Annotated in this window: 369 protein-coding genes, 4 tRNA genes, 1 other RNA gene and 1 pseudogene (2 of these 375 running past the window's edge); 200 read left to right on the top strand and 175 right to left on the bottom strand. The window is 44.8% G+C overall.

What is annotated here, in order from left to right; translation table 11 throughout:
* Positions 1-1283 carry the 3' portion of an L-glutamate gamma-semialdehyde dehydrogenase gene (gene pruA / locus G3570_RS02085; protein ID WP_165138683.1) on the top strand. Its footprint begins 349 nt before the window's first position, so the window shows 1283 of its 1632 coding nt (coding positions 350-1632); the start codon falls outside the window, past its left edge; the stop codon is at positions 1281-1283.
* Between the two features lie 91 nt (positions 1284-1374).
* Here pruA and G3570_RS02080 read toward each other — a convergent pair whose 3' ends face one another.
* On the bottom strand, positions 1375-1803 hold the full coding sequence (locus tag G3570_RS02080) for a coiled-coil domain-containing protein 22 (protein WP_165138681.1): 429 nt from the start codon (positions 1801-1803) through the stop codon (positions 1375-1377).
* A 152-nt stretch (positions 1804-1955) separates the two neighbouring features.
* Here G3570_RS02080 and G3570_RS02075 point away from each other — a divergent pair, with 152 nt between their 5' ends.
* Positions 1956-2777, top strand: a complete 822-nt coding sequence (locus G3570_RS02075; protein WP_165138679.1) for an NAD(P)H-binding protein — start codon at positions 1956-1958, stop codon at positions 2775-2777.
* A gap of 699 nt (positions 2778-3476) precedes the next feature.
* The gene (locus tag G3570_RS02070; protein WP_165138677.1) at positions 3477-4523 is read left to right on the top strand and encodes a DUF3592 domain-containing protein; all 1047 of its coding nucleotides are present in this window, start codon (positions 3477-3479) and stop codon (positions 4521-4523) included.
* 1 nt (position 4524) lies between these two features.
* Here the strand turns inward: G3570_RS02070 and G3570_RS02065 are convergent, their stop codons facing one another.
* The gene (locus G3570_RS02065) at positions 4525-5985 is read right to left on the bottom strand and encodes an SDR family oxidoreductase (RefSeq protein WP_165138675.1); all 1461 of its coding nucleotides are present in this window, start codon (positions 5983-5985) and stop codon (positions 4525-4527) included.
* Between the two features lie 196 nt (positions 5986-6181).
* Here G3570_RS02065 and G3570_RS02060 point away from each other — a divergent pair, with 196 nt between their 5' ends.
* The 6 genes from G3570_RS02060 (at position 6182) to G3570_RS02035 (ending at position 10416) form a co-directional block, all read left to right on the top strand.
* The gene (locus G3570_RS02060; RefSeq protein ID WP_165138673.1) at positions 6182-7438 is read left to right on the top strand and encodes a BON domain-containing protein; all 1257 of its coding nucleotides are present in this window, start codon (positions 6182-6184) and stop codon (positions 7436-7438) included.
* A 112-nt stretch (positions 7439-7550) separates the two neighbouring features.
* On the top strand, positions 7551-8207 hold the full coding sequence (locus G3570_RS02055; RefSeq protein WP_165138671.1) for a CDGSH iron-sulfur domain-containing protein: 657 nt from the start codon (positions 7551-7553) through the stop codon (positions 8205-8207).
* A 154-nt stretch (positions 8208-8361) separates the two neighbouring features.
* Positions 8362-8742 carry a DUF3052 domain-containing protein gene (locus tag G3570_RS02050; RefSeq protein ID WP_165138669.1) on the top strand — a complete coding sequence of 127 codons (381 nt, stop codon included), beginning with the start codon at positions 8362-8364 and terminating at the stop codon, positions 8740-8742.
* A gap of 1 nt (position 8743) precedes the next feature.
* On the top strand, positions 8744-9112 hold the full coding sequence (locus G3570_RS02045) for a DUF423 domain-containing protein (RefSeq protein ID WP_165138667.1): 369 nt from the start codon (positions 8744-8746) through the stop codon (positions 9110-9112).
* A gap of 128 nt (positions 9113-9240) precedes the next feature.
* On the top strand, positions 9241-9756 hold the full coding sequence (locus G3570_RS02040) for a hypothetical protein (RefSeq protein WP_165138665.1): 516 nt from the start codon (positions 9241-9243) through the stop codon (positions 9754-9756).
* A 243-nt stretch (positions 9757-9999) separates the two neighbouring features.
* Positions 10000-10416: an MmcQ/YjbR family DNA-binding protein gene (locus tag G3570_RS02035; RefSeq protein ID WP_165138663.1), complete on the top strand. Its 417-nt coding sequence runs from the start codon at positions 10000-10002 to the stop codon at positions 10414-10416.
* A 17-nt stretch (positions 10417-10433) separates the two neighbouring features.
* Here the strand turns inward: G3570_RS02035 and G3570_RS02030 are convergent, their stop codons facing one another.
* From G3570_RS02030 to G3570_RS01975, 12 genes are all read right to left on the bottom strand, one after another.
* Complete coding sequence (locus tag G3570_RS02030; protein WP_165138661.1) at positions 10434-10748, bottom strand: DUF6787 family protein; 315 nt, start codon at positions 10746-10748, stop codon at positions 10434-10436.
* The gene (gene hemL / locus G3570_RS02025) at positions 10745-12058 is read right to left on the bottom strand and encodes a glutamate-1-semialdehyde 2,1-aminomutase (RefSeq protein WP_165139487.1); all 1314 of its coding nucleotides are present in this window, start codon (positions 12056-12058) and stop codon (positions 10745-10747) included. Before hemL ends, G3570_RS02030 begins: the two co-directional genes overlap by 4 nt.
* A 74-nt stretch (positions 12059-12132) precedes the next feature.
* Positions 12133-13125, bottom strand: a complete 993-nt coding sequence (gene hemB / locus G3570_RS02020; protein ID WP_165138659.1) for a porphobilinogen synthase — start codon at positions 13123-13125, stop codon at positions 12133-12135.
* A gap of 76 nt (positions 13126-13201) precedes the next feature.
* Complete coding sequence (gene hemF / locus G3570_RS02015) at positions 13202-14137, bottom strand: oxygen-dependent coproporphyrinogen oxidase (RefSeq protein ID WP_165139485.1); 936 nt, start codon at positions 14135-14137, stop codon at positions 13202-13204.
* A 54-nt stretch (positions 14138-14191) separates the two neighbouring features.
* Positions 14192-14626 carry an endonuclease domain-containing protein gene (locus tag G3570_RS02010; protein WP_165138657.1) on the bottom strand — a complete coding sequence of 145 codons (435 nt, stop codon included), beginning with the start codon at positions 14624-14626 and terminating at the stop codon, positions 14192-14194.
* Between the two features lie 145 nt (positions 14627-14771).
* Complete coding sequence (gene hemE, locus G3570_RS02005) at positions 14772-15821, bottom strand: uroporphyrinogen decarboxylase (protein WP_165138655.1); 1050 nt, start codon at positions 15819-15821, stop codon at positions 14772-14774.
* A 54-nt stretch (positions 15822-15875) separates the two neighbouring features.
* Positions 15876-16607 (bottom strand): uroporphyrinogen-III synthase, encoded by a 732-nt coding sequence (locus G3570_RS02000; RefSeq protein WP_165138653.1) that lies wholly within the window; start codon positions 16605-16607, stop codon positions 15876-15878.
* 96 nt (positions 16608-16703) lie between these two features.
* The gene (gene hemC / locus G3570_RS01995; protein ID WP_165138651.1) at positions 16704-17627 is read right to left on the bottom strand and encodes a hydroxymethylbilane synthase; all 924 of its coding nucleotides are present in this window, start codon (positions 17625-17627) and stop codon (positions 16704-16706) included.
* Positions 17620-18885 (bottom strand): glutamyl-tRNA reductase, encoded by a 1266-nt coding sequence (hemA, locus tag G3570_RS01990; RefSeq protein WP_165138649.1) that lies wholly within the window; start codon positions 18883-18885, stop codon positions 17620-17622. The genes hemC and hemA overlap by 8 nt, the downstream gene beginning before the upstream one ends.
* A 3-nt stretch (positions 18886-18888) precedes the next feature.
* A complete protein-coding gene (gene hemH / locus G3570_RS01985; protein WP_165138647.1) occupies positions 18889-20007 on the bottom strand; it encodes a ferrochelatase in 1119 nt (372 codons plus the stop codon).
* Positions 20008-20282: 275 nt separating this feature from the next.
* Positions 20283-21674, bottom strand: coding sequence for a sensor histidine kinase (locus G3570_RS01980; protein ID WP_165138645.1), 1392 nt, complete (start codon positions 21672-21674; stop codon positions 20283-20285).
* Positions 21675-21826: 152 nt separating this feature from the next.
* Positions 21827-22528, bottom strand: a complete 702-nt coding sequence (locus G3570_RS01975) for a response regulator transcription factor (RefSeq protein WP_165138643.1) — start codon at positions 22526-22528, stop codon at positions 21827-21829.
* 136 nt (positions 22529-22664) lie between these two features.
* On the opposite strand from G3570_RS01975, the gene G3570_RS01970 reads away from it, so the two are divergent.
* Entirely contained in the window at positions 22665-23459 is a 795-nt protein-coding gene (locus G3570_RS01970; RefSeq protein ID WP_165138641.1) for an SDR family oxidoreductase, read from the top strand.
* A gap of 399 nt (positions 23460-23858) precedes the next feature.
* Here the strand turns inward: G3570_RS01970 and G3570_RS01965 are convergent, their stop codons facing one another.
* Positions 23859-24779, bottom strand: a complete 921-nt coding sequence (locus G3570_RS01965) for a DUF58 domain-containing protein (RefSeq protein ID WP_165138639.1) — start codon at positions 24777-24779, stop codon at positions 23859-23861.
* A 241-nt stretch (positions 24780-25020) separates the two neighbouring features.
* On the opposite strand from G3570_RS01965, the gene G3570_RS01960 reads away from it, so the two are divergent.
* The 12 genes from G3570_RS01960 (at position 25021) to mdh (ending at position 41651) form a co-directional block, all read left to right on the top strand.
* Positions 25021-25917, top strand: a complete 897-nt coding sequence (locus G3570_RS01960; protein WP_165138637.1) for a dimethylarginine dimethylaminohydrolase family protein — start codon at positions 25021-25023, stop codon at positions 25915-25917.
* A gap of 166 nt (positions 25918-26083) precedes the next feature.
* Positions 26084-28513: a penicillin acylase family protein gene (locus G3570_RS01955; RefSeq protein ID WP_165138635.1), complete on the top strand. Its 2430-nt coding sequence runs from the start codon at positions 26084-26086 to the stop codon at positions 28511-28513.
* Between the two features lie 6 nt (positions 28514-28519).
* Positions 28520-28873, top strand: a complete 354-nt coding sequence (locus tag G3570_RS01950) for a hypothetical protein (protein ID WP_165138633.1) — start codon at positions 28520-28522, stop codon at positions 28871-28873.
* Positions 28874-29155: 282 nt separating this feature from the next.
* Positions 29156-29617: a hypothetical protein gene (locus G3570_RS01945; protein ID WP_165138631.1), complete on the top strand. Its 462-nt coding sequence runs from the start codon at positions 29156-29158 to the stop codon at positions 29615-29617.
* Positions 29618-29676: 59 nt separating this feature from the next.
* Positions 29677-29874: a zinc ribbon domain-containing protein gene (locus G3570_RS16520; protein WP_165138629.1), complete on the top strand. Its 198-nt coding sequence runs from the start codon at positions 29677-29679 to the stop codon at positions 29872-29874.
* Between the two features lie 483 nt (positions 29875-30357).
* The gene (gene carA / locus G3570_RS01935) at positions 30358-31479 is read left to right on the top strand and encodes a glutamine-hydrolyzing carbamoyl-phosphate synthase small subunit (protein WP_165138627.1); all 1122 of its coding nucleotides are present in this window, start codon (positions 30358-30360) and stop codon (positions 31477-31479) included.
* Positions 31480-31596: 117 nt separating this feature from the next.
* Entirely contained in the window at positions 31597-34434 is a 2838-nt protein-coding gene (carB, locus tag G3570_RS01930; RefSeq protein ID WP_165138625.1) for a carbamoyl-phosphate synthase large subunit, read from the top strand.
* A gap of 150 nt (positions 34435-34584) precedes the next feature.
* Positions 34585-36762, top strand: coding sequence for a DNA helicase RecQ (gene recQ / locus G3570_RS01925; RefSeq protein ID WP_165138623.1), 2178 nt, complete (start codon positions 34585-34587; stop codon positions 36760-36762).
* Between the two features lie 126 nt (positions 36763-36888).
* Positions 36889-38082, top strand: coding sequence for a D-alanine--D-alanine ligase (locus G3570_RS01920; protein WP_165138621.1), 1194 nt, complete (start codon positions 36889-36891; stop codon positions 38080-38082).
* A gap of 57 nt (positions 38083-38139) precedes the next feature.
* A complete protein-coding gene (locus tag G3570_RS01915; RefSeq protein WP_165138619.1) occupies positions 38140-39648 on the top strand; it encodes an ABC transporter substrate-binding protein in 1509 nt (502 codons plus the stop codon).
* A gap of 11 nt (positions 39649-39659) precedes the next feature.
* Positions 39660-40538: an NAD(+)/NADH kinase gene (locus G3570_RS01910; RefSeq protein ID WP_165138617.1), complete on the top strand. Its 879-nt coding sequence runs from the start codon at positions 39660-39662 to the stop codon at positions 40536-40538.
* A 156-nt stretch (positions 40539-40694) separates the two neighbouring features.
* Complete coding sequence (mdh, locus tag G3570_RS01905; RefSeq protein WP_165138615.1) at positions 40695-41651, top strand: malate dehydrogenase; 957 nt, start codon at positions 40695-40697, stop codon at positions 41649-41651.
* 124 nt (positions 41652-41775) lie between these two features.
* On the opposite strand, the gene G3570_RS01900 is transcribed toward mdh, so the two are convergent.
* The 6 genes from G3570_RS01900 to G3570_RS01875 form a co-directional block, all read right to left on the bottom strand.
* Entirely contained in the window at positions 41776-42471 is a 696-nt protein-coding gene (locus G3570_RS01900) for a DUF2270 domain-containing protein (RefSeq protein WP_165138613.1), read from the bottom strand.
* A gap of 135 nt (positions 42472-42606) precedes the next feature.
* A complete protein-coding gene (locus tag G3570_RS01895; RefSeq protein ID WP_165138611.1) occupies positions 42607-43428 on the bottom strand; it encodes a LabA-like NYN domain-containing protein in 822 nt (273 codons plus the stop codon).
* A 94-nt stretch (positions 43429-43522) separates the two neighbouring features.
* Positions 43523-44989, bottom strand: coding sequence for a lipopolysaccharide biosynthesis protein (locus G3570_RS01890; protein WP_165138609.1), 1467 nt, complete (start codon positions 44987-44989; stop codon positions 43523-43525).
* 56 nt (positions 44990-45045) lie between these two features.
* Complete coding sequence (aroQ, locus tag G3570_RS01885) at positions 45046-45495, bottom strand: type II 3-dehydroquinate dehydratase (RefSeq protein WP_165138607.1); 450 nt, start codon at positions 45493-45495, stop codon at positions 45046-45048.
* On the bottom strand, positions 45492-45890 hold the full coding sequence (locus G3570_RS01880) for an HIT family protein (RefSeq protein ID WP_165138605.1): 399 nt from the start codon (positions 45888-45890) through the stop codon (positions 45492-45494). The genes aroQ and G3570_RS01880 overlap by 4 nt, the downstream gene beginning before the upstream one ends.
* A 276-nt stretch (positions 45891-46166) precedes the next feature.
* Positions 46167-47117 carry an MBL fold metallo-hydrolase gene (locus G3570_RS01875; RefSeq protein ID WP_165138603.1) on the bottom strand — a complete coding sequence of 317 codons (951 nt, stop codon included), beginning with the start codon at positions 47115-47117 and terminating at the stop codon, positions 46167-46169.
* A gap of 177 nt (positions 47118-47294) precedes the next feature.
* Between G3570_RS01875 and G3570_RS01870 the strand changes: the two genes are divergently transcribed.
* The 5 genes from G3570_RS01870 (at position 47295) to G3570_RS01850 (ending at position 50679) form a co-directional block, all read left to right on the top strand.
* Positions 47295-47367 (top strand) — tRNA-Lys (locus G3570_RS01870).
* 169 nt (positions 47368-47536) lie between these two features.
* On the top strand, positions 47537-49552 hold the full coding sequence (gene ftsH / locus G3570_RS01865; protein WP_165138601.1) for an ATP-dependent zinc metalloprotease FtsH: 2016 nt from the start codon (positions 47537-47539) through the stop codon (positions 49550-49552).
* A 33-nt stretch (positions 49553-49585) separates the two neighbouring features.
* Complete coding sequence (locus tag G3570_RS01860; protein ID WP_165138599.1) at positions 49586-49759, top strand: hypothetical protein; 174 nt, start codon at positions 49586-49588, stop codon at positions 49757-49759.
* Between the two features lie 131 nt (positions 49760-49890).
* Positions 49891-50343, top strand: a complete 453-nt coding sequence (gene mscL / locus G3570_RS01855) for a large-conductance mechanosensitive channel protein MscL (RefSeq protein WP_165138597.1) — start codon at positions 49891-49893, stop codon at positions 50341-50343.
* Between the two features lie 78 nt (positions 50344-50421).
* A complete protein-coding gene (locus G3570_RS01850; protein ID WP_165138595.1) occupies positions 50422-50679 on the top strand; it encodes a SemiSWEET transporter in 258 nt (85 codons plus the stop codon).
* Between the two features lie 128 nt (positions 50680-50807).
* Here the strand turns inward: G3570_RS01850 and G3570_RS01845 are convergent, their stop codons facing one another.
* Positions 50808-52358: a Na+/H+ antiporter NhaC family protein gene (locus tag G3570_RS01845; protein ID WP_165138593.1), complete on the bottom strand. Its 1551-nt coding sequence runs from the start codon at positions 52356-52358 to the stop codon at positions 50808-50810.
* Between the two features lie 149 nt (positions 52359-52507).
* Here G3570_RS01845 and G3570_RS01840 point away from each other — a divergent pair, with 149 nt between their 5' ends.
* From G3570_RS01840 to G3570_RS01820, 5 genes are all read left to right on the top strand, one after another.
* Entirely contained in the window at positions 52508-53278 is a 771-nt protein-coding gene (locus G3570_RS01840) for a lysophospholipid acyltransferase family protein (RefSeq protein WP_165138591.1), read from the top strand.
* A 340-nt stretch (positions 53279-53618) separates the two neighbouring features.
* Positions 53619-54428 carry an MIP/aquaporin family protein gene (locus tag G3570_RS01835; RefSeq protein WP_165138589.1) on the top strand — a complete coding sequence of 270 codons (810 nt, stop codon included), beginning with the start codon at positions 53619-53621 and terminating at the stop codon, positions 54426-54428.
* Between the two features lie 68 nt (positions 54429-54496).
* Positions 54497-55996: a glycerol kinase GlpK gene (glpK, locus tag G3570_RS01830; protein WP_165138587.1), complete on the top strand. Its 1500-nt coding sequence runs from the start codon at positions 54497-54499 to the stop codon at positions 55994-55996.
* A 167-nt stretch (positions 55997-56163) separates the two neighbouring features.
* Positions 56164-57723, top strand: coding sequence for a glycerol-3-phosphate dehydrogenase/oxidase (locus G3570_RS01825; protein WP_165138585.1), 1560 nt, complete (start codon positions 56164-56166; stop codon positions 57721-57723).
* Positions 57724-57985: 262 nt separating this feature from the next.
* A complete protein-coding gene (locus tag G3570_RS01820; RefSeq protein ID WP_165138583.1) occupies positions 57986-60490 on the top strand; it encodes a glycoside hydrolase family 31 protein in 2505 nt (834 codons plus the stop codon).
* 275 nt (positions 60491-60765) lie between these two features.
* Here the strand turns inward: G3570_RS01820 and G3570_RS01815 are convergent, their stop codons facing one another.
* The 5 genes from G3570_RS01815 to G3570_RS01795 all read right to left on the bottom strand — a co-directional run bounded on the left by G3570_RS01815 (position 60766) and on the right by G3570_RS01795 (position 69951).
* Positions 60766-64119 (bottom strand): PAS domain-containing sensor histidine kinase, encoded by a 3354-nt coding sequence (locus G3570_RS01815; protein ID WP_165138581.1) that lies wholly within the window; start codon positions 64117-64119, stop codon positions 60766-60768.
* A 23-nt stretch (positions 64120-64142) separates the two neighbouring features.
* Positions 64143-65579 (bottom strand): ATPase domain-containing protein, encoded by a 1437-nt coding sequence (locus G3570_RS01810; protein ID WP_165138579.1) that lies wholly within the window; start codon positions 65577-65579, stop codon positions 64143-64145.
* A gap of 368 nt (positions 65580-65947) precedes the next feature.
* Positions 65948-66592 (bottom strand): response regulator, encoded by a 645-nt coding sequence (locus tag G3570_RS01805; protein WP_165138577.1) that lies wholly within the window; start codon positions 66590-66592, stop codon positions 65948-65950.
* 258 nt (positions 66593-66850) lie between these two features.
* Positions 66851-67501 carry a response regulator gene (locus G3570_RS01800; RefSeq protein WP_165138575.1) on the bottom strand — a complete coding sequence of 217 codons (651 nt, stop codon included), beginning with the start codon at positions 67499-67501 and terminating at the stop codon, positions 66851-66853.
* A 14-nt stretch (positions 67502-67515) separates the two neighbouring features.
* On the bottom strand, positions 67516-69951 hold the full coding sequence (locus tag G3570_RS01795) for a PAS domain-containing sensor histidine kinase (protein WP_165138573.1): 2436 nt from the start codon (positions 69949-69951) through the stop codon (positions 67516-67518).
* A 174-nt stretch (positions 69952-70125) separates the two neighbouring features.
* On the opposite strand from G3570_RS01795, the gene G3570_RS01790 reads away from it, so the two are divergent.
* The 7 genes from G3570_RS01790 to treF all read left to right on the top strand — a co-directional run bounded on the left by G3570_RS01790 (position 70126) and on the right by treF (position 81811).
* Entirely contained in the window at positions 70126-71646 is a 1521-nt protein-coding gene (locus G3570_RS01790; protein WP_165138571.1) for a sensor histidine kinase, read from the top strand.
* A gap of 229 nt (positions 71647-71875) precedes the next feature.
* Positions 71876-73468 carry a sodium:solute symporter gene (locus G3570_RS01785; RefSeq protein WP_165138569.1) on the top strand — a complete coding sequence of 531 codons (1593 nt, stop codon included), beginning with the start codon at positions 71876-71878 and terminating at the stop codon, positions 73466-73468.
* Positions 73459-74646 (top strand): glucosidase family protein, encoded by a 1188-nt coding sequence (locus G3570_RS01780; protein ID WP_165138567.1) that lies wholly within the window; start codon positions 73459-73461, stop codon positions 74644-74646. Before G3570_RS01785 ends, G3570_RS01780 begins: the two co-directional genes overlap by 10 nt.
* Positions 74647-74671: 25 nt before the next feature.
* Positions 74672-75355 (top strand): hypothetical protein, encoded by a 684-nt coding sequence (locus G3570_RS01775; RefSeq protein WP_165138565.1) that lies wholly within the window; start codon positions 74672-74674, stop codon positions 75353-75355.
* Positions 75356-75558: 203 nt separating this feature from the next.
* Entirely contained in the window at positions 75559-78684 is a 3126-nt protein-coding gene (locus G3570_RS01770; RefSeq protein WP_249066576.1) for a WD40/YVTN/BNR-like repeat-containing protein, read from the top strand.
* A gap of 202 nt (positions 78685-78886) precedes the next feature.
* Positions 78887-80134, top strand: a complete 1248-nt coding sequence (locus G3570_RS01765; RefSeq protein ID WP_165138563.1) for an MFS transporter — start codon at positions 78887-78889, stop codon at positions 80132-80134.
* Positions 80135-80311: 177 nt separating this feature from the next.
* The gene (treF, locus tag G3570_RS01760) at positions 80312-81811 is read left to right on the top strand and encodes an alpha,alpha-trehalase TreF (RefSeq protein WP_165138561.1); all 1500 of its coding nucleotides are present in this window, start codon (positions 80312-80314) and stop codon (positions 81809-81811) included.
* Positions 81812-81859: 48 nt separating this feature from the next.
* Here the strand turns inward: treF and G3570_RS01755 are convergent, their stop codons facing one another.
* The 3 genes from G3570_RS01755 to G3570_RS01745 form a co-directional block, all read right to left on the bottom strand.
* Positions 81860-83644 (bottom strand): SLC13 family permease, encoded by a 1785-nt coding sequence (locus tag G3570_RS01755; RefSeq protein ID WP_165138559.1) that lies wholly within the window; start codon positions 83642-83644, stop codon positions 81860-81862.
* A gap of 263 nt (positions 83645-83907) precedes the next feature.
* Positions 83908-85296 carry a GntP family permease gene (locus G3570_RS01750; RefSeq protein ID WP_165138557.1) on the bottom strand — a complete coding sequence of 463 codons (1389 nt, stop codon included), beginning with the start codon at positions 85294-85296 and terminating at the stop codon, positions 83908-83910.
* 184 nt (positions 85297-85480) lie between these two features.
* Entirely contained in the window at positions 85481-85687 is a 207-nt protein-coding gene (locus tag G3570_RS01745) for a DUF3185 family protein (protein WP_249066574.1), read from the bottom strand.
* Between the two features lie 378 nt (positions 85688-86065).
* Here G3570_RS01745 and ettA point away from each other — a divergent pair, with 378 nt between their 5' ends.
* Complete coding sequence (gene ettA, locus G3570_RS01740; RefSeq protein WP_165138555.1) at positions 86066-87736, top strand: energy-dependent translational throttle protein EttA; 1671 nt, start codon at positions 86066-86068, stop codon at positions 87734-87736.
* 40 nt (positions 87737-87776) lie between these two features.
* Here the strand turns inward: ettA and G3570_RS01735 are convergent, their stop codons facing one another.
* Positions 87777-89996: an amino acid permease gene (locus G3570_RS01735; RefSeq protein WP_165138553.1), complete on the bottom strand. Its 2220-nt coding sequence runs from the start codon at positions 89994-89996 to the stop codon at positions 87777-87779.
* A gap of 194 nt (positions 89997-90190) precedes the next feature.
* On the opposite strand from G3570_RS01735, the gene G3570_RS01730 reads away from it, so the two are divergent.
* On the top strand, positions 90191-91216 hold the full coding sequence (locus G3570_RS01730; RefSeq protein WP_165138551.1) for a zinc-binding dehydrogenase: 1026 nt from the start codon (positions 90191-90193) through the stop codon (positions 91214-91216).
* A 46-nt stretch (positions 91217-91262) separates the two neighbouring features.
* Here the strand turns inward: G3570_RS01730 and egtD are convergent, their stop codons facing one another.
* The 5 genes from egtD to G3570_RS01705 all read right to left on the bottom strand — a co-directional run bounded on the left by egtD (position 91263) and on the right by G3570_RS01705 (position 94941).
* Positions 91263-92213: an L-histidine N(alpha)-methyltransferase gene (gene egtD, locus G3570_RS01725; RefSeq protein ID WP_249066573.1), complete on the bottom strand. Its 951-nt coding sequence runs from the start codon at positions 92211-92213 to the stop codon at positions 91263-91265.
* Between the two features lie 13 nt (positions 92214-92226).
* Positions 92227-93528, bottom strand: a complete 1302-nt coding sequence (gene egtB / locus G3570_RS01720) for an ergothioneine biosynthesis protein EgtB (RefSeq protein WP_165138549.1) — start codon at positions 93526-93528, stop codon at positions 92227-92229.
* 144 nt (positions 93529-93672) lie between these two features.
* Entirely contained in the window at positions 93673-93924 is a 252-nt protein-coding gene (locus G3570_RS01715) for a hypothetical protein (protein WP_165138547.1), read from the bottom strand.
* Between the two features lie 216 nt (positions 93925-94140).
* Positions 94141-94344: a hypothetical protein gene (locus tag G3570_RS01710; RefSeq protein WP_165138545.1), complete on the bottom strand. Its 204-nt coding sequence runs from the start codon at positions 94342-94344 to the stop codon at positions 94141-94143.
* 252 nt (positions 94345-94596) lie between these two features.
* Entirely contained in the window at positions 94597-94941 is a 345-nt protein-coding gene (locus G3570_RS01705; protein WP_165138543.1) for an STAS domain-containing protein, read from the bottom strand.
* A gap of 440 nt (positions 94942-95381) precedes the next feature.
* Between G3570_RS01705 and G3570_RS01700 the strand changes: the two genes are divergently transcribed.
* Entirely contained in the window at positions 95382-96671 is a 1290-nt protein-coding gene (locus G3570_RS01700; protein ID WP_165138541.1) for an SdrD B-like domain-containing protein, read from the top strand.
* Positions 96672-96696: 25 nt separating this feature from the next.
* Positions 96697-100146 (top strand): sensor histidine kinase, encoded by a 3450-nt coding sequence (locus G3570_RS01695; protein ID WP_165138539.1) that lies wholly within the window; start codon positions 96697-96699, stop codon positions 100144-100146.
* Between the two features lie 54 nt (positions 100147-100200).
* On the opposite strand, the gene G3570_RS01690 is transcribed toward G3570_RS01695, so the two are convergent.
* Positions 100201-100395 (bottom strand): hypothetical protein, encoded by a 195-nt coding sequence (locus G3570_RS01690; RefSeq protein WP_165138537.1) that lies wholly within the window; start codon positions 100393-100395, stop codon positions 100201-100203.
* 293 nt (positions 100396-100688) lie between these two features.
* Here G3570_RS01690 and G3570_RS01685 point away from each other — a divergent pair, with 293 nt between their 5' ends.
* The 7 genes from G3570_RS01685 (at position 100689) to G3570_RS01655 (ending at position 111431) form a co-directional block, all read left to right on the top strand.
* Entirely contained in the window at positions 100689-101774 is a 1086-nt protein-coding gene (locus tag G3570_RS01685; RefSeq protein WP_165138535.1) for a hypothetical protein, read from the top strand.
* Between the two features lie 382 nt (positions 101775-102156).
* A complete protein-coding gene (locus G3570_RS01680) occupies positions 102157-102729 on the top strand; it encodes an RNA polymerase sigma factor (RefSeq protein WP_165138533.1) in 573 nt (190 codons plus the stop codon).
* Positions 102730-102890: 161 nt separating this feature from the next.
* Positions 102891-103967 (top strand): FecR family protein, encoded by a 1077-nt coding sequence (locus G3570_RS01675; RefSeq protein ID WP_165138532.1) that lies wholly within the window; start codon positions 102891-102893, stop codon positions 103965-103967.
* Between the two features lie 39 nt (positions 103968-104006).
* Positions 104007-107390: a SusC/RagA family TonB-linked outer membrane protein gene (locus G3570_RS01670; protein WP_165138530.1), complete on the top strand. Its 3384-nt coding sequence runs from the start codon at positions 104007-104009 to the stop codon at positions 107388-107390.
* 33 nt (positions 107391-107423) lie between these two features.
* Entirely contained in the window at positions 107424-108998 is a 1575-nt protein-coding gene (locus G3570_RS01665; RefSeq protein WP_165138528.1) for a RagB/SusD family nutrient uptake outer membrane protein, read from the top strand.
* Positions 108999-109045: 47 nt separating this feature from the next.
* A complete protein-coding gene (locus G3570_RS01660; protein ID WP_165138526.1) occupies positions 109046-110485 on the top strand; it encodes a PKD domain-containing protein in 1440 nt (479 codons plus the stop codon).
* Between the two features lie 97 nt (positions 110486-110582).
* On the top strand, positions 110583-111431 hold the full coding sequence (locus G3570_RS01655) for a glycoside hydrolase family 16 protein (RefSeq protein WP_165138524.1): 849 nt from the start codon (positions 110583-110585) through the stop codon (positions 111429-111431).
* Positions 111432-111530: 99 nt separating this feature from the next.
* Here the strand turns inward: G3570_RS01655 and G3570_RS01650 are convergent.
* Positions 111531-111604, bottom strand: a tRNA-Val gene (locus G3570_RS01650).
* 185 nt (positions 111605-111789) lie between these two features.
* On the opposite strand from G3570_RS01650, the gene G3570_RS01645 reads away from it, so the two are divergent.
* From G3570_RS01645 to G3570_RS01630, 4 genes are all read left to right on the top strand, one after another.
* On the top strand, positions 111790-113091 hold the full coding sequence (locus tag G3570_RS01645) for an acetyl-CoA C-acyltransferase (protein WP_165138522.1): 1302 nt from the start codon (positions 111790-111792) through the stop codon (positions 113089-113091).
* Positions 113092-113193: 102 nt separating this feature from the next.
* Positions 113194-115320 carry a fatty acid oxidation complex subunit alpha FadJ gene (fadJ, locus tag G3570_RS01640; protein WP_165138520.1) on the top strand — a complete coding sequence of 709 codons (2127 nt, stop codon included), beginning with the start codon at positions 113194-113196 and terminating at the stop codon, positions 115318-115320.
* A 198-nt stretch (positions 115321-115518) separates the two neighbouring features.
* Positions 115519-115830 (top strand): preprotein translocase subunit YajC, encoded by a 312-nt coding sequence (gene yajC, locus G3570_RS01635; protein WP_165138518.1) that lies wholly within the window; start codon positions 115519-115521, stop codon positions 115828-115830.
* Positions 115831-115844: 14 nt separating this feature from the next.
* Positions 115845-117113 (top strand): bifunctional 3,4-dihydroxy-2-butanone-4-phosphate synthase/GTP cyclohydrolase II, encoded by a 1269-nt coding sequence (locus G3570_RS01630; protein WP_165138516.1) that lies wholly within the window; start codon positions 115845-115847, stop codon positions 117111-117113.
* 106 nt (positions 117114-117219) lie between these two features.
* Here G3570_RS01630 and G3570_RS01625 read toward each other — a convergent pair whose 3' ends face one another.
* Genes G3570_RS01625 through ileS form a run of 3 tightly spaced genes read right to left on the bottom strand, consistent with a single transcriptional unit; the run spans position 117220 to position 121470 of the window.
* A complete protein-coding gene (locus G3570_RS01625) occupies positions 117220-117831 on the bottom strand; it encodes a signal peptidase II (RefSeq protein ID WP_165138514.1) in 612 nt (203 codons plus the stop codon).
* Between the two features lie 36 nt (positions 117832-117867).
* Positions 117868-118281, bottom strand: coding sequence for a TraR/DksA family transcriptional regulator (locus G3570_RS01620; RefSeq protein WP_165138512.1), 414 nt, complete (start codon positions 118279-118281; stop codon positions 117868-117870).
* 18 nt (positions 118282-118299) lie between these two features.
* On the bottom strand, positions 118300-121470 hold the full coding sequence (gene ileS, locus G3570_RS01615) for an isoleucine--tRNA ligase (protein WP_165138510.1): 3171 nt from the start codon (positions 121468-121470) through the stop codon (positions 118300-118302).
* A gap of 1176 nt (positions 121471-122646) precedes the next feature.
* On the opposite strand from ileS, the gene G3570_RS01610 reads away from it, so the two are divergent.
* From G3570_RS01610 to G3570_RS01570, 9 genes are all read left to right on the top strand, one after another.
* A complete protein-coding gene (locus G3570_RS01610; protein ID WP_165138508.1) occupies positions 122647-123159 on the top strand; it encodes a low molecular weight protein-tyrosine-phosphatase in 513 nt (170 codons plus the stop codon).
* Positions 123159-124028, top strand: coding sequence for a fructosamine kinase family protein (locus G3570_RS01605; protein WP_165138506.1), 870 nt, complete (start codon positions 123159-123161; stop codon positions 124026-124028). Before G3570_RS01610 ends, G3570_RS01605 begins: the two co-directional genes overlap by 1 nt.
* A 19-nt stretch (positions 124029-124047) precedes the next feature.
* Entirely contained in the window at positions 124048-124788 is a 741-nt protein-coding gene (locus tag G3570_RS01600) for a helical backbone metal receptor (protein WP_165138504.1), read from the top strand.
* Positions 124789-124933: 145 nt separating this feature from the next.
* On the top strand, positions 124934-126649 hold the full coding sequence (locus G3570_RS01595) for a tetratricopeptide repeat protein (protein ID WP_165138502.1): 1716 nt from the start codon (positions 124934-124936) through the stop codon (positions 126647-126649).
* A 3-nt stretch (positions 126650-126652) separates the two neighbouring features.
* The gene (locus G3570_RS01590) at positions 126653-127420 is read left to right on the top strand and encodes a DUF4292 domain-containing protein (protein ID WP_165138500.1); all 768 of its coding nucleotides are present in this window, start codon (positions 126653-126655) and stop codon (positions 127418-127420) included.
* Positions 127417-128760: a murein hydrolase activator EnvC family protein gene (locus G3570_RS01585; protein WP_165138498.1), complete on the top strand. Its 1344-nt coding sequence runs from the start codon at positions 127417-127419 to the stop codon at positions 128758-128760. The genes G3570_RS01590 and G3570_RS01585 overlap by 4 nt, the downstream gene beginning before the upstream one ends.
* A 158-nt stretch (positions 128761-128918) precedes the next feature.
* Positions 128919-129380: a hypothetical protein gene (locus G3570_RS01580; protein WP_165138496.1), complete on the top strand. Its 462-nt coding sequence runs from the start codon at positions 128919-128921 to the stop codon at positions 129378-129380.
* Positions 129381-129632: 252 nt separating this feature from the next.
* On the top strand, positions 129633-131354 hold the full coding sequence (gene ggt / locus G3570_RS01575; protein WP_165138494.1) for a gamma-glutamyltransferase: 1722 nt from the start codon (positions 129633-129635) through the stop codon (positions 131352-131354).
* A gap of 175 nt (positions 131355-131529) precedes the next feature.
* Positions 131530-132699, top strand: a complete 1170-nt coding sequence (locus G3570_RS01570; RefSeq protein ID WP_165138492.1) for a PQQ-dependent sugar dehydrogenase — start codon at positions 131530-131532, stop codon at positions 132697-132699.
* Positions 132700-132803: 104 nt separating this feature from the next.
* Here the strand turns inward: G3570_RS01570 and G3570_RS01565 are convergent, their stop codons facing one another.
* From G3570_RS01565 to G3570_RS01555, 3 genes are all read right to left on the bottom strand, one after another.
* Positions 132804-133469, bottom strand: a complete 666-nt coding sequence (locus tag G3570_RS01565) for a hypothetical protein (protein ID WP_165138490.1) — start codon at positions 133467-133469, stop codon at positions 132804-132806.
* Positions 133470-133574: 105 nt separating this feature from the next.
* Positions 133575-135200 carry a Ppx/GppA phosphatase family protein gene (locus tag G3570_RS01560; protein ID WP_165138488.1) on the bottom strand — a complete coding sequence of 542 codons (1626 nt, stop codon included), beginning with the start codon at positions 135198-135200 and terminating at the stop codon, positions 133575-133577.
* 58 nt (positions 135201-135258) lie between these two features.
* Positions 135259-135801, bottom strand: coding sequence for an acyl-CoA thioesterase (locus tag G3570_RS01555; protein WP_165138486.1), 543 nt, complete (start codon positions 135799-135801; stop codon positions 135259-135261).
* 181 nt (positions 135802-135982) lie between these two features.
* Here G3570_RS01555 and G3570_RS01550 point away from each other — a divergent pair, with 181 nt between their 5' ends.
* The 3 genes from G3570_RS01550 (at position 135983) to G3570_RS01540 (ending at position 139991) form a co-directional block, all read left to right on the top strand.
* Positions 135983-136939: a YheT family hydrolase gene (locus tag G3570_RS01550; protein ID WP_165138484.1), complete on the top strand. Its 957-nt coding sequence runs from the start codon at positions 135983-135985 to the stop codon at positions 136937-136939.
* 88 nt (positions 136940-137027) lie between these two features.
* Positions 137028-138893, top strand: coding sequence for a GWxTD domain-containing protein (locus G3570_RS01545; RefSeq protein ID WP_165138482.1), 1866 nt, complete (start codon positions 137028-137030; stop codon positions 138891-138893).
* A 147-nt stretch (positions 138894-139040) separates the two neighbouring features.
* Positions 139041-139991, top strand: coding sequence for a YpdA family putative bacillithiol disulfide reductase (locus G3570_RS01540; RefSeq protein WP_165138480.1), 951 nt, complete (start codon positions 139041-139043; stop codon positions 139989-139991).
* A gap of 190 nt (positions 139992-140181) precedes the next feature.
* Here the strand turns inward: G3570_RS01540 and ffs are convergent.
* Positions 140182-140281: signal recognition particle sRNA small type (gene ffs / locus G3570_RS01535), an RNA gene on the bottom strand.
* Between the two features lie 219 nt (positions 140282-140500).
* Positions 140501-140574, bottom strand: a tRNA-Ala gene (locus G3570_RS01530).
* A gap of 179 nt (positions 140575-140753) precedes the next feature.
* On the opposite strand from G3570_RS01530, the gene G3570_RS01525 reads away from it, so the two are divergent.
* From G3570_RS01525 to G3570_RS01515, 3 genes are all read left to right on the top strand, one after another.
* Positions 140754-141635, top strand: coding sequence for an OmpA family protein (locus tag G3570_RS01525; RefSeq protein WP_165138478.1), 882 nt, complete (start codon positions 140754-140756; stop codon positions 141633-141635).
* Between the two features lie 208 nt (positions 141636-141843).
* Positions 141844-144765 (top strand): PEP/pyruvate-binding domain-containing protein, encoded by a 2922-nt coding sequence (locus G3570_RS01520; protein ID WP_165138476.1) that lies wholly within the window; start codon positions 141844-141846, stop codon positions 144763-144765.
* Positions 144762-146027, top strand: coding sequence for a serine hydrolase (locus G3570_RS01515; protein ID WP_165138474.1), 1266 nt, complete (start codon positions 144762-144764; stop codon positions 146025-146027). Before G3570_RS01520 ends, G3570_RS01515 begins: the two co-directional genes overlap by 4 nt.
* 64 nt (positions 146028-146091) lie before the next feature.
* Here the strand turns inward: G3570_RS01515 and G3570_RS01510 are convergent, their stop codons facing one another.
* The 3 genes from G3570_RS01510 to G3570_RS01500 all read right to left on the bottom strand — a co-directional run bounded on the left by G3570_RS01510 (position 146092) and on the right by G3570_RS01500 (position 152494).
* A complete protein-coding gene (locus G3570_RS01510; protein ID WP_165138472.1) occupies positions 146092-148932 on the bottom strand; it encodes an Npt1/Npt2 family nucleotide transporter in 2841 nt (946 codons plus the stop codon).
* A 37-nt stretch (positions 148933-148969) separates the two neighbouring features.
* A complete protein-coding gene (locus G3570_RS01505; RefSeq protein WP_249066570.1) occupies positions 148970-149932 on the bottom strand; it encodes a serine hydrolase in 963 nt (320 codons plus the stop codon).
* Positions 149933-150097: 165 nt separating this feature from the next.
* Positions 150098-152494 carry a DUF5686 and carboxypeptidase-like regulatory domain-containing protein gene (locus tag G3570_RS01500; protein WP_165138470.1) on the bottom strand — a complete coding sequence of 799 codons (2397 nt, stop codon included), beginning with the start codon at positions 152492-152494 and terminating at the stop codon, positions 150098-150100.
* 93 nt (positions 152495-152587) lie between these two features.
* Between G3570_RS01500 and G3570_RS01495 the strand changes: the two genes are divergently transcribed.
* From G3570_RS01495 to G3570_RS01470, 6 genes are all read left to right on the top strand, one after another.
* Positions 152588-152728: a hypothetical protein gene (locus G3570_RS01495; protein ID WP_165138468.1), complete on the top strand. Its 141-nt coding sequence runs from the start codon at positions 152588-152590 to the stop codon at positions 152726-152728.
* Positions 152729-152896: 168 nt separating this feature from the next.
* Positions 152897-152969, top strand: a tRNA-Arg gene (locus tag G3570_RS01490).
* Between the two features lie 318 nt (positions 152970-153287).
* Entirely contained in the window at positions 153288-153734 is a 447-nt protein-coding gene (locus G3570_RS01485; RefSeq protein WP_165138466.1) for a hypothetical protein, read from the top strand.
* 139 nt (positions 153735-153873) lie between these two features.
* On the top strand, positions 153874-156765 hold the full coding sequence (locus tag G3570_RS01480; protein WP_165138464.1) for a BTAD domain-containing putative transcriptional regulator: 2892 nt from the start codon (positions 153874-153876) through the stop codon (positions 156763-156765).
* A gap of 147 nt (positions 156766-156912) precedes the next feature.
* Positions 156913-157518, top strand: coding sequence for a hypothetical protein (locus G3570_RS01475; RefSeq protein ID WP_249066568.1), 606 nt, complete (start codon positions 156913-156915; stop codon positions 157516-157518).
* A gap of 729 nt (positions 157519-158247) precedes the next feature.
* Positions 158248-158451, top strand: coding sequence for a hypothetical protein (locus G3570_RS01470; protein WP_165138460.1), 204 nt, complete (start codon positions 158248-158250; stop codon positions 158449-158451).
* 170 nt (positions 158452-158621) lie between these two features.
* Here the strand turns inward: G3570_RS01470 and G3570_RS01465 are convergent, their stop codons facing one another.
* The 3 genes from G3570_RS01465 to G3570_RS01455 all read right to left on the bottom strand — a co-directional run bounded on the left by G3570_RS01465 (position 158622) and on the right by G3570_RS01455 (position 162120).
* On the bottom strand, positions 158622-160181 hold the full coding sequence (locus G3570_RS01465; protein WP_165138458.1) for a hypothetical protein: 1560 nt from the start codon (positions 160179-160181) through the stop codon (positions 158622-158624).
* A 37-nt stretch (positions 160182-160218) separates the two neighbouring features.
* On the bottom strand, positions 160219-160926 hold the full coding sequence (locus G3570_RS01460; protein WP_165138456.1) for a hypothetical protein: 708 nt from the start codon (positions 160924-160926) through the stop codon (positions 160219-160221).
* 243 nt (positions 160927-161169) lie between these two features.
* Positions 161170-162120 (bottom strand): NADP-dependent oxidoreductase, encoded by a 951-nt coding sequence (locus G3570_RS01455; RefSeq protein ID WP_165138454.1) that lies wholly within the window; start codon positions 162118-162120, stop codon positions 161170-161172.
* A gap of 212 nt (positions 162121-162332) precedes the next feature.
* Here G3570_RS01455 and G3570_RS01450 point away from each other — a divergent pair, with 212 nt between their 5' ends.
* Positions 162333-162872, top strand: coding sequence for a YceI family protein (locus G3570_RS01450; protein ID WP_165138452.1), 540 nt, complete (start codon positions 162333-162335; stop codon positions 162870-162872).
* Between the two features lie 238 nt (positions 162873-163110).
* Here the strand turns inward: G3570_RS01450 and G3570_RS01445 are convergent, their stop codons facing one another.
* The gene (locus G3570_RS01445) at positions 163111-164220 is read right to left on the bottom strand and encodes a carboxypeptidase-like regulatory domain-containing protein (RefSeq protein WP_249066566.1); all 1110 of its coding nucleotides are present in this window, start codon (positions 164218-164220) and stop codon (positions 163111-163113) included.
* A gap of 247 nt (positions 164221-164467) precedes the next feature.
* Here G3570_RS01445 and G3570_RS01440 point away from each other — a divergent pair, with 247 nt between their 5' ends.
* From G3570_RS01440 to G3570_RS01425, 4 genes are all read left to right on the top strand, one after another.
* Positions 164468-165199: a hypothetical protein gene (locus tag G3570_RS01440; RefSeq protein WP_165138448.1), complete on the top strand. Its 732-nt coding sequence runs from the start codon at positions 164468-164470 to the stop codon at positions 165197-165199.
* Between the two features lie 219 nt (positions 165200-165418).
* A complete protein-coding gene (locus tag G3570_RS01435; RefSeq protein WP_165138446.1) occupies positions 165419-166222 on the top strand; it encodes a LytTR family DNA-binding domain-containing protein in 804 nt (267 codons plus the stop codon).
* A gap of 107 nt (positions 166223-166329) precedes the next feature.
* Entirely contained in the window at positions 166330-167472 is a 1143-nt protein-coding gene (locus tag G3570_RS01430; RefSeq protein WP_165138444.1) for a serine hydrolase domain-containing protein, read from the top strand.
* A complete protein-coding gene (locus G3570_RS01425; RefSeq protein ID WP_165138442.1) occupies positions 167465-168181 on the top strand; it encodes a hypothetical protein in 717 nt (238 codons plus the stop codon). Before G3570_RS01430 ends, G3570_RS01425 begins: the two co-directional genes overlap by 8 nt.
* Before the next feature lie 88 nt (positions 168182-168269).
* Here the strand turns inward: G3570_RS01425 and G3570_RS01420 are convergent, their stop codons facing one another.
* The 7 genes from G3570_RS01420 to G3570_RS01390 form a co-directional block, all read right to left on the bottom strand.
* Positions 168270-170546 carry an InlB B-repeat-containing protein gene (locus tag G3570_RS01420; protein ID WP_165138440.1) on the bottom strand — a complete coding sequence of 759 codons (2277 nt, stop codon included), beginning with the start codon at positions 170544-170546 and terminating at the stop codon, positions 168270-168272.
* A 73-nt stretch (positions 170547-170619) separates the two neighbouring features.
* On the bottom strand, positions 170620-171762 hold the full coding sequence (locus tag G3570_RS01415; RefSeq protein ID WP_165138438.1) for a BamA/TamA family outer membrane protein: 1143 nt from the start codon (positions 171760-171762) through the stop codon (positions 170620-170622).
* A gap of 63 nt (positions 171763-171825) precedes the next feature.
* Positions 171826-173223: a PP2C family protein-serine/threonine phosphatase gene (locus G3570_RS01410; protein WP_165138436.1), complete on the bottom strand. Its 1398-nt coding sequence runs from the start codon at positions 173221-173223 to the stop codon at positions 171826-171828.
* A 55-nt stretch (positions 173224-173278) separates the two neighbouring features.
* Positions 173279-174160 (bottom strand): hypothetical protein, encoded by an 882-nt coding sequence (locus G3570_RS01405; RefSeq protein WP_165138434.1) that lies wholly within the window; start codon positions 174158-174160, stop codon positions 173279-173281.
* A gap of 29 nt (positions 174161-174189) precedes the next feature.
* Positions 174190-175398 (bottom strand): PD40 domain-containing protein, encoded by a 1209-nt coding sequence (locus G3570_RS01400; protein ID WP_165138432.1) that lies wholly within the window; start codon positions 175396-175398, stop codon positions 174190-174192.
* 203 nt (positions 175399-175601) lie between these two features.
* Complete coding sequence (locus G3570_RS01395) at positions 175602-177668, bottom strand: LVIVD repeat-containing protein (RefSeq protein ID WP_249066564.1); 2067 nt, start codon at positions 177666-177668, stop codon at positions 175602-175604.
* A 59-nt stretch (positions 177669-177727) separates the two neighbouring features.
* Positions 177728-178378, bottom strand: a complete 651-nt coding sequence (locus tag G3570_RS01390; RefSeq protein ID WP_165138430.1) for a DUF305 domain-containing protein — start codon at positions 178376-178378, stop codon at positions 177728-177730.
* Between the two features lie 561 nt (positions 178379-178939).
* Between G3570_RS01390 and G3570_RS01385 the strand changes: the two genes are divergently transcribed.
* Positions 178940-180292: a M28 family metallopeptidase gene (locus tag G3570_RS01385; protein WP_165138428.1), complete on the top strand. Its 1353-nt coding sequence runs from the start codon at positions 178940-178942 to the stop codon at positions 180290-180292.
* Here the strand turns inward: G3570_RS01385 and G3570_RS01380 are convergent.
* Positions 180289-180912, bottom strand: coding sequence for a CPBP family intramembrane glutamic endopeptidase (locus tag G3570_RS01380; protein ID WP_165138426.1), 624 nt, complete (start codon positions 180910-180912; stop codon positions 180289-180291). The genes G3570_RS01385 and G3570_RS01380 overlap by 4 nt on opposite strands.
* Before the next feature lie 153 nt (positions 180913-181065).
* Here G3570_RS01380 and G3570_RS01375 point away from each other — a divergent pair, with 153 nt between their 5' ends.
* From G3570_RS01375 to G3570_RS01365, 3 genes are all read left to right on the top strand, one after another.
* Positions 181066-181935 carry a M28 family peptidase gene (locus G3570_RS01375; RefSeq protein ID WP_165138424.1) on the top strand — a complete coding sequence of 290 codons (870 nt, stop codon included), beginning with the start codon at positions 181066-181068 and terminating at the stop codon, positions 181933-181935.
* A gap of 200 nt (positions 181936-182135) precedes the next feature.
* A complete protein-coding gene (locus G3570_RS01370; RefSeq protein WP_165138422.1) occupies positions 182136-182321 on the top strand; it encodes a hypothetical protein in 186 nt (61 codons plus the stop codon).
* 124 nt (positions 182322-182445) lie between these two features.
* On the top strand, positions 182446-182757 hold the full coding sequence (locus tag G3570_RS01365) for a hypothetical protein (protein ID WP_165138420.1): 312 nt from the start codon (positions 182446-182448) through the stop codon (positions 182755-182757).
* A gap of 46 nt (positions 182758-182803) precedes the next feature.
* Here the strand turns inward: G3570_RS01365 and G3570_RS01360 are convergent, their stop codons facing one another.
* Entirely contained in the window at positions 182804-184003 is a 1200-nt protein-coding gene (locus tag G3570_RS01360; protein WP_165138418.1) for a threonine synthase, read from the bottom strand.
* Between the two features lie 234 nt (positions 184004-184237).
* On the opposite strand from G3570_RS01360, the gene G3570_RS01355 reads away from it, so the two are divergent.
* Positions 184238-184747: a hypothetical protein gene (locus tag G3570_RS01355; protein ID WP_165138416.1), complete on the top strand. Its 510-nt coding sequence runs from the start codon at positions 184238-184240 to the stop codon at positions 184745-184747.
* A 6-nt stretch (positions 184748-184753) separates the two neighbouring features.
* On the opposite strand, the gene G3570_RS01350 is transcribed toward G3570_RS01355, so the two are convergent.
* The 3 genes from G3570_RS01350 to G3570_RS01340 are packed head-to-tail and all read right to left on the bottom strand — an operon-like array spanning position 184754 to position 187586.
* Positions 184754-185035, bottom strand: coding sequence for a GlsB/YeaQ/YmgE family stress response membrane protein (locus tag G3570_RS01350; protein WP_165138414.1), 282 nt, complete (start codon positions 185033-185035; stop codon positions 184754-184756).
* An 8-nt stretch (positions 185036-185043) separates the two neighbouring features.
* A complete protein-coding gene (locus G3570_RS01345) occupies positions 185044-186090 on the bottom strand; it encodes an ABC transporter ATP-binding protein (protein ID WP_165138412.1) in 1047 nt (348 codons plus the stop codon).
* Positions 186087-187586, bottom strand: a complete 1500-nt coding sequence (locus G3570_RS01340; protein ID WP_346267196.1) for an ABC transporter permease — start codon at positions 187584-187586, stop codon at positions 186087-186089. Before G3570_RS01340 ends, G3570_RS01345 begins: the two co-directional genes overlap by 4 nt.
* A 302-nt stretch (positions 187587-187888) precedes the next feature.
* Between G3570_RS01340 and G3570_RS01335 the strand changes: the two genes are divergently transcribed.
* The 5 genes from G3570_RS01335 (at position 187889) to G3570_RS01315 (ending at position 192775) form a co-directional block, all read left to right on the top strand.
* Positions 187889-188380 (top strand): SPOR domain-containing protein, encoded by a 492-nt coding sequence (locus G3570_RS01335; RefSeq protein ID WP_165138410.1) that lies wholly within the window; start codon positions 187889-187891, stop codon positions 188378-188380.
* 104 nt (positions 188381-188484) lie between these two features.
* A complete protein-coding gene (locus G3570_RS01330; RefSeq protein ID WP_165138408.1) occupies positions 188485-189408 on the top strand; it encodes an alpha/beta hydrolase in 924 nt (307 codons plus the stop codon).
* Between the two features lie 838 nt (positions 189409-190246).
* Positions 190247-190603, top strand: coding sequence for an STAS domain-containing protein (locus tag G3570_RS01325; protein WP_165138406.1), 357 nt, complete (start codon positions 190247-190249; stop codon positions 190601-190603).
* Between the two features lie 10 nt (positions 190604-190613).
* The gene (locus tag G3570_RS01320; RefSeq protein WP_249066562.1) at positions 190614-191036 is read left to right on the top strand and encodes an ATP-binding protein; all 423 of its coding nucleotides are present in this window, start codon (positions 190614-190616) and stop codon (positions 191034-191036) included.
* 5 nt (positions 191037-191041) lie between these two features.
* Positions 191042-192775 carry a GAF domain-containing SpoIIE family protein phosphatase gene (locus tag G3570_RS01315; protein WP_346267195.1) on the top strand — a complete coding sequence of 578 codons (1734 nt, stop codon included), beginning with the start codon at positions 191042-191044 and terminating at the stop codon, positions 192773-192775.
* Here the strand turns inward: G3570_RS01315 and G3570_RS01310 are convergent.
* From G3570_RS01310 to G3570_RS01275, 8 genes are all read right to left on the bottom strand, one after another.
* Complete coding sequence (locus tag G3570_RS01310; RefSeq protein ID WP_165138402.1) at positions 192768-194291, bottom strand: MltF family protein; 1524 nt, start codon at positions 194289-194291, stop codon at positions 192768-192770. The two genes, G3570_RS01315 and G3570_RS01310, sit on opposite strands and share 8 nt — an antisense overlap.
* Positions 194292-194610: 319 nt before the next feature.
* A complete protein-coding gene (locus G3570_RS01305; RefSeq protein WP_165138400.1) occupies positions 194611-197037 on the bottom strand; it encodes a TonB-dependent receptor plug domain-containing protein in 2427 nt (808 codons plus the stop codon).
* A gap of 88 nt (positions 197038-197125) precedes the next feature.
* Positions 197126-198034, bottom strand: a complete 909-nt coding sequence (locus G3570_RS01300) for a DMT family transporter (RefSeq protein ID WP_165138398.1) — start codon at positions 198032-198034, stop codon at positions 197126-197128.
* Positions 198035-198059: 25 nt separating this feature from the next.
* A complete protein-coding gene (locus G3570_RS01295; RefSeq protein ID WP_165138396.1) occupies positions 198060-198467 on the bottom strand; it encodes a DUF4293 family protein in 408 nt (135 codons plus the stop codon).
* A gap of 191 nt (positions 198468-198658) precedes the next feature.
* Complete coding sequence (locus G3570_RS01290) at positions 198659-202159, bottom strand: efflux RND transporter permease subunit (protein ID WP_165138394.1); 3501 nt, start codon at positions 202157-202159, stop codon at positions 198659-198661.
* A 14-nt stretch (positions 202160-202173) separates the two neighbouring features.
* Positions 202174-203253: an efflux RND transporter periplasmic adaptor subunit gene (locus G3570_RS01285; protein ID WP_165138392.1), complete on the bottom strand. Its 1080-nt coding sequence runs from the start codon at positions 203251-203253 to the stop codon at positions 202174-202176.
* A gap of 20 nt (positions 203254-203273) precedes the next feature.
* Positions 203274-204803, bottom strand: a complete 1530-nt coding sequence (locus G3570_RS01280; protein WP_165138390.1) for a TolC family protein — start codon at positions 204801-204803, stop codon at positions 203274-203276.
* 84 nt (positions 204804-204887) lie between these two features.
* Positions 204888-205595 carry a TetR/AcrR family transcriptional regulator gene (locus G3570_RS01275; RefSeq protein ID WP_165138388.1) on the bottom strand — a complete coding sequence of 236 codons (708 nt, stop codon included), beginning with the start codon at positions 205593-205595 and terminating at the stop codon, positions 204888-204890.
* Positions 205596-205793: 198 nt separating this feature from the next.
* Here G3570_RS01275 and G3570_RS01270 point away from each other — a divergent pair, with 198 nt between their 5' ends.
* The gene (locus G3570_RS01270; protein ID WP_346267194.1) at positions 205794-206702 is read left to right on the top strand and encodes a DMT family transporter; all 909 of its coding nucleotides are present in this window, start codon (positions 205794-205796) and stop codon (positions 206700-206702) included.
* 101 nt (positions 206703-206803) lie between these two features.
* On the opposite strand, the gene G3570_RS01265 is transcribed toward G3570_RS01270, so the two are convergent.
* Together G3570_RS01265 and pyrR are read right to left on the bottom strand one after the other, a co-directional pair.
* The gene (locus tag G3570_RS01265) at positions 206804-207760 is read right to left on the bottom strand and encodes an aspartate carbamoyltransferase catalytic subunit (RefSeq protein WP_165138384.1); all 957 of its coding nucleotides are present in this window, start codon (positions 207758-207760) and stop codon (positions 206804-206806) included.
* Positions 207760-208311 (bottom strand): bifunctional pyr operon transcriptional regulator/uracil phosphoribosyltransferase PyrR, encoded by a 552-nt coding sequence (gene pyrR / locus G3570_RS01260; protein ID WP_282958212.1) that lies wholly within the window; start codon positions 208309-208311, stop codon positions 207760-207762. The genes G3570_RS01265 and pyrR overlap by 1 nt, the downstream gene beginning before the upstream one ends.
* 156 nt (positions 208312-208467) lie before the next feature.
* On the opposite strand from pyrR, the gene G3570_RS01255 reads away from it, so the two are divergent.
* Both G3570_RS01255 and G3570_RS01250 read left to right on the top strand, forming a co-directional pair.
* On the top strand, positions 208468-209022 hold the full coding sequence (locus G3570_RS01255) for a D-glycero-alpha-D-manno-heptose-1,7-bisphosphate 7-phosphatase (protein ID WP_165138380.1): 555 nt from the start codon (positions 208468-208470) through the stop codon (positions 209020-209022).
* Positions 209019-209786 carry an HAD family hydrolase gene (locus G3570_RS01250; RefSeq protein ID WP_165138378.1) on the top strand — a complete coding sequence of 256 codons (768 nt, stop codon included), beginning with the start codon at positions 209019-209021 and terminating at the stop codon, positions 209784-209786. The genes G3570_RS01255 and G3570_RS01250 overlap by 4 nt, the downstream gene beginning before the upstream one ends.
* 136 nt (positions 209787-209922) lie before the next feature.
* On the opposite strand, the gene G3570_RS01245 is transcribed toward G3570_RS01250, so the two are convergent.
* Positions 209923-210444 (bottom strand): REP-associated tyrosine transposase, encoded by a 522-nt coding sequence (locus G3570_RS01245; protein WP_165138376.1) that lies wholly within the window; start codon positions 210442-210444, stop codon positions 209923-209925.
* A 388-nt stretch (positions 210445-210832) separates the two neighbouring features.
* Between G3570_RS01245 and sucC the strand changes: the two genes are divergently transcribed.
* Both sucC and G3570_RS01235 read left to right on the top strand, forming a co-directional pair.
* Entirely contained in the window at positions 210833-212041 is a 1209-nt protein-coding gene (gene sucC, locus G3570_RS01240) for an ADP-forming succinate--CoA ligase subunit beta (RefSeq protein ID WP_165138374.1), read from the top strand.
* A gap of 138 nt (positions 212042-212179) precedes the next feature.
* Entirely contained in the window at positions 212180-213397 is a 1218-nt protein-coding gene (locus tag G3570_RS01235; RefSeq protein WP_165138372.1) for a DUF3095 domain-containing protein, read from the top strand.
* Here G3570_RS01235 and bshA read toward each other — a convergent pair.
* On the bottom strand, positions 213394-214542 hold the full coding sequence (gene bshA, locus G3570_RS01230) for an N-acetyl-alpha-D-glucosaminyl L-malate synthase BshA (protein ID WP_165138370.1): 1149 nt from the start codon (positions 214540-214542) through the stop codon (positions 213394-213396). The genes G3570_RS01235 and bshA overlap by 4 nt on opposite strands.
* A gap of 215 nt (positions 214543-214757) precedes the next feature.
* Here bshA and G3570_RS01225 point away from each other — a divergent pair, with 215 nt between their 5' ends.
* The 7 genes from G3570_RS01225 to G3570_RS01195 all read left to right on the top strand — a co-directional run bounded on the left by G3570_RS01225 (position 214758) and on the right by G3570_RS01195 (position 222015).
* Positions 214758-215519 (top strand): YebC/PmpR family DNA-binding transcriptional regulator, encoded by a 762-nt coding sequence (locus tag G3570_RS01225; RefSeq protein ID WP_165138368.1) that lies wholly within the window; start codon positions 214758-214760, stop codon positions 215517-215519.
* 104 nt (positions 215520-215623) lie between these two features.
* Positions 215624-216352 (top strand): tetratricopeptide repeat protein, encoded by a 729-nt coding sequence (locus G3570_RS01220; protein ID WP_165138366.1) that lies wholly within the window; start codon positions 215624-215626, stop codon positions 216350-216352.
* Positions 216336-218120 (top strand): BatD family protein, encoded by a 1785-nt coding sequence (locus G3570_RS01215; protein WP_165138364.1) that lies wholly within the window; start codon positions 216336-216338, stop codon positions 218118-218120. The genes G3570_RS01220 and G3570_RS01215 overlap by 17 nt, the downstream gene beginning before the upstream one ends.
* A 25-nt stretch (positions 218121-218145) precedes the next feature.
* Positions 218146-218919, top strand: coding sequence for an SH3 domain-containing protein (locus tag G3570_RS01210; RefSeq protein WP_165138362.1), 774 nt, complete (start codon positions 218146-218148; stop codon positions 218917-218919).
* A gap of 67 nt (positions 218920-218986) precedes the next feature.
* The gene (locus tag G3570_RS01205) at positions 218987-220372 is read left to right on the top strand and encodes a dipeptidase (RefSeq protein ID WP_165138360.1); all 1386 of its coding nucleotides are present in this window, start codon (positions 218987-218989) and stop codon (positions 220370-220372) included.
* Positions 220373-220411: 39 nt separating this feature from the next.
* Positions 220412-220699 carry a hypothetical protein gene (locus tag G3570_RS01200; RefSeq protein ID WP_165138358.1) on the top strand — a complete coding sequence of 96 codons (288 nt, stop codon included), beginning with the start codon at positions 220412-220414 and terminating at the stop codon, positions 220697-220699.
* Positions 220700-221157: 458 nt separating this feature from the next.
* Entirely contained in the window at positions 221158-222015 is an 858-nt protein-coding gene (locus G3570_RS01195; RefSeq protein WP_249066560.1) for a carbohydrate deacetylase, read from the top strand.
* A 196-nt stretch (positions 222016-222211) separates the two neighbouring features.
* On the opposite strand, the gene G3570_RS01190 is transcribed toward G3570_RS01195, so the two are convergent.
* From G3570_RS01190 to G3570_RS01140, 11 genes are all read right to left on the bottom strand, one after another.
* Positions 222212-223606, bottom strand: coding sequence for a Gfo/Idh/MocA family protein (locus tag G3570_RS01190; RefSeq protein WP_165138354.1), 1395 nt, complete (start codon positions 223604-223606; stop codon positions 222212-222214).
* 144 nt (positions 223607-223750) lie between these two features.
* Positions 223751-225988, bottom strand: coding sequence for an APC family permease (locus G3570_RS01185; RefSeq protein ID WP_165138352.1), 2238 nt, complete (start codon positions 225986-225988; stop codon positions 223751-223753).
* Between the two features lie 171 nt (positions 225989-226159).
* On the bottom strand, positions 226160-227638 hold the full coding sequence (locus G3570_RS01180) for a TolC family protein (protein ID WP_165138350.1): 1479 nt from the start codon (positions 227636-227638) through the stop codon (positions 226160-226162).
* Positions 227631-228980, bottom strand: coding sequence for an ABC transporter permease (locus G3570_RS01175; protein WP_165138348.1), 1350 nt, complete (start codon positions 228978-228980; stop codon positions 227631-227633). Before G3570_RS01175 ends, G3570_RS01180 begins: the two co-directional genes overlap by 8 nt.
* A gap of 28 nt (positions 228981-229008) precedes the next feature.
* Entirely contained in the window at positions 229009-230385 is a 1377-nt protein-coding gene (locus G3570_RS01170) for an efflux RND transporter periplasmic adaptor subunit (protein ID WP_165138346.1), read from the bottom strand.
* Between the two features lie 354 nt (positions 230386-230739).
* A complete protein-coding gene (gene panD / locus G3570_RS01165) occupies positions 230740-231165 on the bottom strand; it encodes an aspartate 1-decarboxylase (RefSeq protein ID WP_165138345.1) in 426 nt (141 codons plus the stop codon).
* An 11-nt stretch (positions 231166-231176) separates the two neighbouring features.
* A complete protein-coding gene (gene panC / locus G3570_RS01160; RefSeq protein ID WP_165138343.1) occupies positions 231177-232025 on the bottom strand; it encodes a pantoate--beta-alanine ligase in 849 nt (282 codons plus the stop codon).
* Positions 232026-232164: 139 nt separating this feature from the next.
* Entirely contained in the window at positions 232165-233988 is a 1824-nt protein-coding gene (gene sucB, locus G3570_RS01155) for a 2-oxoglutarate dehydrogenase, E2 component, dihydrolipoamide succinyltransferase (protein WP_165138341.1), read from the bottom strand.
* A 223-nt stretch (positions 233989-234211) separates the two neighbouring features.
* The gene (locus G3570_RS01150) at positions 234212-234544 is read right to left on the bottom strand and encodes a hypothetical protein (protein ID WP_165138340.1); all 333 of its coding nucleotides are present in this window, start codon (positions 234542-234544) and stop codon (positions 234212-234214) included.
* Positions 234537-235661 (bottom strand): trans-sulfuration enzyme family protein, encoded by a 1125-nt coding sequence (locus tag G3570_RS01145; protein WP_165138338.1) that lies wholly within the window; start codon positions 235659-235661, stop codon positions 234537-234539. Before G3570_RS01145 ends, G3570_RS01150 begins: the two co-directional genes overlap by 8 nt.
* A gap of 199 nt (positions 235662-235860) precedes the next feature.
* Positions 235861-237093 (bottom strand): M48 family metallopeptidase, encoded by a 1233-nt coding sequence (locus G3570_RS01140; protein WP_165138336.1) that lies wholly within the window; start codon positions 237091-237093, stop codon positions 235861-235863.
* Positions 237094-237459: 366 nt separating this feature from the next.
* Here G3570_RS01140 and G3570_RS01135 point away from each other — a divergent pair, with 366 nt between their 5' ends.
* Positions 237460-239814, top strand: coding sequence for an amino acid permease (locus G3570_RS01135; protein ID WP_165138334.1), 2355 nt, complete (start codon positions 237460-237462; stop codon positions 239812-239814).
* A 65-nt stretch (positions 239815-239879) separates the two neighbouring features.
* Positions 239880-240593, top strand: a complete 714-nt coding sequence (locus G3570_RS01130) for an SDR family NAD(P)-dependent oxidoreductase (RefSeq protein WP_165138332.1) — start codon at positions 239880-239882, stop codon at positions 240591-240593.
* Between the two features lie 17 nt (positions 240594-240610).
* Here G3570_RS01130 and G3570_RS01125 read toward each other — a convergent pair whose 3' ends face one another.
* Positions 240611-241375 carry a patatin-like phospholipase family protein gene (locus tag G3570_RS01125; RefSeq protein ID WP_249066558.1) on the bottom strand — a complete coding sequence of 255 codons (765 nt, stop codon included), beginning with the start codon at positions 241373-241375 and terminating at the stop codon, positions 240611-240613.
* A 222-nt stretch (positions 241376-241597) separates the two neighbouring features.
* On the opposite strand from G3570_RS01125, the gene G3570_RS01120 reads away from it, so the two are divergent.
* From G3570_RS01120 to G3570_RS01100, 5 genes are all read left to right on the top strand, one after another.
* Entirely contained in the window at positions 241598-242716 is a 1119-nt protein-coding gene (locus tag G3570_RS01120) for an alkene reductase (protein WP_165138328.1), read from the top strand.
* 168 nt (positions 242717-242884) lie between these two features.
* A complete protein-coding gene (locus G3570_RS01115) occupies positions 242885-243823 on the top strand; it encodes a ring-cleaving dioxygenase (protein ID WP_165138326.1) in 939 nt (312 codons plus the stop codon).
* 83 nt (positions 243824-243906) lie between these two features.
* Positions 243907-244845: a VOC family protein gene (locus tag G3570_RS01110; RefSeq protein ID WP_165138324.1), complete on the top strand. Its 939-nt coding sequence runs from the start codon at positions 243907-243909 to the stop codon at positions 244843-244845.
* 117 nt (positions 244846-244962) lie between these two features.
* A complete protein-coding gene (locus G3570_RS01105) occupies positions 244963-245649 on the top strand; it encodes an alpha/beta hydrolase (protein ID WP_165138322.1) in 687 nt (228 codons plus the stop codon).
* A gap of 143 nt (positions 245650-245792) precedes the next feature.
* The gene (locus G3570_RS01100; RefSeq protein ID WP_165138320.1) at positions 245793-247364 is read left to right on the top strand and encodes a cation:proton antiporter family protein; all 1572 of its coding nucleotides are present in this window, start codon (positions 245793-245795) and stop codon (positions 247362-247364) included.
* Between the two features lie 40 nt (positions 247365-247404).
* On the opposite strand, the gene G3570_RS01095 is transcribed toward G3570_RS01100, so the two are convergent.
* Positions 247405-247830: a MarR family winged helix-turn-helix transcriptional regulator gene (locus G3570_RS01095; RefSeq protein ID WP_165138318.1), complete on the bottom strand. Its 426-nt coding sequence runs from the start codon at positions 247828-247830 to the stop codon at positions 247405-247407.
* A 294-nt stretch (positions 247831-248124) separates the two neighbouring features.
* On the opposite strand from G3570_RS01095, the gene G3570_RS01090 reads away from it, so the two are divergent.
* Positions 248125-249744 carry a DEAD/DEAH box helicase gene (locus G3570_RS01090; RefSeq protein WP_165138316.1) on the top strand — a complete coding sequence of 540 codons (1620 nt, stop codon included), beginning with the start codon at positions 248125-248127 and terminating at the stop codon, positions 249742-249744.
* Positions 249745-249842: 98 nt separating this feature from the next.
* Here G3570_RS01090 and G3570_RS01085 read toward each other — a convergent pair whose 3' ends face one another.
* The 3 genes from G3570_RS01085 to G3570_RS01075 all read right to left on the bottom strand — a co-directional run bounded on the left by G3570_RS01085 (position 249843) and on the right by G3570_RS01075 (position 254911).
* Positions 249843-252305, bottom strand: a complete 2463-nt coding sequence (locus G3570_RS01085; RefSeq protein WP_165138314.1) for a glycogen/starch/alpha-glucan phosphorylase — start codon at positions 252303-252305, stop codon at positions 249843-249845.
* 116 nt (positions 252306-252421) lie between these two features.
* Positions 252422-253288: a 4-(cytidine 5'-diphospho)-2-C-methyl-D-erythritol kinase gene (gene ispE / locus G3570_RS01080; protein ID WP_165138312.1), complete on the bottom strand. Its 867-nt coding sequence runs from the start codon at positions 253286-253288 to the stop codon at positions 252422-252424.
* Positions 253289-253498: 210 nt separating this feature from the next.
* Complete coding sequence (locus G3570_RS01075) at positions 253499-254911, bottom strand: CCA tRNA nucleotidyltransferase (protein ID WP_346267193.1); 1413 nt, start codon at positions 254909-254911, stop codon at positions 253499-253501.
* Between the two features lie 183 nt (positions 254912-255094).
* Between G3570_RS01075 and G3570_RS01070 the strand changes: the two genes are divergently transcribed.
* Positions 255095-256027 (top strand): cation diffusion facilitator family transporter, encoded by a 933-nt coding sequence (locus tag G3570_RS01070; protein WP_165138308.1) that lies wholly within the window; start codon positions 255095-255097, stop codon positions 256025-256027.
* A gap of 126 nt (positions 256028-256153) precedes the next feature.
* Here G3570_RS01070 and G3570_RS01065 read toward each other — a convergent pair whose 3' ends face one another.
* Complete coding sequence (locus G3570_RS01065) at positions 256154-257161, bottom strand: sugar phosphate nucleotidyltransferase (protein ID WP_165138306.1); 1008 nt, start codon at positions 257159-257161, stop codon at positions 256154-256156.
* 123 nt (positions 257162-257284) lie between these two features.
* Here G3570_RS01065 and G3570_RS01060 point away from each other — a divergent pair, with 123 nt between their 5' ends.
* On the top strand, positions 257285-258958 hold the full coding sequence (locus G3570_RS01060; protein ID WP_165138304.1) for a UDP-N-acetylmuramoyl-tripeptide--D-alanyl-D-alanine ligase: 1674 nt from the start codon (positions 257285-257287) through the stop codon (positions 258956-258958).
* Between the two features lie 618 nt (positions 258959-259576).
* Here the strand turns inward: G3570_RS01060 and ppgK are convergent.
* Both ppgK and secA read right to left on the bottom strand, forming a co-directional pair.
* Positions 259577-260335: a polyphosphate--glucose phosphotransferase gene (gene ppgK, locus G3570_RS01055; RefSeq protein ID WP_165138302.1), complete on the bottom strand. Its 759-nt coding sequence runs from the start codon at positions 260333-260335 to the stop codon at positions 259577-259579.
* Between the two features lie 91 nt (positions 260336-260426).
* Complete coding sequence (gene secA, locus G3570_RS01050; RefSeq protein WP_346267211.1) at positions 260427-263810, bottom strand: preprotein translocase subunit SecA; 3384 nt, start codon at positions 263808-263810, stop codon at positions 260427-260429.
* Between the two features lie 230 nt (positions 263811-264040).
* Here secA and rpmH point away from each other — a divergent pair, with 230 nt between their 5' ends.
* From rpmH to G3570_RS00975, 15 genes are all read left to right on the top strand, one after another.
* Positions 264041-264196: a 50S ribosomal protein L34 gene (gene rpmH, locus G3570_RS01045; RefSeq protein ID WP_165138298.1), complete on the top strand. Its 156-nt coding sequence runs from the start codon at positions 264041-264043 to the stop codon at positions 264194-264196.
* Positions 264177-264605 carry a ribonuclease P protein component gene (gene rnpA, locus G3570_RS01040; RefSeq protein ID WP_165138296.1) on the top strand — a complete coding sequence of 143 codons (429 nt, stop codon included), beginning with the start codon at positions 264177-264179 and terminating at the stop codon, positions 264603-264605. The genes rpmH and rnpA overlap by 20 nt, the downstream gene beginning before the upstream one ends.
* A 3-nt stretch (positions 264606-264608) precedes the next feature.
* Positions 264609-264836, top strand: coding sequence for a membrane protein insertion efficiency factor YidD (yidD, locus tag G3570_RS01035; protein WP_165138294.1), 228 nt, complete (start codon positions 264609-264611; stop codon positions 264834-264836).
* A gap of 19 nt (positions 264837-264855) precedes the next feature.
* Positions 264856-266685, top strand: a complete 1830-nt coding sequence (gene yidC / locus G3570_RS01030; protein ID WP_165138292.1) for a membrane protein insertase YidC — start codon at positions 264856-264858, stop codon at positions 266683-266685.
* 112 nt (positions 266686-266797) lie between these two features.
* Positions 266798-267730 carry a type I restriction enzyme HsdR N-terminal domain-containing protein gene (locus G3570_RS01025; RefSeq protein WP_165138290.1) on the top strand — a complete coding sequence of 311 codons (933 nt, stop codon included), beginning with the start codon at positions 266798-266800 and terminating at the stop codon, positions 267728-267730.
* Positions 267731-267915: 185 nt separating this feature from the next.
* Positions 267916-269250: an aminopeptidase P family protein gene (locus G3570_RS01020; RefSeq protein ID WP_165138288.1), complete on the top strand. Its 1335-nt coding sequence runs from the start codon at positions 267916-267918 to the stop codon at positions 269248-269250.
* A gap of 103 nt (positions 269251-269353) precedes the next feature.
* Positions 269354-271435 (top strand): S9 family peptidase, encoded by a 2082-nt coding sequence (locus tag G3570_RS01015; protein WP_249066555.1) that lies wholly within the window; start codon positions 269354-269356, stop codon positions 271433-271435.
* Between the two features lie 224 nt (positions 271436-271659).
* On the top strand, positions 271660-272745 hold the full coding sequence (locus G3570_RS01010; protein WP_165138286.1) for an MBL fold metallo-hydrolase: 1086 nt from the start codon (positions 271660-271662) through the stop codon (positions 272743-272745).
* 183 nt (positions 272746-272928) lie between these two features.
* Complete coding sequence (dnaX, locus tag G3570_RS01005) at positions 272929-274884, top strand: DNA polymerase III subunit gamma/tau (RefSeq protein ID WP_165138284.1); 1956 nt, start codon at positions 272929-272931, stop codon at positions 274882-274884.
* Positions 274885-274975: 91 nt separating this feature from the next.
* Positions 274976-275317 (top strand): YbaB/EbfC family nucleoid-associated protein, encoded by a 342-nt coding sequence (locus G3570_RS01000; protein ID WP_165138282.1) that lies wholly within the window; start codon positions 274976-274978, stop codon positions 275315-275317.
* 80 nt (positions 275318-275397) lie between these two features.
* Positions 275398-276006 carry a recombination mediator RecR gene (recR, locus tag G3570_RS00995; protein ID WP_165138280.1) on the top strand — a complete coding sequence of 203 codons (609 nt, stop codon included), beginning with the start codon at positions 275398-275400 and terminating at the stop codon, positions 276004-276006.
* A 105-nt stretch (positions 276007-276111) separates the two neighbouring features.
* Positions 276112-278022: a M1 family metallopeptidase gene (locus tag G3570_RS00990; protein WP_165138278.1), complete on the top strand. Its 1911-nt coding sequence runs from the start codon at positions 276112-276114 to the stop codon at positions 278020-278022.
* Positions 278023-278272: 250 nt separating this feature from the next.
* On the top strand, positions 278273-279454 hold the full coding sequence (locus G3570_RS00985) for an NAD(P)-dependent malic enzyme (protein ID WP_165138276.1): 1182 nt from the start codon (positions 278273-278275) through the stop codon (positions 279452-279454).
* Positions 279455-279690: 236 nt separating this feature from the next.
* Positions 279691-280923: a hypothetical protein gene (locus G3570_RS00980; RefSeq protein ID WP_165138274.1), complete on the top strand. Its 1233-nt coding sequence runs from the start codon at positions 279691-279693 to the stop codon at positions 280921-280923.
* A gap of 9 nt (positions 280924-280932) precedes the next feature.
* Positions 280933-281700, top strand: a complete 768-nt coding sequence (locus G3570_RS00975; protein WP_165138272.1) for a hypothetical protein — start codon at positions 280933-280935, stop codon at positions 281698-281700.
* A gap of 60 nt (positions 281701-281760) precedes the next feature.
* Here G3570_RS00975 and G3570_RS00970 read toward each other — a convergent pair whose 3' ends face one another.
* The 4 genes from G3570_RS00970 to G3570_RS00955 form a co-directional block, all read right to left on the bottom strand.
* A complete protein-coding gene (locus tag G3570_RS00970) occupies positions 281761-282330 on the bottom strand; it encodes a hypothetical protein (protein ID WP_165138270.1) in 570 nt (189 codons plus the stop codon).
* A gap of 169 nt (positions 282331-282499) precedes the next feature.
* The gene (gene topA, locus G3570_RS00965) at positions 282500-285049 is read right to left on the bottom strand and encodes a type I DNA topoisomerase (protein ID WP_165138268.1); all 2550 of its coding nucleotides are present in this window, start codon (positions 285047-285049) and stop codon (positions 282500-282502) included.
* A gap of 9 nt (positions 285050-285058) precedes the next feature.
* The gene (locus G3570_RS00960) at positions 285059-285562 is read right to left on the bottom strand and encodes a peroxiredoxin (RefSeq protein ID WP_249066552.1); all 504 of its coding nucleotides are present in this window, start codon (positions 285560-285562) and stop codon (positions 285059-285061) included.
* Between the two features lie 191 nt (positions 285563-285753).
* On the bottom strand, positions 285754-286326 hold the full coding sequence (locus G3570_RS00955) for an NUDIX hydrolase (protein WP_165138266.1): 573 nt from the start codon (positions 286324-286326) through the stop codon (positions 285754-285756).
* A 14-nt stretch (positions 286327-286340) separates the two neighbouring features.
* Here G3570_RS00955 and G3570_RS00950 point away from each other — a divergent pair, with 14 nt between their 5' ends.
* The 3 genes from G3570_RS00950 to G3570_RS00940 all read left to right on the top strand — a co-directional run bounded on the left by G3570_RS00950 (position 286341) and on the right by G3570_RS00940 (position 288607).
* Positions 286341-287528 (top strand): phosphorylase family protein, encoded by a 1188-nt coding sequence (locus G3570_RS00950; RefSeq protein WP_165138264.1) that lies wholly within the window; start codon positions 286341-286343, stop codon positions 287526-287528.
* Between the two features lie 228 nt (positions 287529-287756).
* Complete coding sequence (locus tag G3570_RS00945) at positions 287757-288398, top strand: DUF2975 domain-containing protein (protein ID WP_165138262.1); 642 nt, start codon at positions 287757-287759, stop codon at positions 288396-288398.
* A gap of 2 nt (positions 288399-288400) precedes the next feature.
* The gene (locus G3570_RS00940) at positions 288401-288607 is read left to right on the top strand and encodes a helix-turn-helix domain-containing protein (RefSeq protein ID WP_165138260.1); all 207 of its coding nucleotides are present in this window, start codon (positions 288401-288403) and stop codon (positions 288605-288607) included.
* Positions 288608-288704: 97 nt separating this feature from the next.
* On the opposite strand, the gene G3570_RS00935 is transcribed toward G3570_RS00940, so the two are convergent.
* Positions 288705-290975, bottom strand: a complete 2271-nt coding sequence (locus tag G3570_RS00935; RefSeq protein WP_165138258.1) for a carbohydrate binding family 9 domain-containing protein — start codon at positions 290973-290975, stop codon at positions 288705-288707.
* Positions 290976-291293: 318 nt separating this feature from the next.
* On the opposite strand from G3570_RS00935, the gene radC reads away from it, so the two are divergent.
* The 4 genes from radC (at position 291294) to argS (ending at position 294595) form a co-directional block, all read left to right on the top strand.
* Positions 291294-292016 (top strand): RadC family protein, encoded by a 723-nt coding sequence (gene radC, locus G3570_RS00930; RefSeq protein WP_165138256.1) that lies wholly within the window; start codon positions 291294-291296, stop codon positions 292014-292016.
* 75 nt (positions 292017-292091) lie between these two features.
* Entirely contained in the window at positions 292092-292493 is a 402-nt protein-coding gene (locus G3570_RS00925) for a GxxExxY protein (RefSeq protein WP_165138254.1), read from the top strand.
* A gap of 37 nt (positions 292494-292530) precedes the next feature.
* A complete protein-coding gene (locus tag G3570_RS00920) occupies positions 292531-292890 on the top strand; it encodes a four helix bundle protein (protein ID WP_165138252.1) in 360 nt (119 codons plus the stop codon).
* Positions 292891-292960: 70 nt separating this feature from the next.
* On the top strand, positions 292961-294595 hold the full coding sequence (gene argS, locus G3570_RS00915; RefSeq protein WP_165138250.1) for an arginine--tRNA ligase: 1635 nt from the start codon (positions 292961-292963) through the stop codon (positions 294593-294595).
* Positions 294596-294727: 132 nt separating this feature from the next.
* Here argS and G3570_RS00910 read toward each other — a convergent pair whose 3' ends face one another.
* The 3 genes from G3570_RS00910 to dnaN form a co-directional block, all read right to left on the bottom strand.
* The gene (locus G3570_RS00910) at positions 294728-295534 is read right to left on the bottom strand and encodes a class I SAM-dependent methyltransferase (protein WP_165138248.1); all 807 of its coding nucleotides are present in this window, start codon (positions 295532-295534) and stop codon (positions 294728-294730) included.
* A gap of 134 nt (positions 295535-295668) precedes the next feature.
* Entirely contained in the window at positions 295669-296457 is a 789-nt protein-coding gene (locus G3570_RS00905; protein WP_165138246.1) for an SAM hydrolase/SAM-dependent halogenase family protein, read from the bottom strand.
* The gene (gene dnaN / locus G3570_RS00900; protein WP_165138244.1) at positions 296450-297565 is read right to left on the bottom strand and encodes a DNA polymerase III subunit beta; all 1116 of its coding nucleotides are present in this window, start codon (positions 297563-297565) and stop codon (positions 296450-296452) included. Before dnaN ends, G3570_RS00905 begins: the two co-directional genes overlap by 8 nt.
* Positions 297566-297902: 337 nt before the next feature.
* On the opposite strand from dnaN, the gene miaA reads away from it, so the two are divergent.
* From miaA to G3570_RS00870, 6 genes are all read left to right on the top strand, one after another.
* Complete coding sequence (gene miaA / locus G3570_RS00895) at positions 297903-298832, top strand: tRNA (adenosine(37)-N6)-dimethylallyltransferase MiaA (RefSeq protein ID WP_165139465.1); 930 nt, start codon at positions 297903-297905, stop codon at positions 298830-298832.
* Positions 298833-298961: 129 nt separating this feature from the next.
* The gene (gene purS, locus G3570_RS00890) at positions 298962-299216 is read left to right on the top strand and encodes a phosphoribosylformylglycinamidine synthase subunit PurS (protein ID WP_165138242.1); all 255 of its coding nucleotides are present in this window, start codon (positions 298962-298964) and stop codon (positions 299214-299216) included.
* Positions 299217-299221: 5 nt separating this feature from the next.
* Positions 299222-299560 carry an ATP-dependent Clp protease adaptor ClpS gene (locus tag G3570_RS00885; protein WP_249066547.1) on the top strand — a complete coding sequence of 113 codons (339 nt, stop codon included), beginning with the start codon at positions 299222-299224 and terminating at the stop codon, positions 299558-299560.
* Positions 299561-299563: 3 nt separating this feature from the next.
* Complete coding sequence (gene purQ, locus G3570_RS00880; RefSeq protein ID WP_165138240.1) at positions 299564-300265, top strand: phosphoribosylformylglycinamidine synthase subunit PurQ; 702 nt, start codon at positions 299564-299566, stop codon at positions 300263-300265.
* Between the two features lie 15 nt (positions 300266-300280).
* Positions 300281-301039, top strand: a complete 759-nt coding sequence (lptB, locus tag G3570_RS00875) for an LPS export ABC transporter ATP-binding protein (RefSeq protein WP_165138238.1) — start codon at positions 300281-300283, stop codon at positions 301037-301039.
* 63 nt (positions 301040-301102) lie between these two features.
* Positions 301103-301432 carry a rhodanese-like domain-containing protein gene (locus G3570_RS00870; protein ID WP_165138236.1) on the top strand — a complete coding sequence of 110 codons (330 nt, stop codon included), beginning with the start codon at positions 301103-301105 and terminating at the stop codon, positions 301430-301432.
* Positions 301433-301576: 144 nt separating this feature from the next.
* Here G3570_RS00870 and rho read toward each other — a convergent pair whose 3' ends face one another.
* From rho to G3570_RS00810, 12 genes are all read right to left on the bottom strand, one after another.
* Positions 301577-302779: a transcription termination factor Rho gene (rho, locus tag G3570_RS00865; RefSeq protein WP_165138234.1), complete on the bottom strand. Its 1203-nt coding sequence runs from the start codon at positions 302777-302779 to the stop codon at positions 301577-301579.
* Between the two features lie 183 nt (positions 302780-302962).
* Positions 302963-304285 carry a tetratricopeptide repeat protein gene (locus G3570_RS00860; protein ID WP_165138232.1) on the bottom strand — a complete coding sequence of 441 codons (1323 nt, stop codon included), beginning with the start codon at positions 304283-304285 and terminating at the stop codon, positions 302963-302965.
* Positions 304286-304340: 55 nt separating this feature from the next.
* Positions 304341-305663, bottom strand: coding sequence for a type IX secretion system membrane protein PorP/SprF (locus G3570_RS00855; RefSeq protein ID WP_165138230.1), 1323 nt, complete (start codon positions 305661-305663; stop codon positions 304341-304343).
* 2 nt (positions 305664-305665) lie between these two features.
* Positions 305666-306880, bottom strand: coding sequence for a hypothetical protein (locus G3570_RS00850; protein ID WP_165138228.1), 1215 nt, complete (start codon positions 306878-306880; stop codon positions 305666-305668).
* 40 nt (positions 306881-306920) lie between these two features.
* Positions 306921-307736 (bottom strand): glycogen/starch synthase, encoded by an 816-nt coding sequence (locus G3570_RS00845; protein ID WP_165138226.1) that lies wholly within the window; start codon positions 307734-307736, stop codon positions 306921-306923.
* A gap of 34 nt (positions 307737-307770) precedes the next feature.
* Complete coding sequence (locus tag G3570_RS00840) at positions 307771-308589, bottom strand: phosphosulfolactate synthase (RefSeq protein WP_165138224.1); 819 nt, start codon at positions 308587-308589, stop codon at positions 307771-307773.
* 105 nt (positions 308590-308694) lie between these two features.
* Positions 308695-310557: a 1,4-alpha-glucan branching protein GlgB gene (gene glgB, locus G3570_RS00835; RefSeq protein ID WP_165138222.1), complete on the bottom strand. Its 1863-nt coding sequence runs from the start codon at positions 310555-310557 to the stop codon at positions 308695-308697.
* A 157-nt stretch (positions 310558-310714) separates the two neighbouring features.
* A complete protein-coding gene (locus G3570_RS00830; protein WP_165138220.1) occupies positions 310715-312205 on the bottom strand; it encodes a sodium:solute symporter family transporter in 1491 nt (496 codons plus the stop codon).
* A gap of 240 nt (positions 312206-312445) precedes the next feature.
* Positions 312446-313849: a Glu/Leu/Phe/Val family dehydrogenase gene (locus G3570_RS00825; RefSeq protein WP_165138218.1), complete on the bottom strand. Its 1404-nt coding sequence runs from the start codon at positions 313847-313849 to the stop codon at positions 312446-312448.
* Positions 313850-313967: 118 nt separating this feature from the next.
* Positions 313968-314486, bottom strand: a complete 519-nt coding sequence (locus G3570_RS00820; protein ID WP_165138216.1) for a 2'-5' RNA ligase family protein — start codon at positions 314484-314486, stop codon at positions 313968-313970.
* 114 nt (positions 314487-314600) lie between these two features.
* Positions 314601-315368, bottom strand: a complete 768-nt coding sequence (locus tag G3570_RS00815) for a hypothetical protein (RefSeq protein ID WP_165138214.1) — start codon at positions 315366-315368, stop codon at positions 314601-314603.
* 271 nt (positions 315369-315639) lie between these two features.
* Positions 315640-315909, bottom strand: coding sequence for a hypothetical protein (locus G3570_RS00810; protein WP_165138212.1), 270 nt, complete (start codon positions 315907-315909; stop codon positions 315640-315642).
* A gap of 210 nt (positions 315910-316119) precedes the next feature.
* Here G3570_RS00810 and dinB point away from each other — a divergent pair, with 210 nt between their 5' ends.
* Both dinB and queA read left to right on the top strand, forming a co-directional pair.
* Positions 316120-317202, top strand: coding sequence for a DNA polymerase IV (gene dinB / locus G3570_RS00805; protein ID WP_165138210.1), 1083 nt, complete (start codon positions 316120-316122; stop codon positions 317200-317202).
* Positions 317203-317644: 442 nt separating this feature from the next.
* Positions 317645-318646 (top strand): tRNA preQ1(34) S-adenosylmethionine ribosyltransferase-isomerase QueA, encoded by a 1002-nt coding sequence (gene queA, locus G3570_RS00800; protein ID WP_165138202.1) that lies wholly within the window; start codon positions 317645-317647, stop codon positions 318644-318646.
* Positions 318647-318744: 98 nt separating this feature from the next.
* Here the strand turns inward: queA and G3570_RS00795 are convergent, their stop codons facing one another.
* The 4 genes from G3570_RS00795 to G3570_RS00780 all read right to left on the bottom strand — a co-directional run bounded on the left by G3570_RS00795 (position 318745) and on the right by G3570_RS00780 (position 322164).
* Positions 318745-319134 (bottom strand): hypothetical protein, encoded by a 390-nt coding sequence (locus G3570_RS00795; RefSeq protein ID WP_165138200.1) that lies wholly within the window; start codon positions 319132-319134, stop codon positions 318745-318747.
* A 104-nt stretch (positions 319135-319238) separates the two neighbouring features.
* Entirely contained in the window at positions 319239-319907 is a 669-nt protein-coding gene (locus tag G3570_RS00790; RefSeq protein ID WP_165138198.1) for an FAD-binding oxidoreductase, read from the bottom strand.
* Positions 319908-320027: 120 nt separating this feature from the next.
* A complete protein-coding gene (locus tag G3570_RS00785; protein ID WP_165138196.1) occupies positions 320028-320876 on the bottom strand; it encodes a dienelactone hydrolase family protein in 849 nt (282 codons plus the stop codon).
* A 157-nt stretch (positions 320877-321033) separates the two neighbouring features.
* Positions 321034-322164, bottom strand: coding sequence for a PQQ-dependent sugar dehydrogenase (locus tag G3570_RS00780; protein ID WP_165138194.1), 1131 nt, complete (start codon positions 322162-322164; stop codon positions 321034-321036).
* Positions 322165-323246: 1082 nt separating this feature from the next.
* Between G3570_RS00780 and G3570_RS00775 the strand changes: the two genes are divergently transcribed.
* Entirely contained in the window at positions 323247-324935 is a 1689-nt protein-coding gene (locus G3570_RS00775; protein WP_165138192.1) for a competence protein CoiA family protein, read from the top strand.
* A gap of 33 nt (positions 324936-324968) precedes the next feature.
* Here the strand turns inward: G3570_RS00775 and G3570_RS00770 are convergent, their stop codons facing one another.
* The 5 genes from G3570_RS00770 to G3570_RS00750 all read right to left on the bottom strand — a co-directional run bounded on the left by G3570_RS00770 (position 324969) and on the right by G3570_RS00750 (position 338577).
* On the bottom strand, positions 324969-325991 hold the full coding sequence (locus G3570_RS00770) for an ArdC family protein (RefSeq protein WP_165138190.1): 1023 nt from the start codon (positions 325989-325991) through the stop codon (positions 324969-324971).
* Between the two features lie 67 nt (positions 325992-326058).
* Positions 326059-329739 carry an AAA family ATPase gene (locus tag G3570_RS00765; RefSeq protein ID WP_165138188.1) on the bottom strand — a complete coding sequence of 1227 codons (3681 nt, stop codon included), beginning with the start codon at positions 329737-329739 and terminating at the stop codon, positions 326059-326061.
* Between the two features lie 50 nt (positions 329740-329789).
* A complete protein-coding gene (locus G3570_RS00760; RefSeq protein WP_165138186.1) occupies positions 329790-331715 on the bottom strand; it encodes an AAA family ATPase in 1926 nt (641 codons plus the stop codon).
* Positions 331712-335302, bottom strand: a complete 3591-nt coding sequence (locus G3570_RS00755) for an Eco57I restriction-modification methylase domain-containing protein (protein WP_165138184.1) — start codon at positions 335300-335302, stop codon at positions 331712-331714. The genes G3570_RS00760 and G3570_RS00755 overlap by 4 nt, the downstream gene beginning before the upstream one ends.
* Positions 335302-338577: a helicase-related protein gene (locus tag G3570_RS00750; RefSeq protein WP_165138182.1), complete on the bottom strand. Its 3276-nt coding sequence runs from the start codon at positions 338575-338577 to the stop codon at positions 335302-335304. Before G3570_RS00750 ends, G3570_RS00755 begins: the two co-directional genes overlap by 1 nt.
* 302 nt (positions 338578-338879) lie before the next feature.
* On the opposite strand from G3570_RS00750, the gene G3570_RS00745 reads away from it, so the two are divergent.
* Positions 338880-339578: a hypothetical protein gene (locus G3570_RS00745; protein WP_165138180.1), complete on the top strand. Its 699-nt coding sequence runs from the start codon at positions 338880-338882 to the stop codon at positions 339576-339578.
* Between the two features lie 463 nt (positions 339579-340041).
* Here the strand turns inward: G3570_RS00745 and G3570_RS00740 are convergent, their stop codons facing one another.
* From G3570_RS00740 to G3570_RS00720, 5 genes are all read right to left on the bottom strand, one after another.
* Positions 340042-340287 carry a hypothetical protein gene (locus G3570_RS00740; RefSeq protein WP_165138178.1) on the bottom strand — a complete coding sequence of 82 codons (246 nt, stop codon included), beginning with the start codon at positions 340285-340287 and terminating at the stop codon, positions 340042-340044.
* Between the two features lie 189 nt (positions 340288-340476).
* Positions 340477-340764, bottom strand: coding sequence for a helix-turn-helix domain-containing protein (locus tag G3570_RS00735; RefSeq protein WP_165138176.1), 288 nt, complete (start codon positions 340762-340764; stop codon positions 340477-340479).
* Positions 340765-340866: 102 nt separating this feature from the next.
* Positions 340867-341694: a hypothetical protein gene (locus G3570_RS00730; protein WP_165138174.1), complete on the bottom strand. Its 828-nt coding sequence runs from the start codon at positions 341692-341694 to the stop codon at positions 340867-340869.
* Between the two features lie 33 nt (positions 341695-341727).
* Positions 341728-342945: a site-specific integrase gene (locus G3570_RS00725; RefSeq protein WP_165138172.1), complete on the bottom strand. Its 1218-nt coding sequence runs from the start codon at positions 342943-342945 to the stop codon at positions 341728-341730.
* Between the two features lie 162 nt (positions 342946-343107).
* Positions 343108-343353 carry a hypothetical protein gene (locus G3570_RS00720; protein ID WP_165138170.1) on the bottom strand — a complete coding sequence of 82 codons (246 nt, stop codon included), beginning with the start codon at positions 343351-343353 and terminating at the stop codon, positions 343108-343110.
* Positions 343354-343551: 198 nt separating this feature from the next.
* On the opposite strand from G3570_RS00720, the gene G3570_RS16455 reads away from it, so the two are divergent.
* On the top strand, positions 343552-343683 hold the full coding sequence (locus G3570_RS16455; RefSeq protein WP_282958211.1) for a hypothetical protein: 132 nt from the start codon (positions 343552-343554) through the stop codon (positions 343681-343683).
* Between the two features lie 47 nt (positions 343684-343730).
* On the opposite strand, the gene G3570_RS00715 is transcribed toward G3570_RS16455, so the two are convergent.
* Positions 343731-345473 (bottom strand): Na/Pi cotransporter family protein, encoded by a 1743-nt coding sequence (locus G3570_RS00715; RefSeq protein ID WP_165138168.1) that lies wholly within the window; start codon positions 345471-345473, stop codon positions 343731-343733.
* Positions 345474-346186: 713 nt separating this feature from the next.
* The gene (locus G3570_RS00710; protein ID WP_165138166.1) at positions 346187-346759 is read right to left on the bottom strand and encodes a hypothetical protein; all 573 of its coding nucleotides are present in this window, start codon (positions 346757-346759) and stop codon (positions 346187-346189) included.
* 698 nt (positions 346760-347457) lie between these two features.
* Here G3570_RS00710 and G3570_RS00705 point away from each other — a divergent pair.
* The 14 genes from G3570_RS00705 to G3570_RS00640 all read left to right on the top strand — a co-directional run bounded on the left by G3570_RS00705 (position 347458) and on the right by G3570_RS00640 (position 361549).
* Positions 347458-348651, top strand: a complete 1194-nt coding sequence (locus tag G3570_RS00705) for a M24 family metallopeptidase (protein ID WP_165138164.1) — start codon at positions 347458-347460, stop codon at positions 348649-348651.
* A 649-nt stretch (positions 348652-349300) separates the two neighbouring features.
* Positions 349301-349876: an RNA polymerase sigma factor gene (locus tag G3570_RS00700; protein WP_165138162.1), complete on the top strand. Its 576-nt coding sequence runs from the start codon at positions 349301-349303 to the stop codon at positions 349874-349876.
* 24 nt (positions 349877-349900) lie between these two features.
* Entirely contained in the window at positions 349901-350371 is a 471-nt protein-coding gene (locus tag G3570_RS00695) for an anti-sigma factor (protein ID WP_165138160.1), read from the top strand.
* Between the two features lie 2 nt (positions 350372-350373).
* A complete protein-coding gene (locus tag G3570_RS00690) occupies positions 350374-350901 on the top strand; it encodes a periplasmic heavy metal sensor (protein ID WP_165138158.1) in 528 nt (175 codons plus the stop codon).
* Between the two features lie 371 nt (positions 350902-351272).
* Entirely contained in the window at positions 351273-352157 is an 885-nt protein-coding gene (locus G3570_RS00685) for an efflux RND transporter permease subunit (RefSeq protein WP_165138156.1), read from the top strand.
* 177 nt (positions 352158-352334) lie between these two features.
* Positions 352335-354764, top strand: coding sequence for a TonB-dependent receptor (locus G3570_RS00680; protein WP_165138154.1), 2430 nt, complete (start codon positions 352335-352337; stop codon positions 354762-354764).
* Between the two features lie 9 nt (positions 354765-354773).
* The gene (locus G3570_RS00675; RefSeq protein WP_165138152.1) at positions 354774-355610 is read left to right on the top strand and encodes a DUF4249 domain-containing protein; all 837 of its coding nucleotides are present in this window, start codon (positions 354774-354776) and stop codon (positions 355608-355610) included.
* 387 nt (positions 355611-355997) lie between these two features.
* Positions 355998-356471, top strand: a complete 474-nt coding sequence (locus tag G3570_RS00670) for a cupin domain-containing protein (protein ID WP_165138150.1) — start codon at positions 355998-356000, stop codon at positions 356469-356471.
* A 336-nt stretch (positions 356472-356807) separates the two neighbouring features.
* Positions 356808-357707: an alpha/beta fold hydrolase gene (locus G3570_RS00665; protein ID WP_165138148.1), complete on the top strand. Its 900-nt coding sequence runs from the start codon at positions 356808-356810 to the stop codon at positions 357705-357707.
* 266 nt (positions 357708-357973) lie between these two features.
* Positions 357974-358573 carry a hypothetical protein gene (locus G3570_RS00660; RefSeq protein ID WP_165138146.1) on the top strand — a complete coding sequence of 200 codons (600 nt, stop codon included), beginning with the start codon at positions 357974-357976 and terminating at the stop codon, positions 358571-358573.
* A gap of 243 nt (positions 358574-358816) precedes the next feature.
* Complete coding sequence (locus tag G3570_RS00655; RefSeq protein ID WP_165138144.1) at positions 358817-359284, top strand: nuclear transport factor 2 family protein; 468 nt, start codon at positions 358817-358819, stop codon at positions 359282-359284.
* 19 nt (positions 359285-359303) lie between these two features.
* Positions 359304-359768 carry a hypothetical protein gene (locus tag G3570_RS00650; protein ID WP_165138142.1) on the top strand — a complete coding sequence of 155 codons (465 nt, stop codon included), beginning with the start codon at positions 359304-359306 and terminating at the stop codon, positions 359766-359768.
* Between the two features lie 117 nt (positions 359769-359885).
* Positions 359886-360722, top strand: coding sequence for an alpha/beta hydrolase (locus tag G3570_RS00645; protein ID WP_165138140.1), 837 nt, complete (start codon positions 359886-359888; stop codon positions 360720-360722).
* Positions 360723-361078: 356 nt separating this feature from the next.
* Positions 361079-361549 (top strand): hypothetical protein, encoded by a 471-nt coding sequence (locus G3570_RS00640; protein WP_165138138.1) that lies wholly within the window; start codon positions 361079-361081, stop codon positions 361547-361549.
* Between the two features lie 750 nt (positions 361550-362299).
* On the opposite strand, the gene G3570_RS00635 is transcribed toward G3570_RS00640, so the two are convergent.
* From G3570_RS00635 to G3570_RS00595, 9 genes and pseudogenes are all read right to left on the bottom strand, one after another.
* Positions 362300-364264, bottom strand: coding sequence for a heavy metal translocating P-type ATPase (locus tag G3570_RS00635; RefSeq protein ID WP_165138136.1), 1965 nt, complete (start codon positions 364262-364264; stop codon positions 362300-362302).
* A gap of 12 nt (positions 364265-364276) precedes the next feature.
* Positions 364277-364492, bottom strand: coding sequence for a heavy-metal-associated domain-containing protein (locus G3570_RS00630; protein WP_165138134.1), 216 nt, complete (start codon positions 364490-364492; stop codon positions 364277-364279).
* Between the two features lie 42 nt (positions 364493-364534).
* A complete protein-coding gene (locus G3570_RS00625) occupies positions 364535-365140 on the bottom strand; it encodes a DUF6448 family protein (RefSeq protein WP_165138132.1) in 606 nt (201 codons plus the stop codon).
* Positions 365141-365293: 153 nt separating this feature from the next.
* Positions 365294-366043 (bottom strand): Crp/Fnr family transcriptional regulator, encoded by a 750-nt coding sequence (locus G3570_RS00620; protein ID WP_165138130.1) that lies wholly within the window; start codon positions 366041-366043, stop codon positions 365294-365296.
* 56 nt (positions 366044-366099) lie between these two features.
* On the bottom strand, positions 366100-366288 hold the full coding sequence (locus G3570_RS00615) for an acetyltransferase (protein ID WP_249066545.1): 189 nt from the start codon (positions 366286-366288) through the stop codon (positions 366100-366102).
* A gap of 233 nt (positions 366289-366521) precedes the next feature.
* Positions 366522-366863: pseudogene (locus tag G3570_RS00610) on the bottom strand (OsmC family peroxiredoxin); the annotation flags it as partial.
* 129 nt (positions 366864-366992) lie between these two features.
* Complete coding sequence (locus G3570_RS00605; RefSeq protein ID WP_165138128.1) at positions 366993-368108, bottom strand: hypothetical protein; 1116 nt, start codon at positions 368106-368108, stop codon at positions 366993-366995.
* Between the two features lie 19 nt (positions 368109-368127).
* On the bottom strand, positions 368128-368448 hold the full coding sequence (locus G3570_RS00600) for a metal-sulfur cluster assembly factor (RefSeq protein WP_165138126.1): 321 nt from the start codon (positions 368446-368448) through the stop codon (positions 368128-368130).
* A gap of 166 nt (positions 368449-368614) precedes the next feature.
* Entirely contained in the window at positions 368615-368974 is a 360-nt protein-coding gene (locus G3570_RS00595) for a DUF3470 domain-containing protein (protein WP_165139459.1), read from the bottom strand.
* A 163-nt stretch (positions 368975-369137) separates the two neighbouring features.
* On the opposite strand from G3570_RS00595, the gene G3570_RS00590 reads away from it, so the two are divergent.
* The 8 genes from G3570_RS00590 (at position 369138) to G3570_RS00555 (ending at position 375121) form a co-directional block, all read left to right on the top strand.
* Positions 369138-369902: a hypothetical protein gene (locus G3570_RS00590; protein ID WP_165138124.1), complete on the top strand. Its 765-nt coding sequence runs from the start codon at positions 369138-369140 to the stop codon at positions 369900-369902.
* Positions 369903-369908: 6 nt separating this feature from the next.
* Complete coding sequence (locus tag G3570_RS00585) at positions 369909-370538, top strand: helix-turn-helix transcriptional regulator (protein WP_165138122.1); 630 nt, start codon at positions 369909-369911, stop codon at positions 370536-370538.
* Positions 370539-370848: 310 nt separating this feature from the next.
* On the top strand, positions 370849-371055 hold the full coding sequence (locus G3570_RS00580; RefSeq protein WP_165138120.1) for a hypothetical protein: 207 nt from the start codon (positions 370849-370851) through the stop codon (positions 371053-371055).
* A gap of 78 nt (positions 371056-371133) precedes the next feature.
* Positions 371134-371886, top strand: coding sequence for a DUF2249 domain-containing protein (locus G3570_RS00575; RefSeq protein ID WP_165138118.1), 753 nt, complete (start codon positions 371134-371136; stop codon positions 371884-371886).
* Between the two features lie 105 nt (positions 371887-371991).
* A complete protein-coding gene (nirK, locus tag G3570_RS00570; protein WP_249066542.1) occupies positions 371992-373083 on the top strand; it encodes a copper-containing nitrite reductase in 1092 nt (363 codons plus the stop codon).
* A gap of 54 nt (positions 373084-373137) precedes the next feature.
* Positions 373138-373611, top strand: coding sequence for a plastocyanin/azurin family copper-binding protein (locus G3570_RS00565; protein ID WP_165138116.1), 474 nt, complete (start codon positions 373138-373140; stop codon positions 373609-373611).
* 224 nt (positions 373612-373835) lie between these two features.
* Positions 373836-374330 (top strand): DUF4149 domain-containing protein, encoded by a 495-nt coding sequence (locus G3570_RS00560; RefSeq protein ID WP_165138115.1) that lies wholly within the window; start codon positions 373836-373838, stop codon positions 374328-374330.
* Between the two features lie 182 nt (positions 374331-374512).
* On the top strand, positions 374513-375121 hold the full coding sequence (locus G3570_RS00555) for a vWA domain-containing protein (protein WP_165138114.1): 609 nt from the start codon (positions 374513-374515) through the stop codon (positions 375119-375121).
* 258 nt (positions 375122-375379) lie between these two features.
* On the opposite strand, the gene G3570_RS00550 is transcribed toward G3570_RS00555, so the two are convergent.
* A complete protein-coding gene (locus tag G3570_RS00550) occupies positions 375380-375787 on the bottom strand; it encodes a nuclear transport factor 2 family protein (protein WP_165138113.1) in 408 nt (135 codons plus the stop codon).
* 339 nt (positions 375788-376126) lie between these two features.
* Here G3570_RS00550 and G3570_RS00545 point away from each other — a divergent pair, with 339 nt between their 5' ends.
* The 5 genes from G3570_RS00545 (at position 376127) to G3570_RS00525 (ending at position 385303) form a co-directional block, all read left to right on the top strand.
* Complete coding sequence (locus tag G3570_RS00545; protein ID WP_165138112.1) at positions 376127-376801, top strand: DUF6090 family protein; 675 nt, start codon at positions 376127-376129, stop codon at positions 376799-376801.
* 26 nt (positions 376802-376827) lie between these two features.
* Positions 376828-377574 (top strand): DUF6090 family protein, encoded by a 747-nt coding sequence (locus tag G3570_RS00540; protein ID WP_165138111.1) that lies wholly within the window; start codon positions 376828-376830, stop codon positions 377572-377574.
* Between the two features lie 175 nt (positions 377575-377749).
* The gene (locus tag G3570_RS00535; protein ID WP_165138110.1) at positions 377750-379783 is read left to right on the top strand and encodes an amino acid permease; all 2034 of its coding nucleotides are present in this window, start codon (positions 377750-377752) and stop codon (positions 379781-379783) included.
* Positions 379784-379978: 195 nt separating this feature from the next.
* Entirely contained in the window at positions 379979-382117 is a 2139-nt protein-coding gene (locus G3570_RS00530) for a PAS domain S-box protein (protein ID WP_165138109.1), read from the top strand.
* Positions 382118-382381: 264 nt separating this feature from the next.
* Entirely contained in the window at positions 382382-385303 is a 2922-nt protein-coding gene (locus tag G3570_RS00525) for a bifunctional serine/threonine-protein kinase/formylglycine-generating enzyme family protein (RefSeq protein WP_165138108.1), read from the top strand.
* A gap of 155 nt (positions 385304-385458) precedes the next feature.
* On the opposite strand, the gene G3570_RS00520 is transcribed toward G3570_RS00525, so the two are convergent.
* Both G3570_RS00520 and G3570_RS00515 read right to left on the bottom strand, forming a co-directional pair.
* Positions 385459-388089 carry a serine/threonine-protein kinase gene (locus tag G3570_RS00520; protein WP_165138106.1) on the bottom strand — a complete coding sequence of 877 codons (2631 nt, stop codon included), beginning with the start codon at positions 388087-388089 and terminating at the stop codon, positions 385459-385461.
* 359 nt (positions 388090-388448) lie between these two features.
* Entirely contained in the window at positions 388449-390776 is a 2328-nt protein-coding gene (locus G3570_RS00515) for a protein kinase domain-containing protein (protein ID WP_165138104.1), read from the bottom strand.
* Positions 390777-391141: 365 nt separating this feature from the next.
* Here G3570_RS00515 and G3570_RS00510 point away from each other — a divergent pair, with 365 nt between their 5' ends.
* From G3570_RS00510 to G3570_RS00500, 3 genes are all read left to right on the top strand, one after another.
* The gene (locus tag G3570_RS00510; protein ID WP_165138102.1) at positions 391142-391675 is read left to right on the top strand and encodes a GNAT family N-acetyltransferase; all 534 of its coding nucleotides are present in this window, start codon (positions 391142-391144) and stop codon (positions 391673-391675) included.
* 33 nt (positions 391676-391708) lie between these two features.
* Positions 391709-392338, top strand: coding sequence for a DUF4386 domain-containing protein (locus G3570_RS00505; protein WP_165138100.1), 630 nt, complete (start codon positions 391709-391711; stop codon positions 392336-392338).
* 372 nt (positions 392339-392710) lie between these two features.
* Entirely contained in the window at positions 392711-395005 is a 2295-nt protein-coding gene (locus tag G3570_RS00500) for a protein kinase domain-containing protein (RefSeq protein ID WP_282958210.1), read from the top strand.
* A gap of 250 nt (positions 395006-395255) precedes the next feature.
* Here the strand turns inward: G3570_RS00500 and G3570_RS00495 are convergent, their stop codons facing one another.
* From G3570_RS00495 to G3570_RS00475, 5 genes are read right to left on the bottom strand one after another with little or no spacing between them, the layout of a single operon-like run.
* Positions 395256-398354 (bottom strand): efflux RND transporter permease subunit, encoded by a 3099-nt coding sequence (locus G3570_RS00495; RefSeq protein ID WP_165138096.1) that lies wholly within the window; start codon positions 398352-398354, stop codon positions 395256-395258.
* A 21-nt stretch (positions 398355-398375) separates the two neighbouring features.
* Positions 398376-400028, bottom strand: coding sequence for an efflux RND transporter periplasmic adaptor subunit (locus G3570_RS00490; RefSeq protein WP_165138094.1), 1653 nt, complete (start codon positions 400026-400028; stop codon positions 398376-398378).
* A 44-nt stretch (positions 400029-400072) separates the two neighbouring features.
* The gene (locus G3570_RS00485) at positions 400073-400369 is read right to left on the bottom strand and encodes a hypothetical protein (RefSeq protein ID WP_165138092.1); all 297 of its coding nucleotides are present in this window, start codon (positions 400367-400369) and stop codon (positions 400073-400075) included.
* A 4-nt stretch (positions 400370-400373) separates the two neighbouring features.
* The gene (locus tag G3570_RS00480; RefSeq protein ID WP_165138090.1) at positions 400374-401612 is read right to left on the bottom strand and encodes a TolC family protein; all 1239 of its coding nucleotides are present in this window, start codon (positions 401610-401612) and stop codon (positions 400374-400376) included.
* Between the two features lie 58 nt (positions 401613-401670).
* The gene (locus G3570_RS00475) at positions 401671-402111 is read right to left on the bottom strand and encodes a hypothetical protein (protein WP_165138088.1); all 441 of its coding nucleotides are present in this window, start codon (positions 402109-402111) and stop codon (positions 401671-401673) included.
* 305 nt (positions 402112-402416) lie between these two features.
* On the opposite strand from G3570_RS00475, the gene G3570_RS00470 reads away from it, so the two are divergent.
* Entirely contained in the window at positions 402417-403547 is a 1131-nt protein-coding gene (locus G3570_RS00470) for a Gfo/Idh/MocA family protein (protein WP_165138086.1), read from the top strand.
* Positions 403548-403643: 96 nt separating this feature from the next.
* Here G3570_RS00470 and G3570_RS00465 read toward each other — a convergent pair whose 3' ends face one another.
* The gene (locus G3570_RS00465) at positions 403644-406220 is read right to left on the bottom strand and encodes a PAS domain-containing protein (RefSeq protein ID WP_165138084.1); all 2577 of its coding nucleotides are present in this window, start codon (positions 406218-406220) and stop codon (positions 403644-403646) included.
* Between the two features lie 614 nt (positions 406221-406834).
* Here G3570_RS00465 and G3570_RS00460 point away from each other — a divergent pair.
* From G3570_RS00460 to G3570_RS00395, 14 genes are all read left to right on the top strand, one after another.
* Complete coding sequence (locus G3570_RS00460; RefSeq protein WP_165138082.1) at positions 406835-408634, top strand: tetratricopeptide repeat protein; 1800 nt, start codon at positions 406835-406837, stop codon at positions 408632-408634.
* 51 nt (positions 408635-408685) lie between these two features.
* Entirely contained in the window at positions 408686-409138 is a 453-nt protein-coding gene (locus tag G3570_RS00455) for a cupin domain-containing protein (protein ID WP_165138080.1), read from the top strand.
* 81 nt (positions 409139-409219) lie between these two features.
* Positions 409220-409531 carry a VOC family protein gene (locus tag G3570_RS00450; protein ID WP_165138078.1) on the top strand — a complete coding sequence of 104 codons (312 nt, stop codon included), beginning with the start codon at positions 409220-409222 and terminating at the stop codon, positions 409529-409531.
* 330 nt (positions 409532-409861) lie between these two features.
* Entirely contained in the window at positions 409862-416284 is a 6423-nt protein-coding gene (locus G3570_RS00445) for an ATP-binding protein (RefSeq protein ID WP_165138076.1), read from the top strand.
* Entirely contained in the window at positions 416281-417456 is a 1176-nt protein-coding gene (locus G3570_RS00440) for an FIST signal transduction protein (RefSeq protein WP_165138074.1), read from the top strand. The genes G3570_RS00445 and G3570_RS00440 overlap by 4 nt, the downstream gene beginning before the upstream one ends.
* Positions 417457-417486: 30 nt before the next feature.
* The gene (locus tag G3570_RS00435; RefSeq protein WP_165138073.1) at positions 417487-417822 is read left to right on the top strand and encodes a DUF6616 family protein; all 336 of its coding nucleotides are present in this window, start codon (positions 417487-417489) and stop codon (positions 417820-417822) included.
* A 14-nt stretch (positions 417823-417836) separates the two neighbouring features.
* Positions 417837-418997, top strand: coding sequence for an FIST signal transduction protein (locus tag G3570_RS00430; protein ID WP_165138071.1), 1161 nt, complete (start codon positions 417837-417839; stop codon positions 418995-418997).
* A 7-nt stretch (positions 418998-419004) separates the two neighbouring features.
* A complete protein-coding gene (locus G3570_RS00425) occupies positions 419005-419328 on the top strand; it encodes an EthD family reductase (RefSeq protein ID WP_249066541.1) in 324 nt (107 codons plus the stop codon).
* A 57-nt stretch (positions 419329-419385) separates the two neighbouring features.
* Positions 419386-420525, top strand: a complete 1140-nt coding sequence (locus G3570_RS00420; RefSeq protein ID WP_165138069.1) for an FIST signal transduction protein — start codon at positions 419386-419388, stop codon at positions 420523-420525.
* A 1-nt stretch (position 420526) separates the two neighbouring features.
* Positions 420527-421669 carry an FIST N-terminal domain-containing protein gene (locus G3570_RS00415; protein WP_165138067.1) on the top strand — a complete coding sequence of 381 codons (1143 nt, stop codon included), beginning with the start codon at positions 420527-420529 and terminating at the stop codon, positions 421667-421669.
* Between the two features lies 1 nt (position 421670).
* A complete protein-coding gene (locus G3570_RS00410) occupies positions 421671-422834 on the top strand; it encodes an FIST signal transduction protein (RefSeq protein WP_165138065.1) in 1164 nt (387 codons plus the stop codon).
* A gap of 2 nt (positions 422835-422836) precedes the next feature.
* On the top strand, positions 422837-423925 hold the full coding sequence (locus G3570_RS00405; RefSeq protein WP_165138063.1) for a sensor histidine kinase: 1089 nt from the start codon (positions 422837-422839) through the stop codon (positions 423923-423925).
* Positions 423926-424289: 364 nt separating this feature from the next.
* A complete protein-coding gene (locus tag G3570_RS00400) occupies positions 424290-424754 on the top strand; it encodes a hypothetical protein (RefSeq protein ID WP_165138062.1) in 465 nt (154 codons plus the stop codon).
* Between the two features lie 214 nt (positions 424755-424968).
* Positions 424969-425913, top strand: coding sequence for a hypothetical protein (locus G3570_RS00395; RefSeq protein ID WP_165138061.1), 945 nt, complete (start codon positions 424969-424971; stop codon positions 425911-425913).
* 119 nt (positions 425914-426032) lie between these two features.
* On the opposite strand, the gene G3570_RS00390 is transcribed toward G3570_RS00395, so the two are convergent.
* From G3570_RS00390 to G3570_RS00380, 3 genes are read right to left on the bottom strand one after another with little or no spacing between them, the layout of a single operon-like run.
* Entirely contained in the window at positions 426033-428417 is a 2385-nt protein-coding gene (locus G3570_RS00390; protein WP_165138060.1) for a DUF2309 domain-containing protein, read from the bottom strand.
* Positions 428418-429860 carry a proton-conducting transporter transmembrane domain-containing protein gene (locus G3570_RS00385; RefSeq protein ID WP_165138059.1) on the bottom strand — a complete coding sequence of 481 codons (1443 nt, stop codon included), beginning with the start codon at positions 429858-429860 and terminating at the stop codon, positions 428418-428420.
* A gap of 6 nt (positions 429861-429866) precedes the next feature.
* Positions 429867-430238: a hypothetical protein gene (locus G3570_RS00380; protein WP_165138058.1), complete on the bottom strand. Its 372-nt coding sequence runs from the start codon at positions 430236-430238 to the stop codon at positions 429867-429869.
* A 157-nt stretch (positions 430239-430395) separates the two neighbouring features.
* Between G3570_RS00380 and G3570_RS00375 the strand changes: the two genes are divergently transcribed.
* On the top strand, positions 430396-431298 hold the full coding sequence (locus tag G3570_RS00375) for a LysR family transcriptional regulator (RefSeq protein WP_165138057.1): 903 nt from the start codon (positions 430396-430398) through the stop codon (positions 431296-431298).
* Between the two features lie 159 nt (positions 431299-431457).
* Here the strand turns inward: G3570_RS00375 and G3570_RS00370 are convergent, their stop codons facing one another.
* The 5 genes from G3570_RS00370 to G3570_RS00350 all read right to left on the bottom strand — a co-directional run bounded on the left by G3570_RS00370 (position 431458) and on the right by G3570_RS00350 (position 436292).
* Positions 431458-432894 carry a serine hydrolase domain-containing protein gene (locus tag G3570_RS00370; RefSeq protein WP_165138056.1) on the bottom strand — a complete coding sequence of 479 codons (1437 nt, stop codon included), beginning with the start codon at positions 432892-432894 and terminating at the stop codon, positions 431458-431460.
* Between the two features lie 64 nt (positions 432895-432958).
* Complete coding sequence (locus G3570_RS00365; RefSeq protein ID WP_165138055.1) at positions 432959-434080, bottom strand: DUF6544 family protein; 1122 nt, start codon at positions 434078-434080, stop codon at positions 432959-432961.
* 78 nt (positions 434081-434158) lie between these two features.
* A complete protein-coding gene (locus G3570_RS00360; RefSeq protein WP_165138054.1) occupies positions 434159-435154 on the bottom strand; it encodes an Acg family FMN-binding oxidoreductase in 996 nt (331 codons plus the stop codon).
* A gap of 13 nt (positions 435155-435167) precedes the next feature.
* Positions 435168-435590: a hypothetical protein gene (locus tag G3570_RS00355; protein ID WP_165138053.1), complete on the bottom strand. Its 423-nt coding sequence runs from the start codon at positions 435588-435590 to the stop codon at positions 435168-435170.
* A gap of 33 nt (positions 435591-435623) precedes the next feature.
* A complete protein-coding gene (locus G3570_RS00350; RefSeq protein ID WP_165138052.1) occupies positions 435624-436292 on the bottom strand; it encodes a DUF6064 family protein in 669 nt (222 codons plus the stop codon).
* Between the two features lie 257 nt (positions 436293-436549).
* On the opposite strand from G3570_RS00350, the gene G3570_RS00345 reads away from it, so the two are divergent.
* Entirely contained in the window at positions 436550-437707 is a 1158-nt protein-coding gene (locus G3570_RS00345; protein ID WP_165138051.1) for a serine hydrolase domain-containing protein, read from the top strand.
* Between the two features lie 260 nt (positions 437708-437967).
* Positions 437968-438852, top strand: coding sequence for an alpha/beta fold hydrolase (locus G3570_RS00340; protein WP_165138050.1), 885 nt, complete (start codon positions 437968-437970; stop codon positions 438850-438852).
* A 31-nt stretch (positions 438853-438883) separates the two neighbouring features.
* Here G3570_RS00340 and G3570_RS00335 read toward each other — a convergent pair whose 3' ends face one another.
* Together G3570_RS00335 and G3570_RS00330 are read right to left on the bottom strand one after the other, a co-directional pair.
* Positions 438884-439432 (bottom strand): hypothetical protein, encoded by a 549-nt coding sequence (locus G3570_RS00335; protein ID WP_165138049.1) that lies wholly within the window; start codon positions 439430-439432, stop codon positions 438884-438886.
* A 420-nt stretch (positions 439433-439852) separates the two neighbouring features.
* Positions 439853-440344 (bottom strand): VOC family protein, encoded by a 492-nt coding sequence (locus G3570_RS00330; protein WP_165138048.1) that lies wholly within the window; start codon positions 440342-440344, stop codon positions 439853-439855.
* A 236-nt stretch (positions 440345-440580) separates the two neighbouring features.
* On the opposite strand from G3570_RS00330, the gene G3570_RS00325 reads away from it, so the two are divergent.
* Together G3570_RS00325 and G3570_RS00320 are read left to right on the top strand one after the other, a co-directional pair.
* A complete protein-coding gene (locus tag G3570_RS00325; RefSeq protein ID WP_165138047.1) occupies positions 440581-440862 on the top strand; it encodes a GNAT family N-acetyltransferase in 282 nt (93 codons plus the stop codon).
* Between the two features lie 45 nt (positions 440863-440907).
* Positions 440908-441846, top strand: coding sequence for a DUF5996 family protein (locus G3570_RS00320; RefSeq protein ID WP_165138046.1), 939 nt, complete (start codon positions 440908-440910; stop codon positions 441844-441846).
* Here the strand turns inward: G3570_RS00320 and G3570_RS00315 are convergent.
* The gene (locus G3570_RS00315) at positions 441843-442418 is read right to left on the bottom strand and encodes a cyclic nucleotide-binding domain-containing protein (RefSeq protein ID WP_165138045.1); all 576 of its coding nucleotides are present in this window, start codon (positions 442416-442418) and stop codon (positions 441843-441845) included. The two genes, G3570_RS00320 and G3570_RS00315, sit on opposite strands and share 4 nt — an antisense overlap.
* Before the next feature lie 130 nt (positions 442419-442548).
* On the bottom strand, positions 442549-443088 hold the full coding sequence (locus tag G3570_RS00310; RefSeq protein ID WP_165138044.1) for a YceI family protein: 540 nt from the start codon (positions 443086-443088) through the stop codon (positions 442549-442551).
* Positions 443089-443547: 459 nt separating this feature from the next.
* Between G3570_RS00310 and G3570_RS00305 the strand changes: the two genes are divergently transcribed.
* Positions 443548-444543: a hypothetical protein gene (locus G3570_RS00305; protein ID WP_165138043.1), complete on the top strand. Its 996-nt coding sequence runs from the start codon at positions 443548-443550 to the stop codon at positions 444541-444543.
* Positions 444544-444791: 248 nt separating this feature from the next.
* On the opposite strand, the gene G3570_RS00300 is transcribed toward G3570_RS00305, so the two are convergent.
* Genes G3570_RS00300 through G3570_RS00290 form a run of 3 tightly spaced genes read right to left on the bottom strand, consistent with a single transcriptional unit; the run spans position 444792 to position 447798 of the window.
* A complete protein-coding gene (locus tag G3570_RS00300) occupies positions 444792-445976 on the bottom strand; it encodes a hypothetical protein (RefSeq protein WP_165138042.1) in 1185 nt (394 codons plus the stop codon).
* A gap of 41 nt (positions 445977-446017) precedes the next feature.
* Positions 446018-446725, bottom strand: coding sequence for a LytR/AlgR family response regulator transcription factor (locus G3570_RS00295; protein ID WP_165138041.1), 708 nt, complete (start codon positions 446723-446725; stop codon positions 446018-446020).
* Positions 446722-447798: a sensor histidine kinase gene (locus tag G3570_RS00290; RefSeq protein WP_165138040.1), complete on the bottom strand. Its 1077-nt coding sequence runs from the start codon at positions 447796-447798 to the stop codon at positions 446722-446724. The genes G3570_RS00295 and G3570_RS00290 overlap by 4 nt, the downstream gene beginning before the upstream one ends.
* A gap of 146 nt (positions 447799-447944) precedes the next feature.
* Between G3570_RS00290 and G3570_RS00285 the strand changes: the two genes are divergently transcribed.
* Positions 447945-448982, top strand: a complete 1038-nt coding sequence (locus tag G3570_RS00285; RefSeq protein WP_165138039.1) for a TlpA family protein disulfide reductase — start codon at positions 447945-447947, stop codon at positions 448980-448982.
* Between the two features lie 7 nt (positions 448983-448989).
* The gene (locus G3570_RS00280) at positions 448990-449796 is read left to right on the top strand and encodes a hypothetical protein (RefSeq protein WP_165138038.1); all 807 of its coding nucleotides are present in this window, start codon (positions 448990-448992) and stop codon (positions 449794-449796) included.
* Positions 449797-449881: 85 nt separating this feature from the next.
* Here the strand turns inward: G3570_RS00280 and G3570_RS00275 are convergent, their stop codons facing one another.
* From G3570_RS00275 to G3570_RS00240, 8 genes are all read right to left on the bottom strand, one after another.
* Positions 449882-450097, bottom strand: a complete 216-nt coding sequence (locus G3570_RS00275) for a Rossmann-fold NAD(P)-binding domain-containing protein (protein ID WP_165138037.1) — start codon at positions 450095-450097, stop codon at positions 449882-449884.
* 88 nt (positions 450098-450185) lie between these two features.
* The gene (locus G3570_RS00270; RefSeq protein WP_165138036.1) at positions 450186-451529 is read right to left on the bottom strand and encodes a diaminopimelate decarboxylase family protein; all 1344 of its coding nucleotides are present in this window, start codon (positions 451527-451529) and stop codon (positions 450186-450188) included.
* Positions 451493-452305, bottom strand: coding sequence for a hypothetical protein (locus G3570_RS00265; RefSeq protein WP_165138035.1), 813 nt, complete (start codon positions 452303-452305; stop codon positions 451493-451495). Before G3570_RS00265 ends, G3570_RS00270 begins: the two co-directional genes overlap by 37 nt.
* Complete coding sequence (locus G3570_RS00260; protein ID WP_165138034.1) at positions 452295-452912, bottom strand: ABC transporter ATP-binding protein; 618 nt, start codon at positions 452910-452912, stop codon at positions 452295-452297. Before G3570_RS00260 ends, G3570_RS00265 begins: the two co-directional genes overlap by 11 nt.
* Positions 452913-452914: 2 nt before the next feature.
* Positions 452915-454420 (bottom strand): prolipoprotein diacylglyceryl transferase family protein, encoded by a 1506-nt coding sequence (locus tag G3570_RS00255; protein ID WP_165138033.1) that lies wholly within the window; start codon positions 454418-454420, stop codon positions 452915-452917.
* Complete coding sequence (locus tag G3570_RS00250; protein ID WP_165138032.1) at positions 454417-455745, bottom strand: cytochrome P450; 1329 nt, start codon at positions 455743-455745, stop codon at positions 454417-454419. The genes G3570_RS00255 and G3570_RS00250 overlap by 4 nt, the downstream gene beginning before the upstream one ends.
* The gene (locus tag G3570_RS00245; protein ID WP_165138031.1) at positions 455742-456629 is read right to left on the bottom strand and encodes a hypothetical protein; all 888 of its coding nucleotides are present in this window, start codon (positions 456627-456629) and stop codon (positions 455742-455744) included. The genes G3570_RS00250 and G3570_RS00245 overlap by 4 nt, the downstream gene beginning before the upstream one ends.
* A 478-nt stretch (positions 456630-457107) precedes the next feature.
* Entirely contained in the window at positions 457108-458706 is a 1599-nt protein-coding gene (locus G3570_RS00240; protein ID WP_165138030.1) for a serine hydrolase, read from the bottom strand.
* Positions 458707-459006: 300 nt separating this feature from the next.
* Here G3570_RS00240 and G3570_RS00235 point away from each other — a divergent pair, with 300 nt between their 5' ends.
* Both G3570_RS00235 and G3570_RS00230 read left to right on the top strand, forming a co-directional pair.
* Complete coding sequence (locus tag G3570_RS00235) at positions 459007-459669, top strand: hypothetical protein (protein ID WP_165138029.1); 663 nt, start codon at positions 459007-459009, stop codon at positions 459667-459669.
* A gap of 272 nt (positions 459670-459941) precedes the next feature.
* On the top strand, positions 459942-460478 hold the full coding sequence (locus G3570_RS00230; protein ID WP_165138028.1) for a hypothetical protein: 537 nt from the start codon (positions 459942-459944) through the stop codon (positions 460476-460478).
* 109 nt (positions 460479-460587) lie between these two features.
* Here G3570_RS00230 and G3570_RS00225 read toward each other — a convergent pair whose 3' ends face one another.
* Complete coding sequence (locus G3570_RS00225) at positions 460588-461343, bottom strand: sulfite exporter TauE/SafE family protein (RefSeq protein ID WP_165138027.1); 756 nt, start codon at positions 461341-461343, stop codon at positions 460588-460590.
* A 16-nt stretch (positions 461344-461359) separates the two neighbouring features.
* Positions 461360-461373: the end of a molybdopterin molybdotransferase MoeA gene (locus tag G3570_RS00220; protein WP_165138026.1), read on the bottom strand. The gene runs 1150 nt beyond the window's last position; the window shows 14 of its 1164 coding nt (coding positions 1151-1164); the start codon falls outside the window, past its right edge; its stop codon occupies positions 461360-461362.

Raw genomic sequence — 461373 nt, 5'->3', positions numbered from 1 at the left:
CCTGGCGCTACAAGATGAACGCAGCCACGATGCTGGGTCAATCAAAGACTGCTTACCAATCGGAAATTGATGCCATTGCAGAACTGGCAGATTTCTTCCGGTTCAACGCTTACTATCTGACCGAAATTTACAAAGATCAGCCCTACTCACCGGATGGCATGTGGAACCGTTCCGAATACCGGCCGCTTGAAGGCTTTGTCTTCGCCGTAACGCCCTTTAACTTCAGCTCCATTGCAGTCAACCTGCCCACTGCTCCGGCCCTCTGTGGAAATGTATCACTATGGAAACCAGCTACCACTTCAGTTTACTCCAGCTATTTTGCCATGCAGATGCTGAAAGAAGCCGGTCTGCCCGATGGCGTAATTAATTTCCTGCCCGGCCACGGCGCCGATGTGGGTAACCCGGCTATAAATAGCGAGCACCTATCCGGACTTCACTTTACCGGCTCCACGGGTACTTTCCAGCACCTTTGGAAAAGCATAGCCGACAACATCAAAAAATATAGAACCTACCCGCGTATCGTCGGAGAGACGGGCGGTAAAGACTTTATTTTTGCCCATAAGTCTGCCGATGTGGATGCCGTCGTTATTGCGGCCTTGAGAGCTGCTTATGAATACCAGGGGCAAAAATGCTCTGCGGCATCCCGCATGTACCTTCCGGAATCTATTTGGCCCGAGTTCAAGAAGAAGTTCACAGAGGAAGTAGGAAAAATTAAAATGGGCGAAGCGGAGGACTTTAGAAATTTCATGACCGCTGTTATTGACCAGAAGGCCTTCGACAGCATTACCGAGTATATCGACTATGCAAAGGAGTCAGACGATGCCGAAATACTTATCGGCGGTGGCTATGATGACTCTGAAGGATATTTCATCGAACCGACCCTTGTACAGGCACATGATCCCAAGTTCAAGACCATGGAAGAGGAGATCTTCGGACCGGTTCTTACCGTATATGTTTATGAAGATGACAAGTTTGATGAGACACTCGAACTTTGTGATACCACATCACCCTATGCCTTGACCGGAGCCATCTTTTCGCAAGATCGCTATGCTCTCAATAAGATGGCAGAATACCTAAACCAGGCTGCAGGTAACTTCTACATCAATGATAAACCGACTGCGGCGGTTGTCAATCAGCAGCCTTTTGGTGGTGCACGCAAGTCGGGTACTAACGATAAAGCCGGCAGTGCAGCCAATCTTATGAGATGGATTTCTGTGCGGTCCATTAAAGAATCTCAGAATCCACCCAAAGATTGGACCTATCCGTTCATGGGAGAAAAGTAGTCATTGAGAAAACATTCTCACATAAAAAAGGCTGCCTCAAAATAGGCAGCCTTTTTATTTTTATAGATTTATAAAGGGAAACCTGAAGTGCTCAAGACTCAAGCTCTTTTTCCATTTCAGCAAGCTGTGATTCCAGGTAATCAATCTGTTCGGCAGCTGTGGTCTTCAGCTTGTCCCAGCTTTCACGGGAAGCATTTTCGAGCTTCTCAACATTAGAGCGTATGGTTGCAGTCTGTTGTTTGAGATTTGACCAGGTTGCTTCCATCTTACGTTGGGCTTCATCCGATTCTCCCTGGATTTCCTTTCCGACTTCCGTCAGTTTATTTTCCAGTGAATCAAGACGTGCCTGGCTTTCAGAAATAAACTGCTCTCGATTTTCCTGAAATTCAGCTTCCATTTTCTTGGCAGCCTCTTCCGTCATCTCCTCAGCGGATCCCGATTCATTTTCCGATTTCTGGCTGCATCCCGTAATTATTGCAAATGACAATACTATGATGCCAAATGTTTTAATAATTTTCATAAATGCTTGTTTTACTGCGATTTATTGAGATAGTATAAACATCGATGAAGGCGGTCTTGTTCCGAATGGAAACCTCGAAGAGAAGATGAATTTGAAAGATATTTTTGTGATATTTGGATGCTTTAAAAGATTTCAATTCTATCCCCTTATCTATGAAGATCAGTGTTTTGGGTTGCGGCTGGCTGGGAGAGCCCCTTGCAGAAAGCCTGTCAAAAAAAGATCACACCGTTAAAGGCTCGACCACAACCGAATCGAAAATTCCCAAACTTGAAAAGAAAGGTATTGAAGCCTATTTAATGACACTTGAACCCGATTTGAATTGTGAGAATTGTGAATCGTTCTGGAATGCAGATGTTTTGGTATTGAACATACCTCCGGGAAGGGGAAGGGACAATATCATTGAATATCACGGTGCCCAAATACAATCGGTCATAGAACACCTGAAGTCTTCTGATATCAATCGGGTGGTTTTTGTAAGCTCCACATCGGTTTATCCTAAACTCCCCGGTGTTGTTGAAGAGTCGGACGCAATCGCGGGAGAGGCCGGTAGAGAATCGGGTAATGCCCTGCTTCGTGCCGAATCCTTATTGATGGATGCAGACGAGTTCAATACTACCGTTCTTCGCTTCGGCGGACTTTACGGCTACGATCGGCACCCTGCCAAATACATGGCCGGCAAGACCAACCTGAATCGCGGAAAAGCTCCTGTAAATCTTATTCACCGCGATGACTGCATCCGTATCATTGAGCAGATTATTGAGGAGGAAATTACAGGAGAGATTTTTAATGCCGTGTCTGACGGGCACCCGCCACGTAAAATGTATTATTCTTCAGCAGCGGAAGCCCTTGACCTGGTCCCCCCAACTTTCAGCGAGGATACCGACAAAGAGTACAAGGTTGTTTCCAATCGCAAGTTAAAAGATAAACTGAACTACCGCTTCAAATATCCGAACCCCATGCTTTTGGAACAGTAAGAGAGAGTAAACCAAAATCTTTCAATCCGCAGCAGAGCGGCGAAATGACCCCTCTTCTTCAATCCTGATTTCATTCTTCCTAAGCCGTTCCGGGTGTTCTGCTTCCAAAAAGTATAATGTAGTGAAGATGGATAGCACCTGAAGCAATTAAGTAAAGTTTAACCCATAACCGGCTTTGGAGTTGTGAGGCAGGAGGTTGCGACGGGGACGCGTAGGCGGATGGGCGTAAAAACACACCGATGAGATCCTGTAAACAAGTTTTTGAGAGTTACGGATCATTGTTTTTACACCGTCAAGCGACACCGGTGCCCTGCCGAACAAATCCCTGTCCGGCGTTTTTTGTGGTACTTTTGGACGCCCAAAAGTACCAATTAATACTTTAGCAAAATGAAAGTAGAATCAGTGAAATGCAGTATATTATGTGCTTTGAGAGACACGATTCATTCCGCAGCAGAGCGGCGAAAAGAGAATTGTTGCGGAATCAATCCTCTCTGCTTCCGGTGCTCTGCTCCGGAAGCAAGCACTGCTGATTATTTCCTCTGCTTACGACGCCCCGCTCCGTAAGCAAATACTGCTAATTATTTAACTATGACATTCTTCCTCCCCCTTATTCGCCTACCAAACCGGTTGAATAAATCAGCCAATTAGATTAGTATGCCTTACTAATATTACACTAAATGTCAGTTAAATCAGGGGGTTATGGATATCATTCTATTACTGGTAGGTGCAATTTTCGCATTTGCCGGTTTCGCCATTCTATGGAACCAGCTGTATGCCTTATTATATTTTGACAGGGCTGTTGGAAAGGTAATTGCTCTTGAGAGACGAACCACGCCTGAAAGCAATTCCAGAAAAAAGGGGGGACCTATGTACTACCCGGTAGTGGAATATATAGGTAAGGGTAATATGCTGACTTTTACCGGCAACACAGGATCAAACTGGCCCGCTTATGAGATCGGTGAAGAAGTTAACGTTTTATACTCTTACGATACCAAAGATGCCCAGCTTAAATCAGCAGTACCCTTATTTATTGGATTGATATTCGGCCTAATCGGATTGGGATTGTGCTACTATTTTTTCATCACCTTTACCTTCTCGCTCTTTTCAATGGCAATTTATGCCTTTGGCGGGATACTGATTGTAAGACAGGTTAAAAAGGGGTTGAAAAAAAGGGATATCAACTCTTTGGATGAGTTGAAAGAATCCTTCCGAAATACAGAAATGAAGACTAAGAAAGGTACCGCACCGGAACAAAGCGTCAGGATAAACAACACAGAGGAGCTTAACCGGGAGGTATTCAAGAAGTCGAAGGGATTAAAATATGTCGGACCTGTTTTTACGCTGGTTGGGCTGGCTTTAGTAGGGCTCTCTATTTACCTGGGTATGAAAAGAGCTGAATTCCTGGAAACTGCTCTTACAGCATCTGGCGAGGTGACAAGGCTTATTGAGTCGAGATCGGACGACAGCTATGTTTACTATCCCATGGTAGAATTCACGGTTCCGGGCAGTGAACAGGCAATTACCTTTCGTCACGATTCCGGCAGCAACCCTCCCTCCTACAGCGTTGGAGAGGTTGTCTCAGTATTGTATGATCCGCAAAATCCCCATAATGCCATAATCGATGGCGGCCTTTTGAACTGGTTTGCAACAGCTTTGACTTCCCTGCTTGGTTTGATATTCGCCGGGGTGGGCATTTCATCTGTAATAAGTTGGCAAAAATACAAACGTATTACAGACCGATATTGACCTACTCGTGACCGGAATTATTCACAACTTCCCGGGCGATATGATCAATCATACTGGAAAAAATTAGCGAATGAATAGGATATAGACCGTACCAGTAGATCAGTCCGAACAAACCTTTAGGTTCAAAATAGGCCGTTTGAATCAGCTGAGTCTCTTTATCATTAACCGGAACGGCTTGAAATTCCAGCCATGCTTTCCCGGGCACTTTCATCTCCGCTCTCAGGCGTAAAAGCTTACTTTCTTTAATTGCTTCAACCCGCCAAAAATCCAAGGCATCCCCAACACGCAAATCTTCGGGACTTCTTCTTCCCCGCCTGAAGCCAACACCACCTACCATTCGATCGAGGATGCCGCGAAGTTTCCAGGCCCATTCAAAGGCCAGCCATCCTTTTTCCCCGCCAAGGCTGGTAAATACTTTAAATACCTTTTCAGGATCCGCCTCGACGGTACGCATTCTCCGTTCGATATTCAGACCCTGTTTCGACTCCAGAACTACCGGACGCTCATCGCCTTTGCTGCTGAGCAGGGCATCATTCCATGTGGTTTCCACATCCTGCGTATCAATCCTTCTGATGGCTAGGCGAACCGCTTTTTCATAGCCGAAGGGTTCTATTTCTGGGAACAGCTTCTTGGCTTTATCATTTTGTACAATGACATCGTTCTTCAGCCCCTCGATCAATGGTTTCGCAAGAGATGCCGGGATGGGTGTCATCCAGTGAACCCAATACGAAGATAACTGCGGGGTCAGCACCGGTACCGGCATCAATATTCTTTTGAGTCCGTTGACCCGGGCATAGGTTTTCATCATCTCGGCATAGGTCATGACATCTTTACCGCCGATCTCAATAATCTCATTTTCGGTTTCAGGTTTTTCAATGGCTGTAACCAGATATTGCAGTACATTACGTATGGCTATGGGCTGCACCTTACTATACACCCAACGAGGACAAATCATAATAGGTACCCGGTCTGTTAGATAGCGTATCATCTCGAACGACTTGCTTCCGGAACCTACCACGATGGCCGCCCTGAACTCTGTCACGGGTACTCCTGACTCCCGCAGCGTCTGACCGGTCTGCTGTCTGGATTTCAGATGCTTTGAAAGATGATCTTCGTCACTGCCAAGGCCTCCCAAGTAAATGATTCTCTTTACATGTTGCTTTTTTGCCTCTTCCCCAAAATTTTGCGCCGCCTTCATGTCTCGTTCATGGAAGTCCGCATTCTCGTTGCCGCTCATACTGTGGATCAAATAGTAGGCAACGTCGATGTCCTGCATAATGCCATCGAGGGTTTCGGGCTTCAATACATCAGCCTCGCAAACTTCTACTTCCTCAATCCACCTTCTCCCCTGCAGTCGTTCTGCATCACGGCATAGTACTTTCACGGAATGTCCCCGATCAAGCAGATAGGGAACCAATCGGCCCCCGATATAACCCGTTACTCCTGTAACCAAACATTTCATTGTACTTCCAGTTTCTTCCTGTTTTTCCAAGAATCCAATATTGAATTATTTGTGTCTATAAAGGAGGAAAACAAAGGACGACTTACAAGGGTTCATGCAAAGAATTTGCTATCGCCGGCCGGCCTACTAGATAAACTTCAACACCGTGTAAATTGTTAAAAAGTGTAATGTAATAGAAAGAAAACAAAAGAATATTATGAAGACGAAAAAGAATTATTCGAATTCACTTTTATTCAAATCATTATTGATCCTAGTCATTGCAATTTTCACCATTACAGGCTGTCAGGAGAGCACTAATGATACCGTAGAGGTGACCTCCGATGCCGATATTACTGAAGCAGTAAACGCTCAATTTGCTACCAGTGAAGCTGTTCCCGCAGAAAATATTGAAGTGAATACGAGCGAAGGTGTGGTAACCCTTACCGGATCAACCACCAACCTACTGGCTAAAAGAAAAGCAACTACATTAGCTCAAAATGTTCATGGAGTTCTCTCCGTGGTAAACAATGTAAAGGTATCGGGAGTGAGGCCGGATGGTGCTATTGAAACAGATGTAACCCAAGCCTTGTCAACCGATCCGGCAACCGAGGCGCTCGAAATTTCTGTTGATGTTCAGAATGGACTCGTCAGGCTGACCGGTGCCGTCGACTCCTGGCAGGAAAAACAGCTTGCAGCAGCAATCACCGCAGGTGTTAAAGGAGTGAAGGAAATCAATAATACCATTCTCGTCCAACCGGATTCCAACCGTTCGGATGAAGATATCAAACAGGAAGTCGAGGAGACTTTGATGATGAACTCCGAAGTACGCGGTAATCAAATATCGGTTGCTGTAGACAGTAATCGCGTCACCCTAAGTGGGTCAATCGGAAGTGCCTACGAAAAGCAACTGGCGATGGACTTTTCACATGTCGTAGGTGTTGACTCGGTAGTAGCCGACGAGCTGGAGGTGCAACCTGAAATTCAATCCGACATGCTTGAGAGTGATCAGCTGGATGTACTCACGGACGAGCAGATTGTAAATGCCATCAAAAGGGCCTTTACCTATGATCCCCGAGTGCCTGAAGATATGGTTGATGTAACCATCGAGGATGATATCGCTATACTCACCGGAACTGTTAACAATCTAAATTCAAAACTTGCTGCCGATTCGGATGCACGTCATACTGCCGGTGTCCGTGATGTTGAAAACAACATTGAGGTTCAAAAGAAAGTAGTGGTTACTCCTGAAGTCGCCGTAAGTGATGATGCCATTCAAAATCGCGTTAACTTGGCTGTACAGCGAGACCCCTACCTGGAAAGCACCAACCTTACTATTGCCGTTGTTGACGGTATTGTTGTGCTGGAAGGAACCGTAAACTCCGTATTTAAGAAAAATCAAGCTGAAGAAGTGGCCCGGGATGTTAAAGGAGTCCTTGCAATCAACAATAATATTGAAGTAACGCAAGGCAGCTAGTTTAAATAAGTACCGGTTCCTAACAAGCTCCCGGGAATGTTCCCGGGAGTTTTTTTATTTGCCTGAGCATATGTATTCTTGTTGAAAAGATAACATGCGGAGGAAATGCACAATGGAACAAAAAAATTATACCTACGAGAACGATGACATCAAGGTCACATATGATGTCAAAAGATGTATTCATGCTAAAGAGTGCGTAAAAGGTTTGTCAAGTGTATTTAATCCAAAGAAGCGACCGTGGATTCAGCCTGAAGAAGCCTCTGCAAATAAAATTAGAAATACTGTAGAACGATGTCCCACAGGAGCACTGCACTATGAGATGAAAGATCACTCCGCGGAAGAGCAGAAACCTCCATTTAATTCCATAACTATTTCTCCTGACGGTCCGGTCTATTTTCGAGGGGATCTTGAGGTTCGTGATGAAAATGAAAATGTACTCCTGAACGACACCCGTTGGGCACTCTGCCGATGCGGGCAATCGGGCAATAAACCGGCCTGTGATAACTCCCATACCAAAGCTAATTTTGAGGCTCCTGCGGCATTTGACAAATCTTCCCTTTCGGACGACAACCCTGATACTACAGATTCAAAACTGGTACTGAAGGCCCTTAAAAACGGGCCGCTCCTTGTACAGGGTCACTTCCAAATGTATTCCGAGAGCACACAACCCGTCAGTTGCTCCAAGAACATTGCTTTATGCCGCTGCGGGGCTTCAGAAAATAAACCCTTTTGCGACGGTACGCACAAAGAAATCGGTTTTAGGTCCTAGGCTTTAATGAAGTAATCAATTATATCAATTAAAAGAATTCTTAAATCAGTTTTGTAAAACATGATGCCATTAGATTAGAACCCACTGACGTGCTGACCATCAAAATACGGCGAGGGTAGTCAAATAATGTATCATATTAAACTTTGGCAGTGCTATGTCTACAAAAACAGTTGCAGAAAAAATCTTTCTTAGACAAGGCAAGCGTGTATTCTTTTTTAATGCGCCAGACAACCTTGGGAAGTTGCTCGGTGGCATTCCGGAAGGAGTTATTGCAACAGAAGATGACACAGTTGATATAGTGCTGGCTTTCATAGAGAACTATAAACAGCTTGAGAAGCATTTAATTGGTCTCAAAGACCGCCTTAAACCAAAAGGAGCACTCTGGATTGCCTATCACAAAGGTACTTCTTCAATAGACACTGACATCAACCGAGATTCTATCATTGAATTTGCGATGAAGCATCAATTAAAAGGGGTTGCTATGGTATCGATTAATGATAACTGGTCAGCTTTAAGACTTAAAATAATCCACTGATATGTTTAAAATATTTACCGCGCTTGGCAGTATAAATGCACTCATTGCCGTCATGCTGGGAGCTTTCGGGGCACACGCATTAAAAAACAGGTTGAGCACCGACATGCTTGAGATCTTTCAGACAGGAGTACAGTACCATTTTTATCATGCCCTGGGTTTGCTGGCCGTAGGAATTATCGCTTATCACCTCCCGGACTCTGGCCTATTGAGATGGTCGGGATGGCTGATGCTGGCCGGGATCATCATTTTTTCGGGGAGTTTGTACCTTCTCTCAACAACCGGAATTACCTGGCTGGGTGCCATAACCCCCATCGGCGGAACTGCATTTATAGCTGCATGGATTGTTTTAACTATAGCGGTACTCAAATAGAGACTAGAGTAGGTGCATGTATGACACAAAGGTTCCGATTCTGTTTTATTATGAAAACGGAACTAATATATACGTCGCAACAAACTGTTACGTTGGAATAAATCAGGTTTAACCTAACACAAATTAAGATGATGAAAACACGACGAATTCTAGGCTCCCTAATTTTATTGATTATAGCCTTGCCGGTTTTATCGTTTGCTCAGAATGAAATTGAACGTGAGATAAGTTCCCTGAGGGGTATCAACGAGCTGGGATTTACTGTAAATCTGGAAACCAATGTTACATTGAATGAAAAAGGGGAAATTGAGGTGACGTCGATCAAGGATGCAGCGCGACAGCGATTGGCAGAAGCGGGAATCCCGCTGGTCAGTGATCGTGAAATTGAATCCTCTGCTGATATCCCATTCCTATACATGCACATCAATACCATGGATGCCGGCAGGGGTCTTGTTCCCTTTTCGGTTTCCATTAGATTCTACCAGCCGGTAAAACTTCAGTTAAATCGCGATCGTCAAACATCAGCCAGTACCTGGGAGACCGGGATGGTTGGCATTGTCTCTTACGACAGGATGAATATTATACAGGAGTCAGCTGTTAATTTGTTGGGTGACTTTATTAATGATTTTAATAGTGTAAATAACTGAGAATCTCGAAGCCGGATTTAAGATTTGCCTTCTTGCTCTCGAATACTATCTTTACCGAGAGTAAGAAAACCAAAAACAGGCACTTATAGCGAATAAGACAAATATTCCGATGGTTTTGATGCACAATGTTTGACAAATTCAGAATAACTCGCCTGCCTGTTTAATTAAATTCTGTAATAATGAGACAACTAACGGGTAATTGTGCCCTTGCCATTATAACAGTGAAATTGTAGAAACACATTTATGGATATTGAAGAATTCAAAGAATTTTGCAGTTCTTTTGAAGGAGTAACTGAAGAGTTCCCTAACGATGACAATACCATTGTCTATAAAGTTATGGGTGAGGTATTTGCATTGACGGATGTTGATAAATTTGAAACCATCAACTTGAAGTGTGACCCCGTTAAAGCTGCCACCCTTAGAGACCTTTACCCCGAAGTTAAACCTGGGAATTACAAAGACAAGCGCCACTGGAATAATGTTGATCCTCACGGATATCTCTCCGATGTATTGATCAAGGAATGGATTAAAGATTCTTACGACCTGGTTGTGGAAAGCCTGCCCAGAAAAGACCAGAGAAAGGTTGAGAAGATGATTGAGAAGCGTAAGAAGAAAGAGAAGAAGGAAAAAGAAAAGCAGAAGAATTCAGAAGAAGAGTAATCGTATATCGGTTTCTGCTATTCCGATCTTACAAATAGGTTTTTAATGCGATTCAGGCTTTTCTTTTCAAATCGCCAAACGAAATCGAATTGCCCGAGCAAGAAACCGTAGATTAAAAAAAGTGCCTGGTATGAGGGAAAAACAACCAAGAGCCAGGCTATTATTTTGATAGAAAGGGCAGTATCTGAGGTAATACCAAAGAGGTCAAAGAAGAATTGACGAATGTAAAGTGCTGTCATCCCCGTGATGGAAAATATGAAGAGGATGAGCACCACATGCCAGAAGCTATCCAAGCCCCAGTGCTCTTTTAGTTTTTCAAATAGCTTTGTCATTTACTGTCTACTTTGCTGCTTTCCAGTGCGGCTTCTATAGATTTGTCTGCAGCAGCTACGGTTTTGTCGATCATATCCTGTGTCAATGAATTTGCCAGAAACCATGATTCAAAGGGTGATGGCGGCAGATAGATGCCTCGCTGTAGCATTTCATGAAAGAAATCCCTGAACAACTCTTTGTCGGTAGTATTAGCTGTTTGATAATTCACAACCTCCTCATCTGTAAAGAAAACACTGATCATGGAACCGACCCTGTTTATGTGTACAGGAACATCCCACTTATCAAATACTTTCTTAAGGCCATTGAACAGGTAGGTGGTTTTCTCTTCAAGCTGATCGTAATGCACAGGCTTGTCCTGCAACTCACTCAATAAGGCAAAGCCGGCTGCCATCGCAAGCGGGTTCCCTGACAGGGTGCCGGCCTGATAAACAGGTCCGACGGGGGAAACTACATCCATTACTGCCTTTTTACCACCAAACGCACCGACCGGCAGTCCAGCACCTATGATCTTACCATAGGTTACGAGGTCCGTGGTAACACCATAGCGTTCCTGTGCACCGCCCTTTGCCACCCGAAAGCCGGTCATGACTTCATCAAATATCAGTACTGTATCATGAGCATCACAAAGGTCCCGTAGTCCGTTTAAAAATCCGGGTGCTGGCGGAATACACCCCATATTTCCGGCGACCGGTTCTACAATGATTGCAGCTACTTCGTCTTTATGGGTATTCAGCAACTCTTTAACGCTGTGCAGGTCGTTATAGTCGGCCACAAGCGTATCTTTGGCGGTTCCCTTGGTAACCCCCGGACTGCTGGGTGAACCCAGTGTGAGAGCCCCGCTGCCGGCTTTGATCAGAAACGAATCTCCATGACCATGGTAGTTCCCTTCAAACTTGATAATCTTATCTCTGCCCGTATAGCCCCTCGCAACCCTGATGGCACTCATGCAGGCCTCCGTACCGGAGTTGACCATTCTTATTTTATCAACCCCGGGTACCATGCGTTTTACCAGCTCGGCCATCTCAACTTCAATCTCAGTTGGTGCCCCAAAGGAGGTCGAATGAGCAGCGGTTTCCTGTACGGCTTTTATCACCGGTTCATAGGCATGTCCCAATATCATGGGTCCCCAGGATCCTACGTAATCTATATAGTCTTTGCCATCCACATCGGTGAGTATAGAACCCTTGGCTTTATCAAAAAATACGGGTGTACCGCCTACAGACTTAAAAGCCCTCGCCGGTGAATTTACCCCACCGGGAATAAATTTTTGAGCACGGTCAAATAGGTATTTACTGTTTTCTAGCATAATCTTTCTCGCCACTGATTTTCACAGATTAAACAATTAAATTTCTGTCTTGATCAAAGTATAATTCAAGATCTGTTCTAACCTTTATTAATTAGTTTTGATGCTGCTTTTGCAAAATAGGTTGCAATTAAATCTGCTCCGGCTCTTTTAAAACCGATCAAAGCTTCCATCATCGCTTCTTCTTCATTCAGCCAACCCTTTTCAGCAGCAGCTTTCAACATAGCGTATTCACCGGAGACATTATACACTGAAACCGGTACACTTACATGCTCCCTGACTGCCCTAACCACATCGAGATAGGGCAATCCCGGTTTAACCATTACAATATCGGCGCCTTCCTGTTCGTCCAGTTTTGCCTCTTTAATGGCCTCCCTTACATTCGAAGGATCCATCTGGTAGGTTTTCTTGTCACCGAAACCCGGTGCCGAGTCCAGGGCATCCCGGAAGGGTCCATAGTAGCTGGAGGCATATTTGGCACTGTAGGCCATGATGCCGGTGTTCTTAAAATTCTGTTCATCAAGGGCATAGCGCATTGCGGCAATTCTGCCGTCCATCATATCTGAAGGTGCCACCATATCGGCTCCGGCCTGGGCATGACTAACCGCCATTTCGGCCAACAGTTCCACCGATTCGTCGTTAACGATTTCGCTATCTTTGACAATACCATCGTGGCCGTAGCTTGAATAAGGGTCAAGTGCCACATCAGTCATCACCAGCATATCCGGGAACTGCTCTTTAATTGCCCGTACCGACTGCTGCATCAGCCCGTTTTCATTCAGTGCTTCAGTACCTTTATTATCCTTTTTGTCTTCAGGAACTTTCACAAAAAGCAATAGCGATCGAATACCTGCTTCCTGCAGCTCTTCAATTTCTTTCATTACGCGGTCGAGCGTATACCGGTAATAGTCGGGCATGGAGGGTATCTCAACCTTATGGTCTTTTCCTTCCATGATAAATATAGGAGCAATAAAATCGGCCGGTTTCAACTCATGTTCCGCTACCATGGCACGTAAAGCCGAACTGCTCCTTAGCCTTCTACCTCGTATGTAGGGAAATTGTCCGTGTGGCATAATTTGCAAGGTTAATTAAAATATCTATTTGGCCGCGGATTGGCACTAAGGTATGGAATAAAATTTCCTATCTGTGTCAATCTATGACCTGCTTTTCTGCATATTCAATCCAGTCAATCGGATTCTTCAGCCGGTCGATCAAATATGCTTCGCGGCTGCCTTCCTTTACCTGAAAATCATAATCCCAGCGTACCTGGGGTGGTAAACTCATCAGTATGGATTCCGTTCGTCCGTCGGTCTTCAGACCGAATAAAGTGCCGCGATCGTGTATCAAATTAAATTCCACGTAACGACCGCGCCGGATCTCCTGAAAGTACCTTTGTTCTTCATCGTACTCTTCGTCCTTCCTTCGCCTGACAATAGGCAGGTACGATTTCAGGAATGCATTACCGGTTCCGGTTGTGAAATTATACCAGTCTTCCATGCTGCGCTGACCCGTTTCGCGAAGGTAATCAAAGAACAAGCCTCCAACTCCCCGTGCTTCATTTCGGTGATCGTTGTAAAAGTACTCATCACACTGCTTCTTGAAACGGGGATACAAATCGCTTCCGTGAATGTCGCAGGCTTCTTTGAAGACTTGATGAAAATGGATGGCATCCCCATCCCACAGGTAATAAGGGGTTAAATCAGCTCCGCCACCAAACCAGGAATCCCTGATTTCGTCCATCTGCTCATTTTCATAGAGTTCAAAATAGCGGAAGTTGGCATGAACAGTGGGAACCATGGGGCTCCATGGATGTATGACCAGTGAGATTCCCCCGGCCCAGAACCATCCCTCTTCCACTTCAAATCGTTTTCTGATCAGATCGGGAAGTTCACCGTGAACGGTAGAAACATTTACCCCGCCCTTTTCGAAGACATTACCGCCTTTAATGACGCGGGTGTGTCCGCCTCCACCCCCTTTACGCTCCCAGTCGTCGTGGCGGAACTTTGCTTTTCCATCTACCTCTTCCAATCCCTGGCAGATTTGATTTTGCAGGTCAAATATATAATCTGAAAAACGTTCTTTAATCATTCTGGTTAATTTTGGGCCACTGATTTTTGCTGTTTTTCATGGCTTAAAAGATTAATTTTCTGGGTTAATCTGTGGTGATTGGTAGTCCCCCTTAGAAGGGGGTGCAGGGGGATGGCTTTCTATCCAACGCTCCAAATCTTTGTAAACACCTTGCAGATTCTTCTGGATATCATCATCGCTAAACCTTAAAACTGTAAACCCATGTTCTTCTAATTCTTTTTGCCGCTGCTTATCTTTATACCATTGTTTTTCGTAATTATGAGTAACCCCGTCCACTTCGATTATAAGTTTTAGCTCCTTACACATAAAATCCGAAATATAGTTTAAGACAGGGCGCTGGCGTAAGAAAGTATAGCCTTTCATCTTTCTGGCCCTTAATACTTCGGACCAAAGTCTGATTTCAGCTTTGGTCGAGTTATTACGCAGATTGCGTGCTAATGCTTTTAGCTTTTTATTATATCCAAAGTGATTAAACTGCTTCTTCATAAGCATTGCTCGTTCAGGGCATCCCCCTGAATTCGACTGAAGCCGAATTCGTCCCCTTTCAAAGGGGGACATGTTCTCAATTAATTAATTGGGCCGCAGATTTGCACTGATTCGTATTAGGTTTCTAACATTTTAGACATCTGTGCTAATCTGTAGCTTGATACTCTTTTACCGTGTCAACGAAGGCGCGGGCATGATCTACGGGAATATTAGGCAATATGCCATGACCCAGGTTCGCGATATACTTTTGGGTCCCGAAACGATCGATCATCCTGCTAACCTGTCGCTTGAGTTCATCAATCGGCAGGAAGAGTTTCGTCGGATCAAAATTTCCCTGCAGGGTGATGTTGTTGCCGGTCGCCTCTCTAGCATACTCGGGCGTAATCGTCCAGTCGAGGCCCAGTGCAGATGCACTACTCTTGTAACCCAGTCTCTCCAAAGCATACCAGCTGCCTTTGGCAAAGAGGATTACAGGGACCTCTTCAATAGCATCACAGATCTCCATCAGGTAAGGCATCGCCCAAACATTAAAATCTTCCGGACTCAGCAATCCCGCCCATGAGTCAAACACTTGTACGACCTGGGCACCGGCGTCAATTTGAGCCTGAAGGTAATCTATAGTAGCCTTGGTCAGCTCATTCATCACGTGCCGTGTGGCATCCGGATGTTCAAACAGGAATCTTTTCGCTTTTGCAAAATTTTTGGATCCTTCACCTTCCACCATATAACAGAATAGCGTCCATGGGGCACCGGCAAAGCCGATAAGCGGAACTCTTCCATTGAGCTCTTTGCGTGTCAATGTAATAGCTTCCATCACGTGGTTCAGCTTGCCGGGAATATCTTCGGCAAAGATGGAAAAGGCATCATCCACCGTTCTAATTGGGTTACCCATCACCGGACCTTTGCCTTTCACCAAATCCACGTCAATACCAAATGCCTGCGGTACAGTCAGGATATCCGAAAAAATGATAGCCGCGTCCGGTCCAATTTCATCTATAGGCTGCAAGGTGATTTCACAGGCCAGTTCCGGCGTCTCAACCCGCTCAAAAAAGGTATACTTCTTACGAAGCTCCATATACTGCGGGAGATACCTGCCGGCCTGACGCATCATCCAAACAGGCGGACGCTCAACCTCTTCCCCTTTCAGGGCGCGAAGTAGTAAATCATTTTTAAGTTCAGGAAATTGGTGTTTCATAAGTGTTTATGACAGGTATGGAGCGAATGTTACGGATTAAATAATCCCGAAAATTCAGTTTTTGATATTCTCTTTGTTAAAAAGGTGATCGGCCACAGTTTTTAGCAATTCCTTGGTGTCAGGAGAATCGGGAATCTCAACACCTTGATCGGTTTCTTTCTGAAGTGCTTCCGCTGTGGTCGGTCCGATCGCAAACAGAGCCGGCAAGTCGCCATCAAAACCCTGACCCTTACCGAATCCTTCAACGGCACTCGGGCTGTAAAAGAGGACCGCCTCCACCGGATTCTCCGGCAGACTAACCGGTTTTATCTTGGTTTGATACACTTCTACCTCAATAACCTCAATATTCTGATTTTGAAGTTTTTCAGTAACCTCACCCCTGCTCAAATTCCCGTGAAAATAGATAATGGAATTGATTTTACCCTCCTCAATAATCAAATCTGCCAGGTGTGAACCGTCCTGCGTTCCAGGAATCTTGGCTTCAAGGCCAAGCGCTTCCAATGCTTCTTTAGTTTTGGAACCCACAGCAAAAATCTGCACCTCCGGACGCACTTGAAGACCGTTCTTTATCAATTCCTTGAGAGCTTTAACACCATTGGCACTGGTAAATATCCAGTCCGATTTGGGGTGTTCATTAATCACTTTAAGTACTTCATCCCAATAGTCAGGAAATTCAAAATCCAGAGCGGAATCAATGATCGGTTCGAGTCCCAAAATACGTGCATATTCCAGCTGCCGGCCAGAAAGGGGTCGTGTTACTAAAATATTACGTTTATCCTGTCTCATCTAATGGATAACTGATCTTGCAACTTTTGAAAATTAGTTCAAATAAAATTACACAGCCTCAATTACTTACTACTCGGCTTACAGAAGGGTTTACTCTTACTGCAGTCGGATCTCTTCAATCACTTTGATAGCACCTTTCTCCAGAAGCTCCTGTGCAGCCTCAAGACCCAGATCGCCGGCTTTGCCAACACTCACCCGGTGCTCGTAATCAAAACGCTCTTCTCCGTCAAGGGTTAGGGCCACCGCTTTGAAATGTACTTCACCATCCTCAATATTGGCATAGGCTCCGACAGGGGCACTGCATCCGGCTTCCATCTCATGAAGGAAATCGCGTTCTATTGTGGTACAAAGAGCGGTTTCATCGTGATTAAGTTGCCTTATCACTTCTTCCATCTCCCCGTCATCCTCCCTAATCATCACAGCCATCGCGCCCTGTGCTGCAGCAGGAACCATCCAGTCAAGATAAGCATCAATATGATGATCCAGATCTATGCGCGTGAGTCCTGCCGCGGCAAAAATAGCGCCATCCCATTGATTTGAAGCTACTTTCTCAAGTCGGGTATTTACATTTCCCCGGATATTTGTAATCTCGTGATTCGGGTAGCGATTCAACCATTGGGCTTTGCGCCGGTTGCTGCCGGTGGCAATAACGGCCCGGTAATCGGGATCATCCAGGAAATCGGTACCTTTGGAGGTTACCAGCGTATCACGCGGATCGGCCCTCTCCAGGATTGCAGCAACTTTAAGAGGTAATGGATTTTCGGTAGGAAGATCTTTAAACGAATGAACCGCTATGTCGATCTCGTCTTTTAGCATGGCATTATCCAGGGCCTTGGTAAAGACGCCTTTACCACCCATTTCGGTCAGTGGCGTGGTTAGATCCAGATCCCCCTCTGATTTGACAAAAATAAGCTCGGTGTTATGGCCGAGCTTATTCAATTGCTGTGCTACCTGCTTTGCCTGCCAGGTTGCCAACTCGCTGTCGCGGGTTCCAATTCTGATATTTTTAGAGCTACTCATCTAATGCATCGGTTTCCAGCTTATACATATCATTTACAACCTTGGTCACCTGATCCGATTCGTGGTGATCCCGCAGGTGTTCGATTGAGTAGGCAGCAATTTTATTGACGATTCTACGAGTCAGGTTTTCAACTTTATCGCGGTCGGTATCTGAAATCTTGTTTTTGAAAAACTCAAACTCATCATCACGGATGGCATCAAACTTACTGGTCAACGCTTTAATAGTCGGAACCACACGCTGTTTACTCAGCCAGTTCTGGTAGTCAGTCAGTTCATCATCTACAATCTTCTTAACCATCGGGATGTTTTCCTCCCTTTTGCGGTAGGCTTCATCAGTCACATCACTCAGAAAATCCATGTTGGCCAGATCCACGAAATCCAGACTGCTTATTTCAGGCTCAATATTCCTTGGAACCGAAAGATCGAGGAGTACCTTAAACGATGACTTTTTAATGGATGGTTTCATATGCTCCATGGTGATGACAGGCTCATTAGCCCCTGTGGCCACAATCACCAGGTCTGCCTCGGCAATCTGATTGGGAAGTGCTTCCATGTCTGCAACATCAAGGTCAAAGCGATCAGCTACAAATTCGGCCCGGTCGCGTGTTCGATTGACCAGAGTAACTTTGCGAGCACCCAAACTGACCAGATTTTTGCAGGTCACCTTTCCGATTTTACCGGTTCCGACCAGCAGGATATTTTTGTCCTGCAAGGTATCGAAGGTTTTCTTGGCAAATTGCACAGCAGCATATGCAGTAGTTGCGGCACCTTCTCCAAGAGAGGTCTCATTTCGGGAACGTTTGTGAGACCGGAAGACATGCTGCATTAGCCGATGAAGTTCACCGGAGACGGCATCTTTTTCCGATGCCAGTTCGTAGCCTTCTTTAACCTGTTTTACCACCTGCAGGTCACCCAAAATCTGTGAATCGAGTCCGACAGTAACATTAAAAAGATGTTCAACGGCTTTTTTCCCCTTCTGTTCAAATCCATAGGTATGAAATTCATCCAGGGAGGCATCGGAATAGGTAACCAGTAAGCGAATCAGCTCTTGCGGGGTGGCATGTTGAGCAAAAATTTCCGTGCGGTTGCAGGTCGAAATTACGAAAAGACTGTTGATCCCTTCCCGATTGGCACCTGCGATAAGCTCATTCTTCTGTTTGTCGCTCAAACTAAAACGTTCTCTAACCTCTATAGTAGCTTCCCAGTGGTTGACTCCGACCACGCAAAAATCACTCAATGTAGGAGTATCCAAGGACATAGATTAAGCGCTTACCTTTTTTGGTTCCTGTTCCGAAGTGAGCTCAGGCAATTCATGTTCCAGTTTCCTCAATACCTCATCAGCCAGGGCCTGTATATAAAGCGGATGATCATTCAGACCTTTCATTACGGAGATATTTTCAAATTCGTATCCTTCTTCTTCCAGATCTTCCACCAGTTCAACCCCCAGTTCATACAGGGTTTCGATGTGATCGGTGACGAAGGCAATGGGTATCATCAAAAAGTTCTTGATACCGTATTCAAGATGACGCTCAACGAGATCAACCGTATTAGGCTGGGTCCATTTCTGCGGACCTACCTTTGACTGGTATCCAAGCCAGTAAGGCTCCTCATAATTTCGCATCTCCATGATGGCTTCCATTGTTTCCTTGATTTCCACGGTATAAGGATCGCCGCTGCGGACTTCCAGTAACGGCGTGCCGTGCGCACTGAAAATGAGATGCGTTTTCTTTCTGGTTTCTTCATCCATCTCAGCCAAAGCCTCATCAATTCGATGATTCATGGCCTGCAAATAATTCGGGTTTCGATGATAGTTCTTCACATGAAATTCCTTCCAGGGTGTCTCGTCGCCGAATCGTTTTTCCCGCTTGGTTTCCCAGTCACGGTAACTGCTGCCGGTAGTGGTCCATGAAAACTGTGGATAGAGCGGCATCATAACCGCATGAGTAATTCCGTCCTCCACCATATCTTCCATGGTTGTTTCCGCAAAAGGCAGCCAGTAACGCATGCATGTGTAAACCTTCACTGTCACATCCGGCATGGATTTCTTAAAATGCTTCTCAAGCCCGCGCCGCTGCGATTCCGTAAGACCGTTTATGGGGGAGCAGCAATTAGAGACTCTTTGATTTTGACGGTTCAGGCAGTGCTTGTTTCCGGTACATCCTTTGGGGCAACCGTTAATCTCTTTATAATCTTCGGCAACATCCGGCGCCCTGAATTTTGAGATAACGTTGGCAAAGAGATCCTGAATCTTCCCCCCTCCCAACTTGATAATGTCCTCATCCTGAAACAAATGGTACAAAAAAGGTCGAACCGCATCTTCGCTCGTAGGTCCTCCCAGGTTCATAAGTACTACGCCAATACGTATATTTTCTGCAGACATTTAGATCTTTTGATTGGTATTTTCAGTTTTAAAAGAAAGGCTTTTATTATGAAGGAAATTTGAAGAGAAGCCTTCATCTTTTATTTAGAATCAATCTACAGGGCCTTGAGAGGGTTTCCTGGAAAAAGTGATCCTGGAGATTGTTCCTGAAACAAGTCAAATCTCAAAAGACCGATGGCTGAAGGCTGATAGCCTTCCTGATAACTATGCCACTTTGTTACTTTGTCACTTCACTAGCTTAGGCTTTAGTCCAAAAAATAATTATAGCCTTAAAACTAACCTGCCGGAAGCTTAAACCAGAACCTGCTGCCTTTACCTACTTCACTTTCCACACGGATATCGGTTCCATGAGCATTTAGAATACTTTTTACTACAGCGAGTCCCAATCCCGTACCACCCTTGTCCCTGGACCGGGCTTTATCGGTTCTATAAAAGCGATCGAAGAGTCGTCCGAGGTGTTCTTCGGAGATGCCGATGCCGGTGTCTTCCACGCTTACCGTCACCTCATCCTCATCGCTATTCCGATAGCTAACCTTAATGTGCCCCTGATTGGTATATTTTATGGCATTGGATACCAGGTTATCGACGACCTGCTCGATTTTTCCCGGATCGCCCACTGCTTTGCAGGAGTGGGTCCCCGCCTCCAAAGTGATGCCTTTCTCCTGAGCCTTCTCTTCGTGCCACTCCAGCATATGTTTCCCGACTTCTGATAGATCAAAGACTTTCTTCTCGATGAAATACTCGTCAGAATCATAGCGCTGAAGGGTAAGCAAGTCTTTAAATAACCGGCTGATTCGATCAACCTGTTTCTTGGCATTGGCATGATACTTTTTACGCTTCTCTTCGGAAAGATTATCCATTTCAAGCATCTCCAGTGAGGCTGAGATCGTGTGTAGCGGATTACGGATCTCATGGGTGATATCGGTAAAAAATTGCCTCTGTCGCTCGGCATACTGCTTAATTTGTTCCGTATCTTCGCGTAGTTTTGATGCCATCTGGTTCAGGGAAGTCGCCAGTGTCCCGAATTCGTCATTTCGTTTCAGGTTAATCTGCCTGTCAACATCACCTTCAGCGATCTCGCTGGCCGCATTTTTGATCTGTGTGATTGGCTTGGTCAGATAGCGTGCTATCCAGATGCTCACGATAATAACCAGACCGACTGAAATGAACATACCGTAATAGATAATCCAGCGGATGGTTTTAATCGGTTCGTAAACCCGGTCTTTATACTGGCTGACTCGTATATAGGATACCGGGTTCATGGTATTAGAGACATGGATGTAACTGACCAGCTTTTCTGACTCTTCATCCTGCGGCAGCCAGGGCAAGCTATCACGAGCCTGCAGGGTAATCTGAATGTCATCCGACAAAAATGGTGAAACACTGATCGTATCGGGATAGGTGGAGATCAGCTTTCCTTCGCTGTCATATAAAGCGATCTGGTACCCGGAAATTTCTCCGGCCTCGTTAAAACGATGGCTGAATTTTTCATCCTCAGGCAAGCTCTCAATGGATGTAGCAAGCCAGCGAGTATCTTTTTTAATCTCAATCTGGCCCTGCTCCAGTAAGTAATCTCGAATAAATACGATGGAATAACTGCTGATGGCGGTAATGCCAAAAATGAGCAGTAATATGAAGGTCCATGCAAGTTTTGAACGAATGGTCATAAGCAATCATCAAAATACAAGCTCCAAATAACAAACAATTTTTAATATCCAATAACTATAAATTTCAAAATAAGACTAAGCTTAAGTTATTAAGAATTGGAAAATTGAAACTAGTTTGCCATTTGATATTTGAACTTTGTCATTTGGAGTTATTATACCTTCACCAGGTCTCTGTTAAGCCCATACCCTATACCGCGATAGGTTTTAATGATTTCACCGGCATCACCCATTTTCAGGCGCAGGTTTTTTACATGAACGTCTACTGTTCTGTCAAACACAAAACGGTCTTCTTCGGTAATGTGCTCCAGAATCTGCTGCCGGCTGAATACCTGTTTCGGACTTTTGAAGAAGAGTTCGATTAGCGTGTATTCGGTGGATGTGAGCTCAATTTTTTCATCTTCCACATACAGCTCTTTGGCATCGGTATCGAGATAGACTTCACCATACTGCAACCAGTTTGCCTTTTGAGGATTTTGTCGCCGGAGCAGGGTTTCTATGTGAGCTTTAACAAGGTTCAGACTGGCAGGCTTGGGGATATAATCGTCGGCACCAAGCTCAAGACCTTCGATCTCGTCTTGTTCCTCATCTTTTGCAGTAAGAAAAATTACCGGTATATCATTTAGCACCGGGTGGTTTCGTATGCGCCGGCATATTTCCTTTCCGTCCACATTGGGGACCATAATATCGAGCACAGCAAGGTGAATTTCACCGGCATATTCATCAATAAGGTCCAGCGCCCTATTTCCTTCGTGAGCCACCAGTACCTCATAATCGTTCATTTCAAGAAAGTTGGCCAACATTTCTGCCGGTTCTTCTTCATCTTCAACCAGTAATATGGTATGTTTGGGTTTCAAAACGAATTCCGTTAATTAAACATAATTCCAATACAAGCGTCTCAACAGCAATATGCTGTATTTCGTTGACGTGAAAAGATAGAAAAAATAGACTGGAAAGTGACAATTTTCAGTAATCCGCAAGCAATTGGGAATAATGGGCTTTAATAATAATGTAATCTGGATCACGGGGGCTTCATCAGGTATCGGCGAAGCCCTGACCTATTCACTTAGCCGGCAAGGAGCCAAACTCATCATTTCATCCCGCCGCGAAGAAGCCCTTCAGGATGTAAAATCACGTTGCGAAGGTGAGGCAGATGATATTTTTATTTTGCCACTTGATCTCAGCGAACCCGACACCATCCCCGATAAAGCCCGACAGGCTATGGAAAGGTACGGACCTATCGATTACCTTTTTAATAACGGCGGCATCAGCCAGCGCTCGGAAGCCGTTAATACCCGGATGGAGGTGGTCAGAAAGGTGATGGAAGTTAACTTTTTCGGCACCGTTGCCATCACTAATGAAGTATTGCCTTCCATGATTGAAAGAGGTACGGGAAATGTTATTGTCACCAGCAGTGTGATGGGTAAATTCGGGACGCGTCTAAGGTCCAGCTACGCCGCCTCCAAACATGCCCTTCATGGCTATTTCGACTCGCTCCGGCAGGAAGTGTTCGAGCACAATGTAAAAGTGACGCTGGTTTGTCCAGGATTTATCAAAACCAACGTGACCAAAAATGCTCTGCAGGGCGACGGCTCTATCCATGGTAAGATGGGAAGGGGTCAGGAACAGGGAATGGAAGCCGATGAATTTGTTAAACGGCTGCTCCCGCGAATAGAAAAAGGGCAGGAAGAGATCTATATCGGCGGCAAGGAGATCTGGGGAGTCTATTTCAAACGACTTGCCCCGAGGCTGTTCTATAAGATACTACGCAAAGCGGATGTAACCTAGTTTTCAATGAACAGTTAACAGTGACCAGTGCCTCAGTTTATTATGCCTATTCGCGTACGATACTTTTGCCACGGATTTGCACGGAGTTTTTAGATACTCTGAATGTAACCTCTTGAATTATCATCCCGACCGTAAGTAGAGGGATCTCATCCGCGATTACGGAGCAATAGCCTGATTGAATGGATGAGATTCCTCGACAAGGCTCGGAATGACACATACAGGGAGTGTACTTATGAAGTTATTTTTTCATTCAACACTCCTTCTGTTGCTCTGCTGCGGAAAGTAAGTGCCTTCTAAATAATGTTATAGAAAAAGAGCTCCGGAAAGAGTTAGAAGGGGCTCTTTCTCACCTCCTATCTTCTGAATCCTGTATTCTGAATTCTGACCACTGCTTTTCCCTTATCCCAAATTCTTTCTCTTATTTAGATAAGCCAATAAAGCAAGATCGAAAGCTTCCTGCGTATCGAGTTCTTCAAAATCAATCTGGAATTCACTGCAGGCCATTTTAAAGCGGTGAGTATATTCAGCGACTTTTTTCTTGTAATCTTCCCGTACCTGGGCAGGCAGAATCTCCATCTGTGAACCCGTCTCCATGTCTTCCATCACAAACCGGCGATCGGGAAAATCGAGTTCTCTTTCACTTTTTCGCTCCATAATGTTGAACAGTATCACCTCGTGGTTACGGTGCCGTAGGTGTTTCAGCGAGGAAATTAAATTATCATGCTCATTGGCGTGTTCAAACAGATCGGTGATGATCACGACTAGGCTGCGGTGATTCAGGCGCTCGGCAACTTCGTGAATCACCTCTGCTGTTGCAGTACCTTTTTTTTCTTTCGCTTGCTCTTTTTCTTCGTCAAGTCTCTTCTCCAACTCACCAAATAGTAGTCTCAAATGCGTGTAGGAGGATTTTGCCGGAATAAATGCCTCAATCTTATCACTAAAAGGTATAATTCCGCAGGCATCCCGCTGGCGATGCATCAGGTAGATTAGTGCCGCCCCGAAATTGATGCCATACCGAAGCTTGGTCCATTCAGCAAAATATTTGTAGTACATACTGCTGCTGGTATCAAGCAGCAGATAACAGCGCAGATTGGTCTCCTCTTCGTACTGTTTTACGTAGAAACGCTCGGTTTTGGCATATACCTTCCAGTCAACATGCTTGAGATCGTCACCCGGATTGTAGGGACGGTGTTCGGCAAACTCAACACTGAAACCGTAATATGGACTTTTATGTAGACCGGAAATAAACCCCTCAACAATTTTACGAGCCCGCAATTCGAGCGGAGCCAACTGGGATAGTAAATCGGGTTTGAGCAGCATTGTTACCTTCGGGGAAAGTTAAGGTGTGATTCTTTACTTCTTCTTTAAATAACACAATTGAAGAACACCAAACAACAAACAATCATTAGTTCAGAAGATGGTATGGTACCATATAAACTACATGAAAAACAAAGAGAAGTCCCGGCGCAAAGCGTACCCGAAAACTTTTTTCTTTCGTTCAAATATGTATCTTTACAGCCCGATTTGTGTATGCAAAGCTATCTAATTTAATACTATATCTATGCCAAAAGTGATTACTTCCAGCGAGCAATTGGAACTGAAGCTATCTGAAGTCCCAGAAATGCCGATTCCTAAGGATGCACTGATGGTCACGCCGAAGCATTTTTCGGTTGAGTATGTTATCAATCCGCATATGGCACAGAATGTAGGTACCGTAAATAAATTGGAAGCTCGTAATGAGTGGGATGTACTCAAAAGCACCTTTGAACAAATCGGGATAAACGTACATGTTATCGAGGGGGAAGAAGATTTACCCGATATGGTATTTTGCGCCAACCAGAGTCTGCCTTACATAAATGAGACGGGTGACAAACATGTCTTTATGAGTATCATGCATGCTGATGAACGAAAGGAGGAGGTCCCGTTTATTGAGCAGTGGTACCGGCAGAGCGGCTATGAAATTCATTACCTGGATGATAACGAGATTGACGACTTTGAGGGGTGCGGAGATGCCATCTGGCATAACGGTCGAAGGCTGCTTTGGGGCGGATATGGATATCGATCATCCCTGCAGGCCTATGAGACCATTTCAGAGACTTTCGACATACCGGTGATTGCGCTGGAACTGGTTGACGAAGATTTCTACCACCTTGATACCTGTTTCTGTGTTTTGGATGAAAATACCGTACTGATCTACCCTGATGCCTTTACCAAAGAAGGACTCGAGTTAATAAACAGTGTTTTTAATAAGGTTATTAAAGCTTCTAAATACGAAGCTACCAAGCTTTTTGCCTGTAATGCCACCTGTCCGGATGGAAAGAATGTTATCATTCAACAGGGATGCACCGACGCTAATAAGAATCTGCGGGATGCCGGATTTTCTGTGCATGAAGTAAGTACCTATGAGTTCCTGAAAAGCGGCGGAAGTGTGTTCTGTATGAAGATGATGGTTTGGTGAGGGCAATAGTTTTGAGGGATTGATTTACTGAGTGACTGATTTTTTAGGGGATTGGGGATTGACGTGCTTATTGTGTTTAAATTTCTCAAATTATTGTGGATTAACAGGTAAATCGCAGCGTTACAACTCTGTTTAGCCGTATACCATTGCTACCTAATTAGAAACCATGCTTTCAAATGTTATAAAATTCGCGGCCTCTTTGGTCGCTACAATTGCACTCTTCACAGTATTATCCGTTTCCATAGGGCCGGCCCCGCCCCTTGGTCCATTTCTTAATCCAAATACCGGTTTTTGGGCGAATGCCGTAACCGGTGAGGCTCAGAGTCAGACCTTTACCTTGGAATCCGAAGTGCTACAAGATTCCGTGAAGGTGTATTACGACGAGCATCAGATTCCGCACATCTTTGCTCAAAACGACCATGACCTCTACTTCGCACAAGGATTTATTACCGCGCGGGACCGGCTCTGGCAGATGGAGCTTCAAACCTATGCCGCTGCGGGCAGGTTGTCAGAATTTCTGGGTCCGCGAACGGTATCTTACGATCGGTATCAGCGCCGTATCGGGATGGGCTATGCTGCTGAACAGGCACTGAAAGGAATCAGTAAAAACGAAAAAACCAGGAAAGCTGTCGAAGCATATTCCGCAGGGGTAAACGCCTGGATAGGGCAATTGAGTCCCAAAGATTATCCTCTGGAATACAAGATAATGAATTTTGAACCCGGTGAATGGACACCGCTGCGATGCGCGCTTCTTTTTAAGAACATGACCTATACCCTGGCAGGCCGTAACAGTGACATGCGCATGAGCAATACGCGGGCCTACCTCGGTGATTCCTTTATAAGTGAGGTAATGGATCTGGATCCATCATGGAATGATCCCACTATTCCGGCCGACACTCCATGGGACTTTAAACCTCTCGAAGTCCAAAAACCTCAGAGCAATTTTCAACCTTCCATAGCAGAAGATCTTCCACCGTTTCAGCCTGACCCTATGAACGGGAGCAATAACTGGGCGGTGAGCGGCGAAAAGACCGAGAGCGGGTACCCAATCCTGGCCAACGACCCGCACCTTAATATGACCCTTCCCTCTATATGGTATGCGCTTCAGCTTCACAGTCCGAACATCAACGCAATGGGAGTTACCCTGCCGGGAGCCCCTTCCGTAATCATCGGTTTCAATGAAGATATTGCCTGGGGCACCACGAATGTGGGAGCAGATGTATGGGACTGGTATGAAATTGAATTTCGCGATTCCACTCTCGCGGAATACCGTTATGACGGTGAATGGAGAGAGACTACTCAGCGTGTTGAAGAAATTAAGGTCAAAGGTGCAGAAACAAACATAGATACGGTATTCTATACTCATCATGGGCCTGTTGTTCAGGATTTTTCAGGAGAAGCCTTGCGGTCTGACGTCCCAAAATATCATGCAATGCGCTGGATCGCTTACGAGGAGTCGAATGAGGTGAACTACTTCTTAAAAATCAACAGTGCAAAAAACTATGAGGACTATCGCAATGCTTTGCGCGATTTCAAGAGTCCGGCCCAAAACTGGGTCTTTGCCGATCGAAAAGATATTGCATTGACGGTTACCGGACAGTATCCGCTCAAATGGGAGAACCAAGGTAGGTTTATCAGTGACGGTTCCGATCCGCTTTATGATTGGCAGGGTTGGGTTCCGTTTGAACAAATACCATCCATCAAGAATCCGGAGCGCGGCTTTGTAAGCTCAGCCAATCAGGACCCCACCGGTTCCGAGTACCCCTATTATCTGGATGATGATTTTGCCCCATTTGAACGAGGGAAACGAATCAACGACAGGCTGACCGCTATGGATGGAATCACGAAAGAAGATATGCAGGGTCTGCAGCTGGATAATTACAGCTATCATGCTGCTAAGGTACTGCCCGTAATGCTCGAAAACCTGAATATTGACACGCTATCCGGGACTCGTGAAGAAACGCTAAGCTTGCTTGAAGAGTGGGATTATTACAATAATGCCGCTGAAGTAGCTCCGTCCATTTTTAAATACTGGTGGGATGCACTTTTCAGTGAAATATGGAGTGATGAATATAATTCCGTGGAAGCAGGAATGTCCTGGCCGGATCGGGACCAGGTGGCGTACCTCGTACTGAACCGACCTGACCTGCCATGGTATGACAATATCCAAACCGATGAGAAAGAAACCCTCAAGGATCTCATCAATAGTTCATTCTTAAAAGCATTAAACAGCTTGGAAGAGGAGTTCGGCAGTTATGGAAACAGCTGGCAGTGGGGTTACGTGAGTGAAACGGACATCAATCACCTGGCTAATTTGCCCGGCTTCGGAAAAACGAACCTATTTACGGGAGGTGGAACCGAGTCGGTGAATGCCACACGTTCAAGCCACGGACCTTCATGGCGCATGATTGTGGAGCTGGGACCGGAGATTAAAGGCTATGGCATATATCCCGGTGGACAGTCCGGAAATCCCGGATCTCCATTCTATGAAAATATGATTGATGACTGGAATGCAGGAGAGCTCTACCCTCTTTGGTTCATGAAAGAAGAACCCGCTTCATCAGATAGCCTAACCTACTCCTTAACTATTGACTAAACTATTATGATGCTGATTATACTTGTAGCACTGTTGTCGTGGGTATTGGGATTATTTCTACCCTGGTGGTCACTTGCAATCCCCTGCGTATTGCTGGGTGCCTGGCTTGGCAAAAGTGGCGGGAGGTCCTTTATCTATGGTTTTCTGGGCATTGCCCTGCTCTGGTTAATTCAAAGCCTGTTTATACATATCGGAAATGCCGGTGTTCTAACGAGCCGTATCGGTGAGCTGCTAAGCCTGCCTGATCCAATTCTTGTGATTGTGATTTCGATAATCATAGGTGGTCTTGCCGGGGGCATGAGTACCATGACGGGTTATTTCTTTAAAAAGATTTTTATAAAGGAGGAAGCTGCGGTGTAAGTTTGTGATTTAGTTTGTACATGTTGCCTCAATATCTACCCCTGCCGCCGGACGCCCCTCCGTAGAGTAGACTTTGAAGTGCCTTTTCTTGAAAGTAATCCCTCCTCTCATCCCAATGTTGAAATCTACAGAACGCCTTTGCATTAAAAATATATTTCTCCAACCTATTGACTCGAATCTTTCAGGAAGCGTATTATTAATGATTGCCTAATGAGGGCATATACCCGCCTCAAACCGCATCCAAACAATTAAATCCAATCTAATTTACTTGTAGAGGAAGCTATGCGTTTTTCTATACCCAAACTCTTTACCATTGCTTTGATCAGCCTGTTATTTCTTCCGGGTTGCAAAGACAGCAACAATAACGACGAAAACACTTCAGTGCTGGGACTTTGGCAGCTGAATTCAAACGAGGGTGACATCAGTTATGTAAACATCACAACCACTACCGTCACCTCCTATGATTATATGGGTGACGAGTATGATGAGGGACCAGATTGTTATGAAATCGACTCCCAGGAGATCCTTGATGTCAATGGCAGCAAGTATACTTTTTCAGACCCCTTGAATCCCAACTCCACAATAGAAGTGGATGTTACCGCGAATGGCAATCAGCTTACTGTTGTTCAGCCATTTGGCAGTGTTAGCGTTACCCTGAAATTTAGTAAGTCTAACGCTTCTATAAATTCATTCACGCCGGAATGTGAAGAAAACCAGGCAAAAGGAAACACCGTTATATTCTAACAGAAATACAGGCAGGGATATGGGCTTTTTACTCTGTCTGTATTTCAACCTACTTGCTTATGATTGGCGAGACAAAACCAGCTACCTATATATGTTCTTATTGCGGTGAGACCAACCATACCTTTGTGGACCCATCTCAGGGGAATAATCAGAATTACATTGAGGACTGTCAGGTTTGCTGTCGCCCTAACGAGTTGAGTGTATCTTACGATGAATGGAATAAAGAATATCATGTGAGGGCCAAACAGTCTCAATAACGCATCGTTCAGCTAATATAAAACCAACAGAATTGCTGTAAATTAATTCCTTAAGCAGTGCATTCCTTCCTATAAAATCAAACGAATTCATCTGATTACCGTCCCGGGTAATCAAATACTTTGCAAAATATATTAGTTACAAGAGCCAGCTTAGACCAGCAGTGTTCAGGTTACTAATTATGCAAATTTTCCGTTGAACTTAGAATGGCTGATTTGTATCTTAACAGAGTTTTGCGCTAGAATTAATGTATTGCGCACACAATGATATACCTGAAAGTTTAACACATTTGATTTCAACAGGAAGCTTCCCACATTCTGATCTTTTAAAAAGCTGCCAACCGAGGCGGCTCTCGGCTTCCATTTTCCAATTTTTGATGGATCGGCCATCCACCATCACTTTTCAATCCGACGCGGTTTCCGTTGTCGGATTTTTTTTAGGTATTAACTTCCAATCCTCATCCTCAACTGTAAATCTCGACCAATATGTCACTATATCCCAGAGATAAGGCCATCATAGCTTTGTCAGACGGCACCGTGGAACACGGCTACGCCATAGGCAAGAAAGGTACCACCGGCGGTGAATTATGTTTTAATACCAGCATGACCGGATACCAGGAAATCTTCACCGACCCCAGCTACTACGGACAGCTCATGATGATGACCTATCCCCACATCGGAAATTATGGAACCATGAGCCGCGATGACGAAGCACGTCGCGTAATGATTGCCGGTCTTATCACCCGATCCTTTTCATGGGAACATAGCAACCCGCAGGCTGACGGAAATCTTCAGAAATACCTTCAAAGAAATGAAGTGGTTGGCATCAGCGGGGTGGATACACGCAAACTGGTTCGCCATATCCGCTCAAAAGGTGTGATGAATGCTGTAATCTCTTCCGAAATACTTGATGAAGATAAGCTGGTACAGAAGGCCAAAGACTGGGATGATATGGAAGGCCTTGAACTGGCTACCAAGGTCACCCGATCTGAAGCTCAGACTGCCCATAGCGACGGATCTTTCAAAGTTGCGGCCTTCGATTATGGAATTAAACAGAGCATTATTGACAACCTGGTCAAGCGGGGATGCACCTTGCGCATCTTCCCAGCCAAGGGGGAGTTTAAAGAAGAACTGACAAGCTGGAAGCCTGACGGTTTCTTTTTCAGTAATGGTCCCGGTGATCCTGAGGCCACGGCTAAATATGCCCTGGAGGCGGTTGAATTTGCCAAGGAAACCGGAAAGCCAATTTTCGGCATCTGTCTGGGGCACCAGCTGATGGCCCTTTCTGAAGGGATTTCTACCCGTAAAATGTTTGTAGGCCACCGTGGGGCAAACCACCCGGTGAAAAACCTTGAAGCAGGAAGCGTTGAAATCACGACCCAGAATCACGGCTTTGCAGTTGATGAAGACCAACTGGATGAATCTCTGGTAGAAGTCACCCATGTGAATCTGAATGACAATACCATTGAAGGGCTGCGCTTCAAAAACTTCCCGGGCATGTCGGTACAGTATCATCCCGAAGCCTCCCCCGGTCCCCATGACTCTTCATATCTGTTCGACCGTTTCCTGGATATGATTAAGGAAGAAAAAGGAGAACCGGTCAAGTAGAATACGGAGAAAACAGGTTATGTGGACCAACACAGAAAATATTTTGAAAATCAGCATAAATCTGCTTTTTCCGTTTTATCAGTGTTCAATTCATAATTTTAAAATCAAATAAAGGAAATGCCACGACGCGACGACATCCACAAAATCCTGATCATTGGCTCCGGACCCATTGTTATCGGCCAGGCTGCCGAGTTTGATTACTCCGGTTCCCAGGCCTGCCGCTCCCTGAAAGAAGACGGATATGAAGTTGTTCTCATAAATTCCAATCCGGCCACAATCATGACCGATCCGTTGATGGCCGACTCCATTTACCTGAAACCCTTGACGACGGATTCTATCAAGGAGATTGTGGAAAAGGAGAAGCCGGATGCTGTGTTACCAACGATGGGCGGTCAAACGGGACTCAACCTGACCCGGGACCTCCAACAGGAGAATTTCTGGACTGAAAAGGGGATCGATGTGATCGGCGTAAATATTGACGCGGTAGAAATTACAGAAGATCGCCAAAAGTTCAGGGATCTGATGGATGACATTGACATCCCGCAGTGCCGTAGCCGTATTGCCGATTCACTGCTTGAAGCAAAGGAAATTACTGAAGAACTCGGCGGACTTCCGATAGTCATTCGTCCCTCCTTTACAATGGGCGGAGCCGGAGGCGGTATAGTATGGAATGAGGATGAATTTGAACGTAAGGTTCTGCGCGGACTGGAACTGAGTCCGGTACACCAGGTACTGATTGAAGAGTCCATATTCGGCTGGAAAGAATATGAACTGGAGCTGCTACGCGATCCCAATGATACGGTAGTCATTATCTGTACCGTTGAAAATATCGATCCCATGGGTGTACATACCGGGGATTCCGTTACAGTAGCACCCTCCCAGACCCTCACCGACAAGCAGTTTCAAATGCTTCGGGATGCTGCCATCAAGATGATGAACTCCATTGGAGATTTTGCCGGGGGTTGTAACGTTCAGTTTGCAGTGGAACCGGGCACTGATCGGTTTGTGGCTATTGAAATTAACCCACGCGTGAGCCGCTCTTCTGCCCTTGCATCGAAAGCAACGGGTTATCCCATCGCCAAGATCGCCACCAAGCTGGCCATAGGCTATAATCTGGATGAACTCCCTAACCCGATTACCGGAGTCTCCTCTGCCTGTTTTGAACCTTCAATCGACTATGTAGTTGTTAAGTCACCGCGTTTCAACTTTGAGAAATTCCCGGGTGTGGATGAAGAGCTTACCACCCAGATGAAAGCGGTAGGAGAGGTAATGTCTATCGGACGAAATTTCCCGGAGGCCTTGAACAAGGCCTGGCAGTCACTTGAAATAGGACGTGCCGGTCTGGGAGCTGACGGTTACGAAGAGCTGGATCGCAAGTATATACGAAAACGGCTACTGAAACCCTATTGGGACCGGTTGCTCAACATCCGGAATGCATTTAAGATGGGCGCATCCGTAGAAGAAATTGCCGACATCACCAAAGTCGACCCCTGGTTTCTGCAGCAGATCCGATACATGGTATCTCTTGAAAACCGGACAGAGGGACAATCGCTGGATACCATCTCCAAAGAGGATCTCTATGAACTCAAACAGGCCGGTTTTAGCGATACGCAGATCGCCTGGATGCTCAGTCAGAGTAATGGAGAAGTTACCGAGGAAGAAGTGCGCGATCATCGCAAAGAAATGGGGTTAACCCCTGCCTTCAAGCTGGTTGATACCTGTGCCGCCGAATTCCCTGCTGAAACACCCTATTACTATTCTGCCTATGAAGGTGAAAACGAAAGCGATGTAACCGATAAAAAGAAAGTACTGATACTGGGTAGCGGTCCGAACCGTATCGGACAAGGTATCGAATTCGATTACTCCTGCGTACACTCGGTTATTGCCGCCCAGGAGATGGGCTACGAAGCCATAATGGTCAACTGCAATCCGGAGACTGTTTCCACTGACTTCGATATCGCAGACAAACTCTATTTTGAACCCGTCTACTGGGAGCGTGTGCTCGACATTATTGAGTATGAGAAACCGGAAGGCGTCATCCTGCAGGTGGGCGGCCAAACGGCCCTCAAATTGGGCAAGCGTTTTGTTAAGGAAGGAATCAAAATCTTCGGTACACCTTTTGAAAAAATCGACTTTGCCGAAGACCGTGGTGAGTTCTCTAAGTTTCTAACAAGACTTGACATCCCCTTCCCAAACTACGGTACCGCTCGTACCGTCGAGGAATCACTCAGAATTGCCGATAAGATTGGTTACCCGGTGCTGATCCGTCCGAGTTACGTATTAGGCGGACAGGGAATGCGTATCGCTATAAAGGAAGAGGAACTTGAGGGATATACCGAATCAATTTTGAAAACCCATCCCGAAAACGATTTCCTTATCGACAAATACCTCGAACATGCCGTTGAAGTGGACGTTGACTCGGTTTACGACGGCGACCAGCTCCATATAGCGGGTATCATGCAGCACATAGAACCTGCCGGGGTACATTCCGGAGACTCCACCGCTGTGATCCCCACCTATTCGCTCAGTGATAAGGCCCTGGAAAAAATCCGTGAATACCAGGAGCGAATCGCTGATGAAATGGGCATTATCGGATTCCTGAATGTGCAGTATGCCGTCAGGGGTGATAAAGTCTACGTGCTGGAGGCCAATCCGCGCTCAACACGAACCATACCTTTCCTGGCCAAAGCCACGGGGCGGGCAGAAGCACAAATTGCCGTCAAGGTAATGCTCGGTGCCAAGCTCAAGGACTTCACAGAAGAGGAGTTAACCTCTACCCTGGAAGGCTGGGCTATCAAAGAGCCGGTCTTCCCATTCGATAAGTTCCCTGAAGTGAAAAAGGAACTGGGTCCGGAAATGAAATCAACCGGGGAAACCATTTACTTTATGGAGAACTTCAACGACGATCATTTCAAAAAACCCTTTGAATTTAAGAATCTCTATCTCAGTAAATAATTCCTTCCATGTATTGTAAGGAATGATATACGAGCAGGTCTTACTTAATAAATAATTTCAAATAGAACGCGGATAACGCAGATTTTAGTAGTTACAAATTCAGTGTTGATCTGTGTGATCCGTGTTCCGTTATAAACTGATTTAATTCTAATGATTAAAGAAGCAAAAAAGAAGCTTAATGATGTATTTGGCTATGAAACCTTCCGTCCTTTGCAGGAAGAGGTCATAGAACAGGTACTTAACAAGAAAGATGCCCTGGTGATTATGCCTACCGGTGGCGGAAAATCTCTCTGCTACCAGATACCCGCTATCATTTTTGATGGCTTGACCATAGTAGTCTCACCGCTTATCTCCCTGATGAAAGACCAGGTTGAGCAGCTTCACCAGTTTGATATTCCTGCGGTCTACCTCAACAGTTCGCTCACCCCGGAAGAGTACCAGGCCAATATTGAAAAGCTAAAAAAGGGCAGCGTTGACATGCTCTACCTAGCCCCGGAAACCCTGCTGATGCCCAAGACCAGGGAACTGCTCTCCGGACTCGATATTGATTGCTTCACCATTGACGAAGCGCACTGTATTTCGGAATGGGGCCACGACTTCCGTCCTGAATACCGGCAGCTGGTAGAAGTTCGAAAGGATTTTCCCGATGCCGCCTGTCTGGCACTCACCGCTACCGCAACCCCACGGGTGAGAGAAGACATCAAACAAACGCTCGGGATGAAGGACTCCGAGACCTATCTGGCCAGTTTTGATCGTAAAAATCTTTTTCTAAAAGTCGCCGATAAGGACGGACCCACTGATCAGGTACTCGATTTCCTCTACACCCGTAAAAAGCAATCAGGCATTATCTACTGTTTCTCCCGGCGGCAGGTGGATGAGCTCTACGTGGATCTCAAGAAAGAGGGACACTCGGTGAAGCCCTATCACGCCGGACTTTCCGAGACAGTTCGAAACAGAAACCAGGAAGCGTTTATCCGGGATGATGTCAACATCATCGTGGCTACTATTGCCTTTGGTATGGGTATCAACAAGCCTGACGTTCGCTTTGTGGTTCACTATGATATGCCCAAGAATATTGAATCGTACTACCAGCAGATTGGACGTGCCGGCAGAGACGGGTTGCGCGCCGACTGTCTGTTGCTGTTCAGTTATTCCGACACCCAGAAGATCAGGTACTTCATCAACCAGAAAGAAGATGAAGAGAAGAAAATTGCCGAGCAGCATCTCAAATCGTTGCTAAAGTTTCTGGAAGCCACCGAATGCCGAAGAAAACCCCTGCTCAATTACTTTGGTGAGGAGTATGAAAAGGATGAGTGCGGTATGTGCGACAATTGCCTTTCCCTGGACGCCGAAGTGGAAGATCTAACCGTACAGGCTCAGAAATATCTGTCCTGCATTGTAAGAACGGATGAGACCTACGGCGCCAACTATATTGCAGATGTGTTGCGAGGTTCCAAATCCAAGAAAGTACTTGAAAATGACCATAACGAACTTTCTACTTATGGAATCGGTATGGAGTGGTCAAAAGACCAGTGGGTGCAGCTCTCCCGCCTGCTGCTGCGTCAGGATTACCTGGAAAAAGATCAAAAATACGGTAGTCTGAAATTGAAAGAGCAGGCTCGAAATGTGCTGAATGGACATGAAAATGTATTCGGAACGCTTGACCGCACAGCGGCAACCGTAAACGGAAAAGCTGTGGATAGAACCAGTTCGGATGTTGAAAATAAATACGACGAAAAACTGTTTGAGCAGCTACGAGAAAAACGAAAAGAACTGGCCGATCAGAAAGGTATTCCACCCTACACCATATTCCCCGATACCACGCTAATGGAGATGTCGTATTATTTTCCTCAGAATGAAGAGCACATGATGCAGATCTACGGAGTGGGTTCAGCAAAACTGAAACGGTATGGCGATATCTTCGGTAAGATCATCAAAGAATATACTGATGAGAATGAGATCGAAGAACGTGTAAAGACGCTGAAGAAGAAAGCGAAGAAATCATCCTCTAAAAAGAAACACGTGCAGATTGCCGAGGCCTTTAACGAGGGTCAATCCATCGAACACCTGGCCGAGCAGTACGGGGTCAAGGATGTTACTATCATCAAACATTTGAAAACTTACCTGGAAGAGGGCAACTCTCTTCGTACCGAAGGAATTGCGGAAGCTTCCGAACTGTCGGTTAGAAAACGTGATGAGGTTATGGAATCGATGGATCGCAGGGGTCCCGAGCTGCTGCGGGTAATCTATAATGATATGGACAAAGAGGTAGGCTACAGTGAGCTCCGCATTCTACAACTCTACTACATGGCCGCCAATCAGGAGTAGTCTTATATATCTTTGTGACTTTGTGGTATAACCATAGGAACTCCTTCACGGGCTTATAGCTATAACATATCAAATGATCTTTTCTTATCATTGAACTGAAAATTCAATACGTCATTAAGTAATTCTATGAGCCAGCGAACCATTGTTGTTGCCTTCGGAGGGATGTCACCGGAGCATGAAGTATCGGTTTTAACTGCCATGCAGGCAATTTCTTCATTGAAAGATACCGACTACAGGCTTCAGCCTCTCTACATCACAAAATCAGGTCGCTGGTTAACCGGTGATCCTCTTCGGGAGCTGGAGAATTATAAAGATCTCAAGAAACTCGAGGAAGAAGCAATCGAATGTACTTTCTCGCATGACGATTTGGGTAAACCCATCCTCCTGGAAACGGAAAGCAAAGGCTTTCTTTCGAAGCCAAAAAAACATTCAATATACGCTATTATTCCTGCATTCCATGGATCAGAAGGGGAAAACGGGGCTTTTCAGGGAGCCTGTGATCTGTATAACATCCCCTTTGGAGGTAGCGGTGTTTTTGCATCCAGCCTTGGTATGGACAAAGTAAAGGCCAAAGAGTTGTGCATGGCCCATGATATCCCAGTTACGTCCGGAGTTTCCTTTAATGAGAATGAGTGGGAGGAGAGGCAAGATGAAATTCTGGAAAGTATCACAAAGATGGGATTCTCAGTAATCACCAAACCGGTTAGTCTTGGCAGCAGCATCGGGGTATCCAAGGCTGACGACCGGAAGTCGCTCATCGACAGTATCGAAACTGCTTTTCGATATGACCAGGAGCTGGTGGTTGAAGAAGCAATTACACCGCTGATGGAAATCAACTGTTCCGTACTGGGTCATGGTGACGAACTGCAGACAAGCGTCTGTGAGCGTCCCTTGGGTCAGGAAGAGACACTCTCTTTTGAAGACAAGTATCAAAGCGACGGACAAGGAAGCAAGGGAATGGCATCTGCCGACAGGATCATTCCGGCCGATATTTCCGACGAGCTGACTGCGAAAATACAGAACCTTTCGCTCAAGATATTCAAGACTTTTCGTGCAAGCGGCGTTGCACGACTAGACTTTCTGGTCAATGCCGATACGCACGAAGTTTATTTCAACGAAATTAACACCATTCCCGGCTCCTTCTCTTTTTACTTGTGGGAGGAAAGTGGAATGAATATGACTGATTTAATGCTTGAACTCGTTGAGATTGCTATTAAAAAACATCGTTTAAAAATCGGAAGGATCCGAAGCTATGAGACCAACTTGCTGAGTGAAAAAGCCGTGAAAGGTATTAAAGGTCTGAAAGGCAGCAATGATTAAACAGGTCCGATTTGGATCCTGTTTTGGTCCCATTTAAACTCATTAATTACTATTGATATGATGAAACAGAAATCTCTTGCACGCCTCTCTTTATTGTTTCTATTTGCTATTGTACTGGTAACAGGTTGCAAAGGCCCGGAGACCACAGTGGTTCGCCAAAATCCGATTGCTGCAGCTCCTGATACCTCGGAAACTACAGATACCACTGCCAGTGAACCTTCCGCAGCCTTCCGTCAGATAAATATAGGTGAAATCAATCCCATTCCTACAATGGATCCCCTGTTTGCTGAGAATGCCGGCACCATGCGCGCCTTACAGCTTGTTTATGAGGGTCTCGTGAGGTTTGACCGTCAGGGAGATGTGGTTCCCGGTATTGCTACAAACTGGACGGTAACTGATGATTCGTTGCAATACACTTTTACTCTTCGCAACAATGTGTATTATCACGACAATAATGCATTCAATAACGGCATAGGAAGAAAATTTAAGGCCTCTGATGTAAAATTTGCTTTTAATCGAATGGCCATGAACTCAGTGCCGGATCACGCAGCACAGCTCTTTATGTCTGTGGAAGGCTTTGAACCATTTTACCGGGAGCAGCACAATATATTTAATCCGGGCAAAAGGGTCTTGAACGGCGTGACCGGTGTAAGGACTCCCAACGATACTACTGTAGTCTTTAGGCTGGAAGAGAAGGATTCACATTTACTCCAGAAGCTGGCCTCACCTTATGCATTGATTTACCCAAGGGAAGCCATCACCAATAACAATCCGGATCAATTCAAGGCTGTCGGTACCGGACCGTTTACACTCTCGCAAAACCGCGGTGATTCCCTCTACACCTTTGCCAGATTTAACGACTATTATAACCCGGAACAACCGCGCGTAAATCGTGTGGATGTTATTGTTAAAAAACGGGAGGCTAATTTGTTCAAGTCATTCACTACCCGAAATATCCATATAATCCCGGAGCTTGGCCTCCAGATGCTGCAGGGAGTGCTCGACGAGAATGGCGCACTCAAAGCAAGCTATGCCGATAGTTACCGGTTAAGCAATCCCAACGGATACACTTTTTACTCACTGAACAGAAACTCTAATGCCGGTCTGTCTAGAGAAAAGTCCGCTGGCGTTACCGCACTGTTCGATTCTACGGAAACTTTTGAAAATATTCCTTCAGGTTTCGTTCGATTTATGAAGCCAATGAATAGAGAGAATAATCAGAATAACGTGCAGGCAAGGGTCAGTGAGGGTGACACCCTGAACATTACGAACACTGATGACTCCTACTCCCTACAGTTTTTAGTCAAATTACGAAACAAACTGAATGAAGCAGGTGCTACGCTTCGGGTCTACAATATATTCACACCAACCCGAAATATCGGACTATATACCACCCATAACCTGCCATTTTATAGCGGGTATATTCCGGAATACTCTGAAGATAGGCTACTTAGTTTCCGGGTACATCAAAAAGCACTCAGTCAAAACGAAATAGAAAATCTGTACTTTAATTCGTTTCCCTGGTGGCTGGATATGCGAACTGTAACCACCTCCCTCGTCCCATAAACGTTTTAAATATGAAACTAGCTGTCATAGCCAATCCAAAAAAGTATTCGGTTAAGGAGCCTTTCACCCGGGCGCTTAACTGGGCGGATGAGAATGACGTGCAGATCATATTCAACTCGGATCTCAAAGATTTGTATGACGGTCAGGATCATCCCTCCGCAAGAATAGTCGGCTCCGAAGCAGAGGCAATAGATGAAGCCGATATCATTGTTGCCATGGGCGGGGACGGTACCATGCTCTATACTGCCAGGCTGATGAAGAATATTTCGAAGCCCATTTTGGGAGTCAACAGCGGAAGGCTCGGCTTTATGGCCTATACCCAGATGGAAAACCTGATCAAAGCCCTCGAGTATCTCAAAGAGGAGAATTACCGGCTGGACAAACGTTTTATGCTGGAGGCCGAAGATGAAAACGGCAACATCTATCATGCCCTGAACGAGTTCCTGTTTTCCAAAAAGGACTCCACCTCCATGGTCACCGTGGAAGCAGAATACGACAACATGTTCATCAATAAGTACTGGGCGGACGGCTTAATTGTGGCCTCTCCGACGGGTTCTACCGCGTATAATCTATCTTCCAACGGACCCATTGTAATGCCCAATACCGATGTGATGGTGCTCAACCCCATCAACCCGCATACCCTTACTACCAGGCCACTGGTACTGCCATCCGATAAGTCCCTGAAGATCACCGTTCACAAGCAGCAGCATGAAGTTCTGTTTTCTTATGACGGTGAAATTTATGAAATTCAGGGCTACCCCTTCGTGGTAGAAATTCGACGTTCTAACTTTACCATTGACCTTATTGAACTGCCCGATCAAAGCTACTTCGAAACACTGCGAAACAAACTGATGTGGGGTATGGATTTTAGGAAGGGAAGTGAAAAGTAAGAAGTAAGAAGTAAGAAGTGAGAAGCTAGAAGTTGGATGTTGAAGATTAGAAGTTAGAATAATTCTGAATTCTGACTCCTGAATTCTGAATTCAATACTGAAAAGATTTTACGAGATAACTGACACTAATAGTAACAAAAACACAATCCAAGTATTATGAAAGTAACAGTAGTCGGTGCCGGCGGGAATGTCGGATCCACGGTTTCTATGGCAGTAGCACAGCGAGATTTTGCAAAGGAAGTAGTTATGGTTGATATCGTCCAGGAGCGTAATGGAGAGAAGATATACCCTTCCAAGGGTCGCGCCCTTGACCAGTGGGAATCCTCGCCCATCCACCAATTCGATACCAAGCTGACCGGTACGGTGGATTATGAAGATACGGCAAACTCCGATGTATGCGTAATAACGGCCGGTGTTCCCCGTCGACCCGGAATGAGTCGCGATGATCTGCTTGAGACCAATGCCAATATCGTTCAGGGCGTGGTTGAAAAGCTGGTGGAGAAATCACCGAATACCATTCTGATCATCGTCTCCAATCCTCTGGATGTGATGGCCCAGGTGGCTCTTGAAACCAGCGGATTTGATTCCAAGCGCGTAATGGGTATGGCCGGTATTCTGGATACGGCTCGTTACCGCTCCTTCCTGGCAGAAGAGCTGAACGTCTCCCCTAAAGATATTCAGGCTCTGCTACTCGGCGGACACGGAGACACCATGGTTCCGCTGCCACGCTTTACAACCATTGCAGGAATGCCGGTAACCCAGTTCATTGATGAGGACAAACTGGAATCTATTGTAGAACGCACCAAGAAAGGAGGCGGTGAACTGGTAAACCTGATGGGAACCTCTGCCTGGTACGCACCGGGCGCTGCAGCCGCACAGATGGTGGAAGCCATTATGCTCGACCAGAACCGCACCTTCCCATGCGCTGCCCACCTAAACGGCGAATACGGACAAAAAGACCTGTTTTTGGGCGTACCGGTCAAACTGGGACACGGCGGCATCAAAGAAATAATTGAGGTTGACTTAAACGATGAAGAACAGCAACTTTTAGATACATCAGCTGAACACGTACATTCCGTACTTAAAGAATTCCGCAAGCTGATGAACAAATAAATCGCAATAAATAGAAGAACCCAATAGGCTTCTTCACTACTTGCACTTATATTTAGCGAAAAGGCTCTGCAGACCACAGCAGAGCCTTTTTGTTTTGATAGGCCCTTCTAAGCTGATTAATAGACTACAAATTAGACAATTTAACTTTGCTGCGTTTAGAAGGGTAAATTTTCACCTCCTCATTACGATCCCGTAGAGTAAGCAGTGCAAATACTATAAGCCCCAGGTTAAAAAGAACTCCTATCAAAATTACAACCCAGCCGGAAACCAGGTCATAAATAGCAGCACGAGCTACGATGTCATAAACAGACACGATTGGTTCCGGGTGAATAGAAATTTTGGTGATCCAGCAACCCCCCAAAATTAAAAAGATCCAGCTGTAATTGCGACGAAGCCTGCGACCGAACGCCTCGCCGAAGGTAATTTTAAATCGCGAATGTTGAAGATCACTCCCCAGCTGATCCCGCCAATCACTCATAACAGGTTTATAACCGGATAGCAAAGGACCAAAATAATTCTCATTCACAAGGGCTACCCTCCAGCGCCATAAGTCATAGTACTTATATCTTCGAGCTTCGATAAAGAGAAAGATGAACACAAATATTGTAGCCAGTATGAATACGAAATGCGATATCTGCGGACTCCCGAAACCAAAAGAGATGAAGGCAGCCGTTGTAATGATGGCCCAGTTTGTGGTCACATCGAGTCGCTTGCGCCAGGTATTCATGCGATCCATCTCACCCCGATAGAAATGAACCAAGGCAGTTTGAGCCTCACCGGTGAACCCGGCTTTTGATTGGGCTAACTTTTTTTCTTCCATAATGCTCTAACCAGTAAACCGTAGTTATAAACAAGATAATAAGCTTTATGACTAGAGCAATCTTTTCAGGATAATTTAACTCCGAATCCTTTCGCTCAAACTGATTGAATCTTAGCTCCCTAGTTTGAAATTTGATTATGGAGCACTGACCAAAACGATATTTTCTGCCACCAATCCTTTTTCACTTTCTATCAGGTCAAACTCAAAAATCAATTCACGACTGGGCAGGTAACTGGTATCAAAATTCTCCTCGAATTTAGAAATATGGGCAAATACCGTTTCATAAGGTGAATCTTCAAAACGTGAATCGGTAATCCAGAGGTTTTTATCGATAGTATTCAAGTAACGAAGGAACCCGTACCCGTCATTATGAGAGAAATCATAACATACACCTCGAACCCTTGAACCTACTTTCCCCCATTTGTAGGGTGACTCGATCGGTAGCATGCCCGGAATAAGATATCCTGAAATAGACAGGTCGACCGCTTTCTTCAATTCCTGAGATACGTCCTCAAACCCGATGAGTTCCACACGGCTGCCTTTCTCCTGTAAGGCATCTACCACACTGACGTAACTGCCGTTGTTGGTTAGCATCACCACCTTGTCCAGACCATCAGCTTGCGTGATCATATCTACCGCCATATCCATATCCACAGTAGATTTCGTAATTACTTCCCCGGTTTCCTGATCATTGTAATACTGGACGGGCTTTTTGATTACTTTATACTCAAAATCACGCAATACCTCACTGAAACGGGAAGTCTTCTCCCGGTAAGAGGAGTCCTCTTTGGCACGCCGTTCGTCATAAGCCAGGTATACATTTAGCCTGGATGGATAGGACCCGTCGCGGCAAGCAAATTTTCTGAGAATATCATACCTGAGTCCAAAACCACCGTGCATGGTTACATTTACTGCGTCAACAAATACTCCGACATTATTATTACTTCCGTTGGTCATAATAATTTCCGATGCTTGAATCCAAATGTGCTTTGGGGCGGGAAATAATTATCAACTGCCCCGGAGTGATTGGAAGCAGTATTGCAACTAATGATTAAGAATTGCTTCGTTTTAAAAGTCCTAAGGGGGCTATGCTCCCAACTCCAATAAATAACAGTATAAAGCCGCTGATCCATTCCGAACCGATCCAGGTGGTAAGGGAAGGCTGCAATAGAACCAATGCACCTGCGATAAGTATCATGAGGAAGGCACGTCCCATTTGATAGGGTACGGGATATACCGCACGGCTTCTCCTGAATAGCAGAAAAGCCATACAAGCATAGCTAGTGAGGGTTGCCAAAGCAGATCCCATCATCCCGAGAAAGGGTATCATAATAAGGTTGGCGACTACGGTGACTGTTGCACCAATGAGAGTAATTTTTGGCAAAACCGAGGTCTCCTCTTCGATAAATATACCGGCAGAAAAATTCATGTACCATCCCTGGAACCAGTATGCTCCCAGTAAAGCCGGAACAATATTCAAACCCATCCAGTAATCCTGACCAATTAGATAAGCATCCAGCAACGGTACCCTGATCTGTACGATCTGTTCAACGAATAGGGCAATGACCAGAAAGACTATGCCTGCAGCAACATTAAAATAGCGGAAGACATCGCTGAACAAGCTCTTGGCTTCCGGATCTTTGGCGTGGCGCAGGAAGAATGGCTGCCATGCCATGCGAAACATCTGTACCAGCAACAGCATAAACACGCCGAGCTTGTAGCAGGCATTGTAGATACCGACAATTGACTCGGTATCGAATTCAGCCCCGTACAATTGGGTGATGGTATCCTGTGAGAGGTAATTATTTAAAAGAAAGCGATCCAACGATTCGTTAATGGCATAACCGAGCCCGGCCGGAACAAACGGGAGTCCAAATAAAAGCGCTTTCCGGAGTATTGGTTGATCCCAGCTACCATCCCACATCCTTGCAGTTATTATCCAAAGAATCAGGGTAGTAATACCGGAGGCAATGAGATTGGCAAAAAAGACTGCTTCAATTCCCCAATCCAGCGATAGAATAAGATAAAAATTTAGCGCGATATTGATCAGCACATTGCCCGTTTTTATAATGGCAAACAGTACGGATTTACGAACCAGACGCAGCTCGGCAAAAGGTATAATAGAGAGCGTGTCAAACCACAATATGCCAATCATGAAGAGGTAGAAATCCTTGGTCTCCGGTTCCAGACTCATCAACGGCATGATGGCAGGGGCAAACAGCCAAAGTAAAAAAGCCAGAATCGATGCCGAAGCGAGCAGACCCAGCTGCAAGGTTTTAAATACATCTTTTGCTTTTTCCCGCTCCTCGGCATAGCGCAGGTAAGCCGATTCCATGCCAAAGGTAAAGATCACATTCAGAAAGGTAATACCGGCGTATACGAGTCCGACAATACCATACTGACCGGGTTTGAACACATCCGTATAGAAGGGAACCAACAGATAGTTGATGAATCGCGCCAGCACGGTGCTGATGCCATACACCAGGGTGTCTGAAAGTAATTCTTTAAGTTTTTTCAATGGACGCTTGGTTGCTTTTACTCATATCCCATTTAGCAGAGACCGTGGAAATTGAATCAGGCATCAGTATTCTCATTCAGGAGTCTCTCCATAGCATAAACTCCGAGTACGTAGCTGTGTTTCCCAAAACCTGTGATGATGCCTTCTGCCATAGCTCCCGTAAGTGAATTCTCTCTGAACTCCTCTCTTGCGTGAATATTGGAAAGATGCACCTCAACAATCGGTATATCCAGGATTTCCAAGGCGTCGCGGATAGCAACAGAGGTGTGTGTATAACCTCCGAAATTGGCAATGATGCCTTCAAAGCTGCTGTCCTCATCCACCAGCGACTGGATAGCGTTAACCAGCTCACCCTCTACATTGCTTTGGAAGAAGGTCATCTCATGCTGGGGAAATTTCTCGATAAGCATGTGCTCGATATCCTCTAGGGTGTAGCTCCCGTATTGCTCCGCATCCCGTTTCCCGAGCATATTGAGATTGGGTCCGTTTAAAATAAATACCTTCATCGGTTCACCTTATCGCTGATCTTCGTAGCAATCTCTTCCATCCTATCTTCCGATACCTTCACATTGTGTCCCAGTGCCATCGGCTGGGTTTTGGTATATAGGGGAACCAGGTGTATGTGGGCATGGGGCACTTCCAGACCTTGAACAATAATTCCGGTGCGTAGCGGACTCAGAGCCTCATCTATACCTTTGGCTATCTTCTTGGCAAATTTCATGGCATCCCGGATCTGCTCATCTTTCAGATCAAAGAAATAGTCGGTCTCCTGCTTGGTTACCACGAGGGTATGCCCTTCAGCGATCGGATTGATATCCAGAAATGCAAAATGGTTTTCATCCTCCGCGATCTGGTAGCTGGGGATATCCCCGTTTATGATCTTGGTGAAGATTGTAGCCATAGTTTGGAGCTTAAATTATAATTTTTTCAATGATAGGAGTTTCAAGGTAGAAAAGATAGTGCGTCCGGTGCTGCATTGGCCATAACGATTAAAGAGATTCCGCTTCTTTGTTTGCTGAACCTGGCTATACCACAGAGGAACACTGAGAAGCACACCTGTGTGCAGAAGCACTTCGGTGCGCAGGCACAGAGGTACACAGAGTTCCTCTGGCTCAAGAATTAAATAGACACTTATGAACGCGGAGCATCCCAACTCCCAATTCCTAATTCCTAATTCCTAATTCTTAATTGAATCCTGCTCACTGAAAAACATCTCCCCTTCCTGTCTAATCACACCCTCTTCCACTCCCCAGTCCAGGTAGCCTATCACTTCAGAAAGCACCAAAAAGATGCCTCCCTTTTTTACCGCATCCGGAAACAGCCGTAAAGAAAGCTCATAGAGTGAATAAGGTTGCTCTTTAAGAATACTCTGAATTTTTTGATATCGCTTTCGATGCTCACTGAGATGATGGTCCGCCACTTTTGAGATGTTTCTGATAAACTTGCCGTGGCCCGGATGCACTACCCCCTCCAGCGTTCTGATCCACTGCAAGGTTTCACGATACTGCAGCAGGCTGCTGTTTCTTTCTCCGGTATCGGGATCAAAATTGATAAGCGCATTGGTACTGATATGTTCGAGCAGGTTATCCCCTCCGAATATGATCCCTTCTTTCGAAAAGAAAGTCAGGTGTCCGGGAGCATGTCCCGGTGAATGTTTCACGCTAAAGGTTAATTCTCCGGATGTCAGCTCTTCCCCATCTTCAATCCATGACGGTGTAATCGCCTGCTGGTATTGTTGCAGCCAGTCAAGCTGCTCAATCATGAACGACCTATGATCTTTAGGAACCATGTGCTTGCTGAAAAATTCATCAAAGAGTTCCCTGTTTTCGTAATTGGCAAAGTTGGAGCGTTCTTTGACATGGCCATATACATCCGCCCCCGATTCGTCAGCCAGCCGTGCGGCCTGACCGAAGTGATCGGGATGACCATGTGAGAGCCATATTTCATCCAAGTCAGCAATAACCAAACCCTGTGACTTCAACTGTTTCTTGACCAGTTCATAGGAATTTTCCGCTTTCTGGCCGCAATCTACCAGCACTTTTTTCTCTTCATTTATCAGGTAACAATACACTTCACCCACGGCAAAAGGTGTTGCTATTTTTATCGGATGAATATTTTCAATAGGCAAAGCAAAGAGGTTTACATCACAAATGATTTCGGCTCACAAAGGTATTAAAAGTTACCTCCAATTTTTACACTGAGTCAAAACATTCGTTTCAAAGCAGGGTCGGCCAATTTTTTATTGAATTACGTTTGAAATTAAATTAGAGAAAGCCTTATATTTGGGATCTCTTTTAGAACCGAAGAGTCGGTAGCTCAGATGGTAGAGCAACGCCCTTTTAAGGCGTGGGTCGTGGGTTCGACCCCCACCCGACTCACTTTTGTTACTAGAAGGTTTAAAGCTCCTGCCGGCACACGCCCAGGAGCTTTTTTGTTTTATAGATACGATATCCGCGAGAAAAATGGAATTACACCCTTACATTATTTCGTTTAACTTTCTATACATCTCATAAAAAATATTTTAGCGATCACTACTTGAACAATTTTATGGCAGACAAGCATAAGAAAGATTCCAACATTGACGGCCCGCCAAAGCCCCCACAAAAGAAGGGCCAACCCGGCAATAATAACCAGCGCTACTTCTTTTGGATACTGATTGCGGGACTCTTCATTTTCTGGCTGGTCAGCTCTCAGGGTGGAGGGCTGTTTGGCGGACCTCCAAACGTAGACTACAGTGCTTTTCGTGACCAGCTCAGAGAAGGCAATGTTGAAAAGGTTGTCATCAAAGGCGAGCAGGTTCGGGGTACCCTGAAACAGAAGACGGTATTGGATACCGCCGCTGATGATACCGCGCAGACTTCCGAATTTGTTACCTACATCCCCTCTTTTGGCGATGAAAAGCTAATGGATCTTCTGGAACAGCAGGATGTGCAGGTACAAACCATCCCTCAGAGCAATTTTGACTGGTGGACGATTCTCATATGGGGCTTACCTCTGATATTCCTCATTTTCATCGGAATGCAGTTTTTCCGTCAAATGCAGATGCAGGGAAAGAATATGTTCAATATCGGCAAGAGCAAAGCCAAGCTGCAGGATGCCGAAAAAGTTGATACCACATTTGATGATGTAGCAGGTTTGGAAGGTGCTAAAACTGAGCTTAAAGAAATCACCAGTTTTCTGAAGAATCCGGAAGATTTCGATGCACTCGGCGGTGAAATTCCCAAAGGCGTCTTGCTGGTCGGACCTCCGGGAACCGGTAAAACATTGCTTGCCCGTGCCGTGGCAGGTGAGGCAGGAGTGCCTTTCTTCACCATCACCGGTTCTGACTTTATGGAAATGTTTGTAGGTGTGGGTGCCAAACGTGTTCGGGATATGTTCAGCAAAGCAAAAGAAAAATCTCCCAGCATCATCTTTATCGATGAATTGGACTCCATTGGACGCAAGCGTGGTGCCGGTCTAGGCGGCGGCCATGATGAACGGGAGCAGACACTGAACCAAATGCTCTCCGAGCTCGACGGTTTTGAACCTAATGAAGGTGTTGTGGTGATGGCAGCAACCAACCGCCCCGACATTCTCGATAAAGCCTTATTGCGTCCCGGCCGATTCGACCGGCAGATTACCGTCAACTTGCCGACGCAGAAACACCGGGAGGAAATTCTGGAAATTCATGCCAAGAATAAGAAGATGTCAGACGATGTCGATCTGGAAGAGATTGCACGATCCACGCCCGGTTTCAGCGGAGCCGACCTTCGCAACCTGTTGAATGAGGCAGCCCTGTTGGCAGCACGCCACAAACGAAAAGCCATCGAGCAGCAAGACATCGATACTGCAAGAGATAAGGTCATGATGGGACTTAAACGAGAAGGTATACGACTTTCTGAGGACGAAAAGAAACTACTGGCTTACCACGAAGCCGGACATGCCGTCGTTGCGGCAGTATTGCCCAATGCCGACCCGGTACATAAAGTTACTATCATACCGCGAGGAAAAGCGATGGGTGTCACCCAGCAGCTTCCCGAGAAAGAAAAGTTGCTCTACAAGAAAAGCTATATGCTCGATCGCATGGCCGTTATGATGGGAGGACGTGCCGCAGAGACGCTGATTTTCGATACGGCCACGAGTGGAGCTGAAAATGATCTGAAACAGCTTACCAAACTGGCACGCAAGATGGTTCTCGATTGGGGCATGAGCGATAAATTCGGCAATATGGCATTCGGCGGACAACAGGAACAGGTATTCCTTGGCGAGCAGATGGGAAGCCAGCGTGAATACAGCGACAGCACCGCCCGGGAGATCGATGAGGAAGTAAAACGTATCCTACAAGAAGCCTATCAAAAAGCCGTCGATACCATCACGGAACATAGGAATGTGTTGGACCGGCTCGCCGAAGAACTGTTGGATAAAGAAGAAGTCCCGGGCTCTAAAGTTGTTGATTGGCTGAAAAATGGCACGGATGACAAGAAAGCTTCTAAAGAAAAGAATGGACAGGAAGATTCAGCCAAAAAGACCAAAGACCGGGAGAAAGAGAAATCCAGTCAAAAAGAAACCGATCAGGAAGAGTAAGTCTAATCAGCTCTTGAATAAAATTTCATAGACATGAAGAATTTCAAGGTAGTATTTGAAAGCGGAGTCACGGAAACCATAAAAGCGGGAAAAATTGAACTCAACGATGTGCTGGATAAGGTCGTGGTGGAAGACGACCAGGGCAATGAGATGAAAGAATTTTACCTGAACTTTGAACACATATCAGCGGTCATCCCGCAAGATTGAGCGCTTCTTGCTACCTGTTTTAGGGGTACTAAAAACTGCTCTGCGCCGTCCATAATTCTACGTAGAGATTATTTTAAATCAATTCGTTAGTATTTGCGCATATTCATTATTTAAAATAAAGGGATAAATCTATGTTAAAAGAATTCAAAGAGTTTGCCATGAAGGGTAATGTGGTGGATATGGCCGTCGGTATTATTATCGGTGCTGCTTTCACTACTATCGTTCAGTCTTTAGTACGAGACGTTCTTATGCCACCATTGGGATTGCTTCTGGGAGGCGTTGATTTTGCAGATTTCTTCATCGTGCTAAAAGAAGGTGCTGTTGCCGCTCCATATGCCACCTTGGCGGCAGCAACCGAAGCAGGAGCTGTTACATTAAACTACGGCACTTTTATCAACACAGTGATCAGCTTTCTAATCGTCGCTTTTGCGGTATTCATTCTTATCAAGAATATTAACAAGATGAAGCGGCCGGAAGAAAAACCGGAACCTTCGGTACCCACTGTAAAGAAATGTACCTACTGCTTCAGTGATATTCCAATCGAAGCCACGCGCTGCCCGAATTGTACCTCCGAACTGAGTTAGGAATTCAATTCGTATTAGTAATCGATAGCAGTCATACGTAGATTCAAAGCAATAATATTTTAGACAATACAATCTATTATGACTGCTATTATGATTCTAGGGCTGGTTGCCGCAGGCTTAACCACAGTCGCTTTTATACCTCAGGTTCACAAGACCTGGAAAACCAAATCAGCCAAGGATCTTTCACTGGGCATGTACCTGATATTTACCAGCGGAGTGGTTCTCTGGCTTATCTATGGTATTTTGAGAAAAGATATTCCCATCATTGCAGCCAATGCCGTAACCCTTTCCCTTACCTTAGTGTTGCTGTATTTCAAGATCTTCTATAAAGAATGAAGCTCACCGAATAGAACACGGATGACACTGATCTTGCTGATTTGCACGGACTAGATTATTGTCTTTACCTTTCAACTATTCTCAACTATTCCAACCCTTGGAGGGTTACCATTGCTGCCCAAAGTTCCCTACACAAAAAATATGACCAGCAGGGTATACAAGGTAGCCCCCAAACCAGCTGCCGTCAGGGCGAGTGGTGCCTGGGTATAGACATGATCCATAAGGTCACAACCTGTAGCCAAAGACGAAAGAATGGTAGTGTCCGATATAGGTGAACACTGGTCCCCAAAGACACTTCCTCCCAATACAGCGCCGAAGCAAAGCACCATGAAGAATTCATCCGGCATAACAGCCCAAGCCAGCGGCATGGCGACAGGAAAGACAACTGCATATGTTCCCCATGAGGTACCGGCGGAAAAGGCAATAATCATACAGAGTATCATCAAAATGGCCGGCAGAAAAACCGGATCAATAGCATTACCGGTCAACTGAACAATGTATTCCGCTGTTCCTACCGCCTCAGCTACACTCTTCAGGGATACCGCCAAGGCCAAAATAATAGCTCCAATCGTTACACCTTTACAACCATCCACAAAACCCTCGATGGCCGTCTGCAAATCCATGCCCTTAACCAGGGCAATGAAGATCCCGGCAAGTACCGCCAGCACAAAAGCCTCGGCAATCAGCAATGTCGGATCGTCGGTATTCCCCATTACATGGTAGCTAATTATAAAAGGAATAATGGCAACTCCCAGCAGCGTACCAATAGGTCCGAAGAAATCTATCAATCCCGGATTGTAATCCTCCGGAATTTGCATATCGGTCAGCTCTTTTGACGCCATCGGTTCGGCCCCGTCACGATCAAGTTTCCCAGTCTCCTTTACCCGCTTGATAGCGGCACGCATTTTCTTTCCCGGTACCCAGGGTAAATACTCCCAGGCGAAGAGCAAGGTAATAATCAGGGCAAATATTCCGTAAAAGTTAAAGGGAATGGCATCAATAAAGAATAAAACCACATCTTGTTCAGTCTGAAACAAGGGTATGGTACCGACTAGCAATCCCCCGATATAGAATGGCCAGACGTTGAAAGGGATGATCGTTGCAGCCGGAGAGGCAGTGGAATCGACCATATAGGCCAGTTCTTCATGCGAAACCTTATGTTTGTCGGCAATAGGACGCACCGTTGCCCCTGTTAGAACAGTACTAATGGTGCCGCCCTGGTGAAAAACCAATCCCATCATCCAGGTAAAAAATTTCGCGCTTTTCGGTCCTCTTACAATAAGGTTTCCAGCCCAGATGGCAAACTTTTCGGCACCTCCCGTGCGCGTCCAGATGCCAATCAAACCGCCCAGTGACCACAGGTAAACCAGTAATATCATGGCAAAACTTTCGGTACCGATAGAGGGCAGCAGAAAATGTTCTACCAGGTTGACCTGTCCAGATATCACACCCCCAAGAGCTATTCCAACAAAGAGAGAACTGATCACTTCTTTGGTCCAGAATGCCAGCACGATAGCTACCAGGGGAGGTAACACCGACCAAAATCCGAAGTGTCCTTCGTATTCAGGGAAGCGTCCCTGAAATATTATCCCCAGGATAATCAGTATAAATACAATGGCGAGATTAATTCTATTACCTTTCGTCAAGCGGGAAACAAGTGTATCCGGGGTTTCTGACATCGACTGCACATGTTTTTTTATAATTGAGGCCTTAATCTGTTGAATTCGGCTTATCAAATCAACTGCGAATACAAGGCCGGGTTTGCAGTTCACCTATTCCTATCTATATTCTGTAAACGATCCAAGCATACTAGATTTGAATAAATGCCATGGTTGATAATGAGCTCACTTTAGGGGAATATCTGAGAAGCATACTGGGCATCATCACTTTTTTTATCCTGTTGGTTCTTGCAACACCTGTCATCCTGGTGCTGCTTATCCTATCTTTCGGAGAGCTCAGCAATCTGGTGGTTGAACGTATAGCTCCCCTCATAGCTAAACCTGCCTTGTATGTAATCGGAATCGATTTCTCAGTAAAGGTCCATCACTCCGAAATCACAAACCCGGCCGTGTTCATCATCAATCACAGCTCTACATTGGATCTGTTGACCATATTGGCTATGGGGCTGCCACGCGTTCGATTTGTTGCCAAGTGGGAGTTACAATACAATCCCTTATTCTTTTTACTGGGGCGTCTCACCGGACAGGTATTTATTAAACGGCAAAAATCAGATAAAGCTGTTGCCACCCTGCAGAAAGCTTATGATCGTATCAAGCGTAAGAAACTTTCTGTGCTGTTGGCACCCGAGGGTTCGCGTAAGCATCCCGGGGTAATCGGACCTTTTAAAAAAGGCCCATTCCGAATGGCAATGGATTTAAGCTATCCCATCGTGCCTGTCTATTTTGAAGGTAATAGGGGTTTGAGTAAGGGTGGGTCACTCTTTGCCCGATCGGGCAAGGCGATAGCCCATGTTCATCCTCCTATCGATACCTACGGCTGGACGCTGGAGAATCTGGAGGATCATATTGAGGATGTAAGAAAGAAGTACCAGAAGTGGGCCGGAGTGACAAGCAATTCTTCCGAAACCGTCAGGCAATAGTTTGCCGCGGATTTTCACGGTTTTTTCCAACCACAGATCTGAGCTGTTTAATGTCTTCACTCTATATGGCTGTGATAAGCGTCCACGCTTACCACAATATGTTAAAAGCGTGGACGCTTGAAACAGCCTATAAAAATTCAATAAAACCGTGTAAATCCGTGGCAAAAACATAACAGGCTAAGAATATTTTTAAAATACGCCTTATTTAATTAACCTAAGTCAAGTTTTTTATGTAGTTAGGCAGTGTCAGCAAATCCGGATTCCGATATCCTCACATACTTTGCTCCTGTCATCATTCAGTTAGCGGTAATCTTTTAACTGTATTTCCGGAGGATCAACTATGCTAGATTTCTCGCCATTGAGCAAATACCTGGCTGAAGTACTTGGTACATTTCTACTTTGTTTGCTGGGTAATGGTGTGGTAGCCAACGTCGTATTAGCCAAAACCAAAGGACAAGGCGGTGGTGGGGGCGGCGCTTGGCTGCTTATCAATACCGCCTGGGGTTTCGGTGTCGCCATTGCCGTATACGCTGTCGGGTGGATATCCGGAGCTCATATCAATCCCGCTGTTACTGTCGGTTTGGCTTTCATAGGTGAATTTTCCTGGGCTTTGGTTCCCGGATATATTATCGCACAGGTACTTGGCGCTTTTCTATCTGGAGTCATTGTTTACATGACCTATAAAACCCATTTTGACGTCACCAAAGAACCCGCTGATAAACTCGCTGTATTTTCGACCATCCCGGCAATTCGATCCCTGGGCTGGAATACCGTTACTGAAATTGTAGGCACGGCTGTTTTAATGATTGGCATCCTGGGAATCACTAGCGGTGCAACCGGAAATCCCGGTGAAATAGAAGGTGAGTTTATCACCGGTGGCGTGGCCGGCGGCATGCAGCCCTTCATCGTCGGGGTACTGGTATGGGCTATTGGTATGTCACTTGGCGGTCCAACGGGCTACGCCATTAATCCGGCCCGTGACCTGGGGCCGAGACTGGCCCATGCCCTGCTGCCAATCAAAGGGAAAGGCAGCAATGACTGGGAGTACGGCTTGATTGTACCGATCATAGGTCCCATCATAGGCGGAATTTTAGGATGCTATATATGGGTTCTATTTACATCTTATTTAACCACAATAGCCATAAACTGACAACTTGCACATATACGGAAACACATAGAGTAATTACCTGACCATTAGTCATAGATTTCACACCCGTTATGAATAAGAAACAATATATTCTTGCCTTAGACCAAGGCACCACCAGTTCAAGAGCCATTTTGTTTGACCATCACGGCTCTATCCTCTCAAAAGCACAAAAGGAATTTGAGCAGATCTTTCCTAAACCTGGATGGGTGGAACATGATCCTAACGAAATCTGGTCATCACAAACCGGGGTGGCAGCAGAGTCTGTGACAAAGGCCGGGATAAAACCTAGACAGGTTGCTGCAATCGGAATAACCAATCAGCGGGAAACGACCGTAGTCTGGGACAAAAATACAGGAAAACCGATTTATAATGCCATTGTATGGCAGGACCGAAGAACGGCATCCATTACGGACCAGCTGAAAAAAGAAGGGCTGGAAGAGACCTTTCGTAAAAAAACCGGACTGGTACTCGACCCCTATTTTTCCGGAACCAAGATTAAATGGATACTGGATAATGTGAATGGGGCGCGCCGGAAGGCCGATCACGGTGATCTGCTGTTCGGAACCATTGACTCTTGGTTGATATGGAATATGACTAATGGTAAAGTGCATGTTACCGATGTCACCAATGCCAGCCGCACCCTGCTGTATAATATTCATGAGCATCAATGGGATAAGGACCTGCTGGAAATTCTGGATGTACCGGCTTCCATGTTGCCCGAAGTCAAATCCTGCAGTGAAGTTTACGGTGAGACTGCCGGAGATGTACTGGCCTCGCAAATCCCCATCGCCGGTATTGCAGGGGATCAGCAAGCAGCACTATTTGGTCAGGTTTGCACCCAAAAAGGAATGGCTAAAAATACCTATGGCACCGGCTGTTTTATGTTGATGAATACGGGAGAGAAGCCAATCCATTCAGAGAATAAGTTACTGACCACCATCGCCTGGCAGCGGGACGGGAAAACTGAGTATGCCCTGGAAGGAAGTGTTTTTATCGGAGGTGCGGTTGTGCAATGGTTACGCGACGGATTGGGAGTTATTCAAAAGTCAGAAGATGTCGAGGCCCTCGCAAATAAAGTAGAAAGTACCGACGGTATCTACCTGGTACCGGCATTCTCCGGTTTGGGAGCGCCCCATTGGGATCCCCACGCTCGCGGAACCATAACAGGTATCACCCGTGGAACCAATACCTCTCATATAGCCCGTGCAGCGCTGGAAGCTATTGCCTTTCAGTCGGCCGACCTTCTCAAAGCCATGGTTTCAGATTCCGGTATTGAACTCAAGGAATTGCGGGTCGATGGTGGAGCTTCTGTCAACTCCCTTTTGATGCAGTTTCAAGCGAATATCTTGAGGGTTCCCGTAGTTCGACCTAAAATAACCGAAACTACGGCACTGGGTGCTGCTTACCTGGCCGGCCTTGCGGTAGGTTATTGGGACGGTGTGAATAAAATTGCCGAACAGTGGTCTATTGATGAACGATATGAACCGGATATGCCTGAAGAAAAAATCAATAATTTGTATGCAGGCTGGCATAAAGCGGTAGAACGAGCACAAGGCTGGAACAAGGAATAATTTGCCGCAGATTTGCGGGGTTTTTGAGAAGTGAAAAGTGAAAAGGCAGAAGGAATCTTGAATTCAATGTGTAGATAGAGTTCTTGTTCTTCAAATCAGGCTTTGGCAAGCTTCCACGCTTGTCGGCTTTTAAATCTATGTAAATCAGTGGCCAAAAAATTTTTGTTATGAACAGAGACGAACTTATTCAAAACCTAAAGGACGATCCGGAAATTTGGGACTTTATCATTATCGGTGGTGGCGCTACCGGCCTGGGAACAGCCGTAGAAGCCGCCTCACGCGGATATAAAACACTTCTCCTGGAGCAGCATGATTTTTCAAAAGGCACTTCCAGCCGTAGTACCAAGCTGGTACACGGGGGTGTTCGCTATCTCAGGCAGGGGAATGTGGCCCTGGTGCTCGAGGCACTGCGGGAACGAGGTCTATTGCGACATAATGCGCCTCACCTGGTAAAAAACCAGTCATTTATTGTGCCCAACTATGACTGGTGGGAAGGTCCGTTTTATGGTATCGGTCTGAAAATCTATGACAAACTTGCCGGAGATCTCGGGTTGGGACCTTCCAAAAGGCTCTCAAAAGAAAAAGTACTTGAATATATACCTACTCTTGAATCGCAGGGACTCGACGGCGGGGTGATCTACCATGATGCGCAATTTGATGACTCAAGACTGGCCATCAACCTGTTGCAGACCCTTTTCGATGAAGGAGGAATAGGCTTGAACTATCTCAAAGTAACGGGGCTGAAAAAAGCTAATAAACTGGTCTCCGGCGTTAAGGCCAAATGCCAAGAAACCGGCGAGAAATTTGATATCCAGGGACGGGTCGTGGTTAATGCCACCGGCGTATTCACAGACAGCATACGTAAGATGGACGACAAGGATGTCGACTCCATCATCCAGCCCAGTCAGGGCGTACATATTGTATTGGATAAATCTTTCCAGCCCGGGGAAAGTGCCATCATGGTACCAAAAACCGATGACGGCCGGGTTCTCTTTGCCGTACCCTGGCACGACAAGATCATCGTCGGCACTACCGATACCCCGGTAGAATCACCCTCACTCGAACCCCGGGCCATGGATGAGGAGGTGGACTTCCTGCTCACTCATGCAGCACGTTACCTGACCAAAGATCCCGAGCCCGAGGATGTACTGAGTGTCTTTGCAGGCCTTCGCCCACTTGTATCTAAAGGCGGGAGCAGTGATACCTCCTCCATCTCACGGGATCACACGCTGCTAATCGATCCCTCCGGACTTGTGACCATCACAGGTGGCAAATGGACTACCTATAGAAAGATGGCCGAAGACACGGTGGATGAAGCGGCTGTTGTAGCCGGTCTTGATGAGAGGGAATCCGTAACAGAGAACCTTCGTCTCCATGGCTGGCTTAAAAATTCCGAGGCTGCCGAACCTTATGAGATGTACGGATCCGATGCCCTCGCATTGAAAAAAATCGCCGAGGAAAACGAGGGATGGGGAGAACCTCTTCATCCAAATCTGCGCTGCAAGCCTTCAGAAGTCATATGGGGAATACGAAGTGAAATGGCCCGTACCGTGGAAGATATTCTGGCCCGTCGTACCCGCTCCCTCCTGCTGGATGCTCGTGCCAGCATTGAGATAGCCGAAGATGTAGCCAGACTGATGGCCGATGAAATGGGAAAGGATGATTCCTGGATTCAGCAGCAGGTAGAAGATTATACCGAACTGGCTAATGGTTACCTGCTCAAATAGTTTTATCGCTGATTCACACGGTTTTTATAGCCGCAGATCTGCACGAATATTGTATTTTTTGATGCCTTTTTGGGCTACTTCAAGCGTCCACGCTTGAAGGTGATAAGCGTGGACGCTTATCACAGCCTGGAAGCTTATTAATAAAACCGTGAAATCCGCGGCAAAAAAACAGCCTATGCAGATCTGCGGCTAAATATCAAAAGCAGAATTTTTATATAGTTTTATTATTTTCGGACATTTAATTTCAACATTATAACGGCCTATGGCAGAAACAGATACGGAACAAGAGCTTGATTTAACCGAAGGAAGTGACCGGCACCGTGATGTAGTCAGCAGACATCGTCCCGACCGAATCGAATCGGTTGAGGAGCAGGATCGATCGATTACCTTTGTCACAGAGAACCAGGTTGAACTCATCATCCGGCTCGTAACCCCGGAAATTTTTCAACTCACCTACTACCTGGAAGGAGATGTCCGTTCTGATTTTTCCTATGCCATCGACCCGGAATTTGAATCGCCCGAATTCAACTATTCCGTAAAACAAGAGGACAAGCACTATGTCATTGAAACCTCTTCCCTGAGAGCCACCGTTAGCAAAGAAAAACTACTGGTCGATTTTTACGATAAGGATGGCAACGTGCTCTGTGAAGACGAAGACGGCTTTTATCGTCGTGAGAGCCTGATGAAAGGAATATCCGAACTGAAAGTTACCAAGAAAGCTCCGCGAGGTGTCCGCTATTTCGGGCTTGGTGACAAGGCGGTAGATGTTGACTTACGCGGCCGTGCCTATGAAAACTGGAATACCGACTCCTATGCCTATGAACGTGGCGAGGATCCGCTGTATCGCAGTATCCCTTTTTACCTTGCTTTAATTGAAGACCGTGCCTATGGTATCTTTCTGGACAACACCTATCGCACCCGTTTCAGCTTTGATCGCCAGAAAGATCGTGTGAGCAGCTTCAACGCGCGCGGCGGCGTCATGAACTATTATTTCATTTACGGTCCAAAGCTCAAAGAGGTGACCGAACGCTATACAAAGCTGACCGGAACTCCTGAGATGCCCCCGATGTGGGCACTTGGTTATCACCAGTGTCGCTGGAGTTATTATCCGGAAGCTAGGGTACGCGAACTGGCCGATACTTTCAGGGAGAAAAAGATCCCCTGCGATGCCATTTACCTGGATATCGACTATATGGATGAATACCGGGTATTTACTTGGAATAAGAAGCTCTTTCCCGACGCTAAAAAGATGATCTCTGATCTCAGAGAGCAGGGCTTCAGAACCATCGTGATGATCGATCCCGGGGTGAAGATGGATAAAGATTATTTTGTTTTCCAAGAAGGGATGGATCAGGACTTCTTTTGTAAACGTCCGGACGGCGAAACAGTAATTGCCCCGGTCTGGCCTTCCAAATGTGTGTTTCCCGATTTCACCCAACCGGATGTACGAGATTGGTGGGCGGACCTGTATAAACCGCTGGTAGATGATCTTGAGATGGGAGGCATCTGGAATGACATGAATGAACCCGCCGTCTTCGAGGTCAAGCGTAAAACCTTTCCCAACGATATAAGACATGATTATGACGGCCATCCCTGCAGCCATAAAAAGGCACATAACATCTATGGCATGCAGATGGCAAGGGCCTCTTTGAAAGGCATTAAAAAGCACGCCCCCGATCGCAGGCCCTTCCTCCTGACCCGGGCAAATTTCTCGGGCGGACAGCGATATGCGGCTCTCTGGACCGGTGATAACATTGCCACCTGGGACCACTTACGGCTAGCAAACGAACAGTGCCAGCGCCTCAGCATTTCCGGTTACTCTTTTGTAGGATCGGACGTCGGTGGTTTTGTCAAAAAACCTGACGGAGAGCTATTAGCAAGATGGATGCAGCTTTCCGTTTTCCATCCGCTCTTCCGAAACCACTCCATGGGGTACAATGTAGACGGTGCCGCTGCGGTTAAAAAAGACCAAGTTGAGCTTCAGAAACGTAATACGGAAAATGATCAGGAGCCCTGGTGTTTTGGCAAAAAATTTACTGAAATAAACCGCGAGGCGGTCAATCTCCGTTACCGCTTGCTCAATTATTTGTATACGGCTTTTTATAGCTACATCAATGAGGGGACTCCTGTTCTCAAACCCTTAGCCTATGAAGACCAGGGAGATTCTACTGCAGCCATGCAGAATGATGCTTTCCTATTCGGGGATGACATCCTTGTAAGCCCTGTTGTCAGTAAAGATAAAACTGTGGTCACCACCTACCTGCCGAAAGGCAAGTGGTACCACTACTGGGATGACATGATCTTTGAAGGCGGCAAGACCTATGATATCAGTGCCCCGCTGGAGCGTATTCCTTTCTTTGTCAGAGAAGGAACGGTCCTTCCGCTTCGTGAAGTAATGCAGTATACCGACGAGAAGGATCCGGATGTACTCGAATTGAACGTGTACCACAGCGCCAGTTCAAAAACCAGCCGGCTGTATGAAGATGGAGAAGAAGGATGGGATTATAAAAACGGCGAATACCGGCTAACTAATTTTAGTTATGATCCGGACGAAATAAATCAAAAAACCGTGCTTAGTGCTTCTAGAGAGGGTAGTTATGAACCCGGCTACGAGAGCGTTGAGATTACCTTTATTGGCTTGCCCTTTAAACCGGCTACTGCCAATGTAGACGGCAAGGAGAAAGATGTTGAGATCGATGATTCGGAAACGGTAAAAGTGTGCCGGGTAAATGTGGCTTCCGGTTTTGAGGAGATTATCTTGAGTTAAATTTCTATTGGTTGCAATAGCTGTTACACAGAGTCACACTGAGAAGCTCAGAGGTGCACAAAGTTTTCTCCGTGTAACTCTGAGCTTCTCTGAGCCCCTCTGTGAAAAAACATAATATAGTAATCAAATATCTTCGGGTTATACCACTAAGTGTCTAAGTGGTAAACAAAAAATCCCCTTTCCACCTGTCAGGGCGGAAAGGGTGAGGGGTGTTAGAGTTATAGGAGTGATTGGTAACTACTCCTACTATGCTAAGTAATACTCGTTACTCACTATTAAATGAACGTGCTGCTCGAGCCTTTAATCGTTTTCTTCTCAAAAGTAAACTCGAAAAAAGCCCCATTGTCATTACCCGATTTCAGATCGGCACTCAGTTGCGTAATCAATGTCTTGATAATGGTCATGCCCATAGTCTGGCTTTTGCACAAATCAAAGTCTTCAGGCAATCCTTTTCCATTATCCTCAACTCTTACGGTTACCTTCTTGTCTCGTTCTTTTAGCGTTACACTGATTTCACCGCTATCCTGATCCTCAAATCCATGTTCCACAGAGTTGGTAATCAATTCATTGAGAATAAGCGCACAGGGTACTGCCTGGTTCACATTAAGAGTCACCGATTCGCAACAGAGACCGGTAGTTATATGTTCACCCGAACTGATGGTATGCTCGATGGCCTTTATGAGATCGTCGATATAATATTTGAAGTCAATTTCGGACAGAGATTCGGCCTGATACAACTTCTCATGGATCAGGGCCATGGATTTAATGCGCATCTCACTATTTGACAGCACCTTATTAACATTTTCGTCATCCGAGTTGAATTGCTGAATTTGAAGCAGCCCGGAGATTACGGCCAAATTGTTCTTAACCCGGTGATGTATCTCCTGCAGTAAAATTTCTTTCTCCTTAAGCGACTTTTTAAGCTGCCGCTCGAACTTAACCCGCTCGGTCACTTCCTGCCCGACAGTCATCAACACCGTTTTACCCTTGTACTGAACCGGTACCGACTGCAGTTCTACGAAACGTTCGGTGCCGTCAGCAGTCCAAGCCCTGTATATTTCGGGAGGATTAACTTTTCCTTCTACAGCTTCTGATATTCGCTGCCGAACCGTTTCAATTTTATCTTCTTCAAATTGAACAAATTCGGTCCAGCTCTTCCCAATTAATTCACTCACATCATCAACACCATACAAACTTGCCCCGGCCGGATTGATAAACACGATTTCATCGCCGTCAATAATCTGAACCAGTCCCGGATTTTTCTGCACCAGCTGCTGCCAGCGCTTTTCACTCTCCTCCAGTTTTTTCCGCGATTCAATACGTTCTATCTCGGATGCAAGCGTATCCGCTATAGCATCAATCAGCTCTCGTTCTTCTTTCAAAAATGGACCTTCATCTGCGGTAGGTTTGCCCTCCAAATAGACAACTTTGACGGCTACAGACTTGGACTTAAAGTTATGGCTTTCGGTTATCATACCCCATCGGGTGTGTTTAAATCCTTCTGTGGTATATACCTTGCCGTTGTATTCAATCGCAGCCTCAGTGATATGAGGATACTGCCATCCGAGTGGTATGATATCTACCGCTTCATTCAAGATCTTATCGACGGAATCATATATTTCATTGAGATTCCCAATTTGATACAGACAAGACTTTTCTTTTTCTCTTTCTCTAAGCTGACGATAAGCTTGCTCACGCTCTGTTATATCGGTTGATATGCCACAAATAGCATCCTCAAACCCCGGTACATCCTTTAGAGGATATTTAATTGAGATGTAATGACGATCTTCATCACCCACAGGGAGTTGCTCTTTAAACTCATGCAACTCTCCTGTTTCAAATACTATTTGATCATTTTTCCTGATTTGATCAGCGGCTTCTAGCTTAAACTTTTCCAAATTTACTTTACTTCGGGAAGAAGGGAACTCAGGATCAAAGAGCTTTTGAAATTCTTGATTAGCTAAAAGCGTTTTTCCCTTTTTATCTTTTACGTAAATAATAGATTCAGTCTGGTTGATAACCGCACTGAGCAATTTCTTTTGCTGTTCCAATTTATATTCTGCATCAACCCTGTCGGTAATATCCAGCGCAGAACCGATAATATATGTACTGCCTTCTCTTTCAAATTTCTTTCCTATCAAATAGTAGGGTGTACATTTGCCCTGTTTATCAATAAGATCTATTTCAACATCCGCATCTCCGGTTCGATAAATTCGGCTGATCTCATCAATTATATTCTGATGGTCTTCAGGACGAATAAAATCAAGAGCGTGCATCTTTTCGATTTCATTGTCGGTATATCCAAGATCACTGACCATATTCTTGTTCCAAAAGACAAAATTCAGATCCTCATCCAGCATGTAAAAGATACCCGGCATATTATTTACGACCGCTCTCACAAATTCTTTTTCAGTCATAAGCTGTTTCTGCCTCTGTTTACTCTCAGTAATATCCGACAGAGTAACAACTACCCTACCCGGATCCCCATTTTGACCTTTCAGAGGTGCTGCATTAATGGATAGTATTTTCTCTGTACTTCCTGGGCGAACTAATGTGCATTCTAAATTAAATAGCGCTTCTTCATTCTCCAGAACCCTTTTAAAAGGCAATTTGTCTTCAGTTATAACATTCCTTTCATCATCCAATAATTTCCACTTCTGTTCGCTATAACTTAGATCCAGAATTTCACTTTTAGGTAACCCAAGGATTTTCTCTGTCTGTTCATTAACAAATGTGACCTCACCATCGGAATCTATGATGGCGATTCCAACCGGACTTGATTCTGCTAACTTTTGAAATAGGTTTCGTTCCTTTTTAAGATTTTCTTGTGCTTGTACCAAATCCGTAATATCATTCTGAATCCCTACAAAATGAGTCGTTACGCCCTCTGAATCAGTGATAGGTGCGATTCTCAATTCATTCCAAAATAAGGTGCCATCTTTACGATAATTGCGGATCGGCGCATGACCTTGTTTCCCATTTGCAATAAAGTGGCGTATCTCACCAAGGGAATCCTGTTGCTTATCATCCTTCTGCAAAAACCGGCAATTTTTCCCAATTACCTCCTCTTTTGAGTAACCTGTCATTTTCTCAAAACCACTGTTGATGAAAATGATGGGATTATCTTTTTCTCTGGCATCAGTAATAGTTATTCCAGTATTGGCAGCATTCATAGCCTGCTCATACATAGCCAGTTTTCGGTTCTTTTTCTGTAATAGCAAAGTGTGCTCTCTTAGTTGGAGCATGGTTTCAATCCTGGAGATCAAAATGGGGGAAGGAGTCGGAATGGGTACTATTTCATCTACTACATTCCAAACCGGATCGATATTTTTTGACCAGTGTTCTCCTTTTACCAGGAGAATGAATGGTGTGATAAGCGGGGCTTTGGAATCCTTGTATGCAATCATTTTCTCCCGGTTTTTCGAAAATGTTGGTCGGTCCAGGAGACAAACATCAAAATCATTTTTTCCCAGTTCGCAATCACCCACTATGAGCTCATATCGATCAGATAGGAACTGTAATATCAGCTCCCTGTCTGTAGCATTATTCAGACATACCATAACCACCGGTTTTTCCGTACGACCCGTCTGATCAAATACCTTTTTTCTATGTATTGATGAACTTTTCAAGTAATCTTTTTATGGCAGTTAGGTTATTGCGTATTTTCAGGCAAACCGGTCAGGATACCGCGAAGCTTTGTCAACTTGCCGCCTACCCTAAGCCCATCTTTAGTGATATCAAATTCTCGAATCGAACGCTCAAAATCGCTCATTCTCTTTTTGAGCACTCCTATAGCTTTGCGCAACTCACCATTGAGTTCCAGGTAGCGGAGGAAAATAATATTATCGGCCAGGTAGCTGGCATTCATTCCGGTTGTTTCGAATTGTCCGGTGACATTAGCCGTCTCGTGAATCAGCAGCGTAGTCACTCCCATATTTTGTAAAAATACTGTCAGGGAATGGAGTCGCTCCAGTGTATTCTCTTCACGTACGGACAGGCTATATCCTCCTACCGAATCGATAATTACAATCTTAGTATCGTTCTCTTCGATATCGCTACGAACCAGCGCCGCAAATTCGTCGGGAGAATAGGAAAGTGGTTCAACCGATGTTATGGTTAAATTCCCGTTTTCAATCATGGACTTCACCGGTACCCCGATCGATTCGGATCGCTTTGCCAGAACATCGGCCGATTCTTCGAAGGTATAAACGGCAGATCGATCTCCGCGAGAAGCCGCCTCTTTTGCAAACTGAATCCCGAAATTGGTCTTACCAACTCCGGTTGGTCCCGAGATTATGGATACCGTACCTCTTTCCAGGCCGCCATGCAATAGCTCATCCAGCTCGTTGATACCGGTTGAAATAGGATCACTTTGAAAGTTTCGCTCGTAATTGCCCGGACGCAGTCGGGGATATACCGTGACTCCCCGCTCATCAATTTTAAAAGCATGATTACCATGCAAAAAATCCGAACCCCGATATTTGCTGACGGTAACCCTTCTCCAATCTAAGGAGTATTCTAAATGGATGATCCCGTCAACCCAAAAAGTAGCTTCCTTGTCGGAAGCTTGATCATGTGCTTCAGAGGTTATCAGGAGTGTCGCACCCTTATTGCAGACAAACTGAATAAATGAGAGCGCCATATTTCGCATTTGAAAAGGATCCTGGTTCAAGGATTGCAACATGGTAATGGAATCCAGGAATACACAGCTTGGGCTGTATTTTTCTACAGCCTCTACGATCGATTGGATCATCGGTTCCTGCTCAACTTCCACCGGAGAGAAAACACTGTATGTTTTAGAATTTCGATAAACATCCTCACCCGGTGAAAGATCCAAGAAATGGGCATCACTTAGGTCAATTCCTAACTGCGAGCCATTTTCGATAATATTCTCTCTGGTTTCTCCTAGCGTGATATAGAGTACCTCTGCTCCATCCTTCAGTGCTTTGTCCAAAAAATGGTAGCCAAGAGTGGATTTACCTGTACCGGGTCCACCCTTTATGAGATATGATTTTTGAGGTAAAAAGCCGCCTTTTAAAATCTCGTCCAATCCGGCGACACCGCTTGAGACTTTATTTTTTTCTTTCATGCGATATTATGGGGTATATTTATGTAAATGCTAAGCAAAGACAAGCTGCAAATACTCTGATCAATAGATGATTTAGATTTAATTAGATCTATTTGCCTCTCCTCAACGGTTATCAATATATCAAATACAGAGCCAATAGAACTGACGCAAAAAGCCTAAATTGAAAAATAGGTGAATTCACCTATTCCGGTTTAGGTGTATTTCTAAATCCACTAAAGACAATTTAGTAGATCTTCTACCGGACAGGGCCTTTTCTATTTGATAAGATAAGCTATAAGAACTCTGAAGGTTGGTTAGTAGAGGGAGGGGGTAACAAAAGAGGGTTGTCTACTGTAATAGTCAGTATTACGGCGAGAAATTAAATAGTCTTATAGACTGAGTATGTGATTTCGAACGGCAAATTTCACAAGACCGGCCGTATTCTTTGCTCCTGTTTTTTGTAGAAGACTACGGCGATGAGCATCTACAGTACGCACACTGATGCCCAGTTCATCGGCAGATTCTTTGTTTGTATATTCTTCGCAGATCAGCTCAAGCACTTCCAGTTCTCTATAGGTAAGACTGGAATCTTCCACATCAAAGGCATAATCTCCATCATTGTCATGTACCAGGGCTTTGATACTTTCTTCACAGAGATACTGGTTTCCGTTTTTAATCACTTCTATTGCTTTTATAATTTCTTCCTTGCCCCTCTTCTTTAAAATATATCCTGATACCCCGGCTACTATAACATGCTTTATCTGCTTCTGGTCCTCAATATCACTGATGCCTAAAATACTGATATTTGAATTTTTCTCTTTCAATTTCTTGATGGTATTCCTCTTATCAAGATCAGGCATATCTAAATCAAGGATAACGACCATATTCTTTTCTGAACAGGAGTAAGATAGCAATTCCTCCTTATTACCTACGGTTTTCGTCACCCTGATACCGGGTACATCCTCAAGAATCATCTTGATTCCGTCCCGAACAATCTTATGATGTTCGGCTATTACAATGTTTACCAGTTCCATAAAAGTCTGAGAAATAGCTTTTTATGACAGACTATCGCATCTGGATAGTATATTTTAAGTAGCGACTAAAAATTCATGTTTATGCAGTCTTTCGTCAACTCCCTCCTTAATTTCAAACCTAAAAATATTGATCGATAAGAGGCAATCAATCTTACGTTTCTTTACATATACGTGAACTTAATACGTTCCCTTCCTAATTTTGGTTCATAAATGTGTTCATCAACATATCACTAACACAAAATACAGAATGCCACCTATTTAGTTCCCTAACAGGTTATGTTTCATGGCAAAGCGAACCAGACCGGCTGTATTTCTGGCCCCTGTTTTCTGTAGTAAGTTTCTTCGGTGGGCATCTACAGTACGAACACTCAGGTATAGTTTGTCAGCTATTTCTGCGTTCGTATATTCTTTACAAATGTATTCAAGCACTTCCAGTTCTCGTGCGGTAAGGTCAGTCTCTAAAGGCTCATCTTTATTTGGTTCCTTTTTTCCGGTAATAATTGAATAAACCGCCTCATCGCTGTAGTAGATCTCTCCCTTCATAACCTGTTCAATAGCTTTGACCAGTTCTTCCATCCCGGAATTCTTCAAAATGTATCCCGAAGCACCCGCTTGGGTCATTTCCCTAATTTTTTCCTCATCTTTCATCATGGTAAGCGCAAGAATTTTAATACCGGGATATTGCTCTTTCACTCTTTTTGTAGCTTCTATACCTCCCATTTCTCCCATATTGAGATCCATAATAATGAGATCGATCTCACCTGATTTTTCTTCGCATAAGGAAAGGACCTCTTCGCCGCATTTTGCCTGCCCGGTTACATAAATATGTTCATAATCTTCCAGCATAGCGATAATTCCGTCACGTACGATCTCATGATCATCTACAATGGCTATCTTGATTTTCTCCATGGATAAGCTTGGGCTTAATTGTCGGTTAGAGGAATGCCCAGCGAAATAACCGATCCTTTGCCGGGAGCGCTGTCTAAAACGAGGGAAGCTGACAATGCTTTTGCCCTGCTTCGCATACTTTTTATACCCAGCCCATTCCCATGATGATTTTCTCCAACACCTTTATTTGGCGACGAAATGCCTTTTCCATTATCCTCTACCGTAAGATAAATCATTTCATTCTCCTGGTAGAGCTGAATGGAGACATTTGAACATTCGGAATGTTTTACAGCATTTTGTACGGCCTCTTGAATAATACGGTAAATATTTACCTTTCTGCGTTCTCCAAGTTCTTCTTCATGAATTTTACTATTGAAATAGAACACAATTTCCGTGCTGTCTCTAAAGCTTTCAATAAGAGCCTCAACTGCTCTCACCAAGCCATAATCCTCAATGGCTTTCGGCATTAAATTCTGTGATATGCTTCGAATCTCATTGATGGATTCATTGAGCAGGCTTAATCCCTTTACAAACTGATTCTCTCTTTTTTCAGGTAGTTTCTTTACATCTTTTTTGATGGCTTCCAGGTTCATATTTGCTGCCGTTAAATACTGACCTATACCGTCATGCAGCTCACGGGCAATACGTTTCCGCTCTCGGTCTTCCCCTTCAATTACAGATTGAAATACCTGTTCCCTGAGCCTTTTTCTTTCAGTTATATCAAAAATTACGGAGTCCCATAAAATGCTGCCATCTTCCTCTACACGTGGAATTCCGATCCCATGCTGCCAGCGCTCTGAACCATCAGGCTTTACGTATCGCCACTCTTCGTCCCAACGGCTTAAATTTTCTGCAGATTTTTGAATAGATTTTTTTACCAGATCAATATCAGAATCGTGTATACGATCCCAGATTGCATCATTGTTTTTTATAGCTTTCTCAGCTGAAACACCCCAAATACGTTCAGAACCATCACTTACATATTGTAGACCATCAGATCCATCAGGGGTTATCTTATACTGAAAAACAACTCCGGGTATATTATTCGTAATATTCTTAAGTCTTCGCTCATTTTCCTGTAAGGCTTCTTCAAATCGTTTACGCTCAGTAATGTCCTGAACCGTGCCCACCAGTTTTTCAACTTTGCCCTCATCCTGTCGTTCTGTTTGGCCAATCGCTCTGATAATCTTATAGTTTCCCTTACCCGTTTTCAGCTTCAGGTCAACATCGAAAGACTCACCGGTTTCAATAGCATTCTGAATAACTTTCTGATGTTTTTCATAATCATCGCCTATATACATGGCTTTGATATCATCAAAAGATGGTTGGAATGATGCAGAATCCTTTTCAAAAATACGGTACATCATTGGTGACCAGTTAATCTTATCTTGGGAAGGAATAAATTCCCAGTCCCCTATCTTTCCAATCCTTTGTGAGCGAAGCAGCCTCTTTTGACGGTGCTTCAACTCTTTTTCGAAATTCTTTCTATCGGTGATGTCGCGCACCACGCTTACCACCCGGTCAACCTCTCCTTGTTTGTCGTATACCAAAGTTACCGTATGTTCGGAATAGAATATCTCACCGTTTTTCTTTTTTAACTTGAATTCGGTCTTAAAGGTACCATGCTGATCAAGAGCTTCCTTTCCCAATTCTTCGAATTGCTGATAGTGTGCTTCGTCAACATGAAGAAAGCGCGTTGAATGACCGATAAGCTCATCTTTTTTATACCCGAATATTTTCTCTGCTGCCTTGTTGCAATCTCTGATTATTCGGGTATTGGGTTCCACCAAAATGACGCTCTCCTCCAAACTCTCAAATACATTATTCAAAAGTTCTTGTGATGACTTGAGCCGGTTTTGTGAGGCTTTTGTTTCAGTCATGTCAATACCAATACCGACCGAGGTATTATCGGTGAGCTTTATATTTGTCCATGAGGTTTCCAGCTTTTTTCCTGATTTTGTCTTAAGAGGAAAGTCCTTCCAACCCATACCTGGATTTTCCATAAACTCAGCCACGTCCTCCCTAATTTCCTGATCCGGAAAACACGCTTCAAATAGATTTAACGTTCTGGCATCCTGATTGGTCCACCCCGTTACCTTTTCAAACTCTCTGTTGACCTCAAATTTTTCATAGTTGGGATCATAGATGGTGATAAATACCGGGATTTTTTCAAAAAGTATATCAATCAGTTTTCTGTCGGACTTCAGTTCCGAACGTACACCTTTCAACCTTTCTCCCTGATCGAGTAAAAATTCACTGTATTTGCTGATAAGAAAGTAGAGTCCAACTGATGTCAGCCCGACAAATAACATCCCCTTGTAAGTCTGAAATTGATTGACAAGAGGACTATTCTTAAAAACTGCGGTTAGCGTGTAGTCTGTCAAGATAATCCACAGACCGGCTGCAAGAAAATATATTAGAGCAATGCTGAGTGGAGAAAGGGTGCGTAGCTGCTCGTACTTATCTTTCATAATTAGGGCGATTTTAGAATAGTGACAAAATAAACTAAAGTATTTTCAATATAATATCATATTTAGAGCTACTCTGTACTTATAGAAAAACCCATTGCATTTCATCGGATAAACCGTAAGTTGATTTAGGTTTCAGAAAGGATTACATATTGACTACAGGCTTAGGATACATTAATGACTAAATTCAAGAGCGGGTATGGTATGACCATGCAATACGCTTTACTATGGCTATTACTTTTTTGCTTCCCCGTAATTACACTTGCCGGGATTCAGGATGCCACTGCATCTGACTCTCTTCAGGAAGCAGATGAACAGGTACTATCTGCTCCAAGCCTTACGGACTTATCACAGATCAAATATGACAGTAATGGCAATGGCAAGCCCGATATGTTGGGTGATACGGTAACCGTTTCAGGTTTATCCAACATAGCAACCGGACTGCTCCATCAACGTTTCATGCAAATCTTCATCCAGCAAGATTCAATCGGTCTTTCTCTTTTTTCGAGTTCGTATGATGAGCCGGTAAGTCCCGGAGATAGCGTAGTTGCTACCGGAGTGGTCCAAGAGTACTACGGACTTGTTGAAATAAATGTGATTAACTACAGGGTTTTCCCCAACACCGGCATAAAACCGTTAGAAATTTCACTCACAAAAGCCCTTGAAGACTTACAAAAATACGAAGGTATGTTGGTAAACGGTTTGGGAACCGTAATCGGCAAAGGAAGTCGCTTTAATGGAAAATACCTGATGATTTCTCCAAGCGGCAACCCCAAAGATGCCATTATGGCTTACGTTACTAATTTTCACACCTCTTACCAGCAGTTTGATTTTGAATCCATCAGTATTGGGGACGAAGTTCGGATAACCGGTATATTAAGCCTGTATGAACCCGAAGCCGATGGCGAAGAGGAGAGCACCTATAAAGTCCACCTCCGCTTTCCCGAGGAACTGGAAGTGGTGGGCATATCCCGAAATCAGATGGTTTTATGGGGATCGATCGGTATCATCATCACATTAGTGGCTATCGGCTGGATCATCTCGCTTCGCTCAACCGTTAAAAGCAAAACTGAGGATCTAAAGCAATCTCTGGAGGATAAGGAGATACTACTAAAGGAAATTCATCACCGGGTAAAGAATAACTTAGCTATAATGTCCGGATTGTTTGAGCTTCAGCTGGACGGTACTGAGAACGAACAGACAAAAATAGCGCTGAAGAATAGCCAATCTCGCCTGAAATCCATGGCGCTGGTGCATGACAAGCTCTATAGAACTTCCAGCCTGACCGATATTGAAATGTCGCAGTATGTGGAAGAGCTGGTTCGAAGTCTGCATGATACTTTTATCGGTCCGCAACAGGAGATCACGTTGAATTTTGAAATCGATGACCTCAGCCTCGACATTGACCAGGCAATTCCATGCGGACTATTGATCAACGAAATCGTTGTTAATTCCTTTAAACATGGATTTAAGAACAAGGAGAAAGGATCCTTGAAGATCGTTATGAAGAAACATAACGGTAATGCCAGACTGGTCATCGCCGATAACGGGCACGGAATTCCCGAGGATTTTGATATCAGCACGAGCAGTTCACTGGGGATGATGCTGATTGAGACGTTCAAGAATCAGCTGGATGCCCGACTCGATATCTCCAACACTATTGGCACGCGTTTTTCTTTTACTTTTCCTATCAAGTAATTATTTAGACAATTTCACAGAGGCACTCAGAGTAGCGCAGAGAGACACACAGAGAGTTACTTATCCTTTAAAAATATTGCTCCAATCTGCACCTATCTATCCCAATCCGCCGAATCTGTGTACTATATTTTCATATCTCCGCGTAATTCATTAAATATTAAATTAATTTTTTAACCGTCTACTTTGAGGGGTATATCACCAAAGATGGCACAATAAAAGGGGACAATCTATGCCTGATTTCAATCTAGCGTTAATCGACATGGTTATTGTCGTTGCCTATATCGTAGGGGTTTTGATCCTTGGCTTCTGGATAGGTAAACGTCACAAAGGAGCCGAAGACTATTTTCTTGCCGGCCGAAGCCTCACCTGGCCGTTGATCGGTTTTTCTCTTTTTGCTTCGAACATCTCAAGCAATACATTAATCGGTCTCACAGGTTCCGGTTACGCTGATGGAGCCGGCTTTTCGGTATTCAGCTACGAGTGGATGGCCATTGTTGTCCTTATCATCTTTGCGGTTTTCTTTCTTCCCTTCTACCTGCGTAATCGGATATTCACTATCCCCGAGTATCTGGAAAGGCGCTATGATTACAATGCAAGGGCCTATGCATCCTTCATAGCCATCGTCCTGAATGTATTTGTAGATATCTCCGCCACCCTATATGCCGGTGGAATTGTTATTCAATTGATATTCCCCGGAATACCCCTATGGATGGTCATAACCGGTCTCGCTGTCATCGCAGGTATCTATACCATTACAGGGGGTCTTTCAGCAGTTGTTATAACTGATGCCATTCAGGCCGTCATACTGATTATAGGATCTATAATTATTACCTGGTTTGCCTGGGAACAATCCGGCGGGCTCTCGGAAGTCATGGCAGTAACCGACCCTTCTCACTTCGATATTATAAAACCTGCCTCGGATGAAGAGCTGCCTTGGCCCGGACTCATTACCGGAGTCTTTTTGCTCGGCTTCTACTTCTGGGGTACAAATCAGTATATCACCCAGCGTGCCCTTGCCTCCAAAACAACCCAGGAAGGACAGTGGGGAGCCATGTTTGCCGGTTTTCTGAAACTGCTCATTCTCTTTATTATGATTATGCCGGGTGCTTTTGCACGCGTACTCTATCCCGAAATTACTGAAGTGGATACGGTTTATCCCACTATGATGTTCGACTTGCTGCCTATTGGTATCCTTGGGTTGGTACTGGCAGGATTAATTGCCGCGATGATGTCGAGTATCGACTCGGGTCTTAACTCGGTATCCACTCTCATCACAATGGACTTCTACCAGAAGCTTCATCCTGACAAAAACCAGGCTGAATTAATGGGCATCGGCCGCTGGATTACAGCCACGGTAATGATCATTGCCGTTTTGTGGGCTCCGCAGATACAACACTTTGAAAAGCTCTGGGATTACCTACAGTACGTTCTCTCCTGGTTCAGTCCACCTATAATAGCGCTCTTTGTAGTCGGTCTCTTCTGGAAACGGGCCAATGAAAGAGGTGCACTTTGGTGTGCTATTGTAGGTGCTTTATTGACGCTTTTTGCTATTATTTTCAATACGAGCGAGCAGTTGATTGACTTTCTCTATATGACCGGAATTCACTTTGGAGTCTGCGTGCTGGCGCATGTCATCGGAAGCTATACCGCCCCTCCTCCTTCAAACGAAGTAGTAGAAAATACGGTATGGCAGATTTCCGGGTTTAAAAAAGAGACCCAGGAATTGAAAGAACTTGCCTGGTATAAGAATTACCGTTATCAGGGAGCCGGCCTCGTTCTTATCGTAATCACTATCATACTGTACTTTAATGTATGGATTTAGAGATTTTGGAAAGCCAAGCACTGCAATTGCTTCGGGAGGCCACTGCCGATTTCGGTATTATGGCAAGTCCCGAAGCCCAGGACAACTACCGGTGCTTATGGTCACGTGATGCCATGGTTGCAGGGATTGCCGCATTGCCTTTTGAAGAACCGGATATTCTGGAAGTCTTCAGAAAATCTGTTCTGACCCTGGCCGAATACCAACACCCCCATGGCATGATCCCATCCAACGTTTTGCCCGACGAGGGTGATCCGGATATCAGCTATGGCGGACTGGCAGGACGGGTGGATGCAACTTCCTGGTTTGTCGTCGGGGCCTTACATTTTTTGCGACACACCGGAGATGGAAAACTGAAGCGTGAACTGCAGCCCAACCTGATGCTGGCTCTTGAAATACTGGACCGCTGGGAATTTAATGGAAGAGGATTGCTGTACACCCCGCTCAGTGGGAACTGGGCAGATGAGTACCCCGTTCAGGGTCATACTCTCTACGATAACTGCCTGAGACTATGGGCGCTTGAGCTTTACTCAGAACTTTACGACGATGAAGACCGTGCCGTGCAATCCCGTATCATAAGGGAGCGTATAGCTATTAATTTCTGGCCGGATTCATCGGTTATCGACCACCCTGCCATCTACCACAAGCGTTGCTTTGAAGAGATTGCTGAGAGTGAATTACAACATTTCGCCTGTGCCATCGATCCAAGGGGGTATAACAGGCATTTCGATGCTGCGGGACATGGTCTTGCCCTAAACCTCGGCCTGGCTGATTCCGTACAGAAAGAAAAGATTCTGCAGTATACCCGGAAGATATTTGATGAAATTGGCACTAATCTCCTCCCTGCATTCTGGCCGGTCATAAAACCGGGAGATTCTGCCTGGTCCGAACTCAAGGATAATTACAGTTACGAATTTAAAAATGAAGCACACCATTTTCACAATGGAGGCATTTGGCCGGTGTGGATGGGACTTTTTGGCTGGGGAATGAGTCAAAACGGAAATACTAAACCGGCCGAAGATATGCTCACATCGTGGATGGAAATTGAGAACCCGGAATCACCCGGATTTTGTGAATATATTGCCTCTGACTCTTTGAAACCCGAAGGTAAAGAACGTCTTAGCTACAGTGCCTCCGGGCTGTTATTTTTACTTCAAGCTATAAAACATAATAACCACTAAGTCACTCAGTGTATAAAGTGCCTAAGTGTTAAAAAATATTGCATTGATAGGAGACATCATACGTATAAAACCGCATCATCTGCCGCCGGCTAAAGAAATCGTCAAGCTAATTGAGAGCCGGCTACGGTCAACCGAATCAGTGTTTGCCATGACGGTAGGCGGGGAGTCGGGAAGCGGTAAATCGACACTCAGTCTCGCCATTGAAGAAGTACTTAAAGAAATGGGATATTCCTGTTTCATCTTTCACATGGATGACTATTTTAAGCTGCCGCCCAAGGATAACCACGACCGTCGGGTTGAAAATATCGTTCACGTGGGACCTGAGGAGGTCAACCTTGAACTGCTGCAGCAACATATTGACAGCTGCAAGAAAGGAACCGATCAGCTCAAAAAACCACTGGTACACTACCGTGAAAATAAAATACGTGAGGTCATTGTTGAGATCTCTGATGTAGATGTAGTCATTGCCGAAGGCACCTATGTGACCCTCCTGGAGCGTATTGACTGTAAAATATTTATGCTAAGAAATTATCAGGACACCTATTCGGACCGGGTTAAACGAGCCCGTGATCCTATCATCCCTTTTAATGAAGAAGTGCTGAAGATTGAACACGAGATTGTCAGCAAGCATAAAAAAATGGCGGATATCTTGGTGGATAATGAGTATGGAGTAATGGCACAGTCTGAAAAATTTTTGCCTAATACTTAGTGCAGTGCTATATGAGCTATTACACAGAGTCTCACAGAGTAGGCACAGAGCTTCACTAAGAAAACCGGAAAATAAAACTGTGAAAATCCGCCCTAATCCGTGGTACCCGTGTTCCATATAAATTTTCATATCTCCCGCTATTTCATTAATTATATTCAGTTTTAATACAGCCTAAAACAATCAGTATCACCACACTTTCCACCATGCGAAATCTATTATACCTCTTCCTGCTTTCTATTCTTAGTCTTTTAACCTGTCTTACCACTCCGGATTTCAGTCCGGCACAGAGCAGTTCCCTCGGGGATGTTGCTATCGATACGACGCTGTTTCGTGACATGGAGTTCCGTACAGTTGGACCCACGCGTGGAGGTCGCGTGACAGCGGTAGAAGGACACCGTGCTCACCCGCACAAATTCTATATGGGAGCAGCCGGTGGAAGTGGCGTCTGGAAAACGGAGGACTACGGTCAGAGCTGGACTAATATCAGTGACGGCCACGGTTTTGCCAGTACTTCCATTGGCGCTATCGAAGTAGCCGATTCTGATACCAGTATCATCTATGTGGGAACCGGTACTGATGGTATTAGAGCCAATGTCACCACGGGAAAAGGTATGTATAAATCAACAGACGCAGGCGAAAGCTGGACTTATCTCGGCCTCGAAGATGCCGGACAGATTGGAGCTGTTGAAGTGCATCCCGAAAACCCTGATCGTGTATACGTTGCAGCACTTGGCCACCCCTTCGGTCCCAATCCACAGCGTGGTGTTTTTCGATCGACGGATGGAGGTGAAAACTGGGAAAAGGTACTCTTCGCATCCGACACTACCGGGGCAATTGACCTGGAACTGAATCCCGAAAATCCAGATGAAATTTATGCTGCCATGTGGCGCGCCGAGCGTAAACCGTGGACCATCATCAGCGGAGCCGCAAAAGAAAACGGTCTCTACAAGTCGACCGATGGTGGCGATACATGGAAAAAACTTACCGAGGGGCTACCACAAGGCTTAACGGGCAAGGCAGATTTTGCAGTGACCCCGGCAGATCCTGATCGCGTATATGCCTTGTTTGAAGCTCCGGATGAGGAAGAAGGATTGTACCGATCTGACGACCGAGGTGAGAGCTGGACACTGGTCAGTGATACCTCCGGTATCATGAATCGCCCTTTCTACTTTACAAATGTCACGGCCGATACCAAGAACCCCGATAAAGTCTATGTCGGTAATGTGAGGTATTGGGTTTCAGTGGATGGAGGTAAAACCTTCGAACGTAGGCGTGTCACCCATGCAGATGTTCATGATCTGTGGGTAAATCCGGACAATCCGGACATCCAGATCCAGGGCAATGATGGTGGAGCAACAGTAACGCTGGACGGAGGTAAAACCTGGTCAACACAGCATAACCAGCCTACCGCTGAACTCTACCAAGTGCATGTTGACGACCGCTTTCCCTACTGGCTCTATGCAGGCCAACAGGATAATACAACCATCGCCGTACCCAGCCTGCCGCCGGCAGAAAGTGATCTGGCCACCGGCGCCCTTTGGCATGATATAGGAGGATGCGAAACAGGTCCTGCGGTACCTACTCCCAATAATCCGAATATAACCTACGCCAACTGCAAGGGCCGTTTCGGGCAATATAACTGGGAAACCGGACAGGAAAAACAGTTTTGGGTCGGGGCCGAATACATGTACGGACGCAATCCGGCAGAGCTCTCATACCGGTTCCAGCGCGTGGTTCCTATTGAAGTATCGCCGCATGATTCCAGTGTGGTATATAACACCTCACAATATGTGCATAAAACTGAAAACGGAGGACAAACATGGAAACGCATCAGTCCGGACTTAACGGCTTTCAAACCGCAATACCAGATGCCTTCCGGTGGACCTATCACCCGTGATATCACAGGCGAAGAACATTACAGTACCCTCTACTCCATTCAGGAGTCACCGCATGATCCCCAGGTAATCTGGGTAGGTGCCAATGACGGTCCCGTTCACATCACACGAAACGGAGGAGAATCGTGGACCGATATAACGCCTAAAGATCTGCCTCCTAACGGACGCGTGGATGCCATAGAACCCTCCCCACATGCCGCGGGAACAGCCTATATTGCGGTACATCGACGCTTCCTCGATGATTTTTCACCCTATATCTATAAAACCGAAGATTACGGTAAGAGCTGGACACGACTTACAACCGGTGAAAATGGTATACCTGCCGATTTCCCTACCCGTGTGATTCGTGAAGATCCCGACCGCAAAGGTCTGCTCTACGCGGGAACCGATTTCGGTTTTTTCATCTCTTTTGATGACGGAGCACATTGGCAGCAACTGCAATATGGACTGCCCAACTCACCAATCACCGATATCAAGGTTCACCGCAAAGATCTCGTTCTTTCTACCATGGGTCGTGGTTTCTGGATACTGGATAACCTCAGTCTCTTGCATCAGGCTGATGAAAACATGATCAGTGAATCCCTACATCTCTTTAGACCGCGAGATGCCTATCGAATGCGCTATCGCGGTTCGCGAGGGGTACCTGAATATATTGATGCCGGCGCGATGGTCGACTTCTATCTCGAGGTGCTGCCGGATGAGCCGGTGGTTCTTCAATTTATTAATGAAGATGGAGAAACGGTTCGCAATTTTGTCGGGGTTACTGAAAATGAGGATCAAACCGACAATGAAGAGGGCGACAATGATGAAATAAACATGATGGCGCCCGGTACCATACCTGATTATGCCGGAGACTTAAAGCTTAAAGAGGGTCATAATCGTTTTATCTGGAATTTACGCTATCCGGGAGAAACTGTCCCTTCTGAAGACGGCGAGACCTATTTCGGTGTCGGTGCCGGCCCGATGACGGTACCCGGTTCATATACCGTAAAACTTTCGGTGGGTAGTCAAACTGTGGAACAACCCCTTAACATTCTGATTGACCCACGCATAGAGGAGGCAGGTGTTACCCAATCGGATATGGTGGCCCAGATGAAACACAATCTTAAGGTTCGCGATGCCATCGGCAAAGCACAGCGCATAGCGGCTGAGATCGATTCGGCTCGTTCGCATCTGCAAGAATCGGAAGATGGGGAAGTCAGTTCTGCTATGATGGAGAAATTGAATGAGCTGCATGCTGAACTCGTCACTTCCGAAGAAGGCAGTTACCCTCCGCCGATGCTCATTGACCAGCTTGAGTATATGTATTACATGACCATCCGCGCTGACCAGCGTCCGGGCAGTGATGCCTACTCTCGCTATAACACACTCAAAAAAGAACTCGACCGGATCGCGGCCGAATGGGATAGCATGCAACCATTGGGTACGAGATAGGTCTCTATTACACAGAGGTACACAGAGCTTAAAATTGAATCATTTATTCTCAGTACAAATTTGCGCTACTCTGAGTATATCTGTGTAACAACATAGTGGCTCATTTTTAAAAACCCTTTTAATTCATTAAATAAGCGTTGATTATCGGTGTAAATGTCCTACCGGCATGGCAACCAACTAATTACAAGCATAGTACCCCATTATGAAACACTGGAAAATTAAGCTCTCGCTGTTCTTAAATTACTTCGTGTTTGCCATTCTCCTGAACAGCGTGGGGACCGTCATCCTGCAGGTGATCAATGAGTACCAGATCGATCCCAGTTCTGCCAGTGTACTCGAAGGTTATAAGGATCTCTCCATTGCCATTGCATCCTTCCTCATCGCCTCCTACATACCGAAGTTCGGCTACAAAAAATCTATGCTGGCCGGACTGGCATTTGTCACGGTCGCAGCTATTGTGATGCGCCTCACCGGAGGTTTCCTGATGACTAAAATACTCTTTGCAACTGTAGGAGTGAGCTTTGCACTCATAAAAGTATCGGTCTACTCCACGGTGGGATTAATTACCGACGACTCCAACGAACACAGCAGTTTTATGAATATGCTGGAGGGTATATTTATGATAGGGGTACTTTTAGGCTACTGGCTCTTTGGAGGATTTATTGATTGGGCGAATCATACTCCCGGAGCCACCTGGCTTGATACCTATTGGGTACTGGCCGCTATCTCAGCTGCCGCATTCGTTCTGCTGGTTTTCACTGAACTCGATGAAAGCGAAGTGCAGGCCGATAACCAGGATATCAAGAAAAGTTTCCTCGAAATGATCGGACTGGTACGCCTTCCTCTGGTGCTCATATTTATTGCCGGGGTATTTCTATATGTTTATATCGAGCAGGGAATCGGAACCTGGATGCCCACCTTTAACAATAAGATCTTGCAATTGCCTGATGCCATGAGTGTACAGGTGACCAGCATCTTTGCTGCAACTACAGCCATCGGACGTCTGGCTAGTGGAGCAGTTATGAAGAAAGTTAACTGGTTTTGGGTTCTCATTTCGTGTATTGCCAGTGCCATGTTACTGGTAGTCCTGGTTCTGCCGCTAGCCGGTGGCATAGAAGAGGGTTCCGTACAGGGTTGGTTGAGCGCTCCTTTTGCAGCCTATATATTCCCATTGATTGGTCTATTTCTTGCGCCTATTTATCCCACGCTCAGCTCTACTGTGCTCAGCAAGCTCCCAAAAACAAAGCAGAGCGGCATGACCGGTCTCATTGTCATTTTCTCTGCCCTTGGCGGTACCACCGGTTCTATTTTTACCGGATTTATGTTTGATCATCTTGATGGAATTACAGCATTTTATCTCACACTGATACCCATGGGAATCATGCTGCTGATACTTTTCCCCTATCGTAAACTGCGAAAAGATTTCAAATTTGAGAGCTTAACGGATTAGGTATAAGCCGCAGATTACACAGGTCTTTGAAGATGGAGAATCCCATAAAGTTGCTTCTATCATTCTCCTTATACCCTATACCCTATACCTTATACCTAACTCTTTCCAACCTCCTCCCTTTTTACTACTATGTCAATAACATATAATCTGTGTAAATCAGTGGCAGAAAGATAGACTATGAAAACAATCAACCCGGAGATAGTTGATAGGTTTATTCAACTCAGCGGTCCCCTATTCGAAGATGTTCAGCAGTCAGGAATCTTCAAGGATTCCAAGACTTTTGTTGACTGCATTCCCAAAACCAATCCTGAAGAGATCCGAAGTGCCTATAACGAACAACGATCAAAACCGCATTTCAACCTAAAAGCCTTTGTCTACGAGTACTTCCGGATGCCGGATGAGGATGAGACGGAAGTATTTAAATCCGGTGAAACGATGGATAAACATATCGAGAAGTTGTGGGATTACCTCAGCCGCCGGCCCGATGAAGAGGTCTCCGATTTCAGCACCTTGATTCCCCTTCCCCATCCCTATATTGTACCGGGTGGTCGCTTCCGGGAAATCTACTACTGGGATACCTACTTTACGGCAGAAGGTCTGGCGGCAGCCGGCCGTTTGGATACAGTCAAAAACCTGACGAGAAATTTTGCCTACCTAATTGAGAAAGTTGGTCACGTACCAAATGGAAACCGTTATTATTATGTCAGTCGCTCTCAGCCTCCCTTTTTTGTGATGCTTGTTGACCTGATTGCACGAATGGAAGGAGAAGAAGCGATTGAAGAATTTATACCCGCTTTAAAACAGGAGTACGACTTCTGGATGGAAGGTAGCAGTGACCTTTCAGAAGGTGAAACACACGGAAGAGTGGTCAAGAAAGAAGGCTGTATTTTAAATCGCTATTGGGATGATCGGCCCCTCCCTCGTGAAGAATCCTGGCGAGAGGATTTTGAGTTGGCTACCGATCTTGATCCCAAACAATCTGAAGTGCGTTACCGACACCTTCGGGCGGGCGCCGAATCGGGTTGGGACTTCACCAGCCGCTGGTTCAGGGATGAAGAGTCGTTGAAAACCATACGAACAACTGAGATTTTACCCGTAGATTTGAACGCCCTGCTCTGGTATTTGGAACACCGGTTGGGACAGTGGACAAAAGAGCAGCGTTATGTAGAAGCCTCACTTCAACGCAAAACTGCTTTTGACGATCTTTTCTGGGATCAGGAAAAGGAATTTTACTTTGATTTCGATTTGGAACAGGGATCACGAACCGAAGTTTGGTCAATGGCAGGTGCTTACCCGATCTATACCGGATTGGCCAGTGACGAACAGGCAGATTTTATTGCCCATGCTTTGGAGGACAAATTTCTAAAAGAAGGCGGGCTTGTAACTTCACTACACAGCACGGGACAGCAGTGGGATCACCCCAACGGTTGGGCTCCGCTGCAGTGGATTGCTGTTCAGGGTTTGATGAATTACGGTCATAATCCACTTGCAAAGACAATCGCTAAGCGTTGGCTAAAGCTAAATGAGTCGGTCTTCAACCGAACCGGCAAGATGATGGAAAAGTATAACGTATGTGATCTATCGCTGGAAGCCGGAGGCGGGGAATACCCCCTACAGGATGGCTTCGGATGGACCAATGGTGTGGCAGTTGCCCTCAAATCGCTTTTTGATCTATAATTACAACTAAGGCACCCGGTTCACTTAGAGTCTAAGTGGTAAGATTATCTAAAATGGCCAAATAACCGGTATCAGGTAAGTAGCTAGAGCCCAAAAGAGAATATTAATCGGCAATCCTACCTTGGTAAAGTCAGTAAACTTATACTGTCCGGCACCATATATCAGGGTATTCGCGTGATGTCCGAATGGAGTGAGAAAAGTAAGCGACGCTGCATAGGATACGCTGATCACGAACGGCTCAGGATTTACCCCTATGGAGTTGGCAATCTGTATGGCCAGCGGTGCTACCAAAGCAGCCGAAGCATTGGTTGACATGACCGCTGACATGAGCATCGTCAAAAGGTAAAATCCCCCAAGCAGGGCGCGCGGGCCAAAACCTTGAAGTGTTTCTATCAGTCCCTCCGCCAGAAGAGACGCCGCTCCGGTCTTATCCATAGCAAGCCCTAACGGAATAACTCCGGCCAGTAACATAATGATTTTCCAGTTTACTGCCTGGTAGGCCTCTTCGGTGGTGATACAGCCTGTCAAAATCATGAGTATCACACCGGTACCTGCACTGATTGCTATAGGTAATATTTCAAAGGCCGCTACCAGCACTACACCCAAGAGTATACTGAGTGCCATGAATGTTTTGTCTTTACGCTGAGACATCACACCCAATTTGGAGGCAACAACAAAGGTAGAGTCTTTTTCAATTTCCGAAATGCGATCGGAACTCAGGCTGAGAAGCAGGCTGTCACCTCCTGAGATTTTCACTTCTCCCAGATCATCGTGCTGAAGCTCACCTTTGTGCCTTATTGCGAGCGGTACTGCCCCAAACCGTTCATAGAAATCAATTTCATTTAGACTTTTGCCCTCCAGACTTGATTCCGGGGTAACAATAGCCTCTATCAATGCGTCACGACCATGCTCCAGGTCCACATCGAACCATTCTTTTGCGGCACGGGAAGAAAAGTCTTCTTTCTGCAACAGTTTATTCAACTCCTCGGGGTTTGCCCGAATCCGAAATACATCACCCACCTCAACCTTAATTTCAGAACGTTGTGCCGAACGGTTACGATCTGGTTTCATGATTCGGAGAACATCCAGATCCAGACGCTTCGTGAGTTCTTCTTCATCCAGTACTCCGCCAACCAGATCTGAATTGGGTTCCACTACCACATCGGCAAGATAGCCCTGCATTTCAAAATTCTTGGTCAACTCATCCTCATCCTGAGATCGGCGTGCAGGTATCATATTTATACCGAATATCAGCAGAAACAGGTAGCCTACTACCAGCAAACTGACTCCCACAGGGGTAAAGTCAAACATTGAGAATGCCGCCGCTCCCCGTTCTTCGGCAATGGAGGCAACCAGCAGGTTTGTGGAGGTACCGATGAGCGTACAGATCCCTCCCATGATGGCTGCAAATGAAACAGGCATCAGCAGCTTTGAGGCACTTATACCAATCTTGGAGGCCACTTCGATAAGGATAGGAATAAATATTATGACCACCGCGGTATTGTTCATTATGGCCGACATGCCGCTTATAAACAGCATCATCACCACCATCCATACGTAAAAATTCTCTTGTAGCCTCTCTGAAAAATAGTCACCGGCCTTGTTCAACAAACCCGTACGGCGCAATCCCTCACTCAGTACGAACATGGAGGCAATGGCGACTGTAGCAGGATGGCTGATTCCGGAGAGCCCCTCTTCAAAATCCAGAATTCCGGTTACCAGAAGGCTGAATAATAAGATCATGGCGGCAACATCGAAGGAGACATAATCGGTGGCAAATAGAAAAAAAGCCGCCACTAAAAGAAAAAGAACAAAAATAATTTCTAGCGACATAAACGAGATAATAATCTATTCAATAATAACAGCAATGAATAAACAAGTGCTTTTATCCCTAACCAGTTACTATCTGAGAATATTTTCTTTTACTTTTTTCTCTTAATCATGTACTAAATAAACAAAGCAACACCTTATCAGTGTTCCAGATGGGTACATTTATAAAAACAGCAAAAATGGCGGGCTAAAAAATCTCAACTCCTGGATCAGCAATCCTATCTACTCAAGAATCATGACTCAAAACTCAAGACTAATAAATCATATCACACTAAAAACAGGCTCAGTATAAAAACCGTGATCATTCCCGTCACCCCTGCTACTGCCGATCCGGCTGTCTGCAAACGATAGGCCTGTGAAACATCCATTCCGGAAAACTGGCTTACGACCCAGAAATAACTATCATTAGCATGGGAAACCGTCATCGCACCCGCCCCGATGGCAAGGGTAACCAACACCGGACCTAATCCTTCTGCGAGACCGGCATCAGGTAGCAAGGGCAGCATGATTGATGCCGTAGTGATGATGGCTACAGTAGAAGAACCCTGTGCCGTCTTTAGAGCTGCCGCAATCAAAAACGGCAGGAAAATTCCGATATTCCATTCCGCAAGAATCTGTCCCAGAAAACTGCCTATTTCTGTGGCACGAAGCACACTTCCAAAAGCTCCTCCCGCGCCCGTAATCAAAATGATAGTTCCCGCACTTTTCAGGCCCTCACCCACCCATTCTCCGTAAACCTTCGGACCTCGGTGTGAAGGTACAATGGTGCGAAAAGCCAGGAATACGCCGATAATCAAAGCGGTATTAGGATCACCCAAAAAGTTAATGGCTTCCACATACCAGCCTTCACCAAAAGGTTCTGATGGTAAAGAAGCAACCGATCCAATAGCAATCAATAGCATGGGAACAAGGATTGGCAGTAAAGCTGTCAAAGCAGAAGGTTTTTTAATCGATTCCATATACCGTTCTTCATCCCCCACAGAACCTTCACCTTGCCCTGCACCTTCCTTTATAGCTGTCGTCGTTTCCGAAGGATCTATATAGATACGCTTGCCCGCATAGTTCGCAAAAAGGTAGGTCACCAGTATAACCGGAATAGTGACGCAGATACCAAGCAGTATCACAGATCCGATATCCGCCTCAAGGGTGCCGGCCGCTGCGATCGGACCGGGAGTAGGAGGTATAAAGACATGAGTAGTATACAAACCCATACTAAGGGCAACGGCAAAAGTTGCCAGTGACTGTTTTGTCTCATCAGCCAGGGATCGATTGAGTGGAGAAAGAATCACAAATCCCGAATCGCAAAATACCGGTATGGAAACAATGGCCCCGGTGATACTCATTGCCAAAGCCGATCGTGCTTTACCAATGCCACGTATGACCAAATCGGCTATCACGCGCGTACTGCCGCTCTTCTCCAGCATGGCCCCTATAATGGTACCTGCAGCAATCACAATACCAATGGATCCCAAGGTCCCACCAAAGCCATCGGTTATAGCCGCAACAGTCTCGGAGCCAGGTAAACCTGCAAATAGTCCGACACCAAAAGCTGCCAGAAGAAGAGCAAGGAAGGGATGCAATTTCCATCGGGCCGTACTGATCACAATAAATAGAACGGATATTACCAGCAGTCCCGACAGCAGATATCCCTGCATGCGTTTATTTTACTTGGTTAATAATTGATACTATTATAACCATTTTTTAGAAAAGCGCAATTGAGGGGAGAAAGTAGCTAATACCGGTTATTGGGCCGCAGATTTACACAGATCTCTGTGCACCTCAGTGCTATCTCTGTGATACTTAGTGGTATAGCTTCTCAAAACCCTACATTACTCACATTCATTTACCTCCACGCAGCAAACCGGCCAGCCCTGCTATTGATGCCGCTGCACCGCCTGCCATCATCCAAATACCCTTTTGTGAGCCCGATCCACCCAGAAACTGGTTCACTTCCGATTGGAAGGATTGATATTGATCGTACCCAAAATAAAGAAGTACCAGTCCGCCGATTAACAACCCTGCAGAAATCGCTTTTTTCATATTCATAGCAAAAAATTTAATTCCGTTTTTGTTTACGGTTCAACATAGCTAAGAAATTTCGGCCTCAAGAACAAAATTAGTCTAGGTTCCGCCACAGATCTACAATGATTATACAACTTAGTGCAACTCTGCGTCTACTCTGTGAACCTCCGCGAAACAGCCAATCCGTTATACAAATATTCTATACCCATTTTTAATTACTCATTTCTCACCAGGACCCATCACTCCTCACTTCTTGCTTCTTGCTTCTTGCTTCTTAATGAACACTATTAATTCAAAATTTTCCTGCCAATTCCGTACCTTTGTCCCGTCAACCGAGTCAACCTCCCATTCCCGGTTTCAAATTCAAAATTTTTTAATTCCTAATTCTTAATTCCATCAGTAGTGAGTGATCAAAAAGTAATATTCTCCATGGTAGGGGTGAGCAAAGTATACAAGCCCAACAACTATGTATTGAAAGATATCTATCTCTCCTTCTTCTATGGCGCTAAAATCGGGGTGCTTGGTGCAAACGGGTCCGGTAAAAGTACCCTTTTGCACATTATCGCGGGTGAAGATGAAGAGTATCTAGGTAATATATCCCGCCAAAAAGGGGTCACCTTTGGACTCCTACCTCAGGAGCCGAAGCTCGATCCCTCCAAAACCGTGAAAGAGATTGTCCAGGAAGGAGTTCAGAAAACCATCGATCTGCTGAACGAATACGAAGAGGTTAACCAAGCTTTCGGTGATCCTGATGCGGACTTCGAAAAGCTCATCGAGAAACAAGAGAAACTTCAGAATAAAATAGATCACCTCGATGCATGGGATCTAGACAGCAAGCTTGAACAAGCCATGGATGCCCTCCGCACCCCGCCCGGTGATACTTCGGTGGAGGTGCTTTCCGGAGGGGAGGCGCGCCGCGTGGCACTATGCCGACTGTTGCTTCAAAAACCCGATGTCTTGCTGCTTGACGAACCCACCAATCATCTGGATGCGGAATCGGTAGCATGGCTGGAGCAGCATCTCGCCCGTTACGAAGGTACAGTCATCGCCGTCACTCATGATCGCTATTTTCTGGATAATGTAGCCGGCTGGATTCTCGAACTGGACCGTGGAGAAGGCATCCCCTTCGAAGGAAATTACAGCTCCTGGCTGGAAAAAAAACAGCAGCGGCTAAAACAGGAAGAGAAGCAGGAATCAAAGCGCCAAAAAACCTTGGAGCAGGAGCTGGAATGGATTCGCCAGAACCCCAAAGGACGGCGTGCCAAAAGCAAAGCTCGTATCAATAAATATGAGGAGCTGCTTTCCGAAGAGCATCGCAAAAAGCGCGAAGATATGGAGATCTTTATCCCTGCCGGACCCCGCCTGGGTGATAAGGTCATCGAAGCCGACCATGTTTCCAAAGGCTATGACGATCGCTTGCTAATTGAAGATATGAATTTCAAGCTGCCACCGGGCGGTATTGTGGGAGTGATCGGTCCTAACGGAGCCGGTAAGACAACGCTCTTTAGAATGATTACGGGAGAAGAAGAACCGGATAGCGGATCTTTTGAAATTGGAAGTACCGTTGAATTGGGCTATATCAATCAAAAACGCCCCCTGGACCCCGATAAAACCATTTGGGAAGAGATTTCCGATGGAAAAGAAACCGTAAAGTTGGGCAATCGCGAGGTCAATTCAAGAGCCTATGTGGCTAGATTCAATTTTAGCGGAAGTGACCAGCAAAAAAGATGCAGTGAAATTTCCGGAGGTGAGCGAAACCGCGTGCATCTTGCTAAGATGCTCAAACAGGGTGCCAATGTGCTGCTGCTGGATGAGCCGACCAACGACCTGGATGTCCATACCCTGCGCGCACTGGAAGAGGCCCTGCTTGAATTCGCCGGCTGCGTGGTAGTGATCTCACACGACAGGTGGTTCCTCGACCGCATTGCCACACATATGCTGGCATTTGAAGGAAACAGTCAGGTCTACTGGTTCGAAGGCAACTATTCGGAATATGAGGAGAACAGAGAAAAACGACTGGGCTCCAAATATCACCCCGAACGCATCCACTACAAGAAACTGATGCGCGATTAAATATAACCACTAAGTTCACTTAGTGACTTAGTGGTTATTCTCAGGCAAGTATACTCTCACGGCCGGAGTCGGCTACAAAGACACAGGCCGACTGTGTTTTCTCTACATACGTGCGAAGCTCATTCAAATCGGGTTCCTCCGGCAGGCCGAGCAAATCCACATCAGCATGAGGCGCATTTTCGAGGGCTTCGGTAAAGGAGCCAATCTCTACATGTGGAGTGACCTCTCTCAAACGGGCAATGTCCAGCAGGTTCTCCAGATATTTGTAGGCTTCTTCCTCCTGACCCTCTTCAACCACCGTGATTACTCTCATCTCGGCATTCCAATTGATCTTTAGCTTATAGGCAGTTAAGAGTGCGAGGTCAAGATTTCCAAGATTCATATTCAAATCCCAATCCGGACTCCTTTCATGTATCCAGACATTGATGGAAGCGCTCCTTCCGAGTTGCGCCACAACGTCTTCCACATAGAGCTGTATGCCCATATTATTAAGCCGCGCCTCATTGATGATAGAGTGTATCTCTTCATCATATGCTGTATGGTTGGGTAATCGCAGAAACAGGATATTGGGCTTGAAAAAGGTCCCCTGCAAGGTCTGTAAGGCGTTAAGAACGGCCTCTTTAAAGTTATCGGAGTCAATCACAGTCCACCTGGTGTAAACGTTTTCCTTGCCAAAAGACATAGCGAGATCCATCAGTGAGTCCTGCAGATCACCTCGGTCATCCATCCCGGAAAGACCGACCAGCTTGATGGAGCCTTTGGGATAAACCAGGTTTCTGATGAGACTGAAAGTTCCGCTTAATTCTCTTGCGCTACGAACGGGTACAAGCAGGTTAGCTTTCCAGGCTCGCTCGTTATTTTCAGGAAGCAGGGATACCCGTTTCGCTGCCCATTCGGCAAGAGATACAAAGAGACCGCTTCGCATGTCGCCATAGGGAACTTTCAGCTTTCTGTTGGTAAGATATAAATAGGTGGCAATTACAAAAGCCAAGGCAATCAACCCAAAAGTCGGATTGATAATAAACATCGTAAACAGGCAGCCTGCGGTGCCCACTACCGGCACGAATCTTGGAATGGTAAATGTGGGGCGAAAACTGATCATATCCATGCCCTGCTCAATGAGTACTACCATGTTTATCATCATGTACGTTATTAGAAAAAACATGGTGATCAGCGGGGCGATGGTATTAAGATCCCGCAGCATCAATGTGACCAGTACGATACCCCCTGTGAGCATAATGGCATTTCGGGGTTCGCCGTCTTTGGCCAGTTTTGCAAAGATGCCCCCGCCCGGGAAAATACGGTGTTCACCCAACGCCTGGAGAATACGCGGTGCACCGACAATCGATGCCAGGGCTGAGGAAAAAGTAGCACCCAGCAATCCTCCTAATACGGCCGGCGGCCAGAGGGCATAATCAATCATTACATTGTAGTTATTTACGAGCTCATCAACCGTGGTTACCCTTGCAAACCAGTATCCTGAAGCCATGTATATCAAATAGCTAATGACTATGGCCGAGATGGTACCCACCGGAATACTCTTCTTGGGATTCTTAAGCTCACCCGACATATTTGCTCCCGCCATAATGCCCGTTGCCGCAGGAAATAGAACAGCAAACACTACCCAGAAGCTGACACCCTGGAAATTATTCTCGGGGGCTCCCGGGAATTCGCCCCACCACTGAATAGGATGTTCAAGTGCTCCCATAAATACGCTCCCTGCAACAGATAGCAAAGCTGCCGCTATGACTGCCAGAATAATATACTGAACGCGAAAGGCCAGCTTGGCACTCAAATATGCCAATATGAAGAGCAAATTGAATACTACAATATCTACGATGATTGCATAATGACCCGGAAAGATGTAGAGCCATCCTTCCCGAAAACCGAATACATACATAGTAATGGCAAAAGTCTGTGCCAGGTAAAGCGGCACCCCTACGCTGCCCCCTACCTCAAGTCCCAGTGACTGGGATATAATGGAATAGGCGCCTCCGGCCTTGATGCGAATATTGGTGGTGATGCACGACATGGAAAGGGCGGTGAATGTGACAATTACGAATGCAATCGTGATGATCAGCCATCCGCCCAGGAGTCCGGCATTGCCGATCACCCAGCCCTGCCTGAGAAATAGAATCACCCCAAGAATCGTAAGCAGCGTAGGCACAAACACGCCCCCAAAGGTGCCGTACTTGTGCTGCACCGTCGATTCTCTCTCATCTACCTGATCCTGTAACGTATCTGTACCCTCCGGAGCCATAATCTTGTACCTTAGCTTATAATTCGAGCATAAACCAATGTAGTAAGCCGTATTTTCTTTTCATAATCCGGAGAGGTATTTAGGGAATGGACAATAATTCAACGAGGATAACCCATCGATAGTAATTTAAAAATCACCATTTGGCACAATGTAATACGGTAGTATTCTTGTACATTTTTCAATAGCTTAGACCTATGCGACAGATAGTAAATACCACCAACGGAAGCTATGATGTGTTGCAGGTACAGGAAGTCCCCGACCTGGTGCCGAAACCTCATGAACTAATCATTGATGTTAAAGCAGCGGGACTCAATTTCGCTGATATTCTTGCCCGGAAAGGACAATATCCGGACGGACCTTCCAAACCATGCGTAATGGGTTATGAAGTTGCCGGTGTGGTAAGTTCTGTGGGCGATAAGGTTGAGGAAAGCTGGCTGGGCAAGGAAGTGCTGGCCATGTGCCGCTTTAAGGGTCAGGCTGAACAGGTTTGCGTCAGTGAAATGCAGGTCTATGAAAAACCGGAGAAACTCTCATTTGAAGAAGCCGCCGCTATTCCTGTCAATTACCTGACGGCCTGGGTACTGCTAGTGGTGATGGGAAGCCTGCAGAAAAATGAGTCGGTTCTGATTCACAATGTAGGCGGAGGGGTTGGTATTGCCGCCCTGGATATCGCAAAACATATCGGTGCCGAAACATATGGTACGGCCAGTCACCGCAAGCACCGATTTCTGATTGAACGAGGTTTGGAATTTGCCATAGACTACCGCACCAACGACTGGCTTGATGAAATTATGAAGCTCACCGACGACCGAGGTGTTGACCTCATAACTGACCCGCTTGGCGGCAAGGAGTGGAAACGCAGTTACAAAGCCCTTCGTGCAACCGGCCGGCTGGGCATGTTCGGAATATCCACAGCCAGCGGCGGCCCCGAAGCAGGACTAAAAAGTTACTGGGATATGCTGAAAACAGTCATTCAAATGCCCTTTTACCACCCACTTTCCCTGCTTGATAAAAACCGGGGTGTTTTCGGAGTAAACCTGGGCCATATGTGGCACGAACCTGAAAAAGCAGCACTGTGGACCCGAGAAATTCTTAAGGGTGTAGATGAAGGATGGATAAAACCTCACGTAGATACCACCTTCTCATTTGAAGAAGCAGGAGAAGCTCATCGCTATATTGAGGAAAGAAAAAATATTGGCAAAGTAATCCTGGTACCTTGAGTTATATCACTAGTCACTTAGTGCATTAAGCGGTAATTTTATTCTATCACTTTTTTACCAGGTACTGCATGCTGAACAGTTCTTTTTCATCGGTCCAGACTTTTTGCACTTCGAACCACTCTTTAACCAACTCCCTGAACTCTTCAAGTGAGTATTTATAGGAGTTTTCTGTGTGGATGGTCTCTCCTTCATCAATAGAAATAACTTCGTCTTGCAAATGAACCTCCTGCTTTTGCCTGCTTACTAGATGCATTTCAATTCGTCCCTTTTCCTCATTGTAGAATGCAAGGTGCTCAAATTCGTCAACATCAAAGTCAGCATTCAACTCCCGGTTCATGCGAACCAGCATATTTAGGTTAAACTCTGCCGTCACGCATCTGCTATCATTATAGGCAGCCTCCAGTGTCTCGCGGTCTTTCTTCAAATCTACCCCGATCAGCATACCGCCGCCGGGAACCAGCAACTTAGAGATCGTCTTGAGAAACAGACGGGCTTTCTCCGGACGAAAATTTCCTATGGTCGAGCCCGGATAAAAGATTACATAATATTCGAAGGGCTTGGCAATGGGTGGAATCTGAAAAGGCTTTGTGTAGTCGGCACACACCGGTTTGATGCTGAGATCAGGATATTCTTTTTTCAACATGCGAACGGTCTTCATCAGGTACTCTTCCGAAATATCAACAGGAACATAAGCTGAAATGTCTGCCATATGATCCAGCAGCAGCCGCGTCTTGGTGCTGTTCCCACTACCCAACTCTACAATAACCGACTGCTCTCCTACCGCACCGGCAATTTCTTCAATATTTTCTTCTAAAATACGTGTCTCAGTACGGGTAGGATAGTATTCATCCAGTCGGGTAATCTCATCAAAAAGTTCGGATCCCCTTTCATCATAAAAGAATTTACTGGGAATCATCTTTTGAGGCCGGCGTAAACCCTCTATTACCTCCTCAAACATCTGGCGCCGGGGTGCGTTCAGTTCAGCTTCTGCACTCATAGATGGGGGGACCTCAAACCGTTCGAGCTAACCTGATGCCATTGAATTGCCAGCGGGCGTCAGGATAAAAGAAATTTCGGTACGTTTTTCGAATATGAGTTTCCGATGTGGCACATGAACCGCCTCGCAGAACATACTGGCTGCACATAAACTTTCCATTATATTCTCCCAGGGCCCCGGGCAAAGGCTCATATCCCGGGTACGCATCATAAGCACTCTTTGTCCACTCCCAAACATCGCCGTACATCTGTTTGAGTCCCGAAGATCTGTCTTGCAGAGGGCGCGGATGGTAGTGGCCTTCTTCGACAAAATTTCCCTTGTAAGGTAGGTCGGCGGCGGCAACTTCCCATTCGGCTTCCGTGGCCAGACGGGCATCAGCCCAGCGTGCATAGGCATCGGCCTCGTAGTAGCTTATATGCGTAACCGGCTCATTGGGATCGACCTCTCGCAGACCGGAAAGCGTGTAGTAATGCCACTGCCCCTCTTTATTTGTCCAGTACAAAGGACTATCCCATTCATTCTCATTAACCGTCGCCCAACCATCATCCAGCCAGAGCTCGGAGCGTTCATATCCTCCATCTTCCATAAACTCCATAAACTCACGATTGGTAATCAAACGATCGGAGAGCTCAAAAGCTTCCAGAAACTCACGGTGGCGCGGATGCTCATTATCATAGGTAAATTCATCGCCCTTATTTCCTATCTGGTAAATACCTTCGTCGAAAGCAACCCAATTCAGTGGAGGTACATCTTTGCTATCGGGCAGTTTCAGATCTTTATAGGCCGGACAGAGTGGATTTTGGGCAAACATGTATTTAAAGTCCGTGATCATCAGTTCCTGGTGCTGTTGCTCGTGATTATTGCCTATTTCAATAACCGGACCATATTCCCTGAGCTGTTCCTCTGTGGCATTTTCTAAAAATTTAAACACTTCTTTATTCACGTAATCCCGGAATTCAAAGACTTCCCTGACAGTGGGACGCGTCAATAGTCCTCTTTTCGAACGGGTGTGCGGCTCGCCGGTTTGCAGGTAATAAGAGTTAAAAATATAGGCATACTGCGGATGAAGAGATTGGTAATTGTCGTAGACCTTATCCAGCAAAAACGTCTCATAAAACCAGCTTACGTGGGCTAAATGCCATTTGGTGGGACTAGTATTTTCCATGGCCTGAACCACGAAATCTTCGATCTCAAGCGGTTCAGTAAGTTGATCACTGAAATCCCGTATAGCTTTAAATCGATTAATCAGACGTTCTCTCGAGTAACGATCGGTGGCAGAGTTCGGAGTGGTTTTCTTGACGGTAGTGGCATCCATAATCACAGGTATTTGTCTTTATCTTCACTGAAATTACAAATATGCGCTAAATTCCGTTCTCTGAGGAAGGATTTTTCGAATACTCTGAAGCCGTCGGGATACCAGCTATTACACTAACGTGTACAGAAAAAATTATGCTAATATCTATTTTTCTCTATAGAAATAGATCTTTTTATTCTTAGAATCTTTTCCGCTTTTAATTTTTACGCCTCTATCCTGGTTATACTGGTATACAGCAGTACGCATTGAGTTAACACTCTTATCATCCTTGTAGTTAATTTCGATAGCGTCGCCACCTACTTCCAGGTTATCCAGAGCCTCCAGCAGTGGTTTGAACTTGGATGACCGTTTTTTAGAAGTGTTTATTTTTTCCCGTTCAACAAATTTAATGTCCATGGTAGATGTATGTTATTTATCATTCATTTGCCAACTTATTTTTTACAATATAATCGATAAATAAATAAAAAATACGATCTTTAATTTATTTTAATATCAACTTTAAACACTAAACATTAATACCTGCAGATAAATCTATGGATAAAAAAGGCCGCAACACATAATGTGATGCAGCCTTACACAGTTTTAAATAAGTTTATCTATACGAGAATCGTACTATTGAATTTTATAAAATTGATTATAAACGTATTCCCAAAATTCAGCCAAATTCGATCCTTTATTATGTGGATTTTTGGATGTGGATGATTTCATGGCGTCGATACATGCCTTTTCTTTGGCATCGTAATACGATTTTAGCTGATGGGCAGTGGGGTTTTCTATCATCTCTTCGAATTTCTTGATCTTCTCTTTATCCGGCATAACGCATTGTATCTTCTTAACAATTGACTATTTATAACGGAAATCAGTGCCAAAAAATTTCCTTCACTTTTCTAGATAGCAAAGCAAAAACAATTCTGCAAGGCTTAAAACAGGCCTTCAGGACTTATGAAAGCAATTATTGGTACTGTTTTGGGTAAAAAGCTACTAACTATTTCACAGAGTGGCACGAAGAAGCACAGAGACTCACAGAGTAATCAGATTTAATCAGTGTAGATTTGTGGCCAGAACTTGTCAGCCTTCCTGATAGTGTTCAATTGCTTCCTTCTCGGTGCGATAGTGCTGGAAAACGGATACCAGCTGTGTGATCATAAGCAGATTCTCTATTTTCTTGTCGGCCTCACAGATTATCAGGTTCCCACCTGCTTTTCGCATGGTGGTCAGTGCACCGATAATAATCCCCAGCCCGGATGAATTGATAAACTTAACTTTTCCAAGATTGACTATTACATTCGTCTTATCCTGCTCTATTAGGTCATGCAGATCTTCTCGAAACTGTTCGGCACCAGGACCGCCCATTACATTTCCCTTTAACTTTATAATTACGCAGTTGAACTGTTCTTTGATGGTATATTTCATGTGCTAATCTATACGTTAATTTTTTACCGAGAGTACCTATTTATTCCCAAATAAAAAATAAATAGTGGGATAATTCTAAAATTTTTCTGAATCTTTAGCCTCTCAATAAATCCTGTCTAGGTTATATCAACTTAAGTAGCCTAATAAATTACTTTGACTCCAAGTGACTATTTTTTATCAATTTCTTTGACCGTATAACGGAATTATATACATTGAATAAAATCTCACTTGAAGTAATAGAGAGAGAAAACGAGGGGAATAGTAAAAGAGGGTAGCAATAAGGATTTAGCCTTGGTGTATTGTTTCCATTTCGGATAATGCCTCCCGTTTGAACCAACCTAAAATAAAGTTTTATAGATATGAATATCCGTATGCGAATTCCTTTTTTGCTACTGGTCACATTAATTGCAGTTTATTCCTGTAGTGACATACAAAGTTCAATGACTGTTGACTCCGAAATAAGCCTTGAGACGGCAACCGGTGAAAGCACAGATATTCAACTGCAAAACAATAATACTGATCCGGTTCCGCTGAATAATTACCTGGTAACCTTTAACGGCAAGCACTACGATCAGGAGAAGAATCAATCAACATTTACTTACACTGTTTCAGGAACCGGTGTTGAACCGGCCTTAAATTACTTTTTTATTGAATCTCCCTCCTGTGCCGGATCACCGGTAGCTTACAGCCCTATTCAATCGGCTAAAGTGAACCCGGAAGGAATAACCTGGGAGGCCTCTATTTCAAGTACGGAAAGCCGGGTCTATAGTATTACCTATTCCGGAGACCTACCCATTGGTGCTGTAACTGCTAAGAGTGAAAGCGGCAATGAACCCGGTAGTGCTGAAATACCCGGCCCTTGCAAAGGCATTTATACCATTTCGGGTACCGTATTTGTTGACGGAAACGGTAATGGTTCTAAAAACACATCGGAATCGGGCATACAAAATGTGACAGTACATCTTTTAACCGGTGATGGCATGGAATTTACCCGGACAACTACTTCGACCGGAACCTATTCATTCATGGTATTTACCGGATCCAATTCTGTTGATTTTGGTATCGAAGTACGATCAGAAACTACCGAAAATACTTCCGACTTTAACGAAAGGTTATTTGACGGTTACTCGGCCACAACTTCAATATCCAAGACGGTTACCGTAAATAATGCTGACGAAACAGGGACCGACTTCGGTTTCTCTCCGCAAACCGAAAAACTGATTTTGCAATTCGAGGAAGGAACCATTCTACTTGATACTGAAGAGCCCAAATTCTGGATTCAGCAGTTGCGTTTTGCACAAAAGAATAATTTAAATGCGGATATATCTGCTACCGACCTACTGGGATATCTGGAAGTCATTGAACAGTTGTACCTTACCGATCCATTTCAATTCGGCGATAATAAAATTGATGCCGCTCTCAATATTCTAACCGGTCCGAATAAAACAGAATTGGAATCCCTACTGGTTCAATTACTTGCTGCCGAGCTGAATGTTGTCAGCGGAAGAGGGTCCGGTAATCTTGACTTCGATCTTGCACTAATAGCCTATGGTGAAAGCGCCGCTGATGAATTGAAAAACGGTACCGCTTCCTTGAATATCCAAAGCAGTACCTCATCATCTGCCACAGATATAACTACTGCTGTAAGGACTAGCATTTCGGATGCCGAATCCCTGCTGACATCATTTAACTCCTCCGGCGGTGGCGGTGGAGTCGGAAATAATAATTAGCATCGCCAGAAACAGTAGCCGGTACATGAAACGGCAACTATTTGTCTTATTATTTTTATTTCTAATCCCATTCAGTGAATCGGAAGGCCAACTCCTTCCGTTCACTCACTATACGCCGGATAGAGAAATCAATGCCTTACCTTCGGCGGAAGTTCATAAAGTATTTCAGGATAAACTGGGATACATGTGGTTTTCCATTTACTCATCAGGTCTGGTTCGCTACGATGGGGTGAATATGGAACTCTATGGCCAGGAAGACGGCCTCAGGGATCTTACTGTTTGGGATCTCATCGAAGATCCTTCCGGAAGATTATGGGTCAGCTCAAATGCCGGATTGGTAGTCTCTGAAAAACCTCTTGAAAATTACGGTGTGGGTAAACGGGTACAATTCATATCCGAAAGCAATGATGTTTCCATTATTGATCTTACCGTGAACCATAATCGCATGACTATTGACGACGAGGGTTGGCTATGGGTCGGTACTGAGAATGTTGGCATAGTTAAATATCGCTTTAATCAAGAAGACGAACTGCAAGCAGATACCGTTTCAACCAACCTGAGCGGAACCGGAGAAGAGTTAGCAGTCAGGGCACTCACAGCAAGGAAAGACGGATCTATCTGGGTCGCCCTACCAAATGGCAATCTATTGCGTTTTAAGAATGAAGAAGCAACCCGTACCTATGAATTTTTCGGAGATGAATACACCAACGCCCTCTTTGAATCAGCCGAAGACAGACTCTTGGGAGGAAATAGAGATGGAAGCGTATGGATGCTTAACGAAGATAATGGGAAAACCGGTTTCACAATTATTGATAAAAGCCTGAACAGCAATATTGCGAGTATTCGGGCGGACCATGATAACCGGATATGGGTATCGAGTGAAGGCTCCGGAATACTAACAATCGAGGGTGATGATTATAGTAAAACTGGGAATATTACAAGAGCCAATGGTCTTTTAAGTGAAATAGTTTTCAATATCACCGAAGACCGGGAAGAAAACCTATGGATTGCACAGTCAGGCGGAATCTCCAAGCTTCGATACAATTACCGGGCCTTTACAAACATCAGCAGTACACCTATAGGGGGAGAGAAAACCCTCCTTCCATCACCATCCATTAATACCATTCAGTTGAATAACTCTGACTCAAATGGGGATCCCTGTTCCTTCTGGGCAGGAACATCGGAAGGAGGTATTGCCTGCCTTAGTGAGACTTTTGACTCCGAATATATTCAGTTTGCGGATGGACTGGCGGGTAACTGGGTAAACGGGCTCGCCTATGATAGCTATGGACGGCTTTGGATAGGATCTACCCGCGGCCTGAACAGCTTGTCTTTTAAAGAAGCGCCGGATCTTGAGAATCTGAAAGACAAAACAAGTGTCTCAGTTCTGGGTAAACAAGCTGAATTGGCAACCTACCCTACAGCCAGCATTTTATCCATACAAAAGCTTCGATTACCGCTAGGGCAAGAAAGTCAGCAAACCATAGAAACACTTTTTCTCCCCGCTTATCACAGAGTCTTCGTAATTATTGACAATACCTTCATTACCCTTGATGAAGAGTGGGGACTGCCGCCCACTATTTACCATGCTTCTGCCGTGGATAGTCTCGGATACCTGTGGATCGGTACACGTGACAGGGGTATTTACCGAAGTCGCATACCTGTACACGCTGCCATGTTTACCGGTGAATCAGACATTACAGACAAGGATACTTTTTTCCAATTATGGTGGTCAACAGAAGACGGAGCACCGACCAATCAAATTGATAATCTTTACTGGTCTAATAACCAGATGTGGGTGGGTACTACCAATGGATTGATCTCCCTTGATGCTGAAACGAAAAGCAAGCGCCATACGATCACTACTGCAGATGGCCTTCTTGCAGATAATATTACCAGCATTGCCAAATCACCGGTGACCGGTACTTTTTGGCTGGGCACCAACCAGGGACTTGCTGAAGTTGATCCCGAGTCCGGCACCGTTTTACGTACCATAACCAAAGCGGAGGGCCTCGTTGATAATGAGGTTTGGTATTATGGCTCGGTACAAATCAGTAAAGAGGGATCTGTCTATTTCGGGACTGCAAACGGTATTTCAATCTACAAACCGCATCTGGACAGGGAAAATAAGCAGCCTCCCATTGTGCGCCTGACAAGTGCAGTATCAGAAGAGGTACCCGGCGAGCGTAACGAGTTCAGTTTTGAATATGCAGCCTTGACCTTTGGCAGTGAAAGAGAAGCAAGGTATCAGACACGCCTGATAGGCTTCAATGACGAATGGTCACCCGATAAAACGGATACCAGGGTTAACTATACCAACCTGCCTGCCTACTTCTTTCCGGAGACCTATACCCTGGAGGTGAGAGCAGCCAATGAAAGCGGTATCTGGTCAGATGAAGTACTCTCTTACAGTTTTACCGTCACTCCTCCCTGGTGGTTAAGCTGGGGGGCTTCTATGGGTTATTTTATCATATTGGCTCTGGGTATTTTTGCAGTCGACCGTTTCCAGCGCCGACGTCTCATCAAAAGAGAACGGGAAGCGGCACTGCTTCGAGAAACCGAATTGAAAGCGGAAGCTGCCGAAGCCCAGGCAAAAGCACTGGAGGTAGAAAACGAACTCAAAGCCACCGAACTTGAAAAAGCACGCGAGCTTGAGACAGCCTACCATGAATTGAAGGCAACCCAAAAAAGGCTGATACAATCAGAGAAAATGGCATCCCTGGGTCGTCTTTCTACCGGCATCGCCCATGAAATTAAAAACCCGCTCAACTTTATCAATAACTTTGCTGAGCTCTCTAAAGAACTTGTAGAAGAACTTCGAGAGGCGATTGCTAATGACGATACCGCAGAGATTCAATTTATCACCGACAGCCTTAGCATGAACACCGGCAAAATTGAAGAACACGGTAAAAGAGCAGATGCCATCGTGAAGTCAATGATGCAGCATTCACGGGGTAGCAATCTCAATTTTCAGATGACCGACCTGAATAATATTGTCCAGAAGTACGCCGACCTTGCCTATCATAGCAAATCAGCTAAAATCCCTGAACTGGATGTTTCTATTGTGACCAAACTTGATGAAAATCTTCCTGAGGTGATGATCATCCAGCAGCAAATCGGGCAGGTGTTACAAAATATTATTGAAAATGCTTTTGATGCCGTTTGGGAACAGAAACTCAAACAAAACGGAACCTATCTGCCCAAAATTACGATCAGTACTTCTTTTGAGAAAGGTGAAGAAATTAAAATTATAATTTCTGACAATGGTCCAGGCATCCCCGAGCCGGTTCGCGAGAAAATCTTCGAACCCTTCTTTACCACCAAACCCACCGGTGAGGGAACCGGACTTGGGCTAAGCATCAGTTATGATATCATAACCCAAATTCACAGCGGTTCGCTGAAGGTGGAGAGTGATGATGGCAGAGGAACTCGTTTCATTATTACGCTACCGGTTGGTGAGCTATCTTCCTCCTAAAACCACCACGATCTCTTGTCGCGATTATTTCAACTGGATTAATGACTTTTTATCCTAGTCCACAAAGCAAAAAGAGAACCTTCCCTGTGGGTCAACACCATATAGTGATGCCTCCCTTTCAGTATGTTGTTCTTTAACCTTTCTATGATAGGATTGCTTACTTCCTTCCTTACAGAGCTCTTCATAATCATCAATCATCATGTGAAGATGAAGGGTAGGATAGTCATCGAAATCTAATTCTTCTTCCATAATAGTCGTGTTATTTGTAGATGATATATCACCAATATAAAAGAAATATTAGAATTTGCTAATGTTTATTAGAATTATTTAATTATTCATAGAAACAAAAAATCAGATGTCATAAGCTCACGGCAATTTAGTTGGCTATTGCCGTTAAGGAGATTGAGAGTAAAAGTAGAACCAGGTCTTTGAGAGGCTGAGGTAGAATGATCAACACCCTTAGGTTGGCGAGGGAAATGAAAATCCTGCCTTTATATGACGTTTGGTAAAATATCATCTAAAAAGGCATAGGGAGTATTATTATGGGACGTGCAATGCTTATCATTCTTTCGGGAGTAATTGTATCACTGGGATATATAGGGATCGGAACTGCGGGTCAGGGCAAAATGATGATCTCGCGCAACGTCGGATACGCCAACTTCGTTACAGCCAAGAACACGGCACACATGGCCATCCAGATGGCTATGCAGAAGATGAATGAAGATTCCACATGGGCTGAAGATCACCATTCAGGCAATCCGTGGATTGGAGAGATTGAGGGACGTCCATTTTCCCTGTATGCTGAATATATTCACAACAGTACGGATTACTGGGCGCCTGATACCGTCAGGCTCTACTCCGAATCAGTTTTCGACGGATTAAAAGAACCGGTAGAGATTGTGAGCGTTTACGAGATCAACTCTCTTGACTATGTACCCGACTTTAAGTCACCGCTTACCATCGCCACCAAAAACTTTTCCTATTCAACCGGGGGCAGCTCATCCATTAATGGATTTGACGGGTCAGGCAGCGGTTGTTCCGATAAACCCGGGATTACAGTCATGGATGAAACATCCAACTTCCTGGTTGAAAATTACACCGGAAATGATTTGAAAGGTGATCCACCGATCAAAACCGATACAACACTTACCTACCGCCCGACGGATCAGCTTATTGAACGGCTGGAAAATACCGCATATACCCAGACAATAACCGGTAACTATAAAGGCTCGATGGGTACCAAAGAATATCCGGGTGTATTTTTTGTGGAAGATGAAGCACGATTGACCGGAGGTATTGATGAAGGGTTTGGTATTCTGGTGATTCGGTCGGGCGGCAATATGACTTATGAAGACTCCACCGGTGCTGTACTCGACATAGCCGGTAATTTTAAATTTAACGGATTGGTCATTTTTGAAAATGCCTACAACTTCGACGGCAAAGGGACGCCTACCATCAACGGATCGGCACTCGTCGGCAACACCGAAGGCTATACCAAACAAATTGACATTGATATCAGCGGAAATCTTACGTTGCAGTACGACTGTACCGCAAAAAATTATGCGAAGAAGGCTGCGGCACTGGCAGTAAAACAAAAGAAGTACAAGCACATCATTACATTCGAATAATACGACAAAAGGAACCGGTTAATACCCGCTAAAATTCAGCATCCCTATTACAAATACCCGCTTTATTCAAAGCATTATTTCACGGCCGCCTAGAATTTCCAAGTGGGGTGATGGCTTTTTAAAAAGATCGAAGCTGATTGGATCTGAACTGGTCACCCCATATTTCAGTTATATTCTCTTCAAGATCACCGGATAAGTGGTTGCAAACAGGGTACTTGGTCAATCGGGTACCCTATTTGTTGAAATGGATCATTATGCCGATGTAGTTATTATTCCGAGACATTCTTAAGGTTAAATAATTAATGATTTGACCAAACAATTATTAAATTAGAAGGCTGATTAATCAGCTTATGTAAATGTTAAAATTGATTCCTGCACTTAAATGGGATCTGAGAACGAGGAGACGCATATAAATTCAAGTGAGGCTCTTTGGAGAGAGCTGCAAGGCGGCCAAAAAAAGGCGCTCAGTACCCTTTTTGATAGGTTTTACAACTCCATGTACAGTTATGGGTATCGTATTATTCCGGATGAAGAACGCATAAAAGATTGCATTCAGGATGTATTCTTGCAGCTTTGGAAATACAGAGAAAACCTTTCAAACGTAAATTCCGTACGCGCCTACCTATTGATGTCACTGCGACATCAACTGTTTAATGACAAAGCCGTGCAGAACCGACGGGAGAAAATGAACCGGGAATATGCCGCGGAGGAATTTGAGATCTATGTGAACTATGATAAATGGATTGAAATCCTAGAGCTCGAAGAACAGCAAAAATCCAGGCTCAAGATAGCCGTTAAAGAACTTTCCCCCCGTCAAAGAGAAGCGGTTTACCTGAAATATTATGAAGGCCTTTCCACCGATGAACTCTCAAAAGTTATGGATGTTCGCACACAGAGCATTTATAATCTGCTGGTAAATGCACTAAAAGAGCTGCGAAAACAGCTGGATGCTTGAGGAAAATGGCAAATCCTCTCTTCCCACTTTCTGTATTATCAAGAGTTTAGACTTTCTCGCCTAATTTTTTCCATTTTTTTTAAAAAAATATGAGTAGTCCTGCCTCCCACTCTTCTCTATATGGGCAACAAACCGAAACTCTCTTGATATAGGGAAGCAACATGTCGAAAAAGCTTTTCGATTTATTATTAGACGATTCATTTATACGCTTTCTAAAAGGAGAAGCCTCCCCAGATGAGTCAGCCAGATGGAACTCCTGGGTGCAAGAGGATAGGAAGCAAGCTGACTTCACAAAAAAAGCGCGAAAGCTGATCGAGGAAGGTTTTCAAAACTTACCCAGGCCCGATAAGAAGAAAGAGATGCAGCGGCTGATGGGCCGCATTGAATCGGTTCAACAGCTAAAACCGAAATCACTATCTCCCGTCAGAAAAAGACGCAACAATATCATTTGGGCTACCCTTGCTGCAGCGGCAGGCATTCTGCTTGTTGTCGGATTCTTAGGATGGGATTACTTTTACCAGGAAGATAGTAGTAATACAGGCAGCATCGAACAGATTACCTATCGTACTATCACCACCGAATACGGAGAGCGCAAAACCTTTCGCTATTCTGACGGATCGAACATTATTTTAAATGCCGGTTCAGAACTGCGTCTTCCTCAAAATGTTGCCGGAAATCATACTTTTGAAGTATGGCTAAAAGGTGAGGCACTATTCAATATAGATCGAAGGTCAGCACCCGAGACACGCAACTTTATTGTCCATACCCCCGACAGTGACATCTCGGTTCTGGGCACCCTTTTTGCAGTAAACACGAATGATGGACAGACCCGTGTAGTACTTGAGTCAGGCAGGCTCTCCTTCAATGTGCGCGACTCTCTCAATAACAAGAATCTAAATTATGAAATGGTGCCGGGAGAACTGGCTCTGTTTTCATATCAATTTCACGAGATTCGTGTCAAAAAAGTCAACCCTCAGGTATACCTGTCCTGGGCCGGTGACAGCCTGATTTTGGACCAAACCCCATTTTCCGATTTAATAGAACGAATTGAATTTACCTACGGCCTGAAAGTGGTGGTCGAGGATAAAACACTGCTGAATGAAAAACTTACCGGCAGTTTTGGCAATCTGGAATTGAAGTTTCTGTTGGAAGGATTGGCCAAAACACTGGACGTCTCCATCCAGAAAACCGACTCAACCATTTACATAAAAAGTAACGAACCAACGGTTCACAACTAAATACATCATCAAAAATAAAAACACATAAATGGAATCGATATGAAAGCACATAGATATATCTTACCCGTTTTGTTCTTTTTGTTTTGTGGTATTGGTTCAATATCAGCAAAACAGGGCACACAGTATGCTTCTTCGGAAGATATTCTGTCCGGCCAGTCCATTGAACAAACCGTGGATTTAGAAAAGAAACTAAATCAGCTGGAAGAAGAGTATAATATCTCTTTCCTATACCGCTCCAGCCTCGTTCAAGGGAAACGCAGCCCGGTAAAAGTCACTGGCAAAGAAACCCTGCAAGAAAAAATTAAGATGCTGCTTGAGCCACACGGATTGGTTTCATCATATCTTGATAAGCGCACGTTTGTTATTTCTCTTTCCCCTATAAGAGAATTAGAGGTCTTAATAGCTGATACTGTCAGTGGTATAGTAATGGACGGTAGCACCGGTGAGACCCTTCCCGGGGTTAACATTCTCGTCAAAGGAACAACCAAAGGTACAGCTACAGATATTAACGGCTCGTATCGCCTTACTAACGTTGGAGATCAGGACACGCTGGTATTCTCTTTTCTGGGTTTTCAGACCAAGGAAATTGCTGTAGATGGACGCAACAGAATTGATGTGCAACTCATGGAATCGATTCTAATGCTGAGTGATGAACTGGTAGTTGTAGGATATGGAACACAAAAAAGAAGCGAGATTACCGGTTCGGTAGCCTCTGTAAGTGCTGAAGATATTGAAAAGGTTCCGGTACTTCGTGTAGAACAAGCGCTTCAGGGACGTACCGCAGGTGTTTACGTAGCCAACCAATCAGGACAGCCCGGTGAAATGCCAACCGTACGTATACGGGGTGCAGGTACTACAGGTAATGCAGATCCTCTTTATGTGGTAGACGGCATGCCGGTCGGTGGCATCGACTACTTGAATCCCGGAAATATCGCCTCCATGGAGGTCTTGAAAGACGCTGCCTCTGCAGCTATTTATGGTGCACGCGCCGCAAACGGTGTGGTTCTTATCACCACCAAGTCGGGACAGCCCGGTGAAACAAAAGTCAGATACGAAGGATATGCCGGTATCCAAAACGGTTGGAAAGAGATGAACGTATTAAATGCCAGCCAATATATGATGATGATGAATGAAGGCGCAGCAAATGCAGGGTTGAGCCTGCCTTTCCCTGTCGGACAAAATGTCTCCGGCGGCACCGACTGGCAATCAGCCATATTCAATGAAAATGCCCCGATGATGAATCATCAGATTACCATTTCCGGCGGCAATGACAGAACCACCTACTCTTCCGGTCTCTCATTGTTCTCACAGGAGGGTATTGTAGGCGGAGATAAATCCCAATTCGACCGCTACACCTTTAACCTTAAACTGGACAACGACGTCAGTGATGTATTCCGCTTCGGCAACAGCTTTAACTACAGCCGTATCGACCGTAACGCCGTACTGAGTAATAGCGAATGGGGCTCACCGTTGAGCAACGCACTCAACATGGATCCGCTGACACCAATTTATGAACTGGATGAAGATGACCTTCAAGGTTATCCCAGCCACTCTGTCCAAAATGACGGGCTCTATTATGGAATCTCCAATTATGTAGCCCAGGAGATCGTTAATCCGCTGGCCAGACTCCAGGTCACAAACGGCAACACCCAGGTCGACAAACTGGTAAATAACCTGTATGCCGAATACGAAGTACTTCCCAATATGGTGGTTAGAAGTAACCTTGGAATCGATGCCGCGTTTGTTCAGAACGACAACTACGTTCCGGTATACTACCTTAACTCGGCACAGAGTAATGACAATTCCCTGGTGAGCAAAACCGAAAACCGCTGGTTCACCTGGAACTTTGAAAACACCATTTCTTACGAGCAGGACTTCAACAAGCACAATATCAACTTACTCGGCGGTATTTCTGCCCAGCAGGTTCATTTCGAGGATCTCTTCGGATCCAAGGCTAACCTGTTGATGACCGATCCTCAGAATGCATGGATTAATGTCGGATCTGATGAAGAATCAATGACTGCCGCAGGAGGCGCCTATGATGAAAAACTACTCTCCTACTTCGGACGGGCATCCTACAACTTCAATGACAAGTACTTGTTGACCGGTATTCTTCGGGTAGACGGATCATCCAAATTCGGTTCGAATAATCGCTACGCCGTATTTCCATCGGTATCAGCGGGATGGGTGATGAGTAACGAAAGCTTCATGGACGATTTTGAAGTTATCAACCTGCTCAAGCTCAGAGCATCCTGGGGACAAAACGGCAACCAGAACATCGGTAACTTTGCCTATACCTCAACCATTGCTACCGGCAACGGCTACAGCTTCGGTCCGGATGAGCAGTTCACAACCGGTTCCATTCCTTCCAGCGTATCAAACCCCAATCTTAAGTGGGAAACCTCCGAGCAGTTGGATATCGGAGTCGACCTCGGTTTATGGAATGACCAGCTGATGATCAAATCTGATTACTATATCAAGAAAACGAAAGGACTGCTCGTACAGGCTCCTATTCCGGGACATGTTGGTAACAACGCACCGGTCGTAAACGGAGGTAGTGTACAAAATGAAGGAATTGAGCTCAGCGTTGACTATCGCAATTACCGAAATGAATTCGGCTACAATGTGGGCGCCAATGTTGCTTTCAACCGCAACGAAGTTACCCATATCGGAAATGCAGAAGGAATCATCACCGGAGCAGGATTTGCTACCTACGGTATTGTAACCAGAGCTGATGTCGGTAATCCGATCGGATATTTCTGGGGATATGAAACAGATGGCATCTTCCAGAATCAGCAGGAGATTGACAACTACGTCAATGAAAGCGGCAATCTGATACAGCCCCTGGCACAGCCGGGTGACGTACGATTCCGTGACCTGGATGGAGACGGTCAGATTGATGACGGTGACCGCACCATGATCGGTAACCCCACACCGGATATGACCTTCGGAATCAATATGGGAGCAAACTATAAGCAGTTTGATCTTTCGGTATTCATGCAGGGTACCTTCGGCAATGACATCTTCAATGCCACCCGCCGTCATGATCTCACCACGAGCAACATGCCGGTAAGATATCTGAATCGCTGGACCGGGGAAGGTACCTCTAATGAGTTGCCTCGCTTTACCTGGAATGACTCCAACGGTAACTGGACCAAGATTTCAGATCTGTATGTGGAAGACGGTTCCTACCTGAGAATCAAGAACATTCAGGTTGGATATAACTTCTCTCCCCGACTCTTAGAGACGCTGAAACTGGAAACGGTAAGAATTTATGTAGCCGCAGACAACCTGTACACACTGACAGGATACAGCGGTTTTGATCCTGAAATAGGAGCAGCATCACCGCTCAATATCGGAATCGACCGCGGTATTTATCCACAGGCTCGCAGTTATCGTGTCGGACTCAACATCAATTTCTAACGGCAACATTCACCCATTTAAACAACAACTATTATGAATTCTCTTAAAATAATTCAATCGGTGTTGGTTGTCACTGCTCTGCTGATAATGGCAGGATGTGAAAATTTCCTGGCAGAAGAGCCACTGGACCAACGCGTGGAAGAAAACTTCTATAAGACCGAACAGGATGCCCAGGAAGCACTCGTAGCAATTTACGATGTACTTCAGTGGAACACGGTTATCGGGTATCACGTGCCCGAAATGCTCTCGGATATTGCTTCTGATGACGCCTATGCCGGCGGAGCCAGCCGCAATGATGCACCCAATATCATCGAGGTGGATCAGCATAACATCCGAACCACCAACGGCGAGGTACACGGCTTGTGGAAAAAATACTATACCGGTATTTATCGGGCCAACAAGTACCTGCAGCAAATCGAAAACATCGAAGCCGGTGATGCATTCAAAAGCCGGACCATTGCAGAGGCCAAGTTCCTGCGTGCCTACTTCTACTTCGACCTGGTTCGCTTTTTCGAAAACGTTCCTTTGATCACCACGCCGCTGGATAATCCGGACGAATACAGTCAGCCACAAGCTGAGCCGGTGGCAGTGTATAACCAGATAGGCAAAGACCTCATGGAAGCTATTCCGGATCTGCCGGAATCCGTAGCAACGAATCAACAGGGGCGTATCACCAAATGGGCCGGAGAAGCTCTTCTTGGACGTGTCTACCTGTTTTACAATGGTGTATACGGTCAGGATCTACCTGCCGGTGACCAGACAGTGGATCGTACAGTTGCGCTTCAGATGCTCGAAGACGTGATTAATAACAGTGGTCATGGCCTGATGACGGACTATAGCAACTTGTTCACACCCGAGAGCGAATTTAGCGTAGAGTCAGTATTTGAAATCACCTATTCCGATTCACGTCCCTGGTGGGACTGGGGATATATTCAGGGCGGTGAAGGATACATTGCTGCTCAGATGCAGGGTCCAAGAGTTACTCAGCCTACCGAAGAAAATTATCAACGGGGCTGGAGTTTCTCAACGGTAACCCAGGAGCTAATCAACGCTTTTGATCCGGCCGATCCTCGTTTGGAAGCTACCGTTCTTTTTGAAGACGAGCTGAATGGCGGTCTGACCATTGGATACCAGCATACCGGTAACTTCACACAGAAGTATACCACGCATAAAGCCTATACTCCTTCTGAAGGACAGCTGGAACTGAACTGGGGCAACAACTATCGAGCGATCCGTTACGCCGACGTACTGTTGATGGCGGCCGAGCTTCACGTCAAGGATGGAAATCCAGAATCCGCCCGCCCCTACCTTGATGCTGTACGCAACCGGGTAGAGATGCCAACAGTAGAGCCAACACTTGACAATATATACCAGGAGCGTCGCCTTGAGCTTGCTCTTGAAGGTCAGCGTTACTGGGATCTGCTGAGAAGAGGTCAGGATGTGGCAGAATCGTACATCAATGTACCTGCAGGAACGAAAGCTAACTATGTAGGTGACGACCTGGACTTCAAAGTTCAGTACGATGCATCTACCAAAGGCTTCCTGCCGATTCCACAGAGTGAAATTGATATATCCAATGGAAATCTCATTCAAAACGATGGCTACTAGAAGCTAGAGCATCAAAAAGACAATTTTAATAACGACAGAGGAAAATTATGAATAACCTAAAATCAATTTACTGGATGGTACCGGCTCTGCTGCTGATGGTAATGGCTTGCGAACCGCAGGTCACATCCGCACCGGATACCGGGGTCCCTCCTGTTTCAGAGAACGTGACCTTTGATTACGAGTACAATGTCGACAATCCCAATATTGTGCAGTTCACCAGCACCACGGAGGGATTCAAGTTTCTCTGGGATTTGGGTAACGGACAGTCAAAGGAAGGGAAAACTGTTAACGGCGAGTACCCACTGCAGGGTGAATATACGGTTCAGTTGACCGTATTCACGAAGGCAGGGCAGGCTATGAATACGAAAAACGTCATCATTGAGGCTACTAACGCACTTATGCTGGATGATCCTGATCTAAACCTTCTCACAGGCGGAGCCGATCAGATAGGCGGCAAGACCTGGGTCGTAGACAGCACCCAACAGGGCCACATGGGCGTAGGACCGGCAGGTGGTACAACCCCGGAATGGTGGGCAGCTCCTGCACTGGATAAATCAGGCAAGGGCCTCTATAATGATGAAGTTACCTTTAACCTCGACGGGCTAACTTTTGAACATGTGACCGAAGGAGATATATATGTTAACGGAGGTCATGCCGGTGACTTTCCCGGAGCAGTTCAGGAAGACGGTGGAGGTGATTATATTGCCCCTTACGGTGGCGGAGCGAATCACAACTTCAACTTAAATAAGGCCGATGACGGCTCCATGACGCTGACAATCAGCGATGGCGGGTTTATCGGTTATTATACCGGCGCCAGCACTTATGAAGTGTTGTCCCTGAGCGAGAATGAACTCTATATTCGCAATATTGACGGTAATGATGGCGGACTAGCCTGGTATCAGCGTCTGATTCCTAAGGGATATCAGCACCCTGTAGTTGTACCCCCACTAAAATCTGAAGCACTGGCTGATGATTTTGATACGGACGGTAACATTTTATGGGCAACCGACCAGATTTTAGAATTCAATGAGAGCTACGATAATCCTGCTACTTTCGGCGCAAATACTTCAGCAAAAGTAGCCAAATACGTAAAAGGCGAAGGGCCGGCTCATAGCTTTGACAATCTCTATATCGACCTTGGTTACAGGCTAGACCTGACGCAGCGCAGCACCATCACCCTGAAAGTGTTTATGCCAAGCTACAATGACTACACTACTTCGGGAGGCGAGTCATGGAATCCGAATCCGGTACTATTGAAACAGGTTTCGGTTAAGCTGCAGGATGCTTCACTCGGTGGTGACGCCTGGACTACGCAACAAGAACGCATACAACCGGTAAGCACTATGGACGAGTGGGTAGAACTGACCTTCGATTTCAGTGATGTCACCGATCGTCAGGACTTCAGCAAAATTGTTGTTCAGATTGGCGGTGAAGCTCACTACAATTCCGGAACGTTCTTTTTTGACGACTTCCAGCTGATTGAATAAAAAAATGGCATAATGGGGTCGGGAAGCGGTATTTCCCTGACCCCAACATGCTTGTTGTTCAGCAGTACATCACTTAGAATCATATATCCATCCCTCAATGAAGTACTTTCTCTACACGCTGTTAATAGCCGTATTCGCTTCCTGCGGATCGGATAATCCCGGAAACGGTTTTGATTATGACGAAAATCCACCGGTCGATGATACCGTACAATCAGGCGATCTGATCTGGTCAGATGAATTCAATACCGATGGGCAACCGAGCAGCTCAAACTGGACGTACGACATTGGTCATGGAGAAGGAGGCTGGGGCAATAACGAAGTACAATATTACACCGACGAGTCAAAGAATGTTCGTGTGGAGAACGGTAACCTAATCATCGATGCCCTCAAGGAAAATGGTGAATGGACCTCGGCCCGCATCAAAACGCAAGGAAAGCAAAACTTCAGGTATGTTACGGTAAAAGTAAGAGCCAAGCTTCCACAAGGATCCGGAACCTGGCCTGCTATTTGGATGCTCGGTTCCGATATCACGGATGCCGGCTGGCCTGCCTGCGGTGAAGTTGATATCATGGAGCATGTCGGAAAAGATCCGGGAATGGTCCACGGCTCTCTTCACAGTCCATCCAGTTATGGTAACACCCAAAATTCCGGCTCTACCGAAGTAACAGATTTCAGTGAGGCCTTCCACGTATATGAAGTTGAATGGACGACAAATCGCATCACCTTTAAGATTGACGGTACCGCTTTTTACAGTTATGAGCCATCTGTCAAGAATGATCAGACCTGGCCTTATAATGACGACTTTTTCATCATCATGAATATCGCCATGGGCGGAAATTGGGGCAGTGATGCCCAATATGAATCGGGAGGAATGAAGAATGGAATTGATCCCAACCTTAACCAAGCTCGAATGGAAATCGACTATATAAGAGTCTACAAAAGCTAATTAACTAAGATAGCAGTCACCGAGAGAAGATTTTCAATATTCCTACTGCTACAAAATTAAAAGCCCTGCAGGAACATGAATTCCTGCAGGGCTTTTTTGTGGGCGATGAAGGATTCGAACCTACGACTTCTTCCTTGTAAGGGAAGCACTCTAAACCGCTGAGTTAATCGCCCGATTTTTCGAGAACACAAATATAAGAACATTTGTAATGCCAGCAAAACATTTTCCCACTTCTTTTTGGCAATTTCCTGAATGAATCACGGCAAGGTTAACAGTGTTAAGTTTATCTTGACTAATGAGGGATAAACACTCATCTTAGTCCTGACAACAGCAGTGGTTACCAATAAAAGAGACTATTATGGCCGATGAAATTAACTTGCCGAATGCGGTTCTCGTAGACGGCGCTCGCATTCCTTTTCAACGCTCAGGCACAGCCTATAACGATATGATGGCCTACGATCTTGGACGAATTGCCATCGAAGGGCTGCTGGCACGATCCGGCATCAACGGTTCACAGCTTGATCGTGTCATAATGGGAACGGTGATTCAGGATGTGAATACCAGCAATGTGGCCCGGGAGTCAGCACTTGGCGCCGGCGTTCCCAATTCCGTACCCGCTCATACCGTAACGCAAGCCTGCATCTCCTCCAACCAGGCTATCACCAGTGCTATGGAATTGATCAGGTCGGGTCAGGCTGAAATCGTACTGGCCGGGGGAACCGAAACCATGTCGGATATTCCCATTCGCCTCCGTAAAAATATGAGGCAAAAACTATTGGAAGCCCGTAAGTACAAATCACCGGGCGATTGGTTAAAGTTTTTCAAGGGACTCAGCTTTTCCGACTTCCTGCCAGAAATACCATCGATATCGGAGTTTTCTACCGGTGAAACCATGGGCGAAAGCTGCGACAGGATGGCGGCACGTTTCGGCATCAGTCGCGAAGCACAGGATGAATATGCGTTGCGCTCGCACCAACTGGCAGCTAAAGCAACTAAAGAAGGCCTGCTGGATGGTGAACTGCTGCCCGCACCGGTACCTCCCAAGTTTGATCCGGTGACGCATGACAATACCTTCCGGGAGGATACATCAATGGAAAAACTGGAGAAGTTACGCCCTGCATTTATCAAACCGCATGGCACGATTACTGCCGGTAATTCCTCTTCCTTCACCGACGGTGCCTCTGCCTCACTGATCATGAACGAGCAGACTGCATTGGATCTTGGTCTTAAGCCAAAGGCATACCTTAGAAATTATACCTATGTGGCTCAGGATCCTGAGGATGAACTGCTGCTCGGTCCGGCTTACGCCACACCCACGGTGCTCGACTCCATGAACATGAAGCTTTCAGATATAGATGTATTTGAATTTCATGAAGCATTTGCCGGTCAGATTTTAACGGTACTGAAAGCATTGAACTCTGATAAGTTTGCACGTGAAAATCTTGACCGGGATGGGAAAGTAGGAGAAATACCTATGGACAAATTTAACTTATGGGGCGGCTCGCTTTCCCTGGGCCATCCCTTCGGAGCCACAGGAACACGCATTGTTACGACCGCTGCCAACCGTCTGATACAAGAAGACGGTAACCTTGCTCTGGTAGCTGCCTGTGCGGCCGGTGGACAGGGACACGCCATCATTTTGGAACGGTACCCGGGATGAAAATAGTAAAACGCAATACTTACAAATGACAAAGCAATGCTTGGTGATTATGTCATTGTTATTTGTTTGAAATTTGAAAATTGATATTTGGTCATTAAAACTATGAGTTACTTAGATATCAGAACCGAAGACAACATTGCCGTTGTAACACTCGATCAACCCGATTCAAAGGTTAACAAGCTCGATGAAGAACTTATTGATGCTTTTGAAGAGCTGATGGATAAATATGAAAATGACAGTGAGCTTCGGGGCATCGTTATTATCAGTGGCAAGGAGGGCAATTTCATTGCCGGGGCAGATGTGGAAATGCTCAAGAACAAACAGGCACCTGAGGGCATTGAAGAGCTAAGCCGGCGGGGTAATGAACTGCTGTTACGCCTGGAAAATTATAATAAACCCGTGGTTGCCGCCATTCACGGAGCCTGCATCGGCGGCGGAAACGAAGTGGCGATGGCCTGCCACTATCGCGTGGCTTCCAAAGATTCAGCGACCACCTTTGGACAGCCGGAAGTTAAACTAGGACTCCTTCCCGGCGGAGGAGGAACCCAACGTCTGCCAAGGCTGATTGGCTTGCAGAATGCACTGACCTATGAATTGACCGGCAAGAATATTTATCCGCGTCAGGCGTACAAGATGGGATTGGTGGATGAGCTCACTCACAAAGACGCCGTACTCACAGCTGCAAAAAAAGCCGTTGAAAAAATTAACAAGGGCAAGTTCAGCCGTAAAGACAAGCGGGGCTTGGGAGCCAAACTCCTGGAAGGCAATCCCATAGGACGGAAAATCATCTTTTCCCAGGCCCGAAAAAGGGCTCAGGGCAATACCAAAGGTAACTATCCTGCGCCTTTTAAAATCATTGATTGTATCGAAGAAGGCTATAAAAACGGATTTAAAGCGGGTCTTGAAAAAGAGTCCATTGGTTTTGGTGAACTGGCCGCAACCAAGGAGTCGAAAGCACTGGTAAACCTCTTTTTTAGCATGCAGGGTGCCAAGAAAAATCCTGATAAAGAAAAGGCCAAAGAGGTAAATAAAATTGGGGTGCTGGGTGCCGGTCTAATGGGATCCGGTATTGCGGATGTAAGTGTTAACAACGATTACCGCGTTTTACTAAAAGACCAGGATATTGAACCGGCCGCCAAAGGAGAGCAGGCAATCTGGGAAGATCTGGATACAAAGGTAAGCAAGCGAATCATATCGTCTTTTGAGCGAGATCGCATCAGCGGGCTGGTTACCCCTACTGATTCCTACAAAGGATTTGAAAATGTGGACCTGGTCATTGAGGCTGTATTTGAAGATTTGGACCTAAAGAAGAAGATCGTCAAAGAGGTAGAGGAGTACATACCGGAACGCTGCATATTTGCTTCCAATACTTCTTCCCTTCCTATAGCCAAAATTGCCGAGGCTTCACAAAGGCCTGAGCAGGTGATCGGCATGCACTACTTTTCCCCGGTACCCAAAATGCCGCTCATTGAAATCATAAAAACCGACGAAACGGCTGATTGGGTAACCGCCACGGCGAGGGAAGTGGGCATACAGCAGGGCAAACACGTCATTGTGGTCAACGACGGACCCGGATTTTATACCACCCGTATACTGGCTCCCTTTATGAATGAAGCCCTGATGCTGCTGGATGAAGGCGTATCTATTGAACAACTGGACAAAGATATGAAGAGCTTCGGTTTTCCGGTGGGCCCTGCAGCACTTTTCGATGAAGTAGGCATAGATGTAGCAGCTCATATTACCGAAGTACTGAACCCGATGTTTTCGGAACGAGGTGTTGAACCCAGTGCAAAACCGCAGGAGCTATTTGATGACGGTTACAAAGGAAAGAAGAACAAAAAGGGTTTTTATAATTACGAGCAGCAGAATTCCAAAAAGAAGAAAAAAGATCCCAATGAGGAGATCTACAAGTATTTCGGAGGATCCGGACGAAAATCGATCGATACGGAAGACCTTCAGATGCGCATGGCCCTGGTGATGATCAACGAGGCCGCACTGTGTCTGCAGGAGGATATACTCGAGAGTGCTACCGACGGTGATTTGGGAGCCATTCTTGGATTGGGATTCCCTCCTTTCCTGGGCGGGCCATTCCGTTACATTGACCGCCTAGGCGCGGATGAAGTAGTGAAGCGTATGGAGCGATTCGAAGATGAAATCGGTGTTCGCTTCAAGCCGGCGCCGATACTGAAGGAGTATGCCTCTTCGAACAAGAAGTTTCATAACGACTAATTACCAGAATGTGACCTCAGATATCAAACGTGGACGCTTGATGCAGCCTTAGGCTCCTTCCATTGCTCTGCTGCGGAAGGAGAAATACAGGCTAAATTTATACCGTTTTCCATTAGCTCAACGAAATTGTACCAAGGTTGTAAAAATGGTATCTTTCATAGCTTTACGAAATACCTATAAATTCAAACAATTTGTTACATGTTTAACCTAGCACTTTTACTAATGGGTTCTCCGGAAGAAGCGGGATGGATGAACCTTATTTTCCTTGGCGCCATATTCGCCATATTCTACTTTTTCATCATCAGGCCACAAAGCAAGAAGCAGAAAGAGATTCAGGAAAAAGTTTCTAACATCGAAAAGGGAGACAAAATAGTGACCACAGGCGGAATGATAGCTCAAGTAACCACTGTTGAGGATGACTCCGTGTTGGCTGAGATTGATAAAGGCGTTAAGGCACGCTTTATGAAAAGTGCCATAACGGATGTCAATCCAAATAAGAATAATAACTAGTCCTACCCATTTATATGTCCGGCGATATCACATTTGACAGTATAGAATCTGCTGTCAAAGACATCAAGAACGGCCGCATGGTCATTGTTGCAGATGATGAAGATCGAGAGAATGAAGGCGACTTTGTCATGGCAGCCGAAAAGGTGACCCCGGAAGCCATCAACATCATGGCCAAATACGGGCGTGGGTTAATTTGTGTACCAATCACCCGCCAGAAAGCCTACTCTATGGATCTCGACTATATGGTCACCGATGGGGCCGATCCTGACGAAGCAGCCTTCACTGTCTCTGTTGACCATAAGGAGTTAACCACGACCGGTATCTCTGCTGCAGATCGCGCCAATACCATTAAGGAACTGATCAAAGAAAATGCCGATCCCCAGGCTTTTCGCAGGCCGGGACACATTTTCCCTCTGATAGGTGTAGAAGGCGGTGTGCTTCGACGTGCCGGACATACAGAAGCCGCGATTGATCTGGCGCAACTTGCGGGGTTGAAACCGGCAGGCATCATTTGTGAGATTATGAAGGATGACGGTGAGATGGCCCGACTGCCTGACCTCGCAAAAATTGCCGAGGAGTTCGATATGAAATTCATTACCATCAAAGATCTCATCTCCTACCGGATGAAAAACGAGTCTTTGGTGCGCAAAATCGTAGAAATTGATCTACCCACCATTTACGGGGACTTCACCCTTCACGCATTCCAGGAACGTCTGACCGGCGACAATCACCTTGCGTTGGTTAAAGGTGACTGGGAAGAGAATGACCCGGTACTTGTGAGAGTGCACTCTTCTTGCGTAACAGGTGATATTTTTGGATCCAAACGGTGTGACTGCGGCGAGCAGCTGCATCAGGCCTTGCTACAAGTTGAGAAAGCTGGTACCGGAGTGGTTCTTTACATGAATCAGGAAGGTCGCGGTATCGGACTTGTCAATAAACTAAAGGCCTACAAACTGCAGGAAGAAGGCATGGATACGGTAGAAGCCAACGAAGCTCTCGGTTTTGAACCTGACCACCGGGATTACGGTGTCGGAGCCCAGATCTTGCGTTCGCTGAATGTCACCAAGTTGCGACTCATGACCAACAACCCCGTGAAGCGGGTTGGATTGAAAAGCTTCGGTCTTGAAATGGTAGAACGTGTACCGCTAGAGGTAGGAGCATATCCTGAAAATGTTCGCTACCTGAAGACGAAGCGCGATAAGATGGGACATCATTTAAAGCTTGACGAGCTCGATCCCCATAGTCCGAAATACCTGGATAGTATTGTTAAAGATGAATCTTAGGTATTAGGTATAGGGTATAAGGTCTTCTCTGAGTAACTCAGTGCCTCCTCTGTGCAACTCTGTGTAACAGTCGAAAGATGCTAGCTTGTTAAGCTTACAAACTACCTTAAAGGTTCTGGTCTCTGGCGGAATCGGTATCTATTTCCGAATTAGAAACCTCCTGTTCCGGTGTAACACTTTCCATTTCTATCGCCTCTTCTTTATTCTCCTCCGGCAGGATGCGCCTGTTAAACACAAGCAAAGAAATGATGGCCGTGCTGATGGCGATATCCGCCACATTAAATATATACGGGAAGACAGGATACCCGCTAATGGTAAGATTGAAGTGAATAAAGTCGATGACATGTCCATCGAGGATACCCCCATAGGATTCAATTTTGGCCATGACCAGACGGTCAATAATATTCCCGAAAGCACCTCCCAAAACCAGTCCCATGCAAAACAAATACGGCTTGTTTGCCCGGTGCATGGTTTTCAAAATGTAGGTAAAGATACCGATGGTGGCTATTATGGCTATCACGCTGATCACCGGTGTTGAAAACCAGTCCATCCCCAGGGCCATACCGGGGTTCCTGGTATAGTGCAGGGCCAGCCAGCCGGGTATGAGATCCATATTCTGCAAGGATGGAGTCGTTCGGACCAGCTGTTTGGTAAGCTGATCCAAAATTATCACAACCAGCGCAGGCGAGATAAGTACGAAGAGTTTGTCTCGGTTCAAGGAAATAGGAGTATGATCGTTGAGCCCTAACTGAGCTTATCGGCGTTTGAGTTTGGCTTCTATGCTAAGCTGGGTGTGCGGAACCGCTTCCAGTCGTCCTTTGGATATTTTCTTACCCGTTACCTTGCAAACCCCATAGGTCTTGTTCTCAATACGCTTCAGCGCATCGTCAAGATAGCGAACAAACTTCCTGGTACGGTTGTACAGCATATAGGTCTTCTCGCGCTCCTGGGCATCGGTTCCCGCATCCGCCATGTGAAAGGAGTAAGCCGATTCATCATTGGCATTTTCCATGCTGTCTCTCAGAGAGTTCTGCAAGGATTCGAGCTCCTGTTCCGCCTCGTCACGCTTTTTTATGATGATATCTCGGAAATACTCCAGTTCTTCATCATTGTAAGGGGAAACTCGTTCCTGCTTTTTGTCCTTTTCTTTGTCTTTTGCAGAAGCCATAATAGCACTCTTGTTTTATTAATTGGGGTTTCTTCGAATGGAAATTGTGCAGTCTTTATCACCAATTTCCCAGGTTTTCACGAAATCTGAAACATCCAGTTTCGAAGGGGTAATATCTTCAGCCAATGTTTCGCTCTTAATATAGTCATTCATTGACTCAACAGCCTCCTCAAGTTGATTCGATCCGTTAAATCCTATTGCAATTCGATCTACAACATCGAAATCTGCTTCCTTACGCATATTCTGAATCCGGTTCACGAATTCACGCGCCAGACCTTCCTGTACCAGCTTTGTGGTTAGCTCGGTATCCAGCGCTACACTAAGTCCTTTTTCGGTTTCCACTTCCCAGCCTTCCAGCCCTACCCTGTTGATTTCCAGAGCATCGCTGCCGAGCGTAACAGTACCCTGTTCGCCAAGATCCAGCTTTATGGAACCGGTGTTCTCGTATTCGGTAATTTCCTGTGTGTTGAGATTCCTGATCATTTCAGCCACAGGCTTCATTTTGTCGCCCAGCTTTTTACCCAGAACGGGGTAGTTAGGCTTGGCTGATTTTCTCACAATTCCGGAATCGTCATCTACAAATTCAATATCCTTGACGTTCACCTCATCCAATATGATATCCTCCATGGATTCGATGGCCTGTCTCTCCTCTTCATCATCCACAGGAAGTATAATACGTGAGAGCGGCTGGCGAACATTAATCTCTATCTTATTTCGCAGGCTTAATACCATGGATGAAATCTGACGAGCCAGCTCCATGCGGTACTCAAGCGGTTTATCAATAGCCGTCTCTTCTACCGTTGGATAGAATGAAATATGTACCGACTCTTCGTCTTTGTCGGTTACATCATTGAGCTTCTGAAAAAGCCATTCTCCCAAAAATGGAGCTATGGGACTGATCAACTTCGAAAGATCGGTCAGGCATTCATAGAGTGTCTGATAGGCAGCTGTCTTATCAAGACTTTTACCTTCCCTCCAGAAACGACGCCTGTTTCTGCGAACGTACCAGTTGCTCAACTCTTCCACAAAAGCTTCCACTTCGCGAGCTGCCTTGGTGGGTTCATACTCATCAAGATATTCATCAACCAGCTTGACGGTGGTATTGCTTTTGGAAATTATCCAGCGATCCATCTCATGACGATCGTTTACCGGAATCGGTGTACCCGAATAGGTAAATCCGTCAATATTGGCGTACATCGCAAAGAAGGAGTAGGTATTGACGATGGTATTAAAAAATTTGCGCTGGGTATCCTGAAGTCCGTCTTCACTGAAACGGAGGTTCTCCCATGGGGATGAATTGCTCATCATATACCAGCGAACCGTGTCGGCACCATATTTCTGGATTACTTCAAATGGATCAACTGAGTTGCCTTTCGACTTGCTCATCTTCTCCCCATTCTCATCGAGCACCAGTCCGTTGGAAACTACATTCTTATAGGCCGGCTCATCGAAGAGCATAGTTCCCAAAGCATGAAGGGTATAGAACCAACCGCGGGTTTGATCTACTCCCTCAGCAATGAAATCTGCCGGGAAATTGGTTTTGAATCGATCTTTATTTTCAAAGGGATAATGCCATTGAGCAAAAGGCATGGAGCCTGAATCGAACCAAACATCCAACAGATCAGGGATGCGACGCATGGTGCCCCCGTTCGGACCTTCCCAGGTAATCTCATCGATATAGGGCCGGTGCATGTCAATATCTTCGTCATCCGGCAGGCCTGCTTTTTTCTTGAGTTCTTCCAGGCTTCCGACTACCTCAACATATTCGGGATCTTCATCACTGACCCAAAGAGGAATCGGCGTACCCCAGTACCGCTGCCGGGATACCGCCCAGTCAACATTATTTTCCAGCCAGGTGCCGAATCGTCCGGTACCTGTACTTTCAGGCTTCCAATTAATATCGGCATTATACTTCACCATCTTGTCTTTCACGTCGGTGGTTCGAATAAACCATGATTCCACCGGGTATGACATCAGCGGTGTTCCTTTGCGCCAATCGAAGGGATAATTGTGCACGTAGGTTTCGTGCTTATACATTAGATATTTGTCCTTGATGGCACGGGAAATATCCTTGTCGGCATCCTTAAACCACTGGCCTTCAAAGTCGGGCGCGGCATTGGTAAACTTCCCGTCCTGGTCAATGGGATTGAACATCGGGATGTCAGCCTCTTTGCATGACTTGAAGTCATCGGCACCGAAAGCGGGAGCGGTATGCACCACGCCGGTACCTTCATCAGTGGTTACATAATCTGCGGAGATAACTCTCCAGGCATCGTCTTCATCGTATTCATCGAGTACATATTTGAAGACGGGCTCATAGGTCCAGCCGATCAGTTCTTCGCCTTTATATTCTTCTATAATCTCATAGTCATGGTCGATGACTTCTTCTATGCAGTCTTTCGCCATGATATAAAATTCCGTTCGGTCGCCCTCAGAAATCTTGATCTTGGCATAGTCGATCGTCGGATTCACTGCAAGCGCCATATTGGATACGATGGTCCATGGCGTCGTGGTCCAGGCCAAAAAGTAGACATCTTCAGCCATGCGCAGTTTAAACTTCACAAAAATCGAAGGGTCTTGCGTCTCCTCATAGCCCAGACTGACTTCGTGAGAAGAGAGTACCGTACCGCTTCCGGGCGAGTACCATTGAATTTTATAGCCTTTATATACCAGTCCCTTTTCATATAGGGTTTTAAAAGCCCACCATACCGATTCGATATAGTCATTTTCAAAAGTGACATAGGGATCGTCCAGATCCACCCAGTAGGCCATTCGCTTGGTCAGCTTGTCCCAGAGATCCTTGTACTTCAGTACACTGTTGCGGCACTTATCATTATACTTGGCCATACCGTAATCTTCTACCTGCTCACGGCCTTCAAGTCCCAACTCTTTTTCCACCTCAATCTCTACCGGCAGCCCATGTGTATCCCACCCGGCTTTTCGCTCAACACGGAAACCTTTAAGGGTCTTGTATCGGCAAAACATGTCCTTGACTGTGCGTGACATCACATGGTGGATGCCCGGCTTGCCGTTTGCGGTGGGCGGCCCTTCATAAAAAGTAAAAGGAATGCCCTCCTCGCGCGTAGTAAGGCTCTTTTTGAAAATCTTATGCTCTTTCCACCACTTCAGGGTTTCCACCTCAAGCTTGGAAAAATTTAGCTGTTTTACTTCTTCAAACTGTTTACTCATAAAGGCCGGTTGATACTTATTTGGCTTTTAAAAACCCCAAATATACGAATTTTTAAAAACTAATTTGTACCCGTAAGATGAAATTAAATTTAAAACGCAGTGGTAAATGAGCGCTAAAGATACAAGTCTTTATACATCTATTCACATTATTCAGGTGATTTTAATATAGATAAGGCTTAATGGTAAAAGTTACAGCAGACATTTGCCAAGAGGCTTTATTGGGCGTTCAGCCATCAGCTTTCAGCATTCGGCTTTCCAATTCGTTCACTGAATTAGTTTGATTGATATTTTTTAGCTCTGTTTAACCAGGTTCAATATTTACTGAGCTGTTGCTGATTTTGAATGGTTAAATGCAGCCTAAAATTACAATTTTAGTCTCTCATATAAATACATAGCCACAGTGTGCGTTTAGCGGTAGACTTGGGGAACCACTGTGGAGCAATGATTCGATAGATAGGTGTAAGTACTTCTGCTAATAAAATAGTGCCAATACTTAAAAAATGGTGTAATCCCGATCCGCAGACTGGCGGAAGGGATCTCATTAATATAGAAAAACTGAAATCCATAAAACGGATGAGAACCCTCGACGGGGCTCGGGATGACACCTAGTAAGATTAATTTGTTGAACTACTTAAAAAGTAATAACAATAATGACCTATAGGTACTTATGGGCGTCCAAAAGTACCGCAAAAACCTCCGGACAGGGATTTCCTCGGCAGGACGCCGGGGCCTCTTGGCGGGATAAAAACAATGATCCACTTCGCTCTATGCCTAATTCAAAGATCTCATCGGTGTGTTTTTAAAATCACCCGCCTACGAGTCCCCTTCGAAACCGCCTGCCTCACAACTCCAAGGCCGGGTAATTTACTCATATCTTCAATTGAGTACCTTTAAGGCTATTAATCAAATAATTAGTCAACTCAGAAGTCCAGGGGCAAGGGGATGCCTATGGCAGTGATACTTTTTGGCTATCCAACAGTATCAAATGTAATCGGGATAGCACTTAAAAACCTGCCCAAAGGTGTAGGACACTTCCAAAGTGCCCTACACCTCGCAACTGCATCCTACATTCAACCTCCAACTTCTAACTTCCAGCCTCCAGCCCCTCAAATAAATTCTCTCTCATTTTTATTATTTTCTTTTCAAATTAAATGAGAAGCAACCGGTTAAAACTATATGCTCGATAAAGAGATCACCAAAGAAAATCCTTATAAACTCTGCTTCGTCTGTCTTGGTAACATATGCCGGAGCCCGACCGCGGAAGGCGTTTTTCAGCACCTGGTAAACGAACGGAACCTACAGGCCTTTTTCGAAGTCGATTCAGCCGGAACATCGGCCTATCATGTGGGCGAATCGGCCAATAGCAAAAGCCAGCAGACCGCACAGCAGCACGGCATCACCCTGCACTCCAAGGCCCGACAGTTTGAGTCATTCGACCTGGACTATTTTGACCTGGTACTGGCTATGGACCAGGAAAATCTCACGAATATAAAAAGGATGAGTAACGGCGATGCAGACGACGTTAAAATCGGCATGCTCAGGGATTTTGATCCCCAACCCGGAGATGGAGAGGTGCCCGACCCTTATTACGGCGGGATACAGGGATTTGAGAACGTTTTTCAGATTGTGAAACGAAGCTGCGTCAACTTACTCGACCGACTGGAGCCTAATATTAAAAGAAGTCAGTAATGCTGCCTGATAGCCTTCAAAGAGAAATTGCTGACAAACTGGACGCTTCCATAGAATCCGCCACCCGGGTTTCCGGCGGGAGCATTAATGAAGCTGCCAAATTGGATATTGAAAAGATAGGTCCGGCCTTTCTCAAATGGAATCGTACGGCAGATCCGGACATGTTTGAAAAAGAGGTGACCGGGCTGAAACTGTTACGAGATGCTGAAACGGGACTCAGGGTCCCTGATGTCATTCTTCAGGGTACTGTTGATGGGAATACAGGTTATCTGTTGCTCGAGTTTATTGAAGACGGTCGTCCCGGGATTCAATCTGCCCAAGAATTTGGGGAACAGCTGGCCGCCCTGCATGATCATCACGGGGATAGCTATGGACTGGATGAGGATAATTATATTGGTCGCTTGCCGCAATCCAACAACAGGCACAACGACTGGACTAACTTCTTTATTGATGAGCGCATGGAACCGCAGCTCCGGATGGCTTTGGAATCCGGAAAATTTCGTTCATCCATAACAGGAGCTTTTAACAATATGTACCGGGAGCTGGATGAAATTTTCCCGGAAGAGCGCCCCTCGCTGCTGCATGGTGATTTGTGGGGTGGGAACTATTTCTACGATACCGATGGTGGCCCAGTAATTTATGATCCGGCCGTCTACTATGGTCACAGGGAAATAGAGCTAGCTTTTACACATCTATTCGGCGGATTTTCCTCTGCCTTTTATGAGGCCTATGATAATGTCTTACCTATTGAGCCTGGCTTTGGGCAACGCAAGGAGATTTACAATCTTTACCCGCTACTGGTACATACCAATCTCTTCGGCGGCAGCTATGCCCGACAGGTGGAGGGTATTGTTAAACAGTTCGAATGAAAGCACATTATTTATCCTTATGGCAAACTACGAACGTATTATTTCCCTTGTCCCGAGTTTAACGGAGTTGCTGATCGACCTGGGTCTGGAAGAGCAGCTCGTGGGTCGCACCCGGTTTTGCGTGCACCCAAAAGAGAAAGTAAAAGACATCCCCATTATCGGCGGTACCAAGAATCCACGGCTTGATAAAATAAGGGCAGCCGATCCGGATTATATCGTGGCGAATAAGGAAGAAAACAAAAAAGATCATATCAATGAACTGCGGGAAGACTTCGAAGTAAAAGTCACCGATATCAGTACAATTGAAGATGCCTTGATCACCATACACGAACTCGGTAAAGAGCTTGGAGTGGAAAACGAATCCGAAAAACTCATCAGGCAAATCAACGAGGCTATGGATGAAATCCCGGAAGAGCCTCCCCTTCGCACCGCTTACCTGATCTGGAAAGATCCATATATGACGGTCGGTAAAGACACCTACATCCATAATGTGATGAAGCACTGGAAACTGGACAATGTCTTCGGCGATAAAACCCGCTACCCGAAAGTCAGTTTCTACGACATTACCGAAAAAGCCCCCGAACTGATACTGCTCAGCAGCGAGCCCTATCCTTTCAAGGAAAAACATCTCGCCGAGTTTGAAGAGGCTTTTCCCAATACACGTGTCCTTCTAGCTGAAGGCGAATGGTTCAGCTGGTATGGTTCACATATGCTTCACTCTTTCCGCCGGCTGAACGTCTGGCGTAAAGCTATTGCCTGACAATATTTCTAGCTGTCCGACAGTTCTTTTTGTGTTCACTAAGCTAAATGAATTAACGTATATTCAGTGAATGATCGCCTAAATTATTGTACTATATACCAAATATCCCCGTTGATCAATATCTAACAGACACACTGACTGATTGATGACTAACCGCCTTCACATACTAATTCTTTCCGGCGCCTTCATACTCACGGCTCTACCGACCTCACTTTTTGCCCAAAATAATCCAGAAAAGAGTGTCTCGGAACGCGACCTGATTAACGGTGAAACCGCCTACATCGAAGGACTACAGGAATTTGAAAGTGCCAACTATGAACGGGCCCTGGACCTATTCTCGGAAGCCTATGTAAAACTTCCGGAAAACGCGGGATTAAACTATGCTATGGCTGATGCCTACCGGCAAATCGGTGATCTGGCCAATGCATCCTTCTATGGCAAAGAGGCAGTAAAGCTTGAACCCGAGAATAAGTGGTATCGTCTGATGCTGGCAGGCATCTACCGGGAGGCCGGCAAGAATGAGGCAACCATTGGAGAGCTTGAAAAGATTCTGGAGTATCACCCGGAAGCCACCGAAGTGCTGGCTGAACTGGCCGACACCTATGCCTCTTATGGGATGCTGATGGAATCCAATAGAGCCTACAGCAGATTGCTAAAGCTGACCGGTGAAAATCTCAATATCCACCTTCAAAAACTGAGAAACTTTAACAAGCTGGGCATCCGCGATTCGGTCATTACGGAATTGCAGAAAATAAGAGAGCTTGATCCCGATAATCTTTCTACCCTGCAGACCCTGAGTAACATCTACCTAGAGATGGAGCAGCCCAATGAGGCGAAATCGATCCTGGAAAGTGCTCTCGAGCAAAATAAAAGGGATCCCAAGACTCTTATCATGCTGGCTGACCTGTATGCCAAAGAGGCGAAGTGGGACAGCGTCGGCACGATGCTGGGCAATGTGGTTTCCGATCCTATCATCCCCGCCGATGCAAAACTGACCGTTGCTCAATACCTGTTTTCACAGTTTCAGCAACACGATGACAATACCGATTTGAAAGAGGCTACATCCTCGGTTCTTGAAACTTTTATCGCCAATGAACCCGACTACGGACAGGCGCATGCACTGGCGGCCGACTACTACAATAATATCAATGAAAACGAAAAAGCTCTCACAGCCCTTGCACGCACCAACGAACTGATGCCTTCAAATGACGGGGCTTGGATACAGCGTATGCAGCTCTTGCTGACTGAAGGCAAGTACAAAGAAGCCATAAACATCGGTAAGCAAGCCGAAGAGAACGTACCCCAGGATCCGTTTGTCATGTATTTCTGGGGCAGCGCCTACCTGGCCGAATCTCAAAATGCCGAAGCTGTAGAAAAACTTGAGGAAGCCTCTCGTCTACCTGCCCGGAGACAGTTGAAATCAGCCATCTACAATGCACTCGGTGATGCCCATGCCGGCCTGGAACAATGGGAGGAAGCTTTCAATACCTATGATGAGGCATTGAAAATCAATCCAGATAATGACCTCGTGCTGAACAACTATGCCTATTTCCTTTCTCTGCAGGAAAAAGATTTGGACAAAGCCCAGGAGATGGCATTGAAAGCCAATAGGCTCTCCCCCAATAATCCCTCTTATCTCGATACTGTGGGATGGGTCTACTATCAAAAAGGTGAATATGAAAAGGCGGAGGAGTTCATCCGTGCCTCATTGGAAACCGGTGAGGCCAGCGCTGAGGTTATGGAACATATGGGCGATGTTTTGGATAAACTAGGTAGGAGCAATGAAGCCATGGAGTGGTGGAAAAAGGCTTACGATAAAGATTCGACCCGAACTCATCTCAAAGACAAAATATCCCGATAAACGGTGCTTTATAATCCCAAGAAAAGAATATTATACCTGCTGATCCTGCCGGTACTTATCACTGCTGCATGTAGCACGTCAAAAGAGACCGCCCGTGATTCCGGGTTCACATCGACTTCGGTGGAAGCCAATCGGATTACGAGTAGCATCCCCGATTATTCAGTTTCTCTGGCTACTCTAAAAGGAAAGGGGAAGGCCATTGTCAGCGAGCCCGGCAATAACGAGCGTGTTACCATTTACTTCTCCAGCAACCGGGAGAAAAGTCTGGTCACCGTCAGAAATGGTATCGGTATCGAGGGAGGCAAGCTGCTTACGGATGGCGATTCGCTACTGGTTTATAATAAAATTGACAAATTTGCCCGTAAGATATCCATCCGGGAAGGGAGTCTTGAACGAATCAATAACCTGGCATCACTAAATATCCTGGATATCATCAATTTTACGGTTGATTCAACCCAGATCAGTGCGGTTTTTGAGAATGAAGATCACTACCGGCTGCAGCTAAACAGCGGTGCACGGGTTTTCGTGGATAAAGATAACGGACTCATTCAGCAGGTGGAACAACCGCCTTCAAGCAGGCTCCCCTACTCACGCATTGAGTATGAGGCCTACTCTGAAATTAATGGGTTCAAGCTTCCGCGAAGAATTACTATCTTTAGTGCGGATAAAAAGTCGAAGGTAAACCTTCTGGTTCAGTCACTTGAGGTAAATCCGGAGCTGGAAGAGCTCGAAATAGAACTCCCTAAAAATACCAAGATCTACTATCGATGAAACGATTCGGTTTTTTGCTATTGCTGGCAGCTTTTGTCCTGCCCGGGCTCGCCTTCGCACAGCAGAGGGATTTTAGAGAACAGCGTGAGGAACTGGTAGAAAAACAGCAAAATACCCGTGCGGAAATTCGTCAGATAAACGAACAGATTAACCAATTCCAAGAACGCCTAAACCTGGCCGAACAGAAGTACGACCGGCTCTACGAGCAGTTCGAAGACTTAAAACGCATCCTTGCCCTTCAGGAAGAGAAAATAAGCAAGCTACAAACCGAGCAGTCGCATATCCGTGAAGAGATTACGGTAACGAGCAGGGAAATTGAGAAGAACCGGGAAAGGCTGGACCAACTCATAGAAAACTATAAAAAGACTCTTACCTATATCTATAAACACGGGCGCAGCTCACAGCTTGCCTTGATATTCTCATCGGCCTCCATTAACCAGATGCTGGTTCGCTCTTACTACATCAATAAGTTTGAGGAGTATCGCGAGGAGCAGGCACGCAAAATAGAGGAGACCCAGGAAGAATTGCAGCGCAACCGTGAACAGCTCGAGCAAACCCGCGAGAAGAACGAAGAAGTGCTGGCAGAAATCAAAACCGAAAAGCAGGAGCTGGATAAGAAGAAGGAACAGCAAGAGGAAAATGTTAAGCTGCTTCGGGAGGACGTAGAAACAATCCGCGCTCAAAAAGCTGAAAAAGAAAACCAGAAAGAGAAACTCAATAACGTACTCGCCTCAACCTACCTGGAGATAGAGCGGATACGCAAAGAACAGGAACAGAACATTCGTCGTCTGGAACAGGAGCGCATGGAAAAGCTGGCGGAAGCCCGCGATATCGAAGACGAAGCCGAGCGAGAGCGGGAAGTGGCTAAATACTCAGAGCCCATTTCCCGGGAAAACTTTCTGGGCGATGAGGAGCTAAACCAGATAGAAACATCTTTTGCTAAGGAAAAAGGCAGCCTTCCCTGGCCGGTGGAGAGCGGAACAATTTCCGAACACTTCGGACAACGGAGACACCCTGTTTACGGCACAGTAACTGCGAATCTGGGTGTTGAAATTGTTACCAATCCCAGGGAACCTGTACGAGCCGTGCATGACGGTTATGTGATTGATGTACTGCCCTTTACCGGCTACGGCGATGTGGTGATGGTGAGCCATGGAAAGTTTATAACCGCCTATGGAAACCTCAGTCAGGTAATGGTCGGCAAACAGGATGTTCTGAAGAAGGGAGATATGATCGGCCTGTCGGGTGATGAAGATTCGGTCCGCGGCCAGTCTATTTATTTTATAGTAAGGGAATCGGTTACCAACCTCGACCCCGAACAGTGGCTCTCCCAGAAATAGGTTGTAGCCGCAGAATTGCACAGATTAATTTTATTGTTTCCCTTCTCCCTTTTCACTTTTGCCTTCTGCCTTTCACCTTCCAACATCAAACTTCCAGTTTCCCTTCATAGTTGGTATTTTCACAGGGAACAAACAAAAGTACAAAGTCTCTACTCAATATGGATCACTGGCAGCGCGTGTTTGCCTATACTACCGGAGCCCTGGTCATCGGACTACTGATAATTATTTTTACCAACAGCTTCCTGGTTTACGTTAGTGAACCCGGCTCAACAGGGTACCTTGTTCTATTGGCCTACGGTTTCGTATTTCTGAACCTGGGATTCGGGGTCAATCGCCGCTTTGCCCTGAAATCGGAACGCGTACCCGCTCTTCACTACACCCTTGCCGTTCTGATGGTAGCACCCACCCTGGCTTGGATCTACACCAAAGATACCGGACTGGGTAGCCAGCAGTTTGTATTCACCGCTACGATTGTTTTTGCTGCATTCCTTGGCACTTATTACGGTATTAAGAAAGGAACCGCCCGTCGTAATAGCTACCTGCGTCAGATCTATAAAGACCAGGAGCGTGAAATGCCCGATGAGCTAAAGCGCCCGCACGATGATTTGAATAAGAATTAAGGTAGTCTTTGGTCTTGATTTATCAGTCTTGAGGTAAGTGACTCTGGGTAACTCCGAGGGACTTTGTGAAACTCAGTGGTACAGCTAGCTATGGCTAAAATTATGCTAAACTCAGGTGTAGGACACTCTGGAAGTGTACTACACCAAATCTCAAGACTCACAACTCAAGACTCAAGACTAAATATTTTTACATCATTCCTGCCTCATATTTAGTATTGTTTAGATCTTAGTCTCTAATAAAAACAGCTCTTTATGAAGTCCACGTATCTTACTTCTCTTTTCATCTTTCTTTTACTTTCCACGCTTAGTGTTCAGGCTCAGCCGGATCGCCTGACGGGCGAGACCTTTGCCACCCGTTCCGAGGTAATCGGTCAAAATGGAATGGTCGCTACCAGCCAGCCCCTGGCCACACAGATTGGGATTCAGGTATTGAAAAATGGGGGTAATGCCATCGATGCTGCCATCGCGGCCAACGCCGCACTTGGACTCATGGAACCTACCGGTTCGGGAATAGGCGGAGACCTGTTTGCCATCGTATGGTCTGAGGAAGATCAGAAGCTCTACGGGTTAAATGCCAGCGGACGTTCCCCCCTTGGCATGAGCTACGATGATCTGAAAAGCGAACTGGAAAAGAGAGATCGGGAAAGCATCCCTGCTTATGGTGTACTACCCATCTCAGTACCGGGGGCTGTTGACGGCTGGTTCGAACTTCATGACCGTCTTGGAAGCATGCCCATGCAGGACATACTCGAACCATCAATTAATTATGCCAGGGAAGGATTTCCTGTCAGTGAATTGATAGCCTATTATTGGCAGATCGGCGCCCGAATTCACGGCGACCGACCGGGTGCTTTTAGAGAGGAGATGACCATCGACGGAAGAGGTCCGGAGAAAGGAGAGATGATGAGACGTCCGAAGCTGGCCGACACCTATCAAATGCTTGCTGACCAGGGCCGGGATGCTTTTTATGAGGGCGAGATAGCCGATAAAATTGACGCTTTTATGCGTGAAAACGGGGGCTACCTGCGCAAAGAAGACTTTGAGCAACACACCTCTACGTGGGTGGATCCCGTGTCGGTAAACTATAGGGGCTACGATGTTTATGAGCTGCCTCCGAACGGACAGGGAATTGCGGCTCTGCAGATGCTGCAGCTTCTGGAAGCCTATGATCTCTCATCCATGGGCTATGGAAGCGTGGAAGCCTTGCACTACATGACCGAGGCCAAGAAACTGGTCTTTGAAGATCGCGCTAAGCTCTATGCTGATATGGAATTTGCAAATGTCCCTCTTGAGAAGTTGTTGTCAGAAGAGTATGCCGACGAACGCAGAGAAGAGATCGGTGAATATGCCGGAAGCAATATTAGGGCCGGGACATCCATACTTGAAAACGGTGACACCATTTACCTGACGACAGCTGACAAGGATGGTAACATGGTTTCGCTCATCCAGAGTAATTACAGAGGTATGGGATCCGGGATTGTGGTACCGAGCCTGGGATTTGTGTTCCAGGATCGCGGTGAACTCTTCTCTATGGATCCGGACCATGCCAATGTCTACGAACCGGGCAAGCGGCCCTTCCATACCATCATACCTGCCTTTATCATGAAAGACGGAGAACCCTTTATGAGCTTCGGAGTGATGGGCGGAGGTATGCAGCCGCAGGGACACGTGCAGATCGTAACCAATATGATTGACTTTGGAATGAACGTGCAGGAGGCCGGTGATGCGGCCCGATGGAGACATACCGGATCTACACAGCCTACTGACGATGCCGATGACTACCTTGAAGGCGACGGTACACTAAGCCTGGAGTCAGGCTATCCGTGGTCGGTAGTTCGAGGATTGATGATGAAAGGACATGACGTGGCCTATGATGCCGGCGGATACGGTGGTTACCAGGGTATCATGCTGAAGGATGGCGTGTATTATGGAGGCTCGGAATCGCGGAAGGACGGGCAGGCTCAGGGATATTAACCTTGATTGCCAATAAAAGGTTATTACACAGAGGCTCACAGAGTAGCACAGAGGTACACTGAGTATCCTCTGTGTACCTCTGTGAAATAGCATCAGGAACTAAATTACCCGGAAAAAGTTATAAACAGTTAGAGAGAAGCATACACTATACCTGTTAATTGACCACCCTTGTCCTATGCGCCTGCTAATTATTACTATAGCACTGTCATTACTTATCGGCTGCTCAGGCTCCGATCAACCCACCGATCCGAATGGGAATAATCCCCCACCCGGTTCCGTAACCTATCAGACCGAAGATGCTTTCCCGAATCTCTCCTTTTCTCAACCGTTATATATAACAGATGCCGGGGATGGATCCGCCCGGCTGTTTGTAGTGGAACAAAGCGGAACGATCCGTGTCTTCGATAATGATGCTTCAACAACAAGCACGAGTATTTTTCTTGATATAAGCGGAAGAATTTCTTCGGGCGGCGAACGCGGACTGTTGGGTCTCGCCTTTCACCCAAATTATGAAAACAACGGTTTATTCTATGTAAACTATACCGATGGCAATGGGGATACCATAATCAGCAGATTTGAGGTCAGTAGTAATCCCGACCAGGCCGATCCAAATAGCGAGACTCTCATTTTGCAGTACGATCAGCCGTATAGCAATCACAATGGCGGACATTTAGCTTTCGGTCCTGACGGTTACCTGTACATTGCTTCCGGTGACGGAGGATCGGGTGGCGACCCTGATAATAATGGGCAAGATCCTTCTACACTGCTTGGTAATATTTTAAGAATTGATGTTGACGGTTCCCAAAACGGAAACAACTACGCCATTCCCGGAAACAATCCTTTTGTAGGAAACAACCAGGGCTACCGGGAAGAAGTCTTTGCCTACGGTCTGCGCAATCCATGGCGCTTTAGCTTTGACAGTGACAACGGCCGTCTCTTTGCGGCTGATGTGGGACAAAACCAGTATGAAGAGATTGACCTCATTGAAAGCGGGAACAACTATGGGTGGAATATCATGGAGGGCGCCCATTGCTATAATTCCAGTAGTTGTGACCAGTCAGGACTGACGCTCCCTATATGGGAATATGACCATAGTGAAGGCCAATCAATAACCGGCGGCTATGTCTACCGGGGTTCATCACTTAGTGGACTCACAGGGCTTTATATTTACGGCGATTTCAGTTCCGGCAGGATCTGGGCGCTGGATATTTCGGATATTGATAATCCTTCAAACAGTGAGTTGTTGGATACCGATCTGAATATCTCTTCTTTTGGAACGGATGCCGATAATGAGCTTTATATCTGCAGCTTTGATGGGAATGTTTATAAGCTTGTTGAAGAATAGAGTAAATTATAACACAGAGCTGCACTGAGGAGCGCGGAGGTTCACAGAGGTCTCCTTTCTTAGGTTTAGTACACTTTGGAAGTGTACTAAACCTCTGACAAGGCTCAATTAAACCGATACAGATCTATCCCAAAGTTTATTTGCCAGGCACGGGCGTCGGCTTTGAAAAAACGACTGCTTTCCCAGTCGGGGCCGCCCTCTACGAAAATTCCAAACTCGTTGGTAAACCGGTAAGCAATTCCACCGCGAAGTCCCAGTCTGACTCTGAATCCGTCACCGCCGTTGCGGGTGTCTGACAATTCTCCAAGGGCCATATTGTTTCCAAATAGAGCGTCAGTTTGAAAGTAAGGCTGCCATTGATCCAGCTTATAAGCCAATGGATAGGCACGAAATACAGGCCCAAGTCCCCAGCTGCCTACACCCAAATCGGATCCTCCCGCATAAAAACTGGTCAGCACCTGGAAGCCGATAGCGGCACGCGGTGACATGGTTCGAACGTCCCGGAATTCGATTTCCAGCTCCGTGTTATTGTCATCGGATTCCAGCACTTTGTTGCCCATGTAGGTGAAATCATTCAACCACTTAAAGTTTGCGGTCAGTCCAAGGATACCCACATCTGTGCGCAGCGGTTTGATTCGCTCTGATTGTTTCATCGATTCGCTGCCTTGAGCAAAGACTGCCGATGAAAGAAAGATGCTTACCAAAATTGTTAGAAATAAGCCCAAAAGATGCTTTCTGGGAGAACTGATAGCTTTCAAAAAGATACTCATGAAAAAACGGATTTAACTTTTCTATAGTGGCTGTCTTACAAATAACAAGCTATAAAGAACTTCAACTAAACGTTCTCAATCAAATGAAAATTTCCGGTTTGTTTATCAGGATTTCCGCTCCGGAAATGGATCCGGCTGTGTCATCTCAATAACTTCTCCCATCTCTTTGCGATGTATTTGCAGGCTCTTGCCGGTCACCTCTTCAAATAGATAGCTTTTCCGCATGGCACCCCAGATTTCCAGTTCCGGATCACTCTGCGTGGTGATGAGCAGCGTGATATCATCCTCATTATTCACTATTTCCATCTTCTGCACATTCTGATAGTGGCTGCGGTCGAGTCCGTCGGCAACACGCAGGATGCCGGAAAGTTTCTTCACCCTGTCCTTCAGTTCCTTATCCAATTTGCGGTAGCGCTTGTGTCTCTTTTTGGGTGTAGAACGTCTATGATATCGTGCCACATTGGCCATGATGTCAATTTCATCCTCCTTAAAACCTTTCAGGTCGGCATTACGAATGATGTACAGGGCATGCTTGTGATGCTTTCTATGAGATATGTAATAGCCGATATCATGCATATAGGTGGCATACTCCAGCAACTCGCGATCCGTTTCCGGGAGTTCCAACTCTTCTCTGAGTTCATCAAATAGTTTGAGGGCCATTTTCGAAACATGGACGGAATGTTCTTCATGCCAGTCGCACTTTCTCAGCAGCTCATAGACACTTCGACGACGCGGATCGGAAAAACTGGCATGTAACTCCAGGTCCAGATTATTCTTTTCATTCTTAATGTAGTGAAGCACCATACCTTCTCTCAGGGCTGACTCCGAAATCTTGACCTGTTCAATATTGAATGTGCGAATCAGGTAATCGAGCAGTACCATGCCGGGCGCAATAATATCCACACGCTTTTCTTCCAGCTCGTCTTCTTTCAATCTCTGGGTCCGGTCGAGCTTCAGAAAGGATTTATTAAATTTCTTGAACTCCTTAGCGGAAAACTGCAGCTCATTTAGAGTCATCGAGGCAGTAAGCGAATTTCGATCGGCTATCATCGCGGCAATATTTTCCATGGTACCCGACGAGCCGATGATGGTGTCGACATTAAACTCTTTCAGCACTGCCGCCACATCCATCAGTTCCTGTTTAAAGTGCTGTTTTAATTTGTTGATCTCTTCCTTGCTGATGGGATCATGATCTACGAAACGTGCGGCCATCCGTGCTACTCCCAGCTTTTTACTGACTGAGTAGAAAAACTCAACATTATTGGCCACAATAAATTCAACGCTCCCTCCACCAATATCTACCATTAGTACCGGTTTATTCCCTATAGAGACCGAGTGGCGAACCGCATGTCCGATGAGTTTGGCCTCCATCTGCCCGGAAATGGCTAATGGTTTGATGCCTACTTCGTCGATCACACGCTGAATGAACTCCCCGCCGTTTTCCGCCTCCCGGATGGCGCTGGTAGCATAGGCCAGGATCCGCTCCACACCCTGGCTGTCACAAAGGATTTTGATTTTCTTTAAAGCAGCCAGCCCTCTATCCATGGCGTCCTCGCTCAACCGGTTATCCATTCCTTTCTCGGCAAGAATGACCATCTCTTTGAGCTTATCGACCGTTCGGAAACTGCCGTCGGGGTAGATGTCAACCAGCACCACGTGGAAGGAGTTGGTGCCTAGGTCCAGGGCTGCGATGCGCTTGGCGGGCTTACCGTTAACTGATTGTTCAGTCATAGATGCAATAAGTTAAGTAATCAATAGACCAAATATACCAATTTTTAAACCCTTCTATTTAATTCGACTTGCTCTTCTTCTGGGCCTCTTTATTCTGCTCGGAGATCTTCAGTCGCATGCTGCGCCGGTCTTCTGCCTGTTCGTATCGCTCCTTTTCAAAATCGCTTTCCGGGATAATCTTGGGTACCGGTACCGGACGTCCGTCAGCATCCACCGACACAAAGGTGTAAAAAGAGGTTGTGCAGAGTCGCCGTTCTCCTGTACGCATGTTCTCTGCCCAAACCTGCATGGCCACCTCCATGGAGGAGTTGAAAGCCCGGGTCACTTCTGCTTCAATCACTACCACCTCACCGAGTTTGATAGCACTTTTAAACTCTACGTTATCTACGGATACCGTCACCACATTCCGATTGCAGTGGCGCTGGGAAGAGATGGCAGAGCAGACGTCCATCCACTGCAGCAAGCGGCCACCCATCAGGTTGCCAAGCGGATTGGTATCATTGGGCATCACAAGCTCATTCATACGTACACGGGAAGCTGCTACGGTTTTCTTGCTCGAATCGGTCGATACGGTCGGTGTTTCGTCAAATCTATTGGTCATCTGTAGCTTAAATTGATAATCTTGAAAATATTTTGGACCAAAGATACGAAATGATCCCTAATGAATAGAACACAGATGACACTGATGCAACCAATTTTCACAGATTGTAGAATTAATCCGAAACAATCTGTGGTTTCCGTGTTCTATTTTACCTTTCATAGTAAGCTATTATTTTAGTTCCATGATTTTAACCAGTAGCTTGCACGATATTCCTGCGTTTCGTTCGCCTTCGTGGTGTATGAATGGACATGTGCATACCATTGCCTGCTCCTTTCTGGACGGCGTGCATCCTCCCTATCAAAAACGGGTGGAAATAACTACTCCTGATGACGACTTCCTGGAAATTGATGTCATTGACCAGGAGAATGACAACCCGGTTATTGCCCTCTTTCACGGACTGGAAGGATCCACGGAACGCTACTACATGACCGAGCTGGCTGCAGACCTGAAGGAAGTGGGGTTCTCGGTAGCAGCCCTGAACTTCCGAAGCTGCGGTTCCAGGCTGAACCGACAACCTCGCTTTTACCACTCCGGGGAAACCAAAGACTATGCTACCTTCTTTAAGTGGATTCAGAAAACTTTTCCGGGAAAGAAGATCGGTGCAGCCGGTTTCTCTCTGGGGGCGAATGCCCTGCTCAAATCGCTGGGTGAAGAGATGGACCGTCATCCTGCCGATGCTGCCGTTGCGGTTTCTGTACCTTATGATCTGCGTCTGGGCTCAATCAATCTATCACAGGGCTTTAACCGTGTCTATGATTACCGGTTTTTGAGAACCTTGCGAAGGAAGCTGGATGAAAAGCGCCGGCAATACCCGGATCTTCCGCGGTTTACGGGATCAACACTCTACGATTTTGACGACCAGGTCACCTCCAAAGTTCATGGATTTGCGGATGCAGAGGACTACTATGCCCGCTGCTCCGCCCGAAAATTCGTCTCAGACATCCGCAAGCCGGCCCTGCTGATACACAGTGATCAGGATCCACTTTGTCCTATTTCCGGTATGCCCGTGGATAAAATCAGGGAGAACCCGGTACTGGATTATGTGATAACAGACGAAGGCGGGCATGTCGGCTTCCGCAGCGAACCGCGAGGCTGGCTAAACTATGTGATTATTGAATATTTGCATAAAGTGCTGTAAACGACTAATCTTCACATGAATATGCTATTTCGTTCATCAAAGAGCATGGTACTTTAAGTGCTAGGGTATAATCTAAAGTTTTCCAATCATGTTACAAGAGCGACGCTCAGTCAAGCTAAGGTTTTCGCTGGTATTACTAATACCTGTTTTACTCACAGTTATTCCTAACACTGAAGTAGCCAATGCCCAGACAAGTTCTGTAGATTCGCTGGGTATTTACATAAACCAAGCCAACATCTGTTGGTCAGCCGGGGAAAGCGACCTGCAGCTTTCTGTAGATCTCTTATCAGAAGTCAGCAAACGTGATGCCCAGCGATTTTACCAGCTGGCTACCGATTTTTATTATTGGAGCTTGAGAAACGCGGATTTTAGCAGTGAGAAAGAAACAATACTCTCTGAGTTCGAAAGGATAAAACCGTTGCTACCGGATTCCTTACAGAAGAGATGGAAGGAACTCATTGAGAATGAGGACCGACAAGCTTTACAAAATATTGTCGGATTTTGGGAGATAAATGACCCCTATGTATCAACAAAGGAAAACGAACGCCTCATAGAACATTGGCAGCGCATACATTATGCACGGAACAACTTTACCATAACTAAAGAGCCTCCCTATGGAACTGATGAACGTGGAGTATACTATGTCCGCCTGGGAATGCCTGATAGTAGAACATTAAAAACCCTGCGATTGAATTTGGTTATAGGTCCTGAGGGCGAAACATTTGATTTTGAGCTGGGAAATGTGATCCAGTCAGATATTGAAATTTGGGAGTACTCCGAGCTGGGAGATGATTTTTTCCTGCTTTTCGGTGAAAGAGATGGATGGGGAGAATATGGATTGCGCAAAAGTCCTATGGAACTGATACCGGAGAATATTAGGGTTCAGCTGGGTGCATCAGGATTTCGAAATCAAAGCACAATGCGTAAACTTTCAAAAAACGTCGCTCAATATGGCGTTTACCAGCAATTGGCCCCTCTTCATACTCATTTTAGCAATATGTATTCAAGTATGCAGACCAGTCTGAGTGCCTACAGTATCGGTTACTCAGGAACCAACAAATTTATACAGGCTCCCTTCATCGCCGATCCGCTTTCTAGGGTACAGATCAATAACAATCTGATGGCTGCACCGGGCAGCAAAACAACAGCAGTAACCGAAAATGGAATCCTGTCCACACAACAAGAGATCTATCGTTTCCTTGCCCAGGACGGGAAGCAACAGATTGTACTGGCCTTACAGCCTAACCCCACTAACGAACATATGAAGAATAAGGAATCGCTCTTTTTAAGCAACAGAATTTCGGTTTATGATAAAAATTGGAATCTCGCGGCAAATATTGAGGATCCCAAAAAAGTAACTGATTCCCTGCTTTCTGTGCCTTCACTCTATTTATTGGAAGAACCACTCAACGAGTTTAACGCTTTTTATTCTTCGGAGCTCATAGACACTACATACTACGGGGTTACCATCCCGGGAAAAGTTACCCAAAAAGCTTCGGCTATAGTATCAACCACCGGAAGAAAAAAGCTGACCTGGCCTGAATCTTTTAACAAAGAGGATACCTTGTTGATCAGTGATATTATTTTGGGACTGGAGCAGGAATTCGATGATGCCCGTGTTCCCATCACGCCCACACTTGATCGCACCTTTGAACCGAATACCGATCTGATGGTCTATTTCGAAGCTTATAATATACCTGAAGAGGGTTACTCCTTTACCTACTATTTTGAGAAACATCGCTGGTTGTTGGGTAATAAACGTCCAAGCGACAAACCCAGCGTAACAATCGTCAATGATAAGTTGAATAGCGATCGCAACACTCAACTATTTGCTTTATCCTTGTCAGAACTGGGCAGCGGTACTTACGATCTCTTTTTTGAATTCCGACCCGTCGGTGAAACAGGAGAAGACCGGCTTGTCAGAACCCGCAAAATTGAGTTGGTTGTCGATTAACCGATCAAAAATGCAACCCGAATTTCCCAACTCACCAATTCAACCACTCACCAACTCAACAACTAATCATTGAAACTGTTCGGGACTTTGCCTTGTTTTGGTAATTTGTCTAAACAAGTTTAAAACCGCCAAATTAAGCACAGCTACATGGTCATCATCATAGGTGCCGGTCCAATCGGGCTCGCCACTGCAATTGCTCTCAAACAGAAAGGAATAAAATCCAAAATCATTGAACGGGGATGTGTGGTCAACAGCATCTTCCATTACCCGAAAGACATGACCTTTTTCTCTACCTCCGAACGATTGGAAATTGGAGGAGTGCCCTTTATATCGCATGGGCCTAAGCCAACACGCCGGGAAGCCCTGGAATATTATCGCAGGGCAGCTGAGAGTTACAATCTGGATATTCACGTCTATGAAGAGGTGCAGGATGTAAAAGGCAGCGACGGTAATTTTACCGTAGTGACTGACAAGGGTAGCTATGAAGCTGATAAAGTGGTGGTCTCCACCGGCTTTTATGACATCGCCAAGAAGATGAACATTCCCGGTGAGGACCTGGATAAGGTCACCCACTATTATGATGAAGCCCACCCCTATGCCTGGCAGAATGTGCTGGTGATTGGAGGCGGCAACTCTGCGGTGGATGCGGCCCTGGAAACTTACCGGACCAATGCCAACGTAACGCTTGCGGTACGCTACCCGCAAATTAAGGAGTCGGTTAAATACTGGGTGAAACCTGACATTGAAAACAGGATCAAGAAAAATGAGATTACCGCCTACTTCAACACGGAGGTGAAAGAGATTAAGCCCAAAGAGGTGGTTCTCGGCACTCCTGATGGCGAAGTAACTATAGCCAATGACTTTGTGCTAGCCATGACCGGCTACAAACCGAACTTCAGCCTTATGAAAAAGTTCGGTATTGAGCTGACTGACGATGAAAAGAAAATGCCGGTCTTCGATGAGCAAACCTTGGAAACCAATAGGAAAGGGGTTTATGTTGCCGGTGTGGTGTGCGGGGGCATGGATACCAGTTCACTCTTCATCGAAAACACTCGCGTGCACGCCGAGCATATTGCCAATGACATCATGGAACACTGATTAAACGGATATTTTCTAGCCGCAGATTTTCACAGAAGGAATACATTTAACGTGCTTTATTTCACGAACCGGTATAACATTAAGGGGGGACAATCATAAACCGTGCAGATCTGCGGCTAAAAATTTAGTGAGATCTTGAATAAGAAAGGATGAGAAACGAATCTGTGCGGATATGTGGTAACAAAAAAAGAGAGGGTAAGCAACCCACATCACGCCGCTACGACCTCCTACCGCTGCTACCTTCCGGTCCTGACGGAGTTCAGAGGGAGCTGGCTGCGTGGGGCCTACCCTCGAGTCTCAAATATAAGTGTCATTTCGTGTAGTTCGCAAACGTTCTTGACAATAAAAAAATCTATTCGGAAACCTGTTTGCGAGTAACCTTTAACGGGAAAAGATGTGCCTGCAATGGGTTCCTTAAAATCATTCGGAACTTTTGATCCTTAAAAAAGTTTCAATCAACAAACACGTTGTGTAACGTTTGAAATAAGTTTATTATTGACAATACGATGTGGAGCTACGGGGATTCGAACCCCGGACCTTCGCGCTGCCAGCGCGACGCTCTAGCCAGCTGAGCTATAGCCCCATTTGAGGCACCAAATATATAGGGATTTTGAAATTAATGCTAACGAAATACCAATTTTTGTTAGAATTAAAGACTATCGTTATTTTAACTATATCTTAGTACGTAACAATAGGGTATTTACGACTTTTACTATAAATCATTACATCAAATAAAAACAAACTCAGAGGAGTAATATTACAATGAAAAGAGCTCTTAATTTATTACTGGTAACCTTCTTGCTCGTTGGCGGTTCTGCCATTCAGTACGGATGCGGTTCTAGCGAACCGGTTCAGACTGAAGCGGTTGATACCGATGGCGACGGCCTGACTGATGCGCAGGAAGCCGATCTCGGAACAGATCCAAATAATGCAGACACCGATGGTGATGGCCTTACGGACGGTGCCGAAGTTAACAACTATGGAACCGATCCTCTTAAAGCCGACACCGACGGTGACGGACTTAATGACGGCGCAGAAGTTAACTCCCACAATACCGATCCATTGAATGCCGATACCGATGGTGACGGACTAACTGACGGCGAAGAGGTTAACCAATATCGTACCGATCCAAACAATGCCGATTCTGATGGAGACGGACTCAATGACTATGAAGAGATCAATGAGTACAACACCGATCCAAATAACTCTGATTCTGACGGAGACGGTATTTCCGACGGACAAGAGATTCAGGACGGAACCGATCCTAATGATCCAAACGATCCTCCACGACTGAAAGAAGGAGATCTCGGTACCATTACCTTCGCTTTTGATAAGTCAGATATCCGAGACGAAGCAGCTCGAATTCTTACAGAGAACGTACGCAAGCTGACCAACGCACCAAGCTTCAATGTTCGCATTGATGCTTACACTGACCACGTAGGTGGCGATCAGTACAACCTGCGACTCAGCCAGCGTCGTGCCGCTTCTGTTGTTGACTTCTATACCAACAATGGAGTATCCAGCGATCGCATTGAATCCAGAGGATTAGGTAAAGCTCCTGTTCCTTGCATGGATCAAACTCCAGAGAAAGGTTGCGAGAAAAACCGTAGAGCAGAATCACATCCTGTGAAAGGCGGAATGTAATTCTAATAAGTAGTATTCTCTTTGAGGCGAATCCTGATTCAATTCGGGATTCGCCTTTTTTATACCCTTTCTGTCTAGCTATGTTTTATGCGTTAAACTATTTACTATTGATTAGACGTTACAAGTATCGTAGGCAAACCCGTTTGACATCCCGGCAACCTGACTATTTGATAAATCAGGGAATATTCTAATAACAAATTCATAAAAGATGATTACCACTTCCGGGACAATTAAAGTTTCTTTACCGGTACTTCTCTTCCTCTTTTTGGCGGCGCCGCTTTGGGCTCAGAAAACAGAGAGTGCTACCATAAAAAAGCGAATTGATGCGTACAAAGAAGATCCAAGAGGGCCTTACAAAGATTTGAGATGGTTTTGCCCGGATGGTTCTGTTGTTCCTCCCCAGGAACGATGTCCGCAAAGAGGCGGCAAACAGCGGGCTCGTTACAAGGATGAAGTCGTTACGCTACAAAAAACCAACCACTTATTTCTTGGTCAAATACTGGCAACCACCGATTATCAATCGTTTTGGGATACAGCGAATAACCACTCACGGCTGAAACAATATCAGCTTGAACAGTATCTACGCAGCATTGATAACGGTTGGATACTACGCAAGGCGCAATTCTACCGCGGGGCTATTCAAGCTGAGGATGAAAGTGCCTGGGGCATTGATTTTTTCAATCAATTACTGTCTGATGATCAAGTACTTCGCCAACATTTTTTTCTCATCCGTCAGGCTGCCAAGGATATCCCTCACCGTGGAGATGTCAACCAGGCACAGCTAATGCGGAGCCAGTCTCAGGTCATTGCTGAACAATACCCGCCCTTCATGGATTTGCGTATCAAAATTCACGGGCAACCCCAGGAGTCTGATATTGAAAAGGTCTTGACCTTCAAGCGACAACACGCCGCAAAGATGAATACGGAAACCGTTGAGCAGCTTGATGAATTGGTAGCAACCATGAGGGACTTTTTCCATCCGGACAAAAAACAGAGGCTGCGTGAATATACTTCTCAACTGCCTGCATCCTCACCTCTGAAAAACTCCTTGACCAATTTTATTGGTACATCATTGGAACAGGAATCACCCGGTGACCGAATAGCGGCTTACGCCGATCTGTTATTTGTAATACGTAACAACATTTTGAAGGAAAATAATGCCGCTGCCCGACTCACCTTGCTTGATATTTCTAATTACCTGGAAGAACAAATTTATATTGATGCCGCCAACTGGCAACCGGCAAATCTCAAGGAACTGCTGCGTAACATATTCGTACTGGGCAAAGCGGGAACCGGAGCCGGCTATATTGAGCTTTGGGAGTGGCAACAAATTTCTCCGCAGCTCAAGCCAACAGAGTCTGAGGCACTCACTATAGAAGCTTTGAACCGTTACATGCAGCTGGCCAGGAGCCAGGTTGAATGGGGCACAGGTACGGTAAAAGCGGTTTATCAGGAAACCGTAACCCTTTTTCAAGGTTTTGAACCCTTGGCTCACGGTTTTATCGATGATCGTATTCGATCGTCCGCTCTTCTTCCTCTTGGCACTAATGTCAGCCGCCTGGGGGATTTTATTGCCGAGCAGTCCGGCCTGAACAACAAGGTGCTGGGTATTGCCAATCAGAGCCAAATTCGGGGTCTGAACCCGGGATTCGCTTTCGGGGAACTAGTAGTGGTATCCGGATCGCCGGACGAGATAGAAGTATCCTCTGATAAAATATATGTGTTTGAACGACCTCCGTCCGACCTTAAACCCGTTGCAGGTATTGCCACTGTTTCGGAAGGGAACCTGGTTTCACATGTTCAGCTGCTTGCCCGAAACCTGGGAATCCCCAATGCCGTGCTCTCGAATTTCAATTTGGAAGAGTTGAAATCTCATTCCGGGGAAATGGTTTTCTATGCCGTTTCCCGTAAAGGAACGGTGATCATGAAACCGGCATCGGAGATGAATGCACGAGAGAAAGCGCTGTTTACGGTCAAGACGAGAAACGAGGATAAAATCAGCGTGCCGGTTGAAAATATTGATCTGAACCAAACATCCGTACTTGACCTGCGTGATGTACGGTCAGCCAATTCCGGTAAGGTCTATGGTCCCAAAGCCGCTAACCTGGGACAGCTGAAAAGCACCTTCCCTGAAAATGTAGTTGAAGGCTTGGTACTCCCGTTCGGAATATTCCGCAAGCATATGGAGCAACAGATGCCGGGACAGAACCAAAGCTACTGGCAGTTTTTAAATGAGACCTTTGAACAGGCCGAGAAGATGAGAAACAATGGCACCTCCGAAACTGAGGTGGAAAATTTCCAGATTCAGAAATTGGGAATACTCCGTGAAGCCATCAAAAAAATGCCGCTGCTTCCGGCTTTTGAAGAAGAATTAAGCCGGCGCTTTGAATCTATTCTCGGCAAGCCAATGGGGGAAGTACCTGTATTCATACGCAGTGATACCAATATGGAGGACCTGAAGGATTTTACCGGAGCCGGACTGAACCTGACGGTGTTTAACGTTCTGGAAAAGAATAAAATCATCCAGGGTATCAAAGACGTTTGGGCATCGCCTTATACCGATAGAAGTTTCCGATGGCGCCAAAAGTACCTGCTCAATCCCGAAAATGTGTATCCCTCTCTGCTAATCATCCCCAGTGTGGATGTAGATTATTCCGGGGTGCTCATTACTAAAGGAGTCAGCTCAGGAAATTCCGGAGATCTTACCATTGCCTTTAGCCGCGGGGCCGGAGGGGCCGTCGACGGACAGGTTGCCGAATCTTATCTTATTATGCCCTCAGGGGAAGCGGTACTTATTGCTCCCTCCAGGGAACCGTATTATAATGTACTTCCGCTTGCAGGAGGCCTGCAGAAAAAAACAGCAGCTTTTGACCAAGCCATACTCAATAAGAAGAATATGGATGCCATAAGAGAGCTGGCGAATACCGTAAAAAAGGTATTGCCGAATACACCCGGAATCGGATCAGAAGGACCTTATGATATTGAATTAGGTTTTAAAAATGACAAGCTCTGGCTGTTTCAGGTGAGACCATTCGTTGAAAATAAAAAAGCAGCCAGCTCAGCCTATTTAGAGTCAATAACACCTAAAATAGGTAGAAACAAAAAGATTAAGCTCTCAACCAAACTATGACGACCAGCTTACGGGTTTTCCTGACCATATTAATCGCCCTCTTTGCTACCGCTGAGCAATCTGTATATCCCATAGACGGCTATGAAGAGACCGGTATAAACAGGCTGTTAAGGCTGCAGCGTATCGTGAACGGAGAAATTGATGCCCCGAAGCCTCCCCCGGGTGCCCAAAAATCCATCACTGATATAAGGCTTCATTTAACGGATGCAAGGGGAGACAGCCTGTCGGGATTACCCGAACCCGACCCTCAGCTCCAAAAATCGGTCAGAGACATTTTCCCGACCCTGGATGAGAGCTACTCCATTACTTTATTGGATATCACTCCGGGGAGGACGATAAAATATGCCCAACTAAAAGAAAAAAGAGGATACCAGCCGGGAAGTGTGGGCAAACTGGCCGTGCTTGCGGCATTATTTAATGAACTGGATACCGTTTTCCCAAACTCCTTTGCAAAAAAACAGGAGCTCCTAAGAACCAAAAAAGTTATGGCCGGTTCCTGGGGCGGATACGATGAACATGAAATACCGGTTTACGATCCCGAAACCGGTACGTTTGAAAATAGAAGGGTTAAAGAAAGTGATGTGTTTTCCCTTTATGAGTGGACCGATCACATGTTGTCCGTCAGCAATAACGGGGCCGCTAGTGTGGTTTGGCGTGAGAGTATTTTGATGAGGGTTTACGGGAAAGAGTACCCGCAACTCACTGAAGAAGAAGCCAACCGCTACTTTAAAACGACACCTAAAAAAGAACTCTCTAAAATTGCAATGGCCATAGTCAATGAGCCTTTACGAGAGATAGGAATTGGAAATGAAGAGTGGCGGCTGGGCAGGTTGTTTACATCCGGTGCCAGCCAGATTATACCTCCTTCCGGTGGCAGTATCGGTACACCGCTGGGTTTAATGAAATTCTTAATTGCTATAGAAAAGGGTGAGTTCGTTGATGAAAAATCCAGTCTGGAAATGAAGCGACTTATGTACATGACCGATCGCAGAATTCGCTATGCTGCTTCTCCGGCATTAACCGATGCTGCCGTTTATTTTAAGTCCGGGAGTCTATACAAATGCCAGCAGGAAGAAGGGTTCAAGTGCGGAAAATATATGGGCAATGTTTACAATTACATGAATTCTGTGTCAATAGTAGAGCAACCTGATGGGAGAGTTTACCTGGTCTGCCTGATGTCGAACGTGCTCAAAAAAAATTCAGCCTCCGACCACTTTACCCTCGCCTCAAGAATTGATAAGCTCATCAAAAGCAATTCATAGGCGAAACTTCCAACATATCACCCTATAACCACCACTCCCCCCCCTATACCCAATACCTTATAACTTAAATCTGTGAAAGCTTAACCAAAGCTTCCTTGGCACCCGATTGAATAGTTGGATTATCACTTTCCGTATAGGGTTTTACTACAGGCATGTATTTCTCATCTCCAAGCAGTGCAATGAGTTGCAGCACAGCAAGTTTGATACGCTGATCATTTCCCCCAAGCAACAATTCAAAGCACTCTTTCTCAGATAGAATTTCCAAATTCAGGGAGTCTAAAGTCTCTTCGGAAATAGCATCCAGAATCGTAGTTTCAACAATGGGAATAAGAACGCGTTTCAAGTCCGGTTCTAGTAAGTTATCCAAAAACTCTATAGCATTGATGCGCTGTTCAGGTTTATTGCTGCGTATGCCTTCGAGCGCATTCCCGATATCGTCTGGCGGGTATTTAAGGCCCAGCAGCCCAAAAATTCGTTCGAGATCATTGTCAAGACGTTTTTCGAGTAGTTCGATGAGGTTTCTGCGCGCCTCGGTTAGCTGTGTGTTCTCTTCTTCAGATCCCCGTTTCTGTCTTTTGTAGGCCAGTATAATTTGGGTATGCATCGCAGATAATGTGCTGAGATATACTTTCCCCTCCTCCAAAATTCGACGTGCCACTTCTTTCTTATTGAACCGTAACTCCGGGTGTGACGATTTTAGATTGTTCAGGGACTTTACAGCTTTCATCTGCAGTAAATAATCATCCTCATCCAACAAATTAAATAAAGCGGCAACTGCTTTTTGGGTGTCAAAATGTTCAATTACGGATGGCACCGAGCGCAGGGCTTCCATGGAGTAGGTACGCTGAACCACAGCTTCAACCAGGGGATCAATGACCGGCGCTCCATACTTTACGAGAGCTGATCGGGCTTTGGGCCGTAGAGTATCGGAAGCAAGAAAACCGATGAGTGAAGATAGAAAATCATGATTGAAACTGTTTCCTGCACTTTCTACCGCTCTGCCAACCACCTCCGGATCATCCTCAGAGAAACTGGACCTGATGTAAGGGTAATATTCAGGGATATTAGCGTTGCCCAGGATGTCCAGCAGGCGCAGCTTTCTTGTTTTATGGGCACGGGTGTCTGAGAGTCCCTCGACGGCATCCATAAGATCCCGGATCCGCTTCTTTAAATCGTATTTAATTTTCAGTGTTTCGTTATCCCGGGTCTCAACGGCCAGGCTTTCCAGTGCCGCATCGGCAATCTCCTGATCGGAGTGATCCAGGTAAATGCTCAGCAAGTCAGAAGCATCCTCATAAGCATGTTCAAACAGGTATTCAAATGAGGCTTTCTTTACCTCATAGGCCGGATCGTTGATAAACGGCTTGATCCGTTCGACCAGATCTCTGTTCCTAAAATGATAGAGCGTTCTAATAGCTTCAGCGCGTACGGTGCTGCTGGGATGGCCGAGGAGTTCAGAGATGTGATCAAACAATTGATCGTTGCTGAACTCCCGAACCTGTTTTAGCAGGTATAGGATCTGCTGCTCTGATCCGTCTACCAGTACCTTTTCAATACCCTGAACAATAGAATCAATTGAAACCTGCTCAGGACTGAGCCTATCACCGTCAGAAGCCTCTTCCATGCGAAATTTGAATGACCTCAGATACTCTCTTCTCACCTTGTAAATAAGATAGATCCAGATACCGATCAGTAAAATTATTGCTGCACTTACAAAACGGGTGGATAGATCAAGACTAATAACAATAAATATTAGGATAAATCCGGCTATGCCCGTAGCCGTACTGTCAACCACTACATCGATAAATGTTTTGGTTTTACTCTTGATTTCCATATCGATGGGCAATCCCAACAGTTCGGTAGCCGACTTATTGATGGACTGTTTAAGACTGCCGTCAGCTGTTTTTATTACTATGGCCGCCCATAATTCTGGAAATAAGAACAAAGTCACGGCTCCCAGGAAAATGCCGAAAGGCAAAAAAAGCAGGGAGGTTCCGACACCCAGCGTTCCAACCAAACGAGAAGTCAGAAACAGCTGTACGGCAAGGGAAAGCAAGTTGATCGTTGAAAACCAAAAGCCAAAAAAAGCAGCCAGTTCATCAGCATCTGTTATTGCCCGGTGGGCGATGTCGCTAAACTGAAAATCAACGAGTTTAGCTACAATCACGCTTACCCCAATAATCGCTGCCAGGTAGCTGAGGTGCCGCGATGATAATATGGTTTTTAGAGGGTGCTCTCCATACTCCCGCAACCGCCGCCTTCTCCGGAATACGGTAAGCGAGCTGATATTCTCCTTCCAGATCAGGCGGGTAATTGGAATACATAAAAGCAAAAAGGTGGCCGAGATAAAAATGAGATTTTCACTGCCTATCACCGGGGCCAGAAGGTTGGTAAGGTATCCTCCGAAGATGCCCCCGGCTATAGCACCGGCTCCAATAAACCCGAACAGTCGTTTGGCTTCCCTTACGTTGTAGACGAGATTGGCCAGAATCCAGAACTGTGAGGAAGAGAGTACCGCAAAGATAGCCACCCAGATATAAAACAGGTAGAGTACCCAACCCTCCAGAATATTCAACCGAAGGAGTATTAAAAACAGAACCAGGGTAGCGAACGAAATTAGAAGGGTGCGTTCAATAATATAATTAAGACGGGTCTTTCCTATCAGACGGGCATAAACCGTGGAAATCAACAGGGCGGTAACGGCAACCAGGATAAAAGCTTCCGGCAACCTCTCAGCACCAAATCTGGCCAGGAAAAGCGCGTTTACGGTTGGCTTTACGATAAGCAGCGTAGCGATCAGCAGGAATATATTAAACTGCATAAGAATGGCTGTACGGTATTCGCCATCCCGTATCCCAAATACCCTTTTAAGCAGTGCTTTAAGCGCTTCTTTAATATACGGCATTACCTTTCTCGCTTACTGAACAACCTGTTTGTATGCCTCATTGACCGGATTCCGTAAAATTGTTGAGTACCTGCTCAACAGGTACCACCAATTTACGCATGATCTGTTCTCCGTCGGGGTCTTCAATCAAAGCTACCAAAATATAACGTCTGGAGGGAGCACCCCAGACCAGAATAGAATCGGAGTGGTAATTTCTCCAGGAACCGGACTTTCTAAACAACCGAGCATTCGGTGCTATTTTATCGAGCGTATTTACAAACTTGTGGTGCAGGGCCGGATCTTCCAAAATGTTCAGCATCTGTTTAGATCGCTCGGCATTTACCAATCGTCCTGATGCCAGCAAATAGTAAAATCGGCTCACCTGGGAGGCGGTGGCAGCATGACTCAGTCCTTTAATCGGGTCCGGATATCTTCTTCCGGCACTGGCATACCGTTTCCCAACCCACAAACCACCACCATAATCCTCGTCATAAAGGGCGTATTTTGGATCCGTCATCACGGATTCAATTTTTTCATAGCCCAGCCTGTCAATCATGCGGGTAGAGGCACGGTTGTCAGATCTGCTGATCATCAATTTAAGGTCCTTGCGTATTTCTTCCGTCTCCTTCAATTCTCCCTTTTCAAAAGCATCCATGGCCGCAAGTAAAATAGCGATCTTAGGCAGACTGGCCGCATACATCATATAATTTCCGTTGATACGGGCAAAATTAATATCCGTGAGATCCCGTAAATCAACCAGGCCCAGGGCCATTTTCTTTTGATCAATAAGCTTTTTCCATTTCGGATTAGCAGAAAGAGTAGCAATAAGACTATTCTGCAATTCTTCATCGACCAGGCTTCGCAATGGCTTGACCGCACTGTCCGGCAAAACAAATGGAAGGTTGCTATTATTAATAGCCGTAGCGGCGGTTTCAGTACCGGACACCTGCTGCGCCACCGAAGTATGTGCTATAAGCAGAATCATTATGCCTGCCTTTAGCACCATAAAAAGTCTATTCATTGTAATATTTATATAACTTGATTGCTGCGCCAAAAATAGACACGCATCTTAACAAGTTACTAAGATTTCCAGAATCTTAGTGTATTTATTATCAATATTGTGGCTTCCTGCAGTCCTTTTTTATGGAACACGGATTTCCGAGGGTATCTGTGTTCTACTATTTCGTCAGAACAATCTAGCCACGCCTAGAGTAATGAGGAAAGCCGGCTCGTCGAGTCGCTGTGCAAAATCTATGCGGAAAAGGCCCAGAACTTTGTTGAGTGAAACACCCGCTTCCACATGAGCCCCATCCGTTGTATTGGGCGAATAACCGAAGCTTGACTCCAATGCCTGTCTCCTCTCGTCACTGACCCAGGTTTTCCCTACTCCTCCAAAGACAATGATACCGATTTCTCTTTCCACCAGGGGACGAATACCCAGGAATTCAAAAGGAACCGTTCTAAAATTGTGCTCTGCGCTCAGGCTCAGGAACTGCTCACCCTCGTAGGGTTGGAAGCGCTGCGTCTTAAGTGCACCGAAAAAGCTGACGATACCTTTCGATACGTCGGTGATGCCATAGCGCTGAGGCGGGAGCGTACCGCTGAAGGTCCCCGCGGAGAGTTTCAGGTCCAGCGTATTGGGCAAAAATCTTCGCTTGTAGAAGGTATTAAAGGACCAGTCAATGCCTGCCGTATAGCGGGTAAAATCAAAATCGCTTCCCAGCCAATCATCCGAATATTCGATATAAATTCCGGCTCTCTTCAGACCGGTTACCCCAAGATTATAACTTTCACCAAGATTATAACCCGCCTTGATATCGAGCGAATGCAGACGTCCTTCCGGAATGGCCGGGTTCACGCGTGGTGTATTGTCTCTGCCCAGAATATCGTAGGCGGTAGTGGTATTGAGAGAGCTGTGCTCTTCACTGTTGTAGCCTATAACAGCAGACAGATCCGCTCTGGAGAAGTCCAGCTCGGTAAACGCACGATAACCTTCGTTGCGGTAGTAGTCATAATAATTTTCGTAGCCCAGCAGGTTGCTCACAGTCATCATTAAGGGGGAATAAACCTGTGATTCGTAGCGCTGCCGGGTATCTGCTTTGTAATCGAAACCAACGGACTGGCTAATCAGGTCTTTGTCATAAAGTTCGTAGGTAAAACCTGCCCCGTATCCCCACTCTTCATAGCCGGTGCTGTAGCCTCCGCTGAATCGCAGTTCCAGCTTATCGATCGGGTTCACACTGTATTTTAGTCCGGCATGCAGTTCATCCACACGGTTATAGCGTATCACAGGATTAATGCTCCCGGGGATACCGCTCAGAAAACTGCCCGTGAATTCGTCACTCTCCTCATCATCCTCCACGAAACGTGCTAAAAACCCGGACGGCTTAAAAGCTTTTTCCAGGGTCGCCGTGCTGTCGAGGGTGGCGTAGGCTTCCTGTTCGTCATCCGAGAGCGGAACGGTATTGATATTCCTGATAAATAGGGAGTCGCTGTTGATAGTGGTTGAATCAACCGCAAATAGGTCCTCGTCTTCATAGAGCGAATCGGGCAGCGACACATTCACTTCGTAGTCTGTAATTCGCGAGAGCTGCCTGAATTGGATGAGCGGAAACTCCAGTCCTACCATTTTGATCTTGATCTCACCGTTGATGCGCATATCCGCCGGCAGCCAGAAATCCTGACCGTAATTATTAAACTGCTGCTCATAATAGGAGTTGAACTCCTTGATGGGCTGCGGGAAATCCACCACCTCATTGGGTTGCAGACTCACCTCCAGCAGCGCGTAGGCCCCATCCAACACATAGATGGTGCCGTTAAACAGCGGCTGCAGCTTCCGCGCCGGCCGAACCTCGATTTCAAATACGGTTTGATCGTCGAGGGTGGTCTGATCGATGAGCTTGAAATCGTAAAACTTCAGGGCATCCGGGTGCGTCACCCCCACCACATCGAAACCGGCAATTTCGATATTATCGTCATAAAAATTGGGCAGGTAGCTGACCCCGGCAAAGTTATCGGCGGCATCCATGTTGGCGGTCTGTTTACGTGACTTCAGCACCTCGCGGTGACCTTTCTCCTTGTCCCAGAAAGCTGTGGATACCGATTCGGTTATCATTACGATGGAGGTATCGTTGGACACCGTCTGGCGGGTATAGGCCTCCGCCCGGTAGGTTTTCAACTTTTTGCGCCACTCCTGTTTGCGCTTAAGCACCTGGCGCATGATGCGTATGGCCGGGTCTTCGTCCGTAACGGTGATAGCCTCCATCTCGGTGACCGAGGGCTTCAATCTGAAATCCTGGCTGTTGCTGCTGTTGGCATCAATGACCCTGCGGGCCGATTCAAATCCGATATAGCGCACCACCACGGTAGCGGGGAGCAGCGAATCGGGAATGGTTAGCGAATAGGCCCCGCTGCGATTGCTGATGGTTCCGCGGTAGGTATTCTCGATGGATATGTTAGCCGAGGGCAGCGTCTCGCCCGTACCGGCGTCGTAAATCGTGCCATTAATGGTAACCTGTCCAACAGCATTATTGGTGAACAAAAAGCAAAGTGAAAACAGAAAAACCGTAACAATTCTAAGCATAGATCCAATATCTGATAATTTGTGGAAGTAACGAAAGGCAGGTTGTACTATTATTAGCGACTGAAGTTACAGTAAGGGGGGATGAATTAGGAATTGGAAGTCAGGAGTCAGGAGTCAGGAGTCAGGAGTCAGGAGTCAGGAGTCAGGAGTCAGGAGTCAGGAGTCAGGAGTCAGGAGTCAGGAGTCAGGAGTCAGGAGTCAGGAGTCAGGAGTCAGGAGTCAGGATATTCATAATTATACATATGACAAAAATTTAAGCTGATACTTTGAAATAAACCCTTCTGAATTCTGACTCCTGTATTCTGAATTCTGAATTCTAAATTGAAAATTCCTAATTTCTAATTCCTAATTCTTAATTCTTAAAGATTATCTCTTTATTTTAGCTCAAGACCTAAAACCCACACCCCTATAGTTCAAGTGGATAGAACGGAGGTTTCCTAAACCTTAGATCCTGGTTCGATTCCGGGTAGGGGTACAATATCGCCCTCCATATAATTCTACAGTCTTTTTATCTTGTTTTGGTTCAACATTTCTATCAGGATGGTGCAATTCGAGTAGAGTATTTAAATTTTTAAATCTAACCTTTGGATTTTCAAACTTATTAACGAAGCATTTATTTGAAAACTTGTATTCTCAGGTAATAATCAGAAAAAAACTATCGATAAAGAGAAATTAAACGTTTTGTAAACGAACCTTAGACGATTCATAAACACCTCCCATATAAGTTGTAGAAACAGATTTAAGTAACGCGGACCTGTTACTTATCAATACTAAACTTAGATCGGAGGTAACCATGAAGTTTCTATCTAGTAAATTAGTGACCACTGTAATATTGTTATTAGCTGTTTCTTTAACAGGATGCGACCAGTCTGTATTACATACACAGACTGATTTGCCCGCCAGCAATACAGTAACTTTAATTGGAGTTTGGCACTTAATCCCTAACAGTAATAATACAGATAGCGAACACCAGCTCGAATTTACAAACAATATACTTACAGAGGTTATTTCCAAATCTGAACAAAATGGAAACTGTGTTGATGAACCCCAACTATACAAGGAATACCAGTGGAGTGAAACACAACATTCGAATGAACTTAAATTAGTTACTACTGAACATATGGAATGCGGCTCGGAAATAAGCGTGGGTACTGAGCATATGGTATCTTTTCGTTTAGAAGATGATGTCCTTCACATTTTCAACAAAAGATGGGAAAGAGCAATATTTGATGTTGACTAATTTTACAGTTAGCACTCTTAGTGTCGGTACAAAACAAAAAAATATCTATTACATTTTTTATAATTAAACTGATAGCTAAAGTTAAAAATATTCAATTACTTGGTAGTAATCGTCTCCTTTTACCAATTTCATCAACTGTATGGGAGAGCCAGGGAGATTACATATCGAACTGCTTGGGGGATTTAAACTCCAATACAATGGAAAGCTAATAACAACCATTGACACTCCAAGGCTGCATCAACTTTTGGCCTACCTTCTGCTTCACCGCGATATCCAATTATCCCGACAATATGTTGCTTTCAAATTTTGGCCGCAAAGTACCGAAAAGCAAGCTCTAACAAATCTGCGGAATCTTCTTTACCAGCTCAAAAATAAGCTACCGGAAGCAAGTCGGTTCTTAATCATTAATACAAAGACGATACAGTGGAATACCAATACCAATTATACATCTGATGTTTGCAAGGTTGAGGATGCTGTATTCCAAGCGAATAGTACCGATGATATTGAGCTTAAAGTAAATTATTTAAAGGAAGGCATTGAAGCATACAAAGGACCCCTGCTTCCGGAGTGCTATAAGGAATGGATTGACAAACACAGACAACAATTCCAGCAATTATATAAAGAATCATTAGAAGAGCTTATAAATCTGCTGGAAAGCAGCGGCAATTTGAAAGAAGCCATACAATACACCAAAAAACTAATTCAGCATGATTCGCTTAATGAATCAGCTTGGCGAAAGTTAATGAAACTCCATGCTCAGAATAATAACCGGGCTGAAGCGCTACAGGCTTATTATAACTGCCGGGATTCACTTCAGGAAGAATTTGATATAGACCCTGCCCCCAAAACGGAACAGGTCCACCAAGAACTTCTTGACAGCTGCAAATCAAGAAAAATTGCCCCATTAGTAGATGAGAGAACATCACAGGCAGCAATGACAAGTGCCTCAAGAGATAATCATCGATCTCCAAATAATGATTTTGCACAACTGCCTTCCTTTATTACAGAAACATTTAAGCATCGAAAAGAGAGCCAATACAGTGAATTGATCTTTCATAAATGGTTGGCAGTCAAGAGTGTGCCTATTATTTATGGTATAGGTGTTGGAATCATCATTGTATCTATATTGGCCGTTATTTTTTGGCCACAATCTCCGGTTACTGTCAATCACGTGAAGCAGATCAGTACAGCCAATGAAGGCACTTCAATATTGGTAACAGAATTTAAAAATCGCACGGATCAGGCCGATTTGGGGCTAAACATTCGTGAATCGATTATAGCAGACCTAACTCAACCCGAACTTGTTCGTGTAGTGGAGAGGGCTGAGATAGAGAATGCTCTTTGGCGTATGCGACGGCCCGACAGTACCGTTATTACCCGAAAAATAGGCTTGGAAATCGGCAGTCGCGACGGATATCCCATTGTAATATCGGGAGTAGTAAGTTCTATAGGCAGCACCTACCAAGTGAGCATACAAATTATTGAAACTGCAACGAGAAAAGTCGTGGTACACCTTCGGGAACCAGCTGAAACAAAAGACGATATCATCAAGGCGACTGGTCAGCTCTCGCAACGCTTGCGAGAAGAGTTGCTGCAATCGTTAGACAACATACAGCAGATCACCCCGCTACCGAAGCTAATTACCCCCTCACTGGAAGCTCTGAGACTTCGCGCAGAGGCCGGAGATTATTTTGGCCAGGGTGACTTCAATAAAGCCATTATACTTGCAAAACAGGCTGCTGAACTTGATACCGCATTTGCCAGTGCTTATGGGTTACTTTCGGCAGCCCATAACAATATAGGTAGTCATGAAAAGTCTGATCACTACAGAAGGCTTACAAATCGTTACGCAAACACATTGTCAGGACATCAAAGCATTGAAGCACTGGCTAATGACCATTTTAAACATGACCAAATGGACTCTGCTGCCTACTATTATGAGTTACTTCAGGAAATTGAACCGGACAGAAGTACGTTCCAACTTGGAGAAGTATATATGATAATGGGACAATTGGAAAAAGCACTCCAGATGTACCGCCACGATTTACAAGAATCCCCAACACGTATCGTTCCACACATTGCGCTTATTCACACTGCTCGCAAACTTGGCCGTGAAGAGCTGGCCGATTCTGTGATGGTCCTAATGAAAGATCGTTTCCCTGGAAGTAAAAGCGTTTACATTAATAAGGTGGCAAATGCACTGCGTTTTCGTCACCTAGATTTGGCAGACTCACTGGCAACGGTGATGGTGGATCATTCAAATCGGGAGATCCGAGCCTGGGGCAGGTTTCATAAACTCTTCCTGTCAGCTATGCACGGTAAACTTAAACATACGCTTGCTCAGGCCGACTCATTATCTGTCGATGCTTACCGAAATGTCGGACCGGCGGGCATCAGTTGTTATCTAAGAATGTCTATTGCGGCGGCATTTGCTGCCAAGTCAACTGATCGTGCCCTTCCGGCACTGCGAGCAGCAGAGCCCTATCTTTGGGGCCGGGAAAACTCATGGGGAGTCGCCGATCTGGAAGTACTTGCCAGCGGCTATGCATTAGCCGGTATGATTGGCGAAGCGGAACGGGTTTTAATACATATTGATTCGCTACGTAAAGCCAATGACATACATAGTACGTATGGCCCGAATGTAAGGGCGGTAATAGCTCTTCAGAAAGGGCGTCCGAAGGAAGCAATCAATCATCTCCGTACATTTCGGTCCCAAAGATACGGAAAGTTTGATCCCCTGAATATGTGGATATGGGCTGAGGCACATAACCGGTTAGAAATGCCGGAAAAAGCAATCGAAGGATATAGAAATATTCTGTACAGTGCGCGACTTGGTATGTGGTACTGGTCGTTTTACCGGGGTCCCCTTTGGACCTTAGCGCACGAACAGCTGGGATATGCCTATCTTGCCACCGGTAACACAATCGAGGCCGCCCGCCATTTATCTACTTTTGTTGAACTCTGGGAAGAGGCTGATTCCGATCTACAACCTCGAGTAGCAGAGGCACGTAAAGTACTAGCACGGCTCTGATAGCTCACCTCTTTAGCCGTTTGTATAGCTCATTCAACGAATTTTCAAAAGATTTTTTCCATTCAAACGCATTATAAACGCTGCATAAACGACTCTCCATTATTATTCGGGAACAACTTTCCCAACAAATCCAAAACCGGAGGAATAATGAAGACGCTCCTGAAGATCTGTTCAAGTATAATAGTTGTAACCTTATTAATTGTTTTGACAACAGCATGCAGCGATATTGACTCAGTCACTTCTAATTCTAAAGAGACAATTACTCAAGATTTACAAAGCAACAATATTGAAAATATAAAGCGCCCCTTTCGGTTTTCCACAATTGGTCCGGCAGAGTTCTTAGAGCCGGGAGCCGAAGGATCCGTCCAGCGCTGCAATGAGGAGGGTTTGTTAACTGTTCGTTATAGTGGAGAGGGTGAAGCAATTCACCTGGGACATCACACATTTATCTCTACTAATTGTAGTCCTTTTCCGTTTCCAGCCCCTTCAATTACAAATATCACTAAAGGGATCACTATTTTCACGGCGGCAAATGGCCAGGATAAATTAATTACTTCCTTTTCAGGTCAACAAGAGTTTAATGAAAATGGGGAAGGAACCGTCACTGTTGTGAATGAGATTATAGGGGGAGAAGGTAAGTTTAAAGGCGCAACCGGTCAGACTACCGGCGGAGGTAGCGGTAGTGGCGGTATTGTAAGCACAGAGAGTTCAGGCTATATCATCTTTGATGCCTCCAACCGGTCCGATCTTTAACACATACAAGATTTAGGGGAACACTTTTAATCTACTTAGTGATAACCTGTTGTGTCATTTATAGTAACATTTTAATAATGAAAGCACTGTCACTCATGTTTACCGCTTCTATTAGTGATTGCCAATATTAAACGGTAACACCAAACCCAAAGGATAATGAAGTAAGTCAAACATGCGAAATAGGTTTCAAAATTTATAAATCTAACTGATTAGGACGAAACAGGTTTAAAACCTGCTAATTAAAAAAATAATACCTTCTTACTTGAGCCTGGCAGTTGCTGATTATTCAATGTTGCTGTCAGGCTTTTTAAAATTGGAATATCTTCAGTTCCTTCCAGTTACGGGATACCAGCGCCAATGAAACCGACAGCGGAACTGAAGTCAGGCTTACGGTCAGTATCCAGAAGAAAGGTACCTTCACCGGGTGGCAATCGGCAACGATGACGAAAGCCGATACCCGCAGTTATTATGAAGAACTCTTCAACAAAATAAGCAGGGAAATTAGCAGTTAAGTGTGTTAAAGTGGGCGCCTACTAAAGGCGCCCTAAATTCTATACTTCACTTATTAATCGTTAATCATAACTTATTTTAGTACTCTTATTAGGGAAGCTCTTTTGTTCTCAAGGATATGAGAAAATCCAATACCTGCAATTCTTTGTAAATGATTCTGTAAGGAATTGCATAGCTGTCGGTCATACATATACGACCATTCATTCATACAGAGGAGCTATGCCGAAATACTATGTTGATGAAACGACAAATAATGATGAGTTACACATTGTACATCATGGAGAGTGTGAGAATTTGGAAAAAACGGAAAGTGCAATTTCACTAAGCTATCACAACAACATTTCAAGCGCTGTAGATAAGGCTAAAAAGCTCTATGATAATGTAGCCGGATGCCCGGAATGTTCTGACAGTAGTTATGAATAGAAAAGGACCTGGGCATAGGCCCGTCTCTACATGATAAATAAGTATACTTTCTACTTTCTACTTTCTACTCTCTACTAAATACTCCCCGGTTGAGTAAGCTCTTGATTTATCTATTGCGATTGAATGGCATGCACCGTTTCAGAAAATCTGAGATAGTATTCTAAACTGCATTATCTGTGATTTCCCTGCTGCCACCTATTGTAGACAGAACGCAACATCAGGTCTTCCTGTCGGGTGAAAAATGCTATCATATCACTGCTATCCATGTTTCGGAACCAGTCCGGAATCATATCTTCAGGAATTCCTCCATCCTCGGGAAGCCACTCATATAGATAGCCTCGCGCCGCCATAATATAGACCGGGTGTTCCATTGCCCGAGTTGAGTTCGCATCAAAAGTGAGATCCATATGGTCGGGCGGCAAGATCATCGCATAGCTTGAATCCTGATCGCTGATGGCCTTCAACATTTCCAATTCAGCAGCAGGACCGGTGGCCTCCAGGTCGATCAAGGAAACAGGCTCCATAGCCAGCGGTCCCGTAACCTCGAAATCAATAGATAGCGCATCCACGTGCCATACATCAGCCATGGACGAGATGCGAAGGGTAAGCTCTCCATCCACCTCATCCAGGTTCTCAATCAGCATGGCCCTGCTAAATACCACTTCATTTGCCTCCGGAAGTATGCGGCCGGTCTCTTTCCAACCCGCCTTTCGTTTTACTTCCACTTTCAGACTGCTTCTATCTATCCAGTCTTTAAAGAATTGTTGAAGTTCAGGCTCCTGCTCCAGGGTTTGATAGAATCCGAGCGTTTCATCCCCAACCAGGGAACCCGCCAGCCCGTAAACTTCATTGATCAGTGTGCTGTTGATGGCATCCACCCTAAGAAGCGCTTCTTCGGCACCTTCGGTCTGTTTGAATGTTACTAGCAGCGTATCACGGAAGTCTAATCGGTCATATTTTTTAACCCTTCCGGATTTCCAAAACTTGCCATCTTTCTCCATGAATGCCCTTGTTACCTCATTACCATACTGATCTTGCACAGTCGATGGCATCCTAGATGCAGATAGCCGCCAAACCCTGTTATGATTATCCAATACCACTTCCGATGCCGACGGGGCATCGACTGCAAATAGATTTATGCTATTAAAGATATGAGTTTCCGGTCGCTCGTTGCTGATCCGCACTTTCAGTTTTCCCTCATCCACTACCAGATTCGGCATCAGGTGAAAAGTTTCTGTCTCCAGAGCTTTAGAGATGGCCGTCGAAAAAGCCTCCGCTTCCAAGTGATATTCGGAGCCATCGAAGGCATAGAGAAAAGGGCATGACCCTTCAGGTCTGGTTATATTAAAATTCGGGGGCTGCATCAGGCTATAGACTCCGCCCGCAATGTTAAACACTGCCGGAACCAGCCAAACGCCCTTCCAACCATTTGTTTTTAAGCGTTCAATAAACGCAATGTCATCAAAATATATACTCCCTTCAAAAGACTCTTCAGAATAACCGACTTCGCGGGTACCTTCCCCAGAAATAGTGGAATCATTATAGGTGAAGGTTTCAAAAGTATAATAATCAGAGCCCACCGTCAGCACCCGAATGGGATCCTCACTGAAGCGGGCATCCGCCAATTCACTGTAGCTTGTAACTTCGCGAGATGAGGAGCAGCTTATAATGAGTGTAAAGGTAATGAGTATTACCGTTAATCGCTTAATTTGACTTTGAAGTTTGTTCATAATAGACCTCCATAATTTTCAGACAGTACTTTTTGATTCATCGTAGGGAAAACAGCAGGCTGACCTGAACCCCGGCGGGACGGATGGAATAGTTATTCTGCTCAAATCTGGTTTCAAGACTCGAAGCCAGTGGCAGTGTCAGAAGCAAATCCACGCGCCGCGGACTAAGATTAATGCCCAAAGCCAGTAATCCCTGTGTTTGATCTGCCTCAATATTAACCGCTTCCCCGTATACATAGCTGGTTCTTGCAGCTCCAAGTCCGAATAGTATTCCGGGACGGGTCTGGTACAATAAAAGCATCTTAAAGGCGAAATTATTGGCATCCAAAAGATTTACATCGGCACCACTTAGAAGAAAAAACCCGGGACGGCTGCGTTGGAAAGGAATATAGGTATAGAGCGAAAGAGGAACTGAAACATTTGATTTATCTACACCCAAGCGATCAAGGTCTGAGAAATTGGCTACGGTACCGCCTATACCGAATTGTAAATGAATAGTTTCGAAACGAGGTCGAGAAAGTCCATCCTTATTCTCAGAAAGCGGCAACTCTCCGTTGTTTCGTTCAAGGGTATCTCTTTTGGCCATGACCGTGTCCTTTTCATTCTCTAGATCTATAGATTTGGCATGTGTAATAGTCGGACAGATCAGGAGCGTTAACAGTAACAACAAAAATTGATATTTGATACTGCGAACAACGGTATAACTTAAAAACCTAAACTGTGGCAGAATATTTTGACCTTTCATCTTTCCCTCCGTCATTTATTACGCTTTCTCCACAAGTAAAGTGGAGTATGAAAGGAGAGAAATTCAGGTCAACATAGGGGGTAAAACCTGACATTTTCAGGGATAACCGGTTTTATTACAAATTTATGAGCGAATAAAAGCACATCTATTGAGATTACGACAGTTGCGCTACTCTTTTGCAATAAAAAAGCCGGTGAAGTAAATCACCGGCCTTTGTTCTATACTTATCAGTCTTTTGATTTACTACGGTGTAATAACCGTTTTTCCCCTGGTGTGCAGGCTTTCTATTTGTCGTAGTGCTTCCGCGGTCTCTTCCAGGGAGTAGGTTTTGGATACAGGAACTTCAATATGTCCCTGTTCGGTCAGTTCCCGTATATGCTCCAGTTGTTTCGCATTCGGCTCTACAAACACATATTGAAATTGAATGTCGTCGGGAATATCCGGATTCCGGTTGGTGATGGAGATAAGCTGTCCGCCGCTTTTAAGCGTGCCGATACTCTGCTTAAGGGAATCCCCGCGGGAGCAATGAAAAATGAAGTCGACACCATCCGGTGCCACCTCTTCCAAGGCTTCACCCACATGACCCGCGCTGTAATCGATGGTCTCATCGGCTCCGATCTCTTTCATAAATTGCTGATTTTCTTCACCGGCAACTCCGATGACTCTGGCACCTATACTTTTAGCCAGTTGTATGGCCAGGGTACCCACTCCGCCGGAAGCTCCCAGGATCAGCAGGGTGTCATTTTCCTGTAGATTGCCAAACTGAAACAGCGATTGATAGGCTGTCAATCCCACCAGCGGAATGCCCCCTGCTTCTTCCATGGAAACAGTTTCCGGCTTATGGGCCAGATAGCTTTCGGGCAGCACTACGTATTCGGCAAAAGTACCGTGTTTTATCGTGGGTCGGCGGTCATAGGCATAGACTTCATCGCCCTGCTCAAAACGCCGGGCAGAGTGCCCGCACTCTTCCACAACCCCTGCCATATCCCAGCCCGGGATTGCAGGAAATTCTGCCGGAATCACTTCGTTGAGCATGCCACGAGATACAGCGGCATCCACCGGATTCACCCCGGCCGCTTTCACCCGTACAAGTACCTCTCCTTCGCCGGGCTCCGGTCGATCCAATTCTCCTACAATGATATTGTCCAGTTCACCGAATTCTTTGAAATAGGCTGCCTTCATTTTATTACCCATAATTAGTTCTAAAATCTGATTCTAAATAGTTTCTGTTCATGCATGAGTCGTACAACGTTCATATGCTACCTTACGTTTCCGCCTTTCGTGCTGCCACATCTTCTACAACCCAGCTGCTTCATGCAAAAAGACAAAGTCCCGGGAACCTTTTTATAGCATGCAGGTGTTTAGCGCAAATAATTCTTTAACATTAAACTAAATTGTACACTCTTATGGATACCGCAACTAAAACACTCTGGAAAATTGATCCGACCCACTCCGAAATACAGTTCAAGGTGAAGCATCTCGTCATCTCAACCGTAACGGGAAGCTTTAAATCATTTGAAGGCGCTATAGAGACCGAAGGAGATACTTTTGAAAATGCAGATGCCTCGTTTTCTGCTGACATTGACAGCATCACTACCAACAACGAAGATCGCGACAATCACCTGAAGTCAGATGACTTCTTCAACGCCGAGACATATCCCCAATTGACTTTCACTTCCAACTCATTCGAAAAGCTGGATGACGACACCTATTCTGTGACCGGCGACCTGACCATTCGTGACGTGACCAAAGAAGTGAAACTGGATGTTATTCATGGCGGAACTGTGGAGGATCCCTACGGAAATACCAAAGCTGGGTTTGAGATAACCGGCTCTATCAATCGCAAAGAGTTCGGACTCACCTGGAGCGCCGTTACCGAAGCCGGGAACGTAGTAGTTGGCGATGTAATCAAATTGCACCTGAACGTGCAGCTGGTACAAAGTTAATATTTTAGCACTACCGGATATTAAAGAAGCGGATCGCCAAAAAGGGATCCGCTTTTCTGTTTTATTACTTAAACTGTTTTAAGCGACCGTTCGACCGGTTTATGCATCACTACGTATGGTTCAAGCGTCCCGCTTGGATCATACGTGGCAAGCATTTTTTACTGATTACTAAAAACTAAACGTGTAAAAATAGGCTTTGACAAGCGTGGACACTTGAACCAGCCATTGCCTGGCTCCCTTACTTCAAATCCACAAAACCTTCCGGGCGGTACTCCCTCGGGGTGAGGTCAGCCAAGCGATGAAAGGCAAAATATCCCATCTGGGTTGCGCCATAGGGCTCAAGCACTTCCCCGTCTTCATCCAAAGTGATGGGACGTTCATTCAGCTCCAGCCAGGAAACCTGTGATCCTTTCACCCCTCGCCTAAAATTACGGGTCCATTCCAGGTAACGTCGGTCTTCTTTATCCCTGGTGTAAATAATCTCAAGACGCCCGAAAAACCGTATGTGGTGAAGGTACTCTTCCTCAGCCTGACTGATCAAACGCTTCGGTGATATCCTGTATCGATTATTCGGATAAGGACGGTAACTGCTTTCCCTCAAATTGTAAAGCAGAAATCCCTCTTCCTTCAACCGGTCCTGAAGTAGGGCCAGCCAGAAATGCCGCAGGGATCCGTAAAAGGCTTCCCGGCGGTTCTGCTCCCAGCGCGCCTGCTGCAGGGAGTCAGAGGAGGTCATCTCGGTGAAGAGCGGTTCCCCATCCCACCGGGTTCGTGTGCCGTTATGGGTAAATTCATCCAGGTAGTAGGTAATGTGATAACCGAGAGCGCGATTTTCAATGCGAAGTGGCGCCAGGGCTTTCGCATTCAGCCGGCCCCAGAAGTTGGCATCAAAACGCAGCACTTCAGGATTTAGAATCACAACGGATTCCGCCCATTTGGTTTCGCCGATAAAAAGCTCTTCAAAATGCTCCAGCCTTTTCTTCCACTTCTTGTCAAGATCGCCGGCATAGATTTCATTCATCTCATAAACCACGGGCTTAAGCCCAAAATCCATGGTCTTGATCTCTTCCGGACCTAGTTTCAGATCAAAGGTCTTTCGTCCGTAGCCAATCATGGAGATCACCAGCCGGTGGGCACCGGCGGGAATGCCTTTGAGAATGTAGCGGCCCGTTGTATCGGTGCTGGTACCTATTTTGGTACCCGAAAGAAAGACATGCGTGCCCTGAAGTGGATTCTTACTCTCACTGTCAATCACTCTTCCCTCTATTACCGCCTGGGCATACAAATGGGACGTACCCTCCGTTGAAAAAAGGAACAAAACACAAATTATGAAAAGGATACGGCGCATGGATCCACCCAAAGGTCAGATGAAACGATATGATATCACTGCAACTCTATATAATTTAGTATCCGCCTGATTTTTTTCAAGTTAAAAAAGAGTGAAATTGCTTGAAAGTTTGAGTTTAACCCCGGATCCGACATCCTGCAGAATCCCCAATTTATAACTCCATGATGGCTCAATTTCCGATTTGTTTTAGGGGTACCCCCGTCCTTTAGGTGTATTCCATATATAAACCCCAATAAAAAAGAATACAATGAAAAAAACGCTATCTACCTGGTTACTACTAGCCCCTCTGGCTGTTTCTCTTATATTAGCCGGTTGCGACACCACAGGTTCAAACGGAGCCCAACCCGAATTGTCGGTCAGTTTCGTGGCTAAAAGTAGCAGCTCTGCAGCTAAAAGCTCCTCAGGAGCGGCTTTAAAAAGCAATCACGTAACCATCACCTCAGCAAAAATGCTTTTACGTAAGATTGAGTTTAGCAATGACATCGAAGATGACGGTCTGCCTGACGATTCACTGGAATTTGAAACGGGACCCTTCGTCGTAGCACTCAATCTGGATGGAAGTGTTAATACTGTGGCTGTCAACAATGTGCCTGTTGGCCAATATGATGAAATTGAATTTGATGTACACAAACCGGAAGATAATGAGACACCACCCGATCCCGACTTTAAAGTAGGTACAAGCGGAGACGAACGTTTCTCAGTCATCATTCAGGGTACGTATAACGGAGAGGAATTTACCTATAGGTCCAGCGAAAATATGGAGCAGGAACTGGAACTTTCGACGCCGCTGAATATTACCGAAGATACCGATCGTATCAATGTAACGCTTACCGTTAACCTCTCTGAATGGTTCGTCGATGAGAACAATAATCCGCTAGATCCTACTCTTGTGGACAACGAAAACGCCATAGATGAATCGATTAAAAGATCTTTCGAAGATGCTTTTGAAGATGATGACGAAGACGGTGAAGAAGATTAGCAGAATAAATCGGTCTTTATAAACCGGCACTTTTTAATTCCTCATTTGCACAGAGATCCGCGAAGAAATAGAAACTTCGCGGATCTTTCTATTTCAAGCCATTTAAAACTCTCGCTAGTAAACCGGCACCCTACCTTGTATAGCATGCAATTGAGTCCATAAGTCATTCCGACATTTAATCCGCTTTTTTGATAATTTTTCGGTTCGCTAACACTAGCAATGGTTAATTTATCATCACGGCAGTTGAAGAATCCCGGAACATATTTATTAAAGTATAAGCTGGAGTATCTCCTCACCCTATCCACCGGCTTCTTTCTATTTGTAGTACTCTACTTGTATGAGGGTTTCAATATTCAACAGGGACTATCATTATCAGGACACAGCCTGCTTTTCAGAGCACTATCATTCGGAGCTTTAACTTCGCTCAGCTTTTATATCAATGAAATGTACACGAAAAAAATGTTTCGACCGGACTCGGTACTTCAATTGATTGCATGGCATAGCTGGGAGATATTCAAAGGAGCCTGCCTCACTTTTCTTCTATTTAACTTTTTTTGGAACTGGACTGAATTTACGTGGGCCAGCTTTAGTCTGCTACTGGGAGAGTATACCATCGTGATGATATTCCCGATAGCGGTCAGTTACCTGGCAGCAGGGCAGGCAAAGAGGGCCACATTTTCCGAATCCATGCTGGTATTTGAATCGGAGAATAAAAAAGATAGACTGGCGGTCCATCCTGAAAACTTTCTCTATATCACCTCCGAGGATAATTATATTGACATCTATTATTTATTATCAGGTAAGGTCGAACATCAGTTACAGCGTAATACCCTGAAAAATATTCAATCCGCATTCCGTGAAAATCCCTATTTGAAGAAGTGCCATCGCAGCTACCTTGTCAATCCCCAAAATATCAGGCAGATCCATCATTCGGGAAAAAGCATGAAACTGAACCTGGGCCATCAAATTGAAATACCGGTTTCCGGTAAGTACTTCTCTGAATTTTCAACACTCCTGGATTGAGTCAATTCATCCCTGATAGTTAATTTTCATCCCTTTTTCTCTCCCTGCTATTGGATCGAGCAGGCGCTTTTCTTTTCTTGGGTCGGAAATTTAATGAAATGCAAAACATGAGAACGACTTTACCGATCCTGCTTTTTATACTCTACCTGGTATCCTGCACCAATGAGGATGACAAAAATCCGGCGGCCAATATCACAACCCGGATCGATACCTATATACAGAAAGAACAGAAAGACAATTTTTTTAGCGGTACGGTGACCGTAAGCTCTGGAGAAACCACGCTGTTTTCCAAGGCAACCGGAATAGCGGATCGTAGTTGGGATATTCCCATGCAACCGGATTATCATTTTGATATTGCTTCCATTAACAAATCATTCATTGTGGCCCTTATATTGCTTGCTGTGGAGGAAGAGAAGGTATCATTGCAGGACAACCTGACGGACTTACTCTCCGGCTATACCTACTCGGGCCAATACCATAAGGACATCACCATCCATCAGATGCTCTCACATACCTCAGGTTTGCCGGACTATGATTCTGTTGAACCTGAACTGTCAGCCAATGAGTTTCTAAGGTTAAAAAGAATGCATTTCAACAATGCAGAGTATGTTGATTTTATCAGTAATCTAAAACCGGCAGATGAGCCCGGAGAGAAGTTTTATTACAGCAATTTTTCCTATCACCTGCTGGCAATTATTCTTGAAGATATCTACGAAAGTGAATTTAATTCCCTGCTACAGGAAAAAATTTCCCGGCCATTAAACCTGTCCAATACCTATTCCGAGACATCCCGACGCAAGGTGCATCAAGAGGTAGCAGAAGGGTACACTTTGAAAGACGGAGAGTGGCTGCGCAATGACTATATAGATTTGAGCCTTGGTCGGCGCATATTTTCCACATCCCGGGATCTATATCGGTGGGCACTGGCTATGGACGATACTACGTTTTTAAGGAAAGAATCACTGCGGTTAATGAAAACCAATCACCTTCAGGATATCAGTAACAGGGTTTCCTACGGTTACGGCTGGGTGATTCATGAGGATAATACAAATTACGAAATGGGAAAGCTACCAACCGCTAAACCCTATATCATTCACGGGGGATCTACCGGAGGCTACAAGTCCATACTCGTAAACCTGAACAATGGTGAGTGGATAATTTCAATACTCTCCAATTCCGGCAATCAGACCGATGAACTTAAAATGGCACAAGACATAACAACGATATTAGAGGAAACTCACAATGACTAGCAGACTTCTCATTATTACTGGCATCATTTTCATCTTTACCCTAACCCAGTCCCGGGCCCAGGAAATCACAGGGTTTTGGGAAGTTACTAAGGTCTCCATGCAGGGACAGACGATGACCCCCGTGGCCAAATGGACTAAAATAAATACAGACGGTACCTATCAAACGGGGAATGGGTGGCTGCAAAATGCGGTCGGAACCTGGACCTATGACGCAGCATCACATACATTTTCGCCGGAAGAAACCAATGGCATCACGGACGAATTCGGTCCATTTACCGTAAGTTTTCAGAACGAATCCATGATCTGGAAACGGATGGAAGAAGGAGCGGAAGTGACAGTTGAGCTGCAACAAATTGAACAGTTACCGATGTCCACTGCAGATCAGATTAAGGGTCTCTGGGACTTATCTGCTATTACCGAAAGCGGAGAGGATATTACCTCCGCCTTTGATCCGAATGGCCTCTACTACCTGTTTATTCGATGGGACCGGATTTACCAGGGACGTAACCCGAAGGGTGAAAACATGAGCGGTTATTGGCATATTAATGGTCACCGTCCTGAGATCACTCTCTTGAGTCACACCCGGGGAAAAGAACCCCAAAGCTGGCGGGTTGTTGTATCTGAAAATGAATTGGTACTCAGCGGCATTTCAGATTCCAATAAAAACATGGTAATGACCTTTAACAGGATAGACCAATTCCCTGAGTAATCATCCTTACAAAGGCCAACTTGATAAAAAGCCCGGCACCATAAATAATGGCTGCCGGGCCTGAATTAAGAACTGCTTACTACTACTCTCAGCGTTTGGAATACGTAACTGCTTTAGGAGTTGTAGTTTTAAATACCGGATAGCCGGTTCCTGTTTTCCAGGTAGTCAGCCAGTCAAATTCCGACATATTCAATTGCGCATTGGTTCCGGTCATTTCTGATGTCGTCAGTCCGGTGGCATTATTTACCCCTTGGTAGGGATCCCAAACGGGGCCGGCCTGGCCGGAGGTTTCCGTATCCCAGTAACTGGCATTCAGTACGCCCTGGTTTACTCCCATCAATCCGCCATAGAATTGCGTTGCTGTAACCCGTCCTGCCGCATAGGTCTCGGTAACCGATCCATCGGTATCATTGCGACCAATGGCACCGCCTACACCGGAATAACCGGAAACATCTCCCAGCGCATATGATTTGCTCAATTCACCGGAAAGCAATCTGCCGATTAGACCGCCGGCAAAGGAACCGTTATTTGTGGAAGTTACCGAACCGCTTGCATAACCCTGATTGATAAGACCCGATCCGTTATAGATACCGATCAATCCTCCGACATTCTGCTCACCGGTTACATTACCCGTAGCATATGAAACCAAAACAGGCCCTACCGTATTAAAGCTGCTGCCGATCAGACCGCCCACGTTGACGGCACCGGAAACATCCCCTTTTGCTGATGAATAGCTGATCATTTCTCCAACCTGGCGATTCCCGATCAATCCACCCACGCTCTGAATACCGGTAACACTTCCCATTGCCTGGGAGTTATAAATCCAGGCTAATCCTGAATAACCGACCAGTCCGCCCACACTGTTATTACCATTAACAGCAACATCCGTACTAGATCCGCTGATGAGTACCGTTTCGGCTATACCCACCAACCCGCCAATATTATCATTGCCGGTTATTTGTCCGGTGACATGGACATTTTGAATTGTACTTCCCGAGGTAGCCCAACCCGCCAGCCCACCTACAGGGACTCCGGGTACCGATGTTATGTTAATATTCGTCAGTGTCAGATCTTTAATTTGCGCATTTTGTATTCTGCCAAATAGCCCGGCAGTGGTATTTTCTAAATAAATGCCACCGCTTAGATCAACCGTTAGCCCGCTAATAGTAAATCCGCCGCCATCATAAGATCCGGTAAAACTACCGATTCCTATGAACGCTATAGGCTGGAATCCTCGACCCTCATTCCAGTATTCGGTTTCAGAAGCATCGATGTTATTCACTTGACGAAAGTGTTTGTCGATGAAACTACTGACAGCCTGAAGTTGATCCAAAGTTGTTATCAGGTAGGGATTACTTATGGTTCCTTCCCCATCAAAAAGTGTCTGTTTCATAACGGCAGTGGCCGTAATATTACCGGTCACCGTAACCTCCATAGGGTTCTCGGTGCCGGAGAGGTCGCCTTCCCAGCGAATAAACTCCCAGTTGTCATAAGGTTGAACCCTGATACTGATAACGGAGCCATATTCATATTGATCACCCGAGCGATTGCCCGTGATAAGATCAATAAAGGTACTCCCGGCACCCGAGTATGAAATGGTTACGGTAAAATACCTTTTTATAAATACAGCCGTCACTTCCGAATCACCTTCAATAGTAATCTGAACCGGATTGGTTTCGCCCGTCACATCTCCTGACCAGTGTGAAAATTCCCAGCCCTCGGCAGGATTTGCGGTCAGCTGTACCGTAGTCTGGTAGGGATAATCGGTTGTTTTTGCCGGTATCACTTCTTCAGAGACCGTGCCCTCTCCTTCTACCGAAACCGTCAGGCCGTAGTTTTTCCTGGCAAAGATTGCCGTCACTATAGTTTCAGCGTTGATGGTGATGGTGGCGGGATTTTCTGTTCCGGTCAAAGCTCCCTGCCATTCCTGGAACAGCCATCCTTCATCGGCCACGGCGGTCAATTCCACCAGTGTACCGGCTTCGTATCCATCATTTTTTTGCTGCACTACCCGTTCTCCAACCGAACCCTGTCCCTCAATAGAAATATTCAGAGGATATTCCCTGGCATTGAACAGGGCCGTAATGGTCTTATCTTTATCCATGGTGATAGTGGTTGTACTGATAGTACCTGTATGATCACCACCCCATTGCAAAAATACCCAGTGCTCATTCGGAGTTGCAATCAATTGAACCTTTTCCCCCTTATCGTACTCCCCTTGTACCGGACTTACCGCTCCGGCTTCCAGCGGTTCAACCGATATATTGAGCCGGAATTTCTCGGTTCCTTCATCTCCTGTTGGGGATTTGCAGGAAATAAGCAATAGGCTTGCTATTGCCAGTGAAACTAATGTAAACTTTTTCATTGCCTGTTCTCTCTAACTGCATAGCTAGATCTGTTTACGTAACTGGTTGTTTTAGGCAGGATACCAACGATTGCTAGAAAGCCTCTCCCAGGGTGAAATAAAACCCGGATATATTTCTCCCAAATGCCATATCCATCCTGATGTTGATCGGATCCTTTTTGTTTAAGTTAAATCGCAAACCTCCGCCACCGCTCCAAAGGGTTCGATCGAGGTTCATATCATCAAATGAGTGCCAGACCTGGCCGGCTGCAGCAAATAGCGTAAATCCGAACCGGCCTATAACATGCTGTCTGAACTCTGTTTGAAACTGCGCTGCATGGTTATCTCTATATCTTCCTGCATAGTAACCTCTCATGATTGACTCTCCTCCCAATGCTGCCATATCCATAAAGGGCGGGCTGCCTGTTCGAGACTGCATCACACCATGAAAACCCAACACCGAGCGTCCGTTGCCTGACACGTCGATGTATCTTCTTCCGTCGGCCAGATACGAAGTGTATGTAGCTCCCGAACTAATAAATGAAGGATTATGCAATAGGGAGATCTGGTACAAGCCTCCAGAAGTTGGTGTGGTGCTCCTGTTTCTATCATCCAGGCGCAGCATTACACCCATGCCAAGGCCTCGATACCCTTCAGCTCCTGTAACTGAAGGATTTGCTATGATGTCCCCTTCCATATCCTCAAAGCGTATGTCATAGGTACTGGTCCAGCGGAATTGAGGTCCCATAAAAAGATGGTTGTAAACTTTCTTAAGCACCCCTTGCTGCAGAAATAGTTGCCTTGAAATTACTTTCATTTCATCCTCTTCAAGGGTATTGCGACCTATTCCCCAGAAGCTATCCGGGAAAAACGTAAAGCTATACATTCCTTCAACCAGCCAGCTTTCACCCGGCAGGTAAACCGAAGGTTGCAATCCTATTGAGACCTGATTTTTAAGCGTATAAATTGCCGAAAACATGAGCATGGATGAACGGGTATCATCCTGACTTTCACCCGGCTTAAACTGACGAATAGCTACGCCGCCGAATAACAGACTGGTCTCCGGACTTGAGCTGATAGCAGGGAGTACAATATTCGCATTGCTATAATCCGTACTGTCGCTTACACTCTGCTGACTGTGACTCCTGAACGGCAAGCATAGAAAAAGTCCTGCAATCAGTACACATAAACCCGATACATTTGCTCTTGAAACCCGGTATGAAACACTGTTTTTCATCTTTAGAAGTGATCCCTTTACTCTTTTACTTTAACTATAAAGCTTATACGACATAGGAATAAATTAGTTAGATGCCGGCATTAATTTTTTTATGACAATGAGTGAAATATCATCATGTAACTGTTCGTCACCTTTAAAATTCAGAATCTCTCTTTCTACGGCTGCAAGTATTGATGCTGCACTTAGACCGGCATATTGTTTTAGCAAGTGTAGAGGGCTTTCATAGCCGTACATCTCTCTTTGCTCATTAAATAATTCAGGCAGCCCGTCGCTCATGAAAAAAAGAACATCTCCCGGTAGTAGCTCAACGGATGTTAAGTGATACCGATATTCTGCAGGTGATCCCAATGGCATACCGTTCAAACTGATTTTCTCAATCACTTTTTCAGATGCCCGCCAAAGCAATGCCGGAGGCATGCCGGCTCCCACCACATCCAGCTTGTTGACACTCAAACGCCCTACAGCTAGTGACATATAGAGCTTCTTCAACCCTGTTTTTGCAATGATTTTTGAAGCTTGGGAAACAAATGAAGTAAGACTCTTTGTATTTGCCATACTCACAAATAGCACCTTTATCGCTGTTACCATTACTCCCGCTTTGGCCCCATGACCGGTAGCATCCCCTATAGAAAATGTGAGAGATCCTGATTTATTCAGAAAGAAATCATAAAAATCACCGCCTACCTCTGTTGTCGTTTTTAATGAAGCTGCTATTTCGAATCCCGGGAAGCAGGGAGGAGTACTTGGCAATAAAGAACGCTGGATCTCCCGAAGGTTATTGAGTTCATTCGCCTTAAAATCATACTGTACCTTAACCTGCTTCCTACGCTCTTCCAGATCTCTGCTTTGTACAAAAACAAGACGGGCGTAATATTCCAGAGAATAGCTGGCAAACATACCGCAAAGCTGGGTACTGATAAGAAAGAAAGTGCTGTTCAGCAGCAGGCCCTGAGGAGTAGTACTAAAATCAAGCGCAAGGAAATACATCAAAATCAAAAACCATCCGACCAGGGTGGCATAGATGAATCTCATACGCAGCAGTACATGTATATAGAAGAAGATGATCATAACCCCGACATAGTACTCATCGTAACCGCTGCTGTTTTGCACCAGCATGATCATTATCACGACTCCAATACCTGCTGTTATCGGTACAAGACTCACAAAAAACTGAAAATATCTTTTAAAAAAGTCCTGAAAACTGAGAACCGTTATTGCCACAATCACCATGAAAACAACCGTTCGGATGATTAACAGGTCAACAATCCCGACGCTCTCAGGTAACTGCTCAATCATCAAATCCAGAATAAAAAACAAGAGATACTGCAAAGCTCCTACCATCATGGCTATTCGAACAATAGGCAGGGAACGGTTTGTGTAATCGATCCTAAAACGCTTTTCGGTTCCGGGAGAGGAAAATTCCAGGGTAAAAGGATTTATACCCTCAGGCAATAATCGCATCAGTCTGTAATAGCTATCAGATACAGAGATTGATCTCACGGCAGGTTGCCTCTTTTCACTGGTATCTTGAGCGCTGGGTCAATTGTTCCAGCAGATTGATAGCAGCCACTTTCCATGCCGGGGGATGTCCGGGTAAATCTTCCCTGACTTGCTCCGTGAAAAGAGTACGTATGCTTTTATCATCAATTGTGGATCCTGCATTTAATACCTGGAGCCAAAACGGTGAATCTTCGTGCAGGAAACCTTCTGCACCCGCTCTCACCACCTCTCCATCTCTGTCGAGCAGTATACCTGTCAGCTGAAGAACTTCCACCGGTTTATCGACTGCAGATAGAAACCTAATTTCGTGTTCGTAGTCGGTTCCTAAAACAACCTTTTTCTTGAATACTCCTTTGTTGGTTTTGGGGTATTCCGTAAGACCGACCCATAGCAGCAAGGCATAATCAGACCCGTTATCAGCCATCAACTGCCTCATAGAATTCCTCCATTGCTTCGAAGGTTTTTCCAGGTACAGAGCCATCGGCGGATAGATATCCTCTTCATTTCTCATCATCATCGTTGCGGGAGGAGCCGTTTCCGCTTCGGAACTCCCCACAAAAAGATAGGGAGCGCCTTTGTGAGCAACACTTGCCCCGGAAGCTGTTGTCCATTCCAGGCGATCCAAAAAAATATTCAGACTGTCCCGCAACGGCTCAAAGATCTCCTCTCGTCCCTCATAGAAAAATTCGGTTCTCATCTTCTCATCCAACATCACCGGGAAATGAAGTACGCGGGATTCCTCACCGGGTAGCTTTTTCTTAAATGTTTTATAGAAGTGATCCTTTTTTAATTGATAAGCATTTTGGGCATGCACCGATCCGCCGGCAAGCATGAGCGCTGAAAAAATCAGGCACGATAACAATTGTATTTTCAGATTCGGTTTCAAATAATTTTTCATCGGTGTAAACCATGCAAGATATAGTTGGGTTATTTGACACGTAGAAAGGCCGGATTTTGACCTCCATTCCACCCTTCTTTGGTAATGCGTCTCATCTCGGTTCCATCCGGACGCATAAGATAAATTTCAGGCCGGTCTTGCAATTCGGCACGCCACACAAAGGCAATCCATCGGCCATCGGGGCTCCACACAGGCATAAATTCATAACCCTGAATCTCTAGTCTTTCGAAGACTTCTGTTTCTGTGTGATAGAGCGTAAAATCAAAACCTCCCGCATAGTTGGTTCTATAGATGATTATTTTACCGTCTGGTGACCAGGCAGCTTCGGTATCATACATTTCCGTAAAACGTAGTTGCCGTTTATCGCTTCCATCCGGCTTTATGAGATAAATATTCATGCGACCGCTTTCGTTGCTACTGTACACTATTTGTGACCCGTCCGGTGACCAGGCCGGTTGCCGATCTTCAATATATACATCCGGAAAATCCGTCAGGTTTGTAACGGACTGATCCTCAAACCGGTAGATCATGATATCACCTCCCCTGCTAAGTTCTCTGCGGAATACAAGTTGTGTATGATCGGGACTCCAGCTTGCCATATCATCGATTTCCGGTGAAAAAGTGAGCCGGGTACCGGTCTCCTCCTGAAAATTATAGAGGTACAGATCCACATTATACGTCTCACTGTCAAATACTGAATAAACCATACGGGTGCCGTCACTAGACATGGCCGGTTCGTAGGAAAAGGGTTCCAGACCCAGCAGCTGAACCGGGACGGCAGATTCGTCATTCAAGGCTAAGCGGTAAATAGAAGGCTGATTGCTCTCACCTGATACACTTTCAAATAGCAAATCGTAGCGGTAGACTTCGATAGTAATACTTGAGGATAGGTTTTGATAGGTAGCTGTAACCTTAGCCTCACCGCTGTTTAGAGCTCGTAATATTCCTTGAGAAGTGACTTCTAGGATCTCGGGTTTATCGGTGTACCAACCGATGGTGCGGCCGGTTACACTGTCTCCTGACTCTGTATAGAGTCTGGCTCGCACTTGTAGTGTATCTTCAATCCAGAGCTCCGTTTTTCCGGTTAGGATTTCTACACGAACGACATCACTACCTTGAGGATCAGGGTTAGAAACGTTGTCTTTGCACCCCGTGAAAAGTAGTATACCCGCAGCTAAAATTATAAACAGATAAACTTTTCTTAATGGCCCGAACTTATGGCCGGATTTTGTTTTCATCTATCCGACATTAGAACCTGCAAGTCATCGGACTTGCCCACGCTTCCGCAACACGGAACAGTAAATATTATCACTATTTTAAATCTGCAACAATAGGGACTAAAAATTTAATATTAGGGCAGTTATAAAAAAATCCGCGAAGTTGTGAGAACTTCGCGGATTTGAATGACTGAATAATATATTATCCTAATAAAAGATGGCTTTTAATCAGAAGCCAGACTTCGTACGGTATCGGCCAGCTTGCCGATTTTTTCCGAATGATCGGAGCTCGAAGCTTCATCTTCCATATCTTCAGCCAGCGTGTTGAGCAGCGTACTGCGTTGCGTGCCGGAAGCCTGCTCCGCCCGTGCAAGGACCATGCGGGTCGAAGAGATGCGCTCTTCGGAAAGTCCCTGGCCTCTCTCTAACTGGTCAACATACGCTCGGGCAAGTGCAAAGGTAGCAGGCCATTCGAACTTAGGCTGCCCCTGCGGGTTAAGCTGATCGAAGGTTACCGTATTGGCTGCTTCAATCTCATTTTCAGTAAGGTATGGGCTTGGCTTCAGCTTGAAGATGTCTAAGCCACGAGCTATTTCTGAGTTTACAATAGCTCCGTTATACCAGTAAACCGACCAGCTTCCTCCCATTCGCATGCGGGTGGAATCAACCGGCCCGCGATCATGAAAAGCAATTTCAACGGGGTTCTCGGGATTAGTCCAGTCAAAGATGGAGATACCTCCCTGGTACCACGATTGCACCATTACATCACGATCGGGAATTGGGATAAGTGATCCGTTATGGGCGACACAATTTTCCTGGGCGGTTTGCGGCGCAGGCATCTTGTAATAACTCTGGAAGTTCATCTCATTGTTCTCACTGATGGTGAAGATGGCATTCGCTCCCCATTCCATCGGGTCATCTTCCCTGCACTTCGGCTGGCCGCCGCCGCCCCATTCATCAGTAAACAGCACCTTATCGCCTTCGTTGTTAAAGGTAGCTGAGTGCCAGTAGGCAAAATTTGAATCGGCCACAGCATCCACACGCTTTGGATTAGCTGGATCTTCGATATCCAACAACAGTCCGTATCCTTCACAGGCACCGCCTGCCAACCCTATCGCAGGATAGAGTGTGATATCATGACATTGATTGGGACCTCTGTTCTCTTCCGGCTCATCATCATCGTCGCCTCCGAATCGCTCGGCAAGCATTTGTGGCAACTCCTTACGCAGCTTGGCGCTGTCGGCTGCCGTAGGTTCACCGGTTCCCCCTCGTTCTTCCACCATCTGCTGTAGCATCGGCTTGATAAAACGGTCAGAAATAACTCGCTTACGTCCCCAGAATTCGGCGATGAAAGCACCTTCCTCTTCCGCCTTCTTCAGTTTGGCGATATCAGCAGGTGACATGCCATGGCGCGGAGCCTCCGTGAGGTTTTCAAAAATTCGAGGTGAATTTACAATTTCCGCCTGTTCCGGATTGGCCAGAGGTACTTTTATGACTTCAATTCGGAATAGTGCTGAATTCGGGTCTTCATCCGGCATGGCACTGCTGCATCCGGGAAGCTCTTCTTCGGGTCGTACCGGAGCGGAACCGGAAACATAAACGTATACATTCTCATCATCCTCGGGATCATCCAGAACCGAGTGTGTGTGTGAACCCCGGCAGGTTTGAACGTTTGATACATATTTGGGTTCCTTTATGTCACTGATATCAAATATGCGAATTCCTCGTAATCGTTCATCGCTGACGGTTTTATCAACCCCTTGGGTACCGCAATCCAGGCGTCCGCCCAGACCCTCACCGGAAACAAAAAGCAGGTCTCCGTATACCGACACATCACTCTGTGAAGCCGGACATAGAAAATCTACCACCAGTTCAGGGGAAGCAGGATTGGAAATATCCCAAACCATAAATCCGTTGTAGTTACCCTGAATGGCATAGTTATCTTTAAAAGCAAGATCGGAGTTCGTAACCCCGATAAAATCCTCGGGCGGGGGTGTTTGAGAAACCATTTCAAGATTCCAAATCGCATCTTCGGCATCGAACACACCTGCTTTTAATCCAACACGTGGATCTGGGCTCGGGGGCTCGGCTTCGGTAATGGGTTTAATATTGCTTGGAGGAGTTACCGTAACACCCGTCTCAGTACTGTTGGAAGCTGATTCTTCCATAGTTCCGGAGGGTGCGCAGGCATAGGAGCCAAATACAAAAACAGTTAATAACAACCAGAGATAGCGCATACCCATACCGCGATAGCCGGATCCGGGCTTCTTACTTTTGTAATCGTAGTTCATAGTTATGTTATGATTTTATAGGTAGTATTTAATTATCTGAATACAGATAGAGAAGAAATTTAATCGGATAGCTGATTCAACATCATACGCATGCGTTCTATCTCCGTTCTTTGATCCACCTGGATATCGGAAGCAAGGCGAAAGGCCTGCTCATCCTGTGCGGCACCATCGGTACCGAAAAGTTTGGTGACCATCTGAACCGCTCCGGAGTGATGTTCAATCATATATTTTAAAAAAAGGCGGTCAAATTCTTTTCCTTTGGCTTCACCCAATTCACGCAGCTGCTCATCTGAAAGTACGCCGTTCATTTTTTTGTACATGGTATACGGCTCGCCGGAAATCTCAACCATAAGATTCAAACCTTCAATCTCAAATTGAGGTACGGGTTGGTTTCTATCCTTAAGCCACTGCTGCATGGTGGCAATCTCATCTTTTTGTGCATTGATAATACGCGATGCAAGGCGCTGCACGCTGGCACTGGCACCATTTTCCGGGGCCAGGCGCGACATCACCAGAGCTTGTGCGTGATGGGCAATCATTCCAATCATGAATTTCACGTCGGCCTGGGTAAACGACATTTTTGCGCTGTCAAGGCGAGCAAAGTACAATTCCTCCAGCTCTGATTTGTCTGTTGTTGAAGCGGGAGCAGTGGATTCCGTATCCGATGAAGAATTTGAAGTTGTAGTCTCGGTGCCCTTACATCCGGTCATCAGCAAAAAGAGAAATGTAACTGAAACGACAAGAAGAGTAATAATCGATGAGTCTTTAATACTTGAGTGCAACACGTTGTAGAAAAGCCGGTATTTAATGTACTAATTAGTTTCCGATAGAACGTGATTATAAATTCAATATTACAAAATTACCAGTTTCATTTGTTAAAAGACGTATAGCAGGGATGGGACACCGGGTTTGAAACGTCAAACGCGAAAGCAGGAGCAGAAATTGAGACTTAATATCTTTTTGCTGTTGGGTCAGTGACTTCCTGTTATCAGTAACCTAACATTTACTACGATTCTTCCCTCCGCAGCAGAACAGCGGAGGGAGTTTAAAACCTTATCATTGCCCAGCGCCGAACAAACCTTCCTCACTCATCCATCGCTCCAAGGTGGATGCAAAACCCGACGTTCCGCGTCACGAACCCACCTGATTTTATTCGTAATAAATTGTCAAATCGATTCACATAGCAGAACGCTTTGGTTAGTTTATATGCTTTGAATTCTACCTCTTTAGGGCAAAAATCGATCAGTTTAACTTACATCATTCGAAATAACATGAATCGCTATTTCTCTCTTCTACTGATATTTCTAATTTCTTATTCAGCAAAAGCTCAGGATCTAAACATAGATCCTGAAATGTATAATATCATTGAAGCTGTCAGTGCCGACCGGATTGAATCCGATATTCGAACACTGGCAGGTTTCGGCACCCGACACACCATGTCGGATACCGTTTCCAATACCCGCGGCATCGGAGCCGCCCGTCGCTGGATTAAAAGTGAATTTGAAAAGATCAGTCAGGCCTGCGGCGGATGCCTGGAAGTCAGGGAACAACGCACACTGGTAGAAGGTGATCCCGACAGCCGAATCTACGAAGATACCTGGGTAGTAAATGTCTACGCCGTTCTAAAAGGGAAAACAAATCCCAACCATTATATCATTATGAGCGGGGACATCGACAGCCGGGCTTCCGATGTCAGGAACAATACCATAGATGCTCCCGGAGCCAATGATAATGCATCGGGTATGGCAGGCACCATCGAAGCAGCACGTGTGCTATCCAATTATGAATTTGAAAACAGCATCATCTTCGCAGGCCTCTCCGGAGAAGAACAGGGGCTCTACGGGGGACGCTTTATGGCCGAAAAAGCAACCGAAGAAGGATGGAATATTATCGGTGTCCTAAATAATGATATGATAGGAAATATTGAAGGTGTTGACGGGGTAATTGACAACAGGGAATTCAGAATTTTTTCGGAGCCCTACTCCGCTCAAGCCAGTCAGCGCCGGCTGCAGATGAAACGTTTTTACGGTGGCGAAAATGACGGTATCTCCCGTCAGCTGGCCCGCTATGTCTATGAAACCACCCGCACCTACCTGCCTGAAATGGATCCCATGCTCATTTACCGGCTTGACCGGTTTGGAAGAGGTGGGCACCATAGACCCTTTAACGAAGCAGGTTTTGCTGGGATTCGCATTATGGAGGCTCATGAAAACTACACGCGACAGCATCAGGATATCAGGGTGGAAAACGGCATAGAATATGGCGATGTCATCGAAGGTGTTGATTTCGACTATGCCCGGAAAATGACTGCCGTAAATGCAGTGGCACTGGCTTCCATAGCCAAAGCACCCCCTAAGCCCGGAAACGTTGAGATAGGTGGAGCTGTGCAACCTTCTACCACCCTGCGCTGGGACAAGCCTGAAGACAATTCCATCAAGGGTTATAAAGTATACTGGAGACCCACTTCAGCAGCATTGTGGGAAAACGCAAAATTTGTGGGTGATGTCAGCGAATTTACCCTGGAAGGCATCGTCATTGACAACTACCTCTTTGGTGTTTCATCGGTAGGTGAGAACGGGCACGAAAGTGTCATTGCCTACCCGAGAGGATTGATCCGGGATTAAGAAGAGCTTTCAGCGAATTCACTGCCGTCCATCCACTTCAACATAATTACGTCATATACGGCATGGGCTGTCATGGCAGCTATCAGCCCGGCCTCCCTATAGAGGTAACCCAGCATGACACTCAGGGCAAACATCATTACTCCGAACAGAATATGTCCGGCTGATTTGAATTTGAAGTAACCGTGCAGTCCCACAAATACCAGTGAAGTAATCCATATGCCAAGAAGAGGCTGTATGGCACCTCGAAACAACAACTCTTCCCCTGCACCTGCAAAGAAAGAAAGCTGCAGACGATCAAAATTATTAAAACGAATATTGGAGATCGCTTTTACGATGTAGAAATCGTTCAATACCCCGGCTACAGGTTCCCGAACAATTACAAATCCCACACCTGCCGCAGCAAGGCCACCTGCAATAACTCCGGTCAAAACCTGCATATTTATGGACATTCCATGGTCAAAAGCTTTGGTGACGCTCTCTTCATAAATAAAGTAGTATATCAAAATCGCCAATAGCAGGTATAACGAGGCAGAGATTACCGAAAGCAGGAGCAACCGGGTACCCGATAGTTCTGACTGCAAGATCTCTTTTTCATCTTTTTTTTCTAACTCATGTTCCATGCCTGTAAACAAATGACTCCAAAAATGTTAAGCGTTTGCAGTATAGTAAAAAAGCACCTAACCTGAAGTAAGCTTTAGACGGATCTTGCTTTATTCAGGCCTGAGGGGTTTCAGTGAGTATGTCCGAATAATCATAAATCAAGAATTATAGTTATGAAGGCCGATGCCCGTCGTCTCAAAGAGTTGGTCTCTGTCCTGTCCCGGGATATGGTACCCAGAGATGCGGGAAACCCTGAGAATCTCGAAAAGGTTGCCTCATTTATTGGAAATGAGTTTCAAAAATATTCCTCGAGCGTTGAGTATCAACCGTATGAGGCCGATTATTTTTCCGTCCGCAATGTACGTGCATTCTTTGGACCTGATACCAAAGAGCGTATCATAATCGGAGCTCACTATGATGTGGCCGGGCCATACCCCGGAGCCGATGATAATGCAAGCGGGGTGGCAGGCCTCCTTGAGCTCTCCCGGTTATTGCCGGAGAATGAACTCTCAATGAAAGTCGAGCTGGTTTCCTATCCGTTAGAAGAACCACCCTATTTTTATACCGACCATATGGGGAGTTATGTTCATGCTCATTCTCTGAAACAACAAAATATTAAAGTAAGGGCCATGCTGGCTCTCGAAATGATCGGATTCTTCAGTGATGAACCCGACAGCCAGCAATATCCGCTGTTCTTACTGCGCCCCTTTTATCCATCCAAAGGCAATTTCATTGCAGTAGTTGGAAAACTGTTTCAGCGTAAAATCGTACGGGTGGTACAGACCTCCATGCAGCATGCCACCCCCTTGCCTGTCGAATCTCTTAATGCACCTAGCTTGTTGCCGGGTGTCACACTATCCGATCACATCAACTACTGGCGGAACGGTTTCCCCGCTGCCATGATTACCGACACCGCCTTCTACCGAAATCCCAACTATCATACTCCCCTGGATACTGCCGATACTCTTGACTATGATCGCATGGCACAGGTGATCGATGGTGTCAGGGCTGCGATACCTGAACTGGCTGCAACCCAGCTTTAGCCTGTCTCAAATATCTAAGTCACCTTTCAGCAAATAATAAACACGTGGTCAAAAGCTTCCGGATTCCATGACTCCCCCTTCATAGCTCTCAAGCAGCCTGTTATAATTAAGATCTTCTCATAATCGCCGTTTTGAGGTAACTGCACTGGATTTTCGTCGTCACACCACTGATCTTTAAATAAATCAAACACCTATTCGCTATGAATACATTTAAGGAGTGTCTGGCAGAAGATTATTCTGAAGCTGTAAGGAAATCATTCGACATTTTACTTGGAAAAGCACACAACGAGAAAGAAGTAAAAGTTACCTCTTCTCACAAAGCCTTTCCTACTTTCGTTGAAGGAGCTGACAGCAAAAGACTAATGGATACTTTCCGAAGCGTTTGAAAGCGTCAGGAAAGCAAAAAATAGGAAACAAACATTAAGCTTGGGTTAGAAGAGCAGTTAAAGCGATATAAAAAAGTTGGCATCGTTTTAAATACATACCCGGAAAAGACATGGGTTACACATCATGATTGATATCATACTGACAATTGTATTAGGTTCGCTGGCCGGTGTTGCGGCATTTCTTAGCTGCATGCTCATTTGGAAAGTGAATCCGGCAGACCGTTTTTCAAAGAGAGCGGCAATGGATTCCAACAGCGATGAATTACTTCCCGAAGAAACGGAACTAAATGAGGGTGCGATCATGCAGCTTTCTGTAAATATCATGGAACAGGAGCTCGCCCTCTCTGAAGAAGGCACCACTGTAAAGGGATCCTACGTTAATATTGAGCGAAACAAGGATGGTATTCAGACCTGCAATAAAATCTTTTTGAATTGATTTTACCGGTATTCTAAATTTCCATACCGGATGGCATCATAACTGATTATGCCTTGGCAGCATTGACTGTTTTCGTGTTTCGATTCAGTGCTTCCATATACTTGAAACCGCTTCCGGTATTAAATAACACTATTTTCTCGTCGTCTTTGATCCACTGTTTCTCCTTTAGCTTCATAAGGGCAGCAAGCGTTGCTCCCCCCTCCGGCGCCGGGAATATGCCGGTATGTGCTGCCATTACTTTCGAGTAGTCGATAAGCTCTTCATCACTAACGGCAACTGCTGTCCCCTCGCTTTCATAGAGCGCTTCCAAAATCAAAAAGTCACCGATAGCACTGGGCACGCGCAACCCCGAAACCACCGTACTCGCATTCTGCCACGGCTCGGCCGTTTTCATATTGTTGTTAAATGCTTTCACAATGGGGGCACAACCTTCGGTTTGTACCGAAACCATTCGGGGACGCTTGCTTCCTATCCAACCCAATTTTTCCATCTCATCAAAGGCTTTCCACATCCCGATGAGGCCGGTACCACCTCCGGTCGGATAAATAACAACATCCGGAAGCTCCCATTCGAACTGCTCGGCTAACTCAAAGCCCATCGTTTTTTTACCTTCCAGCCTATAGGGCTCTTTTAAAGTCGAAATCTCGTACCAGCCCTCCTTCTCTTTTCGCTTCTGGATGATTTGTCCGCAATCTGTGATCAGTCCATCGATCAATTCCATCTCCGCGCCATAATATTCACACTCGAGTTTGAAAGCGAGCGGCGTATCCTTTGGCATGAATACGTGAGCGGAAACTCCTGCATCGGCCGCATAGGCAGCGAGTGCACCCGCTGCGTTTCCTGCCGACGGCATAGCGAATTCGCGTGCTCCTCTTTCCAGCGCCGCACTGATGGCAGCAGAAATTCCCCTCGCTTTAAATGAACCGGTAGGGTTTAAGGATTCATCCTTTATAAACAAGTTGCTTATTCCCAGCTTTCCTCCAAGCGTATCGACCTTTCTAAGTGGAGTAAATCCTTCACCCAGTGAGATGCAATATTTCATATCATTTACGGGCAGAAGTTCACGATACCTCCACATGATCGGATTCCGCTCTTTAAAAACAGACTTATCAACGGAATTTTTGATTGACTCAAGGTCATAACGGGCAAAAAGCGGATAACCGGCCTCGGATACATTATGAAGTGTACCGGCATCATAGGTCTCTCCCGTTTTTGAACATTCCAGATGTGTTAAAAAGCGACTCATTCGTAGCGGTATTATGTCATTGAAAAAATAGTTGCTTACGATAGTATATCTTGACTTCTAATATCTTACTAAATAAAAACTCATTAATCGTTTTATTACCTTTTACTTAACAGTTTTTTACAAAGAACTGGGCTAGATTCCAGCAATTTATTTCAGCGGAGATTCGGTTCCTATTTTTCCTAATAGTTTATATATTTAGATTCTTTCTAAATAACGAATCAATTCGCTATACTTATGCCGCATAGATTTTTAGTGCCGACTCTTCTAAGTATCATCCTTTCCTCATTTGTTTTTATCTCTCAATGCTCACCCCCGGAACAGCAGTCCCAACAACAAGAACAGCAGAGTTCAGTTCAGCAGACTCCTACGCCGGAATTGGCGGAATACATGAGTACGATGTCCTACTATACCCATAAATTTGCCCTCGCTGTCGATGCTCAAAACCAGGAGCTGGCTCAGTTTTACTTCCATGAAATCAGAGCTATTGCAGATGAAATCAAAAAAGATATACCCGGATATGAGGGATATGATATTGCACGCTTAATGGAATTATTCCTTGATCCGACCATCCAACCTGTAGAAGATGCATTGGCCGACAGAAACTGGGAAACCACCCGAAAGGTGGCTATAGATTTTATAGGATCCTGCAACACCTGCCATAATGCATCCGGACACGGATTCGTAAATGTCACACCCGGATTTGATAATAATCCGTATAATCAGGATTTCAGCGTTGAGGAGTAGTTAAGGTCAAACAGGCTTCCTGCCCCGCGTCACAAGTCCTATGACCATAGTGAAGAGGGCGGACCCGATAATGGCCCAAATTATTGGGAAGGTTTCCCCGTCGATGGTAACCGGGAGAAGGTAAGTCAGGCCCAATTCAGCAGCCAGCCACTTGCCGATAAATGCCCCGACGAACCCGAGGACTATAGAGATCAGACACCCTCCCATGGAGTAGCCGGAAATGCTTTGGCCTATGCCTCCACAAATGGCAGCAATGATCAGTAATATCAGTAATCCGGATAAACTCATAATAATCCCTACTCTTTTTCTTCAAGAATAACCGCAGATTCAAGGGGCTTGATAACTACGGGATCTTCCTGTTCAAACAACACACGATTATCTGTGTGAACAAGATACTTCTCTCCATTCAGTAGAACGTGATAAGTAATATCGTGTCCTTTGAACTCACGACCAATGATAGTACCAATCTGTTCTTCTTGTTCCGAACCGGGTGTTTTAAGGGTGAGATGTTCAGGACGGATGGAACAAAGTATGCGGCCGTCGGCATCGGCATTGATACGCATGGGACCAAGCTTGGTAGTGATTTCCGAACTGCCGGTAGCATCCGCATGAAAGAGATTGGTTCTGCCCAGAAACTGGGCGACAAATTTGGTCTTGGGCTTGTAATAAACTTCCTCAGGAGTCCCAATCTGTTCTATTTTCCCGTCATTCATTACAGCAATCCGGTCAGCGAAAGACAAAGCTTCTTCCTGATCGTGAGTAACCAGTAGAGCACTCATACCGGCCTTCTTTAAAATGCTGCGCACCTCTTTTCTTGTAGACTCGCGAAGAATGGCATCCAAATTTGAAAAGGGTTCGTCGAGCAGTACCAATTTCGGTTTTGGCGCTATGGCACGGGCAAGGGCTACTCGCTGCTGCTGCCCTCCCGATAGCTCACTGGGATTGCGATCTTTATAGTCACCCATACCGGTACGACAAAGCACCTCTTCGGCAAATACTTTTCGCTTGTATTTGGGTATATCAGTAAGACCAAATGCCACATTTTCAATAGCGGTCAAATGCGGGAACAAGGCGTAGTCCTGAAACACAAAACCGATCCCACGGTCTTGGGGGGCAGTATGCTTTGATGGTGATTCAAGCACTTCATCTTCCACCCTGACTTCGCCTTCATCGGCATGTTCAAAACCGGCAATAAGCCTAAGGCAGGTCGTCTTGCCGCAACCGCTTGGTCCGAGCAAAGCAAATATCTCATGTTCCCTAACGGTAAAGTCAAGATGGTCTACCACCGGTCCGTTCTCATCGAAGGACTTGGTTAGATTTTTTACCGTTAAGAGATCTTTCATGTTTTTTTCCATTCTTTAGTAAACAAGAATCCTACAAATAACGCTGAAAACAACAAAATAGTGAGTGCAAAAGGTGCTGCTTTGTCAAACATCGCCTCACCGGTATAAGACCATGCACTCAAAGCCAGTGTATTGAAGCCTATAGGCGAAAGTAAAAAAGTTATGGATAACTCTTTCATCGCGGATAAGAAAACCAAAGATGACGCCGCAATAATTCCACCTCTTAATAGAGGCAGTGTAACTTTAAAAAATGATTTGGTGGACGAGTAGCCCATGGATTGTGCGGCTTCTTCTAACTGTGGCGGTGCCTGATACAAAGCACTCCGCAGAGGACCAATAGCCTCGGCTAAAAAATGTAGAGAATATACAATGATAAGCAGTAACAGGGACTGGTAGAGGGCAGTTGAAACATAGAGTGAGAAAAACACGAAGGCCAGGGCAAAAGCCAGCGGAGGTGTAGCATAACCGAGATAGGCCACCCGTTCGATGGGATTACTAAGCTTGGTCTTATAACGAACACCTATATAAGCCAAAGGTAAGGCCAACAATGTTGTGAGTACCGCTGCCGGAGCCGATGCTTTAACGGAGTTACCGAAGGATTCCCACAAATCTCCCGCCACATTTACAAAGGCAGTCTGGTTTACCCAGAATGTAATAGAGGAAACCGGCAAGACGATGGCGACAATGAAAAGAACCGTCACGAAGATATAGGCTACAGGTTTCCAAGGCCCCAGCTCAAGGTATGTTTTAGCCCGTGCCGCTCCGCGTCCGAGACGGTGAAAAATCGCTTTTTTAAGCAGGCGGTATTCCAGCACAAGGGCCGCTGTCGTAAGACCCAGCAGCATAAGAGCCAACCAGGCTGCATAAATGCGGTCATAGGCCGAGATGTACTGCAGGTACAGCGCATAGCTGAAGGTTTCAAAACGCATCAGCGATACGGTTCCGAAATCTCCGAAAACGTGCAGGCTTACCAACAGCCCACCTGCCAGGTAGGCCGGACGAAGTTGCGGAAGCACTACCTTGGTAAAGGTCGATTTAGCATCGTGACCCAGTGAACGTGAAGCCTCTTCAATAGACTGGTCCATTCCCAGCAAGGCCGTCCTCAGATTTAGGTATAAGTAAGGGAAAGTGCACAGTGAAAGTACCAGCAGCGAGCCCCAGAATCCGCTAATGCGTGGTAAAGCGATACCGAACCATTCGTTCAGACTACCATTGAAACCTCCCAACCCCATAAAGGCATAAGCCATCACATAACCGGGAATAGCAAGCGGTAGTACACCAAGTATGGTTATGGCTCTTCTTCCCACTATTTTGCAGCGCACGGACAAGTACGCCATTGGGAGTGCGATCAAAGTGTCGACAACCAACACGGCAGCAGCTAGCAAAAGCGTATTACCCAACAGCCGCAGGTTCCGCTCTCTGAATACAACATTGGACAGCATATCCGGAGAAGCTCCGAATGCACGAATTACCAGGTAGATCAGCGGTAATAACACACCGATTGCAATAATCAGTGCAACTAATGATAAATACCAGGGTGGAGTTTTTTTATGACTTCCTGCTCCTAAGATAATTCAGTCCGAAAAGATAGGTTTGTGAAATTTAGATCAAATCTAAATAGAAAGCTGCATCTAAGCAACCCTTTTGTACGTTTTAAACTTTTAAGGAACAAAATTTAAATATATTATAAGGGTAGGTTATCAGGCAGTGATCAAGTTGGAATTATAATGCAAAGTTTACTTTTGTTACCATACCTGACAGGGTATCTGCAAGACTAACATAATCAGACCAATCCACCATGAGACAATTCATATTTTTTTCTATTACCGCAGTTACACTAATCAGTTTAATGAGTGCTTGCGGACCCAGCGAGGAAGAAATTCAGCAGCGGGAACAGGCAAGGCAGGACTCATTGGAACAGGTACGACAGCAGCGCATGGAGCAACAGCGTATGGATAGCATTGCCCAGGCTCGTGAAGACAGTATTGCTGCTGTCAAGAAGAAACAGGAGCGACGCCAGATATCATTTAACACTTCCGGTAATTTTTCCCTGCAGGTAGAAGCCTGGAGATCACAGGAAAAGGCACAGGCCCAGGTACAAAAGTGGAAAGACCGGGGATTTGAAAACGCATATGTAGTAAAATACGGGCAGGAAGAGACCGGTAATATTTGGTTCCGTGTTCGGCTAGGACTTACAGACACCCGGGAAAGAGCTGAACAGCTGGGACAAAATCTTGCCGAAGAATATAATACAGAATACTGGATCAGTCAGGTGGAAGGCGCAAACTGATCAGTCATGACTTTTTAGCCTAAGGCACCTTCAACTTTCACAGGAGGTGCCTTTTTATTATATCCACTGTATCGTCGTACACCATACAAGTAAACCGGATTTCAATGTCCTTTTCACCTGAAAACCTGCCGGATAATCCCCATCAACTGGAAGAGTGGATAAACGAACAGGAGAATAACGAACAGGCTCTCAAAGAACACGCTCGGGCAAAAATTGTATGGGCCGATCCCGCCAATAAGATTAAAACAGACTATGCATTGGTCTATCTGCACGGTTTTAAGGCAAGTCATGGCGAGGGCAATCCGGTACATAAACGAGTTGCCGAGACGCTGGATTTTAATCTCTACCTGAGCAGGCTCGATGGGCACGGGCTGAATGTTTCAAATCCTTTGAGTGAGTTAACAGCCGATGTACTAAAGAAATCTGCCCAAAAAGCATTGGAGGTTGGACGTAAAATCGGCAGGAAGGTGATTATCATGGGCACCTCAACAGGGGGCTCATTGGGGCTCTATCTGGCCGCGCAACCGGAACTTAGGGATGTCATTTCAGGTCTCGTGCTTTACTCACCCCTGGTACGATTCTATGGCAGCAGCCAATTGTTTCTCGGGCATCGCCTTCCCAGGACCTTGTTGCGAATTATTCCGGGTAAGAACTACCTGATTCAAGGAGAAGAAGGTAACTCACCCGAAGAAAATAAGATATGGTACTCAACTTATGCCCTTCAAGGAGCTCTGGCCCTCGGGAAATTTATTCAAGACGCAATGACCGAAGAGACCTTTTCCCGGGTCCGATGTCCGGCCTACACCGGATATTATTACAAAAACGAAGGTCAGCAGGATAAGGTGGTTTCCGTGGATGCAATAAAGGATATGCACAAGCAGCTGGGAGTTGATAGTACTTTTAAAGTCCTGAAAAATTATCCGGATTCGGGCGCACATGTCATCTGCTCGGGCCTATTATCAAGCAGTGCAAACAGGTTGGTTAAGGATACCTGCCATTTCATAAGAGAAAAAGTTATCGAATTATAGAAGCACCTTATCTTAATTGTCTCCAAGAGACTAAACATCCTCCGAGGTTAAATTTTAGATAAGAGATTTTCACAACCTTCACCCTCACTGCCGTTTGAGTTCAACTCTTGCCAGATCAATTAAGAACATTTTTTATTTATATCGGGAGTAGATACTATTCCAATAAATAGGTGATTAAACATGATTTGAAAGAAACATTAAACGCCACTAGTACTAAGGGACAGAATAAAAATTAAACCCGATCTTAATCAAAAGATCGGGTTCTTGTAATATCTCAATAATGAGAATATTGTTAGGGCTATTCTCATCTGGGATGTTCTGGCATTTACCGATAAAATTCTTAATTCCAAACATCTAAGTGATGGAAGGCATATTATTGGGTTAAACAGTTATATATATAGATGTGCTGTTACTTTAATTTTGGTTCAAATCTAATTCCGCATTATAAGTTGTCTAACAGTGCCTAACTGATATTAGCGGTAATGAGATGTTATCGAGGATTAGCTCTGATAGGTAGACCGCTTTACATCATTTAACGGTAAGATTCTAATAACATGATAATTAGAGTTGTTTAATGTTTCTGTAATTTTGTAAATTTAAGTGCGCTCAAGTAGCGTCTCTCTTGATGAATAGTCAGGGCCTCACACCTGATACGTGTGAGGTCCTATTTTTTTTGAATCATTCCTCTCTCATATTCGTAATCCTGTAATCAAAATCACGAAACACCCACAACGGCTTAATTACGATAAACTTTTTGCTCGAAAGCATGTTCTTAATTTTTTTTATGTTTATCATCCAAAATCATTAGGAACCGTTTTTAATCAATAAATCCGCAGCGATGAAAAATTTTAAAATTAACCATAAGCAAGTTGACTCTTACGATGTACTCGAGCTTAGCGGAGAATTGGATGCTCATACTGCCTCTCAGTTGGAAAATTCCTTAAAAACACTCATCGACAAGGATAAGCATCAGATTATCGTTAACTGTGACGATTTGGATTACATAGCCAGTGCCGGTTTAGGGGTTTTCATGGCCTATATAGAAGATGTCAGAAATCTAGGCGGAGATATCAAGCTTACCAACATGAATTCCAAAGTTTACAACGTATTTGATTTGCTCGGTTTCCCCACCCTTTATGACATTCTTGAGGCAGAGGAAGACGCTATCGAAAAATTTGAAAAGGACAATCACTAAGGGTACTGTCTTGTCTAAAAATTATTCAAAACATAGCATGTCGGTTGAAGCTTCTACCAAGCATCTGGCAAAAGTGCGTGATTTTGTAGCCAAGTATGCAACCGAATATGGATTTAAAAAACAAGATGTTGCTGATATCAGGCTGGCAGTGGATGAGGCTTACACCAATATTATAAAGCATTCCTACAAATACGACGACCAAAAATCTGTAGATATCGAATTGGGTTGTAATGACGATGAATTCTGGGTCTCCCTGCTGGATGTTGGAGAGTCTTTCGACCCATCAAACTATTCCGAGCCTGATGTACGCAGGCAGATAAAAAATAAAAAACGAGGCGGGGTAGGTGTCTACCTCATCAAAAAGCTGATGGACGAGGTAAAGTATTTGAACGACGGCGATACGAATGAAATTCGCATGACAAAAAAACGGTAAAAGCAGTGAGCAACTCTTCACCCAATAAAGAAGACCTGCACTCTCGTTTTGAATTGCGTACGCTTCTGGAGACCTCCCGCATGCTCATTGAGTCGCAGGACATGGACTTTGTGCTCAATAACCTGCTGCTTATTACCATGGGGAAACTGATGGTAACGAAGGGTATGATCATCATATACCAGCCCGGGGAAGACAACTATTTGGTTTCCAAATCAAAAGGACGCGCTTGCCCTAAAGAGGGTGAGATCATTGACCCCGAATGGGACGAAGAGGTAAAACAACAATCGGTAATTCAATGCGGCATCGATGATATTGAGATGCCGGAGCTCATCGACGGTGACCAGCAGTGCATCTTTTTCAACCTGCGCACCAGTAACAATCATATCGGTTTTCTCTGCCTGGGATCAAAAGGAACCAAACAGCCACTCAAAGAACAGGAGATTGAGTTTGTCGAGAGCCTGACCATTATCTCTTCGGTGGCTATAGCCAACTCACGGATGTTCACCGAACTGCGGCGCATTAATCGCATGCTCGACCGCAAGGTCTATGAGTTGAATACCCTGTTCGACCTCAGCAAGGATTTTAACATGATGGTGGACCGGGATGAGATCATCCGGGTCTTCAAGTTTGCCATGCTTGGCCAGATGCTCATTCAAAAATTCTTTTTCCTCCTGCAGCACGAAGATGTAAGAGAAATGGTGACCACCAGCGGCATAAACGAAAAGCTTTCTAAAAAACAGATTGATAAACTCTTTGAGCTTGAAGAAGACCTGGTGGAAGTAGATGATTCACTTGGCGAGGAGATCCCTTTTCTCAAAAAACAGGGCATCAAAGCAATTATTGGCCTACGCCTTCAAAATGATAAGATCGGGGTCTTCGGTGTAGGTGCCAGGGCCAATAAGGAGAGCTATTCCTCCTCTGATTATAACTTCCTGCGCTCCCTTGGCAACCTGGCCATGCTCTCCATACAGAAAACCTACTTGCTGGAAGAACGTATTGAAAAAGAACGGCTTGAGGAAGAACTGACCATTGCCAAATCCATACAGCGCGGATTACTTCCTGATCCCATACCCTCCAGCGATAAGCTGGATATTGCAGCCACCAATATCTCATCTTACCAGGTAGGCGGTGATTACTATGACATTCTGGAGACTCCCAGCGGCAACCTGCTTGTAGCCATAGGGGACGTTACCGGCAAAGGGATCCCTGCTTCACTACTTATGGCCAACCTGCAGTCGATGTTGCACGTGTTGCTTCCTATCGATATTACGCTTGGAGAGGCTTCCGGTAGGATGAACGACATCATTTACCAGAACACTCCGAGCGACAAGTTTATTACCTTTTTCTGGGGTCTTTTTGATCCTAAAGAATCTACCTTTAAATATGTCAATGCAGGTCACAATCCGCCCATTTATCTGAAGAATGGCAGTGAGGAAATAGAGCTTTTGGAAGAGGGAGGTTTGATACTCGGTGCTATGGAAACAATGAGTCCCTACACGGAATCAAACATACAACTCGAAAGCGGTGATCTGCTGGTCTTCTTTACCGATGGAGTGACTGAAGCTATGAACGCCGACGAGACAGAAGAGTATGGAGATGAACGCCTGATCAAATGTATTAAAAAGAACAGGGGCGGCAGCGCTAAAGAAGTGCAAGATGCCATTGTAGCGGATGTCAACCGGTTCGCCAACAACATTCAGTATGATGACATTACCCTGGTTGTATTGAAGGTCAATTAAAGATACCGATCACGCCCGGCAACTTCTTCTGCTTACCGGAATCGGAAGCTGCCAGAATGCTCTCATAGGTTCGGTGACGATTCAGCACCTCCTTCACGTATCGAACCGTTTCAATTCCCCGGCAGAACCCATAACGGGCATCTTTATAATACTTTCGCTGCATTAGTTTCAATAGGGCATCAGAAGCGTTCTCCCATTCATTGGGATTTTTATTCTGATCAATAGCCAGCCTTCTTGCATCAGCGACATGCCCCGGACCGGCGTTATAGGTCGCCAGTGCGAAAGCCCACTGATTGGTAGAATCCATGTAAGAATAGTGTTTCAAATGTTCCGTAATAATCCTGATACCTTCTCGCAGATTGGTCTCTTCATCATAAAGCATCTTTTTGTTTTCCACTTCCGAAAAGCGCGGCATAACCTGCATCAAGCCGATAGCTCCTGCCCAGCTTTCCGATTCGGGATTAAACTTTGTCTCCTGGGCAACCATGGAGGTAATCATTAGCCAGTCAACACCTGCGGAGTCGGAAAGGCTCCTGATCATATCATCATAAGGTGAAATTACACCCGACCTCTCAATCTTGGTTTCCGGATTATAGTATTCGGCAATTTGAGGACCCTCTTCGAAATACCGTTTACGCAGTATATTCAAAAAGGTGGAACGTTTCACGGTGCCATCATCTCCACCAAAGCGAAAATGTTTGTACAGAAACCTGTTGAGCTGGGTTTTGAGCTCCGGGGCATTATCCCTGATCGCCCATGCTATGGTATCACTTTCAGAAACAGTTGGGCCCTGAACCAGTCCGGACATATATTTGCTCGAGGCCTGGTAAATATTGTCATCTGCAACGGTCGCCTCGATGTCTCCGTTGGACACATCAAACAGTAACGATTCTGTATCCTTGTCATTAGCTACCATATTAATCTTAAGCCCGTCTATTTTCTTCTGCAGCTCACGCAGCCGATAATAATAGGAACTGTTCCTGCGTACCGTAATAGGGATCTCACGCTGGGCATGTTCTTCTAGAGTCTTGGGAGGATCTTCAATGCTTTCCGAGTAGATTAGCAGTTGGTCCACTATATTATATGCCCTGGTAAAATCGACATATTTGTCTCTCTCAGGGGTGATGGTATAGTTGGCAGCAATGATATCACCCTCGCCGCTGTTCAGCATATCGTAAGGATTTTCATCAGGACCGACCACCAATATATCTAGGGCAAGATCATTCTCCTTGGCAAACTCATTCACGAGTTCGTATTCAAAGCCCCATTCAATCCCCTGATGAAGAAAATAGGTATTGGAGCTGTAGCGGGTGATCATACGGAGGGTTCCACTGTTTTTGATGTCCGCAAAGTTGCGGTCTACCGGTTCTTTGACCGACACATCCAATCCCTTGTCATTAATTTCATCTACAAAACGGTCGACATCTCCCTTGTTGATGCAGGCGCTAAGTGAAAAGACAATCATGAGAATACCCAAAAAAGCAGGGTACCTGTAATTGTTGAATTTTTCGTACATGCACTACGAATTCGTTAAAAATAAGAGAGCGATTACCTGTACTAACCCTTACAAGTAATGCCTAAAACACCGAAAAAGTATTGCTCTTAAACTAGGCATATTTGCTCTAACTTCTAGATTTTTAAGAAGTATTTAATGTTTGTAAGCATCTTGTTAACTGCTTGATTTTAATCCGTTAAACACCCTAAAAGTCATTTTCGTTTGGACCCAAAGTAACCAATACAAATCCAACTTATAAGCAAATTTGAAATATTAACGTTTACCGGTATCAAACTACCTTAAATACGAATGAAAAAGAGAAATGTTACTCAATTAACTCTTAGAGTGTGGCACGCAAAGCAATGACAACATTTCTCCCGGCCGCACTGATTCCCGAAGAATAAGGCCTGTAGTGCTTGTCCAGGATGTTCTCAATGCCCGCATTGACCTGAAATGTTTCGTTGAGCTGGTAGGAGGATTTTATATTCAATGTCGCCCAGGAAGGGGACCCATCTTCGGTGTAGAGGTGTGTTTTGCTCTGTTCAGATGGAGAAAAGTCGGAAATATCCTTTTCACCGTTAAACTCTGTGTAGGCTTCAATGCGTATCTTTTCTGCCTTATAGGTGAAGCCGGCTTTACCAAACAATGGTGCCACATGTCTCAACGGTTCATCACTCGAAAGGTCTTTACCTTCGGTGATTGTCACGTTGGAATCAAAAGCCAGGTGAGTGCCAACCTCAATGCCCAGCGAAGCACTTGCCCCATACACATACGCTCTTCCGGCATTGACGACAGCCTCAACATCACTGAGTTCCCCGTCATACAGAATCTGTTCCTGCCCGTTAAACTGGAAATCCCTGCGAACCATGGCATCTTCCAGCCAGGTATAAAATGTGTTGACTTCCAAACGGGCTATATCTGAAAAGGTTTTGATCAGGGCGAAGTCCAGGTTGTATGAATACTCAGACTCCAGATTTTCGTTGGGCACTACCACCGTACCCGGTTCCGAATCGAAGACCTTGGCGGCATCATCCACATTAGGTGCACGAAATCCTGTTGACCCGTTAAGGTTAAACTGAAGACCTTGCACCGGACGCCAGGTAAATCCGATGCTTCCGCTCACTGCACCGGTATTGATGGCTATCTCTTCGAAAGGAAAATCGTAAAATTGCGTGCTGTTGAACTTTGATTTCAAAAAAACGTGGCTGTATCGCAGTCCGGATACGGCCGTAATATTTGAAGAAAGATCCATCCTATACTTGGCATAAGCGGCAAGCTGGGTGTAATCACTTCCGCCGTCGGGATAGCGGGTTGCCTCGGCAAAGGTGCTACCTGTTTCAATATTCCGGGAGAAGGCTTCTGAATCAACATAGTTATAAATACCCTCTACACCGTAATACAACTGCTTGCTCTCCCCCCAGTTTTTGTCGAAATCTATGTTGGTCGTCACTACATTTACATTCTCTTCCCGGTTCCTCAGCTCGTCTTCCTGAAATTTGCGATCATTTCTGCTTTCCTGGAACCACTGGTAGGAAAAGACGCTGCTCACCTTATCATAAAAAGATGTTTCGGAAAAGTAGTCTACCTCAAGGGCATTCATCATCCAGATCTGTGGTCCGTAATACCACTCAGCATTCTCGAACTGACCGGTATCACCGTTTTCTCTCTCTATGAGGCGATCATACCGCGGGATATCGTTGGTTGTGGCATAATGAAACCCATAGTTAACATCCCAGGTCGGTGAAGGCTTAAATCGCAGCTTTTGCATTAGATTCAGCTGCTCATAACCTGAGGGACGCTGCAGGGTTACATCGCTGTTTTCCACTACCTGATCTACATCGTTTTCGCGAATTACATATTCAGTGCGTTTCCCGAAATTGGGATAGTCGTCGTAGAAGTTCCCGCCTGATCGCATATCATCAAAATCGGTATAGGTAATACTGGTAAAGGAACCCCACTTTTCATAGCCTACATTGGCACCACCGTGAATGGCCCGTTCATTATTTGCAGAGGCATATCTTGCAAGCATGCCGGACCTTACATTAGTCTCATCAGGTGCAAATGATAGCTCGGGATCTGTTGTCTGAAAATTCATAACACCCCCCAAAGCATCACTACCATAAATGATAGACCCGGGTCCAAAGATAACTTCGGTATTTTGCACCGCATTGGGGTCGAGTGAAATCACGTTCTGAAGATTTCCGCTTCTGAATATCGCATTATTCATGCGCACTCCGTCAACGGCTATCATCACCGAATTTGCTGCGAAACCGCGTATCATAGGACTTCCGCCACCCATCTGACTTTTCTGTACAAATACCTTCCCTGAAGCCTGAAGCAGATCTGCCGAGGTCTGGGGATTCGAAAACCGGACCTGTTCTTCACTGATCTGCGTAATCTTTTGAGGTATTTCTGTTTGGTTTTGCTCCCGCTTGCTGGCAGAAACGTAAATTTCCTCCATTATCACCGACCGCTCGGTCAGCTTTACCAGAAAATCAGCTTCCCTTATGGTTTGATAGGCCAATGCTTTTCGCTTGAAGGAAGGATGCTGAAAAATCAGGTAATCGGACTCATTGAACTTACTGATATCCGCCTCTCCATTCTGATTCGTTACGGCTGTCGTATTCTGCTTTTCATTAAAAATATACACATTGTCCACGGGCTGAAGCGTTGTTTCATCAATCACTTTAATAGTCTGCGAAAGGGCCTGACTAAAAGCGGCTAATACCACAATGAAAGTAAGTACAATGAATTTATTCAGTTTCATATACTGCTGTAATGGTTTCATAATTAGCGCGTAAACATAGCGGATATATTATAGAAATCGTATACCATAATGATGCTACAGCCTGAATTTAACTACTTTTTTCACGGGACTTTCGTTTCCAGGTTAGGCCGATGCCCGTTAAAATTATGGCCATGGCAACCATAGAGCCGACAGGCGGCAGCTCACTGAAGAGAAAAAAGGCCAACACTGATGCAAAAAGCGGTTCTACAAGGATAAGTGTAGATAATAAGGTTGGTGACACATATTTAACTGCAAAATTCATGGATCCGTGACCCAGTATCTGCGGACCAAAAGCGAGTCCTACCCCTGCGGCAAAACCGACTGCGGAAATATCCAGCAAGTCATCGCCAAATGCCAATGCGAGGCTCACACAGGTAATAGCAGTATAAAAGTAGACGGGGAAAACGTAATCAACCCACTCTCGTTTCTGACGTATCCGTTGCCCTATCATCAAGTAGACCACAAAAATCAGTGCGGCAGATAAGGCCAGGGCATTGCCCAGCAGTGGATTTGAAAAATCCTGCTCAATCTGGCTGTCGGAGATCCCGAGCATCACGGATCCCGCAAATGCTAAAAATACCCCAATCCAGGTTGTTCGGGCAAACGAACGCTTGAACCATAGCCTCTCAACCAGGATAAGTATGACCGGGTGCACCGTTACCAGCACGGATGCCGATGCCACCGAAGTGAAGTATAGCGAAGAAATCCAGCAGGCGAAGTGTAGCCCCAGGCAGACGCCTGCAAGAGCGATCATTAAACGCTCTTTTTGCTTGGCGGCTGTTGCAGCCCTGTTCTTATTTCGTTTGTAAAGCCAGTAGGGCAGCAGCATCAACACAGCCAGAACCGTTCGGTAACTTGCCAGTACCAGTGCGGGCGTTTCCGGTGTGGTTCGAACAAGGATAGGTGCGAAACCAAAAGCGACAAGACCGGCTGCAAGAGCCGCCAATACCTTGCTTTTTGGATAATCCTGCGCCATCAGTTGCTTTTAGAGGTCTGAAAAATTACCGGATGCGGTCCATTGATTTTACCAGCTCGATATCATCTTTGATCTTTTTACGTGCATAAATCTGAGATAGAAGGGCTATTACCAGCATCCCGATACCAATGGCTTCATCCCATAAAAAGGACCCGAATCCACCCAATGAAATAAATATACCCAAACCATACCCGAGAACTATCACTTGCAGGATCATCGTACGGGTCACCCATTTCACCTGGTTTTCCCTGTTTTTATACAAGGCGATACAACCTAAAGGTGCCAGTAATGCAAGTGTGAGGGTGATAGCGAAACCGATGCCGATCCACGCCTGCGGGTCATCCATGGAATGACTGTAAAGGGCATTAAAGAAGACGCTTCCGTTCAGAACGGAAGCCAGAAGTAAAAAAACAGATTGTATTCTTTGAATCACAGTAAATTAAGTGCGGCTTTTTTAGAATTTATTCCTGAAGCAGCAAAAGATAGCATTTTTTGAGGAGTCGCTCATCTAAAAAAATACCGGTCAGATAGAGCCAATACCTGAAGAGTTGATAAAATTATTTAACAGAGGTTAAAATAGTACAGGCTGCAAAATATCATTGCAGCCTGTTTATAACTTAATAACTATTGTGCCCCAACCGGTTCGGCCTGTTGCTTGTCCGTCGGCTCTCCGTTTACCTTTGAATGATCCACAATCAGGTCAGGATTGGCGGTATCAAAGAAGTAGCGGTTGATACCTCTTCTACCGTTTTCAAACAGGTAATAGAGCACCGGTACCAGAATCAGTGTGAGTACGGTTGCAAATAGCAGACCGACAATTACGGCAATAGCCATAGGTGCCCACCATGCTGCCTGCTCACCACCCCAGTAGAGATACTCTCCCAGGCTGGTAAAGAACTCAACAGGATTGCTGGTCAACACTATGAAGTCAAGGTTGAATCCGATTGCAAGGGGAACCAGGCCAAGCGTAGTGGTAATTGCAGTCAATACTACCGGACGAAAACGCACTTTTCCGCCTTCTACCAGTGCCTCATATAGTCCCATGTTGTCCCGGTACCTTAAAATGTCTATGTAGTCAATAAGTACAATTGCATTGTTAACTACCACCCCGGCCAGTGATATCACACCGATACCCGTCATGATGATGACAAAAGGCATCTGGAATATTACCAGTCCGTAAAATACTCCTGCCGTAGACATAATCACCGAGGTCATCACGATGAATGGTTTGAAAAGGGAATTGAACTGTGATATCAGGATAAAAGAGATCAGGAACAAGGCTACCAGGAATGCCATAGAGAGAAAGTCAATGGCCTCCTGCTGGTCTTCCTGCTGGCCGGTCCAGTTTGTGGAGTAGGAAGCCGGCAATTCATTCTGAATATACGGCTGCAATACCTGCTGCACTTCTTCAAGAACGGCATTGGCATTGTAGTTGGATCGCACATCTGCCATAACCGTTATAACTCTTTCCTGGTCTTTATGCTTTATGCCGCCCAGACCTTCAGTCACCTCCCAGGTAGCCACACTGGAAAGCGGAATTTGTCTGCCTTCATCAACAACCGTAAGATCTTGCAAGGTGCTCATATCGGTGCGGTACTTTTTATCCAGACGTACGGTGATGTCGTATTCGTCCTTACCGTCACGGTACTTTGAAGCCTCAACGCCGTTGATCGCCTGGCGAACGGTGTTACCGATTGCCTGTGTAGAAAGACCGTATACCGCCGCTTTTTCCCGGTCTACCCTGATACGTACTTCTGGACGGGCTTCCGGTAAATCGGATTCCAGACCGTCCAGCTTGCTGTATACCGGATCATTTTCCAGAATGCGAAGGATATCTTCCGACGCCTGTGTCAATCCTTCCATGCTTTTACCTGAAATTTCCAGGTTGATAGGAGGCCCAGAGGGTGGTCCCTGCTGCTCTTCTTCTACAGTAATTTCCGCGCCGGCTATTCCTTTGGAGAAGTGACTCCTTGCATATTCAATTGCATCAAAACTGGTCCCCTGCCTGCGCTGGTAATCCTCAAAGTTTAATACTACCGTGCCCCGGTGGGAGGATGAACTTCCCCCACCCATCGGATTCGAAGAGATGGCGGAGCCGGATGTACTCAAGACCGTTTCAATATCTCCGTTATTCGGGATATTGGGTACTTTCTGTTCAAGCTCATCAACAATATTCTTTGTGAATTCTACATTGGTGCCAATTGGCGCCTCCACCTGCACATAGGCACGCGCCGGTGGGATATCTTCGGGGAAATACTCTATACCGGGGTTGAACATTCCAAAAACCACAAAACTGGATATGAGAACCAGTACCGCAATACCTAATACCGACTTACTGTGATCGAGCGCCCAGCGCAAGCCGATCTCATATCTTTTCAGCACTTTACCCAATCCTTCTTTTTGCCACCATTTACCGATGGGGTTGAGAATCCAGCGGTTGGCTGCCCAGAGAATGGCACCTAAAATGATGAGCATAGACCATGTCAGCAAATCACTGATCAAGGCTCCGATAGCAAGGATTCCAAAAAAGCCTGCCATCGTAAGTTTGCCTCTTCGGGTCATCTTAGGCTTGCCGGTGCTGTCGACATTTTCCAGGGTCATGAATAAGGCACATATCACCGGGTTGATCACCAGAGCTACAAAAAGCGAACTACTGAGTGTGATGATGAGCGTCATGGGCAGGTACGACATGAACTCCCCGGTTATGCCCGGCCAGAATAGCAGCGGGAAAAACGCAGCCAGCGTAGTCAAAGTACCCGAAATTATCGGTACAGCTACTTCACCGGTACCCTTTTTAGCCGCCTCGAAATTATCATAGCCCTCTTCAAGATACCTGTAGATATTCTCCACGACTACAATGGCATTATCCACCAGCATACCCAGGGCCAGTATCAGGGAGAATAGCACAATCATGTTCATGGTCATCCCGAGCATGCTGATAATGATAAATGAAGTAAACATTGACAACGGGATGGCAATACCTACAAAAGAAGCATTTCGAACTCCCAGGAAGAATAGAAGCACGCCGACTACTAAAAGCAGACCTGAAATAATATTGTTTTCAAGACTGCTGACCATGGAATTAATTTGATCGCTCTGGTCAGAAGTAATCTCAAATTTCGTTGTCGGTGGTAAACCGGGCAGCTCTTCATCCAGTATGCTCTTAACAGCCGCGGAAGTTTCCAGTATATTTTCACCGCTTCGTTTAACTATAGACAAGCTGATTACCGGTGCATTATCCAGCTCGGCATAGGTCTCACGATCTTTGAATCCGAATGTAACTTCCGCTACGTCACGGATATAGATCGGCTGGTCATCAGGAGCATCAATTACGATATCCTCAATGGGCTTGGGCGTCTCGTATTCGCCGGGCACACGTACCAGAAACTTCTTGGTACCCACATCTATAGTACCGCCGGGAATAGTCACATTCTCCTGTTGTATGGCTGCAATGAGGTCAGCAAATGTCAAACCGTAATACTTAAGCTTGGGGAGATCGACATCCACTTTCACCTCACGCTCCAGTCCGCCGGCAAGGTTAACTTCCAGAACTGAAGGAATGGTCTCAATACGATCCTGGATATCTTCGGCAATCTCTTTGAGTTGTACCAGTCCGTATTCTCCGGAAATATTTACCTGCATGATGGGAAACTCAGAGAAATTAATCTCCTGTATAATCGGATCTTCCGAATCCTGAGGGAGTTCCGGCTTGGCAAGATCAACCTTTTCCCGCACTTTCTGCAGCGCATCCTCAATATTAACATCCGAATTGAACTCCATATTGATATTGGAATAGCCTTCCGATGTGGTCGATGTCATGGTCTTTACATCCGATATACCACCCAGCTCATCTTCAAGCTTTCGGGTAATCAGGCTCTCCATATCTTCAGGAGAAACCCCCGGGTAGGTGGTAATAACCATGATATTAGGTATAGTGATATCCGGTGATGACTCTTTTGGAATATTGATATAAGACTGTACCCCAAAGAGTGCAACCAGTACAATGATCACCAGTACGCTGATTCGATTGTCTATGGAAAAGGACGAAAGTCCGAATTCTTTTCTTTTTCCCACCGGCTTGCCGTCTTTATGCGGTGCGCCGTTTGTTTTTTCCTGATTATTCATAACGGGTACTCTGGCTAATTACTTTGTGCAATTTCTTCACTTCTGTTTTCCACAACTTCAACACGGGTGTCATTCTGCAGGAATGAGGAACCCACCGTGATAAGTTGCTGGCCGGCACTCAATCCATCCTCAATAACGATACTGTTTTCATAAGAGGGTCCGAGCCTAACTGCCTTTTCACGTGCCACTGTATTTCCCTCTTCATTTTGTTCCAGTGTGTATACAACGAAAGCATTCTCTTTTTGAAAGACATATTCTTCCCCGACCACGATAACGTTATCGCGTTGCAGTGTCCGCAATTTGACATTCGCGATCATGTCGATCTTGTACTTTTTAGAGTTTGCCGGCAGCTCGATTTCAATTTTGAAGGTTCTTGCTTGGGGATCAATACTCTCCGCTACGTAGGTAATGGGAAGTTTAAGGGTATCGCTGCTTTGAAAATCGAACCAGACTTCAGCTTGATCCCCAACATTTACTACATCCGAAAAACGCGATGGGACACCTGCTGTGACGGTCAGGCGATCGCGTCCGATAAGTCTGACCAGCGGCATTCCGGGACTGGCCATCTCTCCTTTTTCTAACATGCGATCCTCCAGGATAGCGTCAAAAGGAGCCGAAACCGTGGTATTCTGTAGATCTACCTTGATCGATTCCAGGGCCGATTTGCTCTGCTGGTAGGCTGCCCTCGCATTGATTATGTCAATTTCAGAACCAATACTGTCTTGTTCAAATACTCTTTGAAGGCGTTCGTACTGCTCCCGGGCCTGCTCGGTCTGTGCTTCCAGCCTGGCTTTTTCCTGCACCAATTTGCTGTCATCAATTTTCAGGATCTGCTCTCCCTCCGCTACGCGATCTCCCTTCTCTACATAGTATCGTTCAACTGTCCCAGATACTTCAGCAGAGATATTGACGTCATTCAGAGACTCGACCGTACCGACCAGGCGCAGATAGCGTTCAAAAGATTGGGCCTGCAAAGTCTCGGTTTCCACATTGACCGTTTTTACCAGCTCCTGTTGTGGTACTTCCTGTTCCTGCCCGCAGGCTGATAAAAAACCTGTCAAAAGGGCAATTGCAATTATATATAGCTTATTCATTGTACTCTTTATATCCATTATTAATTTAATTCCGGGGTAGATTTATCAACGAAAGGCACCATGCCGACGGCAAGATCGTATCTGGCTTTTGCCGATAGGTAATTGTATACCATTTGTGCATAGTTTACTTCCGCCTGCCTCAATTGAAATTCTGCTTCTGTTACATCTATCTGTGAGCCGATGCCATTACTCAATCTGGCTTGGGCCCTGTTATAACCTTCTCTTGCCTGTTTAAGTGCCTTCTCTCTGGCGGGTGCCGTTTCAATAGCCTGGTTCAGACCCTCGCGGGCTGATTGAATCTCATTCTTAGCCGAACGCAAGGCGAATTCCTGCTGCAGCCTGATATCTTTCTGTTCAATCTTGGCTATCTGTAGATTAGCACTTCGTTCAAATCCCTGAAATAAGGGCAGGCTCAATGTCAGCCCAAGAGTCTGCGAACGCGCCCTCGTCTCTTCAGAACCAAAGAATACCGGGCTTCCCGCCTGGGCAGCGGACCAGTTCAGATTGTAATTTGCCGACAGAGTCGGTAGAAAACGGCTTTGAATAGCCTTGATTTCTCTTTCTTTGAGATCCTCCTGCTTATTGAGCACACGGATATCTCCACGGTAATCCGTAGCGAGATCCACCAATTCTTTTTGCTGCTCATAAGAGTAGGGCGTCATGCTGTCTACTTCTTTAATATTCTGATTTACCTGATCGGCAACACTCTCTGCTCCGATTTGAAACCGGTTCAGGTCACCCTGAACAGCCAGTGAAACTTCGATGGGGAGACCGAGCCTGAGGTTCAATTCGCGGTATGCCTGCTCAACAGCGTATTTTGCCTGTGTCAGTTGCGGCTCCTGATTGCTCAGCTGAACCTCAACCTGTAACACCGCATACTCATCAATAAGTCCCGCTTCCTGCCGGGATCTGTTTTCGCGAAGATTCTGGCGAATCCTGTCAACGGTTGCCTGTTGCAAACGAAGCTGTTCTTCGGCAACCAGAACATTGTAATAGGCAATACGCGTGTCGGTTACGATCTGCTGGGTGGTAGCGCGTAAGTTTTCTGCCTGAGCGCTTTTGTAAAGTTTAGAGCTGCTGATCCCGACTATTGCTTCACCTCTGAAAAGCGTCTGGTTGACCGAAACACCTCCATTCCAGTTGTTGTCGGTACCGAATTGCAGGGGTACTAGTTCATCCGCAGGTGCATTGGGATCGAAAAATTGGGCTGGGACGAAGTTAACGGGAATCTCCAGGTTTCGGGTATAGGTAGCGCTTCCTGTAATTTCAGGCATCACTTCACTCCATGCTATACGAACCTGCTGATCGGCATCCTCCAGAGTTAAAAGTGAGCGTTTGATCTCTGTATTGTTGGCCAGTGCAATCTGGATAGCCTGAGTCAGGGTGACGGGCCGCGATTGCTGTCGAACCTCCTCTACCGAAGTGGCTATCTCTTCCTTTCCTGTATCCTGGGCAGAGGCACTCCATAAGGGTAGTAGAGAGAACAAGGCGCATAATAGTACCGGACAAATTGATTTTTTGATCGATAATATGGACACGTGATTCTGCATAAATAATTAGTATTTCGCTATGTGACGGTAAGTTAGTGTTAAATTAATCGGCTACAGTGGATAAAGTTTGGGACTCATTACGAATCATTCTTCCGTATGTTTCAATAAATGACCATCGGTCATTTTTTTCTTTCTGCCCTTTTCAGTGGCCATACCTGTTCCGATCAGATTCAGGAAGTTCTCAAAAAGGGAATCGGTATTGATCTCCATTTCATTGAGCATCTGGAAATGGTGGCCGGTTTTTTTCATATGATGGATGTTGGTGATACCTCTCGTACTGGCCCAAACCAGTATGGCAAGTTCTTTGGGATCGTAGGAGTCATCGATGGTACCGTCTTGCATCCCGATCTGAAGGCAACGAACCATATAGTTCATGGCTTCCCGCATATTATTTTCACAGGTTTGAGCCATCTCACTGTTTTCCAGCTCTTCTGCATCCTTAAGCGACTCATAATAGATAAATGCATTGAAGTAGTCGGGATTGTTGCGTACGAAATCGAGGTAGGTGTCGCCCATCAGTCGGATCAGTTCGATACCTGTGTGGTCACCGGTAAATATTTTCGCAAATCTCCGGTTCAGTATTTCAGAACCGCGCTGCGTTATAGCCATATACAGCTCATTTTTATTCTTGAAGTAGAGATACAAGGTCCCCTTGCTGAGCTCTGCCTCTTCAGCTATCTCTTCCATGGTTGCCTGGTCCAGACCCTTGGCAAAGATTACCTTTTCAGCCGCGTCTATGATATTATTGCGACGGCGTTCTTTTTCTCGTGCTTTTCGTTCTTCTGTTCCCATAATTCTTATAAAAATGACTGACGTTCATAAAGTGACCAAAGTTAAGGATCAGTATTACGATAACCAACTATTTTTTGTTGCAACTTTTCGGCCCCGTTCCAATCGAAATGCTAAAGTCCATAGAGATGCATCCTTTGGATAATGAAATTTTCCCTTACATTACGCGATTCATATCCACCGAAATCCCTAAAATATTCTGTGAAAAAGCGAACGCTGGTAGAAATCTCATTATTTATAGTGGCCATCATCTGGGCCCTAAACTTTTCTATCATCAAGAGCAGCCTGACCGAAATAGATCCACTTAGCTTTAACGGTTTGCGATTCGTTTTTGCAGCGGCCATCATCTGGCTGGCCCTGCTTTGGAAAAAGCAGCAGTTTCGTATACCAAAAAAAGACTGGCTGCCCTTGCTGGGAATGGGATTGCTTGGCAACCTGGTATACCAGGGATTATTTATAATCGGAATTGATTATACCCTTTCGGCCAATGCTGCTGTCATGCTGGGTACTATTCCAATCTGGGTGGCTCTGTTTTCTCATTTTTTCAGGCTTGAGAGGATGAATATATTCAAATCCATTGGCGTACTCTTTGCATTTGGAGGCATCGTATTTATTATCTCCGGTGGCAGTAAGGGATTTTCATTCGGCTCGGATACTTTTCTGGGCGATGTCATAATAGTTTTGGCTGCTATGGTCTGGGGCGGGTTTACCATTCTCTCCAAACCCTTCCTCAACAGGTATACTCCGATACAGTTTTCTGCAGTCATGTCAACCATCGGGTGTATAGTACTCTTTCTGATCGGTTTGCCCAGCATGACAACTATTGATTGGGGTAGTGTCTCATATGCCGCCTATGGTGGGGTGGTGTATAGCGGACTGCTTTCTATCGGAGCGGCTTATATTATCTGGAACTATGGACTGCAGACAGTGGGAGCAGTACATACAGCGACCTATCAAAACCTGGTACCGGTCATGGGGCTTGTTTTCGGGGTGGTACTGCTGAATGAGCAGCTTACACTGCTTCAGTATATTGGTTCTGCTCTGGTGATTGCAGGAATAGTATTAGCGCGCTGGAAAAGAAGGGAATTAAGAACCCAATCTAAGACTTAGCTTGGAATGTTATTACACGGAGGTTCACAGAGTAGCTCGGAGTTACACAAAGGATACTCTGTGAAACTCTGGTTCTCTTTGAGTAACTCTGTGTAACAGCCTTAAATTCGTGTTCCACCACTTAATAAGTATAGCACAGCCATCCTTACCGCGACACCGTTGGTTACCTGACTAAGGATGATAGACCGGTCACTGTCGGCCACTTCACTCTCCATCTCAACCCCGCGATTGATCGGTCCCGGATGCATGACGGTGAAATTCGGATACTTCTCCAGGTGCTCCATCTTGATACCAAACTTCTCATGATATTCCCTGATGCTCGGGAATAGCTCCGTACCGGCATCCTGCCTCTCCAGCTGTATACGCAATGCCATAGCTATGTCGCAGCTCGACAATGTCTCCTCAAGGTCATAAGAAACCTCCACCCCCAGATCTTCCACAAAGACGGGCATAAAGGTTTTGGGACCGCAAACCGTCACTTTGGCTCCCAGTTTGTTCAATCCGATAATATTCGAGCGAACCACCCGGCTATGGGAGATATCCCCGATAATGGCAATATGCCTGCCCTCCAGATCAGGATACACCTGCTGCATGGTGAACATATCGAGAAGCGCCTGGGTAGGATGTTCATGCGCTCCATCACCGGCATTGATGATTGCGGCATCAACCACTCGGGTGAGGAAGTAAGGCACACCCGGACTCTCATGGCGCACCACCACCATATCGATCTTCATGGAACTGATGTTGCGGATGGTATCCTTCAGGGTCTCTCCCTTCTTTACGCTGGAAGAGCCTGTTGAAAAATTTACCACATCCGCGCCCATCCGCTTTTGAGCCAGCTCGAAGGAGAGGCGTGTCCTGGTACTGTTTTCATAGAAAAGATTGACGATGGTCTTGTCTCGCAAGGTAGGTACTTTAGGAACCGGACGATCCAGAATTTCACGAAAATACTTAGCCTGTTCCAACACAAAGAGAATGTCTTCCCTGGAATACTCTTTGAGTCCCAGCAGATGTTTCTGAGAAAAATCGTATTCGCGTATATCGGTATTCTCAGCCATCACGATTTATCATTGTTGGGATTTTGCACTACATAGACGGCATCTTCATCGTCCAATTCCTTCACCTTCACTCTTACTTCTTCCCGGATATGTGTGGGCAGCTTGATACCGACATAATCGGCACTGATAGGCAGCTCACGATGTCCCCTATCTACCATCGCGCAGAATTTTATGCTGTTGGGACGACCATAGCTCATTAGAGCATCCATAGCTGAACGGACCGTACGGCCGGTATAAAGCACATCATCCACCAGCACGATATCCCGCTCATATAGGTCGAAAGGAATTTCCGTAACTTTGACTTCCGGCATTTTCAGCTTGCTTCGGAAATCATCCCGATAAAAAGTGACATCCAGTACACCGAAGTCAACATCCAGGTTGAAATCTTTGGAAATAATTTCTTTAATCCGCTTACCGATGTACACACCCCGGGTTTGCATCCCGATAATGGCAAGTTTGGATGGATCGTCATGCGGTTCCAAAAACTGGTGGGCAAATCGCCGGTAAGTGCGATTCAGATCATCCGCAGACATTATTTTTGCTCTATTCAAACGAAGGTACCCAATACTGTGTTTTCGGGGAGTAGCGAATTACGTTGCATGAAGTTATGGAATGCTTGAAAGGAACTCAATTCAATATTTCTCAAGCCGTAATTCGAATTGTTGATTAAATTATTAAGTACTAAAGATACATTCTTATAACAGTAAATGAACAAGGCATTTTTTCTTGATCGTGATGGCACCATCAATGTGGATTATAATTTTGTTCATACCCCTGAAGAGTGGACATGGTGCAGCGGTGCGGTAGAATCGATTCGTCGATTAAATGAAGCCGGTTTCAAGGTAATTGTAGTAACCAACCAATCCGGCATCAGTCGCGGAAGATATAGCTCGGAGCAGGTAAATCATCTGCACGAGTGGGTTGACCGGGAATTGCACGAAGCAGGTGCTCAAGTCGATGATTGGTATATGGCACCTCACCATCCCAAATACGATACTGAGCTTCAATATCCCCGTGAAGACCGGAAACCCGGAAAGGGGATGTTCAGAAAGGCGGCTCAGAAATATAATATTGATTTCAGCAACTCCTTCATGGCCGGAGACAAAATAAGCGACCTGCAACCGGCTGTCGATCTGGGTATCACACCATTTTTCATCCGATCAAGACATGAGCCCGATCAGGATAAAGATTGGCTCAGGAAACATGAGATTCCGTCTTACGAGACTTTGCATAAAGCTTTAAATGACCAATTCGAACTATGAGCAAAAATAAGCAAGCTGGAAATAATGAATCGCAATCCCGTATGGTATCCATTGATTTCTGGGATACCCTGGTCGATGCTGCTGTGGGAGGAAATGAGCGCAGAAAAGTTCGTTTTGATGCCCTTCGGGAGATAGCGTCTGAATATATCACCGAGATGCCGACCGCACAGATAGAAGCCGCAGCCAAAGAGGCCTCGGAAGAGTTTAATAGAGTCTGGTTCAACCAGCAGCGAACTCCAAAAACAGAGGAACTCGTTAAAACGATCTTGAATACTTTGGGTATTCCTGCCACCCAAAAAGAGTTGGACTATCTGGTCGAAGTTTTCGAAGAGTCGCTATTCGAAGGACAGCCGGCTATTTTAGATGGCGCCGGTAAAGCCATCAATGCACTTTCAGGCAACTATCAACTCACCCTTATTTCAGACACCATGTATTCGCCCGGCAGGGTCATACGCAATTTTCTGAAAAATCATGAGCTGTTTGACTATTTCGACTCTTTCCTGTTCAGTGATGAAGCGGGCTATAGCAAACCGAATCCAAATGCATTTCGAAAGATGCTGGCTGATACAGGCTGTGAAGCGGAAGGCTCCTACCACATCGGCGACCGGCTGAATACGGATATTTCAGGCGCCAAAAAAGTGGGAATGAAGGCAATATTATTTACCGGCGTGTCGATGAAAAGCAATGGCTCCGACCCCTCTGCCAACGCCGAGCCCGATCACGAATGCCAAAGCTGGCAGGAAGTTCAGGAGCTGCTTCTGTAATACCACTAATACACTGAGTGCACTTAGTGCTTTGAGAGGCATGTGATTAGCGTTTGATTGAGTAAACCGTTAATTACTTATCCTAAAACTATCCAATTTCAAAATATGCTGTGTCAAGCGTCCACGCTTGACACTTTTAGTTTAACTTAACTCCCAAAGGATTATTCGGATTTGCACTGCTATAATAATACTTAGAAGGATCGTCCACGAAACCTGCCCTAACTGGATTCTCATGGATATAATCTAATTTTTGTAAAATTACCTTGTTACTGAATAGGGCAATTGGATAATTTCCATTTTGCCAAAATTGGTGGTTTTTGTTCAAATTATTTATTGCCCCGGCCTTTTTAAAAGATTCTATCATCCATTCTCTTCTGCTCTCATTTGGATTACTTGTTATAGACTTTACCAATTCTTTGGAAGTGTAGGTTTTAAAATCTCTAAGAATAGCCGGAAGACACTGATCTGACTTTATGATTAAATGCAGATGATTGGTCATTATTACAAAAGCGAAAATTTCAAGTCCTTTACGCTTTCGACAATAATCCAAGTTTTGGATGAGTATATCATTGTATATTCTTCTGGTAAATACATCAATCCAGTTAATCACTGTCAGAGTAACGAAATTTACTTCTTCTGAATAGGTTTTTCTTTTCATGGATCCGATTACTCCAAGCGTAGACGCTTGGAGAAGCCTTAATTTGAACTGTGTAACAATTATATCCAAAACTGATTTAAGTAAGTATGATGACTGTAAGACTCTTTTACTTGCTAAACCTTACAAAAACATGTGAGCAAAATGAAAAATATTTGCATAAACCTATTATGAATGTCAATCTCATTTTTAAATTATCTTCGGTGCCAAACGTCCACGTTTGTCGCCGTTATCATCATAACTAAAGATCAAAACCCCTAATATGATTCTTTACTACACTGAGTGCACTTAGCGTCTTAGTGGTGATATACACTTTTATTTGGGCCCTACTCTTGCTACCTTTGCACCGAGTTTCGAAACTAAAGGATTAACAGATTCTTACCGATTTATTATGAAAATTCACGAGTATCAAGCCAAGGATATTTTAAAAGATTACGGAGTTGCCGTTCCTGCCGGTGTAGCTGCTGATAACGTTGAGCAGGCTGTTGAAGCGGCAAAAAAGATGAAGGAAAACGGCACGTCACTCTTCGTCGTTAAGGCACAGATTCATGCCGGTGGAAGAGGTAAAGGAAGAACCAAGAATAGCGACGCCAAAGGCGTGATCCTCTGCAAAAGCATCGATGAAGTCAGGGATGCCGCCGAATCGCTTCTGGGTGATACCCTGGTTACCATTCAAACCGGTGAGGAAGGTCAGAAGGTTAAGAAGATTTATGTAACCGACGGTGTTGATATCGAACAGGAGTTCTACCTCGGCATACTCCTCGACCGTGCCAAGAGCAAAAACGTAATCATGGTTTCCACCGAAGGCGGTGTTGAAATTGAAAAAGTGGCCGAAGAAACTCCGGAAAAAATTATCAAAGAATGGATCGAGCCTGGCATGGGGCTGCAGCACAACCAAGCCCGCCACCTTGCCTTTGCACTCGGACTCGAAGGCGATGCTTTCAAGAAAGCTGTCAAATTCATCATGGCTCTTTACAACTGCTATGTTGAGACCGATGCCAGCCTGGTAGAGATTAATCCCCTGGTATTGACCCCGGGCGGTGACGTCTATGCCCTGGATGCTAAGATGACTTTCGACGACAATGCACTCTTCCGACATAAAGATATTCAGGAACTGCGCGATGAGTCAGAAGAAAATCCCGTGGAACTGGAAGCTTCCAAGCACGGATTGAACTACATCAAGCTCGATGGAAATGTGGGCTGTATGGTGAATGGTGCAGGTCTGGCCATGGCTACCATGGATATTATCAAACTGTCAGGCGGTGAACCGGCAAACTTTCTGGACGTAGGGGGTAGTGCCAATGTTGAAACCGTTAAAAACGGGTTCCAGATCATCCTGGAAGATCAAAATGTAAAAGCCATACTAATTAACATATTTGGCGGTATTGTACGCTGTGACCGTGTGGCAAATGGAATTATTGAGGCGGTTAAAGATCCTGAAATTGCGGAAAAGGTAGAAAATGTACCTATCATTGTTCGCCTGCAGGGTACCAATGCCAAAGAGGCGAAAGAGATCATCGATAACTCCGATCTCAACGTAATCTCCGCCGTACTCCTAAAAGAAGCAGCTGAACAGGTCTCCAAGGTACTGGCTGCCTGATCTCTGATTATTTATTTATAATCATCTTTAAAAACCCTGTGCGAATTACCTTCGTACAGGGTTTTGTATTATGTTGGCCTGTTAAAATGAGTACCCCATAACTTCCGCAACCCAACAGGTTAACTCCGCTCATTCCAAATGCAGGAATCGACCGACCGTTTTTATGTAGAGCTTCCCCTGATCAGTAATTTTTCAGATGCTGCTGAAGAGGAGCATTATCACGATTTACCCTCCGATTGGTACGTTGTGGCAACAGATATAGTAAATTCTACCGCCGCTGTCAGAGATAACAATTACAAGAGCGTTAATATCCTGGGAGCCTCACCTATTGCGGCAATGCTCAACCTCGTGGATCGAAACACCATCCCATTTGCCTTCGGCGGAGACGGTGCATTAATATGCATCCCCCCGGAACTGGTGAAACCCGCCCAAAAAATACTCTCTTCGTGCAGAAATATCGGCTATGAAGCTTATGGCCTTGAACTGCGTGCAGCCATCATTCCGGTATCGTACATCTACGAGAGGGGGAAATCCTTAAAAGTAGCCCGTTTCAAAGCTTCCGATAATTATGTTCAGGCTCTGTTTATGGGAGAAGGGATTGCCTACTCCGATTTCATCCTAAAAAATGATAACCAGAAACATGAACCATTCCATATCCGTGAATCGGAGTTTTCGCCTGAGGTTAACTTTGAGGGCCTGGAATGCCGATGGAAGGAAGTCAGTCATAGCGAGAAGGAAGTTATTACTCTGCTGGTCTATGCAAATCCAGCCCTCAATGATAGCGGGACCATTTATGGAGAGGTGATGCAAAAACTCAGAGAACTATTCGGATTTGATTTTGGAACAAACCCCATCGATCCCACGGCCCTGAGTATGAATATTTCCCTATCAGGGTTGATGGGTGAAACAAAGCTTCGCACCTTTGGCTTGGGACTGATTGACCGGTGGAAATACATCATTAAAACACATATTGAGATCCTTTCCGGCAAAATATTCATGAAACTGGGCTACAAAAGCTCCAAAACTGACTGGAGCCTCTACAAAAGTGACCTTTCCCTGAATTCCGATTACCGTAAGTTTGATGACATGCTTAGAGTGGTCATAACGGGGAAAAAACAGAAGCGTCAACAACTTGAAAAATACCTGGATGAGCAGTTTGAATCATCGAATCTGGCCTACGGAATCCATATTACTGATGCTGCCATGGTCACCTGTATGGTATTTGAATACCATAGAGCCCATATACATTTTGTGGACGGCAGCGATGGCGGATATGTCATGGCTTCCAGGCAGTTGAAAGAACAGATGAAAGCACTGGAAAACTCATTTTTAAAAAATGAAGGTGGAGCTCTTTAGCTGACCGGCTGTTTCAACAACCCGCTCTTAATTTTTTTGTAATACTCTTCGTATCGGGTAACAATATTACTCATTTCAAAGCGCTCGGCTTGTTTGCGTGCATTTTTGGATAGCTCTTCATGATGTTCTTCATCCTTTAAAATATCCACAGCATGCCTGGCCATGCATTCGATATCATCCAAATCACAAAGGTACCCGGTCTCACCATGTATATTGACTTCCGGGAGTCCGCCGATATTGGAACTGATAACCGGTACACTACAGCTCATGGCTTCCAGTGCAGCCAGACCGAATGTTTCCGAGCCGGAGGGTATCAAGAAGAGATCGGCAATAGAAAGAATCTCTTCTACATTTTCCTGTTTCCCAAGGAATCGGACTTCGTCACACATATTCAGTTCACGGCAACGACGTTCAGCTCTCTGTCGATCCGGTCCGTCACCTACCAGAAGCAGCTTGGCTTTAATATCATTTTTAAGAATCTGATCGAAAACCGAAATAACTTCAGGCACCCGCTTTACCTCCCGGAAGTTGGAGACATGCACAACAATTTTTTCCCCGTTCGGACAAATCGCTTTCTTGAAATGTGACTTATTCGACTTCTTGAACCGGTCCAGGTCAATAAAGTTCGGTATTACCTCAATATCTTTCTGAATATCAAAACGTTTGTAGGTTTCCTCCTTCAGGTATTCTGAAACAGCGGTTACGCCGTCACTTTGATTGATGGAGAAATCTACAACGCTCTTATAGCTGGCGTCGCTGCCTACCAGGGTGATGTCAGTGCCGTGAAGAGTCGTAATTATAGGTATATCGGCTGCTCGCTCGCCCAAAATCTGTTTTGCAAGAAAGGCACTGGTTGCATGAGGTATGGCATAGTGTACATGCAGCACGTCAATACCCTCAAATTCTATCATATTGGCCATTTGGTTGGCCAGCGCAAGATCATAAGGAGGATATTCAAACAATGGATATGAATTGATATTCACTTCATGGTAGGAAATATTAGTCTGGAAAGTATCCAAACGGGCCGGTCGTGCATAGCTTAGGATATGGATTTTGTGGTTTCGCTGCGCCAATCCCTTCGCCAATTCAGTAGCAACCACACCGCTGCCCCCAAAGGTGGGATAACATACAATGCCAATATTCATGATAACGGTATTTTAAATTTTCAGTATTTAAACGCCAGCCCATCCCGTGTATTGCAAAGGGCATGTAGTGTAACCAATCTTTAGCTCACTTAAATTCCCAAACTAAGCAATTAGGTGCAAAGTGTTTGAACCCTTATATTGTAGAGTTTTGAAAAATCGCTGAGTAGCGTTTTATCGATACAATGTCACAGAATCACTAAAAGAAATCACCGACTATGGCGGGGCATTCCAAATGGGCCAATATAAAGCATAAAAAGGCCAAAGAAGATAAAAAACGAGCAAAGATATTTAATAAGCACCTGCGGGAAATTACCGTAGCCGCCCGTGAAGGGGGCGGTGATCCCGAGATGAACCCCCGGCTGGATACAGCCATCGAGAATGCCAAGAGTGATAATGTACCCAAGGATAACATAGAGCGTGCCATAAAAAAGGGCACCGGTGAGCTCGATGAAGGTGACGGACGCTACGAAGAAGCCACTTATGAAGGTTACGGTCCCGGTGGAATCGCTTATTTTATTGAAGTTACCACCAATAATTATAACCGTACAGTCGGTGAAATCCGTCACATTTTTACCAAACACGGGGGCAACCTGGGTACCGATGGTTCCGTAGGATATCTTTTTGAGCAAAAAGGCATGATTCGGGTAGAGGCACAAGACCATGACGAAGAAGAATTTATGCTTGATGCAATCGATGCCGGTGCGGAGGAGATCGAACCCGATGAGAATTTCTTTGCTATCACCACCGGACGCGAGACAATGTACGAAGTCAAGGATAACCTTGAGGAGCAGGGGTATGAGATAGATTCCGCTGAGCTGGTTCGCATACCCATGACAGAGGTCAAGGTTGATGAGGATACAGCCCTTTCAAATTTCAAGCTGATGGAGAAATTTGAAGATAACGATGATGTCTCCGATGTATTCACAAACATGAAAATGGACGAAGAAACACTCGCAATCGCAGAAAGTATGGACTAATTTGTAACAATTTTGCCTTAAAAAATTCGTTTAAGACAAGGAAACCAATACATTACGCCGATTGTTACGGATCTGAAACAGAGATTATTTAAAAAAATAGAACCATGAAAAGAGCAGCAGTTTTTCTTATCGGACTTCTCCTGATGGGTGCATCTCTGGATGACGCACGTGAGGCAAATAATGCCTACCGAAACGGGGAGTATGCCAGAGCCATCGAGCTATATAAAAGTGCTATTGAGCAGAATCCCGAAAACAGCAAGCTCTATTTTAATCTTGGTAACGCCCTCGCTAAAGATGGGAAGACGGACGAGGCTATTCGTTATTTTGAGCAGTTTAAAGCCATGACGGATGATCCCGAGCAGCGGGCAATGGCCGACTACAATATCGGAAACATTCATTCTGAAAATAAGGAATGGGAAAAAGCGACCAACTACTATAAAAACTCGCTTCGTTATCAACCCATGGATCGTGATGCCAAGCAAAATTATGAGATTGCCATAAAGAAGAAAGAAGAGCAAAACCAGCAGCAACAGCAACAACAGAATTCTGACGATCAGCAGAACCAACAGCAGCAAAATCAGCAACAACAGAATCAACAGCAGCAAAATCAGGACCAGCAGCAAGATCAAAATCAGCAGCAACAACAGCAACAGCAGCAAAGCGATCAGCAGTCTCAACAAAATCCCCAGCAGCAACAGCAGTCCGCGCAAATAAGCAAGGCTGAAGCTGAGAAGATCCTCAAAGCACTTGAACAAAAAGAGAAAGACCTTTTAAAAGAGTTTAAAAAACAGAAAACTGAGTCGAGCAACAGTAAAAATGAAAAGGACTGGTAAGCCTTTCTTAATAACCCTCTTATTACTTTCCCTGCTTTATCTTTTTCCCGTCGACAGCCGGGCGCAGTCGGCTGATATCAATGTTGTATCTACAGTCTCTCAAACTACTGTATATACCGGCGAAAGGATCAGTTTGTCTGTGGAGGTGAGCGGCGACTTTAATAATGTCTCCAGACCCACCCTGCCGGAATTCACCGGTTTCCGGTTGCTCAGCAACAACCCTTCTACTTCACGAAGCTATAGCTTTGTGAACGGAAAGACCAGCTCCTCCTATAGTTACTCCTACTACCTCATTGCACAGGATGAAGGAAATTTTACCATCCCTTCAATCACCGTCAGCATTGACGGAAATGAGTATAATACAGACCCCATAGAGGTGGAAATTGTAGACCGGAGCAGTTCTGCAAATCAATCGGGTTCAAATTCCAGGCCTGAAATTTTTCTTCGGATGGAGGTATCCGATAGAAATCCGGTGCCCGGACAGCAGCTAATCACCGATGTGGTTCTTTTCTTTAAGGATGGACTAGAGGTAAATTCCTATCAGCCGGTGCCCGGGTGGAAAGCCGAGGGTTTCTGGAAGGAAGAACTTGAAAATACCGAACGGCCCAGAGCCGAATCAACCATCATCGATGGGGTTCGTTACCGAAAAGCACGACTCTTGCAATTTGCCCTATTCCCGACAAAGACCGGCGAACTAAGTATCAGTCCCTATGAAATTATCGTTTCGGTACGTGCCGCATCTTCCAGGGACGATCCCTTCAGTAGCTTTTTTGGCGGATTTGGATCCAACCAGCGACAGGTGGAATTGAAAACCGATCCGGTTCAGCTGGATGTGGAGCCTCTTCCTGATATCGACCCTGCAAGCTATACCGGCGCTGTCGGTTCCTTTAGGATCAACCGGAAAATCAGTACTCAGCAAGCCCTCGTAGGTGAATCTATTGAAATTGAAACCACTATTAACGGTACCGGCAACGTACCTTTGATAACTAAGCCGGATTACGAGTTACCTGAGGGGCTGGAAATATACGATCCCCAGCAGGCGTCATCGCTGAATAGGCGTAACCAGCAGATCAGCGGCTCTAAAGTGTTTACGGATATTGTGATTGCCCGAACACCGGGTAGCTATACTATCCCCCAAACGACGCTGGCATATTTTGATCCCTCACGCAACGAGTATATTAGGGAAAGTTTGTCTGCCCTGACTTTTACTGTAAACAGTGATCCGAATGCTCAGGCCTCTACCGAACAGACCCAATCATTTTCGGTAAAACCGGTTACAGGTCTTGCAAGCTGGACTACCGATTCTTCAGCCGGTCTTGCCGGCCGTTGGTGGTTCTGGGCGGGCATTTTGTTCCCGGCAGTGGTACTGGGCGTTGCCTATTGGCAGAAAACTTATATGGATAAAATGACCAATAATACGGCTTTTGCCAGGTCTAAAAGAGCCTCTACCATAGCGGAAGAACGTCTGGAAAAAGCTATTGAGAAGTCGGAAGAGGGGCATATCAGGGAAGCTTACAACCTGTTGCAAAAAGCATTGACCGGCTTTATCAGTGATAAACTCAATTTACCTGAAGCAGGACTTTCCAACCAGAGTTATTTCTCAGCTCTTCAGGATGAAGGAGTGGATATGGAACTGCTGAAAAACATCCGGATGCTTCTTGACAAGTGCGCAACCATAAGCTATGCTCCCGACAGTTCACACGACTATTTAAAGTCACATGTGGGGCTGGCTCAAAGTATTCTAGAGAAACTGAAAAAAGAATTATAAGAACCTACTTGAATATCACGCAATCATGAAACGAATCGCTACCGGACTGCTTTTTGCCGTTTGTTTGATGTGTGCTTCTCCGGGCATTGCGCAGGAAAATCCGCAGCTCATTTTCGATCGAGGGAATGATGCACTGGTTGCGGGCGATTACCGGCAGGCGGTGAATGCTTACAGTCAGATTGAAAATCAAGATATTGTATCAGGTGCCCTGTTCCTAAATATGGGAATCAGTTATGTTCAGATGGATTCACTTGGAAAGGCCAAGTATTATTTTATCAAGGCTTCCCGTTTTGAAGAAACAGAAGAAGAGGCAAATCGGGGTCTGGATTATGTAGAACAGCGATTTAGCCGTCAATCGGCAGTTCTTCCTAAACTTCCCTGGGATAAAGCCGTAGACTGGCTCAAGCTGAATTTGGGTGCTTCTAATTTATTAGGAATCGGTATTATTCTTTTGAATATTGGCGTTCTTGCTTTTGTGAGTACCTGGTTTTGGGTACCCTATGAGAAAATTACCAGGAGATCCGGTCTTGGTGCCTCGGCCGCGGGTCTTTTAATTGTTTTTTTAAGCTTTTATGTTCAGTACGTTAGTCAGCGATATAGTGATGCTGTAATGGTTCATCGACAGACAAATGTAGTAGAAGAACCGCAGGAAGATGCCCCGGTAATAAGCCAGGCTTATGAAGGTTATACTTTTACCGTGGATGAATTTCGCAGTGATGAACAGGAAGGCTGGAGTTACGTTCGCATGAGTAACGGACTGTACGGCTGGATTCCAAATAATGAAATCAAGGTATTATAACAATCAACCGTAGTGTCACAAGGATCAATAAAGGTCCGTCGCAGTGCGGTGAAACAAATACAGAGATATGTCTAAAGTTCAGGATTATATAGATTCACATAAAGATCATTTTAAAGAAGAACTCTTTGAACTGCTTCGAATTCCCAGTATAAGTACCAACTCCGACCACAAGGGTGACGTATTGGATGCTGCTCATTACCTCGTGGATCGTCTCGAAGCACTCGACCTTGACCGGGTAGAGTTATTTGAAACCGATGGAAATCCTATCGTATTTGGTGAGTTGATCACCGACGAATCCAAGCCCACGGTACTGGTTTATGGGCACTATGATGTTCAGCCGCCCGATCCCTTAGGCAAATGGGATACCCCTCCCTTTGAACCGACCGTTCGCAACGGAAATATTTACGCCAGGGGCGCCAGTGATGACAAGGGGCAATCTTTTACTCATGTCAAGGCACTCGAAGCCTATAGAAAAACAGATTCAAAATTCCCCGTAAACATCAAATTCATCTTCGAAGGGGAAGAAGAGATAGGCTCTCCGCACCTGGTTCCTTTTATCAAGGAGCATAAAGAGATGCTGGAGTGCGATATGGTACTTATTTCTGATACGGCGATGTTTGCAGAAGATACGCCCTCCCTCACCTATGGGCTTCGCGGACTCGCCTACATGGAAGTAGATGTTGTAGGTCCTAACCGGGATCTTCATTCCGGAGTATATGGCGGAGCTGTCGATAATCCCGCAAATGTAATGGCTGAGATCATATCCAAGCTGAAAGATGAGGACGGTGTTATCCAAATTCCCGGATTTTATGACGATGTGGTCGAATTGGATGAGGAAGAACGTGAAGAGTACACCAAGCTCCCGTTTGATGAGGAGGGCTTCAAAAAAGATCTGGGACTTGATACCTTGCATGGAGAAGAAGGGTATTCCACCCTGGAGCGGACCTCAGCACGACCATCCCTTGATGTGAATGGCTTGTGGAGTGGATACCAGGGTGAAGGCGCCAAAACGGTGCTACCTTCCGAAGCAGGTGCTAAAATCAGTATGCGACTGGTTCCTGATCAGGATCCCAAGGAAATTGCCCGATTATTTAAAGAGTACGTTGAATCCCTGGCACCGGAATCCGTAGATGTGACAGTTACTGAGCATCACGGCGGGCATCCAATCGTAACAGATCTCTCTTTTTATGGACTGCAGGCGGCCGCAGAGGCATTTAAGAATGTCTATGATAAAGAGCCGCTGTTTACCCGCGAAGGAGGCTCAATTCCCATTGTAGCCGACTTTGAGAATGTACTTGGTGCACAGTCTATACTTATGGGTTTTGGACTCAATAGCGATGCCATCCATTCACCGAATGAAAAATTTGCTCTCAAAGACTTTTACAGAGGTATATCCACTTCTGCCAAATTCTTTGAGCTGCTGCCAAAATATGCCCTGCAACCGGAACATTAAGTAGTTGCCAAAGTCCGGCGGTTATAAATTATTTACTTTATGTTTTCCAATTGGCGGGTGATGTTGGCCGGCGGTGTTACGGCAGCCATATTCTTGGTGCTGTTCACTTCGTGCGGGGTCTCCGGTGAAGATGAATTCACCGAAACATACACCTTTGATGCAAACAGGCAATCTGCTATCCGTTCGGATACCACTAGTCGACAGGTAGCACAGGATAGTACCATAACGGTTTATATCTTTTCTATTGAAACCGGCCCCCACCTGGTATTTGAATACGGACGTTCTGTGCATCCGCCGGAAAACATTCTTGATGCGGGACTCGCTTAGACCCTTATTTTTCAGATCAATGACGGTTTAGATACCTTTACTTATTCCGGAAATCAACTCACTGATGCCCAAACATTTTACCGAAGAGGCTGTTTTTGTCCGGACTCGGGTGCCGGCTTCAGGGCTACCGAAGGGTTTATTGAGGGTGAAAGGCTGAGCGCCAATATGTGGTTTGTAAGAGCTGATGTTTTTATTTCAGGATACACGCAAAACTACCGGGTTGAATTCGAACATAGCTTCAGAGTCACCGGTTAATTTTCCATTTATTCACCCTTACCGCTACACCCATTTTTAAGCCATGAATGTCTTGGGTAGAACAGCTCCTATTATTCCTCTCTTTTTACTATAATGGTTTAAATACCAATCTAAAGGGATGTGAGATGATTATATGCAAAACTCTGAGCCGTTGCTTTTCCTTAACAAGCATAACACTTTTCTCCATACTGGTGCTGGGTGTTATGAGTGCCAATAGCCAATCAACTGATCATGATAGTGATACTGAAAAGTATCTCATGATTCGTACTGATGATGTCGGAATGAGTCATTCGGTTAATACCGGTGTGATACAACTTTTGGAAACAGGTTATCCGGTTTCTGCGTCTGTAATGTTTGCCTGCCCCTGGTATCAGGAGGCGGTATCCATACTCAAGGAGTACGATAATGTATCCGTCGGTATTCACCTGACGCTTAATTCGGAATGGGAACACTACCGGTGGGGACCTGTAGCAGGAAGGGATGCCGTACCCTCGTTAACTGACGAAAATGGGTATTTTTTCCACTCCTCCTCAACACTCTATGAAAACAATCCCGACCGGGCTGAACTGGAAAAAGAACTGCGGTCTCAGATAGAAAGGGCCCTGGCATCCGGACTGGAAATCGACTATGTGGACTACCACATGGGTACCGCAATGGGTGACCCAATGTTCAGGGAAGTCACCGAAAACCTGGCCAAAGAATACAAACTTGGCCTATGGGGCTATTTTGGCAGCAGTGAGTTTTATGATCACTACAGAGCTCTTCCGGAAGATAAAATCGACAGTCTGGTTACCATGATGAATAATGTAGAGCCGGGATACAGCTATCTGGTTACACATGTAGGCATAGATAATGCCGAATTGGGTGCCATGGAGGACATGAATAATTCCGCACCCCTGGCAAAGATGAGTGCCAACAGGCAGGGAGAACTGGATGCATTGACCTCTGAAGCATTTGCTAAAGCCCTCAGAGAGAATAACATCAAGCTGATTACTTTCGGAGATCTGATTGAAATCAAAGGTCTGGATAGCATGAGGCGACCCGAGGAAGATGCCTATTGATGTATTGATTCCTGCGTGAGTGAATCTTACTCTTGTTTAAGAATCTTTAAGGCGGTGGTACGACCACCATAGAGTGAAGTCGTACTCATGCTTTCTAAGCTTAGGTCGGTGGTGCCACCGCAATCAAGTTACTATAGCGGAAGCGAATACGCCCTAAATAATATGGTGCTCTTTTAACCCGCCAAGTAATGCTCGGTTATCCGATCATTTCTCTCCAACCGGGACGGAAATTGTTACGCACATCCAGCCATTCATTGGCCTCTTCCAGGTTAGGTACTTTCATATTTTCCGCATCCCACTGCAATTTGATATTTTGATCGCTGAACTTGATAGCCATGTTGCCCAGCAGCATGGTTTCAGTCAGCTTAGCGGCGTAGTCAAAATTAGAGCTGGTTGTTCCATTGCCTTTGGCTGCATTGACCCATTCCTGGTGAATTTCAGGTGGCTGTTCTATTGTTTGCTCGGGCTGTCCGAATTTTTCCAGATCCGACTCCGGAATAAACCTGGGATTATTGCCATAGACATCCGCCATCAGCTTACCTTCGCTGCCGTGGAAAATCATACCACCACCCCAGGATCCCATCGGTTTGCCGTCTTCCAGTTCATCCGGTCGAGGGGGCAGCATTCCGCCGTCATACCAGGTAAGCTTTATCTCTCCCCTGTCACCCTTCGCCGGGAAGGTATAGTTTACGATCGATCCCAGGGGAAATGCTTCGTCATTAAAAGGAGTACTGCTGGCATGAATATCCTTTGGCATTCCTAGATCCAGTGCCCAGTATGACTGATCCATAATATGTGCACCCATATCACCCAGTGCTCCTGCCCCAAAATCCCATCGACCCCGCCAGGCGAAAGGAGCAATATCGGGATGATAAGGCCTGTATCGTGAAGGGCCGATCCATAGATCCCAATGCATGGTATAGGGAACTACCGGTATTTCATCCGATCGCTGCACCTGGGTACCCTGCGGCCAGAAGCCTCTGGGACGGTTGGTCCAGCAATCTACCTTGGTCACCTCGCCAATGACACCTTGCCGTATCCAGTTTACCGTTTTTATGGTCCCTTCAAAATTGTGTCCCTGGTTCCCCATTTGCGTTGCAACCCCGGTCTCCTTTGCCACTTCCGCCATTCGGCGTGCTTCATAGATCGTTCTGGTAAGCGGCTTTTGGACAAAAGCGTGTTTACCCATTTTCATGGCGTGGATAGCAATAGCGGCGTGCGTATTATCGGGTGTGGCCACCATCACGGCATCGATCTCTTTTTCCTTTTCCAGCATCTCACGGAAATCGACGTAGCGTTTTGCTTTGGGATAATTGTACAGTGTCTCAGCCGCATACTCTTCATCCACATCGCAGAGAGCATAAATATTTTCACCGATTTCAGCCAGGGATTGGGTGTTACTTGCCCCCATGCCGCCTACCCCGATACAGGCAATATTCAGGGTGTCGCTGGGTGCCTGGTAACCGCTTCCTCCCAACACATGGCGGGGAACGACCATCATGCCGCCTGCTGCCAATGCCGCTTTGCCCAGGAAATTTTTTCGTGATATGCCTTTGCCTTTGTTGGACTCTTCCTTCTTCTCGTTACTCATGCACAACCCCGTATCTTGGATCAGATTTTTAATTTATCGAAAGTAATTTAAAAGCTTTGCCGCGAATAGCAAATCCGTTATTCTTGTAGCTTAAAGGACAACTTTGACAAATACGAATTTACTTTTTTCTGCTTTGTACAGCATCTAATCTTCATGATAGCTATCCTGCTGCATCAACACTTCCCCGAAAGAGATTCCTTCTGCTGCAAGTACCAGTACCGTCGTCGGTAATCCCTTCAAGCGTTGTTGAATATTTTCATAGTAAGAAATGAAATCCTTATCCGGCTCGGCCATACCCAGCAGTACCAGATCGGCATCTTTCGATGACTCATGCAAAATTTCATTAAAGCTCCTTCCTTCCGATACCAGTACTTCGGTTTTGGCTCCCGTTCTTATTTGATCTACTATTCGCACTAAATTTCTGTTTGCGTCCTCAGCTGCCTTCTCATCCTGAACCACCATTTTAATACGTACTTCGGTATCCCACCAGGTACGACTACTCTGAAGCAGGTAGGCCAATATCATCATAAGCCCTCCATTGCCCTGGAGTCCGCCCCACCAGATATCTATTCGCTTCCGTTCTGAAAAGCCCATCTCTTTATTTTCATGGACCACGAGCACATTCCTCTTCTGCCTGTGAAAGGTGGCGATCATTTTACAGTACTGTTCCCGTATGTTTTTATTCTCACTATCCCCGAGAATGACAGTATTCGGGACAAGTGCTCCCAGTCCATATGATTCGATCAGACGCTCAGCACCTTCAAACGGATCAGGGGCCGTCGTCACTCTAACCAAGGCCTGAACACTTCTTTTGGCGAGAAAATCCCTGATATTACTTTCCATGTTGTTCTTACGTTCGGCACTGATATTCTCATCCGTCAGTACCGTTGCCACGGTAAGAATACCTCTATTGTGCGTCAAAGCAGAGGCAAAATCAATTAAGTGCCAGCGGTTAGTTGGTGCACCTGAAAGAACGAGGGGGTGAGGTCTCCATGTTTTGGACTCTTGTTCGGTACCCATACGCATGAGTCCTGCCCGGGTTATAGCCATCCAGATGCCGCGGCGAACATCTCCCCAGGCAGCTTCCAACTCCCTGCGCTGCAGCCAGATGTAAATGATGATCACAAACAAAAAGGCGATGCCTGTGGCAACAGCGTTAATCAAGAACATAACTGAAATACAACCCAAAGCCCCCAGCATAGAAAGTGCCCAGTGTACCTTAAATTTTGGGCGGAAAGAAGGACTATTCAAGAGGCGCTCAATGCCTGCCGTGATGTTCAAAACCCCGTAGGTGGTGAGAAAGAACATCGTTAGGATAGGAGCGATAATATTGAGATTCCCAAACCAGACCGCCGCCAGTGCAACGCCGAGAGTCAACACGGTACCCGCTCGCGGGGAGTCGTCTTCTCCGTCACCCCGGCCGAGCCATCGCAGCCAGCGCGGCAGCACACCGTCACGTGCCAATGCCTGGAGAACCCTGGGTGCTCCCAAAATGCTTCCTACAGCGCTCGACAAAGTGGCTCCCCACACTCCGATCAATATGGCATCACCCCAATAGGACATTTTCCGCATGATCAGGGGGTCTTCTATCAAAGTCAGCGCATCGGCTCGGTGGGCTAATATTATCGGTAATGCCATATAGATGACGTAGCCGACCCCGATAGCGGCAAAGGTTCCCCGGGGAATAGATTTTGCAGGATTCTCCAGATCGCCCGACATATTTACACCCGCCATAATACCCGTTACCGCCGGGAAAAATACTGCAAAGACTACCCAAAATCCTTCGGAATGGCGATCGGCTGCTCCCCACATTTCTATATTCGACTGTTCAATAGGACTCCCGAAAAGCAGGGAAAGGAGTGATAATAAGATACCGAACATGATAAAATACTGGGCCCTTATCGCTGCTTTTGCAGATACCAGAGCCAGGATGGCCACTCCTATAGTAGTGATTACCCCAACTATTTTAATATCGAGGGTCGGAAAAACTCCAACCACACTTTCAGCAAAACCAACCGTGTACAAAGCCACTGAAAGGGCCTGGGCGAGATAGAGAGGAATGCCGATTGCCCCGCCTGACTCAATACCCAGGGAGCGGCTAATCATATAATAAGCCCCTCCTATGCGTACCCTCTGATCCGTAGCAATTGCAGCTATAGAGAGTGCTGTCAGAAACGTGATGGAAGTAGAGATCGTAACGATCAGTAGGGTACCTATTAAACCTACATTACCAACCACCCAGCCGAAGCGAAGATACATTATTACACCCAGGATGGTAAGAATTGAAGGGGTAAATACCCCGCCAAATGTACCCAAACCGCCTTTTTGCGGTGAGATGACATACTCCTTGTCAGGAGAACTTCTTCGAAAAGGATTTTTCATTACGGTTTTTCTGATACCTCTTTCTTCTGAATACCGACGCCAAGCAAGTACGTAATTTATTCTAAAGAAAAAAAATGATTACGGTAATCCTGACAAACCATTTCCATAAAGCAGGTAAGAGGTTAACTACCTAATCCCTAACTAAGATCTGTCTGTATAAAAAATAAAAGCTTACAGGTCGTAAGTGATTGGCCGGTCTTCAAGAAAATTATAGAGGGTGAGCTGTCGCAACTCGTACCAGCCGGTCCAGTAGTCCCTGAGTGCCCGGATATAGCCTTGTCTGGCACTGTCTTTTTCATTTTGGGCGATGAATAGGTTTGTAATATCTATTCTTCCAATCAGGTATCTGTTTTGGGCCACATCATACCGGCGCTGCGCAATGGTGTCTGACTGGGCGGCAAGCAAGGCCTGGTCACGCAGTTGCAAAAACTGGCTGACGATATATTGAACCCTCTGATCGAACTGTCTTCGCTGAAACTGAATGCTGTTGGCAACTTCCCGCTGCTGGTTACGCGCCGCATTCACCTGCGCCTGCTGTTTTCCCCAGTTGAAAAGCGGGATATCAAAGCCCAGAGTTATAAATTGGCGGTTTTCCGGGTTTTGATAGAGGTCAGCAAATTCTTCAGAGGTCTGGTTCAAACCATAGTTGGCGATCAAGTCAGCATTGAACCCACCCTCGCTTTTTGCAAGAGCCAGGTTCTGATCAGCCTGAATTTCATTGAGCCGATAATTAAGGGCCTCACTGTTATTTTCAATGGCTAGCTGCTTGGCTTTTTCGATATTGACCTGCACCTCAGGTAAATCATCCGGCGGGTTGAGTTCAAGCTGAACGTCGGTTGGATATCCCAGTAGAATCTTAAAATCATTCAGGCTTCGTTCATATTCTATACGGGCCCGGGTCAGTTCTGCTTCCGCATTGCGAAGCGCCAGCTCACTCTGTAAAAGGTCATTTTCGGCAATATTGCCCAGGTTATAACGTCCCTGCGATATGTTATAAATAGAGTCGTTTCTGGCTACATTAAACTCGGCATTCTGCAGATTGATTTTTGCTAGGTACGCATTGAAGAAATTTTGGGTAACCGTAAGAGCAATACCCTCCATGTCTTCTACAAACTCTTTTTGCGCAATCTCATATTGTAGCGGTTCAAGCCGATTCCGCCATTTGAGATTGTTAAACTGAAAAATCGGTTGCCGCAAACCTACTACCAAGGGTGTACTTTGCCAGAGATAAGTATTTTCCCCTCTGAAAACCCCCAGGCGCGTAAGCCCCGAAGATAGTGACAGGGTACCGCCGGTAGGTAATATGCTCTGACTGATGGATACTGAAGCAGAAGCCTCCGACTGGGTACGGGACGAGAAAGTAACCTGCCCGTTATCCAAAATATTTGAGAAGATATTCTTGTTATAATTGGGAGCATCACCACTCAGTGATAAACTTGGGAGTAAGTCAGCCCTAAAGGAGCGGTACTGCCACTTGCTGGCAATCAGGGCATATCGCGCCGCATTAGCAACCGGACTTCGATCCTGCGCTATGGTTATACATTGCTCCAGGGAAAGAGTGCCCAGATCTTCTGACTGCTGAGCATCAGCCGATTTAAAACAGAGTGCTACAAATATCAGTGCAACAAAAACGGAAACGATTTTATTCATGTCGTAAAGCGTGAACTGGATCTTGTTCGGCAGCACGCTGAGCAGGAAAATATCCGAATATTACGCCTATACCCATAGCCACACCGAATGATATTATTATTGAAGTAAGTGATACGATCGTTACAATTCCTGCAGTCAGCTCAATGACATAGCTGAATGCGATTCCCAGAAGGGTTCCAATCACACCGCCGGTTATGCTGATTGCCAATGCTTCGGTTAAAAACTGTAGTTGTATGTCCTGTTTATAGGCTCCAACTGCACGCCGAACACCAATTTCACGGTAGCGTTCAACGACCGAAGCCAACATGATATTCATGATCCCAATCCCACCGACAATGAGTGAAATGGATGCAATACATAACAAAACGATGTTAAAAATCTCCTGGGTTCGCCGCTCCTGCTGCAATAACAGCTCGGGGACAATCACTTCAAAATCAACCACCGAATTGTGCCTGCGCTGAAGCATCCGGCTTATGATATCCGCAATAGGTACGCTGTAGCGTGTGTCACTAACCTGTACTATCATCTTATCAATTTGATGATAATTTGGAGCCTGTCCCTGGCTGCTTTCTGAATTCTGGTTATTGTTACTTCGCTGTGCAGCAGCTTGCTGAATCTCCTGACCGGTCACCAGAGCCCGGTTTTTATAGCGCAGTAAGGCCGTGGTTGCCGGCACAAATATATCGAGGTTATAGTTTCGTATGCCCAGGTTCTGAATGCTTTCTGAACTCAGCTCGCGTTCTTCCAGCACACCTACCACGGTCAGCCATACATTCCCGGCCTTTATCTTCTTGCCGAGTGGATTCTGACCTGCAAAAAATTTTGTTTTAACTTCCGATCCGATCACACAAACCGGCTCAGCATCTTCAATCTGAAGCTCAGTAAAAGTGGAGCCCTGGTCGAGTATAAAATTGTTAATCCTGAAATAGAGCTGGTTTACACCGACCAGCTTGCCGGTTCGCATGCGACCGCTTCGTATAAAACTGGTTTCGTAAATAATTTCAGGACTTACATAAGCAACCTGAGGTATCTGTTCTTTGATACTGTACATATCCTCAAGGGTAAGACCGGGAGAGTACTTATTCTGCTCCTGTGCAATCCGGCTTTGATTAGACACATCTTCTTCCACCTGCCTGATGACGGGTTCAATAATCACATTATTGGTACCGAGCAGCTTCATCTGACTTAGCACCTCCTCCTGGGCCCCACGTCCGATGGCGAGCATTGCAATAACCGAAGCTACCCCGAAGATAATACCCAGCGAAGTAAGAAAAGATCGCATCTTATTTAAGCGGATAGCCTCAAGTGCAATATCCAGGTTGTAAATTATCTTTTGAAGCAAAGCAGGAAAATTAAATAGGGATTAGGTTCTATTCTCGATTAACAGGCCTTCTTCTCTGCCGCTCCGAAATATCACCGGTTCTTTCATTGGTAGGTGCCTGTTCTACAATTTCTTCTGTCTCTTCCTCATCACGGTATTCCTTTAAAACATCTTCCGGCAGATAAACTTTTTGCACACCGGCCGTATCTGGAGGAGTTGAGAGGTAGAGTTGGTCATTTAGTGATACGCCCTCATGAATGATGACATCATTATCATTCATCATGCCTAATACCACCTGCTGCATGGTCATGTCAAGACCGTCCCGTTTAAATACAAAATTCAGGGAATCAGCTGTGTGAATGGTCTCAAGCGGCACATAGACTACATTCTCAATTTTGTTTACGTGGATGGTATTACTGGTAGTCATAGCAGGCCTGATTGTGGTATCTGCTTCATTCAATTCTACCACTACCTGAAATACTTTGGAATCAGAGTTGGGACGCTGCTCACCGATGTTGGCTACATCAGTAACCATGCCTGTAAGTTCTTTCTCCGGCATGGCATCCAAACCTATATCTACGTTTTGACCGATCCTTACATTCTGTATATCTACCTCGTTAACATAGGTAATAGAGTTCATTACACTGAAATCGGGCAGTTCAGCCACTACCGGGTCCCAGGCACTGATGGAACTACCTTCCGTTGTTTTGGAACCGTCTCTGTTGCGTTTGTAGATAACCATGCCGTTTTCAGGAGCGTAGATGGTGAACTTGCTCATGATTTCACGAATGCGCTCCACTTCCCTGCGCTCCTGTTTAAGATCTGCTTCAATTTCACGCAGGTTTACTTCGGCCTGTCGAACCTGTGTTTTGTAATTTTTTCTGGCCTGTTCAAGCTCACGCCGGGCTCGTTCCAGGTCAATCTCAACTTGTCTTTGCACGGCAGGTGACTCGTATTTCGATTGCTCAACAGCAATTTTGGCTTCTTCGACGGCGTATTCCAGGTTAATCAGATTATCCCTGGCCTGGGAAAGAGTTAAGGTACTGTCGAGCTGGGCACTCTCATACTGAGATTCCGCTTCTTCCAATTCCAGTTGGGCATCCTGAAAACTGCTTGTTATTTCAGAACGGTCAAGTTCCGCTACAAAATCACCTTTCTTTACTACGGTGCCTTCCGGGATTAGTCGCTGAATGGGGACGTTGAAAATTCGAAATTCACGAATTCCCTCAGGGCCCCGGATGCTGGTAGAGTTCTTTGCCCGCAATTCACCTGTGGTGGTAACATCAATTTTAAAAGTACCTTGCTGGGGCGAAGCGTATAAAACCGGCGCCTCATTGGATTCACTGCCAAAGGCCAGCCAGAAGATAATTACAAGCAGAAATGCGCCTCCCCAGTAGAGATATTTTTTGTATTCGAGAAAATTCATTTTGTCAGTTTATGATTTTAAAAAATACAGCACCTGATAAATCAGCCTTGATTGAACTGTCTTCGGTCAGTGTCTCTACCTTTATATGGTTCAATAACAAGCAGAGCGTCTGCAGGCATCAATCCAATATAAATGTAAACGATTTTCAGCATCTATCATTGCTTCCGCAGGTTTTATGCAACTTTTAACAACCTAACGCGAAGCAGGTTATACCCGGCTCATTTTGCAACCCACCCGGCGTGATGAACGTTCACAGACTATGACATTTTAACTGCTGTATAGATAAAGTATTTGAAAGGAATAAGGATTGGTACTTTAATCGACTACCAACGCCTCACTCTTGATGAACTGTATCTATTCTTCGATAATCGTATTGTCGACAAGTCCCGTTTTCATATCATATTTGGTAGCATATTCTGTTTCATCAACTACCTTTTTTGGATCATTATTCTCATCGACGATCACTACCTTCGGCTTGTGTTCACCGGCTTCTTCAGGAGTCATTTCCGCATAGGAGATAACAATAATACGATCTCCCACCTGGGTAAGACGAGCAGCGGCTCCGTTCAGGCAGCAAACACGAGATTTTCTTTCCCCGGGGATGGTATAGGTTTCCAAACGTGAACCGTTGGTAATATTCACTACCTGCACCTTTTCATAGGGTAGGATCCCGGCCTTATCGAGCAAGTCTTGGTCAATAGTAATACTGCCTTCGTAATGAAGATTTGCTTCCGTCACCTTCATCTGGTGCAGTTTAGACTTGAACATCGTCAATTTCATAATAATGATACCTACAATTCAATAATAATGTTGTCTATCAAACGGGTCTCACCAAGATAAACGGCACCTGCAAGCACATATTTTGTACCTGTCTCCGGTTCCTTGACCGGGGCCATCTTCTGGTAAGAAAACAGGTTAAGATAATCAATTTCAAAACCTTTTGCTTCCAGTTCCGCTTTCTGGTGGTTTAACATCATTTCCAGATTTTTCGCTCCATCCTCAATCTGCTTCTTAAGATACTGTAGTGCGCGGTATAGTCCGGGTGCTATTTTTCGCTGATGATCATCCAGGTAGGCGTTGCGACTGCTGAGTGCTAGTCCATCATTGGCCCTTATAATCGGACCCATCAGAAGTTCTACATCATGATTGAACTCCTCAACCATCCGGCTGAGTATGCGAAATTGCTGAATATCCTTTTGGCCAAAAGCCGCTACGTCCGGTTCGATAATGTTAAAGAACTTATTAACTACCAGAACAATACCCTCAAAAAAACCCGGACGGGATCCCCCATCCATATGCTCATTGAGCTTATCTATATCAATACTCAAAAACTTTTCATCCCCGTACATGATATCATCACTGGGTGTGAAAACCGTCGATACCCCTGCTTTTTTGCACTCTTCCAGATCAACATCCAGTGGTCGGGGATATTCCTCGTAATCTTCATCCGGACCAAACTGTTCGGGATTCACATAAATTGACACTACAACCTCATCGGCATGCTTCTTTGCCAGTTCTATCAGTGACAAATGCCCTGAATGCAGGGCGCCCATGGTAGGCACAAAGCCCACTCTCTTCCCTTGCTTTTTAAGGGAAGCGACTTCCTGTCTAATGCCTTGTATGGTATCTGATACGTTCATGGTAAAAAAAGAGCGGCACGAATAATCATGCCGCTGATTTTATAGAACACTGATAAAGTGAATTGGACATATTTTAGCTGACTATGTGAAAATCAATATGTCCGCGAAAATTCGTTAGATCCGCATAATCCGTGTTCAATTAAACTGCCCGGTCGGTATCGAAATTTTCAAGCAATTCCTTAACCCTGTTCAGGAAAGCTCCGCCATGGGCACCGTCTATAATACGATGGTCGTAACTCATGGAGAGATACATCATTTGACGGATGGCAATAACATCACCCTGATCCGTCTCCATAACCACCGGGCGTTTTTCAATGACCCCTGTTCCGATAATGGCAACCTGCGGCTGATTGATAATAGGGGTTCCCATGAGGTTACCTACACTGCCGTAGTTTGTTAGGGTAATGGTGCCGCCGACAAGGTCGTCCGGACTCAGATTCTTATTCCTTGCTTTTGAAGCGAGGTCAGAAACTTCTTCCGCAAGCCCGACCAGGTTCTTTTCCTGTGCTTTTTTAATCACCGGCACAATCAATCCGCCTTCTCCGCCTTCTCCAAGCGCGACGGCAAGACCGAAGTTGATATCCCGCTTGACCATAATTTCACTGTCTTCCACATTCACCGAACTGTTGATGAGCGGGAATTCACGGATGGCCTGTATAATCTTCTCAATAAAGAGCGGGGTATAGGTCAGTTTTGTACCGCTACGCTCCTGAAATTTCTTCTTGTTGGCTTCTCTCCAGCGTACAAGATTCGTCACATCTACTTCAGCAAATGTCGTAACGTGGGCGGAAGTCTGCTTGGACTTCACCATGTGGTCGGCAATCATCTTGCGCATGCGATCCATCTTCACGATCTCAACATCGCCGGATGGGCGTTGCACGTTCAGCTGACCGGCTTTAATTGCACCTTCTTGTTCTACAGCTTCTTTTTTGTCGGAAACAGGCTTGCTTAGACCCGCATCGGCTGCTTGCTTCTCTCGTGCAGGCTCGGCTTTCTGTGAACCCCGTTCTTCGAGATACTGCATAATATCATCTTTCGAAACACGACCACCCTGACCGGAACCTTCAATACTTTCCAGTTCTTCCTGTGAAATTCCTTCCTCTTTGGCGATAGAACGAACCAGTGGAGAGTAAAATCGACCATCACTGCCAATACGCTGCGGCTCGGTTCCTCCGCCTGAAGGTGCCCCGTTGGCAGAAACAGTGGCCGGCTCTTTTTTCTTCTCTTCAGAAGATTGTTTTTTAGTTTCCTTTTCTTTCGCAGCAGCTGAACTTGATTCTTTTGCTGCTCCCGAAGCTGCCTTTCCGGTGGCTATAATCGCAATGGTTTGACCGACTTCAATGGTTTCTCCTTCTTCCGCCAATATCTCAACCAAGGTACCGGCCTGTGGAGAAGGCACTTCAGTATCTACCTTGTCGGTAGATATCTCGAGCAAGGTCTCATCTTCTTCAACAGTGTCTCCAATGTTCTTGGTCCACTCGATAACGGTGCCTTCCATTACCGACTCGCCCATCTTCGGCATCTGAACTTCTACCCGTTCGCCTTCATCCTGAGCTCCATTATCACCCGAAGCATCCTGCTTTTCAGCCGTGGCTGTTTCTGTCTCTTTTTCAGATTCCGTTTCTGCCTGAGCAGCCGGTTCTTCAGCTTCTTCTTTCTGTTCCTCTTTTGCCTCACTTTTGGCGGCTCCACCTTCCGTGCTGCCGGTATCTGCAGCATCTGGATCGGTTTCAATAACTGCAATAGCTTGACCCACCTCAATAGTTTCTCCTTCTTCCGCCAGAATTTCTACAAGTATTCCCGCCTGGGGTGATGGGACTTCGGTATCAACCTTGTCAGTAGCAATTTCGAGCAGTGTTTCATCTTCTTCCACTTTGTCACCGACACTTTTGGTCCATTCGATGACAGTGCCTTCCATTACCGATTCCCCCATCTGGGGCATTTCAACTTCTACTCTGGCCATGTTTAGATATGTATTAAATCGTTAAATAGGTTCAAAAAAGTCTTCAAAACTTGCCGAAAAATCAGCTACTAAAGATCATAATAAATGCGATTAGATCAAAATAGTAGACAAGGAGTAAAGAGTAACAAGTAAGGAGTGATGAGTAATAAGCATATGACTAACAACGCGTCCGATCTTGACCCCTTTACTTTCTACTTCTTGCTTCTCACTTCTTACTTCTCACTCATTGAATCACTCTCCATATCAAGAGCAGACAGGTAACCGAAAACACGATACCAAAAATGGTGAAGAGGTGATCTGAAAGAAATCGGGGAAGAAAGAGATCGGCCACCGACCCCACTTCGGCTCCTTTGCGTTCTGCAAGATCAGTAAGTGGACAACGCCATTCATTAAATGCCAGCGCCAGCAGCTCGGTGATTGCAACTCCGAATGCCAGCCAGGTTACCCAGTTGATGTGATCCAGGAGCGCTGCTATGAATACATATACCGTACAGATGGCTATCAAAAAAAATAGCAGTGAGTGAACAAATTTTATGTAGAAAACTGACTTAGACATCCGCAAGAGCATTTTCAAGGTCTTCCATAAGATCATCGGGATGCTCCAGTCCTACACTTATACGAATCAGGTTTTCGGGAGTAATAGATCCCTCCCCCTCGCTGCTCCGTCGATGCTCCCAGGTACTTTCAATTCCGCCGAGGCTTGTCGCCCGCTTGATGAGTCTGGAACGACCTACAATGCCTATAGCTTCTTCTCTGCCTCCTGTAATAAAAAATGAAATCATTCCCCCATAACCGGTCATCTGCTTTTTGGCGATCTCATGCCCGGAAAGTGTTGCCAGTCCTGGATAGAATACCTTCTCGACCCTCGAATGGTTTTGCAAAAAACGGGCCAGGTGTTCCGCGTTTTCATTATGCCCCCTCATTCTGTAGGGTAGACTGCGGATGCTCCTGCAGAGCAACCAGCAATCACGCGGGGAGGGCACTGCGCCGGTGAGTTTCTGAAGCTCCTGTATACGCTGAAAAATACGTCCCTGGTGCCGTGAAACAATGGCACCGCCCAAAATATCACTGTGCCCTCCAAGGTATTTGGTTGTAGAATGCAGTACCAGGTCGGCACCGAGAGTCAAAGGCTGCTGGTTGATAGGAGATGGCCAGGTGTTGTCTACGCAAACCAGAATCTCCTTGGAGTGAGCAAGGTCGCAGACAGCTTCAATATCGGTTATGCGCATCATAGGATTTGAAGGACTCTCTATCCAGATCAAACGCGTATTGCTGCGTATGGAATCTTCAACGACATCCAAATCGGTCATGGGAATGAAATCCACTTCAAGACCCCAGCGTACCATCACCTTATTTACCAGCTTGCGATTACCCGCATATACATCTTCCGGTATCAGAATATGATCACCAGGATTCAGTGCCTGGAAAACCGCTGTTGCTGCAGCCACTCCTGAGGAGAACGCAGCTGCGGCTTCTCCCTCTTCCAATTCTGTAAGCAGATGCTCCAGTTGCAGACGATTCGGATTACCCAACCGTGTATAGTGTAGATCGTCTTCGTTTCGGCCTTCCGAGTCTATTTCAAATATAGTACTGGTTGAAATCGGAGGTACAATATCTTTGGTAGGGTTCGCCACATCCATTCCCGAATGGATAGCTTTTGTTTCAATTCGCATGGCAGAATTCTTTTCACCTTAGTATTTGTTTGGCCTGTAATATGCCTACAGATTTGCACAGATAAAAGAGCCTAATATTCAATAATACTCTTCTTCTTCACTTTAGAACCGGGCTTTTCAATTTTGCTTCTTAAACACGCATCCTATGGTGAGTATGCTTAGAGCAGCCCAAAGTGTATGAATACTCATAATAATGCTTTTACCCTGCTCTACGAATAGCTTTGATACGCTGTAAAACAGGTGGGTGCGAGTAGTTTAGAAACACATAAAAAGGATGAGGAGTAAGGTTGGATAAATTGTCCTTGGAGAGCTTTTTCAGAGCATGAATCATAGGCTCTTTCTTGTAGGTTGTGGAAGCAAATTCATCCGCCTCAAACTCATATTTACGGGATATCAACTGCATGAACACCGACAGGATCATATCAATGGGGGCATAGAGCATGCCAAAGAATATAAGTCCCGCATACACCGACTGCCCTTCCATGTAAAAAGCTTCATAGAGACCTTGGGAATGAAGAAAGACAGAGAGCAGCAAAAACATGATGCCGGTTTGCAGTATGCTGACAGCCATATTTTTAATGATGTGCTTCTTTTTATAATGGCCAATTTCATGGGCAAGCACTGCCACTAGCTCCTCGTCCGAATGATTTTCAATGAGCGTATCATACAGCGCGATGCGCTTGTTCTTTCCAAAACCCGTAAAGAATGCATTAGATTTGCTGGAGCGTTTTGATCCGTCCATAACATAAATACCTTCCAGGGCAAAGTTGACCTTGTCGGCGTATTCACGAATTTTTTGGCGAAGATCACCATCTTCCAGAGGTTCAAAATCATTAAAAAGCGGCATGATCCAAGTCGGTGCTATAAACTGTACAAATAGCGTAAAAGCGGTTACCGCGCCCCAGGCGTAAAGCCAGGCATACTGATCGATAAAGGTAAAAAATGCAAGAATACCTGCCAGCAAGGGACCTCCCAACAGAACACCCAGTCCGAGTCCCTTAACCATATCCATTACAAAGGTCTTTGGAGTTGTTTTGTTAAAACCGAAGCGCTCTTCAATTACAAACGTGGAATAGATACTGAATGGCAGCGATAAAATGGTTTTGAATAGTATAAGGATGCCGATGTAGGCAATGCCTGTCCAGATGGCACCCAGTTCCCAGGACCTGACTATTTGATCCAGCCAGTTAAAACCGCCCGCAAACCAGAAAATGAGTAGTACAGCCAAATTAAAGGTTGATGTGAGTATACCAAAGCGGGTATTCACTTTGGTGTATTCTTGGGATTGCCGGTAGGTTTCCTCATCGTACACCTCTGCAAACTCATCGGGCAGACCCTTATCCAGGGATTTCATATTATAGAGATCTGCTACAAGGTTGAGAATGAAATCAACCGCTAGTGTTGCCAGTATGATGATGCCAAAGATATTCATGGAATCGTTATATCCTGTTTATAGATCTTTAAAAATGCTTAAGGGTAGTTATATGAGGTGCGCGAATCCTAAACGCCAAGTCCGTTGCGCAAATTGCAAAGGTACACAAAGATAGGCATATCATTAAGCAATTATTGCAGAATAAAATCCTGCCTTAGAGTTACCGTTGAAAAAGACTTTAAATAACTGCTGAGAATATAATTTTCATCCAAAAAGTGTTGTGATCGCCTGTTCAGATACAGATTCCAATGATTTATGGAACGCTCGGTTGCTGTTATCACTTTTCGTTTTTTATTGTGAAACCAACAGAAATTCGTAGTTTGACATCAATTCTAAAATCGGGTTAAGCTCAATAATTTTTTTTATATGGCTGATTTAAGACGTGAACTGGGTTTTTGGGATGCACTTACCATAGGGGCGGGAACCATGATAGGCGCGGGGATTTTTCTACTGGCCGGTGTGGCTCTTGAACTAACGGGACCGGCCGCAATCTTTGCTTATTTGATATCCGGAATCATTTGTATCATTACTGCATCCAGTGCCGCTGAACTGGCAACAGGCATGCCTACCTCAGGAGGTGATTACTTTTTTGTATCGCGATCACTGGGTCCGGCACTCGGGGCTATATCCGGAGTGGGTATCTGGCTGAGCCTGACTTTTGCCATTTCATTTTACCTATTCGGGTTGGGTGAATACCTGAGCCAGTTTCTTCCCCTTACTCCCTTTTGGGGTGCACTGTTGGGCGGTGTATTGCTTGTAATTCTGAATATCGTCGGAGCCAAGGAGTCTGGACGGACCCAGGTGGTGGTTGTACTGACCCTGTTTGCTATATTGGGGGGATTCAGCTTTGTGGGTTTTTTCAATATCGAAACGGCGAACTTCAACCCATTCTTCCCCATGGGAGTGGATCCGATCTATACAACTACAGCCCTAGTCTTTGTCTCCTTTCTGGGTTTCGTAAAGATAGCGGCAGTCGCCGAAGAGATTAAAGAACCTTCTAAAAACCTGCCGCGCGCCCTTATCGGATCAGTAGCATTGGTAACTGTTCTATATATGGTGATACTGCTTGTGATTGCAGGAATCTTCCCCCAATCAACCATACGGGAAGTCCGTGACCCATTGACTACCGCAGCAAGACAGATGCTGGGAGGCGCCGGCGGAATTGCCATAATCTTTGCCGGGTTGCTAGCCACACTTTCTTCTGCCAACGCCAGTATCATGGCATCCTCGCGTATAAACCTTGCCATGGCTAGGGACCGTATGGTTCCCAACTGGCTAAGTAAAATTCACGAAAAGCTGCTCACACCGTATCGCGCTATATTGTTAACGGGGATTCTGGCCATCAGCTTCCTGCTGATTGAAAGCCTGGAAGATCTGGCAAAAATCGCCAGCGTCCTGCAGCTATACAGCTACGCGGCACTAAACATCGGTTGTGTGGTGCTGCGTGCAGCCGATCCCGACTGGTACAAACCCAGTTATCGAACCCCGGGGAATCCCTTCGGACAGATTCTTGCCGCCATCGGCTGCCTGGGTGTAATAGTCTATTCCGGACCATTCGCACAGATTGCCATTGTTGTTCTGATCCTTGCCAGTCTGGCTTGGTATGCGGTCTGGGGCCGTGGAAAAGTTGAAATTGACCACGCCATCCCCAGGTTCAAAGAACGCTGGAAGGAACATGGATGGAGTCTTTTTATGCTGCCTACAGAAGAAGCCGAGGCAGAAGAAGTACAAGAGGAGATACCCTCTATGCGTCCGCTTAACACTAACAAGCCCCGCCATGTGGTAACGGCACTGGCAAATCCTGAACACGAGTCCGATTTACTCCGCTTGGCCCAATTCATTTCTGCGGGTAAAGAGGACGCCGGTATAGTAGAAGGTATGCACATTATTCATGTTCCTTACCAGACACCCATATCTACTATTCGCGAAAAGCTAGAGCAAAAACCTTCCATTCAGCGCAAAATTGACGCGATACTGGAACATTCGGGCTCCCAGAAATTGGCTATAAAAGACAGTTATCAGACTCTCTTAGACAACACCGACTTCCGTTCGGTAACCGAAGCAGCACATGATGTATTTGGAGCGATGGTAACAGAGACGGAAAGTCGCAAGGCAGATATGCTGCTGATGGGCTGGCAGGGTGGATTCAGTGTAGGGCGAATATACAATTCACCGATACAGCGTGTCATAAAGAACCTGAAGGCCGATATCGGCATTCTTAAGGATCGCGGTCTTGATAATGTTAAATCCATTCTTATCCCTTGGGGCGGCGGTTTACATGCATGGCTTGGGCTGGAGTTGGCTGTTCGCATAGCCCGCGTGCATAATGCCGAACTTAAAATATTGCGGCTGGTAAAAGAGGGTACCGATATGGACGCTGAGCGAGAATCACTGCTGGAAACCATTGATCCACTGGTTGCAGACTTTGACCGGCTCCGACTTGAAATCCGACAGGCCGATGATGTCACAAGCGGAATTATGTCCGATTTTGAAAATGAATCACACGACCTCGTAATTATCGGTGCTTCGCGTGAATTCGGTATTCGTAACGTACTCATTGGTACCATACCTGATATCATTGCCGACCGGGCACCCTGTTCTGTGTTAATGGTACGTCGGTTTGTCTCCGAGCACTGGAAGGTGAAAGCCAGTGAAGGGTTGAAACGTTTTAAGGAAAACCTTGGCCTAGACACCTCACCTGAAACTACCAACAATAACTGAGACTTGTGAATGATGGGGTTGGTAGGCGTTGTTTTGTAGAGTAAATAATAAAAAATTATTCCATTATGGACTTTAGTGACTTACATATCATTGTCACCGGCGGAACAGGTGCACTGGGTACCGCTACGGTTAATTTGCTGCTTGAAGGCGGCGCCCGCTGCAGCATACCTTGTTATGATAAATCAGAGCTGGATAAGTTTGAGTTTAAAGATCATGAACAGGTTTTTATTGATACCGGAATAGATCTTACTGATGAACAGGCTGCCGGTAAATTCTTTGAAAAGGCTGTTGAAGAGTCCAGTCCACTTTGGGCTTCCATACATATAGCCGGTGGATTTGGTATGGGAGATATCGAAGAGAGCACCAAAGCAGACTTCATGAAGCAAATTAATCTCAACCTGGTTACCTGCTACAACTCCTGTCGTAATGCAATCAGGTTGATGAAAGAAAGTGGCAAGGGCGGACGGATTGTCAATATAGCCTCCAGACCGGCGCTGGAACCGCGACAGGGAGCCGGCATGAGTGCTTATACTACCAGTAAGGCAGGAGTTGCTGCTCTTACTCAATCACTGGCCGCTGAAGTTGCCTCTGATGACATTCTTATAAATGCCATTGCTCCGTCCATCATCGATACTACGGCAAACCGTAATTCCATGCCGGATGCCGACTACAGCAAATGGCCCAAGCCAGTAGAGATAGCGCACCAAATAGCGTACCTGGTCTCAAAAGAGAATTACGTTACCAGAGGTGGTGTCATACCCGTATATGGGAAAAGCTGAGATTTACTGACCCCGGATTAGAAATCATCGAGAGCTTCCACGGCTGCTTCGTATCCCAGATCGATCATCTCCCTGGTATGGTTGGTATCCATTCTACTGTAATCTCCGAGCTTAGGTTGTATCAACAGATCCACATCTTCAATACGCACATGGGCGAGATGTATCAGTGCAATCTCCAGGCTGTTATTCAGAACATCGAAAATGTCATCGGGTCGCTTGTATTTCCTGAAAGCTTTTACATCAACGGCAATGGTCTTCGCTGCTCCAAAATCTTTTAACACGGAGACCGGTACACTTTCAAGCAGTCCGCCATCCACGAGCATTCTTCCATCAATCTCAATGGGTTCGAAAATTACCGGAATACAGGTACTAGCCTCCACAGCCTCGGAAACTCTGCCTTTATCAAGAATAACTTTTTCACCGTTGGCAATATCGGTTGCCACTACTGCCAATTTTATGTTTGCTTCCTCAAAAGTTACTTCTCCCAGATGCTCATTCAGGAGCTCACCGATCTCATTGTTGCTCAGCAGACCCATCTTCGAAAGTCGAATATCCGAAATATCCAACCAGTCCAGACCAATGGCAATTTCCTCAATTTCTTCCACACTCTTTCCAAATGCATATAAGGCTCCCACGAGTGCACCGATACTGGTGCCGGTAATAAAGGAGGGCTTGATATTATGTTCCTCCAGTGCTTTTAAAACGCCTATGTGGGCTGCACCCAAGGCCGCTCCACTACCGAGTGCCAGTCCTATACCATCAGACCCTTTACTATTATTCATAATTTTATGATCCATTTATTTATATGGTTCAGATCCCTGCAGTATCATAAAATAAAAATGATCCGTCTTCATGCCAGTTAGATTGGACAACTGAAAATTATTCAGCTGACTTTTGTGTTCATCGAAATCAATGATGCTTATAGAAACAAATTATTTTAATATCATTTAGTTTAATATTAAACTATCTGTAGAAATTAAATTTAAACATAGAACAGAACACTAATGGAACAATCGACAAATCCCCTACTTCAGAGTTATAAATTGGGCAACATATCACTTCCCAACCGACTAGTGATGGCTCCTATGACCAGGAACAGGGCCGGTGAGGGAAATACCGCTACAGAATTAATGGCAACATACTACAGACAGCGGTCTTCGGCCGGATTAATTGTTTCTGAAGGTACCCAGATTTCTGAACAGGGTGTGGGCTATCCCAATACCCCGGGTATACATTCTGAGGAGCAGGTGGAAAGCTGGAAAAAGGTAACGAACGCCGTTCATGAAGAAGGTGGGAAAATATTTGCCCAGATTTGGCATGTAGGCCGTATTTCTCATCCAATATTTCACGATGGTGATCTGCCCGTTGCACCTTCTGCCATTAAACCCGAAGGCCAGACATTTACTCCTGAAGGGATGAAAGACTTCGTTACACCTAGGGCTCTGGAGACTGAGGAAATACCCGGAGTTATCGATGATTATGTAAAAGCTGCTGAAAATGCTATCCGGGCAGGATTCGACGGTGTTGAGATACACGGGGCCAACGGTTACCTTATCGACCAGTTTATTCAGGATGGAACCAATAATCGAACCGATAAATACGGTGGCAGCAAAGAAAATCGAGCCCGCTTTGCCCTTGAAGTTACTGAAGCTGTAACAAAAGCCATCGGTTCAGAAAGAACCGGCATCCGACTCTCGCCCAGTGGGGAGTTTAATGATATGTATGACTCAAACCCAAAGGAGACTTTCTCCTATCTGATTGAACAACTCAATAACTATGATCTGGCTTACCTACATCTGGTAGAGCCGCTTACAGATGTAAGTGATATGCCCAATTATACAAAACAGGTAGCTGAATTTTTTCGTCCGTCCTACGAAGGAACCCTAATTACCTGCGGAAACTATGATCGAGAGTCGGGCATGGAAGTGTTGCGTGAAGAAAATGCGGATCTCGTTGGCTATGCCAAGCTCTTTTTGGCCAATCCAGATTTACCCAAACGGTTTGCAGTAAATGCCGAATTGAACGAACCGGATCGAGATACATTCTATGGTGGAGATGAAAAAGGTTATACGGATTATTCTTTTATGAAAGAAGAGGATAAAACGGCACAAGAGGTGGCTTGAGCAGGTTGCAGGTTGCAGGTTGCAGGTTGCAGGTTGCAGGTTGCAGGTTGCAGGTAAAAGATAGATTGAAAATTTTGCTCTGATTCAACATTGCACCCTGCAACTTGTATCTTGTTACCTGTTTTTTTGATGCTGTACAAGTAAATCTGAATTAAAATAGAATTAAATATGAGCCAAGCTCATGGCATCCATCACATAACAGCAGTAGCCGGTGACCCGCAGAAGAACCTGGATTTCTATGCGGGGTCTCTCGGTCTTCGGCTGGTAAAGAAGACCGTCAATTTTGACGATCCTTCGGTCTATCACCTCTATTATGGAGATGAAACCGGCAATCCGGGAACCATATTAACTTTCTTTCCTTGGTCGCACCTTCAGCAAGGCCATCCCGATCGAGGTCAGGCTATTGCCATTTCATTTTCCATTCCAACTGGTTCTGTATCTTTCTGGACGAATCACCTGGAAGAGCAGGGAGTAGATTATATTGAACCATTTACCCGATTTGGTAAAGAAGTCATTGGCATTCAGGACCCGGACGGATTGCATCTGGAACTTATTGCCGATCCGGTTGCCGATGAAACCGATGGCTGGAATGGCGGACCGATTCCCGGTGAACATGCCATTCGAGGTATTCATGGGATCACGCTTGCCGAAGATGATTTTCGTCCTACCGGCGAACTCCTTACCGAACAGCTTGGTTTCAGTGAAATAGAGCGTGAACATGATCGTGTTCTTTATCGAACGGAAAACAAGTTCGGAGCTACTGTTGAAATTATTGACAACGCCCAGCTGGATGGCCGTCCCGGCAAAGGTACCGTCCACCATGTTGCTTTCCGGGCAAAAGATGACGAGGAGCAATCCGGGATCAGAAAAGAACTGCTGAACAAAGGATACCATGTTACGGACGTAAAAGACCGGCAGTATTTTCGTTCCGTGTATTTCCATGAGCCCGGTGGAGTTCTTTTCGAAATTGCCACTGACGAACCCGGTTTTGCAACGGATGAAACAGTAGATGAGCTTGGAACGACACTCAAGTTACCTTCGTGGCTGGAAGAGCGTAGAGATTTGATAGAAGCTGATTTACCAAAACTTGTTATGGTACACGGATAAAACGGGGTGAACTGATTTACATGGAATGAGAAAAATATTGTTTATCTGTGTTCATTAATGAAGTCAACCAAATTATATAAGTGATGAAAAAACACCAGAAAGGAATTCACCATATTACCGTAATGGCGGGCAACCCCAGGCAAAACGTTGATTTTTACGTTAAAACCCTCGGTTTACGCATGGTTAAAAAATCAGTAAACCAGGATGATCCCGGCACCTATCACCTTTTTTACGGAAACGCCTCGGCAACCCCCGGTTCCAGCCTCACATTTTTCCCTTGGCCCAGAGCCGTCAAAGGAGATCCCGGTTCCGGCGAAGCCGTTGCGGTTTCCTTTTCGACACCTGAAAATTCTCTCGAGTTCTGGGAAAACAGGTTCGATGAATTATCCGTACCGCACGGAGATCCTTTTGAACGCTTCGGTCTGACTGTTCTCCCCTTTGAAGATCCGGATGGCCTTTCATTGGAACTCGTTTTTGAAGATAACAATCTCAATCCTGCTGAAGAATCAAGCTGGCAGGGTACAGTTTCAAAAGAGAATGCCATAAGGGGATTTTGGGGAACGACTCTGAAACTGACTCAGGAAAAACCGACAGCAGAAATATTGGAAAGTATTCTGGGTTTCAGCAAAACTGATTCTAACGAACAGGGTAGCCTATATACGACAGATGCCCCTATCGGAAGCAAGGTACTCATCGAAACCGTGAAGCCGGAATCAGGAAGCAATGGCAGAGGTATTATTCATCATGTTGCATTCCGGGCAAAGGATGAAGAAGAACTGGATGAAATGCGCCGCAAAGTGCAAAACATGGGACTTTCGCCAACTCAAATTATTGATCGACACTGGTTTAAATCGGTGTATTACCAAACTCCCGGAGGTGTGCTGTTTGAAATGGCCAGCGACGGACCCGGCTATGCGGTTGATGAAGATCCCGAGCATCTTGGTGAGAAACTGATACTGCCGCCCTGGCTGGAGTCACGACGTGACCTCATTGAAAAAAGACTTCCAGAGATTGAGGCTTAATGGACAACAGGTTGCAGGTTCAGAATTCAGGAGTCAGAATTTCTGCCTTCTGCCTTCGGCCTTCTGCCTTCTGCCTTCTGCGAGCAACTAAAAATTCTAAATTAAAATATAAGCACAATGTCACTATTCCGAGTTGATCCCGACAATCCCTTTCACGGTCCCCATCAGGGTAAACCGGTATCCAAGGCCGGTGTTACTGCTGAAGAAGCTGATGCAGCCATGATATTGGTCCATGGGCGAGGTGCAAGTGCCGAGAGCATGCTATTATTTGCTGATGAATTTCAGCATGATGGCATTCACTATCGTGCCATCCAGGCTGACCGGCACACCTGGTATCCCAATTCATTTCTTGCTCCCAAAGAGCAAAATCAGCCCGGAATATCGAGCGGACTCCAGGCAATCCACGATGAGATTCGCTCGCTCAATAAAGCGGGTATTGCGACAAATAAAATTGTGCTGCTCGGTTTTTCACAAGGTGCCTGCCTCAGTTCTGAGTTTGCAGCACGACATCCCCAGCGATACGGTGGGCTGGCCATACTCAGCGGCGGATTGATTGGCCCGGAAGTGAGCGGGGATAACTATATCGGCTCTTTTGAAGGTACGCCCGTTTTTATGGGATGCAGCGATTATGACCCGCACATTCCCCAGGAACGCGTCGACAAAACGGCTGAGATTCTAAAAGCGCTGGGTGCCGATGTTACCAAAAAAATATATCCGGGAATGGGTCACACCGTAAACGAAGATGAGATCAGGCATATAGACCGCTTGCTCGACCGTCTGGTTAAAAGGGAAAAGTCCGAGTGACTGAACACAGCTTATAAAAGTCTATATGGGATATATAACCTGTAAAAATCTATTGTACCCGAATAATCTGTATTCTATCAAAACTTGACTACTATTTCTTTTAGCCTAATCTTGCGAAAAATTTAAAATCTCGGTTTTGCGTAATGGACATACTTTGGGTTGGGGTTGCATTTATTTTCGGGATGCTGGTTTCCCGTATCAAGCTTCCGCCGCTGGTCGGTTATCTGGCTGCCGGAGCAGCTCTCTCGGCTTACGGATATGAAGCCGGGGCCGCGCTCCATGAAATTGCACACCTCGGGGTTATCTTTCTTCTTTTCACCGTAGGTTTACATCTGCGGCTCAAAAACATCATTCGCAAAGAGGTGCTGGGAACCGGTGGTATACACCTGTTGGTAAGTACCGGAATCTTTGTACCTGTTGCACTTGCCTTCGGCTACGATATCATTGCCGCTATTATCATTGCCATCGTATTGAGCTTTTCTAGTACCGTGCTTACAGCCAAAAACCTGGAACGGCGTGGGGAGCTGGGCGCCTTTCATGGGCGTGTCGCAATCGGTATTCTTATCCTCCAGGATATCGTTGCTATCATACTACTCGGGCTTACCAGCGGCACCGCACCTTCTCCCTGGAGCCTGGCTCTTCTGGGTCTGCCGCTAATCAGACCGGGCATTATCAAACTGGTTGAATTGAGCGATGAGGAAGAATTGAAACTTCTTTTTGCGCTGATGCTGGCCCTTGGCGGCGGTGCTTTATTCGATGGACTCGGCCTCTCTTCAGAACTCGGCGCTCTGATAGCCGGCATGCTGTTATCGGGACATAAGGTTGCCGATGAGCTTTCAAAAAAACTCTGGGGACTCAAAGAGGCATTTCTGGTAGGCTTCTTTTTGGAAGTAGGACTGGCGGGATTACCAAGTCTTCAGGATTTCTACCTGGCTATGGCCGCACTTGCTGTACTTCCGCTTAAAGCCCTACTCTTTTTTGCCCTGATGCTATTGTTCAGACTTCGTGCCAGAACTTCTTTTGTGGCTACCGTTTCGCTGACATCCTATAGTGAGTTTACCCTGATTGCCGGTTCGGTGGCAGCAGCTGCAGGTTTCATTCCCTCGGGTGTGGTGGTAGCCTTTGCTTTGCTCACTGCAATCTCATTCGCTTTAAATGCCCCCCTTTCTATTTGGGAAGAGGAGCTGTGGCAAAAATTTGAAATGGCCCTCTCCCGCTTTGAACGTGACGTGCGTCATCCCGACCAGCAAATCATATCACTGGGATCTGCCGAATACCTGGTAGTTGGCATGGGTAATGCAGGTAAAGCAGCGTACGACCGCCTGAAGAGAGAAGAAAAACATGTAGTAGGCATGGATATTGACCCTGCCCGCATTGAACGAAATCTTTCGGAAGGAAGGAGAGTGATTTACGGTGACATGCAGGATGTTGAACTGTGGAACAATCTGAACCTGAAAGGAATTAAGTCCGTCATCCTGGCTATCGGTACCCCGGAAGCAAAAGTCAATGCCACCCGCTACATGCGTCAGAATAACTTTGAAGGTACCATCTTTGCACTGACTATGCGTGACGAGGAATTCAAGGCACTCGGTGAAGCCGGTGCCAGTGCCGTCTGCCTGCCCATTACCCAGGCGGGAAGAAAACTTGCTGAATTAAGCCTGTCAGATGATATAAATCCTGACAACATGATATTTAGTCCGGAGCTAAGCAATTAAAGTGCTGATCATAGCTAAAGTATGATGCTTGCACATACAACTAGTTCTCACTCTCCAGTTGATCTTTAGCCTTAACGGCCATCTCTGTAAGAACTTCGGTATAGCGTTCACCCAGTTTTTGAGTGTAACGATCTTTCAGTGCTTCCCACGCTTCCCTAAGATCAGCATCTTTATCCCGGCACTTATCAGTTGGGTGAACATGCGTGGCTCTTCCTTCTGAAGCTCTCTCCAGGTATCCCTGGTATTCCATCTTCTCAATGAGACGGGTAATCGTGGATGGACTTAATCGAAGCAACTCACTTAGCTGGGACGGTTGAATTCCCGGTTCATCATTTACTGTCATAAGCAGAAAAGCATGACTGGGTGACAGACCCACATCCCTGAACACGTCATCCGCCATGCCCGAAAGGATGCGGGAAAGACTATTGGTTTGAAAGTACAGGCAGTTTTCTGTTTTTAAGGCCATACTATGACAGGTTTTGTTTGTATGTGCAATTAATGTATCAAATCCGGATACGGCTATCAATAGTGTAGTAAATTAAAAGATTTCTCTGATTTCTCATTTATTTAGCGTACCTTGTGCGCCGTACATCACGTACAAGTGTTTTTTTGGCTGCCTTATATAGCTGCCGGAGTGCCCATAAAGTTTATACCGCTATCCTTCCTCAACGTATGTTGAAAACGATATGTCCGACTGCACAGCCGCTACAGAGTCAATCAAAGAGCGCATATCGTAAATACATATAATCCAATTATTCTAATGAATACATTTCAAGAACTGGGCCTTTCTGCGCCCATCGTAGAAGCCGTACGCCAACTTGGTTTTACGGAACCCATGCCCGTACAAAAGGAAGTAATACCCACTTTATTAAACCAGCAAACCGACGTGGTTGCACTGGCACAAACCGGAACCGGGAAAACAGCCGCATTCGGACTCCCACTGGTACAGAAAACCGATCACTCTATCAACAAGCCACAGGCACTTGTCCTCTCCCCAACGAGGGAGCTGTGCATACAGATCACCAAAGATATTAAGGACTTTTCAAGCAATCAGCACCAGATTAGCACACTAGCGGTCTATGGCGGCAGCAGCATTAATAAACAGATACAAGCCCTTAAAAGAGGTGTACAAATTATCGCCGCTACTCCCGGAAGGTTACTGGATCTGCTTAGAAGGGGCAAAATTGATACTTCAGCCATTAAAACTGTAGTATTAGATGAAGCCGATGAGCTTCTAAACATGGGCTTTCAAAACGATCTCAATGCCATTTTTGATACCCTGCCCAAGAACTATAAAACATGGCTGTTTTCTGCTACCATGCCGAATTCCGTAGAGCGCATTGCGAACCGCTATATGGATAACCCGATACGAAAAACGGTCGGTACAAGAAATGCAGGTTCTGATAATGTCACTCACAAATACGTTGTTGCTGCCTCTCGTAATCGCTACGAAGCCTTGACAAGATTGATCGATGTGAATTCAGATATGTATGGTATCATATTTTGCCGAACCCGCAGAGATACCGAAAACGTAGCCAGAAAGTTGGCAAATGACGGTTATAAAGCGGATTACATAAATGGTGATCTATCACAGTCGCAGAGAGATCGTGTCATGAAAAGGTTTCGCAGCAAGCAAGTCCGTCTCATGGTCGCCACCGATGTGGCATCCCGCGGCATTGATGTGGAAGACTTGACGCATATTATTAACTACCAGATTCCCGATGATCTGGAGAGCTATACCCACAGAAGCGGACGTACAGGACGTGCCGGGAAAAACGGGATTTCTATCGCAATTGTACAGAATAACGAGAAAGGTAAAATCCGCCAGATAGAAAAGACCATCAAACAAAAGTTCGAATACATGGAAGTACCTACCGCCATGGATATTCAGCAAATGCAGATTACCGACTGGGTGGATAAAGTAAAATCAACCGACGTACCCAAAGGCAAGGTTGATCAAATCATGCCGACAATTATGAATGAGCTGGAAGATTTAAGCAAAGAAGAACTGTTGCGACAGTTTTTGGCTGTGAAATTTAACGGTTCGCTTGAAAAATCAAGCCCTGCGAATGAATCACACCCTACTAACGGCAATGCAAAGACCAAATCAAGAGGTCACAATAATATTGCTGAAACCGGGTATGAGCGATTCTTTATCAACCTGGGCAAGAAGCATAACCTGAAACCGGGTCATCTGATCGGAATGATCAATGATGAAACCCGAACGGATGGCATTGATATCGGCAAGATCGACCTCATGGGCTCCTTCTCCTTTTTTGAAGCCGATGTTCAACATACGGATACTATACTTGGAGCTTTTTCAAGAAACGTAAATTATCGGGGGAACTCGGTAACTGTAGAAATTGCTAAACCGGCTTAAGAGAATATGGAACACGGAATACACTGATTAAGCGGATGTACGCAGAATAAATATTTTATCTGCGTACATCTAATCAATCAGTAATAATCTGTGTTCTATTATTTTACATCCACTTTCCATATTTCATCTGCGTAGTCGCGGATGGACCGATCGGAAGAGAAATGGCCCATATTGGCCACATTGATGATGGCACGCCGATTCCACTCATCCGGATTATTGAATACCTTTTCCACCTCTTCCTGCTTTTTCACATAAGCATCATAATCAGCCAGCACCATAAAATAATCGCCCTGATTTAGCAGCGCATTGATGATGGGCATGAATATTTCGGTATCATCTTCAGGACTGAAAAACCCGTTGCTTAGCTGGGCAATGATCTTTTGAAGCTCTTCATTGCCATCGACATACTCATTCGGATTATAACCCGATGAGCGAAGTTCGTCTATATCTTCGACGGTGAGTCCGAAAATAAAGATGTTTTCGTCCCCAACCTGTTCTCTGATTTCAATGTTGGCTCCATCAAGCGTACCGATAGTTAGTGCACCATTCAGAGCAAATTTCATATTTCCTGTTCCCGAGGCTTCCATGCCAGCTGTGGATATCTGCTCCGATAGATTGGTCGCCGGAATCATAATCTCGGCAAGGGATACACTGTAATTGGGCAAGAAAACACATTTCAGCTTATCTCCGATATCCGGATCATTATTGATCTTATCCGCCACACAATTAATCAGCTTGATATGGAGTTTGGCCATGGTGTAGCCCGGCGCCGCTTTTCCGGCAAAGATGATAGTCCTTGGTGTGAAGTCACCATCAGGATTTGCCTTGATACGGTTATAAAGCGTAATGGCATGAAACGCTGCCATCAACTGGCGTTTGTACTCGTGGATTCTTTTGATCTGTACGTCAAATATTGATTCCGGGTTGACCTTTACGTCAAGCTCTCTTTCAATATAATCGGCCAAACGCTTCTTGTTTTTGCGTTTTATTTCGGCAAATTGTTCCCTGAACGTGTCATCCTCAGCCAGAGGCTCAACTTTTTCCAGCTGGTCAAGATGTGTTACCCATTCATCCCCTATGTGTTCAGAGATAAGATCAGCCAGTTTTCGATTGCACTGGCGGAGCCAGCGTCGCGGTGTAATACCGTTCGTCACGTTGGTGAATTTTTCCGGGTACTTTTCATAGAAATCCTTGAAGATGGTTTTCTTCATCAGATCACTGTGGATTTCCGATACCCCATTTACCTTGTGCGAACCTACGATACCGAGATTCGCCATTCGGACCCGTGAGTCCATCTCATTACTGATAATGCGCATCCTATTCTTTCGGTGATCGGCACCGTTGCCCTGAACCTCAATTGAGTTTAAAAATCTCCTATCTATCTCACGGATGATTTGCGTATGCCGGGGCAGTAGATTCGACATCAGTGATAGCGGCCACTGCTCCAGGGCTTCCGGCATAAGGGTGTGGTTGGTATAATTGATCGTCTTAGTGACAATATCCCAGCTCTGTTCCCACTCCAAATTTTCCTCATCCATCAGAAGACGCATCAGCTCGGGAATGGCCAGGTTGGGATGCGTATCGTTGCACTGAATGGCCATCTTTTGGGGTATCTTTCGCAAATCATCGAACTGGGTTTTAAACCGCTCAAAAGCATCCCGCAAAGAGGCAGATACCAGGAAATACTCCTGCTTCAATCTCAGCTCCTGTCCCTTGAATACCTTGTCGTTGGGATAGAGCACGCGGGAAATATTTTCCTCCTGAAGGTTTGTACGAACAGCCTCAATATATTCTCCCTGGTTGAAGCTTTTCAGGTCAAACAAATGAGACGAAGCTGCCTTCCAGAGGCGAAGGTGATTCACCACATCATTCCGGTAGCCCGGGATTGGTGTATCGTAGGCCAAGGCTTGCACATCATGGGTATTCACCCAGTCGAAATGCTCCCGACCCTGATCATCCACGTAGGAAGTAGTTTCACCATAAAATTTGACGGGATGCTGGATTTTCGGACGAACGATGCCCCAGGGATATCCGTACTTGAGCCACAGGTCAGGTTTTTCGACCTGCCAGCCGTTTTCAATTTCCTGGTCAAAAATTCCGTAATCGTAACGAATGCCATAACCTATAGCCGGTATCCCCAGAGTTGCCATCGAATCGAGATAGCAGGCAGCCAGTCTGCCCAGTCCCCCGTTGCCTAAACCAGCGTCCACTTCCGCCTCACGAATCTTGTCGTAATCCATGCCCACTTCCTTGAAAGCTTCTGCAGCCACATCCTGCAGACCCAGGTTGATCAGCATATTGTCCATCAGGCGGCCAATCAAAAACTCCATCGAAATGTAGTATACTCTTTTCGACTCCTCGCGATAATATCGCTGTTGGGTATCAATCCAGCGATCGTGCAGGCGGTCCATTACGCTGAGTACGACACTGCGATAATTGTCCCACTGGGTGGTGGAAAATTTATCTTTGGCCAGGGTATAATGCAGGTGCTGCTCGATATCCTTTTTAAAGGCATCCACATCCATCCCGGTTCGAGGTGCTACTTGTAGATCGGTATCCATAGTATAAAAATTATAATAACGTTGAATAGAACACTGATAAGGCGAATCTTGGTGAGATATTTATCGCACTAACTAAAGAAAATTCTCAAATCCGTTTTATTCGTGTTCTGTTAGTATTACTCTTTCCGGTAAATGCCGTAGTCAGGTGAAAAGCCCGGCCTGGTGATATTTGTCGGCAGGTCCAGATCAAGCAGACCATTATAGGCATTAATGGCAACAAAATCTTGCTCAAATATACCGTACACCGCAGAGCCACTTCCGGTCATGGATGCATAGATAGCGCCGAATTCGTAGAATTGATCTTTCAAATTGCCCGAAACCTGAACGCGCTGAAACACTGACTGCTCCAGGTCATTGAATAGCATGTATCGCCACTCTTCCGGATCCTCTTCGGTCAGAACTCTTTCCAGTTCGAAGTCGGGATTCGGATTCGGTTCGCAGTACCGATAGGCCTCGGGAGTACTGCTTTGCACATTCGGGAAACAAGTTACAATCCAAAGGTCCGGCTGAATATCGATCTCTTCAATTTCATGACCTATGCCTTTACCTATGCCTGTTTTTCCCCGGATGAAGAAAGGTACATCAGCTCCCAGATCCCTGCTTAAATCGATCAGGTCCTCATTACTCAGGCCAAGCTCTTCAATCTTGTTGAGCATGCGAAGGGTCAGGGCGGCATTGCTGCTACCGCCTCCCAAGCCTGCGCCTGCAGGTATATTCTTCTCCACTTGAATCCGGTAGTTATTCTCCAGCCCCACATAACGCTGAAGCACCGATACGGCCTGGTTTATCAGGTTACCGTCATCGGTAGGAATTGACTCATCGGAAAGTTCAAGTTCCATTTCAGAAGCCTGCTCGATCTCAAACTTATCTTTCCACTCCAGGAAGCAGAAGCCGGTTTCAATGCGATGGTAGCCGGTGGGAAGGCGCTCCAGTACATGGAGTCCGAGATTGATTTTTGCATAAGATTCGGCTATCCAGCTCATGGTGTTTTTCTTTTGCCAGTTATCAGTTATCAGTTATCAGTTGTCAGTTATCAGTTATCAGTTATCAGTTATCAGTTATCAGTTATCAGTTATCAGTTATCAGTTATCAGTTATCAGTTATCAAAGGCTGCGAATTTTGAGTAATCAAGTCAAATTCTGACTTCTGACTCCTGGATTCTGAATTTCTGTTCAATGACACATTGTTCACTGTTAACTGATATACTTATCCTTGATTTTCATCATGTATTCATAAGCCGCATCGTGCTCGTTGGGAATATCACCTTCAAGAATGGCTTCCTTAATCTCATCTTTTATCTCTCCAATTACCGGTCCGGGCTTAATGCCCAGTGCTTCCATAATCTCGTTCCCATCAACGGGATTGGTCCATTTCCGAAGCTTATCTTTCTCTTCTACCTCGACGATCTTCTTCTCGACATAATCGAAATTCTTGTTGTATTTCTTTACGCGCCGGTCGTTTTTACTGGTGATATCCGCCCTGCAGAGTGTCATCAGATCGTCAATATCATCACCGGCATCGTAAATTAAACGCCGGATGGCACTGTCGGTCACTTCATCGGATACCAAAGCTATGGGACGCAGATGCAACCTGACCAGTTTGCGAACATATCGCATGCGTTCGTCAAGGGGCAGGCCTAGGCGGCGAAAGATTCCTTCCACCCAGTTAGCCCCGACGGCATCATGACCGTGAAAGGTCCATCCCGTTCCCGGGACGAACTTCTGAGTTGCCGGTTTGGCAATGTCGTGCATAATGGCCGCCCATCGCAGCCAGAGGTTATCACTCACCTCCGCAACATTATCGAGAACCTTTAGCGTATGCCAGAAGTTATCCTTGTGACGAATGCCTTTCACCTCTTCTACACCGTGAAGCTTTACCATTTCAGGGAAAAATTGCTCCAGGAGACCCGTCTTGAAGAGCAAGGAGAAACCAATCGATGGCTTGTCTGCCAAGACAATCTTATTTAGCTCATCAATAATGCGTTCTTTGGATATAATTTCGAGGCGAGGTACCATTTCCTCAATGGCCTTATAAGTTTTTTCCTCAATCGTAAATCCAAGCTGTGTGGCAAAGCGAACAGCACGCATCATCCGCAAAGGATCATCATCAAAGGTGGTAAAGGGATCAACAGGTGTTCGTATCAGCTTTTTCTTTAGATCCTGAATGCCTCTGAAGGGATCGAATAGTTCACCAAAATTGTCTTTGTTCAGTGACCAGGAAAGAGCATTAATAGTGAAATCGCGCCGCAGCTGGTCATCCTTCATAGTTCCGTCTTCCACGATAGGCTTGCGGGAGTCGCGCTGATAACTCTCTTTGCGGGCTCCGACAAATTCAAGGTCAAGCCCCTTGTATATGACCTGTGCGGTTCCAAATTGCTTGAAAACCGATAGGTTGTCGGCATTCAGGAGAGCAGTCACTTTTTTTGCCAGTTTGATGCCCTCGCCGATGGTGACAAAATCAATATCCATCTCATCACCGTCTTTTAGCCGGTCGAGGTAATAGTCACGGACATAGCCGCCGACTACATAGACCTGCTGATCTATTTGGTCACCGGCTTCAGAAATAACTTTAAAAACTTTCTTATGCTTGGTGTCTATATCGTGCACGTTTAAAATCTTTTTGCTGCTACAGAACGGTATATTCAGAAAGCAGCACATTTAACTGTGCGCTTCCCATTTTTTTATAATGTCACTGTGCCTTATAAAATGAGCGATAAAATAAGAACAAATACACTTGCTTTCAGGTATTGTTTCAGCAATCTTTATGTGCTTTAAGTAAATTTATTTGGCTTGGAAAATTCACGTTCAAAAAATGCCCTCAGGATTAGTCTCCTGGTCTCCGTGTTATCGCTTTGCGTTAAAACAGGAGGTTTTTATCTGACGGATTCTACCACCGCACTGTCGGATGCGCTGGAGTCTATCATTCACATAGTGGCAGTGTCCTTTGTCTATTATGGTTTTATCTTAAGTGCCAAGCCGGCTGACGACAAGCACCTCTATGGTCACGAACGGGTTGAATTCCTTTCCGTAGGTATTGAGGGAGCCGTCATTATAATTGCGGGAATCACAATTATTTACCAGTCAATAGAACAGTACCTGTTCGGGCATATCGTACAAAACCTGGATGTTGGTATTCTCATGATGACGGTCGCGGGAGGCATCAATTTTTTCCTTGGTCGTTATCTCGTAAAAATCGGGCGGGAAGAAAATAACATGATGGTTGTCAGCAACGGCAAGCACACCCTGACCGATGTGTGGACCAGTATCGGCGTGGTTGCCACCCTAGTGATCATACGGTTTACCGAGTGGATGATTCTGGACGCTATTGTGGGCTTTTTCCTGGCTCTTTTCATCATGTATGAAGGGTTTAAACTGTTGAAATACTCGGTAGACGGACTCATGGACAGCAAGAACCCTGAAGTCCATGAAGCAATACTCTCTGTGCTTAACGACGAACTGCCGGGCTCCATGAAAAGCTATCATCACCTTCGGCACCGGACTGCCGGCAACACCACCTGGATCGAACTGCATGCCCTTTTTGAAAGTGATGTTGATCTGAAGAAGGCTCACGAAGATGCTACCAAGCTGGAACGGGCGCTAATAAACAGTTTAAGCGGGGATGTTATCGTGACCATTCACCTGGAACCGGACGGGGTACACGAGCAGGCCCATAAGCACCTGAAAGATGCCGACCAAAACCGCCCGATGGAGGATTATATTTAATAGTCGTGAGTCGTGAGTAGTAAGTCGTAAGACAAATAGATTCTAAGACTATTTAGGGGGTCTTTAAACCGCGAAAAAATATCTCTAATGACACATATCTCACGACTCAAGACTCACGACTAAAACCTATATCTCCACCCCTATCTTAGAATGATCACCCAGGTGCACCTGCTGGTCCACATTTTTTAGCTCGGTGTATTTGCCGATAGTGGAACCCTCAATCTGGCAGTTCTCAAGAGTTGACTGTTCCTGGATTAGACTATTCTTGACCGTGGTATTCTTAAGCTTGCAACCCGATTCGATACTGGCGTGCGGACCTATAATACAGTTTTGCAGTTTAACGTCATCCCCTATATACACCGGTTCAATAATCTTGGTTTCTGAATATTGGGACTCATCCACATCCGATGCCTCCTTCTCCACAATTACACCGGTGGTTTCCAGCCATGCCGGCAAGGTTCCGCAATCAAGCCACTCGTCAACTGTTGCTTTTTTGAACACCTTGTTGTCTTTCAGCAACCGATCCAGGGCATCAGTCAGCTGAAACTCGCCACCATGACCACGGATATCGTTATCGAGCAGGTATTCGATCTCTTTCTTGAGGTTCTTTCCCTCTTTGAAATAATATACACCGATAATTGCCAGGTTTGAGATGGGCTCGCTGGGCTTCTCTACAAAATCGGTAATTTGACCGTCCTCTTCTACCGCCACACCGAATCGTGACGGGTCATCCACTTCCTTAAGCCATATCACGCTGTCGGCATCTTCAACAGAAACTTTCCCTTCCATATCAAAAATCGTATCTGCAAATACGATGATGCACTCTCCCTCCAAATCCTCTTCGGCACAATAGACAGCATGGGCCGTTCCCTCTGCAACCTCCTGAACACGGAAGGTTGCTTTGGCATTATGGCGGGCACACATAGCCGACAGTTCATCCTTGATCTCCTGACCAAAATCGGCACCGAGTATAAATACAATTTCATCAATAGTGCGATCGAGTGTACGTGCAAAGGTATTGACGATACGCTCAACGATCATAGTTCCTGCTACCGGCAGCAGCGGCTTTGGAGTAGTGTGGGAATGAGGGCGAACCCTTGTACCGCGACCTGCCATAGGGATAATTAATTTCATATATTTGATCAGCTTTTGATGAAAGGTTGACTAATTTCAAAATTAAGTCTCAAATATAACAGAACTTGTGTACTTTAGCGACCTTTTGGAAAACAGAATATTCACTACAATAAAGACAAGAACTTGAGCTGGTATTTTACTTTCGTTGACGCCCTGTTGATTGCATTCATTTTTGTAATGGCAAGGCACACCTTTCTGAGAGCCAAGTTTTTCCTGCACATTTTCCAACAAAAAGGTTATAAGTTCAACGAGTATCGGCACTGGCTTATTGAACATTGGAACAAAAGGGTAATAACACCCGAGCACGTACTGTTTCTGGTCATTATTGCCGGTATGTTATGGCTGCTTTCCACTACCATCACCGGCAGCTCTGCCATAATAATTCTATCGATGTTTGGCATATTCTGGTTCGGCCGTTTCACCTATTACAAAGGAGAACGTAAGAAAAAGCCGCTGGTCTTTACCCCGAGAGTTATTCGCCTGACCATTCCTTTTGTACTGTTTTGCTCACTTATTCCACTGCTTCTGACTTATATCGGCTATACCGGGAATATTCCCTTTTCATCATATCGTTTTGATATGTCGGGATTCCTAACCGCCGATATCTATATACTATCCATCGGGTGGATTTTGGGTAATGCAACAGTACCCTTCTGGATCTTCGTTGCCGGCGCCATCACGCAGCCAATTGAAAACCGCATACATCGACACTTCATCAAACAGGCCAAAAATAAGCTCGCTCGCATGCCCGAGCTCACGGTCATTGCCATAACAGGCAGCTATGGCAAAACCAGCACCAAGTTCATGATCCGTGACCTGCTGAAAGAGCGTGTAAACGTATGCTCCACTCCCGGCAGCTATAACACACCAATGGGTATCTGCAAGGTGATCAATAACGATCTCGAAGCGCACCACCAGGTATTGATCCTTGAGATGGGTGCCCGCTACGAAGGGAATATTGATGAGCTTTGCGATATTGCCGAGCCGCATATTTCTGTTGTCACCAATGTAGGTATTGCCCACCTGGAGACCTTCGGCTCGCAAGATGCCATTGCCAGGACCAAGTCTACCCTGGTTCGCCGACTGAAATCGGGAGGCACAGCGGTATTGAATGCTGATGATGAACGGGTAATCCGAATGGGTGATCTGCGAGATGATATTAAAATCATCAGCACAGGAATAGAGAATGGTGAAATCAGGGCATCCGACATAAGGTACAACCACGAGGGTACCCGATTTACGGTTACCGGCAATAATGGAGAAGAAGAGTTCCAAATCAAGCTGCTTGGAGCCCATAACGTACAGAACATGCTGCTATCCATTGCGGTGGCAGATATCTTTGACATTCGCTTAAAGACAATGGCGCTGGCTGCATCCAAGATTGAACCGGTTGAACACAGACTTGAGCTCAAAAAAGAGGGCGAACTGTACGTTATTGACGATGCCTTTAACTCCAATCCCGTCGGTGCGAAGAATGCTGTTGAAATACTCTCCCGTTTCGAGAGCGGACGAAGAATCATCATCACCCCGGGCATGATTGAGCTGGGCAGGCTCGAAGATAAGATGAACTATGAATTCGGTCTGGCTATAGGAGAGGCTAACCTTGACTTGGTAATACTTGTTGGATCCAAAAAAACAGAAGCCATTAGAAAAGGAATAGCCTCCACCGGATATCCGGATGAAAAGGTAAAAGTGGCAGGAAGCCTTTTCAAGGCCAATGATATCATGAAAGAATTTGCCCGGGCCGGGGATATCATCCTCTACGAGAATGATTTACCGGATACGTTCAATGAGTGATACTTCTATATGTGACATATATTCTCTTTATCAAATACTAAATTAGCTTGAATGTTTACTGAGTATAATCCTCAGAATAGTTGACACAAGAAGTTAAGAACGTTCGATTTATAAGATCAAAGAGTTCTTTGCAAAGAAGTACATTTCTGTGATGTTGCAGTTACCCGGATAGTATTGTTCATTTTTGTGTGGCCAAAAACGAACCAAAAAGCCATTGGGGGTATTGAGATGTTGTTATAGCTAAAGACGTTCATTAAACATAGCTCTTTCAAGCCCAAAAACTTTTCGTCTGACTTTCCCGCAAGACCCCCAAACCCCCGGAAACTTTTTACAGTTAACATTTAAATAAGGATAAACTGAATGTTACTACCTGGCAGTGACTTAAAACAAAGACAATGAAATCGGCCTTGGAGTTGTGGTGAGACAAGTGATCTTGCATTGTAATAATGAAAATCGATAGTACCGGTGACGGTAAATTCATTGATTAACAACCTTAGCTCTGAGGTGGTTGTACCACCGGATGTATAAGCCAAAAGTCGGGAGTACAACTCCCTCGGAACGGTGGAAGGTGGATGGTGGATGGTGGATGGTGACAAACTCAGATCTCAGAACCGATAATTACCGGTAAAAAACGGTCTCTTTATTCTCCGTGGCAATCATGGCCGCGCCGACAATGCTGGCCTCGTTTTCAAAACTGGCCGGTTTAAAAGAAGTGTTGATCTTGATATAGGGGAAAATTTTCTTGGCCTTTCGACTCAGTTGACCACCCAGTATAAACAGATCGGGATGAAATATTTTCTCATACGTCTCCAGCATTTGCTGCAGTCGTTTGGCCCAGGCTTTTTTACCGAGTTCCTCCTCTTTGCGTTTCTTATAAGAGGCCAGATTTTCTATGGTGACGCCTTGAATCTCTATCTGTCCGAGTTCGGTGTTCGGAATCAGTTTACGATCTATGAATAGGGAGGAGCCGATACCGGTACCGACCGCAAGTACGATTACAAAACCGTCCATATGCTTGCCCGCACCGAAATGCATTTCAGCCAGTCCGGCGGCATCCGTATCGTTGATAACGGTGACCGGATTTCCGGTAATTTCAGCAAAGAGCTGTTCTGCATCTACATCCACCCAGCCTGGGTCAATACGTTTGGCAGAAACTACATTCCCATGACTGACAGGCGCCGGGAAGGCACAACCGATGGGGCCGCTCCAGTTGAAGTGCTTTTTTACTACCTGGTGCATCTGGGAAAGTATCTTGGGCGGAGAGGTATCCTGCAAAGGAGGCGTGCTGTAGTGCTCAGATAGAATCTCTCCCTTTTCCGTTTCCACAATACAGCCCTTTATGCCGTAACTGCCGATATCTATGCCAAGTACTTCCACAAGTAAGAGTTCAGTTGTTATTCAACCGTGTTGCACAGCACAATGCACAGGGTTTTTAAATTTTCGACCTACGCTATTCGCCTTACAAGAACTATTTCTCGATCAGAATCCATCCTTCGTCATTGATCATGCGCTTGGCTTTCTTCCATTTGATATCAATAACTTTTCCACTGTTCATATTCTGGATCTTTACATAATCATTGCGGCCGGGTTCTTCTTCCACCGTGACAGGCTGCGGCTTCTGATCACTTCGCTGACCCTGTCCGCCGGATCCGTTTTGTCCCTGACCGGCTGCCTGACGGAAGCCCATATTGGTGGAATCGGTATGCTGGGTCTTAGCACGCTTCATATCCACTTTGGCTTTCTCCTGCTGTGCCTGCTGCAATTTCTGCTGATCTGCCTGCATTTCCGGAATAGCTTTCCAGATTAGTGAAATGGCATTCTGATTGATCTCATCTAAAAGCTGCTTGAACATATCGAAAGCTTCCCGCTTGTACTCGAGCAGGGGATCTTTCTGTCCAAAAGCCCTTAGTCCGATACCTTCTTTCACAGAGTCCAGCTCCCGGAGGTGTTCCATCCATTTGTCATCAATGGTAGACAGCACCGCCGTTCGTTCCAGGGCGCGGGCTACTTCGTGTCCCTCGTTCTCCAGGGCTTTATCGACATCCACTACCACGCGCATCCTTCTGATGCCGTCGGTAAAAATAACCTGTATTTTAGTCGGCTTATTTTCTGCTTCCGACTCGTCAATGTTTTTAATGACCTTGTAGAGCGGCTCGGAGATCATTTCTTCTTTCTGACGATAGGATTCAAATGCCTTGTCAATGGTATGATCAATGAGTCCGTCTTCCCCAAGTTCTGCCATCTCTTCCGGGTCCAGCTCTATGTCTACAGCCAGGAAGCGCAAGATAGTATCCCTCATTTCCGAGAACTCTCCTTCACCGTAATGCTGCTCAACGATACGTTCGACCAGGTCAATAAGCATGTCGTAAATATCACTTCGCAGTTCATCACCAGAAAGTGCATGCTTTCGACGCTTATAAATAACTTCTCGTTGGTTATTCAATACATCATCATACTCCAGTTGCTTCTTACGAATGCTGAAGTTGTTCTGCTCTACTTTCTTCTGGGCGCGTTCCAGTGATTTGGTAATCCACGGGTGGGTGATAACCTCACCCTCCTCGAAATTCAATTTGTCCATCACCTTGGCAATTCTGTCGGAGCCGAAGAGCTGCATCAGGTCATCTTCCAGCGAGACAAAGAATTGGGATTCGCCCGGATCACCCTGACGTCCCGAACGTCCTCTTAGCTGCAAGTCAATACGCCGTGACTCGTGCCTCTCGGTACCCAGAATAGCCAACCCGCCCTTCTCTCGTACACCGGGAGCCAGTTTAATATCGGTACCTCTACCGGCCATGTTGGTGGCCACGGTTACCGCACCGGGTTGACCCGCCATGGCGACAATATCACTTTCACGGGCGTGCTGCTTGGCATTCAATACGTTATGCGGAATGTTTGAACGCTTGAGCATGCGGCTCATAGTTTCCGAAACATCGACGCTGGTAGTACCGACCAGCACAGGCTGGCCCTTTTCATGGTACTCTTTAATACGTTCAATAGCAGCGTTGTACTTCTCGCGTTTTGTTCGGAATACCAGGTCTTCCTTATCATCTCTGATTACCGGCTCATTGGTGGGAATCACCATGACATCCAGATCGTAAATATCGCTGAATTCACCCTCCTCAGTTGCCGCCGTACCGGTCATACCCGACAGTTTGTGATACATGCGAAAGTAATTCTGAAGGGTGATAGTGGCGTATGTCTGGGTGGCTGCCTCAACCTTCACTTCCTCTTTGGCCTCAATAGCCTGGTGAAGACCATCAGAGTAGCGCCGGCCGGAAAGCACACGCCCGGTATGCTCATCAACAATATTAACCTTGCCTTCCTGTACAATATATTCTTCCTCCCGTTCAAACAGGGAGTAAGCCTTAAGCAGCTGGTTTACTGTATGGATGCGGTCGCTACGTTCGGCAAACTTACGATGCAGCTCGTTGAAACGACGCTCGCGTTCTTCCTTGACCTCCTGTTTAGCTTCCTCAATCTTCTTCTCTTTATATTCGTCACTGAACTCGTCATTATCCCTGATCTCCTCAATTTTCTCCTTCTCGAGTTTTTCCAGCTCTTCGTCAATATCGGTGGTTTCTGTCCCGAGGTCCGGGATAACAAAAAATTCTTCATCCTCATCAGCCCGTGTGATAAACTCCTGACCCTTTTCGGTCATTTCAATGCTGTTGAGCTTCATGTCAACCACATAATAGAGTTCCTTGTCGGCTTCCGGCAGTCGCCGTGCATTGTCCTGCAAATAGAAAGCTTCGGTGCGCTGCAAGATGCGCTGGTTTTCCGGAACCTGCATCATTTTGCGGAACTGCCGATTCTTGGGAAAACCGCGCTGGGCACGGTACATGGCAAGTCCGGCTGTCTCTTCGTCACCTTCTTCGAGGGCATCCTGAGCTTTCTTGACCAGCGAAGCTACCAGTTTCTTCTGCGCTTTGACCAACGATTCGACACGCGGCTTCAGCTCTTCAAACTTCTGCGAACGGGAATCCTGAGGCACCGGACCCGAAATAATAAGCGGAGTACGGGCTTCATCAATCAGGATTGAGTCAATCTCATCAATAATGGCAAAATGGTGATGCCGCTGCACCAGCTGTTCGGAATTAATCACCATGTTGTCTCTCAGGTAATCGAAACCGAATTCATTGTTCGTACCATAGGTGATATCGGCATTGTACGCTGCCCGGCGCTGTTCGGTATTGGGATCATACTTGTCGATGCAGTCAACTTCCAATCCGTGGAAGTTAAAAATGGGTTCATTCCATTGGGCATCACGTTTAGCCAGGTAATCGTTCACGGTTACGATGTGGACGCCTCGTCCGGCAAGTGCATTGAGATAGGCAGGAAAGATCGCCGCCAGCGTTTTACCTTCACCGGTTTTCATCTCGGCAATTTTACCCTGGTGCATGCAGACACCGCCAACCAGCTGCACATCGTAGGGTACCATATTCCATTCCGTTTCCGTACCGCCAACCATCCATTTTTTACCTACAAAACGACGGCAGGTATCCTTGAGTACCGCGTAGGCTTCCGGCAAGAGTTCATCAAGTTTATCCTCAACCGTATCGAGCCACTCTTCTTCGAGAGCGTCCAGTTCCTCGGCCAGCGAACGGTGCTCATTTACCGAGAGATCTTCATTGTTTCGGTTCAGCCGCCCGCGCAATGCCGCAATGTCTTCATCAATTTCGGCTGTGGCGTCCTTTATCTGCTGTTTGAAAGACTCTGTCTTCTGCTTTAATTCCTCATCCGAGAGGGCCTTGACTTCATCTTCGTAAGACTTAATTTTTTCAACGGTGGGCCAAATTTTCTTAATGTCACGTTCACTTTTCGTACCAAAAATACTGGTAAGAACGTCGGTGATTTTGTCTAACATATACTATCTAACTATGCGTGTTATTTTAGTGCAATCATTAAAGTTACGGCTTAAGCACTGCCTGTTCAAATATATTAATCATCTGCAGGAACATTTAATACCATTCTGCGACCGCAGACTATAATAAACCCTTAAAAAGTGGTTCTTATTGTCTTTTTTTATTCTTAAATTAGGGGTCTGTTTAAGAACTAAAGTTTTCATAAAACGTTGTTGACTCAATGAAACGTACATATCAACCGAGCAAACGCAAAAGAAAGAACAAGCACGGATTTCGTAAGCGTAACAAAAGCAAGAACGGCAAAAAAGTACTGAAGCGTCGCCGTTCGAAAGGACGTCATCGTCTAACCATAAGTGATGACAAAGGGCCTAAATAACAGCTCTGATACCTCACAAAAGGATTTTAGCCTTCCACGTGCTAAAATCCTGAGAGGCCGAAAAAATTTTCAGCGTCTCTTCGAAAGCGATGTCACCACCTTACGTAACACGTGTATCAATTTTCGCTTTCGCACCTATTCCGAGGCCGAATCTGAATGCCTGATGGGTTTTATAGTTAAGAAAAAGTTGGGAAACGCTGTTAAGAGAAACCGTGTAAAAAGACTGATGAAGGAGGCCTATAGGTTAAATCAGCATTTACTGACCGATTTTGTTCATTCACATAACCTCTGCCTGCACGGTGCTTTTTTGGCCAACACTATCGAAATGACATTTGACGAAGCTGAGCAAAATATCAAAAAGCTTTTATCCGACGTTCGGGATCATCTCCTATCCACTACTGACAACTGATTTATGAAATATCTCCTGATCGGGCTTGTCCGTCTCTACCAGCTTATAATCTCTCCATACATGCCGAGCAGCTGCCGGTACCATCCTACTTGCAGTCATTATGGTATAGACGCCCTAAGAAAACATGGCGCCCTGAAAGGTTCCTGGCTTACCATCAAGCGTATAGCCCGTTGTCATCCATGGAGCAGGGGAGGATATGATCCGGTGCCTGAACCAGAAACGAAATCTTAATTTAGACTGAGGAATACTTTTGGATCGTAATACCGTAACCGGCTTAATTCTGATTTTATTGACCATGGTTGCATGGGCCTATTTCACCATGCCTAGCCAGGAAGAGTTACAACGCCGCCAAGCCCAACAGCAAGCTCAACAAGATAGCATAGCCGCCGTTCAGCGTGCTGACTCCATTGCCCGTGCCCGACAACAGCAACAGGATTCCCCCACAGCACAAACCGAAGAAGAGCCCGGCGAGCAAACTACCGGCATGGCAACCCTCTCAGAAGAGGAAGGTAACGGTCAAAGTGCTATGGGCATATTCGGCAGTGCAAGCATTCAGGATACTACCCAATTTACAGTTAATACTCCTTATTATCGTGCCACCTTTACCAATCTCGGTGCAGGACCCTCACAAATATTACTGAAGGATTATGAGACCTGGGATAATCAGCAGGTTGAAATGATCAAGGATACTACCGAATCGACATATACCCTGGGTTTTCTCTCCAGTGAAAACTACAATATTGAAACCGACAAACTGGTCTTCGAACAACTCACCGAAGGCGACTCACTTTCTCTTGCAGAAGGCGAGACCTCCGAACTGCGGTATGCTCTCAATATCAGTGACAGCAAACGCATCCTGTATACTTATACTCTGAACGGGAACAACCACCAGATTGATCTTGATATTCAATTCCAGGGACTTCAAAGAGATATCATCGGCAGCACCGTGGAATTCGGCTGGGAATCGCCGCTTCAGTTTACCGAAAAAGATCCCTCTCAGGAAGGGGTATACACCTCTGCCTATGTATATACCGGCGGAGAGATGGAGCAGCTGCTACTTTCGGAGCCGAACAGGGAAGAACAAAATTATAACGGCACCATTGATTGGGTGGCTACCCGTACCAAATTTTTTACCCAGGTAATCAAATCAGAGACTCCAACCGAAGGAGCCCTGCTGATCGGTGAGCTTTCCGGACAGACCGATAATCCCAACACCGAATACCGTTACCAATCGTATATCAATGCCGACATACCGGAAAGCGGCTTGGTTGAATTTAAGCTCTATACCGGACCCCTTTCCTATCACCTGTTGAAGGATTTTGACGAAACTGCCTACGACATGGTGGATGTAGGCTACTCTTGGACGCGATGGTTCTCCGACCCGCTGGTTCGCTACATGATTATCCCCTATTTCGGATTCGTTGCCGATTACATGAATATCGGCCTGGCCATTATACTCTTTGCGATCCTCATCAAGCTGGTATTGTACCCGCTTACCAAGAAAAGCTACCGGAGTATGGCAGCCATGAAAGAGCTGCAGCCAAAAATGAAGGAGATTCAGGATAAATATTCCGATGATCCACAGAAGCAGCAAAAGGCTACCATGAAACTCTACAAGGAGGCCGGTGTGAACCCACTTGGCGGCTGTCTGCCTAACCTCTTACAGTTGCCGATATTGATTACACTCTGGCGCTTTTTCCAGAATTCCATATTGATTCGCCAGGAAGAGTTTTTATGGGCAGCCGACCTTTCGGCACCCGACTATATCTTCAGCCTTCCGTTCAGCATTCCATTCATCGGTGATCAGATTGCCGGATTTGTCCTTCTGATGTCCATTGCCATGATATTTCAGAGCAGGCTTACCGGCGGAATGGGCGGACCCGGAGGTGGTGGCGGAGCTCCAGGAGGCATCAACATGAAAGCCATGCAGTATATTTTTCCGGTTATGATGCTCTTTATTTTCAACAATTTCGCGGCCGGACTCAGTCTATATTACCTGATCTACAACGTTGTCTCAATCGCTCAGCAACTGTTAATCTATCGTCAGATGGATAATGAAAAAGCGGTAGCTGAGGCATAGTGAATTTTGCCTTATGAATGATTGCGGAGCAGAGCGCCGTAAACAGTAATTAGACTGCTAAAAGAATCAACGGCTCCTTTTCATTCTCCTATCCAATCGCTATTCTCAGTCTATGGAAAGTATTGCCCGCAACCAATTCCCACAATTTGTCTGGAGAGATGGTGAAAAACACTTGTGGAATCCCATTCACCGAAAGACGCTCAAGAACCGTCCCGAAGAGAGGGTGCGCCTCAGAATTATTGAAGCACTGATCCGGGCAGGTTGGTCAAAGCACCGTATTTCAACCGAAGAGGCCATAAAAGACTATGCCGAATCTAATTTGCGAACTGATATCATCTGCTACAATCAAGCTTTTGATCCGCAGATCCTGGCTGAGTGCAAAGCAGAAAACATTTCATTGACCACCAAAACGGCAGAACAAATTGCCCGCTACAACCGGAACGTTCAGGCACCTTTTCTGCTCATCACCAATGGCACTACTGACTTTTGGTATCGTATAGCTCCGGCTGATGGGGAGGTTGAACAGCTTGAGTCTCTTCCCGAACTGCTGTCAATGCCGGAAACCACCGAAGAAGATTTTGACTACTGGCAAAAGAGAGGTTTTACCGGGACCAAAGCCGTACCACCCCTTCGCAAATGGCTGCTGCCCGTTCTCGAACATTATCAAGCAACCGATACTGCTGCCATAAAATACCTCCGGTTTGAGAAAAGTCCATCCGATCTAAATCTAAGTCACTATTACCACATCCACTCTTTTGAGGATGAAAAGATAGCGATCTCATTTCTGGGTACAGCTTACGGTGGGACGAGAATGATAGCCATTTTAAACCGGGAAGGGACCAATCGCGCGGTTGCTGAGGTAAACCTGGATTTGGTTTTTGAAGGGGAGGAGCCGGATACGAGCATCTACTCGGCTGAGGGAGTTAGGAACGTAGTATTTAACGAGCAAGTATCTGTGAACTTATTCAATGAGGAGATACAGCATAATCCGGTAAGGATTTCTGCTCAGCTGAAGAAGCTATTCGATAATATTATCAGTACTTAGTATAAAGTAGCGTTTGGCCAACCCACAAAGTGACACAGAGGAGCGCAGAGGTTCACAGAGAAGTGTCGGCCGATCATAGGTTTAGGTAACTTTTGAAAGTTTCCTAAACCTGTCTCTTTCCAGTTTTTCTACTTGGCTTTTTTCCATTAACTTCATGTTCACTCATTCACCTCAAAGAACGCATTATGAATCACCTGCATCGCGACAAACTTTTTTCACTATTTGATGAAGAACAATCGGCTGTAGTATATATGAAAGGCGCCGACCTGATGTATCGTTATGAAACAGATTATGAATTTCCCTTTCGCCAGGAATCCAATTTCTGGTACCTGACCGGGGTAAACGAACCGAATTTTCATCTGCTGCTGGATCTGAACAAGCAGGAGTATCACCTGTTTGCACCCAAGCGTGATTCGCAATATGCCGTCTGGCACGGTCGAGTGAAATCGAAGGAACAGTTCCAGGAAGAGTATAATCCCGATCACCTTCACTATGAAAACGATTTGCCCAAGGTGCTTAAGGAACTGGATCCTGACCAAATTTACTGCCTTAACCAGGAGCAGGCAGAATTTATTGAGGAGTTCGACAGATCTACGCCCATTGATCTCGACGAGCTGGAAGATGCCATTACCCATTGCAGGGTATTCAAGTCCGACTGGGAACTGGACCAGATGAGAGAAGCTGCAAGGGTCAACAATATTGCCCATACGGAAGTGCTGAAAGCACTCAAACCCGGTATGTATGAGTACGAACTCAAAGCGGTCTTTGACTATCACCAAATCAAAAACGGATTGACGCAGGATGCTTACAACGGAATCTTTGCTTCCGGCAATAACAGCGCTATTCTCCATTATGTTGAGAATAATGAAAAGGTGAATGACGGGGATCTCTTCCTGATTGATGCCGGATACGAATACGAGGGCTATGCATCTGATTATACCCGGACCTATCCGGCCAACGGAGAATTCACAGGAGTCCAGGCCGCCATCTATGAATCCGTATTGGAAGCCCAAAAGAAGGTCATCGAAGCAACTGAGCCTGAAGTACAGATGGAAGATCTCCATATCCAAGCTGCAAAAATTATGATGCAGGGGCTAAAAGACTTCGGACTGCTGGAGGGCAGTATCGACGATCTGATGGAACACGATATTTTTGCCCTCTTCTTTCCTCATGGCCTGGGACACTTCCTGGGGCTGGATACCCATGATGTAGGCGGTTATCCAAAGGGTGTCGAACGTATTGAACGTCCGGGTATCAAGTACCTGCGTACCCGTCGCAACCTGCAGCCGGGTATGGTCATCACCATCGAGCCGGGGATCTACTTCATACCGGCCCTCCTGAAGCCGGCGCTGGAAGATGAGAAGCAGTCAAAATTCCTTAACGGCTCGAAATTGAAGGAGATGTTCGATTTTGGGGGCGTACGCATCGAGGATAATCTGATTATCACGGATGACGGCTATGAAAACCTGACTGATGTTCCCAAGGAGCGGGACGAGATTGAAAGAATGATGGAAAGCTGAGCTTCATTGTTGAACCACTGAGTTACGCAGAGGAAAATTTCCTTGCTCATCTGAAGAAACCTTTCTTTATTCTTAGTCCTATTTAATCAATACCGGTACAACTATGATGCGTTCGTGGCTTTTTTCTATTCTCTTTCTGTTTATTCCGTTCAGCCTGTTCGGTCAGGGCGGACTGGATACTCTCAGTCTTAAGTCCATTTTCTATGAACCGCTGCTGGCTGGCAACCGTCCGGATTTCGTTCGTTTTTCTCCCGATCTGAAACATGTCTATTACCAGGCCAATGATTCAGCCATGACCGATGAAGAGCTGTTTCGGGTGAATCTAAAGGGAAAAGGCATGGAAGAAGCACCGGATTCATTCGATCGCGGCTACTCTGTTTCACCAAATGGGAAGCACCTTGTCTACACTGATGAGAGTGACATCTGGCTGGCTGATCTCAACTTTGAGAACAAACGAAAGCTGGTAAAGACTGACAAAAGAGAATACAATCCAAGCTGGAGTCCGAACAGTGAGCGGATAGCCTACGTGCAGGATGGGAATATCTGGATAATAGACATTGAAAACGCCATGCTGACCCAGGTGACGGACAAGAAAGAAGAAGATCCCGGTTATACCATCATTGACTGGGCGGGCAACGACAAGCTGGTACTTTTTCAGTGGGATCGCTCTGATTACGAAGAGTATTATTTCCCTGAATATGCCGGTGAGTTTGTACAAACAGGAGCAAGCAGGAGAGGCATCGCCAGGCAGGTTGTTTCGGTAGCCTACCTCGACTCCGGAAAGGTAAGCATGATGTACGAGGGAAAAGACTACCTGAGCACCAGTATCAGTGCCAATGGCAGGTACCTTGCGGTTGACCGGGTCGATGCCCCGATGAAGCATCGCGAAATCAATGTATTTGATCTGCTGGAGCCCAAATCCACCAAAGTATTTGAAGATTCCACCGACGGCTGGATCTACGGAACCGAAATGGAATTTGCACCGGCCGGTGACCTGCTGATGTTTCAATCCGAAAAGGACGGCTGGAACCATATCTATACCGTAAAGCCCGATGGCTCGGAAATGAAGCAGCATACAACCGGGGAGTATGACATCCCCTGGGTGGAATGGATCGGCGGACACAAAATGGTATTTGCCTCCAGTGAAGTAGATCCCGGAGAAAGACATCTCTATACTCTTGACCTTAACAACAACCGGAAACGAAAACTCACTAGCGAAACAGGATATAGGCAGAGTTTTGATTTGAGCCGGGACAACGGGTATGTAGTTTATGAATATACCTACTTCAACGAGCCCTTTGAGCTCTACCTGCTGGACCTCAAAAATCCCGATTCAGAAGTACGCCTTACCCAAACTATTCCCCAGCGATTCAACCAAGTTAACTGGCAAAAAGAAGATTACATCCGTTTTACCGGAAGAGACGGAGAAACTCAACTATCTATGTCGGTACTGGAACCGCTGGATAAACAGCCCGGCAAGGACTATCCGGTAGTAACATTTGTACACGGTGCAGGTTCTCTACAAAATGTCTACAAGGGATGGTCGAACAGCTACTACCGAGAATATATGTTTCACCAGTTCCTAACTGAAAAAGGATACTATGTGATTGAAGTAGACTACCGGCACAGTACCGGTTACGGCAGGGAGTTCCGGGAGGATGTAACCGATTGGATGGGCAAATATGAAACCCAGGATATTGTTGATGGCATTAATTACCTGGCAGCCAATTACCCGCAGGCAGATACTTCCCGGGTAGGTATCTACGGAGGCAGTTACGGTGGATTTATGGCATTGTATGCCACAAGTGTTGCGCGGGATTATTTTGATGCTGCTGCGGCCCTGCGAGCTGTGACCAACTGGGAAAACTATTATCACACCAATCCATGGTACACCCTGCCCAGACTAGGGACACCCGAAGCCGACTCGGCAAACTACGCCCGCAGCTCACCCATAACCTACGTAGACGAGCTGGAGCAACCGGTCCTGATTCTTCACGGATTGATCGATAATAATGTCGGGTTCCAGGATGCAGCACAGTATATCGATGAGCTGATTCAGGCCGGTGATAAGGAGTTTGAGATGATGATGTATCCAACCGAAAGACACAGTTTCCGTGATCCAGACGCCTGGTATGATGAGTATTCACGTATTTACGAGTTCTTTAACGAACATCTGAAACCGTAGAGCAGTATTCATTGCCGCAATAAATTGTGCTATTGGCAGTTATCACACCAGAATTTTAGGGCTTTCATTAAACAGGCGAAACAAACGCCGGTTCTCGGCCTTTAAGCAGATAAGATAATAGCGCAAATTTTGGCTTCGAAGATGACCGGAAAATAATCTTGAAACCTTAGTGGTTATTATTCAGTTTAACGTTTTGCAGTATTTTTGAACAATTGTAGCATCAAATGATTTTTTTAATTTCGTTTCTGGCAGCTGTGGTGCTGCTAATCTTCGCAACCTATGTTGTGGATTTCATTATTAAAGCACCTTCTTACAAAGGACCCAAATCCGGACATTTTAATGGTAAAACCTTCCGCAATCTTGACGGTATTAAAGCTCGTGGATTTAAAGACATCATCAAATGGGCACTGAGCGGTGATCCTGGTGTATGGGAAAAACTTTCCGAAGAGCATACCGAGTTTGGTACGATTACCCACGCCCGTAATGGCTACGAAGATGTACATATCACTTTTGTGAACCATGCCACCTTTTTGATTCAGGTGGATGGCATAAACATTTTAACTGATCCTGTTTGGAGTTTACGTGCAAGCCCCTTTCAGTGGACCGGGCCTAAACGAATGCGGCCTCCCGGTATTGATTTTAAGGATCTGCCGGAGATTGACCTTGTTCTGATCAGTCACAACCACTATGATCATCTCGATAAAAACACCGTCAGGGCTCTTAAGAAAGCTTTTGATCCGCAATTTATAGTGCCGTTGGGCGTCTCTGAATATTTGAATCAGCTGGGAATTGAGAAAACGGAGGAGATGGACTGGTGGAACAAGAAGGAAATCAGTGATATGCTGTCCATCTCTTCGGTTCCGGCCCAGCATTTTTCCGGCCGGGGACTTACCGATCGTGACAAAACCTTATGGTGCGGCTATGTTCTGGAGGCTCCCTCCTCTACCATTTATTTTGCCGGCGATACCGGCTACGATGGATTTTTCAAGAAGATCGGTGCAAAGTTCAAATCTATTGATGTCGCCCTTATACCCATAGGTGCCTACCGCCCCCGTTGGTTTATGCGTCCCATTCATGTGAATCCCGAAGAAGCCGTACTAATTCATCGGGATATCGATGCCGGAACCAGTATAGGGATGCACTTTGGTACCTTCCCGCTTGCAGATGACGGTATGAGCGAACCCCGCGAAGACCTTGAGAAAGCCAAAAAGAAACACAATTTGAGTCCTGAAGAGTTCATTATCCTGGACGAAGGAGAAACTTACGAAGCAATTCCCCGACAGGTAATGGCCGAACGAAAAACAGCCTGAGGAAACAACAGGGCAAAGAGATTTATCCGGGAGTCAGCATCTGTAGTTTCGTTTCATAAAATCCTGTAGTCACAAAGGATTCATTTGTCCCGTTTTTCTACAATTCTTTACGAAATTGGCCTTCACTTTTTGTACATTATTTAATTGATTACTGGTAACAAAAACGCTCAATAACGAGCCCAGATGTCTGACAACTATCGCGCTTTAACCCGTACGTACCGGCCCCGCACTTTTGACGATATCGTCTCTCAGCATCATGTGAGCGATACCCTCAAAAATGCCATCAAACAGAACCGTCTGGCACATGCCTACATGTTCTGTGGTCCCAGAGGCGTGGGTAAAACAACCATGGCAAGGGTCCTAGCCCGGACAGTTAACAGTATCGAAGATGAAGTTGATGGTGAGTCGCTAAACCAGACCCTGAATGTGATAGAGATCGATGCAGCTTCGAATAACGGGGTTGACGATATCAGGGACCTGAGGGAACGGGTGCGCATTCCACCGCAGAATGGGCGCTATAAGATCTACATCATCGATGAGGTTCACATGCTTAGCAAGGCAGCCTTCAATGCCCTGCTCAAAACCCTGGAAGAGCCCCCCGATCATGTAATTTTTATTTTTGCTACCACAGAGCCTCACAAGGTACTTCCTACCATACTATCACGCGTACAACGCTTTGATTTCAAGCGAATCAGTATAGATGAGATCGTCTCCCGACTGGAAACGGTAGCTCAAAATGAAGGAATTCAGATTGATCACGAATCACTGCATGTCATCGCCAAAAAGGCCGACGGTGCCCTTCGGGATGCTCTTGGACTGATGGACCAAGCCATTGCTTTTTGCGGCACCGATATTGAGCATGATGAGTTGCTCAGGGCCCTCAATGTGGTCAGTAAAGAACGTATGTTCCAGTTTATGGATGCCGTTGAATCGCAAAATTCTGCCACCGGTCTTGAGCTGATCAATGAGTTGCTCCAAGAGGGATATGACATCCAGGAGTTTTTAATCGGACTCACCGAGCACATCCGAAACCTGTATGTTGCAAAAAATTCGGAGAAGATGCACCTGGTGGAAGCGTCCAAAGACACCAAAGAACGTTATAAAACCGCTTCAAATGATTTTTCTGATGACGACTTGATGCGCATGTTGCATATCGTCAATGAAGCCCAGTATAAGATTAAAGAAGCCCATCAACCCAAGATACTTTTTGAAATAACGCTTCTTAAGCTCATCCACATGGAGCGGACTCGCAACCTGAATGCGTTGATTTCAGATTTAAATGATTTAAAAAAAAAGCTCAGTAACGGGCAGCTGGTAAAAACAACCGAATCCGGGTCCACAAATTCGTCAAACTCCACCGAAAGTCCCCAAAAGGAGCAGCAATCTTCGGCAAAAGAACCATTGCCCACTGACGATGCCTACTCTCAGACCGAACAAAGTGTCCCCAACCCCAAAAATACCGGTGAATCCCCTGTTGAGAAAACACAAGCGGGTCAAAATGGACAGGCAGAACCCCTATCAAATGATGATGACGGTAACAATTCCAAGAACGGCGTAAGTGAACCAAAACATCCGGCAGCGAACAATCCTAATAGCAATACCGGCTCTGCAGAACGCCCGGCTTCTGATTACCAGAACTTTTTCGGAGAACCCTCTCTCGGAAACTGCAAGAATAAAGAACCCTCAGTAAACGGTACGGAGAACAAACCACAGCAATCGTCTGCCGAGGAGCCTGAAGTAGCAGTACAAGAGCCGCCTAAGAATGTCAGCCTCAATGAAGTGAAAGAAGCCTGGCCGGCTTATGTAGAAACGCTGCGTTCCAAGGTTCAGCAAATGCTCTACTTCCAGATGCAACGCATGGATCCTGTCTCCCTCAAAAACCGTGAACTTACGCTCAGGTGCAGCGATGATTTCGCTAAAAAGATCCTTGAAGAAAATAAAAAGCGGTTGGCAAAGGTTTTAGAAGAAGAAGTCGGGGTATTTCTGAGACTCAAGTGTATCGTTCAAAAGACCGAAAAGGATACTGAGGAATCAATGAGCCCTTATGAGCGTTTCAAGGCATTACAGGAACGTGACCCAAAAATTAAGAAGCTGGTGGAGCTCTTTGGAGCCGAACTGGATTACAATCTCAATCAATAACAACAATATTATAATCTTTTGCCTATCCCGGCACGGATAGTTTCGCGGGATAGCATTTGTTAATGAACCGAAACTTAATCAGTACACAATTATGAAGAATATGGCAGATATGTTTGGAAAGATCTCCGAACTGCAATCGAAGGTGCAGGAAGCACAAGAAGAACTTGAAAAGGTAGAGGTGGAAGCTGAAGCCGGTGGCGGAATGGTTAAAGTAAAGGCTAACGGCAAGCGTAAGATACTCAGCATAAAACTGGATAAGGACGTTATTGATCCTGAAGATGCTGAAATGCTGGAAGACCTGGTTGTTGCAGGCGTCAATAAGGCCCTCGAAAAAGCTGAAGAAGCCGCACAGGAGAAAATGCAGGATGCCTATAAAGGAATGATGCCGGGCGGAGGTATTCCGGGCATGGACCTCAGCAAACTGGGACTTTAAATTATTTTTTGATGTTGAATACTAAATGTTGAATTGGCTATTCCATTCAACATTCAACACTCAAAATTCACCATTTCTACATGCAAGGAACTTCAGAAATTCTGGAACAGGCCATTGAACAACTGGCCAAGCTGCCCGGGACCGGACGAAAATCTGCCCGGCGTATTGCCCTTTATCTACTAAAGCAGGATGAAGAATTTGTTACCAAGATTGCCGATGCACTGGTAAATCTTAAAAAAAAGATTACCCGCTGTTCGATCTGTGGGGTGATCAGTGACAATGATCCCTGCTCTATCTGTGAAAACGTAAAACGTGACGGCACCAAGATTTGTGTGGTTGAAGAGTCACAGGATGTCTTCCTCATCGAAAAGACTAACGAATACAAAGGAAAATATCACGTTCTCGGAGGGGCCATCTCTCCTCTTGACAATATCGGTCCGGATGATGTGCGCATTAAGGAACTCATGGCCCGTGTCAATAATGATGAGGAACCCATTCATGAGGTGATACTGGCACTTAACCCCGATTCAGAAGGCGAGGCAACTTCCTACTATATCAACAAGCTGCTGAAACCCTTCGATGAAATCGATGTCACGCGTATAGCCTACGGCATCCCGATGGGTACTGAGCTTGAATTTATTGATGAAGCAACACTCAGCCGTGCCTTTGCAAGCAGGAACAGTTTTTAATCACGGATTACCCTGATTTATATGACTACTCAGATATTCTTCTGTTTGTCATTACCCAACTGAAGAACCATTCCTAATTCCTAAATCCTAATTATTTAACCTGTTATGAAGCTCAGATTCGTCTTTCTATTTCTTATTTCTTCATTATTTATCTCAACATCGTACTCCCAAGGCAGAGATTACTGGCAACAGCGGGTAGAATACCAGATGGATATTGACGTCGATGCCCCGAACCACCAATTCACCGGTTCACAAAAGCTAACCTATTACAATAATTCACCCGACACGCTGAAACGGGTATTTTATCACCTTTACTTTAATGCTTTTCAGCCAATGAGCATGATGGATGTCAGGTCACGCACCATTCAGGATCCTGACAGAAGAGTCAGAGATCGCATCTATAAGCTGCCGGATGATGAAATCGGGTACCATAAGATAAACTCGCTGACCCAGAACGGGGAAGCGGTTGAGTATGTGGTGGACGGAACCATTCTGGAAGTGACCTTGAACGAACCCATCCTTCCCGGCGAGAGTACCGTATTCGAGATGGAGTTTAACAGTCAGGTCCCCCGGCAGATACGACGTTCGGGCTGGGCCAACGCGGAAGGCGTAGAATTCTCCATGAGCCAGTGGTACCCCAAAATTTCGGAATATGATGAAGACGGCTGGCATCCCAACCCATACATCGGACGTGAATTTCACGGGGTTTGGGGAGACTTTGAAGTAAATATTACCATCGATTCGTCTTATGTAATCGGCAGCACCGGTCACCTGCAAAACCCTCAGCAGATAGGTCATGGATATGAAGAGGAAGGATCTGAGGTAGAACGCCCTGATTCAGAGAAACTGACGTGGAGATGGAGAGCTGAAAACGTACATGATTTTATGTGGGGCGCCGATCCTGACTATGTTCATACTACAAAACAGGTTCCAAATGGACCCATGCTGCACTTCTTCTACCAGAGAGATCCTGTAGCCACCAATTCCGACAGTGAACGTCAGGAAGAACTGCTGGCTAATTGGAAGCAGCTGCCGGAATATACTGCTCAGGCCTTTCAGTTCATGAGTGAGAACTTTGGTAAATACCCCTATGATAAATTCAGTGTGATCCAGGGAGGCGACGGTGGGATGGAATATCCCATGGGCACGTTGATCACCGGCAATCGTTCGCTCAGAAGCCTCGTGGGTGTCACGGTTCATGAACTGATACACATGTGGTACTACGCCGTTCTTGCCACCAATGAAAGCCGTTACCCTTGGATGGATGAAGGGTTTACTACCTATGCATCGGCACTGACCATGCAACACCTGTTTGAGCGGCCACGCATGTCTAATCCGCACGGTAGCTCTTACGCCAGCTATTTGAATCGTCAAAGAAATGGTACCTTTGAAGCCTTGGATACCCATGCCGACCACTACCATACTAATGGGGCCTACGGTACGGCATCCTACTCCACGGGCGCTGTATTTCTGAACCAGCTGCGATACATCATAGGCAATGAGAACTTCGATAAGGGAATGAAGCGTTACTTTGAAGTCTGGAAATTCAAACATCCGGACGGTAGAGATTTCCTCCGGGTCATGGAAGAGCAGTCCGGCATGGTGCTCGACTGGTACTACCAGTATTTCATAGAAAGCACCAAAACCATTGACTATGGTATCAGTACCGTAGCCGGGCAGAATGATGAGACCTACGTCACCCTCAAACGTTTTGACCTTACCCCAATGCCCATAGATCTGATGGTAGAATATAATGACGGTTCCAAAGAACTCTTCTATATGCCGCTGCGCATTATGAGAGGAGAAAAACCTAATGACGAATATCCGGGAATTGAACGAACCGTCAAAAAAGATTGGCCTTGGGTATATCCAACCTACACATTGAAAATTGACAGGCCGGTTTCCGATATCAAGCGTCTGGAAATTGATCCCTCACAGCGCCTGGCTGATATTGAAAGGGATAACAATGTGTTCAATGTTGAAAAGAAAATGACCGAGTTCAGCACTGACAAATAATCATTATAAGGGAAGGCAGATTTTTCTAGCCTTCCCTTCCTTTTTTCAAGTATATCATCGACAGCATCAATTAACCGATCAAGAGAGAGTCCATTTAACCGGCTATATAATAACCTGTCCATTCACAGAATCTTTACAAAGGCAGCTTACCTTCGTGCCCTAATTTTACGAACTATTAAACACACAGTTACTTTAAAACCTTTACCTTTGCACCTGCACAAAGGCCAAAAAGAATTGAATACAGTACTATATGTCCTCTAAAAGGAATGATTACGGCGAACAATCTATAGAAGCGCACAAAAAATACGGCGGCAAGATAGCCATAGAGTCTAAAATGCCGTTGGACACCCGTGAAGATTTAAGTATAGCCTATACACCGGGCGTGGCCGAACCCTGCCGGGAGATCTCAAAAAACAGAAGGAAAGCATACGATTATACCTGGAAAAAGAATAGCGTCGCTGTTGTAAGCGATGGCTCCGCCGTTTTGGGACTTGGTAATATCGGTCCGGAAGCCTCCCTCCCCGTCATGGAAGGCAAATGCGTTTTGTTTAAAAAATTCGCTGAAGTGGATGCCGTGCCTGTTGTACTGGATACGCAGGATACCGAAGAGATCATTACCGCTGTTAAAGCAATTGCTCCTACCTATGGCGGTATCAACCTGGAGGATATTGGAGCTCCCAAATGCTTCGAAATTGAGGAGCGACTTAAAGAGGAACTGGATATTCCTGTCATGCACGATGACCAGCATGGCACCGCAGTTGTAACGCTTGCCGGAATGATCAATGCCATGAGAGTAACGGGAAGGAAGCTGAATGAGCTGAAAATTGTCATCAACGGTTCAGGGGCAGCCGGCGTGGCAGTCGTAAAGTTACTTCAGCATGTGGGAGTTCAGGAAGTCATCATGTGCGACAGCCGGGGAACATTATACCGCGGGCGCAGTGAGATGAATCCGATCAAAAAAGAGATGGCCAGCCTGACCAACCATAGCCGCGTGAAAGGTGATCTGGGTGACGCTCTTGAAGATGCCGATGTCTTTATCGGTGTATCGGTTCCGGGTGTGTTGAACGGAGAAATGATCAAACGAATGAAGAAAAATCCCATAATTTTTGCCATGGCCAATCCCGTACCGGAAATCATGCCTGAGGAAGCACATGAAGCGGGTGCTAATATCATAGCCACCGGACGTTCTGACTTCCCCAACCAGATCAATAACGTTCTTGCCTTTCCGGGACTGTTTCGCGGTGCCCTGAATGCCCGCACGCGTGATATCACCTATCGCATGTATGTAGCTGCTGCCTATGCCATTGCCGATTGCGTAGAGAATCCGACCCCGGAGGAGATCATCCCCAGTGCCTTCGACAAGCGAGTAGCCCAGCAAGTTGCCCAAACTGTTGAAGACGTCTGCGAACAGCAAAAAGCCGGTATCGCCTAAATTCTAATGTTTTAAAATAGGTCAGGAGAAATGCCCTTCTCAGACGTTTTTGAGGGGGATCTCCGTACCTTTTCTAGATGAGCTTCCCGTGATATTCAACCGGCCACTACTGCCGAACTGTAACATCGATTACTCCCTCCTATCTTATAAGTGATACCAAATATCCGGAACAAAGAAACTCCGGACCCATTAAACTCTACATATTTGCTATTACCAATTAGATTCTGGGGGGAATTATGTTTAACGATACAGGAAGTATTACCAAATTTGTCCTTTACATTTTGCTGTTTCCGTCACTTTTCCAGGAAACATTTATTGAATTTGCATGGGCTGCCGGTGATCCCATGCTGCTTATGGCCGCCAAGCGTCTGTTTTTGCTGCTACCGGCCTTTGCTTTCATCATAGGATGCTGGATTACCATACCTGCCCTGCTTACTGTGGTATTCCGTCAAAACCGGAAAGAGTTTGTCATCTCTCTTTTCATAACCTGGTGGGATCTCGGTAAAGCCATTGTATCTTTCTGGGGAGGGATTTTCACTTTTACATTTCAATTTGTAGTGGCCCTGCTGGAACTCACAAAGATAGTAGTTCTCGGTATTTGGTCCGTATTACAGATGATATTCATTACGCCATTCAGAATGCTTGGTCAGGCCTCTAAGCGTGTGGTAGGTTCCAAAGTGCCCTGGATTGCTGTTTTCCTAACCTTGTTCTGGGTAGTCATTGAGTCAACTATTTTTACATACGTAACCACTCCGCTGGTAATGGATACCTTATCCAATATAACCGGTGAGCAATTGTCAATACTGGCGATCAGGATTCCATTGTTTACCTTCCTGTTCTTCATTGTACTGGGAAGTTATGCCGTGTTATCGACCTTTGTGGGTTCCGTAAAAAAGAAGAATTTCTCTCAGATTATCGGTATCGGTGTTATTGAAATTATCGTGCTCTTCGTAGAGGTTATCTTCCTGTACCGGGAGTTCGTTGATGCCCTAGTTCCCTGGTTTGCCCTCTATGCAGATGATGTACAGATCAGCATGCTCGGAATACTCTCCATATCCACCTTCATGTGGTTCGGTATTCGAAGCCTCTCATGGTTCCTCTTCGCCTCTTTTGGTACCCCGACTATCATGGCCGTTATACAGGGTAAAGGTGTTGAGCTAAAAAGCTCTAAAAAGAGCTCGGCTAAAGAGAGCGATCTTGATTGGGATATATCAAACGGTTTCATGGATACGATCAAGAAGAATGCAGACTGGGTGCAGGATAAGGGAGAGGAGTTGTTAGCTGCATTCATGCTGCCACCCCTTCAGGTTATTGCCAGCGCGATCAACTTCCTGACCCTGTTGGTTAGCAGTACACACCTGTTTGACCTGCCTTTCAGAAGCATGGACGACATTAAACAGTCGAACGTGCTTATTGAAACGCTTTCGAAGCGAAGCGAAGAGCTGAAAACTGCAAGTACATCTAACTAGGAGTCTATTATGTCGACAATCAAGAAAGTAGCTATATCGCTGCTGACCGGACTGATGTTTATTGTAATCGGTTGCAGTCTGAATACCGAACAAAAGCCCCGACTCTCGCTTTTTGTTGGGGTGGATATCAGCGGCTCTTTTATCAACAGCGGTTATTTTGATGAATCTCTGAATTTTCTGGCACATTATATCTATGCCCATTTAGAGAGTATCGATGACCTGGAAGAGCCCAATGTACTCTTTGTGAGCTCCATAGGCGGTGCCCAGCCAGACGAGCCCAAGACCTTCTACCCGATTCAGACCTTTGAGAATAAATCAGTAGAAGAGATTGAAGAGCGGCTGCATGAGATCTTTCCGGATACGGTTCAAAATCCGATCACCGATTTCAACGCCTTCTTCGAGCAGGTCGCATTGACATTACGGAACAAGAACCTGGTGCTAAGACCGGTCTCAGTAGTGATGGTCAGCGACGGTGTCCCTGATATTAAGAAAGACGGAGAGACAGATTTCAGAAGCCTGGATCTGAGTCCGCTGGAACAGCTCTCTCGGAATATCACCATACGTGTGCTCTATACCGATCCTGTTACCGGACGAAACTGGCAGACCAAGGTCCCACGCCGACGCGTGAAGATTTGGACCCAGGATGCTGAAGTGATGACCACCTGGAATGACTCTACAATCTACCTGCATGACAAACCGATTTTGGAGCAGGCACGGTGGACCGAGTGGGTGAAGGATAATGTCGATTTCGGGGTCCGTGCTCGACGCGTAGATTGATAAACAATCACTTTACCACTTAGTTACACTGAGTAAAGCTTAGTGTAGCTTTGTGGTTAGTTAGAATAGGCTCGCCTGTTCGCTGTCTTTTTTCTTGGCCCGTTCGATGGTAGGCGTAGAGGTCTCTGACTGGTTGACCCGCAACATGTCCGGACTGAATTTCTTGTCGTATATCCTTCGGGCAATACCCTGCAATGCCTTCTCACCGCGGGGCGTGATCATCAGACGGTCCTGATCATCAACCGATAGAAATCCAAACTCTTTGAGATCATTGACAATCATATAGGCCAGCTTAGGCACAGCTCCGCACTGCTGCTCCACAAAGTCTCGCTTAGGCGGTTCATCGCCGGATGAGAGGGCCATGCCCATTACATTCATCTCCACTTCAGTAAGCGGATATCCTTCACAGCTTTTGCTAAGCAGCTGGTCCCAAGATTGCTGGCTGTAATACTGCCCGAACCACCACTTTCCTTCTTTGATCAGCTTCTTGGATAGAGCACAGGCAAAGTACTCTCCGGGACGAGCTTTTTTAGGAATGCCCCGCTCGCGGTACATGGAAACCAGGGTGGCAAGATCGAGCTCGTGCAGGTTTGGGGGATAGCTAAAATGTATCTCAGATTTCTTTTCCATGACTATTCAAATTAAACAAACTTACCGGCAATTGTCATGTTAGAATTTTTGGGGCTAACTAGGTATAGGGTATAAGGTATAAGGAAGTATACGGACTTACTTTATATCCGGAGCAGAGCTCCCTCAGAACTTGCCTCTTAGCTTTTCACTTCTTGCTTCTTGCTCCTACCTACTTCGCTTTTTCTGTGATCAGCTTGATGGCGTCTTCCATCGTCACCGCTTCCGGATCCACATCATCAGATAAACTGTAATTCTTTTTACCGTGCTTGATATAAGGTCCATATCTGCCATCCATCACGCGAACTTTCTTGCCGTCTTCGGGATGCTCTCCTAGTTCCTTAATGGCTGCACTCTTCCGGTTCGATTTTTTCTTTTTCTCAGAAAGCAGTTCAACAGCCCGGTCCAGTTCAATATCCAATACGTTATCACTGCGTTTCAGTGAGGCGAAGGTACCGTCATGCACTACAAACGGGCCATATCGCCCTACCCCGGCTTTAATCTCCTTACCGGTGTCCGGATGATTGCCAAGGCTTCTTGGGAGTTCGAGTAATTTCAATGCCAATTCCAGATCCACATCTTCCGGCGACATTCCTTTCAACAGGGAAGCGCGCTTGGGCTTCTTGTTATCCTCAGTGACTTCGCCGACCTGCACATAGGGGCCGTACCGGCCATTCAATACAAAGATAGGCTCTCCGCTTTCGGGATGATCGCCGATCGACTTGGGACCCTCTTCTTCCGTTTTGATAAGTTCTTCCAGCTTCTCGGCCGTAAGGTCACTTGGTTTCCAGCTAACCGGTATGGATGTCGTAAGTTCTTCACCGTTCACCTGCTTTTTGATGTAGGGTCCGAATCGACCGACAAATACCTGGATATCATCCAGATCCTGCAAAGGAAGGTGCAAATGTTTGGCCTCCTGGGGATCGATCTTCTCTTCCTGTTTTTCCACTTTGGCTTTGAGACCTTCCTCGCCATTGAAATAGGAACTGAGATAGGTCTCAATATCGAGTTCACCTTGCGCTATTTTATCCAGCTTGTTTTCCATATCGGAGGTGAAGTCACTGTCAACCAGATCCTCCAGGTTCTTTTCCAAGAGTTCAGTCACTGCAAATGCAGTGAAGGTAGGAATCAATGTTTTACCATCCGCTTCTACGTATCCGCGATCCTGGATAGTGCTAATAATCGTGGCGTAAGTACTCGGACGTCCGATACCCTGTTTTTCCAGTTCCTTAACCAGACTGGCCTCAGTAAACCGGGCCGGTGGCTTGGTTTCGTGGGATATCGGCTCCACACCATCCTCAATGACCTCTTCACCTTCTGACATACCTGGCAAGTAGTTCTCCTGGTTTTCGAGAGCTGCTTCCGGATCGTCACTTCCTTCCACATAGGCGCGGAAAAAACCGGGAAAAATAATCTCTTTGCCGCTGGTTCTGAATTCTGCAGTTTTTCCGTTGGCTTTAGCTTCGATGGTGACGTTAGTAAATTCAAGCTCGGCTTGCGCCATCTGTGTAGCTATGGTTCGCTTCCAGATCATATCATAAAGTCGGAACTGAGCACCGCTTAAGCCGGCGTCCTCCGGTTTCCGGAAAGAACTTCCGGCCGGACGAATCGCTTCGTGTGCTTCCTGGGCACCTTTGGATCCCCCTCCATAATTACGCACCCGGTCAAATAAATATTCCTTCCCGTATTCCTTTTCAACGGCCGTGCGAGCAGCGTTGATAGCCTGTCCCGACAGTCGCGCCGAGTCGGTACGCATGTAGGTAATATACCCGTTCTCATATAGTTTCTGAGCCACGCCCATGGTCTGCTTCGCCGAGAAACCCAGCTTGCGGTTGGCTTCCTGCTGAAGAGTAGAAGTTATGAAGGCAGGAGACGGATTTCGTTTCTGCCTGTTTTTCTCAACATTCGAAACTTTCCACTCAGCTTGGTCCAGATCATCACGAAGCTGTGAGGCCTTCTTATCATCCAGCAGTACTACTGATTTCGGCTTCTTCAACTTACCGGTATTTTCATCAAAGTCTTTGCCGGAAGCCAGACGCTTGCCATCCAGGTGGGTCAGATCTGCTTCGAAGATGTACTCATCATCCTGCTTGTGAAGCTTGGCTTTCAAGTCCCAATACCGCGCCGACCGAAACTTCATGCGCTCTCGCTCGCGGTCTACGAGAAAACGAACTGCCACTGACTGCACCCGTCCGGCAGAAAGCTTGGGAGCAATCTTCTTCCAGAGTAGGGGCGATACCGTGTACCCGGCCAGCCTATCGATAATACGGCGTGCTTCCTGGGCATTGACCAGGTTCATGTCAATGTCTCTGAAATTCTCAAGAGCCTGCTCGATGGCTTCCTTGGTGATCTCACGAAAGACCATGCGCTTCACCGGAACATCCGGTTTCAGCAATTCAGTCAGGTGCCAGGATATGGCTTCCCCTTCGCGGTCTTCATCAGTCGCCAGTATGAGTTCATCCGACTGCTTCAGCAGCTTTTTAAGATTTTTGACTACTTTCTTCTTGCTTGCAGGAATCACGTAGAGCGGTTCGAAACCCTTATCCACGTTAACGCCGAGATTCGACCAGTCTTCCTTCTTATACTTCGAAGGAATCTCCTTGGCTGAGGCCGGTAAATCCCTAATATGTCCCATAGAAGAATCTATGACATAATCTTTGGGAAGATACTTTTTAAGGGTTTTCGTTTTTGTGGGTGACTCTACAATTACAAGTGATTTCATCTAAGGTGTTTACAAATTCTCGATCAGCTCTTTTAACTCATGAGCGTGATCTTTGGTATTAACTTTTTCAATAATGCCTAAAACCGTTCCGTCGGTATCAATTACATAAGCCGACCGTGAAGGGGCTTCATAGGTGTTGCCGTACATCTTCTTCTCAACAATGGAATCGGTCGCTTTGGCAAACTTATAATCCCGATCGGAAGCCAGCACATAGTTGATATCCAGCTTCTCGGCATAATTCTTATGGGATCCACAGGTATCCTTGCTTACTGCCACAAGGTTATATCCTTTTTTATCAAACCAATCGGCATGTTCTGACAAGCTTTTGTTCTGTTTGTCACAGCCGGAGGTGTTGTTGCGCTTGTACACCGACACGATAGTCGGCCGATCCAGCAACTCGCTGAAGTTCACAGTTTTTTCTTCACCGTTTTTAACGACGTCCAACTCAAAATCCGTATCAATTTTTTTTCCTGTTTCAATCATGGCTCTTTTTTTCTGACCTATTATCTGCATTATTGTTTCGTTCTGACTTGAAAGTAACCGTAAAAGAGCGGCAAATCGTTCTCAAATCGAAAGTTTACAGTCTCGTATGATAAAGTTCTCTCATTAGTACTGCAATTTTTTTATAGAACACAGATCTAACGGATATAGCAGATTATCACAGATTAGGATTATTAAGTTATTTCAAATCCGTTCAATCTGCGTTATCCGTGTTCTATAAGGAGGTAACGGGCAACGGCGGCGAGGACGATGGCGTGGTGCACCGTACCGTTTTTCACCAGTTCCAGAAAATCATCCACGGGCATAGTGTGAACGTTGATTCGTTCGTGCGTATCGGGATTTTCCGCTCCTTCAAAAATACAGTTCTTCGCCAGATACATATGCGTAAAATTAGTCATAATGGCCGGGTTAGAACTCACTTTCCCAAGGCTGCTCCATGTATCCGAGCGATACCCCGTCTCCTCCAGCATCTCACGCTTCGCTCCCTGCAGCGGCTCCTCCCCCTCATCCACCATTCCTCCGGGAATTTCAAGGGTCGGTTCTTCAATGCCGTAGCGATACTGTTCCACCAAGATGATCTCATCATCTTCGGTAATGGCAATGATATTGATCCACTCAGGCGCATCCAGCACATAGAAGTCGCCGCGGTCGGTCTCATCCACTGCCTGCAACTTCATGCTTCTTTTTAAAAGATTAAAAATTGGTGTTTTATATTCCTTATTTTCTGTGACAATCGACCAAGGCTCGATGCGATAATTGAAATTAGATTCACTCATAAGTATTGGTTTGTATGGATAAGCGATTTGAATTTCATAAAGATGATATTGATTCCCAAGCCGCATTGGAAAATAATATTGAGCAGGCTTGTGACCTTATGGAGTCTATTTACAACGAAGGGGAGTATCCCAAGGTATTGGTCAAGCGCTCATGGTCGAAGCACAATCCCATCATCACCGGAGAAATAGCAAAGCCCACCGCCTACCGCTGGTACCTGCTCCGTGAGCTTAGAAAACTGGCTGAGAAAGGAGCTGAGATTAAAATCCTCCCCTCCCGCGAGCGATTGGCGATGAATGACCCTCAGCTGCTGGACAATACCGATGAGGACGACTGGGATATCACCCAGAAGAAGCTTTTTCTGTTTAGTCCGGAGCGCATTGACATATCACTGAATCGCCTGGAACACTATACCGGAACCAAGCCCGAGGATTTCCAGCGGTACATCCTGTTTACCAACTACGATATGCACGTTGAGGTATTCAAGGAGCGCTATCCCGACTGCGTACAGCCGGCCAGGGAAGGCGTGCAGATGCCGGCTTTTCATCACAAGCTGTCGGAAAATAAGGGCGTCACACTTATCAATATTGGCGTCGGACCTTCAAATGCAAAGACCATAACCGATCATGTGGCCGTTCTCAGGCCCGATGCTATGGTGATGGTTGGTCATTGCGGCGGTCTGCGTAACCACCAGGAGATCGGTGATTTTGTGCTTGCTACCGGATTTATGCGCGACGACGGGGTACTCGACAATATCCTGCCGCTGAATATTCCTATCACACCCAACTATCTCTTGAATGTGTATCTGAAGGAGACCCTTGACAAGTACAGGAGAAGTCACCGAATGGGTACCATCTACACTACCGGCAACCGTAACTGGGAGTTTATCAAACGAAGAACTGTTGAGAAGATCCATATGAGCCGGAGTGTGGCTATAGATATGGAGTCGGCGACCGTGGCTACCAACGGGTACCGCTACCGTATCCCCAATGCCACCCTGCTCTGTGTGAGCGATAAGCCTTTACACGGAAAGCCCAAACTGAGTGACGAGGCACAGGACTTCTATGAGGACTCAAAGCAAATGCACCTCGAAATCGTCATTGAAGCACTGGATATGTGCAAGGATAACTATCCCGAAGGCCTGCCCAATGCCAGTATCCGTGCGATGAACGAACCGTTGATGGGCGGCCCAGACGAAGAATAGAACAAGGCTTAATGGAACACAGATGACGCGGTTTTAGCAGATTTACGCGGTTTTTGTATGTGTTCTTCCTATCCTAGAAAACAGCCTTATCTGTGTCATCGGCGTTCTATAGCTTTCTTGTATTTGCCTTATTACGGCAAATATTTGTTGTTTATCAATAAATTTTTGTTGCTTTTCAATAATTTATTCAGTTATTTGCTCGAAACATTCAAATAAAGTGAGGCTGAAATGAGTAAATCGAATAGTAATAAGTGGAGCACATCTGGAATTTTAATCTACCTTGTTCAATTTGCAAGGGTTATTACTCTTTTTTGGTTACTTATGTATCCTGTTGTTTTATTGCTTCAAATTCTTGACCTGACAGCTATTTCAATTTTCAAGTTAGATATGACTGTTCACCTTCAGGGCCTGAATAGTTATTATGAATTTTATGAACAACAATATCCTCTGATGCACAACCAAGTAGTCACGCTGGAATTTACCCCGCTTGGTTACCCAATGGAAAACAAATGGTTGTATTATCTAGCTTATATAATGCAGATTGGTTTATATGCAGCAATATTTTATGGTCTCACGCTTATTAAAAATATCTTGAGTAGTTTAAAACAAAATAATCCCTGGGATGAAGAAAATAGTTCTCGGTTAAGGATAATCAGTTATCTGTTACTAATTGCTTTTCCCTATATGTATTCAATAGACTGGTTAGCCTACTTGATTGCCCAGGAACTGAGCTTACCTACAAAAATTCATTTAGTACCACCTTTTTTCCCTGAATGGAGTTTGCTAATCGCCGGGTTTATAGTTCTACTGGTAGCCCATCTTTTTAAACAAGGAACTAGAATCTACGAAGAACAAAAACTTACTATCTAGCAATGGCCATCAAAATAAATCTGGATCTGATGCTGGTGAAGCGCGATATGTCGCTGACGGAATTGTCGGAGGAGGTTGGAGTAACAATTTCAAACTTGTCCATACTTAAAACCGGAAAGGCCAAGGCCATTCGATTTTCTACGCTGGAAGCAATCTGCAAAGCCCTCGACTGCCAACCCGGAGATATACTTGAGTATGAAATAGATTAATAGGACACAGATGACACGGATATAGCTGGTATTTGCTGATAGGAAAAATAAATTTAAATCTGTGCAAATCTGTCTATTCCGCGGCATCCGTGTTCCATTAACTCCGAATGAGGTATTGAAACTTGACAAAGAATTGGCGATCGGTCTGTTTGAAACCCCGGTATCCGTTGATCCCCTGCTGATCGTAATAATTCAGGTAATCCGTCATCCCTATATAGAATTTCGTAAACGGATTTGCCTTGTAATAAAGGAGCGGATAAATCTGCAGCTGCTCACCGAATGAATCATACTGCACAATGAGTCGCGTGAAGAGGTTTTTTGAAAAATTGTAATTTCCGTTGAATCGGTAGATATCCCCGCTGAAATAATTTTCGCTGCCATCAACCGAAGAAAGCGTTGAGTAGTTGTAACTGAAATCCATTTCTAGCCGAGGCGTTGGCTTAATGGTTGCGTTGCCAGATATGTTGTAGCCTTCTCCCAGGGTCGGATTATCCCTCCGGTTTACATATTTGCCAAAATCGATATGTCCGCTAAGAGATAAAGCATTTAACGGGTCAGTGCTAACATCCACCATAACCCGGTTCATGCCCGTAAAAAATTCACCTCGAAAACGCTCGTCATTTACCGGCAGAAAGCTGAGCGACAGATTGGTTTGTCCGCCCAAATTATTACTGAGTCGGGTAAATATGTACCGCTCCTGAAACTGTCCTCCAAAATCATATCGCCAGGTACCACTTACACTGAATGTGCCACGGGAAAGAAAAGTAGTATTCGGATAATAACTGATGCTTTGAGAGGCTTCATACTGGCGGCGATCGGTCTGGTTGATGAAGCCTGTTTGAGTTTGAAAAGTGGGGGAATAGGACTTGTACTCGAAAGAAAAATCGTAATACTTGGCTTCCCGATAAAAAGCAGCACTCACCAAAGATCCTCCGTACTGCTCCCCGTTGAAAGCAGCATCATATGAACCGCGACCGAAGGTTCGCTGTGAATCAAAAATTCCGGTATCATCCAGTTCGCGAGTCGCGGTATAGGCCAATTGCCCGCTGAAATAGTAGTTATCCCTAAGCAACAGATTCCAGTCAATGCTCCCCGTGTAGTTGGAGCCCGAATCTTGATTCCGTGTGGTAATCAGACCACCAATAAAGGATTCCGACCCGAAATTGTATTTTCCCCTCAGAATATTGTTATAGGCATCTACCTCGGAACGGATGAATGAGCTGCGGTACCGTCCCGGTACTATGAATGGAGCGTTCCGGTCATAAGCTGAAAGAAATGCAATAGTGTAATTGCCGGTCTGCCTGGTAAATTTACCGGCAGCAAGGGGACGATTGATGGTACGGGAGTAAAATAGATTTTCCTCGGTACTAAACAACTCGGCCTCTTTTAAGAAGAACGGACGCTTTTCAGGGAAAAAGAGTGCAAAGGTCTCATTGGCACTGATCTGCGCCGCGTCGGTTTCCACCTGGCTAAAATCTGGATTGAAAACGGCATTGAGCGAGGTCATGGATGTAGGTGCGTAGAACACGCTACCTCCGATACGTCCGTCTAAGGGACCGTGATCCAGCCCCGATTGTGGATCTGAGGCATCACGAATGGTGCTCTCCTGGAAACTCATGGCATAAGGCAGCAACTCTACTGTTCTGCTGTTTTTCACCCCTTTTATGCCGGTCATGACTCCGTTCTGGCAAATCAAACAGGGATTACTCAATTCCACATCCGTCCATGCAAACTGGTATCGAATGTTCCTCGGATAATTTCGAAGGAACTGGATAGACCAATTATGTATATCCTGCTGTGGAAAATTCAGACTTTTGAAGGGTATTTTCATAACCGTGCGGTATCCCGAATCTGTTACTTGGCCATCGGAATACCAAAGGAGATCAAAATTCATATCCTCATTGTTACCCGATCTCATTCCATCCATTTGTATGCCCAGGGGATTCACAAACAATTCGTATGCCTGCTGGTTGTTGTTAAATGGATCAATAAAAACACCCACAAAATCATCCTGAAACCCGTTATCCCTATCAGAAATATTGGCTCTTATGGCTTCCGGATCTGGATCGTCACAAATGAAGCCGATATAGAGGTTATCCTTGCTATACAAAACCTTTACTTCAGTCTGCACTTTTGCTGGTGCTTCATCATTGGGTTCAATCTGATGCGTTATGTATACCGAAGACGCCTGTTGCCATGCCGGATTCTCAAGATCAGCGCTAATCTTGAAATCTTTCTGAATAAATTTTGCTTCAACTTGAGCAGGATTGGCGCCCTGATTACCGGTTTGAGCATGAGACACTTGAGGGGAATAATTAAATAGCAACAATACCGAAAAGATGAGCTTGCTAACGGTATCAAGTTTCATGGTGTAGGTTGTAAGTCTGCAGCAGTTAAAAATTTCTTCTTATTCCTTTACGAAAGTCTGTGTAATTGTTTCGTAAAAATCCGAGGCCCAATATTTATAAAAAGTAGATCCTTATGGTTTAAATATTGTTAAAAAGAGCGTTGCAAAATGGAACCCGTAATACACTGATCATACAGATTTTCGCAAGCATAAAAGTAAGTATGTTAAATCGGATAAACATCATCACCCAAGCAATCTGTATTCCATAAAATTTTTTGTAAGGATTCGGCTTCATAAAGGTCATACTAGAACAGCCAATCAATCCAGAGAGGAACTACCATGTCTGACCCGGAACAAGAGACCTTTGAAGCCCACGACTATCTGAAAAGAACCGTTAAAGAGATGAGTCCCGACCAGCAGCCGCGAGAGAAGCTTATGAACTATGGTGGGGAAAGCCTCTCCGACGCCGAGCTGCTGGCCATACTGTTGCGAACCGGGAGTCCGGAGATGAATGTCATTCAAACCTCGCAGGCTATGCTGGATCATTTTGGCGGACTTCGAAATCTAGCCCGCAGAAACTGGCAGGAACTGAAAATCGTACCCGGTATTGCAAAAGTAAAAGCTTTAACCCTGGAAGCCGTCTTTGAACTGTCCCGGCGGATTCAGGTTGCCGGTTTAGGGGAACGGATTCAGATTACCTGTCCGGAAGATGCCGTAGCCTATTTCGGACCCAAACTACGTGATCTCACCAAGGAGGTGTTTATAGTGGCTTTCCTGAATAATGCCAAAGTGGTGACGGGCTTCAAGAAGATTAGTTTCGGTGGCTCTACCTCCACCATTGTGGATCCGGCTGAGGTCATAAAGCAAGCCGTAATGAATGAAGCCTATAGTGTGTTGCTCCTGCACAATCACCCCAGCGGTCAGACTGCAGCATCCAAAGCCGATATTCAGCTTACTAAGCGACTGGTTGATGCCGGAAAGTTACTGGGCATCCCGGTAGATGACCATCTGATTATTGCCGGTGACGGGTATACCAGTTTCAAGGAGAAGGCGCTTATGTGATGGAACAGTGATAATAGAACACGGAAGACACGGATTTAACGAATAAACACAGATTAAAAATAAGAGAGAAATACTATGTTACACAGTGAAACAACCGGATTGGTTATAAAGTCATTTTATAATGTTTACAATAAACTGGGTTATGGTTTTTTGGAAAAGGTTTATGAAAAAGCCTTGATGATAGAACTTCAAAAGAAGGGCCTTTCTTGTGTTTCACAATATCCCATTCAGGTCAACTATAGAGGTGTTGTGGTAGGTGACTATTTTGCGGATATCTTTGTCGCAAATTCTATCATCGTGGAACTGAAGGCATCGGAACAGATAAACCTGGAGCATGAGTTACAGCTTATCAATTATCTGCGGGCTACAAATGCTGAAATCGGACTCCTACTGAATTTTGGACGAAAACCCGAGTTCAGACGTAAGATCTTTACAAATAACTATAAATCACCGTCAATATCTGCAAGTCGAAATTAGGAATTAAAAATTAAGAATTAGGAATTGGAGTATAGGTATGAAGGAAAACAATGTTCTGCTTACTAAAACGTACTCTTATGCTTTAAAAATAATTGAGTTATATCTGCATTTGGTTAAAGTTGAAAAGGAATACATTCTTTCGAAACAACTTTTGAAAAGTGGGACTTCGATTGGAGCAAATGCAGAGGAAGCAATAGGTGCCCAGTCCAGAAAGGATTTTAAATCAAAACTTTCAATTGCTTATAAAGAAGCAAGAGAATCCTATTACTGGTTACGCTTGTTGAAAGATTCGGGAGTCGTGAATGAATCACAAGTAAAAGCATTACTAATTGATTGTCACGTAATTATGAAGATTTTAGGATCAATAGTAAAGACTCTAAAATATCATGATTCTTAATTCCTAATTCTTAATTCCTAATTCTCCTCCTTATATTCAGGCAAAATATTAATCCCAGTTAGCATTTTTAATGAAAGAATATTTACAGTCAATCATCAGCAAGTCTGTAGAACAGTTTGATCTTGCCGATGGAGATGTGCCCGAAATTCAAATTGAGAAACCCAACCAGCCTGACCATGGCGATGCGGCCTGTAACGTTGCGATGATGCTGGCGCGTCCCTTGAAGAACAATCCGCGCAAAATTGCTGAACAGATTGTAGAGGCTCTTGACTATGACTCCAATCGCATTAGCTCGGTTGAGATTGCCGGTCCCGGGTTTATCAACTTCCGCTTTGCTGAAAACTACTTGTATGACGAGCTGGAAACGATTCTGGAGCAAAGCAGCTCGTTTGGTAAGTCGGAAACCCAAGAGGGAAAACGGGTACTGCTTGAGTTTGTAAGTGCCAATCCCACCGGTCCCCTGACCGTAGGTCACGGTCGTAACGCCGTGCTTGGCGACACCGTAGCCCGTCTGCTGGAATGGACCGGGGCCGAGGTTGATCGCGAGTACTATTTTAATAATGCCGGACGTCAGATGAGAGTACTTGGGGAGAGCGTCAAGGCCCGGTACCTTCAGGCTTTAGACAAAGAGACCGAATTTCCGGAGGGAGGTTACGAAGGGGAGTACATTAAAGATATTGCCAAAGAGCTGGTAGAAGAACATGGGGATGGTCTGGTGGACACTGAAGACGTTACTCCTTTTAAAGAAAAAGCGGAAAGTCTGATTTTTGAGGAAATCCAGCAGACCCTTCTTCGTATGAATATCAAGATGGATTCCTTTTTTAATGAGCATGACCTCTATGAAGACGGGTCAATCGAGGAGACTGTAGAGGCCTTCCGTAAAAAGGACCTGGCCTATGATAAAGACGGGGCGACCTGGTTTAAGACCACCGAATTCGGCAAGGATAAAGATACAGTACTTATCAAAAGCAGCGGCGAACCCACTTACCGCCTGCCCGATATTGCCTATCACGCCAATAAGCTCGACCGGGGTTACGACTTGTGCATAGATATCTTCGGCGCCGACCATATCGATACCTACCCGGATGTGCTTTCTGGCATTGAAGCACTGGGCTACGACACCTCCAAGGTAGATGTGGTGGTGTACCAATTTGTGACTATTGTCAAAGATGGCAAACCATTTAAAATGAGTACCCGTAAAGCCAACTTTGTTACCCTGGACGATCTCATGGATGAGGTTGGCTCGGATGTCACCCGTTTCTTCTTTCTCATGCGTTCGCCAAATACCCACCTGGAGTTTGACATTGCTCAGGCTAAAGAGGCCGGTGAAAAAAATCCTGTGTTCTACCTACAGTATGCCCATGCCCGAATTCACAGCATCCTACGAAAAGTGGAAGAGCAGTACAGCTTTAATAATGAGCCCACACTTGATCTACTCAGCCACGACAGTGAGATCACGCTGATTAAAAGTATGATCCGCTTCCCTGAAATGATTCAGAGTGCCGCCGAAAGCCGGGAACCACATCGTCTGATCAATTACCTGGATGATCTGGCTTCTCATTTCACCTCCTTTTATCACGATTGTCGAATTCTTGGTGAGGAAGAAAAGCTCGTACAAGCTCGTGCAGCCTTAGCCAGAGCCGTTGCCCAGGTACTGGCTAACGGACTGGGTATCTTAGGCATCTCCGCTCCGGAGCAAATGTAAATGAAAAGTAACCCTTTTTGGCTGTACCACAGAGGGACACAAAGGGGCACAGAGTTTGTAAAGGTTTAGGACACTTCCCAAGTGTCCTAAACCTAGTAACCTCAAGATTAAAAACTCACGACTGAAGACTAATTAAGCCGGTATTAGTTTGGTGAAGCAGACGATGCCTTTAGTGAACTGTTCGGCTACGGTGAAGCCGGCGCGTTCGAAGAGCTGATTGCTCTCTTCGAGGGTCCAGAAAGTGATGCCGCCCAGTCCTGCAGAATCCTGAAGTAAACGGGCATACCAGGCATCAGCTTTGATGAGATGCATCATAAAGAAGACTCCCTCCTTTTTAACCACACGTCGCGCCTCATACATCACCTTAATCGGATCCGTGAGCTCGTTGAGCGTGCCACCCATCATCAGTCCGTCGAAGGTAGCCCCATAAAAAGGCAGCTTCCTGGCATCGGCCCTTAACAGATAGAGATCGGTTTCATCGGCCTGGGCTTTTAGACGTGCCTCTTCCAGCATCTGTTTGGAGAAGTCGAGCGCAATGACCGTGCAATCCGGTTGAGCCTTTTTTATCAGCCTGGCATACAAGGCGGTAGAGCAACCGATATCCAGGTAATGGTGATCGGGCTGTGGATTCAGCCACTCTATGAGCAGCTCCTGTTCTTTCTGAATAGGAAAGTCTTCACCGGTGAGTATAGAAAGCGAGCGCTTACGCCAGATGTCTTCATAGATGGCTGCCGTAATTTTCCAATGGTTGGAGCTCTGCGCCCATGTCATTGATAAGGGATCCTCGCCGAGGAAATCAATAATGTTATTTTTAATGACATACTCATCTCCCTTATTCGAACAAACAGTGCCGTTAAAAGGCTTATCCATCTGTGTGACTTCTTTTGGAATGGAAATGGAAGCCTGCTCGTATTCTGGGGATCGAAATTCTAGGGACATATTCGAAATGTTCTATTTTAATCTAAGCCGAAGATTTTACTTCGGTAGAATGCTGAATCACTGTGTTAATTACCAACATAAGCGCTTTGTAAAGATAATACGCATCTCAGGGTAAGGTGTTACAGTAAACGCGTTTATTTCTGGAGAACCAGCGAAATCTGGGCACCCTTTTGCACACCCAGCATTTCCCGTGCATCACCCTTATTGATACCTATTTCAAGCATTCCAGAACTGCCAATAAAAGCGGCAGGCTCCCCTTCCAGCACTGATCCAAAAGTGTTTACTATCTCATCCAATATGGTATTGCCAACATAGATTTTCACACTTTTATCACCGATGACCTCCTTGATAAGTGATGCCGACAAGTTCGTTATCAGGTTGCCGAATTTATCGATATGTATAACCCACCCCTGCAGACCGTCCTTATCGGCGATGGGTTCGGCCCATCGGTAGGTTACCAACTCCTCTACCGGTTCCCCGAGTTGTTCGAGGTCCACACCGGAGCTCAGATGCGCAGCCACCGGCGCAAAGATGTCACGCCCGTGAAAGGTGTTCGATGCCTCCTGACCCCAATACTTCTGTTTCGTAAGGCGAACGGCCTTATAATCTTTCTGCTCGGTAAGAATGGAAAAGATGCCGTTATCCGGTCCGACGAAATACTGATCATCAATTTGAAGGGCGATGGCATCACGATCGGTTCCTACTCCCGGATCGACCACTACTACGTGGACCGTGTTCGGGGGGAAGAGCATGGCTGAATTTTTGAGAACCCATGAACCGGCCATGATATCCTGCGAGGGAATTTCATGGGATATATCAACAAAGCGGGCATCCGGGGCTATACCCAGCATGACCGCTTTCATGGCACTTACGTAATAATCCTGCAGACCGAAATCGGTCGTAAGGGTTATAATTTTAGGCATAGGTGTTGAGCATCACCGGCATAACCAGCATCAACATTTGCTCGTCTTCTTCCTCTTCTGATGGCTTTACAATACCGGCACGATTCGGAGTAGAGAATTCAAAAAAGACTTCGTCACCGTCTACATTTCCCAGTACGTCGGCCAGGTATTTTGCGTTAAACCCAATTTCCATCTCTTCGTCGCCATATTCACAGGCAATCGTCTCTTTGGCCTCGCTGCTCATATCGATATCCTCAGCGCGGATTGTCAGCTTATCGGGATGCATCTGCAGGCGAATCTGACGTGTAGTGGAACTTGAAAAGATAGCGACCCTTTTCACTGTAGCCAGCATCTGCTCCTTGTTGATAACCAGATTTTTGTCGTTATCCCGGGGTATAACTGACTCGTAATTTGGGTATTGCTCGTTAATCAGGCGGGTGATAACAATGGTGTTGCCGCTCTTAAACCGAGCATGATCGTCGGTTACCGTCATATCACATTCCTCGGAATGCAGGGCCTTTTGAACCAGGTTCAGTGCTTTTTCAGGTACAATAAAACTGATCTCTTCATCAAGGGTCAGGTCAGACTTTATGTATTTCACCAGGCGGTGGCCGTCAGTAGCTACAAACTTGCTCTCCTCGGGACCGATATCAAAATAGACGCCCATCATGGCCGGACGCAGATCATCGTTGGAAACCGCGAAGAGGGTTTTATCGATGGCTTTCAGCATAATATCCTTAGTCGTACTCAGGGTAGTACCCTCATCCAGGTTGGGCACTTCCGGGAATTCATCGGGATCATCACCGACCAGCTTGTAAGTTCCCTTATCAGTACGGAACTTGATATTGAACTTATCATCCACTTCAAAAGCTACGGGGATATCCGGCAGCTGGCGAAGGGTTTCGATCAACCGTCGGGCGGGAATAGCAACTGCTCCATCTTCCTCAATATCGGCATCCATATACTCAATGATGGAGATCTCCAGGTCGGTTGCAGTCAGACGGATCTTACCGTCTTCACTTTTAAACAAAATGGTCTCCAGGATTGGAAGGGTTGCCTTATTGGGTACGGCACCTGAAACGGCGGAGAGTGCTTTTACAAGTTCACTGCTCGAAACATTAAATCTCATATTCTTAAATTTTATGCTGAATTTTCAATACGTATCTTCGGCGAAAAGCGCTTTTCAAAAGAGACCGTATACTAATAAATCCTCGCTCTCTTAGCAACTGAAGATAAGGACATAATTTATTGCCAGAAGCGCTCTTATCAGTCTCTAAGAATCAAAACTATGGTCTGAAGCTTCGCATCTGTTTGGCTATATTTGGTGAGTAGTTTTTGCTTGAAATGAAAGCAGAAATTCAACACTAATTTAATACTAACGCAATTCGTAATCCGTAGTACGATTTAGATAGCGTGTTACGTATTTCGTAATAGGTATTGCTTAATAATCAACTCAACATTTGCCCGTGCGTATTCTCCTGATAGGTCCGACAGCCGTCGGTAAAACATCCGTTTCGCTCGATCTTGCTGAACAACTGGATGCAGAAATTATATCTGCAGACTCCCGACAGTGCTACAAATATATGAATATCGGGACCGCTACCCCTTCGCAGGAAGAACTGAATAGGATACCGCACTACAATATCTCAATTATCGATCCTTCAGTGAAAGACAGCGCCGCCGACTACTACGACCGGGCAATGAACTGGGAACAGGAGATCAAAGCTAAAGGGAAACACATTCTCTATTCCGGTGGAAGTACCCTGCACCAGCAATGCATCATCAAGCCTTTTGACGATATCCCGGACGCCAATGAAAAACATATAGCAGAACTGGAGCAGCGTATAGACGAAGAAGGACTTGAGTCGTTGTTCGCACAGCTACAGGAGGTGGACCCCGAATATGCCGCAGGGATGGACGGGATGAATCCCCAGCGCATCGTTCGTGCTCTGGATGTGTGGATGCAAACAGGCAAGCCGTTTAGCTCTTTTCACAGCGATGACGATCATTTTGAATTGCCGCCTGACACCTATGTTTTCGGGTTGCGACGTGACCGGGAAAATCTCTACCGGCGCATTAATCAACGTGTGGATCTTATGTTTGAAAAGGGATTTCTCAATGAAGTACGCTCAATACTCGATATGGGATACTCATTAGAGGATCCCGGCTTGAATACCGTCGGCTACAAAGAAGCCATTGCTCATCTGCAGGGCAAACTTAACCGAAAGAGTATGATCACTGATATGAAGACCCAGACCCGCAGATATGCCAAACGCCAGATCACCTGGTTCAAGCGTTGGAACTTCGTGCAGTGGATCAACCTCGACGAAACGAATAATGCAGGAGCTGTAGAAAAAGTACTTCAACATTTAGCAGCTAAGTCAAATAAAGATTAACTTTGACCTCTGAAAATATTTGATGTCCTGTTACATCATTATGTTTTCAGGCTCGGCTAAAACCTACTGATAGAGCCGGCAGAAGCGTAACAGGCAAATGATGATTACCGATATTAACTAAACCTTTTTATGTACAAAGCAACCGTAAACGTAACATTACGCAAATCCATTTTGGATCCACAAGGTAAAGCCGCCCACCATGCCCTTCAGAATCTGGGTATGAAAGAGATTGACAGCGTTCGGATCGGCAAACTAATTGAAATGGATATTGATGCCGAAAATAAAGAACGTGCTCATGAGATAGCCGAAAATGCCTGTGCACAGCTTCTGGCCAATGAGGTTATGGAAGACTATAACGTCACGATTCACGAAAATTCAGAATAACGTCTATGCTTGATTCGTTTACAGCTGTGTTTGGAAATGATTCCGGCATGCAGGAAGAAGCTACACCTGATATTGATGTTGAAACACTGCAGCAAGAGGAAGAGGATGAGGAGCAGGAGACCCCATGGCGGGTAATTCTCTTTGACGACGACATCCACACTTTCGATGAGGTTATCAATCAGCTTATCAAAGCGCTGGGCTGTACAGAAGCCCACGCCGAAAAGCTTACCTTGAAGGTACATAATGAAGGCAAAGCGAGAGTTTTTGAAGGCAGTTTTGAAGAGTGCTTTCAGGTAAACGGGACGTTAAAAGAAATTCAACTTATCACCGAAATAAAAGGATAAAACGTGTCAGCAACATTTGGAGTAATTGTATTTCCCGGTTCAAACTGCGACCATGATGCCTATCATGCACTCGCTCATGTGATGAATGCAAAAGCAAAATTCCTCTGGCATAAGGATACCGATTTATCGGGTATTGATTTCCTGTTGATTCCGGGTGGATTTTCTTACGGCGACTACCTTCGCTCAGGCGCCATTGCCCGCTTTTCACCGGTGATGCAGGAAGTTACACAGTTTGCGCTGAGCGGCGGGCCCGTACTGGGCATCTGCAATGGATTTCAGATTCTTCTGGAAGCCGGTCTATTGCCCGGTGCCATGCTACACAATGAAAACCTTCGCTTCATCTGCAAACAGGTTCATTTGCGCTGCGAATCTACCGATACCATGTTTACCCGTTCCCTGGAATCCGGTCAAGTGATTCAGGTTCCTGTTGCCCATGGTGAAGGCAATTACTTTACTGATGAAGATACCCTCAAGAAGCTCCGGGATAACGACCAGATTATCTTCCGCTATAGCGATGCTAAAGGCAAGGTAAGCGAAGAAGCCAACATCAATGGCTCCATCGACAATATCGCCGGCATCTGCAATAAAGAGCGCAATGTCATGGGTATGATGCCTCACCCGGAACGTGCCGTGGAGAAACAACTGGGATCAGATGACGGCAAGCTGATATTTGAATCCATTCTCAACGAACTGGCCGTTGCCTGACAAAAGAACTTTCCTATGAGCGAACAGGAGACAGAGTCCACCAAGAAGCTGTATAGCAAAGGTCTTACCAAAAGCTATCGCAAGCGTACGGTTGTTTCGGATGTTTCTATCGACGTGAAGCAGGGTGAAATTGTCGGACTCCTGGGTCCGAACGGAGCTGGCAAGACTACCTCTTTTTATATGTTTGTAGGTTTGGTTCAGCCGGATGACGGTCACATCTTCATGGATGACAAAAAGCTCACCAACATGCCCATGTACAAGCGGGCGCGTCTCGGCGTTGGATATCTCTCACAGGAAGCCAGTGTTTTCCGAAACCTAACCGTAAGGGAGAACCTGGAGTCTATTCTACAGTTTTTCGATTTCAGCAAAAAAGAGATCAATCAGCGCGTGGATGAGCTCATTGAAGAGTTCGGACTCGAACGTGTGGTTGACAACAAAGGATACAGCTTATCAGGCGGGGAGCGCCGTAGAACCGAAATTGCCCGGGCACTGGTGACGGATCCAAAATTCATACTGCTCGATGAACCCTTTGCAGGCGTTGATCCTATAGCAGTTGAAGACATTCAGGAAATCGTTGCACAGCTGAGGCATCGCAATATCGGGATATTCATCACCGACCATAACGTACACGAAACACTTGCCATCACTGATCGCGCTTACCTGATGTTTGAAGGGAAAATTCTGATGGAAGGATCAGCTGATAAGCTGGCTGAGGATGAGGAGGCCCGCAGATTGTACCTTGGCAACCAGTTTAAACTTGATCGATACAGCTAACATATAGAACACCGCTATAACGGATTTTACTGATTATCGCTGAATAAAAAGTAACCAGAAACTATGCAGGAAATTACGGTACAGGAACTAAAAGATAAGATCGACAATAGTGAGGATGTCTTTGTATTGGATGTCCGCGAACCTTTTGAACAGTATCAGTCGAAACTGGATTATGAGAAATCAAAACTGATACCTGTGGGAGAGCTGAGCAGCCGAATAGAAGAGATTGAGTCTCACAAAAATTCCGAGATCGTCTGCTTGTGCCGCAGCGGCGGGAGAAGCGCGAGGGCTTGCCAAATGTTGAAGAGAGAAGGCTTTGAGAACGTTAAAAATCTCAAGGGCGGCATCAACGACTGGGCACGCCAGATTGATAATAGCCTACCGGTGTACTAGGGACTGAGGGACTGATTTATTGAGGGTGATAGTTGTTGATTTATTGAATTGTTGAATTATTGAGTAAACTTTCTGAACATTTTTCCATTTCTGCCTATGACGCACTCACTCAATAAATCAGTAAATCAATCCCTCAACAATTACTTAAACCATTGCTGCGATTTGGTTGAGTAGCTCTTCGTTGCTTTCGGTGTTTTTGAGCACTTTGAGCAGGCTGGTCATGGACTCTTTGGGTGACTTCTTGAGCAGGTAACGCCGTACCATATTCCGCTCTTCCAGAGAATCTTCAATAAACTTCTCTTCATTCCGGGTACCCGATGAACCTATGTTTATGGCAGGGAATATACGATCGTTGGCAAGCTCTCTGTCGAGTACCAGCTCCATATTACCGGTACCTTTGAACTCTTCGAATATGAGATCATCCATCCTGGAATTGGTCTCAATCAGGCATGTGGCTATAATGGTAAGTGAACCTCCTCCTTCAATCTTACGAGCGGATCCGAAAATCTTCTTGGGTATCTCCAGGGCTCGGATATCCAGACCGCCGGAGAGGGTACGTCCGCTGTTTGACTGGGCCGCATTGTAGGCTCTGCCCAGACGGGTCAACGAGTCGATCAGAAGTACGGCGTCCTCTCCCATCTCGGCCTTACGCTTTACGTAGCCCAGTGCCATCTCGGTAACACGCAGGTGGCTGGTGGTAGGCTTGTCGTTGGAAGATGCAAATACCTCAGCCTTGGTTGTTCGCAGGAAGTCGGTGACCTCTTCAGGACGCTCATCAACCAACAACACGCTGGTGTGAATATCAGGATAGTGCTCGCAGACCGATTCGGCCATTTTTTTCAAGAGAACAGTCTTACCGGTACGGGGAGGAGCTACAATCAGTGCCCGTTGGCCTTTTCCTATAGGTGCCACGAGGTCGATTACTCTCATCTCATAATCTTCCGCATTATGGCCCAGCTTGATCTGCTCGTTGGGCATGATGGGAGTCTGAAGCTCAAAACGGGTGGCTTTTTGCCAGTGGATGGGATCTTTATCGTTAATTTTCTCTACGGAGTGTATATGACGATGCCCGTTCTCGTCTTCCTCGTATTCTCCTTCAATAACCAGTCCCGGACGCAGGTCATGATGCTTCACCTCATCCGGTTTTAGAAATGGATCGCGCGGCTCATAACTGAACTCGTGATCAATTTTTCGGGCAAAGCCGTAGTTTTTCTCATTGATTTCGGTAACACCACGGTATCGTCCCGCCACACGAACATTTTGATTTTCGTGAAAACGTGGTACAAATACGTTTTTGTTACTTTTGTTCTTCCTGTTTTTATTCTTCTTGTTTCTTGAACGTCCCATTACATCCTGATTTTTCTATGCTACTATTCATGCGCAGGTATCAAGTAATTCCCGCTGCATAAAGATAGGTTAACGTACTAGTTGATTATATAAGCGAAGGAGGTGAAAAATGTAGCGCGGTTAGTATACCGCGCTACTATAAAACTATAAGAGAAGATAAAAATGTTTAGCGAAATATAAAATTTATCGTACCGTGGTAGACTCTCCTACCCAGCTGTAGCAGCTGTTCAGTGAGCCGTCAACTGCGATACTATCTCCTTTTTCCCATCCCTTAAAAAATTTATCTTCGGTCGTTGGAATTACCGGCTGATAGGACTGATACTGACGCTGAACGGTGTTGGAGACCTGTGAATCCACACGTCGAGCTTTGTCCAGATAATCGAGAACCAGCCAGTAAACTACCCTGTCTTCCCGAGTCATCTTGCGGCCGCTGGTGCACTGGTTTACAGTCTGAGCATAGATGCCGGCAATCTGTATATAGGGTCGTCCCCAGTCAGAATCCAGGTTTGAAGCCTGCCGTGCATATCTTCTCGCTTCCTGCAGCTGTCCGCTGTTCAAATAGGTTTCAGACAATTTCAGCGCAGTACGTGCTTTCTCCTCATCATTGGGTGCTTTCTGCAAGCCTTCCTTCAGATATTTTACTGCGTTACTTGTATTTGCATTATTAATGGCAAATTCAGCAAGTGCGGTGGTGTTTTCGTAGCTGGGATCAAGCTCATACAGCTTTTCATTCAGCTCCTGTGCCTTGTCCAACATATCCTGCTGTTCGTACATATCGCGCAGTTCGGATATAATCTCTACATCCTCAGGGTTTTGCTCCATTTGTCCCTCAAGGAATGTAATGCGTTCTTCCGGTGAGTCGAACAACTGGTTTCGTTGTGAGTCGAAGAAATTGCTCAGTTTGTCCCCGGCATATGGAGCGGCTTTATCAATATACTCAAGAGCCTGGTCTTTCATTCCTTCTGAAGACATCTGCTGAATCATAACCTGTACATAGTATCCTTCAGCAAGCTTTGTGAATTCTTCAGGATTCTGGTCAAAGGCCTTCTTATACTCTGCGGCAGCCTTTCCCATGGCGTTATCGATAAAGTTGGAGTTTTCCTGGTAAAAGCGTCCCCTGTCCAGATGCCAGCTGAATTCATCGTATTGGCTGGATTCCAACTCATTGAATACCTTCTCAAATATCATATCTGTGGTATCCAGATACGCAGATTTTAGCGAAGGATCTTCTTTTTCATTTGCCAGCTCGGAATAAGAGGTAACCAGTCGGTTTAAATTCTTTTCCAGTTCAAATCTAGAGTACCCTTCAATAGTCTGAGGCATACCTTCCCAGATCCATCTTCCATAACGGATGGCACTTTCGTAGTTTTCATTTTTGTAATTCTCATAAAAGATGGAATAGGCTGCCGCTTCGGGCAAGCCGTCAGGAGGCGCAACTTCAGATTGGGCCTGTAATGTTGAACTACCTAGAAATAGTATAACAGTTAAAACTAGTAGCTTTTTCATAACTCCAAGATTTAAATATGGTTCGTAGTTAAAACTAAATTTGAGGAGATTTATTTTACTGCAATTTGGGACGGAAGAACATTAGTTCTGCTAAATTAACTGAAAGCCGCAATCCCCAAATATTTTCTTGTATTAAATTCTGGCTTTCTGTGCCCCTGAAACCGTATTCGAAACTCAAATCGACCGATGAACGCGAACGGGGTGACAGTATCCCTAAACCTATAGAGAACATTAATGTTTCAATATTTTCCCCTTCCAGCTTTATATGTCCGGTGTCGTAAGACGCACCTAAACGGTACTTAAACTTCGATAAGAACCGATTTGAACCTATAATGTAAGGAAAATATCGAACTCCCATACCTATTTTATAACGGTCAGTTAATAATTGCTCACCATCAACATTGAAATCGTTAGAATATTGTGACCATTTCTCGTAAATCGCCTCAGTAGAGAAGGAGAGCAGGCGACTTGCCTCGTAGGTCAAACCGGCATTTACAGACAACGGAAGCTTGATTGTTCCGTCACCAAGGCTGGGACCGTCCTTAATCTCAATAGTCTGAACTTGTCCGCTGGCCAGTCTTTTATTCGATGTTTCGACTTTTTCTGCATCCAGGTTTACCGGTAAGCTGACAGCTGCCCCAAAGCTCATGCGATCGTTACTCTTCAATATTTTGGATGCATTCAGCAACACACCGAAGCGATTGCCAAAACCTATACCGCTGGTCTGCCTGGTATATGCTACCGTAGAGAATGCAGGATCGTCAAATCGTGTAGAAAAATCATTATCAATAGAAGCAAATACCAGTGAAGGGGCATATCCTACAGAGAGATTATTGTTAATTCTCCAACCGAATCCGACTTCCAGCATGCTTATCCCGCCATCACTGTTATTCACACCGATATAGTTGAGGGTATCAACTCCTGTTCCATCGTTACTGATTCGTGTTCCGGTTTCAGAAACCTGGTAAGCAGATCGAGTAAGCGGTGCCAGTGATGCGGAAACACCCAGTTTGTTTCGCTTCAATGGCAGCTGTACCTGAAAATAATCCGCAGAGAACGTAGAGTTTGAAGTGCTACCCTGGTTACTGCTTGCGCTGAAATTTTGCAGACTGAGGCCGCCCGTTGCGAGTCCGAAGCCGGTACTTCCCCACTGGGCCGGATTTGCGAGACCCGGTACAAATGGTTCGATAAATGAAACACCGTTCAGACCCATTCCATCGGCTGCAGAACTTCCGAAGTCTATCGGGAATCCAACGCCTACTTTAGAATAAAGTGAACCAGTGCGTACCTGGCCATCTCCTGTTTGCTGTGCGTAGGCTGCACTAGAAAATGAAAGTACAACCGCAGTAACTAGTATGGTGTATAAAAATCTGTTCAACACTAATTGTCTTTAGTATTTATATAAGTAACAATAATTTTCGGTCTCTTATCTTCGGGTCCATCTTCATTATAGAGCAGACTAGATCCCAGAATACCGTTATTAGACTGCAAGGTCAGATAAAAAGAGCGCTCATCATCAGTTCCGTCAAGCAGTACGCCGTTGGTAAAACCGGTAATGTCGAATCGGTATGATCCGTCAGTCTCATTATAGAATGCCCGGGATAACGCAGATGCCGTCGATAGTGATGCAGGTATGTCCTCCGGGCGGCTGAAGTAGAGCCCGGCAGAGTTTACAGCCGGTCTGCGCGCCGATCCGGAAATAGAACTTTGCAGAGCTTGGTTATTTTGATAGAACACCAGCTCCACCCGTGAAATGTTAACGGTTCCCAGATCCTCCCGGCTCAAATCCAGATCAAACTTAAGCACTTCTTCAAAGGTACTTATTGCTTTGGACGAGCCCGTCGGTGCATCAGTGGCATTTGACCGATCGAGCGTGTAGGCCCACTGTGAAGGTGTAATACTGCTACTGGTGTCCGAACCGTTTTCTATTGTCACAAATCGAATTCGGGACGGATTAAAGGGAATTATTTTTGATTCATTTCTTGGAACCAGAGCAAGGCCATGGAAATCATACAAATAGAGCGAATCACGGTTGGCACCTATCGTATTATAATAGGCCCGATATCGCTGAACCCATTCAGAGGCCAGGGGAACATCCACGGAATCAGTGGCTTCATCTACTGAAAATGATCCAACCAGGTTCTGTGAGAGATCAATATCATCATAGAGCTCAACAGCCCTTCCGCGCCAGATCTGATCAATTTCAACTAGATCAAAATCAGCCGTTGAGAGCGTGTCGCCATAAAGAGAGTTATCATCCAGTATTAGCCGGAGATTCATTTGCAAATCACTCCTCAGGGTATCTGAGGTCAGCCCCGGCAGTGATGGCTTGATATAAGATTGGGCATTTAGATTTCCGAAAAGCGGGTCGTTAAACTGCCCGGCGGAGAAAAAATTAAGCCTTCCCGAATAGGTTGTGTATGATTCGGTCTCAACACCGGTCACAGCAAAAGCCGTATCCTTAAGCTCTGTCCCGGGATCTGTAAAAGATCCGCCGACAGAACCGGGGCTTTCGCAAGCTGACAGTATAAGACCGGAGACTGAAACTAAAAAGAAAAGGCAAAAGGCAGCTGCATTATTTCGTGCAACACTCATTAAATCCTGCAACGTGGAACCACTCTATATTTAAAAATTATTATTCTTCTTCATCTTCATCAACACCGGCTATCTCTTCATAATAGTCGGCGAACTTGTCGGATACCATTTCAGGAGAACCCTGTATTCTGGTTGCTTCAATACCCAGCCCCTTCAGTTCGTCATCCAGTTGATCTTTAATCTGGTTCCCGGTAACAACATGATCACTGAAAAGCATGCCGAGGTGTCGAAGATCCACCTTACCGTCATTTACCAGCTCGGAACGGTCAACAGAATCGGGTACTGAAATTAAATCCAGTATGCTTTCATCAAAAATGCCGAAATTTTCAGGGTGGTGGATATTGTAGACCAACTCGGTCTCCTTAAACAAATCCACATCCTTATAAGACTGCTTTACCAGAAACGGAATCAATCCGGAAGGCCAATCGTGGCAATGGATGATATCCGGTTTCCAACCAAGCTTCATAACTGTTTCAAGCACCCCTTTATTGTAGAAAACAATTCGCTCGTCGTTATCTTCGTAGTGCTCATTGGAGTCCGGCTTGGTAAAAAGGGACTTTCTTTTGAAATAGGTATCATTATCCAGAAAGTATACCTGCAGCTTGGCATTGGGAATGCTGGCGACTTTGATGCCCATCTCCTCTACTTTATCGCCTACTTCCACCTCGATACCCGAAAGCCTGATCACTTCATGTAACCTATTCCTACGGTCGTTTATGGTACCATACTTGGGCAATAGTATTCGTATTTCATAGCCTTTATCCTGTAAAGAGGCCGGCAAAAAACGCAGGAGATCCGCGGTGTTGGTCATACGGGCGAATGGAGATATTTCGGCAGCAGCGTATAAAACTTTCATAAATAGTTCAGAATTACTTCGTTAAAATTATTTTTTACTCTTCGGACTCTTCTTCGTCTTTATCGGCATAAAGCTGGTCCATTTCCCCATCGTCGAAGGAATAGAAATCGAACAAGGTGTCACTTCTGAGACCAAGTCGTAAGGTTTCGACAGGGATTACTTCGGTAGGCTGTACATTTCCGAGATTTACGTTACTTCCAAATTTCTTGATAAACCAAACTTGCTGTTCTTTTTGCGGTGTCTCGAAAATAAGATTGTCTACGGAGATCTGGTCGGCTATCTCATCGATCAATCCGGAGCGAACTTCGCCGTTGGGTCTGAAAACCCCTACGGTACCGCTTTCGCGTGCCTCACAGATAATCTTCCAGGCACCGGCTTCGAGTTCGTTCTGAATCATTTTGACCCATTTGTAGGGCGGAATGATGTCATTTGGATTTTTACTGCCGATCTCGGAAAGGATAGTGAAATGTTTGCTCATTTCACTGATGATCTCAATTTTGCGCTTGTCGGAAAGCCAGATGGTTCCGTTTGATACTTCGGCATGCCGGATGTTGAAGCGATCGAGCAGCTTCATATAGGCATCGAGCTGGTCGCGCAACACATAAGCTTCGAATAGTGTACCACCGAAATATACCGGGATATTGGCGTTGGCATAGACGGCGAGCTTGTCTTCAAGATTCTGCGTTACATAGCTGGTTCCCCATCCCAGCTTAACAATGTCCATATATCCCGAGCTGGACTCACAAATATCTTCCACTTGCCTGACACTTAAACCTTTATCAAGGACCAGCGTCATGCCTTTTTCTCTGGGTTTTTCAGTACGTTTGGGAAGATGATTGAGCTTAAAAGCCATTTAGAAACTTATTTTGACAAATTAAACGGTCAAAGATACTAAATCGAACCTTGTTAATAAAGCTTGGCCTAATTTTATTATTCTAAACCCGATAATGTTCCCCTGCTAATAAATTGATTTTAAAACCAACGCAGAGAAGGGTGCAAGACCGCATACCTGCCGATAATCTTTAGCTGGTTCGCTCAGGGAGCCCCGGTTGTTGCCCCCGTAGTATTCCGAATCGGTGTTGACCAGCAATTCGTAGCGCATGCCTTCAAACGGACCCGGAGAATAATCGAAGATCTCCGAATCGGAAAAATTCAGAATAAAAAAGATGTGGTTTTGAGAATCTTTGGCCTTGCGCAGGAAGGAGAAAAGCCCGGGATGTTCTTCACCCATGTGTATCCATTCAAAGCTCTGGTAGTTGTTCTCCTGCTCATAAAGGGAACCTTCTCTGTTATAAATATCCAGTAGGTCAGATACCAGGCGCTGCATGCCCTCATGCGGTTTGTACTTCAGCAGGTGCCAGTCGAGCTGACGGTCCTCAGACCACTCGCTGGTTTGGCCGAACTCACCGCCCATAAAAAGCAGCTTTTTACCCGGGAAACCCATCATATAGCTGAATAACAGCCGCAGGTTGGCGAACTGCTGTTCATGTTGTCCGGGAGCCTTGTAAGCAAGAGGTTTCTTCAAGTGCACCACCTCGTCGTGGGATAGTGGCAGTACAAACTGCTCATTCATGGCGTAAACCATAGGAAAGGTGATTTTTCGCGGATTACGGTACCTGCCCTTCACATTCATCTCCATATAGCTGAGCGTGTCATTCATCCAGCCCATGTTCCACTTGTAGTCAAAACCCAGTCCGCCATTCTCGGTAGAGTCTGTAACCCCTGCCCATGATGTGGATTCCTCTGCTATAGTGAGCACGCCGGGATACTCATCCTGCATCACCCGGTTGAACTCCTTGAGGAATTCAATAGCTTCAATATTTTCATTGCCTCCGTACTGGTTGGGCAGCCACTCTCCGTGACTCTTGGAATAATCGAGATAGAGCATGGAGGCTACCGCATCGACACGCAATCCGTCGATATGAAACTTTTCACTCCAGAAGGCCGCGTTGGAAATCAGGAAATTGCGCACACCCGGCTTGCTGTAATCAAAAACATGGGTCCCCCAGTCTTTCTGCTCCCTTCGAAACGGGTGCTCATGTTCATAGAGCGCCTGACCGTCAAACATTTGCAGTGCCTGCTCGTCTTTGGGAAAGTGCCCGGGCACCCAATCGAGTATCACCCCGATTCCTGCCTTGTGGCACTCATTGATAAAGTACATGAACTCCTTGGGCTCGCCATAACGGCTGGTGGGGGCATAGTAACCGGTTACCTGGTATCCCCACGAAGCATCATAGGGATATTCTGATACCGGCATCAACTCAATGTGCGTAAAGCCCATATCCTTTACATAGGGGATGAGTTCGCCGGCCAGTTCCTTATAACTGAGATATTCGCTGTTCTGCCAGCCCTTGAGCCTCCACGATCCGATATGCACCTCGTATATTGACATGGGTTTGTCAAAGCTCTGAAGACCCTGACGATTCTCTAACCACTCATCATCTTCCCAGTCAAAACCTTCCAGTTCATACACGATGGAAGCTGTCTTGGGACGCAACTCGGAATAAAATGCGTAGGGATCGGATTTGAGAAAAGGAGGCGAATCCGGACCGGTTTTCAGCTCATACTTATATAGGGACCAGTGTTTTACGCCCTCAATTTCGGTCGACCAGATGCCGGTTTCCTCGTCTTTTTCCATGGGATTTTCACGGCCGTCCCAGTGGTTAAACGGTCCGACCACGCTGACGCTGTGGGCATGTGGTGCCCAGACGGCAAAACGGACTCCTTTATCGGTAATATGAGCACCCAGCTTTTCGTAGATATGATGATGATTCCCTGCGTGCCACTTTTCCCGGTCTTTCTTTGATAGTAATGAAGTCACAGTTGGTATCCCCCGTTAGTTAAGTCATTGGTTCTTAATGTAATGGTTGGAAAGAAAGAACAGAAATAAAAATTGGGCTTGAGTTGAGGCTGTATCACAGAGGCACACAAAGATGCCACAGAGTTACACAGAGTCTTTGTGTCTTAGTGGTAAAAAATCATTTTTCGAGTTCGATGAAGACCTCTTCAATATTATTAGGCTTTTGGGTGTAGAGGCTCACCAGCCAGGTAGCAAGGAGGCTTAAGATGAATGCAGGAATCAGTTCATATAAATTGTTTTTAAGCACCGGGATATAGTACCATATAATCGTCACAAAGGTGCCCGTTAATAATCCGGCGATGACCCCGGCTTTAGTTGTTCCCTTCCAATAGAGCGCCAGGATGGAAGTAGGACCTATAGCCGCACCTAATCCCGCCCAGGCAAATAGAACGAGCCAGAAGACCAGCTCCTGCGCCAGTAATCCGAAAGCAAGGGCCACAACCACAAGCAACAGCACGACGAGACGGCTGTAACGCACCAGTTTCTGTTGGGGGATCTCCTTACCCTTGTTTAGGATACGGTCGTAGATATCGCGTACTACGGCTGAAGCCGCCACCAGAAGCTGGGAATCTGCTGTCGACATGATCGCCGCAAATATGGAGGCCACCACCACTCCGAAAATAACCGGGTGCAGGTGCTGCTGCGCCAGAACAGGATACAGGTTCTCGGTATCGGAGGCAGGCAACAGATCTGCTTCCGGGAAATAGACGCGTCCGGCCAGCCCGATAAAGATGGCACCCCAGGCCATAACAACATTCCAGGTGGTACCCACCACTGCAGTCCACCGCAATTGATTCACATCATCAATAGACATATAACGGGTAAGAATATGCGGGTTGCCGGGCGAGCCGAGTCCTATACCTAAAAATCCTACCAGTGCCCCAAACGAAAGGGCAAAAGGATCCACCAGGGAGGCATCCATATCGGTGAGCTGGGAAAGTACTGCCGGTAAACCGCCGGCATCGGCAATGGCGATAAAGGGCAGAATCACCAGCGCAAAAATCATAAAAATAGCCTGGAACATATCGGTAAGACTCACTGCCAAAAATCCACCCAGAACCGTATAAGCAAGAATGATAACGGCAGAAAGAATAATTCCGGTAGACTGATCGATATGAAAACTGGAGGCAAAAGCCTTACCGCCGGCCACAAACTGGGCGGAAACATAGCTTACCATAAAGATAAGAAACACCACAACCAGCAGTATGCGCAGGGAACCGGTCTTGTCGTTGAACCGCTCGGCGAAGAAGTCCGGTATGGTGATGCAGTCATATGTTTCAGAAAAATTACGCAGGCGACGGGCATAGTATAGAAATAAAAACAGCTCTACCACGATATAGCCTATTACCGCCCACACAGCCGAGGCACCCTGGGCATAGGCCATTCCGGTGACACCGAGAAGCAGCCAGGCGCTGCGACCTGAAACCACCGCAGAGAGCGCTACCACGAAACGACTCATCTTCCTGCCACCGATAAAAAACTCACTGATTCCCTCAGATGAAAAGCGCGAAGAGTAGATACCGATACCTATCAAGAGAAGAAGATATCCCACAAATGCCCAGACAGCATACTCGTCAACCGCTAAGGATATGACCTGGGTTTCATCCACTGAGAGTTATTTTAGTTTGGTATTAAGAGCTAAACCGATGCTCAAAGCGATGATAAGGAAGGGTACCAGAAACATCATTATATAGAAAGAAGCCATGAAACCTGCAGCTAAATGTTACGTAGTATAATCTGTATTCTATCGATTACTTTCAGGCTCACAAAGTTACCCCTGAATAGTTATGGATATTTCTGTAAAGAAAAAACCCCGGTCCATTTCAGGCTGGGGTTTTTTTAATAAAGATCATGGGAAGATACCCATCTGTTCATAGATGGCGCCTACCTTTTCAATGGCATTGAGAAATGCAGCCGTCCGCAAGTCAATATCGTGTTTTTTGCGCAGCTCATTGATTTGCTGGTAGGCAACAATCATCGTCTCTTCAAGTCCGGAATCCACTAGCTCATATTCTCCCGAACCGCTGGCTAGTTTTTCCAGTTCTTCTTCGGTAAAGGTGCGATCAGAGATATTCTCAATCACACCCAGAATTTTGCGGTAGCTGGTAGCTTCCGCACGTTTTTCCATCCTACCGAAACGGACGTGGGAAAGATTTTTGAGCCATTCGAAATATGAAACCGTCACACCGCCGGCGTTGAGGTAGTTATCCGGAATCAGCAGTGCCCCGCGTTTTTTGAGGTAGTCGTGTGCTTCGGTGGTCGTCGGACCGTTAGCCGCTTCTGCGATGATCTTGGCTTGGATGTTCTCCATATTATCGCTGTTGATCTGATTTTCAAGAGCAGCGGGCACAAGGATATCACATTCGGCTTCGAGCACCGCACCGCGGTCTTCCATCTCTTTGGTATTCCCAAAACCGATGATAGAGCCTGTATCCTTTCGAAACTCCATTAGCTTTTCCAGGTCGATACCGTTCTTGTCGTAAATTGATCCTTCGTATTCGGCAACCCCGATCAGTTTGGCTCCTCCTTCTATGAGATATTTGGCTGCGTGGTAGCCCACATTACCAAGTCCCTGTACTACAAACGTTTTGCCTTCCAGTCCGGGCTCCAAGCCCAGATCCTTCATATCTTCCTTATCCTTACAGGCTTCGCGTACCCCAAAGTAGACGCCCCGTCCGGTTGCTTCCGTTCTGCCTCGAATCCCGCCCATCGGAATGGGTTTGCCGGTTACACAAGCCTCACTATTGAGCTCTGAATTAAGCTGCCGGTAGGTATCGAGGATCCATCCCATCTCCCGAGCCCCGGTTCCGTAGTCGGGAGCAGGTACATCCAGTCCCGGACCTATAAATCCTTTTTTAATAAGCTCGAAGGTATAGCGGCGGGTGATACGCTCCAGTTCATCTTGAGAGTAATTGTTCTTATCAATCCTGATGCCTCCTTTGGCGCCACCAAAAGGTACGTCTACTACTGCACACTTATAGGTCATCAGTGCGGCGAGCGCCATCGTTTCGTCTTCATTGACCGACATGCTGAATCGAATACCACCCTTCGTTGGGACCTTATGATGACTATGCTCCACACGCCATCCATGCAGTACTTCAATATCGCCGTTATCCTTTTTAAGTGGGAAGCTGAAGCGATAAACGCTGTTGCAAATTTTAATTTGGCTCAGCAAGCCCGCATCAAAACGTGAGTACTGGGCTGCTTTATCAAATGCTTTGTTTACCTGATCGAAAAACTTATAGTTTGACATAGAAACACTATTCAGGATTAATTGGGAGATAGTCTTAATGGCTCATTGCTTGAGCAATGAGTGTGCAAACAATCGCAATATAATTGAACAGATTCAAGCTAAATAAAAAGCTGTATAATCAGGACTTGAACTCCGCGAGGTGTATCTTTTCCCACTCGTGGGGTTTACCCTCGGTTTTCACCAAAAGCAAGCTGTGAACCTCAAACCGGATATGAAACTCCCGGCCCATTACGCTTAAAATTCGTTCTTTCTCTTCCTGGCTGATATCCCCGTACATCAGGCTGAGGTGGGGAATATATTCCTCGTCCTCTTCGTAACCAAAAAGCTGCAGGGCGGTTTCGTAGGCATTTATCAGCTTATCACTTTTTTTGATGTGTACAAATAGAGACTGGTAAAATTTGTCCCGATAACCTGCTTTCGTCAGCAGCAGATCGAAAGGACTCAGCGCACCTGCCAGTGTCTCAGTCAGCTGAATGAGTTCCGTTTCACCATACCTCAAACCGCTGAGAAGCGTAACATGCGGTTCAAAAGAAGGAGTGCCGTATTTGTTGCTGAGTTTATTTATTCGCTGCTGAATGCTGAATGCAATATCGCCGAAGGGACGTAACCACAAAGAATATTTTTCGGATGATGCCATAATACTATCTAGTTTACCTCTGCTTATATTAAGAAAATACGCATAGAAGCAGTACCATTCCACGATACCGATTTCAGAATATTAAATCGGTAAGGAAGATACAATACCTTTTAGCTAATCATTGAGCGGCAATGAAATATGAAGGTGATCTGCTGTACCCACATGCCGAAGTGTGTTAAGGCCAAAGAGAGCAAAGGTTTGTTCCGTAATCCAGTTTTTCCACTCAGCTCTTCCTTTCGTGCGTATATCTGCCGCGTGCACATAGCCCGTTTTCTGTTCGTAGTGCAGGGACTGACTGTTAACCGGCAGGCCCATCGCGGCATAATCCCCGGGATTTCGTTGCATGTCGGTCACAATCAGATCATTATGTAGCAAAATTGTTGTGGCCATCGAAACTCGCAAGATGGGATGAAGCGAAAGATAGTAGGAACTCACCTCCTCACTCTTGGCATTCACACCCGAAAAGTAGAGCAGACCGTAACTGCAGTAGGCGATTACCAGCAGGGCTATGCCTCTGCGTAAATATTTATGAACACGAGCAGATTGCCCTATGAACAGACTGACCGCTGCAGCATAGAGCAGCAATAACAGAATAGTAATACCGACGCCGATGGAGAGGGCGAGCCAACCGTTCAGCGAGTAGTGGGTATAAAGATAGACTGAACTGCGAATCAACACCAGGAATGGCAGCAACAACATGACTATCAGGGCAGATAGTGCTGCGACAATTTTCTTAAGGGAAAAGCTTTTGCCGGTACTCTTTCGTGATTTTTCCTGCTTCCCGGTTCCCTTGAGCTGTTCATCAAACAGAGCATCCAGCTCTTTAAGCTTGTCAAATGATAGCTTTTCAGATGAGGGTGAAGACGAAGGTGTATACGCCATGGCAATCAGCAGAATGAAGCGTGAATATCTTTATGGTTCGCTTCATTTCACGGAATTCAAGCGGGCTTGTTGCAGTAAGAGACTTAGCGGTAGAGAAATGGCCAAAAAAAAAAGAAGGATATTCCAGTATTGAATATCCTTCCTTCATCCTATCACTATCCCTGCTATAATTTAATAACTTTAGAAAAAGATGCCACTTATTATTTAAAAGAGGCTGAAAGGTTGCTCATCCCGGTTTATGGGAATATCACATTACTAAAACGGCTACCAATCAGTGTTCGGTTGCCTCGTGTTCATCCTGTAGAAAAAATACATTGGCGATGAAGAGAATGGCAAGACCGCCCAGCACTCCGAACATCAGGCTTCCGGGTACTTCCAGTTCAATACCGATACCGCCCACTATCACCGTACCCAGCACTCCTGCCAAAATATTTGTCGTGATGGTGAGTCCTTTGTTCCACATTACCACCTTGGCAGCGGAACCGATAACCATCCCCACCGTTATGAGCCAGAAAAGCGTCGTACCGTCAAGATTTTCCATAAACCAGTAATTATTTAGTTGTTCCGTTCAAATTTTTCGACAAAATAAGCAGAATGAGGCAATTTTGGAATGTTCGATTTATGCGATTGCATTACATAATAAATTCGAAGCTAATTATATTACTAGAAGTTTGATAGAGTCTTAATTTCCGCAGATTTCGGTGATGGCGCAGATTAGGATATAGTATGTAAATGAGTATGACTTTCCACGATGAGTGAAAGCATTAAGAAAATTATTCACATTGACATGGATGCCTTCTACGCATCCGTGGAGCAGCGTGACTTTCCCGAGTACCGCGGGAAACCGGTGATTGTGGGCGGGAGTCCGGAAGGACGCGGAGTGGTTGCAGCCGCAAGCTATGAAGTGAGGAAATTCGGTGTTCACTCAGCCATGCCGGCAGCAAGAGCGGTTCGGCTCTGCCCGCAGGCTATTTTCGTGAAGCCTCGCTTTGAAGTCTATCGCGAGGTGTCGGAACAGATACGGGACATCTTTTTCCAGTTTACCGATCTGGTGGAACCTCTTTCATTGGATGAAGCCTATCTCGATGTGACTGAAAATCATATCAACCTGCCTTCCGCCACCCTCATTGCCAAAGAGATCCGCCGGCTGATCAAAGAGAAGACGCGACTGACCGCTTCGGCCGGGGTAGCCTTCAACAAGTTCCTGGCAAAGGTAGCATCCGACATCAACAAGCCAAACGGTATGGCAGTGATCACACCTGATAAGGCTGATGCCTTCCTCGAATCTTTGCCCATCGGCAAGTTTCACGGAATCGGATCGGCCACCGAGAAAAAAATGAAATCCTTGGGCATCTACACCGGCAAAGATCTCAAAGAGTGGGATGAGATTGATCTGGTGGAACGTTTCGGCAAAACGGGCCGATATTACTACCGCATCGTCCGTGGAGAGGATAATAGGGAGGTAAAGGCTCACCGGATCCGGAAATCAATCGGCAAGGAGCGAACCTTTTCGGAAGATGTAGAGGAACTCGATTGGATTCACAACTTCCTGGAAGAGCTGGCCGAGAAAATTTCCATGAGCATGAAGAAAAAAAAGATGGCCGGGAAGACCGTCACGCTTAAGGTGCGCTATGATGATTTTGAAACCCTTACCCGGAGTACTTCCTTCAGCCACTATATTAACAAAGGGGAGGATATCGCAGAGACTGCCAAGTCGCTGCTGCAGCAGACAGAGGTCGGCAAACGCAAGGTGCGCCTGCTGGGAATTACTTTATCGAATCTGAATTTGAGTGAAGAAGGAAGATTTGAGCAGCTGAGTATTCCTTTCGATTGAGGCCGCGGATTTACACGGATTTTTTTCTTTAGAAGAGAATTCGCACGGATTTTAAAATTACTTCTCCCTCCGCCGCTCTGCTTCCCACCTCACCTTCTCCCTCCGCCGCTCTGCTGCGGAGGGGCAACCCATGCCTCCAAATTATTTATGGAGCAAAAAAATATGTCTTGTCATCCCGATCCGCCGGCTGGCGGAAGGGATCCCATCCGTTACTAAAAGACAAAGCCTCTTCATTACGGATGAGATCCCTCGCCGGGGCTCGGGATGACACCAAAATCGGGATGTGCAATTCTGTTTGGGCGCAGATTTGCAAGGATCTTGAATGTTTACAGAACACAGTAATTCGTTAATTGATGATATCTGCTTATCTTCACAGCCTGAATTTTGCTTGCTCAGCAAGTAACATTTCCTTCACCAAATCTGTGTAAATCCGCGGCCAAAAATGACTTTTACCCTTTCTGATTTTGATTATGAACTGCCTGAGGAATACATAGCCCAGAAACCGGCACATCCGCGTGACCATGCCCGACTGCTGGTCTATAACCGGGCTGACGGCAGCATAACCGACGACTATTTCTACAACCTGGCCAACCACCTCCCTTCGGACACCACCCTGGTAGCCAACAACAGCAAGGTCGAAAAGTGCCGGCTGCTGTTTGATGAGGGCAAAATGGAAGTCTTCATTCTCGAATCCCTGGATAATAACCGGGTGCGAGCTATGGTGCGGCCCGGCAAGAAGTTTAAGAGAGGAAAAACAATTCAGCTGAGCGATGAGATTTCAGCTACCGTGCTGGATATTGATGAGGAAGGGCTTCGTACTCTTAGAATGGAGCCGGACCTGGAAAGCTCAGCTTACGGCATCTATCAGCGTACACCTTTTCCGCCCTATATAGAACAGGATGAGTCGTTGTCGGAAGAGTACCAGACCGTATTTGCGGAAGACATGGGCAGCAAGGCGGCCCCGACGGCCGGACTCCATTTTACAGATGAGCTTATTGACAACATTAAGAATAGCGGCATTTCATGGGCAGAGGTCACCCTACATGTCGGTCTCGGCACTTTTGCACCGGTCAAAGAAGACGAGATTGAAGAACATACCATGCACTCAGAGTGGTATGAGCTGGATGAGAAAACAGTGAACCGGCTCAATGGGGCAAGTCACATTACAGCTATCGGTACCACCAGTGTCCGGGTACTTGAGTCGGTTAGGAACAAATACAATGCCTTTCAAGAAGATGCCGGCGAGACTGATATATTTATCAGGCCGGGCTACGAGTTCAAGGCGGTAGATGCACTGATAACCAACTTTCACCTGCCCAAAAGCACGTTACTGATGCTGGTTGCTGCCTTTACGGGCTACGAAGAGATGAAAAAAATATATCAGCATGCCATCGACGAGAAGTATCGATTCTACTCCTTTGGCGATGCCATGCTGATATTGTAAGACTAGTAGACGAGAGTGGAACTCCCTCAGAGCAAAGTTGCCCTATTTACGGGAGTACACCCCCCCTCGAAGCCCAATTTTTTATGATATAGTGCTTTTTACGCTTCCGGCTTGTCTTGCTGCTTTCGCATCATTTCCTGCATGTCAGGCATGTCATTGCTGTCATCGTCCTGACCCTGGATCTTGATCTGGTTTTTCAGGGAGGTGGAGAGTTCTTCCACATCGTCTTCTGACAGCACTTCATTGATATCTTCAATGCCTACTTTGCTCAGCAGGTTATAAATCATGCGGTTGAAGAGCATCTGGTGTGCAGCTGAGCTGATTTGCATAAGCTGCTGCTGCGGCACTTGAGCACCGGATAGCTTAACTTTGTTCATCACCGGCTCCAGCATCTCTTCAATCTTGCTGGAAAGCTGCTTCTCCAGCTCCTTAGCGTCTTTGTTTTCTTTACTGGTTACTTCATTTCCCGACGGATCGACTAATTTCATCTAAATAATACTTTGTTTGAGATTATTGTTAGTGTATTAAACAGGGATTAGATTGATATCGTTTAAATACTTACCACTTAGTCACTAAGTGTCTTAGTGGTTGACTATTCTTCGAAGACAATGCCATCAGTGTCGGCGCCCAGTTCCTGCAGGTAACTGCTGATGTCGGCCACAAACTGGGGAGGTCCGCATACATAAAAATTCTGATCATAGTCATCGATATGCTCCTCAATAAACTCCTTATCGATAAACTCGGTCAGGTACTCCTCCGATTCATCCACTTCCGTGAGCGTATTCACAAAATTATCGCCGAGCATTTCCTGAAACTCGTCCTCCAGGATGATATCCTTTTCGGTCTTATTCGAAAAAATAAGCTTGTTGCCGTCAATCTCGCCTCGCTTGTGCAGGTCACGTAAAATGGCAATAAAGGGTGTGACACCCGCGCCGCCGGCCAGAAACACACCAGGACCTTTATACTGAATGGTACCCCAAGCGTCATCAATGATGAAGCTGTCGCCCTCTTTCAATTTTCCAATCTGTTCGGTGACCCCATCGTGTTCAGGATAGATCTTGATGGTAAACTGAAGCTGCGAATCTTCATTGAGCGAGGTGAAGGTGAAAGGACGTTTTTCATCACGCCAGCCATCCTTATCAATGGCTACCTCGGTAGCCTGGCCGGGTTCGAATTCATAACCCTCCGGCTTGTCGAAGGTATACTGGTTAACGTCGTGGGTAATTTCTTTGATATCTCGTATGGTAACTGTGTAGCTCATCTTGGTAAATTATTTGCAGTTCATATTCTGCATACCTTAATGAGATTTACAGCTATTTCATTCAAAATATACCACTAAGACACTCAGATACTAAGTGCCTTAGTGATAAAAAAGGAAAGGCTAGTTCTTAAGATGCTCTTCGAAGAAGGTCGTTGTCTTCATCCATGCGTCGTTGGCCGCTTTCTCCACGTAGTTTCTTCCGGATGGGTTGGCAAAGGCATGTCCGGCACCATCATAGATGTGAATAGAATTCTGTACACCCACATCATTCAGTGCGGACTCAAATTCATTCACTGCTGAAGGCGGGATACCGCCATCTTCAGCCCCGAAAATTCCCAGGATAGGCATCGTCAGGTTTTCCAGACGGTCTTTATCAGTAACCAGGCGGCCGTAGTAGATAACCGTGGCATCAATATCCTCAGGCATGGCAAGCGCCGTCTGAAGCGACCAACCCCCGCCAAAACACCAGCCTATAGTTCCGACCCCGTTAGCATTTTGGGTGTCAATCAGATAGTTATAAGCCTGCGTCAGGTTATCGAGAGCCGGCTCCTGCTCTACAGAACGGGCATAAGCCCCGGCACTGTCGGGCGTTTCGGCTACCTTGCCGTTGTACAAGTCTACCGCCAGTGCGGTATATCCTTCCCCAGCCAGGCGACGGGTCATCATGCGGATGTTGTCATTGAGTCCCCACCACTCGTGGATCACAATCAGACCGGGAAGATCTCCCTCAGCATTCTCCGGTTTGGCCAGGTAACCGGTGATTTCCTGTCCGTTGACCGTGGCATAGGTGACGGTCTCCTCGGACACATCAGCGGATTGTGGTGTTTCGCTCGCGGCATTTGCTACCGGAGCGTCATCTTTATGTTCTTCATCCATGCGGTCGAGGTAATCGTCTTTCTTCTCCGAACCACAGGAAGCAATCATTAATGCAAGTATGGCTATCGAAATATATCCAAGTATCGTTTTCATAACTGTAGTTATTACAGGTTAATGTGTATTCTTTAAATGAAGCTTAGAATAAAAAGTTGCATCGGGTTGTTACACTGAGTTACTCAAAGGAGCGCAGAGTTTCACAGAGACTTTGTGTCACTCTGTGGAAACTCTGAGCAACTCTGTGTCATAGCCATTAAGTCCCTTTTGGAACAATTCTCACAATTCCGTTCCCCTCGGTACCCACGTAAATATACCCGTCCGGGCCCTGTTCTACGCTGCGTACACGTCCGATGCCTTCAAATAGCACTTCTTCGCCGGTGATGGTATTATCCTCCATCAGGCACAGCACCAGGTAGTTGAACTTAAGGGATCCGACCAGTAGGTGTCCCTGCCATTCGGGATAGGTATCACTGGTAGCAAAGGCCATGCCCGAAGGTGCTATGGATGGATCCCAGTACCACTCAGGCTGCATCATCCCGGCCCGCGCCGTATCCTCGGCAAACTCGGTGCCGCTGTAGTTGATACCATAGCTGATGATAGGCCACCCGTAATTTTCTCCTTTCTTAATCAGGTTTACTTCATCGCCTCCTCGAGGTCCGTGCTCATGTGTCCATATCTCCCCTGTTTCGGGATGAGTGGCCATACCCTGAGGATTTCGATGTCCGTAGGAATAAATAGCTTTCTTGGCCCCTGATTCATTAACAAAGGGATTGTCCGCTGGGATGGTACCGTCCGGGTTCAGCCGGTAAATCTTTCCCCCGTCACGGGTGATATCCTGAGGATTCACATCCCGGTTTCCTCGGTCACCGATGCTGAAATAGACATACCCTTCATCATCAAAAGCGATTCGGCTGCCAAAATGCTGGCCGCGCCGTGTGTTAGGTACCGCCTTGTAGAGCACTTCCTGGTTGGTCAAACCGGTATGATCATCATTCAGGCGGGCTCTCATCAGCGCCGTGTTGGCCCCGCGCTCATTACCCTGGGGACTTGAGTAGGTGAGATAGATCCACCCGTTTTCTTCATAGTCAGGATGGAGGGCGACATCCAGCATTCCACCCTGTCCATTGGACCAGACTTCCGGAACCCCTGAAAGCGGCTCACTGAGGTCGCCGTCACTGAAAATATGCAGCGTGCCTGATCGCTCGGTGATGAGCATATCACCGTTGGGCAGCCAGGTCATTCCCCAGGGTACCGAGACCTCACTGACTACTGTTTCGGTTGTGTAATTTTCATCTGTGTCCGATCTCTCAATATCCGGCTGACCGGCGCAGCTGATTGCAAGAAACGAAAACATCAGGGTGAATAGAGGCAGGATTTTTTTCATGGCTAAAGTATCAAAAAATTTATAGTTACGACTAATTACTTTGAACGGTAAATAACCTGTTTAGGATTATTTTACAAACCCAGGCTAAACATCAGAATCAAATACAGTGATACAGCATTCCAAAATGACTAGCCGCAAAAAACTTTTACAAACTCAGGACGAGGAGTGCTACATTGGAGGCAGGAAAACGTTTGTAATTTGTTGAATGAAGCGAGATATTTGTCCACCAACTTGTTGGTGGAAATTTCAAAGGGCAAATCCCAAGGTACAAACAAGCACCAAAAGACAAGTTCTAATTACAAAACGCTTGTTTTGACATTTGGTAATTGAAAATTGTTTGGTTTTTGAGATTTGCCTATTGCTATTTAAACAAAAGCGCCCGTAGCTCAATCCCGATTTATCGGGAAGCGTCTGACTTCGGATCAGAAGGTTGAGGGTTCCCCCGATTTCTCGGGGCGGGCATACTTTTTGACATAATGACTTTATCTGCGCCCGTAGCTCAACTGGATAGAGCGTCCGACTTCGGATCAGAAGGTTGAGGGGTCCCCCGATTTCTCGGGGCGGGCCTACTTTTTGACCTAATGACTTTATCTGCGCGCGTAGCTCAACTGGATAGAGCGTCCGACTTCGGATCAGAAGGTTGAGGGTTCGAATCCTTCCGGGCGTACAACTCAAAAGCCGTAAAGCGTATATAATCAACGCTTTACGGCTTTTTTATTAAGGGCTTGGCCAACATATGGCCACCACATTTCTTTGTACGTCTACGGGTTGAAAAATAGATCTATAAATCTCTAGAAATAGTTGCCTTATCCAAGGATTATGATAGGCAATGAATTAATAAAATCTTGCGAGTATCGAAATTGGTAAACGCGCTGGATTATATATTCTTAGGAGAACTAACACTCGATCCATTTCAATTTGGGAACTTAGATGCATAGAGCCTTGCAGGCATTCGTGGTTTGCAAGGCTTAGTTATTTAATTTTCCCCAATGGCAATTCTTGACTTAAATATTATCAAATCGTAATTATTGAATAGATGATATCTAAAACCTCATCGTTTTAAAAAACTATGATTCAAGATTATGAGTGGAAACATAAAATTACCATTTGGACTTAAAGGGGATAAAATTTGTCATATATCTAATGTAACAAACGGTCTAAGTTGTGGTTGCGAGTGCCCTAATTGTGGTAAAAAGCTAGTAGCAAAAAATAACGGGACCGAAAAAGCACACCACTTTGCACACTACCATTCAAAAGAATGTAAAGGTTCACTAGAAACTGCCATTCATGTCATGGCAAAACAAGTGATAAAAACCGAATTAGAGATTTACACTCCTAAATATGAAAGGGCTATTTCCTTAGTGGATGATGATAATATGCAGCATCAAGGAAAATCAACTCATATTCGACCTGCTAAATTAAAACTTGATCGTGTTGACACTGAAGTATCTAAAGAAGGTTACAGACCAGACGTCGTTGCTTATGTTAAAGGAAAAGCCCTAAATATTGAGATAAAAGTAACCCATGAGGTGGACGAAAAGAAAAGAAAGATAATTAAATCAGTTCAGGAACCGATGTTAGAAATTGATTTAAGTAATCTCACAGAGGAAACGCTATTAGATCTGGAAAAATTTGAATGTGAGGTAAACAGAAATGTAAATAATCGCTACTGGATAAATAATCCTAAGGGTGATTTAATCTTTAAAAGGCGCTTAAAAAAACTAAGGCAAAAAGTTGATAAGATTAATAAACAAATTAAAAAGAGAAAAAAACGTGAAGCGAAGAAAAAGGAAGATTTTGAAAAGCTAAGGCAGAAAAAAAGAACGCCTTACTTAGAGAATTTGGAGAAACTCAAACGTGCTGATAAAGAATGGATTTATAAACGAAAGCTGGATTTACTTAAAATTAATGAAACACTTATTTCCAATAGTTTAAATCAGATCGAATACGACGAAGAAAAGGACCCACCTCTACTTTCCAGTGAAATAGCATCCGATTGGATATTTAACGTACATCCAAAGGCTTGGCAAAGTGCCATATTTCTTAAGTATATCCACAATAACCCAATAGATTCTACTTTCAATGCGAATGAGGTTAAAAAATGGGTAGTGAATCGGTTTGGAGTAATTGAATTTGTAGAGGAGTTAAATTTTGTCAAGCAAAAACAAAAAGAGATTGGTAGTAAAAGAGACAAATGGTATGCAGAAAAGGGTAGCTGGTTTTTTACAGATACGGAAAACCATATGATTATATCACCATTTAAACCAATAATAGAATACTTAAACTATTTATCTCAGCTAGGTATTATTGAAGCCAATTCTAAGAATAAAAACTGTTTTACGATCAAATACAATTCATGGCCTGATTATGTTAACTATGTCCAAGAACTTGAAAGAAAGAAAACATTACAAAAAGAACTTAGAAAGTTGCAAATTGAATTCAATGAATTAATAAAAAAGCAAAAAATTGATGAGACAGACAGGTTAAAAACAAATCGTATTAAAAATATTATCAAATCAGAAAAGAGAGCTTTTGAAACGTATGGTGAAAAAGCACGATCATGTAAAAAATGTTATATGGCCTCGAACATTCATGATGGTATAACTTGTCCGTTCTGTGGTCATCATGATTTTAGACAAATCGAACTAACAAAAGATCACTTCAAATATGCCAGGCATAAACATGAATGCAATTCTAGTATAAATATTAATCCAAAGTTTATTTCGGAATTAGATCTTACCCTTCTTGAAGATTTTGAACAGTCAAATTAATTGAAAGAATTGAAACTCATTTCAAATGATATCTCAATTTACCAATGCTTCCCAATTTTTAACTCTGCTTTCCGAAAACGACCGCCCATATTGAGGTTTTAAATCAAAGGGGAGAATATCAGTTTCTTGATATAGCCAATAAATTGCAGTTCGGGCTAATTCAAGAGTCTCTGTAAAATATGAAAAATCATTTTCGAGCACTTTTATCCAACTATTTAAATAGACAGCATGATCTTCTCTTGGAAATGGCTGTGTATTAAATTGTGTAGTCAAAATGGCCCCACCTAACTCCGCAACTAATTCTTCAAAAGCATAAGCATTATCACCGAATTTAAAACCAAACTTCCTACCACATCTTGTCTCATGTCCAGTCCAATGTATAATTTCGTGCAGCAATGTGCTGTAATAATTCAACGTTTGAGAGCCATTCCCTTTAACTGCTTTAAATCTTGCCATTTCTGGCATTTGAATAAAATCCTCAACTATTGTATAAAAGGCTCGATTACCACCATTCTTTATTTCTGCACCTGTTTTATTTATGAACTTCTTTAATCTATCAAAATCAGAAATATTCTCAGTAAAAAGGTCTGGCTGACTTTTATCATATCCTTCTACTTGATCAGCATTAAAAACCCAATAATATCTAAAGAAAAAATCTTCACGGGCATTTTCCTTTTCTTCCTCACTAATGAAGTCAAAATATTTTTGCCCCTCTTGTTGCTCGTCTCCTTCATCGGATGTTTCCCTTGGTATAGCGAACATAACAAGCGTACCTGTTTCACCGGCTTTTACCCTTACTCCAGGGCCTTTTCTTTGCCATTGCTTAAAAGTTGCCCAATGGTTAGTTGTATAATTGTTATTAATACAGGCCTGCCAAAGCAATAAAAAATTGTTGCCACCATAGAATTTACCTGTTACCGGATTCCAGGCTTCTGGAATTCCCTCATGCCAAGGCATATCCCAATTTGACTTTCCATCCTTCATTTGCTCAAGAATTGTCTCAGATATTGAATCGATCTGTGAGGTATAATGCTCTATTTTTTCAGGTAGATTCATATCTCTTGTATATAATTACTCTAGCAGTCCTAATTAAATACTCGATTATTTCAGATTTGATGATTTTTTAAAATAATACACGCTCTTTAATCTCTGGGATAATTTGATCCTTTATTTTTTGAGAATTGATACCCCCTCTCTCATCATCTACAGTTACAAAGAGATTTTCTCCTAAAATAAAACCATGGTCTTCATAGAATGTTTTCTTCTTAAGCCAGTCTTCTTTATATGCTTGCTTATGTAACAACCCTAAATGTTCAAGAATTATTAAATCACCAGCTGGATCAATAAACGTGAAGTCTGGTAGCCGCCAACCATCATCAGTCTGAAATGGGCGTTCATACTCATACTCAATTCCTTCCTCATATAATAGATTGGCAATTATCACTTCTGATTTACTACGAACAAAAGTACCATCATTAGTTTTGTGTATTAAATTTTCAACATATGGTATTGCAGACTGTGTCTTTCTTATACTACTATTAAATAACAAAGTATTTCTCCTAGCTGTAAGAGAACTATCGGCATTAGAATACTTGCTTATCCAACTGAAGTCATCTCCTTCTACTAATAAAACTAGTTGGTCTTTTGCCCGAGTTAACCCTGTATAAAGTAATTCTCTTGATAACAAAGGGCTGTCTTTAGGAATAATTAAAAACACCTTATTAAAATCGCTTCCTTGGCTTTTATGAATTGTTATAGTGTATGCCAATTCAATTAATCCACCCTCTTCATCGAAGTCATGACTAGAAAACCCAAAACTAAGCTTCGGATGTCCCGAAAAATAAACGTTTAAATAATTTTTCCTCTGGTCAAATACATAACCTATCTGACCATTAGATAACTGATATTGTTTATCTTCTTTATAAGGTTTTCTCTTCTCATTTTTCAATTGAATTACTTTATCCCCTTCCCAAATATGCTGATCACCCAAAGTTCGTTCCCAGTAATTAGATGGACGCTCTCTAAAATTTTCTTGAATAAGACGATTAAGCGAATAACTCCCCCATATTGGATTTTTCTGAGGAGTCAATATCTGCATATTTTCTACAACTTCGGGATTATCCTGAGGGAAAAAACCATTCTTCTCTGCTCCAAGCGCACGATTAAAGTTTTGATAATCTCCCTCTCCATTAAGATCAAGTTCATCTATTAATACATCTTTAAATAAATCTTCTATTTCATTATCCGACTCCCAAAACTCAATCCTAAGGTCATTTAGTTTTTCATTATCTCCAATCCTTTCAAAAATAGAATCATTATTCTTCCCTGCCTTGCGACCTGCAAACCAATTAGCAAGCGCTAATGTATCAGAATCAGCACCACCGCTCGTTCTGACAACGACTTCAAGTCTAGCTAAAGCTTTTGCAGCTTTTTTCCTTCTTTTATCCAGTTCGCTTTGATCTTCGTGTTCAACATCTAACCATGAGCATAAATCAGCAAAAGGACGCCCCGCTCCAATAGGTGGCAATTGATAGGGATCACCCACAAGTATAATACGTTCTACATGAGCCATATCTATAGCTTGAAACAAAGCATAAAAGTCATCCTCAGTTAACATTGAACATTCATCAACAATAATGGTTCTTTCACTTCGATATTTTTTCTTTCCAATAAAGCGGGGTTTCATTCTTTTCCAATCAAATCTTTTCAACCGCGTTAGAAACTGCGCAATCGTATATGCTTCTGTTCCTGCCATATCACCCAATTTAACCCTGGCTTTACCTGTCGGTGCAAGTAACAGAATTCCATCCTCTCTCAGTTTTTTTGATTTTACAAAAGCTCCCAGAACAGAAGTTTTCCCCGTACCAGCCGGACCATGTAAAACACTCAACTTATGAGTTGAGATTTTTTCAAGAGACTCTGCTTGATCCTCCAATGCATCCAAGTGCCTTTGATTCTCTGGGTCAAAAGTTGCTCCAGTCTCTTCAATAGTTTTTACAATTAATTCTTCCCAATCCTCATTAATTGATTCTAGTTCCTTTAGAGCACGAGCTACAAATACTTTCTTTAAATAACTTTCAACATCATCATAATGTTTTAATTGGAGGGCTTGTATTGAATTTGTGGTAATATGAGTTAATTTCTCTTTTAAATATTCTACATGGGCCTGTAAGAATATTGTATCTATCTCAATTTCGTAAGGTAATTTTAGCGCATTTATTCTTTCACATATTTCAGTAAATGAAAGTAGTGTATCTCCATCCTCTTCAGCTGCTCGTTTTAAAAGTTCAACTATTGCAGCCCGAACTCTTCGCTTATCTTCATTTGAGTCAACACGATACTTATCTGCCGGAACACTATCTCCCTGAATAGCTTTATCCTCAAATACCCCGGAGTCTATAGTTTCAATTGATACTCCATGTTCATCTACCTCAGGATCATCATCTTCGACTAATACATAGGGATTAGCTAGTATGGTTTCTGTACTTAGATTAGTGAATTTTTTGCGTAAATCAGGATTGTACCATTTTTTTATTTGCCTTGCAGTTAGATTAAACCTTGAAAGCAACTCGAGTAGCTCTTGCAACTCATAACTTAAACCATCCCAAATAGCCTGCTTTTCTTGGAGTTCTCGATAATATTTTTCGGATGTAATTTCTTTAACCCTTCCATGCAATGCCCTATCAAATACATCCCAAGGATTTCCTTTGGGATCGCACAGATTAAGGTCATAAATATCTTTTGCAAACAAGTGGCCATGTCTGAATCCAAATGCAACCAAAGCTTGACCAAAAGACGGAAATGGCCCTATTCGATCTTTAGTCTTTCCGATTTGTTCGCCAAGCCATTGTAACCTTTTCCTCCAAGGTCCTTTTACAATACCATGATTCTGAATACTTGTTACTATTTCACGCAGCATCGAAAGTATAGCTAGCATCGATCTATTTTCGATATGCTCACTACCATAAGAAAATTCATCGATCCTACTTAGATCCTGTCCTAGTTCTAATAATGAAACCGAAATTTCTTCTAATAACTCATCCTTCGTCTTTATTTCTCCGTCTACCTTTAACTCATAATCATCTGGGAGTTCAAGATATTCATGGTAAGGAATTAAAAAACCTTTATGAGACTCTTTATCCACATGATCACGAATGGAATGAGTAATTTGACGGTCCCAAATTGGGTAATCATTACCCTCACCACTTTTTTTATAGCTTAAGGTATTACCAACTTTAGTAATTTCTCCTATTCCTACTAAAAGTCTTCTGATATCTTCATTTATAGGTTGACCAGATTTTGTATAAAAAAGAACCAATGATTCATTTGAATCTAACTCACCAAAAAAGTTATTTACAATATCATGCTGGCGTTGATGATCAAAAATCCAAGGAGACCTAAAGGGCGCCTTTTGATAGTTTTGAATTAGATTTGGGTACTCTTCAGATATTTGATCTTGATTTTTTTCCAACATCCACCAATATGGAACTGCAAAAGTAGTGTATGGTGGGACTTCGTATATAGTATACTCCAAATGCTTATGCGTGTCTCTAAAACTCTGATATGGATGGGTAAATCCTCGTCTATGTATATTAGGGCTCATAAAAGCACCACCTTCTGCTTTACAAGGTGGTAACTGCTCTGGTTCTAAATCTTTCCATTCGGCATTTGCAGGTTCATCATCTTTCTTATTTTCATAAATTCTTGGAAGTTGCAAACAATAGCTGTTTATATTGGGCTTATTACATACTGTACCGTTCCATTTGCTATCGTGCCAAGCCACTCTCATTGATAAATGTTTCATAAAAAGTCCTCTATTCTATTGCTGATATAATTACCCCATAATTAACTTAATTAGATTTTCTCATCATCCTTGTATAGGAACGGCCTGTAATCATCTTCTGCAGTAAACTCATCATCATAATCACAGATACCCAAATATGCTTGAATCAATTTTTCATTAGTATACTTTTCGAATCTACACCTCTCTTCTTCAATTATACTTCCATCTTCAATTGGGAAGCATTCTTTTGAGCTTACCGTACATTGTGATAAACTTATTTCCCCATCAACATTTACCTCATATAAGCTCTCTTTCAAATCAAATACATATGTATATATCTGGTTGGTTGACGGCTTAGGTATTCGCATTTGTAACGTTTCTCCCCCTGCTGCCAAAGGTTTGTATTCAATCGAATCATGGAAGGCTTCGATATCTTCAATCAGATCGAATATACTTTGGATCTCAACTTTGTATCTATTCACCCCAACTTCTGCATGAGATAATGGGTTTAGCAAAATACTGACATATTTTCTTAACTCCTTATAAAGATCAGTTGGTTGGTTAATTCTTGTTAAAAATTTTATCCCAGCATCAATAATATTTGATAAAGGCATCTTATTATTATGATGACTTTTACTTTCTTTATCCTTCCAATATTTTTCTGGCAACCAATTGCTCAACAAATCCTCTGCACATTTTCGTAAATAATTAGCAGCAGCTGGATAATCATGATTGGAAAAATGCCGATGTGCAATTGCCAACTCACTTTCGCTCTCTAAAAGTAACGGTTCATCAAAGCTACCCGGGTTCCCAGACTCACCTTCATTGACATACATTTCTAAGGCTTTCCAAGTACTGTCATCAAGTAGGCCTTTATTTTTTAGCTCATGCTTCAGCCAAATAAAGTAGCTTATATCGTGAGTCATGAATATTATTTGATATTCTTTTGAATATCGCTCTAGCAACAATTTTGTTACAACATCACGATTACTCATATCTAAACTAAGTAGCATATCATCAATTACTAAGCACTTGAGTTCAGCGGGATCTAATTTTTGGTCGAGAATTGCAAACCTGATGGCTAACCCTATTGCTGACCACCTTGCTTCATTTAAGAAGGTATGGGGTTTTGGTATTTTAGGATTTTCTATACCCTCATATTCAATTACCTTTAAAAAGACTTTTGGGTTATAGAATTCTATTTCTTCATCACTAGCCTCAAAGTTGAACCTTGCCTTTTTTTTAATTTCAAAAGTAATTCTGAAATTATAAGCAAAATCATCCTGCAGAATCGAATTAGCAGTTAAGAAAATGCGTTCTAAATACTTTTTAAACCAATCATTCCAAGCCCCTACTCTATTTTTATAACTTTTATAGTACTCGTAATTTTGCTTCTCACCTGGGTCGTCACTTGTCCTTAATGACGCTGTTGGAAATACCTCATCCCCATGTTTATCTGTAACTTTATCTGGTCCATTCTTTAAATCTTCAAATTCATTTAAACAAGGCTCAGAACCTCTCTTAACATAGGGTAGCACTTCCTCTTCGAACCATGGGAATAAATCATTCTCATTAGAATGTTTAAGATTATGCAACTGAAACAACACTCGATAATTGATAAAATCAGATGCCATATTACTCTCTTGTAAATCTGAATCACCTCTTACATCCAGATCATTTTTCGAAACTCTATAGTTTTTTTTACTCCCTTGTTCATCTTTAATAACTGCTTCGATGTATGCATCCCCACCACTCTGAGCATAAATATTAACAAGACTCTCTCTTTTACGTTTATCAAAATACTTCTCAATTTCAGCATCTGACTTTTTTATGCTCGATTCAAGTAGTGTATATAACGCCCAATATATTGCAGATTTTCCACTTCCATTTTCACCATAGATTAGCAGATTCCTTCCATTAATTTTGAGAAGTGGACTACCTGGATCTACGTCTCTGAAAAATTTAAAGTTTCCAATATGAAGCTCTTGTAAGCTCACTGTACTACAGTATCATTTATTTTCTTGATGACATTGGGACTTCTTGTAAAAGCCAGTAACATCCGATTACGAATAGGATTTTCTTTTTTTCTCAATTGATTATATAAATCCCAAATAGTTTTTCTTTTTTCTTCCTCCGTCTCAATATCAGCTAAAATTGGGAAATCAATGATTTGAAGTATGTCAATATCTTTTTGCTTCATATGTTCTTCGAAGTAAAGCTCATAAACCATATGGTCAACAACATCTTCAAATAAGCTTGAAATAGTTTCGTCGGAGAGAGCCTCAATAATTCTCTCTTTATCGGATTTGTCCCAAGATTTTATGAACAGTATGATGTCCACCAAGTTATTGAACTTTTGCTCGATTTCTTCAGATGGATAAGGAGCTAAAAAGGGCTCCAGAGCTTGGTTACTAATTATTTGGTCACCAGTACCAGTCTGTGGCGAACTTTTGAAAAGCTGATATAACCCAGCTTTAGAATTTAATACTGCGGTGAGGTATTTAATCTTTTCGCCCGTAGCGATACACGTACTATCTAAACAATAGATTTCTTCATCTGAATAGGCAAAACGCATGATAGAACCTATTCTTTTCCAGATGATTTTTTCTTTTTTAAAATCCTTGACGTAGGTACAATTTCTGAGATTAAATGGAGTATCCCCTTGGTCATATCGGTTAGAAACACTTTCCCAGTGTTTTTCACTTTTCAAGTGCTCTTTGATAGAAGGATATTCCTCAACATCAATGCGCGGTATATTTAAATCTTTAACTCCATTATGTGTATTTATCAAATACTGACCATCCCATTCCGCCTTATATCTTTCAATATCACGTCCACGGAGTAAAGGTTTAATTATTTCTTTAGCTTTTGGGTCTTTATCTACCAACTCATCTCTTTTCTCTTGATCAATTTTAAATGCCTGATTACAACCGGTTTTTATACCAAAGTTAATTTTTAGCTCCCATTCAAGAAGTGGTTTTCCAAAACTCTTAAAGGCTTTATCAATAACGAGTTCATCTTCATCTAATACAACCCAAGCTTCTTCATCAACATCTTGCATTGGAATTAAATCATCATCCTTTAAATTCTTCAGCTGATCTCTGTTGTTAATCTTATAACCTTTTACCTCATTCTGGAAAGGTTCTTTCTTACCTATATAGATATTCGTATCTACTGTTGCACTTTTAAATACGTTGGGACCAAGATTAATAACTTTCTGCGAATTAACAGTGGTAAAATATTCTCGAAGAACCTTGCCATATCCACCTCTCATCCACTTGTTAGACGTTATATAAGTTAAAACCCCTCCATCTTTCAGAAGATTGAATCCTTGTTCATAAAATAAGCAGTAAATATCTCCTGTACGTCTAAAGGTGTCATAGTCAGCTTTTTCATACTTGTCGGCCTCTTCTCGAATAGATTGCAATTGAATATATGGAGGATTTCCAATCATTATATCAAATCCCCCCTGTTCAAAAACATTCATATAGAATAGATGCCACAGGAAATAAGGACGTTCTTCAGTTTCCTCAAACTTTAGTAATTGTTCTCTTGCTTCACTTTTCTTTTTAAGCTTATCCTTTAGCTTTTTTATCTCTTTTTGCTCTTTGCTCCCTTTCTTATACTGCTTTTTCTTAGTTCCAGAAAGACTCTCAACTTTCTTATTTAGCTTTTCTTCCCATTCAGCAATCTTGATATGTAATTTGTTCTCAAAAAATTCGAGAGACTTGTCAATATGTTCGATTACTAATTGATCAATCCTTTTATGAATTTTCGCCTTTTCATTCTTGTCTTCTTCTTTAAAGTAATCACTTAGTAAATCCTTAATATTTGCTCGGTCCTCTTCTGAAAAATCGTACTGTAACTGAGGCTCATCTGCGGTTCCAGAGAACATATCTGCCTGAGAGTCGAAAACAGTTACTTCACTATCGGTAAAAGCGATCCTACCTAGCTCAATACCTTCATACTGCTCAAGTAGACTGTCACCTTGCATAATTTTATAGTCAAGATTAGGCAATGGCTCAGGTTCTATCTCTTCTACAACCAAAGAAAGCCAAAATCTTAATTGAGCAATATCAACTGCGCCTTTTTCAATGTCGACGCCGTAAATTGAATTCTGTATTATATTTTTCTTTACAGCTGCTGGGTCAAACTCATGATTGGAGGATAAGTAGGGATATATAAAGCGTTTTGCTTTATATATTTCTTGCAACATTCCGATTGGAAATGCACCGGATCCAATTGCTGGATCACATGCCCTAATTTCATCTAATCGTTGATTAATTAATGAAGCATTTTTTGATTGCCCCAATTTATCTGAGACATCATGGAATCGAATAAACTCTTCAATATCTTTTTTCGTACTAAAATCGTTTTGTAAATATTCAATAAGGCTTTCTTTACACATATATTGGACAATCTCTTTGGGTGTGTAGAAAGCCCCCTTATCTCTATTTTCTTCCAAAAGGTTTTCAAAAATATGACCCAACATTTCTGGATCAATGCCAATTTCTTGATCATCTGGACTATTTTCATCGATGGTAAAGTTATAATGCTCAAAGAAGTTTAAAAGATCTTCAAAGTATTCATCTGGAAAATCAATGTTTAAAATTGCATCATTCTTTTCAGGGTCAAATAAACCTCCATTTAAGTATGGTATTCGAGTATTATTAGGTATACCTTTAAGACCTTCTACTGAAAAAACATCATTTTCTCTCTTAGTATTTAATGTTTCATAGAAGAGTTGTGTCAAACATTGACTATAAAAATGGTCTTTGTTTTCGAAATTTTTATATAGTAACTGCATAAACTTCTTTTCTCCATTTCCCCATTTTTGGGAATCCTTTGGACATCCCATCCACCCTTTCTTTTGGAGAAAGTGCAAGAATACTATTTGCCCCAGAAGCTTTTTTACAAAATCACGTATTGGCTTTGTCCGATCAGATTCTGACTCTTTACTTTTATTAACTAGTGAACCTCGATATCCAGAATCTTCGCTAGCCAGAAATTTCCAAAACTTATTATAATGCTCCTTGTATTTTTTAAAAAATTCTCGATTTAATGCTTCAACAGAAAAGGCTTCCTTTATATCATGAAAGCTTACTTCTTTCGATTTTGTTAACTTTAGAAAGCGTTGAGTAGGAGTTCTTACTGTTTCTCCCTGTCCTAATACATAAGTAAATCTTTTAGGCTCTGTTTCATTTTCTACCCATTTGCCTTCATCCTCATCCCATACATAAAGTTGTGAAATAAATGAAAACCGAAATCGCTTCCCTTGAGTAAAAACTGCGAAAATTCCATCTACTCTCTTATAATATTTTTGCAGTAGATTTCTTACCCCAACACGATTTCGATAAAGATCAATACTTTCATCTACTTCTACCTCAAATATAGCAATCTCATAATCATCCGATGTTTTAAAAGTGCCTAACTGAAATGCTGAATTAGTTTTATTTTTTGGCAAGTTTGCTTGAGCAGGGTCAACAAAAACTTGCCCCGTTTTAAAAACAATTTTTAATAACTCGATCCATGATGATCGGTCATATTCCGATGCGAGTATATTTTTTAATTCAGTTTTATTCATTATGTCTTAAAACTTTCAGAGATAATAATTTCTGGTCGTAAAAGCGTCTGATCCTGTTCTTTATCCTTTCTCTCATCAGAGAACTTAAGGCGACTGCTATATTTATCAGAAATCTTTTCCAATTCCCGAAAAGACGTAGAAGGCTTCGCTTTTTTGTTTAGTACACGCGTTATCTCAGTCAATAAATTAGCATAGGTTCCTTCGTCCATCAGCTTCTTAAGACGGCGATATACTTCATCCATCTGATCTGAATCAATATATCTTTTGATATCTTTTAAAAAGCGAGCTGCTCGATTATAACGCGCATCTTTCTTTTCTGTAACAGCTCCTTCGGGCCTTAATTCTTGAATATCCTTTTCATACTGCCTTTTAGCACGATTTATATGGTCATAGTGCCAATCTGGCAATTCGCCAAGCGGTTCTTCTTTTTCCGTTGCTTCAAAAATGTTTACAGCTTCCTCAAAATTTAGCCCTATGACTTGCTCATCTTTGCTCACATAGTATAGCTCCTTCTTATCGTCCGTCCGGAGGAAACAAACCGTTCCTTTGTCATCTTCTTCGGCAGATCGGAGCGTTCTTGCCTTGAGTGGAAGGCGTTTTATGCGACGAAAGTCTTCGATATTATTTTCTTTAAAGTTACGAATGAATTCTAAGTATTTTAGCCGGACATCTTCATCTTCTTTCTGTCCTTCTTTATAAAGCTCAAACTCTTCGATTACTTCATCCAACGAATAAATTTGGGAATCCTCACCAAAAGCTGAATGAAAGCTTTGTAGCTTTACTAATGCTTTTTTCTTTAATGAGATGATCATATCTCCTTCATCAGAAGGATAAAAGTTGTAATTATATATAGTATCAGCCCGTGTACCAATCCGGTTAACTCGCCCGAGACGCTGCATGAGCTTCGTGGCATTCCAGGGGGTATCATAATTTACGATTATATTAGCCCTATGTAGGTTTACGCCCTCAGCCAATACTTCTGTGGTTATAATAATATCATATTCATCTTTAACCTCTCCCTCATAATTGGCATCAAAATTAGCCAATACATCTTCGAATACACGACTTCTATTATCAGCCGAAACCGTCAAGACCCTATCATAACCGTGTTCTTTTAATTTTTTATTAAGATCTTCAATAGTCGATTTTGCTTCTGAGAAAATTACCAACTTTCCAGAAGGATTGATCGAACGATCAAAAAGCTCATTCTTGAGCATATCAAGGAACTTGTTAAACTTTGGATCTTCTTCTACATCATCCCATTGATCACAGAGGGCATCCAAAGTCTGTAAGTCATTTCGCAAACCTTCAATAAATTCTGGACGAAAATCATCGGGCTCAAATGTTCGATTACCAGGCTTTTCATCTGAGATCGATAAAATCTTCATTTCGATCTCATCGTCTGTCAATCCTTCATCCATAAGCCGATTGACATCCAGATCTGGTGCTACAAATACCTTTCCATTTTCATAGGTGCGAATCATATTCGCCGTGGAATCACGCAGGTTATTTAGTGTATCCCTGAAGGCCTTAAAGCTGCTTTCTAAGCGCTTAACAAGGAGTGTTGTCATCATCCTCGCGAGTTGACGCGAAGTTAAATCAGCAGTGTCGTAATATTCCTCTTTTATTTCCTCATCTAAATATTTAATGGCCTGATACCGGTAGTAGCGGAGTTTATCCTCATCAAGAATAGAATCAAGCGATTCAAAAAATAAGCCTCGCAACTCATCTCCCAATTCATACTCACGCTTCCGCGGCTTTGCAATATCAGGGAATACCACTCCTTGCTTCTTTAAATCCTCCCGGTATTGATCTACGTTTTCGAGATCTCTTCTGGTGCGTCTGATTGTTATCGGCTTTAGTATTTTTTCACGGATATCAGCATATAACTCCCGAATAGCCTCAATATCAGGCTCATTCCTTTTCATAATCTCCTCATATCGTTTGATACGTGGATAAAAATAGGAAGTAAGGTTTGTTACAGGCAGATCTGATCGTCTTGCATCCTGAAAGAGCTGAATCATATTATAGATATCTTCAGGACGGTTATTTAAGGGAGTAGCTGATACCAACACTACTTTCTTTTCTTCACTATCGATCAAGCCGTTATTATATCGTCCCGCCTTGCAAATGATCTGAAGATTCTCAAACATCTGCGCTTTCTTATTGCGAAATTTGTGGGCTTCATCTATAATCACCAGGTCATAATCTTCCTTTGGCCAATAGTCCAAGTTTCTATCTTCCACAATCTTATGCAGACTTCCGTTAGTGATAAATTTTGCATACTTATCAATACCAAATAGTCGGAATGTACGCTTCCAGTTTTTGGCTAATGCCGGAGGATATACGACTAATATTTTTGTATCACCAGTGCCGTTCGCAATAATAAATCGTTTGGCCAACATAGCCGCTACCACAGTTTTCCCGGTACCGACTACATCTGCAAGAAAGAATCCGTTATAATCTTCCAGCATCTGGAATCCCTGATTTACGGCATCAATCTGATAAGACAGTTTCATAAACTGCTTGGGGACATCACCAACAGTCTCTGGATCGTAGTCGATATTCTTTCCGAAATATTCGATCAAAAACTTTATATACAGCTCGAAAGGCGTAAACTCTTTACCAATATGTGTATCCTTTTTCGCTTTTTGGATATCTTCGGGCAGAATTTCCTCCCCATCCTCCCAAAGCTTCTGAAATTCACTTTCGGCAAACTTTACATCATCATACCGTTTTAGCTCTACATTAAATTCATAATTGGCATCTTTGTCACCATTACCTAACCCGGAATGAGTTAAGTTGGAAGAACCGGTGATAACGCTATATTGGGCATCTTCATGGAAGTCTTCCGGTAGAAAAATATAAATCTTGGCATGCAGATTTTTCTTTTTATGAGCACGAATCTCAATCTTCCCATCAATGATATCTTCCATAAACAGGAGAATGCCTTCTTCCACCTTCTTAGAATATTCGGCCTCCTTGATATCTTCCTGCATCCATTTAACAAATTCTTCGCGGGTCTTTTTGGGATCCCCCATAAACATAAGGCCTCGGCGCTTAGCCTCGGCAATCATATGATCAACATTAATTCCTACGAGGATCTTTACATCACTTAGTTTCAGCAAATGCTCTCGAATAGCGTGATACCCTGATGCACGGAAATATCCAACTACCGCATGAAAAGCATAGAGGTTTATGTAGTTGTTAAATATCCCTTCGAACTTCTGTTGTAGTTCGTCACCTTCTTGATTCGTAAAAAAATGAGATGCCATCAATAATATTTAAACCAACATTCTGACCTTAATAAATGATTTTAACTAAAATAACAGAAGTCTAGCAAGTTTAAAGGAGAAAATTAGTAATGTTCGGGACCTAATTACAGAGAAGCAAATGATAATATATACGATAGGTTGGTATAAAAGATCAATTAAACACAAAGTTGTAGACATTAAACATTGGCTTTCACAACACATCCTCTTCTATCATGAGGTAGCTTAGTTGCCAATTCCAAACATTTAGACTTGTCGATTCTCACCATTAAATTTGCTTTAAATGCTAACCAAATTGTGAAATAATGGGTGTATATTTTATTGCTGCCGGTAAGTCATCAAAGAATCGCCAGAAAAGCTTAGATCAATCTTTTTATCTAGAACAACTAGAAAATTTTGTGCCAAAGAATATCTATCAGAAACTTAAAAAGCACTTTACAAAAGAAGACCCCATTTATATATGGGGAGCAAATAAGGGAAGCAAAAAACAGCTTAGAAAAGTAAAGCCAGGTGAATATGCTGTTGATGTTAAAAATAAATACGTAATGAATGTATTTGAGTTTTGTTTTTGCTATAAAACACCACATCAAAAACTTCAAAAGTTCATAGGCTGGGATGAAAATAAAGTAAATAAGAGGTCCTATCCCTATGTTTATTTTTTAAAGAATCCCCAAAAACCAAAGAAAAATAATAAATCCTATTTTGGAAAAGCTTTTGATGTATATCAGAATCGGAATTGGCTTATTGGTCAAAGGTACTTTAATGATGTAGAATTGAATCAAGCGCTTAATAGAACCAAATCTAGTTCTGTTGAAGAATTCCTAGGAATAAAAGAACCAATAAAATCTAATACCATTTTAGATAAACAGAGTTCTAAAGACGAATTGAAAAGTGATCAGAAAGCCAAGAACCCAAAACTAAATCAATCTAATGGCCAATCATTTTGGGAAGCTTTTTGGGAGTGGGTTAAAGCATTTCCTGGGTTTAAAAATCCTCAACATTAGTCTGCATTTTAATTGGTGTTGATATGTTTAATTTAGCCTCAAGAAAGTTGTTGAATTCTACATCCCAACAAATCAAAAAAATATATGCAGTTCCAGAGTAGGATTTATTTATAGATCAATTCAAGATTCCGAAATTAGATATTTCCAAATCCTAAAGTTATACCGTCATGACGTTAAAACGTAAATATTGATTTGTTGAAACCAACATTTGTTGCCCACCACAATGTTATACAAAGAGAGGATTTGCAGATATAAATTTGTTTAACGAGAACCACTTTTAACCATTAACTGTGTTATACAAAGCGGGATAAGCAGATCAATTTGGCTACAATAATGTATGTCATTTACACTATATGACGTGTTTAAACGGCTTGTATGACCCTTATTAGGCAATTTAGCCTGGTAGAGTCCATTTGCCATTGCTTCTATAGTAGAAACAATTAATGAAATACGTTTGGAGTCCCTAACTATTCCGGTTTACCCACCAATATTTAACCTTTTCTGCATTCAGCAAGACTCGTTTCTCCTTAATTAGGTCTCTAAGTTGGTCTTTAGACATACTTTCAAGCTCTTTACTTCCCCATGATTGATAATTTCCGTCTTTTGCATTTGTACCTGTCAGTAACAGTGTCCTATAAATGCGTTGTACGGAATGGTTCGGCAACTGAGTGAAAAGTTGTATCAGTTCCTCAATTAATTGATCGTGCATTTGCTTTCTGCGGTACCGCATCCGACACCGGTCACTGCAGTACTTCGCATCATTGCGTTTATTTGAGATATCGGTTCCACAGGACAGACAGCATTGTTCTGAATTGTTATACATAAGAGAGAAATGATTTCAATTTGGAAGGAAGATGTTTAACAAGAAAGGGGCGACTAGTTGGTCGCCCCTCATATGTTATCGGTAGGCTTTAATCATGTTTTTACGCAAGAACTCTTCTATACCATCGCGAGGGTACAAGATTTTCCGTCCGTTTTGAGTGTACGGTACCTTGCCTTCGTCGCGATAGTTTTGAATGGTCCTTCGGGAGACGCTTAACATCTCCATGACCTCTTCGGTAGAAAGCCAGTCCTTACGGAAGCTGTCCTGGTATTGGGGAAGTTCTTCCCTGACCGCTTCTTTTATGGCATTGGTAAAGGTCCTGAGGAGATCATCGTTTAACGTTATTTGTATATGGTTGCTCATAGCTTGTTCTTTTAAATTACTGTTTTAATTCGCTATGAGTTTCGGGTTTATTAGGCGCTTTTCAATGGCAAATACCTTCCCTTCTATGCACTCTTTTTACTACTAATTCACATCTTGAAGTTCTTTGATGTAGTTTTTAGCTGTCTTATTGAAACTTCTGACGCTATCCGGCAGAGCATAGGTAACTTCAGGCCTAAGTTGTTCCAGATCTTCACGTATTTTTATGTAGGCTTCATTCATGGTGTATTCCTCTTCTTCCATATAATACCGGTAGCGTATACGTGCCCCATGATCCGGTCGATGCCCCTTAGCTATAAGCTCTTTGATACTGACATTTTTTATTTCGTCACAACTGACTATTGGTGTATGAGACATGGCCTCATCATAGTAACATAACTGGTCCCACTCCCAATAAAATGTTATACACTTTTCTATGCCTAAATACTTGGCGTATAAAATTGCGGCTTGGTCCAGTACTTTTTTGATTCCTTTTATCTTATGATACAGAGTCTCAGCCTTAGTAAATGAGCGCTCTGGTTGGCTAGGCTGGAATTCGTTTAACAAATTCAATGATTTTTCAATCGCTTCGTTCGTTTGCACAGGTAAATCCGACCAGATGTTTAACAATTCTGCATACAGCTCTTTATTACTGTCTGTTTCCGTTAAACGATTAACTAAAGTCTCTCGCTTTTGTTTAACGTTTTGAACCTTAACTTCAACTCTGTTCCGTAAATCGTCTGACAATCTCTTGCAATCAGCAAGGCCATTGAACAAACGTTTGGTTTCCGTAGCCGAGTTATCTTGTTTTATGGAGTCAACAGACCGATTCCACCATACTTTGAAGGTGTCATGGTAAGGGGAGGATTCAAAAGTAATTTCGTTATACGTATCTGATAATTCTTCAGGAATGAGATAATAGTTGTTATACATAAAAGGTGTTTGGTTAAGATGAAAGGGTTCTGATTAAAATATATCGTCTACTTCCTTATCCAGGTGATCGGCACCAAGGCTCTTCACATATCGAAGGGTTTCCTTAATATCGCTGTGGCCTAAGAGGTCCTTGATGGTAAAGATATCTTTTCCCATAGTTAGGCAATGATAAGCGAAGGAGTGACGAGCTACATGAAAGGAGACACGTTCCGTAATCTCTGCTTTCTTAGCTACCTTTTTAATATTGCTATTAATTAATGAGTTTTTGGAAGAGACCTGCTTATCTAAAAAATTCTTATTGCCATAGTCTTTTTCTTTTTCGAAGAATGGAAAAATGAAATCTTCTGGGTCAGGCTCTCCTTCCTCAGGTTTGTGTTCATCCAATATCTTCTGCATCTGAGGAAGTAGTTTCATATTTACCAGCTGTCCGGTCTTTGACATTCGATATACAAGTCTCCCATTTTTAATTTTTTTCCACTTCAATTGTATAGCATCACGAAACCGCATACCTCTGGCATAGAAAGCAAATACAAATATGTTACGGCTCTGACGCTGCCGTTGGCCTTTGGTCAATTCAACAGAAGCCATATTCTTTATTTGTTCATAGGAAAGCTTCGTTTTGTAACTCTTAGCACTTGGCATATCAAACTGGTCAAAGGGATAAAGCGAACGCTCTACATATCCCTCTCGAATCGCGTCATTGAAGATTTTGCGTATCTTCTTAAAATAATTTTCTCGGGTATTTGGATTATTACCATACTTCGTCTCCAAAAACACATTGAATTTGCGTAGAAAGGTCAAATTCAAATCTGAGAAAGCGAGAGTATCTTTGCCCCAAAATTCTTTAAGTCGACCGATTACCACTTTGTAATTACGCTTGCGGTTATATTTTTGCTGCTGCTCAAAATCGGCAATAATGTCTTCCGCAAAGGAAAAGAAGTTGGTCATGTCTTGCCACTTTCCTTCCACTGCCTCTTTCAACACCTCCACAGATATTCCTTTACTCTTTCTGGACCTTACCTTAAGTATTTGCTGCTGAGCCTCTGCTTTCTTGGCTTTCAGAAAATTATTAAGCCATGTGTGATTAGGATGGGACCTTCGAACTTCTCCGCGTTCAGCGTTCCAGTCGTCTTCAGAAATCCTGATATCAAGATTTACCATTCTTGATCTTCGGTTGTGAGTTATGCGCAGGTAAACAGGGTGATGATCATTCCCTTTTCGGATTTTCTGATATAAATTTAAAGTTGCCATGCCAAGTAGTTTCCGTCTAGATTTTACTTGACATAACTTTACATAATATAAATTCGCATGACAAGTAGTGGTCATCCCTACTTTTTTAAAGACAAAATGTATTTAAAAGAATGTGAGGGAGGTGGTACGTTCGTACCACTAAAAAGCTGTGCGAAATTCGGTCTATTTATTCCCGAATAGCATCTCATAAACTAACAGAGATGGGTGTGGTGGTGGGTCAGTTAACCTGGCTTCGCTTTGGTAAATCTTGCCCGCATAGGTATCAGGACGAGGAAAATAATAATACCCCTCTTTTTCAAAATCCCACTCTACAAAATCAATCTCAAAAGATTGGTCTCTCCCGTCTGTAATATATTGTCCTTGTTTAAATTTTGGTTTTGGTAGGTTGTCAAATTCTTCTCTTGTCATAATAGTCATTCTTTGCAGTGAATTGGTGATGCATTTCTATTTTACATAATATAAAAACACTACTCAATTATGAACCCATAATTACCTTAACAATCGATAAAATTTATCAGATTTGCCCTCTCCTTTAACCAATTCTTTTAACATGTACCCTACAGATAACTACTCGAATATCTCTTCTAAAATTACTAGCATGTGTACATGGAACTACATCAAGATGTACGAACTATTATTTTTGGGCTGACTATTGTAGTAGGAGCACTGCAGTGCTTTTTTGGATATCGGATTTTTAAGTTCATCCTTGGACTTACCGGATTCCTGCCTTCAAATTAATACTGCTATATATAGAATCCAGTTTTTTGAAAGCTAATGCTTACTAACTACGCCCCTCTTTCTTCGAAAACCCTATCATAAGCTGCTTTCACTTTTACGCCAGCGAGAGCCTCATTAACATTAAAGAGATGATCACCAATCTTTTCGAGGCGATTCAGATAGTCCAGGAAAACGAAACCGACTTTATTTGAATAGATATTGTTCTCGAGCTGTTTATAATGAAATTCCAAAAGTTCATCCCGCATGAGGTCGATGGAATTTTCAATGTGAACCGCTTTTTCAAGATCGATATCTCCATTTTCCATGGCCAAATTATCCCTGACATTTTGAATGGAGTCATGTACCAGATCAAGCATCTTATTCAGTCTATCCATGGCTTCATCAGGCAGTTCATTTCCTTCTGATATCATTCTCTCATAGGTCTTTGACATCTGAAAATAGATGTCACCTACTCGCTCAAGGTCATTAATTGTGCTGTGCATCCCACGAATTCGGCGACTTGCCTCTTCCGTAAGATTGTAGCTAGAAATCTTGGTCAGGTATTCAGCGATTTCCAGCTCAATGTTATCTGTAATCTGCTCCCGTTTTTCGATCTTATCCAAAAAGCGTTCTTGCTTCTTCTGCTTCTTAAACAGCAATCCCTTAATATTGAAATGCATCTTTTCTATCAGCTTCACGAACAGTTCAATCTCTTTGTGTGCCTGCGACATGGAGAGTTCCGGAGAAGACATCATTCCGGAAGAGATATACTGCAGACGATGTTGGGTATCTTTCTTTTCTTTCTGATACTTCTTGATAAAATTTACAATATGAGGGACAAAACCGACAAGTAACAATACATTGGCCACATTGAATACGGTGTGAAACAGCGAAAGTGCCAAGGTGGCATTTGCCCTGCCTACTTGATCTGTAGCATTTAATATGGAGGCAGAGCCTGGCAAAAAGTAACTCATCGTTGCATCAATACCCGCAAGAAATGGATTGATAAGTAACAGCATCCATAATACCCCGAATACATTAAACACAAAGTGAAAGCGGGCGGCGCGTTTAGCATAAACATTGCCTACCAGCGCGGCTATATTGGCGGTTACGGTGGTTCCGATATTCTCACCAAGTACCATGGCAGCCGCAATGGGAAAATCAATCCAGCCTTCGAATAACATTACCAGAGTTATCGCTGAGGCGGCGGATGAAGACTGGGTGAGCAGGGTTAGCAGGGTTCCGGCTACCACAAATATAAGGATCGATAGAAATCCAAACTCGGTAAACTGATCCAGAAACATAAACATCGCGGGGTTTTCCTGTATGTTAGGAACCCCGTTTTTAATAAAGTCAAGACCGATAAAAAGAATACCAAATCCGATCATAGCCTCAGCTAGGTTGCGGAAGCGTTCGCGACCGAAGAAGATGAAGGGAAAGAAAATACCAATCAGCATTATTGCTATGGGTGTAATCTGCATTTTAAACCCAAAAATGGAAATCATCCATGCAGTAACGGTCGTCCCGATATTGGCCCCCATTATCACGCCTGTAGATTCAATAAATGTGATAAGGCCGGCATTCACAAAACTGACTACCATGACTGTGGTAGTAGAAGAAGATTGTGTAATGGTTGTGGCGGTAAAACCGGTAAGTATACCCCGGAAACGGGTGCTGGTCATACCTTTAAGAATAGTACGCAATTTGTGTCCGGCAACTTTTTGGAGACCGTCGCTGAATACCTTCATCCCATAGATGAAGATTCCCAATGCTCCAATCAGTTGCAGTAAATCAAAGAAGCCAAAATTCATATCACGTTTATTTTTCTAATAGTATAAGTCCATGCGGTTGTACTAATTCTCTCAAAAAGTTTAGGAATATAACAAGATGTAAGAACTGTTGTAAGATTGTCTTTCTTTCAAGGCTTAAATACCGACTCTCACCTTTTGGTAGAAACCAAACAAAACAAGGTAGCATCATAGCTATCAAAACCCCGAATTCATTTGATTTTTAGGCGACGGGTGAAGGCACCAGGGAAGCGAATGCGGGATCAGTATTCTTGGGATGTGAAAACTTTCCTTAATGTAGATTTACAAGAGACATTTAATAGTTTGTATATACAATTACTAATAGCAAATTGTCGAATTACAGGTTAATAAATTCATCATTTTATACCCAAAATTCTGTCCAACATATGACCAATAAATTCTTCATTTGCCTACTTTTTGCTACGTTGCTTGCATATACAATTATATCTTAACGTGCTTTAAAGAGCGATTATTAGCAGGTAAGTGCACTATATTCCCAACTTATGGTAAGTATCAATTCCAGTATTTCTTGGCCTAAAAGATAATTAGAGCTTATGAATTCTCATCTTAACAAATAGATATTTGGAAATATTAGGAACGTAAATGGAAATTATTTTATATGAGTATTCTAGCAACCTCATCAAATTTAAAATGTAAAAATATCCCCCAATCTCTTTGGTTAGATTGGGGGAGGGTATAAAAACATATAATAGCTTTTAGTTAATTCTAAAGGTGCCTTCACCCGAATAGGGGAATTCAAAATTAACATTTCCACCTTCTTTGATACGCCGCCCATTCCAGGCCTCATAATCAGTATGGGTTTCTGTAACCATTCCATGACCATTCCATATACCGTCTTTACCTTTAGGAAGCGCAGTCACTCCGCTGCTTTTCCCAGCTAGCATTAAAACCGTTTCCTCAGCATTCCAGACTTCCCATCTTGCCTCGTAAAAACCTGTATGTGCCTCCTCTGGTCTATTGGGTGGGCCACCGCCAGGAACAAACCACCATTTCATGGTTCCTTCTAAATCTCCGTGGATCTCTGCTTCCCATACAAGAAGTCTTCCCTCAGAGTCCGTGATTCCTAAATGACCTGCAAATACATATTCGATGGTAGATTGAAGAGATGGTGCCGATCGTGTATGTAATAAATCAGGGCTTTGCTGATTAAATTGCAACGAAAGCTCTGAGGCACCTTGATTTGCATCAGGAGCTATAGCTGAATCCTCACATCCTAAAGAAAGCAGGAATAAGCTACATATGATAGATACAGAAATTAATCGTTTCATGTTACCTCCATTATTTTGTTAACTGCACATAAACACATGCAAGTTTATTTTAAATGGAGTAATAACAATTTTACTTACTACGATTTCTTTGACGTGTAGTTCTTAAATAGAAGCTTATAGTGCGACAAATGTCAAGATAATTCTAATTTTATTAGTACATATTAATTTTATCTAGTTCCAACATGGACATTAGAAGTTTGACTTAGTAAAAAGCTTTGATTCGTATACCTGCTGATTTAGGCACGCTAATTAAGGGAGAAGAGTCACACCGACATCCCGACTCGTTTTTCAGAAACTTTTCAGTAACTAGGGTATGTCTATTTTCCCTACAAATATTTCAAAAAGGATGTCGTGTTTGTCGTATTGGCTTGTCAGGAGAAGGTATATAACTACCAGGTGGATGCTAGGTTGTTAGTAAGCAGCCTTCGTTGCCCAAAGCAGCTCTGGCAGCTTAATTTGGAGAGAGCTTTGAAAGCTGCTAAGACTGCTTGCATGTTATGGGCAAAGGTCCTGACAATAGCTCTATTTGATACCTCGCATATCTCGTTTTAAATCACTAGCATTGCTTTTAATAATGTATTTGAATTCCAAATAGTACCGAATAACCACTTAGTCAGGTGATAAGGTATATACGCTTGAGTCAGGAAAATGTATTGAGTCAGTGATATGCCAACAAAAGTGGTAGTCAAAAAAGAAAAATGAAAATCAATAAATCAGAATACAAGAAGAGAATAGAAACGCTTCAAAAAAAGCTGCCAGAAGAAGGTATCGACCAATTGATCGTAGCGGAAGAGGAAGATATTTATTATCTGACGGGGCTGACTTATAAATCTCTTGAAAGGCTATTTCTGCTGATTATCAAAAAAAATGAAGTTAATTTCATTCTGCCAAAAATGGAACTGGCTCATTTAAAAAAAGTTGATAACGTAGACAACATAGCTTGTTATTGGGAATACCCTGCCCAAAGTCCTGAACGCTGGAAAGACATCTTAATTAATGAACTTCAAAATCATTCAGCTGTTGGACTTTCATCAAAATCACCCTATGAGTTGGGAAGTTTTTTACAAGAGCAAGGTTTTTCGGTTAGGTTAAGTAACCTTGTTGAAAAATTAAGGTGGATCAAGAGCAAAACCGAAATTGAGCTCATTAAACAAGCATCTAATTATTGTGATAAAGCAATATCTAAACTCAATAAAAGTGCTTACTATGGAATGTCAGAATTGGAAGTTCTTTCAATAGGAAAGGATATTCAAAAAAAAGTAATCAAAGAAACTGATTTTGATTATCTGTCCTCTAATATTTTAGTAGCAGCTTGGCCAAGCAGAATATCTTACCAGCCTCATGGTATACCCAAAGTCGGAGATTTATTAACTGATGGTTCTCATATCAGTCTAGCTTTTTTGAGGGTAAATGGATATGCAGCAGAACTCGAGAGAACATTTTTTACAGCACGACCCACCAATGAACAGAGAGAAATATTTGAACTGATGTTAGAAGCGAGGAAAAAAAGTTATGAAGTAATCAAAGCAGGTGTGGTTGCTGAAGAGGTTGATATTGCTTCAAGAGAATTCATAAACAAAGAAGGGTTAGGGGATAAATTAATGCATCGAACAGGTCATGGAATAGGGTTGGGGAATCACGAAGGACCTTATCTTGCCCTTGGAGATAAAACGATCCTCAAAGAGAATATGGTCGTGAGTATTGAGCCAGGAATATATATTGAGGGAGTTGGAGGCTTTAGGCATTCGGATACTGTTAGAATTACGAAAAACGGGTATGAAATAATGACGAATTGTAATGACCAATTAGAACAATTAACCTTCACTAATTTGAAGGTATTTCCGAAACTTAAAGGGAAGATTATTAAGAAACTGTTCAATATAAGGGGTTAAAAATACCGCCAACAATTTGGCCCGTCCAAGTTGTGTAAAGGACCAATAGACCAGCTATATGGACTTAGGGCACCTCATAAAAATTCAGAACAATATTTCAGGACCAAATTCTCTCTAAGTGTTATACTAGGCTTTCGAAGGGACATATCCACGTTGGGTCAATCTGAATTCCTAACACCCGCTGTTTTAAAGGTACCCATTCAAGCAAAATGAGGTTTGAATTATTAACGTTTTATACACAAGGAGGGCACCGACATCTCGACACGTTTTCCAGAAATATTTCAATAAATAGAGCAATTCTATTTTTCCTACTAAGTTTTCAATAAAAATGTCGTGTCGGTCGTTTTGGTGGCTTGGCGATTTTATAAAACTCTTAGGTGAATGTAAGCTAGTTTTGAACACATCCGGACAGATTTTAGCACGAACAACTTAAATCTGTTGGTGATCCTGAAGTCACTTATGACGTTTCTAATACTTGCCATTTTCCTGTCTATGATTATACTCTGCATTCCTATCCAAGATAGTTGTTTAGCTTTCTCAATTTAAGTTCAAGCTTCCAGAATTTTTTTTGCAAGATTCTTTACTATGATTTGTCTAACTATATAGGACAAAACTAAGTCTTAGTAAGCAGCTGAACGATGATGCTTTAATGACAGAATCCACACAACAACAAACGTTAACATTTGATGCGCTGTATGAAGAGTACGGCGATCGTATTTTGAATGTGGCATATAGAATGACCGGCGGTGAAGATGTAGCCAGGGATTTGACCCAGGATATTTTTATAAAAGTATATGAGAATCTTGACAATTTTAATCACCAGTCAAGCGCCTACACGTGGATTTACCGGATCGCACTAAATCATATTCTTAACTACCTGAAGAAACAAAACAGGTATAATTGGCTAGATCTGCTGGAACAGTCTATCTCAGAAGTATTGCAATCTGAGAGACCTATATTTGAATTTTGGGGGTATGACGGATATGAATCCCCTGATAAAAAATTGGAAAGAGAGGAACAGGAGAACCTTATTTGGACACTGATACAAAAGCTTCCCATCAAATACAGAGTTCCCCTGATTCTGCAACGCTATGAGGAGATGGGTAACAAAGATATAGCTGATGCAATGGATCTTAGTTTGAGTACTGTAGAGTCGAGAATTTTTCGTGCAAAGAAGAAATTAATGGTCTTAATAAAACCGTATAGTGAAGATTTACGAGATTAGAATAAAAATAGTGAGGTATTATCTATGAATGATAACATAGATCATGTTGACGATTATTTTCTTGAATGGTCCATGGGACGACTGGATGATAAGAAAAGGCAGATTGTCGAACATCATCTAGAAATGTGTGAACACTGCGCAAAGTATTATCATACAATGCAAACCATAATGGAACACCCCAAAACAAATCAGTTACCTTTTTTGCAAAAAGATCCGTATTTGCCGGCTCGAATAAAGAGCAAAGTTGAGAGTGAACAGGAAGAGCATGAAGCTAATAAACTAGCCTTATTGGGACTCTCCAAAGCAATGACTGGATCACTAATTCTGTTCGGACTACTGTTTGGATTTTTATTAGGCCAACAATTGGTGTACATCGCAGATGAGGAACAAACGCCAGAACAAATATCTGTAACAGAACTTTATTATGAAGGCATGGCTCAGCCAAATTTTGGATCAAAATTGGAAGAAGTTTTAACTGAAATCGAAGGTGACTGACAATGAAAGTGAAAACGATAGCCGGCGCTCTAATTTTTTTAGTGGTTCTCAATATTGGGCTTTTGGGAACGATTGTATACCTGCATGTGGCAGATCAACGCCCTCCAATAGCTCGGTTATTGAATCCAGAGCCAAAATATGAACCACCATTTGCCAGCCATTTTGAAAAAATTGAAAATCTGTCGCCTGAGCAACAGCAAAAACTGACTCAACTTGTAAAATCCTATCGTGCTGAAATTGAACCCCTTCGGGAAGAGATTCGATTACGAGAAGAGGAAATGTTTAATGCACTAATAAACCAAGAGGGGGTTGACTCTGTTAGCTCACAGCAAACCTTGCGTGAGATTGCCGATCTCCGATTAGAAATTGGCAAGCATGCATTGGAGAGTCTACAAAGTGCAAAAACGTTCTTATCAGAGGATCAACAGAGAATCTTTATCAAGCGAATTATGTCAGCTGGCCGTAGCAATGGGCCCGGTCCCAATGGCATTAATCCACCACAGTTAAACAGGCCTTTCAAAAACCAGTAATCCTCTTTCTTATCCTAGAAAAGAGAAAATTAGGTTACTTCTCAAAGATGTGTAAATGGGCTATTTCTAGTAGAGTTATTGGGGGGGGGTAAAGCCCAACTTTTTAAGTTACGTAAACCCTTCTTACTGCAATAAAATAGATTTTCTTGCACCTCTCCCGAAATACATTTTTCAATACATAAAACTGCCCAAAAACCAGCTTTACAAATTATCTAAAATAAGGGTAGTCAACTTCTCTTCAATTCTCTGCCTATCCCAATACATCAATTCCATTTATCATCAGTACCTAAAATTATGCAAGAATTTTGTTTTGCGTTTGTCTAAACAAACAAGCAGCAAATTATAACCTTAATTCTTAAAGCAGGAAAAACATGCATAAACTAAGATCAATAGCTATTCTATCACTATTTATCGTAAATGTAATTTCATGTACAGACGCACTCAATTCATCCCAAGAGAATTTATCTGACATCCAATTAATGGATCCGATGACCTCAGCACTTATCTCTATTGAGAATAATGAAGTTCATGGAAATGGCATTTTTTCTATGAATTGGAGTTCTCTTAACCCGCTATTTTCTAATGAAAATGATGAACTTGGTATGGCATTGGCCATAGGATTTGATAAAGAAGTGTTACTGAAACCACCTTATGATACACCCACAGTAGAAATGGGGAGCGTAAGTATTGAGTCTGCAAGGGGTGAATCAATTAAGTTGACAAAACAAAAAAGTCGGTTCTCTGGAGAACACATTATATATAGCCACCGGTCGTTTGGTCCTTTTACGAAACAGGCATCCCTCTCCTATGACGCCGGTAGCCAATATTCCATCAGTACATCCGGATCCGATGTTTTTCCAGCCTTACATCTGACAACCACTACTCCGAACAAACAGGTGTCCATTCTTTCACCATCCGACGAAATCCTTGAAAATCATTCCGGAGAAATTGAATTGAGCTGGGATGCGGTAGCAGGAAAGCCTGTTGCGATTCACATTCGTCCGTCATTTGATCCAAAGGCTGGAGAAAAACCGGGATCATTTAACAGGGACCATTCAAAAATGATCCTATTGGAGGAGCAAAACGGTACCTACACAATCACGGAACAAACCCTTTCGGAAATTTCGGAGCGTTCAGCAGCAAAAACACTTCATATATCTGTTGGACAGCTGTATGTAAATGATTTTCAGACTGATGGTAAAACATACCGGGTTATTATGAGATCTGCTGACCATAGATTGGTTAAACTCAATTAATTCGTTCAATAAGGCGCCTAAACTTTATGGCAGATGCAGCAGTTGCATCTGCCATAATTAAGACCGGGGCAAGAAACTCGCTTATATACGAAGCCAGCGAACGAAAATTAGGCTTTCAAGGGTGCACTGTTTTAAGCGGCATTTCCATCCTCACAATTTTAAATCAGAAACAGATCAATGGGAAAAGCAGAGAATAAGAAATACATCCAAAAAGCAATTTTAACGTTACTGATGGCTCATCTTTTTCTGCCTGAGCTCGCCCTTTCCCAACATAGTGGTTCAATTAGGGGTATTGTTAAAGATGAAAGTACGGGTGAAGGGTTGCCTAATGTCAACGTTGGGATACTGAACACAAAACGAGGTACTACAACTAATGCAGACGGATATTTTACTATCGTAAACCTTCCATCAGATTCCGTCTCTTTATCATTCAGTTATATTGGCTATAAGAGTAAGACTGTGACAATAGATTCAGAAGCAACTGTTCAGTTGTTAGAAGTGCAACTCGCCAAGGCCACAACTCAACTTGATGAGGTTACAGTTGAAGCCGAAGAATATGAATTCATAAAATCAGACCGAATTAGCAGAACATCAATCTCACCTACCCAGATACAATACTTGCCAAGTCTTGGAGAGAAAGATATATCACGTGCATTGCAACTGCTACCAGGAGTCAGTGGAACTAATGAATCAACTGCCGGTCTATTCGTTCGCGGTGGTACACCCGATCAAAACCTGATTACCCTCGACGGAATTACCCTTTACAAAGTGGATCACTTTTTCGGTTTCTTTAGCGCTTTTAATAGCAATGCTATACAGGATGTACAGCTTCATAAAGGCGGTTATCCCGCAAAATATGGGGGGAGGTTATCAAGTGTGATGGAATTGAATGGGCGGTCAGGAAATTTTAACGAGTTCAAGTTTAGCGGAGGATTAAGTGCTCTTAGTGCTGATGCAACGCTTGAATTTCCTGTAACCGATAAAGCCTCCGTTCTTATCTCCGGGCGGCGTTCCTATACCGATATCTTACAAACAGGAATTTATAATAAAATTTTTGGACTCTTCGATGATGGGAACACGGGTCCCGGTGGAGGAGAAATACAAGGTCCCTTCGGAGGCGGCCAATTTCAAACCGAGCCGGATTTTAATTTTTACGATCTTAACACTAAAATTACTTATCGCCCGTCAAATAGTGATCTTATTGCCATTAGTTTATACGGAGGGCAGGATAATCTGGACAACTCTAGAGTACAACAGTTTGGAGGTTTTGGCCCAAACAGTAGCGAGGAAGATATTACAGATCTCAGTATAAACGATGTAACCAAGTGGGGAAATCGCGGAGCAGGTCTTCGCTGGTCGCGCCTTTGGAATGACAGGCTTTATACCAATGTCGTGCTATCCTACTCTAACTACTTTTCTGACCGCGTCCGGCAAAATTCAAGTGAGAGTGACGAACAGGCATTTGGCGGTTTTGATATTAGTGGGGAAAACGATGTTCGTGATGTTACTTTTAAGTTTGATGCCGAATACAAAGTTTCGGATTCCAATGACCTCAATATTGGGGGACAGATTACCCAAAATGAGATTGATTATCGAAACACAATCAACGATACGCTAAATGTTGTAAACCGGAGTAATCTTGGAACCATCTATACCGGATATGTACAAGATGATTGGACCCTATTTGATAGGCTTTTAATAACAACTGGTATTCGAGCCAGCTACTATGATGTGACCGAAGAATTCTACTGGCAACCCCGCGCTTCTCTGGAACTCCGTCTAACCGACCGACTAAAATTAAAGGGAGCCTGGGGAAAGTATAACCAATTTATCAACCGTACGGTCCAGGAAGACATCCAACAGGGCAGTACGGATTTTTGGCTTCTGACAGGTAATGATGGCATGCCGGTTGGCTCATCAGAGCACTATATCGTCGGTGCATCCTATGAACGCCCCAACTTTCTGCTTGATGTGGAAGTATACCAAAAAAATCTAAGTGGATTGTCTGAATACTCACTTCGCTTTGGTGGACCTTTGTCCAGTATCGAACAGGAAGAGCTGTTCTTTTACGGAGATGGTATCACAAAAGGGATTGATGTATTGTTTAAACAGAATATTGGTAGATATACCGGTTGGATCAGCTATACTCTAAGTGATACTGACTATACCTTCGATGGTCTAAATAATGGAAATTCCTACCCCGCCCTTCACGATCAAACACATGAACTTAAGCTAGTGAGTAGTTATAAATTTGGAAAATGGACCCTTGCTGCCAACTGGGTGTACGCCACCGGCAAGCCTTACTCAGCCCCAGTGGGTTACTATGACCTCACTCTTCTTGACGGAACCGAATATTCTTACCTGCATATTGGGGGAAAGAATGAATTCAGACTCCCTGCCTATCACCGGATGGACTTGTCGGCAACTTATGAATTTAACCTTGGCACCGGCGGGAATAATGCCAAGTTAGGACTTTCTGTGTTCAATGTTTATAACAGAGATAATGTATGGTATCGTGAATTTTCTGTTGATGATCAGAATGTTGCAGTTACAGATATAAACTACCTGGGTTTTACCCCAAATCTATTTTTCAGAATCAATCTATAAAAGGAAATTATGAAAGTTATTAAATATTTATTTCTAGCCGGATTAATCACGTTAGTTTTATCAAAATGTGATCACCTTACCGACCCGACCGAGGTCCAAGAAATTCCTGTGGTTGAAGGATATTTATACAGCGACGGAACATCAGAACTTATTCAACTGTCCCTGATGATACCATTGTCCAGTACAGATACGATTCCTGAGCCCATTAACAATGCTGAAGTGGTAGTGAGCTATGAGGGACAACCCTATCTTTTCGCTCTTGCTCCGGGAGATTCCGGGCTATATCGTTATTCCGGTAATGATCTTGTCATCAATCCCGGAGGCACCTATGAACTTGAAGTCAACTATAACAATAACCAGATTACTTCTAAAACCAGTGTACCCCCGCAACCCAACCGTGTTCAGGTTTCTGACGACATTCTTTATATAGACTCAGATCAACCTCCCTTTGAAATCATTCGGAACCTGCCAGAGCCACAAGTAACATGGAACAACCCTGAAGAAAATTATCATTTTATTGTAGTAGAGAACCTCGAAGAAAATCCAATACCCATTATTAATGCCGAAAACGCACCCGGTTTCAATGGCGGTCTATTTGCAGGCAATTTATCATTTAGAACTACCCCTACTAACAGTGATTTCTACACGATAGACCTTAGGGGAGGTTTTTACGGAAGGCATAAAGTGACTGTTTATAGCGTAAATAAAGATTACGTAAGTCTATATGAAGAGCGAGAACAGGATTCGAGACAATTGAATGAACCACCCACCAACATAACCAATGGCTTGGGTATCTTTACTTCATTCAGTAGCGATAGCACATTCTTTTGGATTCTAGAAAACTAAAGGATAAGCTTCTGCGACTTCAGTTTATTGCCATTATTTATAGTCAAGCAACTTGGCAATCCAGATTAAATTACCGTTGTGATAGAAAATTGTTTTGATTTGAATCTCTGTGGGGCTAATCGGGTCATCTTATCAGCAGTCTTAATCAACCAGCAGCTTTAAATCACTTCCTTGGAGGGTACTTAATTCGGCACGGGTATATTATAAAAAAGGCTTAGGCTGGCTGAAAGAGGCTTAAATATATAGAGTTTGCTATACATAAATGATTGTTTTATATATGTTTTATTACATTATTTTTCTATAGGGTTACTCCTAATCATCTTCTCGGTACTCCCCATACCAACAGGGATAATTAATTCAATTCACAAGATAAATCGGGAAGATGTGATGAATAGGACAATTCAGATTTCAATAGCTTTTCTAGTAATTGCAGCTTTGATTTTTACTCTTACTGCTTGCAATCAACAATCAGAAAATATGAATCAGAATGAAGCAGCCACAGAGGCTTCACCTGTAGAACAGAATGAACAATATTCAATATCTACTTATGATCCGGCCATGGATTTAACGGTAATAGGAGCTGATAATGTAGAAATACTTGGAGATACACTAGGCATCAAAATGTATATTGGAAGAATGGAACCTGGTGATTCTGTTGGCTGGCATTTTCATCCCGATCATACTGTTTACGTAATTGAAGGAGGTACACTTGATGTTTATTTCAAAGGAGGGGATAAGCAAACCATGGAATTACCAACTGGTGTGGGATTTGTCAGCTCATCGTTAACCGACGCAGCTATAAATACAGGCAATACCACCATAAAGTTGCTTACTCATGACATATACAGGCCTAGAAATTAGTAAAAGCAACCTCCCTCTAATGTTTTTTAGTAAAAGTCATATTTAGAATCTAAGTGAAGTATTATTGAGGTAAATTTGGTTTTATACTAGCTGCTTTTAACAACCCACAAAGAGGGGAGATTTTATGTTGGCAGCCTTAACAGCACCGGCAGCTTTCCGTTATTTCCGAGCGGGCAGCTCAAGATTGCTGAGAATGTTAAGGCTGATAATATTTCACATTATCTCCCTTAGAATCCCTAGAATGGTGCTTGGGAACATTATCTGGAATAAAGATAATATCCAGGAACGACATAATATTACATTAGCCATAATTCAAATCATTCAGGAGGAGTCAGCATGCCAAAATTTATATTAGTTTGTATCAATCTTCTATTCATGGTTTGTTTATCTGCAAATCCATTATTTGGACAGGAGCAAGACAAGATGACTGAACAAGTTCAAATAAAAGAAGCAAAGGTTAATGGCGTCACATTGAACTATATAGAAACAGGAGAAGGGGAACCAATTATTTTTGTTCACGGTACATTGGGAGATTATCGAACATGGACTGAGCAAATCGGACCATTCTCTAATAATTATCAGGTGATAGCTTATAGCCGTCGGTACCATTTCCCAAATCCGTGGCCACAGGATAGTTCAAACTTCTCTGTAACCATTCATGCAAAAGATCTTGTCGAATTCATTAAGCATTTGAAATTAAAACAAGTCCATCTTGTCGGCCACTCTTTTGGGGCGTTCGCAGCTCTTTTGGCTACAAGAAATTATCCAGAACTGATTCAAAGTTTGATTTTGGGAGAACCGCCGGTCATGCCTCTGCTTGAAACGTCCTCTGAAGGAGACCCCAACCTACAAGTTCGTGAAGCTTTTATAAGAGGCGAGACTGAAGAGGCAATTCGCCAATTTATTAATATAGTATTGGGTGAAGGTGCATATGAGAAGCTTCCCAAAACAATACGGGCGAACATGATGGATAATTCACGTGAATTAGAAGGGGCAATGAAGGAAGAAAACCTTTTTGCGCCTTTTTCATGTGAAGATGCAGGTAAGGTAAATGTACCAACATTATTGATTGATGGTGAACTGAGTCCGGAAGTATTTGGTCTCATTAATGATACACTTGAAAGGTGTTTGCCTAACAGTAAACGGATAGTAATTCCATCGGCCTCCCATGGCTTCGTTTATGAAAACCCTCAAGACTTTAACGAAGAAGTGATTCGTTTTCTTAAAACCCAATGAACGTACATTTAGATTTTTATGGCAAAAAAAATAAGTGAATGCGTTTGTGTTTCACTAAATCTATTGAGAGTTGCATAAATTTCTTTATTGGTAAAATGTATATGTATGGCGCATGTGGTTGAATTATTTAACCCTATGTTTTATATAGATATACATATACATTAAGATTTATTGCTTATCATCTTTTCGGCATATCCATTTGGATATAGTATTACTCCTCTGTTCTATACGACGGCCTCCCCGTAATTTTAAAAAAGGAGGTTCCAATGAAGCAACTCAATGAATTACGCAGAGAGACCTTTAGATTGTCCAACGCCTTACTATGTGTCCTGATCGCGAGTGTCCTGGTTTTCAGTACCGCATGCGACTCTCCTGTGGTATCCAGCCAAAATATGGAGTCGACCGACCAAGTGACAAAACTAAGCACCGAATCACACCGTCCGGAGGTTGCAATCTCACATGATATGCTTGCCCGTATCCGCTCCGCAACGGCCAAATATCATGATGTGAGAAAAGCAGAAATCAAAGGGTATGGCGAGGCAACTCCCTTCATACCATTTATGGGTTACCACTATATAAACGGGGGGTTAATGGATCTAAACGTGAATATTACAATGCCGGAAGCGCTCGTATACGTACATAACCCGGCTGATCCGAATAGCAGGAGACTGGTAGCAGTAGAATACCTGGTACCGGACAACTTGGTGTCCTCCGAAGAGGAGCTCCCAGACCTGTTTCCAGGTGATCATGATCATTGGCATCACGTAGAAGATGCCGGTGTATGGGGGCTCCATGCCTGGGTCTGGTATCCCAACCCAGAGGGTGTTTTCCATGATACCAATCCTCGTGTCGGAACAGGAGACTAACCGTGGAATTGAGATTCCAGATTTAGAATTAACACTTGTTAGAGAGATTATTCGGCTTGTGGTGAGACCATATAATGATTGGTAACTCATCAGAAAAAGGATGCTGCGTTAAGGGTTCTGAACCCTCAAGTGGAATTCTGTTCCCATTACATAGATGGTCTTGGCCATTTAACAAAAAAGGGTGCCGAATATATTGGGGAGAAACTTGGTAACTATTACAAATAAGATCACAAAGAGGATACCATGAAGTCATTCATATTTGCATGTTTGATACTTTTAGTCTTGGTGAGTAATCATACGAAAAGCAATAACGAGATAAATTTTGAGGCAGAAGAAATCAAAGTTGAAGAAACATTAAAAAGCTTCTTTAACTGCATTTCCAATTATGATTATAACGGAATACGTGAAGTTACATCAGACGATTTTATTCTGGTTGAGAATGGTCCAGTGTGGGATACCGATAAGTTCATAAGTTTTATTAAACGATTCGAAGGGGATGCAAGCCTCTCTTACGAGTTCTCTGATATGCAAACAACGGTGAGAGGACCAACAGCTTGGATGGTATATAAAAATAATGGCACAATGCTCCAAGGTAGTCAAGAGCGCCATTTTGAGTGGACCGAAAGTGCGGTCTTTACCAAAGAGAGGGATCAATGGAAAATTGAGTTATTGCATTCTACAATGAATGAACCGGATTCCACGCAAAGTTAACAATACGGAGGTAGTTATTATGAGTTGGGAAGCTCTAAGTGTAGTTGCTCAAATCGCCAGTACGATAGCTGTATTTATTACGCTTATTTATATTGCTATACAGGTAAAAATTATAAACCACCAGAGAGAACTCAATGCTTTTAGACATACCTATGATTCGTTGAATGTATTCTGTGATAAGATGTCACAGTCACCGGAAATCGGATCTATTATTCACCGTGGCAGAACTTCTTTGGAAGCTCTGGATCCAGGTGAAAAAATTGTTTTTCAACATATTCACCTCCGCCTGCTAAACACCTTAGAAAGCTGGTATGTACAAGTCATGCGTACTTCCAGCAGAAGGGAAGACAAAGAGTTACAAATAAGAAATATAGGTGGCCTGGTATCTTATTATTTAAATTATCCCGGCACAAAGGATGTATGGAACAACGTAAAAACTACCTTTGAACCTATTCAAGAACTGGTAGAAAATAATATCCAGTAAACTTAAAAGTTATAGGGAATTTTAGGAGCATATGAATTTCAAGCGACATGGAATATCTGGAATCCAGATAATATCCATATATCCACTTAATATTATGATAGACAAAGAGGAGGAAAAATGAAGAAAATTCGTGCCTTTCTAGTGATATTGATTTTGATGCCTCTCATGGCTATCAATGCTCAGCAGTCGAACTATGAAACTAAGGTTAATCAAATCAGTTCATCCAATGTAGAAGATGATTTCGTATTAAATGTCGGCTTACCACCTTCTTACAATAACACAAAGAATAAATATCCACTATTAATGGTCCTTGATGGTGATAAATCATTTGGCATGGCTCGAGATATTGTGGACTGGCTATCATGGAGCAAAGAAATACCCGAATTGATAGTTGTTGGAATTTCCTATGAAGGATCCATGCAAGATTGGTGGCAAAAACGATCACGAGACTTCACCCCTACAAAAGATGAAGGGAAAATTTGGGGTGAATGGCATTTAGCAGGCGGAGCTAGCGATTTTCAAACATTCATCTCAACCGAATTGATACCTTTTATAGAACAAAACTACAGAATCACAGATGAACGAGTTTTAGCCGGTATGTCATTTGGCGGATTGTTTTGCACCTATACACTATTTACAAAACCTGATATTTTCAATCGTTATATAATTGTAAGTCCGGCACTTGCATGGAATAATAAGGTAATTTGGCAATATGAAAATCAATATTTTTCTAACAATTCAGAACTTCAGGCTCGGGTGTTTACGGCTGTAGGCGGGTTAGATCAATCAGTTATTATTGAGCCATGGAAAAACTTTAATGAGTTAATCAATAATCGTAAATACAAAGGAGTAACCTGGGAATCACACCTTTATGAGGGTGAAACACATATATCTAGTTGGCCAGTAGCACTAACCAGAGGTCTTAAAACCGTCTTTGAAACAAAATTAAAATAGATACCTTTTCGCCTACTCAAATAATGTCTGATACTTGGCTGGATATTCACTTTCCTGTAATTCATGTTTGTCTTATATATACATTTACAGCCTCATATACTTTAAAGCACGTTTTTCGGTAATAATATGCACCAAATTTCCAACTTCAGAGCTTACTGTTTAGGATAAGGTCACATGTAGCTCTGAATACTTGATTTTTTAGTCCTAGATCGCAAAGTTTGAATTATAGTAGCTAATTTCCTATTCCTCATCTAAGAAGGCTTACCTCTTATTAATATTACGCTAATAAAACGGGAGGTATTATGCATAGTCCGATGCGGTGTATGTTAGTAGCAATTCTATTTTCTTTATTTACGATGCCATCATCGTTTTTTGCCCAGCAATCACAGGAAGCCCAAACTCTAAAAGGCCGAATAGTAGCTCAGGTATCACAAGAAGACATGAAGATTATTGACGTAGGAGATGTATCCGGCCACAGTGTCATGCTTCTTAGGGCAAAGGGTCTAGCATTTCTGGAAAACGGTGAAGTTGCAGAAGTAACCGCTACAGAAATAATTGATGACATTAACGGGAATGCAACATATTGGGGATATGAGATATTAACCTTCGAAGATGGATCTACTGTTGCGAATAAATTTGAAGGCAATAGTACCACCTCTAGAGATGGTAAATTTGTTGACTTTGAAGGTACATTCACCTACACGCAAGGAACTGGTCGGTTCGCAGGTATTGAGGGTAGTGGAACTCATGAAGGTCGAAATTATGCATCATCTGGAGCGGGTTTCTATGTCAATTTTGAAGGTACTTTCACGCTTTCCTCGAATTAATAATCGGTAAACAACAAGTACATCTAGTGGATAGGCCTCGCCGTTGTTTGTAGGTTTTTGTATTCAACATTTCGGGAGTATTTTTATAATCAACATTGCCCAGTACGCTAGTTGCGTAAGCGGTTGTTAGCTGGCTTTGAATTTTTTGGTATACCCAGTTGTAGGTTTATTGGAATAAGAAGCGTAGGGAGGGCACTTTTTGTGGCCTTAGTTACCCGAAGCAGATTTTCAGTTTTAGAGGTGAGCTATGAAAGCTGCTTGGATGTTATCCAAAATAGAACTGGGTATTGATGTAATCGGTATCTTTTTAGGTATAATTTGTACTGCCAATAATTGTTCAGATTTAGTGTTGGAGAGTAAATATTTGTATATACAATTAATAATTTTTCTATGAGTGCATTTTTGGTATTTTATTTCAACAAAATATTGGTAAAATTCTGTCCAACATTTGGCCAACAAAGTCTTCATTTGCCTGCTTTTTGCTACATTGCTTGCATATACAATTATAGCCTGACGTTCTTTAAAGAGCGATTTTGTGCAAAAAAATGCACTAAAATACCAACTTCCGGACGTACAACCCTAAGTCGTAATACGTATAAATCAACGCTTTACGCCTTTTTTACTTTAGACATGGCCAACACATTTCTTTGTACGTCCATGGTTCATTTTTAAACCTCAAAAAAAAGTCTCAGCGTAGAATTGAAATGCTATCGCATAGTACACGGATAAAGAAGCATTAAAAAATCAGCCTTATAACCAACGCAATCGCATCCCGTTCAGTATCACGAGCATTACCGAGAGTTCGTGAATTAACATTCCTGCCGCCATATGGACCGACCCCATAAATACGCCCGTTAACAAAGCTCCAACGGTTAACAATGCCATCGCTACATTTTGATGGATATTTCGCAGGGTCTGTTTCGATATCCGTAAGGCCTCCGGAATATTCATGAGCTTGTCTGACATCAGCGCAATATCAGCCGTTTCTATGGCAACATCGGTGCCGGCAGCTCCCATGGCAATACCAATATCGGCGGTGGCCAACGCCGGGGCATCATTGATACCATCCCCAATCATCGCTACCTTTTCTCCTTCTTGCTGCATGTTTTGGATGATATCATTCTTTTGATCAGGCAATATACCCGCATGCACTTCTCCTATCCCCACCTCTTTACTTATAGCCTGAGCAACAGGCAGGGCATCCCCGGTAAGCATCACTATACGATTGATTCCATCTTCCCGGAGCCGTGCAATCATCGCCCGGGCATCCGGGCGGACCGGATCAGCCAGCCCCATGCCTCCGACAAAGGTGTCATCCACAGCTACCAACACCGTGGTGCGTCCCTTGCCGGCCAGCTTCGTTACCTGCTTTCCAACTGTTTCTCCAATAAAAATTCCTTGCTGATCCAAAAATTTCAGATTGCCTGCCAAAATTCGCTTCCTATCATAGGAGGCTTCTATGCCCAACCCGGTATGCGATGTAAAATTATCGGCCTCGGGAATGACCGATAATGAGGGCAATTCATCCAGTATTGCATCGGCCAGGGGATGTTCTGAAGCCATCTCTGCGATTCCTGCCCAGTATAATAGCTCGTCGATTTCCTCAGGGCGATACTGCTCTCTGAGATCAGCAACGGATACCACTGATGCCTCTTTATTCGATTGAGTAGGTTTGTCAACCCCCATACCGATCTTCTCTCTCTGAAAGTAAACAAACTCTGTCACTTTCGGCTGCCCCTCTGTGAGCGTACCGGTCTTATCCAGTGCTATTGCCGATAACTTGCCGGCATTTTCCAGGTATTCGCCGCCCTTTATCAGAATGCCTTTTTTCGCTGCATTACCGATACCCGATATTATAGAAATCGGCGTGGAAATGACCAGTGCCCCGGGGCAACCAATCACCAGCAGGGTAAGCGCGAGCTCCAGGTTCTGTGTAACCAAATAGGAAATGATACTCAATGCCACAATAGCGGGGGTATACCAACGGGCAAAACGTTCAATGAAGCGCTGTGTGGGTGCTTTTTCCTCCTGGGCTTCTTCCACCCGCCGGATGATCCGGGCCAGCGTTGTGTCGGAGCCCGCTTTGGTAGTCTGTACGAGAATACTTCCGTTTTTATTAAGACTACCCGCAAAAACCTCCGAACCGGACTGCTTTTCAGCAGGAATGGGTTCGCCGGTTATGGCACTTTCATCTACGGCGGTGCTACCGGAATCGACGATGCCATCAACCGGAATTTTTGATCCGGGTTTAACCAGTACCAACATCCCTTCCCTGACCTCACGCGCCGGTATTTCCCGACGGCTCCCATCATCTAATACCAAAGCGGTATCGGGCGCCATATTAATCAACTCCCGCAGGGTTTTGCGCGTCTTGCTCATTGTTCGCGCTTCCAGCCATCCTCCCAGCAGAAAGAGAAAGGTAACGGCTGCCGCTTCCCAATACACCTCGATGACCAGCCCACCTGCTGCGGCAATAGTCACCAGCAACTCAATATTGGTATGACGATTTTTAAGTCCCTGCCACGCCCGCCGGACGATCTCCATTCCGGCCACCATTGCAGACGCAATCATGAGCGTGTTAAACAACACGGTCGAACCCCACAGGTAGTTCACAGTCCACCCGCTTATGATGAGCGAGCCGCTGACAACCAGCAGTGCTTTTTTTCGTTTTGTAGGATTGCGTAATCCACTAAACAGCTTCTGCAGTGATTTCATAATTTCGGCCGGTTAAAATTGAGAAACTTCCGCTTCATATCCTGATTGCCGGACAACTTCGATTAGCTCCTCTTTTGAAATCAGGCCGGTATCGTGCTCTACTTCGATACGTCCGGTATTGAAATGAACCTTGGCGTCGTTTACTCCCTCCGTGTTTTTCAAGTTAGACTCAATATTATCTACGCATGATGGACAACTCAGATCGTCGCTTCGTAATGTGGTTTTCATAATGGGTTCCTCTGCAATGGGTTGTTAATTGAAAGATTTCTGTTAATTATTCCCAATACCATGGGCGGGCCCGGCCTGAATCTTTTGATACAGTTTGTGAACATATACGATATACTTCACATAGGCATCGACCCATTCACGACCGGCTTCCACGCTTTGGTGCCTGTTCTCTTTAGCCTGCATGGCATGTTGATAAAGCTCCCTCGTTTTATTCCGGATCTCTTCAGCCAGAAGCTCTGTAACCGGGGATAAATCGTTTGATTCCAGGGCTTGCTCTGCCACCTGTATATCCTCTGAACTCGGCCGGGCAGCCTTCAATCCGGTATAGGGCATTCCTTCCGCTTCGCGGTGCAACCTTACGGTGGTCTCCATGAAATATCTGGTCGCCAGCTTCCGGAAAGGGCCTCCCTGCCGGTACGCCTGCAGGCTCTTTTGAAACTTGGATGTAAGTTCTTCTTCCTGTTGCTCTCCTATCCAAATCAAGACGGAAGAAACGTCGCCCGTTTCCAACGCCTGTTTCGCCGCCACTGCCACCGGACCATTAATGCGATCGCAGTGCGCCCGGCTGTTAAAGGTGATGCCGAACAGCAAAAAAAGTGAGAATATTGAAGCTAGTATTTTCGTCTTCGGTGTTTGTAACCGTTTCATAATAAGTACCATTTTGTGGATTCCTGGTTTTATGCACTCAAAAGGTAACAGGCGGGCCGTAGCACTAAAATGAGCTGGATCAATTAAGTGCTACTAATTTATGGAAGGAGCAGGTCTTACTTAGAAGATGAAAGCCGACTTGGGGAAAGGCCTTCAGGATTCGGCTGAAATGCGCAATAATTCCGGTTTGTCTTTAACGGCTACCCATTGACGGCCGGATGTGATCAGGTCATCGTCCTGAAATTGGCTCATAATTCTGCTGGTCGTTTCGGTGGACGTTCCGGCCATATCGGCCAGGTCTTTTCGGGATAAAGGCAGTTGGATCAACAGTCCTTGACGGTCCTTTTCCCCAAATTTATTAGCAAGGGTTACAAGAATATAGGCCAGGCGTTTTTTGACAGGCAGCGTGGAAAGATGCCGAATGCGTTGGCGGGATTCCTGAAGTCGATCCGTCGTAATATCCAAAACCGACATCGCCACCGAGGCATACCGGTTCATGACGTCACGAAAATCACGGAGCCTGATTGAGAGAACACAGGCGGCCGTCTGTGTTTCCGCCGTTTCATTATACACCTCTTTGCCCGATGCGGCGGGATTTCCAAAAAATTCCCCAGGCTGCAGCATATCCAGCAGAACACTTTGCCCCTCCGAGGTATGGGAAACCAATTTTACGTTACCCGCTACAACGACCCGCAACATCGTTGAGGGGTCCCCCTGCCGGTAAATGGTTTCACCCCTTGTGTAATGATTAGCCGTGAATTTTTTATTCACTTCGCGGAGCTCTGCTTCAGGCAGATCCTGGAAAAAGGGCACCATCCCCAGCTTTTCTAAGCGCAAATCTACCGAGCAGTGGTGGCCTTTCAGCGAGGGATTGCTAAGCGGAGTTTCTCTTTTGTCAGCCATAATGCCAATTCCAACCCGTTTTGCAGTGTGATTGCTTTGTCGGTACCGGAAGATAGTTACTCTTCACTATTATTTTTGATAGTGTATTCAAGATCAAGGGATTTAATAGATTCAATAGCACCTTCCCGGCAAAGTCCGCTCATCGAAGCATCCTGAAATCCTTCCCGTGCAGCTTCAATACATGCAGCCCGAACCTTTTCCGCTATATTTTTTGCTTTGGCGTGATCCTGATTTTTATGGGTCAATGTGTTATCCGTTTATCGTCTCCAACCACCGCTTTTATAGGTGACGCAAAGTTGCATAATGCGAGGTTGATATATTAATCTGCTGTTCGACTTACTGTTTAAGCAGCTATCATTCCATGAGAAAGTCAGCCCATTCTGTGCTAAGACCCAACATGAAATATAATATTTAGAGAGGCACAAACAATATTGCCCCTCGGGTGTTTTCCGGTAATACCGGCTATTATCTCAATTCCCTATACCAAGCTTGCTTCCAGGATAATTTCGGTACCGGCCAGCGCTTTTGATACCGGGCATCCCTTTTTGGCACCTTCCGCAAATTCCTGGTAGGTGGCATCATCTATGTTGTGGATATTCGCGTTCACCTGCAGTTCAATGCCTGTTATTGAAGGCCCATAATCGGTTACTTCGAAAGTGACCCGGACAGAGGCGTCCACAGACTTGGGGTTATACCCCTCTTCAGCTAAATCATTGGAAAGTGCCATGGCATAACAGCCGGCATGCGCCGCCCCGATCAGTTCTTCGGGATTTGTTCCCTCGCCATTTTTAAAGCGGCTGGCAAAACTATACGAGCCTTCATAAGACCCGCTCTCAAATTACATCGTCCCATTTCCGTTTTTCAAATCTCCGTTCCATGTTGCCTCTGCTTTTCGTGTCGGCATAAATATATGTCTTTATTTTTAAGATTAACCGGTACTGTTAATAGTTTACGCTGAAGTCTCTTTTCTATGATTTCGCTGATTTACGGCTTGACGCACAAGCATAAATAAAATACCGCCCAGGAAGAGCATAATAGCTGCCACATTGCCGTATCCCCCAATCTTCCTAATAACAGGCATCCATAGCAGATCCCCGACCAATCGGCTTATTAAAAATATGTGTAGAAGTATCAGCGGCAGGTAAAAATATGTGTGCCAAGGAATATGCATTCCCGAGAGGGAGGGAATAATCACCGAGGCATGAGCAAATATCATGCTGAAAACAAATCCCACAAAAATCATGTGTAAAATTCCGTCATACAACGGTCCGGCCGTCGGTAAGCCTATGAATAAACCCAAAAGCCCCGCCAGGATTAGCCATGCATAGCCCGAGAGCAGACAGATGGCACTGTAGCGGGTCCATGCGGCAGCTTTGATCGTCCTCCGGGCAATATCATATTTTATGAGCCAGCCGGATATCCCTATTAGTAAAACTGAAGCTATGCTCCACCCAACCCTACGATCGATATGCATTACAGCCAGTGCCAGGATCCATCCCATGATCAATCCGGCAAATAATCGTCGGGCCTGTTTGGGAGGGCGCATGATGCGATTCAACTCCAGGCGCTCCCCGAAGATGGTAAGCATGGGAAAAGCAGCCCACCAACCTACCAGTGAATAAACGGGGTAAGCGTTGATGTATAAAAGGTTCCCGGCCAGCAGCGACACAGCCCCAAGGGCCATAATCAGGTGATATATGTTGGGTTGCAGGTAGTAAAGAAAACCCATAACCAGGGTAAGTCCCACCGATCCAAGGATAAGCGCCCATCCCGCCGGGACATGCAGACCGGCTAACATCAGGAGGGTTGATGCAGCCATAAAAACAGGAGCCGCAAAAGCCCACTTTTTCTCAAGTGCTGCGGCCCGCTCCAAGCCGATAAGCGTTCCCAGAAATCCATTGATCATCAACGGTCCGTGCGCCGTCGGAGAAATAGCATGCCCGGATCCCGCCCAAAGGCCTAAACGCGCTAGACCGGCATACAATCCGCTCAACAAACCGGCGGCCGCTAATACAAGCAGTCCCACCAGTATGGATGCAGGTACTTTATCTTGAGTTTGTGCCATGCCTGTTCAAATCTTTTCTTTATAGCTGCGGGGGTGGATTAGCGAAAAAATCAACGTCTTCTTCGATCATATCCACGTTCCATTCGGGCTCCCAAACCAGGAGGGCCTCATATTCCCTGATCTCGTCGATGGAGGCCAGTTTTTCCTCAACCTGTTGCCGCAAAAAGCGTCGCATGGGACAGCCCGGTGTCGTAGCCGTAAATTCCACAATCACTCTGCCATCGTCATACAGAATGTTATAGACCAAACCAAGGTCTACGATATTCACACCGAGTTCGGGATCGATCACTTCCCGAAGCTTCCGTGCTATCTCACGCCTGTCTATGGTCGACTCATTCATAGCAAGGGATTCAGTCGATTTACCAATTTTCAGTTACCAAATCTCGGGTCTTCTTCCGGGTAATCCCAACCGAAATTTTCTTCTTATTAAGTGCGGACATTGGGTAGCAAAGCGGAATTGTATCTTCCATTGCACCAGAAATTTTCCGTTACTTTAGAGGTTTCAGTCATGTACCGACTTCAAGGGCGTTTTCCCAATTTTCGATCAGGTGCTCCCGTTTATCTTCGCGACCGCTCCACATATCCACTTCCGGCAGCGGTTCTTTCACTTCATTGATCACATGTTCTGCCCATTCCTCTGAAAGCCGTTCATTTAATTCGATATAATCCACCCATTCCATGGGCACTTCATCATCGGGATAGATTGCCTCCTCGGGACATTCGGCCACGCATGCATCGCAATCAATACACTCCAGCGGATCGATTACCAGAAAATTGGGGCCTTCACGGAAGGCATCTACGGGACAAACCGCGGAACAGTTGGTGTGCTTGCACTGAATACAGGGATCCGTTACGACGTAAGCCATTGCTTCAATAATAGGGTTGTTCTCATGTGTTCCGCTCAAAGGTAGGAGTCGAATAAACTAATATCAACTATAAAAACGGTTTAAACCCTTTTTATTGATTTATCCTATAATCATTCCTACCTTAAGAGCGGATTGAAACCGAAACGACAGTAGACTTAAACTTATGAACTCCAATCAATCCCTATCTCAATTGACCCCGGATGCAACCATCGGACAGATCATCCATGCAAATAACGAAGCCGGGAAACTGCTCGCCTCCATTGGCGTATCCCTCTCTAAGCATAGAGGGGAAACGCTCCAATCGGTTTGTCAGCAGCAAAACTGGAGTGAATCGGAAGTGCTGGACTGGGTCAAAAAACATACCGAACGTACAAACGGTGACACTCAGCACCACCCAGCCGTCTCAGAGCCCTCTCAACCCGACATCAACCGTTTAGTCCATTGGACAGAATTACTGGACCGGGATTTTATAACACCCATTCAATACCTGTTAGAAGAATTGAAGCAAAGTTTTCCCCGAGTACTAACAATACACGGAAACCAGTATACGTGGCTAAAAAATATTAAAAGCCATTTTGGGCAGTTCCGGGAGAATCTGGGTATGTACTTCGAATTCGAGCGAAAAAAGTTCTTCCCGCTTATTAAGCAGCTTTCAACCTCGAAGAAAAAAAATCTCAATCACGGTGTAATCCAAAATATCGATTGCTCAATAGGGATTATACAGCGGGACCAGGATCGGCTGCAGCGACAGATGAACACGATTCGTATTAAGAGCAACGATTTAGATAACCCCAGAAATGCCTGCTTTACGCATCGGATTCAGAACAAGAATTTTTCCATCTTATTTGGGAAACTGGAAAAGCAGTTCCAAATCGAAAGCGGCGATCTTTTACCCGCCATTCAAAAGGAATTACAAGCTAAAAAATAATCACTCATGTTTACAGGATCGAAAAAAGAGATTATCGAACTCATAAAACGCAGGGGCACGCTTTCGATTGATGAGGCCGTTGAGCAGATTTCATTGGCCAAGACAACCCTACGCGAGCACTTCCTGCAACTGGAAAGAGACGGTTATGTAAAACGGGATTATGTGCGATCAGGACCGGGACGACCCAGCCTGGAGTACCAGCTTACGCCCAAAGGCGATAGCATTTTCCCCTCTTCAGAATCCAAGCTGATCCGTAACATCATCCATTACCTTAAATCTAAAGGCAACCAGCAGCTGGTAGAAGATTTTTTTGAAGATTTCTGGGATCAGCGACTCAAAGAAGCACAAGAGCGCATTGAAAGTGCAGGAGCAGATGATCCTGAATCCAAAATTTCAGTACTGATGAAGATGCTGAACGAAGAAGGCTTTATGCCTGAATTTGAGCTGGACCGGGAATCCGAAACGATGACCGTCAAAGAGTGTAATTGTCCGTTTCGTGAAGTGATTAAGGAGACCCGTCTGCCCTGTAAGCTCGAGCAACTGTTTTACAGGAAGCTCTTCAGCGAAAAAACCGAACGTACGACCTATATCGCTGAAGGTGATCATTCCTGCACCTATAATATTCCTCTTGAATAAAGAATGGATTTGAGCCGAACCTAAGCACCCATAATTATCATGTTCATACTCTAAAAAGAGATAAAAGAGTCCTAAAAATTAATTTAGTACCGATATGATTGTCAATGACTTAGCAACCTTCGTACAACAAGTCGAATTTGAACTGCTTTCAGAAAGCGCGAAAAAGCAGCTTAAAATAAGACTTCTTGATTCACTGGGGACGCGTGCTGACCTAGAAAGATTAAAATTTAACCCATTCGAACCCTACGTGATTTTGAAAAACGTGGAGGGTTATTCGAAAGTACCATTACATTTTTAAAACCGGATTATCATGTGCAATCAACTAAAAACACTTTCAGCCAATCAGCTGGAGCACCTTATTCAGGAAGCCATTTACAACTATAATGGCGAAGAGTATGCGTATACCGTTAAAAATCTCAATTCCCCAAACGTCAACACCACCGAAGAGATACTTACTTTTAAAGTGGAGATACGCTGCAAATCAACTCTGGAAAACGAAGCAGAGGTAATTCATTAAGGCGAGATCCATCAGCCATGAGTTTCCCGATAACTCTTATTCAGAAATCCCTAAGATCACCATTCAGGTTACATATATATGCAACAGCAAGAACAACTACTGGACGTCCGCTCGCTTATCCCCATCAAACGACACGAAAAGCTCCTGGAGCTGTTCAAGGATCTGCCCGTTGGGGAAAGCTTCATTTTCATTAATGATCACGATCCCAAACCCCTCTATTACGAATTCCGATCGATCTATGGAAATGTTGTCGGTTGGGAATACTTGCAGCGTGGCGGGCAGGAATGGAAAGTGAAAGTAACCCGAACCAAAGCTTCCCGGGGGCGGGAATTCAGAGAGATTTCTACTTTGATAGATCTCCGCAAAGCGGATATGAAAGACTGGAAATATGCAGTATTTCATCGCTACGGCATGATGCTGAAGGGAGACACGATGGAGCTTATTGCTGAAAATGATCCGGAAGAAATCCGAAAAATCTTCAAGAAGAAATTCAGCGGTGAACACTGCTGGGAATATAAAAAAGACCGGCCCGGTGAGTATGTCATTCATATCACAAAAAAGGAAGATAGCGACATGACCGTCGAAGACATCTCCGTGGTGAATACCTTTGATGTCCGTCCCCATGCCCCGGCCAAACGTCACGATATGATATTTGATGCCTTCGAAGAGCTTGAGCCGGGTGAAGCGTTTGTCTTTACCAATGATCATGATCCGAAACCGCTGTACTACCAGATGGAAGCCGAAAGCGATCAACCCTTTGACTGGGAGTACCTGCTGGCAATGCCTGAAGAATGGAAGGTAAAAATCACGAAGCTGGAGCAGGGAAAGTAGGTTCCACTAATACGATTTAAGAACCATTTAGAAAATCTGATTATAGACTATCAAAAGAAATTAGAAAGAAGAATTAACAAATATCAATAAGAAACAGAGGAATGTATGTCTTCTAACAACAAGAAAAACGGCGTTTCACGAAAACAATTCATGAAAAATATTGGCGGAGCCGTACTCTCCAGCAGTTTGCTGGCCGGTGCCGGTATACCCTTTAGTGCCCAAGCCAATAATACCCCACCGATTACCGATGCAGGCCAAAAACCGGCAGCTGTTAAAACCGACCGGGTGGCGGCGGATCCGACGGATATTCCGGCTCCAATAAAGCGATCGCGCCCAAAAACCCATGATATTGAGCTGCTAACCAAAGAGGTTGTCACAGAAATTGAAGACGGAGTGCAATTTCGATTTATGACCTTTGGCGGACAAGTGCCAGGACCCATGATTCGCGTTCGACAAGGTGATACGATCAAACTCACGCTCACCTCCTCTCCCGACAATGCTATGTTGCACAATGTGGATTTCCATTCCGTGTACGGTACGGGGGGTGGTGCGAATGCCACTTACGTGTCACCGGGGCAGTCAAAGACGTTCAAATTTAAAGCGATGTATCCCGGTGCATTTATATACCACTGCGCGGTACCCCGTCTCGACTACCACATCAGCAGCGGCATGTACGGGATGATTCTGGTGGAACCTGAAGAGGGCTTGCCTGCGGTTGATCATGAATTCTATTTCGGTCAAAACGAGGTATATACCCAGCAGGCGGCCGGTTCTCAGGGATTTCTCGAATTCGATCACCAGAACATGCAGGATGAGATCCCAACGTATGTAACTTTGAACGGCGAAAAATATGCCATCACTGACGAACGACGCGGGCCGCTTACCGTCAAAAAAGGCGAAACAGCACGGGTGTATCTGGTTAACGGGGGTCCCAACCTTGCATCCAGTTTCCACCCCATCGGCAACGTGTGGACCAAAGTGTGGCGCGAAGGTGCTATCGCCAGCAATCCCGAAAAGTATGTCCAAACCGCACTGGTTCCTCCCGGAAGCTGCGGCATTTTTGAGATGGACTTTCCTGTGCCATCAACTATTCATTTGGTGGATCATGCCCTTAGCCGCGTAGCCAATAAAGGTATGAAAGCCAACATCGTGGTAGAAGGATCTAAAGAACCTGAAATTTTTGATACAACAGTTTAAAAAAACAAATCAACACTAAACTCAAACTATTTAAAAAACTAATCGACACATACCATGTATTTATTTAAACAACTAACGACCCTATCAATTCTACTCATCACCGTACTCTCGCTGTCCATTCCCGGCATAGCCACGGCCCAAGATGCCAAAGTGGTAGAAATAAAAGGGACTGACCAGCTTAAATTTACCAAAACAGAAATCACCGCCGCCCCGGGCCAAGAAATTACCGTTAAACTGACGACGGTAAGCAAGCTCCCGCCCTCGGCGATGTCGCACAATTTCCTGCTGCTTACATCCTCAGTTGATGCCACTAAAGTTGCCCAGGAATCAGCCAAGTTCCAGGATAACCAATATATCGCCCCAAAATATGAGGATCAGATCATTGCCCACACCGATATGGCCGGCGGCGGCGAAACCGTCACCGTTACGTTTACGGCTCCTGAAGAACCGGGCGACTACGAATACATCTGCACTTTTCCCGGCCACTACCTGGGAGGCATGAAGGGTACCCTAACCGTTAAAGAGTAACAGGTACATACGTTTATCAATCAGCCTGCGAAGGGATGTTTTACCGTCCCTTCGCAGGTATTATTAAGTAACAATATGTTAGATAGGAGAAACTATGACTGCATCATGCTATCCTAATACCTATTGGCGCTGCCGTTGCTTTTTCCTCCCATTCCATCAGCAAGTCAGGCGCAACAGAACCTGACGATTGATGATACCGTTGACTCCACAGTTAATCTATTAGAATGCTTTACTACCTTTCAGTCTTCATTCATATACTGTCAGCAATTTTCTGGATCGGAGGCATGTTGTTTACTGCAGCGGTACTCGTTCCGGCCTCCCGACATCAATTATTAGCCAATAAAAAGGGACAATTATTTACTCTGATCGGGAAAAAGTTCAGTCGTATCTCGTGGGTACTGTTCATCGTTCTGGTCCTTACCGGGATAACCAATCTTTTAGCCCGCGGCTATGATCTTTCAGATCTGGCCACTTCAACATTCTGGAAAGGAAATTTTGGCCACGTACTATTTATAAAACTACATCTATTTGGGGCGGTCCTAGTCCTGAGTAGCATTCACGACTTTTATGCCGGACCTCGGGCCGCTGAATTGATGGACAGCAATCCAAAAGACATAAAGACACAAATCTTCCGAAAAATATCCCGTTGGATTGGACGCCTAAACCTGATTATTGGGCTTGGCATCCTATATTATGCGATACGATTACTCAGGGGATAAGAACACAGAAAGACGAAACGGAATGGGCAATTTCTTTCGACCAAAAAGATATTATTTAACCAGTGTAAACCCGTCTTCTCTGTGCTTTCCGTGTTCCATTCAATACCCCTGACATGATCTGTCACTCTGGCTGTTATCTTACCATTCAAGGGAGTTCTAATTCTAACTAAAGTCATCATATTATGTACAGAGACGAAATAGTATTGATCATCGATAAATCGGGATCCATGGAAGCCATTAAGGAAGACGCCATAGGCGGTTTCAATTCCTTCTTATCCGGTCAGAAAAAAATTGATCGCCCGGCAAAGGTAACCTTCGTGTTATTCGACGACCGTTATCAACTCGTTCACGACGGTAAAGAAATAAATAAAGTAGAAAGCCTTACTGAAGAGACCTATGTCCCTTCCGGTACCACGGCGTTGCTGGATGCCGTAGGCCAAACCATTGATCGAGTGGGAGAACGCCTCGACAACCTGCCGGAAGAAGAGAAACCGGAAAATGTCATCTTTTTTATCCTGACGGACGGGTTGGAAAATGCCAGCTCCGATTATACGCGAGACCGCGTCAAGGAGATGATCGAGCATCAGCAGAGCAAATACGACTGGGAATTTATTTACGGAGGAGCTAATCAGGATGCCTTTGCGGAAGCCGGCAGCATAGGTATCAAGGCCCAGAATTCTTTTGATTTTGAGGCAACCGGAGAAGGCACCAGGGAAGCGTATGACGTGTCATCTGATATGGTTGCCAGCTATCGAACGAGGACTAAACCTGAAAAATCCAAAGAGAAATGATTTAAAATTGTATTGGTTTCGCTCCTGAGTATTACATCGAGTAAACGAAAAGTAGTATGCAAATACTTCCCAATTACAGGGCAACTAGGCATGGGGTAGTGCCCGCCCTTCCTCGAAAGCTGGAGGGAGCGGCACTACCCGCGTATGAACTATAACGTATCTTTCCAACGATGCCCCTTAAGGGCTTCTTAATTTTCTAATTGTGTGTATAAGTACATCAATTCCGGCCAATAAACAGCTCTCGAAGAACGCTGTTGCCTACATTGCTTTGGCTTTTACAGGAGTCATGATAGTTGCGGTATCTACTGCCTGGAAGAAATGCGTGAGCTTTTCATTTTTTGCAGTCCAGATATGCACGGCATTGGCTTTGAAAGTTTTCCCGGTTTCTTTCCAGGTTCCTGTGTAATAACCGACCATGATCACCCGGTCCCCACTTTCAATGAGCTCTTCAATTTCAATATTGAAGTCATCATAATACTCTGGAAGAAATTTGAATACTCCATTAGCTACAGCTGATGGGCCTCGAAAAACACCCTCGCCTTTGATAAAAGGGAATCCCTTACACTCATGCCACTCCATGTTGGCATCGAACATTGCGAGTACACCATCAATGTCACCCTCGGCGAATTTTTTATATCCGCTTTTTGCTAAATCTATATTTTTCATAACTAGCCTCCACTATTAGTTTCGGTGTTCTATAAGTTAATCATTTCCGATCTAAAAAGGCTCTTTTTTTACTCCTAAAAGACTATTTAATAGTTATTTATACATATTATTTTCAGTTCTTTAAATAGATAGCTCATATAAAATTCAGACCTCCGGATTTGTCCTCAGAACGCTAATAAATCACCTGCAAGAATCTCTCCCGAATCGGTCTGAATTGCCTGCCGAAATTACTATATGCTAATCTAATACTTGTCATTTTTGGGTTTATGGCTATATTGATAAAAATAAGTTCATTAATAGCCGATGCTTCACTTCTTTCGCCGCCTCCGCAAAAAACTCATGGAACAGAATAAAGTCCGTACTTACCTCCTTTACGCCGGTGGGGAAATCCTGCTGGTGGTCATTGGTATTCTCATAGCCTTGCAGATCAATAACTGGAATGAAGAAAAGAAAATCGACAGGATGGTGTCGCAGGCCTTGTCAGAAATCCGGGAAGACCTGGTCCAGGATACGCTCATATTGCAGTCCAGGATCACACTGAAACTTGAAGAGGTTGAGGCACAGACGCGGGTTATTAATGCATTGACTCATCAAACGCTCAATGAAGATGAGCATCGCAGCGATCTTGGAAAACTAATGCTGATGCGTGAAACGGTACTGCTGAGAAATGGATATGACTATCTGAATGATCTGGGGATCAGTAATTTAAATCGACCGGAACTCCGCCAAACACTATTGCAGTATTATGAACTTGATGCTGCCTGGCTTCACAAGGAAATACAAAATGATAGGTTTGAATTTGAAGATGTCTGGTTGCCCTATGCCAGAGTGCATTTTAAAGATTGGGAATTTGCTGAATATGCTGTCCCGCACAGCTACAGCAAACTACAGAATGACGCCTACCTGTTAACGACACTTAAATTTAATTTAACCAATAAGGACGGTACGCTAAGAGCACATTCCCGGGCACTTGAGAATGCGAAGTTACTGATTGGTATGCTCGAGACCCATTAAATACCTCGAAAAAATCGGGAAAACAGATGATTACATTTTTCAGAAAACTTAGGAAGAAATTCATCGGCGGAGGAAACGTTCGCAAATACCTGCTCTACGCTGTAGGTGAAATCATGCTTGTGGTGGTTGGGATACTGATTGCCTTACAGGTGAATAACTGGAATGAGGATAGAAAAGCCAAAATCCTCGAGACTGAGGTTCTCAAAGAATTATCATCGGATATGCAGCAGGATATACTCTCACTGGAGAATGATGTAGCGCTTAACAAAAGGTTTATTAATAGCATCCTTATAATCAAGAAGGCGTTAAATAGTGATCAGGCGTATCATGATTCTCTGGGTGCACATTTTGCAACCATAAACTTTAATACAACCTATACAATGAAGATCAGTGGGTATGAAAACCTTAAAAGTATTGGTTTACAGGTTATCACTGAAGATCAAATCAGAAAGGCCATTACCGATCTTTATGGTTCCGTTTATTCTTTTTTAAAAGAAACAGAAGAGGCAGCAGAACTGGCAATGAACGGGCACTTCAGCCCAAAATATATCTCCCACTTCAAGAGTATCCGGACGAGGTCCGGTATGAGTGCCCGCAGAAATTTATATACCCCTGTAGATTTCGAAGCCTTGAAAGAAGATGTAGAATTTAGCCTGCTTCTTGATTACAACAGAAGTATCAAAGAAGAGAACCTATTCAACCTGGGCAGGACTTTACCTCAAATAAAAGATACCAAAACTATGATTGATGACTATCTGAACTCAACAAATTAGGTATGCTCCGATGCTTCCGCCAAATTAGAAAAAAGCTTAGATAACTCATTAAATAAGTCTTACAACCCTTTTCACTTGGTTTATCGATAGTCTGGTTGTACCATTAACGACTATATTTAGAGACTTTATGATTTATTAAATCCTAACGAAACTATAGTTACAACACCTTTCCCTCATGGCAGAGCAATCCGGTTTTAAGAGGAATGTAGGGCTATTCATGGCTGTCATGATAGGTATTGGTGCCATGATGGGGCCGGGCATATTTGCCCTGCCTAGTATAGTTGCTGAATCGGCGGGGCCTCTCGGTATTATTGCCTATCTCGCTATGGGTCTGCTTACCCTGTTTACTGCCCTTAGCTATAGTGAGTTGGGGGCTGCCCTTCCCATTGCGGGGGGAGGTTATTCGTTTACAAACCGAACCCTTCCCCGACCGGTTGCCTTTTTGACCGGTTGGTTCTTTTGGATTGGCAATACGCTGGCCTGTTCACTTTATGCAGTGATTTTTGCTTATACAATCCAGGTTTACTTCCTACCGGATGTTAGCGTGATATTAATTGTATTGGTCACTACCGTAGTATTTACCCTAACCAATCTTCGGGGACAGGCAGAAGCATTATTGTTCATTACCTTTATGAATATTATAGAACTGCTGGTACTCGTGGGAGTCGGGGTTCTCGGGGCTTTTTATGTTGAACCGGCAAACTTGGATCCTCTGGCACCCATGGGCTTTGGTCCGCTGATACCTACCATGGGCTTGATCTATATCTCCTATGTAGGTTTCGATCTGATTACCGTAGCTGCCGAGGAGATCATCGATCCTGCCAAAAACATCCCGCGCGCGATCTTGATTACACTGGGAGTGGGTATCGCCATATATGTTCTTCTCCTCTGGGTCATGATGGGAGTTGTAAACTATACTGAATTATCCCAGACTAATACCCCTTTTATTTTTGTTGCCGATCACCTGTTTGGAGCATGGGGACGCTGGGCAGGTATCATTGCTACAATCATGGCAAGTCTGTCAGCCTTTAGCGTGACGCTGGGCGCCAGTTCGCGCGTGCTTTTTGCACTGGGACGTGACGGTCATTTCCCCCAAATTTTCTCCCGTTTGCATTCGAAATACCAGACGCCCCACATTGCGCTTTTTGTATGTGCCGGCCTCGTAACTATACTCGGCGCTTCGGGAATTGTCCGGCTTCTTGCCTCAGCCAGTAGTTTTGGCTACCTGATTGCCATTGGTATCGTTAACTTTACCGTGATTGCACTTCACCGGCACATGCCCAACCTCAGGCGGCCATTTAAAATCATATTTTACCCTTTTATACCAATCCTTGGTATTATTTCCTGTTGGTTTTTTGTCCCTACCCTGGAGCCCCAAAGCCTCATACTTGGAGGCGGACTGACAGCTGTTGGTGGAGTACTTTATTTTTTCCAACCTCAAAATCGTTCATCATTACAGGGATTCCCAAAGTTTTTGAAACGAATCAAAATTAAAATTCAATCTTATTGGAGGCCACACATGAATGTATTAATAATCGGCGGAGGCAACCTTGGAAGCAATATAGCGGACCGCTTGCTCAAGCAAGATGAATTCCGCATGGTTTTTCGTTCATCCGAATACCAGATAACATTCATCGAACAGAACGAAGAACGAGCTGAAAAACTTGGACAACGTTACAGCGTGCCCATCTTTTACGGGGATGGAACAAAACAGGAAATTCTTGAGCAGGTAGAGCCTCAAAAAATGGACGTTGCCATTGCAGCTACCAATAATGATGAACGAAATTCCATTATAGCTCTCCAAGCCAAACGTTTAGGTATCGGTCGCGTTATTGCTATCGCTCGAGATCCTTCCTACATATCATTACTGGAAGAGAGTGGTGTGGTATGTATCAGTGCTCCCTATGCTACCGCGGCCATGGTAGAGAACTTCCTGGATCGACCCAGTGTAGCAGATTTATTTGAAATCGAAAGTGGTGTTGCCAGCTTAATTGATATGAAAATTCCGGATAATGCGGTGGTCATCGGCAAGATGATTCAGAACATTGATATTCCCGATCAATGCGTTGTAGCTGCCGTAATACGAGACGAGTTGTTTGTCGTTCCAAGGGGCCAAACCGAGATAAAAGCCGGCGACCACGTCGTTTTTGTGGGCCCCGATGATGCCATTCAGGCCGCCCATAAAATCTTTTCAGCTACCAAAAAGTAACTCTAGGTAACTTTTCAAGCCTCAAGAAATAATCTTAAATAAAATGATATTAAAAATATTTTTTGAAGCTAAAAATTAGTTAAAGTAAATTGGTTATTAGGTTAACATATATTTATCAGGAGATTACCATTAATTAGATAATGACTATCATCTCTCATATATCTATTCAAACTTCAGAATATGAGAAAATGCGAAATGAGTTCAATAGAACGAATTGCTAAGTCAATTCACGGTATTTTATGGGAAGCAGATGCTGAAACATTTAGATTTCTGTATGTAAGCCCCCAGTCTAAAGAAATTCTTGGTTACGAACCTTCGCAATGGTATGCCAGTGAAACGTTTTGGGCAGATCATATCCATCCTGAGGATCGTAAAAAAGCAGTCTTTTATTGTCACCAACAAACAAAACTGGGGCAATCCCATGAGTTTGAATATCGTATGGTCGACAGCAAAGGTGGCATCATATGGCTCAAAGATGTCGTATCGGTTATATTTGAGGATGGTAAACCTTCTAAGCTAAGAGGGTTAATGGTGGATATCACCAAGCAAAAAAGCACTGAATTTGAGAAGCGACGCCTGCTGGATGAAGCATACACCTTAGCTAAAATCGGTCATTGGGAATATGACATTTCCGCACAATCTCTCTATTGGTCACGGGAAGTAAAGAGTCTGCATGAGGTTCCAAAATATTATGTGCCTGATGTAGCATCTGCTATCGAATTTTATAAAGAAGGGGAAAGCCGTCAACAAATTACAGAAGCAGTAACCGAAGCTATTAAGGAAGGCACACCTTATGATTTAGAGCTTCAAATTATTACGGCTAAAGGAAACACCCGCTGGATCCGAACTTTAGGAAAAGCCGAAATTGTAAACGGTGAAGTCGTTCGCATTTATGGAAGTACGCAGGATGTAAGCCAGTTGAAAAAAGAAAAGGAATACCTGGAAATGCTTTCAATGGTTGCCAGTGAAACCCAAAATATTGTAATAATTACTGACCCTGATCAAGGTATTAAATGGGTAAACAATGCATTTGAAAAGAAAACGGGATATCTGTTAAAAGACATCGTAGGTAAAAACCCGGGAACCCTTTTGCAGGGTCCAAAAACAGATGACGAAACAGTTAAACGAATTTCAAGAAGAATAAAATTTAGAATCCCTTTTACGGAAGAAATTCTCAATTATACCGCAGATGGCCAACCATATTGGATTAAACTCAACGTCACTCCTATCTATGATAAACAAGGAAAGCTAAAACAGTTCTTTTCTATTCAAGAAGATATTACTGAACAAAAAAAGTCAGAAATAGTTCTAAAAGAGCAGATTACATTTTCTAATTCTATTATTAACAGCCTCCCCGGGTTGTTCTATATGATGGATGAAGATCTTAAACTTTTGAAAGTCAATAACAACGCGAGAACATTTTTCAATATTCAGAAAAGTAATCTTGCACGCATTGATCCATTCTCCGTAGTTGCACCTAAAGACCGTAAGATCTTAAAGTCAAAAGTAGAGGAAGCCTTTCAAAATGGATACATGGAGCTGGAAACTACGGTAATATTAGATGACAAAAAGTACATCTTCTATGTTAATGGAAAATTAATTGAGCTGGATGAGAATAAATATCTTATTGGCAACGGTCTTAATATTACCGACCGCAAAAACATGCAAAAAAACAACGAAATACTTCTTAAAGAAGTGCATCATAGGGTAAAAAACAATTTGGCTATTGTATCGGGACTCTTAAGTTTAGAAATGGAAGAGTTGCCTGACGTCAATGCAAAGCTTCCAATGCAGAGGTGCATAAACCGCATTTCATCTATGGCAAAAGTACATGAGCTGCTCTATGTTAATCAGAACTTCACAACAGTAAACATAGGAGATTATATCCGGGAGCTTACTAAAGTTGTCGAAAATACTTTTTCTAATGAACGAAGAGTACATGTCAGTTTGGATATTGAACAAATGGATATGAATGTTAATGAAGCCATCCCGTTAGGAATGTTAATTAACGAGTTGCTGACCAATTCCTATAAGTATGCGTTCGAAGATAATGACGGACAAATTAAGATCACCATTCAAAAGATCAGCAGCCGTTATCACGTTGTTTATCAAGATAATGGCAAAGGAGTAAAAGGTGATATCAGTTTAGGCGAGGTGGAAACTTTGGGCATGCTAATAATAAAAACACTGTTAGATCAACTTGAAGCAGATTACAAATTTAACACCGAAGAAAAATTTGAGTTGAAAATGGAATTTGACCCTAGATTAAGAGGCTCTCATTCCAACCTATCGGAAGGTCCTCAAGAAGATATGGCGAGATCTCGATTGAACTGAAAAGTGACAAGCTGCAATCACCTTTTTAATATTCCATTAACTCGGTCTGAACGGTTTAATTGAATCTGATTATTCATTTGAACTTCTCATTTAAAGGAATTCCGCCCGGACCTACTAATCATTAATGCCACCAGATTGACCCCCTAGCCTGATTAGATAACTCCAAACTGTTGTTCTTAATGGGATTATTTCTAATATTGAATTATTCTGAAATTCCAACCGGTTGGTAGCCGGCTTCATAACCGGGTGGATTACATATCGGTTATGATTGGTCAAAGTATTAATCAGTATAAGATTATCAGCAAGCTGGGCAGTGGTGGGATGAGCATAGTCTACAAAGCTCTCGACACCAAGCTTGATCGGTTTGTTGCACTCAAGTTTCTCTTTCCTCATCTGAGTCAAACCGAAGATGTTAAAACCCGGTTTATGCTGGAAGCTAAAACCGCTTCCTCTTTAGACCATCCAAATATCTGCCCCATTTATGATATTGGGGAAACAGAAGATGATCGCCTATACATCATAATGCCATGTTATGAGGGCAAATCATTGAGAGAAAAAATTAATGAAGGCCCCATTCCGATTGATGATGCTGTAGAGATCGCTATTCAGGCAGCTCGAGGATTATCTAAAACACACTCTAAGGATATTGTTCACCGGGATATCAAACCGGGAAACATTATGTTTTCAGAAGATGGGGAGGTAAAGATTGTTGACTTTGGACTGGCTAAACTGGAGGGTAGAACCCTGCTAACTACTGAAGGAACAACTCTAGGAACCGTTTCCTACATGTCTCCGGAGCAGTCCACCGGGAAAGATGTCAACCAAAAAACAGACATTTGGTCGCTGGGAGTCATATTGTATGAGATGTTAACCGGTGAACGGCCATTCAAGGGAAATTATGAGCAGGCGGTAATATATTCCATTATCAACGATGAGCCTCAACCAATCAGAGATATCAATCCAAAAATTCCGAAGGAACTGGCTCGAATTGTTCATCGTGCTCTGGAGAAGGACGTAAAAGATCGCTATGCATCCATCAACAATATGTTGGAAGATCTGGAAAATCTGTATGGGAATACTCCTGTTAGAAATGATATCATATCTCTACTGAAAAAGCCCGTTGGTTTTGTATCCGTCGGTGTAATTTTGGTGATGCTCTGCATTGGAGGAATTTGGTTGTACCAGCGGCAGGCTAACATTCAGTGGGCTAGACAAGATGCCCTGCCAAAAATTGAACTACTTGCCGAAAGAACATGGAGCGATTACTCTGAGATTTATACTCTGGCATCACAAGCAGAAGAGTATATTCCCAATGATCCTAAACTCACCGCCCTCCTTGATAAAAGTTCATTATACATAAATGTACATACGGATCCCGAGGGTGCGGCTGTATATGTGAAAGATTATAATCATCCGGACAATGAATGGAGGTATCTTGGGACTTCTCCTATTGACAGTATCAGGGTACCTATAGGTATCTTCCGGTGGAAGGTAGAGAAAGAAGGTTATGATACCGTTCTGGCTGCAGCAGCTACATGGGATGCCAACCTGACGGGCGATTTATTTGTCCCCAATGACTTTTTCAGAGAACTGGATAAAGAAGGCAGCATCCCGGCAGGAATGGTACGTGTAAAAGGTACTGATACACCCATAGGGAAGCTTGACGACTTTTTTATTGGGCGTTTTGAAGTAACTAACAAAGAATTTAAAGAATTTATTGATGATGGCGGTTATCGTAACAAAGCGTATTGGCAACATCAATTTATTTACGAAGATCAAATATTGAGTTGGGAAAATGCCATCTCAAAGTTTGTTGATCAGACCGAAAGGCCCGGCCCATCTACCTGGCAGGAAGGAAGCTACCCGGAAGGACAAGGCGATTATCCTGTATCGGGAATCAGTTGGTATGAGGCAGCAGCTTATGCTGTTTATAAAGGTATGAGCCTGCCTACCGGCACACACTGGGGCTTAGCAAGGGGCGAAAGCACTCCTCTTATCCGATTTCCTCAAATGGGTGGGTTCGCGGTATTCGCTCCATTTAATAATTTTGGTGAACATGGGCCTGTCGCAGTTGGATCAATGCCGGGTTACACCTCTTATGGTGCATATGATATGGCCGGTAATGTACGGGAATGGTGCTGGAATGAAACACAATACGGAAAATTGATACGCGGCGGTGCATGGAGTGATAATACCTATACATTTTCCACGCCAAGTCAAGCCCCGCCATTTGATAGATCATCAATTAATGGTATTCGGCTTGCCTATTATCCGGATGAAGCATCCATTCCTAAAGCAGCCTTTGACCCATTCCAGGCTCCCCCTGAATTTAATTTTTATGAACAGGAACCTGTTTCAAACGAGATTTTCAATATTTATAAAGATCAATTTGCCTATGATCCAAGTCCGTTAGACAGTGAAATAGTATCTCGTGATACTACATCTGAATACTGGATCCATGAACGCTTGGAATTTAATGCTGCATATGCAGGAGAACGTATAATCGGACATCTGTTTTTACCCAAGAATGCACCCCAACCGTATCAAACTGTTATCTATTTTCCAGGTGTCGGGTCTCTTTATCACCCTAACAGTGAAAACATGGTTGAATACTATGAATTTCCGACATTTTTGTCCTACCTGTTAAAAAACGGAAGAGCCGTATTCTATCCCGTTTATCAGGGTACTTTTGAACGACGAAGAGACCACTTGGCAATCAGTAATTTGTTGGAGAATGCTCATATGTACACCGAATTCCTTACTCAGGTTGTAAAGGATTTCAAAAGAAGTGTTGACTACCTTAATACTCGGGAGGAAATTGATAATGAGAAAATTGCCTATTACGGAATGAGTTGGGGAGGTAACCTTGGTGCCATTATTCCGGCCGTGGAAGATCGCTTAAAAGCGAGCATATTGATTTCCGGGGCACTGTCTCAACTCGGGCGACCAGAAGTGAATCAGATCAATTATATAGGGCGTGTAGAAACCCCTACGCTAATGTTAAACGGTATTTATGACTCTTTAAATCCGTATAATACCTCCATAAAACCTATGTTTGATCTGCTTGGTACGCCGGTAGAGCATAAAAAGTTGATTACTTACGAAACAGATCATATACCGCCAAAGATTGAGTACGTAAAAGAATCCTTGTCTTGGCTTGACCAATATCTTGGTCCGGTTCAATAGGGAAGTCAAAGGTTTATTTCTTTAGAATTATTATACCTCCAGTCCCAATTTCAAGACTTAAATCGAAAGTGCTTGTCGGTATCTATGTTCGTACTTGGCACACCTTCATCAATTTTTATATCAACTGACATATTTACTCATTTTTTTATTTGTGGTTACTCTTTTGAATCGGAGTACCTGTTAATGATTTCAACAAAACGGACGTCTTCTCGCAATTCAGATAAATTGACATCGGTATTTTTGTTAAACTCATCTAAAAGGTACCCGTTTTCAAATGCTTTTTCTATCCATTTCAGGGCCATATCACGATTCCCCAGATACTCATATGTTGTACCGATATTCATTTGAACATTGATGTCACTGGGTTCCAACTTAACAGCTCTGGCCAACAGTTTTTGGGCAGTTTCCTTATTGCCCAATGCAGAATTAAAGCCGGCAAGGCTAACAAGCACTTGAGGATCCCGAGGGTTAACTTCAAGCTTCCTTTCCGCCAGATCTTTAGCTTTACGCATTGTCTCAAGGTATTCGTCCTCTAGCGGAGGTGTTGATCGTTTATAGGCACTGGCAAGATAACTCCAAACCCTGTAATCGTTATCGTTCAGCTCCAAAGCTTTGGAATACATCCCTGCGGCTTCATTAAATTCCTCATTAGAATAATACAAGGTTGCAAGGTTGGAATAGGCACCGTAATTCGGTTCAATTTCAACAGATTTATGAAAGGCTTTTATAGCTTCCTCCTCCCTGCCCAGGTAATAATAAATACCTCCCAGGTTTCGAAATGCACTGGCATTTTTGGGTGTCAGCTCGGTTACTATACGAAACTGATCTGCAGCCTTCTCAAATTTCCCGTTTTGATAATAGAAAACACCCAGCTCGGAGTATCCGGCCCAATAATCAGGCTTCATTTCGATTGCTTTGTGATAGGTAGCCTCTGCTTCCGTAACTCTTTGTTGTGCCAAAAAGGCTCTCGCACGCCCGCGGTAGGCCTCAAAATTGACTGGGTCAATCTCGAGGGCACGCTGTAGCATTTTTTGGGCTTCTTCGTATTCCCCTTTCTCAATTAATAACAGTCCATATGTTGTGAAAACAGGAGAGAGCTCATCTGTAATCTCAATGGCCTTATCAATATTTTCAATTGCCGGCTCCAGCCATTCCGTATTTTCAGTACGCCGATAAAGAGTAAGATAAGCATCGCTTAACCCCGCATAAGCCCGAGCGAACTCTGGGTCTTCCTGCAGAGATCGCTTAAATTGTTCTATTGCAGCATTAATCTCATCTATTTGGTCAAAGCGATGGAGGTGGCCGATACCTCTGAGGTAAAATTCATAGGCGCCGGGTTCAGAAGTGCCCCCGGCAGTCAATATGCGTCGGGCTTCCGGCTGTAATTCTATTTCAAGCATACTGGCCAGGTTAAAAACCGCCTCGTCTTGTAATACAGACTTCTCAATAAAAGTATCATCAATAATCTTTGAATCGAGCTGCCGCAGAGTTTGTGCATCAATTAAATTGATCGTCACTCGCACTCCTCTTTCAAGTTGTTGTATACTTCCGGTTACAACAAGGTTTACTCCAAAGGCTTCATGGGCTTCGCCGGCACTTCTGATATTCCTGGAACTGGTTTCACTGGTTGGAACCACTAAATATTGGTCCTGAAACTGTTCAAGCTGAGATAATTTACTGGTCAGTATTTCAACCAAACCATCAGCAAAGGATTCATTTTCGGGTTGGTCACCGATAATACGAAATGGGAGTACCGCAATTTGTTTATTAACCGGAATAGTGGAGGCGGAAATGAAATTATTGTCGGGTATCGGTACGACCGATGGATTCCAGATAATTATGGCGGTTACTAATAAAATGATCGCAATTCCCAATCCGGTTAATAATCGCCTGCGACTCTTTGAAAAGAAAGATTCCGGCTTAGATAATTCCATTCCCAACTTTTCGAAAGCCAATTTCTTATTTTCGACATTTCCGCTTTTAAGCGATTCAAGAAATTGAACCATTTCATCCATATCCTGAAATCGATCATTGGGATCTTTTTCCAATGCCTTTTCTATGATCCAAGCCAGTTCAACCGGTAGGTCGGGATTAATTTCATTTACCGGGGCCGGATCGTCATTCATTACCGCGTACATAATACCGTGATAATAGTCACTCTTAAATGGATGGATCCCGGTAAACAATTCATATAAAACCGTACCGCAAGAAAAAATATCACTTCTTTGATCAACAGTGCCACCGCTGATCTGTTCAGGCGCCATATAAGCAGCTGTTCCAACAGTAGCACCGGTTTTAGTAAGCTGACTTGTATCTGCGAGCTTAGCCAAGCCAAAGTCAACAATCTTAACATCCCCTCGCTCGGTAATCATAATATTACCCGGCTTAATATCTCTATGGGTTATACTTGACTGATGGGCACAAGCTAGGCCCTTTGACAGTTGAATTGCGATATCCAATGCTTTTTCATATTCAGGGATACCTTTCTTAAGACTTTCTTCCAAAGACTCACCTTCATAATATGCCATCGTTATGAACAGGCTGCCATCACTGCTTTCGCCGATTTCATGGATTGTGCAAATATTAGGATGGTCCAGTGCTGAAGCCGCTTTAGCCTCTTGAAAAAATCGTTTCTTGGCATTTTCATCATTTGTCAGATGAGGGGGAAGAAATTTTAAGGCCACAGTACGGTCTAACATAGTGTCAGTAGCTTCATAAACCACACCCATGCCTCCACTGCCGAGCTTCTCTGTAATCAGATATTTAGATATTCGCTTCCCCTTCATGGTACCGATAATGCTAAAAGATTGGAGTAGATAGATAGTCGTATAACCATCAATTTATGATATTTGGCTTTATTTACAATATTAAATTGGATTTAAACTGAATAAAACCAATCTGTTTTAAACCAAAAATATTCGCTTGAAAACAATTGAAGTATTTATCAAAAGCCGCCAAGGTAGATGATCACAATATTATTATATAGACACTATATTAACATCTGCATATAGAAATAAAGCCATTCCTATTTAGGCCACTCCTAAAATTGAAGACTATTTTACACATCATTTCTGTGGCCTGGAAGGGATCTCTGAGAATATTTGAGAAGTAGTATTTCCCGAATCAAAGTTTTGCCTCAGGCAAATTATAACAGATTCAATTTTTTGATCAAATCGATAAATCTGGGATCATCCCGCATGTAATCAAAGATGGGATCCACACTTATGTAGGGCATGTTTAGATCATTGTCATCAAAAGCTTTTTCCAGATAATCCAACGACTCAGATTTCATTCCTGCTCTTGCATATAATGTGGCTATTTGCCAGGGGGTTACATATTCTTTTTTGGAGCGCCGAATATACAGCTCAGCTACATTCTTTAAAGCTGCTTCATATCCATCCCGTTGATAAGAATTGGTTAATACTTCTTTGGCTTCGGGATCATTATTTTCTTCAAATGTTTTACGCCATATGTCTATGGCCTCCTCATGCATTCCTTTCTGGTGGTAAGCGGATCTCAGTGTTGCTAATGAAACACGATTCCCCGGAGAGGTTTCTAAATTCTTTTCCATTCTCGCGATAACCTCATCATATCGTTTTAAATACATCAAGTCCATGCTGTACATAGCTTGGAAAAGAGGGTTGTAGGGATCCATTTTCAGGGCTTCTTCAATGTGGTAAAGAGCTTCATCTTCGCGCTTTAAAATGAAGAGCAGATGCGAATAAACGGCTCTGGCTTCCGAATAATTCGGATTTAATTCTATAGCTCTTGCATATTCTTCATCAGCCTTCTGCCAGTTCCAATAGACCCAGGCATTAAACACAGCCAACATATTGTGAATCTCTGGAATCGTACTGTCAATTTTTAATGCTTTTTGAAGGGCAATTTCGGCCGGTTCAATGATATCATTGAGTGAGACATAACCGGATTGGGCTCTCGATAAATAAGTAAATGCCACCCCGCTGTAGGCAGGAGCAAAATCAGGATCCATTTCAATCGCCATTTCGTAATAATCCTTAGCCTTATCAAGAGCTTCTTCTGAAAGTTGCCATCGGTGATAATTACCCTTCAAATAGGCTTCATATGCTTTGGGGTTTATATCTTTTCTATCTGTTAGGAGATTTCGTTCAAAGGGAGTGAGTTGTACTTCTATTTGTGCGGCAATGGCTTTGGCTACTTCTCCCTGCAATTGCAAAATATTTTTGAGATCATGGTTATAGACTTCACCCCATAAATAACCGTCTTTTTGGGCATCAATCAGACGTATACTAATTCTTACCTGGTTACCTGATTCCAGGACGGTTCCTTCTATTACATAGTCAACACCCAATTCGGCAGCAATTTCAGATGCCGTTCTATCCGTGCCTTTATATCTCGTAACAGACGATCTGGAAATGATTCTGATTCCACTGATTCGGGCTAAATCAGTAATCAGTGCATCTGTCATCCCATCAGAAAACCATTCCTGGCTTGCATTGACTGAAAGGTCATCGAGAGGTAACAGGGCAATAGAAACCGGTTGTTCATGTACCTTGGGACTGTGTAAAAAGAATGCTGCAATTAGGGCTAATAAAAGCATCATTACAGAAGTTATATAGACAGCCTTTTTTTGCTTTCGACCCAATTTGAAACCGGACCGTGGATGACTTACACCACTATCCATTTCTTCCAATGCTTCTTGCAGTGCAGCCTCCATTTCTTCCATATTCTCAAAACGCTTCTCAGGATTTTTCTGAAGGGCTTTGTTGATAATCGATTCGATTTGAAGGGGTACTTCCGGGCGAACCTTGGATATATACTCAGGTTCTTCATTGGTAATGGAATACATAATAGCCTGTGCAAACTGTCCGGCAAAGGGGCGCTCGCCTGAAAGCATTTCATACAACAATACCCCTAGCGCCCAGATGTCTGTTCGATGATCAACACCGGCACCTTCCAACTGCTCAGGAGACATATAAGAGACAGTACCCATTGTTGTACCGCTTACAGTCAGCATAGACTGATCTGCAAGTTTTGCCAGTCCGAAATCGATTATCTTGACTTCATCATCTTCCGAGAAGATGATATTGGCAGGTTTAACATCCCTGTGGATAATGTTTTTGCTATGCGCTTTATGAAGACCGTTAGCGATTTTCAGAGCTATGAGTAGTGCATCTCGAATGGTAAGGGATTTCTCAAGAATTTTCCCTTGAAGAGTATTGCCCTGATAAAACTCCATCACAATAAAATATTGATCATCCGCTTTATCAATTTCGTATACCGTCGCGATATTTGGATGATTCAAAGCTGCTACCGCCCTTGCTTCCTGCAGAAAGCGTTTTCTGTTTTGCTCATCGTGTGTTTGGAAGAAGGGAAGAAATTTAAGGGCAACGGTTCGATCCAGTCGGCTATCATGGGCTTTGTAAACCACCCCCATACCGCCTTCGCCAAGCTTCTCAATGATCGTATAATGGGAGATAGTATGACCTATCATCTTCTCCTCTCTACTCTATTTATAAAAGCAGCGAATTAACCCTCACCAACATTCTCAAAGGTTTAACTCTCCAAGTCTACCTGATAGTTATGTATTTTCTATTTTAAAAGCGAGTACAGTTTGTAAAAAATAGATATTGAGGTCTAATTATATTATTAAATGAGTGTGGGGCACTTGAACATTCAACTTATGCTGAGTCAGCTCTCAGATTTAGTACTAACCATTTTCTGACTATGACAAGTTTAATTGATCACATCTGCCAGAGATATTTACTCTAACAGTGGTTTGAAGGAAGGGATACAATTACATTTACTTATTTACACCCGTTATCTACGAAACTCTTATTCTGCCTTACCGATAGATCAATGAAGAAGCCATCTTTCAAATTCAAATCACTCACGGAAGCAGATCTCCCGATGCTTGCTGACTGGCTATCAAGAGCTCATCTTCAAAAATGGTGGAGAGAAGAGGAGATAACTATCGAGCGAATTAGAGATAAATATTTACCTCGTATTTTCGGTGAGGATGACGCCAGACCATATTTAGTGTATTTGGATAATAGTCCGGTAGGATATATCCAGTTTTACCATGCCTGGATTAATCAAGCCTGGTGGCCCGATAAACCAGAAAAGGGAGTTTTGGGAATTGATCAATTCATTGCTGAGGAAAATAATTTAGGCAAAGGAATCGGGAGCAGGTTTATAGCGGAGTTTGTGAAACAGCTATTTGAGAATCCGGAAATCACTGAAGTTCGCGTGGACCCAAAACCTGATAATGAACGAGCTATTCGTTGCTACAAAAAAGTGGGATTTAAGAAAGCAGGCCAAATTAATACCCCGGATGGCCCTGCTATGATGATGGTCCTCAAAAGAAAAACATTCTTAGGTAAATACCAGTGATAACCGGATTGGCTGCAACAATGGTAATTTAATATGAAAAACCTGTTTTCTAATCAGACTCCAAGAAAAGCTGCTCTCGTAGTAGGAATTGCTTTTATAACCTCCGTTTTCGTTGTGACGCTAATTGATGATTTTCTATTAGCAAATTTTGTAATACCCGGAGATACAGCAGCTTTAGCCAAGGATATTAAAGCAATTGGTAAGTTATTTGGTTATGCAGTTGCCGGTTATCTATTCGTACTCACGCTTGATTTTATTATTGGTCTCGCATTATATGTTGTACTTAAGCCGTCCGATAAGAAACTTGCAATGATTGTCGGTGTTCTCAGACTGCTATATGCTTCTATTCTGATAATTGGATTATTAGCTCTTGTATTTCAATTTATTGATGTATACAGCTATGCCTCCATAAAACTTGTTGGATACATATTTTTTGCCCTGCACATCTTTGTTCTTGGTTATTCGGTTTTCAACTCAGGCTATATACCTAAAAGCCTTGGCCTATTACTGATTCTTGCATCATTTACCTACATCGTATTTTCTGTTGATTTGCATCTACCCAGCTCACTAATGACATTTATCATGTTAATAATGGGGATAGCGGAACTCTCACTTAGCATCTGGTTAATTGTAAGAAGGGAAACACTACCAACAATTAATTGATTGAAAGAAAACACGTGCAACAATTCGATTTTGCAGGCATCTAAGGTACAGGAAAACATTAGAGATGAAATTACCTAGCCTGTAGAGAAAAGGATATTATGATTTTGAATGTTCCGACACCCTTTCGACCAACCATAGAGCTCCTTGTATGACCCGTTTATAAAGCTGACTTCATGCTCATTAAATGTTGAAAGGATAGATTGAAACCCGGCACTTCTTTTGACTTCCTAGGCGATTAATAGTGAAATTATGTTATATATAGTTAAACAACTTTTCGTATAAGCCTTAATAATTTACCTTTACTCCTAAAATAACTATTATTTATTAGGAGAGTACTTTGTTGTTTTAATTTGGGTTGCAAAATCTAGACCCATGACCGGGAAAACTATCCTTCATTACCGTGTTATCAAAAGACTCGGGGGAGGCGGGATGGGTAAAGTCTATCTGGCAAAAGATACCAAACTTAACCGTAACGTCGCCCTAAAATTCCTTCCTGATTTTATCACATGGGATCCACCTGCCCGTGAACGCTTTCACAACGAAGCGCGTGCTTCCGCCGCGCTTAATCACCCTAACATAACCCAGATTCATGCACTGGAGCATTGTGAAAAGGGATTTTTCATCGTGATGGAATATGTGGAAGGAGTTGAACTCAAAAAGCTTATCCAAACCGGCAACCTGTCTCTAAAGCAGAAAAAGAAAATAGCACTACAGGTAGCGAATGCGCTTGAAACCGCGCATCAAAAAGGGGTTATCCATCGGGATGTGAAATCCAGTAACATCATGATAAATAAAGATGGACTCGTCAAAGTCATGGATTTTGGGATAGCCCATATTTCCGGAGAAACTCATAGTACCAATGCCAATAAAAGCCTGGGGACGCCTAACTATATGGCTCCGGAACAGATACTGGGCAATGAGATTGACAAACGCACTGACATCTGGTCATATGGTGTGCTACTTTTTGAGTTATTCTCAGGGGAATTGCCATTCAAAGGTGAATATAAGCCCAGTCTATTCTATTCCATTCTGAATAAGGAACCCCCACCTTTGGAAGAAGTTTCTGTAGGTGTTCCATCACATTTTTCAAAAATTATTAGTACGTGCCTCCGTAAAGATCCGCGAAAACGATACAGCAGTTTTGATGTAATAATCAAACTATTAAAAAATACCGGAGCTCAAGCTTCTATTTGGAGCAAAAGTAGAACTAAACCTCTTTTGATAACAACAGTTCTCATTTCGTTGCTTGTAATTTCAGTTGTTCTTTACACTTTCATTGGTTTTTCAACAGGGATCAATTCTGTAGCTGTACTTCCATTCAAAAACTTATCTGAAGATCCCAAACAAGATTACTTTATAGAAGGTATGCACGGTGCATTGATTAGCGAACTTAGCCAATATCCTCACTTAAAAGTTATCAACCAGGCTTCGTCAATGTACTTTGAAAATAGCAATAAACCCCTACCTCAAATTGGACAAGAACTTGAGGTAGATGCATTAGTTATAGGGTCGATATATCAAGCTGAAGATCGAATTCGTTTTTCAGCTGAACTGGTGGACCTTGAAACAGAAGAGAATATTTGGACAAATACGTACGAAAGAGAACATGAAGATGTTTTTTCACTTCAGGGCAATGTAGCAAAAGAAATTGCCCGGGAAATTGGTGAAACATTAAATACTGTTGATCAAAGTAGTGAGTTAACAGTTCTCCAAAAGAACCAACCCTACAGACCCAGTCCGGAGGTTTATGATATCTACCTTAAAGGTCGCTATTATTCCACACGCACCGGCAAAGACATGGATAAAGCAATACAGTATTTTCAAGAAGCTATTGATAGAGATCCAAACTTTACCAAAGCTTATGCAGCATTTGCAGAAGTAGCTCAACTGATACAAGATCCTGTAATTATTAACAGAGGCATTGAAGCAGCTTATAAAGCAGTTGAGTTGAATCCGAACCTTTCTGAGTCTCAGGCAGCTCTAGGTATTGCAAAAATGATAGAATGGGAATGGAAAAGTTCAGAGGAAGCTTTTCAAAAAGCAATTGAGCTAAATCCGAATAACTCTATGGCATATCAGTGGTATGCCCAGCTACTGCGTCAAACTATGAGATTTGAAGAAGCCTATGATATGGCCCGAAAGGCAGAAGAGTTAAACCCGTTATCTCTGATGGCTAAAAGCATGGTTGGATGGGTATTATTTAATATGCACCGCTACGAGGAGGCTCATAATGTTTGGGATGAAGTTCTTGAACTGGATTCTGAATATGGTCTTGCATATTACAACAAGGGATTGGCTTATTGGATGCAAGGAAAAGGGGACAAGGTCCTCGAAATGGCAAAAAAAGCCATATCTGTGAATACCCCGGTTTATGATCTCCATTCTAAATGGCTTTCTGCAGTGGGATATTGTTTAAATGAGCAAACAAAAACCTGTGCTACTATTTCCCAAGAAGTGGAAAAGGAACATGGGCATAAGAGTCCTACTTTTGTTGCAATCTTATACCATGTACAAGGTAAAAATGAGGAAGCTATTGAGTGGCTGGAAAAAGCTTATGAGCAACGTAAGCCTTGGCTGCCAAATATGCTAACAGAACCTCTTTTTGACGGTTTGCGTGATTATCCAAGATTTATCGATCTGTTTAACCGCATGGATTATCCGGAATAATTCATTGCGATCTATAATTAGTATGGGAAAACATGCCCCACCTGCTTCAAAACAATTTCTGGAGGTAAAATGCATGAAATTCCCAACCAGATTCCCTTATAAAACAGCTAAAGGCCAAGTAATTAAGTAAACTTTTAGAACACGGATAAAACTGAATGGACTGATTATCGAGGTCGTGCAGTAACAGCCTCTGGGAAAACCCAGTCGTATAATATCGAGATTTAAATTACCGGTTTCCGCAGGTAAAAACTTAGGAAAACGCTACAGAATCATTTTTCTCAAATTGTGCCAGCAGGGCCGGAATCACAATCATGTTTAGCAAGGTGGAGCTGATGAGTCCGCCCAGAATCACCTGCGCCATGGGCGACTGAATTTCATTTCCGGGTTCACCGGCGGCCAAGGCCAGCGGAATCAAAGCGAGACCGGCAGTGAGGGCTGTCATCAGTATTGGATTGAGCCGCTCCATCGCACCCTGTCGGATTGCTTCAATAAAGGTTTTACCCTCCTCCCAACGCAGGTATTGGTAGTGCGAAACCATCAGTATCCCGTTACGTGTGGCGATACCAAAGAGGGTAATAAAACCAACCAGGGATGCGATGGATACTATACCGCTTGTAAACCAGACAATAAAAATCCCACCGATAAGTGCGAAGGGCAGGTTTACCATCACCAGTAATGCCGTTCTAAGTGAACCGAACTCAAGGTATAACAACAGGTAAATGGCCGCTATGGCAATAATGCTGAGCAATGAAATCGTCCGAGTAGCTTGAGCTTCGCTTTCAAACTGGCCGCCATATTCCACGAAATAGCTTTGAGGGAAGCTAATATTTTGAGATACATTGGCGCGAATCTCATCCACCGTACCCCTCATATCTCTTCCGGCAACATTGGCTGAAACCACGATCTTCCGCTGTACGTTTTCCCGGCTAATGGTATTAGGACCACTTCTTGATCTAACTGAAGCTAATTCTGCCAGTGCAACAATAGTCCCGTCTTCCAGGTTGAAAGTGGCCTTCTGAATAGCCTCGATACTGCCCCGGTGGTCCTCGTCAAAACGAACCAGCAGGTCGAACATCCTATCGCCTTCCAATACCTGTGAAACGACCTCCCCGGCAAAAGCTACATCTACCATTTCAGCAAGTTGCTGAATGGTTATACCATACCGGGCCAATGCTCTTCTATCCGGACGGATCTGTATCTGCGGAACGTTCTGTTGTTGCTCCACTGACAAATCTACCACTCCATTGACCGTTTCCATCTGACCGCGCACTTCTTCTGCCAAAGCTCGAAGCCTGAACAGATCAGTTCCGAAGATTTTCACAGCTATATTGGCCCGTGTACCGGAAAGCATATGGTCAATACGGTGCCCGATGGGCTGACCAATGGTAATATTAGTCCCGGAAACCACACTTAGTTCTTCCCTAAGTTCAGCCAAAACTTCTTCTTTAGTGCTTCCCTCAGGAATATCCAGTTCGGCATCGATTTCGGAAGCATTCACGCCCTGAGCATGTTCATCCAGTTCGGCGCGACCGGTTCGTCGTGAGGTAGAGGTGATAGCCGTGTGCTCCAGCAGAATCTGCTCAATACGTTTACCGATCTCATTGGATTCGCCTAGTGAAGTCCCCGGAATTGTGACAGCACTGATCACCAGCGTACCTTCATTGAATTCCGGGAGGAAAGAACGTCCCAGAAAAGGAACAATTACCAGAGTTCCAAGAAACAACACCAGGGTTCCGGTCAGAATGGTTTTCTTAAATCGAAGTACAGTGTTCAGTATACGTTCATATCCTGACTTCAATTTCTTGGTAAACCAACTCTCCTCCAGCTTTCCTTTCGGAGCCTGACTTGGGAGCAGGTAATAACACAAGGCCGGGGTCACAGTCATAGCTATTACTAGCGAGGCACCAATGGAAATGATATAAGCAAGTCCCAATGGCTGCAGCATGCGTCCTTCAATTCCGCTTAAGAAAAACAAGGGAATAAACACGATCATAATAATCAGCGTGGCATTGATAATGGACGTCCGTATCTCCTTGGAACCTTCAAAAACGACGTCAATAGCAGGTTTTTGCTCTGCTTCCGGAAGTTTCGAATTTTCCCTGAGCCGCTTGAACACATTCTCCACGTCAATGATGGCATCATCAACAATCACGCCTATGGCAATCGCCATCCCACCCAAGGTCATCGTGTTGATGGTGATATCAAAGAATTCCAGCACAAAAATCGAGAAGATCAGTGCAAGCGGAATAGCTGTGAGTGATATCAGGGTGGTACGGAAATTCCCGAGAAATAAGAAGAGGATCACAATGACCAGAAAAGCACCGTCTCTGAGGGCTTCCACCACATTATCTATCGCAAGCTCAATAAAATCAGCCTGACGAAACAGGTGGGTGTTGATCTCAAAGCCTGCCGGCAGACCGGCCTCAATTTGAGCCAGGGTTTCATCTACCCGATCCGTGAGGTCTAAGGTATTCGTACCCGGCTGTTTCTGTATGGATATAATTACCGCCGGTTCGGCATCAACCGAGGCATCTCCGATCTTTTGTGCCGCTGCTATTTCAACGGTAGCAACATCACCGATGGTAACCGGGATATTGTTTCGCTGAGTGATCACCGACTGCTCAAGATCATCCACCGAGTACGCCCGTCCTATCCCGCGAATGGTATATTCCTGGCTGTATTCTCTGAAGAAACCACCCGAGAAGTTTTCATTGGCCTGTTCGGTAGCCTTTAATACCTGATGCAGCGTAATATTGTATTGCTTCAGCTTTTCGGGATTAACCCGTACCTGATATTGCTTTTGTCCGCCCCCGATGGGTATCACCTGGGCGACACCTGGAATAGCCAGCAGTCGCCTGCGAATATCCCAGTCAGCAGCCGTTCGCACTTCCAGTTCTGAATGCTTATCACTGTCCACACTCACCAGCATGATCTCGCCCATAATGGATGAGATAGGTGCCATAATTGGCGGGGGGACTTCTTCAGGTAGACTGGTTGATACCAGCTGCAATTTTTCATTTACAATTTGACGGGCCCTGAAAATATCGGTACCCCAGTCAAATTCTACCCACACAATGGATATACCTTTGGCGGTGGATGAGCGAACCCGGCGTACCCCGGTAGCTCCATTCACGGAAGTCTCAACGGGTATGGTTACTAATCGTTCTACTTCTTCCGGTGCCATTCCATGTGCTTCGGTCATCACCGTTACGGTGGGAGCAGTTAAATCTGGAAATACATCCACCGGCATACGGTCCACGATGTAAATACCTGCTGCAACCAGCACAACTGAGCTCACTAATACGACCAGTCGGTATCTTAACGATCCTCTGATTATTGAATCTAACATAGGTTACTTTCCTGAGTCTTTTTAATGAGTATGTCCGTGTGCAGGTGCTTCGGAAGACAATGAAGCCAACTTGACCTGATACGCATTGGTTGTGACGATATGTTCGCCTTCATTCAGACCGGAGAGGACTTCTACCCATCCCCGGTTTATGATGCCGGTCGTGATGGCACGTTTTTCAAATGATTCACCGGCTACATGCACATACACTACGAAATTGCCTTCTTCCTCGATCAGCGCAGATTCCGGTATAGCGATCACGTTTTCTTTTTGGTCGGTGTCGATCTCGGCGGTCACAAAGAGTCCGCTGTGCAACCCTTCCTTATTATCAATTTCATATAGAAGCGAAAGTGTTCGGGTTTGCGGGTCTACCTGTTTTCCGGCACTGATCAAACGTCCGTTTACCTCATCCATACCATACATTTTCTCATTGCCCTGCACGTAGAATACAGCATCACCCGGATTCTGAATTGCATTTCGCTCTGCAGCCGGAACATGAACACTCAACCACATTTTGCTCAAGTCGGCAATTTTAAGCAGAGGTTCTCCGGCTTTTATCTGCATACCCGGTCTTATGAAAGATTCAATCACAGTACCGGAAATTGGCGCTTTCATTTCAAAACGATAAGATCCCCCTGATTCGCCATAGGTATCCACCGACGCCGTGTCAATTTGGGCGATCTCATTAATCGTCTGAAATTGGGTGAGCGCCTGACGATATTCGATCCGTGCTTTTTCCAGCTCTAATTCAGGAATGGCCTCTTTTTCAAATAATCGCTTCGAGCGTTCCAGATTTTTCCCGGCTAATGACAATTGAGATTGCGCATTAATAAACTGCTGGGCGTAGTTTTCCCCATCCGCCGATTGTATGGATGGATTCAGTTGCACCAGCGACATACCTTTATTGATACTCTGTCCCTCAATGGGCAATCTCTGATTGGCACTGCTCAGAATAATCCCTGAAAACGGAGCGGATACAACGACTTCTTTGCTTTGAACCGGTTTGAGTTCTCCGTGCGCATCAACGCTCTCAGATAACGTATGACGTCCTACCTCTTGGGTAGCAAAGGGAATTTTCCACTGCTGTTCCTTCAGAAAAGTGATCAGGTTAGGATCTTCTTCCCCATGTGTAGCAGGCACATCTTCTGCAGAATCATAAACGGGAATGCCGTTGACCTGTAGCGTATCGTCAACCATTCCTTGAATAATGATGGTCAGATCGTATCTTCCTGCTCGCTCAAAGACAACATCAGGACCATATATTCCGGGAATTTGAACCTCCGTTTCGGTAAGAGCCCCCTCATTGCCGCGTTCTGAGCTAAACACAAACTGTACTTCAGATTCAGAAATGGGCTGAAAATCGGAAAGTCGGGTCAGATGAACAGCGAAGGTAGCTTCCTGTCCTACAATCAGTTCAGGATATTCCATGAACAGTTCGGTTTTATCCGTCCATTGCGTAATGACACCGGCTCCTTCCAGTCGAGGTTCTCCATCCCCATGACTGTGATCCGATTCTCCATCATGGGAATGACCATGATCTTCCCCGGCCTGTTGTGTGGTCGGCTCATGAGTATGATCGCCTTCTTCACCATGCGAATGGGCTTCGTCACCGGCACCCCCGCATCCCGCCATCACCAGGGATGTGCAAAGTATTATTAACGTTATAAGTCTTTTCATTGCATCAAAATTTGTTCGAGATAAGTTGTTTGGATGGATGAGAATTAATGGCTGTGCTCCTCATCTCCGTGTGAATGGGTCTCCTCTTCATGGGTATGATCCCCATCTTCCTCGTGACTGTGGTCGGCATCTTCATCATGGGTATGAGTTGAATCTTGGCCTGATGTTTGGTCACCGCCCCCAATACGGACGGCGTCGCTATCGTCAGTAGTTGATTGTTGAGCCGGAGCTTCATGAGTATGATCCCCGTCTTCGCCATGACTGTGTTCGGAATCATCCGAGCCACATCCGGTTATCGTTAATCCTGCTGCAATTGAAAGAATAAGTAGTAAGCGTTTCATAGTATTATTTGTTTTGAGAGTTAGAAATTCGTCCTGCAGATTGTACGTTTAGTTCAAAGAGTGCCTGATTATAGTCAGCTATGGTTTCGTAGACCATGGCCTTTCCATCGATGTAAGCCCGGGTGGCATCGAGAAGTTCAACCAGCGAATATCGCCCCTGTTGGTAGGCAGCCCGGGCTGCTCCCAGCATTGAAACATCCATTGCTTCCTCCTGCATCGCCTGCCACCGGTCGAATACCATTTCAACTCGCTTGAATGCTGTTGAAACCTGGTTGCGTACCGCTTGCTGTTTTAGTGTAAGGTCGGTCTGGAACGAACGGGCTTGTGCTTGGGTGATTGTTACATTACCCCGATTCCTGTTAAATATGGGGAGCTTTAAAGACCCACCGATGACAAATCCTTCCGCCCCGTCTGACTGTTCTTTGTATCCTACATTCAGATTCAGATCGGGCAGGCGATCTCGTTTTTCAACCTTATACTGCAGCTCGGAGGCATCGACCATCTCATTTAAAGCTGCAAGGTCGGCCCGATTAGCAAGCGCATATTGTATAAGTGTTTGTTCCTGCAGGTCGATGGGAACGACCATCAGGCTATCAGAAACCTGTATCCGGGTATCCAACTCTTGCCCCGAAAACAAATAGGTGGCCAGTTGCTTGCCTGCCTGCTCACGATTCAGTTGGACTTCATCCCGTTGTTTTCGGTAACGACTGAGCTCTACATTAAATCGCTGCACCTGCAGTCCGGAGAAACTGCCTTCCGCCTGACGAGCCTTAGCAGCCGAACGGGCTTTGCGAATAACATCCAGCGCCTGATTATGGATTTCCAGTTTTCGAGATAGCTGCCAGTATTCGGTATACAAAGATTTTACCTGCCTGATCAGTTGAAGCCGATCGTATTCAAACTGAAGCTCCGCCGCCTTTTGAGATTTGGAAGCACTACGATTGCGCAAAAAAGGTTGACCCAACAACTGAATAGGTTGAGATACCATGTAGGTTGTTTCATGGTACTCAACTATTCCCGCATTTAATTGCTCCCGGTTTACGCTGAATGAAGGATTGGGATATGCTTTATATCGGATCGCTTCTCCCTGCCTGCGTAAGCGTTCATAGCGGGAGAGTTCTTGCTGAAGACTGTTTTGTTCAAAAAGCTCGACGGCTTCGTCAAGCGAAATAGTTGAAGATTGTGCATGGACCAACGCCGGAAATAATGCCAGCAATAGGGCCCACCGAATATACCTTGTCATGGTGGTTAAATTGTAATTAGTTGATACGGTTAGGAAATAAAGTCCCTAAAAAGGAAAATTATGCTGCAGGAGGGCCGCGTAGTGAAAAAGAAGAGAGGTGATATTGATTACCGGCAGGCCTCGGAGGTGGCAAATCATACAGAGTCGGTGACTGACGAAGAGTTATTTTGAAGGCATCAGATCCGGCATCAAAACCAATTGCAATGGATGACTGAATATCAGGATCTACCTGGATTGAAGAGGTTAACGTCCCAATAATATCATCGGATGTATTTACCTCATGCCGGTGATTATCGTTTTCCCGGTTGTTTTCAGCCTGGGTATGCTCGCCATGACTTTCATGAGCGTGAACATGAGCATGGACGTCAAGCTGACTACCAATGTGGATGTCTAAATCATGAAGATGAGCCCCTTGTCCAAAGAGAACACAGAAAAGGATTGCTGCTGTGACCAGCAGACCATTAGTGGTTTTAATGATATGATTGTGACCTTTAAACACCCCAAAGGATAGCTAGAAAGGGTATTAATATCAAAGCGTTAGCAAGAGAAAAGTGAATTCAACATAATTTTACAAAACGGATTACTGTGAATAATGTTGGTGACTGACAACTTTATTCAATTAGAAAACGGTTTACAGGGAAGATATTAGTAGCGGTATACTTAGAAAAATCAACCCTTGAAAACCATGCCCAATCAGTGGCACCCGTGCTCTATACAGATTGCTTATTGAGCATTTTATAGTTATCTGTCATTATTCGACAAAAGCACCACAGCTTAACCTGTACACCTTAAAATCTTCTCGCCATGAGTTTTGACGATTCCATTTCACGAAAGGACTTCATCCGAAAAGCAGGATTGGTCTTCGGCGGTACGGGCCTCGTGACTTCCGGCTTCCCGTCCCTACTCCTTTCCAGCTCCAAATCTAAAACCTCAAACGGTTCCAACGGAAAGCTGGGAGTGGCGCTCGTGGGGCTTGGGGGTTACGCTACCGGACAGCTGGCACCGGCCCTGCAGCAGACCGAGCACTGCGAGTTGCGCGGTATCGTCACGGGTTCTCCCTGGAAGATCCCGGTATGGCAGGATAAGTACGGCATACCAGACGGCAACGTCTACAACTACCAAACCATGTCAGAAATCGCTAATAATGATGATATTGACGTAATCTACATTGTTCTGCCGCCCAGTATGCATGCCGAGTATTCCATCAAAGCTGCAGAAACCGGTAAACACGTCTGGTGTGAGAAACCGATGGCCATGAATGAGCAGGAGTGCCGATCAATGATCGAAGCGGCTGACAACAACGGTGTGCAGCTCACCGTCGGTTACCGTATGCAACATGAGCCCAATACCCAAACCATCATCCGTTATGGGGAAAATGAGACCTATGGAACCGTGCAATCTGTCAGGGCCGGGGCCGGCTACAACGGAAGGCCGGGACCTGACAGCTGGCGGGACGATGCCGAGATGGGCGGTGGGGCGCTTTATGATATGGGGGTATATGCCATCAACGGGGCCCGTTATGCTACGGGGCTGGAACCGATAGCTGTTCGAGGCAGGCAGTGGTCAGAACGCGCTGTTTATAGCGAAGTAGATGAGTTTACCGAGTTCGAGCTACGTTTTCCCGAAGGCGTCACGGCCACTGGTGAGACCTCTTTCGGCAAGTCAGTCAACTATCTTGATGTAGAATGCACTGATGGCTGGTATCGGCTGAGTCCCATGCAAAGTTATTCCGGGGTGCAGGGAGAGACCAGTGACGGCACCCAACTTCGCCCCTGCGGCTGCAACCAGCAGGCCCTGCAGATGGATGACGACGCCTTAGCCATCAAAGAGGGAAAAGCTCCTATAGTCCCGGGTGAAGAGGGCCTTCGTGACATCCGCATCGTCAGGGCCATCATGGAGTCGTCGGAGAATGGACAGGAGTGGATTGAACTTTAAACTTCGCAAAAGACAAGTTTCAGCTTCAAAATTCAAACAATTCCAAAGCACAAATGTTCAAAATCCGAAACGATTTTGGGTCGTGGATGGAGTGGATCAGGGTATGTTTCCGTGTGATCCTTTTAAGGAACCCTCGAATGAGAAGTCGAGTGCAAACCGCTTATCTGTCTGCAGTTTAAATTCGGCACCTAACTGCTTAAGCAGGGTACTGATAATATTCATGCCCAGCGTCTCCGGATTCTGAAGGTCGGGTTCCTTTTCAAAACCACGCCCGTCGTCGTGGTAAGAAACATGAAATTGTCCGTTTTTAGTACGGATGCCGATATCAATTCTTCCCTTGCCATTTTCAAAAGCATATTTAAAAGAGTTGGTCATAAGCTCGTTGATGAGCATTCCAAGAGGAATAGCCACATTGATATTTACTTCCAAATCTTCAAAATCAAAATAAACGCTCACCCCGTCACCTACATCAAAGGTATCACGGATCACCTCCGATAATTGCTGCAGGTAGTCTTTGATATTGACCGAAGAAAAACTGCCGGTATTGTATAGCAGTTCATGCACTTTAGACATGGACTGTATTCGGTTAATACTCCGTTGCAAAGGCAGCTTGGAACCATTTTCATTCATACCGTAAATCTCAAGCGTCAATAATCCCGAAATGATGGCCAAGTTATTCTTAACCCGGTGATGGACCTCCTGAAGCAATACCTTATTATCCTTCTCAGTCTTCACCTGATCGGTTACATCGAGCAAGAGTGTATCCCATATAACACTTCCATCCTCCTCATTTTTCATCGGGGTGCCATAAGCCTGAATCCATTTTAGCTTGCCGCTGGGCGTTTCTATACGCCAGTTCTCGTTCCATACCGTAAGTTGTTGAGAATTTTTTAAAACCGACGCCCTGACTTTTTCAACATCTTCATCCAGTATTAGATCCCACATCAAATTGACATCCTTCAGCACCTCTTCTTCAGTGAGCTCGCATAGGGTTTCGATGCCTTTACTCACGTATAGCAAATCATGCACCCCTTCAGAATTCATGCGATATTGGAGAATCAAGCCATTAATATTGTTCGTTATGTTTTTTAACCTTTGCTCACTTCTAGCTTGCTCTACTTCGGCTTCCTTCCGCTCTGTAATATCCTGAACAATACCGATTAACCGGACTAACTTCCCCTCTTCATTTCGAACAGGTATACCGATATGTTTAACATATTTATCTTTGGTGTCGGTAAAACTCAGCCTGAAATCTTTCTCATACCTAACCCCATTTTCTATGGTATTATTAGCGGTCTTTAAAAATTCTTCCTTGTCACCCGGGTGATAATACTCCAACAGCTCTTCAAAACTCGGAGGACCCAGCGATGGCTCGCGCTCATAGATTTCATATACCACCGGTGACCAGGAAATATCCCCGGTTTCAATATCATAATCCCAGTCACTGATCTTTCCAATATGCTGGGAGCGTTCCAAGCGCTGTTTCTGTAAGATCAACTCCTGCTCTGCCTGTTTTTGCCTTGTAATATTTTGCGTACTTCCATAAACCCGAATGCATTGCCCATTTCTGTACTCTGCTTCTCCAACTGCCCGTATCCACCGTTCATTATTCTTAGCTGTGATGATCTGCAACTCTACATCAAAAGGTTCTGCACTATTTATTGCCTGCTCTACAGCATCTGAAATTGTTTGACGATCATTGCCTTCTTTGTAGAATGCAATGGCATTCTCAAGGTCCGGCTTATAATCTTCGGGTACTTCATGCAATTGCTTTACGGCATCTGACCAATACAACTCCTCTTTCACGAGGTTCAATTCCCAGTGACCTATATCGGCCATTTTGTACGCGTTATCCAGAAGATGCTGTTGCTTGTCAAGTTCAATTCTTGACTTAATTTGGTTTATTTTAAGCTCCAGTGTAGATCGGATGGATTCCAATAACTGACGCTCCTCAGGTAGAAAAGGTCCCATACCTTTGCCAGACATCTCCTTCAAATAGGCAATATCTATCTCAAAATCGTCATTTGATAGCCTTTCCGACACTGTAGTGAGCACCCATGGAGTCTTTCTAAACTTTTCGGTCTGAAAAGTCCGCCCGTTCAACCTAATCTGCGCCTCGGTAATGTCAGGGTATTGCCATCCGTTCGGGATAAGCTGAACAGCTGTCTCCAGGAGAGATTCGGTGGTCATTTCCAATTCTTTCAAGCTGGAGATTTGGTACAAACAGTCCTGTTCCTTGATGCGATTCTCCAGCTGTTTAATCGTGCGTTTACGCCTTCTTTGTTCTTTCTTAGCTTCATCATAACGCAGCAGTTCGCGCCTGACAATGGGCTTCAGACGATCAAGTTTGTCTTTCATAGCGTAGTCGGTAGCACCGGCAAGCATAACTTCCGCAGCTTTCTCTTCACCGATATAACCGGATACCAATATAAAGGGCAGGTAATCAAATCGTTTCCGAACGGCCATCAACACATCCATTCCGGTATAGTCCGGCAATTTGTAATCACTGATAATAAGATCGGGCGGTTGATGCTGTATGCGGTTCAGCACTTCTTCCCACTCTTGAACTACCGAGAATGCAATATCCAGATCTATCTGTTTGAGTTGAATGCGGACCAGTTCCGCATTACTCTCATCATCTTCGATAAGTAATACATGATATTGCTTCGCCATATATTGTATACCATGGAAACCCTTAATGCTTTAACGCAGGAATAAATCTTTAAACCCGGGAAAGCGTACTGTTCTCCGTTTTGAAATTATTTTCTCATCAATGAACTGCTTTACGGATTTTTTTTATCCGCAGTACAGTATAGTTTTTTATACAATAAGCTCAAATATGTTGAACGGATCCTAATAAAAGAGAATTGCAACACCCATAGCAATCTTTATCTGAACAGAAACTGCTCTTGAAAAGAGCGAAATGTGCCGGGCAGATTCGTAATTTTGCACCTTGATATGAGACTCTGAACAAAGACATATATGAGCAAAGTGCCAGAGACAGGATGGAAAATCGATCACATAGAGAATATCCGTGACATCCTGTAACTCTGATCTTTTGAAATACTGCAACTTGTTGTACATCTAATTCCTATTCAACCTCACTTCAATAGGCAAATTCTGATTCATTTGATCAGAAAAAGTTGAATTATATAAATGGTTATGATATATAGCTTAATAATATCATTTCTTTTTAGTCACATCACCCCTTATCATCATAACGGTTTGCCCACCCAGACATAGGGGATATGCTATAGCACTTTACTATTTAAAAACGGGAGGATATGATGAATAGAGCCATTCAATTTTCATTAGCTGTTCTAATTATAATCGGACTTACCCTCACATCTGTTGAGGTTTCATATAGTCAATCAGACAATGATTTGGCCGGACTGGCAACGGCAGCCTTTGTATCATTGGATGCCAAGGTTAACACCGGTTTCACCAAGGGGTTTGCCTTGAACAATGATGGCCTGGAATCCAATGATCCGGTTGCCCCGCTATTTAACAATATGGGCACACACGGGTATACTATTACCACCAAGAGCCGTGTAGCACAAGACTACTTTGACCAGGGCCTGAAACTGTCTTATGCCTTTAATCACGCCGAGGGACACCGATCGTTTGTGGAAGTGGCCCGGCAAGATCCGGAGGCGGCAATGGCTTTTTGGGGACAAGCGTATGCCCTTGGACCAAATATCAATGATCCCTTCCCGGATGAAGAGCGAAAGATGGCTGCTTTTGAGGCTATCAAAAGAGCTGATGAACTTAAGCACCAGGTTTCGGACAAGGAAAAGCATCTTATCGAAGCGCTTTCAAAGCGATATGGATATCGTTCATCGCCCGATGATGCTATTTCATACAGCTATTTGGCAGGGGAGAACACCGACCTGGCAAAGCTAAACGATATCTATGCCGAGGCCATGAAAGACCTGGCAGAAGTCTACCCCAATGATCCGGATATTCTGACCATGTACGCCGCTGCGGTTATGGATATGATGCCGTGGAATTACTGGGATAAAAATGGCAACCCTAATCCCGGTATTGGAGAAGCAAAACAGGCATTGGAAACGGCAATTGAGATTAATCCTGAGCATCCGGGAGCGCATCATTACTATATACACATGGTTGAATTGCCCCAACCTGATCTGGCCATACCGAGTGCCGAGGTTCTGGCAGGCCTGATGCCTGCAGCGGGTCATATCGTACATATGCCATCTCACATTTTCATCCGGGTGGGTCGCTACCGGGATGCAGCCATGACCAATATAAAAGCCATTTATGCCGATGAAGACTATATATCGCAATGCCTTTCACAGGGTCTGTACCCGTTGTCCTATTATCCTCACAACATCCATTTTCTTTGGGCTTCTGCCAGCCTGATGGGAAACAGTGAAACGGCTTTAGCGGCTGCCCGCAAGACTGCTGAAAAGGTGCCCGTTGGAATGCTTCAAGATTTAAGTTTCCTGCAGGATTTCTACAGTACTCCTCTGCTGGCTTACGTGCGATTCGGCAAATGGGATGAGATTTTAACAGTGCCGAACCCAATGAACCAGAAGCATACTTCTGTCATCTGGCACTATGCCCGGGGCATTGCTTTCCTGAGAAAAGATAATATCCCGGAGGCAAGGCAAGAGTTGCAAGCTCTTGAAGAGTTACTGGATGATGCCTCACTTGAATCCTTTATGGGTAACTTTACCAATTCAACTTCCGGCATCGCCAAAGTGGCCTACCATGTTCTGGCCGGTGAAGTAAAGGCTGCAGAGGGAGACTATGATCAGGCCATCGCATTGTTACAGAAAGGGGTTGAATTTGAGGATGCGCTAGTATACAGCGAGCCTTCAGCCTGGTACATACCGGTTCGGCAGACTTTAGGTAACATACTTTTGGAAGCCGAAATGCCTGCAGAAGCTGAAATGGTTTACCGGAATGACCTGAAAAAAGTGCCAAGAAATGGTTGGTCGTTAAAAGGGCTCTATAACAGCTTGGTAGCACAGGACAAAACCGATCAAGCCCGGGAGATTGAAAGACGATTTAACGAGGCCTGGAAGGATGCAGATATTGAAATAGATTCATCTGTGCTTTGATATTTGTATGTAGATATTCTTAGCAATCTGACACTTTTAAAATCATTCATTATGAAAAATTATTTCCCGTTTTTTCTGATACTACTGATTCTTGTTGGGTGCAACCAGCAATCGGAAACTATGAACCAAGATGTAGCCACAACTGATACAACAGCTGAAGAAGTAAGTGAGCAACGTACCCTACCTGATTATGACCCGGCTATGGATCTAACGATCATGGATGTTGAAGGTATAGAAGTACTAGGAGACACCTTGGGTGTAAAAATGTATATCGGGACCTTGCAACCGGGTGATTCCGTAGGCTGGCATTTCCATCCCGATCATACGGTCTATGTAATAGAGGGAGGTACCATGGAGGTGTATTTCAAAGGGATGGAGAAACAAACCATGGAATTAACTTCAGGTGTGGGGTTTATCAGTCCGTCTTTATCAGACGCAGCTGTGAATACCGGCAATACTACTATCAAGTTGCTTACCCATGACATATACCGACCCAGAGAATAATTCTAATATATTATACTCCTTCAACCGGGAAACTTGAAGAACATATTGAATCTGAGAAATCAGTAGCTAAACTTTCAAATCATGACCTTTCATCATATCGGCATACCTACAACAGAAAAGTTCGAGGGTGAGATAGATTTACCCCATTTAAAGATGACGGTCTCAGATCATGAGAATAATCCCTATGGCATTCAGTGGCAACGATACTGGGAAGATGCTCCCTATCCCGATTTGGTAAAGACCGTAACCCACGTAGCTTTTGAGGTTGAAGATCTGGATGGTGAACTGCAAGGTAAAAATGTATTGATCCCGCCGAACTCACCCAACAATGGTCTGAGGGTTGCATTTATCGAAGTCAATGGAGCACCCGTGGAATTAATGGAGTACGAATAAGTGTCTCGCTTTAGATGAATGCCTTTGGGATTTTACCCATGATATAAGAAATGACAGCAATAAACAGTTGTCATTTTTCAGTTTATGGCTATATTGATAAAAATAAGTTCAAGGATTGTCAGCGCTTCATTTCTTTTTAGTATTCCGGAAAATTTCGTGGGACAGGAGAAGATGTTGCAGCCCAAACTATAAGAACGAAGAGATATACCAATAGCTGTCCGGTACATCGCATAATCTAGGCTTTAAAAATCATGGGGTGAGGCTTTTTAGCAACGCGTATAATTGGCATAAGCGCTATGATTACGATTTGTTTATGAAGATCGGGATGAGATGATAAACATTAAGGAAGAACATCTTAACGCAACCTACGACATCCTTGTCAATGTCGCGCTGAAGAATCATCCGATCGAAGGGATTGCCGGCCATATCGACGATCGTTTTATGGCTTACGGTACGGCCGCCGATGAGAGAATTTTTGGCTTGGATGGGTTCACCTGGATGATTGAACGACAATGGGAAGAGATGAATGCATCCAAGACAGAAATACGACAGCTTCCCGTATTCAGGCAAGTCTTTAATGGTGGCAATTCCGCCCTGATTGTTGAAGAGATTGAAATGCTGATGGAGGAAGAGCCGGAAATCCCGCCAATACTCTTAAGACTATCGACCCTGCTCGAGTATAACGGTAAAAGATGGATCATCCTGCACTTTCACAGTTCGATGGCCGATGCCAACACCCTGGAGGGCAGTGCCTGGCCCATAGAAGAGCTCAAACGCAGAAATATAGAACTGGAGAAACAAGTTGCAGAAAAAACTGCCGATATTCAGCTGCAAAAGCGGGAGCTGGAGATAGAGGCAGCCCTTGAACGTGTCAGGGCTCAATCGATGGCTATGCATAAAAGTGAAGAGTTGGTAGAAGTGGTTCGACGAATCAACAAGGAAATAAAGAGGTTGGGGATTCATTTTGACACCACTCAAATTATTACTGACTTCTCTGACGATCTAAAGGACGGCTTTAACGACTGGGTTGCCGTTGAAGGCCTTGATTATCTTGAAAAGTTTCATGTTCCATTTATAAATCATCCAATCATCTCAGAACTGTTTGAAAATGCTGGAAATGGTATTGGTTTTTATGCGGATACATATTCAAAGTCAGAAAAAAATTCGCTTTTCGATTTGTTGTTTGAGCATTCCGATTTTAAAAGAATTCCTGAAGAGAGAAAGGACCATATTTTAAATGCTCCCGGTTGGGTAGTAAATACCATTTTTTTCAAAAATACGTGGTTGCAGATTGCCCGATATAGCCTCAATGAGTTTACAGGGGAAGAAAAAGAAATTTTTAAACGCTTTGGAAAAGTTTTTAGCCAAGCCTACACCCGTTTTCTTGATTTGAAGAAAGCCGAAGAACAGGCACGCAAAGCTCAGATAGAAACCGCATTGGAACGAGTTCGTGCCCAGTCGATGGCGATGCATAGTAGTGATGAATTAATTGAAGTCGTCAGGGAAATCGGAAAGGGAATTCACGAACTGGGGATACCGCTCCACTATTCTCAAATTTTTACTGACTATACACATGACCCCAAAACGGGAATAAATCTCTGGGTGGATGCTGAGGAGCAAAATTACCTCAAAAAATTCCATCTTCCGTATATCGACCATTTTATCACACAAAAATTCTATAACCCATTAAATGAGGGACTGGAATTTTTTGGTAATCAATTTTCAAAGTCTGATAAGGACAGCTATTTCAAACTATTGTTTGAAAAGTCTGACTTAAAAAGGATTCCGGAAAAAAGAAAAGAACTGATTTTTGATGCTACCGGGTGGACACGCTTTACAGTAGTACAGGATAAATCCTCTCTGAATTTTGGTCGTTACAACCTGGATGCCTTCACGGATGAAGAAAAAGAAATTTTCATACGATTTGGAAAGGTTTTTGGGCAGGCCTACACCCGTTTTCTGGACCTAGAAAAAGCGGAAGAACAGGCACGGGAAGCTCAGATCCAGCTTGCCCTCGAAAGAGTGCGTGCCCGAACCATGGCCATGCATAACAGTTTCGAGCTTGGAGAGGTTGCTTCGGTTCTGTTTGAACAGATCGGTTCCCTGACGTCTACACCCGATCGATTCAACATTGGAATTATCAATGAAGAACAGGAATACGTGGAACTATGGCTCACGGATCAAAAAGGGCATGAAATAACTACAAAGTTCGTAGCACATCCTAAGAACTCTCCGATCATTGCGAAAATATTTCAGGAGTGGAAAAGTGATGCAAGCTTCAACATCCTGGACCTCCACGGAGAACGATTGGAAAACTGGGTCCGCTACATAGGAGGTGAAGTGGGCGTCCCATTCAGAAAAGATAGCGTAAAGGATCATCGATACATCACGAGTGTGCCTTTTTCCCATGGTTTTATCGGAATCACGACTCATCAGGAACCGGATCCTGAATCCATACCTATTCTAGAACGGTTTGCAAAGGTATTCCAACAAACTTACACCCGCTTCCTCGACCTGCAAAAAGCAGAGCATCAGGCGCGGGAGTCTGAAATTCAGTTGGCACTGGAAAGAGTTCGATCTAAAAGTATGGCCATGCACAAAAGTGAAGAGCTGGCCGATCTTTCTCTTGAATTGGTTAAGCAGGTACAGGCGCTCGGTATAGAAACCTGGTTTTGTGCCTTTAACATCTATGAAGATCATCCGGAAGGGTCCATGGAATGGGGTAGCAATGGAGAGGATACCTTCCCAAAATACCGGACACCTCGAGAAGGCATCTTTTTACGCTACTATGAGGCGGGACAACGCGGTGAGATTCTCCTGATTAATGAGATCGGCGAAGAGGAGTGTCCCGCTCATTATGACTATCTATGCAGCTTGCCGGGCGTTGGAGAACAGCTGCTGAAAATGAAAGATCATGGTATTTCCTTTCCAACCTCACAAATTGACCATGTAGCTTATTTCAAGTATGGATACATCATCTTTATAACCTATGAGGCCGTCCCGGAAGCCCATGACATTTTCATGCGCTTTGCCAAGGTCTTTGAACAGTCCTACACACGGTTTCTGGATATCAAACGGGCAGAAGAACAAGCCCGGGAAGCCAAAATCGAAGCGTCCCTGGAGCGGGTGAGGGCTCGTTCCATGTCCATGCAAAAAACGGATGAATTGCATGATGTGCTGAGTGTTTTGTTTGAACAGTTTTATGTATTGGGAATTGAACCGGTTAATGTTTTCCTAAGCTTATTTGACAAAGAGAAGCGAACCCTTACCTACCGCGCCACCGGCACCGGGGGAAGCAGAACGCAGGGACAACAGGTGGTGAGTTTAGACAGCCTTGATGTGTGGAGAGAACTTTTTGAAAAATGGAAGAATGACAACTCCGATTCTGTTGAGGTGATCTATTACGAAAAAGAGATTCTTCCTACGCTATTCGGGCTGTTAGATGAAACATTTTCTGCCATGCCCGAGGATGAGAGAATGACGATGGATCAATTTCCTGAGGGCGGCTACACGGCTCACGGTTATACTCCTTTTGGCTACATCGGCTTTAACCACACACGTCCCCCGACTTCTGAGGATAAGGCTATACTGACCAAATTCGCCTCGGAGTTCAGCCGGGTTTACCAGCGATTCCTGGATATAGAAAAGGCGGAAGCCCAGGCGCGAGAAGCTGAGATCGAAGCGTCTCTTGAAAGGGTTCGTTCAAAAGGTATGGCCATGAACAGCACCGAGGAGATTGAATCGGCCACTGCGATCGTGTTCAAGGAGCTTAAGAAATTGGGAATTGATATGGATCGATGCGGGATCATTCTTTTCGGTGATACTCCCGTTGCAGAACTTTGGTCCACAACTTCCGGCCAGAAAGACAAAGAAGATATTGATATAATAACAGGACATTTGGATTTCAGTGTTCACCCGTTGTTGCAGCAAGTATACGAGGCGTGGTTAAAAAGAAGGGAGTTTTCAAGCTATACGTTAATCGGGGATGAAGTACGAAAGTACTATTCCAAGCTTGAAAAGCAGCCAGAGTATCAATTTCCCAAGGCATCTCATTACCCTGTCAAACAAATTGTTCAAACCTTTTTATTTGAGGAGGGAGTAATTTTTGTCTTTACCAGAGAAGCGCTATCTGATGATGAAAAACAAATCTTCCAACGGTTTACCAGGGTATTTGCGCAAACCTACACCCGATTCCTCGACCTGCAAAGAGCCGAAAAACAGGCCCGGGAGGCTCAGATTGAAGCGGCATTGGAGCGAGTTCGAGCACATTCAATGGGAATGCATCGAAGTGAGGAATTGATAAATGTTGTTCGTGGGATTGGAAATGGTTTGAGTGACCTTGGTATAAAAGTAGATCAAACAAATATTTTAACAGATTATACCTCTGACCCAAAAGATAGCTTTAATGTTTGGACCGATGTCTCCGACCAGAACTATCTTGAGAAATTTCATGTCCCCTACATAGATCATCAAATAACTATTAAATTTTTTGAAGAGTTAAATAGAGGGACCAATTTTTATTCAGAAAAATATTCAAAAACCCAAAAAAACTCTTTTCTGAAATTACTATTCGAGCATTCAGATATAAAAAAGATACCCAAAGAAAGAAAAGATTTAATTTTAGAAGCCACGGGTTACGTTCGGTTTACAGTTATTTTTAAAAATACTAGTCTGTTGTATGGGCGGTTTAATCTGAAAGAGTTTAGTCAAGAAGAGAAGGATATATTTAAGCGTTTCGCTAAAGTCTTTCAACAGTCCTATGTTCGTTTTTTGGATCTAAAAAAAGCCGAAGAACAGGCCCGCGAAGCTAAAATTGAAGCAGCCCTGGAACGTGTGCGCAGCCGTACGATGGGCATGCAGCAAAGTTCAGAACTCTCTGATGTTGGGAACCTGTTATTCCAGCAAATAACACAGCTCGGTATTGATGCGGAAGGATCCTGGTTCTGGTTTATTGAACCCGATACCGAAACACTGGAAATCTGGGTTACCGTTGATGGCAAACTGGCTGAACCCATCACCGTTTCGGGAAGCGATTTTTGGACCTTCGAGAAAGAAATTAAGGGATGGAAGAAAGGGGAACCTTACCTCAAGCTAACCATGCCCTCTGAAGAGGCCAGGGAAATTGTATACAATTTCTTCGGGATTGAGCTTTCAGATCAAAAAGAGTCATCTACGTATCACCTGCTCCAGGTTCGTCATGATTACGGCTTTCTCGGTTTGGGCACCTGGCAAGAAGCTACTGACGAAGAGATTCGTATTTGTTCTCGTTTCACAAAAGTTTTTGAACAAACCTACACCCGATTCCTTGACCTCCAGAAAGCGGAAAAACTGGCCGTTGAATCCTCGCGTCAGGCCTCACTCGACCGAATACGGGCGGAGATTGCCTCCATGCGAAGCGCCGAGGATTTACAGCAAATCACCCCCATCATCTGGGATGAGCTTAAGACCCTGGATATACCTTTTATTCGCTGTGGCGTGTTCATCATGGATGAGGAGAATCAGCTGAGTCATACGTATCTAAGTACCTCCCAGGGTGATCCGATTGCCGCCCTGCACTTGCCGGTGGAAGGTATTTCTCTTGTGGAACAGATCAGTAATGCCTGGGAAAAACAAGAAGTGTACACCGTTCACTGGGACGAACAGGATTTTCGGGATTGGACTCAAAGTCTGATTGAAAAGGGGTTCATTGATTCCCAGAAAAAATACGAGGCCGGCTCCGCACCAAAGAGTCTAGACCTGCATTTTCTACCTTTTAAACACGGCATGCTCTACATTGGAAATACGAAATCGCTTGATCGGAAAAGCCTTGACCTCAGCCAATCCCTGGCAGATGCTTTTTCTGTGGCTTATGACCGGTATGAGGATTTCAACAAACTGGAACATGCCAAGAAAAAAATTGAAGAGGCCTTTCAGGAACTGGAAGCCGCCCAGGATCAGCTTGTACAGCAGGAAAAGCTGGCTTCCCTGGGACAGCTCACAGCCGGCATCGCCCATGAGATCAAGAATCCTCTGAATTTTGTAAATAATTTTTCGGATTTGTCCGTCGAATTGATTCAGGAAGCCCGTGAAGAAATCGAATTGGTAGGGACGTATTATAATACGTCCCTACCGGATAATGTGCTCGACGAACTTTCTGCTATCCTTGACAACATCGAGATGAATCTCCGGAAAATCCACGAACACGGCAGCCGCGCCGACAGTATCGTTAAATCGATGCTGGAGCATAGCAAGGGCGGTTCCGGCAAACGGGAGCCGACCGACCTGAATGCCCTGGTCAGGGAGTTTTCCAACCTCTCTTTTCACGGGATGCGGGCGAGCAAGCAGCCCATCAACGTAGATATTGACCTGCAGCTGGATTCCTCGATTGCAAAGGTACCTTTGATTGCCGAAGACTTTAGTCGGGTGATTGTTAACCTGTGTACCAATGCCTTTGATGCGATGAGGGAGAAGTTGTCAGCTGACGGCCAACAGCAATCGAATACTAATGAAAATCACTATGAGGCCAGACTTACGATTAAAACCTATCAAAAGGACGCAAATATCTTCCTGGAAATCGAGGATAACGGACCGGGCATTCCAGAGGAGATCAAGGATAAAATTATGCAACCTTTCTTTACTACCAAAAAAGGGACGGCAGGTACCGGCCTTGGACTAAGCATTACCAATGATATCATTAAAGCACAGGGGGGATTTTTAAACTTGCGTTCCACAGAGAACAGAGGTACAATTTTCACAATCCAATTACCTACATGAAATCGAAATCCCTATTTGGTAGCTCAACAGACGAAATTCGTTCTGTATTGAATCAATGCCTGACTGATGGGTTTAAACCTACAGTAGCCTTTCTTTTTACTTCAATAAAACAGGACAGCCAAGACCTTTGCAGCATCTTTAAAGAAAAGGGAATTGATATTTTTGGAGCCACATCCTGCGGTGAGTTCTCTGACGGTCACCAAGGAGAAGAGGGTATTGCCGTACTTCTCCTTGACCTGAACCGGGATGCATATTCCATTCTGTTCGAAGATATTGGAAACCGGACTATTGAGGATACAGCCAAAAGGATTGCAGTAAAATCCCTTAAAACATTTTCGAACCCATCTTTGATTCTTTGCAGTTCTGGTGTAGATAACAACGGTGAATTATTTGACGGCACGACACTGGTGCATAGCTTAGAAAAATCGCTTGGTGAAGAACGTATCTTTTTTGGAGGGATGGCAGGTGATGACATGACGTTATCGGGTACACGTGTTTTTACTCACAGCAGGGAATCTGATTTTGGCATAGTAGCTCTGGTTTTAGATGAGAATAAGGTATCATTGTATGGAATGGCCATTACCGGTTGGCAACCCATGGGCATTTCCAGAAAAGTGACCAAATGTAACGGCAAGCTGCTCTACACAATTGACGACAAACCCGCTGTGGAAATGTACCTAAAGTATTTGGGCAAGAGTGAAATGACAAATAATCTAGATTTCGACCTGCTGGATGAACTTGCTTTCAGCTATCCCTTTATCGTCCAGCGTGACGAAAGCGGCGAAACACTGGTAAAGTCACCCATGAGAATTGATCACACCGAAAATGCACTGGTTATGGACATCGAAATGCAGGAAGGTGAACGGTTTTGGTTTTCCATGCCACCCGACCTGAATATTTCAGAAGAGATTATTGATGAAGCTGTTCAAATTAAAAGTAAGTTGGGAGAAAATGTAAACGCGGATGCGCTGCTCATTTTTTCCTGTGCCGGAAGACCACCAGTACTTGGACCTTTAGTAACGATGGAAAATGAAGGACTCACTGAGGTGTGGAAAAGTCCTATGGCAGGCTTCTTTACCTACGGCGAATATGGTCGGACAAAAAACGGGAGACAACATTTTCACTCAACAGCCTGCTGCTGGGTGGCTTTAAAGGAAAAAGGAGCTCTCTAAAAGCGAAAACAATCATAAAAAATTAATCCTATGAAAGTCTTTATTGAATTATGTAAGGCCAGGGATGCCTGGTTAAAGCTCTCACTCAAAGAGCGACAGGATTATGTAGCACAAATTGGCCCTGTGATGGAGGATCTTATTAATAGAGGAGCTGTTATTGAAGCCTGGGGTCTCAATGAAGACGAAACAGATTACAAGTCAGAATATAATTTCTTTATGGTCACCAAACTGCCCGATGACGATATGCTAAAGGAATTTCAATCAATTGTAGAGTCTGCAGGATGGTACGACTATTTTGAACAGGTGAATCTGTCCGGATCTCTGATGTCACCCGACGAAGTGATTGGCAAGATGCTTGAACTGTAATTTCTTTTAACCAAATGAAAGCAAAAACAATCACAGATAAATCAGTAGAAGCCATTCGATCTGCTCTCGAACAGGAAATGGCAAATGGCTATAAACCGTCGTTGGGAGTGGTTTTCGTACCATCCGGTTTCGATTCATCGGGTATTGCCAAAATGCTTGACGAATTCGATATCACAGTTTTCGGAGCCAATACACCGGATCTTTTTACAGACCGGGGGATAACCAATGATGAAGGCACCGTCCTGTTAATGGACCTTGATCCTGAATATTTCAGGCTTGAAATCAAGCCTATTCCCACAGGTGATTATGAATCCGCAGTCAACGTCGCTCAGAATATAGCCCGGTTGGGATCTGAAAGGTTTGAACGACCTGCTTTCATCGTCTCTGTTTCACAGATGGACGTACCCGGGGAGGCCATTGCTGAAGGGTTTTTGTCGGGAGCCGGTGAGGACGTCACTCTCATGGGGGGCATCTCAGGCGGAAAACCTTTCTGGGCAAACCACATTGTTTTTAACAACCATGAACAATACCAGCATGGGATCATTTGCCTCATCATAGATCAGGATCACGTTGAAGTCAACGGTCTTGCCGTCTCCGGATGGAAACCGGCCGGAACCCTGAAAACCGTGACCGAAAGTGAAGGCAACTGGGTCTATACCATTGATGATGAACCGGCTTTGGATGTACTGTTACGCTTTACCGGAGCTGACGTCGATCTGGATGACAATGACGATCTGTTAAGGCAAATTGGAAACCCCCATCCTCTCCAGGTGACTCCAAAGGAAGGCAACCCGGTCATGAAACCGCCAATACAGGTCAAACCGGAAACCGGTGCAATTTTATGCGGTGGACAAATTCCTGAGGGATCAAAAATACGTTTTTCCCTCCCCCCTGATTTTGATATTGTCGAAACTGTGATTGAAAGTGCACAGTCCGTAAAAGATCAAAAATTACCAAAAGCAGATGCTTTATTGATTTTTTCTTGCATAGGCCGGCAAATGACCCTTGGACCTCTGGTGGATGATGAAATTAATGGCTTAAATGATGTATGGAAGGTACCGATGGCAGGGTATTTTAGCCTTGGTGAATTCGGTTCAGTAGAAGGAGGAACAGCAACTTTCCACGGCACTACGTGTAGCTGGGTAACATTAACTGAAAAACAACCAACCAAATAAAAGCAACATGAAAACAGGAATGATTAAGGTAAGTGTACTTTATCCCAACAAGGAAGGCAAATCGTTTGATATGGACTATTATCTGAGCAAACATCTGCCATTGGTGTCAAAAACATTGGGTACGGCTCTTCAGGATTCCAGCTATGAAAAGGGACTTGCATCAACAGAACCGGATACGCCGGCCCGGTATGTAGCTATCGCTAACCTCTACTTCAAATCAATGGAAGAGTTTGGAGAAGCTTTTGAAAAAGCTGCACCGACATTGATGGCCGACCTACCCAACTTTACCGATATTGAACCGGTTGGACAGATCAGTGAAATTGTAGGTTGATACAACTTCTCTTAATCTTGTTCACAAATAGGCTCTTCACTTAAACTGTTGATTCAAATGATCGCAAAATCCATTAAAGGTACATCTCAGGAGGAAATACAGACCTCACTTCAGGAAAGTATGCGTGACGGGTTTACTCCTACCCTGGCGATCGTATTTATGTCCGTCTCCCGTGACAGACAAGCAGTTTCCCGAATGCTTGATCAAAAAGGGATTACCGTATTCGGCTCAACCACCAATGGAGAGTTCATTGACGAAACACCGGAATCTAAATCTATTGTCGTTCTTCTCCTCGACATGAACCCCGAAAACTTCAGGATTTATCACGGGGAGTTTGAATCAGACAATTATCGCCAAACAGCCGCTTGGCTGGCCGGGGAGGCTATGAAAGAGTATTCGGATGTGGGGTTCCTGCTGGCTATCAGCGGTGCGGCCACTGATGGTGAACAGGTATTGTTAGGATTGCAGGATGAAGCCGGCGAAGAGGTCAACGCCTTTGGAGGAGCCGCCGCGGATGACTACAAGTTTGAGGAAACCTTTGTATTTACCAATAACTGGGAAAACAACAAAGGGATCATATTGATGGCTATTGATCAGTCGAAAGTAAAAATGAAAGGGATTGCCACCTGTGGCTGGAAAGCCGTGGGTACAGAAAAGACCGTGACCAAAAGCGAGGGCAATCACGTATTTACTATAGACGGATCCCCTGCACTGGACATTACTACCAGGTACGGCGGTCTTGAAAATATAACGCCTGAGAATAAGGATGTTATGGTAGAGCTTGCTGCTAATTTTCCATTGCAATTACAAAAGGAAAAAGGAGACCCGGTGATGCGTCCGCCTCTGGTTGTTGACTGGGATGACCACTCCTATTACACGAGCGGCACGGTACCTCAGGGTTCAAAAATTCGATTTTCGGTTCCGCCGGACTGGGATGTGATGGAAAAGGTGGTAAAAGGTGTTCAAAATCTGAAGGATTCTGAAATGCCCGAAGCCGATGCCCTGGTAGTATTCAGCTGCGGAGGCAGAATACTCTCCTTTGGACCTATGATGAATGCCGAATTAGAAGGTATCAAAGAGGTTTGGAATGTGCCCATGGCAGGCATGTTTTCCAATGCCGAATTGGGAAGAATGTCAGGCGGTAACCTGGAGATGCACAACCTAACTACGTGCTGTGTAGCACTTAAAGAGGAGTGATGTGAAAGCTGAAACAATAAAAGGAGATTCTTCCGAAGAGATACAGGAAAAGTTGACTCAATGCCTGGATGGTGGCTATAGCCCTTCACTGGCGATTGTCTTCATGTCAATTAAACAAAATATCGAAGCAGTTTGCGACATCCTGCACCGGCAGGATATTCAGATTTTCGGAGCAACGTCATCGGGAGAATTCATCAGCAGTGATATTCAGGAAGAAAGCATTACCATCATGCTGCTGGATATGAATCCGGCCCATTTCAGGCTTCTGTTTCTTGAAGCCGTAAATCACAATGAGTACGATATAGCCAGACAATTGGGGGAGCAAGGCAAAAACTTCTTTGAAAATGCCGGTTTTATCCTTTTGTCAGGATGGAGCAATCACATGGATGGCGAAGATATTATCAAGGGACTTGACGAAGGGTTTGGTGGAAACGCCACCATATTCGGAGGAATGGCCGGCGATGATCAGATGCTGACCGGCCCAAAAGTATTTACACAGGGAAGAAGCAGTGTCACGGGAATATTGGCCTTGATTATTGATCAGGACAAGATCAATTTGTCTGGAGTGGCAACCTGCGGATGGAAGCCCATTGGCATTGCCAAAACCATAACCAAAAGCAAAGGCAATGTTGTATATACAATAGATGATCAACCTGCACTCGATCTGGTTATGAAATATCTGGGATTAAGCCTCAGCGACGAACCGATGAACAACACGGTGTTCAGCCTTGGCGCCTATTATCCACTACAGCTTGAAAGAGAAGGAGCTCCGGCAGTAATGAGAACAGCCATGCTGGGAAATACGGAAGATCGCTCTCTGGTCTGTGCCGGAAAGATCCCCCAGGGAGCCAAAGTACGATTCTCACTGCCGCCTGATTTTGACGTGATAGATACCGTTGTTGAAGAGTGCACCGCGGTTAAAGAAGAACAGCTTGAGCAGGCCGATTCCGTTATCATGTTTTCCTGTATTAGCAGGTACCTGTCTTTCGGCGTTATGACCAGCGAAGAAATAAGCCGTGTAAGTGAGGTATGGCAAACTCCAATGATCGGGTTTTTCTCCTATGGTGAATATGGAAGGTCAAAAGGTGGAAAACATGAATTCCATAACAACACCTGCTGCGTTTTGGCATTGAGGGAAAAATGATATGAAGGCAAAATCAATAAAAGGAAAGTCTGTTGAGGATATCAAAGTAGCACTCGAGCACATTGCAACAGACGAATTCAAGCCTACCTTAGCCGTTGTATTTCTCTCCGTACAACAAGACCGGGAAGCTATATCAAGATTACTTGACGAAAAAGATATACAGATTTTTGGTGCCACCACGGCGGGAGAATTTATTGATGGTGATATCGAAGAAGGTAGCACTGTCATGCTTTTATTCGATTTAAATCCGGATTATTTTAAGCTGGAATTTATCGAAGTAAATCCGCAAACTGCATTCAAAGATGCCAAAAAACTAGGTGTCATTGGGAAAAAACCATTCCAGAATCCCGCTTTTATTGTTGCAACTGGAGGCGTGTTCATTGATGGTGATCAAATCATGGAAGGCATCATACAAGGGTTCGGAGAACCTCTAACGCCCACTAATGGTGAATTAACCATATTTGGTGGCATGGCCGGAGACGATTTAATAGCTGAAAAACCACTTGTTTTTACCAACGAAAAGTGTCACGACAACGCCTTGCTTGCTATGATTATTGACGGGGATAAAATTGATGTAAGAGGCATAGCAACGTGTGGGTGGAATGCCATTGGTACTGCAAAAACTGTAACGAAAAGCGAAGGCAATATCGTCTACACCATAGATGATAAACCGGCTTTGGACATGTTAATGAAATATCTTGGTGTTGAGGTGGAACAAGAGCAAAATAAAGGCATCGTGGCATTTCTAAATTCCTGGTATTACCCACTGCAGCTGGAGCGTGACAACGGGGATACCGTGATACGTGCTACCCGATTTGCCAATAGTGAAAACCGATCACTTATTTGTACAGGCAGTGTGCCACAAGGATCCAAAATCAAGTTTGCAATGCCTCCTGATTTTGATGCCATTGAAACCGTTGTTTCAGAGTGTGCCAGCATTAAAGATGATGAAGAGAAGCAAGCCGATGCGTTAATCATGTTTTCATGTGTGAGCCGACATTTGTCGTTTGGAGCTTCCATCAAAGAAGAAATCGATCAGGTTCAAAATATTTGGAATGCACCTATGGCGGGATTTTTTACATATGGCGAATATGGAAAATCAAAAATCGGTGACAATGAATTCCATAACAATGCCTGTTGCGTTGTTGCATTAAGGGAAAAATAAACATGGATAAAAATCTGCAATCTGTAGCTGACTTCATTCAGCAAAATTCAAACATACCGGATGAGCAGAAGGAATCTGTTTTGAAGTCATTAAAAGCCGCTGATAAAGAGCTTCAGATTTTATCCTTTAAACTGGATCGCACGGAAAAAGTAAAGCGCACAACCGCGATCCTTCTCGAGGAGACTATCGAAGAACTCGAGCTGAAAAGAAAAGCTGTCGAGGAGACCAATGAAGCTCTGCAAAAATCATTGAAGGATTTAAAGGCCGCCCAAAATCAGCTTGTCCAGCAGGAAAAGCTTGCTTCCCTAGGCCAGCTCACAGCCGGTATTGCCCATGAGATTAAGAATCCACTCAATTTTGTGAATAATTTTTCGGAACTATCCATTGAGCTGATTGAAGAAGCACGGGACGAAATCAAATCCGTAGGGGCGTTGCATGATACACCCCCACAGGGTGATCTACTTGTTGAATTGAATGACATCCTAAATGATGTGGAGATGAACCTGCAAAAGATTCATGAGCACGGAAGCCGTGCCGACGGCATCGTTACCTCGATGCTGGAACATAGCCGGGGCGGCAGCGGAGAAATGGTAGCAACACCTTTTAATCAGCTAATCAAAGAGTATGTGAATCTGGCCTTTCATGGTATGCGCGCAAGCAAACAACCGATCAATGTGGATTTCGATATGCAGCTGGATGAATCCTTAGGTACGGTGCCGCTCGTTGTCGAAGATTTTTCTCGTGTTATCGTGAATCTTTGTAATAATGCCTTCGACGCTATGAGGGAGAGGCTGTCAGCTGACAACCGACAGCAATCGGACAAAACTGAAAATCACTATGAGCCCAGACTTACAGTTAAAACCTATAGCAAGGACTCAAATATCATCCTGGAGATTGAGGACAATGGGCCGGGTATTCCGGAGGAGATGAAGGATAAAATTATGCAACCCTTTTTTACCACGAAGAAAGGAACAGAAGGCACGGGACTCGGTCTGAGTATCACCAATGATATTATAAAAGCACACGGTGGCACCATCGAGGTATATTCAAAACCCGGTCAGACGATATTCAAGATTAAACTTTTCGGTTAACCTGATGCCAAGATTCTTCCGGTGCATTGAATTGAAATCTCAACCTAACCGGTTTCCGGATTAGGAATGATTGTTAAATGTCCCGTTAATATTTTCTACCGACATGCGGTCCCCATGGGACCGGTTGCTAGATGAAGAAATTGGAAAATTCTTCCGCCATAGCGTTAACCACTTATTAGGACTTCTTTAAACACTGGCAAAACATTCAAAATTATGCTAATCTCAGTGCGATTTGCTGCACCCTATATATGGGATTTTGCACTTATAAATAGTATTCACTTTCAAGAGAGAAGGTAATCGATACTTCATTTAGGGATGTTGCTATTCGGTTATCACTCATTTGCAATCAAAAGAGACCTAAATCATGAAAATAGAGCCCATAATCCTGGAAGTCAGTAAAGGATGGAAAATCTACCAGGTAACCGGCGGACTTGTGGCCATTGCCGGGGCATCATATATGGCTGTTAAAAGCCTGGAGATTATAGAGTATGCAGGAATGCAAGCCGTACTGCTTGCCATATTCATGGTCCTGGTGTGCCTGAGCGCCCTCTATTCCATGCTATACGGCTTCCGACACCGCATTGTCTTTCAAGACAGTAAAATGTCGCGCCAAGGAGTATTTCATACAAAAGAGATTCCGTATGAAGAAATCAGCAATATTCTTTTCACCCACAGCTACTGGAAAATAAGTCCGCCTTTTAAATTGCTGGGCGATCCCAAAGCCATTCATATTGATTTCAAATATGATCGAGATAAAAAGGAGAAGGCCACCCGTTACCTCAAGAACAAGTTTGAAAGAAAAGGCGGCCCAAAGGTGGTTAAACAGTGAATAGTGCATTAAATCAAGCTTATCCCAACCTTCATTTTAGGGTGAGAGCTTTCCTCCCAGCTGAAATCCCAATATGTTGTAACCTCGCAAACTTTCATATCGTGGGTATCATCTAATTTAATTCTGAGGAATTTTTATCAACAAATTGGCAATTTTGAATTTTTTCTATTTTCATAAGGTAATATTTAGCTAAGAATAAATTATTGGGATGGGTATGAAATCGATAAATCAAGCAGTTCTTCTAGTTTATGTATTTGGAATATTTGTTGGATGCAGCACCGAACAAACCAAGGATACCTCTTCCGAGGAACCCCCTGTTGTAGAAGTTAGGGCAATATACGATACCGAAAACGACAGGCATCTTTTTCGAACCGAAACAGATACCATCGCCGCAGGCTGGACAACCTTTCGACTGATCAACGCCAGTCCTTTCATCCACTTCATCTTTTTCGACTATTTGCCTGGAGACAAAACCAGTGAGGATTTTTTAACTGAAGTCAGTCCGGTATTTCAGGAGTCCTCGTATCTGATGATGGAAGGTAAAAATGAAGAAGCCATGGCTAAATTCGGTGAATTGCCGGAATGGTTCGGTGACCTGGTATTCCGGGGAGGTACCGGGTATACTTCACCGGGACGTACTGCTGAGGCCACCCTCTTTATGGCTCCCGGCGACTATGTAATGGAATGCTATGTAAAAATGCCTGACGGTACCTTCCACTGGAACATGGGCATGTATGAAGACTTGCATGTGAAGAGCGATACGACGCAAGCCCGGGAACCACAGTCACCTGACATAGAAATTACCATTACAGACGAAGGGTTAGATGTGGAAGGGCAACCCAGAGCCGGAGAGCAGCTGGTAGCAGTGCATTTTCAGCAAGAGAATCCGGGACTCATCGGCAAGGATGTGCATGTTGCCAAGCTTGATGAATCAACCGACATAGAAGAGGTTGCCAGATGGATTGACTTTATGAGGGCTGAAGGACTGGTATCCACTGCTGAAAATCCCGGACCGACAACCTTTATCGGTGGTACCCATGAAATGCCAATGGGGAATACAGCCTACTTTACGATAGACTTTGAACCCGGCAGGTATGCCTGGATTTCTGAGCAGGAAATTGCCAACAAAGCGTATCAAGAATTTACCGTAGAAGAATAGACAGATTACATTACTTCGGTATACTCTTATACCAAATCATTTTATGAAACCCGGTTCGAGGCCGGGTTTCATATATTAGGGTTCCTTATCGAAACTGTCTTCTTTTAGGTCGATTAGTCCTAGTAGATGGCCATACTCTCTGATTCAACCTCCTCCTGTTGCCTCTGTATCTTGTTAAGGGAGGTAATAGTATTTCCTTCCTGCGGATCCATCACCGCGAGATAAATCCACTCGTTTTGCACCAGTCTTCCCAGCGTATCGTTATGCTTTTGGATGATGGATTCTACCCTTTCTTTAGGTGCCTGTATGAGTACCGTGAGTCGGAGGGGAATATGTTGCTGCCTGGAGTCATCCACCTGCAGTGATTCTTGCGGCAGCCCGCACCGGAGGTCTCCGCCATTGCCCTGCACGACTCCGTATTTACCCGTAACATTCTGGGTTACTTTACTTCCTCCCCCGAAATGGTCGTTGTCAACCGAGGAGAAGTAGTAGTGATTGTTGATCCACTGGGTTACCACCATGGGACCCTGTAATATGGCGGTCAGCTGATCTCCACTTGGATCTTTTTCCCAGTTGTAGGAGTGTAGGAAGCTGCGTGCCTCCAGATTAAGATTTGAAGTCAGTTTACGCGGCCCTATGATGAAGGAGGCGTTACCTGCCAATCCCCATTCCGGCCTGGTCTCAGCCCAATCCGAAGCACGCCGCGCTGCCTCGCGGGCGGTAAGCTCTGCATCTGCAGCTGGGATATCGAATTGCTCCTTGTTTGCATAGACCTGGGCCGTTGCCAGATTCTTTTTCAGTTCATCCACCTGTTGCCTGAACCGGGCCGGTACCTGCTGATCATACAGCTCAATGTGATTTGTAGTGGTATTATGTTCAGCAGCTACAAACCACGTTTCATCGGGAATTTGAATATCGTATTCGGCTGCCAGCAGATTCCGCACGTCAGTATCATTGCAGATCCGAGCCATCACACGTGCATTATGACGGCCTTTGTTGCCGGCGCATGCCCCACAATCCAGGCTGGAACCGAAGGGATTGTTGGCCGTTTCGCTACCGTGTCCCGCCCAGACCACTATGGGAGCAAAGTGCTGCCAGCCCATCGCCTCAAAAGCTGCTTTGGCTATTCCCGCTCTCTCTGCGGTTGAAAGATGCTGCTCGGCATTATTGCCCTCGTGTTCGTTATGAGTCAAGGTGACTTCGCTAAACCATTCCGGCTTTCCGGTATAATTTGTGATTCGTTCAAAGAAACGATGGACCAGATCCGGGACCAGTGTTTTCAGGAGCAGTGCCAGTCCGTAAAAGAAGCCTGCTGACTCTACATAGCCAAAAGAGGCCGGTATGTTGTTCTTCAGTGTGAATCTAAACCGAAGCAGGGCTTTTCTGAGGTTGTTGTAGTAATCAAATGTTTCCATTTTTCCGGTCCGGCTTTCGTCGGTTACTTCGGTTGCCAGATATGCGGAGTTGACAATCGGGGGACAAGACTTGTTGGTGATATTCTTTTCGGGATGTTTGTAATCCATGGCTATGCCAAAGAATCCTGCATATCCGAAGGTCTGGTATGGTCCCGCCTGTTCCACGGCACGCCGGATGCGCTCCGAGCGGGTGTCGATGCAGAACACCATCTGGGCTTCCGGAGATTCCTCGGTGTCCGACTGACCGTTTTTATTTCCGGCTGACACTTTTTGAAACAGTTTCTCCTGATAAGTCTGCTCCATTGCTTTCAACCAGGCGCCTTTAAGGATGTCCTCCTCGTTTTGCTGCTTATTGTTTTTCGTATCTCCATCGTGTTTGATATCCTGCCCGAAGAGAGCATAGAGGGCAAGGCGAACCGCAAGGTAGTCGGTCAGCGTCACCGGACTTACCTTTTGCCAGTCGTGTTCGTTTTCCTCGCGATAGGCAATATAACCGGTCCATCCGGGCAGAGCCATCAGGTGATGTTTCAGTATCTCCCTCTGATTCTCAGGATCATTTGCACTTAGGATCTCCTGTATTGCTGCATAAGAATCCTTTGGTAGCGCATTGAGCATTTCCCTATTTGGCAGGGAAGTGTCATATGAGGCAATCTCACGCCAGGCTTTGTAGAATCCCGCTTCGCGATTGGGCATATTCCACTCCGTGGATCCCTGATCCATAAAGACCGTCAGCCATTTTATCAGGTGGCGATCAACATCCCCAAGCACCTTCTCTTTCTCGTTTTGTTCTTCCAGTAACTTCATCCGCTCCAGGGATTCTTCTACACTGAGCGTAATCCCTTTTTGAAGGAGATGGTTCTCAATGAGTTTGTGATTAATTTCATCCTCAAGCAGGGCCTGTCTGAATACTGACGTAGATGGATATCCCTCTATGGAAATATAGTTGCGGAGTTGAGTGACCGCATCCTCAAAATGAAGCTCTTCCAGGCCACTCAGAGGATTGGACGTCACAAATGAGTACAAGGGCCAGTTTTTAACGAGTTGCTCCGAAAGTTCCTCTATATGAGATTGAATACGTTGATATTTCATCTATTGGAGAATGGTATTTGATTTGGGTTGGGAGATATTGAGCAGGCTTACGTAGAGCCGTCTGGATTTTCTATACAGCTTTAGTTCAATGATTAGAAATGTGACCAGGTAGATAATTCCGATTGTAATTTGATCCCAGGTAACGGGCAGTGGGGTTTCGGCCATTGGCATTCCCGCAAGTAGCAGGGATATAGCATCAAAAAACAGGGCATAGGCCAGCAGGGCCGGCACAATCACCACGGGAAGCATGATGAGCTTGATCTTTGCCGAGAGTGCAGCCTGTTTCATCCAGTCCTGGGCACCGTGGATGACTGTGAGGACAATCACCAGGGTCAGAAATAAACCGCTATTCAGTTCTAGGCCCTTGCCTGTGGTGTAGGCAAAGAGGAAGCCTCCCGCAAGTCCGCTGGCAATGGTTACCGGAAGCTGCCAGGCACGCCATTGCTCGTTATCTGAAGCATAAGGTGTTTCCTGACTCACTCCACTCCCGGAAGAGAGGAAGAGATAAGCTTTGTAAAAGCCGTGCAGGATGAGGTGGGTTATGGCTGCGGAAAAGAATCCCAGTCCGCACTGAAGCAGCATGAATCCCATCTGTGCGGTAGTTGAACAGGCCAGCTTCTGTTTGATATTGGCCTGCACAAATTTGCTGAATTTCCCGATTAAAGCTCCGATGCCACCGGCGATCACCAGTAACCAAAGCAAGTCGGTGACAAACAAGAGGGGAGCCGTACGTGTAAGCAGAATGGCTCCTGCGTTGACAAATCCAGCGTGCATGAGTGCAGAAGCTGGTGTCGGCGCCGTCATCGAAGACATCAGCCAGCGCTGAAATGGGAACAATGCTGATTGTATGAAAGCCGCCAGGATTAACAGCAGAACAGCCGCTTGCAGCATCCAATGTCCGCCTGAGGCGGTTTCAATGGCACTGATTATACCGGTAATAGTCCAGGTACCGGTTTGAATCCCCAGCAAGCCAAAACCTCCGGCCAGCAGCGAGGTGCTCAGCAGGAAATACTTTCGGGCATTCTTCCGGGAGGCTGCCCCTTCAAGAACGTGGGTGTACCCGCCGATAAGCTCAGACATGCATAAACCCATGCCCAGCCAGGCTATAGTGAAGAGCAGCACATGATCGGAAATGACCATCAAAAAACCGGCTGCAGTAAACATCAGACAGTTTAGGAGAAACCGCGATAGCTTAGCATGTCCCGCCAGGTAACGGCTGGAGTAGCTTATCACGATGCCACTGAACAGGGTTAGCACAGTACCCATAAGCAGGCTTAGCTGGTCGACCACCAGGATTCCCTCAACGCTCCAGCTGACCGGCATGAAAAATGAGATACCGGTTGCCGTTAAAAAGAGCAGGAATAAGGCCCAAATAATACTGATGATCACTTTGGAAAAGCTCCTGTTCTTATGAGTTATATTTTCGGTAGGTCTGATATTCATGTTCAATTAACTCCTGACCGGTTTTAAGAACTTGAGATTTATGGAAGCTTGAAGCTCTACCATGCAATCCTCTTCTCTGGCTTCGTTGAGATCTTCCAGCAGCTGTTTTCGAAGTTGCTTCAACTCCTGAATACGACTTTCTGAGTTGGGATCTGTTTTACCTGATTGCTCATAAGCCTGCAGGTTCTTTTTACTGTGAAACCGGAGTTTACTGTTGATCAGATTTGTCAGTACCTCGCGGGCTTCAGCCGTTGTGAATTCACCCTTTACCAGCTCAAACCCGGTATGGTTGTTTCCTGGGTTTTCCATATATGTCTGTTCAAAGTTTAGGTTACGGTTTTTATGTTGATCGTAGCAGAGACGTGCCAGGTAGCTCATCTGTTCTCATTTTACCTTTGGAGTACCTTTTGTTTGCCTTTGCCGTCATTCCCACTATTTGTGGACTTTTATTCTTCAAAACGCCCTAGATTAAGTTGTTTTTTATATTTATTAAAATTAATATTTTTGATCTTTTGCATAAATAAATGTTTATGATATGAATTTCACTCTTCATCAGCTTCGTGTCTTTGGAATGGTTGCTCGCCATAAAAGCATGACGGAAGCGGCTCGACAGCTGCACATGTCACAGCCGGCCGTCTCCATACAGATAAAACAGCTTCAGGAATCTGTGGGTATACCGCTCATAGATGTAGTAGGACGAAAGCTCTACCTTACCAATGCCGGGGAGCGCCTTTACGATGCATACACCAATATCAATCAGGAGCTGGAATCCTTTGATTCAGCAGTATCTGAATTGCAGGGCGGACTGAAAGGTACGCTCTCCATTTCCGCTGCTTCCACAGCCAAGTATTTTGTTCCTTATCTGCTGGGTGAATTCCAGCAACGTTACCCGCTGGTAAAAATCTCTCTGAAGGTGACCAATAGGAATGAAGTACTGCGTCATTTGTCAGAAAATGAATTTGATCTGGCGGTGCTTACACAACTGCCTGATGGTGACTCTATTGAAGCGATACCATTCTTTGATAATCCGCTGGTTATGGCAGCTCCACCTGAGCATCCCTTAACGAAGTGTAAGACTGTTACAAGTGAGCAGCTGGCAGAACAGACCCATATCTATCGTGAGCTGGGTTCAGGTACACGTATGGTAATGGAGCGCTACCTAGGCAAAAAAGGCATCCCGGTGAAACCGGCTATGGAACTGAGTACCAATGAAGCTGTGAAGCAGGCCATTATGGCGGGAATCGGTATCTCGGTAATCTCCAGGCTAAGTATGGGAAATGAACTCTCTTTGGACCAGATCAGTATATTGCAAATTGACGATTTCCCTATTCTGACCCGGTGGCACATGTTGTATAAAAAAGAGAAGAAGCTATCTCCGGTCACCCAGAATTTTATCTCTTTCCTGCAAGAAAAAAATCTGGAGCAGTATACACCCTAGTGGTAAAGAGTTTTTCCCATAGCTTTTATCTTGTTTCTACTCTTCTCATCAAATCAAGACCTATATTTTGAAAATTGAGTAACAAGCATATTACTATTGTTTGAGCATACAACAATATTATAATAAGCTCTAAACAGCTATTTCATCCCTTTTAAGTTGTTATCCGATGCTTTTATTCGCTTTGTTTAAGGGTGTGATAATTGAAAACAGCAGGACGACTGAAAGAAACAGCAGTACCCACCCCAACAGTGACGACCCAAGCGGGAATACTGAGGAAAGGAACAGGTACTCCTGGTTCACTGACCAAACTAAAATGGTAGTGATAGCTACCCACAGCAGGAATTCAAGTGCACGTCGCGTTGTTAACGGTTGCAGTTTGAGCAACACTTTCCGTCTGCCGCCTCTCCATTCATAGAATGTTCTGATGCCCCGGTAGAGTGCCAACAGAAAGAACATACCGGTGAGTACCCAAAGTGCTGTGACCAATGTTATGATCCGGCTGAATTTGACGGGTCCGTATCCTTCCCATTGAGACCATTCATTAAGTATCTCTGCCATCATGGGCCAGCTGCGTTGGCTGTTGGTAAAGACTACGATCGCATCGCCTGTTTCCGGGATCAGATGAAAATGGGTCATCCAGCCATGACCCTGTCCCCCGTGCCAAACTGCTTTTTCTCCCTCTGGCAAGGTCTCGATAAAATGACCATAACCGTAAGAATCGGCCACAAAACCAAAAATACCTGACATGGGTACCTGGGGTGTATGCATTTCACGGATACTCTCCCGGTCCAATAACTTCGACTTTGTTTCTTTCAGATTTACAGCCCCGGCAATTGCAAACCGTGCGATATCTTCAACCGTGGCAAAGAGTCCACCTGAGGCCCGGTAAGGATATACATAGGGTCCGACAGGTCTCTCCTTCAGATCATAACCCACAGGAACACGGGATGACCATTCCTCCTCCCAGCTAAAGCTTGAGCTCTCCATTCCAAGCGGACGTAGCACCTCATTCTGCATATACTCGCTGAAATCACGACCGCTTACCTCTTCAATGAGCAATTCCAGCAGGTTGAAGCCCGGATTCGAGTACACAAAGGTTTTTCCAGGGTTACGTTGAATCTGCACCTCCCTAGCCAGATACTCTTCTAAAGTAGGCTTTTCAGCATTGGGTGGATATTCCTCGCCCAAAGATCCGGGCGGTAGTCCGGCACTGTTGCTCAATAATCTTCTGATAGTAACCTCTTCGGCGGCAAAATCGGAGTCCGGAAACTTCCATCCCTTCATGTACTTAAGGATCGGATCATCCAAATCGATTAGGTTTTTCTCAGCCAAGGCTAGTACGCCCCATGCAGTCACCGGTTTTGATATGGATTCCGCCCTGTATATCGCATTAATATTCAATTTTTTACCGCGCTCTAGGTCCGCGTACCCATAAGCTGCGGTCCAAACCGGCTCTCCATCTTCTACCAGTGCAATCGACAACCCGGGTACAGTATACCACTCCATCAAAGCCGGGATGCGTTCATCCAGGTATCGTGTAAAATCGTCCAGCGATGCCTCCAGCTCGACGGATGTACCGGAGCATGAGCTAAGCATCAAAAGTATGATTCCACAGATAGACAAGCTCATAAAGCTATTGGCAGATTCATTTCCTGATTGATTATTCAAAGAGTGACAGCTCATCGGCGTTGTAGGTTATTTGCTCCAGATGGATTTTGGCGTAGACATAGTCACCCTCCGGTTTATGCCAGATGGCTTCACCATAAGAGGCCCGTTTCCTGCCGTTGTAATCCCGGTAATCGCTCAGTGGTGTGGTCCACCGATAATTGGTATAGCTTTCGCCATCCATGGATTCGGCCCTATCTTCGGAGGAAAAATTGACCAGCTCACCCTTTTCATTAAAATAGAGTGTGGCCGAAATAGTATTGCCTTGATTCGTGAATGTGGCATTTACCGTAGTGGAATCAATAGTCTCCCATTCGATATTTTTATCGATCAGTGCCGCCGGGGCAAGATAACATAGGTCATTAAAAAGTGTCACGGTCTCACTGCGATTCATCTCCGGGCCCTTGGCATCCACCACTTGAAACAGTCCGGCAAACCTGATCTGCATGGCAGCAGTAGCTCCGACATAACTATGCAGACCCGTAAGGGGCAGCCCGTAAAGAGCCGACTCAATTAAAAAAAGTCGCTTTGGCGGATGCATAAAGTTGTACTGCACAGACCGAAAATCCACAAAATCCGCATCGGATTTCAACTTGAAATCACCCCGGAATATGACCCTCACGTTCTGCAGTTTTTCTTTACCGATAGCACCGGTGTAACGAATATACTTTTGAACCGGCTGAGGAAGGTGTGCAATATCTTCATTTGTAAGTAACTCACTGGCTGCATTCTGATTGAGCCCTTTTTCAACCTCTGCCCTAAACCTATTTTCATAGCTGCCCGGAAGCTGTCCCATGAAGGCGATTAGTATCGGTACTAGTAAGATCAGGTTGGCAATGGTTCCGAATTTTGCATCGCTCCAGGCGCTGAAAATGAGAATCTGAGAGAAGACCACGGAAAATAACCCTACCGATGCCCAGAACGGGTATTGCAAGAGATATAAGAGAGTGGTCACAAGAAATAATATTCCCAAAGAAAGCCATATGAGTCCTGCCGTTCTGGTCATTTCTCCAGTTAGCTCTTTGAATTCACCAATCTCAAAGGCTTTGAAAAATCCCGCGAAATGGATCACTCCGTGCAAGACCAGCAGAAATGAAAAAAGAATTTTGGCTACCATGGTGATTGTGACTTAAGAAGAGTTGTAGGTTTGACGGACGGAAAGATTCTGTAAATCATTTAGAATTTATAGTTGATCTTATACATAAGTCTCTTGCTTTCTGTTGATTAGCACTTCATTTACACTCCTTCTAAATGAGAATGGCATTTTTTCCGAGTACCCGAATCGGATTAGTAACAGCGGGAAACCCGGGTCAAGATTTAATTCGCTGATAAGTTTTTGTCGAACTTCAGGCTCTTCACATGGCATATTTACGTGAGCATGGCTAATACCCAGCTTCGTGGCGGTGAGACCGAAGCGTTGAAAAGCCCGCCCCAGCCGAACCCAATGAAGGATGTCATGTTTTTCAGCAATAAACAGGGCAAATCCGGCAGTGGCACCGATAAGCTTCTTCCATCGTTTTGCTTCACTATTGGCGGAGACAAAATATTTCATAACAATATTGCCAATGAAGCTGGGCATATTAGGTAGACCCATACATTGTGTCCACAAACCGTCGCCCCTCTCTTCGGCTTCCGACTTTGAAAACCGGAACCAATTCACCAGTTCCTCAACAAACCGATTATTCTTGAATTGATTATTACTGCCTTCAATAATCAAAGGCTGCAAAGTATCAAAATCTTTGGACTCCGTGAATGTCAGCATACTAATGCCATCCAGCTCAAAGGATTCTTTCAAGGCATCTAGATCTTCTGTCGGTACTTGCTTCTGTAAATATTCGTTTCTGGTGGATTGTCTCCGGTTGATGAAGTCAAACAGTTCATCCTTTTCAATAGCAACATCAGGACTCAGAGATATTTTTAAATATGTAGCCTCATCATGGGATTCAGAAATGCTGACATCACCACTAAGCCCCACCTTGCTTGCAGCGAGAATAATATTTTCAGCCGCACATCCCAGGCTTATATAAAGCGCATGGTTATCCCCATCCACTACAGGTAGTGTTCGTGTAAGATCAGGGTGGATGTGAATTTCATCACTTTCTATAGAAAAAAGCCAAGGCTGGGTATTATGTCCGGAAGGTGCTCTCACTCCATAACTTATAAGCTTTTCGTAGTCAATCGATTTCTTCATCATTCACCTGCTATTAGTTAAGGTCATATTGATTTGAAGGCAGCAGGGTAAGTATTAATAATGCAATCCCTAGAGATCCATAAAAAAGTTGCAAGGGCGGTTCGGACTGGTAGCCGATCAGGACAATTTCTACCCCGATCCAAATGATCAGCGCGATACTTACCAGAACCGCGCCGGTCCAGGCCCAGGATGTCCCCCAAGCCAAACCATATGCCACAACGAGCGGAAATAGGCCGAGTACCAACAAAAGAATGACGCCGGGAATGAGGTAGCTTTCAAAGGGAGTGCCCTCCAGCAGACTTATCGGCAAGCCCAGCATTTCACCGCTGGGATCCAACACCAGGGCACTGCCTCCGTAAATTCCGCTTAGCCCCTGAAATAGCATCAAAGCTGTAAGGATGTAAAAACTAATGGATCTTGATTTATCGGTAGTCATAGCGTGATGTTTTTGTGGCATATGCTTGCCATTTCATGAGTGAGAATAGGCATAACCTCTCTTATTTCTTCGGTTGCGAATAATCAACATGGTTATACCAACGACTCCTGCCAGTACCAGTCCCATATCCTCATAAATCGTCAGCCGGAACGCCGCAGAAAATCCAATAAGCGACCAGAGAACCGGGATTATCAGCAGCCAGATCGGAACCTTGCCTTTGGTATGGAGTAGCATCCCGAAGGTAAAGATGGTGGTCGGGCAGGGGGCCACCCCGAAAACCGGTGACTGGGGATATACATGTCCTAAAGCATAGCCCAACAGAGGATAGATCACCATTCCATAGAGGATAAACAGAGTGCCCACCATTCCGTAAGCATCTTTTCTGAATGAGTAAACCACTCTATCTTTTAGCCATACCAGCATGAGAAAAACAACTCCCTGCAGCAGGAAAAGTGACCCAAATACGTAGGCTGCGGTATTAATCTCAGTAAAAAAGGTGATGTGATATATCCATCCCATCCACAGCCAGAAAACACCCAGAATGAGGTTGATCCACCGGTTGGCTTTTTGCTTGTCTGATACCATCAGCCAAACAGCCATTCCTCCCAAAGCATAGGCAACCGGCTGCGCGGGCCAAATGGACCGATTATATTCCGCAAATACCTGCAGAAACTGATCGACTGTAAAGGGTAGGGGACCCATAAAATTACATTTCGGTTAAAATGTATAGAGAGTATAAAATTACCCGGATTAAGATTTCGGAAGGGAATCCGTGGTATCCTTGTAGGGAAAAGTATTATCTATATCTACTCTTGCCTGCCACGAATCAGTTAGTGAGTGACTTACAAACTCTTCGCCTGAGAGATCCTATAAGAGTAAAAGTGAACAAACATCTCACTCATAAATAAAATCCGGGATTAGCTTACTTTTCCGCTGCTATTTAGTTATTTACGGTTCTTATGAATAACAGGAAATACCTTGTACTTCGAAATGTAGTAATACTGGTTTGGGCCGTTCAGATGGCGGCTTGTAGCAGTATTAGCCAACCCGAAAAGGCTGTAAATCGGCTACAGAGCCAGCCGGGAATAACGAAATCCCAGGTCGACAGCATAGGCCGGGCGCTCAGCTACCTTCCCAATGGGACACAATTGGCCATTGCCCTGGTAAACGACAGTACTGCCACTTATTACGGTGCCTTACGTGAACGTGACACGCTGAAAACCATCGACAACAGTGATCGTGTGTTTGAAATAGGTTCTCTCTCCAAAGTCTTCACCTCCGCCCTACTTGCCGATCTGGTTCTGGAGGATCAGGTATCACTGGATCAACCGGTGCAGGAAGTTCTGGATCTGCAAATCAATGACAGCCTCCAGATTACCTTTAAAGAGCTCTCTAACCACACTTCGGGCTTGCCACGGATACCATCGGGATTTATATGGGAATCAATCTGGCATATGGACAATCCCTACAAGGATTATGATGAAGTGATGTTGCGAGAATACCTGAAGAATGAGATCACGCTGGTAGGGGAACAAGGCAAGACCTTTCAATATTCAAATATAGGTGCAGGGCTGCTTGGATATGTATTGACCCGGGTGACCGGCCAAGGGTATGAAGAGATGCTTCAGCAGAGGATTTTCAATCAGCTGAATATGAACAGTTCTACAACGCTGCGAAGGTCCGTCACCGACCGGCTTGTGGAGGGCCGCAACAGAAGAGGGAATCCGACTGTCAACTGGGATATGGGAGCGATTCCGGGAGCCGGTGCAATACTCTCCACAACCGAAGACCTCTCTAAGTTTGCTATTGCCAATTTTGATAGCACCAACAGGATGCTGGCTCTTCAGCATGAAAAAACGTATAGCAATAATGAAGGTACCGAAATCGGGCTGGGCTGGTTCATTGTCAAAGATGATTCCACTCAAAAGTGGCTTTGGCATAATGGCGGAACCGGGGGCTATCGCTCTTCCATGGTGATTGATATTCGTAACAATAAGAGTACCATCGTGCTATCCAATATATCTGCCGGTCATAGCCACTCATCCGGTATTGACGATCTTAGCTATTTCTTGCTGGAAGAGCTCACGCAGCCGGTAGACAGTTCAAGAAACAATTAAGCTGCCAATTAGTACATTTCTACCGTCTATGGATTACAGACCTCCAAGGTTCGGTTGAACCTTGGAGGTCTGTAATTTCAATTATTGATTGCTCTTACAAATAGAAAATAAATGGGGATAGACATTCATTCACTAAAGTCCCCTTATTTTGATTATTGTCGCTGTGATTGAGAAAATTACGTCCGTTTTATACAAAAACGTATATTGGCTATAACTATCATCGGCTATTCCCCTCTTAACACAGATAAATAGGAGGGAACATGATTGCCAGCAGACTTTACCAAACTATAGCAACTGCATTTCTGATCATTGGGTTATCAGCCGCAGCAGTTCTAGCCCAGGAACCGGAAACCGTACAAACATTTGATACGGGTGAGGTGACGCTCAGCTATGAACTGACCGGGTCCGGTGAGCCCTTGGTGCTGATCCACGGATACACCCACAATAAACGTTCGTGGAACCTCCAAATGAATGCCTTAACGGACCGGTTTCTTGTTCTGCGTTATGACCGCCGGGGATGGGGAGCCTCAAGCGGGCATGCCGATGTATCTGCGGATCCGAAAGACCTTGCCCTATTGCTCGACCACCTAGATATTTCTTCAGCCCATATTGTGGGACATTCACAAGGCGGTTATGTTGCACTTTCGTTTGCTATGAATTACCCGGATATGGTAGACCGGCTTGTTCTTTTCGGAGCGGCTCCTCCTGCAGGCTTTGGGGTCCCCTGGACCGGTCCGGATTCTTTCCCCTCCAACATGCCACAGATTGCACAAAATCACGGGCTGGATTCCGTCGCAACTATCTTATTCACACATCCTATAGCCCGTGGATTTTCGGATGGTACAGAAGGAGCCAAGCTGGCATCGGAAATGTGGGAGAGCTATGACGGAGACGATCTGCTGGACCCTAGACAGCCTTCCGGTGACACACCGGCCCCGTCTGTGGAAAAACTTCCCAATATTGATTCACCAACTCTGGTAATTACGGGAGAGATGGAAATGCCCTATTTTCAACTCGTTGCGGAAGCCTATAACTATGCCATCCCAAACTCTGAGCGAGTCACCATCTTAGGGGGCGGACACGCGGCACACCTCCAGCAACCCGAAAGGTTCAATGCAGAACTATTTCGATTTTTGAAGGAATAGAATTTTCCCAGCGTAACTGCTCTTTTTAATCTTAGATACAGATCACTCCCCGAAAATCCCAGTCACCTGTAAGAGTCGGAATATCAAAGGTGCCTTTGTAGGTCAATTTTGCTTTATGTACGCCCGACAAATCATGCATCCGACCCATATTCTCAAATATGATCGCTGGTGAACCAGGCCTGTCCGTCGTAATATTTCTATTTTCAATAGTAGTTGAGAATGTATTCAGACCGGGTATGCTGCCTCCGGTGATATCCCAATCGGCGGATCCGACCCAATACCAGGTATTTCCCCGCATCTTGATATTAGATTCGACTCTAAAAGTGCTGGTACCTTCCAAATCGCCTGAAACTACGCCTTCAGCTCCCGCCGGTCCTTCCTGAAAAACGACATTGAATGAAACCGTATAACAACCGGAAGTAAGTTCACCATTAGTTGCGTATGGTGCTTTGATCGCCTCTTTACTATCACTATCGGCTGTTGGTGTTACTTCTTGGCATGCGGCAAGTCCTAAAGCGATAAAAAAGAAAAGCGGAATCGTAAAGATTGGTTTGAGAAAACTTCTGCTGATGAATTTCATAACTACACCTCATTTAATTTTAGATTAGATATGAGGCAATAGTCGGCCTTCAGAATTGAGGAAATAGTTAATTGCCGATAGATGAGCTTTCAATACCTTCGTACAGGTAACTAAATAATAATTGGCCAGCTTCTCAAATATGTTATAATGGATCTTTAAACTTTGAATAGATTAATCAAATCGATTCTGGAAGGTGTGTAAGGTCCTACCACGGTTAACGGTGTTGCCTACAACGGTTCCATGCAGAGCTACGCTTTCAGCGACCGGTAAGTTTCCGACCTGTTAAACTTCATGCGGAATTCCTGGGGCAATGAAGGAGATGCTATCCTGCCCGGTGAAATACAGCCGGCTTTACAGGATGAGGAAGGCAATTAAGGTCCCTTTTTAATTCAGTTACGGGTTTCCTGTTTCGGTCATGTTTTAGTCCAATTCACTGAGCAGGTCCTTTAGGTCCAGCGGCTCCGTGACCATCTTGACGGAGCCGTCTTCGGCATATTCCCACTCTTGCCGCGGGCGGTCTCGGTAGAGTTCTACCCCATTGCCATCGGGGTCATTTAAATAGATTGCCTCGGATACGCCGTGGTCACTGGCCCCCGATATGGGATATTCATTATCGATCAGACGCTGCACAATCTTAGCCAGGTCTTTTCGCGTGGGATAAAGGAAAGCTGTGTGAAAGAGTCCGGCGCTGTTGCGCGGGGCGGGCGGACCTCCTTTGCTGTGCCAGGTATTGAGTCCGATGTGGTGATGATATCCGCCGGCCGAAAGGAAGGCTGCGTTTTCCCCATACATGGTGGTGAGTTCAAATCCCAGTAGATCGCGATAGAATTCGAGAGCCCGGTCAAGGTCGGACACCTTTAGGTGTATGTGTCCGATGCCGGTCCCGGCGGGTGCGGTGTAGTTGGTTTTCATGGTTATTGAGTTTAAAATGGTTTTGAAAATAGAACACTGATGACACGGTTTCTACGGGTGTTGGCAGATTCATCACACAAAGATAATTTTTCCGCTGGGTCAATCCATTGATATCTGTAAAGAAAAACTCTTGATATATATCAACTCTATTATCTTAAGTATAAGCTGTTGATATTTCCTACATTTACCTGTGCGTGGACGAGCGATTAGCCTCATTAATTCAAAACGTATACTCTATGGATATTCAACACAACGACGGAAGCAGCAAGGGTTCCTTTTTCATTGAGAAAGACGGGAATACTGTTGCAGAAATCACTTACTCAAAAGCCGGGAAAACTACTATCATCATAGACCACACCGAGGTATCAGATGCCTTGAGAGGTGAAAACGTCGGGAAAAGACTAGTGGAACACGCCGTCAATTATGCCCGGGAACATGAATTGCGAGTCATCCCGCTATGTCCCTTTGCAAAATCCGTCATAGAGCGCGACGAGTCCCTACAGGATGTTCTGAAATAGTCCCGCCTATTACGGGGCACTATCCAATAACTTACGCTAACGCATATGAAAACACCCGGAAAACCAAACAATACCTCCTGGCCGGAACTCCCGACACCTGATAAGTGGCAGGAAACACTTGACACTGTACATCTCTGGTCCCAGATTATCGGAAAGATCAGACTGGAAAATATGCCATGGATCAACCATAGCTGGCACGTTCCACTATATGTCTCGTCACGCGGCTTAACTACCTCGTTCATCCCACATCCTTCAGGCGGTTTCGAAATTGAGTTCGACTTTTTGGATCACCGGCTGATAGTTCGGAAGGCAAATATTGAAAGTGTCTCTTTTCCACTGAACTCATTGTCAGTCTCCGATTTCTACCATAAGACGCTGGACATTCTCGATCAAATGGATATCAAAACCCGTATTTATCCCAAACCTGTGGAACTCCCCGATCCCATTACACCTTTTCCCGAAAATACGGATACGATCACTTATAATGCCGAAGCCATTCATCGTTTCTGGATGGCTCTCACACAGGTAAACAGGGTCTTCATACGATTCAGATCGAAATTCTGTGGCAAAGTGAGTCCGGTACATTTCTTTTGGGGAGCCTTCGATCTGGCCGTGACCCGCTTCTCCGGGCGTACAGCTCCTAAGCACCCCGGCGGGATTCCCAACTGTGCGGACTGGGTTATGGAGGAGAGTTATTCCCATGAATTATCCAGTGCCGGATTCTGGTCAGGCAGCGGATACGGCGAACCGGCATTCTATGCCTATGCTTATCCCGAACCGGAGGGGTTTAAGAATGCCGAGATAAATCCTAAGGAGGCATTCTATTACGAAGAGCTTGGTGAGTATCTTCTGCCTTACCGGGTGGTGAGTAACGCATCGAATCCGGACCGAACGCTGCTCGACTTCCTGCAAACAACCTATGTAGCCGCGGCAGTAAATGGGAATTGGGATAGGGAAGCACTGGAAACCAAACGCATCTTTTAGGTGCTCATCTGCCTGCGAACACGGCTCAGGGTTTCTGGACTCATTCCCAGATAAGAAGCAACCAGGTTGAGCGGTACTCTATTCATAAATTCAGGATTATGTTCAATGAGGCGGGCATATTTTTCTTCTGCCGTAAGCCCCAGTGCATTTTCCACCCGCTGCTGTAAGGCCACATAAGCATTTTGAAGGATAATGCGGTGGTAGCGTTCATAGGCCGGAATTTCTTCCAATAGTTTCTCGTGCTTTTCCCTACCGAGCATCAGCAGCTCTGAGTCTTCCAGAATTTCAATATGCATGGTAGATGGCTTATTGGTGAAGAAGCTTTGCAGGTCTGCAATCCACCAGCCTTCAAAAGCGAAACGTTGCACATGCTGATTTCCTTTCGAATCAACAGAATAGGAACAGAGGGCACCACTTTCCACAAAAGCAAGGTCACGACAAACATCACCCTCCTGAAGTAAAAACTGCCGTTTGAGCATACGCCTCGGACGGAAACTATTCTTACAAAATTCCCACTCCTCTTCAGTGAATGTGACATGCTCCTCAATACTTTTTTTCAGACGTTCAAACACTGGCAATCAGTTTTTTGGTTGTTCTCAGTGGTCCAAAAAAAAGTACATGAATATTCTACAAATAAAAAAGCGGGCATCCTCATTGAGAATACCCGCCCGGTACCGATTAAAAAATGTGTCTGCTAGACTGTTAATTCCTAACAAACTGTACGTTCAGCTGCAGTTTAATTTCATCGCCGACAACCACATTACCTGCTTCGGTTACGGCACTCCAGGTAAGCCCGAACTCTTTCCGGTTGATGATACCTTCAATTTCAAACCCGGCCTTGGTCTGACCGTATTGATCGCCAACCGTACCGCCATGTACCACATCGAGTTCAATCTCTTTGGTAACATCGCGTATCGTCAGTTCTCCGTTCACTTTGTATTTTCCATCCCCAATCTTATCGAAATTTGTGGATTCAAACCTCAGCTGTTGAAAGGCTTCAGCATTAAAGAAGTCATCTGACTTCAGGTGCTTATCGCGATCTTTATTATTGGTTGAAATACTGTCGATATCTGCGGTAAAAGTTGCCTTAGCATTTTTGAAGTCCTCTCCTTCCGCTTCTATTTTTCCATCATAAGAGCCAAAGCTGCCGGTTACCGTAGAAATTACCAGGTGCTTCACTTTAAATTGCACTTCCGAATGCATCGGATCTATTTTCCATAATGTTTTGGTTGCTGTAGTCATGGTATAAATTGCTTTGATGTTAAACTAATTATGCATTTCAAACATACTACACCGGATCCTTCCCGCCATTGATTTATGACAAGAATTTCTCTTGATATATATCAATGTAGAGCGGACAGGTCGTCAAAAGAGAACGTCTTTCTTGATTCCAATAAGTCCATGTCTAATAAAGAGTTGACAAACACTGCATCAAGCAGGAATGGTAGCGTATTTTCATAGTAACCCTAGTGTTACTGATGTAACCACGTGCATAACCGCTTGATTACATTAGATATTATCTCTAAAATGATGGCGGTCAGACTCCCGGGATCATTTAGTCAGGGTTACTGGCCACACATCAATTGAGTTTAGGAAAGGAAACTTCTTAACATATTAACATAATAAATAATTAGGGATATGAGGATTTCAACACCAGGTGATCGGCCGACTATATATTCATTTACTTTAACTTGTATGTTAATGGGACTGATGTTTATATCAGCCTGCAGCAGTAGCGATACAGAAAACGAAAATGAGAACGATAATGAAAATGTCGTCGAAGTCACGGCAACCCATAATGCGGAAGAGAACCAGCATCTTTTTGAGATGGGTACCCATGAGTTAACACCGGGCTGGACGACCTTTGAATTCAGTAACGCCTCCCCCTACGATCATTTCTTTTTGATCTGGAAAGTGCCTCAAGAAGGTATAGAGGCCGGCGGTGAGGGAGAAGCACTGGTAGATCACTGGCACAAAACCATTACAGAACCCTTTCAAAATGCCTTTGATCCCTATATTGAAGGGGAGATCGAATTCGAAGAATTTACCAAAAATCTCATCGGTGCGGTTTCGGAATCGGCTCCCTGGTTTCTTGATCCAGGTGCCCAAACCCTGGGTGGACCCGGATTTACAGCTGCCGGCAGAACCTCAGAGACTACCGTCAACCTGGGGCCGGGACACTATATTGTGGAGTGCTACGTGAAGAATGAAGAGGAGGTTTTCCACTCTTCTATTGGCATGCTTACCTATTTCGACGTGGCCGGAGAGGATTCTACTGCTACAGAACCGGAACCAAGCAGTCAGGTGGCCATTTCATCTACCGAAGGCATACAGTTTGATGATTCCGTATCAGCTGGAGATCACACTTTTGAGATCATTTTCGAGGACCAAGCGACCTACTCACATCTTCAGGGTCATAACGTGCAATTGGTAAGATTAGCCGACAAGGAAGATCAGGAGCTGCTGAATGAGCTGGCTGTCTGGCTGGATTGGCGGCAACCCGGAAGCCTGGTGAACCGGGCTCCTGAAGGAGCCACACTCATGGGTGGAAGCATGGAAATGGCAGGCGGCAGCACGGCTTACTTCCATACTGAACTAGAACCGGGTGATTATGCCTGGATTGCCGAAGTGCCTAATCCGTCTGATAAGAACATGTTGCAAACCTTTACCGTCTCCGGGTCAGGAGATGATATGTAGTACAATCATTCAAGGATGGTGGTATCGATTTTTTCTTTTGTTATTGTGAAATAATGGAATAACCATTCGAAGTTTATAAATACACACCTCCAAGGTTATGCAACCTTGGAGGTGTGTAAAAAAATTTTCTGCAGTTCAAAACTTTAAACACCACCCTATCCCGGTTAAGAAATTAGCCGGGATTTTTTATTTTTGTGTTCAACAATTCGGCAGTCAATTAAACCAAAAAACTGAGGTTAAAGTAAGCCTTATCGATTAATCGACCGCTCTTCCAAAACATTGCCTTCTTTATTATAAACAACGAGATGCATATCCCTTTCCGGCAATGAATAACTTGTCATTTCTCCGGTATCGACCAAATGGGAATCATAGGGGATTAATTGATTATACCCGAATTGTTCACTCTTCTCATCAGCCAGAAACAGCGATACCTGGACGCGTTGCCCGTAGGTGTTTTTGAAAGTAAAGTCAGATCCAAAATTGTTCGGAGAGATATTGTTGATCAGATGCATATCAACACTGGTCAGCACGTGATCTGAAAAGGCTGTGCTCTCTACCAGTGCGGTAAATTCTGCCATATCCTTAAAGTACTTCAGGTGATGCTGATTAATAGTGAAGGGATCCAGATCATAATCTTCCTTTAAAACAGCGCCAAGCCACCTCTTGCCACGCTGGGTAGGCACTTCCAATATATGGTCCACGCCGGCCAACACCAGAACCTTTGCTGATTGATCCCTGCCGAATGTAGCCGCATACAGGTTGGCTGCCTGCCCCTCTTCACGATCCATAGTTCTATCGGTGTTTTCGTAGGCGACAAATTGAAAACCAAGAGACTTAGCAGTACGTATCAAATTTGCGAAGTGAGGATCCTTTAGGTAAAAACCCGATTCTATTGTTAGAGGATACCCGGCATTCAGCAGGCTGTCTGCTCCCGGTGCCAGAGTTTCCAGAGCCAGGTAATCGAAACCGGCTTCGGCAAAACGGGGAAGTAATGATTCTACCAAGATCCGGTGATTGGGATAGTAGTGGTGCTCGTTGAACATAACCAGGTTTTGACCGGAGGTTCGCTCCAGGAGTTCCTGACGCACCCGTTCATGGTCAAAGATACCCTCATCCTCGATGGCTTTTTTAATATCATTAGATCGGAAGCGATGGCGCACCCGACTTAACAGCGAATCATACACACTATTGGGAGCCATAAAAGAAGCGATGGGAGTCATAACTGCCGACTTCATGGATTGCTCCATACGGTCCTCCGTTTCGTAGCTCTGCAGCTCGTCGAGTACTTTGAGATAGCGGTTGCCACCCTCATTTCTAATATCGAAGAAGGAACGCTTCTGCGATAGTTCACCCGAAGATTCATCAGACTGAGCCCAGCCTGTACTCGATAGGGTTAAGAAACAGGTGATGAACAGACATATTCTTAGAAACATAGTTAAATGTTTTTGTTCGTTGTGTTATTTCGAGCCGGGATTCAAAATGACGCCATATAGGACTTTATCTTTTTGCGATAGGTTTTGCCGATCGGTAGGGCAATACCATCAACCTTTACCCGGTGTGTTTCATATTCCTGCAGGTAATCCATGTTTATGATATAAGAGCGATGCACTCGTATAAACCGGTCCGGCAGATGCTCTTCGATGAGTTCACTCAGGGTATGGTCAACGATAGCCTTCTCCTCCTTTAGATACAACTCCGAATAATTTCCGGAAGCTTGTATATGGCGAACGTCATTAGGATTAAAGGAGAGTAATTTGGTTCCACTTTTCAGCAACAGAGAAGTAACCGGTTTGTTGATGGTTTCTTGAGATAAGGAGGCAGACGATTTCTCCTGATCCAAAACCCGCATCACAGCTTTATAAAATTTGGGAAATTCGATCGGTTTTAGAAGGTAACCTGCCGCCTCATGGTCATAACTTTCCACCGCATATTCTTCATAGGCTGTAGTAAATATTACGGCGGGTTTATTGTTGATCGTATTTAGCAGAGACATCCCATCCATATCCGGCATATTGATATCCAGAAACAGGAGATCTACCCTGTGCTCTTTAATGTACGAAACGGCCTTTAGCGGAGAGGTAAAAGAAGCCACCAGTTCAAGCTCATCTATCTTAGAAGAGAAATGCTCTATAACATGGTGAGCACGCGGTTCATCATCTATAGAAATGGCTTTCAATATCATCTAACAGGTAATTTCAGAACAACCTTATGCCATTCCTTAGTTGAGGTAATGTCCAAATCGTAGTCGTCATCATAGTACAAGGATAATATTTTTTGGGTTTGTACGGTACCAATACCTGAGATTCCTGTATCCTTATCGGATGGATGATTGCTGTTTTTAACCGTTAGAGCAAGGGAAGAATTTGTCACTATTAGGTTAATCATAATAATGGATTTCCCTTCATAGCTCACTCCATGCTTAAATGCGTTTTCCACAAAGTTGATAAGGATCATGGGTGCAATCCGGGCTTCCTCAATATTTCCGGATGTCTGAACCGTGATCTCGACCATTTCCGGGTCAAACCGCAATTTTTGCAGCTCAATATATTGACTTACATAATTCCATTCATCGCTGAGCGGTACGAGATCCCGGGTGCTGTGCTTTAAGGTATAGCGCATCATTCCGGTCAGGTTTTGAATCCCGTCAGCCAGGGCTTCATTTTTTGTTTCAAGGGCCATCGCATAAAGGTTATTTAAGGTATTGAAGAAAAAATGTGGTCTAAGTTGGGATCGGATCAATGCCAGTTCAGACTGCATATGATCGGCCTGCTCAAGTTCACGATAGCGATAGAGAAATTGCATGGCGGTTTGAGTCATAAAGGCGATCACCCCAATTATAAAATATATGACAAAGATGGTCTGCCCCAGTTCATAAGTAACCGGAAAGTTTAGTATAGAGTCCGTCGCGTTCGGTTGTAAGGAGGGGAGCTTAGTGATTATAAATACCAGCCCCATTTGTGTAAGACTAAAAATGATCCATCCGGCAAATCCGCCTAGAACTTTCTTTTTCAAAGAATGTTCGAATCGCTTATAAATACCGAAATAGAAAAGAAACCATGTTAGAGTCCACAGCCCGTAAATAATAATGTGCCAAAAGATCAGATTGATATTCGTTGTTATGAGCAGACCGATGCTACGTGCCTCAGGTATATACCGGGTACTTCTCTCATAATTATCCACGGCTACCAGTACGAATACAAGCACCGCCAGCAGTTGAACACCCCATTCCGTTATTTTGACCTTAGTAATCTGCATAAGTTTGATTCTTTTGGGGGAATATAGTCCGACAGAAGGTCATTCTCTTCAGAAATGTGTGAACGAGGCTTTATAGCATGTGAACGGTATGACGTAACGTTGAAATGCCTGCATGCTGCTTTCACAATAGCAGGCAAGGAATTTAGATGCTTTCTTTTTTAGGGATACAAACGGTCTATATCATGGTGATGAACCTTAAATCAATTCGCACCATTATGAGAATCACTATTGAAAAAGCCATCATCGGGAGCATTACTCTTCTTTTAGTTATTTATGCTTTTACAGAATTTTCAGCGCATCCCGATATTATTCTTTACCGTTTGAGTGAATTGCTTGTATTTGTCTTATCCTTCTTCTTTATGGCCTTTCGCTGGACAGGTGATCCGAATAATAAATGGAATAGGAAAAAGCGTTGGAGCCTGATGGCCTTACTCTGGGTTTCCGGCTGGTTTCTGTTGAGTCTCACCAAGATCGTGAAGGATCTACTGCCGGAAAACGACCCCATTTTGCTGAAATACTTTTTCCTGCCATCGGTTGCCGACAATGTACTGGTGCCCATTGTTCCGGGCCTGATTATCGGTATTATTTATGGAACTATTCGGTATGCTGTGCTCACTAAAAACTATAAGAAAATAAAAATACTGTGCGGGCTTACCGGTGCGGGAGTGATCCTTTACAGTGTGATACTGATTTGGAAACTAAGCTATACCGGTTCAGAGAGCATCCAATTTTTAGATAGAAATCAAGAAATGTTAAGTCTGGAAGAAGTATTATCACAACCGGAGTTGCAGGGCAAGAAAGTCTATGTGGATTTTTGGTATGCGACGTGCAGCCCCTGCATTAAAGCCTTCAAAAATATGAAGCCGGGGAAAGAACTTTTGAAAGAACAGGATTACGTCACATTATTTATGGGTAGAGAGACTTCTCATCCTGATTCAAAAGTACGATGGATATCCACAATTAGTGATTATGAACTTGAAGGCTATCACGTATACATGTCTGAACAGCTTGAAGAAGAGATTTTTAATCTGTTGATGAAATATGAAGACCTCTATTTGGCTTATCCTCATTATTTTATTGTTGACGAAAACGGTAATATAACAGACTGGGATGCGCCGGGAATTACGGAAGTTACGGCTTTGGAGGAATCCTTGAATAAAACAATAGCCTCAAAAAATAACTGAGACTTGAATGAGAAAATTTGTATTCATTACGGCCGCCGTGTATTTGGCAATAAGTTGCAATAGGAGTCCAAAAAACTTGGATTACGAACTGGTTCCCTACAGCGGTGACCTTAAAGTTGAATCATTTGACTCTACCGTAGTTGATGAAAACCGGTTCAACTATAATAATCGGATATTTAAAGTCGGATCTTCCTACACCTACAACTATCAATACCGAACGGCGGATGGACAAGCTAAAAACTTCCGATTTACCGAGGAAGATTGGGAATTCAAGGAGCCTGAAAATTCGGACCAAAACAATCTTACCATTGAGGTATCATCCGGACTGAAACCTTTCAGTGACTGGTACCCCGATTATAACCAGACCGTAATGAAGTACATTTATTCCAACAAAGAGTCCTATGAGTTAACCGGCCTGATAGAAAACGAGGCTAATATCTGGCTGCATCCTCCCAGAGAAGGGCTGTTTCGCATAATGGAGCTAAATCCTTTTCCCTCGGTACAATTTCCGCTGGAAATCGGCAATACCTGGCAGTGGTCGGTTGCCGCCGGCGAGCAGTGGTCAGACGAGCGATGGACTACCTGGGAAGGTAATGTAAAAAATACTATGACCTATGAAATCCTCAGCAAGAGTACCATCAACAGCAAGTGGGGAGAACTGGAAACCTGGGCAATCGAGGGTGAAGCCACAAACCGGTTGGGTACTACCCTGCTGGAGGCCACCTATCACGACAGCCTTGGTTTTGTAAATATGCATTTCACCAACATTGACGGGTCCACCCTGGAATTTGATCTCGCGGATGTGGACTATTAATATAACCCTCCAAGGGTTCCCAGGAACCCTTGGAGGGTTATATTTTTTCATTATCAGAGTATTCAGAATTCCGACCTACCGGTTTTTACCCCCTGGGAAAAGAGATGCCCGTGATTTGCTCGCACCTCTCCATAAATTCATCCTGTAGGTCATTCTTGTCGGCTGCCGGATGTGGACTTTGTTCTTTCTTATGATAGAAATAGCGACCGGTTACTTTTACCTGCTCGTCATCGCTCACCGCCAGCCAAACCTGGGTCTCGTACCCTTTATCCAGGTCATCCGTAGCATAGGTGACATTCAAATCCCCGGCTTGCCTTTCGGAAAAATATATTTATTACTGAAAGGCATATATTTTACTTCTATTCCTTTACTGGAACTATAACCCAATACTATTTATCCCAATAAAGTCCCTGCTCGGTTTCCTTCTGTCGAACTATTCTAAGGATGCCATTTTCAGTCCAGGCAATCGGGGGCCGGGGGCCATTAAAGGTATTATTCATGGATATCACATAGGCACCGGTATCCAACACCGCAATTCGGTCGCCGCGCCTGACTTCCGGCATCTCTACCGCGTTGGAAATACGATCGAGGGCCGAGGGAAGCTTGCCCATTACCGTATAGGTCCTTTGTGGATTGTCTCGCTTGATCAATGGCAGAACCCGGTGCCTCTCTGTTAGCAACATGGGTGAGATACTCATGGCGCCTGCATCGCACAGCAGGTAATGGCTCCCATTTTTCTCAACAATATCTTTGATCGTAAACAGTGAAAGCTGCGTCGGACCTGATAATATTCGTCCGGGTTCGGCAGCCAGCGTAGTAATGAAGATGCCTTCTGATTTGAGCCCATCAATCGTTTTGGCAAGGTGCTTTGCAATGACATCCAGGTAGCCGGAAGTGTCTTTTAAGCTGCCATTTTTCCCGGCCATCCCAAACAGTGAAGGGATCATATTCCTCACTTTCATCATCGGGGCATTGGGAAGTGAAAAACCTCCCCCGATATCCAACATGGTGACAGTAATCCCGTGCTTTTTCAACAGTCGCGCCGTACGTGCCAGTGTATCGATTCCTTTGATGAATGGCTTGTGGCTATGTATTGCTGATCCCAGGTGCATGTGGAGTCCCATAAGTTCCACGCCCCGGGTTCCCGATATCTGCTGCACCACTTCCATAAATTCATCCGAAGAGGGATGAAAACCCAGGGGACTCCTTCGTGTGCCGGTATTCAGGGTAATATCCCACAATCCCCGTCGCAGGTGAGGATTGATAGTAATACCTGCCGAAACGGGTTTCTCCGATTCCGATTTCAATCGTGAGATAAGCCTGTCCACCTGTCCCCTCGTGGCTACCACCGTAAGCCGTAACTCTTCCGGATGATTCAGAGGATCGCCGGTATGGATAATATGCTCATCCTCCACTCCCACTTTTTTCAGTAACCGGTATTCCCATCCCGACACTGTTTCAAAGCCGCTGCCCATGGAATGGATCTTCTTTAGGTAGGCCGGCAGCGGATGGGTTTTTACCGAATAGTAAACCTGAAGCGGCAACCCGTAGCGTTTGAAGGGTTGCATAAAAGCCCGGAAAGAATCGGCAGCAGCTTCCGATGATCCCAGGTGCAGCGGTGTGCCCTGCCGGTCGGCGATATCATTGAGTCTGGCTCCATACCACTCCAGTTGCCCATCCCGGTAGTGCGGATCTGCTACTTCATTATGTATGTGTCTGATCGATTTTGCCATCTCCTGACTCTGTAGATTTTTAAGTATATGATCCCGAATAATACGATCGTCAAAACAAACGTAAGCAACAGGCTCATCCATAGGCCTCTACTGTTCCAGTCGTCGGTAAAGGCAGCGGCAAAAACCACCTGCGTTGGAAAAAATGCCGGCAGCCATTGAATAAGATCCGTCTCCTGCGCGGAGGTATAAAAAACGGGATTCTGCAGCCACCCGGCATCCAGGTTTGCCAGCAACACGACACCCAGGATAGCTACCATAAAGTCGGAGCTTATCACTCCCAATATACCCCCTATGATGCCGTAAATGACACCAATCAAAACAAAACCCAGGAATAAGCCGGCGGCCTGCTGAATATCAACCATCCCCGATACCGCAAGGCTGATCATTCCACCAAGCAGCAGTATCACCGTTAGGAAAAAGAGTCCCCGCGCTGCCAAAAATGAGGCTGGTGAAAGCCCTATACCGATGCAATATTTATAGTATTCGAAGTTTCGGTGGAAAAGGATAATGGCATAATAAGCGGTTAGAAATCCAAGTACTGCCGACCCGATGAAAACAAGGTTTACGCTGTGCTGCGACAGCAGGATCTCACGGGTTTCGTCTCCGAAAAATAACTTAATGGGAATAGTCTGAGTGCCTGAGGTCCCCTCCACCACGGCCAAAAATATCAGGGGAATGGTAACCAGCAATACGAGTCCGAAGCGGTTTCTCCAGAGCTCCATGAAGGAAAGCCTAAACAGGTATCCGGCCGGGTGATAAGTTTGGTCATTGAGCATGTAAGCCTCCCTCTTTGAGTGCTAAAATCCTGTCAAACTTATCCCGGTCATACAACAGGTGTGATATGAGCAGTATGCCGGTACCCGCCTGACGTAATCTTTCAATAACATCCCAAAAGGTGAGATACATCTCCCAGTCAAAACCATCGTAAGGCTCATCCATAATTAGCAGTGACGGCCGGTGAAGGATGGAGGTTATAAACTGCAGCTTTTGTCGCGTACCGCCACTCAGGTTTTTGATGAGTTCTTCCATATAATCGGTCAATCGGAACTCCTCCAGCAGCGTGCTGGCAAAACCGGTATCGGCATGGGCATGCTGTTCATAAACGCTCATTGAAAAGGTGAGGTGCTCCTGCAGCGTAAAGGCCCGGTTCAGGATCATCTCCTGCGGGCAATAACCTACTGTTCCCCACATTCGGACTGTACCCTTGTCGGGTGCTGTATAACCCAGCAGGCATTGCACCAGGGTGCTTTTCCCGGAACCGTTCTCACCGATCAACCCGACCAGCTCGCCGGGTTTCAGCTCAAGATTACAATTGCTTAGTACCTGTTTCCGCCCATAAGATTTACTCAGTCCCCTGCAGCTGCAGCACAATCCTGTATCCATCCCTACCACCTCCCCAGCTCTTTATGGTGATAACCCAGTATGAGAAACATCAGCACGCCCATCAGGCCTACCAGGGGTAAAATAACCAGGCTTTCACGCACACTTTCCATAGTCCAGGCCTGTAATACCGGTACATTGAATTGCTGGATCCCCAGAGCCAACAAGAGACCGATCAGAATAAAAGCCACAGATCCGACATGACCTTCCGTAAAAATTGTATCAGCGACTCTGTCCCGATCCCGGTAAAACTCTTCATAAAAACGACCCATGCCATAATAGAGCAGGGCAAACACAGTAAGGACCCCTGCTCGCGGTTCAGCATACAGGATCGCATTTAACAACAGAATCAACAGAAGACCGTGTGCGGCTGAGAAGAGTTGGGTCGGAAAACGAGTGGATCCATGAGTGTGTTTCAGCCGGTTCACTTTGGCATAATCATTTCGGTAAACGATGCCCGGCTCATTGCACAACTTACCATAGCAGCAGCCATAGGTGAGGCACCCTATTCTACCAAGGGAATATCCAATAAACATGCCGGCAAAAAGCACATCCGAGAGCAACAGCAGTGAATAGCTATTTAATAGTGCGAAGGGAACCGTGAAGGCCAGCAAGCCTATGGGCACTCCCCAGGAAACAAACCCCACCTTTTTCAATCCCCACCAGGGTTCGTGAATCAGACTACGGATATGTTCCAGCCACCAGTATACCCGGGCTCCCGTAACTCCTGCCAAGCCACAGCCCGCGATAAATATGCCGGCCTCATAAGCACTCATGCCCTGTGCCAGCAGGCTAACAGCTACGTGCTGCATGAACAGGGTGATTCCCAAAGCGCAAAGCAAGCCATAGCTGACAAAGATCGCATCTCCATACCGGAATAGTACCGTATGGTTTGCAATTCTGTTGATCCACGCATAAAAACGCTTTTTGGCAACCTTGTACCATGCTGAGCGCGTTACAGATAACACAGAGGGAAATAAAGCAGGTGTTGTTTCCACATACTTTTCATAAGCAGGTCCGTACCTTTTGTTTAGTGCCGGCTCTTCATAAAACCGTACATAACAGATCATGCCCAGTAAAAGCAGCGGAAGGCTGACGGTAAGCATACCAATGGAGGGGATAACCAAGGCAACTCCTGCAGCAAGAGCCAGAAATCCGCTGTAAATGGGATGCCGGATGTATTGGTATAAGCCATGATCGACCAGATTTTCAGGTGGGAGATGCGAAATGGGAAGCCCATTTCCATGCCTAATCAACTGCAGCATGGCGCCACCCATCAGGAAGGCTCCGGAGATCAGCAACACAGCTCCGGACACGGTTGTAAGAGGTTGACCCTGCATCTGAACGCCGATCATACCATCCACTATCCATCCCGATGCCAGCAAGAAAAGGGGTACGACCAGCAGAAACAGGAAAATATATATAGCTATAATTCCGGCTCTCTTGCCTTTGCTATTAATCTTTATTTCTTGTGCTTCATCTGCACTATATATCTGATCCGTCCATTTCATAACTCCTCCAGGATTACCTGTATTCGTTTGTTTGGTCGCAGCGTGAGGCCTGCCTGTGGTGTGACTGATTGCTGGCCGAAATTGTGGATGCGGAATCTTTCCAGCATGATACCGGAAATCATGCGCAGCTCCTGCAGAGCAAAATGCGATCCCACACAATACCTGGGTCCTCCCCCAAAAGGCAGGTAGGTGTATCGGCCAATCTTTTTTCCTGACTCCCCGCTAAATCTCTCCGGTTTGAATGAACCGGCATCTTCCCACCATTTGGGATTGCGATGTATATGGTAGCAGAAAATGGCAACCGTGCTTCCTGCAGGTATTCGGTACCGGCTTATCCGGATTTCCTGTTTGACCTTCCGTTCAAACAGCCACACCGGTGGATAGAGACGCAGTGTTTCCATAATCGCACAATCCAGCAGCCCATGAGTCTGAGAGTTCCGGTCTTCTTCCATACGAACGTAGTCGCGCCGCAAACGCTCCTGCCACTCGGGATTCAATGCCATCAGGTAAAAAAACCAGGTAAGTACTGCCGCGGTTGTCTCATGACCTGCCAGGAAAAGGGTGAGTATCTGATCGCGAATCTCCTTCTCACCGGCTTCTGCAACTTCCAATTCCAGATAGTCCCAAAAGGGGGAACTTGCACCCATTGAACGGCTATACGCTATAATATCATCGGCAAATGCCTGCAGTACCGAAAGGGATTGGCTGAACCGGCTTCCGCTGTTGCTCAGTAATTCCATTTGTACAAACATAGGATTCCTGATGCGGTCATTGGTAATTTTCAATACACGCTGCACCGCAGTACAAACGGTATCAATGGAATCGGTAATAGGATATCCTAACAGTACACGACAGACCACCCGAAGTGCCAGCTTTTGCATTTCAAAGCCTATGTCAATAGGTTTCTCTGAGGTCATACCAGACAAGCTTTCGGCCAGCCAGCATTTGATGGTTTTTTCCATCTCGGTACTCATTGCCTCCACCCTTCCGGGTGACAACATCTTTTGATAAAAAGGACGGTATCGCTGCCAAGGCTCTCCATTGGCTGTAAATAGTCCGTTCCCCGCAAACTTCCCGATCTGGCGGTAGGTAAAGGTATCCTTGCTGGTATGACCAGCATCACCATTCAGCACCCGGTACACATGAACAGGATCGGAAATAATGGTAAAGGCACGTTTGGGGAAGGAATAGTGGACTATACTGCCATAGGTATCGATATCCCGGCTAAAGGTATCGAGTGGACTCTTCTGCATCTCGCGTAAGGCCTTCCATAATGCAATGCCCTTGGGTCCCGGTGGTGTTATAGCAGCTGTTGCAATACTCATATCATCCACCCTTCTGTTTCGGATCGGACCAGTTGCGCCTTCCTGCCGAAGGCAACTTGTTCGTGCAGTACCCATGCGGGTTGCTTCCCAAACTTACAGGTGCCCAGCCATCGCCTTTCGTATGAAGATCCGGTTATCAACGAAAATAGGGAGCGCTCAAAAAATCCCGGGAAATGACGCTTATCAATGGCTGATCCCTCATGCAGGATTGCCCGATTTTCAACGTGAAGTTCCCGGGCCGGCAGCAACGGACTCCTGATGAGCAGACTTGAATAATCTTCAGAATATTCAATTTCAAATCTCTCAGTCACCTTAACCTCTTCTGAATAGCCTGTGCTCATGGCCAGCATTTGAATAGGTTCATACCGCTTGCTGAGTAGCCGGGTAAAGAGTACAGAAGTGTCTTCGCAATGTATCCTCCCCCATTGCAGGTTCTCAAGACCCAGTCGCCGAGTGGGGGTGTCGATGGTTACGTCATCCACATAGCCCTGACCTTTGAATTCGCGAGTTGTTCCGTTTACCTGCAGCATGGCGGTGCAATCGGCCTTGAGTACCAGGCAGGAATAAGTCAGGTTACTTCCGATTTTGAAACGCAATTGATCATCACTGATCGCATGCTCATACCGTACGGTAATACTGCCGCTTTTCAGCGAAATATTCAGTTCTGCCTTGTTAAAACCCAGGCCAAAAACATCTTTCGAGTGATCGTGGCTACCTATCCGGAACTCCCTGCTGCCATCTCTCTCATAAATGGTAGCAGCTGCCTGTCGAAAAGTTAAGCCGGCCAAATCCATCCATGTCAGGTAAAGAATCAGCACGGTGCCGTCTTTCGTAACCAGATCGGCATATATTTTTTCGAACCGGTATGGATTGATTCCTGACATAACTGCATTCTCTCCGGTGACTGTCTAAACATACATGCAAAAAAGGTTTGCCGTCACATGTACTATGCCACCACGCACAGCTGATGATATTAGATAGGGCAATAATTATGCTGATAGTGCTGCCTGTCTTTCAGTATACTAAGATTCCCTATGTAAATCCATCTTGAGCCGGTATCCGGAGCTACAGAAATTTTCTGGTGTCAGGTCTTGATAGAAAGAGAAATTGAAAAGGTGCTCTATGAATAAACCCACCAAGGGTTCGGATGAACCCTTTGTGGGTTATAATTAATGTTTATTGCTGAGTAGTTACACACCTCCAAGGTTCTCCTGAACCTTGGAGGTGTGTGCAAGCTTATACTATCTCTTCACCGTTACTCCGATTCCATTTCATCGATCTCGCGGGATGCTGGAGGGCAAAACCCTGAAAGAGCTACAGGCAGAAATTCGCCTGCCGGAATTCAAAGCGGCCTGCCGCACCTTATTCGGAATTTTCGCTCCTTACCAAAGCCTGAATAAATTTACCGGCCAGGTTGATATTCGCCCGTTCGTGCTTCCAGGCTTCCGCATCGTGGCGGCCCTGCATGGGGTCGGAGGTAATCACAATCACCATATTGTACTCATCCAGCAGGAAGATAAACTGCCCGCCGTGTCCCCAGGCCAGGTTAAATCGATACCCGTCAACTTCGGCCGACCACCACTGGTAGCCGTAGCCGATATGACGAAGGTAGCGGCCCACGCTACCATTATTCAGGCCCCCTGTATTCACATCATGCGAGTACGACTGCAGCGAGGTTTCAACCCATGGTGACGGTACGATCTGCTCTCTTTTGTAGATACCGTCGTCGAGATACAGTTGCCCGAATTTGGCCAGGTCGCGCGCCATCAGCCGCAGTCCGGCTGCCCCACCGTAATACCCTTCCCAGTGCTGGGTCCACTCTCCAGGTTCCGTATTGAGGGGACCTAGCAAATTTTCCATGGCAAAGGATTTCAGATCAGAATCGCAGGCCCTTGACACGATGATACCCAGGATATGACTGGAGAGGTTGCTGTACTGAAAATCCGTATCCGGATCCCGGCTGAGGTCAATATCCACCAGGGTAGAAGGATGGAAGCCCTCGTAGAGCTGTTCAAAAAGTTCTTTGGTTGACTCCTCCCACGGGTACCCGGCTCGCATCTGTAGCAGCTGCCGAATAGTGATCTGCTCTTTACGTGAGTCGTCAATGCTGTCGGCCAGTTCCGGGAAGAAGTTCATCATCTTCTGGTCCACACTCTCCAGGCAGCCCTTCTCCAGTGCTATTCCCACCAGAGCCGAGGTGTAGCTTTTGGTCACCGACTGCAGCTGGGTCTTCTGATCCACCCCACCCTCATGATAATAATGCTCAGCCACCAGTTTTCCGTTTTTGATCACCAGCAGGCTGTAGTTTGTTTCAAGTCCCCCGGCGTCGTAGTAAAGTTCCGAGACGAGGTTCGGATCCAATCCTTCTTTTTCGGGTGTGGAGATGCTCCACTCTTCTGAAGGCAATGGACGGTAATCCACCATTCTAAGCTCTTCCGGGGTGGGGCGGAGCATCCTTGCAATTACCGGACGGGACTTTCTCACCTGTTCATAATCCAGGGAAAAGCCCAGAGGACCGAGGGCCATGCCTAGCTGATCGTAGAGGCCCTTGTCTTCCTCAAAGGGAGCGGCTACAATATCGTAGGCGGTGGATCCCTCGTTATTTCTCTTAAGCCGGTCGGCGCCGCCATCCAGCAGCATTCGTACAATCTCTACCCGCCCAAATAGGGCGGCAATATGCAGGGGCGTAGACCCTTCGTTATTGGTGATCTCCAAATCAGCACCCCCTTCAATAAGGATATCAGCCGCTTCAGGCTTGTCAAAAGTTGTCGCAATGATAAGCGGGGTAGAACCGTAGGCATCTTTTTGATTAAGGTCGGCACCGGCTTCTACATGCTGCCTGACGATCTCATTCTTTCCCTGCAGGACTGCCGCGTGTAAACTTACCTCGGTCTCCTGTCCATAACTCAAACAGGGAACCAGAAAGGCCGTAATCAGTAAAGCAATTATCTTGTTCATCATTGTTCTTTTTATGTATTCATCACTAATTGAAAATAATCCAGTCTATGATACACTATTAAAACACCGTACCGCGGAAGGGAAACCGACAAATTCTTGTGAGGGATATTCTTATAGATAATTTCAGCCATTTATTACAGGTAGCGGGCAGGGATGATTACACACCCATGTGACCCTGTTTTGTAAATTGGTGATATGTTGAGCAAGTACTGGGAAGTACACTTTTAGATCCGTGTACGGCCGCTATTTGATCCAATACGTGAGAGGACCAATCCCTAAAAATCTTTTTACGGAGTATTTACCATGCCCAATGCCGGTAAACATAGAAAGAAAAAGCTCTACCAATATACCATCTACCTGGCTATCTCCCTGGTAGTACTGGTATTATTTTGGGTCATGAATACCCTCGACAGCACTCCTTTCCGGCTTTTTTTCGGCGATACCAATCCCTTAGTGCTCGCTACTTTTTATGTGGTGCTGGGATTGCTGCTGTTTTGGATACACCTTTCAAAAAACTGGCTTCGGGTGTACCGTAAAGAAAATACTGAGGGATTGATACTTGCAGCGGCACTGGCCCTGGTTTTCGGAGTGATCACTATTATGATCGACCTCATATCACCCTTTCCTGAGGGGATCAATTTACCTTTCCCGCTCTCGTTGCTCTTCTACCCGGCCATCGGCTTTGTGGTGGAGATCCTCTTTCATCTGCTTCCCCTGACCCTGCTGCTGTGGCTCACTACTAAGACTGTGAAGAGATGGAGCCTTAAAGATGTAATATGGCCGGTCATCATCCTGGTGGCCTTCCTGGAGCCCCAGTACCAGGTACTCTCCGGATTCGGCACTCAAGATCTGATGTGGACCGACATCTACGTGGGCGTTTATATTTTCCTGATAAACCTCACCCAACTATGGCTCTTCAAGCGCTATGATTTTGTGTCGATGTACCTGTTCCGGCTGGTGTACTAACTGGTCTGGCATGTCGTCTGGGGATACTTCCGGCTAGATCTCTTATTCTAAATTCTGAATCTTATGATGCACACGTTAAACTTCTTGTTCGAGAGGCAACCTACCACTTCCTAATTAAATTAGTTGAAATAAGGTAAATGTTTAATTAAAATGGATTAACCAGCGGTAATTATCTCATTTGTCTAAAATATTTCAGCTCTACAGACCTTCATTGCCCGCCGAAGTCTGCTGATTCTATTGCCTGTTATTTAAAACTATAAACAGGAGCAGCCATGAAATATTCCAATCTAAATACAGCAAGAAAGCTTTCGCTAACGAGCATAGTTGCATCACTTATTCTGATCTTTTCTGCATGCAGTGACACCGTAATTGATTCCGTAAATGGATCAGATGATGTAACAGTAAGTCAATCCAATCATTGGAATGCCAATAATTTAACATGCCAGACAGTATCAGGTTCCATAGACCAGACCGGTACTCCCCTCTCCGGAACCATCTCCGGTGACGTAGAGGGTACTGTGGTAACCCTGGTCACAGGACCACCGAGTGCTCACGGTACCGTACTATTCCTGCCCGGTGAACAAACCTGGGAGGTAACGGGCGGAAATGTCGAATCTATTATCGGTGAAACCATACAACTCGAAGTCGATGTAGTAGCTGTAAAGCCACCGTTGTTACGCATAAACACAACGGCACGAATTGTAGATGGAGCAAGAAAGGGCAACCTGACCTATCATGGCATCACTGACTTGTCTGATCCTGGCTTGGCCACTTCACACCTTGAATACCATGGCGTGATTTGTCCCTAGGTGAAGTGTTTTCAGTGTGTCTTACTTATATGAACGCTGTTGGTAAACGGAGCAGGCTTTAGATATTTGAGAGATGGGGTCTTAGATCAAAACGGCATGATCTCTGATTTTAGATCCTAATGCCGAACCCATGCAGCAATACCAGGCGCAGGCCGACGTATCCAACCAGTATGGCCGTCAGGATGCCGATGATGCGCACATTGAACTTCTCATTGGAAAGGTAGGAGCCGATGCTGCCCCCGAGAACAACGGCAATGACCAGCTGAACAATGAGATCAGTGTTCACCTGGAAAGTACCTGCTATCACCAAACCGGCCAGTCCGGCTGTTGAGTTTACCAGGATAAAGATGGAGGCCAGCGAGGCGATGGTGCGCGGGTTTTTCCAGTCCATTAGATTCAGTAGCGGCGACAGGTAGATGCCTCCACCGATTCCCGAGATGCCGGCTAGGAGGCCCACACTACCGCCAAGCGAGAGCTTTTTGGGAATGCTGAATGTCTTGTTTTTCAGCTTATAGGCCACAAATTTCAGGATCATAAAGAGTCCGGCCATCAGCAGTGCCGAGCCCAGGATCAGAAAGAAGGCCTTCTGCGTCAGTTGCAACTGGGCTCCGAAATAAGCCATGGGAATGCTGGCAGCGAGAAAGGGCCAGAATGCCTTGATATCAAAGACCCGGTTCCGGATAAATATTATAGTACCTATGGTCACCACACAGACGTTCAGCACCAGCGCTGTCGATCGTATCTCGTAAAACTCACTCATAAACAGGCTCAATACCGCCAGGTAACTCGATCCACCGCCAAAGCCCACGGAGCTGTAGAAGAGCGCAATGAGAAAGAAGATGTAGGGCAGGTAATCAATACTCATGTTTTAGCTTTTCATCTCAGATCAATATGG

The organism is Halalkalibaculum roseum, assembly GCF_011059145.1.
In the GTDB taxonomy this organism is placed as follows: Bacteria; Bacteroidota; Rhodothermia; order Balneolales; family Balneolaceae; genus Halalkalibaculum; species Halalkalibaculum roseum.
The sequence above is the reverse complement of the archived record's forward strand: the minus strand, read 5'-3'. Positions and strand labels throughout refer to the sequence as shown.

What these genes read in the sequence shown, in the direction of transcription:
- G3570_RS01780 (WP_165138567.1), top strand. Translation starts at nt 73,459, where the DNA reads ATGGATTTAGAGATTTTGGAAAGCCAAGCACTGCAATTGCTTCGGGAG.
- G3570_RS01325 (WP_165138406.1), top strand. Translation starts at nt 190,247, where the DNA reads ATGAAAAATTTTAAAATTAACCATAAGCAAGTTGACTCTTACGATGTA.
- G3570_RS01570 (WP_165138492.1), top strand. Translation starts at nt 131,530, where the DNA reads ATGCGCCTGCTAATTATTACTATAGCACTGTCATTACTTATCGGCTGC.
- G3570_RS01255 (WP_165138380.1), top strand. Translation starts at nt 208,468, where the DNA reads ATGAACAAGGCATTTTTTCTTGATCGTGATGGCACCATCAATGTGGAT.
- queA (WP_165138202.1), top strand. Translation starts at nt 317,645, where the DNA reads ATGACTTTTACCCTTTCTGATTTTGATTATGAACTGCCTGAGGAATAC.
- G3570_RS00675 (WP_165138152.1), top strand. Translation starts at nt 354,774, where the DNA reads ATGAAAGTTATTAAATATTTATTTCTAGCCGGATTAATCACGTTAGTT.
- G3570_RS00245 (WP_165138031.1), bottom strand. Translation starts at nt 456,629, where the DNA reads ATGTCAGGAATCAATCCATACCGGTTCGAAAAAATATATGCCGATCTG.
- G3570_RS00650 (WP_165138142.1), top strand. Translation starts at nt 359,304, where the DNA reads ATGAGTTGGGAAGCTCTAAGTGTAGTTGCTCAAATCGCCAGTACGATA.
- G3570_RS00360 (WP_165138054.1), bottom strand. Translation starts at nt 435,154, where the DNA reads ATGAAGAAATCGATTGACTACGAAAAGCTTATAAGTTATGGAGTGAGA.
- G3570_RS00480 (WP_165138090.1), bottom strand. Translation starts at nt 401,612, where the DNA reads ATGACAAGGTATATTCGGTGGGCCCTATTGCTGGCATTATTTCCGGCG.
- G3570_RS00310 (WP_165138044.1), bottom strand. Translation starts at nt 443,088, where the DNA reads ATGACTACAGCAACCAAAACATTATGGAAAATAGATCCGATGCATTCG.
- G3570_RS00560 (WP_165138115.1), top strand. Translation starts at nt 373,836, where the DNA reads ATGCTTTACTACCTTTCAGTCTTCATTCATATACTGTCAGCAATTTTC.
- G3570_RS02045 (WP_165138667.1), top strand. Translation starts at nt 8,744, where the DNA reads ATGTTTAAAATATTTACCGCGCTTGGCAGTATAAATGCACTCATTGCC.
- G3570_RS01475 (WP_249066568.1), top strand. Translation starts at nt 156,913, where the DNA reads ATGAAGACGCTCCTGAAGATCTGTTCAAGTATAATAGTTGTAACCTTA.
- G3570_RS01415 (WP_165138438.1), bottom strand. Translation starts at nt 171,762, where the DNA reads ATGAAAAACAGTGTTTCATACCGGGTTTCAAGAGCAAATGTATCGGGT.
- G3570_RS01485 (WP_165138466.1), top strand. Translation starts at nt 153,288, where the DNA reads ATGAAGTTTCTATCTAGTAAATTAGTGACCACTGTAATATTGTTATTA.
- G3570_RS01020 (WP_165138288.1), top strand. Translation starts at nt 267,916, where the DNA reads ATGAATCACCTGCATCGCGACAAACTTTTTTCACTATTTGATGAAGAA.
- G3570_RS00750 (WP_165138182.1), bottom strand. Translation starts at nt 338,577, where the DNA reads ATGGCATCTCATTTTTTTACGAATCAAGAAGGTGACGAACTACAACAG.
- G3570_RS01580 (WP_165138496.1), top strand. Translation starts at nt 128,919, where the DNA reads ATGGATCACTGGCAGCGCGTGTTTGCCTATACTACCGGAGCCCTGGTC.
- G3570_RS01810 (WP_165138579.1), bottom strand. Translation starts at nt 65,579, where the DNA reads ATGAAAGAAAAAAATAAAGTCTCAAGCGGTGTCGCCGGATTGGACGAG.
- G3570_RS01960 (WP_165138637.1), top strand. Translation starts at nt 25,021, where the DNA reads ATGCCAAAAGTGATTACTTCCAGCGAGCAATTGGAACTGAAGCTATCT.
- G3570_RS01245 (WP_165138376.1), bottom strand. Translation starts at nt 210,444, where the DNA reads ATGAAAAGAAAAACCTATTCAGAAGAAGTAAATTTCGTTACTCTGACA.
- G3570_RS00320 (WP_165138046.1), top strand. Translation starts at nt 440,908, where the DNA reads ATGAAAACACCCGGAAAACCAAACAATACCTCCTGGCCGGAACTCCCG.
- G3570_RS00405 (WP_165138063.1), top strand. Translation starts at nt 422,837, where the DNA reads ATGGATAAAAATCTGCAATCTGTAGCTGACTTCATTCAGCAAAATTCA.
- G3570_RS01710 (WP_165138545.1), bottom strand. Translation starts at nt 94,344, where the DNA reads ATGCCGGATAAAGAGAAGATCAAGAAATTCGAAGAGATGATAGAAAAC.
- G3570_RS16455 (WP_282958211.1), top strand. Translation starts at nt 343,552, where the DNA reads ATGGAACTACATCAAGATGTACGAACTATTATTTTTGGGCTGACTATT.
- carB (WP_165138625.1), top strand. Translation starts at nt 31,597, where the DNA reads ATGCCACGACGCGACGACATCCACAAAATCCTGATCATTGGCTCCGGA.
- G3570_RS01345 (WP_165138412.1), bottom strand. Translation starts at nt 186,090, where the DNA reads ATGAAAGATCTCTTAACGGTAAAAAATCTAACCAAGTCCTTCGATGAG.
- ileS (WP_165138510.1), bottom strand. Translation starts at nt 121,470, where the DNA reads ATGAGTAAACAGTTTGAAGAAGTAAAACAGCTAAATTTTTCCAAGCTT.
- G3570_RS01145 (WP_165138338.1), bottom strand. Translation starts at nt 235,661, where the DNA reads ATGCGAATTGAAACAAAAGCTATCCATTCGGGAATGGATGTGGCGAAC.
- G3570_RS01330 (WP_165138408.1), top strand. Translation starts at nt 188,485, where the DNA reads ATGTCCTTTTCACCTGAAAACCTGCCGGATAATCCCCATCAACTGGAA.
- G3570_RS01690 (WP_165138537.1), bottom strand. Translation starts at nt 100,395, where the DNA reads ATGGAAGAAGAATTAGATTTCGATGACTATCCTACCCTTCATCTTCAC.
- rho (WP_165138234.1), bottom strand. Translation starts at nt 302,779, where the DNA reads ATGGGACGTTCAAGAAACAAGAAGAATAAAAACAGGAAGAACAAAAGT.
- dnaX (WP_165138284.1), top strand. Translation starts at nt 272,929, where the DNA reads ATGTCTGACAACTATCGCGCTTTAACCCGTACGTACCGGCCCCGCACT.
- G3570_RS00510 (WP_165138102.1), top strand. Translation starts at nt 391,142, where the DNA reads ATGAAGAAGCCATCTTTCAAATTCAAATCACTCACGGAAGCAGATCTC.
- G3570_RS00330 (WP_165138048.1), bottom strand. Translation starts at nt 440,344, where the DNA reads ATGAAAACCAACTACACCGCACCCGCCGGGACCGGCATCGGACACATA.
- G3570_RS01100 (WP_165138320.1), top strand. Translation starts at nt 245,793, where the DNA reads ATGGACATACTTTGGGTTGGGGTTGCATTTATTTTCGGGATGCTGGTT.
- G3570_RS01425 (WP_165138442.1), top strand. Translation starts at nt 167,465, where the DNA reads ATGACTAGCAGACTTCTCATTATTACTGGCATCATTTTCATCTTTACC.
- G3570_RS00365 (WP_165138055.1), bottom strand. Translation starts at nt 434,080, where the DNA reads ATGGTAGCCAAAATTCTTTTTTCATTTCTGCTGGTCTTGCACGGAGTG.
- hemC (WP_165138651.1), bottom strand. Translation starts at nt 17,627, where the DNA reads ATGAGTAGCTCTAAAAATATCAGAATTGGAACCCGCGACAGCGAGTTG.
- G3570_RS01545 (WP_165138482.1), top strand. Translation starts at nt 137,028, where the DNA reads ATGTTACAAGAGCGACGCTCAGTCAAGCTAAGGTTTTCGCTGGTATTA.
- G3570_RS01360 (WP_165138418.1), bottom strand. Translation starts at nt 184,003, where the DNA reads ATGAGTCGCTTTTTAACACATCTGGAATGTTCAAAAACGGGAGAGACC.
- G3570_RS02065 (WP_165138675.1), bottom strand. Translation starts at nt 5,985, where the DNA reads ATGAAATGTTTGGTTACAGGAGTAACGGGTTATATCGGGGGCCGATTG.
- G3570_RS00955 (WP_165138266.1), bottom strand. Translation starts at nt 286,326, where the DNA reads ATGAGTGAATCTAATTTCAATTATCGCATCGAGCCTTGGTCGATTGTC.
- G3570_RS01505 (WP_249066570.1), bottom strand. Translation starts at nt 149,932, where the DNA reads ATGAATAGACTTTTTATGGTGCTAAAGGCAGGCATAATGATTCTGCTT.
- G3570_RS00525 (WP_165138108.1), top strand. Translation starts at nt 382,382, where the DNA reads ATGATTGGTCAAAGTATTAATCAGTATAAGATTATCAGCAAGCTGGGC.
- G3570_RS01195 (WP_249066560.1), top strand. Translation starts at nt 221,158, where the DNA reads ATGAGTGCCAATAGCCAATCAACTGATCATGATAGTGATACTGAAAAG.
- G3570_RS00490 (WP_165138094.1), bottom strand. Translation starts at nt 400,028, where the DNA reads ATGAAAAGACTTATAACGTTAATAATACTTTGCACATCCCTGGTGATG.
- G3570_RS00660 (WP_165138146.1), top strand. Translation starts at nt 357,974, where the DNA reads ATGAAGCAACTCAATGAATTACGCAGAGAGACCTTTAGATTGTCCAAC.
- recR (WP_165138280.1), top strand. Translation starts at nt 275,398, where the DNA reads ATGCAAGGAACTTCAGAAATTCTGGAACAGGCCATTGAACAACTGGCC.
- G3570_RS01785 (WP_165138569.1), top strand. Translation starts at nt 71,876, where the DNA reads ATGCCTGATTTCAATCTAGCGTTAATCGACATGGTTATTGTCGTTGCC.
- G3570_RS01805 (WP_165138577.1), bottom strand. Translation starts at nt 66,592, where the DNA reads ATGGAACTGGTAAACATTGTAATAGCCGAACATCATAAGATTGTTCGG.
- sucC (WP_165138374.1), top strand. Translation starts at nt 210,833, where the DNA reads ATGAAAATTCACGAGTATCAAGCCAAGGATATTTTAAAAGATTACGGA.
- G3570_RS00345 (WP_165138051.1), top strand. Translation starts at nt 436,550, where the DNA reads ATGAATAACAGGAAATACCTTGTACTTCGAAATGTAGTAATACTGGTT.
- G3570_RS01520 (WP_165138476.1), top strand. Translation starts at nt 141,844, where the DNA reads ATGATTACCACTTCCGGGACAATTAAAGTTTCTTTACCGGTACTTCTC.
- G3570_RS01400 (WP_165138432.1), bottom strand. Translation starts at nt 175,398, where the DNA reads ATGAAAACAAAATCCGGCCATAAGTTCGGGCCATTAAGAAAAGTTTAT.
- G3570_RS00705 (WP_165138164.1), top strand. Translation starts at nt 347,458, where the DNA reads ATGAAAATCAATAAATCAGAATACAAGAAGAGAATAGAAACGCTTCAA.
- G3570_RS00730 (WP_165138174.1), bottom strand. Translation starts at nt 341,694, where the DNA reads ATGTATAACAACTATTATCTCATTCCTGAAGAATTATCAGATACGTAT.
- G3570_RS00725 (WP_165138172.1), bottom strand. Translation starts at nt 342,945, where the DNA reads ATGGCAACTTTAAATTTATATCAGAAAATCCGAAAAGGGAATGATCAT.
- panC (WP_165138343.1), bottom strand. Translation starts at nt 232,025, where the DNA reads ATGAACGTATCAGATACCATACAAGGCATTAGACAGGAAGTCGCTTCC.
- G3570_RS01370 (WP_165138422.1), top strand. Translation starts at nt 182,136, where the DNA reads ATGAATACATTTAAGGAGTGTCTGGCAGAAGATTATTCTGAAGCTGTA.
- G3570_RS00985 (WP_165138276.1), top strand. Translation starts at nt 278,273, where the DNA reads ATGTCCTCTAAAAGGAATGATTACGGCGAACAATCTATAGAAGCGCAC.
- G3570_RS00580 (WP_165138120.1), top strand. Translation starts at nt 370,849, where the DNA reads ATGTGCAATCAACTAAAAACACTTTCAGCCAATCAGCTGGAGCACCTT.
- G3570_RS02000 (WP_165138653.1), bottom strand. Translation starts at nt 16,607, where the DNA reads ATGAGACAGGATAAACGTAATATTTTAGTAACACGACCCCTTTCTGGC.
- G3570_RS00645 (WP_165138140.1), top strand. Translation starts at nt 359,886, where the DNA reads ATGAAGAAAATTCGTGCCTTTCTAGTGATATTGATTTTGATGCCTCTC.
- G3570_RS01405 (WP_165138434.1), bottom strand. Translation starts at nt 174,160, where the DNA reads ATGAAAAATTATTTGAAACCGAATCTGAAAATACAATTGTTATCGTGC.
- G3570_RS02060 (WP_165138673.1), top strand. Translation starts at nt 6,182, where the DNA reads ATGAAGACGAAAAAGAATTATTCGAATTCACTTTTATTCAAATCATTA.
- G3570_RS01150 (WP_165138340.1), bottom strand. Translation starts at nt 234,544, where the DNA reads ATGTCTAAGTCAGTTTTCTACATAAAATTTGTTCACTCACTGCTATTT.
- ispE (WP_165138312.1), bottom strand. Translation starts at nt 253,288, where the DNA reads ATGAGCTGGATAGCCGAATCTTATGCAAAAATCAATCTCGGACTCCAT.
- G3570_RS00485 (WP_165138092.1), bottom strand. Translation starts at nt 400,369, where the DNA reads ATGAAACGCTTACTACTTATTCTTTCAATTGCAGCAGGATTAACGATA.
- hemE (WP_165138655.1), bottom strand. Translation starts at nt 15,821, where the DNA reads ATGAAACACCAATTTCCTGAACTTAAAAATGATTTACTACTTCGCGCC.
- G3570_RS00590 (WP_165138124.1), top strand. Translation starts at nt 369,138, where the DNA reads ATGAACTCCAATCAATCCCTATCTCAATTGACCCCGGATGCAACCATC.
- G3570_RS01115 (WP_165138326.1), top strand. Translation starts at nt 242,885, where the DNA reads ATGAGCCAAGCTCATGGCATCCATCACATAACAGCAGTAGCCGGTGAC.
- G3570_RS00470 (WP_165138086.1), top strand. Translation starts at nt 402,417, where the DNA reads ATGAGTTTTGACGATTCCATTTCACGAAAGGACTTCATCCGAAAAGCA.
- G3570_RS01620 (WP_165138512.1), bottom strand. Translation starts at nt 118,281, where the DNA reads ATGGCTTCTGCAAAAGACAAAGAAAAGGACAAAAAGCAGGAACGAGTT.
- G3570_RS00625 (WP_165138132.1), bottom strand. Translation starts at nt 365,140, where the DNA reads ATGAAACGGTTACAAACACCGAAGACGAAAATACTAGCTTCAATATTC.
- G3570_RS01455 (WP_165138454.1), bottom strand. Translation starts at nt 162,120, where the DNA reads ATGGGTAATAAAATGAAGGCAGCCTATTTCAAAGAATTCGGTGAACTG.
- G3570_RS00300 (WP_165138042.1), bottom strand. Translation starts at nt 445,976, where the DNA reads ATGTTTCTAAGAATATGTCTGTTCATCACCTGTTTCTTAACCCTATCG.
- G3570_RS02040 (WP_165138665.1), top strand. Translation starts at nt 9,241, where the DNA reads ATGATGAAAACACGACGAATTCTAGGCTCCCTAATTTTATTGATTATA.
- yajC (WP_165138518.1), top strand. Translation starts at nt 115,519, where the DNA reads ATGTTTAACCTAGCACTTTTACTAATGGGTTCTCCGGAAGAAGCGGGA.
- G3570_RS00905 (WP_165138246.1), bottom strand. Translation starts at nt 296,457, where the DNA reads ATGCCTAAAATTATAACCCTTACGACCGATTTCGGTCTGCAGGATTAT.
- G3570_RS00530 (WP_165138109.1), top strand. Translation starts at nt 379,979, where the DNA reads ATGAGTTCAATAGAACGAATTGCTAAGTCAATTCACGGTATTTTATGG.
- G3570_RS00795 (WP_165138200.1), bottom strand. Translation starts at nt 319,134, where the DNA reads ATGAAATTAGTCGATCCGTCGGGAAATGAAGTAACCAGTAAAGAAAAC.
- G3570_RS00425 (WP_249066541.1), top strand. Translation starts at nt 419,005, where the DNA reads ATGAAAACAGGAATGATTAAGGTAAGTGTACTTTATCCCAACAAGGAA.
- G3570_RS00515 (WP_165138104.1), bottom strand. Translation starts at nt 390,776, where the DNA reads ATGATAGGTCATACTATCTCCCATTATACGATCATTGAGAAGCTTGGC.
- G3570_RS00925 (WP_165138254.1), top strand. Translation starts at nt 292,092, where the DNA reads ATGTTACACAGTGAAACAACCGGATTGGTTATAAAGTCATTTTATAAT.
- G3570_RS01090 (WP_165138316.1), top strand. Translation starts at nt 248,125, where the DNA reads ATGAATACATTTCAAGAACTGGGCCTTTCTGCGCCCATCGTAGAAGCC.
- G3570_RS01595 (WP_165138502.1), top strand. Translation starts at nt 124,934, where the DNA reads ATGACTAACCGCCTTCACATACTAATTCTTTCCGGCGCCTTCATACTC.
- G3570_RS00545 (WP_165138112.1), top strand. Translation starts at nt 376,127, where the DNA reads ATGGAACAGAATAAAGTCCGTACTTACCTCCTTTACGCCGGTGGGGAA.
- G3570_RS01010 (WP_165138286.1), top strand. Translation starts at nt 271,660, where the DNA reads ATGATTTTTTTAATTTCGTTTCTGGCAGCTGTGGTGCTGCTAATCTTC.
- egtB (WP_165138549.1), bottom strand. Translation starts at nt 93,528, where the DNA reads ATGGATGCCACTACCGTCAAGAAAACCACTCCGAACTCTGCCACCGAT.
- G3570_RS01915 (WP_165138619.1), top strand. Translation starts at nt 38,140, where the DNA reads ATGATGAAACAGAAATCTCTTGCACGCCTCTCTTTATTGTTTCTATTT.
- lptB (WP_165138238.1), top strand. Translation starts at nt 300,281, where the DNA reads ATGAGCGAACAGGAGACAGAGTCCACCAAGAAGCTGTATAGCAAAGGT.
- G3570_RS01500 (WP_165138470.1), bottom strand. Translation starts at nt 152,494, where the DNA reads ATGCTTAGAATTGTTACGGTTTTTCTGTTTTCACTTTGCTTTTTGTTC.
- G3570_RS01385 (WP_165138428.1), top strand. Translation starts at nt 178,940, where the DNA reads ATGAATCGCTATTTCTCTCTTCTACTGATATTTCTAATTTCTTATTCA.
- G3570_RS00845 (WP_165138226.1), bottom strand. Translation starts at nt 307,736, where the DNA reads ATGAAAGTTTTATACGCTGCTGCCGAAATATCTCCATTCGCCCGTATG.
- G3570_RS01765 (WP_165138563.1), top strand. Translation starts at nt 78,887, where the DNA reads ATGAAACACTGGAAAATTAAGCTCTCGCTGTTCTTAAATTACTTCGTG.
- yidD (WP_165138294.1), top strand. Translation starts at nt 264,609, where the DNA reads ATGAAATATCTCCTGATCGGGCTTGTCCGTCTCTACCAGCTTATAATC.
- purS (WP_165138242.1), top strand. Translation starts at nt 298,962, where the DNA reads ATGTACAAAGCAACCGTAAACGTAACATTACGCAAATCCATTTTGGAT.
- G3570_RS00395 (WP_165138061.1), top strand. Translation starts at nt 424,969, where the DNA reads ATGAAATCGATAAATCAAGCAGTTCTTCTAGTTTATGTATTTGGAATA.
- G3570_RS00720 (WP_165138170.1), bottom strand. Translation starts at nt 343,353, where the DNA reads ATGACAAGAGAAGAATTTGACAACCTACCAAAACCAAAATTTAAACAA.
- G3570_RS00635 (WP_165138136.1), bottom strand. Translation starts at nt 364,264, where the DNA reads ATGAAATCACTGCAGAAGCTGTTTAGTGGATTACGCAATCCTACAAAA.
- G3570_RS00455 (WP_165138080.1), top strand. Translation starts at nt 408,686, where the DNA reads ATGAAAAATTATTTCCCGTTTTTTCTGATACTACTGATTCTTGTTGGG.
- topA (WP_165138268.1), bottom strand. Translation starts at nt 285,049, where the DNA reads ATGAAATCACTTGTAATTGTAGAGTCACCCACAAAAACGAAAACCCTT.
- G3570_RS01130 (WP_165138332.1), top strand. Translation starts at nt 239,880, where the DNA reads ATGGACTTTAGTGACTTACATATCATTGTCACCGGCGGAACAGGTGCA.
- G3570_RS00355 (WP_165138053.1), bottom strand. Translation starts at nt 435,590, where the DNA reads ATGACTACCGATAAATCAAGATCCATTAGTTTTTACATCCTTACAGCT.
- G3570_RS00920 (WP_165138252.1), top strand. Translation starts at nt 292,531, where the DNA reads ATGAAGGAAAACAATGTTCTGCTTACTAAAACGTACTCTTATGCTTTA.
- G3570_RS01430 (WP_165138444.1), top strand. Translation starts at nt 166,330, where the DNA reads ATGAGAACGACTTTACCGATCCTGCTTTTTATACTCTACCTGGTATCC.
- G3570_RS01950 (WP_165138633.1), top strand. Translation starts at nt 28,520, where the DNA reads ATGATGCTGATTATACTTGTAGCACTGTTGTCGTGGGTATTGGGATTA.
- G3570_RS02080 (WP_165138681.1), bottom strand. Translation starts at nt 1,803, where the DNA reads ATGAAAATTATTAAAACATTTGGCATCATAGTATTGTCATTTGCAATA.
- G3570_RS00950 (WP_165138264.1), top strand. Translation starts at nt 286,341, where the DNA reads ATGGATAAGCGATTTGAATTTCATAAAGATGATATTGATTCCCAAGCC.
- hemB (WP_165138659.1), bottom strand. Translation starts at nt 13,125, where the DNA reads ATGCCACACGGACAATTTCCCTACATACGAGGTAGAAGGCTAAGGAGC.
- G3570_RS00655 (WP_165138144.1), top strand. Translation starts at nt 358,817, where the DNA reads ATGAAGTCATTCATATTTGCATGTTTGATACTTTTAGTCTTGGTGAGT.
- G3570_RS01300 (WP_165138398.1), bottom strand. Translation starts at nt 198,034, where the DNA reads ATGGCGCAGGATTATCCAAAAAGCAAGGTATTGGCGGCTCTTGCAGCC.
- G3570_RS00735 (WP_165138176.1), bottom strand. Translation starts at nt 340,764, where the DNA reads ATGAGCAACCATATACAAATAACGTTAAACGATGATCTCCTCAGGACC.
- G3570_RS01275 (WP_165138388.1), bottom strand. Translation starts at nt 205,595, where the DNA reads ATGGGAACAGAAGAACGAAAAGCACGAGAAAAAGAACGCCGTCGCAAT.
- G3570_RS01610 (WP_165138508.1), top strand. Translation starts at nt 122,647, where the DNA reads ATGCTCGATAAAGAGATCACCAAAGAAAATCCTTATAAACTCTGCTTC.
- G3570_RS00250 (WP_165138032.1), bottom strand. Translation starts at nt 455,745, where the DNA reads ATGAGTATTGCAACAGCTGCTATAACACCACCGGGACCCAAGGGCATT.
- G3570_RS01365 (WP_165138420.1), top strand. Translation starts at nt 182,446, where the DNA reads ATGATTGATATCATACTGACAATTGTATTAGGTTCGCTGGCCGGTGTT.
- mdh (WP_165138615.1), top strand. Translation starts at nt 40,695, where the DNA reads ATGAAAGTAACAGTAGTCGGTGCCGGCGGGAATGTCGGATCCACGGTT.
- G3570_RS01290 (WP_165138394.1), bottom strand. Translation starts at nt 202,159, where the DNA reads ATGAATAATCAGGAAAAAACAAACGGCGCACCGCATAAAGACGGCAAG.
- rpmH (WP_165138298.1), top strand. Translation starts at nt 264,041, where the DNA reads ATGAAACGTACATATCAACCGAGCAAACGCAAAAGAAAGAACAAGCAC.
- G3570_RS00910 (WP_165138248.1), bottom strand. Translation starts at nt 295,534, where the DNA reads ATGTCCCTAGAATTTCGATCCCCAGAATACGAGCAGGCTTCCATTTCC.
- G3570_RS01120 (WP_165138328.1), top strand. Translation starts at nt 241,598, where the DNA reads ATGGAACAATCGACAAATCCCCTACTTCAGAGTTATAAATTGGGCAAC.
- G3570_RS00810 (WP_165138212.1), bottom strand. Translation starts at nt 315,909, where the DNA reads ATGGAAAATCTTGACGGTACGACGCTTTTCTGGCTCATAACGGTGGGG.
- G3570_RS00670 (WP_165138150.1), top strand. Translation starts at nt 355,998, where the DNA reads ATGAATAGGACAATTCAGATTTCAATAGCTTTTCTAGTAATTGCAGCT.
- G3570_RS01125 (WP_249066558.1), bottom strand. Translation starts at nt 241,375, where the DNA reads ATGAATAATAGTAAAGGGTCTGATGGTATAGGACTGGCACTCGGTAGT.
- G3570_RS00505 (WP_165138100.1), top strand. Translation starts at nt 391,709, where the DNA reads ATGAAAAACCTGTTTTCTAATCAGACTCCAAGAAAAGCTGCTCTCGTA.
- G3570_RS00295 (WP_165138041.1), bottom strand. Translation starts at nt 446,725, where the DNA reads ATGATATTGAAAGCCATTTCTATAGATGATGAACCGCGTGCTCACCAT.
- G3570_RS01770 (WP_249066576.1), top strand. Translation starts at nt 75,559, where the DNA reads ATGCGAAATCTATTATACCTCTTCCTGCTTTCTATTCTTAGTCTTTTA.
- G3570_RS01355 (WP_165138416.1), top strand. Translation starts at nt 184,238, where the DNA reads ATGCCGCATAGATTTTTAGTGCCGACTCTTCTAAGTATCATCCTTTCC.
- G3570_RS01920 (WP_165138621.1), top strand. Translation starts at nt 36,889, where the DNA reads ATGAGCCAGCGAACCATTGTTGTTGCCTTCGGAGGGATGTCACCGGAG.
- G3570_RS01525 (WP_165138478.1), top strand. Translation starts at nt 140,754, where the DNA reads ATGAAAAGAGCTCTTAATTTATTACTGGTAACCTTCTTGCTCGTTGGC.
- G3570_RS01180 (WP_165138350.1), bottom strand. Translation starts at nt 227,638, where the DNA reads ATGAATAAAATCGTTTCCGTTTTTGTTGCACTGATATTTGTAGCACTC.
- G3570_RS00495 (WP_165138096.1), bottom strand. Translation starts at nt 398,354, where the DNA reads ATGTTAGATTCAATAATCAGAGGATCGTTAAGATACCGACTGGTCGTA.
- G3570_RS00550 (WP_165138113.1), bottom strand. Translation starts at nt 375,787, where the DNA reads ATGAAAAATATAGATTTAGCAAAAAGCGGATATAAAAAATTCGCCGAG.
- G3570_RS01800 (WP_165138575.1), bottom strand. Translation starts at nt 67,501, where the DNA reads ATGGAGAAAATCAAGATAGCCATTGTAGATGATCATGAGATCGTACGT.
- G3570_RS01065 (WP_165138306.1), bottom strand. Translation starts at nt 257,161, where the DNA reads ATGAAATTAATTATCCCTATGGCAGGTCGCGGTACAAGGGTTCGCCCT.
- G3570_RS01820 (WP_165138583.1), top strand. Translation starts at nt 57,986, where the DNA reads ATGGCAGAAACAGATACGGAACAAGAGCTTGATTTAACCGAAGGAAGT.
- G3570_RS02030 (WP_165138661.1), bottom strand. Translation starts at nt 10,748, where the DNA reads ATGACAAAGCTATTTGAAAAACTAAAAGAGCACTGGGGCTTGGATAGC.
- G3570_RS01600 (WP_165138504.1), top strand. Translation starts at nt 124,048, where the DNA reads ATGGCAAACTACGAACGTATTATTTCCCTTGTCCCGAGTTTAACGGAG.
- G3570_RS02010 (WP_165138657.1), bottom strand. Translation starts at nt 14,626, where the DNA reads ATGAAGAAGCAGTTTAATCACTTTGGATATAATAAAAAGCTAAAAGCA.
- G3570_RS00465 (WP_165138084.1), bottom strand. Translation starts at nt 406,220, where the DNA reads ATGGCGAAGCAATATCATGTATTACTTATCGAAGATGATGAGAGTAAT.
- G3570_RS01215 (WP_165138364.1), top strand. Translation starts at nt 216,336, where the DNA reads ATGAAAAGGACTGGTAAGCCTTTCTTAATAACCCTCTTATTACTTTCC.
- G3570_RS00885 (WP_249066547.1), top strand. Translation starts at nt 299,222, where the DNA reads ATGCTTGATTCGTTTACAGCTGTGTTTGGAAATGATTCCGGCATGCAG.
- G3570_RS01515 (WP_165138474.1), top strand. Translation starts at nt 144,762, where the DNA reads ATGACGACCAGCTTACGGGTTTTCCTGACCATATTAATCGCCCTCTTT.
- G3570_RS01420 (WP_165138440.1), bottom strand. Translation starts at nt 170,546, where the DNA reads ATGAAAAAGTTTACATTAGTTTCACTGGCAATAGCAAGCCTATTGCTT.
- G3570_RS01390 (WP_165138430.1), bottom strand. Translation starts at nt 178,378, where the DNA reads ATGACCGGATGTAAGGGCACCGAGACTACAACTTCAAATTCTTCATCG.
- G3570_RS01445 (WP_249066566.1), bottom strand. Translation starts at nt 164,220, where the DNA reads ATGCGCCGTATCCTTTTCATAATTTGTGTTTTGTTCCTTTTTTCAACG.
- G3570_RS00775 (WP_165138192.1), top strand. Translation starts at nt 323,247, where the DNA reads ATGAGTGGAAACATAAAATTACCATTTGGACTTAAAGGGGATAAAATT.
- G3570_RS01900 (WP_165138613.1), bottom strand. Translation starts at nt 42,471, where the DNA reads ATGGAAGAAAAAAAGTTAGCCCAATCAAAAGCCGGGTTCACCGGTGAG.
- ggt (WP_165138494.1), top strand. Translation starts at nt 129,633, where the DNA reads ATGAAGTCCACGTATCTTACTTCTCTTTTCATCTTTCTTTTACTTTCC.
- G3570_RS00230 (WP_165138028.1), top strand. Translation starts at nt 459,942, where the DNA reads ATGAAATATTCCAATCTAAATACAGCAAGAAAGCTTTCGCTAACGAGC.
- G3570_RS01550 (WP_165138484.1), top strand. Translation starts at nt 135,983, where the DNA reads ATGATTTTAACCAGTAGCTTGCACGATATTCCTGCGTTTCGTTCGCCT.
- G3570_RS01860 (WP_165138599.1), top strand. Translation starts at nt 49,586, where the DNA reads ATGAAGAATTTCAAGGTAGTATTTGAAAGCGGAGTCACGGAAACCATA.
- G3570_RS01790 (WP_165138571.1), top strand. Translation starts at nt 70,126, where the DNA reads ATGACTAAATTCAAGAGCGGGTATGGTATGACCATGCAATACGCTTTA.
- G3570_RS00340 (WP_165138050.1), top strand. Translation starts at nt 437,968, where the DNA reads ATGATTGCCAGCAGACTTTACCAAACTATAGCAACTGCATTTCTGATC.
- fadJ (WP_165138520.1), top strand. Translation starts at nt 113,194, where the DNA reads ATGAGTTACTTAGATATCAGAACCGAAGACAACATTGCCGTTGTAACA.
- G3570_RS00820 (WP_165138216.1), bottom strand. Translation starts at nt 314,486, where the DNA reads ATGGCATCATCCGAAAAATATTCTTTGTGGTTACGTCCCTTCGGCGAT.
- G3570_RS01250 (WP_165138378.1), top strand. Translation starts at nt 209,019, where the DNA reads ATGAGCAAAAATAAGCAAGCTGGAAATAATGAATCGCAATCCCGTATG.
- G3570_RS00745 (WP_165138180.1), top strand. Translation starts at nt 338,880, where the DNA reads ATGGGTGTATATTTTATTGCTGCCGGTAAGTCATCAAAGAATCGCCAG.
- mscL (WP_165138597.1), top strand. Translation starts at nt 49,891, where the DNA reads ATGTTAAAAGAATTCAAAGAGTTTGCCATGAAGGGTAATGTGGTGGAT.
- carA (WP_165138627.1), top strand. Translation starts at nt 30,358, where the DNA reads ATGTCACTATATCCCAGAGATAAGGCCATCATAGCTTTGTCAGACGGC.
- G3570_RS00755 (WP_165138184.1), bottom strand. Translation starts at nt 335,302, where the DNA reads ATGAATAAAACTGAATTAAAAAATATACTCGCATCGGAATATGACCGA.
- G3570_RS01695 (WP_165138539.1), top strand. Translation starts at nt 96,697, where the DNA reads ATGAAACGGCAACTATTTGTCTTATTATTTTTATTTCTAATCCCATTC.
- G3570_RS00770 (WP_165138190.1), bottom strand. Translation starts at nt 325,991, where the DNA reads ATGAATCTACCTGAAAAAATAGAGCATTATACCTCACAGATCGATTCA.
- G3570_RS01755 (WP_165138559.1), bottom strand. Translation starts at nt 83,644, where the DNA reads ATGTCGCTAGAAATTATTTTTGTTCTTTTTCTTTTAGTGGCGGCTTTT.
- G3570_RS00575 (WP_165138118.1), top strand. Translation starts at nt 371,134, where the DNA reads ATGCAACAGCAAGAACAACTACTGGACGTCCGCTCGCTTATCCCCATC.
- G3570_RS01510 (WP_165138472.1), bottom strand. Translation starts at nt 148,932, where the DNA reads ATGCCGTATATTAAAGAAGCGCTTAAAGCACTGCTTAAAAGGGTATTT.
- G3570_RS00790 (WP_165138198.1), bottom strand. Translation starts at nt 319,907, where the DNA reads ATGAGCTACACAGTTACCATACGAGATATCAAAGAAATTACCCACGAC.
- G3570_RS02070 (WP_165138677.1), top strand. Translation starts at nt 3,477, where the DNA reads ATGGATATCATTCTATTACTGGTAGGTGCAATTTTCGCATTTGCCGGT.
- G3570_RS00280 (WP_165138038.1), top strand. Translation starts at nt 448,990, where the DNA reads ATGAGAAAATTTGTATTCATTACGGCCGCCGTGTATTTGGCAATAAGT.
- G3570_RS01470 (WP_165138460.1), top strand. Translation starts at nt 158,248, where the DNA reads ATGCCGAAATACTATGTTGATGAAACGACAAATAATGATGAGTTACAC.
- G3570_RS00940 (WP_165138260.1), top strand. Translation starts at nt 288,401, where the DNA reads ATGGCCATCAAAATAAATCTGGATCTGATGCTGGTGAAGCGCGATATG.
- G3570_RS01645 (WP_165138522.1), top strand. Translation starts at nt 111,790, where the DNA reads ATGGCCGATGAAATTAACTTGCCGAATGCGGTTCTCGTAGACGGCGCT.
- panD (WP_165138345.1), bottom strand. Translation starts at nt 231,165, where the DNA reads ATGAAATTGACGATGTTCAAGTCTAAACTGCACCAGATGAAGGTGACG.
- G3570_RS00765 (WP_165138188.1), bottom strand. Translation starts at nt 329,739, where the DNA reads ATGAAACATTTATCAATGAGAGTGGCTTGGCACGATAGCAAATGGAAC.
- G3570_RS01685 (WP_165138535.1), top strand. Translation starts at nt 100,689, where the DNA reads ATGGGACGTGCAATGCTTATCATTCTTTCGGGAGTAATTGTATCACTG.
- recQ (WP_165138623.1), top strand. Translation starts at nt 34,585, where the DNA reads ATGATTAAAGAAGCAAAAAAGAAGCTTAATGATGTATTTGGCTATGAA.
- G3570_RS00700 (WP_165138162.1), top strand. Translation starts at nt 349,301, where the DNA reads ATGACAGAATCCACACAACAACAAACGTTAACATTTGATGCGCTGTAT.
- G3570_RS00400 (WP_165138062.1), top strand. Translation starts at nt 424,290, where the DNA reads ATGAAAATAGAGCCCATAATCCTGGAAGTCAGTAAAGGATGGAAAATC.
- G3570_RS01210 (WP_165138362.1), top strand. Translation starts at nt 218,146, where the DNA reads ATGAAACGAATCGCTACCGGACTGCTTTTTGCCGTTTGTTTGATGTGT.
- G3570_RS02075 (WP_165138679.1), top strand. Translation starts at nt 1,956, where the DNA reads ATGAAGATCAGTGTTTTGGGTTGCGGCTGGCTGGGAGAGCCCCTTGCA.
- G3570_RS00540 (WP_165138111.1), top strand. Translation starts at nt 376,828, where the DNA reads ATGATTACATTTTTCAGAAAACTTAGGAAGAAATTCATCGGCGGAGGA.
- G3570_RS00695 (WP_165138160.1), top strand. Translation starts at nt 349,901, where the DNA reads ATGAATGATAACATAGATCATGTTGACGATTATTTTCTTGAATGGTCC.
- G3570_RS00520 (WP_165138106.1), bottom strand. Translation starts at nt 388,089, where the DNA reads ATGAAGGGGAAGCGAATATCTAAATATCTGATTACAGAGAAGCTCGGC.
- G3570_RS01795 (WP_165138573.1), bottom strand. Translation starts at nt 69,951, where the DNA reads ATGAAAGATAAGTACGAGCAGCTACGCACCCTTTCTCCACTCAGCATT.
- G3570_RS00435 (WP_165138073.1), top strand. Translation starts at nt 417,487, where the DNA reads ATGAAAGTCTTTATTGAATTATGTAAGGCCAGGGATGCCTGGTTAAAG.
- G3570_RS00290 (WP_165138040.1), bottom strand. Translation starts at nt 447,798, where the DNA reads ATGCAGATTACTAAGGTCAAAATAACGGAATGGGGTGTTCAACTGCTG.
- G3570_RS00335 (WP_165138049.1), bottom strand. Translation starts at nt 439,432, where the DNA reads ATGAAATTCATCAGCAGAAGTTTTCTCAAACCAATCTTTACGATTCCG.
- G3570_RS01910 (WP_165138617.1), top strand. Translation starts at nt 39,660, where the DNA reads ATGAAACTAGCTGTCATAGCCAATCCAAAAAAGTATTCGGTTAAGGAG.
- G3570_RS01700 (WP_165138541.1), top strand. Translation starts at nt 95,382, where the DNA reads ATGACTGTTGACTCCGAAATAAGCCTTGAGACGGCAACCGGTGAAAGC.
- G3570_RS00740 (WP_165138178.1), bottom strand. Translation starts at nt 340,287, where the DNA reads ATGCACGATCAATTAATTGAGGAACTGATACAACTTTTCACTCAGTTG.
- G3570_RS00445 (WP_165138076.1), top strand. Translation starts at nt 409,862, where the DNA reads ATGATAAACATTAAGGAAGAACATCTTAACGCAACCTACGACATCCTT.
- G3570_RS00850 (WP_165138228.1), bottom strand. Translation starts at nt 306,880, where the DNA reads ATGAGTGTTGCACGAAATAATGCAGCTGCCTTTTGCCTTTTCTTTTTA.
- G3570_RS00815 (WP_165138214.1), bottom strand. Translation starts at nt 315,368, where the DNA reads ATGGCGTATACACCTTCGTCTTCACCCTCATCTGAAAAGCTATCATTT.
- G3570_RS00450 (WP_165138078.1), top strand. Translation starts at nt 409,220, where the DNA reads ATGACCTTTCATCATATCGGCATACCTACAACAGAAAAGTTCGAGGGT.
- G3570_RS01585 (WP_165138498.1), top strand. Translation starts at nt 127,417, where the DNA reads ATGAAACGATTCGGTTTTTTGCTATTGCTGGCAGCTTTTGTCCTGCCC.
- dinB (WP_165138210.1), top strand. Translation starts at nt 316,120, where the DNA reads ATGAGTGAAAGCATTAAGAAAATTATTCACATTGACATGGATGCCTTC.
- G3570_RS00385 (WP_165138059.1), bottom strand. Translation starts at nt 429,860, where the DNA reads ATGAATATCAGACCTACCGAAAATATAACTCATAAGAACAGGAGCTTT.
- G3570_RS00710 (WP_165138166.1), bottom strand. Translation starts at nt 346,759, where the DNA reads ATGAAACGATTAATTTCTGTATCTATCATATGTAGCTTATTCCTGCTT.
- G3570_RS01265 (WP_165138384.1), bottom strand. Translation starts at nt 207,760, where the DNA reads ATGGCTGAGAATACCGATATACGCGAATACGATTTTTCTCAGAAACAT.
- G3570_RS01540 (WP_165138480.1), top strand. Translation starts at nt 139,041, where the DNA reads ATGGTCATCATCATAGGTGCCGGTCCAATCGGGCTCGCCACTGCAATT.
- G3570_RS01835 (WP_165138589.1), top strand. Translation starts at nt 53,619, where the DNA reads ATGCTAGATTTCTCGCCATTGAGCAAATACCTGGCTGAAGTACTTGGT.
- G3570_RS01670 (WP_165138530.1), top strand. Translation starts at nt 104,007, where the DNA reads ATGAAAGCACATAGATATATCTTACCCGTTTTGTTCTTTTTGTTTTGT.
- G3570_RS01660 (WP_165138526.1), top strand. Translation starts at nt 109,046, where the DNA reads ATGAATAACCTAAAATCAATTTACTGGATGGTACCGGCTCTGCTGCTG.
- G3570_RS00375 (WP_165138057.1), top strand. Translation starts at nt 430,396, where the DNA reads ATGAATTTCACTCTTCATCAGCTTCGTGTCTTTGGAATGGTTGCTCGC.
- G3570_RS00255 (WP_165138033.1), bottom strand. Translation starts at nt 454,420, where the DNA reads ATGAAATGGACGGATCAGATATATAGTGCAGATGAAGCACAAGAAATA.
- G3570_RS01185 (WP_165138352.1), bottom strand. Translation starts at nt 225,988, where the DNA reads ATGAAAAATCCTTTTCGAAGAAGTTCTCCTGACAAGGAGTATGTCATC.
- G3570_RS00430 (WP_165138071.1), top strand. Translation starts at nt 417,837, where the DNA reads ATGAAAGCAAAAACAATCACAGATAAATCAGTAGAAGCCATTCGATCT.
- G3570_RS01190 (WP_165138354.1), bottom strand. Translation starts at nt 223,606, where the DNA reads ATGAGTAACGAGAAGAAGGAAGAGTCCAACAAAGGCAAAGGCATATCA.
- G3570_RS01955 (WP_165138635.1), top strand. Translation starts at nt 26,084, where the DNA reads ATGCTTTCAAATGTTATAAAATTCGCGGCCTCTTTGGTCGCTACAATT.
- G3570_RS01715 (WP_165138547.1), bottom strand. Translation starts at nt 93,924, where the DNA reads ATGGACATTAAATTTGTTGAACGGGAAAAAATAAACACTTCTAAAAAA.
- G3570_RS01750 (WP_165138557.1), bottom strand. Translation starts at nt 85,296, where the DNA reads ATGCAGGGATATCTGCTGTCGGGACTGCTGGTAATATCCGTTCTATTT.
- G3570_RS00500 (WP_282958210.1), top strand. Translation starts at nt 392,711, where the DNA reads ATGACCGGGAAAACTATCCTTCATTACCGTGTTATCAAAAGACTCGGG.
- G3570_RS01000 (WP_165138282.1), top strand. Translation starts at nt 274,976, where the DNA reads ATGAAGAATATGGCAGATATGTTTGGAAAGATCTCCGAACTGCAATCG.
- G3570_RS01140 (WP_165138336.1), bottom strand. Translation starts at nt 237,093, where the DNA reads ATGAATATCTTTGGCATCATCATACTGGCAACACTAGCGGTTGATTTC.
- G3570_RS00605 (WP_165138128.1), bottom strand. Translation starts at nt 368,108, where the DNA reads ATGGCACAAACTCAAGATAAAGTACCTGCATCCATACTGGTGGGACTG.
- G3570_RS01630 (WP_165138516.1), top strand. Translation starts at nt 115,845, where the DNA reads ATGTCCGGCGATATCACATTTGACAGTATAGAATCTGCTGTCAAAGAC.
- G3570_RS01665 (WP_165138528.1), top strand. Translation starts at nt 107,424, where the DNA reads ATGAATTCTCTTAAAATAATTCAATCGGTGTTGGTTGTCACTGCTCTG.
- G3570_RS01450 (WP_165138452.1), top strand. Translation starts at nt 162,333, where the DNA reads ATGGATACCGCAACTAAAACACTCTGGAAAATTGATCCGACCCACTCC.
- G3570_RS01395 (WP_249066564.1), bottom strand. Translation starts at nt 177,668, where the DNA reads ATGAACTACGATTACAAAAGTAAGAAGCCCGGATCCGGCTATCGCGGT.
- G3570_RS00225 (WP_165138027.1), bottom strand. Translation starts at nt 461,343, where the DNA reads ATGAGTATTGATTACCTGCCCTACATCTTCTTTCTCATTGCGCTCTTC.
- G3570_RS00305 (WP_165138043.1), top strand. Translation starts at nt 443,548, where the DNA reads ATGGGACTGATGTTTATATCAGCCTGCAGCAGTAGCGATACAGAAAAC.
- G3570_RS00555 (WP_165138114.1), top strand. Translation starts at nt 374,513, where the DNA reads ATGTACAGAGACGAAATAGTATTGATCATCGATAAATCGGGATCCATG.
- G3570_RS01025 (WP_165138290.1), top strand. Translation starts at nt 266,798, where the DNA reads ATGGAAAGTATTGCCCGCAACCAATTCCCACAATTTGTCTGGAGAGAT.
- bshA (WP_165138370.1), bottom strand. Translation starts at nt 214,542, where the DNA reads ATGAATATTGGCATTGTATGTTATCCCACCTTTGGGGGCAGCGGTGTG.
- G3570_RS01745 (WP_249066574.1), bottom strand. Translation starts at nt 85,687, where the DNA reads ATGAATATGAAAAAAGCGATTTCTGCAGGGTTGTTAATCGGCGGACTG.
- G3570_RS01410 (WP_165138436.1), bottom strand. Translation starts at nt 173,223, where the DNA reads ATGCGATTATTGCCTGAGGGTATAAATCCTTTTACCCTGGAATTTTCC.
- dnaN (WP_165138244.1), bottom strand. Translation starts at nt 297,565, where the DNA reads ATGAGATTTAATGTTTCGAGCAGTGAACTTGTAAAAGCACTCTCCGCC.
- argS (WP_165138250.1), top strand. Translation starts at nt 292,961, where the DNA reads ATGAAAGAATATTTACAGTCAATCATCAGCAAGTCTGTAGAACAGTTT.
- G3570_RS00235 (WP_165138029.1), top strand. Translation starts at nt 459,007, where the DNA reads ATGCCCAATGCCGGTAAACATAGAAAGAAAAAGCTCTACCAATATACC.
- G3570_RS01350 (WP_165138414.1), bottom strand. Translation starts at nt 185,035, where the DNA reads ATGAGTTTATCCGGATTACTGATATTACTGATCATTGCTGCCATTTGT.
- aroQ (WP_165138607.1), bottom strand. Translation starts at nt 45,495, where the DNA reads ATGAAGGTATTTATTTTAAACGGACCCAATCTCAATATGCTCGGGAAA.
- G3570_RS01225 (WP_165138368.1), top strand. Translation starts at nt 214,758, where the DNA reads ATGGCGGGGCATTCCAAATGGGCCAATATAAAGCATAAAAAGGCCAAA.
- G3570_RS01465 (WP_165138458.1), bottom strand. Translation starts at nt 160,181, where the DNA reads ATGAACAAACTTCAAAGTCAAATTAAGCGATTAACGGTAATACTCATT.
- G3570_RS01095 (WP_165138318.1), bottom strand. Translation starts at nt 247,830, where the DNA reads ATGGCCTTAAAAACAGAAAACTGCCTGTACTTTCAAACCAATAGTCTT.
- G3570_RS01560 (WP_165138488.1), bottom strand. Translation starts at nt 135,200, where the DNA reads ATGACTGAACAATCAGTTAACGGTAAGCCCGCCAAGCGCATCGCAGCC.
- G3570_RS00285 (WP_165138039.1), top strand. Translation starts at nt 447,945, where the DNA reads ATGCTTTCTTTTTTAGGGATACAAACGGTCTATATCATGGTGATGAAC.
- G3570_RS00420 (WP_165138069.1), top strand. Translation starts at nt 419,386, where the DNA reads ATGATCGCAAAATCCATTAAAGGTACATCTCAGGAGGAAATACAGACC.
- G3570_RS00270 (WP_165138036.1), bottom strand. Translation starts at nt 451,529, where the DNA reads ATGGCAAAATCGATCAGACACATACATAATGAAGTAGCAGATCCGCAC.
- G3570_RS01435 (WP_165138446.1), top strand. Translation starts at nt 165,419, where the DNA reads ATGGTTAATTTATCATCACGGCAGTTGAAGAATCCCGGAACATATTTA.
- G3570_RS01555 (WP_165138486.1), bottom strand. Translation starts at nt 135,801, where the DNA reads ATGACCAATAGATTTGACGAAACACCGACCGTATCGACCGATTCGAGC.
- G3570_RS01845 (WP_165138593.1), bottom strand. Translation starts at nt 52,358, where the DNA reads ATGTCAGAAACCCCGGATACACTTGTTTCCCGCTTGACGAAAGGTAAT.
- G3570_RS01280 (WP_165138390.1), bottom strand. Translation starts at nt 204,803, where the DNA reads ATGCAGAATCACGTGTCCATATTATCGATCAAAAAATCAATTTGTCCG.
- G3570_RS01980 (WP_165138645.1), bottom strand. Translation starts at nt 21,674, where the DNA reads ATGACCATTCGTTCAAAACTTGCATGGACCTTCATATTACTGCTCATT.
- hemH (WP_165138647.1), bottom strand. Translation starts at nt 20,007, where the DNA reads ATGTCTGCAGAAAATATACGTATTGGCGTAGTACTTATGAACCTGGGA.
- G3570_RS01825 (WP_165138585.1), top strand. Translation starts at nt 56,164, where the DNA reads ATGAACAGAGACGAACTTATTCAAAACCTAAAGGACGATCCGGAAATT.
- G3570_RS00690 (WP_165138158.1), top strand. Translation starts at nt 350,374, where the DNA reads ATGAAAGTGAAAACGATAGCCGGCGCTCTAATTTTTTTAGTGGTTCTC.
- G3570_RS00630 (WP_165138134.1), bottom strand. Translation starts at nt 364,492, where the DNA reads ATGAAAACCACATTACGAAGCGACGATCTGAGTTGTCCATCATGCGTA.
- G3570_RS00860 (WP_165138232.1), bottom strand. Translation starts at nt 304,285, where the DNA reads ATGAAAAAGCTACTAGTTTTAACTGTTATACTATTTCTAGGTAGTTCA.
- G3570_RS01305 (WP_165138400.1), bottom strand. Translation starts at nt 197,037, where the DNA reads ATGAAACTGAATAAATTCATTGTACTTACTTTCATTGTGGTATTAGCC.
- ftsH (WP_165138601.1), top strand. Translation starts at nt 47,537, where the DNA reads ATGGCAGACAAGCATAAGAAAGATTCCAACATTGACGGCCCGCCAAAG.
- G3570_RS01440 (WP_165138448.1), top strand. Translation starts at nt 164,468, where the DNA reads ATGAAAAAAACGCTATCTACCTGGTTACTACTAGCCCCTCTGGCTGTT.
- G3570_RS01135 (WP_165138334.1), top strand. Translation starts at nt 237,460, where the DNA reads ATGGCTGATTTAAGACGTGAACTGGGTTTTTGGGATGCACTTACCATA.
- G3570_RS00680 (WP_165138154.1), top strand. Translation starts at nt 352,335, where the DNA reads ATGGGAAAAGCAGAGAATAAGAAATACATCCAAAAAGCAATTTTAACG.
- G3570_RS00265 (WP_165138035.1), bottom strand. Translation starts at nt 452,305, where the DNA reads ATGCTCAATGACCAAACTTATCACCCGGCCGGATACCTGTTTAGGCTT.
- rnpA (WP_165138296.1), top strand. Translation starts at nt 264,177, where the DNA reads ATGACAAAGGGCCTAAATAACAGCTCTGATACCTCACAAAAGGATTTT.
- G3570_RS00935 (WP_165138258.1), bottom strand. Translation starts at nt 290,975, where the DNA reads ATGAAACTTGATACCGTTAGCAAGCTCATCTTTTCGGTATTGTTGCTA.
- G3570_RS01110 (WP_165138324.1), top strand. Translation starts at nt 243,907, where the DNA reads ATGAAAAAACACCAGAAAGGAATTCACCATATTACCGTAATGGCGGGC.
- G3570_RS00585 (WP_165138122.1), top strand. Translation starts at nt 369,909, where the DNA reads ATGTTTACAGGATCGAAAAAAGAGATTATCGAACTCATAAAACGCAGG.
- G3570_RS01605 (WP_165138506.1), top strand. Translation starts at nt 123,159, where the DNA reads ATGCTGCCTGATAGCCTTCAAAGAGAAATTGCTGACAAACTGGACGCT.
- G3570_RS00565 (WP_165138116.1), top strand. Translation starts at nt 373,138, where the DNA reads ATGTATTTATTTAAACAACTAACGACCCTATCAATTCTACTCATCACC.
- egtD (WP_249066573.1), bottom strand. Translation starts at nt 92,213, where the DNA reads ATGAGTGCAGAAGCTGAACTGAACGCACCCCGGCGCCAGATGTTTGAG.
- G3570_RS00410 (WP_165138065.1), top strand. Translation starts at nt 421,671, where the DNA reads ATGAAGGCAAAATCAATAAAAGGAAAGTCTGTTGAGGATATCAAAGTA.
- G3570_RS00260 (WP_165138034.1), bottom strand. Translation starts at nt 452,912, where the DNA reads ATGGATACAGGATTGTGCTGCAGCTGCAGGGGACTGAGTAAATCTTAT.
- G3570_RS01205 (WP_165138360.1), top strand. Translation starts at nt 218,987, where the DNA reads ATGTCTAAAGTTCAGGATTATATAGATTCACATAAAGATCATTTTAAA.
- G3570_RS00390 (WP_165138060.1), bottom strand. Translation starts at nt 428,417, where the DNA reads ATGAAATATCAACGTATTCAATCTCATATAGAGGAACTTTCGGAGCAA.
- G3570_RS00975 (WP_165138272.1), top strand. Translation starts at nt 280,933, where the DNA reads ATGTCGACAATCAAGAAAGTAGCTATATCGCTGCTGACCGGACTGATG.
- G3570_RS16520 (WP_165138629.1), top strand. Translation starts at nt 29,677, where the DNA reads ATGATTGGCGAGACAAAACCAGCTACCTATATATGTTCTTATTGCGGT.
- G3570_RS01680 (WP_165138533.1), top strand. Translation starts at nt 102,157, where the DNA reads ATGGGATCTGAGAACGAGGAGACGCATATAAATTCAAGTGAGGCTCTT.
- G3570_RS00595 (WP_165139459.1), bottom strand. Translation starts at nt 368,974, where the DNA reads ATGGCTTACGTCGTAACGGATCCCTGTATTCAGTGCAAGCACACCAAC.
- glpK (WP_165138587.1), top strand. Translation starts at nt 54,497, where the DNA reads ATGAATAAGAAACAATATATTCTTGCCTTAGACCAAGGCACCACCAGT.
- G3570_RS01735 (WP_165138553.1), bottom strand. Translation starts at nt 89,996, where the DNA reads ATGGCTCCGGAGGGTACAGATACGTTACAGGATCAGGTAGATGAGAGA.
- G3570_RS00640 (WP_165138138.1), top strand. Translation starts at nt 361,079, where the DNA reads ATGCCATCATCGTTTTTTGCCCAGCAATCACAGGAAGCCCAAACTCTA.
- G3570_RS01675 (WP_165138532.1), top strand. Translation starts at nt 102,891, where the DNA reads ATGTCGAAAAAGCTTTTCGATTTATTATTAGACGATTCATTTATACGC.
- G3570_RS01220 (WP_165138366.1), top strand. Translation starts at nt 215,624, where the DNA reads ATGAAAAGAGCAGCAGTTTTTCTTATCGGACTTCTCCTGATGGGTGCA.
- G3570_RS00325 (WP_165138047.1), top strand. Translation starts at nt 440,581, where the DNA reads ATGGATATTCAACACAACGACGGAAGCAGCAAGGGTTCCTTTTTCATT.
- radC (WP_165138256.1), top strand. Translation starts at nt 291,294, where the DNA reads ATGTCTGACCCGGAACAAGAGACCTTTGAAGCCCACGACTATCTGAAA.
- G3570_RS00665 (WP_165138148.1), top strand. Translation starts at nt 356,808, where the DNA reads ATGCCAAAATTTATATTAGTTTGTATCAATCTTCTATTCATGGTTTGT.
- G3570_RS00960 (WP_249066552.1), bottom strand. Translation starts at nt 285,562, where the DNA reads ATGCAGATAATAGGTCAGAAAAAAAGAGCCATGATTGAAACAGGAAAA.
- G3570_RS01310 (WP_165138402.1), bottom strand. Translation starts at nt 194,291, where the DNA reads ATGTACGAAAAATTCAACAATTACAGGTACCCTGCTTTTTTGGGTATT.
- G3570_RS01085 (WP_165138314.1), bottom strand. Translation starts at nt 252,305, where the DNA reads ATGGATACCGATCTACAAGTAGCACCTCGAACCGGGATGGATGTGGAT.
- hemA (WP_165138649.1), bottom strand. Translation starts at nt 18,885, where the DNA reads ATGTCCTTGGATACTCCTACATTGAGTGATTTTTGCGTGGTCGGAGTC.
- G3570_RS02055 (WP_165138671.1), top strand. Translation starts at nt 7,551, where the DNA reads ATGGAACAAAAAAATTATACCTACGAGAACGATGACATCAAGGTCACA.
- G3570_RS01170 (WP_165138346.1), bottom strand. Translation starts at nt 230,385, where the DNA reads ATGAATTTTCTCGAATACAAAAAATATCTCTACTGGGGAGGCGCATTT.
- G3570_RS01945 (WP_165138631.1), top strand. Translation starts at nt 29,156, where the DNA reads ATGCGTTTTTCTATACCCAAACTCTTTACCATTGCTTTGATCAGCCTG.
- G3570_RS01850 (WP_165138595.1), top strand. Translation starts at nt 50,422, where the DNA reads ATGACTGCTATTATGATTCTAGGGCTGGTTGCCGCAGGCTTAACCACA.
- G3570_RS01460 (WP_165138456.1), bottom strand. Translation starts at nt 160,926, where the DNA reads ATGAAAGGTCAAAATATTCTGCCACAGTTTAGGTTTTTAAGTTATACC.
- G3570_RS00685 (WP_165138156.1), top strand. Translation starts at nt 351,273, where the DNA reads ATGCATAAACTAAGATCAATAGCTATTCTATCACTATTTATCGTAAAT.
- G3570_RS01285 (WP_165138392.1), bottom strand. Translation starts at nt 203,253, where the DNA reads ATGAATAAGCTATATATAATTGCAATTGCCCTTTTGACAGGTTTTTTA.
- G3570_RS01480 (WP_165138464.1), top strand. Translation starts at nt 153,874, where the DNA reads ATGGGAGAGCCAGGGAGATTACATATCGAACTGCTTGGGGGATTTAAA.
- G3570_RS01235 (WP_165138372.1), top strand. Translation starts at nt 212,180, where the DNA reads ATGCAGGAATCGACCGACCGTTTTTATGTAGAGCTTCCCCTGATCAGT.
- G3570_RS01380 (WP_165138426.1), bottom strand. Translation starts at nt 180,912, where the DNA reads ATGGAACATGAGTTAGAAAAAAAAGATGAAAAAGAGATCTTGCAGTCA.
- G3570_RS00785 (WP_165138196.1), bottom strand. Translation starts at nt 320,876, where the DNA reads ATGAAAACGATACTTGGATATATTTCGATAGCCATACTTGCATTAATG.
- G3570_RS00970 (WP_165138270.1), bottom strand. Translation starts at nt 282,330, where the DNA reads ATGGAAAAGAAATCTGAGATACATTTTAGCTATCCCCCAAACCTGCAC.
- G3570_RS00240 (WP_165138030.1), bottom strand. Translation starts at nt 458,706, where the DNA reads ATGATGAACAAGATAATTGCTTTACTGATTACGGCCTTTCTGGTTCCC.
- G3570_RS01840 (WP_165138591.1), top strand. Translation starts at nt 52,508, where the DNA reads ATGGTTGATAATGAGCTCACTTTAGGGGAATATCTGAGAAGCATACTG.
- G3570_RS01895 (WP_165138611.1), bottom strand. Translation starts at nt 43,428, where the DNA reads ATGACCAACGGAAGTAATAATAATGTCGGAGTATTTGTTGACGCAGTA.
- G3570_RS02035 (WP_165138663.1), top strand. Translation starts at nt 10,000, where the DNA reads ATGGATATTGAAGAATTCAAAGAATTTTGCAGTTCTTTTGAAGGAGTA.
- G3570_RS02050 (WP_165138669.1), top strand. Translation starts at nt 8,362, where the DNA reads ATGTCTACAAAAACAGTTGCAGAAAAAATCTTTCTTAGACAAGGCAAG.
- G3570_RS00715 (WP_165138168.1), bottom strand. Translation starts at nt 345,473, where the DNA reads ATGAATTTTGGCTTCTTTGATTTACTGCAACTGATTGGAGCATTGGGA.
- G3570_RS00825 (WP_165138218.1), bottom strand. Translation starts at nt 313,849, where the DNA reads ATGTCAAACTATAAGTTTTTCGATCAGGTAAACAAAGCATTTGATAAA.
- G3570_RS01200 (WP_165138358.1), top strand. Translation starts at nt 220,412, where the DNA reads ATGTTTTCCAATTGGCGGGTGATGTTGGCCGGCGGTGTTACGGCAGCC.
- G3570_RS01335 (WP_165138410.1), top strand. Translation starts at nt 187,889, where the DNA reads ATGAGACAATTCATATTTTTTTCTATTACCGCAGTTACACTAATCAGT.
- G3570_RS00870 (WP_165138236.1), top strand. Translation starts at nt 301,103, where the DNA reads ATGCAGGAAATTACGGTACAGGAACTAAAAGATAAGATCGACAATAGT.
- treF (WP_165138561.1), top strand. Translation starts at nt 80,312, where the DNA reads ATGAAAACAATCAACCCGGAGATAGTTGATAGGTTTATTCAACTCAGC.
- G3570_RS01375 (WP_165138424.1), top strand. Translation starts at nt 181,066, where the DNA reads ATGAAGGCCGATGCCCGTCGTCTCAAAGAGTTGGTCTCTGTCCTGTCC.
- G3570_RS00440 (WP_165138074.1), top strand. Translation starts at nt 416,281, where the DNA reads ATGAAATCGAAATCCCTATTTGGTAGCTCAACAGACGAAATTCGTTCT.
- G3570_RS00380 (WP_165138058.1), bottom strand. Translation starts at nt 430,238, where the DNA reads ATGAGCTACCTGGCACGTCTCTGCTACGATCAACATAAAAACCGTAAC.
- G3570_RS01965 (WP_165138639.1), bottom strand. Translation starts at nt 24,779, where the DNA reads ATGCTGCTCAAACCCGATTTACTATCCCAGTTGGCTCCGCTCGAATTG.
- G3570_RS00350 (WP_165138052.1), bottom strand. Translation starts at nt 436,292, where the DNA reads ATGGGTCCCCTACCCTTTACAGTCGATCAGTTTCTGCAGGTATTTGCG.
- G3570_RS01015 (WP_249066555.1), top strand. Translation starts at nt 269,354, where the DNA reads ATGATGCGTTCGTGGCTTTTTTCTATTCTCTTTCTGTTTATTCCGTTC.
- G3570_RS00945 (WP_165138262.1), top strand. Translation starts at nt 287,757, where the DNA reads ATGAGTAAATCGAATAGTAATAAGTGGAGCACATCTGGAATTTTAATC.
- G3570_RS00990 (WP_165138278.1), top strand. Translation starts at nt 276,112, where the DNA reads ATGAAGCTCAGATTCGTCTTTCTATTTCTTATTTCTTCATTATTTATC.
- G3570_RS01970 (WP_165138641.1), top strand. Translation starts at nt 22,665, where the DNA reads ATGGGCTTTAATAATAATGTAATCTGGATCACGGGGGCTTCATCAGGT.
- G3570_RS01105 (WP_165138322.1), top strand. Translation starts at nt 244,963, where the DNA reads ATGTCACTATTCCGAGTTGATCCCGACAATCCCTTTCACGGTCCCCAT.
- G3570_RS00535 (WP_165138110.1), top strand. Translation starts at nt 377,750, where the DNA reads ATGGCAGAGCAATCCGGTTTTAAGAGGAATGTAGGGCTATTCATGGCT.
- G3570_RS00980 (WP_165138274.1), top strand. Translation starts at nt 279,691, where the DNA reads ATGTTTAACGATACAGGAAGTATTACCAAATTTGTCCTTTACATTTTG.
- sucB (WP_165138341.1), bottom strand. Translation starts at nt 233,988, where the DNA reads ATGGCCAGAGTAGAAGTTGAAATGCCCCAGATGGGGGAATCGGTAATG.
- G3570_RS01565 (WP_165138490.1), bottom strand. Translation starts at nt 133,469, where the DNA reads ATGAGTATCTTTTTGAAAGCTATCAGTTCTCCCAGAAAGCATCTTTTG.
- G3570_RS01705 (WP_165138543.1), bottom strand. Translation starts at nt 94,941, where the DNA reads ATGAAATATACCATCAAAGAACAGTTCAACTGCGTAATTATAAAGTTA.
- G3570_RS00620 (WP_165138130.1), bottom strand. Translation starts at nt 366,043, where the DNA reads ATGGCTGACAAAAGAGAAACTCCGCTTAGCAATCCCTCGCTGAAAGGC.
- nirK (WP_249066542.1), top strand. Translation starts at nt 371,992, where the DNA reads ATGTCTTCTAACAACAAGAAAAACGGCGTTTCACGAAAACAATTCATG.
- G3570_RS00370 (WP_165138056.1), bottom strand. Translation starts at nt 432,894, where the DNA reads ATGCTTAGCTCATGCTCCGGTACATCCGTCGAGCTGGAGGCATCGCTG.
- G3570_RS00460 (WP_165138082.1), top strand. Translation starts at nt 406,835, where the DNA reads ATGAATAGAGCCATTCAATTTTCATTAGCTGTTCTAATTATAATCGGA.
- G3570_RS01655 (WP_165138524.1), top strand. Translation starts at nt 110,583, where the DNA reads ATGAAGTACTTTCTCTACACGCTGTTAATAGCCGTATTCGCTTCCTGC.
- G3570_RS00780 (WP_165138194.1), bottom strand. Translation starts at nt 322,164, where the DNA reads ATGAAAAAAATCCTGCCTCTATTCACCCTGATGTTTTCGTTTCTTGCA.
- G3570_RS00840 (WP_165138224.1), bottom strand. Translation starts at nt 308,589, where the DNA reads ATGGCTTTTAAGCTCAATCATCTTCCCAAACGTACTGAAAAACCCAGA.
- G3570_RS01880 (WP_165138605.1), bottom strand. Translation starts at nt 45,890, where the DNA reads ATGGCTACAATCTTCACCAAGATCATAAACGGGGATATCCCCAGCTAC.
- G3570_RS01730 (WP_165138551.1), top strand. Translation starts at nt 90,191, where the DNA reads ATGCGACAGATAGTAAATACCACCAACGGAAGCTATGATGTGTTGCAG.
- G3570_RS00600 (WP_165138126.1), bottom strand. Translation starts at nt 368,448, where the DNA reads ATGAATGAGTCGACCATAGACAGGCGTGAGATAGCACGGAAGCTTCGG.